A 461,373-nucleotide genomic window follows, 5' to 3' on the forward strand; every position below is an offset into this window, starting at 1 on the left:
ACAAAGCTATAATGATTTTTTACGCAAAACAGTAATCAAACTAAAGGCTTTAGGCTATATTGTTACTACAGCTTTAGCCCCTAAGCCAAATGGTGATATAAAAGGATTACTTTATGAAGCGCATGATTACCCATTTCACGGTGCCATAGCTTCCCATGTTATACTGATGACTTATGAGTGGGGTTATACTGCAGGTCCACCAATGGCGGTGGCTCCAATTAATGAAGTAAAAAAAATTCTTGATTATGCTGTAACCGTAATTCCAAGTAAAAACATCTTTATGGGCATACCTAATTATGGGTACGTTTGGACTTTACCTTATGTAAAAGGAACTAAAGCAACTGTACTCGGTAATGTAGAAGCAGTTGATCTTGCGAGAAAAGTATTTGCATCTATTCAATATGACTATACCGCTCAAGCACCGTTTTTTAACTATTACGATTCTAATGGCAAAAGACATGTAGTTTGGTTTGAAGATGCTAGGAGTATGAACGTCAAACTTAGGACTGCTAATGCATATAATTTAGGCGGGGTTAGTTATTGGACTATTGGGAAATACTTCCCTCAAGCCTTTCTAGTTCAAAATTCATTATTCGATGTAAAAAAGGTAATTTAGTTAAGCGATTGTTATTTCAAATAAGAATTAAGAGTTTTTCTTTGATTATGCTATAACCAAAAGGATATGTTGCTAAGATGCTTTCTGCGCAACATATCCTTTTTGTTTACTTAAGAGTGCATTTTTTGTATTTTATTGTATTATAGTAAATATTGAATTAAAATTATTAAAGGTATATATTATAACTATACCATATATTTACATCATTTTTATGTAATTGGTATTTTCACAACAGATTTATCACCTCCCTATTTTATGGGATACCTAAGGAATAAAAATTAAGGGAGGTGAGAATTAAATGTCGGAGATTACCCAAATGTTCAAGCTGTTTTGTATTACCTCAATAGCTGTTCTTGGTATAACTTCCGCAGTAGTATTTTTTTCAAAAGATAGAATAAGTTTTAATATAAAAGCGCGTACCAAACTACCTGATCAGTCCGAAACAGAATTTGGTATCGAAGTTCATAAGGATGATAAAAAAACAAAATAGATAGTTATGCGTACTATCTATTTTTTACTACTAATTCTTAATCTGTTGTGTCCTCTGGTATCCCTATTTTATTAAATAAACTAATTGTATTATATGCAATTTATCCATAAAGTGTGCATGTTTTTAAGAATTCAGTAATATATTTATTCGCCTAGCGATTTTGCTTATATTATCACCATTTTAACTTAAAAGTTCTTGGCGCTACTCTATATGTTAAAATCAACGCAACTACCATATATACAATAGTTGTTATAATAATCCCTGCTGTGAAATAATATGAAGTCGTCTTAATTTGAAGACACGTATAGCTACCGATATACATAACCATGTTTACGAATTTAAATAAGGGACTTTTCACTGTTAACCCTGCTGTATAAGGCTGCAATACATAGTACATGAACAAATGATGTATTGAGAAGAAACAAGCTAAACAAATAATACACAAAAATAGTGGTATCATTCCAATAAGCTGGGAGCTATAACCACTAGCTAATATAATACAAATTATAGCAGAACATAAAGTTAAAGCCGGTATCAGGTTAAGAATAACTACCCTCTTAAGTCTTGAAGTGAAGTTGGATAAAATCACACTTGCCTCTCGGTAATAGCCTTGTCTTAATAGGCTTGCATCACAATTAAAAAACATAGCCTTGCAAATTCTTTCTCCCGTTGACATGCTGTACATTATAAATACCAATGGGGGAATGCTTTTTTTAATTATGTTCACTATATCCACCCTTTTACTCGGCATAAAAATCACAAAGTACATGGTAATTAAAAATATAAAACCTATAAAGACGACTCTTCCCTTTACAGGTTTTACCATTATTCTTCTAAAACGAAGAAAAAATAATGAGTTTAAATATTCATAGCCCTTCTTTTGGTCATATTTTTTTGTATTTAATTCTTCCTTACTCATTCTCTTTTCATCCAATTTCACAGTTGAAAAAGTCGCTTGATTTCTAATAGCCTCTACATCAAATAAACTATCCTTATTTAATAAATCTTTTGCTATTAAAGTATATTTCTTAAATTTCCATAAGTATATAAAAGCTGCCACGCCTAGAATTAATACAATAATCGCCACTAAAGCATTGAATAATATTAAATTAAAATCAATAGTAACTCTTAATAAAGGTAGTGCATAGGCAAGGACAAGTCCTCCTATGATTACTAGTGACATAAATAAATCTTTATGTTTTTGTATTATTTCTGTCTTATCATATATAAAAAGCTGTAGCCCTTCTTCTATCAATCTAAATGCTATTATTTCCGCTACAAGCACCATAGCTTTTAATGGTGAAAACCCTATTATTAAACCTATAATTATTACTGGAAGAACAAAGTATATAAAGTCTGTTATATTTTTATATACTATTTCTCCAAGATAGTATTCTCTTGCGTCAGCTCTCATTAGTGTTATCATATTAAAGGCCGCTTTGTTGGTTTTATCAAAAATTACATTTTTCATAACTGGTCCCAAAATAAAGCTTAAAAAGAAAAAAATATGTAAAAAATAAGGTTGTAACTTTGCTATATCCTTAGTCATTAAATAGGATGGCAAAATAATCATTACACCTAAATATATAGTTTTTCCTATAAATCCACCTAGCACTCCTAAAATTTCACGTATAACCCCTATAACCAGTTTAGCATGGGTTCTTTTATACAAATTTTCAGGAATTTTTTTACCCAAAATTGGTATCCTTTTAAGAAAATATATAAAAGTATTAGCCTGCTCTGCAAAAGATACCTTAAAACTATTTATATATGTACTAATCATTTCCTCCCTCCTTTAAAATCTCCATGATTTTCTCTTCAAATTCAGGACTCTTTAGAACCTCACTATCCACTTCTTCTAAAATACAATTATTTAAAACCAATATTTCATCACATAAATCTGTAGCCAGCTGAAGAATATGAGTAGAAAAAATAATAATGTGCTCACTTTTCATTTTCTTTAACAAATTTTTAATTTCTAGAGCCACCACTACATCAAAAGAGGTTAAGGGCTCATCTAGCAAAATTACAGCAGGTCTAGTTATTAAAAGACAAACCATTTGCATTTTGTTTTTCATTCCATGGGAATATCCCTTCATCAACCTATATCTGTCTTCATCCTTAATTTTTATAATATCAAAATACTCATCTATTGTAAGCAAATTTTCAATTTTCTCCTTATTAATATCAATATAAAATTTTAAGAACTCATATCCAGTTAAAAACTCTGGTATCACTGGATCTGAAAAAACATATCCTACCTTACTATAATCTATTTCCACTGATGCTTGTCCATCTTCTACTATACTCACGCTACCATCCTCATATTTAGTTTCCCCACTTATGCAATTAAAAAGGGTTGTTTTACCTGCTCCATTTCTTCCTAAAAGTCCATATATTCTTCCTTTTTCAAATGTAAATGATGCTTTTTTTAACACCTGTTTTTCTCCATAACTCTTTTCTATATCTTTAAGTACTAATTTCATTTTATTCTACCACCCTCATTTTTCTCTATTACCAAATTAACAATGCTCAGCCCTAGGCCAACACCAGTACTTGCCTTTTTACTTCTAGAGTCATCACACTGATAAAATGGTAAAAACACTTTATCTTTATCTCTTATGTTACACCAGTTATGCCAATAAATATAGTAATAATTGTCTTATTAACCATAATAATTCTCCCTTTCTCTAATTCCCTAATTTAAAATAAAAAAAGGTTCAGCCTAAGCCAAACCACTTTATATGCTAATTACTAATTACTAATTATAGGATAATTATTCTTTGTATTTCTCAATATATTCTAGAAGTGCCATGCTAACTAAATCCATACTTTTATACTCTTTATATGTCTCTGCAAAATCTTTAAACTCCCCCCAAACTTCTGAATATAATCTAATAGTAGTCGTCATCTTAAATTCTCCATTAAGTATATCTTCATCAATTTTTAATTCTTGTGGTTGCGGTATATCAATTATAGTTTTATGATCCTTTGTTTGCTTTGATGTTTGTGTTTGTGTTTCTGTTTCGATTTCAGTTTTATCTGCCCCTGTTTTCAGCTCTTTTACAAAGTAATAAGCTGAATCAATAGCTTCCTCTACATTATCCGCATTAAAACTCACACAAGGGATTGTATCCTGCAAAATCAAACAAAACTTAGCATTTGATTGAATTTCTATTTTATATCCTGCATCTATTAATGTTTCTAATTTATTCGTTTTTTTCACACCCTTTTCTTATCTATTTACTTTTCGAATAATTTCTTATTAACTCATTTTGGTGATATATTACATTTTGCTATTGCTCTCTAATATTTATAAAATTATTATGCCACAATTTAATATATATTATGTTTTATAATTACCTTACTATATATCAATTAAATCATTTCCTACGGAGCTACAATATTTTTCTTGTTTTAAACTTATATCCCATACTTCAAAAACATAAAAAAAGGTGTTTATGAAATACTAATTTAATAGTATGTTTCATAAACACCTTTTGTTAACTTATTTCATTAATATATATAGGTATAACAACGTTCATACCTATTCCCACTCAATAGTTGAAGGTGGCTTAGAAGTTACATCATAAACAATTCTGTTTACTCCTTTAACTTCATTAACAATTCTTCTAGAAACTATATCTAACACTTCATATGGTATTCTAGCCCAATCTGAAGTCATTCCATCTGAACTAGTTACAGCTCTTAGGGCAACCGTATGGCAGTATGTTCGTTCGTCTCCCATAACTCCAACAGATTGGATGTTTGGTAGACATGCAAAGTATTGCCATATTTCACTTTCAAGTCCAGCTTTAGCCACTTCATCTCTGAATATTGCGTCTGCTTCGCTAGTTATAAATAATTTTTCAGGTGTTATTTCTCCAAGTACTCTTATAGCGAGACCTGGTCCTGGGAATGGTTGTCTCCACACTAAGTAATGAGGAATTCCAATCTCTTCTCCCACTGCTCTAACTTCATCTTTAAATAATTCTCTTAAAGGCTCTATTAGTTTAAAGTGCATATCTTCTGGAAGTCCGCCAACATTATGATGACTTTTTATAGTAGCTGAAGTAGCAGTACCACTTTCAACTACATCTGGATATATTGTTCCTTGAACAAGGAAATCTAATTGTCCGAGTTTATTAGACTCCTCTTCAAAAACTCTTATAAATTCTTCTCCAATTATCTTTCTCTTTTTCTCTGGATCACTTACACCTTTAAGCTTACCTAAGAATCTCTCTTGAGCATTAACCCTTATTATGTTCATTTTAAATTCGCCTTTGAATATTGTTTCAACTTGATCGCCTTCATCTTTTCTTAAAAGGCCGTGATCTACAAATACACAAGTTAACTGATCTCCTATTGCTTTATGTACAAGCACTGCTGCAACTGAAGAATCTACGCCTCCTGAAAGAGCACAAAGTACTTTTTTATCTCCAACTAGTTCTTTTATAGCCTTGATTTTTTCCTGCGCAAAAGATGACATTGACCAATCGCCTTTAACCTCGCAAACATCATATAGGAACTTTCTAATCATTTCTTCACCAAAAAGAGTATGTTTTACTTCTGGGTGAAATTGAACTCCATAGAGTTTTTTAGAAACACTCGCCATAGCAGCTACTGGACAATCTTTAGTAGTTGCAATTATATCAAATCCTTCTGGTACTTTAGAAATATGGTCTGTATGACTCATCCAGCATTGATTCTTTTCTATTCCTGCAAAAATAGTAGCATCTTTGCATAGGTCAACTTCTACTTTTCCGTATTCTCGAACATCAGGTGTTATAACTTCTCCACCAAATACTCGAGCCATTAGTTGAGCACCATAACATATTCCCAAAATAGGAATACCTAGTTCGAATATTTCTTTTTCAACCTTTGGAGCACCTTTTGCATATACACTATTGGGTCCGCCGGTGAATATTATTCCTTTTGGATTCATGTTTTTTATTTTTTCGGCAGAAGATGTATATGGTATTATTTCGCAATAAACATTATTCTCTCTAACTCTTCTTGCAATAAGTTGATTATATTGACCACCAAAGTCAACAACTAAAATTAATTCTCTATTAATCAATGTTTTTCCTCCTGTACACTTAAGCTTTATACTTAGCTATTTATATATATTTTATCTATTCTCATCTATACTAGTTGTTCACGCTATAATTTGGCGCTTCTTTTGTAATTGACACATCATGTGGATGACTTTCTCTTAGCCCTGCTGATGTTTGGACAACAAAGGTTGAAGTCTCAAATAATTGCTCTAGCGTTTCAGAACCTAAATATCCCATTCCTGAACGTATACCGCCTATCATCTGATATATAGTTTCTATAACACTTCCTTTGAAAGGTATTCTTCCTTCTACCCCTTCTGGAACTAACTTTTTATTTCCTTCTTGGAAATACCTATCCTTACTTCCGCAAGCCATAGCACTTAGAGAACCCATGCCTCTATATACCTTATAGCTTCTTCCCTGATAGATTTCCATTTCACCTGGAGCTTCCTCACAGCCTGCAAACATAGAACCCATCATTACCACTTTAGCACCTGCTGCTAATGCCTTAACTATATCTCCTGAGTATTTTATGCCGCCGTCTGCAATAACAGGAACTCCATATTTATTCCCCTCTTCAACGCAATCCATAACTGCTGTAAGTTGTGGAACTCCTACTCCTGCTACAATCCTTGTAGTACAAATTGATCCAGGACCTATCCCTACTTTTACACAATCCGCTCCTGCCTCAATTAAATCTCTGGTTGCCTCACTCGTAGCAACGTTCCCTGCTATTATTTGAAGTTCTGGGTATACAGCTTTTATTTTTCGTACTGCATCCATTACTCCAAAAGAATGTCCATGAGCTGTATCTATAGTTATTACATCTACTCCAGCTTTCACTAAGGCTGCTACTCGCTCCGCTATGTCTACAGTTACACCAACAGCTGCACCACATAATAATCTTCCTCTAGAATCCTTTGCAGCATTCGGAAATTTTATGGTTTTCTCTATATCTTTTATAGTAATAAGTCCTCTTAAATAATTTTCGCTATCTACTAAAGGTAACTTTTCTATTTTATGTTTTTTAAGAAGTTCTTTAGCTTCCTGCATACTTGTTCCTTCTGATGCAGTAATTAGATTTTCACTTGTCATTATATCTTTAATTTTCTTACTATAATCAGTTTCGAAAACAATATCCCTATTAGTGATTATTCCAACTAATTTACCATTTGTTGTAATTGGAACTCCTGATATTCTATATTTACTCATTAGTGCTAATGCATCTTCTAAAATATTATCTGGAGATAAGAAGAATGGATCTGTAATTACACCATTTTCTTGTCTTTTAACTCTATCCACTTCAATAGCTTGGTTTTCAATACTCATGTTCTTATGTATAGTTCCTATTCCACCCTCTCTAGCCATAGCAATAGCCATTCTAGACTCAGTAACAGTGTCCATACCAGCACTCATTAAAGGTATGTTAAGTTTTATTTTTTTCGTAAGGTAAGTAACTAAACTAACATCCTTAGGTAATACTTTAGACTTATTGGGAACTAGCAATACATCGTCGAAAGTATATGCTTGTTTTAATATTTTTGCCATTTAATTAACACCCTTTCACAATTTTATTTTACATTCGTCTTTATAATTAGCATAAGAATATTTATATATACGATATTTTAAAATAAGGTATAAAGTATAAAAAGGCATACTAATCCTACCTTAACTAAAGTAAAATTAGCATGCCAAAAATAAGCTCATACTAAGATTACTCATAGTCGGAAATTTACGGCTTCCGGTAGATACTCCTTGCCATATTCAAGGTATATATGAGTAGCGTAATTGTTCTTTGAATTTGTTATTACAATAATGATAGTTAATGTTTAAGCATTTGTCAATGAATATTTCTAGTATGTTCATGAACTGTAGATTGCAATATAAAATGTCCGAAATTTTCAAGAAAAATATAATGTTAAGTTGTAATGGTTTTCTGTTCCATCATATTGGCAGATAAACCGTTGAAAATCCTTCTTGGATAATTGTTGATCCAGTGCTGTATTTGCATAATTTGTTTTTTAGAGAATGCTGAAATATCCACACCTTTTGGGATAAATCGTCGTATCATTTTATTGATATTTTCGTTTGTGCCTCGCTCCCATGAACTATATGGGTGAGCATAATATACTTTAGTTCTCTTTCGTTTATTTCTTACTGAGTTCTCAATACCCTCGAAATCAAGGTTCTCACAGCCGTTATCACAGGTGATTGTTTTAAATGTTTTCGAGAATAACATTCCCATTTTACGCTCCAATTTGTCCAATTCTTTCACGACAGCCGCCTGTGATTTAGATGGTATTTTAAAGACTAACTCCTTACGAGTTACTCTTTCACTTAACACCATCAAGACAGTTTTTGTACCCTGTTTGCCAACTACAGTGTCCATTTCCCAGTGGCCTATCTCATCACGTGCAGCTACCGCTGCAGGTCTCTCCGATATGCTAGTTCCTTTGGTATTGTTATACGCTGATCTTATTTTTTTATAGTTTCTCTTTTTAGCATTCTTTTTAACAGGCAGATCTTTGTTACTTATATTTAAAAACAAATTATTATCCAAATAGTTATACACAGTTTTGAAGCAAATAGTTGTTTCAAATTGTAGATCTTTATTTGTGATATTTTGAATAGCTGCATACGGAGATTCGCCATCTATACCAATAGCTTTTTCTAAGTACTTCACCAATTTATGATCTTTTCCTATTTTTAATGCAGGACCTTTAGCGGTACCTTGTTTGTCATGCTCTGACTGCCCAATTTCTGCGCTATATTCCATTCGAGTGGTTAAGTCACTATTCAATAGTTCTACAATTCCTTTAGCAATTTCACGCCTTATTGTACGTTCTGAGCGCCCACCTATTTGCTCCGCAATACGAGTTGAATTAAGTCCCATTTTGTGTAAAGCTTCTAACTTTATGCGTTCCTCGTATGTTATGTGTTTACCTTTTCTGCTCTGTGTGATAAAATCTAATTGACTCATTTGAAATCCTCCCGTATATGTTGGTTTAGTCACTTAACATTATACAAGAGTATTTCTCTTGAGTCTTTATTTTTTGTTACTCTTCGGTCATTTCATTATACAACTTACCAGTATGTTCATGAACTAGTTCGCGAACATACTAGAAACATAATTATAAGGCTTAACAAAATAAAAAAAATTAACTAAGGCAAAACCCTAGTTAATTTTTTATTTGAATATACTTTATTTATAATAATTATTGTTCAAATTATTTTTAGTACATTCCATCCATTCCCATTCCTGGTGCGCCACCCATTGGTGCTGAATTCTTTTCTGGAATATCTGCAACTGCAACTTCAGTTGTTAAGAATGTTGCTGCAACAGATGCTGCGTTTTGAAGTGCTGATCTTACAACTTTTGTTGGATCAACAATCCCAGCTTTTATCATGTTTACCATTTCTCCACGTAAAGCATCATATCCATTTTCTCCAGCGCTTTCTCTTACTTTTTCTATTATAACTGAAGCTTCAGCGCCAGCATTTGTAGCTATTTGTCTTAATGGTTCTTCTAATGCTCTTTTAATTATGTTAATACCCACTTGAACATCTGGTGTATCTGATGATAATTTTGCAATCTCAGAAATAGCATTAATATAAACTGTTCCACCACCAGGAACTATTCCCTCTTCAACTGCTGCTTTTGTAGCTGCAAGAGCATCTTCTATTCGGAGTTTCTTTTCTTTTAATTCAGTTTCAGTAGCAGCTCCAACTTTTATTACAGCTACTCCGCCTGCAAGTTTAGCAAGTCTTTCTTGTAATTTTTCTCTATCAAAATCTGATGTAGTTTCTTCAATTTGTTTTTTAATTTGGGAAACTCTATCATGTATTGTATCTTTTTCACCCTTGCCATTTACTATAGTAGTGTTTTCTTTAGATATTTTAACACTTTCTGCTTTTCCAAGCATGTCAACAGTAACATCTTTTAGTTCTCTTCCTAATTCTTCGCATATAACTTCTCCTCCAGTTAGGATTGCTATATCTTGAAGCATTTCTTTTCTTCTGTCACCAAAACCCGGTGCTTTAACAGCTACACAAGTAAAAGTTCCTCTTAATTTATTAACAACTAATGTGCTTAAAGCTTCACCCTCAATATCTTCAGCAATTATTAATAACTTTTTGCCTTGTTGAACGATTTGCTCAAGTATTGGAAGTATGTCTTGTATATTAGTAATTTTCTTATCAGTTATTAAAATATATGGCTCATCAAGATTCGCTTCCATTTTTTCTGCATCTGTAACCATATATGCACTTAAATATCCTCTATCAAATTGCATTCCTTCAACAACATCAAGTTCTGTTCCCATAGATTTTGATTCTTCTACAGTTATAACACCTTCGTTGCCTACTCTTTCCATAGCATCAGCAATTAGAGCTCCTGTTACTTCATCACTAGCTGATATAGCAGCAACTCTCGATATATCTTCCTTACCATTAACTGGTTTAGAAGATTTTTTAATTTCTTCAACAGCTTTATCTACAGCCATTTTTATACCAGTTCTTATTAACATTGGATTGGCACCAGCTGTAACATTTTTTAAACCTTCTCTTATTATAGCTTGGGCAAGCAATGTAGCTGTAGTTGTTCCATCTCCTGCTACATCATTTGTCTTTGTAGCAACTTCTTTAACAAGTTGTGCTCCCATATTTTCAAATGCATCTTCTAGCTCTATTTCCCTAGCTATAGTAACACCATCATTTGTTATTAATGGTGATCCAAACTTTTTATCTAAAATAACATTTCTTCCTTTGGGTCCGAGTGTTATTTTAACAGTGTTTGCAAGTTTATCTACACCTCTTTGCATAGCTCTTCTCGCTTCTTCTCCAAACAATATATCTTTAGCCATTTTAAACCCTCCTATACGACGCTAATGATTAAATAATCATTTACTATCAATTATTATTTAATTATTATTACGTTAATGTTATTTTTCAATTACAGCTAATAGTTCATCTTGCTTTAATATGATATACTCAATACCATCATATTTTATTTCACTTCCTGAATATTTAGAGAATAATATTATATCCCCTGCCTTAACTTCCATTTTAATTACTTTCCCATCTTCAACTTTTCCTGGTCCTACTGAAACTACTTCAGCCTCTTGTGGTTTTTCCTTTGAAGCTCCTGCAAGAAGTATTCCACTTTTTGTAGTTTCTTCCGCCTCTAATCTTTTAATTAACACTCTATCACTAAGTGGTCTAATATTCATTTTAAACCCCTCCTTATATATTTTTGTTGTTTTTGTTAGCACTCATCACATCTGAGTGCTAATGAGTTCTATACCTAATATTTTAATTAATAATCATTATAATATCAACTTCACCTATTCCATATATTATACCATTTATACGCAACTAAACTATATTATGTTTAGTTATCACTGCATTATATAGTTTTTCTCTTGTTTACTTACTTTTTAATGAAATTATAATTTTAGCACATTTTTATTATCATTGAATATATTTTGATTTATTGTTAAAATCACTAATAGAGGTGATTTTATGAATAGTCTATATAAATGGTTTAATAACTATTTTTTTAGAGACTCCATTTTCAGAAATGTAAAAACGCTTATTAAATTTTCATTCAAAACGTTTTTTATCTTAAGTTTTACTTTTTCTTTTATAATTTTAAGCATAAATCTTACTTTGCTTTTTAAACCATTATACTATATGGATATTGATGTTTTAAAAATTGAAGAATCTTCTAATTTAAATAAAAAGGAACTAAAGACTAATTATGACTATGTAATCACATATTTAACTCAAAATAAAATTGAAGAATTCACTCTTCCAACGCTACCTTCATCCAATAATGGTAAAATTCATTTTAAGGAAGTTAAAATAATATTTGATAATCTTAAGGTAATGCTATTTTTATCCATATTAATAAGTATTATAGGTATAATTATAAATAAGAGACACAAAACAATAAGATACTTGTTAACTAGTTCCATTTTTCTTATTATCGTACCTATAATATTACTTATACCCTTTTTAATTAATTTCGATAAAAGCTTCACTGCTTTTCATCATATTTTCTTTAAAAATGATTACTGGTTATTTGATATTGAATACGATCCAATAATAACGATCCTTCCACAGGATTTTTTCTTCCATTGTGCAATATTAATAATTATTTTGATTACTATAAGTAGCATAATATTAAGGTGTATATATAAATCACAATATAAAAAGCTACGCTCTTTATAATATTTATAAAAAGCTACACTCTTTATAATATTTATAAAAAGCTATACTCTTTATAATATTTATAAAAAGCTATACTCTTTATAATATTTATAAAAAGCTATACTCTTTATAATATTTTATAAAACATGTGTTATCGTAACTTTTTAATAAGATTTTTTCTTTTTAATTACATTTTTTATTATAGTATTTCCTTTAAAAATCCCTACTATTGATATAATACTCATTGTTATGCCTATAGTTATTAAACTTGTAACATCCCATGCATCTATTTTTTGACCAAAATAAGAAGAAATAAAAATCCCTGGAATTCTACCGAGTGTTGAATATATAAAGAAATCTTTAAAAGAAACATCAGATACTCCACATATGTATATTAGAGCATCTTTAGGTATTCCTGGGATTAAAAAAAATATGAATATAACATTTTTTTTGCTTCCTATTTTTAATATTTTTCTAAAAAATTTCACTTTCTTTTTTAATAACAACTTCTCCACAAAAGGCCTACCATAACTATTAGCAATAAGATATACTATTATACCTCCTAAAGTAATACCCATTAAAGATATTATACCGCCTAAAAATGCACCGAAAATATATCCTCCAGCAATTTGTATAAATTCTCCTGGAATAAAAAAAACTACTACTTGTAAAACCTGCATAAGAATGAAAATTAAAACACTGAAATTTCCATAAGAAAGAATAACTTCTTTTAATATATTCGGATTTCTCAATATATATGAATACTTGAAATAATATTCATATCCTATGTATGCGAAAGCTAGCAAAACTGCTGATAGTAATATATATTGTTTATATCCTGATACCTTCATTCTAATACTATTCCACATTCTTTTCATTGTTTTTCATCCTCTTCACTCTTGTATTTATTTCAATAGTAACTCATAGTTTTATATAGTATTACTTGCTTTGCTTAATTTATTCTATTTTAATATTATTTTCTCTTGCATAATAAAACAAATACTGTTGTGCAAAACCTGCTAAGTTTTCAAATTTGTCTCTAGCGAAGGTCCTTATTTTAGGTAGAGAGACATCTGGTGCTAAATAAAAAAATTGCATCGCCCTCTTAACCCACACATCCACTGGGAAAGCAGAATATTTTTGCATAGAAAATAACATAATACAATCCGCCACTTTTGGGCCTATTCCACTAAGTTTTTTTAGTTCTTCATGGCAAATATCATCTTCCGCGGCTTTAATAAGCTCCAAATTCACTTCACCAGTATATACCTGATGTACTGTGTTTTTTACATATTTAGATCTAAACCCCAGACTACAACTCTGAATTTCTTCTATAGTAGCTTCTTCTAAATCTGCAGGCGTTGGAAATGTGTAGTACGTTTTCCCCTTATATTCTATTGGTTTTCCCCATTTTTTGCTCAAATTGTTTATAGCTCTTTTTATCATTGGGATTCTATTATTTGAAGAAATTATAAATGATATGGTAAGTTCAAAAGGCTCCTGCTGCAATAATCTAATGCCATACCCGAAATCAACAGATCTTTTAAGAAGAGGATCCATCTTAAATTTCTCTTTGATAACTGTGTAATTTCTTTTAAGGTCAAAATAATCACACCAAATCTCATTAAATTCTTCCTCATTTATATTATATATCTTTACTTGCGTCCCCTTTTTTTCTACTTCTATTACCTTCCCATATGCTACCCCTATGTAATTGCCATTAGGCTCCTTGTCCCATCTAAAGCATTGCCCACATTCGAATATATGGTCTAGTTCAAAGTTCTCTACATCTTTTATTATAATGCCTTCATTAAATGATTCAATATTTTTGTAATCCATAATTTTTCCTTTCATTGAGTTAAATTATTAACTTTTAATTCGCGTATCACAATTTCATCTAATATTTCAGTAGCAGTTTCAATCATTACCTTGCAACTACCATCCTCTTTTTTATATTTTGCTTTAAGAGCCGCGCAATTATTCGTGCTTAACTTTGATTCAAATTTTTGGAAGAATTCCTGACATAGTCTTTTAACTCTATCACCTTCATGCGCTTTTTCTTTAGTAAATAATATACCTATAACTGCCAAAGAACCTGTTATTGCTCCGCATACGCTCTCAATACCCATTCCTCCACCAAAGGATGACATAGTTTTAAACGTTTCGCTTTTTAATTTCATATTATATTCATCACTAGCAGCGTAAATCATCACCTCAGCACAACTTAAATCATATTCCTTAGTGTAATATTTATTTATTTTATCTATTAACATAATATACCTCCTCCTATGCAATATTATTATACCAAATAGTTGTTACCTGTCCTCACTTTTTTAAAACAAACTCCATAAACCTTTGTTTATGGAGTTTGTAATTTAAAAATTATTATTTTGTTAACATTCCATCTATAGCTTTAGCAGCTTTTTTACCTGCTTCCATAGCTAATATAACTGTAGCAGCTCCTGAAACAGCATCTCCACCAGCATATACATTCTTTTTAGATGTTAATCCTGTTTCATCTTCTGCAACTATGCACTTCCATTTATTGATTTCTAACCCTTCTGTTGTTAAAGGAATTAATGGATTTGGTGATGTACCTAGAGACATTATAACCGTATTTACATCCATTATGAATTCCGACCCTTCAATCGCTATAGGTCTTCTTCTTCCTGATGCATCGGGTTCTCCTAGCTCCATTCTTATACACTTCATGCCTATAACATTCCCTTTTTCATCTCCTAGGATTTCAATTGGATTCACAAGTAAATCCATTATAACTCCCTCTTCTTTTGCGTGATGCACTTCTTCGGCTCTTGCAGGAAGTTCTGATTCTGATCTCCTGTACACTATGTGCCCTTCTGCTCCAAGTCTCACTGCTGTACGCACAGAGTCCATAGCAACATTTCCTCCACCTACAACAGCAACCTTTTCACCTGTTCTTATAGGAGTCTGATACCCCTCTTTAAATGCTTTCATCAAATTGCTTCTAGTTAAATATTCATTAGCAGAAAATACTCCATTTAAATTTTCTCCTGGTATTCCCATGAACATTGGAAGTCCAGCACCTGAACCGATAAATACAGCTTTAAAATCTTCTTCTTCCATCAGCTGATTTATTGTTACAGTTCGTCCTACTATCACATTCGTTTCTAATTTAACTCCTAATTTCTTAACATTTTCAACTTCATGTTTAACAACTGTATCTTTTGGCAACCTAAACTCTGGAATTCCATATACCAAAACTCCACCAGCTTCATGAAGTGCTTCAAAAATAGTTACATCGTACCCAGCTTTAGCTAAATCTCCTGCGCAGGTAAGTCCTGAAGGACCACTTCCGATTACCGCAACCTTAATGCCATTTTTAGGTTTTGTTTCTGAAAGGTCAACATTATGCTCTCTTGAATAGTCACCTACAAATCTTTCAAGTTTACCAATAGCTATGGCATCTCCCTTTATTCCTAATATACATTTGCTTTCGCATTGAGTTTCTTGTGGACAAACTCTTCCACAGACTGCTGGTAACGCACTATATTTTGCAATTACCTTAACTGCCTCTGTAAATTCTCTATTTTTTATGTGAGCTATGAACCCAGGAATATCTATTGCTACTGGACATTTTCCAACACACATTGGCTTTTTACAATTTAAACACCTTGTAGCTTCCTCAACTGCTTCGTCCTCTGTATATCCTAAACATACCTCTTCAAAATTAGTTGCTCTTACTTTTGGATCTTGTTCCCCTATTGCAACTCTGTTCATTTTACCCATTATTTAGCACCTCCTAAACCGCAGCCTGCTTTAATGCCTTCACCTTTAGAACTCTCTTGAGTTTTGTACATTGTTTGTCTTCTCATTGCCTCATCAAAATTAACTTTATGACCATCAAATTCTGGACCATCAACGCAAGCAAATTTAGTCTCACCATCTACAGTAAGTCTGCAAGCTCCACACATTCCTGTTCCATCAACCATAATAGGATTCATGCTTACAATAGTTGATATTCCAAGTTCTTCAGTCAATTTGCAAACAAATTTCATCATTATCATTGGTCCAATTGCAACAACTAAATCGTATTTTATGCCATCATTTTGAACTAATTCTTTTAATTTATTTGTGACAAGTCCCTTATATCCATATGAACCATCATCAGTACATGGATATACATTCCCTGCTACTTTCTTCATTTCTTCTTCCATAATTACATAATCTTTAGCCTTTGCGCCTATTATTACGTCTGCCTTAATACCTTGATCTCTGAGCCATTTAACTTGAGGGTAAACTGGTGCAGTTCCTAGCCCGCCAGCTACAAACACAATTTTCTTTTTCTTTAAATCTTCAATGCTCTCACTCATTAATTCAGATGCTTGTCCAAGTGGTCCTACAAAATCTGAAAATGAGTCACCAATTTCATACTTTTCCATTTCTTTTGTTGAACAACCTATTGTTTGAACTACTATAGTTACTGTACCTCTTAACGCATCATAATCACTAATTGTTAAAGGTATTCTTTCGCCTTTTTCATCCATCTTTATAATTATAAATTGACCTGGTTTTGCTGATTTAGCTACTCTCGGAGCCTCAATATCCATTAAGAATATCTGAGGTGCTAATGCTCTCTTTTCGACTATTTTATACATTTTTAATCCTCCATATTCATCTATGATTTTGGTCTGCCTATGTTCCTACACTAAAACCTTCGTTATTATATATTCATTTTACCACAAAAATCTAAATTATATATTTGTTAAAATACATTTTACATTATCTCTATTTTGTCAAAATAAATTTCACTTGAAATTTTTATTAGAGTGAAAATACTAAGTCAAAATAGACAGGTAGTAAAGAGTATTAAATACTAATGCTCTTTACTACCTGTCCTCTTATTAATCATTTAATTATTGTCTATTGGTACAATTTCATAATGTGCCTAATATTAAATCATCTCCTGCGGAGCTGCATATTAACGACTTCAGAAGGAGATTTATACTCCTACTTAAAGTAGGTACTCCCACTTATAGAATTGGGAGACTTTCCTTCTGAAATGTCGTTAAAATTTAACTTTTTCTCCTGTAAAGGTACAAGTTAATATCTTTTTCATTTCGCAAGTATTTATTGGTCTTGGGTTAGATCCTGTGCATGCATCTTTTATAGCATTTTCAGATATAAAATCTACATTTGCATCAAACTCTTCTTTTGTCATTCCGTTTTCCTTTAAAGAAGTTGGTATATTCATAGCTTTATTTAAATCTCTTATCATATCAGTTAATGAATCAATTAATTCATCTTCTGTATTTCCAGCTAAATTAAGACTTCTAGCAATTGTTGCATATCTATCTCCACAAGATTTTTTGTTAAAATCTATAACATATGGAAGTAATATTGCATTAGCTAAGCCATGTGCAACATGAAATACGCCACCTATTTTGTGTGCCATACTATGAGATATTCCTAGTAGTGCGTTGGAAAATGCCATTCCCGCAAGACATTGTGCAATGTGCATTTCATTTCTCGCTTCCACATCACCTTCAAATGATTTTAATATATTTTCTCTAATCATAGTTATAGCTTGTATTGCAAGAGGATCTGAAAAGCTTGACCTAAGTCCTGCTACATAAGCCTCAAATGCATGTGTTAATGCATCCATACCTGTATGTGCTACTAATTTAGGTGGCATTGTTTGAGCTAGTGCTGGGTCTACTATTGCTATATCTGGTGTTAAGTTGAAATCCGCTAAAGGATATTTTATTTTTGCTTTATAGTCAGTAATTACTGAAAATGCTGTAACTTCGGTTGCTGTTCCACTAGTTGATGGTATAGCTATAAATTTAGCTTTTTGTCTTAAGTCAGGAATACCAAATGGTATAACCGCTTGTTCAAAAGTAAATTCTGGATACTCATAAAAAATCCACATAGCTTTTGCTGCGTCAATTGGTGAACCACCCCCGATTGATACTATTAAGTCCGGCTGGAATTCTCTCATTACTGCTGCACCGTTCATAACTGTTTCTACCGATGGATCTGGTTCTACTCCAGTAATATGCTTAACTTCAATTCCAGCTTCTTTTAAATAAGCTTCAACCGTATCTAAGAATCCGAATCTTTTCATAGAGCTTCCGCCAGTAACTATTACTGCTTTTCTGCCTTTTAAGGTTTTTAACACCTCTAATGAATTTTCTCCAAAATAAATATCTCTTGGTAACGTAAATCTATTCATTATATTTCCCCCCATTTTTAAAAAATATTATATTCTTTTATACGTTTATGTTAGTTGTTTATACCAACTTTTGTCATTTCTTTGTTATATTGTTAATGATATATCATTAACAATGCAAAGTCAACATTAAAACAAGAGCATTACAACCCTCTACAAGTTGTAATGCTCTCTAAATTCATTGTTCATATTAAAATAATATCTTATTTCGAATAATCAAATATTCCCTTTTTAGTTTTTCTTCCTAGCAATCCGCCTCTAACATATTTTCTTAAAAGACTATGAGCTCTGTACTTATTGTCTCCTGTTTCAGTATATAAAACATCCATGATAGCAAGACATACATCAAGACCTATAAGGTCTCCTAGTGCTAGAGGTCCCATTGGATGATTAGCGCCAAGTTTCATTGCTTTATCGATATCTTCTGCAGATGCAACACCTTCTGCAAGTATTCCTACAGCTTCGTTAATCATTGGTATTAATATTCTGTTTACAACAAATCCAGGAGCTTCAGCAACTTCTACTGGATCCTTACCGATTGCAATTGCAATTTCTTTAACTGCATCGAAAGTTTCAGTGGACGTACCCATTCCTTTAATTATTTCTACAAGCTTCATCATTGGAGCTGGATTAAAGAAATGCATTCCTATAACTTTGTCAGGTCTATTTGTAGCAGCTCCTACTTCAGTTATAGACAGTGATGATGTATTTGATGATAATATAGTTTCCGGCTTACATATTCTGTCAAGCTCTGCAAAAATTTCTTTCTTTATTTTCATAATTTCTACAGCTGCTTCAACTACTAAATCACAGTCTGCTGCTAATTCCATATCAGTAGTTCCTGTAATTCTTGAAAGTATTTCTTCCATTTGTGCTTCAGTAATTTTTTCTTTTTTAACTAATCTTTCTAAATTCTTTTTAATTGTAACAAGTCCTCTATCAACAAATTCATCTTTAATATCTCTCATTATTACTTCGCAACCACTTACTGCGAATGTTTGAACAATACCCGCTCCCATAGTTCCAGCTCCAAGTACAAAAATCTTTTTCATAATAACACACTCCTTTTATTTTTTTAAAAACTAAAAGTAATAAATATTTTTAAAACTTACTCTAATGCTAAATTTCAGCATTAGAGCAAGTTCATTTAAATACTACTTTAAAATCTAATTATTTGTTTCTTAATGTATTAATCTGAGCTATCATTTCTGGAATAACTTTTATGAAATCTCCAGCGATTGCTACATCAGCAGCTTTCATGATTGGCGCTGTTGCATCTTTGTTTATAGCTATTATGAAATCAGAATCTTGCATACCAGCTAAATGCTGAATTGCTCCTGAAATACCGCAAGCTATGTATACAGTTGGTCTTACAGTTTTTCCTGTTTGACCTACTTGAACTGCTTTATCTATCCAACCATTCTCAACTGCAGCTCTTGATGCTCCAACAACTCCACCTATGGTAACTGCAAGTTTTTCAAGTAACGCGAAGTTTTCTTTACTTCCAACTCCACGACCACCAGATACTATAATGTTAGCTTCTCCGATATCCGCTAAAACTGAAGCAACTTTTACAACGTCTACTGTTTTAGTTCTGATATCTGATTCTTCTAAGTTTACAGTTATTTTTTCAACTGGGCAGCTTCTTTTTTCATCTCTAGCTAATTTTTCAAAAACTCCTGGTCTAATAGTAGCCATTTGTGGTCTATGTTCTCCACAAACTATTGTAGCCATTAAGTTTCCTCCAAATGCTGGTCTTGTCATCATTAGATTGTTGTTTTCTGTATCTATATCTAATGAAGTGCAATCAGCAGTAAGTCCTGTTGAAAGTCTTGCGGATACTCTTGGTCCTAAATCTCTTCCTAAATAACTTGCTCCTACAAATATAATTTCTGGTTTTCTTTCATTTGCAAGATCACATATTACTTTTGTATATGCATCAGTTGTAAAGTGGCCCAATAATGGATGACTAGCAACTATTACTTTGTCAGCGCCATATGCTACTAATTCTTTAACCATATCATCCGTTTTATCTCCAAGTAATACAGCTGTTAATTCTTCTCCTAATTTATCTGCTATTTCACGTCCCTTACCTAAAAGTTCAAATGAAATCTTTTGAAGTTCTCCGTCTCTTTGCTCAGCAAAGACCCATACGCCCTTGTACTCTTCTATATTCATAACTTAATCCTCCCTGCTTCTTAGATAAAGTGATTTTCTTTTAATTTTGAAACTACATATAAAGCAGCTTCATTAGCTGGTAATTGTATTAATTCGCCTTTTCCCTTAGCTTCTTTGGTCATAGACTTTTTAACCTTTGTTGGTGAACCTTTAAGACCGAGAACAGCTATGTCTGCTCCGATATCTGCTGCATTCCAAACTTTTACTTCTTTATTTTGGAACATTTCAAAAATGCTTTTTATGTTCATATATCTTGGCTCATTCAACTCTTTTATTGCTGTTAAAAGAACAGGAGTCTTAACTTCTATATCTTCATATCCGTCTTCCCAAGCTCTTCTAACTTTTAATCCACCCTTAATTACATCAACTTTTTCAACATATGTTATTTGAGCAAGATTTAAATGTTCTGCTATTTCAGGTCCAACTTGCGCTGTATCTCCGTCTATAGCTTGTCTGCCTGCAAACACTACGTCATAATCTAATTTCTTTAAAGTCGCTGCAAGTGCATGAGATGTAGCTAATGTATCTGCTCCTGCGAATGCTCTGTCAGATACTAATATTGCTTCATCAGCTCCCATAGCTAAAGCTTCTCTCAAAGCTTTTTCTGCTTGTGGGGGTCCCATGCTTATTACTGTTACATGTGCACCATGTTCATCTTTTAATCTTAAAGATTCTTCCAGTGCATTTTTATCATCTGGATTTATTATTGATGGAACGCCTTCTCTTATAAGTGTTCCTGTTTTAGGATCTATTTTAACTTCGTTTGTATCTGGAACTTGTTTTAAACATACAACTATATTCATTCCTTAATCTCCTCCTACTTTAATAAATTTCCAGCTATAACCATTCTTTGAACTTCTGAAGTTCCTTCATATATCTCAGTTATCTTAGCATCTCTCATCATTCTTTCTAATGGATATTCTTTAGTATATCCATATCCTCCGAAGATTTGAACGGCTTTAGTTGTAACTTCCATAGCTGTTTCTGACGCAAATAATTTTGCTCTAGCAGCTTCTACTGTATATGGTAAACCATTATCTTTATTCCATGCTGCTTTATATATTAAAAGTTTAGAAGCCTCAATTTTAACATCAAGTTCTGCAACCATCCATTGTAAACCTTGGAATGCTGAAAGTGGTTTTCCAAATTGTTTTCTTTCTTTCATGTATTTAGTAGCTTCATTGAGTGCGCCTTCTGCAATTCCTAGGGCTTGAGCCGCTACTCCGATTCTTCCTCCATCAAGGGTTTTCATTGCGATACCGAACCCTCTTCCTTCTTTTCCAAGCATGTTTTCTTTAGGAACTATGCAGTTTTCAAATACAAGTTCTGTAGTTGATGATGCTCTTATTCCTAATTTATCTTCGTGTTTACCAATTGAGAATCCTGGAAACTCTTTTTCAACTATGAAAGCAGTGATTCCTTTTGTTCCCTTAGTTTTATCAGTCATTGCAAAAACTACAAATGTATCTGCTACTCCACCGTTTGTGATAAATATTTTTGAACCATTTAATATATAGTTATCACCATCTAAAGTTGCTGTAGTTTGTTGACCTGACGCATCTGTTCCTGCATTAGGTTCTGTTAGTCCAAAAGCTCCTAGTTTTTCACCTTTTGCAAGTGGAACTAAATATTTCATTTTTTGTTCTTCTGTACCGAAAGCATCTATTGGGCCAGCACATAATGAAGTATGAGCTGATAGTATAACTCCTGTAGTTGCACATGCTTTTGATAGTTCTTCAACAGCCATAATGTATGATACATTATTTCCGCCTGCTCCACCGTATTTAGTAGCAATTGGGATACCCATCATATGGTATCTAGCCATTTTCTCTACAGTTTCGCTAGGAAATCTTTCTGTCACGTCTATTTCCGAAGCTAAAGGTTTAACTTCGTTTAATGCGAACTCACTTACCATCTGTTTTACAAATTCTTGTTCTTTTGTCAATGCAAAATTCATGAACTTTCCTCCTCACTATTCTCTGAGACAAATAATAATCTTTAATTGTTATCTGCCTATTCTTTTTACAGAATACTTTTTATTACTTATTTTTAAAGCATTTTTCTGTTTTTTCAATAAATGCTGTCATTCCATTTTTTTGATCTTCAGTCGCATAACATTCTCCGAATATCTCTGACTCGTATGAAAGCGCTGAATCTATATCTATTTGTATTCCCTTATTGATTGCTGCCTTACAAAAACTTACAGCAATAGGTGCTTGTCCTGCAATTGTATTTGCTAGTGCTTTAGCTTCTGATAATAAATTTTCTGGATCAACTACTTTATTTACAAGTCCAATTCTTAATGCCTCTTCCGCATTAATAATCTTTGCTGTATAAATTAGTTCTTTAGCCATTCCAAGTCCTACAAGTCTAGGAAGTCTTTGCGTACCTCCAAAGCCAGGAGTTATTCCAAGACCTACCTCAGGTTGTCCAAATTTTGCTTTTGAAGAAGCGATTCTAATATCACAAGCCATAGAAAGTTCACATCCTCCACCTAGCGCAAAACCGTTTACTGCAGCTATTATAGGTTTTTCTAAAGTTTCTAGTTTTCTGAAAACTTTATTCCCTAGATTTCCAAATTTCCTTCCACCCATAACATTAAGATCTTTCATTTCGGTGATGTCAGCCCCTGCTACGAAAGCTTTTCCTTCTCCTGTTAAGATCACTGCGTAGATTTTATCATCTTCAGCAATTTCATCTATTGCTAAATCTAGCTCTTTTAATGTTTCTGTATTTAATGCATTTAGAGCCTTTGGTCTACTAATTGTAAGTATTGCGACTTTGTCTTCTTTTTGAAGAACAATATTCTTGTATTCCATAACAATCAACTCCTTACGAATTAATCCATTCATTAAATATTTGTTAATAATATAACAAATAAACCTAAATGTAATTGAAGCCCTTCGCCTCAATTACATTATATCTCTTTATAGTAATTATTTCAACAAGAAATATTCATAATCTTTTAAATTAATCTTGTTGATTTCATAAACTTTATAAACTTTGTAAATTTTATGAATATGATTTGTCATTCATTAAACAACTAAGTGTTAGCAAGCTCTCACTTAAATGGACATTCTCCACAATGGTTTCTACAGGCACCTCTAAATCCACAGGTGCAAAATTCCATATACCTTTAACCCCATTTGCTACCATTATGTCACTAACTTTTTGAGCACTAATATGTGGAACACATATTACGCCAATATCTATTGGTGTCGCTTTAAGGAAACGCGCTAATTCATCTAAGTCTATTACTTCAACATCTCTAATTTTTAATCCTATAAGCTTTGGGTTAACATCAAAAATACCCGCCAAGTTAAATGATAGCTTTTCAAAATTAGTATAATTGGCAATAGCTTGCCCGATATTCCCCGCGCCTACTATTACCATCTTATATTCTTTTGAGAGTCCTAGTATTCCACTAATTTCATTCAACAATTCTTTAACATTATATCCGTATCCCTGTTGTCCAAAATCTCCAAAACAATTTAAGTCTTGTCTAATTTGAGATGCTGTAAACCCAATCTTTTCGCCCAATTCTTTCGAGGATATCCTATCTACATCATTTCTTAAAAGTTCTTTTAAATATCTATGGTATTTAGGCAATCTTTTAATAACTGCCATTGATATATTCTTTTTTCTTTCCACAATATACACTCCTCTACGAATATCATAAATTACATACTATCTATACTAACACACTATTATAAATTAAAACTACTTTTGCTATAAATTTAGTAGTTATTGTGAAATTATTACCATTATATATATATATATACTATTATTAAAAATTAATCTATATATATTTCTTTTTTACTACAAAAAATTAAATATAAATAGTACAATAATATATGAAGCAACTTTAATTAATATTTATAACTAATTAAGTTGAATTTTTTTAATACTACATAACAGGGAAGGTGAAAACAATGATAGTTTTAAGTTGCAAGGATATTCACAAAAGTTACGGCATAGATGTTATTTTAGACAAAATAACTTTAAGTATAAATGAAGGTGAAAAGATTGGATTTATTGGTGCTAATGGGGCAGGTAAATCTACGCTTTTTAAAATACTCACATCACAATTGGATTATGATAATGGTGAGCTATTTATAGATAAAAATAAAAAAGTTGGTTATCTATCTCAAAATCTTGAATTAACTTTAAGTAATACTATATATGAAGAAACTCTTTTAGTATTCCACGATCTATTAGGCCTCGAAAAAAGACTTAACAATTTAGAATCAAAAATGAATGAACCTTATGATACTTCCAAAGAAGAATATAATAATAGAATAATAAAAGAATATACATTAATCTGTGAACTTTACAATAACAGGGGCGGCTACACATATAAAGCTGAAATTAATAAGGTTCTCAAAGGTCTTGGCTTTATGGAAGAAGATTATAATAAGCCAATAAACATACTAAGTGGAGGTCAAAAGACTAGAGTTGCACTATGCAAATTATTACTTAAAAATCCCGATATTCTTTTATTAGATGAACCTACTAACCACCTAGACTTAGATGCTATAGAATGGTTAGAAGATTATTTGAAATCTTATAAAGGAACTATTTTTATAATATCCCACGATAGATTCTTTTTAGATGCTATTACCAATAAAACTTTTGAACTTACTAACGGTCATGTAGATTCTTATAATGGAAATTATACAAATTTTATTGATTTAAAGAAAAAAAATTATGAAGTTCAATTAAAAGCATACAATTTGCAACGCTCAGAAATAAAAAGGCAAGAAGACATCATAACTAGATATAGATCCTTTAATAGAGAAAAAAGTGTAAGAGCTGCAGAGAGCAGACAAAAATCCTTAGATAAACTCGACCGGGTTGATTCCCCCGACACAGCTCCTAGGGAAACTAAAATCAAATTTGAAACAGAAATTAAAAGCGGAAATGACGTTCTCCATGCAGAAAATTTATCAAAACGATTTGGAGACAATCTTTTGTTTGAGAATTTAAATCTAGATATAAAAAGATCCGAAAAGTTCGCTCTTATTGGTGAAAATGGTCGTGGCAAAACCACTCTTTTAAATATTATAATGGATAAAATTTCAAGTGATACAGGTATAAAAATATTGGGCAAAAATATTTTTGTAGGATATTATGACCAAGAACAATCAAATTTGAATCCAGAAAAAACTATAATAGATGAGGTTTGGGATGAATTTCCTAAACTTACTACCACAGAAGTACGTACTGCATTAGCTGCATTTTTATTCATAGGAGAAGATGTATTTAAAAGTATATCCACATTGAGTGGTGGTGAAAGATGTAGAATTAATCTTCTAAAAATAATGCTATCAAAATCCAACTTTTTACTATTAGATGAGCCAACAAATCACTTAGATATTATGTCTCGTGAAGCTTTAGAAGATTCGATACTTGGATATGACGGTACTGTTCTTGTAATATCTCATGATAGGTATTTCTTAAACAAGGTAATTACTAAAATACTTGAATTAAAACAAGATGGTCTTAAAGAGTATTTAGGTAATTATACTTATTATATAGAAAAAAAGAAAAACCCTCTAAGGTTCCAAGTAGAAGAAGCCTACGACGGCATGTCAAAAACTCAAATTAATCTTGATAAAAGAAAGAAGAGAGATGAACAAAAACTAGAAAAACAAAAGAAAATCGATTTAAAAGACCTAGAAGATAAAATTACCTCATCGGAACAGCGATTAGAAAAATTAAATAGTGATCTTTGCCTTGAAGAGATTTATTCAAGTCCTAGTCGGAGTGTTGAGACAAACAATCAAATTTCTAGTATTAAAACCGAACTTGAAACTCTTTATGCAAACTGGGAAGACTTTATATCGGAAGTGGACTAAAAATTAAGGCTCTTAGCACACAATCAAACATTTGTGGTCTAAGAGCTTTTTCTTTTAGATACCTAAATTAATGCCCCTTCTAATAAAACTTTAATATTGTCCTTATAAATTTTATTAAACTGACTTATTGGCAGAGGATTTTTTCCAATTCCGACCTCAATGGTATAACCCGGCCTTCTATATTTTTCTATAAACCAATCCTTATATCCTGCATAGCTTGTGATTCCATAGGTTTCTGCTAATTCATAACCACTTAAAGAGGAAAATATCTCTCCTATTTTTCTAGCCTCAGCACTTGCCAAATTTTGAAAATCCCAGTATATTACTTCCCCTTGGGTGTGATACGCTATTACTAATCTAAACCCATGTTTTCTTGTAAAATCTGCTACCGCTTTAGACTCTGATTCTGATTCTGGCGCAGTACCTGAATATCTTGTAGGGCCCGGTCCATATACGCCATAACTTTTTTCCGCGTCCTTTGATTTTTGCCACATAGCATCATAGTTATGATTAAGGTCTACACCGCGAATATTAGCACTCCATGTTTTAGAAAAATCAGAACTCCCATTATTCCACTTAATTAAATCATTGTAGTATGGGTTACTCCTCTCTAGGCCATTAAGCACTAAGTCAATCCCATCTGGATTTACCATAGGCATAATGTATATAGTACTTTTATTCCAGATATCTAAGGCACTATACCCTTCTATATTTTCACCTGTTGCATAGGCTTTAGAAAAGTTTTCAATAAACTTCATCAAAAGCACAGTAGTTATCCATTCAATAGCATGATGAGATCCATTATAAAAAACTTTATTGGGTCCATTACCGAGTTTCACATAATAAAGTTCTTTTCCAAGCTCACTCTTGCCGCCACTAGCCACTTCAATAAATGGGTATCTAGCCTTTAGCCCTTCTAAATCTTTTTTCATAATATCATAAGTGTAATCAATATTTGTAAAAACTACATCTAATGAATATGGAACTATGATCACCTCTCCAACCTGCAAGTTGTTAGGATTTATTTGAGGATTTGCAGTAATTATACTTTCTACGGTCACAAAGTACTTACTTGCTATAAGGTATATTGTATCACCCGGTCTAATTCTATAAGTATCATAACCCATTAAAAATCTATTCATAAGTTTATAAGTATCATCATTTACTGTGCCTGTAGGTGATAAGCCAAAATATCTTTGAAACATCAATACTGCCTGTGCCGTTTTAGTTCCGTAAATTCCGTCTATTCCTCCTACATCATAGCCTAATTTATTAAGTAGTGCTTGTATTTCCATTACCGATGTTCCTCTTGAGCCTATTTTTAGGGTTTGCAACTTTTACCCTCCTAAATTTTTCTATAATACTATTATATGAATTTTAATAAAAATGTTGCAGGTTTTAACGAATAAAATACCACACCTATTTTTTTGCCTCCTCCTTTGTATATAAATTTTCACTCATAAAAATATATTTCTCCTTTTTTGACTTATTATATGATGTCATGTATAATTTTGTCATACATATTAATATTTTTTCACAAAAAATCATAAATATGTTTTCTTGTATAGATTAATTTCACATAATAAAATAGGAGGAATAATAATGTTTAAAAAATTTACAAATGGTTGTGTTAATCTTGTCCAAAAGTATTTACCAGACCCATTCATATTTGCTGTAATCCTTACCTTTCTAGTATTAATTTTAGGGATGGTGCTTACTGGTCAAGGACCATTAGCTATGACTATTCACTGGAGTAAGGGTTTGTGGACGCTCCTCGCTTTTTCAATGCAAATGGCGCTAGTATTAGTTACAGGTCATGCGCTTGCCAATGCACCATCTTTTAAAAAGGGTCTTAAAATTCTTGCAAAAATCCCTAAATCACCAAGTCAAGCAATTATTCTTGTTACAATTATTTCTACTATAGCTTGCTGGATTAACTGGGGCTTTGGTCTAGTTATCGGAGCTATTTTTGCTAAGGAATTAGCTAAAGAAGTTAAAGGCGTAGATTATAGACTTTTAATAGCTTCTGCTTATTCAGGCTTTTTAGTATGGCATGCCGGTCTTTCTGGTTCTATACCACTAGTAGTTGCTACAGGTGGTCCTGAGGTAGTAAAAGCTACTGCAGGTGTTGTTACTTCACCTATACCAACCAGCGCTACATTGTTTTCAGGTTATAATCTAATTATATTAGCTATACTTTTAGTAACCTTGCCTCTTATAAACAAAGCTATGCATCCTGACACTGAACATACTATTACTATAGATCCAAAGCTTTTGGTGGAGGAACCAATGATTATAATAGCTAAAGAAAAAATGACTCCCGCTGATAAACTTGAGAATAGCTCTATTATCTCAATGTTATTAGTAATTATGGGCTTTAGTTATATTATTTATTATTTTGTTAAAGGTGGTAGTCTTGATTTAAATATTGTTAATGCTATCTTCTTGTTCCTAGGAATTGCTCTTCATGGAACTCCTATAAGGTTTGTTAACGCAATTACATCCGCTGCTAAAGGAACTGCTGGAATTATACTTCAATTCCCATTCTACGCGGGTATTATGGGTATGATGGTTGGTACAAGTGCTAGTGGAATTTCTCTCGCAGGAGTTATGTCTACTTCTTTTGTTAGTATATCTAATCAACATACCTTCCCTCTATTCACTTTCCTAAGCGCAGGACTTGTTAACTTCTTTGTACCATCTGGTGGTGGACAATGGGCTGTTCAAGCTCCCATTATGATGCCCGCTGGTGCAGCTTTAGGTGTGCCTGCTTCAAAAACTGCTATGGCTATTTCATGGGGAGATGCATGGACTAACATGATTCAACCTTTCTGGGCATTACCCGCTCTTGGAATTGCCGGTCTCGGTGCTAAGGACGTAATGGGCTTTTGTATAATCGACTTATTATACTCAGGTGTTATTATTGGACTAGGGCTAATGTTTATATCATAATAGCTAAGGGACTGTCTCAAACTGATTAAAAGTTATTTTAAGTTTATATCGATACCTGTAGATCGGACACTTTGGTAAAAGTGTCCGATCTACAGGTACTTTTTTTGCATAATATAGAATATTATTACATAGGAGCATTTTAAATTTATATAGCTAATAAGGGGGAATCAAAATGTTCAAAAAATTTACAAATGGTTGTGTTAATCTTGTCCAAAAATATTTACCAGACCCATTCATATTTGCTGTACTTTTAACATTCTTTGTATTAATTTTAGGCATAGTTCTTACTGGACAAAGTCCTTTGGCTATGACTATTCACTGGAGCAAAGGTTTGTGGACATTACTTGCTTTTTCAATGCAAATGGCATTGGTATTAGTTACAGGCCATGCTCTCGCCAATGCACCATCTTTTAAAAAAGGTCTTAAGACCCTTGCAAAAATACCTAAATCACCGAGTCAAGCAATTATTTTGGTTACACTTATTTCTACTATAGCTTGTTGGATCAACTGGGGCTTTGGTTTAGTTATTGGGGCTATTTTCGCTAAGGAATTAGCTAAAGAAGTTAAAGGAGTAGATTATAGGCTTTTAATAGCTTCTGCTTATTCAGGCTTTTTAGTATGGCACGCTGGTCTTTCTGGTTCTATCCCACTAGTAGTTGCTTCTGGTGGTCCTGAAGTTGTAAAAGCTACTGCAGGCGTTGTTACTTCTCCTATACCAACTAGTGCAACATTGTTTTCAGGTTACAATTTAATTATATTAGCTGTACTATTAATTACATTGCCTCTTATAAACAAAGCTATGCATCCTGACATTGATCATACTGTCACTATAGATACAAAACTTTTGGTTGAGAACCCAGTAGTTATAATAGCTAAAGAAGCAATGACTCCTGCTGATAAACTTGAAAACAGCACCCTTATCTCAATGTTATTAGCAATTATGGGCTTTAGTTATATTGTTTACTATTTTGTTAAAGGTGGTAGCCTCGATCTAAACATTGTTAATGCTATTTTCTTGTTCCTGGGAGTTGCTCTTCATGGAACTCCTAGAAGATTTGTTAATGCAATTACAGACGCCGCCAAAGGCGCTGCTGGAATTATACTTCAATTCCCATTCTACGCAGGTATTATGGGAATGATGGTAGGTACAAGCGCTGCTGGAATTTCTCTTGCAGGTGTTATGTCTACTTCTTTCGTTAGTATATCTAATCAACATACCTTTCCACTATTCACTTTTCTAAGTGCAGGACTTGTTAACTTCTTTATACCATCTGGCGGTGGTCAATGGGCTGTTCAAGCTCCTATTATGATGCCTGCCGGTGCAGCTTTAGGCGTACCTGCTGCGAAAACTGCTATGGCTATTGCTTGGGGAGATGCATGGACTAATATGATTCAACCCTTTTGGGCATTACCCGCTCTTGGAATTGCTGGACTCAGTGCTAAGGACGTAATGGGTTTTTGTGTAATTGACTTATTATACTCAGGTATTATTATTGGGTTAGGATTATTCCTTTTCTAGGAAGTTTTTATTATAACAACAAAAGGGGTACATCTTTAAATGATTAAATAAATCAATTAAAGATGTACCCCCTATTTTTTTATTATAAATTTATTAAATTAAACCTCTCTCAACTATCTCCGTAACAGCAAAACTTGCTACATCATCAGCAAATTTTCCTGGTCCGAAACCTGCATCATATCCAAGCTCTTTAGCAAGTTCATGAGTTATTCTTGGACCTCCACAAATTAAGACAACTTTATCTCTGATTCCTTCTGCTTCTAATAATTCTACTAGATTAGTAAGGTTTTGGATGTGTACATCCTTTTGAGTTACTGTTTGAGAAACTAAAAGAACATCTGCTTTAAGCTCTATAGCTTTTTTGATAAATTCTTCATTCTCAACTTGGCTTCCCAAGTTCAAAGCTTCTATCATAGGGTATCTCTCAAGACCATAGTGTCCTGCAAATCCCTTCATGTTCATTACAGCGTCTATCCCAACTGTATGAGCATCTGTTCCTGTACTAGCTCCAATTATTACAACGTCACGTTTAATGTTTTCTTTTATATATTCTCCAATTTGTTTCATATCCATTGTTTCTACTTCTACAGTTTGAACATGAATTTCTTCATAGTTTACAGAATGCGATAATGAACCATAAATAACATAAAAAGAAAATTCTTTATCTAAAGATGCATGATGAGCACAGTTTGGATTTTTAAGTCCCATAGATTTAGCAAGTTGAAGTGCTGCTTCTACTCCTCTTTCATTATCTTCTACTGGAAGTGTAAAGCTCACTTGTACCTTACCATCATTCATAGTATCTCCATAGGGTTTAATCTTTGTTAAATCCAAATTTTGATCATACTCTTTAACTTCTAATGAATATTGTCCTTCGCTCATTATTTATTTCCCCCTAACATTAAATCTATAAATGGGTTAAAGTAAGCTTTTTCTTTTTCTACAACTCCTGCAAGTCCTTTTCCACCAGTATAAGGTCTCTTAATTCCTGCAAATTTCCCTTGCTGTATCGTACTGAATAAGCCTTCTTTTTCAATTTCTCCAATTAAATCTGCTGCTTTATTTAATACTTCATCAACCCTTGTTTCCATCATGCCACCTTTTTTGAAGGTGATTTCTGATCCTAAATCCTTCATAGTTCTAAATATATATTGAGCATTGTCTATTGATAACGCTCTATCTGACATAAATGGAGTGTGTATTGCTTCTGTAAGCATTCCAAGAAGATGTAACTTTTGTCCTGTCATAATAGTAACCATATTGAATAATGTATCTTGTACTTGTCCTTTAAATATATCTCCAGTCTTAAACTTAGTTGGAGGCATATATTTTAGTGGTGCTCTCGGAAAGATTTCTCTTGCCATTTGCGCTTGTGCTAATTCATATATAAATCCATTTTCAACATCTGGACTTATTTCAAACGCATGCCCAAGTCCCATTTGTTCTTCTGGAATTCCAGCAACTAATGCAAATTGTTCATTTATAAATTGTGAAGCAAGCACTGTATGAGCTTCTTCTACTGCATCTGCAGTAGTTAAATAATTATCTTCTCCAGTGTTTATAATAACTCCCGCAAATCCATTTATTACTCTTGAGAAATATTGGTCAACTATAGTTCTTTGCATGTTGATATCGCGGAAAAGAATTCCGTATAAAGCATCATTGAGCATTACATCTAATCTTTCTATAGCTCCCATAGCAGCTATTTCAGGCATACATAATCCAGAACAATAATTACAAAGTCTTATATATTTCCCCAATTCTTCTCCAACCTCATCAAGGGCCGCTCTCATAAGTCTGAAGTTTTCTTGTGTTGCAAGTGTTCCTCCAGTACCTTCCGTTGTAGCTCCGTATGGAACGAAGTCAAGTAAGCTTTGTCCTGTACTTCTTATTACGGCTATTACATCTGCGCCTTGCTTAGCAGCTGCTCTTGCTTGGGTTATATCTTCATAAATGTTACCTGTAGCAACTATTACATAAAGATATGGGCTACTCTTATCGCCAAATTTTTCAAGGTATGATTCTCTTTTGCCTCTATTTTCTTTAATTTTAGCAACCATTTCTTTAGCTACTTTATCTACAGCCATTTTTATTTCGAATTCTTCATGCATAGGAGTTTTAGTTAAATCCATTTCACCTTTTGCTACTTTCTCAGCAATTTCTTGTGGTGAAAGACCAGTTTCAACCATAGCATTTCCTATAAACATTGACGCACCAAGTGCTAATCCATTACCATTTTTAATGTTATCCACTACTACATTTGGAATTGGTACTCCAACTTCATCTACCCCATCAATACCTAAAAGTCTACACACCGTTCTTTCTACTGTTACTGTAGTATGTATGTCAATAAATTCTTGAGTATCTTTTGCTATGTTTTTAGCTGATTGTCTAGCTTTACTCACAACATCCCAATTCATATTTAATTTGCTTTCCATTTTATTCCTCCTAATTGTAGAAACTTTTTGCTATATCCACTATTTCCTTTTCAAGTCCTAGTAATAATGCTATATTAAGTGCATCTTTTGGCACTTCATTTTCTTTTGAAACCTTCTCTAGCTTGTAATTCATATGTTGTTGTATTATTTCAACAGAATGAGTTTTATTTAAATCTATCTTGTACTTTAGCGCATTAAAATCTACATTTTTAAGTCCCATTACTTGATAATGTTCCATATTCTCCTCAACTACTCCATCGTAATGAGTTGAAATTAAGCTTATTGATTGAAATTTAGTCAAGTATTTAGAAAGAGATTTCATAAGATAGTACCCTTCTTTTGGATTAGTACCTCTTGCAAACTCATCTAGAGCTATAAATCCATTTCCTATTTTTGCAGACTCTACCACTTCTTTTAACTTTATTATTTCTGCACCAAATGTACTTAAGCCTTTGGATATGGACTGCATATCATCTGAAACAAAATGAATAAAATTAAGGATTGGAAATTGTGCTTTTTTTGCAAATACAAAAAAGCCCATTTGCCCAAGCAGTAAATTCAGAACAATAGTCTTAAGGGTAACGCTTTTCCCACCCATATTAGCACCAGTTATAATAGTTGTACCACCAAATAGCTCTATACTAACTGGGGTAAATACCTTTTTTCCTTTTTCTAATATTTCTTTAATTTCAGGATTAAAGGCTTCATCAAGATTAATCTTCATTTCTTCACAAATTTTCGGACGGGAACCATTATAATCTATGGATAAATTCGCTTTGGCAATCAAAAAGTCTAATCTACCTATCGCTTTTATATTTTGGTTTATGATCTCAGTTTCCTTAGAAATCTGGAGTGTTAACTCTTTTCTAATCCTTAGTTCTTCCTCTTCTTCTTCTATAACTAAATCTAACCTTTGCTTCTTTAGTTCATTTACTTCTTCCTCGGTTTTCACAGTAAAAATTTCTTTTTCCTTTTGTTTTTTCTTTTCACGAATGCTTTTCAAAGTTTTAGAATACTCATCATAAACATAAAAAGTAGACATTCCCTTCTTCTGTGGGTCTAGGAGGGAGATAATCTCATCTAAAGAGTTTAGATGAACCTCCTCTATATCAAGCTGTAATTTATCCAAAATATTTTTTAAATCTGTTACTAATATTGAAAAATATTTAATTTCATATAATTCAACTTCATCTAATGTTTCTGATTCATTACATCTTTTAATAGAATTTCTAATATCTTTTAGTTTACAAAATATTCGTCCTATTCCATTATACTCTTGACTATGAGCTCTCATTGATTTAATCATATTTTCTAGACTATTTAATTCATGAGTTAATTCATTTATTTCTGAATCTTTAAATGGTCTAATATTTTTTTTCTCCTCAAGCCCATAAGAAGTAGTTATCCCCAATTTATCCATAACAAAAGAAAAACCAATTTGATCCCTCTGCTGCTTATCTAAAAATTTCATTTTACTCCCCTCCAATAACATCAAATACAGGTATATTTAATTTATCCCTAAGCCCATCTAAAAACTTCTGCTTATCAAATTCATACCCATAAGGTGATTTTGGATTGGATGTAACACATACTATATTAATGGGATTTATTGTTTTTATAATTCCACCTTGCTTTTTAAATTTATAAAGGGTTTCCCTAGTTAAAAAGAGCTTTGTTCCATCTTCAACTAGGAAAATTACACCTTTATACTTATTTGTAGATGTCATAATATCTTCTAGTAGGTTATCTGAAACTACACCTTTAATAACTACATAGGAGGCATTTTCATCTAAAGACCCAACAATTTCCTTAGAAGATCCCAATGCTGTAATTGCATCTAGCATTTTTATAGTATTATCTTTGCAAATAATACCTATTCTGCCGATGCGTAAAACTTCATTAGCGAGATTTAATACTTCATTATTCTTTTCATTTTCCAATGAAAGTAATTTAACAGTATGACTAGTTTCTTCTATAACCTTATCCATACTTTTTGACAGCGCCGCTCCAGTTGATAAAATTGTAGCATTTGTAATTGATGGAGAGGCGAAGGTTTTTCTATTAAGGGCACCATCCACAATTACAAGCTCACTTCCAAACCTTTTAAGATCATCACATATTAAAGTCATATAGGAATTTACAGATGGACCGCCTAAATCTACATATCCGTCACTTAATGCTCTGCATATAATTATTTCACCCATAGGAGTGTTGAAACCAGTAGTTTTTAAAATCTCCCTGGTAATATCACTATTCAATAAGCATTGTTTTGCAGTAGCAATTATAGTTCCTTCTTCAATGTAAATTTTAGGTTTTTCAGTAGCAGTTACTTGGTCCAACTCTTCTCCGTCTCTTCCTATAGAGGTAAGCCCAAGGGATATTTCCCCTCTGGCTTCCCTCAATATATGATTTAAGGTGGTTGTTTTTCCTACATTTTTATTCATTCCTATGATAGAAATACTGTCATATTTTTGAATCATATTGAAAATGCTTGGGTTGTTTATGCTGTCCTTAATTTTACTCGTGATGTCCTCTTAGATTTCTCTCAAGTCCAGCTGGTTCCATAGACATTTGCTGACCGTTTAATAGCCCTGCCACTCCTACTTTATGAACCTTTTTCTTTCCTTCGCAAACTTCACAGCGACAACCTGAAGTATAACTAGTTGGTTGTTCATAAGTAGTTATAACGCCTTCAAAGTTTCTAAGTACCACTTTTTCAGGACTTTGAGAAATAATATAAGTTGGCATTACTGGTATTTTACCACCGCCACCTGGAGCGTCAACAACAAATGTTGGAACACAGAATCCTGAAGTATGGCCTCTTAAAGCTTCAATAATTTCTATCCCTTTAGATACTGGTGTTCTAAAGTGCTCAAGTCCCATTGAAAGATCACATTGATAGATGTAGTATGGTCTTACTCTAATTTTAACAAGCTCATGTACAAGGTCCATCATTATATGTGCACAGTCATTAACCCCTCTTAAAAGAACTGATTGATTTCCTAGAGGTACTCCTGCATTTGAAAGCCGCGCGCATGCAAGTTTTGCTTCTTCTGTAATTTCATTTGGATGATTAAAGTGAGTGTTTAGCCAAATTGGATGATATTTCTTTAGCATATCAACTAATTCTTTTGTAATTCTTTGTGGAAGAACCACTGGTACTCTCGAACCCATTCTTATTATTTCAACGTGTGGAATTGCTCTTAATTTTTTAATTATATATTCTAATTTATCATCTGAAACAAGTAGAGCATCTCCGCCTGATAATAATACATCTCTAATTTGTGGAGTATTTTTAATGTACTCGATTGCTTTATCTATTCTTTCCATTGGCATAGCACTATCGCTTTGACCTGCGAATCTTCTTCTTGTACAGTGTCTGCAGTACATTGAGCATTGATCAGTTATTAATAGTAATACTCTATCTGGGTATCTATGAGTTAACCCTGGTACTGGAGAATCTGAATCTTCATGTAATGGGTCCAATAAATCAGCATGTGCCTGATGTAATTCAAGCCCTGTTGGTATAGCTTGTTTTCTTATTGGATCGTTTGGATCATTAGGGTCTATTAATGCTAAGTAATAAGGAGTTATAGCCATTCTTAATGTTTGAACGCATTTCCTAGCTCCTTCTTCTTCCTCCTGCGTTAATGGTATATATTTTTTTAGTTGATCCACATTTTCAATTCTATTTTTAACCTGCCATTTCCAATCATTCCATTGCTCATCAGTTACATCTTTAAATAATTCAAATCTTCTATTAACTTTCATATTAGTACCTCCATCGTATAATAATTTTTAATTTTATAATATGTAGTTGATATATCAATATGGTTTAGAGAGAATACAATATAACTTTATATTGTATTCTCTAAATCACAATTAAATCATCTTCTTCGAAGCTGAAATGTCATTAAACGTATAATTCTTCAAATACTTTTCTTAATGTTTCATTTTCTCTTAACTCTTCAAGGGTTATTTCAGCATGTCCTTTAGTGTATCCGTTTCCTACGATCATAGTAACGTCTTTACCTACACCTTCAGCTCCAAGAGCTGCTTTTGTAAAGCTTGTAGCCATTGAGAAGAAGTATACTATTCCGTCATCTTTTACTGGTAAAATTGATGACATTTCAGTATTTGGAACATTAACCATATTTATTGCTACATCTACTTCACATCCATTGTTGTGCTCTAGAGTAGTGTTCATTACATCAATAGCGTTTCTAGCATCTCCAATAACTATTTGCATTTTTAGACCTAATCTTTTTAATCTCGCTTTCTCTTCTTCATTTCTTACAATGCCTATAACGTTTCCTGTTGGTCCTACTCTTTTAACTGCTTCATAAGAGCAAATCATTCCTGATTTTCCTGCTGCGCCTAGTAAAAGAACTGATTGACCTGGTTTAACAAGTTTAGCAACTTGAGCTGGCGCTCCTGCAACGTCTAATGCTGCTAATGCTAGATTTTCATTCATGTCTTTTGGAAGTTTTGCATATAATCCACTTTCAAATAAAATAGCTTTTCCTTTTATTTCAACTCTATCGATATCTGGTTTGATATCAACAATTTTTTCTATTTTTAAAGGAGTTAATGATAGTGAAACTAATGTAGAGATTTTGTCTCCCACTTTAAGATCTGTTGTTCCTTTTAAAGCTTCGCCTATTTTTTCAACTGTTCCAATAAGCATTCCACCTGAACCTGTTACAGGATTTTGCATTTTTCCTTTTTCAGCTACAATTTCCATGATTTTAGATTTTATTTTTTCAATGTCATGTCCTGCTTCTTCCTCTATTTGAGTAAAGCTAGCTGAGTCTATGTTTAAAGCCTGAACATCAATTAAAATTTCATTATCAAATATATTCATATCATTTGATATTTTAGTTGCTGGTTGTGGCAATGCACCTTTTGGTTCAAGTGACCTGTGAGTTCCGTATTTACATCCTTTGTTCATAATAACTTCCTCCTATACATCCATTATTTTTAGATTTTCTGATATTATTAATTCAGCTTCAGTAAGTGATTTAACTTCTTCAACTGTTGTATCTTTATGAATTTCAGTAAGTACAAGTCCCTTTTCAGTAAATTCCATTACTCCAAGTTCTGTAACTATAAGGTTAACTTGTGCCTTTGCTGTTAATGGCAGCGTACATTTTTTTAATATTTTAGGAGTCCCTTTAGCTGTATGTTGCATTGCAATAATAACCTTTTTGGCTCCTACTACTAAATCCATTGCTCCACCCATACCAGGAACCATTTTGCCTGGCACAATCCAATTAGCTAAGTTTCCTTCCTGATCTACTTCCAATGCTCCAAGAACAGTCATATCAACGTGTCCTCCTCTTATTAAAGTGAAAGACATTGCGGTATCAAAGTATGCTCCGCCAGGAAGTATTGTAGTAAATTGACCACCTGCATTAGTTACATCCTTGTTTTCTTCTCCTTTTGCTGGAGAAGCTCCCATTCCAACCATTCCATTTTCTGATTGGAGAGTAACATGGACGCCTTCTGGAATATAATTCGTAACTAATGTTGGAAGCCCTATGCCCAAATTAACAAGTTGTCCATCTTTTAATTCTTTACCAATTCTTTTTGCAATAATTTGTTTTGCAATCTTGCTATCTGTAATCATATTAGTTAGCCTCCCCTATAATATAATCAACCAATACACATGGAGTCACAATATTATTTGGATCTAAATCTCCAATTTTAACAATTTTTTCAGCTTCTACTATTACAGTTTCTGCAGCAGTAGCTATAATTGGATTAAAGTTTTTTGTTGTTCCATAATAAACTGCATTTCCAATTTCATCTACGACGCTTGCATAAACAAGTGCTAAATCTGCTTTAATTGGAAGCTCTAATAGATATTCTTTTCCTTCTATTGTAAGTTTTTGTTTTCCTTCTTCTATCATAGTACCAACTCCTGTAGGGGTAAGCACTCCACCAAGCCCAGCTCCCGCTGCTCTTATTCTTTCAATTAGTGTTCCTTGTGGCACAAGTTCTACTTCCATTTTTCCTTCTGTCATAAGTCTTCCCGTTTCAGCATTTGTTCCTATATGAGAAGCCACAACTTTTTTAACTTGACCGTTTACTACAAGTCTTCCTATGCCCCTATCTACATAGCTTGTATCATTTGCTATTATAGTTAAGTTTTTTACATTTGTTTCTATTAATAGATCTATCATCTTTTCAGGTGTTCCACAGGCTAAAAATCCACCTATCATTATTGACATTCCATCTTTGAGTAATGGCCTAACTTGTTCTAAAGATACAACCTTATTCATTTATTTTACCTCCTCTTATTTATCTTGAAGATATAACAATTATCAGTTTTATATTTTGTTTAAACCCAATATCTCTCTTGCTTCTTGTGGAGTGGCAATTTCTCTGTTAAGTTCTTTCGCAAGTCTAACTACTTTTTCTACTAATTCTGCATTTGATTTAGCTGGTATACCTTTTTCAATATACACATTATCTTCAAATCCAACTCTTACATGACCACCCATTACAATAGTCACAGCTGCCATTTGAAATTCAAATCTACCAATACCTGATACAGTGTAAGTACTTCCCTCTGGCACGCTTCCTGCCATAAATACTAAATCTCTTGGCGAAGCAGTTATCCCACCATTTACACCCATAACAAAGTTAAAATGCATTGGTGTTTTTATAAAACCTTTCTTTTGAAGTCTTATTGCCATGTCTACCATGCCCTTATCAAAAACTTCAATTTCTGGTTTTACACCCATTTCAATCATCTTTTTACCAAATTCTTTAATAGTGTTTTCAGTATTTACGAATACATCATCTCCACCAAAATTACAAGTACCTGCATCTAAGGTTGCCATTTCTGGTCCTAAATCAACTGGTTGTAATCTTTCTGCATTACTCATTCCGACAGCTCCGCCTGTTGATGGTTGAACAATTGCATCCGGACATCTTTCTTTAATAGCTTCAATACAAGCTCTAAATCTTTCCCTGTCTTGAGTAGGTGTTCCATCATCTTTCCTTACGTGTAAATGAATGATGCTAGCTCCTGCTTTATAAGCTTTTTCCGCTTCTATTGCCACTTCCTCAACAGTATAGGGTACATTTGGATTATGTTCTTTTGTAACTTCCGCTCCAGATATAGCTGCAGTAATTATTAATTTTTCCATGTGCTACCTCCTTATAGTGCTTCGTGGTGCAAAAATAATTACTATCTACCATAATATTTATGATAAGTTATGTATATTATGATAATTTTGCACAAACTTATTTAGCAACTAAAATATTAACCACTAGGTGAAAAAGTTTACATTAATTCTCTTGCATATTATTTTCTTTGGTTTTCTTTTAGAACTACGCAAGTTCCGCTTGCCTTACAAACTATTATTGGTTCTTCTAATACATCACAAGCTGAATCATTTATATCTGGTCTTGGTACTATAACTTTTCTTGCTTCGAAAATCATTTTTCTTGATGAATTCCCTACCTTCACTATTTCTCCAACAGCTTCTATATAGTCACCTGCATAAACTGGTGCTAAAAATTCTACAGCATCGTATGCTTTGAATAATCCTTCATCACCATCGTTCATAATTAAAAGTTCTGTAGCTACATCCCCAAATAATTGAAGCATTCTTGCTCCATCTACTAAATTTCCACCGTAATGTGCATCATGTGCACTCATTCTTAACCTTATTAAAGACTTCATTTTATTTTCCTCCTCGTTTATTGTAGTTATTCATTTTGTAATTTTTAGGAATTTTGTAAAAAACAACAAATCTGTGTTGTGTATCTTTTAGAAAATGCCTTATGTTAATTTATTTTGAAATAAAAAAAGGCACTGATTTTTCAGCGCCTTAATTAACCAAAGTACTAGGTCTATTAATGCAATGAAAAAACATCTTTTCATTACATAAATAGCTCTCCATAAGAACTCTTATGGCAGTGATAGAAATACTACTTTCTATCCCCAAGAATAAATTGAAGAACCAAAATATTCTTTCGGCAAACAAATACTTCATTTTTGACATTGGATGTTCATATCCTTATCATTCAAAAATTACCTCTTTATCTGCACCTCTATTTATGTGAAACTATTAAATTTTATTTTTAACTCTTACTTAATTATAATACGTAAACGTTTCAAATGCAATGTTTTTTTAAAATTATACTTTTTTAGTAAAAAATACTTTTTCTTAGTTATTATTTCTTTTTGCTTTGTTTACTTCCACTATCTTGCTTACTATATACTCATATCCATTTTCAGAATGTGGAATCATGCAAATTGAGCAATCTTTAACACCACTTACGAATTTCCCATTTCCACCACACTCCTCTAGAAAATATAGTGGACAATAGCAAAATAGACAATTAAATTTTTCATCATTTTTAACTTGATGGCATGGGAAATATTCGCAATCTTTATTTTTAAAAAATTTATAGTTATTATTCATTTTTAACCCTCCTTTAATTTCTAGGTTAGTTCCGAATTCTAAAAAGTTACCACATTATATATATCTATATCTTCTAATATTGTTTGCTCTAAAATAGATTCTTCGGGGAATTGCTTGTTCAAAATTTGTTTAAATTTTTTAAGTTGCGCAGCAGAAAGTTCTGCTTGCTTTGGCAAATTATTTTTTTCCTTAATAATATTGCCTGCTTCTAATTTATATATAAATTTGTCCCCTATAATATTTATATTATTTTTATCATCAAATTTTAAATCTCCAGTTATGTCACTATTTATGCTTGTCTTCTTTAAATCACTTATTGATTTTCCATCATTATTAATTTTAGCTACATTAATATAAGCACTTACTTCACCATTCGAATTCTTTGAATCTGTTAGCCAACTTCTAAAGGCAAGCATTTTACCATCTTTAGATATCACTCCATCATATATTTCTTCTTTATCCTCTATACTTTCAAAAATTTTATTACCATTAATATATAAATTGGCCCTAGGTTTTGGAAATATATGAGGTGTAACGCTATAAAGGATGCTTTTTTTATTTATAATAATATCTCTTATGGTACCAACGCATGATATTAACTCCAATTTGTTTTTTATGTTATATATTGCATAACCTGAAGCTGACGGATTAATATGACCCGTAATCAAAATGTTTTCATTATCTATCCACTTGAGTTCAATAATTTGTTGAACGTCTTTATTATTTATATCAATCTCTGTTGATTTTTCAGTTTTAATATCATAAACAATTATATGTGGGGGATTTATTTCTTTTTCTTCATTAAAAGATCTAAATACTATTTTTGTTTTATCTGGAGAAAGTTGTAATAGATCTTTTGAATTTGAATTATCCCCTAAAGATTTAATCTGTTCATTTATCTCATCATAAAGATAAACATTATTATTCTTCTCGAATGCTATCTTTGTTAGCTTTGCATTTTGATCCTTACTTTTAATTTCAGCATCTTTACTAGATATAGTCTCTATATTTTTACTCGAATTTCTATTGATTTTATTTAAATAAGCCCTCAGTGTCAATATGCTTAGCGATAAACACATCGCTACAATGAGTAACTTTAATTTTTTTTTCGTTATTTTTTTATGGCCAGTCATAATTTTGCTCCTCATTTAAATTCATAATAATTATTATTTTAAATCATTGAAACTTAGATTATTATACTCCACTTATATTAGTGTATCAACTGGATTCTTTTGTGTTTTACACTGTTATTTATATGTTTACAATTTAAAAATATACAATGTTTATTTTATCTTTTAATTATGAATTTTTTGTAAATATTAACATTGGTTTATCCGTTCAAAAGTAATAAAGGGCATTAGTTTAAATTTAAACTAACGCCCTTTATTACTTTTGAAATTATTTTCGCATTTGTTATAGATACTTTCCATAAATTCTACATTCCGATTTAAATCGGTATCTACCTTCATTTTTAGATTTATTATTTTTTCATTTGATCATTACTGCTAAATATGTTCTTTACCCATGTTAAAAAGCCCTTCTTTTCTTCTTTTATCTCTACAACTTTTTTATCTTCTTTAGTTGCCACAGTCTTTACTTTTATCCCATCAGTTTTCATAACAAATTTAACTTTACCATCCATCTTATCACCTACACCTGAAAATGTACCATAATTATTAGATATTTTTACAAGTTCATCTTTCACATCAATAATATCTCGCACATCTCCCATTTTGCTGTCAATTTCGCCACTTATCTTTTGAATACCCTCTTTATCAAATTTTTTCATATTTTTATCTAATTCTTTATTTCCATTTGCTAATTTATTGGCACCTTCTTTTAATTTTCCTGACCCTACAGAAAGTTCACCCACCGCTGAATTTAGTTTACTTGATCCTTGTGTTAATGGTTTTATCCCATCATTATTTAATTTTGTTAAACCATCTGCCACGCTTTGAGATCCTACCACTAATTTATTAGTGTTTTCTCCCATAACTTTTGTTCCTGCGCTTAAGTCTTCAGCTGCATTATTTAACTTATTTGCTCCACCTATGAGTCCCCGACTACCAGTTTTAAGCTTTCCTGCAGCTGTTCCTAATTGTTCTGTGCCTTGCGCAAGTCCTCCTGCTCCATTAGCTAATTCACCAGTTTTATCTGATATTTGTTTTGTGGCCTTAGCTAATTCTTTTGACCCTGACACTGCATTTTTTTGTCCTTCTTGAAGCTGGCCCATACCTGTATCTACCTGCTGTGAACCAGTTTTGATTTTTTCTATGCCTTCTTCAAGTTCATTTAATCCTTGTAACAATTCATTGCCGCCATCCTTTAAAGCTACAAGGCCCCCTTTTTCATTTTCTAATCCACCATTTAAATTTCCTGCTATTTCACCTGTACCAGGAATTTCCCCAAGGAACCCAATAAGTCCCTGTAATTTTTCAATTCCTGATATTAAAGAATCAGTAGCTTTTATCTCTGACTCTTTACCTTTTTTTAGTTTATCTATACCTTCTAAGCTTTGCTCTGCACCATCTGTTACTTTTTTTTGACCTTGCTGTAGATCCCCTGTAGAATTCACCATTGTATCTAGTCCCTCACTTAGTGATTCCATTTTAGCCGACACTGTATTAGTCCCTTCAGCTAACTTATTAGCTCCATCTGATAGCCCTTTAGAACCTGCAACTAATTTATCTGTTCCATATGCTACCTTACCTGCTCCATCTGCAAATGCTTTTGAATTTGCAGCAAATTCTACTGTACCTGATCCAAACTGCTGTGCTCCACTACCGAGTTTTCTAGTTCCTGCCTCAAATGCTTTTAATCCACCTGCCACCTTCTGAGCACCACTTTGTGCTGCACTTGTACCGTCGCCAATCTTTATCATACCAGTATTAAATCCTGAAACCCCAACGCCTAGCTTAGTTACTCCACCATTAAATAATGTCATATTATCAGCTAAAGCCTTTTGACCAAGGTCTAATTTGCCTGTTCCCTCAGCTAGCTTGGTACTAGCATCTTGTATGTTATTAATGCCTTTAGTTAAATCCCCTAAAGATGAGGCACTTTTAAACTCTTCCATATCAGGAAGTTCTGGCGTCCCTGTTATCATTATAGGACCCATTTCAAAGTTTTCTACCTGTGCAGTAATTTCTAAATTCTCTTTTAAGTCTAAAGTAGTCTTTTCTAAATCCAAGCTTTCCTTCATACCTGGAAGAGAAATGAAAGTGACTATTTGATTATTCCCATCATTAATCATTTTCCCACCGCTAATCTTAACATTTCTAAAATTATCTATTGGCAAATCTAGTACAGTTACAGTGCTAAATGGAGTATATATTTTTCTGTTTTTCCCTTTAATATTAACCATACGGCTTTCATTATTCTTATAATCAATTTTTATTTTCACTTCTCCACTTTTACCTGCCAAATCCTCTGGTTTAATTTCTTTTCCATCAAGCAAGTATTTAACATTTACATCAATAGGAAGTTTTTTATCAGTAGTACCTCTATAATAGACATCATTACCACTTATCTTCCAATTTAAACTCTCACCAATACCATTTGGTTTTTCTTCACCCTTTACATTTTTTATATCCTTTAATATAGATTTATCATGAATTTCAATATTTTTCTCGTTAGAGTGAAGCCAATCACTTACTATTTTTTCTTTAACCTCCCCTTGCTGATTTAACGTAACATAAACAGTCTCATCCTTTTGAATTAACTCAGTAGCATAAGTCATATTTGGAATAACTAATGCACCTATTAACACGATACTTAATAATCTTTTTGACATACATTTATTTTTCACGTTAATACATCTCCCCTATAGTTTTGCTTTCAAAAGTTCTTCTTAATTTTCTGATTGTGATTCTGATTTTAGTTCACTACTTGCTTGTGTTTTAGATTTAAAATTTCTACTCGTAATTATTATTAATTTTTCACTTACTAATAGTATAGATGGAAGAACAAAAAGGATAATTCCCATACTTATTACTGCTCCCCTTGCCATCATTGTGCATAGTGAACTTATCATTCCCATGTCAGAAATGATCGCTACCCCTGCAGTAGCTGCGAAAAAGGTTAATGCACTGGTTACAATAGATTTAGCAGAGCCCTTAACTGCGATTTCCATAGCCTTGTTTTTCTCGTATCCATTTCTCATTTCTTCTCTAAATCTTGTTGTCAGTAATATTGCATAGTCAACTGTAGCCCCCAACTGTATAGTTCCAATAACTATAGATGCTACAAATGGAATCACATTTCCCATATAACATGAAATTGCCATATTTATGAATATTGCGAGCTGTATAGCTAAGACCAGAATTACTGGCAAAGATACAGATGCAAACACTATAAGTATTATAGCGAATATTGCGCCAATAGATGCTATGCTAACATGTTTAAAGTCAACATCCGCTATTTCTGTCAAATCTTTAGTAAGAGGTCCTTCTCCTGAAACCATTGATTTCGGGTCATATTGTTTTGTAACTTTAATTACTTCATCTATCTGATCATTTTCTTCTTTTGTAGCTGCCTTATATTTAGAATTTGCCATTATTAGTTTATATCCGCCCTTTTGAACAATGGCTTTAATATCTTCTGGGATAAAGCTTTCTGGAATAAGTGGTCCTAAGTACTTATCTGAAGCAAGTACCTTGTCAATTCCATCTACCTTTTCTATTTTCTTTACCATTTCCTTAACTTTATCAGTTTCAAGCTTATCATTTATTACAATAAAGTGTGTCGAAGTCATATTGTAATCTTTCTTTAGTTTATTTGTTGCCACAATAGAATCCAAATTCTTTGGTAGCGATTCATCTAAGTTATAATAAACCTTAGTGTGGTTATTTCCGTAAATAGCTGGTATAAATGCAAGTAAAAATACTATAGTTATTACTTTATAGTGTTTGGTAGCCAGTTTTGATGTTTTATCAAATTCAGGTAATATGGTTTTGTGACTAAATCTATGAATAGGTTTATCAAACACTAAAATTAATGCAGGCAATACTGTTACCGTAGTTATAACCCCAAGCAAAACGCCCTTTGCCATTACTAGCCCGATATCCTTACCTAATGCAAGTTGCATGGTACATAATGCTAAGAAACCTGCTATAGTTGTGAGTGAGCTTCCGGATATAGCGACCATGGTATTTGCTATAGCATCACCCATTGCCCCTATACGATCATTTGGCATAAGTTCTCTTTCCTCATCGTATCTATGAAGTAAAAATATTGAATAATCCATAGTTACACCAAGTTGAAGTACTGCTGCTAATGCCTTTGTTACATAAGAAATTTGCCCTAAGAATATATTTGTTCCCATATTATATAATATGGCATACCCTATCCCTAACAAGAAAATAAATGGAATTATAACTGATTGCATTGTTAAAGATAAAACTACGACTGATAGTATTACTGCAATCATTACATAAAATGGTGTTTCTTTATCCGATAAATCTTTAGTATCCTTTACAATTGCCGATATACCACTTAAATAACATTGTTTATTTGTTACCTTCCTTATATTGGTTATACCATTTTGTGTGGCTTCTGAAGATGCTGATTCTTTAAATTTAATTATTAACATAGTAGAATTGCCACTATAAAAAGAGCTTTTAATTTCATCTGGCAAAATCTCCTTAGGTATAGTAGTATCTAAAATATCATCTACCCAAATAATTTTTTCTACACCTTTAACCTTTGAAACCTTTTCTTTTATTTTTAAAACATCCTTGCCTTCCATATTATCAACAATAAGCATTGAAGTGGCTGCGTTTGAGAATGTTTTGTCTAAAATATTTTGTCCCTTCATGGAATCAAGTTCTTGTGGTAGATAGGTAAGAAGATCATAATTTATTTTTGTATTTACCATTCCAATTACGGATGGAACCAGTAGCAATGTAGAAATAATTAAAATTATTATCCTATTTTTAGCTATAAAATGTCCGAACTTTTTCAATTAGGTCATCCCTCCCTTAGAAAATTAATTTTGCAATATTTTCTTAATAGTTTTAAATAACACAGGTTTCATATTATCTATAGTATCTGGTTCCTCTAAAATAATTGAGCTATAGCAAACCGAACCTGTTAGTTCAATAATCATAAATAATATCTTTTCAGCTTCCGATATACACATCGTTTCGCTCACTATATTATCCATAAATACTTTTGCGATTTCCTTCATTTCGTTGTACTCCAAAGGTTCTGCTATCACCTTTCTATAAATACCCCAAGAAAGATTTTTATATATAAGCCTTAGAAGCTTTTTATCTTCCCTTAAATATTCAATTATATAATCTACAAAGAATATTACTTTATCATTAAATTCTTCAAACTCCTTATTCATAGATACCTCAATAGCTTCTTTTAAAACTTTTGAACTCTTTCTTAAGACTATCAAATCAATAATGTGATATTTGTCTTTAAAATAAAGGTAAAAAGTTCCTTTGGCAACTCCTGCTCCTTTTACAATATCGTTTATAGCAGTATCATTAATCCCTTTAGTTGTAAAAAGTTCATAAGCTGAGTCGTATAAGCTCTTTTTCTTCTTTAATTTGTTCATTTCCGATTTACTTTGTTTTTCTTTAATAATTTCAACTTTTTTCATAATGCATTTACCACCTAGGTTTTAATTTTAATTTATGACCATCGGTCATTTGTTCACCATACTTATTTATTATATACTTTTATTACCATTAGTCAATAATATTACTGTAAAAATATTGTAAATATCCATAATATTGTTATTTATTAATTGATAACTTAAATACTTACTAACCGTCCCGCAAAAAACAAAAATATTCACTATAAACCTTATAGTGACCTGAAATATGTTATAAATATTCTTTAATTTTTATATTTATGATATACTTACATCATCGTATTATTTTTAAAATAATTATTAATTAAGGAAGTGAATTGAGCTTGTTCAAAGATAAAAAAATCCCTTATTTAAATTTAATCCCTATAATCTTATTATCGCTTATTTTATTTCGAATAGTATACCACATAGAATTAGTTACCAATGCCCTTAGTATTTTTATATCATACATAAGTTCATTTATATGGGCATTCGGTATAGCCTACTTATTAAACCCCGTAATGGTCAATATTGAAAAAAAGTTCCATACAAAGCGTAATCTAACTCTACTTATTATGTATATATGTGTTTTAGGCATAATAGTTTTTAGTATCACTATACTAACGCCTAGTATAGGTGAAAGTATTCGCGAACTAACAGTTTCAACTCCCGAATATATATCTAAAACTCGAATTTGGTTTTATGAAAATATGGATAAGGTTCAATTGCTTGATAAATATGGTGTAACTAAATATTTAGACGAAACTACCTTAACACTTATGTCTAACTTAAGTAAATATCTAAATACCGGTATCAGTGTTGCCTTGCTAACAGCCGTAGGTTTTACCTCTTCTTTTATGAAATTTCTGCTTGGATTTGTTGTATCTTTGTATCTTTTAAAGGATAAAGAATCCTTAATATTAAATATAAAGAGACTGATTTATGCTATCTTAAAAAAAGAAAATGCAGATGGTTTTATAAAATTTAGCAAAGAAGCCAATTATATCTTTTCAGGTTTTGTTATCGGAAAATTTATTGACTCTGTTATCATTGGTATTATATGCTTTGTAGGACTTAGTATTTTTAGAATACCTAATACTATACTTATAAGCTTAATAGTTGGAATTACAAATATGATTCCTTATTTCGGACCATTAATTGGAATGGTTCCTGCTTTTTTCATTACCCTATTCTTTAGCCCTATAAAGGCTTTTTGGGTGCTTATATTCATTATTATTCTTCAGCAATTTGATGGATTATATTTAGGGCCAAAGATCCTTGGGAAATCTGTTGGTTTAAGCCCTTTACTTATTATCCTTGCAATACTCATAGGTGGCGGAACCTTTGGGGTTCTTGGAATGTTCCTTGCAGTACCCACAATGGCGATTATTTTACTGATAGTTGAAAGATTCATTAACAGGAAGCTTGCGGAAAAGGATATTGAATTATAAGAATATTTTCAAAAAGGAATGCAGATATATTGTAATATATCCGCATTCCTTTTTTATATAAAATTCACTATGTTTGTTCTTTAGTAACTCTATATTTATATTATCCTATCTTTCTCCAAGTTTTAAGTTCGGTATCGCATTTAGCGTTAGCGGTGAAATTCTTCCTTTAATTAATTCAAAGTAAGCTGCACTTCCAATCATAGCTGCGTTATCAGTGCAAAGTATCATTTCTGGAAACAAAACTTTTATGTTCTTCTTTTGCCCTTCTTTTATCATTGTCTCTCTAAGGCAAGAATTTGATGCCACACCACCCGCTATTGTTATTTTATCTACGCCTTTAATTTCACATGCCTCTAGAGCATTATGAACCAAAACATCAACCACTGCCTTTTGAAAAGATGCGGCCACATCTGGTACATTAATTGTTTCATTTTTCATATTCATTTTATTCAGATAATTTAGCACCGAAGATTTAACCCCACTAAAAGAAAAGTCTAAAGTATCTTCATGAAATTTAGCTTTTGGAAATTTTATAGCACCTGCATTGCCTTCTTTTGCTATTTTATCTATTTTAGGACCACCAGGGTATCCTAGCCCAATTGCCCGAGCCACCTTATCAAAGGCTTCTCCTGCTGCATCATCTCTAGTTTGAGCCATAACCTCAAATTCACCGTGGTCCTTCATATATACAATAAATGTATGTCCACCCGAAACTACCAAACACATAAATGGTGGTTCAAGTTCTTTATATTGAATAAAATTGGCACTTATATGACCTTCTATATGATTAACTCCAATTAAAGGTTTATTCGTTGCATATGCGAGCCCCTTAGCATATTGAACTCCTACCAGTAGTGCCCCTACTAGCCCTGGGCCATAAGTTACTCCTATTGCATCTATATCGTCTAATGTAACTTTAGCCTCGTCCAACGCCTCTTGAACTACAGCACTTATTGCTTCTATATGCTTTCTAGATGCCACCTCAGGAACAACACCCCCAAACTTTTCATGTATATCAATTTGTGATGCAATTATATTTGATAGAATCTCACGACCATTCACGACTACTGCCGCCGCTGTCTCATCACAACTCGATTCAATTGCAAGTATTTTAATATCCTTTTCCATTGTTTTTACCACCTTTAATATAGTTTATATAATTTTTTCTCTATATTCATAAAAACATCCTAAGAACTTTATGTTCAATGAATGTTTACATCTGTTAATAACATAAATTAATTATACTTTATTAACTTTAGCATATCAAATTTTTATATGCATTTCCAAGTGAGTACACTTACTTACTTAAGTGTACTCACTTACTTACTTAAGTGTACTCACTTACTTACTTAAGTGTACATAAATAGATTTAAACTAAGTATCTACCTTTCTATGATATAATTGCATATATGATTATATTATAGAAAGTTCAATTAAGTCATCAAAAAATAACAAATCAAATATTCAAACTTTTTTGAATATGGCTATTAGTTATTATCTATTTAAGATAGATCCTAGGAGGGACATATGAGTAACACCTACGCAAAGGTCATAATAAAAGGCTCACCTATTTCAAAATCTAATTTTAAACTTTTCAACATGAATGGCAGAGCTATTTTACCTTATAATTCCGGGAAGTACCATGATAGATACGCTCTGTATGAGGAAGAGATTGCTTATCAATGCAGAATCCAAAACTGTAATATTTTTTTAACAGAATCCCTTATTGCTGTTCTAAAAGTATATTATAAAAGTATAAAAAGGCATCCCGATACAAACAACATAACTAAAAGCATTTTCGATGGTATAGAGAAAAGTGGTCTTATAGTAAATGATGCCCAAGTTACAAGACTTATTATTGAGGAGTTTTATGATAAAGAAAATCCTAGATTTGAATTAGAACTTTTTGCTGAAAGTACATATGCTATGAATTACGCAATAGTTGAAAAAAAAGAAAAACAGCAACCTATAAATTACGATCCACCCTCAAATAAAAAAAACACCATAGGTGCTAAAGTAAATAAGCCAAAATCTGTGGCTCTTAACAGCTCTACGTCAAAACTAATATGTGAAATATGTAGAAAGCCGGTGTCAAAGGATGAATGCATTTCAGCCAATAAGGGTAAAACTACTATATGCAAAAACTGCTTCAAAAAATTATTTTAGTAAAAGCTCAAACCATTCTAACTTGTAAAATGGTTTGAGCTTTTACTATTTACACATACATATTACAAAAAAATCTGGCTATGCTATTAATATACCTACTACAAAAATATGAAGGGAGATATAACTCATGAACAGAAATAAAAAGACTAAAAACAAAAAAGTTAATGACGCAATAGCTAATATGGAAAACAGCACAAGTTTTCAATCTATAAATGATATTAATAGCAGTAAGAGTAAAGATAAAAATAATATTCCCGAAGTGTCAAATTAATAACTTAATCATCTCAAAATAAACATTTAAAGAATAAATAAAAAGTTGCATTAATGCAACTTTTTATTCATTCTTTAAATGTTTTAAATTTAGCTTATTAAAATACTGAAAATACTGAAAAAGCTATAGCCGTACATATTTTATGTTACAATAATACTCATATTCTATCTTATACGAATTTTTACAACATTTAGAATTTAATATTATATTTATACTGTTGTATAAACCATCGTTTAAATAAAAACCAATTACAAAATAGGGGGATTAATATGACCGCAAATGTTAACATCGATTGGAATAAATTAGGTTTTACTTATAGCAAGACAGACTTACGTTATATTTCAATATGGAATAATGGCAAATGGGATGACGGAAAACTAGTTGAAGATAACAAACTTTGTATAAGTGAAGCTTCAACCGCTCTTCATTATGGCCAACAATGTTTTGAAGGATTAAAAGCTTATCGTACAAAAAAAGGCAATATCCAATTGTTTAGACCTTACGAAAACGCCAAGCGTTTGATGAACAGTTGTTCACGCGTTCTCATGCCCGAGATCCCCGTTGAAAAATTTGTTGATGCATGTATCCAAGTTGTTAAAGCAAACGAAAAATTTGTTCCACCATATGGAACCGGAGCAACACTTTATCTTAGACCTTATATGATAGGTATTGGGGATAACCTTGGCGTAAGTACAGCTCCTGAATTTTTATTTGGAATATTCTGTTGCCCTGTAGGCGCTTACTTCAAAGGAGGACTAGCCCCAGTAAACTTTATGACATCTGATGACTATGATAGAGCCGCCCCTTATGGAACAGGCAATGTAAAAGTTGGAGGAAACTATGCTGCAAGCCTTCTTGCCTATGAAAAAGCTAAAGAAAAAGGATTTGCTGACTGTGTCTACCTTGATCCAGCAACTCATACCACCATCGAAGAAGTTGGTTCTGCAAACTTCTTTGGAATTACAAATGATAATATATTTGTAACCCCAAAATCACCATCAATACTTCCTAGCATAACTAAGCGCTCATTACTTTATCTTGCAAAAGAATATTTAAAAATGGAAGTACAAGAAAGAGATGTCGCAATAAGTACTCTTAGTGAATTTAAAGAAGCAGGTGCTTGTGGAACTGCTGCTGTAATAACGCCTATTGGTGGTATAGAATATAACGGTAAACTTCATGTTTTCCACAGCGAGACAGAAGTGGGCCCAGTTACTACAAAGCTTTATGATACTCTTTACGGAATCCAATTTGGAGAAATAAAATCTCCTGAAGGCTGGATTGTGGAAGTAAAATAATCATTTTATAACAAAAAACAACTTCAAAAGGGCCTGTAAGTAATTTTGTGTAAACAGAATAAAAAGTGCTCTTTCTTGCCAATAATTGAGATAAGCTAATTATCAAAAATTGCAAGGAGGAGTATTTTTATGTCAAATATTTCGAAAGATATTTTAAAGAGGTCATATTTATTCATAATCCTATAGATACGTTTTAAACTATATAAAATGTTATTACAAACCCTTTTGTATCTTATTATTTATTATTATTGTTTAACAAATACCTACCGAGATATACTGCGCTTGCAGCCGCCTGTGATAAAGAATAGGTTGTTCCTGAACAATCTCCTAAAACATAAAGTCCCTCTTGTTTGGTCTCAAAATATTCATTAGTACTAATTTCAGGTTCATAAAATTTTGCATCAATTCCATATAATAAAGTGTCTTCAGAAATCTCTTTTCCTATTATATCTTCTATTGATTTAATAATTTTTAATAGTGCATCTATATAAATCTTCGGAATTTCATTATATAGATTTCCACCCTCACCTTCAATCGACGGCTGAATACTATTTTTAGTAAGTTGTTCTTTTGTAGTTGCCCTATTATTTATTAAATCCTCAAATCTTTGAAGTACTATTCTTTCTCTATCTTTATTTATAGATTTTATTATACTTGTGGCATATTCGTTCGCCTCAATAAAACAAGAAAAATATTTTGGTACAAGAATAGAAAAATTTAAGTTACAACTCGGACTGTCTGTTTCAAGATAATTTTGACCATCAGCCATTACGATGCCTTTTTGAAACTTTTTGATTACTTTTCCTTTAGGATTCATACAATAAGTTGTAGCTTCAAATCCATCACCTTTGTAATTAATCTTAATTTCAAAAGAATCTTTAAGAATAGAGTCTAACTGATCACCCTTCATTTCAACCCTTACCCCTAAATCCAGCCTTTTTCTATAGGGCTCAATATTAAAAGCTTGACAATATTTCAGAAATTCCGCTCCTCCACTTATACCTGTAGCTAATATAACTATCTTAGACTGGAAAACATTTTCTTTACTATTCAAGTTAAATACATTATTCATTTTATCTATAGCAGTTATATCTAACTCAAACTTAATATCTACCTTATCCTTAAGATGTGAATACATTTTATTTAAAATTCCATAAGACAATGCTGTTCCTAAATGTCTTACTTTTGTAGTTAGTATATTATAATTTTTCTCTTTTACTCTTCTACTAAGTTCTTCATTCTCTGTACTATATAATTTAACTGTGTCTGCACCAAATAGACATAAGATATTATCGATACATTCCATTAATTCTAGTGCAGTTCTGTTTCCTATTTTTTCACCTAAATAACCACCAAAATCATTAGTGTAATTAAATTTTCCCTCAGACCTACCCATACCACCAAAACCTTGAAATTTATTACATGGTTTACAATGGATACATCTTTTGCTTAATCCGTTTTCCATTGGACATACCCTGTCTATAAATTTTCTTCCCTTTTCTATCATCAGTATTTTTAATTTTGATTTTGTCTGTACCAGAGTATATGCGAGGAACATCCCACTAACTCCTGACCCTACTATAGTAATATCATACATATATTTATTCCTTTCATATCTCTTAAAAATATTTTAATATTAGGGGGCTGTACCCGATATTGTCAATTAGGCACCAATTATGCAGTTAAATTTTGGTTTCACGGCATCTAACTTTTCTTTGTTTTTTAGATATATGAGTGTAAACTAAGTAGACTGAGACTATACATATATAGTATGTATCGTTTCATAGAGGCCCCCCAATGCAAATTAAAAATCATGTTAATTTATAAATCCCTTATTTATATTAACATGATTTGATTTATAAAGTAATATTTTCAAAGGATTATAGAAATGAAGCTGATGCAAAGAACTGTTTTATCGAAGGAGATGGTAGTTGTAATAAATATAGGCTAATATGGTAATTCTATTGCCGTTTTGGTTCCAGTAGAATTTGGAAAAGTTTAAAAAATAAAGTTTCATGGAAAACGAGAGAACAAAAAAAGAGTGTACCTCATGAAAGTAATTAATTTCAATGGATACACTCTTTTTCGTTTTAACTATTCCCTAAATTGTAAAATAAGAGGGGTTTTAGGACATATACCAATATTTTCTACAATGCTAATGAACTTACAGTCTTAGTTTCTTAGTTTCTTAGTATAATATTGTTTAACTCTATGAGCTAAATAATAGAACGCAAATCCGATACCACATCCAACTGTATTTAAAATAAGATCATCAATATCAGATACCCTACTAATAAATGGAAGTTGCATTATTTCAATGATTAAGGAAGTAATAAAGCCTATTGTAATCACTTTTGAAAAACTATCTAATTTTGAAAATGTAAGAGGTATTATGATACCGATAGGGATAAACATAGCAGTATTTCCAATTACATTAATCAGTGTATCTCGGATAGAGCCTTCATAATCAAAAAGATTAACTAATGGAATAAAATTTATTCTGAATGGATAAATTTTATTCATTTCCAAAGTAAGTGGCTGTATATGACCATTGACTAAATCAAAAGGAAAGAAAGTAAATCTTAGTATTACAGCTACACAAAAGAATATAAACGCTCTTTTAAGTTCATATTTCCAATTAATTTGCTTATTTTTAGAATTAATTATAATTCTACTTATTATCCAGGTTGCTATAACAATCATAACAATCGTATAGTAATATATTTCTATCATAGTTACTCCTATCTATTATCTAAACAATTCTTGTTATATTTATATATCCTTAAATTAGGAATAACAAAAATTTTATTTATTATTTAAACGCTATTATTTTTCTGATAGTGTATATATTACAACAGAGAAATGCATTTTGCAATAGTTGAAGGATATATTACGGTAGTAATGATTTTTATATACTATAAAAAATCATTAAAAATGAATTAAAATAGAATTATATAGTAATATTCTTAAGTTTCTCTCTATCCAAAGTTGCTCCAGATATTTTTTCTTGATAAATAATATCTACTCCAATTTCATTTAATTGTTTAATTTGTCTTTCTTCATTTTGGTCCTGTGAGCTTACACGAACATATCCTATTTTTCTCAAATGTCCGCCTCCATTCTGATACAAGTCTTATGGGACAGTCCAAATACTTATTTTACCATTACTAATCAATTATACCAATAGGGCGTACCTAATGACACTATTAAAATATGTTTCACTGGGGTTATAAAAAGGACATATGAAATGTTTCAAATAGAAATAGGCTTGTTGCAACACTTATAAAACAATATATAGCCACATGTTGGATATTACTTCCATCATGTGGCCTATTTTTACCCGTATGTTGGCTGTACCCGCCCCCCCGAAAAGGTATATTAGCCTGTTAATATGAGGCAGTACGGCATCCCTGTGTACTTAAAAGTAATATATTACATAATAATATCAAATATTATTAAGTAACATTCAAACTGAAAGTAACACAATACTAATTGTGTTACTTTCACATTGAGTCTATTTCCCATTCCTTAAAAATTTCATTTTGAAGAGACTGTAAATAGTTTTAAAGTTGTTTTTATATTTTATTTTATATACATCTTGTTATAGTATTCGTCTAACATTCTCTCTACTGAAAATTCATAGCTTGTAGTTTTAATACTTTCTTTCATCATCTCTATCCACTTTTCTCTATTTTCATAATAGGTAGTCATAACCCTATTTATTAAAGTATCATAAAGAGCTTCTGTATCATGTTTATCTAATTCTACTTCTGATAAATCATCAAGACCCACTGCATCTCCAAACTGCCATCCATTTACACCGTCCTTGCAAGCTTCCGGCCACCACCCATCTAGAATAGAGCAGTTAAGTACACCATTCATCGCAGCCTTCATTCCCGAAGTGCCACTAGCTTCTAAAGGTCTCCTTGGATTATTCAACCAAACATCCGAGCCCCTAGTTAGCATCCTTCCTATATTCATGTCATAATTTTCTAAAAACACTACGCTATTTGGATACTTCTTCATCATCCTTACAAGCTTTGCTACTATTTCTTTTCCTGTATCATCAAGTGGATGAGCTTTTCCTGAGAATACGATTTGAACTTTTCCACTTTGGAGTAATGGAGAAATAATTTCTTCATCAGTAAATATCAAATCGCTTCTCTTATACGGTGCAGCTCTTCTTGCAAATCCGATAAGTAACTTATCCGGATCAAGCGTTATGGCCGTTCTTTCTTTAATAAATGCTATTAATTCCTTTTTAACAGTTATATGGGTACCCCATAGGTCTCCATTATTTTCATATGCCTTAGTGATTCGATTATCTACCCAAGTAGGTTTATGAATTCCATTAGTTATCCCAATAATAGATGGCCTTCCAGCAACTGTTTTCCACATTTTATTTGCAGTTTCCATGTGGAGTTGAGCTACGGCATTAGCCTTTCTTGAAAGCCTAAGTCCTGCTATTGTCATATTAAATGGTTCTCCACCAAATCTAATCATTTGCTGCCTAGTTAATCCATTAAATGCTCCCATGTACTCTAATTTGGAAACATCATGAGATTCATTACCTTCAACTATTGGAGTGTGAGTTGTAAATACTACTTCCTCACGTGTTTTACTCCAAGACTCCTCAAAACTATATCCTGATTGCATTTTTTCTTTAATAAGCTCTGTAGCCGCGAGTGCCGCATGCCCTTCATTGAAATGGTATACATTTATAGGAATTTCCAATGCCCTCAAAGCTTTTACTCCACCAATACCTAGCACCATTTCTTGAGCAATTCTTTCTTCTCCAAACCATCCATACAACTGTCCAGTTATCCAATTGTCACCATTTTCCGGTATATCAGTATCTAAAAGGTATATTGGGTTATTCCCAAATTCCTCTAATTTCCAAACCTTACACACTACATCCAAATTTCTGATTTTAACAGTTACTTTTACCCCTGTATCCTTTAAAAAATCATAATTATAATTATGATATGTATCGTATACTTTTCCATTTTCATCTACAAGTTGCTCAGTATACCCTTGTTTCCACTTGAGACCTATTCCCACTAGTGGTAGATTTAAATCTTTAGCTCCTTTTAAATGGTCACCTGCAAGTATTCCTAGTCCGCCTGCATAAGTTTTAAAGTCTGATTGTAGTCCATACTCCATACAAAAATAAGCAACTCTTGGAAGATTGTTAATATCCATTAATTTTCCCTCCTATACTTTTTTAGCACTAACCAATTAAAAATTAAATTTAATTTTTAATTGGTTGTTTTCTTTTGTATTTGTTGTAATTGTATCTTTTATAATCATTATACATAATTTTTTAGTTTAATGCACGCGTTTGCACAAAAAACATATTTTCCTAAAAATACTTTATTAAGGTTCCTCAGTTTTTTTTGAATTTCTAGTTTTAAAACTATGCTTTAGTACCATATAATACAATAACTGTACTTATTATTTAATTCTAAGATTCCCTTTAATCGTTATCACCACATATTATAAGGAGTTGTGTTAGTATGAATTTAAAATCCGCCTTTAACCCCCTAAATCGTAAAAATAAATTTATTTTTTTAATATTAATAATCGGGGTAATAATGATTAATTCGATTATAATCAAATTTAATAATGATAAATCTATAACTTCTACCCTTATATCGGAAAGATTATCTAAAATTTCAGAACTTTCTACATTAAGGTATAATTATTCAAACATAATATCTCTAAGAGATAATAAAAAATTAAAAGATTACTCTATTCCATTTACTGAAAAATCATTTTTAATAAAATACAATGGCTATATTAAAGCTGGAGTAGATTTAAAAGATTTAGATGTTCTTGTCACTAATGATAGCGTTACTATAACTTTAAAAAAAGCTAAAATCTTAGATCATGTAATAAATAGTAAAGACTTATTCATTTATGATGAAAAATCCTCAATGTTTAACAAGCTTAGTATGCAAGATATGATAAACGAAATCAGTAATGAAAAAGTTAAGGTTGAAGCTGATTTAATAAAAACAGGATTTTTAGATAGCGCTAATGCTAATACTAAATTACTTTTACAAGGCATGCTATCAAATATGGGTTTTAAAAATGTAACAATAATTTTCAAATGAAAAATAAAAAGGATACATCCATATGAGGCGCATATGAGACTCCTAAAATTTAATAGTAATTATTTCTAATTATAAAAAAGCAGAAAACACATTGTTTTTCTGCTTTTTAATGTTTAATTTTACAAAATCATTATATTACCATCCTCCAGAAGATCCTCCCCCACTAGATGAACCGCCTCCAAAGCCTCCGGAGTCATCTCCAGAACCTCCGAAGTCTCCAAAAGATCCTCCATCACTTGATGAACCTCCTCCGAAGCCATCACCGTTCCCTATATTACGAACAAATTGAAAAAGCCATAATGCAAAAAATCCTATTACCAGGCTTTTCTTACCCCTTTCAACAAGATCTGAGCTTTCAAGTACATTTGAGTCTCCAACATATTGTGGAACATTAACGTCCTTATCTAGTTTTACATTGTATTCTTTAGCTATATTATCTGCTAGAGCTGAATATGCTGCACGAAGACCTTCTCCATATTGATTTTCCTTGAATTTGGGAACTGCAAAATCATTCATAACACTTGAGGAATATATATCCGTAACCGCCCCTTCTAGACCTGTGCCTACCTCCACTCTCCACTTTTTTTCTTCCATTGATAATAGAATTAATAATCCATTATTTTTATATTTTTGTCCAATACCAAAGCTTCTAAAAATGCCAGTAGCATAAGATTCTATAGTTTCTCCCTGCAGTGAATCTATAACTACAACAGTAGCCTGCGCACCTGTTTTAGCTTCTAATTCTTTACCTATGGACAAAATATATTCTGCTGATTTACTATCTATCACTTTACCGTAATCATTAACATATTTCAATTCTGTAGCTTTAGGATATTCGGTCTCTGCATTCACTAGCTTCATCGCTGTTATTTGACTCAGTAAAAATATACTTATCATACCTACAAAGATAATTCTCATCTTAATCTTTTCTTTGTTAAGTATTCTCCATGGAATATCATAAATCTTCCTAATTAATTTCATTAAATAATTCTTCATATTGTAACTCCTATTTATTAAAATCAACTTTTGGTAATTCTTTAGCTGATTCACTAGCCTTATAATATGTCTTTTCATCAAATCTAAAAACCCCTGCAATAATGGAGTTAGGAAACAACTTCTTAGTTTGTAATTTCTATTTATAAGTTTTGAACTTGTGTTGGATTAATCCAATGTTCTCTTAAAATTGCATAATGAACAACGTCATAAAAAGTACCTTTAACCTTTACTTCCTGTAGACCTGTTCCTTCATATTTCATTCCACATTTCTGCATAACACGACCCGAACCTTCATTTCCTACATAATGTGTAGCTTCAATGCGATTCAATTCCAATTTTGAAAATGAAAGGTCTAATATTAAACTTAACACCTCTGACATGTAATTATTGTTCCAATATTTCCTATTCAATACATACCCAAAACTTGCTTTATTATGTTGAATACATAGTCTTAAATCAATGCATCCAATACATTTATGCTCTGATTTTAATTCAATTGCAAAAACTCCAATTTTACCTATATAAATTTTTTTTACTACGTCCTCAGTTTGTGATATATCCTTATACGACGGCCATGTTAAATATTTTGTTACAATATCATCACTGGTATATAAGAATACATCATCTACATCCTCTATAGAAAATGGTCTCAGAATTAATCTGTTTGATTCTAAGATAGAGTTCTCTTTTATAATTTCACTATAATCAATCATGTTCTGCACCTCATTATATACAATTTGTGTTTTTCTACCATTATGTAATAATACAATACCAATCAGACATAGCTTCTAAGAATATTATACCATTATATACTGTTTTTACAAACCTATAAATGTCACAAAAGTAAACCTTTTTTGTTGGCATTATTTGATGTCACAAAACTATGAATTTTATATTTTGCGACAGTATTTAAAGATAATTATCAAATTTTTACATGTGCGATGTTTGAGTATAGTATGATATACTTTTATTGGGTTTCCTTTTGGTATAACATGTGAGCAGGCTTTTGAAAATGGGTTAGTTGAAAATAATGAAATAAGTGATGAGGAGCTTCCATTTTAATAAGAAAGAACACGAACCAGGTGGGTGGAAGATTAGAGGAGGAGAGCTTTGCAGTATAAAGTGATTCATAAATTGAAAGAGCGTAGGTTTATTAATAAAATTTCTAAAAGTGAAGAGGCAGTATTTGACTATTTAGAAAAGCATTTTAATTCTATCCCTCGGTTGTCAGTTATAGAACTAAGTGAGAAAAGTTTTACATCGCAAGCAACCATTAATCGTGCATGCAAAACTTTAGGGTTTAATGGTTATAGTGAACTGAAGTATGCAATTAAAGAAGATCTATCATTTATCGAAACTCACAGTCAAGAGCGTATTAATAAAACAGAATTTTTTCTAGAAAAAATAAATTTCGAAAGTGCAAAAGATATTATTAAATATTTCAAAGGGAGTTATGTGAAATTATTGATTTATGGTCTTGGAGGATCAGAAATTTCAGCTAAATATTTTCAAAGACAGCTATTATACCTCGGAATTCCTACAGTATTTGTTAGCGAAATAAAAATGCTTGATCAATTTAAGGATTATGTAATTGTTATTTTTTCAAGCTCTGGGGAAACTCTTAGGATAAATCAAATAGCAAGGAAAGCTAAGAGTTACAATATGCAGCTGGTATCAATTACTAAAAAAGATAGTAGCCTTGCTCAAATTAGTGATGGTGTTTTTTACCATGAAGTTAATATGGATAAACTAGATGGTATTTCTAGGGAACAACAAATTCATATGATTATTATGGTAAATGAGCTTATTGATCAAATAGCCAAGGTATTATAAAAAAATGAATTGTATTCTTTTCACATAGTAGAACCACTACTATGTTTTTTTTTGCACAAATTTTATGTATAATTATCCGTAAACTTGGAGATAACAAGGTAATAAAACGTCGTATAATGAAAATGTAAAGAATTACATCGCAGTAGGGAGGGTCACAATGAAAAGAGATATAAAGATACTTATGCATACGCATTGGGATCGTGAATGGTATTTTACAAAAGATGAAACACAGGTGCTACTCAGAAACCATTTCCAGGAAGTAATTCAGTTTTTAGAGGAACATGAAGATATTATATATATATTAGACGGTCAAAGTGTCATGATAGATGATTTTTTGGAGGTGGCACCAGAATGGGAAGATCGGTTAAGGGCAGTAGTACAGTCAAATCAGCTTCGCACTGGACCATGGTACACCCAAACAGACTTACTGATTGTCCATGGAGAATCAATAATTCGTAATTTATATTATGGGATTAAAACCGCACTTAAATATGGAGACGTGATGAAAGTTGGGTATGCGCCAGACACTTTTGGGCATTCCAGTCAGATGCCACAAATTTACAAACAGTTTGGTATTGAAAGTACAGTCTTTTGGCGAGGGTTCAGTGAATTAATGGCCCCAAAATCAGACTTTATTTGGGAAGGAATTGATGGAAGTAGAATTTATGGAATTAATCTTGCCACTGGTTATCAAGGAGCCAAATATTTAGAGTCTGATTATGATGCTTTGAAGCAGCGTACGGGGAAAATTCTAGAGGTACTAGATAACTACAGTGCAGGTAATGCCAGGCTTGTTATGAACGGTCACGATCAGATGCCTATCCAAAAAGATATACATCTTATTATAAAACACTTAAAAAAAATATATCCCGACGATAATATAAGCGTTAGTGATTTTGAGAGTTACGTAGATTCTTTAAGGGATTGTAAGCTTGAAGTTGTAGAAGGAGAGCTTATCCACAGCAAGCATGCACGAATTCATCGAACCATCAATTCTACAAGAATGGATATTAAGCTACTTAATACTGAAATTGAATATAAAATGTACAATATTTTAGAACCTTTAGCAGTTTTAGCATCGCATTTAAAATTAGACTACCCTCATGCACTATTCGCTAAATGTTATAAACAGATGTTTGGGGCTCATGCTCATGATAGTATAGGCGGTTGTAATTCAGATTATGTAAATCAAGATATTAAGAAAAGATTACTAAATGTGAAAGAGGCTGTGGATACACAAACTGAGTTGTATATGAGGTTAATCTCTTTAGGAAATAAGAATCAAGATGAAAAAACCATTACAATTTACAACTTTTTACCGCATTTAAGAAAAGATCAATTTGTAGAAATTGAATTGATTACGCGTTCAAGTAATTTCGAGATCCTAGATGAAGAAAGTAATCATATTGAATATGTGTTATTAGAACAAGAATTGGTTGATGCGGGACTTATTGATCGTCAAGTGGCTGCTCGCTTATTGGATATAAAAGTCTATAAAAGTAAAGTAAAAGCAAAAATAAATGAAATAGATGGGCTTAGTATTCGCTATTTAAGTTATAAAGACCTTGAGGGGAATAAGCAGGTAAATATAAACAATGATGAGTCCATTGAAAATGAATTTTATGAACTGCTAGTTCAGGAAAATACAATATCATTGAAAAATAAATCTACCGGTGAAGTTGTACAAAATGTAATTTCCATTGAGAATAGTGGTGATGCAGGTGATAGTTATGATTATTCACCGCCACACAAAGATATACTTATAAATCATCAAAATGTTAACATTACAAATATTACCACCATCAAAGGTAGTAATTTAGAAGTACTAAAATGTATTCTTAATTATATTGTACCAAATGACCTTAATGAAAGAGCAGAAGGCAAGCTTAGCACAGAGGTATGTTTTGAAGTTAACATAACCTTATATAAGGGAGATGCAAAAGGTTATGTGCAAATAAGGCATACCAATATGGCCATGGATGCCAGATATCGATTGGTATTTAATACAGAGATTGTTTCCGATACAGTCGAGGTAGATTCTCATTTATCTGTTGTTAAAAAGCCTGTGTATAACCATAAAGAACTTTCAGTTTGGAAAGAAGAAAAATGGGTGGAAAAACCTGTCTCTATTGAAACTTTTCAATCCTATATTTCTTTAGAAAATGAAGATAAGCAAGGAACTATTTTTGCTTATGGATTAAAAGAATATGAGGTTTACGATAAAAACATTTATATTACACTCTTTAGATGCTTTTCCCACCTTGGAAAACGTGAACTTATAAATCGGCCAGGAAGACCTTCAGGCATTGAAATTGAAACACCTGATAATCAACTCCAAAATCAGAAATTTACATTTAACTTAGCATTTACTTTCCATAAGCCAAAGGTTAATAAAGCCTTTGAAGGAAAAGAATTTTTAACTCCTATTATGGGGTATCAATTAAAGGAATTTAATCGTTTTAATGTTAATATACCTAGGTTTACAACCAATATTAATACAAGTTTAAATTTGGATTTAAATGGATGCGTTGTATCTGCATTAAAACTTACAGAACAAACAAATGATCTTTTTATACGGATGTTTAACCCTAAGGATGAGAATGTTTCACTTGTTTTCACAGAAGAAACTTACTTAGCAACTCCAACCGAAAACAAATTAGAGAAAATAACAGCCTACACTATTAAACCACAAGAAATTTTAAACATTATAATTAAAAAATAGAATTCTTTTAGTTATAACTAATTAATAACATAAATTTAAAATTAACCTAAATATTAGGGGGCTATTAAATGTCAAATTTTAAGAAGAATTTTCAAAGCTTTGGGAAGTCATTATTATTTCCAATTTCTTTATTGTCCTTTATGGCAATATTTTTGGGGCTGGCTGCAGCGCTTCAGAATCCAAACATTATTAAAGCGATACCTTTTTTAGGAAATGAGCCATTACAAATCTTTTTAGGACTTATCCGTAAAGTATCCGGACTGCCATTTGCACAACTTCCTTTATTGTTTGCTATGGCAATCCCACTTGGAATGGTAAAACGTGATAAAGAAGTTGCAGTGTTTTCTGCAGTTGTTGGCTATATTGCAATGCTTGTTGGTATAAGTTATATTTTAAGCGTGCAAGGACTTACACCATTAACAACAACTGTTGAATATTTAACGGCAAATAAATCAATGAGTCAAGTGGATGCAATCTTGAAGAATTCATTATTTACAAATATGCTTGGAATATTTGTCTATAACATGAATGTGATTGGCGGTATTATAGCAGGTCTTATGGGAGTTCTAATCCATAATAAATTCAGAAAAACGGAATTACATCCAGCCTTATCATTTTATAGTGGTAAGCGATTTGTTCCAATTATCTCAGCACTTATCATGGTAATTGTGGGTATGATACTAGCATTTGTTTGGCCAGCGATTAATGCAGCAATTATTTCCACAGGAAAACTTATCAGTGAAGCAGGACTATTTGGAGTTTTCCTTTATGGGTTTACAGAAAAGATCATCAATCCTACAGGATTACATCATATTTTAAACCAAACATTCCGTTTTACGGCATTAGGTGGGATAGAGACTATCGATGGGAATAATTTAGTTGGTGCAATGCAGATTTATCTTTATCAACTAGATAACAATTTACAGTTTTCAACAAATGCAACACAGTATTTAGCACAAGGTAAAATCTTACACATGGCATTTGGAATGCCAGCTGTAGTATATGCTATTTACCGTAAAGCTCTTCCAGAGAAGCGAGACAAAGTGATTAAATTCTTTTTAGCTGGTTTAACTGCGGCTATTCTAACAGGAATTACAGAACCGATTGAATTTACATTTATATTTATTTCTCCTCTCTTATGGATTGTGAATTCTGTTTTTGCAGGTCTTTCATTTTTAGTACCTGCTATGTTTCATGCTGCTATTGGAAATATTCAAGGTGGAATTATTGACTGGTTTGTTTTCGGAGTATTACAAGGTGCACAAACGAAATGGGTTATTTACTTGTTTTTAGGCCCGATTTTCTTTGCAATGTATTATTTCTCATTTAGCTTTATTATTTCTAAATTCAACGTAATGACAATTGGAAGAAGTAAATCTGACTTTGAAGATTCTGAAGAAGAAACGGGAACTGGAGAAGCTTTAACTGGTGATGATAAAATTTCAGCACGTAATATCGTTGAAGGCCTAGGCGGTCTTGACAATATTGTGGATGTAGATAACTGCATTTCACGTTTGCGTGTTGAGTTAAAAGATGGTTCAAAAATAAATAAGGATTTAATAAAAAAGACAAAACCAAATGGTATAATTATTCCTGATCCAAATACAATTCATATTGTTTATGGGGGAAGAGTTACAAAAATACGAAACATGGTAGATGATTATATTTACAATTTAAAATCAGTAAAATAATATAAATAGGAGTGATTCAATTGAAAAAGTTTAACGTAACGCTAGTTGGGGGAGGAAGTACATGGACTCCAGGACTATTACAAAGCCTATGTAAAATGAAAGAAACATTCCCAATGAATAGGTTAGTCCTGTTTGACATTGATGCGCAAAGACAATCAATTATTGGTGAATTTGCAAAGGTGTTATTTTCAGAAAACTATCCAGAATTAGAATTTTATTATACAACAGATGTAGAAGAGGCTTATAAAGACGTGGATTTTGTGTTTATGCAGATGAGAACTGGCGGATTTAAAATGCGTGAAAAAGATGAAAAAATACCATTAAGTATGGGGCTTGTAGGACAAGAAACTTGTGGTGCAGGTGGATTTGCTTATGGATTACGTTCTATAGGTGATATGATAAACACTATTAATGATATCCGTAAATACTCAAAAGATGCATGGATTTTAAACTATACAAATCCAGCAGCTATAGTGGCAGAGGCAGTTAGAAGAGTATTTCCGGATGATAAAAAAATATTGAACATGTGTGATCAACCTGTAAATTTATTAAGATCTTACGGTAAAATTTTAGGAATGGATTCTAGTGAGTTTGAACCAGTTTACTTTGGATTAAATCATTTTGGTTGGTTTACACATTTATTTGATAAAGATGGAACAGACTTAGCTCCAAAGTTAAGAGAATTAATATGTGAAAATGGGTTTAAGCCTGTTGATGCAGAGCAACGCGACAAATCTTGGCTTGCAACTTATGAGAATGTTTCAAAGATGCTTAAAGACTTCCCAGAGTATCTTCCAAATACCTACTTACAATATTATTTATATCCAAGCGAAAAAGTAGCACACTCAGATCCAAATTATACTCGTGCTAATGAAGTAATGGATGGTAGAGAAAGAAAAGTGTTTGAAGAATGCATACGAGTTACACAAGTGGGTACTTCAAGAGGTTCGGTACTTGTACACAATGATGCACATAGTGAATTCATGATAGAAGTTGCCCAGTCTATTGCTTATAATAAACAACGTATATATATAGTAATAACTGAAAATAATGGTGTGATTTCAAATATTCAAGATGATGCAATGGTAGAAGTAGCAGCTGTAATGACATCTAATGGACCAAGACCCCTCGCTGTAGGAAATATATCTACTTTCTATAAAGGATTAATGGAGGGTCAATTAGCTTATGAAAAGCTAACTGTCGATGCATATATGGAAGGTTCATACCAAAAAGCTTTGCAAGCTCTAACTTTAAATAGAACAGTAGTATCTGCTGAAAAAGCACGTAAAGTACTTGATGCGTTAATTTTAGCAAATAAAGGATATTGGCCAGAACTTAAATAAACTTTGCAATTGATTTATAAGCGATTTATAAAGAGGGGATATAATGAAAAAACTTAAATTTGTGATTGCACCTGATTCTTTTAAGGAAAGTGTAAGTGGATTTGAAGCATCCCATGCTATGAAAAGTGGCATAAAGAGTATCTTTAAAGATGCAGAATTTGATATTATTCCTATGGCGGATGGTGGGGAAGGGACCTCTGAGGTTATAGTAAATGCTCAAAAAGGAGAATTTAGAAACGTAATAGTTACAGGTCCTTTAGGTGAAAAGACAGAGGCTAGATATGGATGGTTAGTAGAAGAAAAAAAGGCAGTAATTGAAGTGGCAGAAGCTTGTGGGCTGTATTTAGTGGAACACTCTAAACGAAATCCAATGTTTACAACAACTTTTGGAGTTGGAGAAATGATTCTTGATGCTTTGAATAAAGGAGCAGATCACTTAATAATTGGACTTGGAGGATCTTCTACAAACGATGGAGGTCTAGGGATGTTACAAGCATTAGGAGTGATAGCTCTAGATACGGAGGGTAATGAATTAGGACTTGGTGGAAAAGAGTTAATTAAAATTCATAAATTAGATATTTCTAAGATGGATACTAGACTAAAAAAAATAAGTATAGAAGTAGCCTGTGATGTCCAAAATCCTTTTGTTGGGGAAAATGGGGCAACTAAAGTTTTTGGACCTCAAAAGGGTGCCAAAGGCGAAATTGCAGATGAACTCGAACTTGGAATGATTAATTTTGCCAAGGCATTAGTAGAAACCTTTGACTTTGATATTTCTAATATACCAAAGACCGGTGCTGCAGGCGGATTAGGTGGGGCTTTCCTTTTATTAAATGGTAGTTTATTAAGGGGTGTAGATTTAGTTATAAAGCACACTAAATTTGAGGAGAGAATTAAAGATGCAGATTTTATTATAACTGGTGAAGGAAGTATAGATGGCCAAACAAAGTATGGAAAAACCATAGCTGGAGTTGCACACATTGCTAAAAAGTATAATATACCAACCATTGTGCTCGCTGGCAAAGTTGGAGATGATATAGACGAATTATACTCAATGGGAGTAACTTCAGTTTTTGGTATAGTAGATAAGCCTAAAAACTTAGAGGAAGCGCTGAAAGATGGATATAATAGCATTAAAAAAGCATCTGAAAATATTGCTAGATTGATAAAAGTATTGTATTTTAACGTAAAAGAGTAAATTATAGCAGAACCAACAGTTGTTGTGGGGAAAATTTCGAGTGTAATAGAATGGGGAAGTCTTGATGAGGAAATAATTGAACCGGTAATTTGATGGAAAACTTTTACATTAAATTACCGGTTTTACGCGTATCTCGGTTCCCCTTATTAATATTTCGACAATAAAAGTATGTAGGAAGTGCACCTTCTAATAAAGAATTATCTTAGTTACTTAAGATAATTCTTTATATTCTATTTAAGTAAAAATTAAATTAACGTATTAGCACTCGTCTGCCACCGCTGTTAGCGGTTTAGTTCAATTTTTATTTCACGTCATTTGTCTCTTTTCATGGTTATTTATTAATTTTGTTTTTTATATACTCTTTCATAGATGCGATGGCTTTTGTTATTCTACTGAATTCTAAAAGCCATCGTTATAAATGTTACTATTTTGTAAACTTTTATATTTTCATCCTATATTATACCACAAAATAAGGAAAATTTCAAGTCTTGTACTGTTGATAATGAAATGGTATTAATTATTAGAGGTGATAATTTTATGGATCAAAAAAGCATGACCGCATTGATAAGCGCATTTTCAAGGGCATATCATTCAGTACAAAATACAGAAAAAGTATTTGATGATTACTTGGCAAAAGACATTTTAACTGAGAATGAATACGAACAAATTTCAAGTAACATGTCAAAAGGAATCAATTTTTTCAATCCATTATTTGACGGTACACAGAAAGAAGCATTACATTGGATTGTAGATAATCAATTATCTCCAACTCCACTTGGTAGATCAGCATTTGCGGAGAAAGCACTTGAAAATGCTGTGAGAGTTGGCGCAAAACAATATGTAATTTTCGCTGCCGGTTATGATACATTTGCATATCGTCAGCCTGATTGGGCATCAAACATTCAAATTTTTGAACTTGACCATCCGGCCACTGGTTCTGACAAACAAAATCGTATTCAATCAGTATTATCAGAAAAACCTACCAATCTGCACAGTACATGAATACTTGATACACCTTTAGTAATTACAGGAGTAACAAACTGGACTACACTATAAATAATATGCTCATTAACTTCTAATCTTATATAGCAGATAAGGTAAAATTAAAGCATAGGAATTCGTTTGCTTATTCTCCTTTATGGATGCAGAGGTTGCGAATAGCACTTTAGAACCTGATAATTACCCCTTCGATACCAATACCACTCATAAGCTTTCATAGTGATTATTTGTAAATATTAAAAAGCAGAAAACACATTGTTTTCTGCTTTTTAATATTTAATTCCACCAAATTATTTTATTACCAACCTCCAGAAGATCCTCCGCCACTTGATGATCCTCCTCCAAAGCCTCCAGAGCCACCTCCGGAACCTCCGAAGCCACCACCATTTCCGCCACCACGTCTACCGATTGAACTCCAAAATAGCAATGTAATAATAAATCTGGTTATTCTTCCTCTATTAAGAACAAAGTCAAGAAAAACTAATACGATAAATCCTATTCCTAGAATTCCACTTCCCTTTTTAGAGACGTTTGAACTTTCAACATATTGTGGAACATTAACGTTCTTATCTAGTTTTACATTATATTCTTTAGCTATATTATCTGCTAAAGCTGAATATGCTGCCCTAAGACCCTCTCCATATTGATTTTGCTTAAATCTTGGCACTGCAAAATCATTCATAACCCTTGAGGAGTATATATCCGTAACAGCCCCTTCTAGACCTGTACCTACCTCAACTCTCCACTTTTTTTCTTTCATTGATAATAAAATTAATAGCCCATTATTTTTACCCTTTTGTCCAATACCAAAACTTCTAAAAATCCCAGTAGTATACGCTTCTATAGGCTCTCCTTGCAGCGAATCTATAACCACAACAGTAGCCTGTGCACCTGTTTTGGCTTCTAATTCCTTACCTACTGACAAAATATATTCTGTAGATTTACTATTTATCACTCCAGCGTAATCATTAACATATTTTAATTCTGTAGCTTTAGGATATTTGGTCTCTGCATTCACTATATTTATAACTGTTACTTGACTCAGTAAAAATACGCTTATCATAACTGCAAAAATAACTTTTGTGCTGATTTTTGCTTTCGTAATCATGCTTGATGAAAAATTATGAATGTTCCTAATTAATTTCATTAAATAAGTCTTCATATTCTATCTCCTACTTAGTAAAGTCAACTTTTGGTACTACTTTAGCTGATTCACTAGCCTTATAATATGCCTTTTCATCAAATCTAAAAATCCCTGCAATAATGTTCGTCGGGAATTTTTTAATTGTGCTGTTGTAACTTGAAACATTTGTGTTATAATCCTGCCTCGCTGTTCCTATTCTATTTTCTGTACCTTCAAGAGCTACCGTTAAGTCCCTAAAATTCTGACTAGATTTTAAATCCGGATAATTCTCTACAACTACTAATAGCCTTGAAACCGCACTTCCAAGTTCGCTATCCGCTTGCGCTTTATCTGGCACCGTTTTTGCTCCTGCAAGTTTAGCCCTGGCATCTGCTATTTTTATAAATATATCTTTTTCCTGAGATGCATAGCCTTTCACCGTTTCTACCAAATTAGGAATTAAATCAGACCTTCTTTGCAATTGTGTATCTATGTTTCCTTCTGTAACTTTTACCTTTTGTTCTAAACTTACAATCTTATTGTAACCTCCAATAATAGGCATTGTTATTACTAGAAATATTGCTGCAACAATTGCAATCGTTCTTAATGTTTTATTCATTTCTATACCACCTTTTTGTTTTATAGAATATATAATAGTTATTAACTATTTCATGTATCTAATTATAATAGATATAATTATTAAAGCAAATTTATCCTTATATAATAATTTATGAATTCATTAAGCGTACTATACTAATTTGCTATTTATTCTTTAAAATTATGTATTATTTCAAAAATATATTATTTAAATTTATCCTTTGGTTAACAACCTTTTATTAAATTTTAAATAATTGTAAAATCTGATTGGAATATAAAATAAAGGAACCCATTATGATATGCTCCCCTTATGGTAGACAGTTAAAATAATAAAACTGTTTACTATAAGGAGGGCTATTTTTTTATGGGAAGAAAATCAACTATATCAGACCAACAAAAAATTAAGGCTGTAACATCATATTTAAATGGAAAAGCTAGTATGTTAAGTTTATGCAACAAACTTCAAGTACATAAGAGTTCTTTTCAAAAATGGGTAATACGATATAAATCAGAAGGTGAAGCTGGGTTAAAACATTCTAGCAAAAATACTTCTTATACTGCCAAAATCAAGATTAACATTGTAAAAGAATATCTTGATGGGCATGGCTCACTGAATGATTTATGCATTAAGTATCATATTTCGTCAAATACAGTTTTATGCAATTGGATAAAGAAGTATAATGGTCATGAAAACATAAAATCTTCTGGAACAGGAGGAAAAATAATCATGACCAAAGGACGCAAAACTTCTTATATTGAACGCATTGAAATCATAAAGTACTGTATTGAAAACAATAACAGTTATAATAAAACTGTTGAAAAATATAAGGTATCTTATCCTCAGATTTATACCTGGATGAAGAAGTATAATCAGTTTGGTATTGAAGGGCTTTTGGACCGACGTGGAAAGCCAAAGGCTGAAGAGTTAATGACAGAAGATGAAAAGCTAAAAGCTCAATACAAGCTTTTAGAAGCACAAAATAGAAGATTACGGATGGAGAATGCTCTTCTAAAAAAAATCCAAGAGATAGAAAGAAGGCGATATTAAGCGAAGCTAGATACGAAGATACTTATCTTGCAATCCAAGAATTATCTAACAAAGATAAATTTCCTATAACTGAGTTGTGCATTATAGGCGGCGTTAGCCATTCTGCATATTATAAATGGCTACACAGAGAAAAAAGTAACCGAGTATTGAAAAACGAAGAATTATTAAAGCTTATTTGTGAGTTATATGAGGAAAAAGACGGTATCTTAGGCTATCGCCAGATGACGATTAAAATCCGTAGAGAATATAATAAAAAAGTTAATTATAAACGAATTTATCGTCTGATGCAGATATTAGGATTAAAATCCGTATGCAGAAAAAAAAGATATAATTATATTAAGTCAACTCCTGAAGTTACTGCAGAAAATATTTTGGATAGAAATTTTAAAGCAGAACAAGTCAATAAAAAATGGCTTACAGATGTAACCGAGTTTAAATATGGGAGAAGTGGACAAAAGGCTTATCTAAGTGCAATATTTGATTTAGGTGATAGAAGTATTGTTTCATATGTCATTGGTCATTCTAATAATAACCAATTGGTTTATCAAACCTTTAATCTTGCTGTTAAAGTATACCCTGATGCTAAACCAATATTTCATAGTGACCGAGGTTTCCAGTATACTTCAAAAATATTTAAAGAAAAACTAAAAAAAGCTGGAATGATACAGAGCATGTCGAGGGTTGGGCATTGTATTGATAATGGTCCAATGGAAGGATTTTGGGGAATCTTAAAAACAGAAATGTATTATCTTCATAAATTTGAAGACTATGAAAGCTTAAAGAAATCGATTGAAGACTATATAGAATATTATAATAATAGACGTTATCAAAAACGTTTAAAGTGCATGACACCAATGGAATATCAGCGATATCTATTAGGTAATGCAGCATAAATAAAGCGCCTACCAAATGATAGACGCCTTACATAAAATCTTTAATTATTTCCACTGTCTACTTGACAGGGGGCAGTTCATTATGGCTTCCTTTATTTTACTAAATTATCTAGCATTCTTAAACAGACCCTAAATTTTCACTCTCCCAATGCACTGCTTTCAATAAACGCGAAGGTTTTTTTTATGTATTCTTCTGTTTTGTAATTTCCTAATCTAACATTCATTCTCACTAAAAGAGAATTTAACTTTAAAATTTCCTGCGAACTAATCTCTTTCAATTCTTCAAAGATTAGTAAAGTTTTTTGATTCTTGTTATAATCTTCTATTATTAACACTTCACCTTGCTGAGATATATCTAAGTAATAGGCATTTTTTATTAGAGCTTTTTCTTTATGAATAAAATGCTTACTATTTAAATTCTTTACTATTACATGAACTGTAGAAGGTGACCAAAAGCTAATTTCACTTAATTCACTTGATGTAATACCTGGGAATGCAGCAATTATCCACAATGCCCTAAGCTGAGCATAAGTTACATTAAATTCCTTAAGTGGTTCACTATGATTGCTTTTAATAGTTAATATGAATGTTCTTAAAAGATTATATACACTAATAGTCTTTTTTATAATACTAACTTCATTTGTATCAAAATCTGTTAAATCAATCTTTAAATTCATTTCATTAAGCTTCTCAATATAATCAAAAATAAACTCTTTGTCTTCTTTTATTATAATTCCAGTAAAAATTTCTATAATAAAATCTAATTCCTTATGTGAAAATAATCCTATTAAGTCAAAAAGATAGATCTTTTTTTTCTTATCCTGTTTATTTATATAAATAAACCAATTACCCTTTTCTGTTAATTGAAATTTATATGCCTTTTTATTATTAGCTTCTTCTTTAAATATCAAATTTTTGCTCATCAAAATTTTAATCATATTACTAACAGTAGGCGAAGTCCAGCATCCAATCCTTGCGACGCTACTAAGTGAAATTCCTGGAAACACTTTGATAATCCAAAGAATTCTAAGTTGTGGCAAAGTTATACCTGAAGTTTCTACCATCCTTGCGTAATTAGATTCAATTTTTAAAAAAGCATATCTCGCTAGATTATATAACGAATGTATATTAAACAAATGCTCATTTTGTTCCATAATATGTCCCCTTATATGTTAGTTTAGCATTAATAGGATTTATTATTTCACACGCCTATCTAACATTCAATATTGTATCAAAAATGTTATACCAAATCAATAAAAGGATTTTCTCTTATAACAAAATATATTTTTTTTGTGTAAAATATGATATAATAAATATGTTATACAGTATTTAATATCACGTATACCTAAATACAGTTTTGTTGTTTATAGAATTTTAATATCAAAAACTAATATATTTGGAGTAAAGTAATATTCAAGTATAATAATATTAAAAATAATTATATTTGGAGTAAAGTAGTACTCATATGTATCTATTTTTAATATTCGAATGCTAATTAAAATAATACTCTTTTATAGTTATTTTTAATATTCGAATGCTAATTAAAATAGAGGAGTGAAAATTATGTTCGTCCCAAAACTATTTACCTGTTTAAAAAATTATTCTAAAGAGCAGTTCATCAAAGATTTTGTTGCTGGAATTATTGTTGCTATTATTGCTCTCCCCTTATCTATCGCTCTTGCCATAGCTTCTGGTGCCTCTCCCGAAAAAGGGATTTATACAGCAATCGTCGGCGGATTTGTAATCTCTTTGCTTGGAGGAAGCAGGGTTCAAATTGGTGGTCCTACTGGTGCTTTTGTAGTTATTGTATTTGGTATTGTTGAAAAATATGGCATCGATGGCCTAATTGTATCGACAATACTCGCAGGCATCTTTCTTATAATAATGGGACTTCTTAAATTTGGTGGTATGTTAAAATTTATTCCCTACCCTATTACCACCGGATTTACAAGCGGTATCGCTATTATTATTTTCTCCACTCAGATTAAAGACTTCTTTGGGCTAACCATGCAAACCGTGCCTTCAGACTTTGTTCCTAAATGGATTGCTTACTTTAATAATTTAAACACTTTAAACATGCATAGTATGATTATTGGTATTCTTTCACTTTTAATAATTATATTTTGGCCTAAAGTAAATAAAAAAATTCCAGGGACGCTTGTCTCGATAGTGATAGCCACTATATTAACCCTTTTATTTAATTTAAATATAGAAACTATCGGAAGCCGGTTTGGTGAGATTTCAAGTTCATTGCCCAGTATTTCTCTTCCTCATACTTCTTTTAGTATGATAAAAGAACTCATGCTTCCAGCTCTAACAATTGCAATTTTAGGTGGTATAGAGTCCTTACTATCTGCAGTAGTCGCTGATGGTATGATTGGTGGTTCACACCGATCTAATATGGAACTTGTAGCTCAAGGGTTTGCTAATATTTGTTCTGGTCTTGTGGGAGGCATTCCTGTAACTGGTGCAATAGCACGAACTGCCGCTAATGTAAAAAACGGTGGCAGAACTCCTGTTGCGGGTATTGTTCATGCTTTAGCACTGCTCGTAATACTTTTATTATTTATGCCATATGTAAAACTTGTACCTATGTCGTCTTTGGCAGCAATATTAATTATAGTGTCGTACAATATGGGAGAATGGGAATCCTTTAAGCAAATATTTAAAGCTCCTAAAAGTGATGCTTTAGTGCTCTTAGTTACCTTTTTTTTGACACTCTTCCTCGATCTAGTAATCGCTATAGGAGTAGGCTTACTTCTTGCATCATTGCTATTTATGAGAAGAATGGCAGATGTTACAGACGTACGATTTGTTCTAGATGAACATAAAGACGAAGACCAAGTAGAGCTTATAGATAGCATAAAGACTCCAGAAAATGTATCTCTATATGAAATTAATGGACCTTTCTTTTTCGGTGCAGCAGATAAATTTGTACATGCTATTAGAGAAATAGGTATTCCTACTAAAATTTTAATTGTAAAAATGCCCAATGTACCTGCTATAGATGCTACGGGATACCACGCTTTAAAAATGCTTCACTCCCTTTGCACAAAACATCACACTCAGTTAATAATATTAAATCTTCAAGAACAGCCTACTAATGTTCTTGAAAAATATGGGTTTATAGATATTCTAGGAAAAGAAAATTTCTGCAGTAATGTTGAAGAAGCTATTGCTAGGGCTAATTTACTACTGAAAACTCCTAAAGTCTCATTAAAACATCAAATTTTATAAAATAGTAAGAGATATCTTACCTATACTAAAAAGTACATTGGCATAAGTCAGTGTACTTTTTATTGTTTAAGCCCTACCTGTTTCAAATACAAGTACTCTCCAAAATCATATTTTTGTAATTAACCTATATTTAAAATAAAAAATATTTTGCTTTAATATTACAATAATCTATATAAATGTATTATACTATTAACTGTAGCCTTTATATTAAATGGGCTACCCCAATAGAATTATTTCCATTATAAAGGAGAGTCAAAAATGATATTTTCTAGTGAGACACCAATTGATGCTATAGAGGAAGATTTGAGATATGTTAAGTTGTTGGCTAGCAAGTATCCCACAATTCCAGATGCTTGTACCGAAATAATAAATCTACAAGCTATCTTAAACCTACCTAAAGGAACTGAGCATTTTCTTACAGATATTCATGGCGAATATGAATCCTTCAACCATGTTCTTAGGAATGCCTCTGGCGTAATCAAAAGAAAGATTAATGATATTTTTGGTAATTCACTGAGAGATAGTGAAAAAAAAGAACTAGCAACCCTTATATATTACCCTGAACAAAAGTTAGACCTAGCGCTTAAAGAAGAGGATGATATAGACGATTGGTACAAAATCACTCTTCATAAACTTATTAAAATTTGTAGAACCATCTCCTCAAAATATACTAGATCTAAAGTCAGGAAAGCACTGCCTGTAGATTTTTCGTACATTATTGAAGAATTACTTCACGAACAACAAAGCACTTTTAATAAACAGGAGTATTACAATGGAATTATTCAAACCATAATTAAAATTGGGAGAGCTAAAGAATTTATAATTGCTATTTCAAACCTAATTCAAAGGCTTACTGTAGATAGGCTTCATATTTTAGGCGATATTTATGATAGAGGACCTGGAGCTCATATAATCTTAGATACCCTTATGCGTTACCACTCTATTGATATACAATGGGGTAACCACGATATACTTTGGATGGGAGCAGCCTCCGGCTCTGAAAGTTGTATTGCTACTGTTCTTCGTATTTCAACGAGGTATGCAAATTTAGATACTATAGAAGAAGGTTATGGCATTAACTTATTGCCCCTGGCAACCTTCGCTCTACATTTTTATAAGGATGACCCATGTAAATCCTTTAAGCCTAAAGTTCTTTCTGAAGATAATTATGGAGAAAAAGACCTTAACCTAATGTCTCAAATGCATAAAGCCATTTCTATAATTCAATTTAAGCTTGAAGGTGCGATAATAAAAAGGCGTCCTAATTATGAAATGCAGGACAGGCTACTTCTTGATGAGATAGACTATGAAAAGGGTATCATTAAAATTGAGGGAAAAGAATATACGCTAAACGATACTAATTTCCCAACTATAGATCCAAGTAACCCTTATAAATTATCTGAAGAGGAAAGGGAACTTATTGACAAACTTAAATCCTCTTTCTCAAATAGTGAAAAGCTCCAAAAGCATATACGTTTCTTATATTCTAAAGGTAGTATGTACTTAAGATATAACTCCAATTTGCTTTATCATGGATGCGTTGCACTGACTGATGATGGTAGTTTTAAGAAAATGAAAATAGATAACATCACTTATAGTGGAAAATCCTATATAGATAGAACTGAACGTGTCGCAAGAGAAGCCTATTTTGGGAAAGCAAATTCAGAATCTAAGCTTTATGCTTTGGACACCATATGGTATTTGTGGTGTGGTTGTAATTCGCCTTTATTTGGAAAGGATAGAATGACTACCTTTGAGCGATATTTTATAAATGACAAAAGCGCTCATACAGAAGTTAAAAATCCATACTATAAATATAGGGATGATGAAACAATATGCAATAATATATTGGCTGAATTTGAGTTAAACCCCCATGATTCACATATTATAAATGGTCATGTTCCTGTAAGAACTATACAAGGAGAGAGTCCTATAAAAGCTAATGGTAAACTTTTAGTTATTGATGGTGGTTTTTCTAAGGCTTACCAACCAGAAACAGGCATCGCAGGCTATACACTTATTTATAATTCCTATGGATTGCTTTTAGCATCCCATGCACCTTTTGAATCTACGCAAAAGGCTATCGATGAAGGTAAGGATATTCTTTCTTCTACTATAGTTCTAGAAAAATCTACGTATCGTATACGTGTAATAGATACGGATGTAGGTCTCGACATTCAGGATCAAATTAAAGATTTAGAGTCGCTTCTTACAGCATACAGAAAAGGACTTATTAAAGAACAACGAGTAAACTTATAAAAAGAGTTTTATAAAACTTAGAATTTAAAGCCACCTGATGCTCAATGAGCCAAGTGGCTTTACCCTTGTTAATTATCACTTTTAGGGCTGCAATATAATATGAGTTATAAGTAACTTAATTTAAATAGCTAATATTTCTACTTTCCGTCATGCACATTTAATAATTCTTGCAATTTTTGAGCTTGCATTGCAGATTGTTCTGCAAATTCCCTAAATGTATTACTTACTGTTTCTTCCGATACTTCTCTTGCAAATGATTGATAATCTCTAGTATTTTCTTGTGCATCTAATAATTTTTTCATAATAGTGTCTCTGGTGTTCATTTCCATTTTCATCACTCCTTCACTGCTATTTTCCCACAAAAGATATTTTTTATGTGTTTTAAATTTAAAAATTTGTTAATAAATAAAAGAAGCAGAGAATCGTATGATTCCCTGCTTCTTTTATTTATCCTATACATTAAATCATCTCCTGTGGAGCCGCGAATTGATGTCGTTAAATTTACTCAGAAAGTGTTAAATTTACTTTTATCGTCTTTCCTTCTCTAACCAATTCTATTTTAATTATGTCACCTGCTTTATGTGTACCTTTAATCTTATTTATTTCTTCCACAGTTTTAATCTTTTTACCATCAAATTTAATAATTGTGTCCTCTACTCGCATTCCAGATTTCTCTGCGGCACTAAACTCTTTAATTTGTGCAATGTATACTCCCACTGGAATATTGTATTCCTTTGAAATATCTTCAGTGATGTCTCTGCAAGAAATTCCTATGTTAAGAACCGGTTTAAGCAAACTCTCAATTTTAGGATTTATTGTATTAATCGGTATTGAAAACCCCAATCCTTCTACTCCTTCTTGACCTATTTTAGCAGTATTTATCCCTATAACTTGTCCCTTAGAATTCACAAGCGGGCCACCACTATTACCTGGATTAATTGCTGCATCCGTTTGAATGAACTTTAAATCTTTATTTTCAATACTTATTTGCCTATTAACTGCACTAACAACTCCTTTAGTAACAGACCCCAGTAATTCTTTCCCTAAAGGGTTACCTATTGCTACCACAGATTCCCCTACCTGAAGCGTATCTGAATCTCCAAATTCAGCCACACCTGGAACATTAGTATTATCAGCTAATTTAATTACAGCTACATCAGCTGTAGCATCATAGTTGATTATTTTTGCAGAAACTTCCTTTCCATCACTAAGCATAACTTTAATATTCTGAGCCCCGCTTACGACATGATAGTTAGTTAAAATATATCCGTCTTTACTAAATATTATTCCAGTTCCAACACCTTCTTGCTGTTGATCTTGCCTCCTAACATCCTTACTTACACTAGATGTATTTGTAGAAATTGCAACTACAGCGGGCCCTACCTTTTTTACAATTTCAGGTGTAGTTAACTCCTCTGTACTATTAGCAGTAGTAAGCTTTACATTTGAATTACTAGACGCCGGTGTATTAGTTGCAGGTGTACCAGTCGTTCTTGTGTCCTTAATCATATTCATTGTTACAACAGCAGAACCTACACCTCCAAGCGCAGAACATACTATACCTACTATTATGTAAGATAATATTCTCTTACCCATCCCACATTTATTTTTTTTCACCTTTTTATTGTTTACTTCCGTATAATTAATATTTTCTAGCTTAAGATTAGTGTTTTCACTTTCTTTTTCGTTATACCCATCATTATCTGCATTTACCGTAAGTTTTTCGTTAACCCCTTCACTATGGATTATGTTTTCGTTCGTTTCATTGTTATTTGTATCGTCGCTCATATTATTTTCCTCCTCATTTACCCCGGTGTATAGATATTAGTCATTAACTATTATTCCCTCAAACATTATAATAAAATTTGATTTATATATACTTTTTTTTATTTTATCTTTAATTACATTCTAAGACCTTTATGTTACAATTTAGTGACAAACTTGTTAACAAACTTTTAATTAATATTATTTGTTTAACGACATTTCATCATCGCTTGAGATGATGAAATAATAAAGAAAACCATTATATAAAAATATAATGGTTTTCTTTATTGTAAAGATTCACCGTATTATTTACCAGCATATAACTCAACTATTTTAAGTATCACTTCAACAGCTTTTTCCATAGCAAATGTTGGAATGAATTCATATTTACCATGGAAATTATGTCCACCTGCGAATATATTGGGCGTTGGAAGTCCCATAAAGGAAAGCCTTGCACCATCCGTACCGCCTCTAATAGGTTGCGTTATAGGATTTATCCCTACTTCTTTCATAGCCAAGAATGCTGTATCTACAATATGTTTAACCGGCTCTATCTTTTCTTTCATATTAAAATATTGGTCCTTAACATCTATTTCAACTGTACCATTACCATATTTTTTATTTAGTTTATATGCTACATCCTTGATAAATACCTTCCTATTTTCAAATCTTTCACTATTAAAATCCCTTATAATATATTGAAGTTTTGATTCCTCAACTTCACCATTAAGACTAATCAAATGATAGAATCCTTCATAACCTTCTGTATTTGAGGGTGTCTCATTTTGTGGCATTGAATTTACAAATTCGTTTGCTATAAGTGTAGAGTGAATCATCTTTCCTTTCGCAGAACCCGGGTGAACATTTCTTCCATGAATACAAATTTTTGCTCCTGCGGCGTTGAAATTTTCATATTCTAGTTCTCCGATAGTTCCTCCATCCATAGTGTATGCAAAATCTGCATCAAATTTTTTCACGTCAAAAATATCTGCACCACGGCCTATTTCTTCGTCTGGTGTAAATCCAATACGAATAGTACCATGTGGGATATGGGGGTTTTCTATTAAATATTCTACAGCAGACATTATTTCTGAAATTCCTGCTTTATCATCAGCCCCCAGTAACGTAGTTCCATCGGTGGTTATAAGGGTTTTCCCTACGTAATTCTTTAGTTCCGGAAAATCTTTTGGAGACAGTACTATATTATTTTCTTTATTTAATATTATGTCTTCGCCATCATAGTTGTACACAAATTTAGGGTTAACATTTTTTCCTGATATATCTGGAGCGGTATCCATATGTGCTATAAATCCTATAGTTGGTATGTTTTTTTGTACATTTGCGGGGACAGTCGCCATTATATATCCATTATCATCTACACTTGCCTGTTTTAGCCCCATTGCCTTTAATTCCTTAACTAATTCTGTCGCAAGTCTCATTTGGCCAGTTGTGCTTGGAACCGTAGTTGATTCCTCATCAGATTTAGTATCGTAACTAACATACTTTAAAAATTTTTCTACAACTTTTGACATATGCTCATCTCCTTATCATTCATAAACTAATTCACTAGATATATACCATTATATTACAATTAGCTCGAATTTTAAACACTTTTTATAAGCATATTTAAATAAAATAACTGTTAATAGTTTATTTTTCATTACTAAGTTTTATATCAGAACTCCATAAATGAAATATGTACAAAATTTATTATTTTTTTTTCAAAAAGTTATCAATTAATTTTTCCGCCATTCTCTTTTGCATATTAGCTTTATTAATAAGTAGTAATATCATTAATATTAATTCTATTAACTCCCCATCTTTTTTTCCCATTTCTTTAATTCTCTCTTTTATAAATTCGGTATCTTTATCTATATCTTCTGCAAACTCTTGATTTTGAACTTCTTTAATTGCTAAAAAATTATTATATAAATCTTTTAATGGAATACTCATACTTTGAGGAGCTTTTATATCAATAATAGGATCAAATATTGTATTAATATCATTAATTGATATAGTCTGCTTCAAATTATAGATAAGTGTCAGCAGAATCATATGTTCATTAGTATATTTTTTATTTTTTGCTGGCATCAAAACCTTACCTTTAGTATAATTATTAATCATAGTTTTTGTAAGAATTTTATCTTCTTCATTTCTTCTAAGACTTCCAAGCTTTTCATTAAAAAAAGTTGTAACCTGATCCATATATAAATCTACGCACGGTATTTCCATTAAATTGATATCTTTTGTTCCTATAATCTCTTCAACTAATTCATTTAGACTTTCCTTGTTATAATCCATTTATTCCACCTCGCCTTCATTATATAGCATAGATTACTCATAATCCACAATTATGAATAATCTACAATTATAAGCACTCTAACTTATGACTTTTGTTTGATGGTGTTTGTAATAATTAAATCATCATCTTAGATGTTACAATATTAACTATAAATTTAATATTATTACTATTGATTTTTATCACTTTATAATGTAGTATTAATACATAGCTAATATAGTTTCAAAAACTATATATCGACTTACTATAACTGAAACCTATATTTAACTAGTAAATGTTACAAAAAGTTTATCCTTATTTTTTAAAATCATTAGATTTAAATAATAAATTTTAATTTTAAAGGAGTGAGTGATTTGTTATCAAAATTTAGAGAACCTGTAAGCAGCCTTACACACTTAGCTGGCGCTTTTTTATCCCTAATAGGTTTAATTCTTCTAATTAAATATTCCTTAATCATTTCAAATATGTATAACACTATTATACTTGCAGTATTTGGGGTAAGTTCAATACTCCTTTATTGTGCGAGTTCAACATATCACCAGTCCTTATCTTCACAAAAGGTTATAAAAATACTTAGAAGAGTAGATCATTCTATGATATATGTTCTAATAGCAGGGACATATACTCCTATATGCTTAATCGCTTTAAAAGGCACCATTGGAACCCTCCTTTTTTTTGGTATTTGGATTTTAGCTCTTATAGGAATTATTTTGAAGATAGTTTGGTTTGATGCCCCTAGATCGCTATACACTGGATTCTATATTTTAATGGGTTGGATTTCTGTCATTGCTATTGTCCCTATTATAAAGGCTATATCCTTAGGTGGATTTATCTGGCTACTAGCCGGTGGGCTCTTTTATACTGTAGGAGCTGTTATATACGCTACTAAACGTCCCAAAATAAACCTAAAGCTTTTTGGATTTCACGAGATATTTCATATTTTTATTATGCTTGGAAGCCTTTGTCATTTTATACTTATGTTTAAGTACATAATGTACATTAACTAAATTTAATATAGTAAAAATTTTAAAAATATAATTCCATTAGTATATTCAAAAAATAAAAGCTCTTTAATATTTTCAAAATATAAAGGGCTTTTATTTTTCGATTTTCAGCTAGCTAAAGTTTGCTACCTATTTTCCTTTTCCATTTAGAAATTCACAATAAGGAGCTATTGGACACACCTCGCAATTAGGTTTCCTAGCTTTACATATTTTTCTGCCATGCCATATAATGTAATGATGAGCATCACTCCACATTTTTTTAGGAATATTTTTCATAAGCTTCTGCTCTACCTCGTAAACGTTCTTTCCTGGGGCAAGCCCTATTCTGTTTGATACTCTAAAAACGTGAGTATCTACAGCAATTGCCGGAATACCAAATGCATTAGATAAAACCACATTAGCAGTTTTTCTCCCAACTCCTGGAAGATCTATTAATTCTTCCATCGTGCTTGGCACTTCTCCATTATATTTTTCTAATATTAATTTTGTAGCTCCCAAAATATTTTTACTCTTATTATTATAAAATCCACAGCTTTTAATTTTTTCACCTAGTTCTAAGTCTGATAAAGCGATCATGGATTCTGGTGTATTATATTTCTTATACAACTTCTTTGTAACAATATTTACTCGATCATCTGTGCACTGTGCTGATAGTATGGTTGATACTAAAAGTTCATAATGCGTTGTAAAATCCAAGCCACACTTTGTCCCCGCATACGTTTCGTTAAGAATTTCAAGCACTGCTTTTATTGTTTTTTTATTCATATAAGTCACCTACTTTTCATTACTCAGCGCCAATTCCTTTAGCTCTTAATTTTTCGAGCATATCAATAGTCATTTTAGGCAAATTATATTCAGCAGTAAATCCCCATTCATTTTTAGCGCAGGTTGAATCCATTGAATTTGGCCATGAATTAGCTATTCCTTGTCTTACTGGATCTACATTATAATCCATTTTAAATCCTGGAATATGTTTTTTAATTTCATTAGCTATTTCTTCTGGTTCAAAACTCATAGCCGCAATATTAAATGCATTTCTGTGTATTAATTTTGATGCATCAGCTTCCATTAACTTAATTATTGCATTTATTGCATCTGGCATATACATCATGTCCATTTTTGTCCCGCTGCCAATGAATGAAGTGTATTTACCTGACCTTAATGCTTCATAATATATATCAACAGCATAATCTGTTGTCCCTCCACCTGGAAGAACTTCATAAGAAATTAAACCTGGGAAGCGTACTCCTCTTGTATCAACCCCAAATTTCTTATAGTAATAATCACATAATAATTCTCCTGAAACTTTATTTACACCATACATAGTTGTTGGTCTTTGGATTGTATCCTGAGGAGTATTATCTTTAGGTGTAGATGGTCCAAACGCCCCTATAGAGCTAGGTGTAAAGAACTTGCATTTAAGTTCTCTAGCAACCTCTAAAGCATTTACAAGTCCACCCATATTTATATTCCAAGCGAGTAGTGGTTTCGCTTCAGCTGTTGCTGATAATAAGGCTGCTAAATGAATTAATGAATCTATTTCATATTTTTTGCAAAGCTCAAGCATAGCTTTATGGTCAGTTACATCCAGTATTTCAAAAGGTCCTGAAGTAACTACTTGACTATCCTCAGATTTCCTTAAATCTGTAGCTATTACATTATTACTGCCATAAATTTCTCTCATTTTCATTACGAGTTCAGAACCTATTTGTCCTAATGCCCCTGTTACTAATATTTTTTTCATTTTACACCCTTCCTCTCTACATTAAATAAATATTCCTAATATTTAATATTAATTTAGGTATAACACCTAGTAATTATGTGTTATACCTAAATTAAATCAGCTCCTGCGGAGCTGCATATTCCTTATTTTATTATGTTCATTTCTCTGCCAACTTTTGCATAAGTAGCTAAAGCTTCATCTAACATTTCTTTTGTATGAGCTGCCGTGGGCATATTTCTTACTCTCCCAGTTCCCTTTCTAACAGTTGGAAATACTATCGATTTTGCGTAAACGCCTTCTTCAAAAAGTTTCTTACTAAATTCTTGAGTTTTAACTTCGTCTCCTATTATACATGGAGTAATAGGAGTTTCACTATTTCCAATATTAAAGCCAAGTTCTTTTAAACCATTCTTTAAATAATTTGCATTTTCCCAAAGCCTATCATGTAACTCAGTGCTTTCTGTAAGAATATTAATAGCTTCAATAGCCGCACCTGCAGCTCCTGGAGTTAGTGATGTTGAGAATAGGAATGGTCTAGCACGAACCATGAGCCAATCAATTAGATTCTGCGATCCAGCTACATATCCACCTACAACTCCAATAGCCTTTGATAAAGTCCCAATTTGGAAATCTATTTTATCTGACAATCCAAAGTGATGTACGGTGCCTGTCCCTTTTCCAAGGACTCCTGAACCGTGAGCATCATCAACATATGTTATTAAGTCAAACTCTTCTGCTATCTTGACAATTTCCGGAAGTTTCGCAATGTCCCCATCCATAGAGAATACGCCATCGGTAATAACCATTATTTTTTCATATAAACCCGATTCTACTGCCTCTTTTGCCTTATTTCTTAAATCTACCATATCAGAGTGTTCTACTCTTATGATTTTCGCACCAGATAATCTACATCCATCTATTATTGATGCATGATTCAATGAATCTGAAAGAATTGCATCTTTTTTATTCATTACTGCTGAAATTGCGCCCATATTACAATTAAACCCTGACTGAAAAGCAATAGCTGCTTCTGTATGTTTAAATTTAGCAAGTTTTTGCTCTAATTCGATATGAATTTCTAAAGTACCATTTATTGTTCTAACAGCACCTGCTCCTGCACCATATTTTTTAGTTGCTTCAATAGTAGCCTCAATCATTCTAGGATTAGTAGCAAGACCTAAATAATTATTTGAAGATAAGTTAATTAATTTTTTATCTCCAATTGTAATAACAGGCCCATTTGAACTCTTTAGGGTATTTATCACATTATATAAACCTTTACTTTTCAAATCTTCTAAATTTTCTTTTAAAAATTTCCCAAGTACTTTACTTCCCATGTAACATACCTCCAACTTTTTATTTTTGAAATTCTCATTATAATCCATGAGAATTTCATATTTAATCATAACTCTATTATATATCATTTAATAGTAAAATGCCTTTAATTTATAAAATTTATTCCAATTTAATGTAAAAAATGTTTTTTATATACTTTTCGATCAAATAAAATCCATCATAAAGTTTTTTTCTTCATTTTTTTATACTAATGAAACTTTTCTTTCATTTACAATCGGAATATACTCCCCTATACTGCTCTGGTAGCATCACAGCTATACTTGACATTATTTCATGCATAACCCTATCATAATACTCGTTTTTATCCTCATCTTGGTTTTTACTTGGGAGTAAAACAGGCCCACCAATATTAATGTTTACATCTGCATAATTAAATCTTTCTGACGCCATGTCATTGTCATTAATTGATAGTAACTTTTCCGTTCCCCAAATACCTATTGGAACAATTGTTGCCTTTGATAATTTAGCCATTAATATAAGACCCTTCTTACCCTCTATCATTTTTCCATTTCTACTTCTAGTACCCTCTGGAAAAATCATAATGTTATTGCCTTGTTTTAGCGTACTAACAATTTTAGATATAGCTTCCTTATCTGCTGAATTAGGTTTTAACTTTATTGTCTTAGCAACGTGAAAACCTAATTTTGTAAGCTTATTATCTGTTAGCTTTACGCCGGCAACAAAAGTTACATTGTGGTCCTTTAATAACTTATTCATAACTATACCATCTGCATTGCTTAAATGATTGCATATGAAAATTATAGGAGATTTTATATCATTAATTTTCTCTATTCCGTGAGTTTTAATGTTTGCGTATTTATTAATATATGAATCAATTAGTTTATTTGCTATAAAGGATACAACTTTATCTGGCAAAATGTCTATTATTCTTAACACCGCTTTAGAAACCATCACAATTCCACCTTTCATAATAAATAATTATAACATTATTATAATTTTAAAAGCTTTAAAAGTCTATAATAATAATCTCTTATATAAGGCGATGTATCCTTCTCTATAGTTATAATTTTACATTTTTCTGTAATAACCTCATTAATCATTGCATTCCTCTTAAGTATATTTTTACCTCTCCATCCACAAGAAGTTATCTTGTACTTATCTTTAAATAACCGATTATCAATATTCATTAATGCTTGCACGTCGATTCTCTTCATATGTTCATAAGGTTTAAATTCTTCAATAGAGCTAAATTCAATTTCTTTATTAAAGTGACATACTCTCTGACAGGTATCACAGCCAAATAGTCTGCCATTTAATTTTTCGAACCAAGAATCCTCTATATCTTTTTTCTGTGTTATGTAGGATAGACATATATTTGAATCATTATTTATTCCTACTCTCCCTTTGACTATAGAATTTGTAGGACAGGCTGCTAAACACATCTCACAATCACCACATTTTTGCTTAAGTGGCTTGTCTGGCTCTATTACTAGATCTGTTATTATTTCTCCTAAAAAAACATATGAGCCGTACTTTTCAGTTATCAAAGTATTGTTTTTTCCTATGAATCCCACTCCACTACTGCACGCAATGTATCTTTCCGGAAGCGCATTGCTATCCACAAAGCACATAGCTTTTGCACCCATGCCTTCAATGAATTTGCAAATTTTTTCCATATACTCAGTTGTAACAACATGATAATCTCTACCCATGGTATATTTTGAAAAATGCGTTCTCTGATTAAAATCTAAATCATATAGATATGGAAACGCAATAGAAATTATAGTTTTCCCACTGGGCATATATATAAATGGATTTATTCTATTATCTACAATTTGCTCCTCAAACTCATTTTCTAGCCCTAGTTCTTTTCTTTTCTCAAAATAAGGACTTAGCTCATAGAAAATTCTACATTTGCTAAATCCTATTACATCTAAGCCATTTTTTTTACAAAACTTTATTATTTCTTCTTTAATATCCATATTGTCTTTCCCTTTTATATTACCATATCGTTGTACATTCTTTTAGTTTCACCTGCATAATCCTTAATTTCTATTATAGTTGAATTCTTTACAAAAATTATTCTAGCAGGAATACCTACAGCAGTGGCCTTAGCTAATACATCTTTTAAAACTACAGCATTGGCACCAATCTTACTACCAGTTCCTATTTTAATTGGTCCCAAAATCTTTGCACCAGCACCCACCACCACATCACTGCCTAAAGTAGGATGCCTTTTTCCTGTATCCTTACCTGTTCCACCTAGTGTAACTCCTTGATACAAGGTCACATTGTCCCCAATTTCTGTAGTTTCTCCAATTACTACTCCCGTCCCATGATCTATAAATAATCCTTTTCCTATTTTAGCCCCTGGATGAATTTCTATTCCAGTAAAAAACCTAGCTAATTGAGATATAGATCTAGATATAAAATAGATTTTATGATTATATAATAAATGAGCTATTCTATATATTATTATAGCATGGATAGACGGATATAATAATATTACTTCTACCCAATTCTTAGCTGCTGGATCCTTTTCTAATACATTATTAATTTCGTATCCTAGCAATTTAAACATTTTAAACATATGATAATTCCCTCCTATAGAATTATATTTTGTGAATATCGAAATTCATATTCTTAGATATAAATTTCCATATATGTTAACCCACAGACTACTTATCTATAGAGTAGAAATAAATATTTTCACCTTGTTAAATCATCTCCTGCGGAGCTGCACCATCTTAGTAGAAGATAAATTAACGACTTCAAAAGGAGATTTATGCCCCCACTGAAGTTTTCTATTTGTTAGGGTAGTAACTCCCACTTATAGAAGTGGGAGACTTTCCTTTTGAAATGTCGTTAAAAATTTAATCATAGATTCCCATTGAAATATATTTTTCTCCTCCGTCAGGTGCAACAGTTACAATCTTTCTACCCTTGCCTACTTTACTCGCAATTTTCATAGCTGCTGCGATATTAGCCCCTGCTGAAATCCCTACTAATATGCCTTCTTCTTTAGCTATTCTTTTTGCTATTTCAAAAGCCTCTTCATCAGAAATTTTTATTATTTCATCAACTACACTACTATCATAGATATCTGGCACAAAACCTGCTCCTATTCCTTGTATTTTATGAGGTCCAGGTTCCCCTCCTGATAATACGGGAGAGTTTTCTGGTTCAACCGCAACTACTTTAATTCCAAGTTTAGCTTCTTTTAATCTTCTTCCTATCCCAGCAATTGTTCCTCCAGTTCCTACTCCAGCTACAAAAATATCTACGTCCTCTACATCTCTAATAATTTCTTCTGCAGTAGTATCATAATGTTTTTCTGGATTTGCTAAATTAATAAATTGTTGTGGCATAAAAAAGCTAGAATTTCCCTCCGCTATTTCTTTTGCCTTATTTATAGCACCCTTCATCCCTTTTATCCCATCTGTAAGTACAAGTTGTGCTCCATAAGACTTAATCAAATTGCGTCTTTCAACACTCATGCTATCTGGCATAACAATAATTACTTCATACCCTTTAATTCTTCCAATCATAGCCAAAGCTATTCCCATATTTCCACTGGTTGGTTCAACTATAGTAAATCCTTCTTTTAATATTCCTAGTTTTTCAGCTTTCTCTATCATTCCAAGGGCAGCTCTATCTTTAATACTTCCAGCTGGATTGTATTTTTCTAATTTCACAAAAATATCAGCCATATCACCCTCAACTAATTTATTTAATTTTAGAACCGGTGTTGCTCCTATCATATCTAAAACATTGTTATACATCATAATAATATCCCTCCAATTTTAAAATAAGTAATCTACCTTCAAAAGCTATCTATATTCCTGCATCCTTAGTATTTTAAATAAAAATCATCACGTATATAATTATATTTTTAATATTTCAAAAGTTTTTGGGTACAAAAAAAACTCCCTCTAATTTAGAGACGAAGTTTTACTTCGTGGTCCACTCTAAGTTATAACCACTAAATTGATTATAAAGCCACTTTTTCAAGCACAGCGCTATGCTCTATCACTATAACGGGTGAATCCCGATGCAGCCTACCAAAGACACATTCATGTGACTTTTTCGGTGCATAACTCCAAAGGGCACTTCATATAAGTCGACCATAAGAATCCTCTCAGCTTTAGACTCTCTCTCTGTAAATTCTTCTTATATTACTTTCCTTCTTCTAAGTATTTCCTAGTATTTCAGTATGAATTACTTTTCTTTATTATATTCTTAACATCAAAATATGTCAATACTATTTTTTTGTTTTTATGTCATTATTTTTCACGTTTATATTTACACAAATAAAAAAAACCATTAAAATAAGCTAACAGTTTTAAATTCACTTATATTGGTAAACCATAAAAGTTTACGTACTAGATGTTAGAATTCTTTATGTATTGCGAAGTGCTAATACCTATGTTATAACTTTGCTTTACCACATTTTCAGAAGAATCATAACCAATAGCTACGCTTCCGCAGGCAAAGACGCCGGCTATATTAGTTTGTGAACTTTCATTTAATTCAATTTTCCCTGTTGATTCATTAATTAGTATTTCTACTTGTTTTGCTAATTCATTGTCCGGATATAAGTTTACAGATAATAGTAACGCATCACAAGAAATATATTCCTCACTATCTTTAATAACTTCATTATTTTTATTAATTTTTACTAAAGTTATCCCCTCAAGCCTTGTTTTGCCTTTGATATCCGCCACCTTCTGTTTTATTTTTAAAGGTATATTAAAATCATTCAGGGAATCAATGAGTTTTTTGTCAGTTGCCTCAATAAAATCTTTACTTTCAACTACAGCTTTAACATTAGCTCCTTCAATTGCTAGCCTACTTGCTACTGTTAATGCAATATCTCCTGTACCCAATATAACTATTTCTTTTCCTGGCATATATCCTTCTATATTTATAAATTTCTGTGCACACCCCACCGTGTATATACCTGCACATCTACTACCTGGCAGATTCAAAAATCCTCTTGGCCTTTCTCTACACCCGGTCGCAATTATTATAGCTTTCGCTCCAATTTTAAAAATCCCATCACACGCATTCACTGCATTAATTTCTTTAGTATTACTTAAATCTAAAACAGTAGTATTTAATTTATATGAAATACCCAATTTATTAACTTTATCTATAAATTTCTGCACAAACTCCGGTCCTGTCAATTCTTCACTAAAAATATTCTTGCCAAATCCATTATGAATACACTGATTTATTGTTCCGCCTAATTGATTTTCTCTTTCTAAAATCAAAATTCTACATTTATAGTGCTCTTTAGCTGAAATAGCTGCTGCAAGGCCTGCTGTACCTCCCCCAATTACTACTATGTCATATAGTTGCATTACATACCCTCCAGTTTTTTTCAGATGCCTAACATTAAAATTTAATGATTCATTATAATGCATATTTAAATAAGTAACGTAAAAACCCGTGAAAATAATTTCACAGGTTTTATTTGGCAGGGGTAGTAGGACTCGAACCTACAACCAATGGTTTTGGAGACCACTACTCTACCAATTGAGCCATACCCCTTTATTAACTTTTAAAATGCAAAAATGTAAAAATGTAAAAATGGCAGGGGTAGTAGGACTCGAACCTACAACCAATGGTTTTGGAGACCACTACTCTACCAATTGAGCCATACCCCTAAAATACATCTGAATTATATCACGTGTTATAAATAAATGCAAGATTTTTTTATATTTTAATCTCTTAGGAAACACTGAGGCCTTTTCTTTTTCTATGTTTTAGGATAAAATATTTAGTGAGGTGAAACTTATGGAATACATAGTAACTACAGTAGACGAAACTTATAAAATAGGCGAATTAATAGGTTCACATGTAAATTCAGGGGACATAGTTTGCTTAATTGGTGACTTAGGCACTGGCAAAACTCATTTAACAAAAGGAATTGCAAAAGGCTTAGATATAAAAGATCATATCACAAGCCCTACATTTACAATTGTAAATGAATATACAGGTCGCTTGAAATTATATCATTTTGATGTCTACAGGGTAAATGACCCTGACGAAATAGCAGCTATAGGCTTTGATGAATATATATTTAGTGATGGCGTTAGTATTATTGAGTGGGCTAATTATATTGAAGAACTGATTCCACCCAATAATTTATCCATTACCATAGAAAAACTTCCTAGATTGGGAGATGATTTCAGAAAGATCAACATCCGATATTCTGATAAAAGATATGATTATATAAAGGAGATAAAACTATGAAGATTTTAAGTCTGGATTCTGCTACACAATCAGCAACTTGTGCTATCCTTGACGATAACAAAGTTCTTGGTGAAATAACTTTTAATTATAAAAAACAACATTCTCAAATACTTATGCATATAATTGATCAATTATTAAAAAATACAGGAATAACCATAAGTGATATTGATGCCTTTGTAGCATCAAAGGGGCCCGGTTCCTTTACAGGCCTTAGAATAGGGATGGCTACCATTAAGGGGTTAAGCCAAGGCTCAAAAAAGCCTTTTGTAACTGTATCTACCTTAGATTCTTTAGCATATAACTTAGCATATACAGATGGAATTATTTGTCCTTTGCTAGATGCTTTAAGAGATAATGTTTATACTGCCTTATATACTTTTAATAATTACGAGCTCACCCGCATCAGTGACTATATTAATATTTCCTTAGATGAATTAATAAATATGCTTAAAGAGAAAAATTGCAATATTTCCTTTGTAGGAGATGGAACTTTCAAATTCAAAGAAAAACTTATAGCAAATTTACCTAAAGCCAATTTTGCTCCAGCGCATTTAAACTTAGCTAAGGCTTCATCCCTAGGCGAATTAGGGCTCAACCTTTTATCTAATGGAACATCCGATGATATATACTCGTCAGTGCCTATTTACCTTAGGCAGCCGCAAGCTGAGAGGGAGTACGAAGAAAAGATGAGGCAAATAAAAAATGAATAGCGATTTTAAAATTTGCCCAATGGACGCATCATCTATTAAATCCATACTCAATATTAGCGAGTTAAGCTTTCCTATTTCATGGAGCTACGAATCACTCCAAAGTGAACTAGATAATAAATTTGCTAAATATGTTGTATTAAAAAAGGGCAATTCTATAGTAGGTTATGGAGGAATGTGGCTAATTATAGATGAAGCCCATGTTACTAATGTTGCAATTCACCCTGATGCTCGTGGTCATGGCGGCGGCGACCTCATCGTGGAAGCCTTATTTAAAATTTGCAGGAAACTAAAAGTTACAGCAATAACCTTAGAGGTTAGAAGTTCAAATTTCGCTGCTATAAACTTATATCAAAAGTATGGCTTTGAAAATGAAGGCATTAGACGTCATTATTATGAAGATAACGGCGAAGATGCAGTAATTATGTGGAATCGACACCTATAGCAGATAGCGTAAAAAGACTAGCTCTTGCCAGTCTTTTTTTTATTCTCTACTAAAAATTTAGCAAGCATGAGAATAAAATGGTATAATGTGGGTGAACTGTTTAAAATATATTAGAGTAAGGGGTAATATTTATGACCAAAAAAATTATATTAGCACTATTTTTTGCATTACTATTGGTTGGATGCAATTCCTTAGCTAGTCCAACTTCCAGTAAAAGCACAATAGTTTCAGATGATTCTCAGAGTAAATCACCAAAACCAGTAGATAATTCATCTAACATCCCACGCTTATCAACAACGCTTAAAGATCCGATTGTTAGAACATTTGATCAGACTGAAGGTGTGTCAAAAAAAATACCAATATTGATGTATCATCATCTACTAAAGAAAAAAGAAAACACATTTACAAATAATGGTGTAGTATTAAATCTTGAAAATTTTCAGCAACAAATGGACTACTTATACACTAATAAATACACTACAATAAATCTAGCTGAATTAGAACAGTGGCTTTTAGGGAATTTGGAACTACCTAAAAAATCAGTATGTATAACATTTGATGATGGATATTTAAGTAGCTACATTTATGCCTATCCTATTTTGAAGAAATATAATTTTAAAGCTGCACAATTTTTAATTACATCTTATGTCAAGGATAATAGTGTTGAATTTAATCCTAAAACACAACAATTCTTAAGTTGGAAAAATATTTCTGAAACTACTGATGTATTTGAATATTCAAACCATACCCATAATTTACATAAAACAGAGAATGACAAGGGTTATTTAATTACAAAACCTTTAGATTATGTAAAAAAAGATTTAATAAAAAATACGGAACTAACCGGCAGCCATTATCTTTCTTATCCTTATGGACACCATAACGATGATGTATTAACCCTTCTGCCTAAAATAGGAATACGAATGGCTGTTACTGTTAATAATGGAAGCGTAAAGAGAGGAGATTCTTTACTAGAGCTAAATAGATATGGAATATATCCTAAAACATCCATATCTACATTTAAAAGCATGGTTAATTGTGAATGGTGAACAATAAAACTAAAGGATGGCTTCTGCATTGTGCAGAAGTCATCCTTTAGTTTGTTAATACCCTTTTTTTAAAATCTTTGAAATAAGTCCATATTTATATACCAGTGTTTTTTATATTTTTTGTTCTCTACTTTTGTATTCTCTCTCCATATTCTCTTTATGAAGTATAGGCGAAACACTCTTATATAAAGCTAAAGTCATTGCTGATAATACCATTCCTTTAAGTAAATTAAAAGGAATAATTGACCAAATAATGAAAGAATTCAAATCGACAATGTTATGATTTATTTTTGATCCCATTTCTATAACGCTAGCTACTGGGAATCCTAATACTTTTTCATATAAAGGTAAAACAACAAAATAGTTTAATATCCCTGCAAAAAACGACATACAAATTACTCCTATTAATAATCCAGCAATAGCTCCACCTTTGCTTTTGCGGGCCTTGTAAATATATCCCGATACTAATACTAAACATGAACCCACTAGAAAATTTGCTACTTCTCCAACGAAGGCTGTTTTAGTAGCTAGCATTCCATGTAATATATTTTTAAAGAGTTCAATAACTACTCCCGCTATTGGTCCTAATGCAAAGGCCCCTAAAAGTGCTGGCAGGTCGCTGATGTCAATTTTTAAGAAATCAGGGAAAATCGGTATTGGTAACTCAATGTACATCAAAAGAAAAGCCATAACAGATAAAAGTGATATTTTGATTAGTTTAACAAGTTTTTCGTCTCTCATTTTTAGTGCCCCCTAATTAACTATATCTCCTAGGGATGGATATAATACAAGCCCTGACATAGTACTATGCCAGGGCAAATTTATATATATATCACATCTTCTTTTATCCAGACTATACTGTCGGCTTCGGAATCAAATCATCACCCAAGGGTGCTGTCTTAACGACTTCGGAAGGAAAACTCTCTTCCAAAATGTCGTTAAACCGAATCAGCCTTACGGCTCGCGGGCTTTACCGCCGGTGGGGAAATTAGCCCCGCCCTGAAGATTATTAAATTTTATTTTATAATTTAATTATATATAAATACAGTAAAATAAGCAACATATTAATTAATTATTTTTCATTGATAATGATATTCTTTTTCTTTTCTCATCAACTTCTATCACACTAACTTCTACTATATCGCCAACCTTAACCACATCCAATGGATGCTTTACAAATTTATCTGATAACTGGCTTATATGCACTAACCCATCCTGATGAACTCCAATATCAACAAAAGCTCCAAAGTCAGACACATTTCTAACAGTACCCATAAGTTTCATTCCCGGTTTAAGATGGGACATTTGAACTACACCCGTTTTTAATATCGGCTTCGGTAGTTCTTCTCTTGGATCTCTACCAGGCTTTTTAATTTCTTTAATAATGTCTCTAAGAGTTGGAACACCTATCTCCAATATTTGTGCAAGCTCATCCATATTAATATTAATATCTTTTAGTCTATCATCCAAATCTTTAAAGTTTAAAGATTTAAGATCTTCTTTTGTGTACCTTAAAAAATCCAATAATTTTTTAGTAGCATTATACGTTTCTGGATGAATTGAGGTGTTATCTAAAAATTCATTACTCTCCATAACCCTTAAAAATCCTGCACATTGCTCATATGCTTTTGCTCCTAATCTTTTCACTTTTAATAATTCTTTTCTAGTTTTGAACTTACCATTTTCTTCTCTATACGCTACAATATTTTGAGCTATAGCAGCATTTATCCCTGATATATAAGCTAATAAAGAGGGTGTTGCAATGTTAAGATCTACGCCAACAGCATTAACACAATCTTCAACTACTCCTTTTAAGGATTCATCGAGTTTTTTAGCTGCTACATCATGTTGGTATTGTCCAACTCCAATAGCTTTCGGGTCAATTTTCACAAGCTCCACTAATGGATCTTGAAGTCTTCGCCCTATAGAAATAGCTCCTCTAATAGATACATCTATATCTGGATATTCTTTAGATGCAAGCTCTGACGCTGAATATACTGAGGCTCCCGCTTCCGAGACTATAACATAGTACAAATCTTTTGAGCATTCATCCTTAAGTTCTTTAATTATCTGCGCTAAAATTTCTTCAGATTCACGACTAGCAGTCCCATTACCGAGTGACACTACTTCTACATTATGCTTAATTACCAATTTTTTAATAATATCTATAGATTTTTGAATACCGTCCTTACTGCCCGCAGTAGCGTATACTGTAGCTATATCTAAAAGCTTACCAGTATCATCAAGCACCGCTATTTTGCACCCTGTTCTAAACCCAGGATCAAATCCAAGCACTACCTTTCCTTTTATAGGTGACTGCATTAAGAGTGCCTTTAAATTAGCTTTAAATATTTCAATAGCGCTAGTTTCACCCTTTTCTGTGAGTCCGGACCTTATTTCTCTCTCAATTGATGGGAATATAAGTCTTTTTACGGAATCACCTATACTTAACTCTATATACTTATCAGTTTCATTATTCCCTTTTAAACATTTAGCTCTTAAGTACTGAGTAATCTTATCATTATCGGCTTTGATTTTCACAGAAAGTATCTTACTATTTTCGCCTCTATTTATAGCAAGAATTCTATGCGGTGGAATAGATTTAACCCCTTCTTTATACTCATAATACATTTCAAATGGAGTAGTATCATCAGAACCGCCTTTAGTTTCAACATTTCCTTGATTATGCACTAATGCTCTAATCCACTTTCTGTAATCAGCTTCATCTGAAATCATTTCACTAATAATATCCCCAGCACCTTGAAGTGCGTCCGAAGTACTATTTACTGCATTTTCTTCACTTAAGAATTTCTCTGCATACTCATTTATATCACCCTTAAACTCGCCGCATACAATAATTTCAGCTAAAGGTTTAAGCCCTTTTTCTATCGCAATGATAGCTCTAGTTCTTTTCTTAGGCTTAAAGGGTCTATATATATCCTCTATTTCTGTCAATGTCTCGCTTTTTCTTATTGACTCCTCAATTTCCGCTGTTAGTTTTTCTTGATCACCGATAAGACGTACTACATCTGTTTTTCGTTCTTCTAAGTTCCTAAGATATATAAGCCTCTCTGTAAAGTTTCTAAGGATTATATCATCAAGTCCCCCAGTTCTCTCTTTTCTATATCTAGCTATAAAAGGAACTGTATTCCCTTCATCTAATAATTCAATTACACTTTCCGCCTGTTCTTTAGTTATTGAAAATTCTTTAATTAATCTGTTAGTTATATTCCCCATGTTTTTTAGCTATTTTTGCAAGTCACATTTAAATAAATAACAAGTACTATGATACTTTATTTTCATGTACCTAAATAGCTATTCCTCCTCACATAATTTATATTTTAAATTTAATGGACTAAAATCAACATATTTAATCATACCACGAATTCTATCCTCATATCTATACACTATATAGAAATTTTTAGGAGAAATATTCGAAAGGTTAATATGGTCTTGTCTTTTAACCCTTTGTCTTATATTGCTTTTTTATAGTTAACACATATATTATACCCTATATAGATTCAAAAAAATGCTTTGTTAACTTTACAAGCGGTATTAATAATCCTTACGAATTGTTTTCTTGACATATTATTATTTTTATTCTATGATTGATTTTATAGTGCCCTTTTACGGGTTTTTTTGTATTTATTTTAAAATATTTTATTGAATCGGAGGAAAATAATTATGGCAAAAGGAAAAAAATTTGTAGAATCTATTACCTCTATGGAAGAAGATTTTGCAAAATGGTATACCGATATTGTAAAAAAAGCGGAACTTGCTGATTATGCGAGCGTTAGAGGTTGCATGGTAATAAGACCTTATGGCTATGCAATTTGGGAAAATATTCAAAAAACTTTAGATCAAATGTTTAAAGATACAGGTCATGAAAATGTATATATGCCAATGTTCATTCCTGAGAGCTTACTTCAAAAGGAAGCAGATCATGTTAAAGGCTTTGCACCAGAGGTTGCTTGGGTAACACACGGAGGCAACGAGCTACTAGCAGAGAGGCTTTGCGTTAGGCCAACTTCTGAAACATTATTTTGTGACCACTATTCAAAAATAATTCAATCTTACAATGATCTCCCTAAATTATATAATCAATGGTGTTCCGTTGTTCGTTGGGAAAAAACCACAAGACCTTTTCTTAGAAGTTCAGAATTTTTATGGCAAGAAGGCCATACTGCTCATGCAACGGCGGAAGAAGCAAAAGAGGAAACTCTTAGAATGCTTAATATATATTCAACCTTTTGTGAAGAAACCCTTGCTATTCCAGTTATAAAAGGTAAGAAAACAGAAAAAGAAAAGTTTGCAGGAGCAAATGAAACTTACACAATTGAAAGTTTAATGCATGATGGAAAAGCACTTCAATGTGGTACTTCTCATAATTTTGGAGATGGTTTTGCAAGAGCATTTAACATACAGTATTCAGATAAAACAGGTAAACTTGCTTATGTTCACCAAACTTCTTGGGGAATGTCTACAAGACTTATCGGCGCTTTAATTATGGTTCACGGTGATGATAATGGTCTAATACTGCCACCAGCAGTAGCTCCAATTCAACTTATCATAGTTCCAATTGCACCTCATAAAGAAGGCGTAATTGAAAAAGCTACAGAACTTAAAAATATATTATCAAAGCTTTCACGTGTAAAAATGGATATTAGCGATAAAATGGCTGGATGGAAATTTAGCGAATACGAAATGAAAGGTGTTCCGCTACGTTTAGAAGTTGGTCCAAAAGATATAGAAAACAACCAAGTAGTACTTGTGAGACGGGATAGCCGCGAAAAAATAATTGTTCCAATGTCAGAACTAGAAGCATTAGTACCCGAGATTTTAAAAGATATTCAAAAATCTTTATTTGAAAAAGCTAAAAATGCACAAGATACCCGAACCTTTAACGCGAGCACCGTAGAAGAATTAAAAGAACTTCTTGATAAAACTTTAGGATTTGTTAGCGCTCCATGGTGTGGAGAACTCGCTTGCGAAGAAAAAGTAAAAGAAGTAGCCGGTGCGTCTTCTAGATGCATGCCATTTAATATGCCAGAAGAAAAAGGCGTTTGCTTATGTTGTGGAAAACCATCTAAAGCTACAGTTATTTGGGGAAGAGCTTATTAAATTTAAATATAAAAGCGATTGGTTTATGCCAATCGCTTTTAATTTTTTAAATTTATACCTTAATAAATCGCGTTATACCTCTATGGCTTTTTTATTGATCATAATAAATAAATATCAATCATTAAATCATCCTATTGCGGTATAATTTTTTTACGTGTTATTATGAAGTAATTGAATAGTTCTACGTAATTCTACTACAGCAATCTGACCTGGTGCAGAAGCCTTCTTGACTGCGCCAAATGTTAATGCGGAGCCAAATAATTCACCTGATAGTCTACTGATAATCCCTTTTTCCGCCATAGAAATTGTAATAATAGGACCATCCGCATATCTTTCATTCATAATACGCGTTGCATCTAACAGTATAATCACATCCTCTGCACAAGTAGGCATTACTGCGATTTTAGGAATATCTGCACCTAATCCTTGAGCCTTACGTAATCGAGATATAATTTCTTCTTTCTCTGGTGTATTATGAAAATCATGATTAGATATAATAACCGCTACGCCATTTGCATGTGCTGCTTCAACTAATTCTTTTACATCTTTTTCATCGTTAAATAATTCAATATCTATAACTTCAACAAGCTTTGTTTCAGAAATTAATCTATTTAATTCAAAATAAAATGCAGTACTAATCTCCTTTTGTCCACCCTCTTTAGCACTACGGAATGTAAAGATAATGGGCTTGTCAACTAGCACTTTCCTAATTGCTTGTAATGCTTTCTTAACTCTCTCTATATTTGTAGCATCCTCGAAGAAATCTACACGCCATTCTACAACATCTAAATCAATCCTTTTTAAAATTTCAGCTTCTTCTATAAGCTGTAGAATAGTTTCTCCAACCATTGGAACGCAGATTTTAGGTAGGCCTTCACCAATCGTAACAGCTTTAATAGTAACTACTTTTTTCATTAACACCCACCCCTTCAAAGTAACTTGCGACACTAATTCTTTTCTAGATATAATACCAGTCATTACCAATATAGTAAAGTTTCCTTATCTTTTCTTCCCCCTATAAACTATGAATAAATCACTCAAAAATCAAAGGGAGGTAAATCCCCCCCCTTAAATCGACTTATTTATAATATTAGATACGCAATAGGTATAGTTATTATTAATGTAAATACTGTTCTTTCAAACCATATGATAAGTATTTCACGTATACTTATTGGTATATCGGTTGACAATATGCATGGTATTGATGCAGAGAAAAACAATATGGATGAAATTGATACTACAGCAACTACAAATCTTGTTACGATCGGGGCCCCAACAACTAACAATGCAGGCAAAAACATTTCAGCTATCCCCACTGCACATGCTTTTGATGCAAGTAATGCTTCAGGTAGTTTAAACAGTGAAACTATTGGGTAAAAAACATACCCTATTATATTGAACACAGGTGTATATTTTGCAAGAATTAATCCTATTAATCCTACAGACATTATTGATGGTAATATTCCCATGGCCATAATAAATCCATCTTTTAAATTTTCAACAATGTTTCTTCCTATTGGCACTGAATTTTGGGCAGCTTTAAGACCTGCTTCCCATGCGTTTTTAAATTTATTCCCCTCTTTAGATATTTCCGGATAACCATTTTGATTATTATAGTATTCATCAGATTTCTTACTTAAAGGTCTTATTCTTGCAGTTATGGCTGTAACGATAAATGTAACTACTAATGTTACCCAAAAATATTCAGACCATAAATTCATTATTCCTAATGTTTTGGCAACTATAATCATAAAAGTAGCAGATACGGTGGAAAATCCTGTAGCAATTATTGCGGCTTCTTTTGTTGTATATTTCCCCTCTTTATAAACCCTATTCGTAATTAACAATGCAATAGAATAACTTCCCACAAAAGAAGCAACTGCATCAACAGCAGAACGTCCTGGTGTTTTCCATATAGGTCTCATAACTGGTTTCATTAAAACACCTATAAATTCCATAAGTCCATAACCAACTAAAAATGCTAAAAATACCGAACCTACAGGAACAATTATCCCTACTGAAATAACTAATGAATCAAATAAAAATGGAATCATATCTTCTTCGAATAGCCAACTTGGTCCAATCTTAAAAAATGCCATAAATCCTATTATGATACCTAATAATTTAAGTAAAGAAAATACTGTTTTAACCTTATCTTTATTCCATGTTTTTTTATAGAAAGGATATACCCCCCCTAAAACAATAACTACTAATCCATAAATTCCAGCACCTTTCGTGGATAACCCTTTTAGTCCTGTAACTATGTGGTCTATGGGGATAGTTGTTTTCCCGTTTATAGTTAGTGTTATAAAAAACATGAATATCCCAATTATACTATAACCTAAAAATTTAAATACATTGGCCGTATTGTTTACTTTTATCTTTTCTGAATTATTCATCATTTACCTCCCATGTTTATTTAATTTTTTTAGCATTTTCAAGTAGAAAATGCATTTATAATTATTTATAATTCTTATGTAAGGAAGTAAAAAAGAAGGATGGAAAGCTGCATCTTTTTCAAAGTTCTTTCATGAATAATGTATGTATAAACTCAATAACTAATGCTAACATACTAAATTTACGAAACCAATTCATTATATGCGAATAAATAATTCACAATAAATAAGGAAATTCACGCTACACTCCCTCCGCTCCAATTTAATTAATTGTTATTTAATACAATAATCCCCTTATAGATGCCTTTTGGGGATTTAATTATTTTTTTTCTGTCTCACATCATCACCTTTTATATATCGATATTATGAACATTTTGTTAATAAATAATATTGTTAACGGTTTTAGTGCGATATTATGATGAAAAATAAGTTTATATGCATAATTATTAACGTTATAATTAATAATATATAGGCTATGTAGCTTTTATCTAGATATTACTATACATTTATAGGTATAAATAACCAGAAAAAAGTTTTATGAATGTTTATACCTTATTTCTAGTATTATGCATAGTAAACTAAAGCATTGTGAATATATATACATAGAATCTAATATTCTAAATTTTCAAGCGGAAACATCCATAGTATTACTGAGCAAAATAAAGCTTAGCATAAATATGCAGTGTTAAATCAATAACAAAGCTTACATGTACGTTATATATGGAATTACAGTAGAATCCTGGGTTTTCCTTATATAATTGTACACTTTATAATAATGGCATAAACAAAAACGAATAGGGGGCTAAATTAAATGGAGTCATTTATAAATGTAACTTCTGAAATAGGAAAACTTAATAAAGTAATGCTACATAGACCCGGTAGAGAAATAGAAAATTTAGTACCAAATCTTCTTGAAAGATTACTTTTCGATGATATTCCTTATTTAGAAGTAGCGCGAAAAGAACATGATATATTTGCAAAAATATTAAAAGAAAACGATGTGGAAGTTCTTTATTTAGAAGAACTTGTTACAGAGGCTTTAATCGAGGATCAAACCAAAAAAATATTTTTACAACAGTTTTTACTTGAAAGTCACATTAGTAATAAAGAAATATATAAATCTCTTTATGATTATTTAATGTCAAAGCCTACAAGAGAAATGATTGATATACTTATGGCTGGAGTTAGAAAAAACGAAATAGCTGTTAAGGAGATTCATTCTCTAAGAGGATTAATAGGAACCCAGTATCCATTCTACTTAGATCCTATGCCTAATCTTTACTTTACTCGCGATCCAGGTGCTTCAATTGGAAATGGTATTACTATAAATACTATGCAAACTGAAGCTAGAAGACGTGAGACTTTGTTCCTAGAATTTATTCATGAATATCATAGTTCCTTCAAACAAAATGAAGTGCCACTTTGGTATGATAGAAGCCTTCCAAGTAATATCGAAGGTGGAGACGAACTTATATTATCTGCCACAACCCTTGCAATAGGGTGTAGTCAAAGAACTTCACCTGAAGCTATAGAAGTTGTAGCAAGAAATTTGTTTGAAAAACATACTACTTTTGAAAAAGTATTAGTATTAGAAATTCCATCTAGTAGAGCATTTATGCATCTTGATACTGTATTTACTATGGTTGATTATGATAAATTTACAATACACCCAGAGATAGAAGGACCACTTAATGTTTTCGAAATTACAAAAGGTGTCAATGGACAATTAAATATTAAGCAAGAAAAAGATATATTACAAAATGTATTAAAATCTGCATTAAAAGTGCCTTCAGTTGATTTAATAAGATGCGGCGGTGGTGACGCTATTGTAGCAGCAAGAGAACAATGGAACGACGGATCAAACACTCTAGCTATTGCACCAGGAAAAGTTATAACTTATGAACGAAATTATGTTACTAATGAAATTTTATCAAAACATGGTGTAACAGTACTCACAATGCCAAGTGCCGAACTTTCAAGAGGAAGAGGCGGCCCAAGATGTATGAGTATGCCACTAAATAGAGATAACTTATAAAAACAACAATATTAGGAGGAATTTATTATGTTTAACTTAAGAAACAGAAACTTTTTAACTTTGATGGACTTTACTCCAAATGAAATAAACTACTTTTTAGATTTAGCTAGAGATTTAAAAAGAGCTAAGTATGCAGGTACAGAACAACAGAAATTAAAAGGTAAAAATATTGCGCTAATATTTGAAAAGAGTTCTACAAGAACAAGATGTGCTTTTGAAGTAGGAGCACTAGACCAAGGAGCTCATGTAACTTACCTTGGACCTACAGGAACTCAAATTGGCAAAAAGGAATCTGTAGCAGATACAGCTAGAGTTCTTGGCAGAATGTATGATGGAATAGAATATAGAGGATATGGCCAAGAAATAGTTGAAGAACTAGCAAAATATGCAGGAGTTCCAGTATGGAACGGATTAACAACTGAAGACCACCCAACACAAATTCTTGCAGATTTTTTAACTATAAAAGAACACTTTGACAAGCCATTAAGCGACATTGTGTTTGTATATGCTGGAGATGGAAGAAACAACATGGCAAATGCATTGATGATTGGTGCTGCTAAAATGGGTATGGACTTTAGAATAGTATCACCAAAGAGCTTATTCCCTGAAACAGCATTAGTTTCAAAATGCAATGAAATTGCTAAAGAAACAGGAGCAAAAATTACTATTACAGATAGCGTGGATGCAGGAGTTAAAAATGCAGATGTAATCTACACAGACGTATGGGTTTCTATGGGCGAAGCAGACGAAGTATGGGCATCAAGAATAGAATTATTAAGGCCATACCAAGTTAATATGAAAATGCTTAATAAGACAGGTAACAAAAACGTTAAATTCATGCACTGCCTACCAGCTTTTCATGATTTAAAGACACTTGTAGGTAAAGATATATTTGAAAAATATGGTCTTGAAGGTTTAGAAGTTACAGATGAAGTATTTGAAAGTACACATTCTATAGTATTTGATGAAGCAGAAAACAGAATGCATACAATCAAAGCAATTATGGTTGCTACACTTGGAAACTAGCCTAAAATAATTATAAAATTAATTGGTGAGGGCAATATTATTGCTCTCACCAATTTAAAATATGGCTAATACATTAATCAAAAGGAGATTATAAAATGGAAAAGGATAAAGATAAGAAGCTAGGCTTGTCTCTATTAATTGCTCTTGGAGTTGGTTCCATGATTGGTGGTGGCATCTTTAATAGCCCAACTGATCTTATCGGTAAAGCAAACCCTCAAGCAGTAATTATTGCATGGGTAATTGGTGGACTTGGCGTGGCATTTTTAGCACTAGTATTTCAATTACTTGCAAACAAAAGACCAGCGCTTACAGGGGGCATATTCACTTATGCAAAAGAAGGCTTTGGAGAATTTGTTGGATTCAATTCAGCCTGGGGATATTGGTTAAGCGCTTGGCTTGGAAACGTTGCATTTTTTATTCTTATATTTAAAACTTTTAATAGTTTAGTAGGTGACGTAAAACCTATAGTAACATTTTTATTAGCATCTGCACTATTATGGATAATTCATTATATACAAATGCGTGGAGTTAAGAGCGCCGGAATAATAAATGCCGTTGCCACAGTTGCAAAAATCATACCCTTATTAATGGTAATTGTATTTGGTCTTGCAATATTTAAAACTAGAACTTTTAATGTTGATAATTGGAAAACAATATTAGCTTCTACGGGGGGTTCTACCACCGTGTTCTTGCAAATTAAAGGAGCAATGGGTACAATTTTGTGGTGCTTTATTGGTATCGAAGCTGCAACAGTGCTTTCTGAGAGAGCGAAATCTCAAAAGACTGTCGGAACTGCTACAATAATAAGTTTAATTATAACTTTAGTGCTTTATATACTGGTTTCAACAACCGCTATGGGAGTAATTTCAGCTAATACTCTTGCTAGTTCACAAACCCCTCTAGCAGATATGTTATCAATTACTGTACTTGGCAGTATTGGAGCTGTAATCGTTAAAGTTGGTTTAATTATTTCACTTGTAGGCTGCCTAATTAGTTGGGTTATGCTTGCAGCAGAAATTCCTTATGTTGCGGCAAAGGGTGGCACAATGCCAAAATGGTTTATTAAACAAAATGACAATGGTGCTGCAGTAAATTCATTATTACTAACTGATGGATTAACTCAAATATTTTTACTTTCACTACTTTTACCAGCACTTCAGTCTGCATATGGTAGTGTGTTTTTAATTTCAACAACATGTATTTTAATTCCATATTTGCTTTCATCACTATATGCAGTTAAAGTTGCATTTACAGATGTCCTAGGAGCTAAAGATAAGATAGTTTCTATATTAGCCTGTACCTATTCACTATATGTAATTTACGCAGTAGGAATAAATTATCTAGGAGCAGCAGTAATACTATATGCAGTGGGTATATTTGTATATCTAAAGGCTAGGAAAGAAAAGAATGAACCTATTAAAATAAACGAGAAAATAGGAATGGTAGCCATTATGGTAGTTGCAATCTTAATGATTATACTGCTTTCAATTGGCAAAATTCAACTTTAAACATTATTTCAATGAAATTTTATAAAATATTTTTAAGTTATTAAATAAATTATATTTTATATATAATATAAAAGGAGAAATATATATGTCAAGAATAGTAATAGCACTTGGTGGAAATGCCCTTCAAGCAAATCCAAAGGATACTACATCAGAAGCACAATTAGTAACAGCAAGACAGACGTCAGAAGCCATTGTAGATTTAATTGAAGAGGGTCACGAGGTTATTGTTGCTCATGGTAATGGACCTCAAGTAGGTCAACTCGTAGCTACTTATGAAGCAGCCGCTTCTATAAATGAAAATAGCCCAATAATGCCTTTTCCTGAATGTGGTGCTATGAGCCAAGGTTATATAGGCTATCATCTGCAACAAAGCATTAGATCAGAGATGAGAAAACGAGGAATAAATAAGGACGTTGCAACAGTAGTTACTCAGGTAATTGTTGATCAGAATGATCCAGGATTTAAGGATCCAACTAAGCCAGTAGGTTCTTTCTTTACAGAGGAACAGGCTAAGAAATTAATGATTGAAAAAGGATATATAATGAAAGAGGATTCAAATAGAGGATGGAGACGCGTAGTGGCTTCACCACTTCCAATGGCTATAGTTGAAGAACCTATTATCAAAACATTAGTTGAAGCTGGACATATTGTTATAACTGTTGGCGGTGGCGGTATACCTGTAATTGATAATGGAAATGGAAACCTTGAGGGCGTTCCAGCAGTAATAGATAAAGATTTTGCTTCTTCTAAAATAGCTGAATTACTAAATGCTGATGCATTAGTTGTACTTACAGCCGTTGAACAGGTTGCTATTAACTTTGGTACTCCAAATCAAAAGAATCTTTCAATAATAACTGTTGAAGAAGCTAAAACTTATATTAAAGAAGGACATTTTGCTCCTGGTTCTATGCTTCCAAAAATAAAAGCGGCTCTTGCTTTCGTTGAAGCACAAGAAGGCAGAAAAGCAATTATAACATCACTCGAAAAAGCTAGAGAAGCAATAAGCGGAACAGCAGGAACAGTGATAACAAAATAATAAACTTTAAATGTAAGTCATAAGATGAAAATGCTTATGACCTATACATAACAAAAATAAAAGATCCAGCAGAATATACAATATATTCTGCTGGATCTTTTAGGTTCAAATAGAAATGTGTCTACATTTCTATAATGGTACCACCCTTCTTTATTGTAGCTATACCTGATGTTATTTATTGTTCTGCCTTAAGTACGCCTCGATAAAAATATCAATATCCCCATCCATAACTGCATCTACATTACCCATTTCTGTATTAGTCCTATGATCCTTTACCAAATTATATGGATGAAATACATAAGATCTAATTTGACTTCCCCAACCATTTTCTTTCAAATCCCCGGTTAAGTCTTCTATTCTATCTTTTTTAGCTCTTTCCTTTAAATCCAATAATTTTGCCATAAGCATCTTCATCGCAGTTTGTTTATTACTATGCTGACTTCTTTCATTTTGACACTGTACTACTATACCCGTAGGTATATGGGTAATCCTTATGGCTGAGTCAGTTTTATTTACATGTTGACCTCCTGCCCCTCCAGATCTATAAGTATCTATTCTCAGGTCATCAGGCTTTATTTCAACATCTTGATTATCGGTAAGCTCTGGAAGTACTTCACAAGATGCAAACGAGGTTTGCCTCTTACCATTTGCATTAAAAGGTGAAATTCTCACTAACCTATGCACTCCCTTTTCTGCCATTAAATATCCATAGGCATATTCGCCAGTTATTTTTAATGTCACTGCTTTAATACCCGCTTCATCAGATGGCTGATAATCTAAAACTTCGATCTTATATCCCTTCTTTTCACACCACCTTGAGTACATTCTATAAAGCATTTCTGTCCAATCTTGAGCGTCACTTCCACCTGCACCGGTATGAAGCGTTAAAATCGCATTATTTATATCATATTTCCCAGCTAATAAAATTTCTATCCTGAACCTATCTGTATCCAGCGTTAGGTCTTTTAATTCACTTTTCATTTCTGCTATAGAGGAATCATCTTCTTCCTCCTCACTTAGTTCAATTAGCACTTCCAAATCTTCTATCTTACTAATTATTAAATTGAATCTATCAATTCTATCTTTAATACCCTTAGCTTTTTGAGTAACTTGTTGTGCCGCTTTTATATCCTGCCAAAAGCTCGTCTCCTGCATTGTAAACTCAAGTTCTTTTAATTGTTTTTCCATAGACGCTACGTCAAAGAGACACCCTAATCTCTTCTACATTACTTTTTAATACGTTTAATTCACTTATTGTTTCTTCGATTAGTATTATCAATTATAGCACCTCTTTCATTATATTTGAAAAGGGATAAGCAAGAATCAATTGCTCATCCCTTTTCAGTTGGAAATTGACGGTTTTATATTTCCAACTATTATTATCCCTTATGCGGTTGTTTGAAGTTATTAATAATTATTAACCTCTGCCACAGCAATTTTTGTATTTTTTCCCTGAACCACAAGAACATTCATCATTTCTTCCTTGTTTAGTAACTTTTTTAATTGGCTCATTTTTAATGGAATTATCATGATTTGTTGATGTAATCTTAGAAACCATTTCTCTCTCAGGTGCTTTTTCTATTTGCACATGAAATAAGTATTTAACAGTTTCCGTCTTTATATTTTCAATCATTTCAGCAAACATATCGCTACCTTCCATTTGGTAGGCTTGTGATGGGTCCTGTTGCTTATAAGCTCTAAGTCCAATGCCCTGCTTTAAATGTTCCATCTCATCGATATGATCCATCCATTTACTATCTACTACCCTTAGAAGAATAACCCTTTCGACTTCTCTTATTTGTTCGTCACCAAAATTTTCTTCTTTTTGTTCATAGATTTTTTTAGCTATTTCTAAAAGAGTATTTTTAATTTCCTCATTAGATGTTTTAGAAAGTTCTTCTATTGAAACCATACCCTTTGGAAGATATATTTCTTCAAGATAGTTAATAAGTTTTACTAATTCCTCATCAAAACTTTCCTCAACTCCACTAATATGTGAATCAACTGCAGAGAAAACAACATCTTGTATCATTTCTTCAATTTGATCTTTTATATTTTCGCCTTGAAGAACCTCTGTTCTTTGTCTATAAATTATTTCTCTCTGTTGGTTCATTACATCATCATATTGAACAACATTTTTTCTTATATCAAAGTTATTTCCTTCAACTTTCTTTTGAGCACTTTCTATAGCACCACTTACCATCTTGCTTTCAATAGCGTCCTCATCAGTTAATCCTAATTTTCCTACAACCCCTTGAAGTCTTTCAGACCCAAATATTCTCATTAAATCATCTTCGAGTGATATGTAAAATCTTGAGCTTCCAGTATCTCCCTGACGACCAGCACGACCCCTAAGCTGATTATCAATACGCCTAGATTCATGTCTTTCAGTTCCAATTATCTTGAGTCCACCAACTTCAACAACGCCTTCTTCAAGCTTAATATCTGTACCACGGCCCGCCATATTAGTTGCTATGGTAACCATGCCACGTGCTCCTGCATGAGAGACTATATCCGCTTCTCTTTCATGATATTTAGCATTAAGTACTTGATGAGGAATTCCTCTTTTTTTAAGCATATCAGATAATAATTCTGATTTTTCTATACTAACAGTTCCTACGAGAACGGGCTGCTTGTTCTTATAAGTTTCAACTATTTCATCTACTATAGCTTTATATTTCCCATTAACAGTTTTAAACACTAAATCTGCGTTATCAATTCTTGTTAATGGCATATTTGTAGGTATTACTATTACATCCAATCCGTATATTTCTCTAAATTCATTTTCTTCTGTAAGCGCAGTTCCAGTCATGCCCGATAACTTATTATACATTCTAAAATAGTTCTGGAAGGTAATAGTTGCAAGAGTTTTTGACTCTTTTTCAATTTTGACGCTCTCTTTTGCTTCAATAGCTTGGTGAAGCCCATCGCTATATCTTCTGCCTTCCATGAGTCTTCCAGTAAACTCATCCACTATGATAACTTGACCATCCTTTGCCATATAATCTTTATCTTTTCTCATGATGAAGTTTGCTTTTAAAGCTTGAACTGTATGGTGCTGTATACCCATATTTTCTGCATCAGCATAATTCTCTAAATGAAAATATTTTTCCGCTTTATCTATACCAGCATCAGATAATATAACAGCACTAGCTTTTTCATCTATAGTATAATCTTCTTCCTTCACTAGACCCTTAACAAAATAATCTGCTACTTTATAAAAATCCGTAGATTTTTCTCCTTCTCCAGATATTATAAGCGGTGTTCTAGCTTCATCTATTAATATAGAATCAACCTCATCCACGATTACAAAGTTTAATTTTCTTTGAACTCTTTCTTCTTTATAAACAACCATATTATCTCTTAAATAGTCAAACCCAAATTCGTTATTTGTCCCATATGTTATATCTGAATTATAGGCCGCTTGCCTTTGTGTTTGATCTAAATCATGAATAATTACGCCTACAGAAATACCTAAGAATTCGTGTATTCGTCCCATGTCATCGCTATCTCTTTTGGCAAGGTAGTCATTAACTGTAATTATGTGAACACCATTTCCTGTTAACGCATTCAAATATGAGGGAAGTGTAGCCACTAAGGTCTTTCCTTCACCCGTTTTCATTTCTGTTATTCTTCCTTGGTGCAGTACTATTCCACCAATTAGTTGTACTCTAAAATGCTTCATGTTAAGAACTCTCCATGAAGCTTCTCTAACCACCGCAAAGGCTTCAGGTAATATATCCTCTAAAGTCTCTCCTTTATTTAATCTAGTTTTAAATTCTTCTGTTTTTGATTTAAGTTCTTCATCGCTTAAACTAGTCATCAACGGATCTAATTCTTCTATTTTATCTACTGTTGAAATTATTCTTTTTATCTCTCTATCACTATAACTACCAAATAACTTTTCAAAAAATTTCATACTTTTCATCCTCACTATTCATTTTAATAGTCCCTAAATATATACTTAAAATTATACCACTTAATTTGTTACTGTTCAACTTATACGAATTTATAAATTTTGTAAATTATCATTAATAATTTTTCACTATACTTTTTTTAAGTTAAAAAAAGATTAAAGTAAGTAAATTTACTTTAATCCTTTAAATTTAATATATTTTAAAATTCTGGTTCTATCAAACCATAATTTCCATCTTTTCTTTTATATACTACATTTACCTCTGAACTACCATCACTCATATATACGAAGAAACTATGACCAACGAGTTCCATTTGAAGTACTGCTTCCTCTGCTGACATAGGTTTAAATGCAAATTTCTTCATCTTTACTATCTTAGGATCTATACCATCATCTTCGTTCTTATCATATTTTGGTATGCCTTGAAATTTAAGAGATGTTCCTCTATTCCTTTTTTCTAATTTTGTTTTATTTTTTCTAATTTGTCTTTCTAATTTATCAACTACAATATCTAATGATGTATACATATCTTCATTTTGCTCTTCTGATCTTAAAATAACTCCATTAAAAGGGATTGTAACTTCTATTGTATGTCTATTCTTACAAACGCCTAATGTTGTCTGTGCTTCCACATCTGGACTAAAATACTTATCCAATCTTGCTATTTTCTTGTCTATAATATTTTTCAAGGCTTCTGTTATCTCTATATTTCTTCCTATTACTTTGACTTTCATACTTACAGCCCCTCTCTAATATCTACATACTGCTTAATTACTAAGCATGATATATGTTTTATATTTCAATTCTATTACTTTTAATGCTAAATAGCAACCATTAAAATCAGAATTCACATAATATTAATACAATTTAAATTATATTCGATATTTTTAGGTACCAATAAAATAAAAACCCCTAATATAATATTAGGAGTTTTTATATATTAAGTTAGTTGACCTGGTCTTTGACCCCACACTCGCCTGCTGGAGCTTTTGCTACCCAGAATTACCCTCTCACTACTAACACTCTCGTCTACTAAACGGCAGGACTAACCTCTAAGCCGCACCATGCTCGCTAAACTTTGTTTAACTTACGTGGATCGTTTCGCCTGCGACTGGCATCGACTTTCAACCACAAACCTAACTTACTACAATACGTATTATACATTACTTTTGGCTATTGTCAATATATAAATATTATTTATTCCACTTTCTTTCAGTTTGTGAGCACAATGAAACGCTGTAGCCCCAGTGGTTATAACATCATCAATGAGCAAAATATTTTTATTTTTTATAACTTCATTTTTTTGGATCTCAAAACATCTCTCCATATTGTTCCATCTTTCTTCGCCATTGAGACCTATTTGATCTTTAGTATCCTCAGTTTTAATCAAGTTGCAAATCACTGGAATATTTAAAAATCGCGATAAATAGCTTGCCAAAAACTCGCTTTGGTTATACCCCCTATTTTTTAAAGCTTTTTTAGTCATAGGTACATAAGATATTAAGTCAAACTGTAATTCATTGCTTTTTACAAGTTGTAACATGTATTCCGCTAAGATTTCACCGCATATAAAATCGCTTTTATATTTAAGCCTAATAATTAATTCTTTTACTATATTAGAATAATAAAACACTGACCAAACAAGATATTTTTCTTCATTGCGACCTATATAAAAGCTTTGCGCACAGCGCTTCAATTTTTCTCTGCATTTAGTACACAAAGCTTCACTTTCCTCACTATATCCACTACAAATCACGCACTGCTCATCGCCTGAATATATGAGCTGAACTAAACAATAAAGTATTTTTCTTATATATTTAATAATCCTCGCTCCCACGCTTTCTCATTAAATTTTCTAGCTATATTTTTAGCTTTATCCATTTGCACAGTTTCAACATTAGCTAAAAATATAGCCTCTCCCCTTTGTATACTTTCATATCTCCCAACCTTACTTGATAAATATAATAGTTGCTTATGATTATATTTATCATTATCAGCAAAATAAACTATAACATCAATTGAATGAAATTCTAAATAACTTTCTTCAAAGTCATTAGTGACTATTATCCCCTCATCTTCATTCATGAACTTTACTTTAATATTAGCATCGCTTTTTTTACTAATAAACAAAAATATATTTTCACTTAGCTTTTCTTTGAAATTACATAGATACTCAAAGACCGCTATAGTTTTTTCCTCATCTGGTGTAAATATTATTACCTTTCTATTAGATATAATTGACCAATTCAAATATTGATAAACAACCAAAGGTATATCCGTACTAAGATTTATCCTCGTAGTTATGATTCTAGGCTCTATAATCGGAATATTATTGTTTTTTAACGGAAACATTATTGGCGTGCCCTCGCTTAAAACATTCTCTACAGAATAGGCTATAGCTACACTATTTGCTTTACACATTCTTAATAACACTTTTTTTATTTGTTGCTTAGTGTATTTAGGAAAACTTCTAATATCATTATAAATAATCAAATCAAATTTTTCTTGGAGTTTTAACGCATTTTCATGATTGCATATATGTAAATACTCATTCACACTGCCATAATTCGTTTCAGGTGAATATACATATTGACCTAAATTACTAAATTTATTTATGAAGTAAATAATATCAATACTCCTCTGGTTTTCATTAGTTATATACAATATATTTTTCTTTTCATTAACATATTCAATTATAGTTTCTAACAATATATCAGAGGAATTGTAAAACATAGATACAACATCAATTCTTTTTTTGCTGTTTAAAGAACATCTTAAAATTTCTTTGCTAATCTCATCTTTTTCTTTACTAAGGTTTAATTTTGCGTAGAAAAGCATGTAAAATCTCCTTTGCAATTTAATATTTCTTCCAAACAAATCAATCTAATTTTCATCATGGCCCACATTTGCATCTACTATTTGCCTTATTCTCCAGCCCAAAGCGGAGTACCGCTCGAAACTTCTGTTGTTATCTTTCATGAAATTAACAGCTTTTATTGCTCCCACTAAAACAACCATATTCTTTGCTCTAGTTATCCCTGTATAAAGTAAATTTCTGTTCATTAAAAGTGGGGGCCCCATAAACATAGGCATAATTACAACTTCAAACTCACTACCTTGACTTTTATGTATTGTAATAGCATACGCTAAAGCTAGTTCATCTAAATATACACCTTCATATTCTACCCGTTTGTCATCATCAAAAATCACAATAACATTTTCATTATCTTCATCAATATCTTCAACATACCCTACATCACCATTAAAAATGCCCACTCCATCTTCAGCTTTTGCATTAATTTTTTTCCATTTTATAGAGTAATTATTTTTAATTTGCATAACCTTGTCGCCTACCCTAAATATAGTATTCCTATATTCCTTTTCCTTTTTATACTTAGATTTAGGGTTCAATATTTGCTGAAGCTTTCCATTTAGATTTTCTATACCCAATATCCCTTTTCTCATAGGAGAGAGTATTTGAATGTTCTTCATCTTATCCCACTCTTTGTTAAATTTTGGCAATCTGGTATTAATTAAAGCAATTATACTGTCCAAGATTTTCTCCGGCTCATTATTCTCAATAAAATAAAAATCTTTATCCTTTTTATTCAAAATAGGCATCTCGCCATTGTTAATTTTATGAGCATTCACAATAATCATACTTTCTTGTGCTTGCCTAAAAATCTCCTTAAGCTTAACTACTTTAACACATTTACTGTCAATAATATCTCTTAGTACATTACCCGGTCCGACAGATGGCAATTGGTCAACATCACCAACAATTATAAGTCGAGTTCCTACGCTGATAGCTTTTAATAAACTATTCATAAGCATTATGTCTATCATAGATGCTTCATCAATAATTAGCACATCACAATCTAAAGGCGATTCCTCACTTCTAGAGAACTGCGACCCATCATCTCTGCCTACTCCAAGTTCTAATAACCTATGTATGGTTTTGGCTTCGCGACCAGTAGCCTCTGTCATTCTTTTGGCAGCCCTTCCGGTGGGCGCAGCCATATAAACTTTCATTCCTGCTTCTTCAAATACCTCTATAATGCAATTAATTATAGTAGTTTTTCCAGTACCTGGACCTCCCGTTATTATTTCAATACTATTTTCTGCAGCACCACAAATAGCAGTCTTTTGAGACGTTGCAAATTTTATGTTTTTTTCTTCTTCGAAGTCATTAATCTTTTCTTCTATGTCTATTTCTAATTCGTCATACTTTTCTATAGATAAGGTTATAATTTTTTTAGTAATAGCTAATTCACAGTAATAGAACGGCATAGTGAAAACACAGTCTTCTTCATCAATATTTTCGACTTTCAATTTTCCCTGCAATACATTATCATAAACATTTTTTTCAATTTCTTCAGCCGTAACCCCAAGAATATTTTTAGATTCTTGGTATAATTTGTTTAAGGGCATATAAGTATTTCCCATAGCGCAAAATTCATTTACCACATAATTAATTCCACTTTGTATTCTGAAAGGCGACTCTTTGTCAATGCCTAAACTTTGTGCTATCTTATCTGCAATTTTAAATCCTACTCCAGAAATGGTTTCAGTTAACACATAAGGATTATCCTGTACTACCTTTATAGAGTCTCCTCCATATTTTTTATAAATTTTCACACATTGGTTAGGTGTTACTCCATATGTTTGAAGAAATATCATTATATTTTTAACTTCTCGTTGCTTAGAATATGATTCAAAAATTAATTGAATCTTTTTTTGTCCTACACCATCAATCTCTTTTAATCTTTCAATTTCATTATCTAATATATTCATGGTGTTTTCACCAAAGTGCTGTACAATTTTTTTAGCAGTTATTGGTCCAATTCCTTGAATAACTCCTGAAGCTAAATATTTTTCTATACCTTCAAGTGAACTAGGTATTATTTCCTCACATTGTATTATTCTAAATTGCTTGCCAAATTGAGGATGAGTAACCCACTCCCCCGTTAATTTCAGGTTCTGCCCTTCACTTATATATGGCACAATGCCTACCACAGTTATCTGCTTTTTATTATCATTCAAATGAGCAATTATATATCCATTTTCTTCATTATGAAATACTACATCTTCGATTATCCCTTGTATTTCCGGCATAAAATCTCTCCTATTTATAAATTCATATAATAACATTAATAATAATATTATTAGCAATAATATTATTATTAATGTTATTATATCATATGTATTTTACATCTCTTATGTTCAGTATACCCCTATCTTAGGTTTTATCAAAATACTACTTAATAATCACATGCACTAAAAAGGGATAACAATTAATAATTGTTATCCCTTTTTTTATATTATACGTACTTTTTTATTTCATCAACCTTGTTTAGTTTTTCCCATGAAAGATCTAAATCAATTCTTCCAAAATGTCCATAGGCAGCTACTTGTTTATAAACAGGTCTTCTTAGTTCTAATTCTCTTATAATTACAGCTGGCCTTAAATCAAATACTTTTTCAACTATTTGAACTATTTTATCATCGTCAATTTTTCCTGTTCCGAAAGTTTCGACCTCTATAGATACCGGTTTAGCTACACCTATAGCATAAGCTAACTGAATTTCCAATTTATCTGAAACTCCTGCAGCAACTAAATTTTTAGCAACCCATCTTGCAGCATATGCAGCGGATCTATCAACTTTTGTTGCATCCTTTCCTGAGAATGCTCCACCTCCATGTCTTCCATATCCACCATAAGTATCTACTATTATTTTTCTTCCTGTTAAACCAGAGTCTCCTTGCGGTCCTCCAATTACAAATCTTCCTGTAGGATTTATATAATATTTAGTATTTTCATCTAATAATCCACTTGGAACTACAGGTTTTATTACATGCTCTTTTAAATCATTTTCAATTTGATCATGAGTTGCTTCTTCTGCATGTTGAGTTGAAATAACAATAGTATCTATTCTTACTGGCTTATTATCTTCATACTCTACAGTAACTTGAGTCTTTCCGTCCGGTCTTAAGTAATCTAATGTGCCATTTTTTCTTACTTCGCTTAACTTTCTTGCTAATCTGTGAGCCATAGCAATTGGTAGTGGCATGTATTCTGGTGTCTCATTAGTTGCAAATCCAAACATCATGCCTTGATCACCAGCACCTATTGCGTCAACCTTATCAATCTCGCCTGCTTTAGATTCTAATGCCTCATCTACTCCCATAGCTATATCTGTTGATTGTTCATTAATAGACGTAAGTACAGCGCATGTGCTAGCATCAAACCCGTATTTTGCTCTAGTATATCCTATGCCTTCAATGGTATTCCTAACAACCTTAGGAACATCTACATAACAACTAGTTGTTATCTCTCCCATTACTAAAACCATTCCTGTAGTAACCGCTGTTTCACAAGCAACCCTAGCATAAGGATCTTGCTCTAAAATAGCATCAAGTACAGCATCTGAAATTTGGTCACAAATTTTGTCTGGATGTCCTTCTGTAACGGATTCTGATGTAAATAATCTTTTCATTATAATTCTCCCTTCTATTCTCTAAAATTTCCCTATAAAAAAATAAAACCTCTTCCAAATATAAGAAGAGGTGATTTAATCATCTCCCTTATCTTGCAGATTATAACTGCAGGAATTGGCACCATGGTGCATTGCACCGGTTGCCGGGTTTCATAGGGCCTTTTTCCCTCCACCTCTCTTGATAAGAGTTATCAATTATTAAGTTTTAATTATAATACCATATGCATTCTATGGTGTCAACAGAATCTAAACCCTGTAAAAAATAAAAAAAGACATCTATAGATGTCTTTTGGTGGAGGAGGACGGATTCGAACCATCGAAACATTACGTAACAGATTTACAGTCTGCCCCCTTTGGCCACTCGGGAACTCCTCCATATGTGGAGCTGGCAATAGGAATTGAACCTACAACCTGCTGATTACAAGTCAGCTGCTCTACCGTTGAGCCATGCCAGCATGCATTTTATTCTATTTTAAAAAGATTATTATGGTGGGAACAACAGGGTTCGAACCTGTGACCCTCTGCTTGTAAGGCAGATGCTCTCCCAGCTGAGCTATGCTCCCATAATTTATTGTAAACCATAATTTATTGTAAACCATTATAAATGGTGGAGGAGGACGGATTCGAACCATCGAAACATTACGTAACAGATTTACAGTCTGCCCCCTTTGGCCACTCGGGAACTCCTCCACTTATGGAGCTGGCAATAGGAATTGAACCTACAACCTGCTGATTACAAGTCAGCTGCTCTACCGTTGAGCCATGCCAGCATATTATGTTTTATCATTTTGCCGTTTTACCGTTTTACCGTGTCGACAAGAATTATTATACAACTTTAATTAATTAATTTCAAGTCTATTATCCTTTAATAAACGACTTCTTCTCTCCATAACTATACTATTCGCATATTTGCTTAATATTAAGCATTGATACAACTTACTATTTGCACAAATAATTTATTATATTTTTTATTTGGTTTTCCTTCATATAGTTAATATACTTATATATCATTTTTTAATTAATCATTTTTTTATTCTTTATTATAATAATACACGGGATTTATTCATATAAATTATTCATAGGAAACTAATAATTTTTCCCCAGCGCAATACAAGGAGGTATATTTCTTGAGTAAAGCTAAAACCCATTATAAAGATCCTTTAGCATACTATACACTTTCTAATTTTCTAAAAGATTATATTGACAAAAATACTTTAGTTGTTTGCATAGGTACCGATAGATGTATAGGCGATTGTCTAGGTCCTTTAGTTGGTACACTTTTAAAAAATAGTTCCTTTCCATTACCTGTATATGGCACTATAGATAATCCAATTCATGCCTTAAACATAGATAGTAAATTATCTAAAATAAATGCATTGCACCCAAATTGTACTATAATAGGTGTAGATGCTTGTTTAGGAGACATTTCAAATATTGGAGAACTCCAAGCTAGAAATTATCCAATTCATCCTGGCAAAGGTGTAGGGAAAACCCTTCCTAAGGTAGGCACTCTTTCATTAATAGGTATAGTAGATTCAAGTGATGATAGTGAATTATTTACAAATAGAAACATAAGATTGAGCTTGGTAATGGATATTGCTAATGTTTTAAGCAGATCCCTCTTGCATTCATACTATTTGCACTCCCTTACCAATGAAGAAAATAATTTGAGCCCTGTTTAACATGCTTTAATTAGTTTTAAATAATTATCCACAATTTAAACTTACAAATCTTATATAATATAAAAATAAGCAATACAATTAAACTAATAATTGTATTGCTTATTTTTATAGCTTGCTTATACTTTTTATTCTGTTAAGCATAATTCTCTTCCATTGAATGAATTATCTAACTTATCCATATAATCCAATACTTTACCTGTTCCGAGTGCTACGCATGAAATCGGATCCTCCGCTAGATATACCGGAACTTTAGTAACCTCTTGTATGAGCTTACCTAAGCCTTTTAACAATGCACCTCCACCAGTCATAACTATACCTTTATCAGCTATATCTGCTGAAAGCTCAGGTGGTGTTTTTTCTAATACGGAATGTGCACATCCTGCTATTAAATATACCGCCTCTTTTAAAGCTTCTCTCATTTCTTCTGATGATACTTCTAAATTCTTAGGAAGACCTGTAATTAAATCTCTCCCTCTTATCTCCATGCTTGTCTTTTCTTCTTGTTTATAAGCACAACCTATGTTGATTTTTAAATCCTCTGCAGTCCTCTCACCAATCATTAATTTATGTTTTTTTCTGATATATTTTATAATCTCTTCATCAAACTTATCACCAGCTACTTTAACTGATTCACGTACAACCATGCCTCCTAAAGAAATAACTGCAATATCAGTCGTGCCTCCACCAATGTCAATAACCATATTACCACTTGCTCTAGTAATATCGAGTCCCGCTCCGATTGCCGCTGCTAGTGGTTCTTCTATAAGTTGAACTTTCTTAGCTCCGGCATTTCTACCTGCATCTTCTACCGCTCTTCTTTCTACTTCCGTTGCTTCGCAAGGTACACATATTACAACTTTTGGAGAAGATAGCCTTCTTTTCCCACAAGCCTTCTTGATAAAATGATTTAACATTTTTTCAGTTATGTCATAATCCGAAATAACACCGTCCCTCATAGGGCGTATTGCCACAATATTGCCTGGTGTCCTTCCTATCATTTGCCTAGCTTCTTCTCCTACTGCCAATACCTTATTATTATTTCTATCTATGGCAACAACAGAAGGTTCTTTTAATATAACACCTTTTCCTTTAATATATACAAGCACTGTAGATGTACCCAAATCTATTCCCATATCTGTACCCATTCTAAAAAAAAACATTTCAAAACCACTCCTGCTCTTTAGTATATTCAATATTTAAATTACACTAAACTCTATTCTATAAAGCTATAAGAAAACCCTCTTTTAATTTTAAAATTTTTTTATAGTTTTTAGCTTCGAATGTTTTTATCCTTGTGCTTCTTTATATTTCAATTTAGTTGCTCTTCCGCCTCTTATATGCCGCTCAGCTTTATTTATATCCAAAATTGTTTTTGCATCGCTGGCAATTTGAGGATTTATTGTGGGTAATCTTTCCGTCATATCCTTGTGTATAGTACTCTTGCTAACGCCAAACACTTTGGCAGTTCTTCTTATTGTAGATTTTGACTCGATAATGTACTTAGCAACTTCTAGTACTCGATCTTCAATATAGTCTTTCAAGTGTTGCCTCCTTAACCCTTATATATTTATAAATATGCATTATCTTGCTTTTAAATTCCATTCCAATTAGTCATCTTCTAATATATTTTTAAAAAATGGCTAATTGAGATGGTTATTGGTTATTTCTTAGTTTCTGCAGGTTGATATTTCTCATATTTTACATATTTAGCAGGATCAACATTCTTATTACTCTGCAGAACTTCAAAGTGTAAGTGAGATCCATATTCTTCCTTAAATGAATTTAAACTAGTGTTTCCCACTGTACCAATTTGCTGTTTTTTAGTTACTTTATCGCCTTTTTTTACTAATATTTTTTCATCTAGATTAGTACTGTTAGTAATAAATCCATTTTGATGATCTATCTTAACCATCTTACCTTTTTGGCCATTAACGTCAGTACCAACTTCTTTAACTATTCCATCCATAACCGCTACAACTGGCTCCCCTATTTTTGCTTGAATGTCAATACCTAAATTTGTCCTATAGCTTCCATCAGTCTTCCACACTACTGAATCAATATCTTTTGAATATGCCCTTGCGAGTAATCCATTTGCTACGGGATTTTCAAATTTAGCATTAACTGATTTAGATACTGCTGATGCCGCTTTTCCTGTTGTAACCTTTTTGATATCTGGTACCGCTTTAAGCGCTTCAGCCTTAGCTTTCTTTTCTTCTTTTACTTGAAGAGCACCCTCATATTCTTTTTGTTGCGCTTTTATAACATCTCCTGCATTTGCTTGTTGTTTTTGTAATGCTTCTTGCTTGCTTGAAAGCTTCTTATTATTATTTGCTGTTATAGACGCCACTGAAGCTACTATACATAAACAAACAAATAAAATTACATAGAATCCTTCCTTCTTAAAAAAATTTAATGTCTTATTGTTTTCATTCTTATTCATACAAACACCTCCATTTGTATTTTTGTCCATATTTTATTAAAACATACATATTTCCTAAAATTTATTTAAGTTAGTCTACATTTTAATAATATTTATATTTTATAGTTTAAAACATATTTTAAATTTTAAATTATTCACCCTTAGTTTTACTTAAATCATCTTCAAGTTTATTTTTATAAAAAGCAAAGCTGATTATCCATTTTTTATATAGGATAACCAGCTTATGTGTATTTTTTTTCATTTGGATATAACAGTCCCTTGATAATAATGAGTTAATATTTCAATATAGGTTTTCCCATCTTTCGCCATCGCATCCGCACCCCATTGACTCATCCCTACACCATGACCATATCCGCTGCAATCTATTTCTATATTGCTTAAATTAAACTTCATTTCAAAATTCGATGATTTTAAACCGAGCATTGTTCTAAACTTACTGCCTGTCATGGTTATATTCCCTACCTTAATACTCTTAACACTCCCTGCCTCAGTCCTATCAATTACTGTTATTTGTTTCTTAACATTAGTTGATGTTACCTTAGCATTATTATAGTTTTTATTTATAATTCGACTTAGATCTTTATACTTTAAAATTTTACTACTCTTAAAGCTTCCTGCTCTTTCTTCGCCTGGACTTTCTACACTCCTTAAATAAGGTATGCTATCGCTAAATACCTCTTCGGAATTTTCCGTTTTCCCACTGCTAGTTGCAAAATAATAAGGTTCCATTACTAAGTTGTTGTTATATGTTAAAACTTGTCCTAATGTTCCTTTAACCGCCATTTTAATCTTATTCCAATTTTTTTCACCAGAAGTTCCCCATTCTTTTATACGCTCTTCTTTAGTCCTATAAACTTGACAGTGGACTGTATCGCATAAATCAGCTCCATTACCATTTTTACATGGGGTTCCACCCATTTCTGTGACATGAGCTAAAGCATAAGTCCTAGCCGCCACTGCTTGAGATTTTAAAGCTTCTATTCCAAAATCAGCTGGCATTTCCGCTGCAACAACTCCCGTAACATATTCTTCTAAACTAAGTTCTTTTATATTATTTTCTTTTGACATAAAAACTTTAACTTTAGTGATTTTGGCTAGTGAACCATATTTTATAATATTTTCATTGTCTTCTACCTTAATTGCAGAGTTTTTACCCTTATTTATACTTTTATTATTTCCTACCCCCACTATTAAAACAGAAGTAATAACTATAAATGCAATAAATGCAGTTATTAATAGAAGGATATTTTTTAAATGTACTGTAATAAAAACTCTTCTCATTTTTTTCTCCTCTCGTTATAAAACAACCTTTACCTTATACATATTAAATAACTATAAAAAATATTACTTTTTCCCATTGACTAAATCCCTGTAAAATAATAGTGCATACTATTATGCATTTATTAAAAGAGATAACGGATAAAAAGATTTAGACCAGTTGTAACCAAAAGGCACCCAAAAATAATATACTAGTCATTGTGCTAGTTTATTATTTTTAGGTGCTTATTATAAAATAATTGGAATATAACACTTATATATTCCAACTATCCAAGTTTAAATTATAAGTGAACCGCCATATATTTTTATCGCTTATTGAATTTCCCTGTTATTTATGAGAACTCACTCTTTCTATGTCTGCTCCTAGTCCCTTTAATTTCTCCTCAATAGAAACATAGCCTCTATCAATATGATATATATCATTTATTGTAGTTGTGCCCTCTGCTGTAAGTCCTGCAAGTATTAATGCCGCTCCCGCTCTCAAATCTGTAGCTGTAACTTCTGAACCTGTAAACCTATCTATACCTTCTATTACGGCACTTCTACCATCTATTTTTATATTTGCTCCCATTCTCTTTAATTCTGTGGCATGCATAAATCTATTCTCAAAAATAGTTTCTGTAATTATACTCGTTCCTTTTACTGTACACAGTAAACTCATCATCTGAGCTTGCATATCTGTAGGGAACCCAGGGTATGGCATAGTTTTTATATCTATTGGGCTTAACTTTTTCCTACCATCAACTATTATGCTATTTTTATTAATTTCTATTCCTACTCCCATCTCTGTAAGTTTTGCTATTATTGGTTTTGAATGAATTTCATCAATACCATTAATTTTAAACAAGCTTTTCGTTATTGCAGCAGTTATCATAAATGTACCCGCCTCTATCCTGTCATATATCGGCTTATAAACAACTTCTTTAAAATCTTTAACGCCTAAAATTCTTATAGTGTCTGTTCCTTCTCCATATATTTTTGCTCCCATAGCCCTTAAGAACTTTGCTAGGTCTACAATTTCTGGTTCTTCTGCTGCATTTCCTATTATTGTTTCTCCCTCGGCTAGCGTTGCTGCCATCATTATATTTTCCGTTGCCCCAACTGACGGATAATCTAAATATATATTGCTGCCTATTAGTTTTTTTGCTTTTGCTTCCACATACCCGTGACCTACTGATACTTCTGCACCTAAAGCTGCTAATCCTTTTAAATGAAGATCGATAGGCCTAGTTCCAATATTGCATCCACCCGGCAGAGAAATTTTGAAGTTTCCAAATCTTCCAAGCATAGGACCCATTATTAAAAAAGATGCTCTCATTTTTCTAACTAATTCATCATTAGCTCCATTATTAAATAAATTAGTAGTATTAATTTTCACCATTTTAGTAATTTTATCTATATTAATATCTGCTTTAAGAGATTTTAATACATCACAAATTACAAATACATCTTCAAGCATAGGAGCATTTTCAATGGTACAACTATTACCGTTTAATATTGTTGCTGCAAGTATAGGAAGAACCGAATTTTTAGATGCACTTATATCCACTTCACCTTCTAATTTTTTCCCACCTTTTATAACTAATTTATTCATTTACTTCCTCCATTATATTGTTATTTTTAATAAGTTGTAATTATTTCAGGTGTACCAATGATAATGTATCTTCCAGATGAATAATTACATACAGCATAATTAAAATCGATTGACTTTTTATTGATTACCAGCTCATCGTATTTTTTAGTATATGCTATAGTACTTAGTCCATTATTTATACTCACAGTCTCAATATTGTAAGTCCCATGGGATTTCAAAACTTTTATTATCCTATTATTAACACCATAAATGTCTTCATTTTTAACACTTGAACTACTCTCTCCCATTTTCGCCTTTAGGTATTGAAAGTATTTGATGTTTTTGCCTCTATAGCCAATACTAGTGCTAACTTTATTTTTAAGAGATACTAGTCCATTTTCGTTACCTATCTTACTTATGTTTATCGTTATATCATTCTCATTTTTGTATTTTAATGCTTCTATATATCCTTCAACATTTTCACCAGAAAACTCTATACAATAAGAATTCTCATTTTCGGAAATGTTTAATTTTATTTTTCTGTTATTAAGTTCTAAAGACTTAACTAAATAGTCACAAAATTGTTTTGGTTCTTCTCCAGTTTTAAAGCATGTTTTCAATCCATACTCCACAGTTTTGCTTTTAGTTTGGAGTAATATTTCATCGAATAAATTAACTACCTCCTGTGCATTTGAGATTTTAACATTAATTTGTAAAATAATTAGACTTAATACTATACACAAAAGTGCGATACTTTTTCTTTTCATTTTAATCCCCCTACCCTTCAATTAAATTCTTGACCATAATTTATTTTTTTATTCTATAAATAATGGTTTTTTAATATTCATGTTATTAATAAAATCATCCCCCAGCACAAGTGTGAAGAGGGCTATTTGATTCATTATATAGGTAGGGTTATTTTAAAAATTGATATTTAGTATATATCCATTCTTTATATTATTAATATATAAAATTTTAGTGGAAATGTGCTAAAAAAAATCAAATGCCATTTTTTAGCAAAAAAAAATGAAGATATATTAATATCCTCATTTTATAATCTCTATCCTTTTGTCTTGATTCTTTCAAGCGCTCTTAAAATAGCATTCTCTGTTCTTATAAAACCAATTCCATGCTTATGTCTCAATCTTTCTTCTGCTCTTTCTTTAGCCTGCCTTGCTCTTTCAACATCTATATTCTCTGGCCATTCACAGGCACTACATAACATTTCTACCTCACCTTGAATCACTCTTAAAACTCCCGTTGATGTAAAAGCTTTTAACTTTTTACCACTTACATCTGTAAATGTTGTCACCGTAGGTTTTAATGGAGATATCATAGGAACATGATTGGCAAAAATACCAAATCTGCCATCATCACTCTCCGTGTTCAAACTCAGTATTTCACCACTATAAAACTCCTTTTCCGGAGTAAGTATAGTAAGCTTTATATGATTTTCCATATAAATACACTTCCATTTCTATGCACATATTCTTAAAATACTTTATTAACCAGCCATAGTTTTCGCTTTTTCTACTGCCTCTTCTATAGATCCAACAAACATAAATGCCGCTTCAGGTAAGTCATCATGCTTTCCTTCAATGATTTCTTTAAATCCTCTTACCGTTTCTTTTACTGGTACAAATTTACCTTTCATTCCTGTAAATTGCTCCGCTACAGTAAATGGTTGAGATAAAAACCTTTGAACCTTTCGCGCTCTTAATACTACCATCTTATCCTCTTCAGATAATTCATCTATCCCTAATATTGCAATAATATCTTGAAGTTCTTTATATCTTTCAAGGATACGTCTAACTTTTATTGTAACATCATAGTGTTCCCTACCAACTATTCTAGGATCAAGCATTGTTGAAGTAGATTCTAGTGGGTCTACCGCTGGATAAATGCCCAATTCAACTATCCCTCTAGAAAGCACTGTAGTAGCATCAAGATGACTGAATGTAGTAGCTGGTGCAGGATCAGTTAAATCGTCTGCCGGTACATATACAGCCTGAACAGATGTAATAGATCCTTGTTTTGTAGATGTAATTCTCTCTTGTAATTGTCCCATTTCCGTAGCAAGTGTTGGTTGGTACCCGACCGCACTTGGTATTCTGCCAAGTAGCGCAGACACCTCTGAACCTGCTTGTGTAAATCTAAATATATTATCTATGAATAAAAGTACATCTTGACCATGATCTCTAAAATATTCTGACATGGTAAGCCCTGTTAACGCAACTCTCATTCTAGCTCCAGGTGGTTCATTCATCTGTCCAAAAACTAAAGCCGTTTTAGATATAACTCCTGACTCTTTCATTTCATTATAAAGATCATTACCTTCCCTAGTCCTCTCACCAACTCCGGTAAATACTGAAAGTCCATTATGTTCTTTTGCAATATTATTCATAAGTTCTTGAATAAGAACCGTTTTACCAACTCCTGCCCCACCAAAAAGACCAATTTTACCACCTTTTTGATATGGCGCTATTAAGTCTATTACCTTAATACCTGTTTCAAACATTTCTGGCTCAACAGACTGTTCTGCAAATGTTGGGGCTAACCTGTGAATAGGCATATATTTATCTACTTTAACTTCTCCCATTTCATCCATAGGCTTTCCAAGAACATTAAACAGCCTTCCTAGTACTACATTCCCAACTGGAACTGATATTGGACTACCTGTATCAACTGCCTCAAGACCGCGGCTTAATCCCTCTGTGCCTTCCATAGCTATTGCTCTTATAATATCATCACCAATATGCTGTTCAACCTCGGCTACAACCACTCTATCATTCATCTGAATTTCAATACTGTTGTAAATATTGGGAAGACTATCTGAGTCAAACTTTATATCTATAACAGGCCCTATTATTTGAACTACTTTTCCTATATGTCCTGGCATTGTTTTCACTCCCTTTTACCTTTGAGCTTCCGCTCCTCCAACTATTTCTGAAATCTCTTGTGTAATTGCACTTTGTCTAATCCTATTATAACTTAAATTAAGTTTATCAAGTATATCATTGGCGTTGTTAGTAGCCGATCCCATAGACTCCATTCTAGCTCTGTGCTCACTTGCTTTTGAATGCAGCATAGAATTCAGCATTTTACCACTTAAAAATAATGAGGTAATCTCATATATTGCGTTTTCATCTATTGCCTCAATATCTACATACTCTTTACTGCCATTCTCTTCATTATCAGAACCTAGAGGAAGTAACTTTTCAATTATAACTTCATTTTTCAATGCCGAAATTAGCTTTTTATAAACAATGTAAACTTCACCAACATCTCCGCTACTATACATACCAAGTGCACGATTACTAATAGTAGAAGCTTCCTTTTGAGTAGGCACATCTAAAATTTCAACGTATTCAGCCACAGTTTCAATATTAATTTTTTTAAGTAAAGCTCTACCTTTTTGACCTACAATTATTACATTGTAATCTTCTTTATTGCTTTTTATGCTATTAGTTAGTCCATTAACTACTGACCAATTAAATCCACCACAAAGACCTGTATCTGATGTCAATACAACATACAATTTTTTGCTGTTATTGTTTCCTCGTGTATAGATACTATCATCTTCATAATTATCTTTAACCTGTTTAACAATTTCCTCAAGCCTATATAGATAATTATTGTTAACATCCACCTTATTTCTTATTTTTTTATATTTAGATGTGGCAACTAATCCCATGGCTCTGGTAATTTTTGTAGTATTTGTTATGGATTTTATTCTTCGCTTAATTGCAATAAGCCCCATACCTGCCATGTTTCACCTCTCTTTAGTCTTGATAATATATTATCAAGACAAATTAATTATCACCTAAAGGCGCTATTAATATCATCACCTTTAGGTGCTACACTAACGACTCGCCTCTAAAATGTCGTTAATATTTTTCAACTAAGAACATTTTTTTAAATTCATCTATAGCTTCAATAAGTTGTTGTTTTATTTTATCATCTAGTACCTTATTATCCATTATTGCTTTACCTACTTCTCTATGATGTGTGTCCATATACTCCAAAAACTCACTCTCGAATCTCGTTACTTGATGTACCGGAATATCCATAAGATGGTTATTTGTCCCAGCAAAGAAGATCATAACTTGTTTCTCTACTGACACTGGCATATATTGATCTTGCTTTAATATTTCAATTAATCTTTTCCCTTTTTCTAGTCTCATTTTTGCATCTTTATCAAGATCCGTACCAAATTGAGCAAAAGCTGCAAGCTCCCTATACTGAGCAAGTTCTAACCTTAAAGTTCCAGTAACTTGCTTCATGGCTTTTATTTGAGCATTTCCACCAACTCTTGATACAGATATTCCAGCATTAACTGCCGGTCTTTGCCCTGAATGAAACAATTCAGCTTCAAGAAATATTTGCCCATCCGTTATGGAAATAACGTTAGTTGGTATATATGACGTAACATCGCCTGCAAGAGTCTCTATTATAGGAAGGGCAGTTAATGAACCCCCACCTAATTTTTCTGAAAGCTTTGCTGCTCTTTCGAGTAGTCTTGAATGAATATAAAATATATCTCCTGGATAAGCTTCCCTACCTGGCGGTCTACGAAGTAATAGAGACATAGCTCTATATGCCACCGCATGTTTAGATAAATCATCATATACTATTAACACATTCTTACCATTATGCATAAAGTATTCTCCCATACTACATCCAGCATAGGGTGCCAAATACTGCAATGGTGCCGAATGAGAAGCTGTAGCCGCTACAACTATTGTATAATCTAGTGCTCCCATTTCAGATAGGGTATTAACAATATGTGCAACAGTAGATTGCTTTTGACCAATAGCTACATATATACATATAACATCTTTGCCCTTTTGATTTAAAATAGTATCTATAGTTAAAGCTGTTTTACCTGTTTGCCTATCTCCAATTATAAGTTCTCTTTGACCTCTTCCAATTGGTACCATAGAGTCTATTGCTTTTATTCCAGTTTGAAGTGGTTCTTTAACTGATTGTCTTTCAATAACTTCAGGCGCTTCGACTTCTACTGCTCTTGTCTCCGTAGTCTTAACTGGGCCTTTACCGTCTATTGGTACACCTAGAGCATCTACAACTCTTCCTATTAAAGCCTCACCTACAGGAACTTCTACTACTCTACCAGTTCTTTTTACTATGTCCCCTTCTTTGATGCCCTCTTCTGGTCCTAAAAGTACACATCCTACATTATCCTGTTCTAAATTTAGTGCCATACCAAATATTCCATTAGGAAACTCTAAAAGTTCATTTTCCATGCATTCATCTAACCCATATACTCTGGCAATTCCATCACCTATTTGAATTATTGTTCCTGAGTCAACAGTGTCAATCGTCTTTTCATATCTTTCAATTTCTTTCTTTATTATGGATGTTATTTCTTCTGGTTTTATATTCATAAACTCACCTCCATTCCTATTTAAACATTAATTTTTTCATTTCCTCTAATTTACTTTTTATCGTGCCATCAATAACGTCATCGCCAACCCTTATATACACTCCGCCTATAACGCTTTTATCTAATCTTTCATCAAATATGATTTTTTTATCATACATTTTGTATAATTTCATGCGCAAGTTTTCTCTTTCGGTTTCCTTGAGAGGTATTACTGTTTTAACCACCACCATTAAAGTGTTATTACGCTCTAAGTGGATTTTTTCCATCTGCTTAAGTTTTTCTGCTGTAAACAATATTCTGTCTTTTTCTATAAGAATAAGTAAAAAAGATAAAAGATCTTCATCAATTTTGCCCTTAAAAATCCTAATAAACATCTTCTTTTTTGCAGAAGTACTTATTTGTGGGTATTTAATAACTTTTAGGAACTCAGAGTCATTCTTCATAAGTGAAACTATTTCTCGCAAGTCATTTAAGTATTCTTCAACTTTCCCTTTTTCCTCGGCAACTGTATATAGTGCAAGTGCATATCTTTTATCTAAGTATTCATACATTTTAGCTACCTACCTTAAAAATAAAATCCTCAATCAGTCTTCTGTGCTCTTCTTCACCTATATGCTGTCCAAGAGCTTTTTCAGATAATACTAAAGATAAATCTATGACTTGCTTTTTAATTTCACTTTGCGCCTTTTCTCGCTCTCTATCTATTTCGACTCTTGATCTTTCAATAATAAGCAAAGCTTCTTTTTTTGCATCTTTAATTAATTCTCCAGATATCTTTTCTGCTTTTTGTTTGTATTTTTCAACTATTTCCTTACCCTCTTTTTTTGCTAAGTTTAATTTTTCACCATTTTCTATTTTCAATCTCTTAGCTTCTTCTTTATCATTCCTCGCTTGTTCAAAAGAAGAGTTTAATTCTTGTTTTCTTGTGTCTAAAATCCTATTTACTGGTGTAAATAAATAACGTTTAGCAATAAAAAGTAGTATAAGGAAATTTATCATTGCAGCTATAATATTACCTAAGTCCATCCCTATCTCCATATATATAAAATCTCGGTTTATAAATTTCTTTTACCATTACGAAACCGAAACTTTCACCTACCTTCCCTTTACCTATTTCTTTTTAACCTTTTACACCGAATAAAATTAATAATAACGCTATTAAGAAACCATAGATAGCTGTTGCCTCCGATAGTGCACCACCTATAACTAACACTCTTGTTATTTTATCACTAGCTTCTGGTTGTTTTGCAATACCCTCCACAGCCTTCGCTGTAGCATTTCCTGTTCCTATACCACCACCTATAACCCCAAGTGCTGCTATTCCAGCTCCTATTGCTGACATTCCTGCGACAAATCCTGTTGAAACCATAAAATATTCCTCCTATTCATTTTTATTTTACTCTTCTGAAGTTATTACAATATTAATCATTGTTAACATTACAAAAATAATCATTTGGATAGTACCATCAAATAAATCAAAATACATGTGTAACGGTATCGGTATTCCGAGTTGCGCCACCCAAGTAACGCTATTCAATGCACTATAAACTAATTCCATAATTATAGTTGCCGCAAACATATTTCCAAATAATCTTAGACTTAAAGATACCGGCAACATAATTCTCTCCATTATATTTACTGGAAGTAATAAAGGTAATGGTTTTGCATAGCCAGTAAAATACTGTATAACACCGGATTTCTTAATTGTATAACCCTGTATCACTATAAATGTAATTAAACTCATTCCCAAAGTTACACTATAGTCTGTAGTAGGTGGTTTTATTCCAAGTATACCTACTAAATTCATTGATAAAAGATAAATTCCTAATGTACCAATAAATGGAACAAAAGCCTTAAAATTTTTACCCATGGTCTCTTCTATTGTTTTTTGAACAAATTCTACAAAAATTTCAACTACACTCTGTTTTTTGTCTGGTATTTTTTTTAGATTTCTATTAATAAATGCTATTAGTAATATCAATACCAAAACTATTACCCACTGTGTTATTAAACTAGCTGTAATTTGAAAATTATATCCAAACAAATTCACACTAGGTAGTTGTGCGATCGTTGCCACTTACTCACTTCCCTTCACACTCTTTAATATTAATTCCGTAAAGTACTAGAGAAATCAATTGTGAACTATACCCCAATATAAACGCAATTATAGCAAAATTAGAATAATTAAAAACCATCAAGCCTGTTACGCATACTATAATCACCCTAAATACAAAGCCAAATAAAGTAACAACTCCATATTTGTTTTTTACTTTGCATAATATAAAATTAACAGATATTAAATTAAATAACAAATTAATACTTGCCAATATTAAACCTAATAAAAAAAACACTGCGTATTCCTTATTAATAAAATAAATTACTACAGTCCCAATAAGTGCTATAAAAAAGTTAAAAAAATTAATTTTTTTATACATCTGTGCTGATTTAACATTCACTTTTTTCTTCCTCTCATCATTCGCTAATATTTTTATATTATAGTCTACTAATTTTCATAAACAAAGCCTAGTATTTCTTAATTTTCAAAGCTATATAGCGCTATAAGTCGATTTTATATTAATAATCTTATGTTTCTTCTGTATATCTCTGTTTTAAGATATTTTAAGGCTTAAAGAATAATACATACTTGTTTTATTCAATTAATCTATTTCTTTCAATGTGCTCAATGTACTAAATGTTCGTAATATTCTCACTATTCTTCTCAATATTAGTGGCTTTATTAACTTTTAATAACTTTAAAATATAGATTCTGTTTAGTTAAACATTTACAAAAAATCTATTAATAGATATATCTTCTATTAATTTTTTTTAGTTTTTAAAACAATTGCAATATATATATTCTTTTAATTCAAAAATTTTATGCTATTTTACGTATTTCACCTTATAATTATCATCTAACGGTAAAAATATACATTGTATTTAGATATTTTAGTAGGTATAAGCTTTTAAATACCGTATATTATAATAAACGATATATTTAAGTCTACTTCGTTGTTATACATGCATTTGATTTTTTTCACTTCGTAAACTGTTATTTTAAACTTATTCACTTGTAAAAACCGCAAAAAAATAAGTCTAAGAATTTAATTTCTGCCTCCTTAGACTTAGTTTAAAAATTATTTATTAGTACCTTAATTGCATTTCCCATATACCTTTATGTTTTATCTTTATCAAAGTAATTCACTAGTTCATCTACTATTTTAGCAGAAGCATTTCCATCTCCATAAGGATTAATTGAATTACTCATGTGATTATACTCATCTGCATTTCTAAGAAGATTATTAGCATGCAATACAATTTTATCTATATCTGTCCCAACTAGCCTTACAGTGCCAGCATGCTGCGCTTCTACTCTCTCCGTAACTTGCCTAAGAACTAAAACTGGTTTACCTAAATGAGGAGCTTCTTCCTGAATTCCTCCTGAATCGGTCATTACTAGATAACATTTTTTTATTAAATTATGAATTTCTTTTGTATCTATAGGCTGAAGTAAATGTATCCTACTTACGCCTTTTAAAATGCTGTAAACCGTATCTTTCACTACTGGATTAGGATGAACTAGATATAATACTTCGACATTTCGATTTTCTTCAACAACAATTCTCAAAGCATTACATATATTTTCAATTCCAATTCCCCAATTTTCTCTTCTGTGAGCCGTAACCATTATGACTTTTCTGTTTTCATAATCAATTTCATTTAGCTCACAATTTTCAAAAATATACTTCTCTTTAATTGTAAACTTCATAGCATCAATAACTGTATTTCCCGTAACAAAAATAGTACTTCCCTCTATTCCCTCTCTTAATAGGTTTTCTTTAGAGGTCGTTGTAGGTGCAAAATGCAAATCTGCTAAAGCGCCAGTTAACTTCCTATTAATTTCTTCTGGGTAAGGAAAAAATTTATTATGACTTCTTAGCCCTGCTTCTACATGACCAACAGGTATTTTTCTATAAAAAGCTGCCAGAGACGCTGCAAATGTTGTTGTTGTATCTCCATGTACAAGTACTATATCCGGTTGTTCTTTTTCAAAAATCTCCTCTAAACCTTGAAGAACAGAACATGTTATCCCCGTTAAGCTTTGTTTCGCTTTCATTATGTTTAAATCATACTGAGGTACAATATCAAAAATTTCCAAGACTTGATCTAATATTTCTCTGTGCTGCGCTGTGACACATACCGTGCATTGTATTTGAGAATTTTTTTCTAATTCCTTAATAAGAGGTGCCATTTTTATAGCCTCAGGTCTTGTACCAAATATTACTATAACCTTAATATTTTCCACCAGATACCTCCTAATTTTAATTTATAACCACATGTTAACTAAATTACTCTTTTTGCTGAAAAATTCCATATTTCCATGCCACTAAAACTATTATAACCATTACTGATGCTAACAAAAAATATGCCCTTTGATTACTAATTTGCATAGCTATAATGGCAATCCCACCTAAAACAGCGCTTATAAAATACATGATAATAACTGCTTGTTTTTGGCTGAGTCCCATATCCAAAAGCCTATGGTGCAAATGGCCTTTATCTGCTTGCATCATAGATTTCCCATTAACTTTCCTTCTAATCATAGCGAAAAGAGTATCATAAATAGGTAATCCAAAAGCTAAAATTGGTACTGCAATAACAAAAGATGTTGCAGATTTAATAGCCCCTTCAATTGAAATAGCCGCCAGAAGAAACCCTAGTAATTGAGATCCCGTATCCCCCATAAATATAGAAGCTGGATTGAAATTGTATGGTATAAATCCTAAAACAGCACCACTTAAGACAGCAGTCAAAAATGCTGCTTCGAGTCTTCCATTAAGCAAAGAAACTATCATTAAGGTAACAGAAGATATAAATGCTATACCTGCTGCTAAACCGTCTAATCCATCTATTAGATTAAAAGCATTAGTCACACCTACAATCCATATTATTGTTACCGGGATGTAAACCCATCCTATACTTAGATAAGGGTAAAATTCTCTAAAAGGGTTAGTTACAGTTGATATCCTTATACCTGATACTAAAAGGCATATGGCCGCTATAACCTGTATTAAAACCTTATATTTAGGACTTAAATCTTTAATATCATCTATAATGCCCCCAATAACAATAATAGTTGCTCCAATAATTATACCTATTTGGGAAGTTGTTAGGATGCCATTATATAAAATTATTCCTATAACAAAGGCTATGTATATAGCGAGCCCTCCCATAACTGGAATAGGCTTATTATGAACTCGCCTTTCATCTTTAGGAATATCTATGGCATTCACCTTTATTGCTAATTTCTTAACTAAAGGGGTAATTATAAAAGAAATTAAAGCTGTAATTATTGCTAAAATATACCTATTACTCATAAAAAACCTTTCTTTCACAAAAATATTGTTTCTATTTGATAAATATAGATTAAATCATCTCCTGCGGAGCTGAAATGTCGTTAAAGTTTATGAAACCAATTTACAGAATTTCATAATTAATATCCACCATCACCTTGAATTGAATCATCATTTTCTATCCATTCCTCTACATATACAATTTTATATTGCGTTTTGTTATCTCTAATTATTACCTTCTCTATACCCGAATTAATTATAAACCTCTTGCACAAAGAACATGGAGACGCATTTATAACTAATTCACCACTATTAACCTCTTTCCCAACTAAATACAAAGTCGACCCTAACATATCATTTCTCCGGGCTGATATAATTGCATTTTGCTCAGCATGTACTGATCTACAAAGTTCATACCTTGTCCCTCTTGGGACTTTTAATTCTTCTCTTCTACAGACCCCTAAATCACAACAATTCGCTCTTCCTCTAGGCGCTCCTGAATATCCAGTAGACATAATTTCATCATTTTTCACTATTATAGCTGCAAAATTTCTACGTAAACAAGTACCTCGTTCAGATATTGTTTCGCATATATCCAAATAATAATTATGCTTATCAATTCTTTCCATAATTATACCTCATATAAACATATTTTAATTATGTAGATTAAAAATTAAAAACTAAATTTATAATCTAATAATCAATCACTGTTATTTTACACTAAAACAACGATGATTTAAAGTGTTTAATGAACTATATATGCTAACTTACTATAAAGCACGTCAAGAGAAACATATATTATATGCCTCCTTGACGTGCTCAAGTATAGAAAGGGGGTGGGTTCGCAGCCCTCTATATCAATACTAAATTATTACTCCGTTTATACCAATAGTTACCTCTTTGTATGGAACTATTATTCCAGCTCGAAGCATAGCTTCCTTTACAGAATTAACAATACCCGCGCAACAAGGTACCTCCATTCTAACTACCGTAATGCTTTTAATATTATTATTTTCTAATATCTCTGAAATTTTTTGTCTGTAATAATCATTATCATCGAGCTTTGGGCATCCTATTAACGTTACTCTTTCTTTAATAAATTCCTTATGAAAACCCCCATAAGCATACGCCGTGCAATCTGCAGCAATTAATATATCTGCACCCTTTAAAAATCCTGCCTTTGAATTAACTAGCTTTAACTGTACTGGCCATTGGTTTAATTCTGACTCTAGTGGCGAAGCATCGTAACTGCTTATTTTAGTTGCAGCTAGTTTAATATTCAAATTCACATTTCTTTTTATGGATTTTTCCATTGTACCAGGACATCCACAGGGTAAATTTGGTTTAGCATCATTTTGTTTCTTTTTTATTTCAACGGCCTGTACGTCATACTCTACAGCATCTCTTTGTATTATTTTAATAGCATCTGTTGGGCACCCTGGCAGACAATCTCCCAGACCATCACAATATTCATCGCTTATTAATTTAGCCTTACCGCTAACGAGCTCTATGGCTCCTTCATGACAAGCATTTATGCATAATCCGCAACCATTACATTTATTTTCATCTATACTAATAATATTCCTTTTCATATTTTAACTCCTCCATTTTTTATATATTCACATTGATGCCCATTCAAATAAATAACAATTCGTATACTATTTTATTTATCTTCATGTACCTAATTAATTTTTTAATTGACTGTATATGCTAATTATATTAAAATTACTTATACTAATATGTAACTTACGTTACCAAAATAAAAATTTGAGGGTGATTTGATGGATAAACTGGTAAATCATTTAAAACAGTGTATTTTATTTAAAGGTTTAACTTGTGACGAATTGCAAAATTTAATTACAAGTATAAATTATTCAATTTCCAATAACTGCAAAAATTGTACTGAATGCCAAACCTGCATTGTTGCTCTTGAGGGTGAAATCTGTGAATCTCTAGGCATTGTAATTGAAGGTAAACTAGAAGTACAAAAACATTATGCTAGTGGAAAAGTTGTTACCCTTGCAAAATTAGATAAAGGAAAAATTTTTGGAGAAGCAATCGCTTTTTCAGAGACAAATATATACCCAGCTACTATAGTATCTTATAAAGGTTCAATTATACTTTATATTTCAAAAAAAGATATTATAGCTATGTGTAGCTCCTACCCTAAAGTACTAAACAACTTCATGCAATTATTATCAAGTAAAATTCTTTTATTAAATAAAAAGATTAAAGAACTCTCTTTTGAAACCCTAAGGCAAAAAATATCTAATTACTTACTTTCTCAATATGAAATTCAACAAAACTTAGCACTCCTACTTCCTATTTCTAGAAAAAGCCTTGCTGATCATCTAGGTGTACAGAGACCATCTCTTTCAAGAGAGCTCGTGAATATGAGAGCTGATGGCTTAATAGATTTCAACAAGAATTTAATTCAAATAAAAGATTTAGCTGGCATAGAAAATATATTAAATTAGCAACTTGTCGAATATGCTCGAACTTTTTCCACTAAAAGATATTAAATTTTACTTGATAATTATTATCCGTTAGTGTATAGTAGTAATTGTAGCAAAGATAAACACATATTTTTTATTTATTTAGTAAATTATATAACTAATATACGAGGGGATACAATTTATAATTGTTATCTTACTCAAAAGAATACGAGGGGGAAATTAATATGAAGAAATTTGTTTGTACAGTATGTGGATATATTCACGAGGGAGACTCCGCACCTAGCGTTTGTCCAGTTTGTGGTGCAAAAAGCGATAAATTTATAGAGAAAACTGAAAATGATATGTCATGGGCAGATGAACATGTCATTGGAGTTGCTAAAGGCGTAGATGCAGAAATTATAGAAGGATTAAGAGCTAACTTTGTTGGAGAATGTACTGAAGTTGGTATGTATTTAGCAATGAGCCGTCAAGCTGATAGAGAAGGCTTCCCAGAAGTCGCAGAAGCTTATAAGAGAATAGCTTTTGAAGAGGCTGAACATGCTTCAAAATTCGCTGAAATGCTTGGAGAAGTTGTAACCGCAGACACTAAGAAAAACCTTGAAATGAGAGTTGATGCTGAACACGGAGCTTGTCAAGGTAAAAAAGATTTAGCTACTTTAGCTAAAAAACTTAACTATGATGCAATTCATGATACAGTACATGAAATGTGCAAAGATGAAGCACGTCACGGCTGCGCATTTAAGGGATTACTTAATAGATATTTTCAATAAAATTCAATTAAGTAAAAAAAAGCAACTTACAGATAATTTTCTGTAAGTTGCTTTTTAAGTTTTCATATATAAATTGTAATATTTAACTATTTAGTTCCGAATAATCTATCTCCAGCATCACCAAGACCCGGTACAATATATCCTTTTTCATTTAATTTTTCATCAATTGAGGCTACATATATATCTACATCTGGGTGTGCCTCCGTAATAGCCTTAATTCCCTCAGGTGAAGCTATAAGACACATAATTCTTATATTTTTTGCTCCTCTTTTCTTAAGAGCTGAAATTGCATCTATCGCAGAACCTCCTGTAGCAATCATAGGATCCGTAACAATTACATCTCTTTCACTAATGTCCTGAGGCAATTTACAGAAGTACTCAACTGGTTGCAACGTTTCCTCATTCCTATACATTCCTATATGTCCAACCTTAGCTGCCGGTATAAGATTTAGCATACCATCAACCATTCCTAAACCTGCTCTTAATATAGGTACTATAGCCATTTTCTTTCCAGCCAAAACTTTGCATTTAGTAATACAAATAGGAGTTTCAATTTCTACTTCTTCTAATTGTATATCACGTGTAACTTCATAAGCCATAAGCATTGCGACCTCTGAAACTAACTCTCTAAAATACTTTGAACCTGTGTTTTTGTCTCTTATGTATGCCAATTTGTGTTGTATAAGTGGATGTGTGATTTGCGTTACTTTACTCATATGTAATTCCTCCTGCTTTTTTAATGTTTATTTAGAGTATTTTTCCTCAATTTTATTTATTTTATCAATTCTTTTTTGATGTCTGTCCCCTTGAAATTTTGCAGCGATAAAAGTATCTACAATATCTAGGGCTAACCCGGTGCCAATAACTCGCTCGCCAAGCGCTAGTATGTTAGCATTATTATGCTCGCGCGTTGCATGGGCGCTAAAAGTGTCGCTGCATAGTGCAGCTCTTATCCCAGGTACTTTATTGGCAGCAATACTTATTCCAATCCCTGTACCGCATATTAGTATACCAAGTTCAAAATTTTTAACTGCTATTTCCTGTGCAACTTTTAGAGCATAATCTGGATAATCACAAGACTCCTCAGTATAAGTACCAAAGTCCGCTATCTGGATGTTTTTACTCTCCAGATGTTTAATAATCTCTTTTTTCAAACTTAAACCACCATGGTCACTACCTAATGCTATTTTCATTATGAAACACCTCCAAGAAATATTTTATTATCTAAAGATATTATGTTACAAAAAAAGAAGATATCGGTATTTAAATAAACTATTTAAATACTATTATCTTCTTTATCTTATCCAATAATAAGAATACATTATTCTTTAATCCACTAAATTCTTTCGAATATACTAAGACATCTTTAACATATGGGTCTATAATATTTATAGTATATATTTTACTATAAATAGCTTCTAGCATATAGTTTCTTCGCATTTTTTCATTACAAATATACGATATACCCATAGTTATCCTCCTCATATTCATCTGGAATAGATATCAACTATAAATTGTTATCTACTATACTTCAATCATATCAAAGCCTGCAGATTTCTTAAGCCTATTCATTATAGCAACACCTATACCCTTTTCCTCAAACGCTTCTGATAATATTAAATCTACATCGGTATCATCAAAACTTCTTAAAACTTCAAAAAGATTTTTGCCCACGCTATCTAAGTGCTTTCTGCTACCTAAGGAAATAACAGTGCCGCAACAATATTTAGCTTTAGTTTCATCTGTCGCTATAATCCCTATTTTTTTATTGCCCATATTATTCTGCACTATTTCATTGATTTTTGCAACAGTTTTTTCTAAATCTCCACATATAATTTTAACTGGAGATTTTGGTGCATAATGCCTATACTTCATACCAGGTGCTTTAGGTTTAAAATCGTCCTTTGGTTTAGACATTATATTTTTATCAATATATATTTTCTCATCTATCTCTCTTAACATCTCAATGGTTATAGCCCCCGGCCTTAGTATACATATAGGGGTACAAGTACAATCAACTATTGTTGACTCAAGGCCTACTTTACTTTTATCTCCCCCTAGAATATACTCTATCTTTCCATTTAAATCTTCAATACAACTTTCTACATCAGTTGGACTGGGTCTACCAGATATATTAGCTGATGGGGCTGCAATAGGTGTTCCAGCTGCCTCAATAAGTTTTCTTGCAATGAGGTTCGCTGGCATACGTATACCTACAGTATTGAGTCCCGCACTTGTAGTTATAGGTATCAAATCAGACTTATTAAAAATAAGCGTTATTGGTCCAGGCCAGTATCTATTCATAATTTCTTTGGCTATATAGGGTATTTCTTTAACTAAATACTCTATATTAAAATCTGCCACATGCACAATAAGGGGGTTATCCTGTGGTCTTCCCTTAGCCTTAAAAATTTTTTCTACAGCAATCTTATCTAAGGCATTCGCACCAAGACCATAAACTGTTTCCGTAGGAAAAACAACTAATCCGCCTTCAGCTATAACGAGCCCAGCCTCATTAATTATATTTTGTTCAATATTATTTTCATCTATTATTGTTATCTTCGTTTTCATCCTTACACCTCTTAATTAAATCATCATCTGCGGTGCTGCACATCTTCGAAGAAGATGCATTGACGACTTGAGAAGGAGATTTATACCCTCACTTATAGAAGTGGGAAGCTTTCCTTCTGAAATGTCGTTAAAGCACATTAGTCACTATTAACCCAACTATTATCCCCAAAAGTATTCCCAATGTGTTTGTGATTCCTGACCAAAGCTTTTTAGACTGTGGAATCATCTCTCCGTAAATCACATATAACATAACACCTGACGCAAATGCTAGAGCACCACCTAATATATTTACAGATATGCTGCCAATATAAATTCCTATCCAAGCGCCAATTGCAGTAGGCAAGGCTGTTAAAAATGCGTAAAATAATATTTTTCTGCTTTTTGTCCCCGAAAGCATTAGAGGTGCTGCCACAGCCAAGCCTTCCGGCACATCATGTATTGCAATTATAACGCTCATTTTAAGTCCTAAGTTCTCTCCGTTAACAAACCCAAATCCCATTATTAGACCTTCTGGAAAATTATGAATCATTATTCCAATGGCAACCATAAAAGCCACCTTTGTATATTGAGAATTTGCATTGCCACTTAAATTGCTGATTTTGTCTATTGTTACAACAACAATAATTCCTAGGATTAAAAATAATAAGGTTCCTAGCAATCCTGTTTTTTCTGTAGCTTCTGGAATAAGTTCAAAAACTACAATAGAAAGCATAAGTCCTGATGAAAATCCTATAATATTTCCTAAGAACTTTTGTGAAGGTTTGTTTATAATAACACCTAAAAACGCCCCTGTCATAGTACCAATCAAAGCTATTACTCCTGAAAATATGATTATCAAAACAATACTACTATTCAAATTTATACCCCCACTTTTATAGAATTATAATCATATATGCTACAATTCCATATGAGAATAAAGTATAGAAGCGTTTAGCTTTATGCTTATTTCCCTATACACTAATTTTATTTGTGTCAGTGGGGGTTTATGCCGCAATCTTTAATTTTTTCTATATCATCATCAGAAAAGACTGCTTGAACACAAGGTCTATATAAGTTATCTAGTAAAATATATTTCTTAAATCCACCTTTATTAATTATAAAATAGAAATAAGTTTCCTCTAAATTTTGAATTTTAATTTGTTATGAAGTACTACAAACGTAATCATCAGCTCGATGCAAACTAAATATATTATAAAAAAATATATTTATAATCTTTGATCTATTAATATATTTGGCGATAAAACAAAAATAAAGCACATTGATAGCATAAACATTTGTAAGTCCTCTTTTGCTTTCTAATGGCTTTATTTATATTCATAATTTCACCTTTCACTTATAATAATTAGAGTCCTTATAAAACACAAATCAATATGCTAGTCTATTTTCATGTGCCTACACTAAATTCTAATCATTATTACCCATGGATTTCATCTTTTCTGCTTGATCAGCAGTTATCAAGGTATTTAGCATTTCATCTATATCTCCATCAAGAAAAGATTCTAATCTATACAATGTTAACCCTATTCTATGATCTGTTACCCTTCCTTGAGGATAGTTGTAAGTTCTTATTCTCTCACTTCTATCTCCCGTACCTACTTGACTCCTTCTATCTTCAGCTATTCCTGCCGATCTTTCAGCCTCAGCTTTATCAAACAATCTAGATTTTAATATTTTTAGTGCTTTTTCTTTATTCTTTAACTGAGACTTCTCATCCTGACAAGAAACTACAAGTCCTGTAGGGATATGTGTCATTCTTACTGCTGAATCTGTTGTATTAACACACTGTCCGCCATTACCAGATGCTCTAAACACATCTATCCTTAAATCGTTAGCACTAACTTCAATGTCTACATCTTCAACCTCTGGCAGCACTGCTACAGTAGCCGTAGACGTATGAATTCTTCCGCTCGACTCTGTATCTGGAACCCTTTGAACCCTGTGTACTCCACTTTCGTATTTAAATTTACTATATGTAGATTCACCTTTTATCATAAATACCACTTCTTTGAATCCGCCAATATCAGTTTCATTAGCACTCATTACTTCAACTTTCCATCTATTACGCTCTGCATATCTTGTATACATTCTGAATAGATTTGCTGCAAACAATGCTGCTTCATCTCCACCTGCTCCTGCCCTAATTTCAACAAATACATTTTTATCATCATTTGGATCCTTAGGCAAAAGTAAAATTCTTAATTCTTCCTGCATAGTTTCTTTAGTTTGAGTTAAGTCCTTCATCTCTTCTTGAATCATATCTTTCATTTCTTTATCTGATTCTTCTCTAAGCATTTCTTTGTTTGATTCTAAATCCTGCTTAGCTTTTTTATATATTCTATATTTTGTAACGAGTATTTCCAATTCTGCATGTTCTTTGCATAACTTTTGCCATTCCTTTTGATTAGCTATAACCAACGGGTCGCAAATTTTAATTGAAATCTCATCGTATTTATTTTCTGTAAAATCAAGCCTACCCAACATATTTATCACTCCGTATATATATTTTCACATCATATTATTTTATCACAATTAGATTCAAAATACAAATTGCATCTAGCTAATACACCTTCGTCGAAGCTGTGTATCTCCGCAGGAGATGATTTAACATTTATTACACTAAAATGGCTTTAATGACCCTATCATTCCCAGCCAAATCTTTAATACATTCTATTTTCTTAAATCCTGATTTTAAAAGAATATTGCTAACTTCTTCTCTTTGATCATATCCTATTTCAAAAGCTAAGAGCCCTCCCTTTTTCAAAACCTGTAAACTCTCTTCTGTAATCCTCCTGTAAAAATCTAAACCATCTCTTCCACCACTAAGGGCTATATACGGTTCATATTCCTTTACATCATCCATTAAAGTTGGTATAACATCTTCTCTTATATAAGGTGGATTGGAAACTACCACTTCAAATTTCTTGTTTTGTTCAATAGGAGCTTTCAATAAGTCACTATTCTCCACGTTAACTCTAATAGCCAAGTCAAATCTTTCTATATTCAATTTTGCCACAGTTAAAGCGTCATCAGCTATATCATACAGCGTTACCTTCGTACTTTTAATGAATTCAGCTATGGCTATGCCAATAGCTCCACTTCCACTACAAACATCACACACTTCAGTATAAGCTTTTTCATTTATATGCCTAATTACTTCTTCAACTAAAATTTCAGTGTCAGGCCTCGGTATCAAAACTCCTGGCCTTACTATAAAATCCATTCCCATAAATTCGCATTCACCAAGAATGTATTTTATAGGCATTTTACTTTTTCTAATCTGAATTAACCGCGAAAATTCATTTTCCTGCTTTTGATTAAGATTAAAATCTCTATTAAGCATTATGAACAATTTATCCTTATTTAAAACCTTAGCAAGTAAGAGTTGTGAATCCAACAAATAACTTTCAATCTGAACTTTTTTTAAAATTTCATACGATTCTAGAAGTATTTCTCCTATATTCATTTCCTACCACCTTCATTTATGATTACCACGGGATGAATATATTTGTTTTTTATATTAGACACATTCAATACCCTCAGCTACTTTAAGCGCCTTTATTGCCACTTCTATCTGAGACAAATCCGGTTCCCTCGTAGTTAGGTTCTGCAATTTCAGTCCTGGATAAGAAAGGATTTTAGCTAGGGTGCCTGTGCTTTTTCCCATCCATTTAATAATTTCATAGCTTCCACCCGAAATCAAAGGAAGAAGTACTATTCTATACATTATTCTTTCCCAGATTGAATTCCAACCAGTTAAAGAAAACATTATTATACTAACTATCATAACTAAAAACAAAAAATTCGTACCACATCTTGGATGCAGTCTTCCAAACTTAGCTGCATTCTCTGGAGTTAATTCAACATTGTTTTCATAACAAAATATAGTTTTATGTTCTGCGCCATGGTATTGATATACCCTCTTGATATCTTCCATTTTTCCTATTAAATATACGTATATTAAAAATATTAAAACTCTAATAATTCCTTCTACAATATTCATACCCATTGTGCTTGCGCCCACCTTACTAAAAAGACTAGCTACAAGAGTTGGTAAAATAAAAAATAACCCTATAGATATAATCAATGAAATGACGAGAGATATCCCCACAATTACATCATTGCTTTTTTCCTTGAATACTTTTTTTATCCATTTATCTAATTTTGAAGGTTCTTCCTCTTCTTCAAAAAAAGAAGCTGAATAATTTAAAGTTTTTACACCTATAACTAAAGACTCAATTAAAGAAACAAACCCTCTTATTATTGGAAGCCCCAAAATTTTATTTTTTTTAGTGTAAGCTGTGTATCCTTTTTTCTCCACTACAATTTCCCCTTGCTCAGTTCTCACCGCGGTGGCAATTCCCGCGCTTCCTCTCATCATAACCCCTTCAATTACTGCCTGACCTCCGACATTTATGTTTTTAGCCATAGTTACACCCCTTCTTTTGGGACAATGTGACACTTTCTACATCGCGCTTCATAGGATTCCGTAGCTCCAATTAAGACAATGGGATCTTCATATTTAGCCGGTTTCCCATTAATTAAACGTTGAGTTCTAGTAGCCGGATTGCCACACACTACACAAATCGCCTGAATTTTGTCAACAAATTCCGCCACAGCCAGAAGTGTAGGTATCGGTCCGAAAGGTATCCCTCTAAAATCCATATCTAAACCCGCGCATATAACCCTTTTATTGCTATCAGCTAAGGTAGTGATTACATCAATTATACCTTTATCAAAAAACTGTACCTCATCTATAGCAATAACTTGTGTATCCGCATCTAAGAGCTGCAACATCTGTGCGCTATCCTTAACCGGAACTGCATCTACCTTAGTTCCGGAGTGAGACACCACGTCTCCCCTGCTGTATCTATTGTCAATTTCAGGTTTAAAAACCTGCACTTTCTGTCTTGCAATTTTAATTCTTCTTATCCTACGTATAAGCTCCTCAGACTTCCCGCTGTACATAGGCCCTATAATAACTTCCACCCAGCCATGATTTTTTGGTCCGTACATATTTTTCCCTCCAATTTGTTAATCCATGTTTTAAAAGCATAGCTTTAAGTATGCCTTATAATTTTATGGCAAATCTTACACATGTTTTTTTACTTTAATATATTTTTATTCTTATTGACTTAATTATTAATTATATGATAAAATTAAAGAGTTGACAATACGGGTATATATTTTTTTTTGAAAGAGGTGAAAAATATGCAAGAAGCAATACATCCAGAATACCATCACGACACAGTTGTTAAATGCGCATGTGGAAACACTTTTACTACAGGATCTACTAAACAAGAACTTAAAGTAGACGTATGTTCTAATTGCCATCCATTCTACACTGGTAAGCAAAAGAATATTGATGCCGGTGGAAGAGTTGATAGATTCATGAAGAAATTTAACATAAAAAACGAAGATGCAGAATAATATATTAATGGAAAAGATTTAATTATCTTTTCCATTTTTTTAATTATACTAATTTAAAAATTATGTTATCTAGCTAATAATTCAAAATTCTTATTTATCATCTCAAAAAATTCATTATTACTCTTTGTTGTAGCTAATAAATTTAGGAGTTTTTCTGTTACACCTAATGCATTACCTTCTCTATACATTATCTTCCTTAAATTATATATAGTCTCCATTTCAATCTTAGTAAGCAATAAATCTTCTCTTCTTGTCCCTGATTTATAAATATCTATCGCTGGGAATATTCTTCTTTCTTGAAGTTTTCTATCTAAGTGAACTTCCATATTTCCTGTACCCTTGAATTCCTCAAAAATCATATCATCCATTCTACTTCCTGTTTCTACCAAAGCAGTAGCAAGAATTGTCAAACTTCCACCCTCTTCTATATTTCTAGCCGCTCCAAAAAATTTCTTTGGCATCAAAAGTGCACTAGGATCGAGTCCTCCGGATAGAGTTCTTCCTGAAGGGGTCACAGTTAAATTGTAAGCTCTAGAAAGCCTAGTTAAACTATCTAATAGAATAACTACATCTTGGCCTTGTTCTACCATTCTTTTAGCTCTCTCAAGAACCATAGAAGCTACTTTTGTATGATGATCTGGTTCTTCATCAAAAGTTGAATAAATAACTTCACCATTAATAGATCTCTGCATATCAGTAACTTCCTCAGGCCTTTCATCTATTAAAACAACAATTAGTTTTACTTCTGGGTGATTTATAGAGATACTGTTAGCGATTTTTTTAAGAAGTGTTGTTTTTCCCGCCTTTGGCTGTGCTACAATTATGCCTCTCTGCCCTTTTCCTATAGGAGAAATAATATCCATCATTCTCGAAGACAAATCAGTTGCACATGTTTCTAGTGTCAATCTTTGAGTTGGATAAATCGGAGTTAACTTTTCAAAAGGTCTTCTACCTACAGCTCTGTCAGGATTTTCTCCATTTACTTGTTGTACATACAACAGAGCTTTAAATTTTTCACCCTCTTTAGGCGTTCTAACCTTACCTTCTACTTCATCACCTGTTTTTAAGTTAAATCTTCTAATTTGAGATGGCGAAACATATATATCGTCAGGGCCTGATAAGTAATTATTCCCTCTTAGAAACCCATAACTATTGTTTTCGATTATTTCCAGAACTCCTCTTGCCGATCCCGATTCATTTATCATTTCTTGTAATTTTTCTTTTTTATTTTCATTTTGATTTTTAAAACCTGTATCATGTTCTGAATTATTGGTAGCTTGAGTAGTTTGAATTGGGTTAATTTCGATTTGCTTCTCTGAATTTCCTATAATATTGTCTCCAGCTGTAGAAGTGTTTTTGGGACTTATTTTTTCTCTTAAAATAACTCCATCCTTTTGCATAGAAACTGGCGTTATCTTCTTTATTTCCTCAATTAATTCACTTTTTTTAAGTTTAGAAATATTTTTAATGCCGAGTTCTTTGCAATGTTCCCGCAGCTCGACTACTGTCCTATTATCAAAATCTTTATTTATCAAAAATCTGCACCTCCGAAGGGTATTTCATATATAATATCTATTTAATAAATATCATGGGAATTTTAAAACGAGTCTACTATCCAATGAATTTTCTTGAAATGATATATTCTTTAAATTATATCCTATTTCACAATTTTAATCCACTATATTTAAATTCCCCAGCAACCTATATAGTTCCATGTCCCGCCTAATTACTTGTTTTTTCTTTTATATCATAGCGTAAATCTTCTCTATAGTCTGTCTATATTCATTTACTTTTTCAATAACTTTTTGATTCTTGCCAATTAAAAATATAGGTAAGGCTAATTGTTCACATCCTCCTATAACCATATTTATTTTAAAAAACTCCTTAATATTATAATGATAAAAATGAAACTCCTCACATAGCGAACACTTAACCTTAATTAATATTTCAGTACCTTTATGTAATTCAACTTTTAAAGAGGGAAATACAGTTTCCATGTTCTCTATTTCAAATATTGTCAGTTCGCAAATTTTGTACTCACCATTAGGATTTTTCAAAGCCATAGCAATATTAGTATCAAATACCAATTACTTCACCTCCATATTTTATACTTCTTATGTGAATTTTTTTACATAAGGATTACTAATCATCACCTGCAGTGCTGAAATGCCGTTAAAACAAATCCATTTTTCTTGGCTATAGTGTTTAATACTAAATTCTATAAATTTAATTAAATTCCTGCTAAATTTAAATTGAAACTATTAGTAAGTTTTATATAAAAATCATTATAATTTAAAATTGTTTAATAATTTGTTATGGAGTAAAAAAATAAAGGGCTGCTTATGTTACTTACAGCCCTTTAACTATATCATTTATTAAGCGAGGCCTTAATAAATGCACTAAATAATACATGTGGTTTATTAGGTCTAGATTTAAGTTCTGGATGAAACTGAACTCCAACAAACCAAGGATGATCTTTAATTTCAACTATTTCTACTAATTTTTCATCAGGACTTGTTCCTGTAAGCAAAAGTCCTGCGTCAATCATTTCTTTTCTATACTCATTATTAAATTCATATCTATGCCTATGTCTTTCATATATTACTTCATCTTTGTACGCTTCATAAGCATTAGAATCTTTTGCTAATTTACATGCATATAGCCCTAGTCTCATTGTACCTCCTTTTTCATCTAAATCTTTTTGGTCTGGCATTAAATCTATTACTGGATACTTCGTCTGCGCATCGATTTCTGAACTATTAGCGGTTTTGAGTCCCGACGCATTTCTTGCATATTCTATAACAGCGCATTGCATACCAAGGCATATCCCAAAGAACGGCACTTTATTTTCTCTAGCATATCGAGTCGCCTGTATTTTGCCTTCAATTCCTCTATCACCAAATCCTCCAGGCACCAATATTCCGTCAACATCTTCCAATATTTCACTTGCATTCTCTGAAGTTATATCGCAGGCATTTACCCATTTAATTTCTACATTGCAATCGTTAAAAAGACCTCCATGACTCAATGCCTCAACAACAGAAATATATGCATCATGAAGTTCTACATATTTTCCTACTAAAGCTATTTTTACATTTCCAGATAAACTCTTTAATTTATCTACCATATTAATCCACGCACTATTATCTATTTCAAGACAAGTAAATTTTAATTTTTTACACACTAGGGTATCTAATCCTTCTTTGTGAAGCATAAGTGGCACTTCATATAAATTCTCAGCATCCAAGTTTTGAATTACGCAGTTCGCCTCCAAATTACAGAACAGACCTATTTTGGACTTCAAATCATCAGATATCTCCTTCTCAGAACGACATACTATGATGTCTGGCTGAATGCCTATACTTCTCAATTCTTTTACAGAATGTTGGGTTGGCTTGGTTTTAAGTTCTCCAGCCTTCCTTAAATATGGCACTAATGTAACATGGATAAAGCAAACATTCTCTATTCCTACTTCATATTTCACCTGCCTTATAGCCTCTAAAAAAGGTAAAGACTCAATATCCCCAACAGTTCCACCGATTTCAGTTATAACAACATCTACGTCTTTTTCTTTAGCTACTCGATAGACCCTTTCTTTTATCTCATTAGTTATATGTGGGATTACTTGCACTGTACCACCTAAATAGTCCCCTCGCCTCTCTTTTGATATGACTGACCAATATACTTTCCCTGTGGTTACATTACTACTCTTGCTTAAGTTCTCATCAATAAATCTCTCATAATGCCCTAAATCTAAATCTGTTTCCGCACCATCATCCGTAACAAAAACTTCACCATGCTGATATGGACTCATGGTGCCCGGGTCCACATTTAAATATGGGTCAAATTTTTGAATAGAAACCTTTAACCCTCTATTTTTTAAAAGCCTTCCTAACGAAGCTGCTGTTATTCCTTTCCCTAAAGATGACACTACTCCCCCTGTAACAAATATGTACTTAGCACTCATAATTACTCCCCCTATGTTTTATCGCTCATCATAAGTTATTTAACTATTATAAAAAACAACTTGACAAATGTTCTTTATAATTCTATAATAGGAATTACCCTATAAATTGAATAGTATGGTATCATGGCGTATTTATTATTAAAATAATAATATTATTTTAGCATATTTTTTTGTCATTCACCAGTGTTTTTTTGTTTTTCTTTTTTTTTGAGTTTTGTTATGTAAAATCTCAAATATTTACATTTCTAGTTGTCTCTATCTAATATGTTTTCTATTTCGAAATACCTCTCTCTAAATTCTTTATTAATGAAAAATCGTTCCTCTGCTTTTTTTAACCCATAATTAGCAGCTCTTTTGTTTGAAATCAGAAAATTCTTATAAGCGCTTTCTTCATCTCCACATTTATACTTTTTTAATAATAAGAATAAAATATACTTACACTCTCTGTCTTTTAATATTTTTAATGATTCATGACTTTTTATGCCTTTAACGTAACAAATAGCTTCTATTATCTTCTCATAATTAATATTTTTTAACATTAAATCACTCCTAGATTTTCTATATATTATGTTGTCACTTAAATTATTGACACTTATACACAAAAACTATACACATAACTTTAACTTGTTGTTAAAAAAAAAGTGTATCATGTTAATAAAGGCTATGTTCTAAAATTAGAACATAGCCTTTATTTTTATTGTGCTTTAATGTTAATTTGCAAAGTCGTACTTAAAACTTGTTGATTCCCTATTATCATATCATAATCTATAAATACATCTCCGCCGTTATCGTCCACATTCATCTTTAACTCCTTAGTATCCACAGTAAGATCTAATGCTCCATGGGGCGTATTGTATAAAGTTAAGTCCCTTACATACTTCTTAAATTTCATTTCAGTATTAGTAGTTCCTGTTCTTATAAGTGTAAACTTTTCTTCATCAATTTTTAAAGTAGTAGTAGTTCCCTTCATTCCTGAAATCTCGGTCTCTTCATATACTGCATAATAGCAATCATCTTCTTTATAAAATTTACCCGGTGTCACCACCTCAATTGCTTCACCATCATCTTCATTGTCAGCTTGTTTGCTAACAACTGAAATTATTGCGTTTTTCTTCATACCCTTACCCCTCGCTATTTTAAAATGTAGTTGTTTATTTCTTCATCAGTTGCAGGCGTTATATCTATAAATTTATTTAAAGGCTGATCATAACTGCCATAACTAATAGATATATTTTTTTCATCCTTACCCTTACAATATCTCCCCGCAATTTTAGCTGCAAATTCAATATCTTCATTTGTCTCTTTGCCAATTATAGCAACAGTAGACCCATTATAATCCGCAGATAAGAATACTAAATCTTCCTGCGTTAAAAGTTGTTTTAATAATTCCCCCTCTTCCTGAGTTCTTGTAGATATAATCCTAGCATCCTTAGATACCTTAAAATGTCTTCCTATTTTTAATAATTCTAGATCTTTTTTTGATATATCTTCTTTATACTCGAAGAGGTCCTTAAGTCTTATAGAATAGTTAGGCTCCGTAAGTTTACATCCACCAGCAGGTGATGGATACTCTAGAATACCCCACATTTGTGCTAGTTCCATTTGAGTCTTTCTGCTTCTCCCTTTTATATCCAAAAGAGCATTTCTATCTATTAACCCTTCAATCTCCATTTGAGTTGGATTAAGATTCTTAGCGCATAATGGTCTTAAGATTTTATCTCCTATACCCGATTCATTTTTCACTATATCTAAAGCTGATCTATTTTGCGACATAGGTCTTTGATTTAACACTTCTCCTGTTATAATAAAATCCGCATGAAATCTCTCTAATAGCTCTCCACTATATCTCATCATCATAGCATGGCAATCGATACAAGGATTCACATTCTTCCCATATCCATGTTTTGGATTTCTTACCATTTCAAAATGTTCATTTGAAAAGTCTATAACTTCTAATGGTATATCTATTTGTTTAACGATTTTCAATGCATTTTCCTCATTGAAAAAGTGTGATTTAAAGCATATCCCAATGACTTCTATTCCCTGATCTTTTACAAGTTTTGCTGCTAATATACTATCAAGGCCTCCAGAAATCATAGCCAAAGCTGTTGTCATAAGCAATACCTCTCTTTACTGTATTTTAATAATTCCTATTAAACCATCTCCTGCGGAGCTGAAATGTCGTTAAAACTACTATTTATTGTTCCTATTGATAGCCAATTCAATAAGTTCATCAATAAGCTTCACATAAGTTTTCCCTGTAGCTTGCCACATTTTAGGGTACATACTTATTTGAGTAAAACCCGGTATAGTATTAACTTCATTTAAATAAACATCTTCTGTTTCTTTATCCACTAGGAAATCCACTCTTGCCATTCCAGCACAATCTAGTATTTTATAAATTTTTATAGCTTCATCTTTAATGGTCTGTAGCTTAGCTTCACAGAGCGCTGCAGGTATTAAAAGTTTAGATTCCTCGTTTTTATATTTAGCTTCATAATCATAAAATTCTTTTGCGGGGATTACTTCTCCCGGAATAGCCGCCTCAGGATAATCATTCCCTATTACAGCAACCTCAATTTCCCTTGCATTAATGGCCTGTTCAACTAAAATTTTTCTATCATATTTTAGAGCTTCTTCTACTCCAAGCATTAATTCATATTTGTTGTGTGCTTTTGTTATACCTACAGAGGACCCTCCATTAGACGGTTTAATAAATACTGGATAGCCCAATTTTTTTTCTATCTTTTCTATTAATATTTCTTTGTCTTTTGCATGTTCGCTCGAATTTATTACCACATAATCAGCTTGCTTTACATTGAATTTTTCTAATAAGTATTTTGTATATACTTTATCCATGCAAATAGCAGAGGACATTACTCCGGGACCCACGCAAGGAATATTGGATAATTTGCACATACCTTGAATAGTTCCATCTTCTCCAAATGAACCATGCAATACTGGGAATACTACATCCACTTCTTTATTAAATATAATTTTTTGTCCCTCTGGCCTCTTATAATATTCGTCCTTTTCCCATTCACCATTCTCTATGTTATCTAATTTACCAGTATATTCAAACCATAGCCCATCCTTAGTTATTCCTATAGGGTATATATCATATTTTGTTTGATCAATATTTTTCAATACTGATGTTGCTGACATTCTCGAAACCTCATGTTCTGTGGACTGACCACCAAATAACACTGCTATCTTCTTTTTCATTAACGCTCACTCCTTATAACCATAGTAACCATTTTCCAAATAAATTTAGTATTACATACTAGTTTTTTAGTATATAATACTAAATTTTTTTAGTATTGTATCATATTATATCATTTTTATCTATTCCTTTGTATTTTAATTTTCAAAACTCACTTTCTCTAATAACACCACTCGAAATTATAATGGCAAATTAAATCATCTCCTGGGTCGCTGCATAGCTTCGAAGAAGATGAATTGACGACTTCAGAAGGAGATTTATACTCCACTTATAGAAGTGGGATACTTCCCGTCTGAAACGTCGTTAAAACAACTCAATTAAAGAGAGGATATACGTGCATAAATCGCACATATATCCTCTCTTTAATTGACTACTACATGTAATATTTTCGTCCTCTTAACCTTTTATTATACTAAATAGTTAACTTGCCATTAGGCGTGTCTATTATTTCCATTATTCTTTCTTCATAACCAGTATCAGCATTAATGTACACTATAAAATTTTTCTCCTTATATAACCCTAAAAACTCATAGCACAATACTTCTTTATTAGTCTCGGTTGGTATGACAGCCAAACTAATTTTATTTATTTTCAGCCTTTTACCAACCTTTTCTTGCGCTTTTGCTGCTGTTACTTTTGGTTTAACGTTCTTCCTTTTTTCAACATGAGAAATTAGAAATTTTTCAGATTCAATTCCTATAATACTACCATCGTCTAGCGCAATCTTAAGCTTTACTTGATCTGGATAAATCGCCACTTCTCCTTGTTTATACACATAACTTACCACTACTGTATTATCATAATTCAGCACGTATGTAGACTCCATATTTTTATATCCTATTTTACTAATAAACTTACTTCCACTTTGTATTGCCTTATCAGCATTCAAAGTTGGTTTTCCTATAGCCCTATTATCTAATAAATATACTATTCTACCTCCATTTTTACTTACTTCTATTACTGCTTTACCATCACCTTTACCTCTACCTTTAAATGCTACATGAAAGTTGTAAGCAGGTATTTTAGTCTTCCCTTCTTGTGGGTTACTTTCAATGCTTTCAATTTTATCTTCTCCAAATATATTTTTTATTATCTTGATTGCTTCTTTTTCGCTTACTTCCTTTTGGGACATTATTTTAGGCTTTATTTCTAATACATTATCTGAGAAAGGCCCATCATAAATTAATGCTGGATACTGAACTATTTGTTTTTGTATACCCGTGAATTTTTCAGTCACAAGGCTCTTACCCTCTTTTGCAAATACTCCACTACTTTTTTTCCTAATCTCTCCCCATTTGACTTTACCTTCATTTATTTCAGAAAGCACTCCATTTAATTGTTCCTGGAGCGTATACGATTGCATCTCTAATTTGTCAATTAATTCATATTCCTTATCATTAAGTTCCTTTCCTTCTGATGATGCTTTGCCTAAAGTGTAGCAGAAATCTCCTACTTGAGTTAAAAATTCACTAGTATCCGAAATAACTGATTGTTCGAGTGGCAACGAATGTAATTTATCATTTGCGGTGGCTGAATGTCTAAATATTTCTTCAAAGACTACTATGCTCTGTTCTCTAGACCCCACAATAGCAGATTTACCTAGGTTTACCCTTATATTTTGTACAGAACTAACAAGTTCATACATATTTTTACTATATTGACCTTGAAGATAATTTCTATAATCTAATCTTTCCAAAAACATTAGTATAGCAAAAGTAGTTGAAAATACAACAATTATAGTTACAACACTTGTATACAAAATTCTTTTCTTTAGCATTTTCATATGTTTCCCTCCCGGTATTCTTCATAAGGGGATAATAATTATTATCCTCCTAGTAGTCTTCTAGATATTTTTTCAACTAAATAATTTGTTAAAAATCTCGCCAATTTTAAATTTAACAACTATTTTTTTATTATTTACAGTATTATCTACCAAATTATACTCATCATCCGACAATACTGTTTTCATTTCTTTTTCCGTTTTTTCATATGATACATTTCCTTTAGTAATATCTACAAAACATAATGGTGGAAACATAACACACCACCAGTTTTGGCCTGTGCCAGTTCCAATAATAATTCTGTAAGCCTCATATTTACCTTGAGGCAAAGTTATATTTCCGTAGGTTTTAACTGGAAAGTTTTCCTCTGAAAGTGTCGATGCTACGGAATATTTAAACCCATTTTTCTTTATAACCGTTTCCGCAATTTTTTTAATGTTTTTATTTTCATTCTTTATAATCTTTCTTGATTCTTCTATGCTCTTGCAATCCTTAAGTTTTGGTGATATATATTTTAAAACAGAATCTCTTACTTTTAATTTTAACTTTTGATCTGTTTTGTCATCACTATTAGCTATTACATGAAACCTTATAAGTTTACCAGCAACATCACTTTGGTTTACTTTTCCACTCATATTATTTGTATTTAAAGCTATGGAAATTAAAATAATTATGGTAATGCTTGTTAATATAAATTTTTTCATGTTTATCCCCCCCGGATATAATGATTCACATTAAAAGTATTAACATATTATGCAATTTTATTCATTGAACTGCTCCGATTCTTCGAATTTTAGTATTAACAGTCACATTTACTGTTGCATTTTTATATTTCCCATCCCAATCCTTTTCTATTTTGTTCCATAACGAAGGGTTAAATTTTTCAATGTTTTCACGGGTTCCAAATGGATCTATCTCAAATTTTTTTATAGCAATTCCCATGTTTTTTTCACATTCTTCACTAATTGACTTATTAAAAGTATTTTGCAGTCTTTGCAACTCACCTTTTTCAAGTATTCTTTTACCTACATAATAGCCACCCAGCTGACCCTCAAGGCTTATATCTATATCAATAGCTAACTTACCTCCTTCCTGCGTAACTTTCATTTTCCTTTCATATCCGTCTATTATATAATCAACAGGGTGTCCTTCCATGTATATAACTTTTTTACCAGCTTTAAACTTCCCACTTAACAATTGGATATCCATCAGCTCGATTGGCGTAAAATATCCTTTTAATTCATAATCTTTAATTATAGCAGCACCAGTTAAAATCAATTCTTTTTTCCCCTTATCTAAAGTTATTCTAGGTAGTAACGCACTTCCATTTTCGCTTAAAAGAATAAGAAATTCATTTAAATTTATGCTCATAATTCTAGAATTTCTCTTGCTGTTATCCATAAGTCCAGAAATATAATATTGGGTGCTATTTTCTGTCATAGGTTTAAATTTTATATAGTCTTCAGCTATGCCTTCCGAAACAACTACCTGAAGCATTCTATTTATGCTAGGATTTCGTTGCATATAATCCACAATCTCTTTGACAGTATCTTTATATTTTAATACATCATCGCTTAATATAAGTAACTTAGCATGCCCCATATATATCTCTCTACTACTTTTAGCTATGGCTTCTGACGCAGCATCCTCCATAGAGGATGCCTGCGTATTAATGTATTTTTCCTGTGGACTCCCACCTTTATCCCCCCCTATCACACTCATGTCTGGAAATCCATAAGTTACATCAATTTTTTTAATCTTCGCCTCAGCAAATGGTTCTTCCGGATTAATACTTTTTAATTCCTTTTCTTTATCAATATCTTCCCCTGCGTCAACAGCTATAGTAGATATGAAATTAAGCCTATCTATTTCTACTTTATCCCAGCATCCGCTAAGCAACATACAGCTTAAGATAACCGGTAAAACCTTCTTAAATTTCATCCGCACTTTTCCGCCCCCCTTTACCCTTACTTTTACATTTACCTACCAATAAGATGAGTATCGGCAAGAGTAGAAAAAGAAATATCGCCGTTAATATAACTGGTGTCGTTTTAAATTGCAAAGCATAAAGTTCTGCTATATTTTGTGGATATAGTGCTACGACATAAATAATAGGCATAATTAAAAGTGAAGATAGTTTAATATCTTTCAATTTAAATACATTTTTTACAATCTCCCCCGAAAAGAAATAAGCATTAACAAAGGTGGCGAAATAAAAAAATATCCAGAACGCCATTACTATTCCTTCCCACCGTTCTATAAATGAACCTGGTATATATAATGATCTTATCATGGAAATAGTTGGCCATAATAAAATTCTACTCTGCGATTTAGAGAACACCGCTAAAACAAGTATCATTACAATTAGATAAAAGATTGTTACAAACATAATACTCTTTTTTAACACACGGGGTGAATTGCTCTTATTCTTAACATAAGGGAGAATAAGGTAGGCTATTTCAATCCCACCAAAACAGAATAAAATATACCTAGAAGCCCTAAAGTAATCGGACGGCTTATTATTAAGTACTGGTAATAAATTTGTAAAATCTGCATTTATTGCGATAAGTATGAAAACTGTAAAAGCGGGAATAAACATAATCCAAAATACAATTTCATTAAACTTAACTAAATCACATATTTCACCTCTAACTAAGTAAGTTCCTGTTAAAATAGTAATCATCAAAATAAATTCTGTAGGAGTTCGCCTTAATAAATGCAATTTAATTACTTCAGCAAACTCCCTCATTCCAAGAGAAGCAATAAATATACTATAAATTGCAAATGTAATCCCAAATATGCCTCCAAGAAGCTTTCCAAAATTATTCTGCAATATATTTGTAAGTTCTTCAAAATCGTTTTTATCCATAACCATGTACATAAGATACAGTAATAAAAAAACAACTATTCCGCCGGCTAAAGTAACTATCCACGCGTCACTACCTACTTTATCTATGACTTCTCTTGGGCTGGAAAATATCCCTACGCCTACTATAGCTACCACTACAGTAGTAAACAACCCAAAGTCTCCAATTATCTTTTTATCTCTCATAATATCCCTTTAGCCTCCACATAAAAGATGTACAAATTATTTTTGTCTTATCTTATCTCCCGTTTTCATATATTTAGGCCTCTCTTTTAGAGAAGATATTGGCGCTCTAATATACATGTCTTTTAAATCCTTAATGTTAATATCCACCGCTGGCGCTAAATAAGGTATTCCAAAACTTTTCATCCTAACTAGGTGAATTAGAAGTATAATGAGCCCAATCATTATTCCATAAAATCCTACAATTGCCGCCGCAATAATAAGCAGAAACCTGACAAGTCTAAAAGCTGTAGTAACTTCATAATTAGGAGTTACAAATGTAGTAATAGCTGTAATTGCCACAATAATTGTCATAATTGGACTAACTATTCCCGCACTCACTGCAGATTGACCTATAACAAGTCCTCCTACTATTCCAATAGTAGCTCCAATGGGCCTCGGTAATCTAACCACAGCTTCCATAAGAAGCGCTAAGAATAATTCCATAATTATAGCCTCTACAAATGCAGGAAATGGCACTCCTTCCCTAGAAGCTGCTATAGCATAAGCTAATTTAGTAGGTATTATAGCTGTATGAAAAGAGGTAATTGCTACATAAAGTGCTGGTGCAGTAAGAGAAATAAATATAGAAAGCATTCTAATAACTCTAACCATAGAACTATGCATCCACCTTTGATAATAATCATCTGGGGATTGAAATAAATTAGGTAATGTAGCTGGAACAACAATTGCAAAAGGAGAATTATCTACAACCAATGCTACTCTACCTTCATATAAAGCTGCTGCTACTACGTCTGGTCTCTCTGTACTTTGTATTTGAGGAAATGGAGAATATTTATTATCCTCTATTAGCTGCTCGATGTAAGCACTATCAAAAACTGCATCGATGTTTATTCTTTCTATTCTATCCTCAAGTTCTTGAAGTACTTCTTTATTTACTATATCGTCAATATACATAATAGCCACATCGGTTTTCGATCTAGTTCCTATAGCTTTAGGTTTAATTCTTAGCTTTGTATCTCTAATTCGCCTTCTAATTAATGCCGTATTGAATCTTATAGTTTCTGTAAATCCTTCTCTCGCTCCTCTAATTACCGTTTCACCAGATGGATCACCTACCCCTCTAGCAGGCCAATCTCGGGTAGCAATAACATATGCGCAATTTAGTTCATCTATAAACATTAATGTGTCCCCAGAAAGGGCAGCATTAACTCCTTCACTTAATTTTTTCACTTCCCGCATATCAGTCACTGCAAGTACAGTGTCTTTTATTTCCTCTACATTCTCTATCCCCTTTGACCATAACATTAATGGCTCTAATACATAATGATTGAGTAGCTGGTTATTTGCCATCCCATCAATGTAAACTAATGCGGCTTTCCACTCTCCCACATTAAAAATTCTAAAAATAACATCTGAATTATCTTGTAAAAGTTCTTTTAAGTACTCTATATTTTTTCCTGCATCAAGTTCAATTTTATCATTAATGCTCTCTTTCATATCCTTCACTTCCTTATATGTATTGATCGACTATAGCCTTAACTCATCTCCTGGGTCGCTGCAACATATTCGTAGAAAATGCATTAACGACTTCAGCAGGAGATTTATACCTCTACTGAAGTTTTCTATTTACTAGGACATATAACTCCCATTTATAGAAGCGGGAAACTTTCCTTCTGAAATGTCGTTAAAATATCCACCTCAGTGTAAATAGAACGATAGCTGTAATAATTGCAAGCCATCCTAAGACACGCGCTTTTTTACTAATAATTCCCATTCCAGATTTCTTAAAGTTTCTCACATCCACAGCAAGTACAACGGCGCCTTGAACTACCATCATTGTAAGAAAATAGATATCAAACAACTCTAAAACTCTCATACCTTTACTCCCTATTTTAGTATAATTATCAAAACAATATAAACTTTATGATTAAGCAACTTAACCCTACTTTGTTTTAACTAGCTTTTACGACACTGGTATAAAATATTCACTTATATAAATATAAAAACGCGCAAAAACCACAAAGGGTTTTTACACGTTCTTATATTTCACTATAAAATTATATTTATATCGTTCTTGTTATATATACTTCTTTATATTGAATTTTAAATTTATCATAGCATCTCTGGGCTTTTAACATGTCATCAAAAAAAGCAAATATCGTCGGTCCGCTTCCGCTCATCATTGAACCCATTGCACCCATTTTAACCATATCTTCTTTTATTCTTTTGAGAACTGGATATTTTCTTAGTGTAACATTTTCAAGTAAATTTTTCATACTACTGCATACATCTGCTAATTTTTCTTGTTCCATAGCTTTTATTAATGCATTTGTATCTGGATGCTTAAAAATTTTACTAATATCTAAGTTTTTAAAAACCTCCCTAGTAGATACTCCAAAATTTGGCTTAACCAATACTAAAATATAATTTTTAAAAGGCGCGAGCGGGGTAATAATTTCTCCTATACCTTCACACAAGGCAGTCCCCCCTGTTATACAATAAGGGACATCTGCACCTATTTGGACACCTAACTTCATAAGTTCATTGTCATCTACATCTATTTTGAATACTTGATTCAATGTTTTAAAAACAGCTGCTGCATCCGCACTCCCACCTGCCATACCTGCTGCTACAGGAATATTTTTCTTAAGATATATATTTATACCTTCGCTAATATCATAGGTGTCCATAAAAAGTTTTGCAGCCTTATATACTAAATTCTTATCATCTGTAGGTATGTACGGCTTATTGCAGCTTATATTAATACCTTTGTTACATTTTTGAAAGGACATAGAATCATATAGATCTACATTTTGCATAACCATTTTCAGTAAATGATATCCATCTTCTCTTTTACCTACTATATCTAAAGATATGTTTATTTTTCCATAAGCTTTTACTAACATGATTTTCCTCCAACTCTTTATTGATAATTCACAAAAGCAATTCAATTAATAATTGTTCAGCCCCCCCTTAAGGGATTCCAAGGTTTATATAAGATGAATCATTTCTTGTGAAACATTGTTAATAAAATCAGTATATTACAACAAATTTAATATTGCTACCTATAATTTAAAAAATGCTATGCCAAACATAATAAAACCCCTATGTGTTATTTATACCACATAGGGGTTAGGGCTACTTGAAAACTAATTTATACAATCAATTTTCAGTCAGCCATATTATTTTTTATATGATTATTCTACCTGGTATTATAAGTTTTTGTGAAACTTTTATAATATTAGGGTCTTCTATTTGATTCACTCTTGCAATTTCTTGCATTGTTGTATTATATTTTTTAGCTATTTTCCACAAGGTGTCTGATGATTGAACTACATAAATAGTAACACTAGCTTTTTTCTTAGGCGCCTCCCCTTCTATTGGATAAACATCAACTAAAAATTTTTTCTGTACCATATAATTTACTCTTACATATACTTTAACCACAGCTCTAACAGCCATATTCGCTGCCTCAATATCTACATTTATATTTTCGAGTGAAACTTTACACATGCTGCTCATATTTATCTTAGCACCTAATATATCCGCCCCACAGCTGAAAGGGATCTCATCAGTCACAGCGGAAAGATATTTTTCTTCATCATCACTTCTATATAATATAGTTACATTCATTATGCCATCAATTATAACCTTATCCTCAATCACCTTTTTATCTGTTACACAAACGGTGGCATTACACATAATGACCTTGCTAGGCTTACCCTTGCTGCTATCTAGTTCTATATCTCCTTTAACTAAGGTCTCCGTTAATAATTGTCCTTGCATTACATTAAGTCCATAATCCTTTTTATCCATCTCAAGCTTTGTAGTCGGTGAATATACATCCTCAATCATATCCACTTCCTCTTTGTGCATGCCTCTCGTATTAGTTTTTATCAAAAACTCTACATCAATAATTCTTTTTTCTCCCAAATCATCTTCCTTAATATCATATTCCATAGCATCTACCTTAAAGTCTGTATACTGATCCATGTAAGGATTCACATCTTGAAAATCTAACTCTTTATTTAGCATAACCTCATGCCCAATATAAATTAATTCCCTGCTATCTTTGCCCTTATATATCATATTAATAACTGCATAAGCATTTATTTGAATTTTTCCTTCGTACAATTTCACTTCTTTCTTATGAATATTAACATCACATTTTATAACTTTAGCAATTTCTGGATTTTCCATTGGAACTTTTATATTAGCCTTTCCAATAAGCTCACCATTAAAATTCCTTATGACTTTATCTATACTCGTAGGATTTTTTAAATATTGAATATCCTTAACTGCTTCAATATCCTTAACTATTTGGAAATTGAAATTTTTATATACCTCAGATTTTGATTTTAAAATACCCTCTAGACATATTTTCCTCTCATTAACTATTCTACACTCCATATGTTCTACAAAACATTCAGCATCACAAAGCATTTCAGGCATCGCGCCCATTATATCTATTGTATTTGAGAACTTTGAACTATATACAACGTTCTCCACATCAGTACGTTCTTGACCTTTTGTAATATAAAGTACATTATATTGAATTTCGCCTTCTAAATATACCTTATCTTGAATTATTTCTTTAGAATTTATTAAGGCTTTAACATCTAACATAAGAATTTCCTTAACATCAGGATGAGTATCCGGTATTACATATTCTTCTTTCACTACTGTATCAACAGTATTTTCTCCTAACAATTGTTCATACTCTATGTTTTCTCTTTTCAAATTTATTTCCACATTATGCCTCCTCGTATTTCTATTGGGGTACCACTTATAGGTTGTTACCCTCCTAAAATACCTACTATTAATATATATAGAAATAGACACTTAAATATGATATTTAATACTTTTATTCGTATTGCAAAATTCAACATAATTCTCTAATAAAAAAGAAAAAAGTATATATTACTATTAATGCTCAAAATCGGTAATACATTTTAAACATAATAAAAAACCATATAATAAAGGGAATACACAGTTATTAATAACCCAATGCATTCCCTTTAATATATGCTCTGTTAATCTTATATCAGTCACATGAAAACAAATAACAAGCTAGTATATTTTACTTGTTATTTGTTTTCATATGCCTATTCTCTATTTATAAATATAAAAAACGATACTATGATACAGTATCGTTTTATCCTGCAAAAACTATTTGAACTGTTTTTGTCAAAACATCTGAATAACTATACGTCACTGTCCTGTGGGTGTCTTTTTCTAATCTAATAACAAAAATATTTGGATAAGTCTTTTCAATAACTCCATTATCCACAAGAATCTTTCTTCTTCCACCATTAGCTTTTAATGTTACTCTTTCGCCAACATGACTTTCAATTTCATCTTTTATTGAAGTCAGTACATTTATTTTTTCCAAAGCAAACACCCTCTTTCCACACTTTACATTATATATCATATATTCCTCTTTGTCAAGTAAGCTTTATATTTTATCACTACTTTAACAATTTTGTCAATGTTGATTTTATGTTAACAAAATTCATTTTCATCGATTATTCGTCGCATAATTAATTATTATCTATTTTATGAGCATTTACCTTATAAATCACTAATGTAGTATACTTACATACCATTTTTAATACAATCTATGATAGTTTGTTTAACTACTCAAAATAAAATAACCAGCATTCTAGTAAATTTTTTAAAGATAACCTACGCACCTATATATACTTAGACTTAGGAAACCCCTCTCTATACTTTCCTCTAGTTTGTAATCCACCTATTCCATCTAATCCTGTTATAGTGTTCTGTATAACATCTTCTATAGCTACAACATTTTCTATATTTGTATAAGCAATCTTCTCAGAAACTAACACGGGGTCTAAACAATGGATTAAGACGCGATTTGGAGAGCTAGCAAAATTAGCACCAGCATCTAAAATTGCCTCATAACAGGATTGACATGCCCCTGCAAATATTACTAAATCATCATAATTGCTATTATAAGATCTAAGAGCCATAACCGCCTCTACAAAGTACTTTGAATTTCTGTAGTTATTTAAATTCATATAATCATTTATTCCTTTTACCATACCATCATGTCCTGTTATTACTACTATATCCGGCTTAACTTCTTTTACTAAATTCACTATTTCATTTGGTTGATTTTTTTCTGATATTATCATCCCTACAGCATTTAATGATAACTGCTTATAAGTTTTTAAGCACACTTCTAAATATTCTGCATCACCATCAACGTGCAGTATTTTTCCGGGTCTTCCAAAAACCATATCTTTATTTTTGTACTCTTTGTATTTTTCTTGTTTTAACTGCAAATCTTTAATTTTCCCTTTGAAATCTATAGCCGATCCTCTGTCTCCCCTGCTCCCTTTAATTCTATTCATTAATACTCTTTTAATAGATGCATTTACCTTTTTATTAAAAACCTTATCAATTTCATAAATGGCATCTTCTTCTACTAATTCTAAATCCTCACTTAAAGAGTCAGCTTCTATTCTTAAATTTATTCCCTTAAGTAAATACACCTCATCATTATCTCCTGGCACAATATCTATTATTTTAAATGTAATGTCTCCGCCATAAGATTTTCTTACTACGATGTCGCCTATTTTCACAATACCACCTCCATATTTAAACCCATAATATATATTATGAAAATATAGTGAATAGGTGAAATCAAAAAAAGTTATGTAAACATTATATTTACATAACTTTAATAAATACCATGGTTTATTCTACCTCTGATTGAAGACTTTTTTATATTCTTCAATAAATGCCATATACTTTTCTTTTTCAGAAATTAACTCCTCCATCTTCTTGTTAAAAGTATTTTGAATCCAGGTAACTTCATTATAATAGTACCTATTACAAAGCCTCCAATATCGTTGTGGAAATACTAAAAATGCATATATGAGTCTGTACTCTTCTTCTAACAGAGGATTTACACTGCTATACGCCTCTAATACTATTTCAGCATATTTTATGTCCCAATCCTGCTTTTTAAGCATCTTGATCAAAAAATTAGATAAATCGTATGCTTTTACTTCTCTTTTGCAGTAATCAAAATCAATTATATTAACATCATTATTTTTATCAATAATAATATTATGATAAGTATAATCATGGTGGCAAAATCCTTTTTCTTCTTCTGTTTGCCTACATATGTCGAAGTACCTAGAGTCATCGAGTATTGCCATAGCTCTTTTGGCTAATTCTTTTTGATCATCAACACTCCTGATATAATTCATATCAAAATCTGTTTTAAAATTCTTCTTTTTTCTAATCATACCTTGCATTTTATCAAAGGACTTTATTCGTTTTTCCATCAGATGTGGCCATCTTCCAAGATCCGTTTTTAACTTACTATTTTCTGGTGGATCATATCCTTTGGATGCAATATGCATATAAGCTAATTCTTTTGCGGCCTCAACTAAATCCTCCTCATTGTGAAAATCACATTCGCGACCATCTATCCAGGTTGATAGTGTATAAATATCTTCATTAACTAATGCATAAGGATTTCCTTCAGTATTTAAAAAATATCTATCAACCTTGTCAAATCCATTTTTTGCAAGATGCTCTTTGGCTCCATATACAAACAAAAGTTTTTGTGTCCCGTAACTGATTTTCTTTAGACACTTAGCTCCGTCATCCGTCTTTAAAAAATACACTCCCTTATTGGGACGTATACTTTCTATCTTAATACCATATTGTCTTTCAATTTCAAATTCCCTCATCATGTTACTCACCCCCCCTATAATTTATATTACTAATATTTCATTTTAGAATAAATTATTGTATGTTTTAACAACATTTATGCTTTCGCATAATATAATAAAATATATCCATCTATTAAATCAGTATTTAAGGAGTCTTAAAATGAAAATTGGAATTGATGCTAGAGCTGCAAAATGGTATAGAGGAACTGGTATAGGAACTTATTCTTACCAGCTAATTAATTCTTTAAATAAAATAGACAATTTTAATGATTATTCGCTTTTTGTGCCAGACGACTGTAAGCTTGCCATACCCTTTAAAGAAAATTTTCATATAGAAAGCATTAAGCAAGATAGTCAAAATAACTTTTGGAACGAGGTGAATATTCCTAACAAATTAATAGATAAATCTTTGGACATATATCACGTTCCCCAAAACGGCATTGGGCTGCCGTCAAAGAAAACCTGTCCCTTCGTTATTACGCTACATGATGTTATTCCGTATAAAATGCCAGATACAGTTGGTGAGCAATATTTAAAAATTTTCAATGAAAAATTGCCCAATATCATTCCCTTATGTGATGGCATAATTACTGTGTCTGAATATTCAAAGGAAGATATTATTAAAGCTTTTAACTACCCAAGAGAAAAAATATATGTCACTTATTTAGCTAGTGAAGATATTTATAAACCTTATGACAAAGCTCTTAGTAAATCTATAATCGAAAAAAATTACTCTATTACAGGAGACTATATTCTTTATATTGGAGGATTTAGTCCCAGAAAAAATATTCTCGGATTACTAAATTCATTTAGTCTGCTTTTACCAAAATTAAAAAAAGATATTAAATTAGTCATTGCAGGTAGCAAAGGTAAATCATATGATATATATAAAAAAAGAGCACAAGATTTACACATTGATGATAAAGTAATTTTCCCAGGTTTTATATCCATGACCTATATTCCCTTCATGTATAACGCTTGTGAGCTGTTTGTATACCCTTCATTTTATGAAGGTTTTGGATTACCTCCAATTGAAGCAATGGCTTGTGGCGTTCCTGTAATCGCCTCTAACGCCACCTCTATCCCCGAAATAGTTAAGGACTCAACTTTACTTGTAAATCCATATGATATTAATTCCTTAAGTGAAAAAATGTATAATGTGCTCCTTGATAATGACCTAAGACAATCCCTAATAACTAGAGGATTAAAAAGAGCCTCCACCCTAACTTGGGAACATACAGCTGCAACTACTCTAAGTGCTTATCAAAATATATTAGGTACACCTAAATAAATGTCCTTATTATCAAATTATCAAAACAAAAGCCCCACATAGTGTAATTACAACTATGTAGGGCTTTTAAACTAACAATTATAATGATTCTTAAAGGCCTCTAAAAACCCTTCTCTGTCTTCTCTGCCTTCCACTTTCTTCTTTAATCTGCTTAAAAACACCTCTTCACTCCACTGTTTTTTCCTTGTATAATAATCTCTAGCTATACTGTAAAAATCCTCTGGAAAGCTAAGCATGCCATACAATACCTTTAATTCCCGATTATCTAATGGTAATACTTTAATATATTCGCTTAAAATACCATTGGCCTTTTCTATATCATAAGCAGAATTTTTGATGGCTTTATTTGTAAAGTTACAAATATCATGCACCTTTAAGTCTATAACTGCATAATCAAAATCTAAGAAATATACATCTTCCCTATTAATCAATATATTATGGTGAGCTAAATCATGATGGCAAAATACAATTTTCTCTTTTTCCTTGCATAAATTGTAATAATCTGATTCGCTTAGAATATCTATGCTTTGCATTATATTTTTCTCATAATATTCCTCATGTTCTAGAAATATATAATCAAATTCATTTTTATTTTCATTTCGAGTTGCTATGCTTTTAAAGAACATAAGATCATTTAATTTTTTTTTAAAATTTTGTATTATTCTACCACATAAGTACCGTTGCTCATTTTTTGCGAGTAACCTTTCAAATGGACCTTCATATACAAGCCCTTCCGATGCCTTATGAAGCTCAGCTATTGCCCTAGACGCGAGCATTACATCCACTGGGTTACTATACTCGCACTCTCTCCCTTCTACTAAATTCATAATACAATATATATCATTTTTCCAAGGGACATATATGAGTTTGGATTTTGTCTTTTCGAATTCAATGATCCTATTAAAATTATTATTTCTAATATACTCAATCGCATAATTAATGAATTCAAGTTGGGAAATGCTATAGTTTACTTTTTTTAAAACCTTATCACCTTTATCCGTATTAAGTATGAATACTTTTCTTACCGGAATAACATCATCAACTACTAGATCGAACTCGCTAAATAAATCTACATCTAAATCATATTTACTTAAATAAGCCTTATCTTTAAATCTAACATCTAACATGTTCTCACCTCTTTTATCATTGCATTAATAACTTAAATTAATGAATCCCCATCTTGAATCAAAGCTTTTATAAGTTTCTCAGAAAACCTTTCTTCATTCCAATTCTTTTTACCTGCCCGATGCTTATTACAACATCTCATGAATTCATGAGGGTAAGAAATTAAAGCTATTAAAAATTTTGAACTTCTTGTGTCTAGCCCTTCAATGTAGCAGAACTCTTGAGTAAGATTATGAAAATCAAGTTTCACTCCTTTTCTTTTTAACTTACTAAGCAAAAGGAAACAATCCATTTCCACCATATTGTAACTACAGTCTTTAAAACTAACCACTTCAATAAAATTATTTTTTCTAATATTTTTAAAATCTGTATTTCCTAAGCATATTTCGCAACGCCTCATGCTTCTTGTTATAATCCCTAAATAATCTGATTGGTATACTTCTCTTATACACCGCTGCCCTCTATCTATAACTTCCTTTCCATATTTAACAATTAATTGTTCAAATGAATTTTTCGGTTCATATTTTATAATATTATTTATGTCTCCGGCCAACTTTTTAATAGAAATTTTATAATCCTCTATGATTTTCCCTGTATTGTTATTTAACTTATTCCTTAGGTACCCATTAAATCCAAGAGATTTTTCATGCAAAGCATAAATAGCACGAAATTGTTCTATTATTGCTTCTTCAGTTACGTCTATGTTCTTAGATTCAATTTCACCTACATTTTTAATACCTTTAAACATCATATAATCTGAAAATTCATTATAGATGCTTATCGCCACTCGCACCACCTCAATTTAAATCTATTAGTCAATTGATATATAATAGCCAAGTACTATCTGGTCTTTTTATAATTTTTGTCCATTTTCTTTAATATCTCTCTTTGCTGCAATTCAAGCTCACTAATTTTCTTTTTCCTTTTTCTTATTTTTTTCAGTTTTTTAACTTCCTCTTCCATATTCTCGAGCCTTATGTCATATTCCTCTACAGTGGATTCCTGCGGATCAATTACGTCAATTTCAAGCTCATCAATGCACCCATCCTTTTTATTTTTCCCCACAATACTACCTCCCATATTTTATTTTTATGAATTTCTCAATAAAAATTTGCTTATCCACTCTATCCTCACGCATTTTTTCAAGTTTCCTTAAGAAAAACTCCTCTCCCCAATCCTTTTTTTCCCAATAATATTGAATTCCTATTTGCCAATATTCCTGAGGAAATTCCATAAATGCTGCCATTACTTCTATATCACTTTTATATATCGAAAATGCATCATCATACGCTTCCATTATAAAAAGCGCATTTTCAGGACTCCATTTGCCATTCTTCATTCTTCGTATTAGAAGGCTACTTAAATCATGTAAATGAGTGTCTAGAATACAATAATCAAAATCAATAACATTCACGCCACCACTTTTATCTAATAATACATTATGATGAGCATAATCGTGATGGCAGAATCCCCTATGTTTAATTTCTCCTTTCATCTTACTTACATATTCACTTTTGCATAAATTTTCTATTGATCTATTACTCCGTGCGAGCTCTTCCCCCATTATTCTTAAATAATCGCTATCGAATTCCGTAATGCATTCTTTTTCACCTATTCTTCTTTTAAAATCCAATATTTCTCTTTCTCTAGTTTTAAAAGTTTCTATCCATTTAAGCCATCCTATTCTGGGCGACATGTCCGGCGTAACTTTAAAATTCAAACTTTTTTTATGGAGCTCTGCAAGCTTTGAAGTACATAATTTTATTTCCACTGGATTATCATAATTACATTCCCTTGCTTTTAGCCAAGGTGTTAAATAAGCGTATTTATTCTCAATTGCTATATACTCCTTGTTATCGATAGTCTCAATAATTTCCGGTATATTTTCAAAACCATTGCCCTGCAGATGTTTTATTGCACCAATAATAAATAAAAAATGCTTAAAGTCATAATTAATGATTTTCAAACAATACATGTCATTCTCAGTTTCTATCCTGTAAACATTTTTTATTTTCACTATATCATTAATACAAAGAGAATAATTATCTTGTACCGTCTCCTTTACTTCCTGGATTTCCAAATGCATGCCTCCGCAATATTGTTCTATTGCAGTATATGAGCTTTCTCAATAATTTGTGCTTAATTATATTTTTATAATTAGCACACTTTTTAAGTAAAAACAATATATTAATATATATTGTCTTTCAAATGAAATTTATAATTATAAATATAGGGTTTTTATAATAATTTTAAGGAGTGAAACCTATGAAGATTGCAATTGATGCTAGAGGCATCAATTTCTATAGTGGAACAGGTATAGGAACTTATACCGAAAATGTGTTTAAAAATTTAATTAACATAGATAATATAAATAATTACCATGTTTTTTGGTCAGGCAACAATTATGAAATTATAAAAAAAGAAAACTGCAAAATAGTAATGACCTCTAAAAAGCATCAAAGATTTTTTGAAGATTACTATTTTCCAGAAAACATTTCAAAAGAAAACATAGACATATATCATATGCCCCAAAATGGTATAGGTTTTTCTCAGGAAATAACTTGCAAGAAAGTAGTCACGATACATGATTTAATTCCATATGTTATGCCCGAAACAGTAGGCCGAGGCTATTTGCTGAAATTTTTAAAAGAGATGCCAATGATTATAGGAGGCTCTGATGGGATAATAACTGTATCCGAATTCTCTAAACGCGATATTTTAAAATTTTTCCCAGTAGACGAAAGTAAGATTTTTGTAACTCCTTTAGCTGCAGATAAAAAATATGTTCCTTTAGATAAGGTCCACTGTAGGAATTTCCTAAAAGCTGTATATAATTTAACAGATCCCTTTATACTCTACCTAGGAGGATTTAGTGAAAGAAAGAATGTGGCTTCTGTCATAATTGCTTTTTCTAAAATATATAAAGATTTAAATAAAAAGTATAATTTAGTTATTGTAGGTGGCTATAAAGATTCCGGTCAAAAACTCATAAAACTTGCGAATGAATTGAAAATAGGCTCGCATGTTATTTTTATCGGTTTTGTACCTGAAGATCATTTACCACTTTTCTATAATTGCTGTGATACTTTCATATATCCATCTTTTTATGAGGGCTTTGGACTCCCCCCTTTAGAGGCAATGAATTGCGGCACTCCTGTAATAGCATCTAACCTTACTTCTATTCCCGAGGTAGTGGGTGACGGTGGGATTTTAATAAATCCATATGATATCTCAGAGATGTCTCTCGCCATAGGTAACTTATTAAGTAATGAAGCTCTAAGATCAGAATTAAGTTCTAAAGCATTAATAAGATCTAAAAAATTTTCATGGCAGAACACTGCACAATGCACTCTCAAAGTCTATGCAGATATATACAATCGCGAATCCCCTGCTCAATAAGAAAAGTATATATTACTGCAACTATATTTTATTTAATATACACTTTTCAAACACACCATAATTAAGGCTTGCATAATGAGTATGCAAGCCTCCTTTTTAAAAATTAATTTATAGTTTATTGATAATACTTGCTAAATATCCTGCGCCAAAGCCATTGTCAATATTAACAACACTAACTCCACTAGAACAGCTGTTTAACATTGATAGCAATGCCGAAAGTCCTTTAAAATTAGCTCCGTATCCTATACTAGTTGGAACAGCTATAACTGGTTTATCCACCAAGCCTCCAACTACACTAGTTAAAGCGCCTTCCATTCCCGCCACAGTAATAACTACCTTCGCGCGCCTTATAACATCTAGATTTTCAAACAACCTATGAATACCCGCTACTCCTACATCATAAATTCTTTCAACTTTATTCCCAAAGATTTCTGCTGTAATAGCTGCCTCTTCCGCTACTGATATATCAGAAGTTCCTCCTGTTACTAATGCAATATATGTACTTGGAATCTCTACGTCCTTTTTTTTAATTACAATTGTTCTTGCAAGTTCATTGTACTCGGCATCATCACATACCTCTTTTACCCCTTCATACATGATCCTAGAGGCCCTTGTACCAAGAATATTTATATCCTTAGTAATCATTAAACTAACTATACCCTTTATTTGATCCACAGTTTTCCCTTCACAATATATAACCTCCGGGTAACCAACTCTAAGTTCTCTATGATTATCGATTTTTGCAAATCCTAAATCTGAATAAGACAAATCTTTTAACTTATCTACACCATCATCAATGGATATATTACCATTTTTAACGGACTTAAGGAATTTCTTCATTTCTTCTGTATTCATATATTCTCCACCTTTTTTAATTTAAGCTTACAGTTTTATGTTTTTATATCTATAATGTTATATTTCATTCCTTAATGTCTCATATACTTTGCTTATAGGGAGTCCCACACTTCGGGCTATTTTCTTACACTCCTCATATTCTAACTTATTCTTTATTTTTTCACCTTTGTAGTAAGCTTCTTTCACAGTAACTTCACCATAGCTAGTGTTCATTTTAGTAAATCCTCTTTGGAGCATTGTTTTATGTACTTTAAAACTTCTTACTCCAAATGTAGTAGTTTCTCTAAATAATACTTCTTTCATCTTTTCAATTTTATCTTCTTTACATAAAACACTTATTTTTACGCCTGGTCTGCCTTTTTTCATTATAATTGGAGTTAAGTATGCATCCAAAGCACCCTTTGTAAAAAGCTTATCAAGAATATACTCATATATCTCTGGATTCATATCATCTATATTACATTCCACAATTTCTTGAAATACTTCCCCTTCATTTTCTTTCTTTTCAGTATCAGACAAATTATTTACCTCTTCTACTAACATGACCCTCAGTACATTAGGAATTTCAGTATCTCTGTTACCAATGCCATAGCCGATCTTCTTAATAATAAAATCGTTATCATCTTTGAATTCAGAGACGTTAGCTGCAAGAATTGCAGCACCTGTAGGTGTTGTAGTTTCAAAAGGTACAGCTCCCATTTTTACCGGTATCCCCTTCAAAATTTCCACAGTAGCAGGTGCTGGTACTGGTATAAGTCCATGAGCACATTTAACAAACCCACCACCAAGTTCTATAGATGAGCTCATTATTTTATCAACATTTAAATGACTTATGCAAATAGCAGCTCCTACTATATCCACAATAGAATCTATTGCACCTACCTCATGGAAGTGAACTTCATACAATGTTTTTCCATGAACCTTTGCCTCAGCTCTCGCAACCCTCATAAACATTTTTTTGCTTAATTCTTTCACTTTAGAACTTAACTCACTACACTCTATAATTTTCTCAATATCATTAAGGTTTCTATGTTCCTCATGGCTATGATTATTGCTCACATGCCCATGAGAGTGTTCTCCTTCACTTCCATCCTGAGTATGTACATGATGATGCTCCTCTAAATCTACATCCACCTTAGTGCCCTCTATACCTTTTCTACTATCTCTCGATACTTTTATTTCATACCCATTTATATTTAGCTTTTTTAATTCCTCGATTAAATATTTCTCGTCTATACCTAAGTCTAGCAACGCTCCTAAATTCATATCACCACTAATACCTGAAAAACAATCATAATAAAGCATTTTCATTCTCAACCACTCCATTTCTTTTGTATTTATCTCATTGTACCAAATAAATAAATATTATAGGTTATATATATATAAATTATAAAAAAATATGCACTTATTATTATGCGATATATTTATTACTATGTCTGACTTTTTTATTTAAATTCTAAAACAAAAGCCTTAATATTTGAAAAGAAATAGGTATATCTGCTTTGATATACCTATTTCTTTTCAATTATTATAAAATCAAACTGATTCAATTTCAGCCCATTTTCTATACTATTGCTACAATATAAAACTTGACCAATGCTATTTTCTATATATACCTTAATACCAAAGTTAATTACAATTCTAATTACTTCATTATGAAGTTCTCTTTCTAAAATAAGTATATTTTTCTTAAAGAAAATAGTTTTATATGTTCCATATAATAAACATGGATTATTATACCTTATTTTAATAAGGTCTTTATACAAGTATAATAAACTTTTTTTATTTTTTTTACAAACTTCTACTGATATGTCATCTACCTTATCTTCTATGTTTATCCAAGATTTACTCTTGCTAAATCCATAAAACTCCGAATTTTCCCATTGCATTGGACTTCTTGATTTATCTCTAGAACTCTTATTTGCACTAGCTAATGCTTCTTCTCTACTTTTCCCTTTTGAAATTTCTATATTATATTTTGTAATCCCTTGAACATCATTCATTTTGTTTATATCGAGGCAAACCAAATCCTTAATCCCAATTTCCTCTCCAAAATACATAAATGGAACACCATAAGTTGTTAATAATAAAGCTGCCATCGCTCTTTCAATTCCATTTTTCTCTCCATTTGGACTAAATCTTGAAACACTTCTTCCCATATCATGGCTATTAAAAAATATTGTTGGTATTTGCTCTGAATTGTATTCCTCATTCATAGCTTTAATTTCTTTATATATTTTCTCCGCTGAAAATTCCTTCATACTACCTAAGTTAAAATTGAACACTACGTCTAATAAATTCTTACCGGAGTAATTTTTCAGTTCAATTAACTCATCTGATCCAATTTCTCCTACGAGGAAAATATCTTCTTTTATTTCTCTTATATCTTTTACTAAAGTTTTTATAACGTCTATAATTCCATCTTGATCTTTATCATTTCTATGTATTTGTTCACCTTTTTCATCATATGGATTATCTTTATTAAAGTCATTTTTTATTGTTAAAAAGTTAATTACATCAAATCTAAATCCATCTACTTCCAGGTCAATCCAATATTTAAGTACATCTTTCATTGCATCATAAACCTTAGGTTCTGCCCAATTCAAATCTACTTGCTCTTTTGCAAATGCATGATAGTAATATTCCTTTGTTTTCTTATCAAATTCCCAAGCATCTCCACCAAAAAATGACTCCCAGTTGTTAGGTTTGTCTTTTTTCCATATATAAAAATCTCTTTTTTCATTATCTTTAGAGCTTCTTGATTCTTTAAACCATGAATGTTCACTTGATGTATGATTTAAAACTATATCAACTATTACTTTTATTCCTAAATCATGTGCCTTATTTATGAATCCTTTAAATTCTTCTAAAGTACCATAACATTTATCAATATTATAATAATCTGATATATCATAACCATTATCAACTTTAGGAGATGGATAAAATGGTGTAAGCCAAATCCCCTTAATACCTAATTCACTTAAATAATCTAATTTAGATGTTATTCCTTTAAAATCCCCAATTCCATCGTTATTTCCATCCATAAAACTTGACATATATATTTCGTAGAACACACATTCTTTCCACCACTTTTTATCCATGTTTTTTACTTCTCCCTATTTGAACAGATTATAAATTAATCTATACTTTACTCTTTTACACCTACTGAATCTCTTTCAATTACACTTACACTCATAATTATATTTTCATTTAGTTCGTTTTTATGATCTAACCTCCATAATAATTTATTTAAAGCTTTACGTCCCATTAATTCCTTTTCTACTCTCACTGTTGTAATATTAGGCACAACAAATGAGCTTAACACTATATCATCAAAGCCTACAACTGCTATATCTTGTGGAATTGAATATCCCATTTCCTTAAGTGATGAAATTAGAATAATAGCAGCATTATCATTTGAGCATACAAATGCTTCTGGCATATCCTTTAAGCACTTTATTTTTTCTTTTACCCATTCTAAATCTTGTCTTATTACATACTCTTCTAAATTATCTAAAACTGAATATCTATTTATAAAATCAATCATTTTATTTTCTTCCTTGAAATTTATAAATTTTTTCATAGCTTCTTGATATCCAAAAAATCTTTCCTTTACACTTAGAGAATATTCTAGCTCTCCAAAAAAACCTATTTTTTTATATCCACGATCTAAAAGTAATTTCGTAATCTTAAAGCTTCCAAGCTTGTTATCTGTCAAAATACTATCTGTACTTTCTAATAACGATGTATGATCTACTAAAACTACTGGCGCCTTATAACCTTTTAGCTTTATCAAATAATCATCATCTATTGCACCTATTACAACTACTCCACATACCTTCTTATGTTCAATGCAACTTGGAATATTTTCCTCATTTTCATCAATCATACACGTAATTATGTCGTATCCATTTTTTCTCGCTTCCTCAACTATCCCCATCATTATCTTAGAATAAAAATAATTATCTTCAAAATATAATTTTCTTATTAAAACACATATATTTTTACTTGCATATGACAGAATGAATTTAGTTGATTTTTCCAAATAACCAATCTGCTCTGCCACATCAAGAACTGTCTTTCTTGTTTCTTCACTAACTCCTGCCTTTCTATTTAATGCTAATGATACTGCATTAATAGATATATTTAATTTATCTGCTATATCTTTCATTATTACTTTTCTCATCTAATATCTCCTACCATAAATATACTATAAGGCTATCAGTTAATTTTATCAAATTATCTCCTGCGGAGCTACAATATTAAGGATTTATGTGTTATTTATCCATTAAAGTGAATATATCTTCTATTTTTATATCTGCTCTACAAACTTTATCATCTGCTGCGCCATAATATATTTTAACAATACCATCTTCAAATAAACATCCACATGTAAATACTACATTACCAAAAAAACCTTCTTTTTCATAGGTAGCTTTTGGTTCTAATATAGCTCTACTTGTTTTGGCTAATATTTTGCTAGGATCATTTTTATCAAGTAAGAATGCTCCTAAGCAATATCTATCATTTTTATCTGCTGCATGATAAATTTTTATCCAACCTTTTTCTGTTAAGAATGGTACTGCACCTCCTCCAACCCTTCCATTTTCCCATGCTCCTTCATTTGAACCACCATAAAAATGTTTTTGTTTTCCCCAATGTACTAAATCAGGTGATTCTGCTATCCACATATCTGCTCCGCCGATTGCACATGGAACGGGTCTATTAAATGTTATATATTTCCCGTTTATTTTTTCTGGGAATATAGTTACATCTTTATTTTCTGGGGCAAATATAATTCCATGTCTTTCATAAGTTTTAAAATCCTTTGTAGAAACTAACGAAGTGGCTGCACCATTTCTAGTCACAGATGTATAATTAACATAATATGTATCCTCTATTTTAGTTATTCTTGGGTCCTCCATTCCCCATTCTTCTTCTGAAGCTGTAAGTTTAATAAAAGCTTCATCTTCTATGATGAAATTTTCTCCATCCTTTGATCTTGCTATCCTTATATGTGATAATGAAGTTAAATAAGCAATTTTTCTTACTCCTCCAATATGCGTAATCCATAAAGAACGTGCATCTGAATAATCATATTGCGTATCTATTTCTTTATTAAATGAAACTATGTCTATTACATCTTTTCCATCTATGTTTACTACTACAGGTATCTTTACTTCATCTTCCTTATCAACTTTAACAGATTCTGCAACTCTACATAATAATAGATATTCATCATCATATTTACAAACACCACAGTTAAATACGCCATCAACTTTAAAATCTTCTCTACTTGGTTTCACGTCACTTGGTTTTATAAGGGGATTCATATTACTTCTTTTAGCAAAACTCATTATTAACACACCCTTTTGTTTTTCTTATTCCTGCTACCTCTAATGCTGTTATTGCAAATACATTCCAAGAAAAAACCCTTATAGATTTCCATAAACACCCTTCCTTAGATAAATCCGTTGGTAAAAATTCATGACTTACCGGATCATCTTTAATTAGGTTTATCTCTCTATCCATTCTATTTAAAATCCTGTTCTTATAGTCATCTAATCCATATCTCACTCCAACTGCATATGCCATTATCTCTTCTCTAAGCCAGCTACCGCCATTATAATATACTCCATCACTCCAGCTAAACTTTTCATCAAAAGGACTATCAACCCCACTAAAATACTTGTTATTAACATGTCCTATAAAAGTTGCGCAATCATTAATAACTGGTATTTTTTCAAGTGTATTTTTTACAATTCCCTCATTAAGTAACCCTTCATTAAAGAACCATAATGAAACAAATTCAGGCATCAAATCACCTACTGATATAGCATCTTTATAGTCTAAAGTATTTAATAAGTATCCTTTTTCATTGCTATAAAAGCTTTTATACCCAATATTAGCTTTCTCTATATAATCATCTGGCACATCTATGCCTAAGGCCTTAGCAACTTTTAATGTCACTGCAAATACACCCTGATTAACTGATACACTTGATGTTTTTCCACCTTCAAAATATGTTTGAACATCATTTTGACCTAATACAAAATGTGATTTTGCTATACCATCACCATCTTCATCAAACTCATTAATACAATAGTTATAAGCTTTTTTAACTTTGCTCATATTAGGTTCTATTCCATACTTGATTTTATTTATATATGCCCACCATATCCATTCACAAGTAGCTTCGTTACCTTTTACTTCTAAGCTTCCCATATATGGGGTTATTATGGTTCCTATTGTTCCATTTTCATTTTGAGTTGAACCCCACTTTTCCCAAAGTTTTTTGCTCAATTCCTTATCATTTACCCCCGCTACACTCCAAAAAGAATCTCTATTATACATATCTGGGGCATAATTTAAGCTAGGTACATTTAATGGCAAAAAGTCATATGCACTAGTTATCCATGTTAACATCTGCATATCTGCAAAAAGAATTTTTTCAACATCACTTCCATTAAACCCTAACCCATCTGCTAATAACACTTGGCTGTAGTAACGTATATCTCGAAGACCATCCATTTGCTTAATAAGTATGAATAACTTCTTCTCACAACTTTTACCTTGTTCCAACCTATGAAATGGTTTTTCTATACCATTTACCTTAGTTACCTTTAAGTTTTTTATATCAATAGATTCATTATCATTACTCTTTATCACTAAGAGGCTCTTTTTATTTTCCGTATTTGATAGTATTAATCCATCTTGGAAGCTAGTCCATGTTTCCTTATAAGATGGTATATTATTCTGATAATCAAAACCATGTACTTCGTAATTATCTTTTGTTAATTCTTTCAAAACAACTACACTTAATTCTCCATTTATCCTATGATCAAAACTTATATCATAATACCCATCTTCAAGATCTAGTGTTATGATTAAACTTCCTTCATCATCTTTATTTATAAAATCATTATCTACTTCAACAACTTCTTTTTTCCCGTTATTAAAATCTATTAATTCTCCTAAAGTTATCTTCACATAATGATCACCTTTTTCTCTATCAGATAAAGTTGAAACTCTATAAAGATTAATATCACAAGCCTCTTTTATTGCTGTAAATCCTAGTTTGTTATAATGTGGCCTTCTTCTAATATTTCTTGTCCAATAATTTCTGTGTCCAGCATCTGTCAGCAATCCAACATATGCTTTTCCCACTACATATCCCGCTGCTGGAAATACTTCTCTCACCACACCACCATTGTTATTATCATTATCAAAACTCCAATAACATTTTGGCTCCTCACTTGGAATTATAGAGTTCTCTATACTATAAAACAGCATAGGTATATTTGTTTGCTTAAGTATTATTCTTTTCTCCACTAAGGCCTCATTAACTACTTTATAAACAACTTGAATATCTATATACGTTTCTAGCATCTTGCAGTAATATCTACAATTACAGATAATTTCATTTTCATAATAACCAACAGTATCAATATCTATATTACTTATAACCTCTCTATATGATCTATCTTCATTTTCTATAGTAATCTTTATATTTTTAATATCATCCTTTGCTACAACTTTGTTACTATTCAACAAACTTACTGTGTATTTCTTGTTTTCATCTTTACTAATGTCTATAGAAATTCGCTCCACCGTAATAACACACTCCTATTTGCTATATTAAATCATCCCCTGATGAGCTGAAATGTCGTTAAATAGTTTCTGCATGGTGACATGCAACAAATCCATCCCCAAGTTTTCTTAGTTTTGGTTCTTCTTTTTCACATAATTCATTTGAATAAATACATCTTGGATTGAACTTGCATCCACTTGGTAAATCTTTAAGACTTGGAATATCCATTGTCTTTAACGGTAAGTTTGAAATCATATTTTTATTTCTTGGATTTGCAACTGGAACCGCTTTTAATAAAGCTTTAAAATATGGATGTTTAGGATTTGTTATTGCATCATTTATATTATTTAATTCCACAATTGATCCTAAATACATAACCAGAACTCTCCCCTCATTAGCTATATATCTTGCTGTAGCTAAATCGTGTGTTATGTAAACAAAAGAAATTCCATGTTTTTTGTTCATCCTTGCCATTAAATCTAATAACGAAATTCTTAATGATACATCTACCATCGATACTGGCTCATCTGCTACTATAAGCTTAGGTTTCACTAATAAAGCTCTTGCTAATAATATTCTTTGTCTTTGTCCTCCACTTAATTGATGCGGATATTTATGTAAAAACTGATCAACTGGAGTTAATTCTACTTCCTCTAGATATTCTGTACATAGATCTAAAGCTTCTCCATTTGTTTTAACAATTTTATGTTTTAGTATAGGGGCGCTTAATGATTGGAAGATAGTTTTATTTGGATTTAATGCTGCAAATGAATCCTGATGCACCATTTGCACCCCCATTCTAAAGTCCTTATAATCCCCCCTTTTTAGAACATTTATATCTGTTCCTTTATAAAGTATTTTCCCCTCTGTCGGTTTATGAACATCTGCGATAATCTTTCCTAAAGTAGTTTTACCACAACCACTTTCCCCTACTACAGCTAATATTTCACCGTCTCCAATTTCTAGATTAATATCCTTTAATACTCTAACCTGTTCCTTTCCTTCTCCAAAACTTTTACTTACACCCTCTATTTTTATTAAATTACTCACTTTAAATTCCCTCCCAGTACTTACATCTACTATAATGATTATCCTTTACCTTGATAAGCTCTTTACTATTTTCATCCGAACCATCACAGCCAACCTTTCCCTTATAAATACACCTATTTTTAAATCTACATTCACCTTTTAAATCTAACATATTAATAGGTGCCCCTTTTATAGATCTTCTTGTGGTTACATCATCATATAATGAAGGTATTGCAGCTAATAATGCTTTTGAATATGGATGCTTCGGCGTTTCGTATACATCTAAAACATCACCAACTTCTACTAATTCTCCTGCGTACATTACAGCTATTCTATCAACCATAGAGCCTATTATTGATATATCATGAGTTAAAAACACTATAGAAACTCCATTTTCTTTATTTATTTTTCTTAATATCTCCAATATATACCACTGGGTTATTACATCTAAAGCAGTAGTAGGTTCATCCAATATTATTAACTTTGGTTCAAGTAATAAACTTAATGCTATTAATACACGTTGCTTCATTCCACCACTTAGCTCAAACGGATAAGAATCTAGAACTTTTTCATCTAACCTAACAAAGTTCAATAACTCTTTTATACGGTTCATCATTACTTCATTAGATACTTTATCTAAATGTGTAGTATAAGTTTCAACAAAATGATCTTTTATCGTTGCTATTGGATTAAGTGAATTTTGTGCAGCTTGAAATACTGTTGATATATCTTTCCATCTATATTTGTTATATTCCTTTTCCGAAAGGGCTAATAAATTTACACCATTAAAATAAACAACTTCTCCGCTTGATATTCTACCTGGCTCTCTTACTAAATTTAACATGGCTGAAGCTAAAGTTGATTTACCGCTTCCACTTTCTCCTATTATCCCTAACATTTCACCTTTATAAATATCTAAAGTAATATTATCTGCGGCCTTTAAAACTTTATCTTCATTAAAATATTTTACGTCAAATTCTACAGTTATATTTTTACATTCTAATAATTTTTCCATACTCTCACCCCTAAACTCCCATTACTTTTGTTTTTCTTTTTATAGCTATAGTAGTTTTTATTCTTGGGTTAAATGCGTCCTCTAACCCTTTACTAAACATAAAGCATCCTAATTGGAATAAAACAATCCCTACAATTGGTGTTAATAGATATATTATCGCTTTTGAACCAAATAATGCTCCCGTTTTGTTTAATGCCATATCCAGCATTATTCCCCAATGATCTCCTTTAAACGGAGCTAATCCTAATACCATTAATCCAACACTTGCTAGTATTGATGATTTCATTATCATAATAAAGTTAACTGCTATGTATGATATAATATTTGGTAAAATGTCATTTATAATAATATAAATCTTACTCATACCTAAAATTCTACTTGCCTCAATAAAATCTCTATTTTTCAAAGATAATGTTTGTGACCTTACTGCCCTTGCAAGTCCCGCCCACGACCATATACTTAATATAAGCCCAAACTTTAATGAACTATCAATATTTACTATTAATGACATAACCATTAATACAGGAAAGTTAGGTATTGTCTGAACTACATTAGTTATCATCATTAAAATATCATCAACTATTCCACCAAGTAATCCTGATGTAATCCCTACTGTAACCCCAATACTCAATGTGAAAACACCTGCATAAAGAGCTATTGTTAAAACCTCTCTTGAACCTAATATGAATTGTTTCAATGTATCTTTTCCTGCAAAATCGGTACCTAATAAATGTTGAAATGATGATCCTTGTAATCTATTTACATAGTTAGCCTTATCAGGAGTTAACATAATTGGTCCTAATATTGCCATCAATGTAAATATGATTAATATAAAAGCTCCAAAAGTTGCTTGTTTATTTGTAACTATTACTCTCGAGAAATTAACTATCCCTTCCCATAATGAACTTAGCTTGTTTTTCATTTATGCTCTCCCCTTCCTTCTTAAACGAGGGTCTACAAACCCATATAATAATTCTACTAAGAAGTTACATAAAATAACTGTTATTATTATTACAAAGAACATCCCTTGCATTAAAGTAACATCTCTATTTGCTGTTGCATTATTTAAATAATAACCAACCCCTGGATATGAAAATAAATTTTCTATAAGTGGTGAACCACCTACTAATAATCCAAAAGTAGTTGCTAATGATGTAACCATTGGCAACATTGCATTTCTACCTACATATTTAAAAATTATCTTTTTATTAGTTATTCCTCTTGCCCTTGCATATTGAATATAATCTTCATTTAATATTCCAACTGCTATTGATCTCATATTTACTATCCAGTTCACTACGTTAACAATGAAGAATGCCAGTATTGGTAAAATAGCATGTTTTGCAACATCTGCTATAAAAGCCATGTTAAATCCGACATCAACCATTGTTGAATAGGCCCCTTTAGATGGTAGCATCCTTAAATTCACTGCAAATATTAATATTAAGAAAAACCCTATAATATACTCTGGTATAGCTCCTAAAACCGATGCCGAGGTATCTAATAAAAGATTTAGCTTTTTACTTCTTTTCCACGCAGCAACCATCCCAATGCTTATACCTACTGTAAATGCTAGTATTGTTGAAACACCGGTTATAAGCAATGTCCATGGCAATGCTGACATTACTATATCTTTAACATCTGTTTTAAACTTTAATGACTGTCCTAAATCTCCATTTAATATTCCTTCACCAAAATCTAAAACCCTTTCAGCCAGTGGAACATTTGGATCATAATTCAACTGCATAACAGCTCTTTTATATGCTTCCTCATAAGGCACTCCTTGTGTACTAACCATTTCTCTAGCTAATACATCTACAGGATCTCCGGGCATAAGTTCTATTATTAAAAATGTTACTATAACTGCAAATATAACAGTTAAACATAACATTAAAATTTTCTTTATCATAATGATCCTCCCTTGAAAAAAGGTGTCCTATAATATGTATAAGACACCTTTAATATTATTTTCCCAAAGTTATAGTCTTTTCTTTTATTAAAGTTGCAAGTAGATTTTCTCCTACACCGGAGTATCTAACATCTTTTATTGTTTCATCATTTCCAAACCCTAAAGTAACATTATCTTTTAGAGTTCTTATCGGGAATCCTTTTTCTAAATAAGGAATAAAATATGCTTGCTCATTAGTTATTTTCATTAATTTCTTAGTTATTTCTTGTACTTCATCACCTTTGGCTGTAAATAGTTTCTTAACTAAATCAGTTACATTTACTTCTTCACCTTCTGACTCAATAATTATATTTCCTTCTTCGTTTGTCTCTAATCCCATTAAGAATGGTCTCGATCTATAAATTGCTTCGTAACTTCCATATGGATGTGCATATAGTACATTTCCAGTTGGGGCAAATTCAATAATTACAGTGTGCTCTTTCTTAGTAAAGTAATCATTAAACGCTGAACCTTCCATTGGCCTAAATTGAACATCTAATCCAAACTCTTTAAGTTTTGTTGCAATTGCTTCACCTGGCAACATAGCTGAACCCCACCCATTGTTACAAGCTAATTCAAATGTTACAACTTCGCCTTTTTCATTTGTCCAAGTACCAGCAGCATTTCTATTCCAACCAATCGATGTTAGTAATTTTTCTGCCTTTTCAGGGTCAAATGAATAATCTGTTAATTCATTTTTCGCAAAATCTTTTACTCCCCAGCTTTCTTGTAATGTAGCTGGAAGACCTGTTAATGTAGTCTCACTTTTTAAACTACCTGGTTCTGTTAATGGCATTATTTCTTCTCTATTAATTAAATAAGCCATAGCTTGTCTAAATTCTTTTTTATTTGCAGGATATTTTTGTGTGTTAAATACAACTGACATTTGACTAAATTCTGAAACATACTGCGCTTTATATGTGTCTAAACCCTTTTTAATTTGTTCTTCTACATCTCTAACAATACCACCACTGTGCATATCTAGCGTTCCATCCACCATAGCTGTTGCCGCTGTTTCCGGTGTAACTACTCTCATAACCCTTAATTGTTTAATATCTAATTCTTCACGGTAATTTTGATTTTGAACTAATAACGCTTCTGAAGTTGTAATATTTTTTGCAGTAAATGGGCCTGATCCAATAGTTTCCTCTACTTTTGGCTTAAATCCTTCTAATTGAATATTTAAGTCTTGTAACTTCTTATTAGACTCTTCTAAATACCAGAAAGTTAGTGTTTCTGGATGATACTTTCTTCCTGTCATTGCTATTTCTTTATATTTTTCTGCCCACTTACCATATACTGATGTAGGTGCATTAATTTTAATATCAAAGGCCATATTTATTATTAATGGACTTTCTGTTTTAAAGTTAAACTTCATAGTTGTATCATCTACAATTTGTATATTTTCTAAAAATTCCCAAACCTGTCTTCTTCCAATATTCATATAGAAAGTAGTCTCAACATCTCTAGTAGTTAATGGTGACCCATCACTCCACTTTAGTCCATCTTTTAATTTAACTGTTAAAACTTTATTTTCAAATGTATAACTTTCCCCTAAATGAGATTTAAATTTTGCTGACGGAAATGGTGCATATACAAATAGGTTATCTTGCATATACGGTTCGATACCGTTTACAAATCCGCCTATAAATGGATTGCCATGTGCAGCTGGAGGCACTATGTAATCACCATTAATAACTAGTGTTCCATCCGGATTATTACTTGAGTTCGCTTTATTGCTTCCACCACACCCTACTAATAATGACGTTCCTAATAAACAACTCATTAAAACTGCAACTACTTTATTTTTTCTCATTTTAAATTTCTCCCTTACTATTTTCTCATTAAATCATCTCCTGGGCAGCTGCAATAGCTTCGCATAAGATGCATTGACTACTTCAGAATGAGACTTATACCCCCACTGAAGTTTTCTATTTGTTAGGGCAAGTATCTCCTACTTATAGTAGATACTCCCACTTATAGAAGTGGGAGACTTGCCTTCTGAAATGCAGTTAAAATTTAAAAGGATCTCTAATTAATATTTTGTGAGCTTCTGCATCACTTACTCCACAGTAAAGTTCCGCTTGTCCGTTTTCTTTTCTTATTAATCCACCACTAAATATTACATCTATTAAATCAGGTCTCTTTGCTGCCCCTTCTTCAAAATTATCTCTTATTGCAATTAACTTCATTTTGCTATATTCTGAAGTTTCATGATTAAATGTAAATACTGATGAATAGTAATGTCTATTTCCCTCATTATCAAACTTAGCTATATGAGATAAAACTCCTATAGTACCATCTTCAAGTAAATGAAGCTCATTTGCTCCACCCCATTCTTCTTCATAAAACATATTATCTAAAAGTTTCGCACTTTCTATGTTTTCTATAGTAAGCTCTTCTAAACTCCTCATAATAAAGTAACCTATAGTACCTCTATTCCCAATTTCACCTTGCGGTCTTGTAAATACTAATATTTTATTATTTGATAACTCGAGTAGTCTTATATCCTTCATTCTGTCTGGTCCAACAGCAAATCTTTCTAATTTTTTTAATGAATTTCCTTTTAAAAATACAGTTCTATAGCATATAGGCATGTCTTCATTTCCTGTTTCGTAAATCTCTACTCCACCTAAAACTAATTCTCCATTTATTTTAGTTACAAATGGATCTTGCAAATCAAAAATCGGGGTTCCCTCAATTACTCTCCACTCATTTTCAATCTCTTTAAAGAACATTATTTTCGAATGTTCGGAATCCCTTGCTTCAACTCTTCCTGCTATAACTACTTCATTATCAATTTCAAATGGTGCTGTTATGTTATATATATCTTTATTGTCATTTAAAACAAATTTTAATTTATTAGCTTTAAATTCAACTTTTTGAAGTTTGAATTCATTTAATAATTCATCACATTTTTTTCTTTTCATATTAGTCTCCCTCCTTTTGTAAACCTTTCAATTGTTATTTTATCAACATTTTACTTTAATTTCAATATACTTTTACTTTAATTTCGGTTTTTTTCAATTTATTCTTACAATTATAATTACTTGAAATAAATTAGAATACAGGCAGTTTATACCAAATGATGTAAAGCGCTACTACCCAAATACTTAGACCTTAACTTGTGTGACAGCATTTTATTATGGGTAAGAAGATATATTCATTGGTATAACTACGAAAATTTTCAGCTGACATTAAAAAGCCACATTCCTATAGAATATAGGAATGTGGCTTAGAATTAATTCTCTTTTGTTAAATTCATTATGTTACTTTTTGATTTTGTAGCATACAATTTTGTTTTTCAACTTCCATATAAACTTTCTCAACGTTTTCTCCAAAGCACTTAGACGATAATGGTTCCATTCTATCATAAGCATTTTTCACCATTAATGCAGATTCCTCTTTGTCCATTAATATTTGGAATAATATTTCAGCTAAATTTTCGTCTTTATAAAAGAATCTTCCATTAATTTTATCGCGAATTATACCATCTAAATTTTTATCGTATTTAGCTACCACAGGAATTTGTGCCGCCATAGCTTCCTCAAATGTTAAGCCTTGCGTTTCAGTTAGTGAGGCACCTACAAACACATCTCCCATCTGATAATACCTGCCAATTTCTTCCCAAGGTTTTTCTCCTGCGAATACTACAGATTTTTCAATGCCCAATGCCTTAGCTAAATCTTCTAGATTTTCACGTTCTGGTCCATCACCTACAATGAGCAATTTACAATTCGGTATTCTCTTAGTTAGTTCTTTCATACTATTTATAATTATATCTATACTTTTTTCTTTTGCTATTCTCCCAATAAATAGTACAACTGGTTGGGTTTCATTTATTCCAAAAGATCTCTTTTCATCTTTGATAGTCTCTTTATTGTAATTACTTCTTTTGAATGGTTCAATGTTAACTCCAGTTGGTATTACATCTATATGCCTTGTTAATCCATAATTTTCCAATGCATCCTTCACCTTTATTGTAGGAACTATTATAGCACTACAATCTCTACAATATAGCTCACTTACCTTCTTAGCTAATTGCGAAGCAGGCTTAAGCATTATGCCATGAGATATATAATGGATATAATCCTCATACATAGTATGATAGGTGTGAACTACAGGAATATCTAATCTTTTAGCAACTATTCTTCCAAATATTCCTATGCTAAATTCCGTTTGTGTATGTATTATATCTAGGTCTATTTTTTTTATCTTATTCATAATTTTACGTGAATATATCATCCCAACTCTTTGTGAAGGTAAAAGAAAAAATGGTATGCTAGGCAATCTAATGATACCCTCCTGCTCCTCTACATCTGGGTGTGCAACAGTAATAATGGTTACATTATGTCCAAGTCTAATTAATTCATTTTTCAATATAATAGTAGAAGTAACTACCCCACTTACTTGTGGATAATAAGCATCAGTAAAAATTCCAATATTCATAATCAATCCCCTTTAAACACTATAATTTCCTTATAAAATTTTCTTGCTTAATATGCATTAAATCATCTCCTGCGGAGCTGCAACAGCTTCACAGAAGCTGCATTATCGACTTCAGAAGGATATTTATACTCCCAATGAAGCTAATTTTTTACAGTAGCATAAAACCCAAAAATTATACAGGAATAAAATGTAATTATCCTCCATAATAATATAGCAGCCATTATATTATTAGATACGAAAAACAAACTAAAAAACATATAGAAAGCACCCTCTGCTCCACCAATAGCTCCAGGCAATGGTATAAACGCTGTGAGCATAATTACAAACGCGGTTGCAGCTATCATACTGCCTATGCTAGCACCCTTCATTCCAAAACTAAGATAAATAAAATAAGGGATGCTAAAATATATTGTCAGTTGAAATACTGTATAAACAACAGCTTTAAGCATCAATCCCTTGCTATGCTTTACTATCTCCATATTATCATGAAATTGATCTAAATTCTCATTAATACGTATTTCTAGCTTTGATATATTCTTTACCACTCTAAATTTTCCTAATACTTTAGAAAAAGCTATTATTAATTTTCGTGTTAATTTCCGATACTTAGAAAATATAATTAAGCATATAATCACGCTAGCATTAACTGTAAATCCAAACCCTATTAAATAAAATAAATTGCTCATTTTACTTTTGAAAAAAGCTGCTTTCCAAAATATAAGAATTAAAGAATATATAGTCAATATCGTCTGATAGATAATAAATTTAATCATCAGCGCTGAACCAGATTTGCCAGCTCCCAATTTTTGTTTTGTAAGTGAATATAGTTGCATTGGCTGACCCCCAGATGCAAATGGAGTAATTGAATTAAAATATTGCCCTACCATAGTAACTTTAAATGCTTGTTTGAATTTATAGTCTTTTTTCATTAAAAGTATAATACTTTGCAAAGTTTTAGCTTCAAAAATCCAATATAGCATCATGGAAATAACTGCTACGAATATCCATTGGATTTGCAAATTTTTCATTTGATGAATTAAATCCATCCAACCGTTTGTGAAAATGATCAACAAAACAAATATAACCCCAGAAGCTATCCCCAAAATAATATTAAATTTATATTTTTTCATTAGATTACCTACCCTTTATTCTATATACCTTTTCGTAAAATTTTTTCCACATAGCAAGTACATTCTCTCTAGAATAAAAACTGTGCCCTCTTATAGCTTTTTCTTTAGCCTGTTTATAATAAGTTGCATCATTTTTTAATTTTTCTATAGCCTTAATGAACCCTTCATTATCATGTTCTTTTAAGTAATAATCAAATAATATGTCCTCATATAGTTCCAAGTCTCTTAGCAGTACTGGAGTGTGAGTATTCATTGCCTCAAGTATTGACATAGGAAAAAGCTCGTTATAAGATGGCATAAAAAGAACATCTGATACATTATATATATCATTCATCAAATCTCTTTCAACTATCCCTGTAAATAAGATATTTTCAGGTGCATTTTCTATTTCATTTTTTAGTTCTTTATATCCGTCCGTAATATTTCCAAAAGAAAACCCACCAGCCCAAATAAATTGTACTTCTGGAAGTTTTTTTGCGATATCAATAAAATCAATAACACCTTTCCTTGTTTGTATTTGGCCTACTCCAAGCACAACAAAGGCATCCTTTGCAATTTTCATTTTTTCCTTTGCTATGTATTTATCCTCAATTGAAAGATTATAAAATTTTTCAGTAGAAACAAAATTAGGAATGTAAGTAATTTTCTTTCTATCAATATTATAGGATTCAAGTTTAGTTATAAAATTAGGATTTACTGTAACTAAATAGTCCATACTATTATAAAAACTTATTATATACTTATAAAAAATCTTTTCAACTAACTTGGGTAATTTAATACTTCCTTCAATAGTCTCAGGCAAAAAATGCACATATCCCACTGTTACCCCTTTTCTTTTAGCAAAAGGTATACTCAAATAATGCTTAAAATCAATACTATGATAATGCATTATTTCGGTTCTTGCTATTTTATTTATTACAACTTTATATTCTTTATCTAATCCGTTTTGGACTAAATTTACTTGTTCTAAATAAGCTGAGCCTACTCCTTGACCTTTGACTTTATCAGCTGTTGACAGCATATTTATAGTAGGCATAATAGTCACTCCCGTCTAATCTAACTTTCTTATTATATATATATTGTACTCCATTATTATTAAATATTGATTAATGTTACCTTAAAATTTTCTTAATTTTTATTAATTTTCAATAAAAATCTATTTATAATAAATTTTTATTTAAACATTTTTGTTATAAATTACCTTTATTCGATAAGTTAATTCTACATTAATATTACATTAATTTACCAGTTATATTTTAATACAAAAAGCAGATAATACTCTTGTTCCGATTTAAATAAAAGACTGGAGGTAATAAATATGATGAATGCTGAAAATAAACAAATTGAAAGCAACAACCTAAAAGTTATTAAAGACCAATTAGGATATGAATCATTACTTAATAAAAAATTTAATGAATATGGTTCACAATGTACAGATCAAAATTTAAAAAATCTTTGCACTGAAGCTAGCCAAACACATAAACAAAACTTTAATACATTAAAAACTTACCTTGATTCTCATCAATAATATATAAATGGAGGGATATTATATGAATACAAGTATGTGCGAAAAAGATTTGATGCATGATTTACTTGCTACAGAAAAACAGGTTATTTCTGCTTATAGTACAGGAATAACTGAATCTTCTTGTACAAATTTGAGGAGTACCCTAATTGACAATTTTAAAAACGATCAAAACATTCAATATATGATATTTGACGCTATGAAACAAAAAGGATGGTATCCTACAAAAGATGCTGCAGATAATGAAGTTCAACAATTAAAAGATGAAGCTAACCAAATGATGAATGAATTAAAATAATTAATTATAATATAATAATTTTTCATTAACTATAAGAAGCCTCTAACAGATTAAGTTGTTAGAGGCTTCTTTATGTATATATATAATTTTCATTTCACCTATTTTTCTTTTTAACAAAAAACAATATCTATATTTCTATAACTTGCTTATATATGCCTGGTTTGTTTTTAATTTTATTATGATTATGTCCACTACAAGCTATAACTAAAAGTATGACCCCTACAGTCAAAAACATCCCATGAATTTCCACAGCATATTTCCCTCCTATTAATGAAAACAGCGGAGAAACCAAAATAGCCAGAATATTATTTACTAAATGCGCAAATATGCTTAAATAAATTGAGCCCGTTCTTAAATATATAACTCCGACAACTAGTCCTAGTAAAAATGCATTTATACCTTTAGGAATGTTCATATGAACTAGAGCAAACAATAATGCAGATGCTACAAGCGCTATAGTTGGATTTATTTTTTTAGTCATTCCTTTCAATAATATTCCTCTAAAAACAATTTCCTCATATATAGGCGCTACGACAATATCACTAAATATTGATATAATTGGCGAACTAGGTAGTTCTTCGAATGATTGTTTTATAAAATTTGGCATCGATATCTTGCTAACCCACAAAGTTACACTGTTATCAAATAGCAGACGGAAGGCTATAATCATGAGGGCTGCATAAGCAAAATCCATCCAATTCAATTGTTGTTTAGGTTTTTGATCATTTGCTTTATTACTAAGCCACTTGAATAAAATGATAATAACATACAATTTAACCAATACCCCAAAAACAAAAATTATATAAGGCACTACTTTTTCAAATCTCCCAGAGAATAAATTTAAAACTTCTACAGGTAATTGCCCTAATCCCTCCAACAAAATTGATAGAAACATGACAAGAAGAGCTTTAATGATTCCCATTTTTTTAATATTTATAGCTCCATTTTCTATGTTTCTTAAAAAATTCATTCGATCACTCTCTCTATTTAAATTAATGTAGTTTTTTTCCTTTATTCTATTTATATATAATCGTCCCTCTTCGGGCTATATTCCCTTATAAACTCCATTAGATGCTTATTGTTTTCATCATATATTCACTATCCTTTCTCATATTATATTTTTAAGTGTAACATAATTTTATAAGATGATATATGAACATAATGGCAACTTTGGTTATGTATAATCAATATTATTATCTAGCTAGAATATTTCATTTAACAAAAAAAATCTGAGTTTCTAAATATTGTTAAAACTCAATATTTAAAAACACAGATCATATTAAATCATCTCCTGCGGAGCTGTAATATTAATGACTTCAGAAGGAAATTTATACTCCCACTGAAGTTTTATTTTTGCTATGGTAGTTAACCCCCACTTATAGAGGTGGGAAACTTTCCTTCTGAAATGTAATTAAATTATTTATTTTCCTATAAATTGTTGAGTCCAATAAATAGTTCCATTTTTATCTCTTGCCGTCCCAACTCCTATTTCAGTAAAATTCTTACTTAAAATATTAGCTTTATGTCCTGGAGAATTCATCCAAGAGCTCATTACTGAAGCCGCTGTTTGCTGACCCATTGCAATGTTTTCACCACCAGATTTATATGTTATGCCGAAGTTTTTCATCATATCAAAAGGTGATCCATAAGTTGGTGATGTATGAGAAAAATAGTTTTTATCTGCCATATCTTGTGACTTATATCTAGCCACTCTGGAAAGTTCCCAATTATCTTTTAATGGAGCTAGTCCTTGTTTTGCTCTTTCTTGATTAACTAGTATTACTACATCTTTCTCCAATTTTTTATCCCCAACTAAGTTTGGTATTTTTATTATTTGGTTAACGTTTATCTGATCAGGCTTAGTTATCTGAGGGTTGACAGCTAAAACCTCTGAAACTCCAACCTCATAATTAACACAAATCTTCCACAAATAATCTCCTGACTTAACTGTGTAATTTATGGTATCCCCTGCTGCGTACGCTACTGAACTTATTCCTGTTGTTACTAAAATCCCTAAAGTTAATATACATAATCTTAATGTTTTTTTCATCTTTCTTACCTCACCTTTCTAATTATAATATACAAAGCGTGATTTTTACTTTGTATACACATTCTATCATCTAAATGAGGTTTATAGTTTTTTTATTGATGGAATTTATGTTGTATTATGTCATATATTCATGTAATTACACTTATTGTGTTAGTTTAACTGTTTTGAATTAAGCTATAAACGGAAAATATAATTAATATTTTGAATAATCCAATTTATTGTTATAGAGTGCTTTTTTAATGCAATACAATTAAAGTTTTCATCTCCTTAGTATTTTCTAAGGTCTCTAATTCATACGTTTTAATTTTATGTCATACGTATTCTTATACTTTGCCATCCGAGGATCATTTTTAAAATAACTCTCGTACATACCTCTAGCGACATTTGCAGCGTCACTACCATAACCACCGTCAAATATAACTACAGATATTGCAATTTCAGGATTTTCAGCCGGTGCATAACCTACATACCAAGCATAATCTCCTCTACCGACTTTATTTTGTATTTCAGGTTTATTAAACTGCGCTGTACCCGTTTTACCACCTGTAGGTATAGGAAATCCAGCAAGTGCTTTAGACGCAGTACCGTCGGTATTACCGCCTGGCCCTGTAACGTTGTTCATGCCCTGCATAACTAGATTTCTTGTTTCTGCACTCATATTGGTTTTATTTAACACCTCAGGTTTTGATTGAGATACTAACTTTCCATTAAAATCTTTTATGTTATCAATCAAGTTAAGTTTATATCTTGTTCCACCATTTGCAAGGGTTGCTATATAATTTACCATCTGAAGCGGCGTGAAATTATCCATACCTTGACCAATAGATGCAATATACATATTGTATGGTAAGCTTAAAGAACCATGCCCTGTCTGTACAGCTTGGTAATATACATCATCTACAATTGCTTGTATATCAGCATCAGTAAACTTCTTATCTTTATTCTTAGGATCGGCAGCAATTAATTGCTTAAATAAAACCTCGTAGTTACTCTTTGAAAAAGTTCCATTCTTTACAGAGTCTTTTATTTTATTTTTAATTTCAGTTTTTATTTCTGAAAGTTTTTTCCCCTTATAAACAATAAGAACATCCCCCTCTCTATCGTACAAATCTAATGGGGAGAATTTTGTTCCTATACCAGAAACTCCATTAGTTAAATCATCCTCAATAGTCAAAAGATATTGCGATGCTGATAGATTTTTCTGGGATACTGTATTATATACTTGCCCAAAATTTTCGTTTATTTCTATCCCAGTACTAGGTTTCACTACTTTAGGGTCAGCTCCTAGTCCAAACATCCATGCATATTTAGCTAAAATGTCATCTCCAGATTTTGACCTTAATAAATCACCTACATTCATAAAAAATGGGTTACTTGATTTTTCTAATGCACGTACTACGTTTACAATACCAAGTGCTCCATCTGTTGCGAAAGGATTCCAATTTACACCCCCAACTTTATTATCACCACCCATATCATACCCACCTTTATCATCATATGTGGAATTAGCATCTATAACTCCTTCTTCAAGACCTGCAATTGCAGTCATTGGCTTAAAAATAGAACCAGAAGGAATTAACGACATAGTTGCATAATTATACAAATACTTTGGATAGTAATCAAATTTGTCCTTTCTAATTGTGGTATTTCCCTTTATACTTTTGTCTATTGGGAACATATAATCAATTAAACTTTGTGGTTTTCCCTGAGCTTTTGCCATGGCTTCATAATCCTGATTAAAATATTTTTTTGATTGAGCTTCAGTTAATCCTTGCGCCGTAGAGAAATCATTTGGATTAAAACCCGGTAAGCTAACAAGTGCTAATATGTCACCAGTGTGAATATCTTCTACAACAGCTCCGCCTCTTGTAGCGTTTGATACATTTAAGCCATTTACCATTCCTAGTCCTCTTAATCTCTTCATTTCACTATTTAAAGCGCTTTCTGTGGCATATTGCAGATTTGCATCTATTGTAAGCTGAACATTGTTTCCAGGAGTTGCCTTCTTACTAGTGATTTCACTTTTTACCTTACCCTGATTCGCATCTGGTATCTTTTCTCCTCCGTTAACTCCTTTGAGACTGCTCTCCATTACAGCTTCAATTCCAGAGTATCCCACATAATCTGTGCTTGTATCATAACCCTTTGCTGAATATTTTTCCTTATCAGCAGGGCTTATTTTGCTTATATATCCTAAAACCGATGAAGCGAGCTGTCCATAGGGATATTGTCTCATAGGCATATTTTCTACTTTAATTCCAGGTAAATCTGAGAGACTTTGCTCGAATATAAATGACGTATCCTTCTTTATATTAGTTGCTATGTTAATTGATTTGTATGAAGAAAAAAAGTTCATTTTTATATCATCTTTTACAATTAAATATTTTCTTATTAAATCTGGAGTTTCCTGTATATGTAAACTTGAAACTCCTTTTATTACACCGTATTCCTTTAGCAGTTCATTATATACTTCCTCTGGGGTTAATTTCAAAAGTTCATTATTAAGTTTTGTAGTTTCAGAAGAATTTAAATCTTCCTCTTTTTTATTTTCAAATTTTGATTTCAATATATTACCTTGAATCCCTCTATCTTTTAAAAATCTTAACTGTAAGGTATGTATTGCCTTAGGATCACTTGAACTAAATTCAAATCTGTATGGTTCAATTTTCAAAGGAAAACTATCTGTCTGAACTTCTTCATTTTCGTCCAAAATTGCAAATATTTTTTGTAAAGTTGTAAATATCTGAGTACTAGCATTAGCTGTGTCTGTATATGTAAGGTTATATCCTAGCGTTTCATTTGCAAGGCTTATCCCATTTTTATCTGTTATGAGTCCTCTTGGGGCCTCTACAGTTATGACCTTTTGAGCACTGGCATTTGCTGTATCCTTGTAATATTGTCCATTTAATACTTGTAAATAATATAACTTTGCAATTATTATTGAAAATATAGCTAACATAATTACAAATAGGACATTATGTCTATTAATTTTTTTTCTTTTTTTCATTTCATCACCATTTTAAACTTTCATTTTATTTTTATAAATATAATATAATATATAATTCAATATATTTTCACTATAGTTAAATCTATAAATATAGTTTAAAGGAATGTAGCCTTATTAGTGCTTTGCTGTGTTTTTTTCATGATTAACAAACTCTTTTACTATAGCTCATTACCCTACTCAAAGTAAAATAAATCTTCAAATTTTTTATCTAATGCAATACAAAATATCAACGCTAACTTTGCAGTTGGATTAAATTGACCTGTTTCTATTGAGCTAATTGTTTGTCTGGAAACGCCAACCATTTCCGCTAAATCTCCTTGAGACAGATTGTTTTCTGCTCTAGCTAATTTAAGTTTATTTTTTAATATTAATTCTTCTTTCATAAAGTCACATCCTTAAATTGTTATCAAAATATAGTATACTACCATTTAGTTTTTGGGACAAGTTATATTGTCATTTATATAATATAACTTGTCACTAATATAGCAATACTTGCCCTATTAACTATGTTTATTTCAGAAAAAGATAAAAAAAATTACTGAGGTACCCTCCATAGTTTTTTGGAGGGTATATTATATACTTTGTCTCATAAAAAAATAACAACATTTTTAAAAAAATGTTGTTATTTTATTTAATTAAGTAAATATAACTGTTCAATTGGCCCACCTAATAAAGAGAAAATAGTTATTGTATTGTGTTAATTACAAACATAAATTATTTTTTGGTATTATTTCTATAAACTCCTCGCAGATTCCAATTTTCTATGTAGTGGAATAAAATATACAATTATAATTCCTATACAAAGAACTATGGTTGCTGCCATACCGGCTTCAGGACCAAATACTCCACCAGTGAACAATTCTGCACCAGTTAACTTTAAATTCATCAAGCTACCTGTTGCTACTTTTAGTCCACTTACCTCAAACCCAAAAATATTTCCCTGAGTCCAGTTCCACGCAGCATGAAGTCCACAAGCCCCCCACAGATCATTAGTTTTTATAACATATACGCCAAAAAACAAACCTACTAAAACAATATTTATTATAGCTAAAACACTTACATTTGGATTTCCAAGGTGCATAAATCCGAAAAACGTAGAGGAAACAATCAAACCTACAGCTACATTATATCTTGCACCTAAAACATTCATAAACCATCCTCTTGAAAGAATCTCCTCTGCAGCACTTTGTATCATCCACCCTGGTATAACAATTAGCACACCACTTAAAGCTGCTACACCTGAAAGACCTACTGGATTACTATTTACTACAGTATGCCCGCTAACACTAAGCAATAAAACTACTATTGAAAACATTAAAATTCCTATGCCAAAACCTATTAAATACTTTCTTATAAATCCTTCTTTTTTTAATCCCATGCTTGAAATACTTCTTTTTTCTCTAAACTTTACTCTAGCAAATACTAATAATGTTATAAATATAAAACCACAAATAAGTTGATTTAGTAATAAAACGGAAGGATCATTGCCAATAATTTTCTTTGTAAAATGAGCCAATATTTCACCTATTCCTTGCCCTCCAATTAGAAAAAGCAATACCCAAAATAAACATAAAATAATATTAGGAAGTACCTTCGCTTGTTTTGCTTCTCTAAATAAACCAGTTTTATTCGAAAACATATTATCACTCCTACTCTATTTGCTTAAACTGCATATTGTAAAGATAAGAATATAATCCTTCTTGCTTTATAAGCTCGTCATGCGTTCCTCTTTGGTTTACTCCTTCATCAGTAAGTACAATTATTTCATCCGCATTTTTTATTGTACTTAATCTATGAGCAATAACGAGCGTCGTCCTGTTTTTTGTAAGGTCTTCCAATGATTTTTGAATATATTGTTCATTTTCATTATCAAGAGCTGATGTAGCTTCATCAAGTATTAAAATTGCTGGATTCTTTAAAAATACTCTTGCTATAGATATCCTTTGCTTTTGACCACCAGAAAGTCTTACTCCTCTTTCTCCAGTATAAGTATCATACCCATGTTCAAGGCTCATAATGAACTCATGAATATTTGCCTTTTGAGCCGCCTCAATTATTTCCTTTTCCGATGCTCCCGGTCTGCCATATGATATATTTTCTTTAATGCTTCCCGAAAACAAATAAACATCCTGCTGGACTATCCCAATAGATTTTCTAAGTGATTTAAGTTTTATATCTTTTATATTGATGCCATCTATTGTTATTGAACCATGGTTTACCTCATAAAATCTTGGTATAAGACTGCAAAAGGTTGTTTTACCACCACCCGATGGACCAACAAGTGCAATATTCTTACCTGATTGTATTTTTATATTTATATTACTTAATACTTTATGCATATTATTATAACTAAATGATACATTATTAAAAGATATCTCTCCTTTTGGATTAACCAATTCAACTGCATCTTCTTTATCGATTATGTCTGGCTTTGTATTTATGACTTCAACAAATCTTTCAAATCCCGAAAGCCCTCTTTGAAACTGCTCCGTGAAATTTACAAGCTTATCAATAGGATTTAAAAATGTATTTATATAAAGTATGTAAATTACAAGATCAGATACTTTTAATGAGCCATCACTTATAAATATACCCCCTACAAGTATAGCGCTAAGATAAAGTAATCCTTGAAAAAAGCTGTTACCACTATGGAATTTGCCCATTATAAAATAACTTTCCTCTTTTGTCTTTAAAAATTCGTTATTACCTTTAGCAAATTTAGTATTTTCTATATTCTCATTAGCAAATGATTTCACCACGCGAATACCTGCTAAACTGTCTTGAATTTGGGCATTTACGCTTGCTATCTTTTCCCTGTTTTCCGAAAAAACATTTCGCATTTTCTGATTATAGAAATATGAAAAATATAACATTACCAGTGTAAATAAAAGAAGTATAAGTGTTATTCTTGAATTTATATTTGCGAGTATAACAAAAGACCCAACTATTTTTAGTATGGATATGAATACATCCTCAGGCCCATGATGTGCAAGTTCTGATATATCAAAAAGGTCTGTAACTATTCTCGACATGAGCTTTCCGGTATTCGCTTCATCGTAATAAGAAAAAGATTGTTTTTGAAGATTGTTAAAAATGTCTTTTCTCATATCCGCTTCCATTTTTGCTCCCATTATATGTCCCCATGAGGTTATGAAATACTGACAAAAATACCTTGCAATATACATAAGTAATAGTGCTATCCCCACATATAAAACATATTTAAATATCTTATTTCCATCATTTAATACATAAACATCATTTAGCAAATATCTAACTATTAAGGGAAACACCAAATCAATTACAGATAAAATCAATGCACAAAACATATCTGCAAAGAACAGCCCCTTGTATGGTCTATAGTAACTTTTAAATTTTTTAAAAATATTCATTATTATTGTAACTCCTTTTCCTTAAAGTTTGTTTATTATTATATCACTAAACTCATTGAGAATGATTATTTATTTCATTCTCAATGACCCTTCTTAAAATGATTCTTTATATTACTATATTATTTAGTGTAAAATATATTTTATAATATTATTTCCTACGCTAACGAAGGTTGATTCTAAATTATTAAATGAACCTTTTATATTTTCACGCGAACTTTCTATAGGAACCTCTCCTTTTATTATTTCACTAAAAAAAATGGATAAAGAAATGCTAATTTTAATTAACACATTCTTTTATCCATTTTTATTTTAAGAAGTCAATATCCCCATAGTAATATTCTTATATTTCCATACTATTCAAAATATCTTTAAGTTTCTTTAAATCTTCTACAGATAAAGTAATCCCCTTACCCATCTTCTTATGCTCGCAATCCCAATCTCTAATATCATATTTAGGATCTTTATCATTCCAAGAGACGAGGTTTAGTTCCTTTGTCCATCCCTTTGCTGACTCGGAAATCACCCCTGATTTTTCTTTTATTTCAAATTTAATTTCTGCCATTTAAAATCCCTCCAATAATAGTTTCAAAGTCTTCATAGATAAGCTCTTCTGATACATGAGATTTTATCTTCACGATTAACCTCTCAGCTTCCAAAAACAATTCGCTTATATTATAATTCATTCCATATATTTGGGCAAATATTAGATTATGAAATTATAGAAATTTTTATTCCCTTAGTCGTAACAATTGAATACTGGTTTAGAAAATAAAAAAACACAACGCATAAAAATCTTATACATTGTGTTCTTCTTTACTATTTTAAATTAAACTTAGCAAAAGCCTCGGCCATTGCAGAATTACCAGTTCCTTCATCTTCCTTATTCTGTTGATTCAAAAATCTACTGACATCTTTTTTGTTTAAAGCACTTTTTTCTGAGTCGCGACGTTTGTTAAAGGCTGAAAGTTTTTCTCTGTATCCACAACCACAAACAAAAATCTTATTGTCTCCATCCCCTCTAATCTCCATTTTCTTGTGACAAGTAGGGCAACGTGCATTAGAAACTTGTGAAACTCCTTTACGATATCCACATTCCCTATCTGGGCATACGAGCATCTTTCCCCTTTTGCCTTTAACTTCAAGAAGATACTTACTACACTCAGGACATTTCATTCTTGTGGCGTTGTCATGTTTATATATTTCGCCAGAAGCTGCAACATTCTTCACAAGCTTCACTGCATATTCCCTCATATCTTTTACGAAATTCATGGAATTAGCTTTTCCTTTACTTATAAGTTGAAGCTGTTTTTCCCACTTAGCCGTAAGCTCTGGGGATTTTAATTCCTGCGGAACTAAACCTATTAGCTGTATTCCTTTTGAGGTTGGGAATATATCTTTGCCTCTTCTCTCCATATAAAAGATGTTAAATAATTTTTCAATAACATCTGCTCTCGTAGCTGGAGTTCCCAGACCTGATGTATTATCCAATGCTTCTCTTAGACTTTCATCCTGGATATTTTTTCCTGGATGCTCCATAGCTGTAAGCAGCGTTGCTTCATTGTATCTTGCTGGTGGCTTAGTTTTTTCATTTTCGAATTTAACTAAAGTAAGTTTAACTTCTTCACCTTTATTAATTGGTGGAAGTGACTGATCTTTGTCTTCTCCACCCTCAGAACTGCTTATTTCTTTCCAGCCCTTTGACTTAACTATTTTTCCTTTTGCAGAAAAAGTCTCACCCTTAACATTTATCTTCACAGTAGTTTGCTCATACTCAAAAGGTTGACTTAGAACCTCTAAAAATCTTTTTACAACTAAGTCATAAATGCTTCTTTCTTCTTTGTTAAGGCTTGATAAATCTACATGTTGCTCTGTTGGAATTATAGCATGATGATCTGATACCTTGCTATTATCCACAAGTCTACTTGTAGTATGTATCCTTCCTTTTATTATACTTCTAGCAGCTTTCTCATACGGTCCTATAGCAATGCTCTTTAATCTGTCGAGAAGCGTTGCTACAATATCTGTGGTAATATGTCTAGAGTCCGTTCTTGGATAAGATAATATCTTATGATTTTCATATAATCTCTGCATTATATTAAGAGTTTGCTTTGCAGAATATCCAAATTTTCTATTTGCATCCCTTTGAAGCTCCGTTAAATCATATGCAAGTGGAGGGAGCTCTTTTTTAGATGCTTTATTTAACTCGGAAACAGTTCCCATTTGATTATTTACCTTATTAGCTATATCTTCTGCCTTTTGCTTGTCAAATGTACGTGCTTCACCATTTTTACTAGACCAATGAACTGTAAAATTATTTACCTTTCCATTTACTGTCCAGTAATCCTTTGGAATGAATCTCTTAATTTCGTTTTCTCTTTCAACAATAAGTGCCAAAGTTGGTGTTTGAACTCTTCCTGCAGACAATTGAGCGTTATATTTACAAGTTAATGCTCTTGTAACATTAAGCCCTATTAGCCAATCTGCTTCTGCTCTTGATTGCGCTGCCCAAAATAGGTTTTCATAATCTTTTCCAGGTTTAAGATTCGCAAATCCATCCTTTATTGCTTTTTCAGTTTGAGAAGAAATCCACAACCTTTTAATTGGCTTTCTAAATCCTGCTTTTTGAATAATCCAACGTGCTACTAGTTCTCCTTCACGTCCCGAATCTGTAGCAATAATAAGCTCATCTACATCAGTTCTTTTTAGGAGTTCATGTACAATCTTATATTGCTTTGAAGTTTCCTTAATAACTACCAGTTTTAAGTCCTTTGGCAGCATAGGAAGATCTTCCATTTTCCAACTTTTATATTTTTGATCATAATCCTCCGGACCAGCTAGTGTAACAAGATGTCCGAGTGCCCAAGTTACAATATACTTTTGTCCCATTAAATACCCATTTCCACCTTGAGTGCAATTTAAAACTTTCGCTAGTTCACGGCCTACAGAGGGTTTCTCTGCAAGCACCAATATTTTTCCCATATATAAAACTTCCTCTCTTATATATCACGTGTAGCATACGCTGCACGGATTGATTTCACTTATTTTATTAAAATATGATATAGCAACTATACTCATTATAAACTACTTTATATACAACATTCAATTTTTTGCAGCTAAACTGTAATAGTGCAGGTGTTTTTTACTAAAGAAAATGATATACTACATGATATAGTAATATATCACTATGCACTATAATATTAAATAAGTTTAGAGGTAATTACATGAATTATATAATATTTGACTTAGAGTTTAATCAAGGCTACAATTACACAAAAGATACTACGAACATAACAAATCCTAAATGTCCTTTCGAAATAATTCAGATAGGTGCCATAAAACTAAATGATAATTTTGAAACGATTGGGACTCTAGATGTATTAATAAAACCGGAAATATATACTATCATCAATCCCTTTGTAAAAGAACTTACCGGAATAACAATGGATGAATTAGATAAAGGCAAACCTTTTAAAGAACTGTATAAAGAACTTTCAGAGTTTATAAACGCTGACTCAAGCATATTGTGTGTATGGGGAGTCGCTGATATAAAAGAATTATTTCGAAATATAGAATATCATGAATTAGATACCTTGATTGTACCCACAAAATACATAAACATTCAGTCCTACGCTTCTAAAGAGCTTAATTGTCAAAAAGGAATTAACATTGGGCTAGGTAATGCAGCAGAGCTATTAGGCATACCTATTGAAAGTAAGTTTCATAATGCTTATAATGATGCATTCTATACAGCTGAAGTTTTCAAGAAAATTTATAGCAGTGAAATTAAATCTAGGATATATAATCCTCATAAAAACACAAGGGTAACTAGACCCGCTGCTGAAAGTTACAAACTTGACACTTGTAATTTAATGAAACAATTCGAAAAAATGTTCAAAAGGGAAATGACCGAGGAAGAAAAGTCTATAATTAATTTAGCTTATATTATGGGAAAAACAAATCAATTTCAAGTTGTTTCTGACCCAATATCAAAAAATCGAGTAGGAGCTAAATAATTAATTTATTTAGCGACCTCTCACACCACCGTGCATACCGTTCGGTACACGGCTGTTCAATAGAAATTAATGTTTTAATAAATATGTCTCAGATATAGAAACTAATCCTATATTTTTAAGGTATTTATTGGTCAATGTTTTGTTTAATATAGGGCTATTGGATGTTCTCCAATAGCCTTTCCTTGTATTTGCATATTGCAAAGCTTTATTGTTTGGTATTCCTAATTTAACAAGGTTCCCATATTTTGTTTTAATCTTTTTCCATTGTTTCCAAAAACACATTCTAATTCTTCGCCTTAACCATTCATCAAGTGTTTTAAGAATACTTTTAATGTCTGCAATAGCAAAATAATTTATCCATCCAACTATCACTTGCTTAAGTTTCATAAACCTATATTTCATGCTCATCGCATTACTTCTTGAAGTTAATTCTTTTAGCTTTGCTTTGAATTTGATTATAGGTTTTTGAGGAACTCTCATTCTGTATTCACCTTTTGCTCGGTAAAATGAAAATCCTAAAAATTTAAGTTTCCAAGGTCTATCTACTGTACTCTTTTCTTTATTCACTCTAAGCTTTAACTTTTCCTCAATAAATCTCGTAATACTCTTCATTACTCTATTTGCTGATTTCTCACTTTTGACGTATATATTCGCATCATCAGCATATCTACAAAAGTTTAGTCCTCGTTTTGTTAGTTCTACATCGAGTTCATGTAACATTACGTTACTTAATAATGGGGACAAAGGCCCGCCTTGAGGTGCTCCTTCTTCTGTATTCATAAATACCCCATTTATCATCACTCCACTTTGTAGATACTTTCGTATCAGAGAAATTACTCTACTATCTTTAATATCTTCCGATAGTATCCTTATTAATTTATCATGATTTATCGTATCAAAGTATTTAGAAAGGTCTATATTCACCGTCCATGTATGTCCAGCATTAATATATCCCCTACATTTTTCAACAGCTTGTTTTCCACTTCTTAAAGGTCTAAAACCGTAACTATTATCAGAAAATTTCTTTTCATATACTGGTATTAGAGTTTGTGATATCGCTTGTTGAATAACTCTATCTAATACAGTAGGTATTCCAAGTAGCCTAATTCCACCGTCAGGTTTTGGTATTTCTACCCTTCTTACGGCTAGAGGTCTATATCTACTTTCTAATAATGATTGCCTTAATTCTTGTCCATGCTCTTTTAGATAATGTAGAAGTTCATCTACTGTCAAACCATCAATCCCATGACTTCCTTTATTGGCTTTTACTCTTTTATATGCTTTATTCATATTATCTCTCGATAATATCTGCTCGAGTAAACCATTATCATATTCATTCACATCGTTTCTTCCTTCTTCTGACATAGAGGAAATACTATGCACTTCTACATTACCTTCGAGTTCCACTCTATTCTCTCGTAGAGAGCCTTCTTTATGAAGTTGTCTGCTTTTATCATATTTTCTCGTATCCTTCAAAATTCCAAAACCTCCTATTGTTCAGTCCTTCCCACGCTAACGCGTTTTGCATGGTACTATGACGTCTGCTGACTTCTGATAGTTCAGCCATACATCACTGTATGGGTTGTTATTTCTAAATTCATATCCACAACTTACCTATCAGATCTCCCCGGGTAAGAACGCAATCTTTCACTCCATCTATCTGCTACATTTACACCACTTGTTTCGAATAGTTTTGGGCTTCGTTTTGTATTGCAAACTTACCCACAAGCATATGCCTTATATGTAGTTTCTGTTCGTCAGACCGGAGTTTGGCCGCCAACTTCCTTCAGATTCCATCTCACGATGGACACCCTTGTCTTAAGCTATGCACTTGGCACTATTAACCCGTGCTAGGGACTTTCACCCATTAGATTGCGCCCATGCCGGGCGCACAATAAAAGCAGTATAGAATTATCTTCTATACTGCTTTACAATGCTTATTAAATCATCTCCTGCGGAGCTGGATTAATGACTTTCCTTCTAAACTGTCATTAAACTTCTGTTTCTTCAGTTGGTTTATCAAATTCTAACTCAACTTTTTTGTTTTCTAAATTAGCTTTTCTATTATCTAATGTATTAAGATTTATAGGATGAGTAACCATATCTTCAGTTGTACTCATTATAAATCTATTCAAATAAATTTTTCCTTCAGGAGTGTTTGCTACAGCATAAGGTTCTGTATCTTTCTTAAAGAGAACCCATGTATAACTATTATTAACCACTCTGCTTAAATCTTCTTTATCGATTATAGTCCTAGATTTTTCTTTACCATATCTATCTCTTAATATTATAGCAACAGTTTCTTCATCTAATTCTTCATAATCGTTAATTGTATTTTGATTATATACTTCTAAGTTGCATTTTCTATTATCTAGAGTGTCTCCATTGATATGTCTTACAGGTGCTTTTGGATGAACATCTAATATGAATGACTGCAAACTCTGTTTTCTTCTATATTTCTTTTCTTCGATATAATAACTGCCTAGATTCTGCGCTAAGAAATTATTAAAATCTTTATTCCACTCTGCAAACCAACGACCTTTTTCTAATACCTTTTGTAAATCTTCAGTATCTATTTTACAATCAATAGTTGTTCCATCTTTTTTAACTATTTTTAAAAATGTAATATTTTCTAGCGTCTGATATTTGTTTGATTTAATTTCTACTTTAGTAGTTTCTTTTTTATTTTCATTTTCGTTTTTTATGATAGGACACCTCTTTCTTCTATTTAGGCATCTTCAAAAAAATAACCAGTCAGCACGCTAGTCTATTTTTTTCATATGCCTTGTAAGGGATTTAAAATTATATATAACTTTAATATTTCCCTAATTTTTTAATAACAATTCAATTTTCTCTAGAACACACATGTTTATTTTTCTACATTATTTTAATTATATCATATTTATCAGAGTAGTGGCTCTTAATTTTACGATAAACTTAAACTTTTTTTTAAAACTGCCAATATACGTGCAAAAAAATTATAATGGTATTTTTTCTAGCTACCAGTTCCAGGTATAGGAACCTCCCCTTGTAGGAACAGTATAAGATTGACTGTTGCCACCTCCCCAGGTTACGTTTCCATCACCATCTTTCATAATTGCTTTAAATTGATAGTCACGGCCTTCACCAAGATATGTGGTTCCTGTATACCTTCCATTGCTATTAGTAAGTGGCAAAGGATATACGCCTGTAGTCCAGTTAGATAATTCCCATCTACTCCCTGATAAGTATACATTTTGACCACTGCCTGGATTAACGTTGTTCACTGTAAAAGTTACAGGAACTGGCTTCATAACTAAAGTATCTGCAAAGGGAGCCATTTCAGAAGTAGCTGTTCCATTGCGGTTAACAACATTTGCAAATCTCAAAAGTGTAAATCCAGAGAAATTATAATTAAATAGCATTTCAGCAGCATTTTGATACGCTTGATTATTATTAGAAATAGCTAGTGCATTCTCTCCAAAGTGTCTTATACCTTTCGATGTAGCCAAATTGGCAACATTTATAACGAGACTTTTAGGAGCTGAATAGCTTGGACTAACATATGCGTTTGAATCATCCATCTCAAGACATGTAAATGTTAAATCTACATTTGATGTCTTAAACTGGTCGAGTAAAGTACTATACTTATAATAACCTGCACCGTACTCCGCAGCATGTGGCATAGTAGGACTATTCATTAGCCAGTGTATACCTGCTATTTTTGCTCCTATTCTAACATCAAAAACTGAATCAAAACTGTTATGCGCTATAGCCGTTATATTCGACAAGTGTTTTGCAAGTACACTTTGATACCAAGTTAAAAAGTCATTACCATAAGTTAACTTATAACCCTTTTCAAAAAAATTATCCCCATCTGTTGGAGGCATAATTTGTGTAAAGCTTGTTAGACTTGCATTCCATGCACTATTAACTGCCGAAATAGTGCCGTATTTAGTTTTCATCGTATTTTGAAAATCTGTTTTTGCTGTTGTGCTGTAGCATTGTAGAGATCCACGACCTGGATATGACCAACCTAATGATGGATTGTAAGAAGGAAATCTTAATTCACCTGATGGACCACCAGAAAGGTAAACTTTAGCTATAATATCTTTATAGCTGCTGAAGTTTTCAGCAAAAGACGCATAAAGTTCATTGTACTGTTTATCTGTACCAGACCACCATGGACTAAGAGATTCCTTATCATAATTTCCTTTTTCATCCTTAAACTGCATATTCTCAGCACTATCTTTATTCCATAACCATGTAGGTAAAGGTATATTTACTGAATTCCCCACAGAACCACCGCATTGGTGAGTGGACATAATAGGCACCCACTTTAATCCTGCAGCACGAACAGTATCTGCATAAGTCTTGTAGTAACTCCAGTCAAACTGATTGTCACCCGCACTTTCAACATCTCCCCACCACACATCTGTGGTAAGGGCATAGACTCCATTGTTCTTAATGGTTATTAATTGATTTTTGAACGCATTCCAATCTGTTACTTTTTCCAATGGAGCCATTACAAATGACTTGTAGTCAGATTGTATAGTTGATGCATACGTTTTAAATGAAAAAGATAGCATTAAATTAAGAGCTATCACTAAAGATAAAGCAAAGCTACCATATCTTTTTAATGTTTTATTAACATACCTCATAAATTCTCCCCCTTCATATTTTTTGATAATGTTAACACTATCTGTTTATTTATATAACTCCTTGCAATAGCAAGGGGTTAAGCTAACTTATACTGAAGTCAAAGGGGTCCATCAATACCTATTGCACTCGTTTTCATGATAAAATACAAGCGACAATAGATATATATTCCCTATAATTTAATAAACGATATACTTTGAATAATATGTATATCGTTACATTTTCTTACTTAATTCTAATTATATATGAAAATACAACAATATTCAATCGAAAATATGTTTTACGGCAACATTCTTATAAAAAATCTATCAAATAGAAATTTTAAACAAACCCTATATTATAAATATTTTCTTTTCCTTTTGGTTAAACTTCTTAGTAGATACACTAAGGAGGAGATATAATGTCAAAAATCAATTGTAGCGTTTCAAATTGCTCCCATAATGACAAAAACACATGTTATGCTAACATAATAAATGTTGGTGGAAAAAGTGCTAAAAAAGATTCTGATACTTGTTGTGCTACTTTTTTAGATAGTATTGTCTATAGTTCTCTTACAAATATCATTAATTCCAATAGCAATGGATGCGACGTAATTGCTTGTAATGTATGTACTTGCACCTATAACTCTAATCAGCTCTGTAATGCTAAATCTATAGACGTTAGTGGCGAAAATGTTAATCTCTATTCAGAAACAGATTGTTTGACTTTTAAAACCACCTAATTGAGTTTTTTCATAAAAAACAAAGGGTACCTTAATATTTCTACTAAGGTACCCTTTCTAACTATTCCTTAATTCTATTACCTCTTTCTCTGTTAGGTAACGCCACATGCCAATATCTGTCTCATCAATTTTTATATTAATAATTCGAACTCGTTCTAATCTTACAACTGTATATCCAAAAGTTTTGCTCATTCTGCGAATTTGCTTATTTAGTCCTTGTGTTAAAATAATACGAAAAGTATCATCGCTAACTGCGATAACTTTGCAATGTCTTGTTTTAACTCCACAAATTTGAACACCTTCAGACATTGCTTTGAGAAAAGATTCATCAAAATGCTTATTCACAGTTACTATATACTCTTTCTCATGTTCATTTTCAGATTCTAAAATATTATTTGCCAAATCACCATCATTAGTCATAAGTATTAACCCTTGAGATGCCTTATCTAATCTTCCAACTGGAAATATGTATTCTGGATAGTTCATGAAATTAATTATATTGTTTTCTACTGTTTTTTCTGCAGTACATGTAATCCCGACGGGTTTATTTAGCGCAATATAAATCTTCTCTCTCACTACAATATTCTCATTATCAAGAAGAATGTTATCCTCTTTTTCTACCCACTGCCCGGTGGTGCAAAGCTTCCCATTTACCATTATCCTTTTTTCATCTATAAGCCTATTAACATCAGTTCTTGAGCAAATACCATAATTGCTAAGCAGTTTATTTATTCTCATAATAAATCTTTATCCTTTCACTAGTCATCTAAACTACTTTAATCTCTTTGTATCATTATACCAAATATAACTCATGAGCAAGTTGCTCATGAGTTATTTGTTGTTAATTATTTTATTTCCCCATTTTTCCAATGATCGCTTCAGCGAACTCGCGAGTCCCAGTATTTCCACCTAAATCACAAGTTAAATGTTTGCCTTCTTTTAAAACATCATCCACAGCTTTCTCTATTTTATTTGCCGCTTCTACTTCTCCTATAAATCTTAGCATCATAACACCTGATAGAATACACGCAGTAGGATTTGCTAAGTTTAAGCCAGCTATATCTGGAGCAGATCCATGAGCTGGCTCAAAAACCGCACCTTCTTCTCCAATATTTGCACCTGGAACTAGTCCTAGCCCACCAATTAACCCCGCTGCCATATCTGATAATATATCTCCGTATAGGTTAGGCATTACAAGCACATCATATTTTTCTGGGTTCATTACAAGCTTCATGCTCATCGCATCTACTATAACATCTCCAAAGCCTATATCTTTGTGCATGGTCGCTATGTTTCTTGCACATCTTAAGAACAATCCATCGGAAAGTTTCATAATGTTTGCTTTATGAACAGCTATTACTTGTTTTCTATTCTGCTCTTTTGCCAATTTAAAAGCATATTCTACTATTCTATCACTAGCTTTCTTGCTTATTACCTTTATGCTCTCAGCAATATCCTCTGTAATCATATGTTCTATTCCTGCATATAAATCTTCACTGTTTTCTCTTACTATTATTAGATCTACATCTTCAAACCTTGATGGAACCCCCTCATGTGTTTTTATAGGCCTTATATTAGCATAAAGATTTAATTCCTGTCTTAATGTAACATTAACACTTTTAAACCCCTTACCAATCGGTGTAGTTACAGGCCCTTTAAGTGCAACTTTATTCTTTTTAATGCTTTCTAAAACGTAGGAAGGCATAGGAGTATTAAATTCCTCTATAACCGCGGCTCCCATACGCACCGTTTCCCAATTAATTGTGACTCCACTTTTTTCTATTACTTTAACTGCAGCAGAAGTTACTTCCGGCCCAATTCCATCACCAGGTATAAGTGTAATATTATGTTCCATACTTCTAAACCCCTCCCTTTTTCTTGTTTTTTATAAGATTTATTAATCCACCATATATAAGCATCTCTTTTTCTCTTTGAGTTACTTCAGGTAGAGTTTTATACTCAGATCCTTTTGTTATATTTTTTACAATAACTATGCCTTTTTTCATTTGATCTACGGCACCTTCTATTATTAATTCATCCATAATAGCTATATCTTCATAATCTTTAATGTCTTCAAATACCAATGGGATTATAGCATTGTTAATCAAATTAGCCTTATGAATTCTTGCAAAAGATTTCGAGATAACGGCCTTAATACCTAAGTAAAGAGGTGCCAATGCCGCATGTTCACGACTGGAGCCTTGCCCATAATTTGATCCGGCAACTATGATTCCACCACTATTCTCCTTAGCCTTAGCTGGAAATTTCTCATCACACGGAGTTAAACAAAATTCTGATAAATAAGGTATATTAGATCTAAATGGAAGTAATTTTGCATTAGATGGCATTATATCATCCGTTGTAATATTATCTTCTAATTTAGTTAAAACTTTTCCTACCACATTTCCCTTTAATTCTTCCGCTTTAGGGAATGGCTTTATATTCGGTCCTCTTTTCACTTCTATATTTTTACCATCCTCTGCTGGGTTTATTATTAAATTATCATTAATCAAGAATTTTTCTGGCATGGGCACTTTAATTGCTTCACCGAGCTCTCTTGGATCCGTTATATATCCTGTAAGTGCCGATGCAACAGCCACTTCTGGACTTACAATATAAACATTCGCAGACACCGTTCCAGATCTACCTTTAAAGTTTCTATTAAAGGTTCTAAGTGATACTGCTCCAGTTGAAGGCGCTTGTCCCATTCCTATACATGGACCACATGCACTCTCTAAAATTCTTGCACCAGCATCAATCATATCTCCGAGTCCACCATTTTTGGAAAGCATATTTAGAACCTGTTTTGAGCCTGGTGCAATAGCAAGTGACACTTCATCAGGTATGGTTTTTCCTAGAAGTATTTTCGACACCTTCATCATATCAACATAAGAAGAATTAGTGCAGCTTCCTATTAACACCTGGTCTACCTTTATGTCTTTTAAAGATGATGCAGAGACTACCCTATCCGGACTATGAGGACAAGCAACAAGAGGCTCAATTTTACTTAAATCTATTTCAACTATCTCATCATATACTGCACCATCATCTGCTTTAAGTTCCACATAATCTTTTTCTCTACCTTGTGCTTTTAAGAATTCATGTGTAATCTCATCACTCGGAAAGATTGAAGTTGTGGCTCCAAGCTCTGCGCCCATATTAGTAATTGTTGCTCTTTCTGGTACGCTTAGATTTTTCAGCCCGGAGCCAGCATATTCAAATATTCTATTAACTCCGCCCTTAACCGTTAAGAGTCTTAATAATTCTAATATAATATCTTTAGCTGAAACCCAAGGGTTAAGCTTTCCTAATAAATCCACCTTTACAATTTTAGGCATTGTTATATAATATTCTCCACCGCCCATAGCAACCGCAACATCTAATCCTCCTGCACCTATAGCAAGCATCCCTATTCCCCCACTAGTGGGAGTATGACTATCCGAGCCAAGTAAAGTTTCACCTGGAACTCCGAATCTTTCTAAATGAACTTGGTGGCAAATACCATTGCCAGGTTTAGAAAAATATATGCCATGTTTTTTAGCAACAGTTTGTATATATAAATGATCATCTGCATTTTCAGGCCCGGTTTGCAAAATATTATGGTCTATATATGCAACTGATTTTTTGGTTAATACTTTATCAATTCCCATAGCCTCAAATTGAAGATAAGCCATTGTACCTGTAGAATCTTGTGTTAACGTTTGATCTATTTCAATTGCGATTTCACGTTCGAAAATCATTTCACCCTTAACTAAATGAGCCTTAATTATTTTTTGTGCAACAGTAAATGCCATGATATCCCTCCATTTTTCATTTATAAATAGAATTTACAATGTCTAACTTATATTAACAAGCTGCAGTCTTTTGTGACTTTACACTTAGCTGTGGAATAATCTCTTTTGCAATTAATTCAAGCTCTTCACTTTTCATTACAGTATTTCTTCCAGTTTCATATTGCTTATCAACCCATTCTTTTATAACATTAATTCCCTCATCTTTTTTACTTATCTTGTCTGTTCCCCTTAATCTAAAGTAAGTATTAACCCAAGCTGCTATACCTGCGTGTCCTGAATGTTCATTAACTGCTACAACAATTGGCCTGCCTAATATTTTCTCAGTATCAAAAATATTATATATTTCTTCATCTTTTAATATTCCATCCGCATGTATGCCAGCTCTCGTAACATTGAACTCACTCCCTACAAATGGTGTTCTAGGTGGAATACTATATTTAAACTCACCTTCAAAGTATTTGCCAATTTCACTTATCAATTTAAGATTCATATCTTTTACATTTCCTCTTAGTTGACCATATTCTATAATCATAGCCTCAAGTGGACAGTTACCTGTTCTCTCACCAATACCAAAAAGCGACGTATTTATAGCTGCACATCCATGAGTCCATGCTGTAGTAGCATTGGTCACTACATTATAAAAATCATTATGTCCATGCCATTCAATACACTCAGGCGGAACTCCTGCATAAATTCTTAATCCATGTATGATGTTTTGTACACTCCTTGGTAACTCGGTTCTCGAGTAAGGTAACCCAAGGCCTAATGTATCACATGCTCTAATCTTTATCTTGATACCCGATTTCTTAGAAAGTTCCATAAGTTTTTGTGCTAGTGGCACCACAAATCCAAAGAAATCAGCTCTAGTTATATCTTCGAAATGACATCTTGGAGTTATGCCATTTTCTAATGCTTCTTCTACCAATGAGATGTACAAATCCAGGGCCTGCTGTCTTGTTTTATTCAATTTTTTGAATATATGATAATCAGAACAAGACATAAGTATTCCCGTTTCTTTGAGCCCCATGTCCTTCACTAGCTTAAGATCTTCCTTGTTGGCTCTTATCCACGAAGTTACCTCTGGAAATTTATATCCTCTTTCTAAACACTTTTCAACCGCTCTTCTGTCTTTTTCGGTATATAAAAAAAACTCCGTTTGTCTTATTATCCCTGAATTATTATCAAGTTTATGTAGGTAATCAAATATTTTAATTATTTGTTTATCAGTATAGGTATCCATTGCCTGTTGCCCATCTCTAAAAGTAGTATCCGTAATCCAAATATCTTCAGGTATAAACATTGGAATCTGTTCATTATTAAAAACCATTTTTGGAATTTCTGAGTATGGAAATATTTCTTTAAATAACCTAGGTTGTTCTTCATTACTTGCCTTAAAATTATTTATTACCCTCTTATGGGAATCATTGTAATTTGTTATCTTCATCTCTTTCATTTATTTTCCTCCTTGCTGTATACCCTATCTCTATTTATAGAATATACATATTTGAATTTTATATGCATTAAACTTTCAATTTATTTATTATTATATAGCCTAAACGCAATTTTGTAAAGATATTCTGCAATTTCTTATAATTAATCCGTCATTTTTTTTGTTCATATCAATATTTCCCTATACCCTTAAGTAATAATTGTATCTTTCTTTAAAGTAATAAAATGCACAAAATCCTCCATTATAAAGATAATTATCTTTATAATGGAGGATTTTGTTTTGTGGCCTAATATTATATTTCTATAGATTCTTTGTATATATCTAGCTTATTTCCTGGTTTATTTTGATTAAGCCATCTGTAGGCAACAATTAAAATTATGCTTCCTACAATAAAAGCTGTACCATGAATTAATGTAGCATACTTTCCGCTTATTAATTGGAAGGCTCCTGAAATTGAGATCGCCGTAGAATTATTTATAAAGTGTGCAAATATACTTAAATAAATTGAACCTGTATTCAAATATATAGATCCAATAATTAATCCTAGCAAAAATGCATTTATGCCCTGAGGAATATTCATATGCATCAACGCAAAAAATAAGGCTGATACTATAAGTGCCAATGTTGGATTTATTTTGTTAGCCATACCCCTTAGCAATATCCCTCTAAAAACAATTTCTTCATATATAGGTGCTATAACAACAGCACTAAGTATCATTATAATAGGTGACATCGCCAGCTCCTCAAATGCTTGATTTATAAAATCAGGCATAGGTATCTTATTAACCCAGTAAATTAAACTATTATCATATACTATACGAAAGCCTATAATTATTAAAGCAACATAAATAAAATTCTTTCTATTAAACCTTTTTTTATGAATTTTTTCACAGGAATTTTTACTATGCCACTTTAATAAAAGAGTAATAATGAAATATTTAACTAACACTCCTGTAACAAATTTCAAATAGGGGGCTACTTTTGTAAAACGTTTAAAAAATAAATTTAAAATTTCTATGGGTATTTGACCTAATATCTCCAATAAAATTGCTGTAAGCATTACAAGAAAAGCTTTAATTATAGTCATTTGTTTAACAGTTATCGCTTGATTTTCTATATTTTTTAAAAATTTCATATTATAACACCCTCTAACTTATTATATTTTAACATAGTTGCAGTTTATACCATCCTAAGTATACTATATATGTGTTTAACTGTCGTTAAATTACATATATTATATTACTTACCAAATTGGTTATTTTAATAAAGGTGTATATTACATTAAATATATATTATATAGATGAAAAAAGTTATCCACATTGTTTTCCGAAAGCTGTTTCCTATATAATCAAAAAATAACAAGCCAGAAGGTGGCTTGTTATTTTTTTGAAGATGACTTACTTTAAATTCGGACTATCTACTCTGTAATAGACTTTAAACATTTCCACCTTATTATTATGCTAAGATTTCCTTCTACTAGTTCCACTGAAATTTCATGCCCCATTTGTTCAACTAGTTGTTTTGTTATAGCAAGTCCAATCCCTGTACTTTTCCCTGTTCTTGCTCTATCTGCTGTAAAAAATCGTTCAAATAAACGCTTCGCATCTTCATCACTTAAATTTTGGGCAGCATTTTGAAATATTGTAACAATGTAATCATTACTGCGTTTTAAAGAGATGGCTGCATATCCTTCACCATATTTAATAATGTTTTGTATTAGATTTGAAAACACTCTCTTTACTTCAACTTCATCTCCTATAATAAAATAAGGTTTTTCTTCTATATCAATTTTAGGTTCCACTTCGCAATTTAAAAAATCATTATAAAATGAAGCCACGCATTCACACAATATATTATTTAAGTTTAATGATTTCATATCAAATTTATATTCATTACCTTCTAGTCTTGATAAATCATAAAAACTAGTTATTAAGGATTCTAAGGATTTTGTTCTGTTTTTTACTATATCTATATATTTCTTATTTTCATCTTCAGATAAACTATTATTATCAATTAATTGCATATACCCCATTATCGAAGTTAATGGAGTCCTTAAATCATGAGATATATTTGAAATAGCTTTTCTAAGCTCTAAATCCATCTTTTTATATTTAGCTTCTGACTTTTGTTTTTCTTCTAGGTTTTTGTTTATTCCCAAAGCTAACCCATGTAATTGCTTATTATCATAAGATAATAGTATTTTTGAACTAGTCTTAGTCTTATTAATTTTGTTTAATTGATTGTTTATACTTTTAATTTCACTATATAGGAAAACATAAAGGGTAACAGATATGACTACCGCAGCTAGTAATAAAATTATTATTATTCTTTGCATAAATATCACCCCTTCCTCTAATATCTAAAATATATTATCCGTATGCTACTCTAATTTATTTAACGACATTTCAGAAGGAAAGTCCCCCTCTTCTATAAGTAGGAGTTACTTGCCCTAATAAATAGAAAACTTCAGTGGGAATATAAATCTCCTTCTGAAGTCGATAATACAGCTTCTGTGAAGCTGTTGCAGCTCCGCAGGAGATCATTTAACTTCCTTTTTTTCAAAATACACTATAGTTATAATTGTAAATACTAATGTATAAATAACTCCCATTAAAACCGAGGATATTATAGTTTCGCTTGTTAATGATGATGTTGAAATTTCATTTATTTTTTTTGTAATAAGAATATTTTCCAGGTATTTAAACTTATCAGAAACAAAGAATGAAAGCACTCCAATAATCTTGTCTGTAAATATAAATATTCCAGAATAGACAAATGCAAAAATAGTATTATTTTTAATAATAACAGCTAAGAAAGTACATATTGCTATAGCTGCTATCCATAGAGGCGTGGCTACTAATGATTTTTGACAAAACCTTATTATAGTTATAATTAGTTCATTATTTACTCCAAATACTACAAATGCGCTCGCAAAATACAAAACTAATATAATAATTTCTGCTATAAATGCAAGGATAACGGTAGTTATAAGCTTTGATAAAATTATTTTACTTCTTGTAACTCCAAAAACCACAACATTTCTAAGCGTTTCATTTTTGTTTTCCTCCGATGTAATCATATCCACAAATCCAACTACTAGAAATATTGGCATAATAAGGGTTGACATAATGAACTTATCAAACATACTATTAATACTATCAGTGGGAATATGACAATGTACATTTAAAATCATAACATTAGCTAATATAGATAAAATACCTATAGAAGCTGTATAAGCCCAAAAATATACTCTATTAAAACTTCTATAAAGTTCAGCTTTTATATAATTAATCATGTTTATTACCCCCAATTAAATCCACAAAATACTCTTCTAAATTCACGCCACTGTTATTAATTGAAAATAGCTTAATTCCATTATTAATAAGCGCCTCTGACACAATCTCTGGGGTATCTATGTGCTGATATAATCTAATTTCATTTCTATTTAACACTTCATATTCCATAGATTCTAGCTTATTTTCTATTATAACGGTGGCTTTTGAGGTATCATCTACTTTAATTAATAAGTGCCTTCTACATTTTTCTTCTAGATTCTTTGCAGATATTTGCTCTACAAACTCGCCCTTATTAATAAAGCCATAGGTATTTGCAAGTTGAGACAGCTCACTTAATATATGGCTAGATATAATTATTGTTGTATTTCTTTCTCTATTAAATCTTAATAAGAGTTCTCTTAATTCTATTATTCCAGTAGGGTCAAGACCGTTGGTAGGTTCATCTAAGATTAGTAAGTCAGGACTTGTCATTATAGCTAGCGCGAGCCCTAATCGTTGTTTCATGCCAAGTGAAAAATTTTTGAATTTTTTCTTGCCCGCATCCTCAAGACCTACCATTTTAATTGCCTTATCCACACATTCTTTTTCTACAACGCCCCTTTGCAATCTATAGTATTCCAAATTTTTCTTTGCTGATAAATACTTGAAAAAACTTGGTGTTTCAACCATGCATCCAAGCTTTGTCCTTGAATTATTTAAACCGGCTTTTGATGTTTCATTAAAAAGTTCTATTTCTCCGCTTGTTGGTATAGATAATCCAGATATCATCCTAAGAATTGTTGTTTTTCCTGCACCGTTCTTACCTACAAGTCCGTAAATATCCCCTTGTTTTAATTCTAAATCGACATTATTTACGGCAAAGTCCTTACCATACTTTTTAGTTAATTTTTTTGTTTTTAAAATTATATCCCCCATTAAATTCCCTCCCCTTATCTTATATATTTATAATAGTACTTAAAGTATAAGAAACCTTAAGGAAATCCTTAAGAAAGTATTAAGATTTCTAGCTCATCTTATAACCAATTCCCCATACTGTATGAATATACTCACTATCTGGATCAATCTTTGCTATTTTTGAGCGAAGATTGCTTACATGAACATTTACAGTGTTATCATCACCAAAAAACTCATCATTCCATACAGTTTCAAATATATTTGCTTTAGTGAACACCTTATTGGGGTAAGACATTAACATCTCTAATATATGAAACTCTCTTGGTGTAATGTTAATATTTTCGCCTTTAACTAGTGCCTCTACTGCTTCACTATTTAAAATTAAATCTTTATACTTTAAAATATTTTCACTTTGACTTTTATTAGAAAATATCATATATCTTCTGAGTTGTGATTCAACCCTTGCTAGAATTTCATTTACATCAAAAGGCTTGGACACAAAATCATCTGCACCAAGTTTTAGTACTTCTATTTTTGTATCCTGTGCTGTCTTTGCAGATAAAACTATTATTGGCATAGTTTTAACTTTTCTTATTATTGGTATAAGTTCCTCTCCAGATATACCCGGTATCATTAAATCTAATAAGATAATGTGAAAATCACACTGCTTTATACACATTTTTGCTTCTGAACCTGAATATGCAGTTTTCACATAGTATCCATGTTTACTCAATATTCCACATAACAAATTATTTATATCTATATCATCTTCTACCACCAATACACTTATATTATCATTCATCCTACTCATCCTTTATAAATTAATTTCATACATCATCTTACATATGGAATTTTATCCATATATAGTTTAGATTTATATAATTTTAGTATACTTTTGTTTTATCAATTTGTAAAATTATTAAAGTATTTCCTTTATAATACCTATTATGGGGATCTGAATCTTGATAATTAGCGAATATAAATTGTTCACTACGTTACTAATTCAAGTAATATCTATTGGACAGTCACCTGAAAAAGGTCTGTAGTGACTAATGTTTACTTCTCATATTTTTATCATAGTTATGGTATACTATCATTTTAAGGCGGTGATAATAATGGATGTAATAAAAGGTCTGATTCTTATTGTTGATGATGAAAGTAGAATTAGACGAATGCTTAAGGACTTTCTCGTTAGTCATAAATATGAGATACTTGAGGCAAGCAATGGAAAAGAAGCGATGGAAATGTTTTATTCTAATAACAGTAAGATAGATTTAATTTTATTAGATGTAATGATGCCAATGAAGAATGGATTTGATGTACTTTCTGAAATTCGTGAAGACTCGATTACTCCAATTATTATGCTTACTGCTAAGGGGGAGGAATATGATCAATTGGCTGGATTTAAATTTGGTGCAGATGATTATATATCTAAACCTTTTTCGCCGTCATTACTTCTTGCACGACTTGAAGCTGTATTAAAAAGAACTGGTAAGCGAAAGGTCGAAAATGTTGTTATAGGCAATATATCAGTTGATAAGTTAAAAAAAGAAGTAGTTTGTGCCAATGAAAAATTAGACCTTACACCCAAAGAATATGATTTACTTTTATACTTTATTGAAAATAATGAACTAGTTTTAGCCAGAGAACAAATTTTAGATGCCGTTTGGAATTATGATTATGTAGGCGATGCAAGAACAGTTGATACACACATAAAGCAATTAAGAGCAAAACTTGTATTCAATTGCCAATATATCAAAACCGTCCATGGCGTTGGTTATCGCTTTGAGGTGAAAAATGAATAAGACAATTAAAACTAAAGTTACTATATTTGTTGGGCTAATTATTTTTTCAATTGTAATATTACAAGTAATATTCAATATATTTTTAGCAAATCCATATTTTAAGGCACAAAAAAGCAATGTAATTGAGCAACTATTTAGTCAAATCAATCAAAATTACAGTGATGATGATACAAATTTATACAATATCGTTAACCACCGCGAAGAAACTGATAATTTAAAAATTACAATTTTAGATAAATTAAATAATGTTATTTATAATAGTTATGGGGGAAATAATCCATTTCCCCCAGATGCACCTCCTCGTTTTAAAAGTGAAAAGGGTAGAGTAATATTTTCTGAAAATCCACGCGCTGAGTTGCAGGTGAACTATAGAACAAATGAAGAAAGCTTAATGCTTCACGGAATAATAAATTCTAAAAATGGAAAACGATTCATTGTAATTGAAACACCCATTTCTGGAGTTGAACAGAGCGCAAAAATTCTCGCTAAATTTAGTGTGTTTATTTCTATTTTTGCATTACTATTTGGTGGATTTGCAGCATATATATTTGCTTCGAAATTCAGTAAACCTATTAAACAAATTGATGAAGTGGCACGAAATGTGGCTATTTTGAATTTTACTAAAAAAGCAGATGAAAATTTGCCTGATGATGAAATAGGAAGGTTAGCTAAGAACATTAATATCATGTCGAATACACTTTCACAAATGATTTCAAAGCTTACAAGCGCAAATCAAGTCCTGCAGAAAGGTATTGATTACCAAAAGCAAATAGAAAAAATGAGAAGAGAATTTATTGCGAATGTTTCCCATGAGTTAAAAACCCCACTTTCATTATTATTGGGATATTCCGAAATGTTAAAAAATGATGTAGAGGGTATCGATAAAACCTTTTATTATGATGTAATTATTGATGAAAGCCAAAAAATGGATCAGCTTGTTAAGAGCTTGCTTGATATTTCAAGCATTGAAAATAATTTGGTTAAATTAAAAAAAGAAAATATTAAATTGGGAGAAGTTGCATCACTTCTTACTGCAAAAAACCATGTATTGTTTGCAAAAAAAGATATTATCTATAGTCCGCATTTTGAAAATGATTGCTGCGTTAGTGGTGATAAAATACACTTAGAGCAAGTGATGAAAAATTATATGATAAACGCAATTTCACACACAAAACCAAATAATATGGTTAAGATATCTGTTAAGAAACAACAAGAAAATGTGGTGTTTTCAATATATAACGAGGGCGTAAATATTCCTATTGAGAATATCGACAAGATATGGGACAGCTTTTATAGGACGGATCAAGCAAGAACAAGAAATGACGAAAACAATGTTGGATTAGGGCTTTACATTGTTAAAACAATTATTAACGCTCATGAAGGCGATTATGGTGTTATAAATCATGACGGTGGCGTTGAATTTTGGTTTTCTTTGAAAAGCACAAATTAATAATTTAATCTGCTTAACGCTTAGGCGTTAAGCAGATTTTTTTATTTAAGCTCACAAAAACATCACAACTGTTAAATATAATTAGAATTAAAGAAGGAGATGATTAGTCACTATGTATATTTTCAAAAATGCACTTAAAAATATTTCGAGAAATCTAGGTCGAAATATTTTAATAGGAATTATTGCGCTTGTAATCGCAGTTTCTAGCTGTGTTGCTTTATCTATTAAACAAGCAGCAAAAACTGCCCAGAATGAGGGACTAAAAGACTTATCAATTACAGCCACAATTGGAGTGGACATGACAAAAATCCAAGAACAAGCTAAGAATGACAGACAGGCATTACGTCAGCTTATGCAAAACAATCCGGCTATTACCTTAGCTGAAATGCAAAAATACTCAAATTCAAGCTATGTTAAAGATTTTAATTACTCATTAGAAAGTTCTATTTCAAAAAGTGATGGCATCGAGCCATACACTGAAACTGAGACCACGACAACCGGAGATACAAATGGATTTAAAGTTGTCACTAGTGACAAAAAAGACTTTGGAGGTATGGGGCAACAGGGTGATTTCACAATTAGGGGATATAACACAGAAAATGCGATGACATCATTTGTAAATGGTACAAATAAAATTGCATCCGGTGGAATTTTTTCATTTGATAAAGCAGATAACTCCTGCCTAATAAGTGATACACTATCAACTTTTAACAATTTAAAGGTTGGTGATAAAATAAAGTTATCAAACCCTAATTTAAGTACGGAAACATATGAACTCACCATAAAGGGCATTTATAGCACAACCGCTACAAGCGATAATAAAATGATGAGATTTTCCGCATCGCAGGATCCTGCAAATTATATTTATACAAACTACAACACACTAAAAGCAATTACTAATAACTCAGAAAATAAGGCGCAAAAATCTACTGATCAGAATGAAAACGAAACTACAACAGCTTTAAGATACCAAACTAGTGGTATATATTCTTTTTCAAATATAGAACAATTTAATAACTTTAAAACTGATGTGGTATCACTTGGACTATCCAAAGACTATACGGTTACATCAGAAGATGTAACCAATTACGAGCAAAGCTTAGTTCCACTTAAAAATTTAAACAAATTCGCAGACATATTTCTTTTACTTGTTTTTATAATCGGTGGAACGATTTTAGTTGTACTTAACATTTTCAATATTCGTGAACGTAAATATGAGGTAGGAGTATTGACTGCTATTGGAATGAAGAAAATAAAAGTTGCATTTCAGTTTGTTATAGAGCTATTTTTAGTTACTTTTGTTGCAATAATTATTGGGACATCAATTGGAGCAATAGCTTCTGTACCAATTGCAAACACATTACTTGAAAGCCAAGTAACATCAGCTCAAACACAGCAATCCACCCAAAATGAAAATTTTGGAAGACCGGGAATGGGTCAAGCTGGAGGAAGTGTTCAAATTCGAAATTCTTCAAAAAATAACGATGTCAGCTATATTAAAAATATAACAGCAGCAACTGATATTAAAGTAATATTGCAGTTAATTGGAATTGGTATATTACTTACAATAATTAGTAGTTGTGGAGCAACGATATTCATCTTACGCTATGAACCGCTTAAGATATTATCAAATAGGAATTAGGGGGAGAGGTATATGAGTATATTAAAACTTGAAAGTTTGTCTTATTCTTATGATGGTAATAATCAAAAGATTTTAAATGACATTAATTTCGAATTTGAAAAGGGCAAAATCTATGCAATTATAGGCAAATCAGGTGCAGGCAAAAGTACGCTTTTATCTGTATTATCGGGGTTAACTACTCCAACTGAAGGGAAGATTTTATATGATGGTAAGGATATTAAAAAAATAGATAAATACCAATATAGGAGCCGAATGGTGGGAGTTATATTTCAAGGATACAATTTGCTGCCTCAACTGACAGCACAGGAAAATGTGGTATTATCACTTGATGTATCTGGAAAGAAACTAGAAAATAAAAATGAAATTGCTCTAAATATGTTATCAAATTTAGAACTTGATGAAACAAAATCAAAGCGTAGAGTCCTAAAACTTTCTGGTGGTGAACAGCAAAGAGTTGCAATAGCAAGAGCATTATCATATAATCCAGATATAATTTTAGCTGATGAGCCAACAGGTAACCTTGATAAAGACACAGAAGAAGGCATAATGAAGATTTTTTTAGAACTAGCAAGGCAGCAAGACAAATGTGTAATTATCGTTACTCACTCATCAAAAGTAGCTACATTCGCTGACAAAAAAATAATGATTGCTAACGGAAAATTCGATAATAACGATGATAGCAAGCTATCTTCGCTTTAAAATCCACCCCACTGATTCCGTAGATGACTTCCATTTTAAATGAAATTAAACCCTCTTATTTAATTAAGAGGGTTTAATTTCGTATTAATATTGGCTTATATAGATTAATTACATCATCAATTTTCCTTATTTATGTTATTTTTGTGTTATTAATATAATAAGCAAAAATTATGTCAATAATAACCAAAAGAGTAGAGCGTGCTGTTATATCATAACCATATAAATTGTTTTTTTCAGAATAAGCATTTATAGAAATATCTACAAGTTTAGATAAAGTAGAATCAGGAGTATTAACAATAGCAACAGTTTTAAAATTCCTATAGCTTAGTTTTTCAGCAATAGTAGTTAATGTATGAGTCTCTCCACTGTTTGATATAAAAATTATCAAATCATCATGGGTTGAACTTTTATCTAAAAGATCAATTATCTGAGATTCATATATATAGAAACTACTCTTGTTGGACTGCATTAATAGTTTTGAAAAATATTCACCCATGGGCTTTGAGAGGCCAACAGCGACTATAATGATTTTCTGAGACCCTTTTATCATTTTGACTAGTTTATTAATGTTGCCTATAGATAATTTATCAAGAGAGTGATTGATATTGTTTTTAATTACACCTATATAGTTATATATGTTAGGAGTAGATGGTATGTCAATATTTTTTAATATATATTTAAGCTCTGAAAAACCAGATAGTCCAAGTTTACTACACATTCTAACAATCGTGGTATTGCTGACATTGTTTTCTTCAGCCATCTTGGTAAGAGATTGTTCTTTTGCCTTTTCTAAGTTTGAGTCTATGTAATAGAAAATATGTTTTTCAGCATAAGTTAAGTCATTTAACTTATCAGCGAAATAGTTAACAACAACACTCAAATATAATACCTCCAATTTTTATGATGTTCTATAACGAATATTATAATTACATTATACACATCATAATGCGGAAAAGTAAAATTATACTTTCTTTGTATAACAAAACTTTATCTCTTTATGTAATAATTATCTTGTAAATGTAAAAGGTTTCACAAATCAATAAGCCCTCATATATAAAATGATAAAGGAGAATGATCATGGATTTAAAAAATATGACTAATAGTGAATTAATTATTTTAAATCAAAAATCTTTAAAAAAAGAAGAAGTTATAAAAAAACTAATAGACAAACTTTATGATCAAGGTATACTTTCATCAAAAGAAGAATTTTTTAAAACTGTAATGGAGAGGGAATCACAGTCTCCAACAGGACTAGAAAGAGGGGTTGCAATACCACATGGTAAATCAACTTCAGTAAATAAAGCAGCTTTTGCAGTGGCTAGGTTAGAAAGTCCTATAAATGATTGGGAAAGTGTAACGGAAAATAATGATGTTGAATTAGTATTTTTATTAGCTATCCCCAAAGCAGAAGAAGGCTCAACTCATTTAAAATTGTTAGGTGAACTTGCATCAGCTTTAATGTATGAAGACTTTACCACAAATTTAAAGAAGGCTAAAGATATTAAAGCGTTTATAGCGGCGCTAGATTATAAAAAGGTTAATAATGAAGTTGTAGAATATAATAAGACAGTTTTAGCTGTTACATCTTGTGCAGCAGGAATAGCTCATACATATATGTCTGCTGAAGCACTAGAAAAGGCCGGTAAGGAAATGGGAGTTAGAGTGCTTACTGAAAAGCAAGGCGCTAACGGTATAGAAGATACACATAGCCAGGACGATATAAAAAATGCAGATGGAGTAATATTTGCCTGTGATATAGCCGTTAAAAACATTGAAAGATACAATGGTAAATCATTTGTAAAGGTAAAGGTAGCAGAACCACTAAAGGATGCTAAGGGTTTAATTGTGAGAGTTTTAGAAAATCCAGATGGCAAAGTAGAGAGTGGAGCTGTATCAGAATCCTCTGTGGATAGCGGTGTTAAAAAAGGCTTCTTAGCTGGAATGATGGAAGCTATAATGACCGGTATTTCTTATATGATTCCAGTTATAGTTGCAGCTGGTCTTATGATGGGTATAGCAAAACTTTGGGCTATGGGCCTAGGTCAAATAGATAACTTGAATAAATTAGGAGAAAGCGCAAATCAATTATACGTATTCTTATATTATTTAGATAAGTTTGGTGCATTAATATTTAAGTTTATATATCCAGTATTCGCAGCATATGTAGCATATTCAATTGCAGATAGACCGGGTCTTGTACCAGGATTTATAGGTGGTGCTTTTGCCGGTGGATTGCATTATACCTTCTGGGAAATCAAAGGAGGGATACCTTCAGGATTCTTAGGTGCTTTAATTCTTGGTTTAGTCGCAGGTTACTTAACCAAGTTCTTAAATGAAAAGATCAAGTTACCAAAAGATCTTCGAGCAATGAAGCCAATGTTCTTATTACCAGGTATAGTTGTATTTGTTATTTTTGTGCTAAATTTCTATGTTATTGATCCTGTCTTTGGAGGTTTAAATGGTTGGTTATCAAATTTAATTGCTTCTTTTAATACTGGAAGTACATTAATATTAACTTCTATAATAGCAGCTTGTACAGCATTTGACCTTGGAGGGCCAGTAAACAAGGCAGCAGGTGCTATAGCTATGGGGCTTGCAGCAGATGAAATATTCCCTTTAACAGGAAGAGTATTATCTATAGTAATTCCTCCAATAGGGCTTGGACTTGCAACAGTTTTAGATAAATATATAGTTGGAAGAAGAGTATTTGATGAAAACTTAAGAGTTGTTGGTAATACATCTATTGTGTTAGGGCTCATAGCAGTTAGTGAAGGCGCAATACCATTTATGTTAAAAAATCCATTAATAACCATTCCAATCAATGTAATTGGTGCAATAATTGGTTCATGTACAGCTGTTGCGCTAGGCGCTGTTCAATGGAATCCATTACCAGCAATATGGGGATGGCCTTTAGTAGAAAATTTATGGGCTTACATAATAGGATTAATAGTAGGTGTATTATTCATAGCTTTTGCTAATATTTTTATAAGATATCATATTATTAGAAAACACGAGAAAAAGACAGCTTTATAAATAAAAGAACTAAAAGCTATATTTATAGCTTTTAGTTCTTTCACTAGTGATTATGATTTAGGAGGAGAATATGAATAAAAAGAAAAAGGTATATATAGTACCACATTCTCATTGGGATAGAGAATGGTACTTTACAATAGAGGATTCAAACGTACTGCTAAGCCAAAACATTCCATACCTTATTGAAGTGTTAGAAAAGGACTCAGAATTTAATTCTTATACATTAGATGCACAATTATCAATAGTTGAGGAATATTTAGTGCTTTATCCAGAAGATAGGGTGAAATTAGAAGAATTGATTAAGGAAAGAAGAATATTTGTAGGGCCTTGGTATACTCAAACTGATACATTGCTTGTAAATAAAGAATCAATAATAAGAAACTTATTATATGGAACAAGACTAGGAAATAAATTTGGCCACTCTATGACGGTAGGATATCTACCCGATGTATTTGGACAAAATCAATATTTACCTTCAATTTTTAGGGGTTTTGATATAGAAGACAGCATACTTCAAAGAGGAGTATACACAGAGGATTTAAAAGATAATTTAAACTTTAGATGGTCATCACCTGATGGAGAAAGAGTTAATGCTAATAATATTTTCTTGGGTTATGGCCCGGGTAAATTTCTAACTACAGATGATAAATATATAGAAGAAAAACTTATACCAATGTTAGAAAAGTTGGAATCTTTAAATGTGGGCTCAGATGATCTATTATTGCCAGCAGGAGGAGACCAAGTTCTAGTTAGAAATCATTTTCCAAAAACTATAAAAGAGCTTAATGAAAAGCAGTATAAGTATGAGTTTATATTGTCTAACTATGAAGACTTTATGAAGGATACAATGAATAAATCTTTTGAAAATGAGATAAAAGGAGAACTAATAGCTTGTCAAAAATCAAGGATACATAATACTATAAAATCTCAAAGGTATGATATTAAAAAAGCTAACTATGATGTGGAAAATAAGATACTTTATATATTAGAGCCACTTGCTGTTATAGGGAACTCCTTAGGGTTAAAATATCCAACTCCATGGGTAGATATAATGTGGAAATCATTATTTGATGTTCATGCTCATGATAGTATAGGTGGATGTAATTCTGATGCTACAAATAGAGGAATTTTAAATAGGATCGAGAAGTCTGATACGATTTGCTCAGGATTAATTAATGTAATTAAAAAGCAAATTACTACAGCTATTAGTAAAAAAGTAAGAAATGAAAATATAGTTGTATTATTTAATACTAAAGTTTATAGCTCAGTAGAAAATGTTGAAACAGTTATATTTAGTGTGAAAAAAAACTTTAACTTAAATACAATAGAAGGAAATTCGGCCGAGTTTGATATAGTTAAAAGAGATTATATAAGTGGCGGAAAGCAAGTAGTGGCAAGTACTGATGGAGATACTCAAATAGAGCTTCCTGGCTATTATAGAAGTGAAGTAATTATAAAAAATGAAGAGCTTAAAGCTTTGGGATATAAGACCCTTATCGTTAATGAAGGTGAAATAAACAGTGAAAATATACTAGAAGTTATTGAGGACCATGAAATAGATAATAACTTCTATAAAATAAGGTTAAAGGATAATGAAATTACATTAATAAACAAAAAAACAAGTGAAGAAGTTACGGACATCTTCTATTTTGAAGATAGTGAAGATTGTGGAGATTCTTACGATTATTCTCCATCTTCAAATGGAGAACGCACAGTTATAAGTAAGGCTATTCTTTTAGAAGTTAAAAAATCTAAGAACATAAACAAGATGATTATTCAGCATAGAGGAGTTAATTATAAATCTTGTGAGATAATTGTAAACACAGAAATAGAGCTTAGAAATGGTGAATCCACTATAAGAATCAAGCATCATATAGATAATACGGCAAAGGATCATAGAGTAAGAGTTGTTTTAAATACTAATGTAGTTAGTTCAACTTCACTAAGTGACCAGGGATTCTCTTTTATTGAAAGAAGTAATACTAATAAATATCTAAAAAACTGGAGAGAAAGTGGATTTGTAGAAGCACCAGTACCAATATATGCCTTAGAGAATATGGTTATGTTAAAGGATGAAAAGTATACTTATGGGGTTATTACCAAGGGCATTAAAGAATATGAAATTCTAGAGAATTCAAAGATAGCATTAACACTATTTAGAAGTGTTGGGTTACTTGGACGTGATGATTTACTCTGGAGACCAGGTAGAGCTTCTGGAATAAACAATAAGGTTGTTTACACTCCAGATGCACAAATGATCAAAAAAATGAATTTTGAATATGCCATAACTCTAAGGGATTCCTCGGAAGAATTATTTAAACAAGTTGACAAATTCATTGGAAGATATACAAGTTACCAAAAGCAGAATCTGAATTTATTTGAAGAGAGAGTAGAAAGGTTTGAGATTCCATTAAATCTTGATGTTAATGGAGATGAATATTCATTAATGAAAATAGATAACGCAAATATAATACAAAGTGTATGTAAAGAATCCTACGAGAAAGATGGGTTTATAGTAAGATTATTTAATCCAGGATATAGTGAAGAAGTGGTTAACTTATATTGTGATAAATTTAAATCCATAAAGTTAACTAATCTTTATGAAAAAGAGATTGAAGAAGTTAATGGAGAAATTAAAGTTAAGCCTAGAGGATATGTAACTATAAAGATAATAGTATAAGAAGTGGAGGTTTTTATGAATAATTTAGAATTAACTAGCGCTGTAGTTGAAAAATTAAAGTTTATTTATGGATCAGAATATAAAGATGAATTTAAAGATGAAATTGAAAAACTGATAAATAAGTGGGAAGAAATAAGACTTACAAAGGCAGATGCTATTTCAGAAAAAAATGTATATTTGATAACTTATGGAGATAGCATCTATGAGGAGGGGGTTCCAACAATAAGAACTTTAAAGAAGTTCTTAAATAAAAAGGTAGGAAACACTATAACAGACATTCACATTCTTCCAATGTTTACTTATACCTCTGATGATGGATTTTCTGTGGTTGATTATATGGAAATAAATAAAGATTTAGGTGATTGGGGATGTATAAAAAATTTATCTGAGGATTATAGATTAATGTTTGATTTTGTAGCTAATCACATTTCTAAATCAAGTAGCTGGTTTAAGGGCTACTTAAGTAATGAAAAAAAATATGAAAATTATTTTATAAAAGAAGATAATAATTTTAATACTAAAAATGTTATAAGGCCCAGAACATCACCATTATTCCATAAGTATGAAGGCGAAAGTGGAATAAAAACAGTATGGACAACGTTCAGTGAAGACCAAATCGATGTGAACTTTGGATGTTTTGCAGTTTTATTAGAAATGACAGATATATTATTAAACTATGCTAGAAATGGCGCAACATCAATAAGGTTAGATGCTATAGGTTTCTTATGGAAGCAGTCTGGCACAAACTGCATGCATCTCCCTCAAACCCATGCAGTTATTGAGGTTTGGAGACTATTGTTTGATTACTTTAAAGAAAACACTCAAATAATAACGGAGACTAATGTACCTCACAGTGAAAATATAAGTTACTTTGGAGATAAGAGTAATGAAGCAAATATGGTATATCAATTTCCGTTACCACCACTAGTACTATACACTCTTACAACCCATAATTCTAAAAAGTTAACAGAGTGGGCAAATACTATAGATAAGGTATCTGATACAGCTACATATTTTAACTTCTTATCAAGTCATGATGGAATAGGGATGAGACCAACAGAAGGAATCTTAACTGATAATGAAAGACAAGTTTTAGTAGATAAGGTTAATAAAAATGGAGGAAGAGTTTCTTATAAGAATAATGCGGATGGAAGTAGGTCGGTATATGAACTTAATATTAATTATAATGATGCTATTATAAATATAGATGAAGATATTACTTTAGAGGATGAAGTTAATAAGATAATAGCTTCAATTTCAATATTACTATCTTTTGTAGGAGTACCTGCTATATACTATCATTCATTATTAGGATCAAGAAATGATTATAAGGGCTTAGAATCGTCAGGAATAAATAGAAGAATTAATAGAGAAAAGCTTGAATTTAGCAAGCTATCTAATGAATTAGATAATGATGAAAGAAAAAAGGCTATATTTAATAGAACAAAGGAATTAGTTGAAATTAGAAAAACACATTCAGCATTTTCACCTTTTGCATCTCAAGAGGTTTTAGATTTAGGAGAAAATATATTTGTATTAGAAAGATATAATGACCATACTAAAGAAAAGATAACATTTATAGTAAATGTAGACTCAAAAACAGTAAAAATCAACCCTAATATTGTGGGGATTGACATAGTTACAGGCAGAGAAATAAAGGGTAATATTGATCTAAACCCCTATGAATTTGTATGGATAAAGTAACCAATAAGCCCCCCCTATAGGTGGGGCTTATTAAAATTAAATTATATATATTTTTCCGTTTCTTCATACTCTTTAAGTTCATTAACCAAATGCTTAATCTCCTGATCCTTATTCTTGTCCATTACGAGTATTACATCTCCTGCATCGACAATTATAAGATCCTTTACACCAAACCCAATTATAAGTCTGTCCTTACCAAATACTGAGCAATTTTCACTCTCTTCCATAAACGTGTTACCCAATACATTGTTACCTCGTAAATTACTTAGAAACCTTGAAAGTGCTGCAAAAGTTCCTATGTCATCCCATACAAAGTCACATTTTATAACAAATGCCTTTCTAGTTTTCTGCATTATGCCAAAATCTACTGATATTCCATCTATTTCATTGTACTGTTCTTTTGTTACCTCGGTTTCTTCATCAGTCTCTAAAGCTTGATATATAGTCATTAATCTTTTATACATCTTAGGTAAATACTTCTCCATCTCTCGTAAGTACACATCTGCTCTCCATACAAACATACCACTATTCCAAAGGAAGTTTCCTTTTAAGAGCAAATCCTTGGCTACTTCGGTATTAGGTTTTTCTAAAAATCGTTCTACTTTGAACGTAGGCATATCAGCGTTTACCCTATCTCCCATTTCTATATAACCATACCCAGTTTCTGGTCTTGTGGGCTGTACACCTATGGTGACTAGTCCTCTTTTTTTATTTGCAATTTCAACTCCCTGTAAAATAGTTTCTTTAAACTCCTTTTCATTTTCTATATAATGATCAGAAGGTAAAACTATCATGGTTGCTTCCTTGTCCTGCTTCACTAGCTTGGCAGCGGATAGACCTATACAAGTGGCAGTTTCTTTATTACTAGGTTCCACAAATATATTTTTTTTATTAATTTCTGGAAGTTCCTCACATATTTTATCAAAATAATCTTCATTTGTAACTACATAAATATTTTCATTTCTAACTAAACATTTTATTCTATCCACAGTGCTTCTTAAAAAGCTCTTATTATTGATAATATTCAAAAACTGCTTCGGGTTTTGTGCACGAGATAGAGGGTAAAGTCTTGTTCCTTTTCCACCTGCTAAGATTAGTACGTATAGCAAAATACCACCCCAAATTATTACTCATTTCATTTTATGATTCATAAGTCTATGTTGTGAGAACAATTTATAATATTGTTTAAGTATTTAGTTTTATAAATTTGAAAATTGCTTATACTTCTTATCATATTTTGAAAAACAAAAAATGTGTAGGCTGAAAAATATATTTTTCATCCTACACACTTTTTGTCTAGATGTTTTTATTTCTCATCCGAGATAATACCTTCTTTATCTAAAACAATACGCTCTTCATCAAAAGGCGAAACAAATTCAAATCTGTCTGTTGACATTTTGCCTCCGCTTTTTCCAAGTAATTCTAAATCATCGTATTCGTCAATATTATATTCCTTTAAAACAGAGGTCATATCCTTTTCTCCCTGGTATGGTAGTCGCGTTACAAATGAACGAAATAATTTTTCGCTGAAATACTTTGAATTTACTATAGGAAAACACGGCAATGGAGAGAATCCATATGCTTCAGCCTTTTTAACACCCTCAATATCATATTTGAAATAATATTTTTCCGGTCCTTTACTTAATTCGCCTACTTTAAATGTTTCTTCTTGTTCATTCTTCCATATCATCCATATTACGTTCTTCACTTTGCTAGTCATTCCTCTCACCCTCTTATTAAAAATCATACTATTATCATGCTCTGCCATTATACTTATTATAACTTAATTGGAATAATATGCAAACAAAAATTTCACTAAGTAGGTTTTATGTGTTTTCTAGTTATTTAATTTTTGTGATAATCTATCCATAACTACACTAGGATTTCTATAAAATTCACTGGCACGTATTTTATAAAACTCCCATCCAACCCTTTCAAGACACATTTGCATTTCATACTGCTTTTGCCAATTATAATTTTCATCTTGTGGCATTCCAATGCATTTAACTGCTATTTTTTTATAATGACCTCCAGGAATATCCAAGGATAAATCCGTTTCTACAACAAAGTCTATAGTATATTTTCCCACTTTAACCTTTGGTGTGATCTTATATCCATTTTCTTTTATGCATTTTTCTATGTGCTCCTCAAAATCGTTTAATAATAAATATTGTTGTGATTTAATTTCTTCCTTAGGTTCATTCTCCTCAAGGCAATATTTTAATAGTGAGTATCTAACACATTTATTATTGAGGTTATCTAAATCGACTGAGTGAAATAGCCACATTTGATTCCTTGCACGGCTTGCCGCTACATTAAATCTTCTTATATCTGATCCCTTAGTTAAAGCTGTAAATTTAGCATTATTTGCAATAACCATCGATAGGAACATTACATCTCTCTCATCCCCTTGGAAGGAATAAGCATCTCCACATATAAGTCTTCTTTGCAGTATTTCCTCCATGCCAAGTGTCTCTACCAACATGCCCAGTATTAATTCAGCTTGAGCGTCCCCTAGTAACGATACAACTCCCATTGTCATGCCATTATACCTCTCATCACTACAACACTCTACTATCTTATCTACAATGCTTTTTGCTTCGTTTGCGTTTATAGCCTTAGCTTCATCCCTACATCCCTGAGTAACTTTAGAGGTTACTATAAATGGGCCAACTATCTCTTTAGCGTCTATTCTTCTTAAAGGTATTATTTCGCCCGAATAGCACAATTCATTACTAAATCCTATTATCTCTGGAACACACCTAAAGTGTTCCTTTAATAATAATCTATTTGGGAATACCCTTAGGGCTGTATTGTACAAGCTAGTTTTTAGATCAAACCATTCTGCATGTGGAATGTCTTCTAAATATGTGTTTATTAAAGTTTCTACAGCAACATGGTCCTTTCCAATGGCTTCTGGGCTTATTTGCTTTTCATCTCCTACAATAATTGCCTTCTTAGCCCTCATTAAAACTGTTATAGCTGATATATCACTTTGACTGCTCTCGTCCACAATTACCACATCGAATAAATTATCCGTAAGCTTTAAATTCTCCATGACTCTATTTATTGGCATAATCCATACAGGAATTACATCCTTACAATTTTCCATTTCCTTTTGTGCAATTTTCCTATACTTCACTGCCTGAGTTCCTGTGCCCTTTCCTATTCTTTTTATAGCTTCCATCCAAGTAAATAAGCTTCTTTTTTGAGCCTCAGTAGTACGCTCTATTTGATTAAACCAACTTTTTTTAGAAACAAGTTCTCTTATAATATATTTTTCTTTAATTTTTTCCTGGGCTATATTTTTCTCTAAAGCTTCTACATCAATTTCTTCTAATTCGCACAAAAAATCATTCCATTTTTTCCACTTCCATGCCTTTTCCCAATTTAAATTTTCTAAACTCTTCATGGCCTTTTTATTATCATTTGTGATATTTTCAAGTAATATCGGACAGCATTTTTCTATCTTTTTGCTTAATTGTGTTAATTCTAACACACTACTCGCCACTTGCATTAGACTATCAATCTCCATATAAACAGAATGTAAACTATCAACGTCTCTTGTTTTTATAGCATTGTGTAACTTTTGCATGCACCCTACATTATTGAATGTTTTCTCTATCCCTTCCATTTCTAGTTTTAATTTATTATATTTATTTATAAGCCTTAAACTCTCAAATCCATTTTTTAGATAGATATATGATTCTTTTTCATACCAACGTAAACTAATCGTCAGGTTTTTATCTGGTAAAAAATTAATTATATTATTTCTAAAGTCCTTGTCCCAGTTAATAATCGTTTCAATACCCCTAATGCAACCCGCGACTTCACTTACATAGTTTAAGTTTGAATCATCTATAATCTTTGACCCATACTCTTCTATTGTATTATTCCAAATATTTTTAAGTTCTCTTTCTAATAGCTGTAGCTTTATATATAAATTAACTACCCTTATTTGTTCACTATTATTTATAAGCTCATAATCCACCTTGCAACCCGCGAATATATATTTAAACTTACCATGGATCATTTTAAATACAATTCCCAGTTTGCCTTTTTCATTTATTGTTTTTGATACAACATCAAAGTCATTTTTAAATTTGTTTATATCAACATCAGTTGGTATTTCTAACTTGTGATCATTTAATTCTTGCTTAATTTCACTTATACTTCTTATATATTCATTACACTTATTAACTAATTGTTGCCAAACACCTTGTGATTCGTTATTAGAATAATAATGTGTCATAACATTATTTAGCCAGCTATTTTCAAACCCTTCTAGTCTTTCTATTGCATCATCTACAAGTTTTAGTAATCTTCTATTTCCATAATCTATAGACTTAACATTATTCCAGTCTTTAATATTATTCTCATGAATATGTTGATACTGTTCTAATTTAAATAATTCTAATATTTTATAACATAACTCGTCTTCTTTAGGCAATATCGCTCTGTACTTATCTATGTTATTTATTTCATGTATTTGCTCTTTTGTAATTCTACTTGATAATGTAACTAACTTATTAAATTCTTCATGACCTAAGGGATTTTGTTTATTAAAATCAACCTTATCTACTAGCCAAGAATGAGCATCTTCATTATCTTTAACCCACTTAGCCATATGCATTAATGTGTATTTTTGACCTTCATACTCTACCTTGTCGTTTTCTCTATCTTCAATGCATTTTAACCCTTCATATAATTTTTTTTGAGTTTCGATGCACTTACTAAGTTTATATTTTAAGAGTTTTATGTCTTTATGTAATTCTTTAGTATCCATTGATAAATTTTCAGTTATTTTTCTAACAGACTCGTCCAATTCTTCTAGTGATTTCGTATCATTTCCCAATATACTTATACATAATGCCCTAACTTCTTCGGGGATTTTATTAGACAAAACCCTTAATGCTCTATCTGTTTGGCTTGTCACTAGTACCCTCTTGCCATGTGCCAAAAGATGGCATATTAAATTAGCTATAGAATGGCTTTTACCAGTACCTGGCGGTCCCTGTACAACAATGCCAAAGTTTTCAGCGAGTCTCTTAGTTATTTCCATTTGCTCCTGATTTGCAGGCAAAGGAAATAATACATCTTGTCCCACTTCCGTCCACTCTTTAAGTTCCTCGATATCTTGCACCATATCTTCCTCCGAAACTAAAGCTTCTATAGTTTTAGGAATAGGAAATCCCGCTCTTATTTGCGTTAATACATCATTTAGTTCCATATTCCAAAGTCTTGTGTCAACCTTACGAAGTATGATGCATGGGGCATTGTAAAATTGCATGTTACTTTGAATCTTTATATCTGATTCACCGCTTAGCTCCTCAATATAAAAACCCGACCTGTGAGCTTTTAAAAGCATAGCTATCTCTTCGAATATTTTCGAAGCCATTTCAATATTTCTTACATCCAGAGCCATATCTTTTGCTTTATTGCGAATGCTTAGTAAACTGTCTAAGTTTACTTCGAGGTATTCATTTAAAAATTCAAGCTCCACATTGGTTTGGTTATTATATGGTTTTAGGGTAAATATTTTTTTCATTGAATCAAGCTTTATTTCTATTTTAGTCGTAAAAATAGGATGGACTACTTTTTTGCCCTCTTTTTCCCAAGTTAAAAGCCCATTTGACCAAATCACCTCTAAATCTTCACTGTTTTTTTCTAGTTTTAAATATGTTTTCTGAAACTGAGCGTATAATTTTCCTGCTCTCTCATCTATAGTTAACCAATAATCCTTATTTTCATCAACATTAAAAGTGCACCCACTAATATTTTGGAGTTCCTTTTGCCAATGTACATTTTCATATTCATTAATATTTCTTATAGTTTTTTGATTCATATTTTTTATACTTAGTAAATATGAAAATATTTTTTCTACTTTATTATTAATATTCAAAACTTCGTTACCTCCAACTTGTTAATTTGACATTTATAAAATCACCTAATTGTATATTCAAGGCTCATGAAAATAATGTAAAAAGTCTTATTAAAACTTATTTTGTTTTAATAAGACTTATATTTATTTACAGGAATCTCTCTCCACTATTCTATATGGTAATACAAAATGTTTTTCCTCAACTTCTAAATTATTTATAGCTTTTATAAGCATTCTCATACTTACAGATCCCATGTCATACATTGGTTGAGCCACTGTAGTCAATTTAGGATAGAATATTGAAGCTGAATAAATATCATCAAAGCCCATAACATCTATGTCCTCCGGAACTTTAATAGATTTATCTCTTAATGCATTTATTACTCCCATAGCAATTTCATCACTAGCACAGAATACTGCGTCTATTTGGACACCTTTATCTAATATCGCATTAATCCCCTTGTACCCATCTCTAGCCTTAACTCCGCCAAGATAAATTAGCTCTTTATCAAGTGTTATTCCCATTTCCTCAAGCCCTTTTATATAGCCAGTGTGCCTTTTAGCTAGCGCATTAACTTTTTCTATATCAGTACCTACATATGCAATTTTCTTATTGCCCTTATTTATCAAATATTTTACCGCATCAGCCGCTGCCCTTACATTATCAATAGTAACACTAGGTAATATTCCTCCAGCATCTGTAGTTTCTACAAGAACCGTCGGCATTTCGAGCTCTTTTATTAAGCCTATAACATTATTCTCTATGGAATTACTCATGTATATAACCCCATCTATCATTTTCTCTTTAAGTATTCTTAAAGATTCCATTTCTTTATCTACGTCTAAATCCGCGTTGCAAAGCATAATGTTGTATTTATAAATATTAGCTACATCCTCACAGCCTCTAACAATTTCAGGATAAAATTGATTTGATATATCCGGTATAATTATCCCTATAGTACTAGATTTTTGAGTTTTTAAGCTTCTTGCAACTATATTAGGCCTATACGACAATTTTTTTATAGCATCATTTACTTTTTTCTTAGTGTCTTCATTTACCACATCTATATCATTTAAAACTCTGGATACTGTGGCAATAGAAACTCCCGCTTCTCTTGCAACATCTTTTATTGACGCAGCCATATTTCTCAACTCCTACTATTTTCTTATCTTATCATTATACTGATAAAAGCCTGTCATTTCAAGTTATATATGAACTTGCTACTATTAGTATAGTTATAGTGTTCCCATTAAATCAAGTTTACAATGATATTTATAAATATATCTCATAAAGTGTACCCGCACATTATTATTACTAAAAAAGAAAGTATGTGCTTAATATCACATACTTTCTAAATCATTAATTACAATTTTTCTAAATCTAGTTTTAAATCTTCACCATTTATCTTAACCGTCGTATATTCTCTTTCACCATTATATACAACTTCTACAGATAAAGTATCCCGTTTGATTTGTTCCTCAAATCTCGAAATTACATTTTGAAGCATTTCATTTCCAGATACGTAAATTCTAATCTTATCAGCAACTTCAAAACCACTTTCTTTTCTCATGTTTTGAATCTTGCTTAAGATCTCACGTACGTTTCCTTCTTCTTTAAGTTCTTCGGTGATGTTAGTCATTAAGACTACTCCCATTTCACCTTCCCCAGCAAATGCATAACCTTCAAGCCCTTGCATTGTAACAAGTAATTTCTCGCTATTGAGTTCTATTTCTGTTCCCGCTACATTTATAGTAACTATGCTCCCGTTATTTATAGTTTGAGCAAGCTCCATTTGGTTCATAGCTCCTATTGCTTTTTTAATTCCTGGTATTAGCTTACCATATGGCTTACCTAGCACAGGTAAATTTGGTTTAATTTCAAATTTAACATATTTAGAAATATCAGCTCCTAGCTCTACTTCTTTAATATTAAGTTCTTCTTTTACTATATCTCCATAATATTCCGGAAGAGATTTAGAACTAACTAGCATTTTAGAAAGCGGCTGTCTATTCTTTATATTAGCAGCATTTCGTGCACTTCTTCCTAATTTAACAGTCTTATAAGCCATATCCATTTCTTCTTCTAATACTTTATCCACTTGATCCTCTCTATATTCAGGCCATGCACATAAGTGAATACTTTCTGGTGCACTTTTGTCAAATGCAACTACTAAGTTTTGATATAACTCTTCTGTTATAAACGGTATAAATGGAGCAGATATTTTGGCAAAAGTTGTGATAACTCTATATAATGTCATATAAGCGCCTATCTTATCATCTGTAAGTGACTCTACCCAGTATCTTGCTCTATTGCGCCTTACATACCAATTAGAAAGCTCATCTACAAAACCTTCGAGTTCAAGAGCACCTTGAGTTATTCTATAATTTGTCAAATGGTCATCTATATTCTTAACTAATGTGTTTAATTTTGACATCATCCATTTGTCCATAATATTCTCAGATTCAAAGCTATCATATTTAGTTGGGTCAAAATTATCTATTTCAGCATATAGAATATAGAATGAATATACATTCCAAAGAGTTCCTATGAACTTCCTTTGTGCTTCAATTACCGCGCCTTCATAAAATCTTGAAGGTAACCATGGCGCACTAGCAGTATAAAAGTACCATCTTAGAGCATCTGCTCCTTGATTTTCTAGCACTGTAAATGGACTTAGCACATTCCCTTTATGCTTAGACATTTTAATTCCGTTTTTATCTAATACATGCCCTAGTACAATACAGTTTTCAAATGGGTTTGTATCAAATACAGCTGTAGATACCGCAAGTAACGTATAGAACCATCCTCTTGTTTGATCTACTGCTTCTGAAATAAATTGAGCTGGGAAATTAGCTTCAAATATTTCTTTATTTTCAAATGGATAGTGATGTTGCGCAAATGGCATTGATCCTGAGTCAAACCAACAATCTATAACTTCTTCTACTCTAGTCATAGATTTGCTACATTTTGGACATTTTAAATTTACCTTATCTATAAATGGTTTATGAAGCTCTATTCCTCCTGGCACATCTATTCCCTTTTCATTAAGTTCTGCTATACTTCCTATAAGTTCGCGATGACCGCATTCACATTCCCAAATTGGAAGTGGAGTCCCCCAATATCTAGATCTACTTATACTCCAATCTATAACGCCTTCAAGGAATTTACCCATTCTACCTGTTCGCACGTTATCTGGCATCCAATTAATTTTATTATTATTATCTATAAGTTTGTCCCTTACTGAAGACATTCTTACAAACCAACTTTCTCTTGGATAATATAAAAGTGGTGTATCACATCTCCAACAGTGTGGGTATGAGTGTTCAAATTTCTCTGCTTTATATAAAATATTGTTTTCTTTTAAGTATTCTAATATTTTAGCATCAGCCTCTTTAACAAAAATGCCCTTCCATGGAGCAACGCAATCTACAAATTTTCCTTCTACATCAACTAAATTAATAAGTGGTAAATCATATTTTTTACCAAGCAAATTATCATCTTCACCATAAGCCGGAGCAATATGGACTATCCCTGTACCATCTGAGAGTGTTACGAAATCTCCGTGTACTACATAGAAAGCTTTTTCTTTTGGAGTATAGAAATTAAACATTTGCTCATATTCAAGGCCTATTAGAGCTTCTCCTTTAAATTCACGTACTACCTCATACTCTCCCTCGAGTTTACTTAATAAATCTCTCGAAAGTATTAAAGTCTCACCTTCTTGGATTACCTCAACATAATCATATTTTTTGTTTACTGCAAGTGCTACATTACTTGGAAGTGTCCAAGGAGTTGTAGTCCAAACAAGTATAAATTTTTCTTCACCCTTCACTTTAAATTTCACATATGCTGACATTTCTTTTACATCTTTATATCCTTGAGCCACTTCATGAGATGATAAAGATGTTCCACATCTTGGACAATAAGGCATTACTTTATGACCTTTGTATAATAGATCCTTATCCCACATTTGCTTTAATGCCCACCAAACCGATTCAATATAATCATTGTGATAAGTTACATATGGCTTCTCCATATCTACCCAGTATCCTACCCTATCCGACATTTCTTCCCACATATTTACATAATTAAAAACACTGTCCTTACATTCTTTCACAAACTTTTCCACACCATAAGTTTCTATTCCAGGCTTACCATTAATTCCAAGTTTTTTTTCTATTTCAAGTTCTACCGGTAATCCGTGGGTATCCCACCCAGCTTTTCTAAGAACATTATATCCCTTCATTACCTTATATCTTGGAATTAAATCCTTCATAACTCTTGTTAAAACATGCCCGATATGTGGTTTTCCATTAGCCGTTGGTGGACCATCATAAAAAGTAAAGGACTCTCCTTCCTCATTTAAATCAAAATTCTTTTGAATAATATCTTTTTCTTTCCAAAGCTTAAGCACATCTTTTTCTATATCCATAAAACTTTTTGAAGCATCATTTTTCTTATACATAATAAAACTCCTTTCCCTATTTTATTTAAATTACTATTTGTATGTGGGGAACTTTCCTTCTGAAATATCGTTAAATCATCACCTGTGGTACTACAATATTTTTAAATATAAAAAAACCCCACCCTAAATAGGACGAAGTTAAATTCGTTATACCACCTATATAATACATATAAATTCAAGTACAATAATACCTTATTCTTTAACGCAGAAATACGGATAAGCTTACTAAACATTCAGCTCTCAGCTCCTAGGTGATTTTCTCTAAACCTTCACTATGGGTTCTCAACCTGACCCATTCTCTGTAAGTTACTTGCTTAAATACTTTTCCTAATCAAAGCTTTTTATTAGTCATAATCAATAATTACTATGAACTTCTTATCATTATATTATAATGAATTTTCATTGTCAATTTCTTTTTAAATTCTATTGTATTTACCATGAAAAAAAAGAGGTCTATATCTAAAATTTAAAATTTGTGTTATAAATCCTATATCTTGATATTTTGGAAATACTATTCTACAAACCTTCAATAACACCTTGATTATTTAAATATCACCTTTTCATAGATGTATGTGATATAATACTAGTTAAAAATAAACTTTGTTATGATTTGAATTTATAAATGATTCTTCATTTGTAATAACTTGCAAATCAGCGCCATTGATTTATAATTTATTGTGTTTTGTGATGTTTTCTTATTGACATACTTGCATTTTCATAATAAAATCATTTTATTTACAAATAAAATTTTGTTGTATTTCTAAGAAAAGCTCTCTACTTGTATATGTGGTAGCCTTGTTACAGGCAATTCAAGTATTCTGCTAAGATCATGATTCTATTTCTAAAAAGGTTAATCAAGTCACTTTAGTGGCTTTTAAGCAATTTATATACTTTAAAGGAGGAATATTATTTTGAAAAAATTAATTTATGTAATTCCTAAAGAAAAGCATTCTGAAAAAGAAATTAAAGAAACTTTACTTGCTCACCCTGAGGTGAAATTCGTCTCACTAGTTGGTATTGACTTATCAGGTAATGACACTGACGAGAGAATTCCAATGAAAATATTCTTAAATGATATTAGTGGCTTCGCGGACGGTGCTATTCAAACTGATGGTTCATCTGTAGTATTGCCAGGTATTGCAACTCTAAACAATGCTAAATTAGACATGCTAGCAGATTTTGACTGTAATTGGTACGTCGACTACAATTATGAAAACATTGACCCTGAAACAACATTACCTATAGGTACATTAAAAATTCCATGTATATTATTACATGATAATCTCCCAGTAGATTCAAGATCAATCTTAAAAAGATCCGTTGAATGCTTTAAAACAACCCTTCTTAATTTATTCAAAGAAAATCCATCATCTTTAACTTCTTTTAATTTTGAATATAAAGATATTGATGAGCTAATGCTCACTTCTGCTACTGAGTTAGAATTTTGGGTAAAAACACCTAATGATAAGGCCGATATAGAAGAACTATCTACTTCGCAAGTACTAAAAGAGCAATATTGGAGTAAAACTAAAGGAAATGTTCGAACAGCTCTCGAGCAAACACTTCTTTTAATGGAAGAGTATGGTTTCGAACCTGAAATGGGCCATAAAGAAGTTGGTGGGGTAAAAGCTCAAATAGGTGAAGCTGGTACTCTAACACATATTATGGAACAACTTGAAATAGATTGGAAGTTTTCAAATGCTCTACAATGTGCAGATAATGAGCTATTTATCAGAAATTTAGTAAAGGAAACCTTCAGACTTAACGGTCTAGATGTTAATTTTTTAGCAAAACCTGTACATGATGTGGCTGGAAGCGGTGAACATATTCATGTTGGAGTCGCTGTAAGATTAAAAAATGGAAAGAGAGTTAACTTATTCAATTCAAATAAAAAACATTTTTTAAGCACTTTAGGTTATGCTTCCGTGATGGGCGTACTTAAAAATTATGAAGTAATAAATCCATTTGTTTCTTCAACAAATGATTCTTTAAGAAGATTAAAAGTTGGTTTTGAAGCTCCTATTTGCATAGTAACTTCACTTGGTCACAGTGTAGATATTCCATCGAGAAACAGATCTATACTTTTAGCCTTAATAAGAGACCTTGATAATCCACTTGCTACAAGATTTGAGCTTAGATCTCCATGTCCACATACTAATGCCTATTTAGCTTTATCTACCCTATATATGACAATGCTCGATGGGATTGTATATGCCATCGAAAACAATAAATCTGAAGATGACCTTTTGAAAGAATTATCTAAAGCACCAGGAGACGACAGCGATTATTTAGAAAAAGATAGAGCTTACAGAAGTGAAGAAGATGTATTCGAATTCTATACAGAAGAAGAGCGCGCAAAATATTTTGGAAAAGCACCAAAAACTGTTTATGAAAATGTTCGTACATTAGAAGAATATCCTGAAAAGCTTAAGGTTCTTACGACTTCCAATGTATTTACTACTAGCATAATAAATAGCTTTAAAATGGCAATAACCAGTAGATGGGTTACTGAAATAAATAATAGGTTATTAAATAATTATGCAGAAGAGATTCGAAAATCTGAAATGATTCACACTGCTGAAAAAGCTTTAGATTTAGATTTAGCAAATTGGCAAAAAATTAATGACCTTAGACATTCTCTTATGAAGGATACTTATTCTAAGAAAAGCCTATTTACTAAAATAAAAGAAGCCTCTAAACTTGAAAACTATGAAGAACTTTCATCATTACAAATACAATTAGATGCACAAATGGAAGAGCTTAGACATTATTATTCTAACTATAAAAAGAATTTATTAGATATTTAATAAAAATCAAAATTATATATTGTGAGTCATGAAATGACCGTATAAAATGTTCTTTTACTACACAATATATTAATTTTAAAGGCATTTTAGAAGGAAAGACTCCCACTTCTATAAGTGGGAGTCACATACCATAACAAAGAGAAACCATTTAACAAAAGGAGAATTTACATGAAAATAACTTGGTTAGGTCATTCATGCTTTCTTTTGGAAGATTCAAAAGGTGTGAAGCTTTTAACAGATCCATTTGACGATACTTTAGGGTATGATATTTATAAAGGTAGTCCAGATATTGTAACTATAAGTCATCAACATTTTGATCATAATTATATCAAAGAGCTAACTGGCAATTATAAAATCATAGATAAAATTGGTATTTCCACTTTACATGATATATCTATAAAAGGTACCCCTTCTTATCACGACAAAAATAAAGGTGCAAAACGGGGCGATAACATAATATTCACCTTTAGAATGGATGGGTATTCCTTATGTCATTTAGGAGATCTAGGCCACACTCTTTCAAATGATGATATATCCTCCCTTGGAGATGTAGATATATTGTTTATCCCAGTAGGGGGTAATTATACAATTGATGGCAAGGAAGCGTCGGAAGTTACTAAAAAAATAAACCCCAAAATAGTTATACCTATGCACTATAAAACTTCACGACTATCTCTTCCATTAGAGGGAGTAGAAACATATCTTATGCATATGAAAAACGCCTCAAAGATAGATAGTAATACTTTAGTGGTTAACGATGAAATAAAAGAATCCATGTCTGTCAAAATATTAAACTATATTTAGAAGAAAAGCCTACCATTTTTAAATAAGTGGTGGGCTTTCCTTTTTTATTTCACATTGGATCAAAATATTTATATTCGCTTATTCCATTATACAATTTGATTTTCTAAAATACTTTTTTTAACATCAATGATTCTCTGATTAGATGATCCAGTATACTTACTAGCGCCTTCCTTTAATTCTTTATCAAATTTGCCATCAATAAGTACATCAATACAACTTAATAGCCCTAGTTTGTCACTATCTCCGCTATGTATTAATTCTTCGAAAGTGTATCCACTATAACACCAAATATTTAATCCCTGGCCCTTTAATTTCTCTGATAGTTTCGTTAAAGCTATCGCACTCTCAAAAGGTTCTCCTCCTGAAAAGGTAACCCCTTTTATTATAGGCATATTATTCTCTATTTTTTGTGCAATATCATCTATTGAAATAGAATCCCCATAATTAAAATCTTGCATAAATTCATTTTGGCAACTTTTACAGTTATGCATGCATCCAGACACAAAAATTACAGACCTAAGTCCATCTCCATTAACTAATGAATTATCTAGAAATCCGCCTATTTGAAGTTTCATTCAATCCACCACCTTTTATAAAATAATCACATGAAAATGATGGGCAATTGTTTAATACAATTGCCCATCATTTTCATCGTACTTAGTCGATTTTTAATATGTAGATACATGACCCGCAGTATGAGATATTCTATCTGCTCTCTCTGCTGTCTTCCCGTTACCAAATCTCTCATCCAAACTTAAGTAACCTGTTACTCTTGAAATCCCTTGTATATTACTACTTCCACATTTGCTACATTTATGTGCTCCACTTTGGAGATATGTTCCACAGTCTTTACAATATCTTATATGGAAATTTATGCCCATATAACTAATGTTCGTTTGCTTATATGCATAATCTAATATGTCCATTATAATTTCTTCTGTTGGATAATCGTCAAGTTCTATATAACTAATATGTCCACCATTACATAATTTATGATAAGGCGCCTCGATATCTATTTTTTCCTTAATTGATATTGGATACCCTACTGGAATATGATAACTATTTGTATAATATTCTTTATCAGTAACCCCTGGTATTTCACCAAATACAGCCTTGTCTTGAAGTATAAATCTACCACTTAATCCTTCAGCCGGCGTAGCATAAGCACTCCAATTAAGCTTAGTTTCATCTATCAGCTTGTCAGTATAATTCCTTATATAAGATATTATTTCAACCCCTAATTTTCTGGAGTCTGCACATTCTCCATGATGTTTTCCAGTTAGCGACGCTACCGTTTCTGCAAGCCCTATAAAACCAATACCCCATGATCCATTTTTTAAAATAGGTTCTATGGAATCCTCAGGTAATAACCCTTCACTACCTACCATAAGACCTTGCCCTGCTACAAAAGGTAGATCCTTAACTCTTAATTTTTTTAAAACATCATATCTATGCATAAGTGCTTCTCTAGAAAGTTCTAACTTACTATCAAGTAATTTGTAAAACTTATCTACCTCTCCCTTCGCTAATATACCAAGTCTAGGAAGATTTAAAGTTACTGGAGCAATATTTCCTCTCCCTTTTGTTCCTGCCTCTCCATTTGCATTAGAGCAAATATAAGTACGGCATCCCATGGTAGCCGGAGTAATCCCTTGATCATAGTAGAATTTATTAAAATCAGCATCCAAGTTCATAAAGGTAGGATTCATTCTCCTACTAGCAACGCGACAAGCAAGCTTATATAAGTAGTGATATGGGTCAGTCTTTTCTCTATTGACCCCTTTTTTAACCCTAAAAATTATGTTTGGAAATACAGGTTGTTCCCCTTTTCCAAGTCCTTTTTCGTATTCAATTAAAAATATTTCACATACGAGTGCTGCGTCTTTAGATTCCGGCACTCCAATATTCATCGAACTAAAAGGCACTTGTGATCCAGCTCTGCTATGCATTGTGTTTAGGTTATATACTATGCCCTGCATAGATTGTTCTACAGCTCTTCTTAATTTACGTTCCGCAAATTCGCAAATTTTGTGCTCATCTACACCAAGTTCTCTAATTTCTTGTCTAATTTCTTGCCTTGTATATTCTATGAATGCCGCCATGTCATTGTCAAAATCGGGATGTGATTGACCTCCAAACATATCATTCTGCGTTGATTGAAGTAAAATGCATGAAAGTTCTGCTGCAGACTCTATCCTTTTTGCTTTTCTTATATATCCGTATCCTGTATTAAACCCTCTTTCTAATACTTCTCTTGTTGGTATATGCAAACAATTTACAGTTAAATTATAGCTATCTAGATCATGGTAATATACGTCACCATTTTCATGTGCTTTTGATAAATGCTTAGGCATCATAGATAAATTATGCCATTTGTTTGATTCGCTAGCAATTCTAAGTAACTTAGAACTAAAGTTATTACCAACATTAGCATTATCTCTATCTGTCTCTACTCCTATTTTTTCTATAGCTTTCATAAGGTCTGATTTTATTTCTCTAATCTTGTTACGTTCACGTCTGTAATTAGAAAAAGCTACTCCAATAACCTTATGACCATTTTCTAAAAGCGTACCTTCAACAATATTCTGTATTTCTTCAACAGTTAGTTGCTGTTTCTGCAAATCCTCAATTTTTTCTATGACCTTTTGAGTTAGCTCTATAACTTCACTTTCTTTTAAATTAAAAGCGATTTCATCCATCGCTCCCTTTATGGCATTTGTAATTTTAATTGAATTGAATTGAACCTCTCGTCCATCTCTTTTGACAACATGTAGCATATTTTGACCCCTCCGAACACAGTATCTTTTACTTTGCTTATTATACTCTAGTAAAAAATTTATATCAATTTCTAAATTAACTTCTATCATATAATACAGCCAATTAATTTTTAGTTACCTCGATATCCTTTGATTTTTTATAGTTATCGCCTTATTAACATAATTAGTTAACCTACCCGCTCAATTTTGATAATATCATCCTGATAAAAACTTTAAAAATAAAATAGTATAAAAAACATATTAAAAGCCAAACTATATATACAATTTAGATTAAAACCTATTATAAATAATAAAGTGTTGTAGGTGAATATATTTTTATAAATAGCTATGATATTATAATATAAGTTGTGTTTAGATACATTTTAGTAAAAAAATAGTATAAATACATAGATAATATTATTATTTTCAAAAAACTATTTAAAAATTCACCAAAGTGTAGTATCATAATAGTTATGTTACAAATGTTACAAATTTTTTTATTCAGGAGGAAAGTTATATGAAAACAGGTACAGTTAAATGGTTTAATTCAGAAAAAGGGTTTGGTTTCTTATCCGTAGAAGGAGAAGAGGATGTATTCGTACATTTTTCAGCTATTCAAGGAGACGGATATAAATCTTTAGAAGAAGGACAACAAGTTCAATTCGAAATAACTACTGGCGCTAGAGGCCCTCAAGCTTCAAACGTTACTAGATTATAATTCAAAATCTAATCTATAATATAAATTAATTATAGAAAAAACACCTATCACTTTGTGATAGGTGTTTCTTAGTTTATGGATAATATAAATCATACTCTCTCGCACGCAAGTCCATTTGTTCATATTATACATAAAAACATTATCACTTTCATGAATATAATAGTGTTCTTTGCTAAAACTATAATAAATATAGTTTATATATTATGAAAGGATGGTTTTATAATGTTTGGTAAAATAATAGATATGAGCAATACTGATGCTTTTATAAATTTTTTAAATGGAACTAGTATAAACGTAAGTGTTTCCCGCTTACCTAAAAATTCAAAAATAGGAGATACTATTGATTTAAATATTGATGCTCCTACTAATATGCTTAACGATACAATGATAAATTTTCTCTAATTAAGTTTAATAATAAAAACTGCATTTATTTTTAAATACAGTTTTTTATTATTTTTTGCAATATTATTAAAATCCTTTAGGTTTTTCATCTTCAAAAATTTCAATATTCCATCCTTTATCATATTTCGCTACTACGTAATATTTCTTTTCCTTCTCATTCGCTTTATTCTTAATCGTCACAGAAGATTTGTATATAGTGGATTTGTATCCTTCCGTTTTAACACTTACTAACTCATCATATCCTGTATTTTTATCTTTTACCAATAGTGCATTAAAATCATTTAATAGCTTACTTTTAAATGATTCTAAATCAGTTGATAATATAAATTTAGCCACTTCATTATCTTCACTTATATCGACAAATATTTTTTTGCTTTTATCATCATCCTTTATATACTTATCTAATACCTTCAAAATCGAATCATAATATACAGTTTCAAAATCTATAGGCTTTCTAATATTCCAAAAGTTTTCTATGATATCATTGTCAATCCTTTTAGATACAATATAACTTTTATCTGCACTATATAAATTAGCTCCATCTTTTTTATCAAGTCCCGCTATATAACTAAATTTATGGACTTTATCGACACCTTCATACATTTCAAAAATATAATCAGCCTCTAGTGTTGATTTTTCATTAACTTCCTTAGCTGACGATAAAATTTTATGTAAATCTTTTATAGCTATTTCATCCGTAACCACAAATCTAAAGCTTTTATCTCTAGTACTTTGTATTATTATTTTTTTAATTCTCCCCTGCTCAATATAATCAAAATCAACATTTTTCACTCCAAGCTTTACTTTAATTACATCAAAGCTTTTACATCCAGTAAATATAAATGAAGTTATAATTATAAAACAAAATATAATTAGTTTGCTTTTATTTTTAATCATTTGTTATCCCCCTAGCTAATCTCTGCAGGAAATAACAATTATATATTGTTATCCTAACTCTCAAATATTATTTCCACAAAGTTTCTTTTGTTATTTTAAAATTCATCTCCTTTTTATTCCCTTTATTTAAGCTGCTTAGCACAATAAAATACTAAGAGAATCATAATTGATCCTCTTAGCTCATGACTCGTTAAATCATCACCTTCAGTGCTGCAACAGCTCCGCAGGTGATGACTTAATGACTCACAATATGGTAATGGACGGTCTTTTAGATATCATTAAATAAATTATAATACTTTAAAAAGTTTTAAGCAACTCTAATTAATTTCATACGACATTCGGAGAGATGTCTAATCCATCCTATCGAACTTTCAAAGTCTCAACTATACTTTCAAAAATAGCTCCATAAGTCTCTTTAAAATTAACATTTCTTGTAAAAAAAGAAATTCTATAAAACTCTTTTCCATCATCAATAAAATATTCATAGGCCTTGTACCAATTATTATCGCTTACATTAATTAAGTATTTCACTAAGTATGTCTTTTTCCCATTTATAATAGTGTCATCTATTTTATAATTTCTAATCGCATTTTGCTTCTGTGATATCTCCTTGCTACTATCTAAAAATGCTTTTAAGTCCTGTTTACCTTTCCAAACTTCTACAAAGCCATGAATAACTGCATCATTTGATTGAAAATCGTTATGATACATAATCTCACCACCAGAAAATTTTTTTTCTTTAGTCGTCCATCCAACCGGCAATTTGTAACTTACCTTTCCGTCTATAGCTGTATAATCATTAAGTAATTTAATATCATTCTCCACAAGAATAGTAGCTTTTAGCTTGTCATCAAATTGTTTTGATATCCCCAAAAGCGTGATCATCAGTCCGAGGATTATTACTATAATTCCAACTTTTTTTCTGTTTATAAGTATAACCTTCACTGTACCCCTCCACATATTAATGTTAATATACTATATGATATACATTAAAAGAATATTAAAAAATTAAATGTGCGACTAAATTATTTAGCCACACATTTAATTCTACATATATTATTTTTTTAAAGGTACAACAATTGTAGAATTTTTAAAATCATAAAACATCAGCCAATATCCCATTTCATCATTCTCCTTATCTGAAATCCAACTTACAAAACCAGTTTTCCCTCCATAAGGTTGATGAGTTTTAGCTCTACTTCCCGGTATTCCATAAACAATATATTTCATTTTCCCACTTGAGTCACATTTATATCCTAACATAAAAGATTTATAGTTTCTAATATACGGATAATACGAAATCATAGGATAATATGCTATTGTATATTTGTTATAGTCACTCAAATCATACATATTCTCTAAATTACTAACCGGTACTTTATACCATTTGCACCATTTAATTTCATTAGAAAAATCAGGTACTTCATCAAAATCTTGCGCTACTGCCTTGAAGAATTCTCCCATAGCGCCTTTAGGATATTCCTCTTTTGAAGACTTTTTCTCCTTATAATTACACTCATCTTTTTTATCTTCTTTATGTTGCTTTTTATCCTTATCTCTATTTACATCAAAATCATCTTCAAGTTTCTTAACTTCATTTTTCCCCTTTAGTTTGTCTGAAATCTCAACATCTTCAATATTAGTTCTTTGCGTAGTATCTACCTTGTCTACTTTATCTTGAGCTTCTAAAGGTCCACGATCTTCGGTATTACCTCTTTTCATTGTTTCTACTTTTGTATCCGCTGCTTCATCCACCTTCTCATGAGTCTCTAAATGTTCGACTACTTCATCAGCTACTTTATCTTGAGCTTCTAAAGATCCAAGATCTTCGATATTACCTCTTTTCTTTGTGTCTACTTTTGTATCCGCTGCTTCATCCACCTTCTCATGAGTCTCTAAATGTTCGACTACTTCATCAGCTACTTTATCTTGAGCGTCTAGAGGTCCAATATCTTCGGCATTGCCTCTTTTCTTTGTGTCTACTTTTGTGTCCGCTGCTCCATCTACCTTCTCCTGAGCTTCTAAATGTTCGACTACGTCAGCATTTTTCACTTTAATTAATTCAATGCTTTGTTCATATTCATCAAATTCATTACTTATATCATCTGCTCTAGTTTCCTTCTTATCCTTATTACAATCCGCTAGTTTATAGTTTTTCCACTCATTTGGTTTATCTGTTGTTGAAAATCCACTCATTATTGAAATCACATTAACATCTAAGAATTTTACAATTGCAGCTCCAATAATTTTTTCAGCAGAAATGCCGGTATCCGCTATATTGTCCATATCATATTCATGGGAAATGTCTACCCTACCGTGATCGTCTATGTTCAATTTACCAACTTTTATAATTTTGTTTACATCTTTTTTGCCGCATATTAAAATCATGTAATAAGGTTGTTTTTCCTTCCTTAGGTTTTGCACGTAGTATGAAACCTTACATTTACTGTTTTTCATCTCAAGCTTTGCATATCCAGATGGAATCTTGTCAGCTTCTAATGAATAGCCTTTTTCATCTTCTTGTAATATAATAAAGTACCTACTATAATTTTTTTTAGGTGTCACCTGCATTTACCTCCATATAAAACTTATTCATTATAATATATGAACCATATTATAAAAAATGAACACTATATAGAAATTTATTTTACAAGTCCTATTTCATCCGAAAGCGTTGCAAACTCTTGCAGTGATAAAGTCTCGCCTCTCCTCTTAGGATCAATGTTTGCTCTTTCAAAACATTTTAGTAAATCTTCTTTAGGAATTCCTATATCTTTAACAGAATTCCATAAGATTTTCCTTCTCATATTAAAAGATTTTCTGACTATAGAGAAGAATAATTCTTCATCCTTCACCTTAACTTTAGGCTCTTTTAATCTATCTAATCTTATAACCATAGATTCTACTTTAGGCTGCGGCAAAAATGCTGAAGGCGGCACGAGCCGAAGTATTTTCGTGTCACAGTAGTACTGAACTAATATTGAAAAGGCTCCGTAAGCTTTGCAATTTGGCTCTGAATCTATCCTCTGCGCAACTTCCTTTTGTATCATTATAGTTAAAGATTTAAAATTATAACCCCCAGTAAGTAAGTTAACAATTATTGGTGTTGTTAAGTAATATGGTAAATTAGCAACTAATTTTACAGATTTCTCATCCTTAATTAGTTCATTAAAATCCACTTTTAAAGCATCATTATGTATAAGCTCAAAATTATCGAACTCTTTTAATTCATCTTGCAAAATCGGTAAAAGTTTTTCGTCTAGCTCTATAGCACAAACTCTTTTAGCTCTCCTTAAAAGTGCTCTAGTTAATGTACCAAATCCTGGTCCTATTTCGATTATAAAATCTTCTTCATTAACTTCTGCCCCCTCTACAACATCGTCTAGCACAGAGTCATCTATTAAAAAGTTTTGGCCTAAACCTTTTTTGAATCTAAATTCATATTTTTTACTAACCTCACTAATCGTCAAATCTGCCATAATTCATCTCCTTGTTTATTTTTTGTACAGCATTTATAAATTCTTCTTTTATAATTCCATAATTGTTTAACCTAGTTATAAATTGCGCCGAATTACCGTATCCTATACCTAATTCGTTTCCGAGCGCATGGCGTCTTTCCTTAGCTCTAATATCTGCTGTTAACTTGAAAAATATCATATCTTGCACGTCAAACTCTTTTCTTTTCTCTTGGACTTCAAATTTTGCAGTTTCGAGAGCCCTTAATATTGTTTCAGGTGATGCATTTTCAACACCTATATCTCCGTCCTTAGTACCTTCCTTTTGAGATATGTACGCATGTTTTACATTTGCTACTCTTTTGGTAATAATCTTTCTTATTTTTTCTCCAGCAAAGTCTGGGTCTGTAAATACTATTACCCCTTTTCGCTTTTGCGCTTCCCTTATTTTACTAATTACCTTTTCGTTGATTCCAAAGCCTCCTACAGAAATTAGTTCAGCGTCTACCGCTCTTTTAACTGCTGTGATATCATCTCTTCCCTCAACTACTATCACTTCTTTAATCATATTGTCCTCCTAATTCTTCATACCGCAGGGCACCACTTATTATGTGGTTATCGACCTGCTATGATAAACTAAGGCATTTTCCTTATTATATAATCATAAAAAATAAAAACATCCCTTAGTATTTCTTTTTATTGCTGTATCTATAATACCATTTTACTTATTAATAGTGAACTATAAAACAAAAAAAGGAGCTTGCGCTCCTATTTAACAATATAAATACTTACATTTCGTGCTCCCCAACCCCACATTTCATCACTGGAGTCGTAATACAAATCTATATGATTACCCTTTATAGCTCCACCTATATCTTCTGCAATACCATATCCGTACCCTTCTACGTAAATCTTGCTTCCTAATGGAATAACGCTAGGATCAACGGCTATAGTACTATATCCCTCTGAGTTTCTTTTCGCCCTCACCCCTGTGCTAGTTATACCAAAGTCAGGGTCGCCCGCACTCTTACCAGTGCAACTATAATCAGCAGTATATGCTGTTGCCCTAACCTTCAGTTTCCTAGTATAACTAATATCGCCTCCACGGGATGGTGTATATACACTAGTAGTACCTAATGCAATTATTTCCTTAACGGGCTGTGCTTTAAATTCTTCATTAACTAATTTTCTAGATACTTCTTTGCCATTTTCATAAACAACAGCTGAAGTTATAACCTTCTGACCAGTTATGCCTTTTTGAATAACTTTCTTTACACCTTTATTTAGTTCATCGCTGCTTTTAATTTCGGTTGCAAATTTAACTGCTTTAGTTTCCTTCACATTCTCAGTGTTTACTCTTGTTACCCTTACTGCGAGACCTGATTTTAGCGAATCACTTTTTAATGGGGTAATCTTGTCTTCATCACCTAATACAATTTTTTCTGCTTTTAGCATATCTTCTACCGTTTTTTCAGCAGTTTGTATATTTAACTCTTTCCCATCAACTGTTACTTTGACATTTACAGCTTTTTTTATATATATTTTATCTCCGTCTTTTACTTTACTGTCTAAACTAACTGTTATTTGGTCTTTTGACCCTAATGCTATATTGTTACTTTTTAGTATTTGAGTAACATTACTTTTTAAAGTTATAACTTCTATAGCCTTTCCATCTACAATAACAGATATAGCTTTTTTCATGTTAAACATAGTAACTGAAATGCATGTTAATAATAGCATTACTACAAAAAATGTCTTGGGACCATTTGAAAAATAGTTCTTAAAATTATTTTTCGCGTTTTTTATCATATAAATTCCCTCCCTTAGTCAAGAATACTTGGGTATTATACCTTGAAGCATTAAATATGTCAAATTTCGACCCAATTATTCTTAGTTTCGACTTTTAATGCATCTTTTTGCATATAATTATATTCTTAAACCATCTCAACTAGCCCATTCTTGAGGGTAACCCGGCAAATTAATATTCACCATTAAAATCATATGTTGGAAATTTAATTTTAATTACCAACAATTCTGTGTAAAATTATCACACTAATTGTATTAATAACCATTCTACACTATTTGTAAATTTTTAGCAATTGTTTTATATTATATATTGTTGCATTTTCAATTTCTCCTATGGTTTTACCCTTAACTTCTGATATTTTTTCTATTATGTACTGAATATAATCCGATTGGTTTCTTTTCCCTCTATGTGGTACAGGCGCCATGTATGGACAATCCGTTTCCACTAGTATCCTGTCCATTGGTACGATCCTTGCAATCTCTGCCGTTTTCTTTGCATTTTTAAAGGTTATAACACCAGTGAAGCCTATATAATACCCTAATTTTAAACACTCCTTAGCAAATTCAACACTTCCTGAAAAACAGTGAACTACCCCTACTACTTCCGGAAATTTCTTTAATATATCTAACGTATCTTTATGGGCGTCCCTATCATGAATAACCACTGGTAATCCAAGTTCTTTTGCAAGCTCCATTTGAAGTTTAAAAGCCGCTTTTTGAATTTCTCTATCCGGGTTTTCGTCGTAATAATAATCTAATCCTATTTCTCCTATAGCTCTAACCTTTGGATAATGTGTTAAATTCCTTAATTCTTCAATAATTTCCTCATTAACAATATTTGCATATTCAGGATGTATTCCTACCGCCGAGTATATAAAATCATATTTATTCGATAACTCTACTGACATTCTTGCACCGTCAAGTGATGCACCGCAGTTTAAAACCCCTATTACTCCTTTATCGTTTAACCCCTTTATTACTTCTTCTCTATCTCCATTAAAGGCCTCATCATCATAATGTGCATGTGAATCAAATATCATAATCTATACTGTCGTTAAACCCGTTAATTTCAAAAGTTTAATTACAGTTTTCACCATCCTTTCTATGTAATAATAAATTCTTTAATATAATTCAAATGTCTGTTTGATATTATATCACTAATATTCAACTATTTGCAAAATTGTATAATCGACAATTTAGTTAAAATAAATAAAAGCCACTTTACGACGAAAGTGACTTTTACCTATTAATTAGTAATGTACTAAAGCGACCCTAATACAGGTGATAATAACCCCATAATTGCGCCTAGCAGTGCTCCGAGCCAAGTTATAGCTCTTAACTCTTTGCTAGCAATGTCTAATATAATTTTCTCTGAAAAAGCTACATCAAATTCATTGATTTTGTCTTCAACTATCTTAGCTACATTCAACACTTCAATTACGTCAGCAGACTTATTCTCTACGAATTTATTGTATAGCTCAAGAGCTACTTTGGAAACAGATTGGGGTATTTTATCCCCCTTTCCATTAAATATTGATTTAGTTCCCATATGTAAGAATCTATTAATCATTACAGATACTATTTCTGTAATTTTTATTTTTGCAGAATTGCTTTTTGCCATAGCTTCTATTCGACTTTTTATAAATTTTTCTATTTCATTTTTATAATCTATGCCTATTTTTTCGAGCAACTCCTCAATAGACATGTACTTATTAAATTTACCCTCTAACTTATCAAAAGTGTCACTAATAAATTTTTCATCTATAACCTTTGTTGTAAATAAATTAATCAAAGGCTCTATACCGTCGTCTATCCCTTCTCCTGGTAATTCAGAAAGCACAGTAGATATTGAATTTTTGAGCAACTTGTCTATTATATCATTAATAATTAAGGCAATATCATTATGATTTTTCGTATCATCTAAGAATTCGTCTATCCCAATTGCAACTTTTTCATAAACACTATCCACATTCATAAACATTGCTATCATGGGGCTTAGTTTAGTACTTATTGTTTCCCCTACAATTTTTCTTAATTTCTGACTGTTTTTTTCTTCTTTCATTGTTTTTTTTATTTCCATGGCAATATTATATCTTTTCCCATAAACATACACTTTTAAATTGCTTATCATCTTACTAGGTATAACTTCCTCAAAATTCTTGTCTAAAACCACTAACTGAGCTACCTTATCTTTTAATATTTTTTGAATTTCCTTATAAAATTCTTCCGAATTTTTATACTCAATAACCATGTTTAACGCTTTATTTTTTATTGAATTATATAATTCACTTTCACAAATGGTTTGTGGTTTAACCTTTAGTTCTAGCATTATTTGTGCATATGCATATTTAGCAATACCTTGTTTAACATCTTCTTCATTTATATACTCTATAAGTAATTTAGAAAGATTAGTGTTAGTATTCTGCAAAAAAGCACAATATTCATCGCCTAATAGGGATCTTATCTCATCTTCTACTACATTCTCGCTATTCCCCATAGCAGACACCTTACTTTTCACCCAAGAATCCAATTGCTGATTCATATCTTCACTGCATAAAGACTCCATAATTGTTTCCTTTGTCAAAAGATGTTGGCCTATAGACTCACCCACACTTTTAGCAATTCTAGATTTTTCTTTTGGTATAAGACCTGGAGTAAATGGAACTTTAAATTTAAAAAGTCTAATCTCATTGTGAGGTCTAAACAACATCTTTATAGCTAACCAATTGGTTATATACCCGATAACAGCTCCGATTAAAGAACCTATAATAAATTTCATATTATTTACCTCCTTGTAATTCTTAGTAGTATTTATAACAACTAATTATAAATCTATCCTTATTAAAGTTCAATAGGTCGATGTACCCTAAATAAGGCACATTCAAATGCAAAAGCATGAAGTCTAATTTACTAGCACTTCATGCTTTCTAAACTCAAATTACCTTACTGTACTTCCAGTAGGTAATTCACCCGGCACCGATATTGCAAATAGCTTGCTATCGTCTTCTGTAGCTGCTGAAATTATCATCCCCTGTGATAATTCTCCCCTTAAAGTAACAGGCTTTAAATTAGCTACTAATACTACGTACTTTCCAATTAGTTCTTCTGGCTTATAGTGCTGAGCTATTCCTGAAATTACTTGTCTTACTTCTCCACCTAAATCTACTTTTAGCTTAAGAAGCTTTTTAGCTTTTTTCATTGGCTCGCACTCTAATACTTTAACCACTCTCATATCTAGCTTGTCGAAATCTTCTATAGTAATTTCTTCTTTTAATTTCTCCATAGTAGGCTTTTGAGCCGCTTTTCTTTGTGCTTCTACAAGTGCATCAAGCTCCTCTATTTTAGCTTCTACATCTATTCTTGGGAACATTATATCACTTTTATTAACTTTTGTTCCTGCACTTGTTCCATCGAAGGATGCCAAGCTGTCCCATGTAGTTATTTCTGCATTTATTTGAGCATTTATTTTCTTACTTGTAGTTGGTAAAAACGCCGATATCAATACTGATGTCATTCTTAATGATTCTACTAAATTGTACAATACTGTACCCAGTCTTCCCTTTTGCGATTCATCTTTTCCAAGTATCCATGGGGTTGTTTCATCTATATATTTATTAGTCCGTCTAATAAGTGTCCAAGCATGGTCCAATGCTTCAGAAATTTTCAAATCTCCTATCGCTTTCTCTACCTTACCTGGAACTGCAAGCGCTAGTTCTATTAGTTCATTATCAACATCAGCTTTTTCTTTAGGTGCTGGAATAACGCCGTCAAAATACTTTTCTACCATTGTTACTGTTCTTGATAATAAGTTTCCTAAATCATTAGCTAAGTCTGAATTTGTTTTCCTTATGAATATTTCACTAGTAAATATTCCATCTGAACCAAATGGTATTTCATGAAGTAGATAATATCTTACTGCATCCACTCCAAAATGATTCACTAGTGTTACCGGATCCACTACATTTCCTCTGGATTTAGCCATTCTTACTCCACCGTCAACAAGAAGCCAGCCATGGCCAAATACTTGTTTTGGAAGCGGTAGGTCTAATGCCATTAGCATAATTGGCCAATAAATTGTATGGAACCTTAATATATCTTTACCTATTAAGTGTACATCCGCCGGCCAGAATTTCTCATAAAAAGATGTATCTTCGCCATTATATCCAAGGGCTGTTATATAGTTTGATAAAGCATCTACCCATACATATATAACGTGGCCTGGATCAAATTCTACCGGTATTCCCCAGTCAAAGGTTGTTCTTGAAACACATAAATCTTGAAGCCCTGGTCTTAAGAAGTTATTTAACATTTCATTTTTTCTTGATTCTGGTTGAATAAACCCTGGATGGGTCTCTATATATTCTATAAGTCTGTCAGCATATTTTGACATTTTGAAAAAATACGCTTCCTCCTTTGCTTTCTCCACAGGCCTCCCACAATCAGGGCATTTCCCATCTACTGCCTGAGTTTCTGTCCAGAAAGATTCACAGGGAGTGCAGTACCATCCTTCATATGCACTTTTATATATGTCACCTTGATCATATAGCTGCTTAAATAACTTTTGAACAGACTTCTTATGATACTCATCTGTAGTCCTTATAAACTTATCATAGCTTATGTCCATAAGCTCCCACAATTCTTGTATGCCCGCTACTACTTTATCTACATACTGTTTTGGAGTGACCCCTTTTTCCGCGGCTATTCTTTGAATCTTTTGACCATGCTCATCTGTTCCCGTTAAAAACATTACATCATAGCCTGTAAGTCTCTTAAATCTAGCAATTGCATCCGCCGCAACAGTTGTATAGGTATTACCGATGTGTAGTTTTGCTGATGGATAATAAATTGGTGTAGTAATGTAAAAAGTTTTTTTAGTCATAGTTTTATCCTACCTCTCGTATTGAAATTATTTATAGTTCTCAATCCCATGAATATAAATATATTAACTAGCTTTAATAATCCCTAAAGATTATAATTTCCCGGAAAATAAAAAAGTCTCTAAACAGAAAAAAATTCTGTTTAGAGACGTATTTAACGTTTTACCACTCTAATTTATCTTTACATCACTATAAAGACCTCAATGGGTGACCATCATCACCTGTCAATATAACGGTTGCTCCCGTATTATCCTAACAATTAAATTTAAAAGTATATTTTCACAATAAACTTTAAATTTTTCACTTAGATAATATGCTTAAAGGCCATCTTCATAAGCTACCTTGCTACTGATTTTCACCCTTCTCAGCTCTCTTTTAACAATTAGGCTTATTACTCTTCTCATCATTGCATTTGTTTAATAATAATCATATTGCAAATAAATCACTATGTCAATATTTTTATCCTAAAATCAATAAATTATACTTAGGTCAACATTATTTTATATTTTACGACTCTATTTTTCTTAATATTTCTACCCCTTTTGTACCTAACAGGTAATACAGCACTACATCTATAATCGCATATGAAGATGCTATTATAGCAAATGTAGTCCATTTAGTTAGTTCAAATTTGATAACCATAAATACTGTAAGCCCACCTAAAGCTATGCAAATAATTATACTAATCATAACATTAAGATTCCGTTTAATTGCCTCTTGCTCTGTACTCCACTGAAGTTTAGGGAAATTCAAATCAATAAATATCCCTATAAAAGATGTAAATACTATTCCAAAAAAACCAACTATAATCATTAATAAAACTAAATCTATCGGTATCTTAAGAAATATTAAACCAATTATAGTTACCATAAGCATACCAGCTATTCCTAAAACTACTGCAGATAATACCTTTGCCATAAGCTGATCTTTATATTTCATAGGTATGTATTTTAATATAAATACATTTTTACCTTCTCTTGATATCGCTGTAGTTGCAATTGCATTACTGCAAGATGCAAAAATCATAAATGCAAAGAAGCTGCCTAATGCTACGCCTGAACTTTTGTTGTTTTGTAAAAACTTAGCTAACATATTAAGTTGAGAACTAGCACCTTTTTGTGCAAAAATTGGTATAAGCAAAAATACTGGCCATAAAAAATTCATAAGTACACAATTCATAAAATAAATCGGTGTCCTAAATAAAAGCTTTAACTCTTTTATTATATATACCTTTAGTGAGGAATTTTGTGCCGTATTTTTTATAAGCTCAATGCTACTAAGAGTTTTCCTTTTTGAGGTTGTTTCAGATATCCCCATAACACCTTTAAAATACAATGCTTCACCCAACATTATAAATATCATTAATGCAGCTAATGTTATTACTATAAATAAAATCAAATTGATAAACCCCTGAACATTAGTAGTATTAATTAAACTATTTACAGCTATCTTAGTACTAGGAAATAGCTTTGTTGCCAAACCAACTAAGGAATTATTTCCCTGTGCAAACATTTTAGTAACTTCTGATTGGCTTAGATTTTGTGAAAACCTTTGGATATATATGTTTATTCCTACACCAAAACACATAGCCATAAGTCCACCCACTAATCTAAACCTATCCTTGTTTTTAGCTATATTAGTAAATCTCATTATAATCATATTAATTACAGATGCAATTACTAAAGGAACTATAGGCAAGAGTAAAAATATAATAACTCCATAGCCATAATACAACACCCCTGCATTACTCTTTATACCGTATGCAACTATTGTAGGCAAAAAAAATATTATTTCTGTGAAGTATTCATAAATTAATACTACAGCAAATTTAGCTCCCATAATGTGCCATGGCTTAAAAGGTAGTGGTAATAAATTTTCTACATCCATAGAAAAATAAAATATACTCATAGCATAAAAAATACCAAAAAAGAAAATTACAACGCTAACAATAGATAATCCAAATCCCAATATAACTGCTTCTTGACCAATTTGATGTAATCCATCATAGGCCGTAAATATAAACTCTCCAAACCCTATAGCCATAGGTGTGAATGCTAGTACTAAAAGTAATCCAAGCAATATTCCTTTTATCTTTTTTTTATCTTTCTTACTACTAGGGGATCCAGTTCCTGTTTTTAATAATACCTTAGTTAGCGCTATAAATTTATACATTTTCAGTCATCTCCAAGAAGATTTTTTCAAGTGACCCACTGGCTTTAAAATGTTCCCTTAGTTCTTCAAGGGTTCCACAGAATAATATTTTCCCCTTATTTATTACAGCAACCCTATCGCATATTTTTTCAGCTACTTCTAGAACGTGAGTTGAGAAAAATACGGTTTTTCCGTTATTTGCATGCTCTTTCATCATTTCCTTCAAAACATATGAAGATTTAGGATCAAGGCCCGTCATTGGCTCATCTAAAATCCAAACTTCTGGTTCATGAAGAAGTGCTCCCATAATAATTATCTTTTGTCTCATACCATGAGAATAACTTTGAATTTGGTCCGTTAGCGCATTGCTCATTTCAAATCTATTTGCTAAAGCTTCGACCCTATCTTTTCTAATAATACTTGGCACATCATAAATATCTGCCATAAAGTTTAAATACTCAATACCCTTAAGTCTTAAGAACATGTCCGGATTGTCTGGTACAAAGCCAAATAACTTTTTAGCCTCTAAATCATTTTTTTCAATATCAATTCCATTGATATTGATTCTTCCGCTATCAGCACTTAATATTCCAGTAATCATTTTTATGGTAGTAGTTTTACCTGCTCCATTTGGGCCTAAAAATCCAAATATCTCTCCGTCCCTTATAGTTAGACTTATGTTGTCTACAGCTTTATTCTTACCATTATAGCTCTTATTTACGCCAGTAATTTCAATCATATTATATCCCCCTTACATTCTTCTAATATAAATAACAATTATATCTGTTATCTACCTTATTTTACTCCAGTATATTTATAATATCATACTTTTTCTTTGTTTTACAATTTGTGTTATAAGTTTAATATTCTTCGAAGCTGCAACATTAATAACTTCAGAAGGAGATTTATACCCCACTGAAGTTTCTCTTTCTTATATTATGTATCTCCACTTATATAAATGGGGAACTTCCCTTTTAAAATGTCCTTAAAAGAAGAACTTAGCCAGGTTAACTGCCATTATAATTGCTGTAATATCTGCTAATATTGCTGCTACTAGTGTATGCCTTATTTTTTTTATATTTACCGCTCCAAAATATACTGTCAAGGTATAAAAAATGGTTTCTGTTGATCCCATTATTATGGATGCCACGCGTCCTATGTAACTATCTGCTCCATATTGCTTTATAATATCAGTGAATACTCCTAAAGCTCCACTTCCTGAAAGTGGTTTTATTAAAACTAAAGGAACAACTTCAGGGGGGAGTCCAATAAACACAACAACTGGTTTTACTAAATAAATAAAAAAGTCTAAAGCCCCGGAAGCCCTAAATACATTAACAGCTATAATCATAGCCAAAAGATACGGAAAAATTTTCAGGCAAATAGTTATTCCGTCCTTTGCGCCTTCAACAAAACACTCATATACCTTCACCTTCTTAATAACTCCATATATTACCACAAGCGTTATGATAATTGGAATTATTCCCTTTAAAATATACGATACTAAATTAGCTATAATCATCCTATTTCACCTACCCCATCTAAATTTAAACATTAATATTTCTATATATTTAAAAATACCTTTGTAGAATTTTACAATAAACCACGCCTAAGACTGCAGCAGTACCTGTTGCAATTATTGCAGGTATTATAATAATTGCTGGATTTTGAGAGTTATACGCAGCCCTAATAGATATCACCGTTGTAGGCAGAAGCTGAATGCATGCAGCATTTAAAACTAAAAATAAAGCCATGTCATCACTAGCTATATCTTTTTCATTATTAATTTTCTGCATCTCTTCCATAGCCTTTATGCCCAAGGGTGTGGCTGCATTAGAAAGTCCCATCATATTGGCTGTTAAATTCATGGTAATACTAGCCATCGCCTTCTGGTTTTTTGCAGCTTCTTTAAATATTATTTTTAATATTGGCCTAAGCAGCCTTGCCAATTTATCAGTTAATCCACTTTTTTCAGCAATTCTCATTATCCCACACCAAAGACACATCATTCCAACGAGTCCCATTACTAATTCCACAGCACTAGTTGTTGATGAAACAATAACTTTTGATAAAATCTCTCCTTTTCCTGTAACAATACCAATAATTGTCCCAAATGATAAAATTAAAAACCAAATAATATTTATCATGTATTTTCCTCCTAGAATTCAAATTAAATTATCATTGCTTAATTAATATATATGTAGTTATTTCTATAAAATTGCATATAATAATATTTATTCATCCCATATACTATAAAAAAAACGCTTTTTGTGTTATCATTTTCTTATTCAATGTACAATGGGCTAAAAAAAAGGGAGTTAATCTATGATTAATATGACTTTGTTAAATTCTAGCGTATTTACGCTTTTTTATTATTTTATTATCTATTCCTTTATGGGATGGTGTCTTGAAACAGTATATGCTACAGTTAAGAAAAAAGAATTCATTAACCGCGGCTTCCTCCACGGTCCCTTTTGTCCTATTTATGGTTTTGGTACTTTGGCAATAATTGTTTTGCTAAAGCATATTGAAACTAATTATATTTTCCTTTTTTTAGGTTCAGTATTTTTAACCTCTGCTCTAGAGTATATGACAGGTTATATTCTAGAAACTGCATTTAATAGTACTTGGTGGGATTACAGTGATGAGCCATACAATCTTAAGGGTAGAATTTGCTTATCCTTTTCTATAATATGGGGCTTTGTTTCCATATTTATTTTGAAGGTAATTCACCCCTATATTATTTACATAGTAAATTTAATACCACCTATCCCAGGCATAACACTTTTTTATATTCTATTCCTATATTTCTTCATTGATTTTATAATTACTGTGAATACAATATTTAAATTAAGGTCCCTATTAACCCAATTAAATACAGTATATTCAGATTTAATCGATAAACTTCCAGATTTTAAATTAAATTTAGGGAATACTAAGGATATGTCTGAATTAAAAATTAAATTGGACCAGTTAATAGAAAGTGCCGAAATTAAGATGAGTAAGAAAAAATCTGACGTTGAGACTATCATAAAAGAATTGAAAGTAAAATATGATTCTTTGGTTTTCAAAAAATCCCCCGATTATTCAAGACTTATAAAAGCCTTTCCTGACGTAAAATTCAAAGGTTTCGATTCTATTTTGAAAGATGTTAAAAATAAAATTCTTAAGAATAAGAAAAGTTAATTTTTTCGATTTTACATAAAATAAAAGTCATTCTTAACTTGAAATTAGTAATTACTAATGTTAGGGTTTAAGTATATTTAATGAAATAACATAAGTTAAAGGAGATTAAAAAATGAAAGAAGCTAATCTAAAACTAGCACAAAAGGGCATTGATGATGCACTCGACACTATAGACGTGTTAGAAAAAACTATAAAAGAAACTCCTCTTCCAAAAAATATATTAAAAGATAGTTTTTATATTCTCTCTAGAAAAGTTGATGAAATTGAAGATATATTAAAGAATGAAGGAATACTGTAGTTTGGCATATATAGCTACATAAGGTATATTCAAATAAGATGCTCAGCTATACAGGAGATGTTTTAACTAAACATAAAACTAAAAAGAGGCACATAAGTTAATACTTATGTGCCTCTTTTAAATCATCACCTTTGGTGCTGTAATATTAACCATTTTATTGGTTTTTAATAATTAACTTCTTCTAAAAATAAGCCTTTTGCTGGTGCAATATGTCCAGCATATTTTCTTTCTTTTTTATCTAAAATATCACTAATTTCATTTACAGATTTTTCACCCAGGCCCACTTCAACAAGTGTCCCAACTATTAATCTCACCATATTTTTCATGAATCCATTTCCTTGAACACTAATTTCTATATTTCCATCATCATTTACGATATTTATTGTATAAATATTTCTTATAGTAGACTTTTTCTTTGTTTTAAGTGTTGTGAAACTTTGGAAATCATGTTCTCCTATTAAAATTTCTGCTGCTCTTCTCATATTTTCAATATTTAGAGGTTGTGGCACATGATAATCATATTTTCTAGTAAAAACATTGTGTGCTTTGTTATTACAAATATTATATACATATTTTTTAACTTTAGCATTATATCTAGCATGGAAATTGAGATCCACTTCTTCGACCGTCTTCACTACAATGTCTTCTGGTAAATATTCATAGCAATAACTACGCATTTTATGATCTGGCATTGTGCATTCTGTTCTAAAATTTGCTACTTGGTTTGTTGCATGTACTCCTGCATCTGTTCTTCCAGACCCAATAATTTCAATATTTTCTTCTGCCATCTTACTTAAAACGGCTTCTACTTTGTGCTGAATCGTATTATCGCTATCTCCAAGTCTTTGCCATCCTTTATACCTAGTACCATCATATTCTATTACAATTTTTATATTTCTCATATTTATTATTTATCCTACTTTCTGTTTTAGAATTTAATCTAATATTTTAACTATATTTTTTAATACTTAACCATATTTTTAATACAATGCTTATATTATATACATATATCATAATTAATAAAACACACCATATAAAATAATTTTTAATTTTGACAATGCTGAATTTAATATTACTATAGGATACCTTATTTCTGTTTTTAAAATAACCCTTCTCCTTAACATTCTCCACTTAGATAGCTTCCAAGTTATTTTTAAATCATTTTCGTTTTTCCTTATAGCTTTTCTTTCTCTTTCACTACCATCATAAAATATTACAAAATCAAATTCTGCATTTTCACTATCAAATTCTGAATCAAATTTTTTAATAATATTATTAGGTGAAAGTAATAGCCTGCCAGCTTTTGCTTCTAAGTTAAATGTAAGCCCTTTCTTATTCCTTGAACATAAATACGATTTATAAATTAATTCACTACAAAACAAAGCATTATCTGTCATAATGTCAAAATTATAATCATATGCCTTCCCTAAAGATTCAAACGCTGTAAACAATGCTTTTAATTTATCCTCTTTAGGTAATTTAGGACGTAATGCAGAAAAATAGTCAACTTTTGCAATAGCATCTAGAGGATTTATTACCACACCAGGGGCAATAACTTCTATAATATATTCTCCATTATTTTCATTGCATAAACTATCATATACTTTAGGATAAATTACTTTTACATACTCTGAAACACACAAACAATCCCCCAGTGGGATGTCGTTAAAATACTTGTCCAATTTTTCTAAACAGCCTATATAAATCCCAGTGTGAGTCCAAAATCCTGGTAATCCCAGGTTGGTTAGTTGATAATTGTTCCTCTTTAAAAGTATATCCCCTGGTAGCAATTCTTCTTTTATAATATTAATATCTTCATTACTAACATATTTCTCTTTTCTACTAGAGTAATCAACTCCAGTAATACTTATAGCGATCCATTTTTGAAATGGGAACCAAAAATCAAAAATATTTTTTCCAAAAAAATTAATCATATTATTTTTAACAATATTTCTATGATTTTTAACAAGTTTTATAACATTTAAATAATTATAACTTGCATAATTTAATAATTCTTCTTCGTTTTCATCTCTTTCATATCCATAAACTTCATAGTGATTTACCATAAAATCAAAGTAATGCTTATTCCTAAACAAAGATATCATATAATAAATTTCTGTAATTTCTTGTGTAATATAATAATATTGTTTTTTATTAATATTATATTCGGGCCTAGCCTCATTTAACATTGACTCCAAATACTTATTTTTTTCTATAATGTTAGCTAACAATACAGCATTTTTACGTATCGCTATGGTAGAGGCATAAATTAATAATATATTTTTATATTTAGTGTGTGAATCTTCTGTATGTTTTAATATAAGTTTATTTTTATATTTTTCCCGTGTTTCATTCAATTCATTATAACATCCTACATAACTAACCCACTTTTCTAATATACTTTGTTTGTTAGTTAAAGACATATTTTGAATATTAGAACTAAATAGACTTTCGCTACTTTGAATCTCATTCATCACAAGTTCTAATTCTTTTATAAGCTCTAAGGATTTGTTTATTTCCTCATCAACTATTCTATGAACTAACCCCATATCCTTATCCCCGATTCCATTCTCATTTTTAAAGTAGCAATCTAGTATAAACCTTCATGCACAAATAAAAAAACAATACATATTATTAATATATTCATAAATTCAATTCAAAACATACTTCTTCACATAAGTTGATTTCAGCAATTTAATTTTATTATACCATAAAACTTACTATTCCTTTAATAATATAAATTATAATACTGAAATATTTCTATTTTACTCAAAAAACATTTAATAAAAAAATAGATATTCTATTTATACGTATTTTTAATGTTTTTTTATACGCTTTTATATGTATACTATCATTATAAGATAAAATGAATTTTTGGAGGCACATATGTTTACAAATGAACTATTGTTACATTTTTTAAATTTATTATTTATTATCAATATCCTCTTCGCCTTGGCAGTTGTATTTCTTGAACGCAAAAATCCTGCAAGTACTTGGACTTGGCTTATGGTATTACTATTTTTACCTACCATAGGATTTATTCTATACTTATTTCTTGGTCAAAATTTGAAAAGAAAAAAATTATTTTCTCTAAAAAAAGAAGAAAAAGAGAATCTTACCTCAATTATTGATAAACAAAAGGAGTTCTTAAATAATGAAGATTTAATTAAAACTAATCCTTTTTTAAGTAAATACTCTGACATTATGACACTTAATCTTTGCAGTGATAATTCTTTTTACACTAATAATAACAAGGTAACCATATTTACTGATGGCAAATCAAAATTTGATCAACTTAAAGAAAACCTTAAAAATGCAAAAATATATATCCATATGGAGTATTATATATTTCAAAATGATAATCTAGGAAGAACTATTCTTGAAATTTTATCCCAAAAAGCTAAAGAAGGGGTGGAGGTAGAATTACTCTATGATGGTATGGGATGCCTTAAAGTGCCTAAGCGCTTTTTCGCCCCACTAATTGAGGCTGGCGGAAAAGTTGTTTGTTTCTTCCCACCCTTTGTTCCTTATATAAATCTAAGAGTAAATTTTAGAAATCATCGTAAGATCTGTACTATCGATGGTCAATATGGCTTTATAGGTGGTTTTAATATTGGTGATGAATATTTAGGTCTTTCTAAAAAATTTGGGTTTTGGAGAGATACCCATTTATTCATACAGGGCGATGCAATAGATGCATTGGAATTGCACTTCCTAATGGATTGGAGATTTGCCGCCAATGAAAATTCAATTTTTGATAACAAGTATTTCCCTCACAGAGCTCACCTTGGGAATACAGGTCTACAAATAGTTTCAAGCGGTCCTGATTCAACTTGGAAGTCTATTAGAAATGGATATTTAAAAATGATTAGCAAAGCTGAAACCAATATTTTTATAGAAACTCCTTATTTCATTCCAGATGACAGTATATTAGAAGCTTTAAAAATAGCATCCTTATCCGGAGTCGATGTTCGCATAATGATACCTAGTAAACCAGATCATCCCTTTGTGTATTGGGCTTCTACATCTTATATGGGAGAGCTACTAGAATCAGGCGTAAAATGTTATACCTACACTAAGGGCTTTCTTCACAGTAAATTTCTTTCTATTGATAAGTCTATAAGCTCCATAGGCACCGCTAATTTAGATATTAGAAGCTTTACTTTAAACTTCGAAATTAATGCTTTTATATATGATAAAGAAATAACTTCCGACTTAGAACATTTTTTTATGGACGATTTAAAATTTTGCGATGAATTAACTCTCGAAAAATATGTTAATAGAAGTTTTATTGTTAAATTTAAGGAATCTATTTCAAGATTACTTTCGCCTATATTGTAATAAAAACTCTCACAAACTTTTTTAATGTTTGTGAGGTTTTTTATTATAATATTCCTAATTTATTTTGACCCTAAAATATATACTAAATAACAAAAGGGAAATCATTAGCCCTCTTAATTTCATTGTATGCTCCCATTTTATGATTTAGAATTATTACTAATCCATATTTCTTATCTTTATGAACTAATGGAATTATTAATAAGCTTCTCATGTGATATAATAATAATTGAAACTCAGTGCATACTTTGTATATTCTAGTTTCCTTAAATCCTGAATATAATGCTTATCAGCCTCTATAATTATAAAATCAATTTATTACATTTATCCTCCTGTAAATAGTTACTTAGGTTTATCTCCTCGCCATAACCGTGGCAGGCATAAGTTCCAATCCATTATCATTTTTAAATACACTTACAGCATATAAAAGGGGTGCCACTATGCAAAAATCCGGAAAAATAATTAACATTGAAAAAAATAAGGTCTATATCATAACTCAAAATAATGAATTTGTAACCCTTGAAAAGCATACGGCTCATCCTAAAATAGGCGAACTATATGTAGGTAAAGAATTTCGAAGCATTTCCGTTTGGAAGTACTTATTGGCTATTTCTTGCATCCTATTACTTTTATTTTCAATAAGAAAATTATATTTGGATAATAGATATAATTTTTCTGTTATAGTCGACATGAATTGTTCTCTAAAAATGGAGGTAAACGGTTCAAATAAAATTACAAAAGTAGAAGGCAGAAGTCCTGGAGGCTATAAAATAAAACAACTTGTAAATTTAGAAAATAAATCCTTGGATGAAGCACTTCATTTAATTTTAGATGAATCGCTTAAACAAAAATACCTAACTAAAGCACATGCGGACGACGGTTTAAAAATTTATATATTTGTTTCTGAAAATAAAAATAAAACTCCAATTAACTTAACTGAGTTTAATAGGTATGCTGGTACACATAATTTCAAGGTATCACTAAATAATAATGGTCAAGCTGTAATTGACTAAGGGTATCCCGCTTAAGATACCCTTACAACTATTTGTATGATTATTTAACGACATTTAATCTCCGCAGGAGATGATTTAACCATATAATATGAGTTGTATACCTTAATCTTATTTTATAATTCCAAAGGACGGTGCAAAATGAAAACCACACCTAATGAAAAAGAGAAAAACATTATTCAGCCCTATGAAAATAGTGCTTTAAAAATTAGATTAAATAAATTTATAAGTGAAACGGGTTTTTGCTCTAGGCGTGAAGCAGATAAACTGATTGACAAAGGCAATGTCACCTTAAATGGCAAAATCCCTGAAATGGGCACTCAAGTATCTGCAGCTGATCACATTGAAATAAATGGTAAACCATTAAAACATAAAGTAGAATTTGTCTACTTAGCTTTCAATAAACCCGTTGGAATAACCTGCACTACTGAGCATAAAGTTAATGGAAATATCATAGATTTTATAAATTTTAAAAAAAGAATTTTCCCCATTGGTCGCCTTGATAAACCTTCTCAAGGTCTTATATTTCTAACTAACGATGGAGACATTGTGAATAAAATTTTACGTTCAGGTAATAACCACGAAAAAGAGTATATTGTTACTGTAGATAAACCTATATCCCCTAATTTCATAAAGAGTATGGCAAATGGTATTCCTATACTAAATACTATAACTAAAAAATGTTTTGTAAAAAAAGAAGGCAAATATGTTTTTAAAATAATTTTAACAGAAGGACTTAACCGTCAAATACGAAGAATGTGTGAGCATTTAGGGTATGCTGTTGTGAAACTTGAAAGGCTTAGAATTATGAATGTTTCTATAGACAACTTACCCCTTGGGAAATGGAGATATCTAACGCCAAAAGAACTAGTCGGTATTAATAAGTTAATTTCTGATTCTATTAAAACTGAAAATGCTTAAACATCATCTTCTATGCTTAAATGTAGTTAAAAAGCACACAAATTTGTGTGCTTTTTGGCTTATATAAAGGTTATCAACATTATTCACACAGAAATTGTGGATAACTTGTTAGTCTTAGTTAATAATAACTATCTTATTTAACTTCTGCTTTTTTTTGTAAATATATCTTTAAATTTATTAGTAATTATCTCTTTATTACCCTTGAATTCAAATATTTCTTTAGTCTTTTTCTATGAGATATTATCCAATATTCTTTTACTGACTCAAAGGTAATTTCTTCTATGGGACTCCCTACAATTTGAGATCTTTTTAATTTTTTACTGTTTTATAGCTATTACATTTTAATTACATTTCTGGTGCTTAGGCACGCTACTAAACAATTTGTTATAGTTATCACTAAAAAACTTGACAACTTTTTCTCAACCTTTTAAAATTCTTTCTAAGTAATTAATATTTATTTTTCTATAAATATTACGTTATATTTCACTCTATTATTTTCATAAATTTACTAATAATTTGAAATTTTTTACTATTTTTTATTTAGACTAACAGATTGTACACATTAAGATTTACTAATCCACAAATGCACTAAAATTATGTATGTTTTTGTAAATTTATATAAAACATTTAAGGCTTATACACATTATCCACAGCTTTTGTGTGGATAATATGTGGGGTTGATGTTAATGAATACTTTATAGTATTCATTATAGACGTTTTTAGAATTTTTTATGTAAATACTTGCATTTTAAATAAAATATTTCTAAATTTTATTATTAAGTTATGCACACTATCCACAGTTTTGTGGATAACATGTTAATAACTTATTGGCTATTTTCTCATCATATTTCCTATTACTAAATCCGTGAGTGCCTCACTACATATTTTAATGTGTTGCGCGAATAAATTTTCTTGATTACCTTCTCATGAAATGCTATATTATATAAAGAAAAGTATATATTCCTACTGTTACATTTCTATATATTTAAAATATTTATAAATTAAATTGAAAAGAGGTAATTCGCTTGAGAATTGGAATGGGCTATGATGTTCATAAATTAGTTAAGGGTAGAAGTTTAATACTTGGTGGAGTAACCATACCGCACGAGGCTGGATTACTAGGGCATTCAGACGCAGACGTTCTTGTTCACGCTATCATAGATGCCCTTTTAGGTGCTGCGGCTCTTGGTGACATTGGAAATCATTTCCCCGATACTGATGCTAAATATAAAGGCATGTCTAGCATTGTCCTACTTAAATATGTAGGCAGTTTAATAAAAAATAAGAATTACATAATCGAAAATATTGATGCTACAATAATTGCACAAAACCCTAAAATGGCGCCCCATATACCCCCTATGGTAATAAATATTGCAACTGCGCTACAATTACCTATAGATAAAGTTAACATTAAAGCTACTACAGAGGAAGGCCTTGGTTTTACTGGCCGCCTAGAAGGGATCTCTTCTAATGCCATCTGTCTTTTAAAATAAAATTTTATTTTCTGTTTGTTAGGGTCTGTAACTCCCACTTATAGAAGTGGGAGACTTCCTTCTGACATGTCGTTAAAATTCTAAAATCCTTGTTTCCAAATTCCATAATCTGCATGATCAATAAGCATGGCTGAAGAAAAATACGTACCTTGTCCATATTCAACACCTAGTTCCATTAGCTTTTCCTTTTCTTCCAAGGTTCGTATTCCCTCGGCTATAATCTTCATTCCTGTTTTTATCCCCATTTTAACCATATGTTCTATCATCAATGCTTTTATTTCATCTTTATGCACATCTTTTACTATCTCCTGAGAAATTTTTATAAAATGTGGCTTCATTTTTATCAATTCTACCATATTAGAGTTACCTTCTCCAAAGTTATCCATAGCTAATTTGAATTTTAATTCATCAGCAAAATTACGCCAAAATGCACTTCTTGGTATACGTTGTGTAATTTCTAAAACTAAGTTTGTCCCTTCCAATTTCTTTATAACTTTTTTTATAGTATGCCTAGTTGTATCCGATTGAAGCTTAAAAAATAATCCTTCTTCAATAAATGGTTCAAGTTTGTTTAGATAGTTATTTAATTTGTCACAAGCTAGCATAGTAAGGTTTTCCAAATCCCCGGTAAGTCTAGCTTTTTCAAACATTTCATCCGGGAAAAATTCTAATCTTGAATCCCTAACTAGTATTTCTAATGATTTAACCCTGCCACTGTTTAAGTTTATAATAGGCTCAACTGTAAGCTCTATAGACTTATTTTTTATTATACCCGAAATGTGATATGCCTTTTCGTCAATTTTATATATTGAATCATTATCTAGATACTCACTTATTGAAGCTTCATCTAAAAACCATTGAACACTAGTGCTCGATAATAAGCTAGGATTATATAAATCTATAAGTTCATGCTTTAAAACTGCTCTTAAGTTATACATTGTATATATCATTGCTGCCATCCTTTTATTTTCATCCTTTGTTTTACGAATGAAATTCAATCCTGCAGAAACTCCAGCTAAATAAAAAGATGGCTCATATAGTTTATTTCTAGAATCCGAGAGCAAATAGTCTATACCATGTCTTAATTCTGGTATTATATCTCTCAATATACTAGCTCCTTCTCCATCTGGAATATCAACATATTTAACATTTTTTGTTAATTCGTCACATAAACTAATCCAAAATTTTCTTTGTTTATTGTTATCGAATTTTAAATAGTCCATTAAAGAATGTATTTCTAAATACCTTGTATCATAAAAAATATTACTATGAAGTTGGTAACTTCCAAAATCAATAATAGACGGTTTTTTCACCGAAACAATTATATTTCCTCCGTGCAAATCACCATGTATGCATGAATCTAAATATTTTATTTTACGACCACACCATACCTTTTCATCTGCAAAAAATTTATATGGATTCGGAAAAAATTTATCAACTCCATCAATGACTAGCCATTTTTTATCCTCATCGATCATTAATGTTTCAAAACCCTTTATAAATTTCTCATCCATAAATCTATAACCTAAGGAAGTTTTCATTATATCAATAGGAGATTTAATTTCAGAGATATGAGGCTTATTCCAATTATATAAAAATTTAGCTACTTGTTCTGAAGTTTGCTTAACTAATGCTAATTCATTTTCCATTGAATATTTCAATGTTTTAATTCCCAGTACATTATCTCCGCCTAATTCATATAAAACTCCAAATCTCTTTAAATTATTTTCACATTGTATTTCCACTTCATCAATAATTTCAGGAATATATCCTTCAATTCCATTCTCTATTGCTTGTAAGAATGCTTTATTATGTAATCCGCTTTCATTCATTTCCTGAATTTTTAGAACTCCTAATTTACGCGATTCACTAAATTCCACAGTATATACCGCCGCCTCAGATTGTCCATCATTTAATTTATTTATTATTTCTATAGGTTGATTTTCTTCTGCAAAATTTTCTAAAATCATTGTTTTCTCTTTCTGGCTTAGCATATTTTACCCCCTACACCAATTATTATTATACTATAGCTAAACATACCTTTATCCAGACTTATTGCATTTCATATGTTAATTTTATAAATTATAAACTATTTCGAGTTAAGTTAACAGTGTATAAACTATTAATTTCACTATAATATATGATTTACACTATTTATCGGTTAATTCACCCTTATATTTATAAACAGTGTTTTCTTTTTATAAGCTAAAATATACTTATCATTATTTGATTATACTACAAATATATAATATTACTATAAACGCAGAAAATCACACAAGCTTTATTAATTATAAAGCTTGTGTGATTAAATAAATGACGTTAAATCATCTCCTGCGGAGCTGCATATTAACGACTTCAGAAGGAGATTTATACTCCCACTGAAGTTTTCTATTTATTAGGGCATGTAACTCCAACTTATAGAAGTAGGAGACCTTCCTTCTGAAATGTCGTTAAAACTATGTTCAAAAATTTAGTTAGCTAAACAACTTCCTAGTGCAATAATACTTATCTTCTCTTTTCTCTAAATCAAATTCACTTATAGATGTAACTCTATCATGTTGCTCTACATGAAGCACATAACCCTCTTCATTCTGATTTTCAAAAAAAACTTTCGTGTAATTCATAACTTCTACTTTGTCCCCACACAGATCATAAATTAATGTTGGTACCTTACCAATCATATTCATCTACCCCTTTAATATTTATTAACTATAAGTTAATAAATATTATGGTGTACTACTATTTATGCTGAAAATGCTATTAATTTTGATTTATTTTTTTAAGATTTGGCATTGGATCCATTATAAATGGATCTTCATTCCTATTTCTGAATAAATATTAATTTTTATTTTCTGTTATCCCCCCGCTTAAAATAGTTAATATACACTTCTATATTTTTTAATTTTCATAATCATCTACAATTTTTCTTATTAATTTTTTTATTGCACTAGCTTGTGATACCAATGTCATTACAACTAAAAACACTGTTATTCTTTCCTCGTCACTTTCTTTTAAATCTAAAGCATTAATTATACTTTGTAATTTTGATTTATCACAAAACTGATTTTCTACGAAATGATTAAGGCTTTCCTTTTGCATATCAGAGAAAATTTTATAAGCTTTCTCCCATGAAATAATATCATCATCTCTATCATTAATTTCATTGAACGCTAGTCTAAAGACTTTTTTAATTTCCTCTGACGTAAGTATAGGTCTCATGTAGCTAAGTAAGACTAATTGGGCAAGGTGTAACTTTGTATAGCCTCTTTTTTTACTATCTTCTGGCTTAGATATAACTCCGCCTTTTATATAATTCTGTACTATATTATTAGTGTAATTATCAGCATCAAATTTATCATTTAAGTAATCAATCACTTGTGATAAAAACAAATCGTACTGAGGTAATTCTTCATACAGAATTATGCTGTTTTCGGATACCGATTTTGATAATGAAATTATATTATCTAGAGTAAATTTAGCCTTATCCACCATTTGTCACCTTCCAAAATTAATATACTAAATAAAATATATTTTATAGTCTTGATCATATAATTATATTATAGGGTATGTATATACTATTACAAGTTATTTTCTTTTTTTTATAATTTGCATTATTTCTGTAGAAATTTGAAAATAACTAACCTAAGATTCGCATATAAAAATATTACCATATTAATGTTGTTTTTTCTTCGCTCTGTATACTTTAATAATAAATAGCGGTTAATATAAATTATTAGTTTGAAAACCCACTAATTTTTAACATTATTTATAATACGCAATATACTCTACTCTTTTACAAGATTCTCGTTATGCAATTTGATTTAATTCACAGTTAATATTGCAAACATCTAAATTTTAACCATTATAATTAAGTTATCCACTGTTTTTAACATTTAATCAACAGAAGCTGTGGACAATTTAGTTTACACGGAAAGCCTTGTTTAAAAGCATTTACATATTAAAAGTAATTCTGACAAGTTTCTTATCCACATTATACATTCTCACCTGTTCATAAACTGTTAATCCTTGTGTGGAGAAAAGAGTATTAAATTATTTTTCTACTTTCAATTTTTATCTTTTTCTGCCATTTGATTTTTATCTTATTTAAATAAATTATTATAGTTTGCAAGTGATTTTAGCTATATCTGAAATCACTTGCAAACTAACCCTCCCTATACTATCTAATCTCCCCAAAAAACAGCTGACTAATCCACTCCTGCTTTAGTCAGCTATGTTTTATACACTCAAACTTATTACCCCCCCTCAGCAATACCACATATCTTTTCTATTCCCTCTTTTGCTATTAATATTGCAATTTTTCTTGAACTCGTTTATATTAGTATTCGATAATTAGCCACAGAAAATATCATCCATCTTATATTTTCTGTGGTCAATTTACGGTTTTATAAAAATCAAACTTTACAATTTTCTCGTGAATAAAAAAACAGACTATTAAAATAGCCTGTTTTTTTATTCAAAATTACTTAACTCTTCTTGCAGTAAGGTAATCTCCTCGTGTCAATTCTGATATTTTAATCACATCTCCCGTACGAGGTGCATGAATATATGAGTTATTTCCTACATACATTCCCACATGATGTGGATCTGACGCTGAACCAAAGAAAATCAAATCTCCTGGTTGCAAAGCTTCTCTAGATACATATGATCCTTCATTTATCTGTGTATATGTAGTTCGGCTTAATGAAACTCCGAAATGGTTATATATATGTTGCATAAACCCAGAACAATCAAAATATTCAGGACCAGCAGCACCCCAAACATATGGTGTTCCTAAATAATTACTTGCATAAGCAACTATCGCATTAGAGCTAAGTGACGCTGACGCTGATCCTGATCCTCTAGATGGAGTAACATTAGATTGAGCAGTCTTAGCTGCATTATCTCTTATTTGTTGTATTTGCTTCATAGTAGCATCTACGGTAGCTTGTCCATCACTAATCTTGCCAGCATATAATTGTTTTTTCTTTTCAGCTTCCTTGATTAATGCATCTTGTTCTTGCTTCTTTTCTTTAAGCTTGCCTATCTTATTTTCATTATCAGTTTTCAACACTAATAACTTAGTTTTTTCAGCTTCAAGCACAACCTTTTTATTTTCAATTTTACTCTTTTCAGCTGTTAATTGTCCAATAATTTTATTATCATATTCCACAATTTTTTTAATGTTGTCAACCCTTGAAATAAGATCTTCTACTCCCTCGGAATCCAATAAAACTTCCAAATAGCTATCCGCACCATTCATATACATACTTCGCATTCTCTTATTAAATAAGTCCTCTTCTTCTTTAATATTAGCCTCTGCAACTTGTATATCCTTTGTTGTTTTTTCTATTTGCTTCTGGGTCTCACCTATTTTATCTTTTGTTTTATCCACTTCTATGCCCATTTTTCCTATGCTCGAATCCAATTTTTCAATTGAAATTTCTATATCCGCAACATTATCTTGTATTTTCTTGTACTCGTTTTTTTGCTCCTCAAGCCGGCCCTTTTGATTACTAAGCTTATCCGATAATGGATCTGCCAATACCTGTATATTTATTGTAGCAGCCAGTCCAATTGTTACTATAAGCGATATTATTTTTTTTCGCAACTTAATCCCCCCATATCAAAAAATATATATATATATGTACTTTTATAATTTATTCACTCTTAAAACGACATTTTTATTATAACACTATTTTGCGCAAGTATTCATTGGGAACATAGGTTAAATTTCCAATGAATGCTTGTATACTTCTGATTTAGGCATATTTCTATCTTTTGCAACTTTTTTCATTGCATCTTTTTTATTTATTCCCTCATCCATATGTTTTTGTATATGTTCTTCTATAGTTAGTAAATCCCATTTAGCTCTTTCATCTTTATCTATATCTTCCTTACTCTTACCTTCAACTACTAATACATATTCTCCTCTTGGGGCGTTTTGTTTATAATATTCCACAGCTTCTTCTAAACTCAACCTAATTATCTCTTCATATAATTTTGTAAGTTCCCTGCACATTGATATTTTTCTGTTTCCAATACTTTCATATAAAAATTCTAAAGTTTTTAAGAGTCTGTGAGGAGCCTCATAGAAAATTAAAGTTTCACTCCTATTTATTAAATCATCAATAATAGGCTTTCTATCTTTATTTTCCCTAGGTAAAAATCCTCTAAATATGAATTTTGTAGTATCAAGTCCTGAATATACAAGTGCAGTAGTAATTGCAGTGGCACCAGGAAGCACTACGAATTCTATGTTCTGTTCTATACACTTTAAAACTATTACGCTTCCCGGATCTGATATTCCCGGCGATCCCGCGTCGCTAATTATAGCTATATTTTTACCTTCTTTTATCTGCTCAATTATATTTTGACTTTTTCCTTGTTCATTATGTTGATGATAGCTTATAAGTGGCTTTTTTATATTAAAATGATTTAGTAATTTTAAGCTTTGCCTCGTATCTTCTGCCGCTATTATATCTACATTTTGTAACACTTCTAATGCTCTGAGCGTTATATCCTTTAAATTGCCTATAGGGGTTGGAACTAAGTATAATTTTCCTGACATTCTTATCACCCTTTACTTTAATATTTGCATTAATTGGCTCTACCTTTAAATTATTTAATATTCTATTGTATTTGAATTATACATATCAGCAATTTCCTGAGTATACCCACCATCCTCAGTGTGAACATAAAGAGGGGGCTCCCATTTTAAAAAGGTTCCTCCATCTCTTTGTCCCTCGATGAGTACAATGTTAGGCGCCTTATTTACACTAGGATGCACCATTCTTATACGTTTAGGCTCAATTCTATGTTTTCTCATAGCGCATAAAATATCAACTAATCTATCAGGCCTATGTACCATATACATCCGTCCATTATCCTTCAACAAAGCTCTACATGCAATAATTACATCTTCTAATGTGCAACAAATCTCATGTCTTGCTATAGCATTCTTATCATCTAAACTTATTAATCCTGAATTTTGAAGTTTATAAGGTGGATTAACTGTAACAATTTCTGCCTTGGGAATGCTTTTAATGAGTTCTATATCCTTTAAGTCTCCATTTATAAATTTAATTTTATGTTCTAAATTATTATATCGTGCAGATCGATTCGCCATATCAACAAATTCCTTTTGAATTTCCACACCAATTAGATTACTTGCATATGTTTTACCTGCTAATATGAAAGGAATTATTCCTGTACCAGTACATAAATCAACAACTTTAGCATTTCTTCTTATTTTAGCAAAATTAGCAAGTAATACTGCATCCACCCCAAACCGGAAAGCATGTTTTTTTTGAATAACATGAATTCCCTTTAAATTAAGATCATCTAAAGTTTCATCATCTCCTAAAAACCCCATTATGTATCTCCTTTCTATGAAATCTATATTTACTTTATACATAACAACAACAGAAGTATACCTCAATTTTTGTTGCTAAATCAAGAGAATACAGATTATAAAATAATAAATATATTTTATTTTATTTATCACCAATCTAATTTATTATAAAACTACTATTAGTAACCATTGTTGAATATACATTAATTATATAATAATCGATTATAATGAGGTTAAAAATGCAATTAATATTATATCCTTTTAAAAATATAGTTTTCAATAAGAATTCTGTTTTATTAGATGCCTCCTTCTTGCTCAGCTTAATATATGATGATGATATTAAGCATAGTGATTGTTTATCATGCTTAAAGCAACTTTCTGAAGGAAGTTGTGAGTTTTACACTACCAGTATCATCTCTGCAGAAGTTTTAAATAAAATACTTTATAAATTGTTCATTAGTGACATCCAATGTAAAATAAGCAATAATAGACCCTATAACTCAGCCGTCAACATTAGATCTATAGCAAATAGCTTTAGCCGTCATGATACAAAAATATTAAAGGAAAAGAAAAAAGACAGACTTATTCATATTCCATATAAAAGGTATTTTGATAATATTTCTAAAAATTCTATGAAAAGAGATTTATTGAATATCTATTACAATAAGTCCGTAGAAATAATTTCAGAACTAGAAAAAATTATAAATATAAAATATCTTAACATTCCTGAAGAGTGTATATCTCTAGTTAAAAAATTCATGTGTGAAAACCTATTATCTGTAAATGATGCTTTCCACATAGCTACTGCGGAGTACAATAATATAGACTTTTTACTAACTTTGGATGGTGACTTTATTTTTGCTGAAAGTAGTAAAATGCAAATACTTAGGATTTAACAAACTAATATTTGTTTCAACTTTACCGTCGTTAATTCATTTTTTTCGAAGCTGTGTAACTCCACAGGAGATGATTTAATGCATCAATTACTTGCACTATAAATAAAGAAGTGTACTTTGAGAGACTCAAAATTACACTTCTTTTTTATAGCTATTATTTTGGAATATTAATAATTGTGCCTTCTTTTATAGCATCCTCATTTGTAATTTTATTTGTTTCTTTTAACATTTCTATCGCTTTTTTCACATTATATGAAGTCATATTATTTTTGGCGATTGAAGTTAATGTATCTTTGCTTTTAACAGTGTAGTCACCAGTTTTAGATTTTTTAACTACAGCTGTTTTAGCTGTTTTATCTGTTTTAGCTTTTTCAACTACAGCAGTTGAATCTTTAATTGCTTTTTCATAAGGAATTACTATTTTCTGACCCGCTGCAATTTTGTAAGATTCATTTATACCATTCCTACTTTTAATAAATTCAACCATTTTGCTTTTGTCCTGACTAGGTGTATACGTTTTTACTATACTAAACACTGTGTCATTTTCTTTAACAGTATACATTCCAACGTTAGTTTTGTCATTTATATAAGCAGCATCCATTTCATTAGTGCTTTCCCCTTGAGTATTTTTATTTGTTACCGTCTCATTATTATCTGTAGGTATTATTTTATTGCTTTGCACTATACTATCATCTTGTAATTTTACATTAGCAACATTTTCTCTTCCTCCAATGAACTTCATAGAAAAAAACACTCCTAACATTACTACAGCAATCGTAGATATACTAATTATTCCTTTTTTCATACTCATATTTAAAACCCCTTTCATATTTATTAGTCAATGATTTACATTTAAATTATTGACTTAATTTAAAATTCTCATACCTCCAAATTATTTTATTGTTGTTTAAAACTAATTTATATTTTTGCAAAAATTATCAGTATATTTTAAATGTATTTCAACAGAAAAATAGGCTGTTAACCTTTGAATGTAAGTTAACAGCCTCTATATCCCAATATATTACTTTTTGTTAAATACTATTTTTTTTCTATTTGCATCTTAACTTCTTCACCCGTCATTCCAGTTGCATTAATAATTGAAGTTTTTGATATAGTATTCTCTATACCCATAATATCTTGATTCTCGCCCGTGACAATAACAGCATCATATTTATTAAAAAAATTACCTGCATTTTTTTTTCTATTATCAAACTCTTTGACTGTATATCCCTCGTCACTCAAGTAATCCTTAATTGGGTTTAATCCCTTTTGCACTGCTAATTTTTTCATATTTTAAGCCTCCCTTCAAAATTATTATCTCCAATTCTAAAATGCGTATTCATATGAATCCATTTATACTTTACTTTTTAACATAGCAAAAAACAAAGAAAAGAAACCAGAGAAAGTTTCTCTGATTTCTTTATACAACTGTATACCCGACTACCTCAATTGCCTCAATTAAATTATCCAATGAAACAAAATAATCATCATATATTATTTCTATTTCTTTGCTTACACTATTTATTTGGCAAGCAACTACCCCTTGATTATTAGATATTGCTACATTAATGTTACTAATATCCTCCGAAGTATTCATATTGTATACTTTTATAACCGACTTCATCTTCCCCCCCCCTAGTTATCTTTAAATAGTTCTTTTACAACATATGAATCTTCCTCATTTCCATCTAACTCCAATTTAATATTCTCCACGATAACAGAATCTTCATATCTTCCAGAAATTAATGTTAAGTCTTCGATTTTAACCTCTACTATTTCTTCATCGCTCCCATTAAGTTTTATCTTAATTTTCACAGTTTCTTTTACAACACTATTCCCAATAACTTCTGCTCTACCATAAGGTGTGTCTACTATGGATCCTAAAGTAGGTAAAGTTTTTCTTATTCTTTCATATGTGTCCTGCTCATAGTTTAAACAGCACATAAGTCTACCACAAATACCTGAAATTTTTGTAGGATTTAATGATAAATTTTGCTCTTTAGCCATTTTTATAGACACTGGTGCAAATTCGCCCAAAAAAGTTGAACAACACATAGGTCTACCACACGGTCCAAGCCCACCTATCATTTTTGCTTCATCCCTAACTCCTATTTGTCTAAGTTCTATTCTGGTTCTAAATACCGCCGCTAAGTCCTTTACTAATTCACGAAAATCCACTCTTCCATCTGCTGTAAAGTAAAATATAACTTTATTATTATCAAAAGTATACTCTACATCTATGAGTTTCATATCTAGTTCATGTTTATGTATCTTATCTAAGCATACTTCATAGGCTTCCTTTTCTTTTCTTTTATTTTCTAAGTCTTTTTCTGCATCTCCATCTGTAGCCTTTCTGATAACGCATTTAAGGGGAGATACTATATCATCTTCTCGTATTTCCTTTATGCCAATAACACATTCTCCGAATTCTATCCCTCTTACGGTTTCAACAATAACCTTATTTTCCTTTTGAATATCTATACCATTTGGACTAAAATAATATATTTTACCAGCTTTTTTAAATCGTACTCCTATTACTGTAACCATGTTAAATCATCTCCTTCGCAGCTGCATATTAACGACTTCAGAAGGGGATTTAACTACCACTGAAGTTTTATTTTTGCTAAGGTAGGTAACTCCCACTTATATAAGTGGGAACCTTACCTTCTGAAATGTCGTTAAACCTCCTGCATTTTAAATAGCATTACTTCAAACGTCAACCCCGGGTTAACGTTCCTAACTAAATTCTCCCTAGTATCATTTATTATGCTTATAATACCATTTAATTTAATAAATGAAAATATATTAGCCAATTCTTTTATACTTAATAACTTATCTATGTTAAGAATTAAATCTTCTTCTTCAATTTCTTTATATATTATGGTATCCCTAATATACGAAAGAAATGCAGTTAATATTTCTTCAAAATTTTCTTTTTGATTAGATAATTTTTTTTCATATTTAATTAGCTCTTCAGTTCCAACTTTATTAAGATTAAGCAATATTTCCAAGGTAATATTTCTAATATCCTTGAAATTATTATCTTGAATAAACTTTTCAGCTTTTCCTGGTATTCCATCACTAAAAGCTATAACAACCCTTATCTCCTCTAAAGATAAATCATAATAATTTATTTTTAAAAACTCTTTCATCTCATCTACGTTTAAATTCTTTAGTTTATGTATTTGGCATCTTGATTTTATTGTGTCCAATATAACTTCAAGATTTTCACATAATAAAAGTATAATCACGTTTTTAGGTGGCTCTTCGATTGTTTTTAAAAAAGCATTTTGAGCTTGCACCGTCATTTTATGGGCATTGTAAATAATAATAACTTTCCTATCACCTTCATAAGGTTTTTTGTTAATTTCTTCAATTAAAGCTCTTATAGAGTTAACCCCTATGGTACTTTTGTTTTTTTCTATTCTCCATTCTACCAAATCAACATATTGTCTATCTTGATTTTTTCCTAAAACCTTTAACCCTATATTCTTAGCTACTATACTTTTGCCTATTCCCTCCTCTCCAACTAAAAGGTGAGCATGTGATAACCTATCCGATTCTATAGATTTACTTATTTGATTTTTTATACTATTATGACCTATTATGCTCTCAAAATTCATTTTGATCCTCCATACATAGAAGCAAGTATAGATTTATATATACTTGCTTCTAATTAGTTATACCTTTATGTACTTGTCTACGTCAACTACAAATACATTTGCTCCACCTACCTCCACTTCAATAGGAAATGGCATATATACTCCAGTAGAACCAGCTACAGGTGAAGGTGATGATATTATTTGCTTTCTTTCCTTACATACTTCCTCGATAATGGCTAAAACTTCATCTACCTTTTCTTTATCAACACCCATTAGTAATGTTGTATTGCCTGATTTCAAAAACCCTCCGGTTGTAGCTAATTTTGTAACCCTAAAACCCTTGTCTGTTATTTCCTTAATTAAATCATTTGCATCATCATCTTGTACTATTGCAATAACTAATTTCATTTAACCCCACCCTTTTTATAATTTTATTTTTTTTATTCTGTTTATTATATCTTTATGTATTTCATCTACATTCCTATTACCATCTATTACTTCTATTTTACCATATTTCCTACAAATTTCTAAGTAACCTTCAAAAACTTTTTTATGAAATTCATTCCCGCCATTTTCTAAACGATCTAAAGTCTTTTGCATTTTTTTTCGATTTAATCCTTCTTCATATGGGATAGTAATCATAAATATTAAATCTGCTTCTAATCCATCTAAAGCGGCTTCATTCATGCTCTTTATTCTTTCCAATCCGAGTCCGCGGCCAATGCCTTGATACACCATTGAAGAATATACAAAACGGTCGCATATAACTATCTTACCCATGTCTAAGGCTGGCTTTATAACCTCGCTAACTAGTTGAGCCCTAGACGCAGCATAGAGTAATGCCTCGCACATATAACTCATATTACAATTATCATTATCCAATATTATTTCTCTGATTTTCTCACTAATTTCTGTGCCACCCGGTTCCCTAGTTCTTACTACTTCAAATCCCAATTCTTTTAGATGCTTTTCTAGTAATTGTATTTGAGTAGTTTTCCCTGAACCATCTGGGCCTTCTAGTGCTATTAGACGCCCTCTTTCCATTCAATCCCCTCCACCAATATTAATAGTCTATTTTTCTACTGTTGCTACTTTCCCATCATTAATTCCAAGTACTGTTACATTGCATTGCAAGTAATATTCTATAACAGCTATAGTATCCTCATCTAGTCTTTCTCCAGGCATTACAATAGGTATTCCTGGTGGATATGGAACTATTGCTACTGCACTTATTTTCCCCTGTGAATTTTTTAACTCTACCATAGTTTTTTCTCTATCCATTACTTCATATGGGTACATAATTGGCATTGGCATACCATAATCTATTAATTCTACATATTTCCCCTTTAAATTGTTCATATCACAGTTTTTCAGGGCTATGTATAACACTTCAAAATCCTGCTGATTATTAAAGGGTGAAAATATTAAAACTACATTTCTACTATCACTCATTTCAGCTTGAATATTGTTTATTCTTAAATATTCTAATAACTTATGTCCACTATACCCCTTAGGTACATTTAATATATATCTAGTTAAATCCATAGTATACTTATTATCATATTTAGTGGAATTCTCTGATACAACTAATAAATCTTCCTCACCTATAATGTGAAATTTGCCTAATCTATTGATTCTCTCTCTATTAAATTTACATATTTTAATTAACTCTTCATAATCATTTTCACCACACTCTTGAAGATAAAATCTTGCATAATCCATAGAACATAAAAGCATATAAGATGGACTTGTACTTAAAAAGGCACTTGCATAGAAATCTACCTTACTGATATCCGTGCCTTTTCCTACATGTAAAAAAGCTGTTTGCGTTAGGCTAGGTAGAGTTTTATGCGCACTCATAACTACCATATTAACTCCCATTTTCAAAGGGTTTTCGGGTAATAACTTATTGGCACCAAAATGCGCACCATGAGCGGCATCTACTAATACCTTAATATTATATTTTCTAGCAATTTGAGTAATGTATGATAAATCAAAGCATATACCATAATAATTAGGGTAGGTAACAATAATCCCTTTAGCATCTTTATTTTCATTAATTAAAGTGGAAAAATGCTCCTTATCTAAAGGAAAAGGAACATCATATTTTGGATGAATTTCATTTTTAATATATACTGGCTTTAGTTTTCTCATAATAATGGCATTAAATATCGAGCGATGACAATTTCTCTCTACAATGATTTTGTCACCCTCATTGAAGGATGAAAAAATCATAGCTAAGTTCCCACTAGTACTACCATTCACTAGAAAATAAGATTTAATACTTCCATAGTATTCACTCAATAACTCTTGAGACTCTTTTATTATTCCTTCTGCATGGTGGAGATTATCTAGTCCATCGACCTCAGTAATATCTCCCTTTATAAAATTTTCGTAAAGCTCCTTGCCTCTTATCGTTTTAAAAAACCCAAGCCCTCCCTTATGCCCTGGCATACAAAAGGAAACATTTTTTTCTTTTATATATTTTAACACTCCATCTACAAGTGGTAATCTTGACAATCCTTAGTCACTCCTCTTGGTATAAACTGCACCAAAGTCTTTCTTATACAGTTCTTGTAATATTCATAAAAATCAGTATTAGCCTTTGATTCTATAATTCTTCCTTCGCAATTATTGCAAATCCCTCTTCCATTTATTATTATACCATCATTTAGAGGCTTTCTACATATAATACATTTTTCTTTTTTCATAATTTCCCCCTTAAACTTGCTAATTAAAAATTACCTACAGTATAGCCTCTTATACTATATTTTATTCAACTAAGTACGGTTTCTTATTTTGTCCACTTAATAATTTAAAATATATTTATCTACATTTTATGCCATAAATAGCTATATAAAATTATTATTTAAACTTATAAAATATTATTTATTATTATCAATATATTTATGTACCTTTGGTTATACTAAATGTGTTAATAGGTATGAACATTTTGAAAGGAGCGAAGGCTATGAAACAAGAAATTATAAGTTATATAAGCAGTATAAAAGAAGATATCCACAATTTATCTAATTATCTTTATACTAATCCAGAAACGAGTTATAAAGAGTATAAAGGTTATTCTTACATAATAAATATGTTAAAAGCTCATGGTTTTGAAATACAAGAAAATTATTGTAATATTCCTACTTCTTTTTATGCTCAATATGGAAATGGCCACCCTAAGATATGCTATATATGCAAATACACGTCTACTGAAAATGTAGGTCATATTTTTGGTAATAACGTGAATGCTAGCATTTCTATTGCGGCAGCATTAGGATTATCAAAAGTAATATCTAAAAGCGGTGGAAGTGTACTTCTATTAGGATGCCCAGGCGAGTACACAAACGGCGCAGAATTAGCTTTAGCAAAGGAAAAATGTTTTGATGATATGGATGTTATTATTGCTCCTCACTGTGATACAAGCAATGCGGAAAGCGGCACCTCCATGGCTACAATTCCACTTAAACTTAAATGTACCCAAACTATTAATAATAACAATGAAGCTCTTAGTAACCTTTCATCTTTGGATTCCTATTTATTTATACTTAATACATTAAGTCAATTATTAAAAGGATTGCACAACAGGTATTTTATTGATAGCATTTCTATAGAAAATGCCTCTTCGCGCATTAATGAATTTTCTGAATCAGAGGCCAAATTTTATTTAAAAGCTCCTAGCCTAAAAGAAGCTAAATCTCTAGAAAAAACTATTGTAACCTTTATTCAATCACTATCTCAAATAATGAATATAACCGGAGAAATAAGCATATTTGAATTGCCTTCACAAGAGCTTTTTACAAATAAATCTTTATCAAGAATATTTACACACAACTTAAAAGAATGCGGCATCATCGATATTGCTTGTTGTAAAAATACTCTATATGGTCTGGGAATAGGTTCTATAAGTCATATTACTCCATGCATATATCCATCCATATCTATTACAGAAGATTCCTCGTTGAGTTGCCCCTCACCTGCATTTGCTCTAGAAACTCAAACAGATTTTTGTAAAAATAATATGATAAAAGCTGCAGAAGCTCTTGCCTTAACAGGCCTCGATATTATTGAGAAAGAAGAGTTATTAAAAGAAATTGGACTTGAATTAAAATAATATGCAATTAAAACGTTTCTTTAAAGTATCATTTGTTAATGAGCGACTCATAATTGGGCTGTTGGAGATTCTCCAATAGCCCTTTCTCATCTTGGCAATAGATTTTGGATGTATTCTACACCCTAACTTAATCTTTGGACCTATAAAATGAAAGCTCAAGAAACTTAATTTCCATACTCGGTCTACCTTTGTTTTCTCACCCTTTACTTTAATAAATAGTTTCTTTTTCTACAAATAATACAGTATTATCCATTAAATATTCGTATTCCTTAGGTTGGAACCCTACCTAGGGCCTCCTTCAGCTAGTGATCGGCAACTACAGACCCACACAGTGGACTTTCACAACCTAGTTAATTCCCTGCCTGGCACATATAAAAAAGAAGTATAATCATAACTCAATTATACTTCTTATATATATCTATTATTTATTTTTAAAATATGCTTTTTCTTTTAGTAATTTAATTTTATTCATAAACCCATCACTAGGCTCAAAATAAAATTTTTTAAAGTTATCTCCTACTTTATATATACAACAAAACTTACTCCCAATAAACGTAGAACAAATATACTTTTTACTGCTACTAATATGAACACCTGCACTGTAGTTTTTATATTTACCAATATAATCTATATCCTTTAATTTAATATCTTCTAGTATTTTAACCTCTTCACCTTTTATCTTATGGATAATGAATTGATCTGCTACGATTGAATACTTATACTTAACCTTACATTTTGAAAACTCCATATAGCAAAGAGCAATCATTAGTGTATTAAAGAACATAGTTACAAACGTCTTAATATTTATTCTGCCTATACTTACTTTAGTGAATACGTCTGATAAGCATATAAATACAATTAATGTAATAAATAACAATACTATAGCTGGAAACTTTTTTCTTTGAACCATCTCTTTATACATAAAAGCCAGACCCCCTAAATCAATTAAAAATACTAGATATAAATAGTTTTGTGACCAACATATGTGATTATACTAGCATTTCATATATTAATCTACTTGTACTAAGCTCCCTATAGTGCGTATACCATAATATATGCCCATATATGTTATTTATACTAATCCATATGTATCAATATAGGTATTTCTAGCTTTTTCGCTATATTTCTTAATTTAAATAAAAGTTATAGATATTTTATTTATTTATATCCACTAAAAAATTAACTGAGCATATCTAAAATAAGCAAAACTTTACCATTTACTATAACAAATAATGAAGTAGGTAGACATCGTGTAATTAGGTTCAAATATTTATTGTACAACCCTCCGTTAGTTAGGTTAGATAGACCCTTCTCAGCCTATTGGCTCCACAAGCCTGCTGGGCACACCACAAAAAAAACACTTTGTAATATTTACAAAGTGTTTTGGAGGCGCCACCCGGATTTGAACCGGGGAATAAAGGTTTTGCAGACCTTGACCTTACCGCTTGGCTATAGCGCCATAACTTGGTGGCTAGACCAGGAATCGAACCAGGGACACGAGGATTTTCAGTCCTCTGCTCTACCGACTGAGCTATCCAGCCACATTACCTGGCGACAACCTACTCTTCCACAAGGTCACCCCTGCAGTACCATCGGCGCATTGAAGCTTAACCTTCGTGTTCGGTATGGGAACGGGTGTTACCTTCATGCCATAATCACCAGATTGAGAATATAAATATTCTCTGAAAATTGCACAGTGAATTAGTCTTTTCGCTCACGCTCAAAGCCTCGCTTCTTTCTTACGAAAGAAGTATTTCGCATTACTTTTAATTATATATTTAGGTCAAGCCCTCGACTTATTAGTATTAGTCAGCTGAACATGTTACCATGCTTACACCTCTAACCTATCAACCTGGTGGTCTTCCAGGAGTCTTACTAACACCGCACTTACGTGCGAGTTATGGGAAATCTCATCTCAGGGTGGGCTTCACGCTTAGATGCTTTCAGCGTTTATCCCTTCCAAACATAGCTACCCAGCGATGCCACTGGCGTGACAACTGGTGCACCAGAGGTTTGTCCATCCCGGTCCTCTCGTACTAAGGACAGCTCCCTTCAAATTTCCTACGCCCGCGACGGATAGGGACCGAACTGTCTCACGACGTTCTGAACCCAGCTCGCGTGCCGCTTTAATGGGCGAACAGCCCAACCCTTGGGACCTACTTCAGCCCCAGGATGCGACGAGCCGACATCGAGGTGCCAAACCTCCCCGTCGATGTGGACTCTTGGGGGAGATCAGCCTGTTATCCCCGAGGTAGCTTTTATCCGTTGAGCGATGGCCCTCCCACGAGGTACCACCGGATCACTAAGCCCGACTTTCGTCCCTGCTCCACTTGTAAGTGTCGCAGTCAGGCTCCCTTCTGCCTTTGCACTCTTCGCGCGATTTCCAACCGCGCTGAGGGAACCTTTGGGCGCCTCCGTTACTTTTTTGGAGGCGACCGCCCCAGTCAAACTGCCCACCTAACAATGTCCTGTGACCAGATTCATGGCCTCCAGTTAGAACCTCAGTACTGTCAGGGTGGTATCCCAAGGATGACTCCACACAGGCTGACGCCCATGTTTCTCAGTCTCCCACCTATCCTGTACAGACAATACCGAAATTCAATGCTAAGCTACAGTAAAGCTCTACGGGGTCTTTCCGTCCAATCGCGGGTAGCAAGCATCTTCACTTGCACTACAATTTCGCCGGATGTGTTGTTGAGACAGTGCCCAAATCATTACGCCATTCGTGCGGGTCGGAACTTACCCGACAAGGAATTTCGCTACCTTAGGACCGTTATAGTTACGGCCGCCGTTTACTGGGGCTTAAGTTCATAGCTTCGGCGGGAACGAATTCCCGACTAACTAATCCCCTTAACCTTCCAGCACCGGGCAGGCGTCAGCCCCTATACATCAGCTTTCGCTTTAGCAGAGACCTGTGTTTTTGCTAAACAGTTGCTTGGGCCTATTCTCTGCGACCTACTTACGTAGGCACCCCTTCTCCCGAAGTTACGGGGTCAATTTGCCGAGTTCCTTAACAACAATTCTTCCGATGGTCTTAGGATTCTCTCCTCACCTACCTGTGTCGGTTTGCGGTACGGGCACCAATATCCTCGATAGAGACTTTTCTTGGCAGCGTGGAATCAGATACTTCAGGAATAAATTCCCTTCCCCATCACATCTCAGCGTTAAGAGCAAACGGATTTGCCTGTCTGCTCCGCCTAAATGCTTAGACACACATCCAATAGTGTGCACATCTTATCCTCCTGCGTCATCCCATTTCTAATAACGTCCATTGGTGGTATCGGAATATCAACCGATTGTCCATCACCTACGCCTTTCGGCCTCGGCTTAGGTCCCGACTAACCCTGAGAGGACGAGCCTTCCTCAGGAAACCTTAGGTTTTCGACCGTTAAGATTCTCACTTAACTCTCGCTACTCATGCCAACATTCTCACTTCTGTACCGTCCACCACTCCTTACGGTATGACTTCAGCCAGTACAGAAAGCTCCTCTACCGCGTACACAATTGTGTACACCCATAGCTTCGGTGGTAAGTTTTAGCCCCGGACATCTTCGGCGCAGGATCTCTTGACTAGTGAGCTATTACGCACTCTTTAAATGAGTGGCTGCTTCTGAGCCAACATCCTAGTTGTCTTAGAAATCCCACATCCTTTTCCACTTAACTTACACTTTGGGACCTTAGCTGATGGTCTGGGCTGTTTCCCTTTTGACTACGGATCTTATCATTCGCAGTCTGACTGCCGAAATAAAAGTATATGGCATTCGGAGTTTGATAGGGTTCAGTAACTGTTGTCAGCCCCTAGCCCATTCAGTGCTCTACCTCCATTACTCAATTAATCGACGCTAGCCCTAAAGCTATTTCGAGGAGAACCAGCTATCTCCGAGTTCGATTGGAATTTCTCCGCTATCCACAGCTCATCCCATGGTTTTTCAACACCAACGTGGTTCGGACCTCCACGGAATTTTACTTCCGCTTCATCCTGGCCATGGATAGGTCACCCGGTTTCGGGTCTACGACATGCAACTATGCGCCCTATTCAGACTTGGTTTCCCTTCGGCTCCGTACCTTAAGTACTTAACCTTGCTACATATCGTAACTCGTTGGCTCGTTCTACAAAAAGCACGCCGTCACACATATAAAGTGCTTCGACCGGTTGTAGGCACACGGTTTCAGGTTCTATTTCACTCCCCTTCCGGGGTTCTTTTCACCTTTCCCTCACGGTACTTCTTCACTATCGGTCACTAGGTAGTATTTAGCCTTGGGAGGTGGTCCTCCCAGCTTCCCACAAGGTTTCACGTGTCTCGTGGTACTCTGGATTAGATCTGACTGTTTTTCCTTTTCATTTACAGGCCTATTACCTTCTGCGGAGCAGCTTTCCAGCTATCTTCAATTAAGGAATTGCAGTATTTATGATCTATCCTCAACCCCCAGATCAAAGACCTGGGTTTGGGCTCTTTCCCTTTCGCTCGCCGCTACTTAGGAAATCGATGTTTCTTTCTCTTCCTCCGGGTACTTAGATGTTTCAGTTCCCCGGGTCTACCTCTGCATACCTATTTATTCAGTATGCAGTACATAGTTGTTACTATGTGGGTTCCCCCATTCGGAAATCTTTGGATCACAGGCTATTTGCGCCTACCCAAAGCTTATCGCAGCTTAACGCGTCCTTCTTCGGCTCCTAGTGCCAAGGCATTCGCCATGCGCCCTTTGTAGCTTGACCTTGATTCTGTCTATTTACATAGACGGTTATATTAATTTTGCGAAATTGTATTAAATTAATTTATAAACTACTTGCGTAGTTTTAATTTTTTTAAAACAACTTTTTTCACTGTGCAATTTTCAAAGAACATTTTAAGAAAAACTATTCATTATCTAACTCCTAAGAGTTAGATAAAATTAGTCTCTCAAAATTAAACAGAGAACTAGGTACGATTAATTACAATAGATATTTTTGAAGAACAAATTAATATTCTTCTATTGCATCGACCGAAGTCAATACATCTACTCCCTAGAAAGGAGGTGATCCAGCCGCAGGTTCTCCTACGGCTACCTTGTTACGACTTCACCCCAATCATCAATCCCACCTTCGGCCGCTGGCTCCTTACGGTTACCTCACGGACTTCGGGTGTTACCAACTCTCATGGTGTGACGGGCGGTGTGTACAAGGCCCGGGAACGTATTCACCGCGACATGCTGATTCGCGATTACTAGCAACTCCGGCTTCATGTAGGCGAGTTGCAGCCTACAATCCGAACTGGGATGAGTTTTTGAGTTTGGCTCCACCTTGCGGTCTTGCATCTCTTTGTACTCACCATTGTAGCACGTGTGTAGCCCTAGACATAAGGGGCATGATGATTTGACGTCATCCCCACCTTCCTCCCGGTTAACCCGGGCAGTCTCACTAGAGTGCTCAACTTAATGGTAGCAACTAATGATAAGGGTTGCGCTCGTTGCGGGACTTAACCCAACATCTCACGACACGAGCTGACGACAACCATGCACCACCTGTCACCCTGTCCCGAAGGACTTCGCCCATCTCTGGGTTATGCAGGGGATGTCAAGTCTAGGTAAGGTTCTTCGCGTTGCTTCGAATTAAACCACATGCTCCGCTGCTTGTGCGGGCCCCCGTCAATTCCTTTGAGTTTTAATCTTGCGATCGTACTCCCCAGGCGGAATACTTAATGTGTTAACGGCGGCACCGAGGTTCGACCCCCGACACCTAGTATTCATCGTTTACGGCGTGGACTACCAGGGTATCTAATCCTGTTTGCTCCCCACGCTTTCATGCCTCAGCGTCAGTTACAGTCCAGTAAGTCGCCTTCGCCACTGGTGTTCTTCCTAATCTCTACGCATTTCACCGCTACACTAGGAATTCCACTTACCTCTCCTGCACTCTAGACACCCAGTTTCAAATGCAGCACCCAAGTTAAGCTCGGGTATTTCACATCTGACTTAAATGTCCGCCTACGCATCCTTTACGCCCAGTAAATCCGGACAACGCTTGCCACCTACGTATTACCGCGGCTGCTGGCACGTAGTTAGCCGTGGCTTCCTCCTCTGGTACCGTCATTATCGTCCCAGAAGACAGAACTTTACAACCCGAAGGCCTTCATCATTCACGCGGCGTTGCTGCGTCAGGGTTTCCCCCATTGCGCAATATTCCCCACTGCTGCCTCCCGTAGGAGTCTGGACCGTGTCTCAGTTCCAATGTGGCCGATCACCCTCTCAGGTCGGCTACGCATCGTCGCCTTGGTGAGCCGTTACCTCACCAACTAGCTAATGCGCCGCGGGTCCATCTCAAAGTGGAATTTTCCGAAGAAAAATCCTTTGATGTTTCGATCATGCGACCAAAACATATTATGCGGTATTAATCTCCCTTTCGGGAGGCTATTCCCCTCTTTGAGGCAGGTTACCCACGTGTTACTCACCCGTCCGCCGCTAATCCACCCCGAAAGGTTTCATCGCTCGACTTGCATGTGTTAGGCACGCCGCCAGCGTTCGTCCTGAGCCAGGATCAAACTCTCAATTTAAAAGTTTACACTTTTTTAGTTGAAATGATTAATCTGCGACAACTGTTAAGTTGTTACGCAAGCTCATTACATACTTTTAGTCTTACGACTAAATTTTACTTTATACTAAAGTAATTAACTGGTTTAACGAAATATTATTTCGCTATCTTTACCTATTTCTCTGTTTAATTTTCAAAGACCAATTTGTTATTCGTATCTACCGTCATGTGACGACTTCTACTATTTTACTGTTTAGTTTTAATTTTGTCAACACTTTTTTATATGTTAACATCCTCAAACCCGACATCATCACTTTCTTTCGACGACAAGAATTATTTTAACACAACAAAATAATCGTATATTTGAATTATGGCTCATATATTCAATTTATTCTCATTTCTCTCCACTATTCACTATTAATTCTAATAATATCACATATTGATACACTAGGATAAGTATATAGTTTTTTAACTATATTTGTAGATTTTGAAGTTCCTATTATATTTTATTTTCTTATTAACAACAACTAACTTTTTTAGACTGTTATACTATAGTTAAGGAGTTGAGCTTATGTGCTATAGATTATTAAAAACAATTATAAAAAACACTGCTAGTATAGTTTTTTTTGGAGGTGCAGGCGTATCTACAGAAAGTTGTATTCCTGATTTCCGTTCTGCAAAGGGTCTATATAATATAGAAACTGATTTGAAATTTCCTCCTGAAGTTATTTTAAGTCATTCTTTTTTTATAAATCATACCGAGGACTTTTTTAAATTTTATAAATCCAACATGATTTTTGAAGATGCAATTCCCAATGATGCGCATATTGCATTATCTACCCTAGAAGAAAAGAATAAATTAAAAGCTATAATCACTCAAAATATTGATGGTTTGCATCAAATGGCAGGATCCAAAACTGTATACGAACTTCATGGATCTATACATAAAAATTACTGTATGAAATGCAATAAATTTTTTAACTTAGATTATGTGTTAAATAGTAAAACCATAGTTCCTAACTGTAATGTCTGTGGTGGTATTATTAAACCAGATGTAGTTCTTTATGATGAAAGTTTAGATATGTCTGTCTTAAACAGCTCTATTAAATCGATAAGTATTGCTGATACACTGATTGTGGGTGGCACTTCTCTTGTGGTATATCCCGCTGCAAATCTTATAAAATATTTCAGAGGAAATAATTTAATTCTTATTAACAAGTCTTCTACCCCTTACGACAAACAAGCAAATTTAGTAATTCATGATAGCATAGGTAAAGTTTTAAGTACAGTATGTAAATTTTAATTTAGTCGAATATAAATTCAGTTTTTTAACCAAATAAAAACCACTAAGTATAACTGAGGCCACTGAAAAACTATATGAAAAATCGTCATCTAATTAAAGATGGCGATTTTTTTATATAAAAGACTAAAAAACAAAAAGGAATTTTAAAAGATATGTCGAATTAGTATAGTAGAATAAAATAAAAGGGGCTAAACTATTATGCTAAAAGGACAATTGGAAATAAAAATAAATACATACCATAGCTTATATTCGTTAATTATTCCGAAAGATAACATTTTAAAGCAAATTAATGACCTTGTTGACTTTTCATTTGTTTATGACGAATTGATGATTAACTATAGTTCATCTATGGGTAGAGGTGCTATTAACCCCATAATGCTATTTAAATATTTACTTTTGAAAGTAATATATGAATTGTCTGATGAAGATGTTGTTGAAAGAACTCTTTATGACATGTCCTTTAAATATTTTCTAAATTTAGCCCCAGAAGAAACAAATTTAATAAACTCAAGTACACTAACTAAATTTAGAAAGCTTCGCCTTAAAGACATGAATTTATTGGATTTATTAATAAACAAGACTGTAGAACTTGCTATAAAAGAGGGGGTTTTAAAAAGTAAAGCAATAATAGTTGATGCTACGCATACCAAGTCACGTTATAACCAAAAGTCAGCAAGCGAGGAATTATTGAAACGTGCAAAAAACTTAAGAAAAACATTGTACGGAGTACATCCTGGTATTAAAGAAGAGTTACCTAATAAAGTTACAACTGGAGTACTTGAAGATATTCTTGAGTACTGCAAATTATTAATTGATACCATAAACGAGAAGCCAGAAACTGCAGCAAATCCAGCTGTGAAAACTAAATTAAACTACTTAATGGAAGCTATTAATGATGACTTAGAAAATCTAAAAATATCAAAAGATGAGGATGCAAAAGTGGGGCATAAAACTGAGGATAGTTCTTTTTTTGGATATAAATCACACCTTGCTATGAGTGAAGAACGTTTAATTACAGCAGCTGTTATTACAACTGGCGAAAAAAGTGATGGAAAGGAGCTCATAACCTTAATAGAAAAAAGCCGTGAGGCTGGTATAGATGTAAATGAAGTAATTGGAGATACAGCTTATTCTGAAAAGAAAAACCTAGAATATACAAAAGAAAATAAAATTGCATTAATTTCAAGACTAAATCCTGTAATTTCACAAGGAATGCGAAAAAAAGAAGATGAATTTGAGTTTAATAAAGATGCTGGTTTATTTGTATGTCCGGCAGGTCATATGGCTATTAAAAAAGCAAAACAGGGAAAGAAGAATGTTGGTAAAAATCAAGTGCTAACCTACTATTTTAATGTAGAAAAGTGTAAAAATTGTGTTCATAAAGATGGGTGTTATAAAGAAGGCGCTAAATCTAAAACTTATTCAGTTTCAATAAAGTCAAATACTCACAAAGATCAAATAGAGTTCGAAAAAAGTGAATATTTTAAAAAACGAGCTAGGGAACGTTATATGATAGAGGCTAAAAACAGTGAACTTAAGCACCAACATAGCTATGATGTAGCAATATCGTCAGGCTTAATTAGCATGCAAATGCAAGGTGCATTATCAATCTTCACTGTGAATCTAAAGAGAATAATTAAGTTGAAAAGCATGAAATAGGGCTTTTAAAACTTAATTATAAAATAAAAAGCATGAGATATCCCAAATATGGATATCTCATGCTTTTTCTATTCAAGCTTGAAAACTCTACTAAATAAAGAGTGCTTTTTTCAGCGGCCTCGTATAACTTAGCGGTTTTTTCTTACCTGGCGACAACCTACTCTTCCACAAGGTCACCCCTGCAGTACCATCGGCGCATTGAAGCTTAACCTTCGTGTTCGGTATGGGAACGGGTGTTACCTTCATGCCATAATCACCAGATTGAGAATATAAATATTCTCTGAAAATTGCACAGTGAATTAATCTTCTTCCTTTGTCAGAAGCTTAGTTTCTTTCTTACGAAAGAAATAGTTCCTGCGAAAGAAGTATATCGCATTACTTTTAATTATATATTTAGGTCAAGCCCTCGACTTATTAGTATTAGTCAGCTGAACATGTTACCATGCTTACACCTCTAACCTATCAACCTGGTGGTCTTCCAGGAGTCTTACTAACACCGCACTTACGTGCGAGTTATGGGAAATCTCATCTCAGGGTGGGCTTCACGCTTAGATGCTTTCAGCGTTTATCCCTTCCAAACATAGCTACCCAGCGATGCCACTGGCGTGACAACTGGTGCACCAGAGGTTTGTCCATCCCGGTCCTCTCGTACTAAGGACAGCTCCCTTCAAATTTCCTACGCCCGCGACGGATAGGGACCGAACTGTCTCACGACGTTCTGAACCCAGCTCGCGTGCCGCTTTAATGGGCGAACAGCCCAACCCTTGGGACCTACTTCAGCCCCAGGATGCGACGAGCCGACATCGAGGTGCCAAACCTCCCCGTCGATGTGGACTCTTGGGGGAGATCAGCCTGTTATCCCCGAGGTAGCTTTTATCCGTTGAGCGATGGCCCTCCCACGAGGTACCACCGGATCACTAAGCCCGACTTTCGTCCCTGCTCCACTTGTAAGTGTCGCAGTCAGGCTCCCTTCTGCCTTTGCACTCTTCGCGCGATTTCCAACCGCGCTGAGGGAACCTTTGGGCGCCTCCGTTACTTTTTTGGAGGCGACCGCCCCAGTCAAACTGCCCACCTAACAATGTCCTGTGACCAGATTCATGGCCTCCAGTTAGAACCTCAGTACTGTCAGGGTGGTATCCCAAGGATGACTCCACACAGGCTGACGCCCATGTTTCTCAGTCTCCCACCTATCCTGTACAGACAATACCGAAATTCAATGCTAAGCTACAGTAAAGCTCTACGGGGTCTTTCCGTCCAATCGCGGGTAGCAAGCATCTTCACTTGCACTACAATTTCGCCGGATGTGTTGTTGAGACAGTGCCCAAATCATTACGCCATTCGTGCGGGTCGGAACTTACCCGACAAGGAATTTCGCTACCTTAGGACCGTTATAGTTACGGCCGCCGTTTACTGGGGCTTAAGTTCATACCTTCGCTTGCGCTAAGTAATCCCCTTAACCTTCCAGCACCGGGCAGGCGTCAGCCCCTATACATCAGCTTTCGCTTTAGCAGAGACCTGTGTTTTTGCTAAACAGTTGCTTGGGCCTATTCTCTGCGACCTACTTACGTAGGCACCCCTTCTCCCGAAGTTACGGGGTCAATTTGCCGAGTTCCTTAACAACAATTCTTCCGATGGTCTTAGGATTCTCTCCTCACCTACCTGTGTCGGTTTGCGGTACGGGCACCAATATCCTCGATAGAGACTTTTCTTGGCAGCGTGGAATCAGATACTTCAGGAATAAATTCCCTTCCCCATCACATCTCAGCGTTAAGAGCAAACGGATTTGCCTGTCTGCTCCGCCTAAATGCTTAGACACACATCCAATAGTGTGCACATCTTATCCTCCTGCGTCATCCCATTTCTAATAACGTCCATTGGTGGTATCGGAATATCAACCGATTGTCCATCACCTACGCCTTTCGGCCTCGGCTTAGGTCCCGACTAACCCTGAGAGGACGAGCCTTCCTCAGGAAACCTTAGGTTTTCGACCGTTAAGATTCTCACTTAACTCTCGCTACTCATGCCAACATTCTCACTTCTGTACCGTCCACCACTCCTTACGGTATGACTTCAGCCAGTACAGAAAGCTCCTCTACCGCGTACACAATTGTGTACACCCATAGCTTCGGTGGTAAGTTTTAGCCCCGGACATCTTCGGCGCAGGATCTCTTGACTAGTGAGCTATTACGCACTCTTTAAATGAGTGGCTGCTTCTGAGCCAACATCCTAGTTGTCTTAGAAATCCCACATCCTTTTCCACTTAACTTACACTTTGGGACCTTAGCTGATGGTCTGGGCTGTTTCCCTTTTGACTACGGATCTTATCATTCGCAGTCTGACTGCCGAAATAAAAGTATATGGCATTCGGAGTTTGATAGGGTTCAGTAACTGTTGTCAGCCCCTAGCCCATTCAGTGCTCTACCTCCATTACTCAATTAATCGACGCTAGCCCTAAAGCTATTTCGAGGAGAACCAGCTATCTCCGAGTTCGATTGGAATTTCTCCGCTATCCACAGCTCATCCCATGGTTTTTCAACACCAACGTGGTTCGGACCTCCACGGAATTTTACTTCCGCTTCATCCTGGCCATGGATAGGTCACCCGGTTTCGGGTCTACGACATGCAACTATGCGCCCTATTCAGACTTGGTTTCCCTTCGGCTCCGTACCTTAAGTACTTAACCTTGCTACATATCGTAACTCGTTGGCTCGTTCTACAAAAAGCACGCCGTCACACATATAAAGTGCTTCGACCGGTTGTAGGCACACGGTTTCAGGTTCTATTTCACTCCCCTTCCGGGGTTCTTTTCACCTTTCCCTCACGGTACTTCTTCACTATCGGTCACTAGGTAGTATTTAGCCTTGGGAGGTGGTCCTCCCAGCTTCCCACAAGGTTTCACGTGTCTCGTGGTACTCTGGATTAGATCTGACTGTTTTTCCTTTTCATTTACAGGCCTATTACCTTCTGCGGAGCAGCTTTCCAGCTATCTTCAATTAAGGAATTGCAGTATTTATGATCTATCCTCAACCCCCAGATCAAAGACCTGGGTTTGGGCTCTTTCCCTTTCGCTCGCCGCTACTTAGGAAATCGATGTTTCTTTCTCTTCCTCCGGGTACTTAGATGTTTCAGTTCCCCGGGTCTACCTCTGCATACCTATTTATTCAGTATGCAGTACATAGTTGTTACTATGTGGGTTCCCCCATTCGGAAATCTTTGGATCACAGGCTATTTGCGCCTACCCAAAGCTTATCGCAGCTTAACGCGTCCTTCTTCGGCTCCTAGTGCCAAGGCATTCGCCATGCGCCCTTTGTAGCTTGACCTTGATTCTGTCTATTTACATAGACGGTTATATTAATTTTGCGAAATTGTATTAAATTAATTTATAAACTACTTGCGTAGTTTTAATTTTTTTAAAACAACTTTTTTCACTGTGCAATTTTCAAAGAACATTTTAAGAAAAACTATTCATTATCTAACTCCTAAGAGTTAGATAAAATTAGTCTCTCAAAATTAAACAGAGAACTAGGTACGATTAATTACAATAGATATTTTTGAAGAACAAATTAATATTCTTCTATTGCATCGACCGAAGTCAATACATCTACTCCCTAGAAAGGAGGTGATCCAGCCGCAGGTTCTCCTACGGCTACCTTGTTACGACTTCACCCCAATCATCAATCCCACCTTCGGCCGCTGGCTCCTTACGGTTACCTCACGGACTTCGGGTGTTACCAACTCTCATGGTGTGACGGGCGGTGTGTACAAGGCCCGGGAACGTATTCACCGCGACATGCTGATTCGCGATTACTAGCAACTCCGGCTTCATGTAGGCGAGTTGCAGCCTACAATCCGAACTGGGATGAGTTTTTGAGTTTGGCTCCACCTTGCGGTCTTGCATCTCTTTGTACTCACCATTGTAGCACGTGTGTAGCCCTAGACATAAGGGGCATGATGATTTGACGTCATCCCCACCTTCCTCCCGGTTAACCCGGGCAGTCTCACTAGAGTGCTCAACTTAATGGTAGCAACTAATGATAAGGGTTGCGCTCGTTGCGGGACTTAACCCAACATCTCACGACACGAGCTGACGACAACCATGCACCACCTGTCACCCTGTCCCGAAGGACTTCGCCCATCTCTGGGTTATGCAGGGGATGTCAAGTCTAGGTAAGGTTCTTCGCGTTGCTTCGAATTAAACCACATGCTCCGCTGCTTGTGCGGGCCCCCGTCAATTCCTTTGAGTTTTAATCTTGCGATCGTACTCCCCAGGCGGAATACTTAATGTGTTAACGGCGGCACCGAGGTTCGACCCCCGACACCTAGTATTCATCGTTTACGGCGTGGACTACCAGGGTATCTAATCCTGTTTGCTCCCCACGCTTTCATGCCTCAGCGTCAGTTACAGTCCAGTAAGTCGCCTTCGCCACTGGTGTTCTTCCTAATCTCTACGCATTTCACCGCTACACTAGGAATTCCACTTACCTCTCCTGCACTCTAGACACCCAGTTTCAAATGCAGCACCCAAGTTAAGCTCGGGTATTTCACATCTGACTTAAATGTCCGCCTACGCATCCTTTACGCCCAGTAAATCCGGACAACGCTTGCCACCTACGTATTACCGCGGCTGCTGGCACGTAGTTAGCCGTGGCTTCCTCCTCTGGTACCGTCATTATCGTCCCAGAAGACAGAACTTTACAACCCGAAGGCCTTCATCATTCACGCGGCGTTGCTGCGTCAGGGTTTCCCCCATTGCGCAATATTCCCCACTGCTGCCTCCCGTAGGAGTCTGGACCGTGTCTCAGTTCCAATGTGGCCGATCACCCTCTCAGGTCGGCTACGCATCGTCGCCTTGGTGAGCCGTTACCTCACCAACTAGCTAATGCGCCGCGGGTCCATCTCAAAGTGGAATTTTCCGAAGAAAAATCCTTTGATGTTTCGATCATGCGACCAAAACATATTATGCGGTATTAATCTCCCTTTCGGGAGGCTATTCCCCTCTTTGAGGCAGGTTACCCACGTGTTACTCACCCGTCCGCCGCTAATCCACCCCGAAAGGTTTCATCGCTCGACTTGCATGTGTTAGGCACGCCGCCAGCGTTCGTCCTGAGCCAGGATCAAACTCTCAATTTAAAAGTTTACACTTTTTTAGTTGAAATGATTAATCTGCGACAACTGTTAAGTTGTTACGCAAGCTCATTACATACTTTTAGTCTTACGACTAAATTTTACTTTATACTAAAGTAATTAACTGGTTTAACGAAATATTATTTCGCTATCTTTACCTATTTCTCTGTTTAATTTTCAAAGACCAATTTGCTTTGTCATCATGTGACGACTTCTACTATATTACTAGGTATTTCTTGTTTTGTCAACAACTTTTTAAAACTTATTTTCATTTGAAAACATATTAAATAGTTATCAACACTTAGTTTATCGTGCACTCGTTTGTGACGACAAGGAGTATTCTATCATATAAATAAGAGTATAATTTCACAACATAGGTACTCTAGCTAGATTATATTCATATTTCTACATATAAGTCTAAATAATTCAATATTCCGCATCCTGATACACATGGGTAAGTATCATTTATACTAATAATCTAGATACTCTGTTTAATATTATAAGACCTTTGTACAGATTACCAAAATTCGTTGCTACTAATAGTCATGTTAATATATTTACATGATTCTTCATAATAACTATTCCACTTATAAAAGTAAATAGCTTCTCAATCAATACTCCGAGTATTCCAACTTTTCCAAAACAAGTAAGTCCATTTCGACTTCCAAAACTCTGATAGACTAAATATATGGGGTATTGAAACGATTCGTGAAAAAACAGCTACAAGATATTACTCTCCATTTTTGATGAACTATAAATCAAAAACAGACTACTATTTTATGGCTGGTATGGAATGACATAAAATAAGAAAGATACGACAGAACTGAATCTAAACTTATGTTACATTAACTCTACAAATTGGAATTTGACGTGGAGATTATACTTATATACTTTTTTCTTTATCTAATAATGGCAGCAGATAATTTTTTATTAATTTCATTCTATCTTTTGGTAGCATCATAAATTTAGAAGCAATAGCAACTACCATATTTCTTTCTGGTAAGCAACAAATCACGTTACCTCCATCCCCAATAGCACAATACGCAAATTCATCTTCTTTAAATAGCCACCAAAGATATCCATAATGATTTGAATTATCCTGTAGAGATTCCCCAATCCATTCTCTTGAAATTATCTGTTTATCATTCCAATTTCCATAATTCAAATAGAGTTGTCCAAATCGAGCCATATCAACTGCTGATAAAGTAACTCCCCAACCACCGGTACTGTTCCCCTTAGGATCAGATACCCATCCACAAACATTCTTACCCTTAATAAAATCCATATAGGTAGCAGTAGTCATTTCATAATTTGGCGGTTGTTTCATTCCAATTGGTTCAAATAAATATTCATTTGCAAATTCTCTTGCTGTCTTTCCGGTTGCTTTTGTAAGTATTACAGATAATAAATGCGCTCCGGCTGTAGAATACTTGAATGTACCGCACTCATCTTTTCCGCCTAATAAATCAAGCGCATATTTTGCCCAATCTGAACTACTACATAATTCTTTAAAAGGTTCTCGCTTATAAATATATGGTGCTGTCATTGTAATAAGATGTTTTATCGTTATTTCTTGCTTTTTACTATCTACATGTTGCTATCTTTCACAACAACAATACCTGCTATATTTTTATATTTCTTTGCTATTAATTCTTCTAGATCACCATGAAAGTATTCTTTTTTAAACACATTATTTCCTCCTCACATTAATCAAACCTTCTTCACGGGTAAATACACATCTGTGATAAAATCTTTCGGTCTCTCAGTTTCCAGAGGATTTGTTACATAAACATCAAATGGAGGTTTTGCCACACAATATCTTTCTTGTTCTACCCATTCATGTTGCTTTGCATATACTGAAGTAATTTCTGAATAGGCTCCTTTAAGTCGGGTTTTAATGCACAATCCCGGATTAAAATCTTTTGTACCGGTGACATATTCTTTAATTGGAATTGCAAATTCAATATCATACCTTTCAAATAAATATTCCTCACTATGATATATTGTCATTGGCGGACCTATCATTGTAAGACCATCTTCTGCTATTCTTTTATACAATTGATTAAAAAATACGTCATATCCTAAATTGCATTCTTCTATACTTACTAATTTACGAATTGATAAAATATACATAGCCGGTACTTCTACAAGCATAATATCTAAATCTTTTATATTGCTAAATACAGATTCACCTTTTTGAAGATTTTGTATATCGTTTCTTAGTTGTTGCAGCATTATATCATAGGCTGTTACCTTTGCTTGAATATCATATTTCTTTTTATTCAACAACACTATTAATTTTTCTTCAAACTGATCTTTTTCTAATTGTAAAAGGGTTTTTATTTCTTCTAATGAAATTTCATACGATTTTAAACGCTTAATAAGAAGCATTGTTTCTAACTGTTTTATAGAGTAATATCGATATCCATTCTCTGGATTAATTTCTTCCGGATTAATTAGACCAATCTCTGCATAATACCTAAGTGTCTTGGTGGACACTTGACATATCTTCGAAAACTCTCCAATTGAAAGCATAAATCCAACTCATCCTCCTTTCATATTCATCTATCCTCAAATACAATAATAAACCTTCCCCTAAGGTTAAAGTCAATTACACTTATAAAAAATAAATAGTTTCTGTTACTATGAATACAGCCAGATTATTAAATAATCTGCCTGCTCCTAATTACTTTACTCTAGTTCTTCAATCTCAAGTTCTATTTTATAGTTGAGAATTATATCAACTATATGAATTGCATCTCTTGAATTTGTATTTATAATACCTATTCCAAATCTTAAATACTGATCACTTACAGCTGAGTACATTGTCACACCTTTCTCTAAGTCATAATGAGGGTTATAGCATTCATTTAAAGCTTCAATTGCCGATTTAACTCTTACACCATCTGACGACGAAGTACTGCCATTTCCCCAATATTTAGCATAGGGCTGTTTATGTTGGCAGTTTATAATATCTGTCATAGCTTTTTCATAGATTGATTTATAGGAAAAACTTTTTGTTTATAGTATAACCTCTTAAATTTTTCCGGATAGATAATTTTTTACTACCTGGGTTTCTCTTTTACTTTTTATTGGATCTACAATTTTCCTTCCTTTTATCATTTTCCATTTTTATCCCCCACTTAGTTAGTATTATCAATACTATAATTGTACTTTAGCTAACTTATTTTGAGCAAAAAAATAAGAGCTTTATCATTTAGTGATTAAACCCTAGATATATCAATGCTTAACTGTAAATAATTAGCTTAACGTTGTAAATCTACACTTTGCGAGCACTGTCCCTTAGAGATATCGATATCTACTGCCCATGTATATCCAGCATTGATATATCCCCTACAATTTTCTATCCAGAGTTTTGCTGCCGACTTCCTCCAGATTCCACCTCACGGTGGACACCCTTGTCTTAATCTAACGGTTGGTACCATTCCCCCGCATCGGACTTTCACCGACAGGTAAGCGCCAATTTCAGGCGTACAATCGAGTAGGAGCTAAATAATTAATTTATTTAGCGACCTCTCACACCACCGTGCATACCGTTCGGTACACGGCGGTTCAATAGAAATTAATATTTTAATAAATATGTCTCAGATATAGAAACTAAGCCTATATTTTTAAGGTATTTATTGGTCAATGTTTTGTTTAATATAGGGCTATTGGATGTTCTCCAATAGCCTTTCCTTGTATTTGCATGTTGCAAAGCTTTATTGTTTGGTATTCCTAATTTAACAAGGTTCCCATATTTTGTTTTAATCTTTTTCCATTGTTTCCAAAAACACATTCTAATTCTTCGCCTTAACCATTCATCAAGTGTTTTAAGAATACTTTTAATGTCTGCAATAGCAAAATAATTTATCCATCCAACTATCACTTGCTTAAGTTTCATAAACCTATATTTCATGCTCATCGCATTACTTCTTGAAGTTAATTCTTTTAGCTTTGCTTTGAATTTGATTATAGGTTTTTGAGGAACTCTCATTCTGTATTCACCTTTTGCTCGGTAAAATGAAAATCCTAAAAATTTAAGTTTCCAAGGTCTATCTACTGTACTCTTTTCTTTATTCACTCTAAGCTTTAACTTTTCCTCAATAAATCTCGTAATACTCTTCATTACTCTATTTGCTGATTTCTCACTTTTGACGTATATATTCGCATCATCAGCATATCTACAAAAGTTTAGTCCTCGTTTTGTTAGTTCTACATCGAGTTCATGTAACATTACGTTACTTAATAATGGGGACAAAGGCCCGCCTTGAGGTGCTCCTTCTTCTGTATTCATAAATACCCCATTTATCATCACTCCACTTTGTAGATACTTTCGTATCAGAGAAATTACTCTACTATCTTTAATATCTTCCGATAGTATCCTTATTAATTTATCATGATTTATCGTATCAAAGTATTTAGAAAGGTCTATATTCACCGTCCATGTATGTCCAGCATTAATATATCCCCTACATTTTTCAACAGCTTGTTTTCCACTTCTTAAAGGTCTAAAACCGTAACTATTATCAGAAAATTTCTTTTCATATACTGGTATTAGAGTTTGTGATATCGCTTGTTGAATAACTCTATCTAATACAGTAGGTATTCCAAGTAGCCTAATTCCACCGTCAGGTTTTGGTATTTCTACCCTTCTTACGGCTAGAGGTCTATATCTACTTTCTAATAATGATTGCCTTAATTCTTGTCCATGCTCTTTTAGATAATGTAGAAGTTCATCTACTGTCAAACCATCAATCCCATGACTTCCTTTATTGGCTTTTACTCTTTTATATGCTTTATTCATATTATCTCTCGATAATATCTGCTCGAGTAAACCATTATCATATTCATTCACATCGTTTCTTCCTTCTTCTGACATAGAGGAAATACTATGCACTTCTACATTACCTTCGAGTTCCACTCTATTCTCTCGTAGAGAGCCTTCTTTATGAAGTTGTCTGCTTTTATCATATTTTCTCGTATCCTTCAAAATTCCAAAACCTCCTATTGTTCAGTCCTTCCCACGCTAACGCGTTTTGCATGGTACTATGACGTCTGCTGACTTCTGATAGTTCAGCCATACATCACTGTATGGGTTGTTATTTCTAAATTCATATCCACAACTTACCTATCAGATCTCCCCGGGTAAGAACGCAATCTTTCACTCCATCTATCTGCTACATTTACACCACTTGTTTCGAATAGTTTTGGGCTTCGTTTTGTATTGCAAACTTACCCACAAGCATATGCCTTATATGTAGTTTCTGTTCGTCAGACCGGAGTTTGGCCGCCAACTTCCTTCAGATTCCATCTCACGATGGACACCCTTGTCTTAAGCTATGCACTTGGCACTATTAACCCGTGCTAGGGACTTTCACCCATTAGATTGCGCCCATGCCGGGCGCACAATAAAAACCGCTAAGTATAACTGAGGCCACTGAAAAACTATATGAAAAATCGTCATCTAATTAAAGATGGCGATTTTTTTATATAAAAGACTAAAAAACAAAAAGGAATTTTAAAAGATATGTCGAATTAGTATAGTAGAATAAAATAAAAGGGGCTAAACTATTATGCTAAAAGGACAATTGGAAATAAAAATAAATACATACCATAGCTTATATTCGTTAATTATTCCGAAAGATAACATTTTAAAGCAAATTAATGACCTTGTTGACTTTTCATTTGTTTATGACGAATTGATGATTAACTATAGTTCATCTATGGGTAGAGGTGCTATTAACCCCATAATGCTATTTAAATATTTACTTTTGAAAGTAATATATGAATTGTCTGATGAAGATGTTGTTGAAAGAACTCTTTATGACATGTCCTTTAAATATTTTCTAAATTTAGCCCCAGAAGAAACAAATTTAATAAACTCAAGTACACTAACTAAATTTAGAAAGCTTCGCCTTAAAGACATGAATTTATTGGATTTATTAATAAACAAGACTGTAGAACTTGCTATAAAAGAGGGGGTTTTAAAAAGTAAAGCAATAATAGTTGATGCTACGCATACCAAGTCACGTTATAACCAAAAGTCAGCAAGCGAGGAATTATTGAAACGTGCAAAAAACTTAAGAAAAACATTGTACGGAGTACATCCTGGTATTAAAGAAGAGTTACCTAATAAAGTTACAACTGGAGTACTTGAAGATATTCTTGAGTACTGCAAATTATTAATTGATACCATAAACGAGAAGCCAGAAACTGCAGCAAATCCAGCTGTGAAAACTAAATTAAACTACTTAATGGAAGCTATTAATGATGACTTAGAAAATCTAAAAATATCAAAAGATGAGGATGCAAAAGTGGGGCATAAAACTGAGGATAGTTCTTTTTTTGGATATAAATCACACCTTGCTATGAGTGAAGAACGTTTAATTACAGCAGCTGTTATTACAACTGGCGAAAAAAGTGATGGAAAGGAGCTCATAACCTTAATAGAAAAAAGCCGTGAGGCTGGTATAGATGTAAATGAAGTAATTGGAGATACAGCTTATTCTGAAAAGAAAAACCTAGAATATACAAAAGAAAATAAAATTGCATTAATTTCAAGACTAAATCCTGTAATTTCACAAGGAATGCGAAAAAAAGAAGATGAATTTGAGTTTAATAAAGATGCTGGTTTATTTGTATGTCCGGCAGGTCATATGGCTATTAAAAAAGCAAAACAGGGAAAGAAGAATGTTGGTAAAAATCAAGTGCTAACCTACTATTTTAATGTAGAAAAGTGTAAAAATTGTGTTCATAAAGATGGGTGTTATAAAGAAGGCGCTAAATCTAAAACTTATTCAGTTTCAATAAAGTCAAATACTCACAAAGATCAAATAGAGTTCGAAAAAAGTGAATATTTTAAAAAACGAGCTAGGGAACGTTATATGATAGAGGCTAAAAACAGTGAACTTAAGCACCAACATAGCTATGATGTAGCAATATCGTCAGGCTTAATTAGCATGCAAATGCAAGGTGCATTATCAATCTTCACTGTGAATCTAAAGAGAATAATTAAGTTGAAAAGCATGAAATAGGGCTTTTAAAACTTAATTATAAAATAAAAAGCATGAGATATCCCAAATATGGATATCTCATGCTTTTTCTATTCAAGCTTGAAAACTCTACTAAATAAAGAGTGCTTTTTTCAGCGGCCTCGTATAACTTAGCGGTTTTTTCTTACCTGGCGACAACCTACTCTTCCACAAGGTCACCCCTGCAGTACCATCGGCGCATTGAAGCTTAACCTTCGTGTTCGGTATGGGAACGGGTGTTACCTTCATGCCATAATCACCAGATTGAGAATATAAATATTCTCTGAAAATTGCACAGTGAATTAGTCTTCTTCCTTACGTCCGAAGCTTCGCGTTATTTCTAATTATTTAGGTCAAGCCCTCGACTTATTAGTATTAGTCAGCTGAACATGTTACCATGCTTACACCTCTAACCTATCAACCTGGTGGTCTTCCAGGAGTCTTACTAACATCGCACTTACGTGCGAGTTATGGGAAATCTCATCTCAGGGTGGGCTTCACGCTTAGATGCTTTCAGCGTTTATCCCTTCCAAACATAGCTACCCAGCGATGCCACTGGCGTGACAACTGGTGCACCAGAGGTTTGTCCATCCCGGTCCTCTCGTACTAAGGACAGCTCCCTTCAAATTTCCTACGCCCGCGACGGATAGGGACCGAACTGTCTCACGACGTTCTGAACCCAGCTCGCGTGCCGCTTTAATGGGCGAACAGCCCAACCCTTGGGACCTACTTCAGCCCCAGGATGCGACGAGCCGACATCGAGGTGCCAAACCTCCCCGTCGATGTGGACTCTTGGGGGAGATCAGCCTGTTATCCCCGAGGTAGCTTTTATCCGTTGAGCGATGGCCCTCCCACGAGGTACCACCGGATCACTAAGCCCGACTTTCGTCCCTGCTCCACTTGTAAGTGTCGCAGTCAGGCTCCCTTCTGCCTTTGCACTCTTCGCGCGATTTCCAACCGCGCTGAGGGAACCTTTGGGCGCCTCCGTTACTTTTTTGGAGGCGACCGCCCCAGTCAAACTGCCCACCTAACAATGTCCTGTGACCAGATTCATGGCCTCCAGTTAGAACCTCAGTACTGTCAGGGTGGTATCCCAAGGATGACTCCACACAGGCTGACGCCCATGTTTCTCAGTCTCCCACCTATCCTGTACAGACAATACCGAAATTCAATGCTAAGCTACAGTAAAGCTCTACGGGGTCTTTCCGTCCAATCGCGGGTAGCAAGCATCTTCACTTGCACTACAATTTCGCCGGATGTGTTGTTGAGACAGTGCCCAAATCATTACGCCATTCGTGCGGGTCGGAACTTACCCGACAAGGAATTTCGCTACCTTAGGACCGTTATAGTTACGGCCGCCGTTTACTGGGGCTTAAGTTCATACCTTCGCTTGCGCTAAGTAATCCCCTTAACCTTCCAGCACCGGGCAGGCGTCAGCCCCTATACATCAGCTTTCGCTTTAGCAGAGACCTGTGTTTTTGCTAAACAGTTGCTTGGGCCTATTCTCTGCGACCTACTTACGTAGGCACCCCTTCTCCCGAAGTTACGGGGTCAATTTGCCGAGTTCCTTAACAACAATTCTTCCGATGGTCTTAGGATTCTCTCCTCACCTACCTGTGTCGGTTTGCGGTACGGGCACCAATATCCTCGATAGAGACTTTTCTTGGCAGCGTGGAATCAGATACTTCAGGAATAAATTCCCTTCCCCATCACATCTCAGCGTTAAGAGCAAACGGATTTGCCTGTCTGCTCCGCCTAAATGCTTAGACACACATCCAATAGTGTGCACATCTTATCCTCCTGCGTCATCCCATTTCTAATAACGTCCATTGGTGGTATCGGAATATCAACCGATTGTCCATCACCTACGCCTTTCGGCCTCGGCTTAGGTCCCGACTAACCCTGAGAGGACGAGCCTTCCTCAGGAAACCTTAGGTTTTCGACCGTTAAGATTCTCACTTAACTCTCGCTACTCATGCCAACATTCTCACTTCTGTACCGTCCACCACTCCTTACGGTATGACTTCAGCCAGTACAGAAAGCTCCTCTACCGCGTACACAATTGTGTACACCCATAGCTTCGGTGGTAAGTTTTAGCCCCGGACATCTTCGGCGCAGGATCTCTTGACTAGTGAGCTATTACGCACTCTTTAAATGAGTGGCTGCTTCTGAGCCAACATCCTAGTTGTCTTAGAAATCCCACATCCTTTTCCACTTAACTTACACTTTGGGACCTTAGCTGATGGTCTGGGCTGTTTCCCTTTTGACTACGGATCTTATCATTCGCAGTCTGACTGCCGAAATAAAAGTATATGGCATTCGGAGTTTGATAGGGTTCAGTAACTGTTGTCAGCCCCTAGCCCATTCAGTGCTCTACCTCCATTACTCAATTAATCGACGCTAGCCCTAAAGCTATTTCGAGGAGAACCAGCTATCTCCGAGTTCGATTGGAATTTCTCCGCTATCCACAGCTCATCCCATGGTTTTTCAACACCAACGTGGTTCGGACCTCCACGGAATTTTACTTCCGCTTCATCCTGGCCATGGATAGGTCACCCGGTTTCGGGTCTACGACATGCAACTATGCGCCCTATTCAGACTTGGTTTCCCTTCGGCTCCGTACCTTAAGTACTTAACCTTGCTACATATCGTAACTCGTTGGCTCGTTCTACAAAAAGCACGCCGTCACACATATAAAGTGCTTCGACCGGTTGTAGGCACACGGTTTCAGGTTCTATTTCACTCCCCTTCCGGGGTTCTTTTCACCTTTCCCTCACGGTACTTCTTCACTATCGGTCACTAGGTAGTATTTAGCCTTGGGAGGTGGTCCTCCCAGCTTCCCACAAGGTTTCACGTGTCTCGTGGTACTCTGGATTAGATCTGACTGTTTTTCCTTTTCATTTACAGGCCTATTACCTTCTGCGGAGCAGCTTTCCAGCTATCTTCAATTAAGGAATTGCAGTATTTATGATCTATCCTCAACCCCCAGATCAAAGACCTGGGTTTGGGCTCTTTCCCTTTCGCTCGCCGCTACTTAGGAAATCGATGTTTCTTTCTCTTCCTCCGGGTACTTAGATGTTTCAGTTCCCCGGGTCTACCTCTGCATACCTATTTATTCAGTATGCAGTACATAGTTGTTACTATGTGGGTTCCCCCATTCGGAAATCTTTGGATCACAGGCTATTTGCGCCTACCCAAAGCTTATCGCAGCTTAACGCGTCCTTCTTCGGCTCCTAGTGCCAAGGCATTCGCCATGCGCCCTTTGTAGCTTGACCTTGATTCTGTCTATTTACATAGACGGTTATATTAATTTTGCGAAATTGTATTAAATTAATTTATAAACTACTTGCGTAGTTTTAATTTTTTTAAAACAACTTTTTTCACTGTGCAATTTTCAAAGAACATTTTAAGAAAAACTATTCATTATCTAACTCCTAAGAGTTAGATAAAATTAGTCTCTCAAAATTAAACAGAGAACTAGGTACGATTAATTACAATAGATATTTTTGAAGAACAAATTAATATTCTTCTATTGCATCGACCGAAGTCAATACATCTACTCCCTAGAAAGGAGGTGATCCAGCCGCAGGTTCTCCTACGGCTACCTTGTTACGACTTCACCCCAATCATCAATCCCACCTTCGGCCGCTGGCTCCTTACGGTTACCTCACGGACTTCGGGTGTTACCAACTCTCATGGTGTGACGGGCGGTGTGTACAAGGCCCGGGAACGTATTCACCGCGACATGCTGATTCGCGATTACTAGCAACTCCGGCTTCATGTAGGCGAGTTGCAGCCTACAATCCGAACTGGGATGAGTTTTTGAGTTTGGCTCCACCTTGCGGTCTTGCATCTCTTTGTACTCACCATTGTAGCACGTGTGTAGCCCTAGACATAAGGGGCATGATGATTTGACGTCATCCCCACCTTCCTCCCGGTTAACCCGGGCAGTCTCACTAGAGTGCTCAACTTAATGGTAGCAACTAATGATAAGGGTTGCGCTCGTTGCGGGACTTAACCCAACATCTCACGACACGAGCTGACGACAACCATGCACCACCTGTCACCCTGTCCCGAAGGACTTCGCCCATCTCTGGGTTATGCAGGGGATGTCAAGTCTAGGTAAGGTTCTTCGCGTTGCTTCGAATTAAACCACATGCTCCGCTGCTTGTGCGGGCCCCCGTCAATTCCTTTGAGTTTTAATCTTGCGATCGTACTCCCCAGGCGGAATACTTAATGTGTTAACGGCGGCACCGAGGTTCGACCCCCGACACCTAGTATTCATCGTTTACGGCGTGGACTACCAGGGTATCTAATCCTGTTTGCTCCCCACGCTTTCATGCCTCAGCGTCAGTTACAGTCCAGTAAGTCGCCTTCGCCACTGGTGTTCTTCCTAATCTCTACGCATTTCACCGCTACACTAGGAATTCCACTTACCTCTCCTGCACTCTAGACACCCAGTTTCAAATGCAGCACCCAAGTTAAGCTCGGGTATTTCACATCTGACTTAAATGTCCGCCTACGCATCCTTTACGCCCAGTAAATCCGGACAACGCTTGCCACCTACGTATTACCGCGGCTGCTGGCACGTAGTTAGCCGTGGCTTCCTCCTCTGGTACCGTCATTATCGTCCCAGAAGACAGAACTTTACAACCCGAAGGCCTTCATCATTCACGCGGCGTTGCTGCGTCAGGGTTTCCCCCATTGCGCAATATTCCCCACTGCTGCCTCCCGTAGGAGTCTGGACCGTGTCTCAGTTCCAATGTGGCCGATCACCCTCTCAGGTCGGCTACGCATCGTCGCCTTGGTGAGCCGTTACCTCACCAACTAGCTAATGCGCCGCGGGTCCATCTCAAAGTGGAATTTTCCGAAGAAAAATCCTTTGATGTTTCGATCATGCGACCAAAACATATTATGCGGTATTAATCTCCCTTTCGGGAGGCTATTCCCCTCTTTGAGGCAGGTTACCCACGTGTTACTCACCCGTCCGCCGCTAATCCACCCCGAAAGGTTTCATCGCTCGACTTGCATGTGTTAGGCACGCCGCCAGCGTTCGTCCTGAGCCAGGATCAAACTCTCAATTTAAAAGTTTACACTTTTTTAGTTGAAATGATTAATCTGCGACAACTGTTAAGTTGTTACGCAAGCTCATTACATACTTTTAGTCTTACGACTAAATTTTACTTTATACTAAAGTAATTAACTGGTTTAGCGAAATATTATTTCGCTATCTTTACCTATTTCTCTGTTTAATTTTCAAAGACCAATTTACTTTGTCATCATGTGACGACTTCTACTATATTACTAGGTATTTCTTGTTTTGTCAACAACTTTTTAAAACTTATTTTCATTTGAAAACATATTAAATAGTTATCAACACTTAGTTTATCGTGCACTCGTTTGTGACGACAAGGAGTATTCTATCATATAAATAAGAGTATAATTTCACAACATAGGTACTCTAGCTAGATTATATTCATATTTCTACATGTAAGTCTAAATAATTCAATATTCCGCATCCTGATACACATGGGTAAGTATCATTTATACTAATGTTCTAGATACTCTGTTTAATATTATAAGACCTTTGTACAGCTTACCAAAATTCGTCGCTACTAATAGTCATGTTAATATATTTACATGATTCTTCATAATAACTATTCCACTTATAAAAGTCTCCTCAATCAATACTCCAAGTATTCCAACTTTACCAAAACAAGTAAGGCCATTTCGACTTCATTAGACTATTAAAATTTTAGTGTTAATTTTAATAGTTAATTATTTCTAACCAATCGAGAGGGATCTAAGTAATTAATTTATTTATTTAGATCCCTCTTCTGTATTCATAAAAATCCCATTTATCATTTCTCCACTTTCTAGATACTTTCGTATCAGAGACATTACTCTACTATCTTTAATATCTTTCGATAGCATCCTTATTAACTTATCATGATTTATCGTATCAAAGTGTTTAGAGATGTCGACATCTACTGCCCATGTATATCCAGCATTAATATGTCCCCTACAATTCTCTATCTAGAGTTTTGCTGCCGACTTCCTCCAGATTCCACCTCACGGTGGACACCCTTGTCTTAATCTAACGGTTGGTACCATTCCCCCGCATCGGACTTTCACCGACAAGTAAGCGCCAATTTCAGGCACACAAATAAAAACCGCTAAGTATAACTGAGGCCACTGAAAAACTATATGAAAAATCGTCATCTAATTAAAGATGGCGATTTTTTTATATAAAAGACTAAAAAACAAAAAGGAATTTTAAAAGATATGTCGAATTAGTATAGTAGAATAAAATAAAAGGGGCTAAACTATTATGCTAAAAGGACAATTGGAAATAAAAATAAATACATACCATAGCTTATATTCGTTAATTATTCCGAAAGATAACATTTTAAAGCAAATTAATGACCTTGTTGACTTTTCATTTGTTTATGACGAATTGATGATTAACTATAGTTCATCTATGGGTAGAGGTGCTATTAACCCCATAATGCTATTTAAATATTTACTTTTGAAAGTAATATATGAATTGTCTGATGAAGATGTTGTTGAAAGAACTCTTTATGACATGTCCTTTAAATATTTTCTAAATTTAGCCCCAGAAGAAACAAATTTAATAAACTCAAGTACACTAACTAAATTTAGAAAGCTTCGCCTTAAAGACATGAATTTATTGGATTTATTAATAAACAAGACTGTAGAACTTGCTATAAAAGAGGGGGTTTTAAAAAGTAAAGCAATAATAGTTGATGCTACGCATACCAAGTCACGTTATAACCAAAAGTCAGCAAGCGAGGAATTATTGAAACGTGCAAAAAACTTAAGAAAAACATTGTACGGAGTACATCCTGGTATTAAAGAAGAGTTACCTAATAAAGTTACAACTGGAGTACTTGAAGATATTCTTGAGTACTGCAAATTATTAATTGATACCATAAACGAGAAGCCAGAAACTGCAGCAAATCCAGCTGTGAAAACTAAATTAAACTACTTAATGGAAGCTATTAATGATGACTTAGAAAATCTAAAAATATCAAAAGATGAGGATGCAAAAGTGGGGCATAAAACTGAGGATAGTTCTTTTTTTGGATATAAATCACACCTTGCTATGAGTGAAGAACGTTTAATTACAGCAGCTGTTATTACAACTGGCGAAAAAAGTGATGGAAAGGAGCTCATAACCTTAATAGAAAAAAGCCGTGAGGCTGGTATAGATGTAAATGAAGTAATTGGAGATACAGCTTATTCTGAAAAGAAAAACCTAGAATATACAAAAGAAAATAAAATTGCATTAATTTCAAGACTAAATCCTGTAATTTCACAAGGAATGCGAAAAAAAGAAGATGAATTTGAGTTTAATAAAGATGCTGGTTTATTTGTATGTCCGGCAGGTCATATGGCTATTAAAAAAGCAAAACAGGGAAAGAAGAATGTTGGTAAAAATCAAGTGCTAACCTACTATTTTAATGTAGAAAAGTGTAAAAATTGTGTTCATAAAGATGGGTGTTATAAAGAAGGCGCTAAATCTAAAACTTATTCAGTTTCAATAAAGTCAAATACTCACAAAGATCAAATAGAGTTCGAAAAAAGTGAATATTTTAAAAAACGAGCTAGGGAACGTTATATGATAGAGGCTAAAAACAGTGAACTTAAGCACCAACATAGCTATGATGTAGCAATATCGTCAGGCTTAATTAGCATGCAAATGCAAGGTGCATTATCAATCTTCACTGTGAATCTAAAGAGAATAATTAAGTTGAAAAGCATGAAATAGGGCTTTTAAAACTTAATTATAAAATAAAAAGCATGAGATATCCCAAATATGGATATCTCATGCTTTTTCTATTCAAGCTTGAAAACTCTACTAAATAAAGAGTGCTTTTTTCAGCGGCCTCGTATAACTTAGCGGTTTTTTCTTACCTGGCGACAACCTACTCTTCCACAAGGTCACCCCTGCAGTACCATCGGCGCATTGAAGCTTAACCTTCGTGTTCGGTATGGGAACGGGTGTTACCTTCATGCCATAATCACCAGATTGAGAATATAAATATTCTCTGAAAATTGCACAGTGAATTAGTCTTTTCGCTCACGCTCAAAGCCTCGCTTCTTTCTTACGAAAGAAGTATATCGCATTACTTTTAATTATATATTTAGGTCAAGCCCTCGACTTATTAGTATTAGTCAGCTGAACATGTTACCATGCTTACACCTCTAACCTATCAACCTGGTGGTCTTCCAGGAGTCTTACTAACATCGCACTTACGTGCGAGTTATGGGAAATCTCATCTCAGGGTGGGCTTCACGCTTAGATGCTTTCAGCGTTTATCCCTTCCAAACATAGCTACCCAGCGATGCCACTGGCGTGACAACTGGTGCACCAGAGGTTTGTCCATCCCGGTCCTCTCGTACTAAGGACAGCTCCCTTCAAATTTCCTACGCCCGCGACGGATAGGGACCGAACTGTCTCACGACGTTCTGAACCCAGCTCGCGTGCCGCTTTAATGGGCGAACAGCCCAACCCTTGGGACCTACTTCAGCCCCAGGATGCGACGAGCCGACATCGAGGTGCCAAACCTCCCCGTCGATGTGGACTCTTGGGGGAGATCAGCCTGTTATCCCCGAGGTAGCTTTTATCCGTTGAGCGATGGCCCTCCCACGAGGTACCACCGGATCACTAAGCCCGACTTTCGTCCCTGCTCCACTTGTAAGTGTCGCAGTCAGGCTCCCTTCTGCCTTTGCACTCTTCGCGCGATTTCCAACCGCGCTGAGGGAACCTTTGGGCGCCTCCGTTACTTTTTTGGAGGCGACCGCCCCAGTCAAACTGCCCACCTAACAATGTCCTGTGACCAGATTCATGGCCTCCAGTTAGAACCTCAGTACTGTCAGGGTGGTATCCCAAGGATGACTCCACACAGGCTGACGCCCATGTTTCTCAGTCTCCCACCTATCCTGTACAGACAATACCGAAATTCAATGCTAAGCTACAGTAAAGCTCTACGGGGTCTTTCCGTCCAATCGCGGGTAGCAAGCATCTTCACTTGCACTACAATTTCGCCGGATGTGTTGTTGAGACAGTGCCCAAATCATTACGCCATTCGTGCGGGTCGGAACTTACCCGACAAGGAATTTCGCTACCTTAGGACCGTTATAGTTACGGCCGCCGTTTACTGGGGCTTAAGTTCATAGCCTCGCTTGCGCTAACTAATCCCCTTAACCTTCCAGCACCGGGCAGGCGTCAGCCCCTATACATCAGCTTTCGCTTTAGCAGAGACCTGTGTTTTTGCTAAACAGTTGCTTGGGCCTATTCTCTGCGACCTACTTACGTAGGCACCCCTTCTCCCGAAGTTACGGGGTCAATTTGCCGAGTTCCTTAACAACAATTCTTCCGATGGTCTTAGGATTCTCTCCTCACCTACCTGTGTCGGTTTGCGGTACGGGCACCAATATCCTCGATAGAGACTTTTCTTGGCAGCGTGGAATCAGATACTTCAGGAATAAATTCCCTTCCCCATCACATCTCAGCGTTAAGAGCAAACGGATTTGCCTGTCTGCTCCGCCTAAATGCTTAGACACACATCCAATAGTGTGCACATCTTATCCTCCTGCGTCATCCCATTTCTAATAACGTCCATTGGTGGTATCGGAATATCAACCGATTGTCCATCACCTACGCCTTTCGGCCTCGGCTTAGGTCCCGACTAACCCTGAGAGGACGAGCCTTCCTCAGGAAACCTTAGGTTTTCGACCGTTAAGATTCTCACTTAACTCTCGCTACTCATGCCAACATTCTCACTTCTGTACCGTCCACCACTCCTTACGGTATGACTTCAGCCAGTACAGAAAGCTCCTCTACCGCGTACACAATTGTGTACACCCATAGCTTCGGTGGTAAGTTTTAGCCCCGGACATCTTCGGCGCAGGATCTCTTGACTAGTGAGCTATTACGCACTCTTTAAATGAGTGGCTGCTTCTGAGCCAACATCCTAGTTGTCTTAGAAATCCCACATCCTTTTCCACTTAACTTACACTTTGGGACCTTAGCTGATGGTCTGGGCTGTTTCCCTTTTGACTACGGATCTTATCATTCGCAGTCTGACTGCCGAAATAAAAGTATATGGCATTCGGAGTTTGATAGGGTTCAGTAACTGTTGTCAGCCCCTAGCCCATTCAGTGCTCTACCTCCATTACTCAATTAATCGACGCTAGCCCTAAAGCTATTTCGAGGAGAACCAGCTATCTCCGAGTTCGATTGGAATTTCTCCGCTATCCACAGCTCATCCCATGGTTTTTCAACACCAACGTGGTTCGGACCTCCACGGAATTTTACTTCCGCTTCATCCTGGCCATGGATAGGTCACCCGGTTTCGGGTCTACGACATGCAACTATGCGCCCTATTCAGACTTGGTTTCCCTTCGGCTCCGTACCTTAAGTACTTAACCTTGCTACATATCGTAACTCGTTGGCTCGTTCTACAAAAAGCACGCCGTCACACATATAAAGTGCTTCGACCGGTTGTAGGCACACGGTTTCAGGTTCTATTTCACTCCCCTTCCGGGGTTCTTTTCACCTTTCCCTCACGGTACTTCTTCACTATCGGTCACTAGGTAGTATTTAGCCTTGGGAGGTGGTCCTCCCAGCTTCCCACAAGGTTTCACGTGTCTCGTGGTACTCTGGATTAGATCTGACTGTTTTTCCTTTTCATTTACAGGCCTATTACCTTCTGCGGAGCAGCTTTCCAGCTATCTTCAATTAAGGAATTGCAGTATTTATGATCTATCCTCAACCCCCAGATCAAAGACCTGGGTTTGGGCTCTTTCCCTTTCGCTCGCCGCTACTTAGGAAATCGATGTTTCTTTCTCTTCCTCCGGGTACTTAGATGTTTCAGTTCCCCGGGTCTACCTCTGCATACCTATTTATTCAGTATGCAGTACATAGTTGTTACTATGTGGGTTCCCCCATTCGGAAATCTTTGGATCACAGGCTATTTGCGCCTACCCAAAGCTTATCGCAGCTTAACGCGTCCTTCTTCGGCTCCTAGTGCCAAGGCATTCGCCATGCGCCCTTTGTAGCTTGACCTTGATTCTGTCTATTTACATAGACGGTTATATTAATTTTGCGAAATTGTATTAAATTAATTTATAAACTACTTGCGTAGTTTTAATTTTTTTAAAACAACTTTTTTCACTGTGCAATTTTCAAAGAACATTTTAAGAAAAACTATTCATTATCTAACTCCTAAGAGTTAGATAAAATTAGTCTCTCAAAATTAAACAGAGAACTAGGTACGATTAATTACAATAGATATTTTTGAAGAACAAATTAATATTCTTCTATTGCATCGACCGAAGTCAATACATCTACTCCCTAGAAAGGAGGTGATCCAGCCGCAGGTTCTCCTACGGCTACCTTGTTACGACTTCACCCCAATCATCAATCCCACCTTCGGCCGCTGGCTCCTTACGGTTACCTCACGGACTTCGGGTGTTACCAACTCTCATGGTGTGACGGGCGGTGTGTACAAGGCCCGGGAACGTATTCACCGCGACATGCTGATTCGCGATTACTAGCAACTCCGGCTTCATGTAGGCGAGTTGCAGCCTACAATCCGAACTGGGATGAGTTTTTGAGTTTGGCTCCACCTTGCGGTCTTGCATCTCTTTGTACTCACCATTGTAGCACGTGTGTAGCCCTAGACATAAGGGGCATGATGATTTGACGTCATCCCCACCTTCCTCCCGGTTAACCCGGGCAGTCTCACTAGAGTGCTCAACTTAATGGTAGCAACTAATGATAAGGGTTGCGCTCGTTGCGGGACTTAACCCAACATCTCACGACACGAGCTGACGACAACCATGCACCACCTGTCACCCTGTCCCGAAGGACTTCGCCCATCTCTGGGTTATGCAGGGGATGTCAAGTCTAGGTAAGGTTCTTCGCGTTGCTTCGAATTAAACCACATGCTCCGCTGCTTGTGCGGGCCCCCGTCAATTCCTTTGAGTTTTAATCTTGCGATCGTACTCCCCAGGCGGAATACTTAATGTGTTAACGGCGGCACCGAGGTTCGACCCCCGACACCTAGTATTCATCGTTTACGGCGTGGACTACCAGGGTATCTAATCCTGTTTGCTCCCCACGCTTTCATGCCTCAGCGTCAGTTACAGTCCAGTAAGTCGCCTTCGCCACTGGTGTTCTTCCTAATCTCTACGCATTTCACCGCTACACTAGGAATTCCACTTACCTCTCCTGCACTCTAGACACCCAGTTTCAAATGCAGCACCCAAGTTAAGCTCGGGTATTTCACATCTGACTTAAATGTCCGCCTACGCATCCTTTACGCCCAGTAAATCCGGACAACGCTTGCCACCTACGTATTACCGCGGCTGCTGGCACGTAGTTAGCCGTGGCTTCCTCCTCTGGTACCGTCATTATCGTCCCAGAAGACAGAACTTTACAACCCGAAGGCCTTCATCATTCACGCGGCGTTGCTGCGTCAGGGTTTCCCCCATTGCGCAATATTCCCCACTGCTGCCTCCCGTAGGAGTCTGGACCGTGTCTCAGTTCCAATGTGGCCGATCACCCTCTCAGGTCGGCTACGCATCGTCGCCTTGGTGAGCCGTTACCTCACCAACTAGCTAATGCGCCGCGGGTCCATCTCAAAGTGGAATTTTCCGAAGAAAAATCCTTTGATGTTTCGATCATGCGACCAAAACATATTATGCGGTATTAATCTCCCTTTCGGGAGGCTATTCCCCTCTTTGAGGCAGGTTACCCACGTGTTACTCACCCGTCCGCCGCTAATCCACCCCGAAAGGTTTCATCGCTCGACTTGCATGTGTTAGGCACGCCGCCAGCGTTCGTCCTGAGCCAGGATCAAACTCTCAATTTAAAAGTTTACACTTTTTTAGTTGAAATGATTAATCTGCGACAACTGTTAAGTTGTTACGCAAGCTCATTACATACTTTTAGTCTTACGACTAAATTTTACTTTATACTAAAGTAATTAACTGGTTTAACGAAATATTATTTCGCTATCTTTACCTATTTCTCTGTTTAATTTTCAAAGACCAATTTACTTTGTCATCAACTGACGACTTTTACTATTATACTAGGTATTGTTTGTTTTGTCAACAACTTTTTAAACATTTTTAAAATGTATTTTTAAAGTGTTAAATGTTAATTTATCAATCTTCACCTTTATCGTTACTCATTCGCGACGACAAGGAGTATTCTATCATGTACACCTATTACGCATTCACGCCAATTCGCTAAATATGGCAATTATACTCAATATCCTTCATTATACTACTAATTATCAAATCTTTTTCACACTGATACACTAGGATTAGTATACTTTGTTCTTATCTATAACGTCCTCAAATTACATTGTATTTAATCTTTTAATGCCATTAAGCCATATACAACAGCATCATTTTCATATTCAAATTAATATAGGCTAATCCCCCCTTTTCAATATCTACTCCCTGTTTTGGAATATCATTAGATCTAGATTAAATCTAGAATATAGATATAAGAATTTTATGGTTTGACTTTAGTTCAGCCGTCATTCCTCACCGGCTTATAATTTATTCTACATCTTATACCTATTATTATGTTTGTTTTAAAAATGGATTATTTAATTATACTTCATTTAAAAAAACTTCAGCCATATTTTTTTCACACTCAAAACCTAGTGCTTTTAATGAGTATTGTAATGCAAGTAAAGTATATGCTACTTTATCCTTTTTCGCATTTTCTCCCATATGTCCTATTCTTATTACTTTCCCCTGTAGATATCCGAATGAGCCAGCTATAAATACATTAAATTCGTCAACCATATGTTTTAATAGTTGTTTATCATTTATAGCCTCAGGTATTTCTATAACTGTTACCGTATTAGAATATCCCTCTTCAATATATAAATTAAGGCCTGCTTCCATTACAGCTTTTCTTGTAGCTTTACCAATAGAATTATGCCTAAAAATTATCTCTTCATCATCCAGTATATTATCGATAGCCTGTCTTAGTCCAACGATATCACTTATTGGTGGTGTATATGGAAACCATTTGTTTTCGTAGTAATCCTTCCATAGAAGTAAATTACAATAGTAAGAAGCTATTGGTTTTTTTCTCTGCTGCATTAATTTAAATGCATCTTCACTGATACTTAAAAAAGTGAGCCCTGCTGGAGCAGAAACGCATTTCTGTGAAGCACCTAATGCTATATCTATTTTCCATTCATCTACTCTTATATCTTCTCCACCCATAGCCGCTACACTATCTACCACCGTTAATATACCCTTTTTCTTTAATAAATTACATATTTTATCTATGTCATTTAAAACTCCTGAAGGCGTATCACAATGTACTACCGTAGCATATTTAAAGTCATGATCTTTTTCAAGAAATTTTTCAAGTTCTGTTATATCTATCTTACATTTCCTATTCCCTTTAAAAAAAACCGCTTCTCCACCGTACATCTTAACAAAATCAGCAAATCCTTCTCCAAATATTCCATTATCAATTACCAATACCCTATCATCATTTTCAGTAAGAGATGCACATGCAGCCTCAAGACTTAAAATCCCCTCACCACTTAATATTCTAACTTCGTTATTAGTTTTTAAGAACCGACCTATTTCCTCACAAGTTTCTTTGTAAAATTCATAAAACTGTAAATCTAAATCTGGATTAGTAGTAGCTAGAGCTCTGGCCATCCTGACGTTCTCTCTTACCTCCGTGGGTCCTGGAGTCATTATTTTACACACTTTCATAATTTTCACTCCCTTAAACTATAAATTATATTCTTATATTAAAAATCATATCACTACATAGGCTGTTTCCTTATTCATATCCTTAATTTAAATGTGAAATATCAGCCTCTAAAATAATTTCAATTTTCTTATCTTCAACTTCTAATACAGTTAAACATGTATCATACATAAATGGTTTATTCCAAAATTCCTCAAGAGAATAATTCTTGATTATTGAATAGATCGCCTTTATTACAAGTGTATGTGATATTATTAAAATGTTTTCACCAATAGTATTACTCGCAATGTCATACAATACTTTTTTTACTCTATTAATCAATTGATCAAAGCCTTCGCCCTCTACAGGTTGATACAAATAAGGCTTATTCCAGAAATTAAACTGCTGCAAGGGATATAGTTCTTTTACTTTTTCTTGATCCATGCCTTCCCATATACCAAATCCCATTTCTTTTAAAGATTCAATTTTAATTATTTCTGTATCCTTATTTCCTCTAATGTACTTCGCTGTATCAACAGCCCTTCCCAGCGGGCTACAATAAATATAATCAAAATCTATATCTTTTAAACTTACGCCGAGCTTTTTAGCATTATCAATTCCCATTTCAGTTAAATTAGAATCCTTCCATCCCTGCATTCTACCTTCTCTATTCCATTCTGTTTCCCCATGTCTTGTTATATATATTTTCATTTTAACCCACCCTCTTACTATGATAAGATAATACCAAATATCTAACAATTATTATATATTTTTTCTCTTTAAAATACCTTCCGCCTTTTTCAGAAACAATAAATCTCTTATTTGAATGAATTTACCAATGTAATTATCCGGTGTATCATTCTCAAGAATAAGTATAGCTTCATCTAATGCAACCCATTTTAATTGAAATCCATTATCTATTTCCTCATCTGTAAATGATGGTTGTTTAATACATCCTTTAACTTTAGAATAGAAGCAGTATGATATTTGCAGTAATTTTCGCATATTTTTATATTCTATTATTGTACCTACTTCACCTAAAATATCAATATTAACCCCAGCTTCTTCCTTAACCTCGCGATTTAAAGCAATATTTCGATCTTCGCCTGCTTCAATTCCTCCGCCCGGCAATTTGTGGTAGTTATTCTTTGATACATATAATAAAGCTATTTTCCGTGAATCATTTAATACTATCGATCTTGATGCTTTCCTGAGCTTATAACTAATACCTATATCCTCATAGTTGTAACCAATATCCTTTTCATATATCTCTTTTATTAATTCCATTTTATTTACCTGCCCTATTTCAATTTGGATTTATAAATGCACTATTAATATATGTTTTCTCTGTGATTTCTCATAACTATAAGATTATATTATTTACTTAGATTCATTTGTTAACTCGGTTATGCAATCAAATGGATAACTCAAAGTTTATCATCTCCCCCTATTATAACCTTATTTCATTGGTTAATTTATATTTAGTAATTATAATGGACGATAATTCTTTTACTAAACTATATTTACTATATTCCATGAAATATATATCTCCTTTTAATTTATAAATAAAGACCTTGTTACTCTCACCTTAACCTTAACCCTACCCCTTAGAAATAATTTTTGTAACACATCAATTAATGTTGGTTTGTCTGGTATTAAGTGAATATCTTAAATGTAAAAGCTCCGATAGCTAATCAAGCGGGCAGTTGATTAGCTATCGGAGCAAAATTTTATTTAAATTTAGTCAGGTCTTTTTTCGAAGAAGCTAATTTTTCTTTAAATGTGACACACATATACATCGTCAAGAATGCGGCAAGGCCTCCACAAGTATCTATTAGCACATCTCGAAAGGCAGGTCCTCTTCCCGGAACAAAAGCTTGATGAAACTCATCTGAGCATGCATATAAAAACACAATCAATATAACCTTAATAAAAACTTTAATGTCTAGATTCTTCTTTGTATTTATAGCTCTATATAACAGAAAATATAAAATAAAATATTCAGTGAAATGAGCTGCTTTTCTAACTATAAAATCACTCAAAGTCCCAAATATGCTATTTAAATCTAATCCAAGTAAGTTGAATACAGATGCAACTAATTTATTATTTCCACTTGATACTTCTCCAACTTGGCTAGAAAACAAAAATATTAATATCATCCACCCTATAACCAAAATCCAATCTATATGTTTTTTCTTCATATACACACCCCTCAATTATTTCACTAACTTCCCTTTATTAACACTTCAATTATGATTTAATTAAATATACTTGTCAATAACAATATCTTTAGAGACTTTAGTAACAGCACGTAATGGTTACAGTCCTTTAACATAGAGAAGTCCCCTGTAAAACCAAACATTTATTTTTGCAGGTTGACAAATTTCATCTTGCAAGTTAAAATGATTTAAAGTTATTTATCTAAAAACTGTGACGAGAAGAGTAAATGTAGGAAGTAGTTAAAGCGAGTGGATTATAGTGTAAGTTCCATACAAAGCCTATGTTGAATAACATCTCTGAGTTTCCAACTGAAATCCTTGTGAAATTAGGTATGGACGGAGCCTAACCGTTATTTATAGGGCAGTATCGAAGATTTGTTTCCGTACTGATTATGAGTGAGCTTTTTCAGCTAATTTAGGTGGTACCACGGAAGTCTAACCTTTCGTCCTAGAAACTAGGATGAAGGTTTTTTGTTTTTTGTTTAAATTTTGAAAATTATTTAGCACGACCATTATAATCATTACAAAAAAAATCACAACATTACTAGGAGGTTTTATTTATGATAACTTACAAAAAAGGACTTGCAATTCCCAATGGATACAATCCACTTCTCGGATTAAAGCATACGGAAATTGCTATTAAACAATTAAAAGATTATTTTGAAAACAGGCTATCAAAAGAGTTAGCTCTTACCAGGGTCTCAGCTCCTCTTTTCGTAAAGTCTAGCACCGGTTTAAATGATAACCTAAGCGGTACTGAACGTGCTGTTTCCTTTGATATGAAAGCCATGCATGATACACCTATTGAAATCGTACATTCTTTAGCTAAATGGAAACGAATGGCTTTATATAGATATAATTTTGAGTCCGGAGAAGGTCTATATACTGATATGAATGCTATAAGACGCGATGAAGATTTAGATAACCTTCACTCCATATATGTGGACCAATGGGATTGGGAAAAGGTCATTCTTAAAAAAGAAAGAACTTTAGATAAGTTAAAAGATATTGTAACTAGTATTTATGCAGTTTTTAAAGATACTGAGGATCATATCCACAAACTATATCCTGAAATAGACCAATTTTTACCTGAAAAAATATTCTTTATAACTACACAAGAACTAGAGGATATGTACCCTTCTCTTACTCCAAAAGAAAGGGAAGATGCCATATGCAAAGAAAAACTTGCAGTATTTATAATGCAAATTGGTGGCGACCTAAAATCTGGCGAAAAGCACGATGGTAGAGCTCCCGACTATGACGATTGGTCACTTAATGGAGATATCGTATTCTGGTATCCAATACTAGAAAAAGCCTTTGAACTTTCCTCTATGGGAATAAGAGTTGATGAAATAGCGCTAAAAGAGCAACTTGCATTATCAGGTTGTGAGAAACGTTGTACATTAGAATTCCATAGGATGTTACTGGAAGGTAAGCTCCCATATACTATGGGTGGTGGCATAGGCCAATCTAGAATGTGTATGTATTTCCTAAACAAGGCTCATATTGGTGAAGTTCACTCCTCAATATGGCCAGATGAAATGATAACCGATTGTATAGAAGAGAATATAGTTTTACTATAACAAAGAGAAAACTAAATATTGTTCAAAAAAGATTAACTTTAGAAAAACACTGTAACTAACTATTACAGTGTTTTTCTAAAGTTATTTTTGTAATATTTATAATTTATTACTATTTACATTTTACCGCAGTTCCATAAGCAATAACCTCTGCGCTAGTTGCATATCTTATGTTAATAACACCATCAGCACCCAAACCTTCAGTTTATTCTGCCATACGTTTTGTTGCTATAGCCTGATCTTCATTCATCATCTCTGAGTAACTTTTAATTTCCCCATCTCCAGCTATATTAACAAATTAACACATCTCTAAATTAATTTTATTTCAAATATTTTAGGCCACATCTTTCCAGTTACAAAGGTGCGATTATTTTTTTTATCATACGTTATTCCATTCAGTGTACCTGCTCTTTTACATTCTTTAGGACTTAGCAGTCCTTTAAGCTCTATCCATCCAGTTATTTTCCCGCTATGTGGACAAATTCTAGCAATTTTATCACATTTCCATACATTCGCATAAATTTCCCCTTTAATAAACTCCAATTCATTTAGTTTTTTAATAGGCTTAAATTCATCATGTACTTTAATACTATACACCTTTTTAAAATTTTGGGGATTTAAAAAATATATTTCATCTGTACCATCACTCATAATTAAATGCTCATCGTTGTGAGTGATTCCCCACCCCTCTGTATTATAGTAAAATTTATTAATTAAATTAAAAGTATCTTTATCATAAATAAATCCCACATTAGATTTCCATGTTAGCTGAAAAATTTTATCATTATAAAGTGTAATTCCTTCGCCAAAATAATTTCTATCTAATTTGTGTAACTTTAAAATCTCTCCTGTTTGCAAATATACTTTACGTAGTGTGGATTCATTAATTCTTCCGGTGCTTTCATAAAGAAGCCCATCTTCATATACTAGCCCCTCGGTAAAAGCATTAACATCATGTGGATAAGTGTTTATAATATTATAAGAATATCTTGGAACATTATTGAAATATATCATAACCCTCACTTCCTAAATAGTTTATATTTTATATTTATTATATGTATATTTCAATAGCTATATTAGTGTGCCCCAAAAATATACATTATTTGAAGCGCATTTCACATGATATGTTCCTATATATACAAATTATAAAAGTTGACCCTGGATCTTCACCCAAGGAACTCAGGTTTTTTTACATTGTCTGCTCTTATTGCCTTTTTCATTATAGTCAAATCTACAGTTTGATTGTCTTTATCAAAGCAGCAAGGATATTTGGTGCCACACTGATTACATTCTATAAATTCCTTGAAACAAGTCTGTTCTCTATTATCAAATAAAAACGGAAGATTTTCTGCTCCTTCATCATCTATATTTATATTTACTGTATCTATTTTATATGTATAGAGATAAGTTGCCTCATGTTTTATTTCGAAGTTTTTACTATTACATTTTGGGCATACTAGTGATTCATTTATTTTCAATTTATAACATCCTCTCTGTCTTAGTATGTTTATAGTATTCTTTATTTCCTTTCGTATTTCTATTATTAGCCTTAGAGTTTTATAGTGTTTTTATACATTAAATGATAAACTAGTTATAATAACTGTATATTATTTTTAATAAATAAAATCTCATTTTATTATTAAATTTCTTTATATAAATTTAATTTTATTTTCTAAATCTATATCAGTCGGTACTATAGATCTAGAAATAAGATTGGGGGTTAAACTTTGATTAATACTAGAAAACAGATAAGTACATCTATTTTAGAATCACAAAATTTATTTAAAGATATATTTGTTCCTGTAAATAAACGTCCTGGGTTTATTAGATCGAAATCACCTAATATACCTATTTATTTTTATAGATATATTGGCTCTTGTGAAAATAAAGAACTCTATTATGAGAATTTACATAAACTAAACGATGAGCTGACTTCACTTCAAAGCTCATATTTAAAATTCACCTCAGGAATACCAATGACAATTTTATCTACCTCTATATTACAAATACCCTGGGATGGACTTCTTAGTTCCAATCCACTCCAAAGAAATACTTTAATTAGTATTCTTAAAACTAAAGGACTACTGCCGAACATAAAAAACAACTTCCTCAATGATTATATTGAAAGTAGTTTTGACGAAACCTTAGATCTTTATTTAGCAAATAAACCTAATGTTACTGAAACTGTAATCAAGAATTTTGCTGTTAAATTTTTAGGATGGATTGGAGAATTTATTCCAAAATTATTCCAAAACTCTGATTATAACCCTAAAATTGAAAAAGATATTATTAATCCTAAAGTCCTTTTTTATGGTGAGATAAAAAAACATGAAATATATTTTTTAATATTCTTATCGAAGCTAGGTTGTGATGTGCTTTATGTTAATTCACTATCCGATATGGATTTCGTCAAAATTGATAAAGAAAATATGTATTCAAAACTCATAATTTTACCTAAGACTGAACCATTAATAGATCTTAATTTTAAAACAAACCTTACTAATACTAAAGCCAAAAGAGAGGGTACTATTGAATCTCAAAAAACTATTAATCAAAACAAACAACATGTTGTAGAAAACAGAAATTCATCTTTAGACATAACCTTTAAAGATTCTATTAATATTATCCTTAAATGCAGTATAAATATATTTGATGATTTAACCCTTCCTGCCAATAAAAGAATTGGATTTTTAGGTGGATCTTCTGCTTTTATCCCAGTATATTTTTATAGATATATAGGAATAAAGCAAAATGAAGATGACTATTATAATGATCTATTTAGATTAGACAAAAACTTTAGTATCTTCGATGGTTTATATTTAAAATTCACAGACTCTATACCCATACGCTCTAATCCTAAATTAATCACCAGTACTTTAAACATATGGCAATATATAGATCCTTTTGATGTATCACTCACAAGGAAGCTTGCGGCTCTATTTCTAGAACACAAGGTTTTCCCCACGAGTAATCATACTTTAAATTGCTCTATGGCAAATAGTTTTAGCTATATATTAGATTTATACTGTAAGGAAGAAAAAAATTTAAACCTGTCCAAAGTTAGAAATTTTTCTTTGAAATTACTTTCTTGGGTTTATGAATTTGTTCCAAACCTTATGAAAAATTTCGACTTTCAAAATACTTCGTCCGATGAAATTTTTAATCCTAAAGTAATATATTATGGTGATATTAAAAAACATGAGCTTTTATTCTTGATTTTTTTATCTAGATTAGGCTGTGATATTATATATATAAATTCCTTCTGTGATATGATTTTAGAGATTACAGAATATAGTGATCTATTTTCAAAAAGCTTTGAACTCCCATATAAATCACATTTAAAAGAATTTCCAAAAGAAGAATTACTCATAAGACACGAAACTATTGCTCTAAAAGCCTCAAGGGAATTAGAGGCTACACTATATACCGATGATGATGGTTTTTATAAGCCTTGGCAATTTGAAAAATATGAAACTCACCCTACTACGTTAAAAACTACCTTTTATGAGCTGAAAATTTTATGGGATGAACCTTCTAGTTTGCGCACAGGATTTAAAGTAGAGAATAGCACCGTATATATGCCAAACTTATTCGCGAAAATAAGCGGTGTACACAGCGATTTAAATTTATATTGGAATGATTTCTTCAAGTTAAAATCATCAGATAATACATTATTTATAGCTGAACTTCCTTTTACTAAGGTAACCTACTCCAAAACCGATTTATACTCCTTAGCCTTTGTACTTGATAATATCGGGTTAATTGATAAACAAAAACTACTAAATCATAGCTGTTACAAATTTTCTTATTTAAAAACTTCCCTGCAACATACTATTTTACAAAAAATAAATTATTTGATGAAAACCGATATGCTAATAAAAACTATAGATAAAGAATTCAAATTAAAGATTTTAATGACCATCTTAAATCTTGATAAAAACATACTACAGCTAATTCAGCAGTATGATTACCCTTCAAAAATACCTAAACTTGTTATTTATGATAATAATGAAAGTATTTTTAGCGATGAAGATTCCATTGTATTATGTTTTTTAAACATATTTGGATTTGACATTACTATATTAACTCCTACTGGCTATAATAACATAGAAGGAAAAATCCAGGAAAAATTTTATGATACTCATAGATTAGAAGAAGTTAATTTCAATTTATCCTTACCTGATTTTAAAAACGAAAAAAAATATACCAAAGAAAAATCAAAAAAATTCTTTTCTAACATCTTTAATTTCAAATGATTTTCTTCAAAAAACAAATAAGGGACTTATTGAGTAAAGTCCCTTATTTATTTTAAATATAAGTTATATAATGTTGATATTTAGGAATTTCAAAGCTAACAATCAATTCCTAAACCGTATCGATCCCATAATTATTACACAAAGCTTCTAACCCACCCCTAAATCCACTACCTATGCAATTAATTTTCCATTCATTTTTATATCTATATATCTCAGCTACTACGATGGCTGTTTCTACAGATAAATTTTCATTAAATTTATAGTTTAGAATTTCTTGTTTATTGTCACCCGCTATAATTCTAAAATATCCATCTGATACTTGCCCAAAGTTTTGCTTCCTTTCATTTGCTTCATATACGGTTACAGTAAAAGCTAATTTTTGAATATGAGGTGGTATTAGATTTAAATCTAGCTGTATGCACTCATTGTAAGCTTCCTTAAGAGAAGTATTATGATCCTTTTTAATTACTATTCCGCCACAAGTGCTCTTAGTGTTTTCATAAAAAATAAAATCTTTTTCAGCTGTTTTATCATTTATATCTACCATAAATACCGATACATCTAAATCAAACTCATTATAATTATTTTTTATTATATTATAATCTAATGTTACTATTAATTTCGAAAGATTTTTAGCGTTCTGATTTAAGCTTAACTTCTGCCCTTTCGCTAATTTAATGCTTTTAGTAACATCCACAAGTTTTCTTTTTTCCATATTATTTACCTTTAATGGGACATTAACTTTAGGCTCAGAAATAATTTTAGAATGTACATTGTTTGACCCTTCAGCATTATTCTTATTCGTGTTCTGATTTGGCCCCATTACTACAGTTGCCTTTTTTTCCGGAATAATTGAGGTCTCAACAATTAATTTTCCATATTGTCTCTTTTGAGATATTATTTTTTTATTACTGCTTTCAATAATTATAGCCACAAACACGTACCTCCTAATCTATTGCAACATTTAATCCTGAAGTTCTTTCACAAGGCTGGATAATTACAGTTTCGCCCTGAGAATTAAATTCTAACATATAGGATTCTCCAGAGGTTTGCCCAAGAAAAGTTTTCCAATTTACATCCGTTTTAAAATGAGGGTCAGCGCCTGTCCAGCATACTACTGCATCAGGATCTACTACGCAAGGAGACTCTAGAATAATCGGGTTTCCATTTGTAGTTATAACTACCTGCGCATTATTAGAAGTAGCTGTTAAATTTGATGTAAACATACCCTTTTGAGATATTACACCTGACCCCATAAATCTAACTCCATATTTACACTCCTGCGTAAAAGCAAGTAAATTTTCTCCTTCAACTCCTATACTCTGACCTGACTGAAGTGTAATTATACTAATATGTTGTGCTTTGTCTGCCATATAATAACTTCCCCGTCCATTTACTTTCATAATAGGAATATTCTCACCTGTCAGCTTTCTAGCAGCTAGATTCATAACAGATTTGAATATGCTTTGATTGTTATTTGTATCTACTAATACTTTTTCTTGAGTAAAATTACCCGTGTAAGCCACCATAGCACCAACTTTTGCAAAAAAATGTCCATCTCCCTCGGCGATGCAAGTAAGCTCTTGGTGATTTCTAAAATTAAACATGTATGTTGACTCCTTTCTCAATTTAAATATAGCGGAATTTCTAACTATGTACTCTATGTATTTTTGCAAACTTCCATTTTTTAAAATTCTATGTGTAAAGTATATCATAATGTTGTTAATGATTTATTAACGAATAGATCAATTATATTTATTCTATATTCAGTAATTTCTGTGTGTAATATGTAATTGTGTATAGAAATATGCTATAATTTGTATCACAATCAGTACTATTTATAATCTTTAAATTACTGATTAATTTATTATAATAAATGGAGAACAATTATGCGATATTTTAATAATATTAATAATTCACAAGATATTTTCTTTAAAGCCCCTTCAATTTACGGATTATTTTCCTCAAAGGAAGAGTTATCCTATTCATTAGGCGCATGTTTATACATGCCAGCAACGCGAGAACATTTACTTAAGGACATTCTTTTAAGTAACAAAATGGGTACTCACACCATCAGTCTTTGTCTTGAAGATTCCGTATCTTCAGACCAAGTTGTACAAGCTGAAACTAACATTATTAATCTATTTAAGAGTATCGGCCTTCTTTTAAAAGATAACTCTTCTTTTATCGATAGTCTACCCCTTATTTTTATCAGAGTCCGAAATGTTAGTCAACTTCAAAAGTTGATTAATGAATCTTCTTTAATTGGTCTTTGTGGTTTTATTTTCCCTAAATTTGATTTTACACTTGGAGAAAAATACTTTTCTATACTAAAAGAATACAATATATCTAATAAAAGAACCCTGTACGGAATGCCAATACTCGAAACCCCCTGCATAATTCATAAAGAAACTCGAATAGAAGAACTTACTCGCGTAAAACATATCTTAGATTCTTATAAAGAATATGTTTTAAACATTCGAATTGGCGGAACAGATTTTTCTGGATTATATAGTCTTCGTCGAGGTAAAGATTTCACCATATACGATTTAGCCGTAATAAAGGACTGTATTAGTGATATAATAAATGTCTTTAAACGAGATGATTATGTTATTTCCGGGGTAGTTTATGAATATTATAGCAACGTTTTAGATTTTCATAATAATGTTCTTATTAAAGAAACCCTTTTAGATAGAACCAATGGCTTAACTGGTAAAACTGTTATACATCCAACTCAAGTAAATGTAGTAAATTCTCTTATGGTAGTTTCTAAAGAAGACTATACAGATGCACTTAATATTATCAGTTCATCACTTGATGGTGTAATAAAGAGCAATTATTCCAATAAAATGAATGAGGTAAAACCCCATGAAATGTGGGCTAAAGAAACATTACTAAAAGCTAAAATAATGGGGGTATTAGAGGATGGAAAATCACACAGAGAATTATTACAATCAATCACTTCATTACAATATAGATAATAGCCTACAAATATCACTTAATATAAAAGAAAATAAATGTAACATTCCAGCTTCAAAGCTTTTTACAATGTCCGCTAGAGAAAATAAAAAGAGGGATTTTTTATTTGTAAGTAAGGTTATAGGAAAACATATGCCAATGATTCCAGATACTCTAAAAATTATTGGAGGAATTTTGGCTCGTTTATGGATTAATGAAAGAGAGGACACAGTGCTTTATCCTACTACTGAATTAGTTGATACGCTTATTTCATTAGATGTCTCTCATAACATGGATACCTCTGTTAATCTCCACAGTTTACACGATATTTTAAACACACCCATAAGGCTTGCAAACAAAACCCTTTTTATAGGTTTTGCAGAGACAGCTACAGGTCTTGCTCAATCAGTATTTCAAAACTTCTCAAATGCGGCTTATATACATACTTCGCGTGAGAAAATAACTTCTATAGAACCTGCATTGTTTTTTAATGAAGAACATTCTCATGCAGTAGAGCATTCGCTTTTCCCTTATGAAAGTGATTTTTTTAATAAATTTTCTGATATAGTTTTAATAGACGATGAACTTACTACAGGTAAATCTGCATTAAATTTAATAAAATGCCTTCCCGGGAAATATTTTGGGATAATATCCATTTTAGACTGGCGAGATGCTAATAGTTATAAACTGTTCATTGATGAAAAAAACATAGATGTCAGGGTATGTTCCTTATTAAAAGGTGATATTAAGTGCAGTAAATCAAAAGATATTATTAGCGACGACATAACCATCCCTCCAAATTCTACCAAACTAATCCCAAGTAAAGAGTGTGTTTTTCAAATAGCGCAAAGTATTGAGGGCTATAATAAATCTACTGGTAGATTTGGAATTACCTCTCGCGATAATTTGAAAATTTCTGAAGAAATCAATTCAATATCTAAATTTTTGATAAAAGAAAGAACTACTGGAAATTGTCTTTGCATAGGAACTGGGGAGTTTATATATTTACCTTGTAGTATAAGCTCGATGCTCGGAGATAATGTCTATTTTCATTCCACTACAAGAAGTCCCGTTCATGCTAGAAATATAGCTTCTTATGGAAATAAAAATAAGATTGCTTTTCAAAGCCCTGAGGATGACACTATAACTAACTACCTTTATAATATTCCTGATAATTTCTATACCCAGGTATTTTTCTTCTCTGAAAAGCCTTTAACCAAAGAAAAGAAAGATGAATTAAATAGCATTTTCTCTTATTTTCATGCTAAATCCATTATATTTGTATGCTGGAAATGCTAATGTATCCCTTTTAAATTGATTACAGCAGATAATTTTTAAGTTTCTTAAATAATATAAAAAAGAGGTGTATTTAAATGAATAAATGTATTTTTTCAGGAAGCTACTGCACGGAAGATGTTGTATTTCTTCTTAAAGACATATCACACCTTATAGTGGAGCAAGATAATGAATTTAGAGAAAATGCTATACAAAGTGGAATCCACTATTCAGAAATGTTACCAATAGAATATACTCCCTCAAAAGGATACATGGATATTTTCTATAGTACCCTTGAGCATTCAAAAAACAAACTAGCTTCTCTAGTTTCTATATTAAGCGAGAAAATTATAGCTAAAAGAGGTAAAAATATTGTTTTAGTCTCTCTTGCAAGAGCCGGTACACCTATTGGCATATTAATTAAAAGATATATACAGTTTAAGTATAATATAACCGCTCCTCATTACAGTATTTCTATAATACGTGATAAAGGCATAGATAAAAATGCACTTATGTATATATTAAAGAATCACCCCTTCTCAGAAATACAATTCATTGATGGGTGGACAGGTAAAGGGGTTATTCAACATACATTAACAAAAGCTTGCAAAGAATATTCGCAGGAGTTTAATATAACCTTGAATTCGGACCTAGCCGTACTATCGGACCCCGCTCATTGTACCCTCATTTATGGTACAAGAGAAGATTTTTTAATTCCAAGCGCTTGTCTTAATTCTACAGTTTCGGGTCTTGTAAGTAGGACTGTTCTTAATGATAAGTTTATTTGCAGTGATGATTTTCACGGCACAAAATTTTATAAAGAATTAACGCCCGCTGATGTTTCCAATTTCTATATAGATGAAATATGTAACTGTTTCGATGAACTAGATAATAATTATCTATATGAACTAATGAATGACCCAAACGTTACAGAAGTTGCCGCAGATATTGAGTTTGATGGTAATTCTTTAAACTGCAAAGGACTTCGCGACATCGAAAGCATCAGACATAAATTTGGCATCAATAATATTAATCTTATAAAGCCAGGAATTGGGGAAACCACACGAGTACTTCTAAGAAGAATTCCCTTTAAAATACTAGTTGACTCCTTTGATAATCCAAATTTAAAGCATATATTTAAGTTAGCCGCGGAAAAGGATATTCCTGTAGAAATATATACCGATATGTGCTATTCCTGCTGTGGCATTATTAAATCTAAAGAAAAAGAAGATCTATAAGGATGTGTTTTTATGATATTTGCCTCGGACCTTGATAGTACGCTTATATATTCTTCAAGACATTGTAACTTTATTAATGAAGAAAACCTTTTTCCTGTTGACTTTTATAATAACAATATGTGCAGTTTTATTACTAAATCCATGCACAATAAACTTGAACATATAAATGAAATTATGCTTTTTATACCTGTTACCACTCGTTCCCCAGAGCAATACACGCGAATGAAATATTTTTATGATATAATAAAACCTAAATATGCCGTTGTAGCCAATGGAGGTATCATTCTTAAGAATGGTATTGAACTTAAATCTTGGACAGATATAAGCTCTAATAAGCTTAAAAAAGTTGTATCTGTTAGGAATATGATAGTATTATGCAGTTTCTTTTTAGAAAGTGATTTTATAAAATCATATAAAACTTGTGAAGATTTATTCATATACTCTATTGTGGATGAGGACAAACTAGCTAATAACATAACAAATGGGAAAGTGGAATTAGATTATTTTGAAGTATTACGTTCATTTTGCAAAGGCTATAATTACAGCGTATCAAAGCAAGGTAAAAAGGTATATATAGTACCTAATTGTATAAATAAATATGATCCTATAAATTATATAATGCAACTAGAAAATACAAATATATTCCTTGCTGCTGGTGATTCTCTGCTAGACTACCCCCTAATTAAACATTCAAATTATGGAGTAGTTCCGTCTCACGGAGAATTACTAAGTAACCTTTTCGAGAAAACACTCCATAATAATGTCTATATTACAAAAAAATATGGTATATTTGCAGGTGAGGAAATTTTAAATATAGTACATCAAAAATTCCACGAAATTAACGATATTTCTCGTAATGAAGTATGTTCCTATATTGAATAATATTACGTTTACCTTATTTAGAACAAAGTAAATCCCCCATTATTGATTAAAATCAATAATAGGGGATTTATCATTTTGTCCACATGAAAATAAATAATAAGTACGTATTCCAGTCTATTTATTTTCATATTCCTACTCTTCTAAGCTACTCTCTTTTCTTCTGATTCTTCTTCTATTTGTTGTTGCCCTTTTTTTACAAAAGGCTTCACAATCAATTTCACAATTTCATTTACTACTATTATAAGTGAAGATAAAATGATTATCTTTAACCACATAGTAGCGCTTAAAGACACTGCATTAAAGAATTTCGAAAACACTTCAGTTACAAATATTTGTGTTACTGCTGTAATCATAATTATCTTTAAAAATATAGTGTTCTTTGTAAGGCTAGGAAATATGCTATCTGCCCCAAATTCTCTACAATTAAAAGCATTAAATAATGCACTGAAAGCAAATAATGCAAATAATGCTGTTTGCATTTCGTTTGGTCCTGTAATCCCATCTTTAGGGAATCCAGTTCCTAATATGTCAAACCTCATCTGAATCATGATAACACAAGTTATATATAAAGCATTGGCAATCATACTTCTTAACATTTGTTTAGTTATAATACTAGCATTTCTATTTGTAGGTTTTCTGTTTAAAACAGCATCTCTTACTGGTTCTAGTCCCAGGGATAGTGCTGGTGGGCCATCCATTATAATATTTACCCATAGAAGTTGTATTGTAGTGAATGGCATTTGAAAGTCAAACACTACAGATAAAATTGCTGTTAAGAATGCAATTATATTTACAGTTATCTGGAATTGAATAAATCTTTGGAAGTTTTCATAAATACCTCTTCCCCATTTAATTCCTTTTACTATAGTCCCAAAACTATCATCTGTTAAAATTATATCCGCTGCATTTTTACTAACTTCGGTACCAGCTATACCCATAGCTATACCCACATCTGCTCTTGTAAGGGCTGGAGCATCATTTATTCCATCTCCAGTTACTGCAACTACTTCTCCATTACTTTGAAGAGCCTCAACTATTCTCATTTTTGTATCAGGCTTTGAACGTGCTACTATTGAGATTGTTGTTATTTCATCTTTAAGTTCCTCATCAGATAATGTATCTATATAAGTAGCCTCTACTGCCCTATTTTTACCACTAAGTAATCCTAATTCTTTTCCTATAGCAATGGCGGTATTAATGTTATCCCCTGTAAGCATTTTTGTAGAAACTCCTGCTTTTTTAGCAGTTTCTACGGCTTCCTTAACGTCAAGTCTTAGAGGATCTCTTATTCCTACGAATCCTGTAAACACTAAGTCATTTTCTAAAGTGCCTTGCTCGGATGCCATAGCTACCTCTTCACTTATATTTCTATATGCAAATCCAAGTACACGCATAGATTTTCTCTGAAGTTTCTCTATTTCATCTAATATTTCTTCTCGTCTTGCTTGATCGAGCTCCACTTCCATGCAATTAATATGTTCATATTTGCATAATTCTAAAATAATTTCTGGCGCTCCCTTTGTTAATACTGTGGCACCTTTATCCTCTTCTATAACCGTACTCATTCTCTTACGCTTTGAACTAAATGGAATTTGATGAGCTATTTTTGCGCTTTGTCTTTCTTGTACATAATCACAAGCATCATTGTATAAAAGAAGAGCACATTCTGTTGCACTACCTAAATATTTTACTTCTTTATCAGCTTTCTCAATATCTGCTGTTGAATTTACGATACAGTTATCTATAAAATAGTTATTTCTATCGCTTAATTCATCTCTTGCTTTGAACTTGCCATTTAAGTAAACTTGTTCTACAGTCATTCTATTTTGAGTAAGTGTACCTGTTTTATCTGAGCATATTACACTTACAGAACCTATTGTTTCACAGGCTTCTTTTTTAGTAACAAGCGCATTTATCTTAGCCATCTTTTGCATAGTTATTGCAAGTGTCATATTTATCATTGTTGGAAGACCTTCTGGAACAGCTGCAACAATTAAAGCAACACATACAACAAAGGCAGTTTTTATTGGTCCAACAGACTCTAAAAAGGCAAATACACCGGTAGTATCTGGTGATATAGTATTCGCTAGAACCATTTTTATAATCATAATTATAAATAGTATCGCAGCTATTGCGCTTGATACTTTTGAAATCTTAGCACCCAAATCTCCAAGTTTCGCTTGAAGCGGTGTTTCTAAATCACTTTCTTCAAGATTTTTAGCTATTTCGCCCATTTGTGAGCTATCACCAGTGGAAGTAACTACAAAGCTAGCTCTACCATACGCAATAAGTGTTCCCCCGAAAACCATATTCGTTTGTTTTGCTGGAATAGGGTCTTGCACAATATTTTTATCTTTAGCTTGTATATTTTCCATTTCTATAATAACATCGAAATCCTTGCTCACGTCTTCTGATTCTCCTGTAAGCATATCCTCTCTAACCATTAAATCTATACTACTTATGAGTCTTCCGTCCGCTGGTACCATATCACCCGTCTCAATTGAAACTATATCACCAGGTACCAAATCACTTTTATTCACTTGAACAATTTTCCCATTACGCAATGCTTTTACTTCTATATTTTCTGTCATTTTTGAAAGCGCATCTGCAGCTTTTTGTGATTTTCCTTCTGTGAAAATTCCTATGCCAATTCCTATTGCTACAGCACATACTATACCAATGGCGTCACTAAACTCTCCTACTAATGCACTAATTACCGCTGCCGCTAAAAGTATTATCATCATAGGCTCAGTTATTGCCTCCTTAATACTATCCCACATCGATACCTTTTCTTGTTTAGTAAATTCGTTAGCACCATACTTTGCTAGTCTTTCTTTAATCTCAGAACCCGATAATCCCTTACTACTATCAACTTTAAGACTTTTTAAAACTTCTGAGATCTGCTTATTAAAATATTTCATGTTATCCACCCTTCTGTAATTTACATAATTTCTTTTAAATTAAAATGTAGAAAATGATAACCCTCTCATTTTCTACATCACTAGTATATCTATATATCTATATATCTATATATGCATATAAATATATCTACATTTATCTATAATCTATTTAAACCCAGTTTGTCTATTGGTATCTTTTTATCATTTCACCTAAGCCAGATGAAGCATCTGTTTCTCCTACGGCTGTAAATTTCCATTCTCCATTATTGCGATAAATTTCTGCAACGAATAACCCAGTTTTACCAGAATATTCTTCTGTTAAGTTAAAACGAAGCATCTCTTTATTGTCTGTTAGATTTACTAAACGTATAAAAGCATTTTGTATCATACCAAAATGTTGTTTACGCTGAACTGCCGCATAGATATTAACCACAAAAACTAACTTAGTTATATTTTGAGGTATGCTTGACAGATCAACCATAATTTGCTCATCATCTCCATCACCATCTCCAGTAAGATTGTCTCCCATATGCTGAATACTACCACATTTACTTTTTAAGTTCCCGAAATAAACCATATTTTCTTTTCCTCTTAGCTTATCATTTCCATCAAGCATTAGCACAGAAGCATCACAATCTATTTGTGCTTGCTTTCCACCAAATAAGCCTCCAAACAATCCCTTAGATGCTCGCTCCACTGGATCCCATCCAAGTCCGACCATTGTCTTTTTTAACCCAGGATTATCTTTTGTAAGATTTATCTTTTGACCTTTTTGTAAATTTATACCCATTTTGTCATCCCCTTTAAATATTCAATGAATATTTATCCACTGATTAATTTAAATATCATATTGCTTTCTATGCATCAAGACCATAATTTTTACAAAGGGCTGCTAGTCCACCTTGAAATCCACTTCCTGTCGCACTAAATTTCCATTCTCCATTGTTACGATATATTTCACAAAATACTAATGCAGTTTCTACTGAAAAATCTTCTGATAAGTCGTACCTTAGGATTTCTTCATTAGTTTCTTCATTTACCACTCTAACAAACGCATTAGAAATTTGGCCGAAATTTTGTGCACGAGCTATTGCATCATGTATAGTTACTGTAATTGCAATTTTATCAATGTCTGTTGGTACTTTAGAAAATTCAATGATTAATTGTTCATCGTCTCCGTCGCCTTCTCCAGTTCTATTATCACCGGTATGTATAACAGCTCCCGTTGAATGCTCTAAATTGTTATAGAATATAAAGTCTAGGTCATTATTGGTTTTTCCATTTGAACCTACTAAAAAGGCTGAAGCATCTAAATCAAAATCTCCTCCACCTGAATATTTATTTGTATCCCAGCCTAGTCCTATAACTGCTTTAGCTAAACTTGGGTTAGTTTTAGTTAAATCTATTTTTTGACCTTTACTTAAGTTAATTGTCATAATTATTCCTCCTTACTAATCATCATTTTTAATGCCATTTAATCTACACTAATTCCAAAGTTACTACAAAGCGCAGTTAATCCACCCTCAAAGCCACTTCCTATTGCACTGAACTTCCACTCCCCGTTGCTACGATATAGTTCTGCTACTACCACTGCAGTTTCAATACTATAATCTTCACTTAAATCATATCTTATTAATTCATTATCATTATTTTCATCGAGAATTCTTATAAATGCATTAGATACTTGTCCAAAATTTTGGCATCTTTGCACAGCTTCGTGAATAGTTACAGTAAAGTTAATCTTCTCAATAGAAGATGGCACTTTACTCAGTTCAATTCTAATTTGTTCATCATCACCATCACCATCACCAGTTTTGTTATCTCCTAAATGCGTTACAGACCCTGCTGAGTCCTTTGGATTATTATAAAAGATAAAATCATTATCAGATGTTACTTTCCCATTTGCTCCAACTAAGAAAGCCGCTGCATCTAGATCGAAGGAAGCTCCACCATCATACTTATTAGTATCCCATCCAAGTCCAACAATAACATTACTAAGGCCTGGATTAGCTTTCGTTAAATCTACCTTTTGACCCTTTTTTAAACTAATTGCCATAATAAATTCCTCCTCAGAAACCACTATATAATATATAGTCCTTCAATAATTAATTTTACTTATTAAAAATAAAAAGCTTATTATTAATCATTTCCAAAAATTCAGACAATAAACATCTTATCTGTTCATTTATAAAAAAAACTTTATTTTAGTCTAAATTATATAATATAATTAAACTAAAATAAAGCAACTATCATCATTACTATTATAACATTATTCCCCACTAAATACTAGATTACCAGTTAAATATCACTTACTGTTTTGTATATTTTTGGTGAACAAATAGCTATTCTGATAAAAGCAAGGTAAAAAATTCGATAATAGCTGATGGTTATGTTATAGAATGAATTGTTTAAAATAGCATTATCTGCAAAAGCTCTAGGGTAAAGTCCTAAAGTTTTTTTTCTTTATCTATACTAGGTAATTTTTCAACGTAAACGCTTGTGCTTGGGAAAGCCATTGAAATTCCCTCTTGCTGTAAAATGTCCAGTATATTAAAATTAACATTTTCTTTTATTTTAAAATATTCATCAAAATCTGGTGTATCAGTAAAGAAACATATTAAAATATCTAAACTAGTTGCATTAAATTTATCAAATGTAACAAGGATGCCTTCCTTACTAACCTGTGAATAATTCTCTAACATATTTCTAATCTTATCCACACAAATCTCTAATTTCTCCCTAGAGCTATAAGTTAATTCTAAATTCAAATTAACCCTTCGTTTACCCCTTCTACTAAAATTGGTTACAGCCTCATTAGTTAATTTTGAATTAGGCACTATTATTAATGCTTGATCAACAGTTCTTATTTTAGTAGTCCTAAACGAAATATCCTCTATGCTACCTTCTAATGTGTCACTATTAATCCAATCTCCAATAGTAAAAGGCTTATCTAATATTATAAACATACCTGCAATAACATTGGATGCCGCATCTTTAGCTGCTAATGCAAAAGCCAATCCTCCTAACCCAAGCCCAGTAACAAAACCTTGAATGTTATATCCCCACTTCTCAGCAATTATGGTAATAACTAACGCTACTAGCATCATTCTTAACGTTTTTGATATAAATGGGAATAATATTTTATCCACTTTTACATCATATGCTTTATGCATTCTCTCAAACAGCAGAGAAGATTCTCCAGTAAGATCATATAGTCCCCAACAAATTAAAATTATTACAGCAGAACTGAAAATCTTTTCTATAAATGAACTATCAATTGGAACTCCTGCGATAATTAAAATTTTAAAAGCAAAATAAAATCCTAATACCTCAAAAAAGTTAGTTACAGGTTTTTGGAAAGCAGCCACTATTTTTGTATCTGTTTCAAATTTTGTTTTATTAACAAGTTTTAATATTATTTTGAATACATATTTTGCGAATATTTTTTTTAACAATACAAATAATGCGAAAACTGCGATAGCTATTCCTACATATTTTAATTTATAGGATGTTAAATCATTAAAAACCTCTTGTATTTTGTCTTTAGCAAAAAAGTCAACTATGGATTGGAACAAAACAACACACTCCTTTTTTCTTATGTTAATATATATAATCATTTTAAGCTAATAATGTTATTTTCTCAATGGATTATATAGGAAGAAACAACTTTTATTAATATACAACCCTTTAAAATTATACTCTAGATGAGTTTAGTTAATTTTCCTGTAAGGTATTATTAATTAAACACCCTTATTCAACATCTATTTATATTTCTATAAGACATAAAAAAACTTCAGGGGATTTAAATTCTCCCTCTGAAGTGGTTAATCGATCACCTTAGATACTCCTTGAATTGTAAACACTATTTAGCACCTTGACTTTGTACCGGTCTCATTATTTTTAAAATGTCCAACACGTACCCCCTTATAACTATTAAAATATGATGTTTGATTTTCTTTCTCCATATTATCTCCGTAATCTATATTTTTTTCATTAAATATATAAAAAAATGAAGTTAATTTCTTTAAATTTCTATCTGCTGGTTTATAAGTTGGATCAAACACATATGACGCTCTATAGTATTTACACGCCATAGCTGCATCGCCTTTATATTCTGAAATAACTCCTAGTAAATTGTACACTTCTGCCGAATGATCATTTTGAATCATAGCTGCATATAGATACATATGTGCTAGATCATATTTATTTGACTTTATTTCATTAATAGCTTCTTTTATATTATTTTGAAAAGAACTTTCTTCATTACTATTTGTTAACATATAATCACCCCAGGTTATCCTTTCACTTTATATTTATAATTATATCTTATCAAAATCACCATGAACTTGATATTAAGAAAGTATAAAGATAAATCCTGATGTATAAAGATTATGTTAATATTTTAAGTTACGTCTTATTGTTTTGCAAAAAAAGATGAAGCTAAAAGCTTCATTTTTGAAACATTATTCATCTACTAAACGATAACCTACTCCAACCTCCGTTATGATATACTGCGGCCTAGCAGGATCCTTCTCTATTTTTCTTCTTATATTAGCCATAAATACCCTAAGAGACTGTGTATCATTCTCAAAATAACTTCCCCAAATCTCATCAACTATATATTTATGAGTTAACACACGTCCTGCATATCTTGACATTAGCTCAATTAGTTTGTATTCCATTGGCGTTAAATGTATCTCTTTATCTAAAATTATAACTTTACGTTTTTCAAAATCTATCTTTAAATCCTTCACCTTAAATACTGACTGCACATCGTTTTGTGACTTATTCTCTCCATTAAAATGTCTAAGTGCCACTCTAGTTCTAGCTAAAAGCTCTGCTACACTAAAAGGCTTGGTCAAATAATCATCTGCACCTTTATCTAATGCTTCAACTTTTTCCCTTTCAAGACCACGAGCTGAAACAACTATAATCCTAGCTTTTGTAGACTCCCTTACTTTCTCAATAACATTAAGTCCATCAATATCCGGTAACCCTAAGTCCAAAATTATTATATCTGGATTATGTGAAAAAATAAGTGTTATAGCCGCATTGCCAAATTCAGTTCCAATGCACTTATATCCCTGTGCTTCAAGCGAAATTTTCATAAATTTTTTAATAGGCTTATCATCTTCAACTATTAAAATCAAAGGCTTCATATCCACTGCCATCACCCCTTATTACAGGTAAACCAAATCTAAAAGTCGCCCCACCAGAAGAGTTATTTAAAGCTTCTATATATCCACCATGTGCTTCTATTATAGACTTACAAATAGCAAGTCCCAATCCTATCCCTCGCTTTTCTAGGGAATTACTCTTAGCCCTGGTATAAAACCTATCAAATATAGTTGGTATATCTTCTTCTGGTATGCCTTTTCCATTATCTGATACCTCAAAAACCACACTATCTTCCTTTTCTGTAACTTTAACTTCTATAATAGAATCACTCTGTGAATACTTGATGGCATTATCAATCAAATTAATAAACACTTGTTCTATTAATAATCCATCTACAAATAATATAACCATTTTTTCTGGTAGTTCAATCTTAATATTATGACTTCCCGAAAACCTCGTAACTCTCGATATAGATTCAGCAACAAGTTCTTCAACAATCTCTACCTCTTTCTTAATTTCAAGCTTACCTTCATCTATCCGTGTCATGCTTAATATATTTTCAACTGAATGTATAAGCCAGCTTGTATCTTCATAAATTATTTCAAGAAGTTCTTTCTTGGTATCATTATCAAGTACATCATAATTATCACTAATAGTAGAAACTGACCCTAATATTCCTGTTAGCGGAGTTCTTAAATCATGCGAAATTGACCTTAAAATATTGCCCCTAAGCCTTTCCGACTCAGTCTCTAAATTTATCTGTCTTTTCTTTTCGTATAACTCTTCTCTTTCAATAGCTAAAGCGATTTGTGTAGAAACGGACTCTAGAAGGATCTTTTCATTTTTTGATAACACATTTTCTTCTAAACATGCGATGCCAATAATTCCAAGAATCCTATTTTGTCCTTTAATGGGATGGTAATATCCAATACTATTTAAGGAAATTTCAGCTTCAATGCCAACTGATTTGCCTGTTTTAAAGCATTTTTCAATTGCTCCAACCTCTATATCTGACTTAAAAATCCCCCTACTATATTCTCCATTAAGCATATATTCACTTGGCTGTTGCAAATTATTTTTATCATCTACTATAGCTATCATAATATTTCTGTTAAACATATCAACTAAATTATCGCCACAAAACTCAACTACTTGTTTTTTATTTCTTGCCGTAAGCAATGATTTATTAATTTTATATAAAATTTGCATTCTATTTTCACGTATATAAGATATCTTAGCTTGCGACTTAACTCTTGAAGTTAAAGTGCTTGTAATAATTGCTGCTATAAGCATTATAATAAAAGTTACTGGATAATCAGCTCTATAAGCTAGAAAGGTATAATATGGCACCGTAAATAAAAAGTTAAATGATAGCACGCCAATTATCGCGGCCAGTATACCATAACCATATCCATCAGTACTTCTTGATACGAATAATACACCTAAAATAAATACTATTATTACATTTGATTCATGTAACCCAATTTTTCTAAATATCAGAGATATTACAGTGGCTAAACTCATAATTACTATAGTTTTAACCACATTGGTAATCATTATTGTTTTAGGTTTGATTTCTTCATAATCACTATATTCATATTCACTAGAAATTTTGAAAAACTTCTCATCAAATTTACCTTTCTTCAAACTCCACATCACCTTCCTAATATATCTAAATATCGTTTATTTAAACTATGACTATCCTAAATGCCTCTTAATTAGCAATGCTAATCTTGAATAATCCATTACTTAAAAAGGATATCTAGTACTATGCTTAGTATGGACAAAATAGTTTTAGTTTTAAAGTTCTAAAAAAAGCATTTCACTTTGAAGTGCTTTTAGTAAATTTTATATATGAAAAAATTAAAGCAAGTGTGATGACTGTTAATATTATTGCTATACCTTTTTTATTGTTACTTATAGGGATTGCTACTTTGTGCCCAGGCTCTATAATTTTAACCGAGCTTGCATGGATATCCATATCCCCCCCATGATCCTTACAAGCCCTATTAAAAGTTCCATTTATCTTAACTATATCTCCCCTATAACCATACTTACCAAATTTTTTTATACTTTGAACTTGTTCAGATTTAATCCATATTCCCATAGCTGTGCTTCCATCATTGATATTTACCCATGAGTATTTACCTCTATTCATACATTCACCAATAGCTTCACCCTTTAATGTAATTTTACTATTATCAATATTTTTGCTATTTTCGATTAATTCATTAAAATTACTATATTCCTTTGCCATACATGTTATTGAAAAAGAAAAAGCCAAAATACACACTACTATTATTGTTTTAAAAGTCTTAACCATAATTTCTTTATGCCTCCAAATGTGACTCCTATTAGCGCAAACACAGATATGAATTCTAATCTTCCTAAATACATTGCAATTATATAATATACCTTCATTGCAGTAGGCATTGTAGGCGCCGTAATCCCAATGGATAATCCTACATTTCCTGTAACTGAAGCTGCTTCAAAAGCTGAACTGAGCACTGGGTATCCATAATAGGTTCCCAACGCAGTACCTATAAAAAATAATATTATATATAATATTATTATTAGGTAAGCAGATTTCACCATTGCATCCTCTAAGATAATTTCCTTTATATGATGAAATTTAAACACCTTTATTTTTCTATCAGAATTTAATAATTTGTTTACCTCTGCAATTATACTTTTAAAAACCAATCCTACCCTTAATCCTTTAAACCCACCTGCCGTAGAACATGCTGATCCACCTATAAGCATGGCTATTATAAGCATAACCACAGGAAAATCGCCCCATTCAGTTGCAAACTGTCTGGCATAAAGATTACCAAACCCTGTAGTTGTATGCGCTGATAATACATTATAAATACCTTTTCTGAAAACCGATATACCATTACTATATACACCTGAATTTGTTAGTTTTAACGCTGTAAAAAAAGAAATAATTAAAGCTGTAATAAAAAAACTCTGTGTTTCAATATTCTTGAATATCTCTTTTTTGTTGCCTTGCCATACTGCATAATGTAATGCAAAATTTAAAGAACCAATGACAAAGAAAATCATTGTTAATAACTCATAGGAAAGACTATGATAATACAGAATGTTTTGAGACATTGGTGCAAATCCACCAGTACTCCACGCAGACATAAAAATAAATAATCCATGAAAGAAAGCACTTACAGGCTGCATGCCTATAAACATTCCATTAATCCAAAGCATAATAGTACCTACAATTAAATACACAATACTTATTTTCCATATAATTCTTGCTGTGTTTTTTACATTAGGTACGAGTTCAGCATCCTTACCTTCACCAACATACATTTTGTAAGCACCTAAAGTATGGTTTACCATAAAACTTAAAGCTAGTACCACCATGCCTTGGCCTCCAACAAAGGTAAGAATGTGTCTCCACATATTTAATCCTAGAGAAAGATGGTCAAGATTTTGAATAAGTAGGACTCCTGTGGTTGTAAATCCACTCATAACATCAAAACATGCATCTAAGAAAGATGTTGTATTTCCACTGAGTTCATAAGGCACCGCACATAACAAAGTTAATATAATCCATGAACTAGATGCAATAATTAACCCATGCTTCCATTGCAACCTTACTTTATCAACCTTGTCTTTACCTGTAAACATAAGAACTATACCTAAACTAATCGCTATATTTATACTAATAATAAAATCTAAAAGCGCGCTCCATTCCTTAAATATCAATGAGATCAATATGGGTATCAACATTAAACTTGCAGTTCCCATTATTACATAGCCTACATAAAAATTTATTATTTTAAAATCATCAAAGTTTTTTGTTATTTTTTTCATATAATCACCTTGCCAAAATCATATTAATGCCATATAAAATAAATAAAAATGTTAATGTATATCCTATCTCTGTAATTACTCCGCATACAATTTTTTTATTAGTCATAATATATTTACCCTCCAATTATAGATTTTTCTACATCATTTTTTTTATCTGTATTTGTGATAATAAGTACTTTATCACCTTCTTTTATATCTACGCAGCCTCTTGGAAAAATTACTTCCCCACTTCTTATTATTGATAGTATTACACATTCCTTAGGTATATTTAACTGCTCTACTGATTTATCTTTCCATGCGCTTCTTTTATCTATTTTTGCTTCTACTAATGTCATTTCTCCTTTATTAATGCTTTCTATAATTTTCAGTGGTTCGCTATTAAATTCACCCTCTATCAAATTGCAAATTACTTGTGTGCTACATACAGTCTTATCCACTCCTAACGCTTCGAAAATTGCTGTATTTTTAGGATTGTTGATTCTAGCTATTGTTTCATTAATATTAAAGTTTACTTTAGCCATCTGACATATTACCAGGTTTTCCTCATCTTTTCCCGTTACTGCAGCTACAACTTCAGCTTGCTCTATATCCGCATCTTCTAATACTTCAACATCTGAGCCATCCCCACATATTACATCTACTTCAAGTTCTTCGGCAACCTTTTCACAAATTTTTGTGTTTTTTTCTATTAACACTACCTGATGTTTTTTTTCTTTTAATGCTTTAACAAGATAGTATCCTACCTTCCCACCGCCAACTACTATTGCTCTCATCTAAGTTTCTCCTTCATTATTGCCTTTACTAACTTTTCTTTATTCTCCTTATTTATGCTACAAATTATTTTGTCACCCTTTTCCAATAGTTCATTTTCATTTGGTATAATAAGTTCCCCCTTTTTGGAAACTGCACATATCCTACAATTAAACTTATCTTCTATTTCTAAAATGTTATTAATTCTAAGTCTGTTTATTGTAATCTCCTCTATTGATATATCATTATTTAATATCAATAATGCATCTGATTTTTTATCTATTATTTTGTTTTTAATTATATTTATACTTACTTCAGTTGGACTTATAGTTTGTAGTCCTAGTTTTCTATAAATAAATTCCCTTGATGGATCAAAAATTCTAGCTATTACTTTAGGCACCTTAAATATATCCTTTGCAATTTGACTAGCCATAATATTTATATTATCTGCTGGAGTCATAGCTAAAAATATATCTGCTTTATCTATTCCCGCGTCTATTAATATATCATTATCTATCTCCACTCCTTTAATTCTAATTCCATTAAATCCACTTCTAAGTCTCTCTAGATTTTCCGCATGTTTATCCACTATTACCACATCATGACCGTCATTAGACAATTCCATAGCAAGTCCGCTACCTAATCTACCACAACCTATTATTACAATATACATAGTATGTTCTCCTTACTTAAATTTCTTTTAAAAAAACCATAGCTGAATTTAAAACTACTTTTAGTAAGTTAATATGAATTTACTATTAAATTTAAATACCATATGCATATTTTAAGCAATTATAGGAAATAATGCAACTTTGCATAACTGTCCTTAAAATCATTCTCCTACCTGTTATATGTGGTTTAAGAAATCTAGCAATTCTATTCTTTGTTTACATTCGTTTTTGTTCATTTTCCTCATAGTACTAACTCCATAATTGAGTATATAACTTACTTAAAAGAAGTAGAGTGTGTTTTTATCTATAATTTGCACATAACACATATTTTACATGTTAAAGTATTCACTTGTAGTTGATTATAATTAATAAAAGTGATATATAAACTTAAAAATACAGATGAGAATATTATCAGGATTATTATTTTATTTAAAATCCTTACTCAACTAAAATTAAGCTATAATTCTACACCATTAAGTGTTAAAATTATAGCTCTATATGTTTAACGACATTTCAGAAGGAAAGTCTCCCACTTCTATAAGTGGGAGTTACATACTCTAACAAATAGAAAACTTCAGCGGGAGTATAAATCTCCTTCTGAAGTCGTTAATGTTTCAGCTCCGCAGGAGATGATTTAATAATACAATTTTTCACTTGGGAAAGAAGGACTACTATGAAAAGAGCTTTAGTTGTAGATGATACAAAAAATATTCGTACGTTGCTAGGCATTTACCTTAAACTAAACAATTTTGAAGTTTTGATGGCTACTAATGGTCATGAAGCTTTATCATTAATTGATACTGTGCCCGTAGATTTAATATTTTTAGATATTAAAATGCCCGAAATAAGTGGCACAGAAGTTCTAAAACGAATTAGAACTAAAGGAATAACCGCTCCAGTAGTAATTATGACAGCTTTTGCCACAGTTAAAAATGCAGTGGATTGTACTAAACTTGGGGCAATTACTTATTTACAGAAGCCTTTTACTACAGATAAGATTAAAACTATTCTTGCTGAATTGACTACAAAAGATGATACCTATGATAAAAATATTGATAAAAATATTGAACACCAAATAATTACTATAAAATATTTAATAAATGAAAATAACTTAGAAAAAGCATTAGATACTTTAAAAGTGGTTTTATCCACCGATCCAAGTATTCCAGAGATTTATGAATTAATGTCTATAGTATATAGTAGACAAGGAGAATTAAAAAAATCGAAAATATTTCATAATATGTCGGAACAATGGAAATAAAAAAAAGCACTTCATAAAGAAGTGCTTTCTGGTGGCTTACCGGGGAATCGAACCCCGGACACCATGATTAAAAGTCATGTGCTCTACCAACTGAGCTAGTAAACCATGTTTACCTGGCGACAACCTACTCTTCCACAAGGTCACCCCTGCAGTACCATCGGCGCATTGAAGCTTAACCTTCGTGTTCGGTATGGGAACGGGTGTTACCTTCATGCCATAATCACCAGATTGAGAATATAAATATTCTCTGAAAATTGCACAGTGAATTAATCTTCTTCCTTTGTCAGAAGCTTAGTTTCTTTCTTACGAAAGAAATAGTTCCTGCGAAAGAAGTATATCGCATTACTTTTAATTATATATTTAGGTCAAGCCCTCGACTTATTAGTATTAGTCAGCTGAACATGTTACCATGCTTACACCTCTAACCTATCAACCTGGTGGTCTTCCAGGAGTCTTACTAACATCGCACTTACGTGCGAGTTATGGGAAATCTCATCTCAGGGTGGGCTTCACGCTTAGATGCTTTCAGCGTTTATCCCTTCCAAACATAGCTACCCAGCGATGCCACTGGCGTGACAACTGGTGCACCAGAGGTTTGTCCATCCCGGTCCTCTCGTACTAAGGACAGCTCCCTTCAAATTTCCTACGCCCGCGACGGATAGGGACCGAACTGTCTCACGACGTTCTGAACCCAGCTCGCGTGCCGCTTTAATGGGCGAACAGCCCAACCCTTGGGACCTACTTCAGCCCCAGGATGCGACGAGCCGACATCGAGGTGCCAAACCTCCCCGTCGATGTGGACTCTTGGGGGAGATCAGCCTGTTATCCCCGAGGTAGCTTTTATCCGTTGAGCGATGGCCCTCCCACGAGGTACCACCGGATCACTAAGCCCGACTTTCGTCCCTGCTCCACTTGTAAGTGTCGCAGTCAGGCTCCCTTCTGCCTTTGCACTCTTCGCGCGATTTCCAACCGCGCTGAGGGAACCTTTGGGCGCCTCCGTTACTTTTTTGGAGGCGACCGCCCCAGTCAAACTGCCCACCTAACAATGTCCTGTGACCAGATTCATGGCCTCCAGTTAGAACCTCAGTACTGTCAGGGTGGTATCCCAAGGATGACTCCACACAGGCTGACGCCCATGTTTCTCAGTCTCCCACCTATCCTGTACAGACAATACCGAAATTCAATGCTAAGCTACAGTAAAGCTCTACGGGGTCTTTCCGTCCAATCGCGGGTAGCAAGCATCTTCACTTGCACTACAATTTCGCCGGATGTGTTGTTGAGACAGTGCCCAAATCATTACGCCATTCGTGCGGGTCGGAACTTACCCGACAAGGAATTTCGCTACCTTAGGACCGTTATAGTTACGGCCGCCGTTTACTGGGGCTTAAGTTCATACCTTCGCTTGCGCTAAGTAATCCCCTTAACCTTCCAGCACCGGGCAGGCGTCAGCCCCTATACATCAGCTTTCGCTTTAGCAGAGACCTGTGTTTTTGCTAAACAGTTGCTTGGGCCTATTCTCTGCGACCTACTTACGTAGGCACCCCTTCTCCCGAAGTTACGGGGTCAATTTGCCGAGTTCCTTAACAACAATTCTTCCGATGGTCTTAGGATTCTCTCCTCACCTACCTGTGTCGGTTTGCGGTACGGGCACCAATATCCTCGATAGAGACTTTTCTTGGCAGCGTGGAATCAGATACTTCAGGAATAAATTCCCTTCCCCATCACATCTCAGCGTTAAGAGCAAACGGATTTGCCTGTCTGCTCCGCCTAAATGCTTAGACACACATCCAATAGTGTGCACATCTTATCCTCCTGCGTCATCCCATTTCTAATAACGTCCATTGGTGGTATCGGAATATCAACCGATTGTCCATCACCTACGCCTTTCGGCCTCGGCTTAGGTCCCGACTAACCCTGAGAGGACGAGCCTTCCTCAGGAAACCTTAGGTTTTCGACCGTTAAGATTCTCACTTAACTCTCGCTACTCATGCCAACATTCTCACTTCTGTACCGTCCACCACTCCTTACGGTATGACTTCAGCCAGTACAGAAAGCTCCTCTACCGCGTACACAATTGTGTACACCCATAGCTTCGGTGGTAAGTTTTAGCCCCGGACATCTTCGGCGCAGGATCTCTTGACTAGTGAGCTATTACGCACTCTTTAAATGAGTGGCTGCTTCTGAGCCAACATCCTAGTTGTCTTAGAAATCCCACATCCTTTTCCACTTAACTTACACTTTGGGACCTTAGCTGATGGTCTGGGCTGTTTCCCTTTTGACTACGGATCTTATCATTCGCAGTCTGACTGCCGAAATAAAAGTATATGGCATTCGGAGTTTGATAGGGTTCAGTAACTGTTGTCAGCCCCTAGCCCATTCAGTGCTCTACCTCCATTACTCAATTAATCGACGCTAGCCCTAAAGCTATTTCGAGGAGAACCAGCTATCTCCGAGTTCGATTGGAATTTCTCCGCTATCCACAGCTCATCCCATGGTTTTTCAACACCAACGTGGTTCGGACCTCCACGGAATTTTACTTCCGCTTCATCCTGGCCATGGATAGGTCACCCGGTTTCGGGTCTACGACATGCAACTATGCGCCCTATTCAGACTTGGTTTCCCTTCGGCTCCGTACCTTAAGTACTTAACCTTGCTACATATCGTAACTCGTTGGCTCGTTCTACAAAAAGCACGCCGTCACACATATAAAGTGCTTCGACCGGTTGTAGGCACACGGTTTCAGGTTCTATTTCACTCCCCTTCCGGGGTTCTTTTCACCTTTCCCTCACGGTACTTCTTCACTATCGGTCACTAGGTAGTATTTAGCCTTGGGAGGTGGTCCTCCCAGCTTCCCACAAGGTTTCACGTGTCTCGTGGTACTCTGGATTAGATCTGACTGTTTTTCCTTTTCATTTACAGGCCTATTACCTTCTGCGGAGCAGCTTTCCAGCTATCTTCAATTAAGGAATTGCAGTATTTATGATCTATCCTCAACCCCCAGATCAAAGACCTGGGTTTGGGCTCTTTCCCTTTCGCTCGCCGCTACTTAGGAAATCGATGTTTCTTTCTCTTCCTCCGGGTACTTAGATGTTTCAGTTCCCCGGGTCTACCTCTGCATACCTATTTATTCAGTATGCAGTACATAGTTGTTACTATGTGGGTTCCCCCATTCGGAAATCTTTGGATCACAGGCTATTTGCGCCTACCCAAAGCTTATCGCAGCTTAACGCGTCCTTCTTCGGCTCCTAGTGCCAAGGCATTCGCCATGCGCCCTTTGTAGCTTGACCTTGATTCTGTCTATTTACATAGACGGTTATATTAATTTTGCGAAATTGTATTAAATTAATTTATAAACTACTTGCGTAGTTTTAATTTTTTTAAAACAACTTTTTTCACTGTGCAATTTTCAAAGAACATTTTAAGAAAAACTATTCATTATCTAACTCCTAAGAGTTAGATAAAATTAGTCTCTCAAAATTAAACAGAGAACTAGGTACGATTAATTACAATAGATATTTTTGAAGAACAAATTAATATTCTTCTATTGCATCGACCGAAGTCAATACATCTACTCCCTAGAAAGGAGGTGATCCAGCCGCAGGTTCTCCTACGGCTACCTTGTTACGACTTCACCCCAATCATCAATCCCACCTTCGGCCGCTGGCTCCTTACGGTTACCTCACGGACTTCGGGTGTTACCAACTCTCATGGTGTGACGGGCGGTGTGTACAAGGCCCGGGAACGTATTCACCGCGACATGCTGATTCGCGATTACTAGCAACTCCGGCTTCATGTAGGCGAGTTGCAGCCTACAATCCGAACTGGGATGAGTTTTTGAGTTTGGCTCCACCTTGCGGTCTTGCATCTCTTTGTACTCACCATTGTAGCACGTGTGTAGCCCTAGACATAAGGGGCATGATGATTTGACGTCATCCCCACCTTCCTCCCGGTTAACCCGGGCAGTCTCACTAGAGTGCTCAACTTAATGGTAGCAACTAATGATAAGGGTTGCGCTCGTTGCGGGACTTAACCCAACATCTCACGACACGAGCTGACGACAACCATGCACCACCTGTCACCCTGTCCCGAAGGACTTCGCCCATCTCTGGGTTATGCAGGGGATGTCAAGTCTAGGTAAGGTTCTTCGCGTTGCTTCGAATTAAACCACATGCTCCGCTGCTTGTGCGGGCCCCCGTCAATTCCTTTGAGTTTTAATCTTGCGATCGTACTCCCCAGGCGGAATACTTAATGTGTTAACGGCGGCACCGAGGTTCGACCCCCGACACCTAGTATTCATCGTTTACGGCGTGGACTACCAGGGTATCTAATCCTGTTTGCTCCCCACGCTTTCATGCCTCAGCGTCAGTTACAGTCCAGTAAGTCGCCTTCGCCACTGGTGTTCTTCCTAATCTCTACGCATTTCACCGCTACACTAGGAATTCCACTTACCTCTCCTGCACTCTAGACACCCAGTTTCAAATGCAGCACCCAAGTTAAGCTCGGGTATTTCACATCTGACTTAAATGTCCGCCTACGCATCCTTTACGCCCAGTAAATCCGGACAACGCTTGCCACCTACGTATTACCGCGGCTGCTGGCACGTAGTTAGCCGTGGCTTCCTCCTCTGGTACCGTCATTATCGTCCCAGAAGACAGAACTTTACAACCCGAAGGCCTTCATCATTCACGCGGCGTTGCTGCGTCAGGGTTTCCCCCATTGCGCAATATTCCCCACTGCTGCCTCCCGTAGGAGTCTGGACCGTGTCTCAGTTCCAATGTGGCCGATCACCCTCTCAGGTCGGCTACGCATCGTCGCCTTGGTGAGCCGTTACCTCACCAACTAGCTAATGCGCCGCGGGTCCATCTCAAAGTGGAATTTTCCGAAGAAAAATCCTTTGATGTTTCGATCATGCGACCAAAACATATTATGCGGTATTAATCTCCCTTTCGGGAGGCTATTCCCCTCTTTGAGGCAGGTTACCCACGTGTTACTCACCCGTCCGCCGCTAATCCACCCCGAAAGGTTTCATCGCTCGACTTGCATGTGTTAGGCACGCCGCCAGCGTTCGTCCTGAGCCAGGATCAAACTCTCAATTTAAAAGTTTACACTTTTTTAGTTGAAATGATTAATCTGCGACAACTGTTAAGTTGTTACGCAAGCTCATTACATACTTTTAGTCTTACGACTAAATTTTACTTTATACTAAAGTAATTAACTGGTTTAACGAAATATTATTTCGCTATCTTTACCTATTTCTCTGTTTAATTTTCAAAGACCAATTTGCTTTGTCATCATGTGATGACTTCTACTATTATATCTGTTATATCTTAAGTTGTCAACAGTTTTTTTAATTCTTTTAACTGTTATTCTTCTTAATCTTTCTTGCTTCATCACTATTGAACCGCAGCGACAATTAATATAATATCATCTTTCAAAAACATAATATTTCATTTTTTTCTTTCATACGACAATTATATACAGTATTCTTTATAATGCTATTATATGTTAAGTTTCTTTTGTACTGACACACTAGGAATAGTATACCTTTATACACCAAATAATATACCAGCTTCATCACATTATACTTAGTTATAAATAAAGTGTAAGCCCTCTACATTAAGAAAAAACTCAATAAAGAGGACTTGCAACTATTATATTAAATAATCACCTGCGGTGCTGCAACTGCTTCGCAGAAGATGCATCGACGACTTCAGAAGAAAATTTATACTGCCACTGAAGTTTTTTCTTTATTATAGTCCGTAACCCCCTCTTATACAAGAGGGGGACGTTCCTTCTAAAATGTCATTAAAAATTCGGAAGATTATCTAAGTTGTCTTCTGTGATACTATTGGGTGATGACCTTATAACATCATTCCCATTTCTATTTTTACCAACAATCACCGATTCTACTGTTCCCCTCTTTGCTAACGCTACAACCTTACTCACATCCAATTCTTCACCTGTACTAGTTAATACATTTGTGATATCTCCGTCTGCATTTTTTCTTACCTTAACTATCTTCATAAAAATACATCTCCTCGTTAATTAATATAAGTAGAATTCAACATCTAAATTTTTTTAATACTATATTGTTTTTTATGTTAGCTTTTACATCACATATTTAGTATTTCCCTTTTTACCATTGTTTTATTACTAAACTATTACAAATCATATAAATTAATATTTACTAACTATCCTTTTAATATAATGAAAGCATGTAACTAATTACATGCTTTCATTATATTAAATCATCTCCTACGGAGCTGCAATATTAACCTATAGGGCTTTTAAATCCATTACCTTCAACCTCAGCTATATCAATTATAGAAATAAAAGCTTCTTGGTCTATAACTTTTATTACTCTCTTAATTTGTGGTAGTTGACCCAATGAAACAACACAATACACTATATTTTTTCTATGTTTAGTATATGCGCCTTCTCCATATAAAATAGTTACTCCTCTATTAAAATTACTCATTATCGCATCACTTACTTCTTTTTCTTTTTCTGATACTATTAAAAGCATTTTTCGTCGGTTTAATCCATTCATAACTTTTTCCATAACAGCCACCGTAATATACATAGAAATCAGAGTATATAATCCAACTTTAAAATTAAATAATACAGATCCAACAGCTACAATTAAGAAATTTATTGTAAAGCTCATTATACCTATTTCTATATCATATTTCTTTTTAGCATATATAGCTAAAATATCCATACCACCTGTAGATCCTTCATTAGAAAAAACAATTCCAGTCCCTATACCTGAAAGTATCCCGCCATATATACAGTAAAGAAGTCTATAAGACTCTTCAACAGGAGCAAGAACATTATTTAAAGATGAGGTAAGCATTAAACAAACCGATAGCGAAATGGTCCCCAATATCGTAAATGCAGTGAATTTCTTATTTATTTTTAATATACTTAATATAAGAAGTGGAATATTAAATATCAATAATGTAATACCCATTGGAAGATTGAAAATATACTGTAACATTAGCCCTATTCCTGAAAGCCCTCCACTAAGAAGCTTATTTGGAATTATAAATAAATTTATTGCAACCGCTAAAATAAAAGTGCCTAAAATAATAAGAACTATTTTCTTAAATAAATCTTTAAAATCAGTGCTAGATACCTTTTTCATAAACTATCTCCTTGTCTTTCTCTGAAATACAAAACAGCTATTAATTGGTTTGTACCATATATTTTTGTATCTTCTTCTATTATTATATACCATTTAACACTTAAAACAAGCAGAAGTACCATCCTATATTTTTATAATTTATACAATGAAAATAACAACTTATTTTATGAAAATAAATGCATTTATGTTACACTTAATTGAGGTGATTTTATGAATAATTTAGTAAATGATTGGAACGAGCTCTTATTAGAAGAATCTAATAAAGATTATTATTTAAAATTAAGATATTTTTTAAAAGAAGAATATGAAAAGGCGCAAATATATCCTGAAATGCAGGATATATTTAATTCACTTAAATATACGGCATATAATGATGTAAAAATTGTTATACTTGGTCAAGATCCTTACCATGGATCTAGCCAAGCTCACGGTTTAAGTTTTTCTGTAAAAACAAATGTACCCATTCCCCCTTCTTTATTAAATATATATAAGGAATTAAATAATGATGTAGGCTGTTATATTCCTAATCACGGTTATTTAAAGAAATGGGCTGATCAGGGTGTTCTGCTCTTAAATACCGTTCTTACTGTTAGATCCGGAGAGGCTAATTCACATAAAAATAAAGGTTGGGAACATTTTACGGACAAAATCATTGCTTTATTAAACGAGAAAACAGAGCCTATAGTTTTTATTTTATGGGGGAACAATGCTCAGACAAAACAATCTCTTGTAACAAATCCAATACACTACATAATAAAGTCTGTTCACCCAAGCCCATTATCCGCATATAGAGGTTTTTTTAATAGTAAACCTTTTTCTGATGCTAATAATTTTTTAACTTCGGTAGGCGAAAAAAACATCGATTGGCAAATTGAAAATTTATAAATATATCACTCCAACTAAAAAAAACGTCTTAGAATTATCTAAGACGTTTTTGGTGGCTAGACCAGGAATCGAACCAGGGACACGAGGATTTTCAGTCCTCTGCTCTACCGACTGAGCTATCCAGCCACATTACCTGGCGACAACCTACTCTTCCACAAGGTCACCCCTGCAGTACCATCGGCGCATTGAAGCTTAACCTTCGTGTTCGGTATGGGAACGGGTGTTACCTTCATGCCATAATCACCAGATTGAGAATATAAATATTCTCTGAAAATTGCACAGTGAATTAGTCTTTTCGCTCACGCTCAAAGCCTCGCTTCTTTCTTACGAAAGAAGTATTTCGCATTACTTTTAATTATATATTTAGGTCAAGCCCTCGACTTATTAGTATTAGTCAGCTGAACATGTTACCATGCTTACACCTCTAACCTATCAACCTGGTGGTCTTCCAGGAGTCTTACTAACACCGCACTTACGTGCGAGTTATGGGAAATCTCATCTCAGGGTGGGCTTCACGCTTAGATGCTTTCAGCGTTTATCCCTTCCAAACATAGCTACCCAGCGATGCCACTGGCGTGACAACTGGTGCACCAGAGGTTTGTCCATCCCGGTCCTCTCGTACTAAGGACAGCTCCCTTCAAATTTCCTACGCCCGCGACGGATAGGGACCGAACTGTCTCACGACGTTCTGAACCCAGCTCGCGTGCCGCTTTAATGGGCGAACAGCCCAACCCTTGGGACCTACTTCAGCCCCAGGATGCGACGAGCCGACATCGAGGTGCCAAACCTCCCCGTCGATGTGGACTCTTGGGGGAGATCAGCCTGTTATCCCCGAGGTAGCTTTTATCCGTTGAGCGATGGCCCTCCCACGAGGTACCACCGGATCACTAAGCCCGACTTTCGTCCCTGCTCCACTTGTAAGTGTCGCAGTCAGGCTCCCTTCTGCCTTTGCACTCTTCGCGCGATTTCCAACCGCGCTGAGGGAACCTTTGGGCGCCTCCGTTACTTTTTTGGAGGCGACCGCCCCAGTCAAACTGCCCACCTAACAATGTCCTGTGACCAGATTCATGGCCTCCAGTTAGAACCTCAGTACTGTCAGGGTGGTATCCCAAGGATGACTCCACACAGGCTGACGCCCATGTTTCTCAGTCTCCCACCTATCCTGTACAGACAATACCGAAATTCAATGCTAAGCTACAGTAAAGCTCTACGGGGTCTTTCCGTCCAATCGCGGGTAGCAAGCATCTTCACTTGCACTACAATTTCGCCGGATGTGTTGTTGAGACAGTGCCCAAATCATTACGCCATTCGTGCGGGTCGGAACTTACCCGACAAGGAATTTCGCTACCTTAGGACCGTTATAGTTACGGCCGCCGTTTACTGGGGCTTAAGTTCATACCTTCGCTTGCGCTAAGTAATCCCCTTAACCTTCCAGCACCGGGCAGGCGTCAGCCCCTATACATCAGCTTTCGCTTTAGCAGAGACCTGTGTTTTTGCTAAACAGTTGCTTGGGCCTATTCTCTGCGACCTACTTACGTAGGCACCCCTTCTCCCGAAGTTACGGGGTCAATTTGCCGAGTTCCTTAACAACAATTCTTCCGATGGTCTTAGGATTCTCTCCTCACCTACCTGTGTCGGTTTGCGGTACGGGCACCAATATCCTCGATAGAGACTTTTCTTGGCAGCGTGGAATCAGATACTTCAGGAATAAATTCCCTTCCCCATCACATCTCAGCGTTAAGAGCAAACGGATTTGCCTGTCTGCTCCGCCTAAATGCTTAGACACACATCCAATAGTGTGCACATCTTATCCTCCTGCGTCATCCCATTTCTAATAACGTCCATTGGTGGTATCGGAATATCAACCGATTGTCCATCACCTACGCCTTTCGGCCTCGGCTTAGGTCCCGACTAACCCTGAGAGGACGAGCCTTCCTCAGGAAACCTTAGGTTTTCGACCGTTAAGATTCTCACTTAACTCTCGCTACTCATGCCAACATTCTCACTTCTGTACCGTCCACCACTCCTTACGGTATGACTTCAGCCAGTACAGAAAGCTCCTCTACCGCGTACACAATTGTGTACACCCATAGCTTCGGTGGTAAGTTTTAGCCCCGGACATCTTCGGCGCAGGATCTCTTGACTAGTGAGCTATTACGCACTCTTTAAATGAGTGGCTGCTTCTGAGCCAACATCCTAGTTGTCTTAGAAATCCCACATCCTTTTCCACTTAACTTACACTTTGGGACCTTAGCTGATGGTCTGGGCTGTTTCCCTTTTGACTACGGATCTTATCATTCGCAGTCTGACTGCCGAAATAAAAGTATATGGCATTCGGAGTTTGATAGGGTTCAGTAACTGTTGTCAGCCCCTAGCCCATTCAGTGCTCTACCTCCATTACTCAATTAATCGACGCTAGCCCTAAAGCTATTTCGAGGAGAACCAGCTATCTCCGAGTTCGATTGGAATTTCTCCGCTATCCACAGCTCATCCCATGGTTTTTCAACACCAACGTGGTTCGGACCTCCACGGAATTTTACTTCCGCTTCATCCTGGCCATGGATAGGTCACCCGGTTTCGGGTCTACGACATGCAACTATGCGCCCTATTCAGACTTGGTTTCCCTTCGGCTCCGTACCTTAAGTACTTAACCTTGCTACATATCGTAACTCGTTGGCTCGTTCTACAAAAAGCACGCCGTCACACATATAAAGTGCTTCGACCGGTTGTAGGCACACGGTTTCAGGTTCTATTTCACTCCCCTTCCGGGGTTCTTTTCACCTTTCCCTCACGGTACTTCTTCACTATCGGTCACTAGGTAGTATTTAGCCTTGGGAGGTGGTCCTCCCAGCTTCCCACAAGGTTTCACGTGTCTCGTGGTACTCTGGATTAGATCTGACTGTTTTTCCTTTTCATTTACAGGCCTATTACCTTCTGCGGAGCAGCTTTCCAGCTATCTTCAATTAAGGAATTGCAGTATTTATGATCTATCCTCAACCCCCAGATCAAAGACCTGGGTTTGGGCTCTTTCCCTTTCGCTCGCCGCTACTTAGGAAATCGATGTTTCTTTCTCTTCCTCCGGGTACTTAGATGTTTCAGTTCCCCGGGTCTACCTCTGCATACCTATTTATTCAGTATGCAGTACATAGTTGTTACTATGTGGGTTCCCCCATTCGGAAATCTTTGGATCACAGGCTATTTGCGCCTACCCAAAGCTTATCGCAGCTTAACGCGTCCTTCTTCGGCTCCTAGTGCCAAGGCATTCGCCATGCGCCCTTTGTAGCTTGACCTTGATTCTGTCTATTTACATAGACGGTTATATTAATTTTGCGAAATTGTATTAAATTAATTTATAAACTACTTGCGTAGTTTTAATTTTTTTAAAACAACTTTTTTCACTGTGCAATTTTCAAAGAACATTTTAAGAAAAACTATTCATTATCTAACTCCTAAGAGTTAGATAAAATTAGTCTCTCAAAATTAAACAGAGAACTAGGTACGATTAATTACAATAGATATTTTTGAAGAACAAATTAATATTCTTCTATTGCATCGACCGAAGTCAATACATCTACTCCCTAGAAAGGAGGTGATCCAGCCGCAGGTTCTCCTACGGCTACCTTGTTACGACTTCACCCCAATCATCAATCCCACCTTCGGCCGCTGGCTCCTTACGGTTACCTCACGGACTTCGGGTGTTACCAACTCTCATGGTGTGACGGGCGGTGTGTACAAGGCCCGGGAACGTATTCACCGCGACATGCTGATTCGCGATTACTAGCAACTCCGGCTTCATGTAGGCGAGTTGCAGCCTACAATCCGAACTGGGATGAGTTTTTGAGTTTGGCTCCACCTTGCGGTCTTGCATCTCTTTGTACTCACCATTGTAGCACGTGTGTAGCCCTAGACATAAGGGGCATGATGATTTGACGTCATCCCCACCTTCCTCCCGGTTAACCCGGGCAGTCTCACTAGAGTGCTCAACTTAATGGTAGCAACTAATGATAAGGGTTGCGCTCGTTGCGGGACTTAACCCAACATCTCACGACACGAGCTGACGACAACCATGCACCACCTGTCACCCTGTCCCGAAGGACTTCGCCCATCTCTGGGTTATGCAGGGGATGTCAAGTCTAGGTAAGGTTCTTCGCGTTGCTTCGAATTAAACCACATGCTCCGCTGCTTGTGCGGGCCCCCGTCAATTCCTTTGAGTTTTAATCTTGCGATCGTACTCCCCAGGCGGAATACTTAATGTGTTAACGGCGGCACCGAGGTTCGACCCCCGACACCTAGTATTCATCGTTTACGGCGTGGACTACCAGGGTATCTAATCCTGTTTGCTCCCCACGCTTTCATGCCTCAGCGTCAGTTACAGTCCAGTAAGTCGCCTTCGCCACTGGTGTTCTTCCTAATCTCTACGCATTTCACCGCTACACTAGGAATTCCACTTACCTCTCCTGCACTCTAGACACCCAGTTTCAAATGCAGCACCCAAGTTAAGCTCGGGTATTTCACATCTGACTTAAATGTCCGCCTACGCATCCTTTACGCCCAGTAAATCCGGACAACGCTTGCCACCTACGTATTACCGCGGCTGCTGGCACGTAGTTAGCCGTGGCTTCCTCCTCTGGTACCGTCATTATCGTCCCAGAAGACAGAACTTTACAACCCGAAGGCCTTCATCATTCACGCGGCGTTGCTGCGTCAGGGTTTCCCCCATTGCGCAATATTCCCCACTGCTGCCTCCCGTAGGAGTCTGGACCGTGTCTCAGTTCCAATGTGGCCGATCACCCTCTCAGGTCGGCTACGCATCGTCGCCTTGGTGAGCCGTTACCTCACCAACTAGCTAATGCGCCGCGGGTCCATCTCAAAGTGGAATTTTCCGAAGAAAAATCCTTTGATGTTTCGATCATGCGACCAAAACATATTATGCGGTATTAATCTCCCTTTCGGGAGGCTATTCCCCTCTTTGAGGCAGGTTACCCACGTGTTACTCACCCGTCCGCCGCTAATCCACCCCGAAAGGTTTCATCGCTCGACTTGCATGTGTTAGGCACGCCGCCAGCGTTCGTCCTGAGCCAGGATCAAACTCTCAATTTAAAAGTTTACACTTTTTTAGTTGAAATGATTAATCTGCGACAACTGTTAAGTCGTTTAATCAACAATTAAGTTGATTCGCAAGCTCATTACATACTTTTAGTCTTACGACTAAATTTTACTTTATACTAAAGTAATTAACTGGTTTAACGAAATATTATTTCGCTATCTTTACCTATTTCTCTGTTTAATTTTCAAAGACCAATTTACTTTGTCATCATGTGACGACCTCTACTACTCTACCAGTTATTTAATCATCTGTCAACAGTTTTTTAATCTTTTAATTTAAATTCTCTGTTGTAATGATTACTTTCTCGCAGCTAAACTGTAGCAACATGTAATATCTTATCATAATTATTTTTATCTGTTTTATGATGTGTATTACTTATCTTAATATAAGTGCACAATAATCTTATTTTCTTACTTATTCTACGTTTTTCTCATATTGATACACTAGGATTAGTATACATATCATATACTTGTAAACTCATCCTAAACGCTTAAATTCATAAAAATATCTATTCCAATAGCCATTCTAGTTATAAATAAAATTTCAATCATATTAGATTAGTTAACTGTTTTTAACCTTATAAAAAACCATTTGATCTCTCCATTCACCATTTACGTATAAATGTTTTTCACTTATACCAAGTTCTTTAAACCCACAACTACTTAAAACTCTTTGTGACTTTTCATTATCTATTAAAGTAGTTGCTTCTATTCTATGAAGCTCTAATTCTTCAAAAGCATATTTCATTACAAGTTTAACTGATTCTTTCATATATCCCTTACTTTGTTCCTTTTCATCCATAGAATAACCTATAAACGCATTTTTAAAACTGCCCATCACTATATTCGATATCTTTATTTTGCCAATAAGTTTGTTATTCTTGTATATCCCAAAATTCACAACATTACCATTCAAAAATTGTTTATAGTTCTCTACTAAAGTACGTTTTTGGCTCTCTAAAGTATAAAACTTCTCATCTCTAGACGGTTCAAAAGGCCTTAGAAATTTTCTGTTTCTTAAATGAAACTCTAACACTTCTTCCGCATCGCTTGGAATTAATGCATGAATCTTAATATTCATTCCCTTAATTGTAAGTTCTCTTTTTATTGAATTTTTTTTAAGTCCAAACTCATTTATACCAAACATCATTTCTGATTGATATTCAGATTTATTTACTACACTATCTGTGATAATACCTTCTAACTGAAATCCTAAATCAATAAAAGCACTAATATTTATACTTTCATGAACCATAACATTTACTTTGTTTAATCCCATATTTTTAAACAAAATACCCAGCATAAGATTTAACGTATCTTTTAAATACTCATAACCCCCATTATTGTGGTTATGAAATTTCAATCTAAACTGACAAAACTTATTTTTTTTATCTAATTCAACTATAAATATTCTTCCTAGTATAATATAATTACTATCCTTTATTATATACTCTCTATCATTACCTTTTAAAGCTTCTAAATTTACGTACTTACCTTTGTTCATCTTAAGCCCCTTTATCTACACTAAAATCATTAATTAAAGTTTAATAGTTGCTTTTCTTCATACCATTTATTATAACATAACCAATTATAATATTATATTTTTCTTCAATAGCTTTTAATTTTTTGTTATACTTGTAGCATAGTTGAAAAATAATTATAGAAGAAAGGTTTGAGCACAATGAATAAGCAAAATATTAATAAATTAAAACTTTTTCTAATGGGCCTAGAAAATAGATTTTCTGAAAACTGTTCAATATTTAAACAAATTGATACTACCTATATAACAGGTCTAAAAGAGTTTAAAGGAACAGGTATTTATGATAATGGAAATATTAAATATAATTTTAATGGAAAAACAGAAACTTTGAGTATAAATCAATTATTTTCTAACATAACTAAAGAAGCCGAAAGCTATGAATGCTCATCTCTAGTTTATAGTGAAAGAGGTTCTTCAATTTTAATCTCTGCAGATAATAAAAATGTAACTATGAAGAGCTTAAATGTGGATTTCGTAGAGGATGAAGACTTAAATACTATTTCTTCTAAATTACCCTCTACTCATATTAGTAGAACTACCTCCACTCTTTTGAATAGAGATTACTATATAAAGATTGGTAGTGCAGATGCTTTGTTAAAAGAAATAGGCATAATGAGTAAAGATGGTAAAATTAAAAATGATAAAATAAGAAAATATAATCAAATTGATCACTATGTAGAACTCTTAGAAGGAATTTTAGATAAGCTCCCACAACATCAAGTTATAAATATATTAGATTGTGGTTGTGGAAAATCCTATTTATCATTTGTACTAAACTATTATTTAACTGAAGTTAAAAAGAAAAAATGCCATTTTATTGGGCTAGATTACTCTAAATCTATAATAGACTCATCTAAAAACATGGCCAAAAACTTAAATTACAGGAATATGGAGTTCCATGCTATTGATATTAAAGATTATGAACCTGATAAAACTATACATGTAGTATTATCATTACACGCTTGTGACACTGCTACAGATATGGCATTAGCTCTAGGTATCAGAGTAAACTCTAATATAATCATCGCAGTTCCATGCTGCCATCGAGAATTTTTAAAGCAATATTCTTATGAACCCTTTAAAAACATACTAAAGCAGGGTGTATTTAAATCGAGAATGGCCGATATTTTAACAGATGGAATGCGTTCATTACTGCTAGAAGCTAAAGGATATGATGTTTCTGTAGTAGAATATATATCTCCTCTTGAAACACCTAAAAATCTAATGATAAGAGCCATAAAGACAAGTGAAGAAAATGATACAGCTATGGATGAATATATATCTTTAATGAGTAATTTAAATGTTTATCCAGCGTTATATTCGTTTTTGAATTAATGGTAAATATATTTACACAAATAATTTTCAACAAAAATAAGAGTGCATTAATTTTCACTCTTATTTTTGTTCATCCCAATAACATTAAATATTAATTTTTCTTTTTAACGACATTTCAGAAGGAAAGTCTCCCACTTCTATAAGTTGGAGTATAAATCCCCTTCTGGAGTCGTTAGTTCATCTTCTTCGAAGCTGTTCAGCTCCGCAGGAGATGATTTAATTAAATCCTTAATAACTTCTCCACCAAGTATCATTCCTGCTACTGGAGGAACGAAAGATATACTACCTGGAATTTGTCTTTTTATAGCACACTTTTTTGAACCTCCTGTACATACACAACCTTCTTTGCATGTTATAACCTCCTCTAACTTCGGCCTCATAGGGGTTTCCTCTGAGTAAACAACCTTTAAGCTATCAATATTTCTCTTTCTTAGCTCCTGTCTTATAACCCTTGCAAGTGGACATACTTTTGTATCATAAATATCTGCGACTCTAAATAGCGTTGGATCTAATTTATTTCCAGTCCCTAAACAGCATATAATATTGATATTACGTTTTCTGCAGTGTTCAACTAATGATATTTTTGAAGCTACTGTATCGATAGCATCTACTACATAATCTGTGTCCTCAGTAATTATATCTCCCATATTATCTGCAGTTACGAATGTTTCATGAGTGATAACTTCACATTTAGGATTTATTTCGAGTATTCTATCCTTCATTACTAAAACCTTACTTTTACCTATAGTTTTAAATGTAGCATGTATTTGTCTATTTAAGTTTGTTAAACAAATTGTATCATCATCTATTAATACCAATTTCCCAACACCTGCTCTTACTAGTGCTTCAACTGTATAACTACCAACTCCACCTATTCCAAAAACTACTACTTTACTTTCTCGTAATTTATTTAAACTGTCCATACCTATGAGTAATTCTGTTCTTGACAATGAATGCTGTGGCATATGTTTCTCTCTCCTTTTAAATATATCTTATTTTAAGTATTATATGTTTTCATATTATAAAATTTATTAATAAAACAAATCAATTTCATAATTTAATTATACCCTATATATTTAAAAAGACCACGCATATGCGTGGTCTTTTTCCATTTCAACAGTTTTATTCTTATCATGATGTTAGATTATAGTTCGTGGACAAATATTCCACTTTGTAATTTAGGTTCAAACCAAGTTGATTTAGGAGGCATTACTTTCCCCGCATTTGCTATATCCATTAGATCATCCATAGTTGTAGGGCACATAGAAAATGCAACTTTCATTCCTTCTCTAACCCTTCTTTCTAATTCCCCAAGCCCTCTTATTCCACCTATGAAATCGATTCTTGAATTTGTTCTTGGATCATCAATATCTAAAATCGGATCTAGTAAATTCTTTTGAAGTATTGATACATCTAATCTTTCAACTGGATCACTCATATTAAAAGTCCCTTCTTTTGCTGACAGTTTGTACCATTTTCCCTCTAAGAACATTCCGTATGTTCTTTGCACTTCTGGTTTAAATTGGCCTTTACCTTCATATGGAGTTATATCAAATTTGTCAGTAACTTTATTTAAAAAATCTTCTGAAGAATTTCCATTTAAATCTGAAACAACTCTATTATAATCCATTACGTATAAATCATTATCTGGGAATATAACCGATAGGAAGAAATTAAATTCCTCATCACCAGTGTATGCTGGGTTATCTTTTCTTCTCTTTAGTCCAACTTTAACAGCTGAAGCTGATCTATGATGTCCGTCAGCTATATATAAATAATCTGTTTGCGTAAATACAGCTGATAGCTTATTTATAATTGCTTCCTCATCTATAACCCAAATAATTTGTGATACTCCATCTTCTGATTTATAATCATATACTGGTGTTTTTGTTTCTGTCCAATTTTTAACTATACTATCTATTTCATCTTTATGTCTATATGTTAAAAATATTGGTCCAGTATTACAATTTGTATAATCAACATGATTAAATCTATCAAGCTCTTTATCCGATCTTGTTAGCTCATGTTTTTTAATTGTATTATTTATATAATCATCAATTGAAGCACAAGCAACTATACCAGTTTGAGGTCTTCCATTCATTATTTGTCTATATATATACATACAAGGTTTTTCATCTTGCATATACACTTTATCGCTAATCATTTTTTGAAGATTTTCTCTGGCTTTCAAATAAACTTGCTCACTGTGCGTATCTATACCTTGTGGTAAATCTATTTCTGGTTTATCGACATGTAGAAATGAATAAGGTTTTCCTTTTACCATTTCTCTAGCCTCTTCACTATCCATAACATCATAAGGGAGAGCTGCTACTTTCTCTACTAAACCTAATTGCGGTCTGTATGCTTTAAATGACTTTACTACTGCCATGATTATCCCTCCTGTGATTAATTAATTTATTTGAAAAATTCTAAAATAATACTTATTATCTCGGTACCTATTCTTGTTTGAGCTTCCTGCGTTGCAGCTCCAATATGTGGTGTTACAGAAACCTTTGGATGGTTAACTAAAGTTTCATTTTTAGTTGGTTCTTCAACAAAAACATCTACTCCAGCTCCTGCTAATTTGCCATTATCTAAAGCTTCTACTAAAGCATCTTCATCAACTACTCCACCTCTAGCACAGTTAATTAAGAATGATCCATCCTTCATCATATCTAATTGGTCTTTTCCTATAGTAGCCCCTTGATCTTTAATGAATGGTATATGTAATGATAAATAATCTGCTCTTTTTAATACATCATTTAACTCACAGAATTCGTACTCATCACAATCCTTAGCTTTACCTATTATATCTGTATATATGACCGTCATGCCAAGTGCAAATGCTTTTTTAGCTAGTTCTCTTGATATTCTTCCAAACCCAACTAAACCTAAAGTTTTTCCCGCAATTTCTACACCTACATATTTTTTCTTATCCCATTTGCCCTGTCTCATAGATACATTAGAAATATTAACAAATCTTGATACTGCAAACATATGAGCAAGCGTAAGTTCCGCTACAGATGCACTGCTTGCATTTGGAGTATTAGACACATTTATCCCTTTTTCTCTAGCATATGCTACGTCAATATTGTCAACGCCAACCCCTCCACGTATTATAAGCTTTAGTCTTCCCGCTTCTGCCGCTTTGTCGATTATTGGTTTTCTAACCTTTGTTGCAGATCTAACTACAATTACGTCAAATGATTTTAATGCTTCGCCCAAAACTTCTGGTTCATAAAACTTCTCAACAACTTCAAACCCTTTAGCTTTCAACTCTTTAACAGCATTTTTTTCCATACTATCAGTAACTAATACCCTAATCATGATTATCCTCCTCTTTATATAAAGAAATATTATCCTTTAATTTAGATACTTTAGTGGATTCAGACACTTTAGTGGATTCTTAAACCAATTATATCATTTTCAATAATTATATAAACTCAAATTAAGAATGAAAAATCACATTACAATTTTTCATTCTTAATCTAATTGTTAATTATTTAAGTTCTAAAATTTCGGTTATTATTTTCAATAAATTTTTCACTTCTTCTGGTGTAGTTTCAGCCATATGGGCAATTCTAAATGTCTTATCTTTTAATTTTCCATAACCATTAGAAATAATAAAGCCTCTTTCACCTAATTTCTTGTTTAAGTCAGAAATACTGATTCCTCTTGTGTTTTTAACATTAGTTAATGTATTTGACAAAAAGTTTTCATTAGCGAATATTTCAAAATATTTTCTAGCCCACTCTCTAACAAGTTCAGCACCAGCGATGTGTCTAGCATATCTGCTCTGTAAGCCTTCGTCTAATATCTTATCTAACTGATAATCTAAAGCAAACATATGTGCAAGTGAAGGCGTAGACGGATATTGATAATCCTTCTTTTGAATGCAATTATATAGTCCTAATAAATCAAAATATACTCCTCTATTTGTAACTTGCTTAGCTCTTTCTACTGCTTTTTTTGAGAATGTGCAAATAGCCATTCCTGCAGGTAATCCTAAACATTTCTGAGTTGAAGTTATACAAATATCTATAGCCCATTCATCTACTTTTACTTCTGTTCCAGCAGCGTTACTTACTGTGTCAACGCATACTACAATTTCAGGGTATTTTTTGTAAACTGACGAAAGAACTTCCATGTTATTAACGAGTCCTGTTGAAGTCTCATTCATAGTAATCGTTATTAAATCATATTTACCAGTTACTAATGCTTCTTCGATCATTTCTGGAGTTGTTGGTTGTCCCCATTCAGATTCAAATTTATCTGCTGGTACTCCATTATCCGTACACATTTCAAACCATCTGTTTCCAAATGCTCCTACTGAAAATATTGCTGCTCTCTTGGCTGTACATGAACGTACAGCACCTTCCATTAGACCACTTCCTGAACTCGTTGAAAGTAGTATTTCTTCTTTAGTATTAAACACTTTTCTCATTTTGTCGCTTATGTTTCTTTGTAGCTCTGATGCTTCCTTGCCTCTATGTGATATTTGAGGCGTAGCCATTTTTTGAAGTACGTCCTCTGCTACATCTACTGGCCCCGGTATAAATAATCTTTTATGCATGATTCACCCTCCAAGTTTTACTTTTCCCATTTTTTTGTTAATCTTATGATTTGTCTTGAAGTCTAACAATTATTTTAACACTTAAATATAACTTTCTCAATATATTCAAAATAAACATTATGAATATTCTATATTTAATACACAATTCCATATTAGTATAGCATACATTTTATTATTTGTGTTTAAATTACTATTTTAACATTATTTTACACTAAAGTTTTCTCTTTGTTATGATGTGTAACTCCCACTTAGAAGTGGGAGACTTTCTTCTGGAATACCTCTAAAATATTAGTAATTTAATACTTGCATTAGCCTTGATCTAATCCTGCTAAAACCTTGTCATATAAATTAACTTCACATTTATTGTTTTTTAAATGATGGCAATTATTACAGCTTTTACTAAATAATGTCCCTATTGAAGATTGAAATCCTGTTCCTACCGAGTCATATCCCTTACAACTATTTGCTACATGTGTCATCTGTTCTATATTTGGCATAATATTGTTCCTCCTTATAATTTAAAACTTAATTAATTTCTCCTTATTATTTCCCTACTTTCATCAAATAATTCCTCTATACATTTTTATATTACAGAATTACCACAACTATTATAACTTTCAGCACCATATTTAAAAAATTATATATTACCAAAACTTCTCTAATCTAAATAATTTTAATTTTTTTATAATTTCCTGTAAATTAAATAAAGCTACCAAAACATAAACTGTTCTAGTAGCTTGTATATGCTATTTAAAATAGCATCTTTTATTATATTAATAACTATTAATAACCTATTGCTTTTATATGATCTTCAAGTTTTTACAACTTTCATCCTACTACCTTATTCAAGGTTATCCCACCAGTAATCTTTTATGTTAATTATAGATTCAGTTTCTCTACAGTATTTTGTAGTTAAACACTGCCTTAAATTTCTTGGGCATCTTTTGCATAAACAGTCCACGTCTCCGCCATTACACTGTTTTGTAGAGGCTTCAGGACATTTATCACAGTTATCTCCACCTACAGCCATTTTATCACCTACCACTTTAATTAAAATTGTTTTATCAATAGTTACTATATTTTATGCTATTTTTCTTCATTCTCTGTCTCGTAAATCGTTCTATACTTAATCATTATTTCATTTAAAATATCTGCTACTATTGGGGGGGTATATGTAATTGCATTAGCCCCTGCTTTTATAGTTTCCCTTATAGTTTCATTATTTGGACCACCTGTCGCAATTATAGGAAAATCGGGATGTTTTTCTCTTATTTTTCCAACTATATACGCTGTCTTTTTAGCACCTGAAACATTGATTATAGTTGCTCCGGCATTTATCCTAGCCTCTGTATCTTCAAATTCTGACACAACTGTAACTATTATTGGAATATCTATAGTTCTCCTTACTTGTCTTATAACATCATTTGATATAGGACTATTGACTACTACACCCATAGCACCTTTAAATTCAGCATCTAGTGCTAAATTTGTCACCCTTCTCCCTGTAGTAATCCCTCCTCCAACGCCACAAAACACTGGTACATCTGCTGCTAATACTAAGGCTTCTGTTATAATGGGCTGAGGTGTAAATGGATATACTGCAATAATTGCATCCGCATTTGTATTTCTTATAACTGCCACATCTGTAGTAAAAACAAAAGATTTCAACCTTTTCCCAAATATTACAATTCCACTAGCATCCCTAATTGCACTTGGTAGCTCTATCATATGGCTCCTCAAACTCCCTGTTATTTGAGGCACTTTTTTACTTAAATTTTTACCTTCAATGTTATTTTCCATTTTTATCCTTCTCTCTTTTTATAATTATTTAATATTAACACTAATATAATATTTAATCTAATTATTACGAAGCTACTAATATTTTATTAACATCCCCATTATAATTATACTTATAATGGGGATTTAATTCTACCCTTAATACTTATATTATTTTATTTGTACTAGTAATTCTTTTGCCTTTACTATAAAATAATTACATAGGGTTTAAGTTTATAAATTAAGGAGGTCTTTTATGCGAATAAAAATTCATTCTACCTATTATATGTTTATTTGCTTATCTTTATTTTTCATGATTTTAGCATTTGTTATGAACACCCCAACGGAAATCTTCATAGGTTTTAAAAAAATAATTTTTGAATCTAATATACTAATTACAGATTATGTAGAACTTGCGGGCATTGGCGCTACCTTTTTTAATATGTCTTTAGTAGTTTTAGCCTCTATATTCCTACTTGTACATGTAGGAATAAAACCAAATGGTTCCACTGTAGCGGCACTATTTACAATGGCAGGCTTCTCTCTTTTCGGAAAAAGCATTGTAAATATCTGGCCAATAATATTTGGGGTTTGGTTATATTCTAGATATCAAAAGGAAAAGTTTATAAATTATGTTTTAATAGCACTATTTGGAACAACTTTATCTCCTACTGTTAATCAATTAGCATTTTTAGGTCATTTACCCTTTCTAGGAAATATAATTATAGCAATATTAATAAGCACTTTTATCGGCTTTATTTTCCCTCCAATGGCAGCTTATTGTCTAAAGCTTCACCAAGGTTATAATCTTTATAATATAGGTTTCGCAGCTGGACTTCTTGCAACCTTGATCATGTCTTTACTAAGAGCTTTTGGTATAAACTTTGAAAGTCGATTACTTTGGTCTACAGGAAATAATTTATTTTTTTCTATAATATTAATTTCCTTATTCATACTAATGATAATAGTTGGATTCATACATAATGATAAAAGTTTTAAAAACTTATTTAAACTTTATAAACAACCTGGTAGACTAGTAAGTGATTATTACCTTTTATTTGGACGTGGACTTACTATGATAAACATGGGTATTCTAGGCGTATATTCAACTATTTACGTACTCATAATTGGAGGGGATTTAAATGGTCCTACTATAGGTGGAATATTAACCATTGTTGGTTTTGGATCATTTGGAAAGCACCTACGAAATGTATTTCCTGTTATGATAGGCGCAACACTTGCATCTCTATTAAATATTTGGCAATTTAGTTCACCTGGAATGCTATTAGGTATCTTATTTAGTTCAACATTAGCTCCTATTTCAGGTCAATTTGGATGGATTTATGGTGCTATTGCCGGATTTTTGCACATTTGCTTGTCCATGAATATTAGCTATCTTCATGGTGGCTTAAATCTATACAATAACGGTTTTTCAGGAGGAATAGTATGTATAATCCTTATTCCAATTATTACTGCATTTAGAAAGGAGGTTGATTAATATTGAAACATACAGATCAACGAAATATAAAAATAGTAACTGAATTAATGGGTTATTGTTATAAACATGGTTCAGATAATGTTCATATTGATATAAGTAAAGAAAATAAAAAAATAATCATATTTATAAGAGCACAACTTTCCTTTATATCCAAAGAAAATCTTGAGCTTTTAGAAGAATCACTAACCGCACCAAGATGTCATGAAATGGAAGAATACTATTGGAATCTTACAGGGGATAGTGATACATGTACAGAACTTACCCTTGTAGGTATGATGATTGATGAATCTCACATAAATTATGTAGATGGCGAGTATCTAGAGATACTTTTAACTAGGATTCCATAAAGAACTTTAAATGGCTAGGTTAAATTACTTTGCATTTAACAATTTCAGAAGATTAAACAATTATTAATTTTGAATCTTCTGAAATATCGTTAAACTTTCACAGTGGATTTTAAATTATTTTATGAAATTTACTCTTTCTATTTGATATCGCAGTAGTTAGCCTATATATCACATCTATACGCCTCTTCTCCCTTATATTCAATTTCCTTCAGCAATTTTCTTACAACCCTTTTCCCTATTTCGTCTTCACTCATTTCACATATGGCATCATCTATTTTTTCCCACTCAGCCCAATCAACTTCAGGGGACTTATTTATTTCACCTTCAACATACTTAGCCATAAAAGTTAACATTATAATTTCTTTAGAAGCTAAATAATCACTCCCCAAATATCTTATCTCTCCAACTATTATTCCAGTCTCCTCTTTAACTTCTCTATGAACAGTTTCTTCAACAGATTCTCCAGTATTTACATACCCTGATACTAATACCTTTGAATTCTTAAAAGTGTAATTTTGTTTAAGAAGTAAAATTTCTTTACCCTTGACAACTGCAACTACCACACATGGCTTTGGTGTGTCGAAATACATAATATCATCCACAGGGCAATATGGAACTGCCCCTTCATCCCAGCTATCTTTCTTTATTAATTTTTTTCCACAAATTGGGCAATATATAAATTTCAAACTTTTACCTCCTCAATTCCCATGTTCTTAACCCACATGTTATTTAACATTCTATTTCAATTATTGCTTACTTTAAAACAAATGTCATCACGTTTCTTAAATCATTATCTTCGAAGCTACATTAAATTATCGCCTGCGGTGCTGTAATATCAGCGGCTTCAGAATAAGACTTGTATTCCCACTTAAGTTTTTTCTTTGTTTAGTCCGTAACCCTCTCTTATATAAGATGGGGTCTTTCCTTCTAAAATTTCGTTAAATTTATAAAACAACTTCAACTGGATTACTTAAAGTTATAAACTTTTCACCAACTTCACATTCGTAAGCAAAAATATCAACACCATTTTTGCATGCCAATCTTAATGCTTCTCCAAACGCTACATCCATATCATCATATGGAGAGAAATTTTTTATATTGCTCATTTGAATAAGAAATAGTACTCCAGCTCCAAATCCTCTCTTTTTAGCCTCTATAAGCTCTAATAAGTGTTTTCTGCCTCTCTCTGTAGGTGCATCTGGAAACTTAGTTTTACCATCTACTTCAAATGTAACCCCTTTTACCTCGAGGTAATATTCTTCATCCATGTCATTAGATAGTTTAAAATCAAATCTACTATTTCCAAAAGTCTTTTCTCTTTGTATTATATTATATTTAACTAGATTTTGTATTTTTTTATCTTTTAATGCCTCCTCAACAACTTTATTAGGCATTTGTGAATCTATATTAATGATCTTATTATCTTTATACCCTGAAATTAGATCATATAATGTTTTTCTAGTAGGATTAAGCTCTTCTCTTAATAGAACTGTGGAGCCTGGAATTAGTATTTCCTTACATCTCCCCGTATTAGGAACATGTACTATTATTTCTTCGCCATTAAGATTTACATACGCTTGAAACCTATTTGGTCTTCTTATAAATTCGGCAACAAAAATCCTTTTATTTATAAACATAATTTCATCTCCATTTTTTAAATATACACTAATAAATAAAAATAATCAACATTATCCACAATCATAATATTATTTTATGCGAAAATATTGATTATTATATAACGCCATAAAAAAGCCCTTGCTTTTGCAAGGACTTTTTTATGGTGACTCCTAGGGGAATTGAACCCCTGTTACCACCGTGAAAGGGTGGTGTCTTAACCGCTTGACCAAGGAGCCTTATAAAATTTGGTGGCTTACCGGGGAATCGAACCCCGGACACCATGATTAAAAGTCATGTGCTCTACCAACTGAGCTAGTAAACCATATTGGCTGGGATAGCAGGATTTGAACCTACGGATGCCACAGTCAAAGTGTGGTGCCTTACCGCTTGGCGATACCCCAATATTGTATGGTGCGTCTTAAGGGATTCGAACCCCTGGCCCACGCCTTAGAAGGGCGTTGCTCTATCCAACTGAGCTAAAGACGCATATTAAATAAATAAAATGGAGCGGGTAGAGGGAATCGAACCCTCGTAATTAGCTTGGAAGGCTAACACTCTACCATTGAGTTATACCCGCTTATATAAATATGGTGCAGGTGAAGGGACTTGAACCCCCATGCCGTAAAGCGCTAGATCCTAAGTCTAGTGCGTCTGCCATTCCGCCACACCTGCATACATATGGTGACTCCTAGGGGAATTGAACCCCTGTTACCACCGTGAAAGGGTGGTGTCTTAACCGCTTGACCAAGGAGCCTTATAAAATACTTAAATATTCTTATTTTAGTATTGACCTGGCGACAACCTACTCTTCCACAAGGTCACCCCTGCAGTACCATCGGCGCATTGAAGCTTAACCTTCGTGTTCGGTATGGGAACGGGTGTTACCTTCATGCCATAATCACCAGATTTATTTTCAGAAACAATAATTGAGAATCTACCGTCGTTGACTACGGATATTAGATATAAAATATATTCTCATTATTATCTCTATATAGAGAAATTTCACTTTCTTTACAGAAAAGTATTCTCTCAAAATTGCACAGTGAATTAATCTTCTTCCTTTGTCAGAAGCTTAGTTTCTTTCTTACGAAAGAAATGGTTCCTGCAGAAGAAGTATATCGCATTACTTTTAATTATATATTTAGGTCAAGCCCTCGACTTATTAGTATTAGTCAGCTGAACATGTTACCATGCTTACACCTCTAACCTATCAACCTGGTGGTCTTCCAGGAGTCTTACTAACATCGCACTTACGTGCGAGTTATGGGAAATCTCATCTCAGGGTGGGCTTCACGCTTAGATGCTTTCAGCGTTTATCCCTTCCAAACATAGCTACCCAGCGATGCCACTGGCGTGACAACTGGTGCACCAGAGGTTTGTCCATCCCGGTCCTCTCGTACTAAGGACAGCTCCCTTCAAATTTCCTACGCCCGCGACGGATAGGGACCGAACTGTCTCACGACGTTCTGAACCCAGCTCGCGTGCCGCTTTAATGGGCGAACAGCCCAACCCTTGGGACCTACTTCAGCCCCAGGATGCGACGAGCCGACATCGAGGTGCCAAACCTCCCCGTCGATGTGGACTCTTGGGGGAGATCAGCCTGTTATCCCCGAGGTAGCTTTTATCCGTTGAGCGATGGCCCTCCCACGAGGTACCACCGGATCACTAAGCCCGACTTTCGTCCCTGCTCCACTTGTAAGTGTCGCAGTCAGGCTCCCTTCTGCCTTTGCACTCTTCGCGCGATTTCCAACCGCGCTGAGGGAACCTTTGGGCGCCTCCGTTACTTTTTTGGAGGCGACCGCCCCAGTCAAACTGCCCACCTAACAATGTCCTGTGACCAGATTCATGGCCTCCAGTTAGAACCTCAGTACTGTCAGGGTGGTATCCCAAGGATGACTCCACACAGGCTGACGCCCATGTTTCTCAGTCTCCCACCTATCCTGTACAGACAATACCGAAATTCAATGCTAAGCTACAGTAAAGCTCTACGGGGTCTTTCCGTCCAATCGCGGGTAGCAAGCATCTTCACTTGCACTACAATTTCGCCGGATGTGTTGTTGAGACAGTGCCCAAATCATTACGCCATTCGTGCGGGTCGGAACTTACCCGACAAGGAATTTCGCTACCTTAGGACCGTTATAGTTACGGCCGCCGTTTACTGGGGCTTAAGTTCATACCTTCGCTTGCGCTAAGTAATCCCCTTAACCTTCCAGCACCGGGCAGGCGTCAGCCCCTATACATCAGCTTTCGCTTTAGCAGAGACCTGTGTTTTTGCTAAACAGTTGCTTGGGCCTATTCTCTGCGACCTACTTACGTAGGCACCCCTTCTCCCGAAGTTACGGGGTCAATTTGCCGAGTTCCTTAACAACAATTCTTCCGATGGTCTTAGGATTCTCTCCTCACCTACCTGTGTCGGTTTGCGGTACGGGCACCAATATCCTCGATAGAGACTTTTCTTGGCAGCGTGGAATCAGATACTTCAGGAATAAATTCCCTTCCCCATCACATCTCAGCGTTAAGAGCAAACGGATTTGCCTGTCTGCTCCGCCTAAATGCTTAGACACACATCCAATAGTGTGCACATCTTATCCTCCTGCGTCATCCCATTTCTAATAACGTCCATTGGTGGTATCGGAATATCAACCGATTGTCCATCACCTACGCCTTTCGGCCTCGGCTTAGGTCCCGACTAACCCTGAGAGGACGAGCCTTCCTCAGGAAACCTTAGGTTTTCGACCGTTAAGATTCTCACTTAACTCTCGCTACTCATGCCAACATTCTCACTTCTGTACCGTCCACCACTCCTTACGGTATGACTTCAGCCAGTACAGAAAGCTCCTCTACCGCGTACACAATTGTGTACACCCATAGCTTCGGTGGTAAGTTTTAGCCCCGGACATCTTCGGCGCAGGATCTCTTGACTAGTGAGCTATTACGCACTCTTTAAATGAGTGGCTGCTTCTGAGCCAACATCCTAGTTGTCTTAGAAATCCCACATCCTTTTCCACTTAACTTACACTTTGGGACCTTAGCTGATGGTCTGGGCTGTTTCCCTTTTGACTACGGATCTTATCATTCGCAGTCTGACTGCCGAAATAAAAGTATATGGCATTCGGAGTTTGATAGGGTTCAGTAACTGTTGTCAGCCCCTAGCCCATTCAGTGCTCTACCTCCATTACTCAATTAATCGACGCTAGCCCTAAAGCTATTTCGAGGAGAACCAGCTATCTCCGAGTTCGATTGGAATTTCTCCGCTATCCACAGCTCATCCCATGGTTTTTCAACACCAACGTGGTTCGGACCTCCACGGAATTTTACTTCCGCTTCATCCTGGCCATGGATAGGTCACCCGGTTTCGGGTCTACGACATGCAACTATGCGCCCTATTCAGACTTGGTTTCCCTTCGGCTCCGTACCTTAAGTACTTAACCTTGCTACATATCGTAACTCGTTGGCTCGTTCTACAAAAAGCACGCCGTCACACATATAAAGTGCTTCGACCGGTTGTAGGCACACGGTTTCAGGTTCTATTTCACTCCCCTTCCGGGGTTCTTTTCACCTTTCCCTCACGGTACTTCTTCACTATCGGTCACTAGGTAGTATTTAGCCTTGGGAGGTGGTCCTCCCAGCTTCCCACAAGGTTTCACGTGTCTCGTGGTACTCTGGATTAGATCTGACTGTTTTTCCTTTTCATTTACAGGCCTATTACCTTCTGCGGAGCAGCTTTCCAGCTATCTTCAATTAAGGAATTGCAGTATTTATGATCTATCCTCAACCCCCAGATCAAAGACCTGGGTTTGGGCTCTTTCCCTTTCGCTCGCCGCTACTTAGGAAATCGATGTTTCTTTCTCTTCCTCCGGGTACTTAGATGTTTCAGTTCCCCGGGTCTACCTCTGCATACCTATTTATTCAGTATGCAGTACATAGTTGTTACTATGTGGGTTCCCCCATTCGGAAATCTTTGGATCACAGGCTATTTGCGCCTACCCAAAGCTTATCGCAGCTTAACGCGTCCTTCTTCGGCTCCTAGTGCCAAGGCATTCGCCATGCGCCCTTTGTAGCTTGACCTTGATTCTGTCTATTTACATAGACGGTTATATTAATTTTGCGAAATTGTATTAAATTAATTTATAAACTACTTGCGTAGTTTTAATTTTTTTAAAACAACTTTTTTCACTGTGCAATTTTCAAAGAACATTTTAAGAAAAACTATTCATTATCTAACTCCTAAGAGTTAGATAAAATTAGTCTCTCAAAATTAAACAGAGAACTAGGTACGATTAATTACAATAGATATTTTTGAAGAACAAATTAATATTCTTCTATTGCATCGACCGAAGTCAATACATCTACTCCCTAGAAAGGAGGTGATCCAGCCGCAGGTTCTCCTACGGCTACCTTGTTACGACTTCACCCCAATCATCAATCCCACCTTCGGCCGCTGGCTCCTTACGGTTACCTCACGGACTTCGGGTGTTACCAACTCTCATGGTGTGACGGGCGGTGTGTACAAGGCCCGGGAACGTATTCACCGCGACATGCTGATTCGCGATTACTAGCAACTCCGGCTTCATGTAGGCGAGTTGCAGCCTACAATCCGAACTGGGATGAGTTTTTGAGTTTGGCTCCACCTTGCGGTCTTGCATCTCTTTGTACTCACCATTGTAGCACGTGTGTAGCCCTAGACATAAGGGGCATGATGATTTGACGTCATCCCCACCTTCCTCCCGGTTAACCCGGGCAGTCTCACTAGAGTGCTCAACTTAATGGTAGCAACTAATGATAAGGGTTGCGCTCGTTGCGGGACTTAACCCAACATCTCACGACACGAGCTGACGACAACCATGCACCACCTGTCACCCTGTCCCGAAGGACTTCGCCCATCTCTGGGTTATGCAGGGGATGTCAAGTCTAGGTAAGGTTCTTCGCGTTGCTTCGAATTAAACCACATGCTCCGCTGCTTGTGCGGGCCCCCGTCAATTCCTTTGAGTTTTAATCTTGCGATCGTACTCCCCAGGCGGAATACTTAATGTGTTAACGGCGGCACCGAGGTTCGACCCCCGACACCTAGTATTCATCGTTTACGGCGTGGACTACCAGGGTATCTAATCCTGTTTGCTCCCCACGCTTTCATGCCTCAGCGTCAGTTACAGTCCAGTAAGTCGCCTTCGCCACTGGTGTTCTTCCTAATCTCTACGCATTTCACCGCTACACTAGGAATTCCACTTACCTCTCCTGCACTCTAGACACCCAGTTTCAAATGCAGCACCCAAGTTAAGCTCGGGTATTTCACATCTGACTTAAATGTCCGCCTACGCATCCTTTACGCCCAGTAAATCCGGACAACGCTTGCCACCTACGTATTACCGCGGCTGCTGGCACGTAGTTAGCCGTGGCTTCCTCCTCTGGTACCGTCATTATCGTCCCAGAAGACAGAACTTTACAACCCGAAGGCCTTCATCATTCACGCGGCGTTGCTGCGTCAGGGTTTCCCCCATTGCGCAATATTCCCCACTGCTGCCTCCCGTAGGAGTCTGGACCGTGTCTCAGTTCCAATGTGGCCGATCACCCTCTCAGGTCGGCTACGCATCGTCGCCTTGGTGAGCCGTTACCTCACCAACTAGCTAATGCGCCGCGGGTCCATCTCAAAGTGGAATTTTCCGAAGAAAAATCCTTTGATGTTTCGATCATGCGACCAAAACATATTATGCGGTATTAATCTCCCTTTCGGGAGGCTATTCCCCTCTTTGAGGCAGGTTACCCACGTGTTACTCACCCGTCCGCCGCTAATCCACCCCGAAAGGTTTCATCGCTCGACTTGCATGTGTTAGGCACGCCGCCAGCGTTCGTCCTGAGCCAGGATCAAACTCTCAATTTAAAAGTTTACACTTTTTTAGTTGAAATGATTAATCTGCGACAACTGTTAAGTTGATTCGCAAGCTCATTACATACTTTTAGTCTTACGACTAAATTTTACTTTATACTAAAGTAATTAACTGGTTTAACGAAATATTATTTCGCTATCTTTACCTATTTCTCTGTTTAATTTTCAAAGACCAATTTGTTTCGTCATTATGTGACGACCTCTACTATTGTACTAGGTATTTCTTGTTTTGTCAACATTTTTTTATTATTATAAAAATGTGTTTTTAAAGTAATATTCAAATGTTAACTTATCAATTTTCACCTTTATCGTTACTCACTCATAGCGACAAGGAATATCTTATCATAGAATATTCTCTATAAAATTAAATTTAAAGCAATTAAAATAAACCAAGTTTCGCATTCTTGAATTTTTAAACTTTTTCTCTATATATCTTATATTGATACACCAGGATAGTTATTTTAATAATACTTACTAGTATTTAATAATTAAATATCTCATACAATAATTTCAACAATTATCACATATATTAAATGTTCTCCTTAACGGGCTATAAATATACCATTATAAAGTCTTTTATTTATAAAAGATTAAATTATCGCCTGCGGAGCTGCACTATTATAAAATTAACCTTACCCTAATTTTATAATTTATTAACAAATAACAAATAGAGTAATACCCCTTATAAGAGATATTACTCTATTTGTTATTTCTTATTTATATAAACCACCACTACTACGGTAACATCACATTAACATTCTAAAAATTATTAAAAATATTACTCCTGGTACTCCTAAAAATCCTGCAATTAGTGCCGTTACAGCATTTATTGGAATTACTATACCTACATACTTGCCTAGAAAATTAGCAAGCAGCAATAGTAAGACACCAAAAACACAATTCAATATTAATTTAACCAGTATTTTTAGTGGCCAAGAAAAGAGCTTGACTACAATTAACATCCCCACTATACCAATTAAAAAATATAATGCTATATCCATATCTCAATCCCCCTATGTAAATCTTTAATTTCCCTTTTTTTATTATGTTTCTAACTTACTTTAAATTTTTTTTATCTCTTCATGCTAGCACCAATCTCCTCGATCATGTAGCTAGCATCAATAGTTACACCCTTTCTTCTAGCTTCCAATAAAAAATATATGTATCTAGCTTTAGATTGATCTTCTCTATAAATTGCATAGTCTACAAGTCTAGGGTCATCTGCCACTTGAAAGTATTTTTTTGCAGTTTCCCACTCAAGTTTGGCTTCTTCTAATTGGATAATAATATCCTTTTGTTCCTGTGTATATTTTAAAGTTGAAAATAATATTTCAATTATTTTTTTTCTATTCATAATAAAAACCTCCCATTTTATATCTTCTCTAAATTCTTGACATAAAACAGGAGTAATATTCTATATTTCTTTTCTTCCTTCTAAAGCTTTAGAAAGGGTTACTTCATCTATATATTCTAAATCTCCACCAACGGGGATACCATGTGCAATCCTTGTGACTTTTGCGCCTAAAGGTTTTAATATTTTAGATATATACATAGCTGTAGCTTCCCCCTCTATGTTGGGATTCGTTGCTACTATTACTTCGCTAACTTCTCCATTAATCCTTCTTATCAGTTCTCTTAATTTTATATCTTCAGGGCCCCTTCCTGACATAGGCGATATTGTCCCATGAAGAACATGATAAACCCCATTAAATTCCCTTACTTTTTCCATAGTCATAATATCTTTTGGATCTTCAACTACACATATGGTGCTCTTATCCCTATTAGGGTTAGAACAAATTGCGCAAGGGTTTGTATCTGTAAAACTTCCGCATATAGAACAGTATTTTACGGTCCCTCTAGCTTCTACCAGTGCATGAGCAAACTCTTCTACTTCTTCCTTTGGAAGATTTAGAACAAATAAAGCCAGCCTCTGAGCTGTTTTTCGCCCTATACCAGGCAATTTGGCAAATTCTTCTATAAGTTTTTCTATTGCTACTGGATATAAATCCAATCTAGTCACCTCATAACAATGTAGTTTTTAAGCTACTGTTTATTAGAACATTCCTGGCATGTTCATTCCACCTGTTAATTTACCCATTTCATTACTTGATTCATCTTCTGCTTTCTTTAGAGCTTCATTACAAGCACTCATAATTAAATCTTCTAGCATTTCAATATCATCTGGATCTACTACTTCTGGTTTTATCTTCACTTCAACAAGTTGTCTCTTTCCGTTAGCTATCGCGGTTACCGCTCCACCGCCAACAGATGATTCAAATTTCTTGTCTCCTAAGTCTTTTTGCATATCTTCCATTTGTTTTTGAAATTTTTGAGCTTGCTTCATTAAACTATTCATATTTCCACCCATACCTGGAAATCCACCTTTTGCCATAATAGTTACCTCCTATATATTAGTTATTCAAGTTAATATTATAATATTTATCTCCTCTAGATTTGCAACTACTAAAATTTAATTTAAAAGTTTATAATCTAAAAGGAAACATATTGCTAATCCATTATAACTTTCTATATTATTATATACTAATACCTATAATAATTTCCATTAAATAAATAAATATTTTTTATTAATAATATGCATTTATTCTAGGATCCTAGACTTTATTCATCTAGTACTTCCACAAGATCTTCTCCAAATGTTTCTTTTAGTATATCCTCAGGTGATCTAGCCTGTATTTCATCAGATTCTATAGTATATTTTATTTTTACTGGTTCTTTTAGTGATTCAGAAAATATTTCTTCTATTATATTCCTATTATCCTCTTTCTCTAATCTAATTTTATTAAAGGCATATTGCTTTTCGTAACCTAGTTCTATTACACCTCCATCGCATGACACAATTTCTCCTGTCATTAAAGACGCATATATAACCATATGTCTTCGTGCTTTAAACATATCTAAAATATCCTTAAAAGATTTTTTTACAATGTCGACGGTTAAATTAGAGTTAGCATTATGCTTTTGTACTGGTCTTATTTCTGTTTTTTTATTTGTTTTACCTTTTAAGGGACTACTCTTTTCGGAAACTCTAGGAGTTACACTTTCACATGCTACAGTTATCTTTCCTTGTTTAATTATTTCCTCTAATTTGTTTATTCTAGATAATAGTACTTCTTTTGATGTGTCATACTCTATTTTGCACATTTTAATAACTGCAAGCTCTAAATAAATTCTATTTTGCTTACTCCATTTAGCTTGTTCCTGCGCATCTTGAAGTATCTTTATATTTCTCATAATCTCTTCTACTCTAATTTTAGCTGCTTGCCTTTTTAAAATATATATATTTTCACTGGACATATCTAAAATATCCTCTACATTTTCACTTACTTTAGCCATCAAAAGATTTCTCATATGAGTGGTCATATCTTTTACAAATACATATATATCCTTACCACTAATAACTATTTCATTTATGACCTTTATTGCCCCTTCAATATTCCTATCTATTACACTTTCCGAAAGTTTTATAAGACTCTCAGACGTTACAAGTCCTAACATATCTATAACATTATCATATTCTACCCTGCCGTCATTCATTGATATGGCTTGGTCTAGAACGCTTAGGGCGTCTCTCATTGCTCCATCAGAAATTCTTGATATTAATTTTAAACTATTATCGTCGACAAAAATGCCTTGCTGCTCAACAATTTTTCGAAGTCTTTCAAATATATCTGCACTTTTTATTCTTTTAAAGTCAAATCTCTGGCATCTTGATAGTATTGTTATTGGTAATTTTTGAGGATCAGTTGTGGCTAATATAAATATTATGTGGCTCGGCGGTTCCTCTAGTGTTTTTAAGAATGCATTAACTGCCCCTATGGATAACATATGAACCTCATCTATAATATAAACTTTATACCTAGCTTCCTGTGGTGGATACTGAACATCCTCAATTATATCGCGAATATTATCTACTCCATTGTGTGATGCTGCGTCTAGCTCAGTAACATCTATCGCTGTTCCTGCATTTATCTTCTTACACATTTCACATTCATTGCAAGGCTCTCCATGATCCGAATTTAAGCAATTAACCGCTTTCGCTAGTATCTTAGCTGTTGAAGTTTTTCCCGTTCCTCTTGTGCCACATAAAAGATATGCGTGAGCTATCCGCTCGCTATTTATTTGATTTTTTAAAGTTATAGTCACATGCTCCTGACCTACTACATCTTGAAAAGTTTTTGGTCTCCATTCTCTATATAAAGCTTTATACGCCACAAATTTCACCTCTTTTAAGTATGGTATTTGTTTTTATCGCAATTCCTTATTGATTTGTAAACTTAACTATTAAAATCCCGTATTCTCTTATTTAAATAATTATATCATTTAAATCAAAATATTAGTTTATATTTATATAAAAAATAAAATCATATTCCACATGACTAATTTATATTTAACAATTAATTTAAATTTTATTTATAATTCTCAAACAATCGAGTAGGAGCTAAATAATTAATTTATTTAGCGACCTCTCACACCACCGTGCATACCGTTCGGTACACGGCGGTTCAATAGAAATTAATGTTTTAATAAATATGTCTCAGATATAGAAACTAATCCTATATTTTTAAGGTATTTATTGGTCAATGTTTTGTTTAATATAGGGCTATTGGATGTTCTCCAATAGCCTTTCCTTGTATTTGCATATTGCAAAGCTTTATTGTTTGGTATTCCTAATTTAACAAGGTTCCCATATTTTGTTTTAATCTTTTTCCATTGTTTCCAAAAACACATTCTAATTCTTCGCCTTAACCATTCATCAAGTGTTTTAAGAATACTTTTAATGTCTGCAATAGCAAAATAATTTATCCATCCAACTATCACTTGCTTAAGTTTCATAAACCTATATTTCATGCTCATCGCATTACTTCTTGAAGTTAATTCTTTTAGCTTTGCTTTGAATTTGATTATAGGTTTTTGAGGAACTCTCATTCTGTATTCACCTTTTGCTCGGTAAAATGAAAATCCTAAAAATTTAAGTTTCCAAGGTCTATCTACTGTACTCTTTTCTTTATTCACTCTAAGCTTTAACTTTTCCTCAATAAATCTCGTAATACTCTTCATTACTCTATTTGCTGATTTCTCACTTTTGACGTATATATTCGCATCATCAGCATATCTACAAAAGTTTAGTCCTCGTTTTGTTAGTTCTACATCGAGTTCATGTAACATTACGTTACTTAATAATGGGGACAAAGGCCCGCCTTGAGGTGCTCCTTCTTCTGTATTCATAAATACCCCATTTATCATCACTCCACTTTGTAGATACTTTCGTATCAGAGAAATTACTCTACTATCTTTAATATCTTCCGATAGTATCCTTATTAATTTATCATGATTTATCGTATCAAAGTATTTAGAAAGGTCTATATTCACCGTCCATGTATGTCCAGCATTAATATATCCCCTACATTTTTCAACAGCTTGTTTTCCACTTCTTAAAGGTCTAAAACCGTAACTATTATCAGAAAATTTCTTTTCATATACTGGTATTAGAGTTTGTGATATCGCTTGTTGAATAACTCTATCTAATACAGTAGGTATTCCAAGTAGCCTAATTCCACCGTCAGGTTTTGGTATTTCTACCCTTCTTACGGCTAGAGGTCTATATCTACTTTCTAATAATGATTGCCTTAATTCTTGTCCATGCTCTTTTAGATAATGTAGAAGTTCATCTACTGTCAAACCATCAATCCCATGACTTCCTTTATTGGCTTTTACTCTTTTATATGCTTTATTCATATTATCTCTCGATAATATCTGCTCGAGTAAACCATTATCATATTCATTCACATCGTTTCTTCCTTCTTCTGACATAGAGGAAATACTATGCACTTCTACATTACCTTCGAGTTCCACTCTATTCTCTCGTAGAGAGCCTTCTTTATGAAGTTGTCTGCTTTTATCATATTTTCTCGTATCCTTCAAAATTCCAAAACCTCCTATTGTTCAGTCCTTCCCACGCTAACGCGTTTTGCATGGTACTATGACGTCTGCTGACTTCTGATAGTTCAGCCATACATCACTGTATGGGTTGTTATTTCTAAATTCATATCCACAACTTACCTATCAGATCTCCCCGGGTAAGAACGCAATCTTTCACTCCATCTATCTGCTACATTTACACCACTTGTTTCGAATAGTTTTGGGCTTCGTTTTGTATTGCAAACTTACCCACAAGCATATGCCTTATATGTAGTTTCTGTTCGTCAGACCGGAGTTTGGCCGCCAACTTCCTTCAGATTCCATCTCACGATGGACACCCTTGTCTTAAGCTATGCACTTGGCACTATTAACCCGTGCTAGGGACTTTCACCCATTAGATTGCGCCCATGCCGGGCGCACAATAAAAAAGATGCCTTTATAGGCATCTTATATTTTTTATGTAAACCGTACACCTCGCTTCGATATATAAACTATGCGCGTTACCTATACAGTTAGCTCAAACCAGGTTGCTCCACGGCACATGGAAGGTTTCACTTACCGCTGCTTCCTTCCGGATCTCACGGGGTTCATGAATTTCCATTGCGTGGGACCAAGTTCTCAACACCACTTATATAGGGCAGACCACACATTTTATAACCTATGCGAGGAATTCACCCCTGCTGTAGCGGATTGCAGGTTACAGGGCACCGCTAACTCCCCGGCTAGTACGGAAATATAAACTGGTGGAAAAAGAGGGATTCGAACCCTCGGTAGAGTCGCCCCTACACACGCTTTCCAGGCATGCTCCTTAAGCCACTCGGACATCTCTCCATAAATTGTTTTAATCTTTGTATACACATAAGTAGTGCAACATAAATAATTATACTATTAATAAATAGTAATTTCAATAGTTAATTGCTAAAATATTTTTCGAATTTTTTTCTAATCATTAATATTGTATTATCTTATATTTCTCAATCTACTTATATATATACATATTTAAATAATTATTTGTATAATTTATAATGATTATTATAAATTAGTGGCATGAATCCCTTCTCTTACAGTTTATAGCAAGAAATATAACCCATAAAGCAATTCCTACTAAGCTTATTAGCTGTGCTACCCTTAGATCTCCAAACATTAAACTATCAGTTCTTAATCCTTCTATAAAGAATCTTCCTAAGGAATATAATCCTATATAGCTAAAAAACACCGTTCCTCTCTTAAGTGTTTTTGTTAATAAATAAATCAGCAATAACCCTACCATAACATTCCATACTGATTCATAAAGAAACGTTGGGTGATAATAAACTCCTTCTATTAACATTCCATTTTGTATAAAATCCGGGAATTTGCTTATAAAGCCTTGAGTAACCGGCCCACCATGAGCTTCACTATTAAAGAAATTCCCCCATCTGCCTATAGCCTGTGCAATAATTATAGATGGTGCTGCTACATCTACAAATTCTAAAAGATTCTCTTTTTTATATCTTGTATATATTAACGCTGCTATCATACCAAATATAATCCCGCCATGGATAGCAAGCCCACCTTGACGTGTATTGAACACTTCTATTAAATTATCTTTATATTGATTAAATTCAAAAATAACATAATAAGCTCTAGCTCCAATAATCGCTATCGGGAAAGATATTAGTACAATATTTAGAAATTCATCATAATCAACATCTTTTAACTTACAAGTGTAATTTGCCAATATAATTCCAACCATCATTCCTATCGAAATAAGAATACCGTACCATCTAATTGTGAGTCCAAATATATTAAAAGCTATTGGTTCCATAAGTAACCTCTCCTTTTATATTAATATTTCGTCATTTGTTCATAAAACCACTAATACAGATAATAAAAAATCAAGTTTTAAATTGAACTTGACTCTCTATATAAGTCTCATAACAATTGTGTATGACTATGATAAAAAAGTAAAGATAAATATTTAAAATTTAAATAAATAGAGAACTCTATATTATAGAATTCTCTATTTATTTTAAAAACATCCTAGTACATGAGAATAAATAACAACTCATTATACTAACCCATTTTTTTCATATGCCGTGTTTTACTATTTTACATTTATGCTTTTTTCTATGAATTCTTCAACTTCTTCAGCTGTTGGCAAGTTAACAACTTGCTCCGCTAAACTTCTCATTTCGCCTTGAGATATATTTCTAATAATTCCTCTTGCTCTTAAAATAGATATAGGACTCATGCTAAATTCATCTAATCCCATTCCAATTAGAATAGGTACTAATTTAGGATTCCCTGCTACTTCGCCACACATACCAACCCATTTATTTTCTTTATGAGCATTATCTATAACCATTTTTACGAGCCTTAGTAAAGCTGGATGAAATGGAGTATATAAATGTGATATTTTTTCATTCATTCTATCTACCGCAGTTGTATATTGAATAAGATCATTAGTTCCTATACTAAAAAAGTCTACCTCTTTAGCTAATAAATCAGAGATAATCGCTGCTGCAGGTATCTCTATCATAATTCCAACTTCTAAATTTTCATTAAATGCTATATTTTCCTTTTGTAGATCATTTTTTACTCCTTGTAAAATACCCTTTGCTGCTCTTAATTCTTCAATACTAGAAATCATAGGAAACATTATTTTAATATTTCCAAAGGTACTAGCTCTTAATATAGCTCTTAATTGCGTTTTAAATATATCTACCTTATCTAAGCAAACTCTTATAGCTCTATATCCTAAGAACGGATTCATTTCCTTCGGTAACTTCAAATAATCTAATTCCTTATCTCCACCAACATCTAAAGTTCTAATAACCACAGGTTTATTTTGCATTTTTTCTGCAACTTCTTTGTATACTGCATATTGTTCTTCTTCAGTAGGTGCTGAATCCCTATCCATATATAAAAACTCAGATCTAAATAAGCCTACCCCTTCACAATCATTATTGATAACACTTTCTAAATCTTTTGGAGTTCCTATATTAGCAGCCAATTCTACTCTTACTCCATCTGTAGTTATGCTTTTTTTCCCTATTAGTAGGTTTAACTCTTCTTTATTTTTATTATATTCAGCTTTTTTCTCTTTATAAATATTAACTATTTTTTCTTCTGGATTAACATATATCAATCCCTCTTCGCCATCAAAAACAATTAAATCTCCATTTTTTACTTTCTTAGTTATATCTTTTACCGCTACTATAGCTGGTATTTCTAGCTTCCTTTTCACCTAATTTTTTCAATACGTTATTAAATATATTCTGAATTTCACTCTTACTATTTTCCATAGCAGTCTTAAATCTTTTAATTTCTTCTTCATAACTCCAAATCTCTTTCTTCTCTATAATCATTTTCTTTTCTTCTTTTAATATTACTTTTCCTATTACTATTCCAGGCGAAACTCCAATGCCTTTCATTAAATAACCTCCTAATAAGTTAAATTCACTCCTTATAGCAATCTTAAATACTTTACTATCTTAGGAGTGAATTTAACTTTATATATGATTTTTTTAAAGGTTTATAATTTCTTTTTCAATTACTATTCTTAATTCCTCTACAGCCTTAACTTCATCGTCTCCATTAGCAACAATTTTGAGTTTATCGCCTTTTGTAGCTGCCATGCTTAATATATTTATTATACTTTTTGCATTATACTTTTCTTCATCCTTAATTAAAGTTATATGTGAAGTAAACTTTGATGCTTTTTTAGCAACAATGCTCGCTGGTCTAGCATGCAACCCTTGCTCGTTCATCAACACAATTTCAACTTCGTACATAAAAACATCCCCTTTTTAATTTTTATTTTACTTATTTTTATAATTTACACGCTACCCTATATCCCATATAAATACAATGATTTAATCCATTAATACTTTGAATTATTTAACAGCATCCTTCTTTAATAAAAAAATCATAAGAGCTGTTACCATTGTACCAACTACTATGGATACTATATATCCACCTAGATTAGAAACTGCATTAGGAATAAATAATACGAATATTCCACCATGAGGAACTGCTAACCCTGCTTTAAATAGCATAGATAGTAATCCAGTAGTTGCTGAACCCACCATTAATGACGGTATCATTTTAAATGGGTCTGCTGCAGCAAATGGTATCGCACCCTCTGTTATAAATGCAGCCCCTAGTGCCCAAGCAGCTTTCCCCGCTTCTCTTTCTTGTAATGTGAATTTTCTTTTTGCTATAACTGTTGCAAGAGCTATTCCTAGCGGAGGAGTCATCCCTGCCGCCATTACTGCTGCCATTACCATAGAAGTTTGGCCCGCAACTATAGTTCCTGCTCCAAAAGCATAAGCGGCCTTATTAATTGGTCCACCCATATCAATAGCCATCATTAAGCCAATAATAATTCCGAGTAAAGCTGAGTTTGCTCCACTTAAATTACTTAACCAACTAGCCATTCCGGTATTTATTATACCTACAGGTTTTCCTATAACATATATCATTACAAGTCCTACTACCAATGAAGATAAAACCGGTAATACTAAAACCGGCATTAAGCCCGCTAATGATTTTGGTAGTTTTATTGTTTTCTTTAAGAAAACAATAGTATAACCCGCTAGGAAACCTGCTATAATCCCCCCTAAAAAGCCTGCACCTGAAGATAGTGCAATCATACCGCCAACCATACCTGGTACAAGACCTGGTCTATCCGCTATTGAGAACGCTATAAACCCTGCCAATATTGGAATCATAAGTGCCATGGCTGAATCTCCACCAATTTGCATTAAAGCTGCTGCAATACTACCTTCTTCTTTAAACGCTAGTATTCCAAAAGCAAATGAAATTGCAATTAGAATTCCCCCCGCTACTACGAAAGGAATCATATAAGAAACCCCTGTCATAAGGTGCTTATAAGGACCTTTTTTCTCAGTAGTTTTTTCTTCTTTAATATCACTGACTTTTTCTGAATCTTTTTTATTTTCTACTTTTATATCTATCGCTCTTTGTATAAGCCCCTTTGGGTCTTTAATTGCATCTTTTACCCCAACTTCAATTATACTTTTCCCTGAAAAACGTTCCTTTGAAACGTTAGTATCTGCTGCAATTATTACTACTCTAGCTTCCTTTATATCTTCCTGCGTCAACTGGTCTTCTGCACCTACCGAGCCTTGAGTTTCCACCTTAATCTCTATGCCCATTTCCTCTCCTGCCATTTTTAGAGCTTCAGCCGCCATATAGGTGTGCGCTATTCCTGTTGGACACGAAGTTATAGCTACATATTTCATGAACTCTCCTCCTTTTAAATTGTTGGCTAATGTTTATTTTTCTAGTAAAGTAATTATTTCTTCAGGGCTACTAGCGTTCATCAAACTATCTCTTAATTCTTTATGCATCAATTTTCTAGAAATTTGGCTTAATATCTTTAAATGCTCATTACTTGATTCTTCTGGTACAGCTATTAAAAAGAATACATGAGCTAGCTCATCATCCATAGACTTATAGTCAATGCCGCCTGTGCTTCGTCCAAATACCAATGCCGGCTCTTTAACTCCACTACTTTTACCATGGGGAATTGCTATTCCCATACCTATACCTGTTGAAAATTCTTTTTCTCTATCTATTACAGCTTGTAGATATTTATCTTTATCTAGTAACTTACCATTTTCATCTAAAATTTTTACCATCTCATTTATTACAGCCTCTTTTGTTTTACTAGTAAGTTCAAGTTTAATTAGATTAACACTTAATAATTCAGTTATATTCATTAATAATCATCCTTTCTATAGGTAATTTATAGTTACTTGCTTTTTTAGTTTCTCTATGTCAGCAAATCTTCCTGTTTGTGTTCCCTCAGTCATTACATTAGCTGTACTTGTTGCACATGCTAGCTTTATAGTTTCTTCAAAGCTATAATTATTCTCAATTGCTACAGCCATTGCTGCGACCATAGAATCTCCAGCCCCTACTGTACTTTTAACTTCTACCTTTAAACCATTTACTTTTGCAACTTTATCACGACTTATGAATATAGATCCTTCTGAGCCTTTCGAGATCACTACATATTTTACTCCATACTCTAATATTTTTTTAGCAGTTTCAATAATTTCATCTTCGCTATTAATGCTGACACCAAAAGCTTTTTCAAGTTCATCAATATTTGGCTTTACCATATATGGACCAGCTTTAATTCCCTGCATTAACACATCGCCATCTGCGTCCAATATAACCTTGCCACCCTTGCTTTTTATATCTTTAATTATTTCACCGTATATATCACCGCGCACTCCACTTGGAACGCTACCTGAAAGAACTACTAGAAAATTTCCCTGGCAATATCCCACGATTTTCTGTTTTACATTAGTAATATCTTCTTCTACTAAACTAGGACCACTTTCGTTTATATCTGTATGTGTATTATTAATCTTATCAAAAATCTTTAAATTAGTCCTAGTTTCACCTTTAACAGATAAAAATTCATTTTTAATATTTAAATCATCTAAATAATCTTTTATTTGATTTCCACTGTTCCCACCTAAAAAACCTAAAGCTAAGCTTTTATGTTGTAATTCCTTAATAACTTTAGATACATTGATACCTTTACCTCCAGCATCAATTCTTGTAGACACAATTCTATTAACACTACCAATTTTAAATTCATCTATTTCAATAGTTTTGTCTATTGCTGGGTTTAGAGTCACTGTTATTATCATTTTTTCACCGCCATTTATTTTGCTGTCATAATTTGTACACCTTTTTCTTCAAACTTTTCTAATAATTCATTATCTAATTGATTATCCGTTATTATTATATCAACACTATCTAAATCAACGATTTTGGCAAAATAAACTGTACCAAATTTAGTATGGTCACATAATAATATAGTTTGCTTTGCAATTTTTATCATTTCTTGTTTTGTGCTCGCTTCAATAATATTGGGAGTAGTTAGCCCATTAATAATGCATACACCATTAGACCCCATAAATGCTTTATCTACTCTGAAATTTTTAAGTGTATTATCTGATACTGGTCCTACCATAGCTCTCGTTTCCCATCGCAATGTACCTCCAGTAACAATCACCTCTACATCTCGCTTTTTAGAAAGTTCATAGGCTACATCTACAGAATTTGTTAAAACCGTTATATCTTTAGCTGTTATATACTTAGCAATACTAAGAGTAGTCGTCCCTGCATCTATTGCTATTGTATCTCCATCTACTATCATTGATGCAGCAATCTTTCCAACAGATTCTTTTTCATCATAAAACTTATCTACTTTTTCTGAAAAAGTGGGTTCAAATTTAGTATTGCGGTTTAGTATAGCCCCCCCATGTACTCTTTTTATAAGTTCATCTTCTTCCAATTCTTGAAGATCACGTCTAATTGTAACTTCTGACACTTCATATAGCTGCGATAAATCGCATACTTTTACTTTTCCATACTTATTTAAACTATCTAATATTTTTGATTTTCTTTCTTCAGCAAACATAATTTCAATCTTCCTTTTATCATATTTGGGATAACAATGTACGTTTGTATTCGTATTTGTTTCATTTGCTTTCGCTTGTGTTCATTTTAATATATTATGATAACGTTGTCAAGCTATATAAACTATTTTAAATTTAAATTTTATAATTCTAGACTATGAATAAAAATATCCTTCAAAAACAAAAACGAAACCCTTTGGCTTCGCTTTCATTATATCGAGCTATATAGTTTTTCGCCTATTATGCGTTATTTTGTTCTTTCTCTAATTCTTGTTTTAGTATCTCCTCAATTTTAGGAGTACATCTATGCCCATTGCATCCGCCTGTTCCCGCCCCTGTAGCTTTTTGAACTTCCTCTACAGTTCTTGCACCATTTTGTATAGCTTTTTTTATTGTAGACCTCGGTATTGCCTTACATAAACATGTTTTTGTAATTTTATCCATTATTTCATTGTTTATATTCTGTTCCATGATGTTTTCCTCCTTTTCCACTATCTTTTATCTTTAAAAAAATCAGTCAATAAATTACCACATTCCTCGGTGTATAACCAATTTATTTCTGTCCAGTGATTTAAATCATCATTTTGAAGAACATTTATAACTGACCCACAAGCCCCTACGCTAGGATCAAAGATGCCTATATATAATTTGCTTATCCTAGACTGTAATATAGCACCTGCACACATAGGGCATGGTTCTAACGTTACATACATATCACATCCAGTTAATCTCCAACTTCCTATTACTTCACAGGCTTTTTTTATAGCTAAAACTTCTGCATGGGCCGTAGCATCTTGAAGCGTTTCTCTGAGGTTGTGCGCCCTAGCAATTATTACATTGTCTTTAACTATAACTGCACCTACAGGTACTTCCCCTAATAATAATGATCTTTTGGCTTCTTTTAATGATTCATTAATAAAATGTTTTTTCATTTAAACCCCTTTGTTATATAAATAATTATTTTTAATAATTTTTATTTCCCGGTAAATAAAAAAACTAGCAAAGTATTACTTTACTAGTTTTTGGTGCACACGAGAGGAGTCGAACCTCCGACCTTCCCCTTAGGAGGGGGACGCTCTATCCAGCTGAGCTACGGGTGCATATTTTATTTCTACCTAACCATAATATTACACTTTTATAAGTATGTCAACCTATAGATAAATTAAAACACAAATTTTATATTAATTATTAAAAATCTTATAGTGTTTATTTATTATTAGAATTTTAATACAGTTAATAGTATATACTGTATACTATATACTATTAACTGGAGGTGTTCTAATTGAATAATGATATAAAAAATTTTTTCCTCGCTGGACTAGGATCTGCAGCATATACTTATGAAAAAGCTACAAATCTAATAGATGATTTTGTACAAAAGGGTAAATTAACCTTAGAAGAGGGTAAGAATTTATCTGAAGAACTAAAAAGAACCGTAAAAGGAAAAAAAGAAGAATCTAAAGTTTTTACAGAAGAAGAAAAGCCTTTGACAAAAGAAGATATGTTATTACTCCTTTCAGAAATGAGCTTTGCAACTAAAGAAGATATTGAAACTTTGAATAAAAGATTATCAAATTTAGAAACCCTTCAGCCATAAATTCACAAATGAAAGTCAAATGAAAGTCCTGCTATTCTTTCAGGTCTTTTATTTTTAAGTGAGGTATAAAATGCGACGTAATTCTGTTAATCGATTTAGAACAATTATTAAAGTTCTTGGCTCTTATGGCTTTGGATATATTATAGACTCTAAATTTAACAAACAAAATAAACTCCCTGAAAATTTAAGGAAAGCCTTTGAAGAGCTTGGCCCTACTTTTATAAAGATTGGCCAAATATTGAGTACTAGACCAGATTTATTACCCTCAGCTTATATAGTAGAACTGTCAAAGCTCCAAGATAGCGTACTTCCAGAAAACATTGAAACCATAAAAAAAGTATTCTTTGATCAATTTGGAAAATCAACAACTGAGTGTTTTCAAAAGTTTTACGAAGAACCTTTAGCCTCTGCATCTATTTCTCAAGTGCATAAGGCTACCTTAAAGGATGGTAGGGATGTAGTAGTTAAAATACAAAGACCAGATATTGCAAAAAAGATGAAATTAGATATTTCTATACTCGTTCGTATAATAAAATTCACAAAAACAAAATTCTCTGATTCACCAATCGACCCTGAAGAAGCCTTACATGAAATACTTTTAGCAACTGAACTTGAGCTTGATTTTAACAATGAAGTTAAAAATATAAATAACTTTAAAAATCTCAACAAAGATGTTGCATTTTTATATGTACCTTACGTGGTTCAAGATTTATCTAGTACTAGGGTTTTAACTATGGAAAGAATTTATGGCTTTAAAGTAGATGATATGAAAAAGCTCCTAACTTTTCATTATGATCTTGATGATTTAGGTAAGAAATTAGCTTTATCTTACTTAAAACAAGTTCTACAAGATGGCTTTTTTCACGGAGATCCACACCCCGGAAATATATTTATATGCGAAGGTAAAATTTGTTTTATTGACTTTGGAATTATGGGGAGTCTCTCGAATTCATTGAAATCAACACTAAATGATATGATATCAGCTGTTGTTCTTAATGACATAAATAAAATGATTTCATCTCTTTTATCTATAGGAATAAAAAAGGGCTATGTAGATAGAAATAAACTATATGAAGACTTAGATTATCTAATTGTAAATTATCTTTCAGTTTCTTTAAACAACATTCAGATTTCCGTTATGCTCTCTGAAATCTTTAATATAGCTAAACAAAACAATATTCGTCTACCTCGTGATTTTACACTTCTAATAAGAGCTCTTGTAATTTTAGAAGGTGTAATAGCAAGTATCGCTCCTGATATAAAAATAATAGATATAGCTATCCCTTATGTAAAGGATAATAATAAATTTTCTTTATTAAAAAATCTAGATTCTAATACTTTACTTATTTATACATATTCATTTATAAAAGATTCATTTAAACTTCCATCAAAAATTATAGAATTATCTGAAAGTCTAATAACGGGAAGAGCTAAACTTCAATTAGAACATAAAAATTTAAACGCTCCTATAAATGAATTAAATAAAGGTATAAACCGATTAGTTTTTGGCCTTATTATTTCTTCAATGATTATAGGATCTTGTACAATTTTAAATTCTAATATAGGGCCTAAAATATATAACATATCACTTATTGGTATAACTGGTTTTTTGACTGCGGCATTTATGGGCTTTTGGTTATTAATCTCTATAATAAAATCCGGCAAATTATAACATAAACTATAAAAACGAGGTATTTTTATGATTAAGTATTACAATAGAAAACAAAATAAATATGAAATTGAAAAGGTCGCTGGTGAAAAGTATTTAAATTGGTCTTATTCCTCTCCTTCTGGAAAAGGACTAGTTGAGTTATTACTTAAGAAAAAGCTATTTTCAAAATTATATGGTTATTACTGCGACACAAAAATAAGTTCTAGAAAAATCAAAGATTTTATTAAAGATTTTGATATTGATATGTCTTTATACACTAAGACTTATAATGAGTATTCGTCTTTTAATGATTTTTTTATAAGACCTTTAAATACAAGTGCCCGAATAATTGATAAAAATAATAATGCTTTAATCTCGCCTTGTGACGGCAAAATTTTGGCTTACGATAATATTAACTTGAATGATTTAGTCCAAGTAAAAGGCTTTACTTATTCGCTTAAAGAACTACTCCAAGATAATGAAGTATACAATTTGTACGATGGAGGTACCTGCTTAATCTTTAGATTATGCCCAACTGATTATCATCGCTTTCATTTTATTGATGATGGTGTCTGTAGCGATACAACTAGAATCAAAGGTCATTATTATTCTGTAAACCCTATAGCATTAAAAAATATAAAAAAATTATTTTGTCAAAATAAAAGAGAATGGAGCATTTTTCACTCAGATAACTTTGGTGATGTTATTTGCATGGAGGTTGGTGCTACTTGCGTAGGTTCAATTCTTCAAAGTTATAGTACAGATGCCAAAATTACAAAAGGAGAGGAAAAAGGGTACTTCAAATTCGGTGGTTCCACTGTAATCCTGTTTTTTAAAAAAGATGTCGTAAAAATTCATGAGGATTTACTAAACCAAACACAATTAGGTTTTGAAACTTCTGTATTAATGGGAGAAGAAATAGGACTGAAATAACTTTTCAGTCCTATTTTTTTATGCATAATTAGTTCTTAACTTTAAATTTAGATTTTTCACATTTAGATCCTTAGTCATTGGAACTGGTGCAGTTTTTTCTTTGGTGCCATATAGCCATTAACAAATGGTGTACGGTACACCATTTGCAGCATCTCTGTTCACATATGGAATTATTCTTCATTTTTATATTTTATACAACCTTCAAAAAAAACGACAGAACCCAGTAACTATTACAGTTACTGGGTTCTTATGGTGCGTCGGACAGGAGTCGAACCTGCGACCAACTGGTTCGTAGCCAGCTACTCTATCCAACTGAGCTACCAACGCATATATATCATTACTATATTACCATATTATATGCTAAGAGTAAAGATTTATTTACAAACTTTTATTTACAAAATCTTCTCTAAGAATTCCCATAATAATTACATCCCTATAATTCCCATAGGAAAAGCAAGTCTTTCTCTTCTTTCCTTCTTCTATAAACCCACATTTTTTATAACATTGAATTGCTCTTAAATTAAAATCTAGTACTTCGAGCTCTACTCTATGCGCAGCAATATCCATGAATAAATATTTTAACAAAACCTTTACAGAATCTTGCCCATATCCTCTATTCCAAAAGTTTTGACCTACAGTTATACCTAATACATATACATTTTTACTTTCACTAATTTCTCTAAACGTTATATATCCTACAACTACGCCTTTTCCATTTATAATGCTAAGATATTTCTTATCAAGATTAATAAACTTATTAAAATTATTTAATATATCCTCTTTAGATGGAGGCAATCTAAAATTACCATCAAGTCTCCTAACCTCTTCATCAGCCCAAATATCATAAAATATATTCAAATCTCGTCTCTCTACACATCTCAATAATATTTTATTACCTTTTAACATATTTTAGCCTTCTTTATTATTTTAATACTATAATTATACCTTTTATTTACTTTTAATTCAATAATCAAATTACTTATTTTGTAATATAACGATTTTTTAGTGGGCGTATAATTCACCTTGTAGTTATTCAATAAAGTAAAAAAAGTATCTAACAATTGTTAGATACTTTTGGTGGAGAAAGAGGGATTTGAACCCTCGCACCAGTTTCCCAGTCTATACCCTTAGCAGGGGCACCTCTTTAGCCACTTGAGTATTTCTCCATGGCTTAATTTTATGTCGTTAAAAAATGGTGGAGGAAGTGGGATTCGAACCCACGGTACGCTTTCACGTACGTCGGTTTTCAAGACCGGTGCCTTAAACCAACTCGACCATCCCTCCATATCTTAACGACAAGGTTAATTATATCAGCATGTTGATATCCTGTCAATATTTTTTTGAAAACATTTACCAACATAATATATTATGTGAAAATAAAAAACATCTAACAAACGTTAGATGTTGCTGGTGGAGAAAGAGGGATTTGAACCCTCGCACCAGTTTCCCAGTCTATACCCTTAGCAGGGGCACCTCTTTAGCCACTTGAGTATTTCTCCATAGCTTAATTTTATGTCGTTAAAAAATGGTGGAGGAAGTGGGATTCGAACCCACGGTACGCTTTCACGTACGTCGGTTTTCAAGACCGGTGCCTTAAACCAACTCGACCATCCCTCCATATCTTAACGACAAGATTTATTATATCAGCATAAACATCACCTGTCAACACATTTATATTTCATGCCATAAACTTCAATTTCATATACTATAATAAATAAACAACTTAATATTAAATACTTAAGTTGCTCATTTATTATTATGATATAAATTAATAATTTAAATACTTATTTTGAAATTAATGTTTTTTGTCCCATATACTTCACTAAAACATTTGGAATAGTTACTGATCCATCTTCATTCTGGTAGTTTTCAAGTACTGCAGCTAATGCTCTTCCAATAGCTACCCCTGATCCATTTAGTGTATGAATATAATTAGCTTTATCCTTTTTATCATCTTTATACTTAATGTTGGCACGCCTTGCTTGGAAATCCTCGAAATTACTACAGCTTGATATTTCAACATACTTGTTGTAGCTTGGCATCCAAACCTCGATATCATATTTAAATGATGCTGTAAATCCTAAATCGCCTTTACATATCTTAACTATTCTATAAGGTAATTCAAGTCCTTGTAATACTGACTCTGCATCCATAAGTAACTTTTCAAGCTCTGCATATGAATCCTCAGGCTTTGTGAATTTAAGAAGTTCTACTTTATTAAATTGATGTTGCCTTATAAGTCCTCTACTATCCCTTCCTGCTGAACCTGCTTCTTGTCTAAAACAAGCACTATACGCAACATGCTTTATAGGAAGATCTTGACCACTTAATATCTCATCTCTATAAATATTTGTAACAGGTACCTCTGCTGTCGGTATTAAGAAATAGTCTGTATTAGCCACTTTAAAAGCATCTTCTTCAAACTTAGGTAATTGACCCGTACCGATCATACTTTGTCTATTAACCATATATGGAGGCAGTATTTCTGTATACCCATTGTTATCCACATGAAGATCTAAAAAATAACTTATTAGTGCTCTTTCAAGCCTTGCTCCGAGGCCTTTATATACTGTAAATCTTGAACCCGTAATCTTTGCGCCTCTTTCAAAATCTAAAATATCATTGTCTGTTCCCAAATCCCAATGCGCTTTAGCTGCATAGCTGAAATGTTTAGGCTCTCCCCATTTTTTCACTTCAACATTATCTTCCTCGGTATCCCCTTCTGGCACATTTACACTCGGTATGTTTGGGATACTTAACATAATATTTTTAATTTTTTCATTTACTTCATATAGCTCAATATCAAAATTTTTAATTTCATCTGAAAGTTTTTTCATTTGGGACATAATTTCTTCTACATTTTCTCCACTTTTCTTAAGCTTTGGTATAAGCGCAGATTGAGTGTTCCTATTATTTTTTAATTCTTCAACCTCAACTAATATATCCCTTCTTGCTTTATCAAGAGATACCACTTCATCAATTACTGATAAATCAAAATTTTCCCCTCTATTTTTCATTAATTTTTTTATTTCTTCTGGATTATTTCTTATTCTTTTCAAATCTAACATGACTATTCCTCCTTAAATATTATTAATTATTTATTCTTGTAAAATTTTAATTAAGTATTTCTTTCAATATTTTTTGTGCAAATAATATCAACTCCAGTATTAAGTACGTTTTTACATACTATATCCCCTATTTTTATAGGAGGACCTACATGTATCCTGCTTAATGCTTTTGAGCATTCGATCCATAACTTCTTACTAATAGGTTTACTACTTTTTACTGGAACTACATTTCGTAATTTAGATCCTTTTATTCTAACTAAAGTTGTTAATATTGCTTTAGTTTCATTAAATTTGCAATCAGTTTTTTCGCTCAAATAAAATCATCTCCTACATACTATCAAATTCTTTTATTCTATATAACACAATATTAGAATTTTTTGAGTCCTTAACTATCTCTGTCATTTTCTTATTGGTTTCTCTTGCTAAAATAGAAACAATCTTGTTTAAACAATGTGATCCTTGACAATTTCCAAATGCAGCACCGGTTCTTCTTTTAACTCCTTCTACCGTCCGTGCACCTAAAGGTCTCCTTATAGCATCCACTATTTCACCTTCAGTTACTTTTTCACATCCGCATATTATATTACCATATTTTTTATCTATCTTAATAATACTTTTTCTTTCCTCGTCACACAATTCTCTAAACTTATAGTACTCACGCCTTTTATCATTGAAATCTTTTTTGAGCTTGCATTCCATCTTGCTCACTACACTCTCACATACAATGCTTGCTATAGCAGGTGTCATAGTAACTTGACCGTAGTGCTTTCCTTTAATCTGAATAAGTCCATCATCTATACCGCTATCATCAATTATCATAGGCTCTTCGAAAAAGGGCCATTCTAAAAACATTTTAACATCCATATCGTCTAGACCATTTGTTATCTTGGATACCCTATTTACTATTTCATCATAACTGACATTCTTTTTTGTATCAAAAGCAGCTACAGTATCGCCCTCCATAGTTGGAATTGTATACATACTTTCCCCTTTAACATTAATCATAAATAATGCATGCGAAAATCTTGCTTTTTTATCATTGTCTAAAAGTATATACTTTGATATTCCTTCATTATTATTTACATGAAGTTTTTTTTCATTTACTATACTGTAATTTTCTGAAGGTGTTGTATTTATTACCATTTTGCAAGTGAATTTATTTTTATTAGTAACAACTCTAAATCCTTTTGATATTTCTTGAATATCTATTACTTCTTCTTCTAATTTAAATTTTACACCATTATCAAATGCCACTTCGCCATAAGATAATGCTAAATCAAATGGACAAATTACCCCCGTATTTTTAGAATATAACGCTTTTTTAACATCTATATTTAAGTTTTGTTCCATTTCATATATGTATTCTGGGTCTAAAATAAATACGTCCTTCGTGCCTCGCTCTATTGCTCTATTATATATTTTTTTGATTATTTCAACCTCTTCATCAGTTTGAGCAATTATTAAGGAACCGCACCTTTTAAAGGGAACATTAAATTTAGCACTTATAGTATCCATCATTTTATTACCCATACGTTCAAGCTTTGCAGTTAAAACATCTTCACTTTCAATACCATTATATATCATAGCAGTGTTTATTAATGCTACATCATCCGCTATATCATAGTCTTTTTCAATAACAGCTATATTAAGATTATATTTTGAGATCTCATAAGCAACTGCACATCCAATTATTCCTCCGCCCAAAATAAGTACATCATAGTCCATCGTAACCCTCCAGCATAAAACAAAACTGTTTTAATTTACATTATTATTATATCCTTTTTTAAACATGTGACTCAATATGTTAAATTTTTTCCTAATTTCACTAAAAAAGAAGAACAGTCATCCATTCTTCTTTTCGCCCGTATTTTAGACGTAATTGTCATTTGATGGATATTCAATCTCTTATACTATAACAAGAAAGCATTTTTTTTAAACTTTCTTTATTTATAGGTTTATTTAAAATGAAATCAACATTATTCATATCTTGACCTTCAAAAGATCCCACCCAACCTGTCATTAAGCAAAAATATGTCTGATTGTTTATTTTTTTAACTTTTTCAGCAACTTGAAACCCATTAATACTCGGCATGGTAAAATCACATACAATTATATCATATTTTCTCCTTTGTAACTCTGAGTCTAAATTTTCACATCCACAAGCCTTTGTTTTACATTTAACAATTGATTTTATCATACTAGCAACAACATTTCTTATTTGCTCCTGATCATCGATAACAAGAATGTTGCCTTCAAAATCAATTACATCCCTTAATCCTACGTCATCACTTTTAGTTATTTTTTCACATAGGGGTAATTTAATAATAAAAGAAGTTCCTACATTTTGTTTGCTTTCAATTTCCATGCTCCCTTTATGTGAAAGTATTATATTATAAGAGATACTTAATCCAAGCCCTGAGCCATCATTACCTTTTGTTGTAAAAAACGGTTCAAATATTCTTTTTTGAATCTCTTTTTTCATTCCCATTCCACTATCTCTTATTTCTATAATAGCCATATTAGCTTTATTTTTAGTAATGAATTCTATTTTACCACCTTTTGGCATAGCATCTATAGCATTTACTATTATATTTATAAATACCTCTCTTATTTCTGTTATATTTCCTTGCATCTCCTCATTAGATTTTAATGATTTAATTATGCTTATTTTTATTCCTTTAAAACTACTTCCTGTTAGCCATTTACTTTTAGTTAAATCTATTGCATCTGAAATTACATTATCTACACTAAAAATTTCAAAATCATTATCTTTTCCATTACATTTTTGGGTTAATTTTTTAACCTTATTAGTAATATTGATTCCATCATACGCACATATTTCTATAATGCTAATCAACTTCAAATTTTCTTTTTCCTTAGTTTTATCCTTTAAAAGTTGAACAGAGCCTACAATTGGTGTAAGTATATTATTTATATCATGAGTTATTCCCGCAGCCATTTCTCCCATAGCTCTCAGTTTTTCGTTTTGTATTAGTCTATTTCGCATATCAGAAAATCTTTTTTGATCCTGTATTAAATAAAATGCAGTTTTACATATTGATTTTAAATGTTCTATGTTATTTTTAGATAGCTCTCTATTATTTTTATATCTTCCTATACATATTACACCCTTAGAACTATCATAATATTCTACATTAATAGCCATATAGCTTACTATGCCTAATAACTTGAATTTTTCTACTAATTCTGAGTCCTCTATTTCACTTAAATTTAATAATGAATCTCCATTACTATTTAATACCATTTCATTGAAGCTATTAATATAATGGATCGTTTTTATATCCTTAATCAAATAGTATTTATGTTTTTTAGTGATCCCATAATAATTACCCAATTCTATCGCATTTTTTTGCTCTTTAACTGAACTATGTAAAATACAAAAATCTACATCACATACAGCCTTAATTTTATTCATTACGATTTCTCTGAATTTATTTTCATCTGTATTTTGGGGTATATCTGAAAAAATATCATTAAATAAAACTAAATTTTTATTCTGATATTTTAGTTGTGAATTAGACTGAAGCATCCAAATTGCTTTTTCTATTTCACCCTTATTTTTAAATTCCATTTCTTTATTTCTATCTATAATAATTAATGTTTGAAATAAATTGCTAAATCTATGCAATTCATTGAAGTTATATACATTATTGTTAATGTATATCATATTAGAAATATTATCTTTTGAACACTCTATTATTTTTTGAACACATTTAATTAAAACATCTACTTTTCCAACTCTTCTAATTACATTTTTAAAATCCCATACTATTCTCAATTTTTGTCTAACAACAAAAATAATATCTAAAAACTCTCTATAGTCATAATCAAAAGTATCAATATTATACGTTTTTATTTTAAAGATACCTTCATTTATATTATGCCTTATGAAGTCTTCATCACCATCAAAGTTTTTTTCAATATTTTTATAGAATATATCATCTGTAAAAAATATTATTTTTTCTCCGTTTATAAGAGCATCTGAAATATTTTTTATTATTACTTTAGGTAAATTATTAATATTTAAAGAATCTGTACCTATACACAATGAATTTTTACCAGCCTTATACAAATTATTATTTGTATATTTCATAACATAACCCCCATACCCCTTACACTCTTATATATATAAACTTATTCGACATTTTATTTCAAATTCCTTTGTTTTATACAATATTTATCTCACTCTATATATTTTTACATAACGCAAAACAAATTATACTATAAAAGTAAGGACATACAACAATATATGTCCTAAGATAACATTCCATGATAATACAATGTAACATAATCCTATTTAAAACTGAGGAGGTTTTAATATGATTGATTATGTTAACTATATTTAAATATATTTTACTCACTTATTTTATTTAATGTATCACCTAATTGTTTTATAAATATCCCATATTCAGCCCACTTACCATTTTTTTGAGCTTCCAACGCCTTGTTATAAATTTCTTTAGCAATTTTTATATTTTCCAATGATTTTTCATCTAAATTTGATTTTTCTTTAGTTTGGGATATATTATTTTTGTCTGTATAATCAAATATTTGTTCAAGCGCTAACTCTATATTATCAGCTAAAACTATTTTATCACCATAAGACACTATAACCTTTTTCATCTCTGGTATGCTTTTCTCGCCTTTAGCTCTCAAATACATAGGCTCTACATAAATCAAAGAATTTTTAATTGGTATAATTAATGTTTCTCCAAATTGGACTTGTGAACCTTGTGTATTCCAAAGTGATAATTCTTTTGATATTATAGTGTCCTGATTCATCTTTTGTTTAAATAGTACAGGGCTATATACTGTTTGCTTCGGTGGGAATTTATATAAAACCATTTTCCCATAATTGTCCCCATCCATCCTTGCTGCCAATAACGATACCATGTTATCTCGCCCTTTAGTGTTGAAGTATTCAAGTAAGATCATTTCTTCTGTGCTTTCATTCGGTAGTTTCATTATTACATAAGAAGCTTTGTTTTTTTCATTTTTACCCTCAACCTTCTCTTTGTTAGTTGCTATAGACCACACATCATCTCCGTTATAAAATACTCCAGGATCAGTTATGTGGTATTTACCAAGTACATTACATTGTAAATTAAATAAGACTTCTGGATATCTAAGATGTTCTTTTATACCACTAGGAACTGTCTCTGAATCCTTAAATAGTTTTGTAAATATCTTTGAATAATTATTTGCTATAGGATCCTTTTTATCAACTATATAAAATTCAGGTATTCCATCTACTGCGTCAATGACAACTTTAATTGAATTCCTCATATAATTCACACCATTTTGTGGCTGTGAAAACGGATATCTATCGGAGGTTGTATATGCATCTATAATCCAGTATAATCTTCCTTCGTTAATTACAATGTATGGATCACTATCATATGTTAAAAATGGAGCAATTTTTTTTACTCTTTGAACTATATTTCTATCAATTAATATTTTACTATTAGAAGTTATATCGTTGGATAATAAAAACTGAGTACTTTTTTTATTTATTGCAAATAAAATTCTATTTGCGACGCTCATCTTTATTCCAGCCTTTCCATCATAGTTATTAATTTGGTTTTCTCCACCCTTAGGATAATCTAACTCTCCAATTTTTGTATTGACTATACTATAATCATTGGTACTTTCACCAAAATATATTCTAGGATTATCTGTTTTTATACTTGTTTTATTTTCTAAAGGTATATTATTAATCACAAAATCCGGCTGACCTTCACTTGTTACAGCGTTTACCTTACTCATAGCCACACCGTATCCATGAGTATAAACTAGATGTCTATTTTGCCAAGTATTTGAATTGTCTTTTAATGACTCTAACTCAATTTCTCTTGGTGCAATAAATACTTGATTGTATTTCCCATTTATATTATATCTATCAATATCTAAATCATTAAATCCATAATAAAACCTCATATATTGAAATTGATTATAAAATTCTAATGCTGGTTTAAAAGAGTTTATTTTTATATTATCAATAGTATCTTTATTAAAATTAATATCCTCTTTCGTTAAATCATTTTTTATTTCAAATGGAACTTCTCCTATGGTGGCTAAATTAAAAGCTTTTCTCGTATTGTCTATATTATATTGAATATATGGTTTTTCTAAAGTTTTTTCATTCGATTGAACTTGAAACTTTTGAACTAGATTTGCTGTTATATGTTCCCCAAAAATTAATGCAACAACCACAATAACAGATATAATCACAGGCTTTGTTTTATATTTTAGTATACTTATAAATGTAATTATGGCTGCAATTAAAGATACCACCGCTATTGTTTGGTAAAACCTTAAGGTTACATGTATATCTGTATATCCTGCTCCAAATACTATTCCTCTTGGCGAGTATACTAGATTCCAAGCTTTTACTAAGTATCCAAGAGCTACCAGCATAAATATTAGTGAAGACACTATGGAAAGCTGCCTTCCTGCAAATTTAGTTATTCCACTCTTAAAGTTTTTAAGTTTAGAAAATATATTTTCTTTATTGGAATGTAATATATGATCCTTAGCAGTTAATGTAATGTATATTACTATAGTAATAATTACTAATACTACTAGCAAAGTTATGAACATTCGATATAGTGATTCAATTAATGGAAGTTTGAATATAAAAAATGAAATATCTTTTTTAAATAATGGGTCTACAGTATTAAAACTTGTAGCATTCGCGAACTGCAGTATTGTATACCAATAGTTAGAAGCAAAGGTAATCGAAACTATAAAAGAGATTATAACATTTATAAATATAATAATTTTGCGTTTTAATCTTTCTTTATTTTTATTCACTTCAACAACCTTTTTCCATCTTAAAATACTACTTTTAAATGTTTTATAATACATCCATATTGCAATATAACTCACCATAAACACTGGTATCATTAACTTTAAAATTGATGTTAATTTAGTAAAATATACTGATAAATATCCTACTTCCTTAAACCACTGTATGTTTATAGCAAAATTAATTATGTTACCTAAGAAAGCTAAAAGTATTACTATTATTGCTATAATGATAGCTACGGTCTTTTTTCTTTTCGTAAAAAATCACCTCTTATCTAATTTTAGTAATTTAGCTAACTTTGAATATTTTGTTTCAATTGCACCAACTGGGCATAATTCCTGACAACAAAAACATCTAATACATTCATGCATATTCCATTTAGGATTTAATATGTCTCCTTTTAGTACCATCTCAATCGCCGCAGGCTTCTCTGGACATACCTCAGCACACCTTCCACACCCTATGCATTTTTCTTTAATTAGGGTTGGGTTTGGTGCTATCATTTCTCTTAGAAAATTAGTTACCCCTGGGTTTATAAAATAAAAGTTACCTCCCTTCCTACATAGTTTAAAATCTTTTGCTTTCATAGATTCTAAGTCTTCACCAAGTATGTTTATATCCTTTGAAAGTACTACTCCCCATTTGCTATCATATGCTTCTTTTAAAACAGGTGTATCCAAAGGATCATCGTAACCTATAAGTCTAACGGCAGTGGAATCCACAGCTGTTAAGCTCTGTCCCATAATTAAAGTATTCATTTTATATGGCTGTCCACTTTTAGGTCCATTACCTTCCATAGCAATTATACCGTCTAAAATAGCAAAATTAGTCCCAACGGCCGTATTCAAATCCAAAAGCATCTTGCAAAAATTATTTGCATCAGGCATTCTTGTATGCCAAGTTGCTTTTTGCGTTCCTGGTATACAACCAAATTGATTTTTTACAGCTCCTGTATAATAGGCCATAGCATGTGTTTTAAGTTTTGGCAGTGATATAACAACGTCTGCCTCATAAGCAGCTTTAGAGATATTCCAAGATTTACATAAAATAGAATTATCTAATTTAATATGTACTGACTCTTTAAAATCCTCAAAAGTAACTCCGTATTTATCAGCAACCTCCATAAGACCAGATTTTTCTGCTGCTTTTCTTGAATCTCCGAAGCCAGGCGAATCACCAAAGCTAATGTAACTAGAATATTCCCTAATAACTCTAATTACTGCTTCAAAAACAGCATAATGAGTTACTACTGGCGATCCTTTACTCTCAACACTTAACATATTAGGCTTTAAAAGTACTTTACTGTTTTTTGGTATTAATTGTTTCAAAAATTGGTGTCCACCCAATAATTCAAATCCCTCTCGCAACTTTTTTTCTACTAAATCGACATCATATTCCGTACATTTTAAAAGTGCAACATTTTCCATAATACTTTCTCCTTTAATAATTAAATTACTCACAAATTAAGTAATTCTTATTTTTTAATTCTTTTATAATACACTCTATAATCTCTTCATTATCCGCTTTTATAGTATGTAAGTGTATTCCTTTAGTTAACGAGGATAATGGCTTGGCACTAAATTCTTTAAACTTTCTTGTGAATTTCTCAATATCCATAATTGTCTTTATCATGAGCATTGCTCTTATTTCACCGTATAAAGAGTGTTCTACTGTTACATCCTCTACTATACCCCCAAATTTTACAATGCATTCAAGCTCATTATATATATCGTCTCTTGTGTGTGAAACTGCAATTACCCGCCTTACATAATTACTTTCTTCTTTAGGTATTAAATAACCTTCTGAAGTCGCAATTATATTTACACCTTCTGCCCTTATAATTGCAATATCTTTTACTATAACTTGTCTTGTAACCCCTAGTTTCTCTGCTAAAAAGTTACCTTTACATGTAATATTGTCTTTAAATAATTTGTTTTTAATATATCCTCTTCTTTCCTTTGAATCCATTCTTTCCTCCCAATATTTGTATTTAATTATATTCTATCACTCTTTATGTATTATTAGAAATACTTTATAACATATAAATGATTTTAAATTAAAAGCATCCTTTTTTATAAGTATATTTATCTAATATATACTTTTACTGTGATAAATCAAAAAAAGAAACTATATATTAGTTTCTTAATTTCTATCATCACATTCTTTTAATAAATCTAATTCTATATCACCTGTTATATTATTATTATTATGATGATTTTTCACTAAAAATAAAATTCTATCGTTGTAACCATACTTCCTTAATAAACTATATCCTATATCTCCATGATTATAATAAATATTAACATTTTTATTTTTCTTATATGTTCTAATTTTTCCATTTGTCACCTTGTGAATTATAACCATTATAGCTTTATCTATTGGATTCATACTATTATATATTTTACCTATATCATGAAGCAATGCAACCTTTATCAAATCATTTGATTCTAACTTTCTTTGATTACAAGTTAATTTTACATCCCTAGCTACATTTATACAGTGTTTTTGCTCATAAGTAGGTAATTGGTTTAATAATTGTAATTCATAAGTTTCTAAATGCATTTTAAGAAACTCTAAATCTTCATCATTAATCTTCGAAACCATTGACCTGTAAAACTGCTTTACTCTATATAGTGACATCATAAAGTTCCTTTCATATTTCATATTATTGCTTTTATATTGTAATACATCTTACCTAATAAATCTATAATTAAATCATTTCCTTTTGAAATGTCGTTAAGGACTAATTTTTAACGAAATAAAAAACAGCCCATATTTGGACTGTTTTTTGGTGGAGATAAAGGGAATCGAACCCTTGACCCCCTGCGTGCAAGGCAGGTGCTCTCCCAGCTGAGCTATATCCCCACATATGGTGGACCTTCAGGGACTCGAACCCCGGACCGACCGGTTATGAGCCGGTAGCTCTAACCAGCTGAGCTAAAGATCCATGTATTGACCTGGCGACAACCTACTCTTCCACAAGGTCACCCCTGCAGTACCATCGGCGCATTGAAGCTTAACCTTCGTGTTCGGTATGGGAACGGGTGTTACCTTCATGCCATAATCACCAGATTTATAAGGCATTAACCTTACAATTAAAGTATACCAAGCTATTGTTAACTTGTCAATATACTTTATGAGATATTCTCTCAAAATTGCACAGTGAATTAATCTTCTTCCTTTGTCAGAAGCTTAGTTTCTTTCTTACGAAAGAAATAATTTCTGCGAAAGAAGTATATCGCATTACTTTTAATTATATATTTAGGTCAAGCCCTCGACTTATTAGTATTAGTCAGCTGAACATGTTACCATGCTTACACCTCTAACCTATCAACCTGGTGGTCTTCCAGGAGTCTTACTAACACCGCACTTACGTGCGAGTTATGGGAAATCTCATCTCAGGGTGGGCTTCACGCTTAGATGCTTTCAGCGTTTATCCCTTCCAAACATAGCTACCCAGCGATGCCACTGGCGTGACAACTGGTGCACCAGAGGTTTGTCCATCCCGGTCCTCTCGTACTAAGGACAGCTCCCTTCAAATTTCCTACGCCCGCGACGGATAGGGACCGAACTGTCTCACGACGTTCTGAACCCAGCTCGCGTGCCGCTTTAATGGGCGAACAGCCCAACCCTTGGGACCTACTTCAGCCCCAGGATGCGACGAGCCGACATCGAGGTGCCAAACCTCCCCGTCGATGTGGACTCTTGGGGGAGATCAGCCTGTTATCCCCGAGGTAGCTTTTATCCGTTGAGCGATGGCCCTCCCACGAGGTACCACCGGATCACTAAGCCCGACTTTCGTCCCTGCTCCACTTGTAAGTGTCGCAGTCAGGCTCCCTTCTGCCTTTGCACTCTTCGCGCGATTTCCAACCGCGCTGAGGGAACCTTTGGGCGCCTCCGTTACTTTTTTGGAGGCGACCGCCCCAGTCAAACTGCCCACCTAACAATGTCCTGTGACCAGATTCATGGCCTCCAGTTAGAACCTCAGTACTGTCAGGGTGGTATCCCAAGGATGACTCCACACAGGCTGACGCCCATGTTTCTCAGTCTCCCACCTATCCTGTACAGACAATACCGAAATTCAATGCTAAGCTACAGTAAAGCTCTACGGGGTCTTTCCGTCCAATCGCGGGTAGCAAGCATCTTCACTTGCACTACAATTTCGCCGGATGTGTTGTTGAGACAGTGCCCAAATCATTACGCCATTCGTGCGGGTCGGAACTTACCCGACAAGGAATTTCGCTACCTTAGGACCGTTATAGTTACGGCCGCCGTTTACTGGGGCTTAAGTTCATACCTTCGCTTGCGCTAAGTAATCCCCTTAACCTTCCAGCACCGGGCAGGCGTCAGCCCCTATACATCAGCTTTCGCTTTAGCAGAGACCTGTGTTTTTGCTAAACAGTTGCTTGGGCCTATTCTCTGCGACCTACTTACGTAGGCACCCCTTCTCCCGAAGTTACGGGGTCAATTTGCCGAGTTCCTTAACAACAATTCTTCCGATGGTCTTAGGATTCTCTCCTCACCTACCTGTGTCGGTTTGCGGTACGGGCACCAATATCCTCGATAGAGACTTTTCTTGGCAGCGTGGAATCAGATACTTCAGGAATAAATTCCCTTCCCCATCACATCTCAGCGTTAAGAGCAAACGGATTTGCCTGTCTGCTCCGCCTAAATGCTTAGACACACATCCAATAGTGTGCACATCTTATCCTCCTGCGTCATCCCATTTCTAATAACGTCCATTGGTGGTATCGGAATATCAACCGATTGTCCATCACCTACGCCTTTCGGCCTCGGCTTAGGTCCCGACTAACCCTGAGAGGACGAGCCTTCCTCAGGAAACCTTAGGTTTTCGACCGTTAAGATTCTCACTTAACTCTCGCTACTCATGCCAACATTCTCACTTCTGTACCGTCCACCACTCCTTACGGTATGACTTCAGCCAGTACAGAAAGCTCCTCTACCGCGTACACAATTGTGTACACCCATAGCTTCGGTGGTAAGTTTTAGCCCCGGACATCTTCGGCGCAGGATCTCTTGACTAGTGAGCTATTACGCACTCTTTAAATGAGTGGCTGCTTCTGAGCCAACATCCTAGTTGTCTTAGAAATCCCACATCCTTTTCCACTTAACTTACACTTTGGGACCTTAGCTGATGGTCTGGGCTGTTTCCCTTTTGACTACGGATCTTATCATTCGCAGTCTGACTGCCGAAATAAAAGTATATGGCATTCGGAGTTTGATAGGGTTCAGTAACTGTTGTCAGCCCCTAGCCCATTCAGTGCTCTACCTCCATTACTCAATTAATCGACGCTAGCCCTAAAGCTATTTCGAGGAGAACCAGCTATCTCCGAGTTCGATTGGAATTTCTCCGCTATCCACAGCTCATCCCATGGTTTTTCAACACCAACGTGGTTCGGACCTCCACGGAATTTTACTTCCGCTTCATCCTGGCCATGGATAGGTCACCCGGTTTCGGGTCTACGACATGCAACTATGCGCCCTATTCAGACTTGGTTTCCCTTCGGCTCCGTACCTTAAGTACTTAACCTTGCTACATATCGTAACTCGTTGGCTCGTTCTACAAAAAGCACGCCGTCACACATATAAAGTGCTTCGACCGGTTGTAGGCACACGGTTTCAGGTTCTATTTCACTCCCCTTCCGGGGTTCTTTTCACCTTTCCCTCACGGTACTTCTTCACTATCGGTCACTAGGTAGTATTTAGCCTTGGGAGGTGGTCCTCCCAGCTTCCCACAAGGTTTCACGTGTCTCGTGGTACTCTGGATTAGATCTGACTGTTTTTCCTTTTCATTTACAGGCCTATTACCTTCTGCGGAGCAGCTTTCCAGCTATCTTCAATTAAGGAATTGCAGTATTTATGATCTATCCTCAACCCCCAGATCAAAGACCTGGGTTTGGGCTCTTTCCCTTTCGCTCGCCGCTACTTAGGAAATCGATGTTTCTTTCTCTTCCTCCGGGTACTTAGATGTTTCAGTTCCCCGGGTCTACCTCTGCATACCTATTTATTCAGTATGCAGTACATAGTTGTTACTATGTGGGTTCCCCCATTCGGAAATCTTTGGATCACAGGCTATTTGCGCCTACCCAAAGCTTATCGCAGCTTAACGCGTCCTTCTTCGGCTCCTAGTGCCAAGGCATTCGCCATGCGCCCTTTGTAGCTTGACCTTGATTCTGTCTATTTACATAGACGGTTATATTAATTTTGCGAAATTGTATTAAATTAATTTATAAACTACTTGCGTAGTTTTAATTTTTTTAAAACAACTTTTTTCACTGTGCAATTTTCAAAGAACATTTTAAGAAAAACTATTCATTATCTAACTCCTAAGAGTTAGATAAAATTAGTCTCTCAAAATTAAACAGAGAACTAGGTACGATTAATTACAATAGATATTTTTGAAGAACAAATTAATATTCTTCTATTGCATCGACCGAAGTCAATACATCTACTCCCTAGAAAGGAGGTGATCCAGCCGCAGGTTCTCCTACGGCTACCTTGTTACGACTTCACCCCAATCATCAATCCCACCTTCGGCCGCTGGCTCCTTACGGTTACCTCACGGACTTCGGGTGTTACCAACTCTCATGGTGTGACGGGCGGTGTGTACAAGGCCCGGGAACGTATTCACCGCGACATGCTGATTCGCGATTACTAGCAACTCCGGCTTCATGTAGGCGAGTTGCAGCCTACAATCCGAACTGGGATGAGTTTTTGAGTTTGGCTCCACCTTGCGGTCTTGCATCTCTTTGTACTCACCATTGTAGCACGTGTGTAGCCCTAGACATAAGGGGCATGATGATTTGACGTCATCCCCACCTTCCTCCCGGTTAACCCGGGCAGTCTCACTAGAGTGCTCAACTTAATGGTAGCAACTAATGATAAGGGTTGCGCTCGTTGCGGGACTTAACCCAACATCTCACGACACGAGCTGACGACAACCATGCACCACCTGTCACCCTGTCCCGAAGGACTTCGCCCATCTCTGGGTTATGCAGGGGATGTCAAGTCTAGGTAAGGTTCTTCGCGTTGCTTCGAATTAAACCACATGCTCCGCTGCTTGTGCGGGCCCCCGTCAATTCCTTTGAGTTTTAATCTTGCGATCGTACTCCCCAGGCGGAATACTTAATGTGTTAACGGCGGCACCGAGGTTCGACCCCCGACACCTAGTATTCATCGTTTACGGCGTGGACTACCAGGGTATCTAATCCTGTTTGCTCCCCACGCTTTCATGCCTCAGCGTCAGTTACAGTCCAGTAAGTCGCCTTCGCCACTGGTGTTCTTCCTAATCTCTACGCATTTCACCGCTACACTAGGAATTCCACTTACCTCTCCTGCACTCTAGACACCCAGTTTCAAATGCAGCACCCAAGTTAAGCTCGGGTATTTCACATCTGACTTAAATGTCCGCCTACGCATCCTTTACGCCCAGTAAATCCGGACAACGCTTGCCACCTACGTATTACCGCGGCTGCTGGCACGTAGTTAGCCGTGGCTTCCTCCTCTGGTACCGTCATTATCGTCCCAGAAGACAGAACTTTACAACCCGAAGGCCTTCATCATTCACGCGGCGTTGCTGCGTCAGGGTTTCCCCCATTGCGCAATATTCCCCACTGCTGCCTCCCGTAGGAGTCTGGACCGTGTCTCAGTTCCAATGTGGCCGATCACCCTCTCAGGTCGGCTACGCATCGTCGCCTTGGTGAGCCGTTACCTCACCAACTAGCTAATGCGCCGCGGGTCCATCTCAAAGTGGAATTTTCCGAAGAAAAATCCTTTGATGTTTCGATCATGCGACCAAAACATATTATGCGGTATTAATCTCCCTTTCGGGAGGCTATTCCCCTCTTTGAGGCAGGTTACCCACGTGTTACTCACCCGTCCGCCGCTAATCCACCCCGAAAGGTTTCATCGCTCGACTTGCATGTGTTAGGCACGCCGCCAGCGTTCGTCCTGAGCCAGGATCAAACTCTCAATTTAAAAGTTTACACTTTTTTAGTTGAAATGATTAATCTGCGACAACTGTTAAGTTGTTACGCAAGCTCATTACATACTTTTAATCTTACGACTAAATTTCACTTTATACTAAAGTAATTAACTGGTTTAACGAAATATTATTTCGCTATCTTTACCTATTTCTCTGTTTAATTTTCAAAGACCAATTTATTTTGTCATCATGTGACGACTTCTACTATTTTACTATTTAATTTTAAAATTGTCAATATATTTTTCTATTTTTTCAAATATTATTTTGAGTTTAGAAAATTATTTGATCTTTAAAATTAAACTGCTATTGTTACTAATTCGTAACGACAAGGAATATTGTATCAAATCTATTTATTACTGTATTTACAATAGTTCTATTCCTACATAGATTATACTAATCCTTATATATATATCTTTGTTTTTCTCTGATTTACTGCTTGAGATACACTAGGTTAGTTATAATACATAACCACAGATTAAAAAAAGTACTTATTTGAAATAACTCCAAATAAGTACTTTAATATTTTAATATTCTATTTTATCATTTACTTCACTAGTTGTTTCTAATTCATGTTCCTCATTATCAGAAGTTTCTTTAATGTTCTCTTGAACAGAGTCAGCTTTTTCTTGTACAGAATTTGTTTCTTCTTGCAAAGAATTCTCATCTGTATTAATTTCATCACTACAATTTATTTTAGCTATAGCAACTATATTATCTCCTTCTCCATTCCTCATTAAAGTAACTCCCATGGTATTCCTACTTGTAGTTGATATTCCATCTACATTTAATCTTATAACAACACCATTACTGTTTATAAGTATCATTTCGTCTCCATCTTTTACTATTCTAGCCCCTACAAGTTTTCCTGTTTTATCTGACACCTTATAAGTTATTACGCCCTTACCACCTCTACGTTGGAGTGAGTATTCTGAAACCAAGGTTCTCTTTCCAAATCCATTTTCACTTATAACTAAAAGTTCTTCTTCAGGCTTAACTATATTCATAGACACTACAATATCGCCTTGTCTTAAAGTTAAAGACTTAACTCCAGTTGCAGTTCTTCCCATACCTCTTACATCTTTTTCACTAAATCTTATAGAATAACCATTTCTTGTAACAAACAGCATTTCGCTATCTCCAGTAGTTATTGCAGCTCCAATTAGTTCATCATCTTCTCTTAAATTTATTGCATTTAAACCATTCTTTCTTATAGCAGCATATTTATCAAGTGATGTTTTCTTAATTAAGCCATGTTTTGTTCCCATTACAAGATAATTATCCTCTAAGAATTCCTTAAGACATATAACTGCTTGAATCTTTTCATCGCTATCTAAAGGTATAATATTTATCAAGTTTGTTCCCTTAGCTGTTCTTCCACCTTCTGGAATCTCATATGCTTTTAATTTAAATGATTTTCCTTTGTTTGTGAAGAATAAAATATTATTATGAGTGGTAGTTGTAAAAATATGTTCCACAAAATCATCTTCTTTTGTAGTAACACCTTGTATCCCCCTACCCCCTCTTTTTTGAGCACTATAAGTATCAGCTGGAAGCCTCTTTATATACCCTGCATGAGTTAGCGTTATTACAATATCTTGCTCTTGAATTAAATCTTCCTCATCTATACTGTATGGGTTTTTTTCTATTGACGATCTTCTAGTATCACCATATTTATTTCTAACTTCTATAAGTTCGTCTTTAATTATGTTCAATAATACTATCTCATCTGCTAAGATTCCTTTTAAATAATTAACTGTCTTCATTATTTCGTTATACTCAGCTTCTATTTTATCTCTTTCAAGACCTGTAAGTCTCCCAAGTCTCATTTCAACAATAGCAGTTGCTTGTTTTTCTGATAAATCAAAAGCATTAATTAAACTTTCTTTAGCTTCACTAATATTTTTAGATGATCTTATTAAACGAATTACTTCATCAATATGGTCTAGCGCAATTTTCATACCTTCTAAAATATGAGCTCTAGCTAATGCTTTATCAAGATCAAATTGAGTCCTTCTTCTTATTACATCTTTTTGATGGTCTAAATAATGAACTAAAACTTGTTTTAAATTTAAAGTTTGAGGCTCACCATTTACAAGTGCTATCATTATAACCCCAAAAGTATCTTGCATCCTCGTATGTTTAAATAGCCTATTTAATACTATATTAGGGTTTGCATCTCTTTTTAGTTCTATAACAATTCTCATACCTTCTCTATCTGATTCATCTCTTAAATCTGATATTCCATCTATCTTCTTATCTTTTACTAAATCTGCAATACCTTCTATAAGTTTTGCTTTATTAACTTGATAAGGTAATTCTGTTACTATTATCGTATTTCTGCCTTTGTTCTCTTCAATATCAGTTTTAGCCCTTACGAGGATTCTTCCTCTTCCTGTTTCATAGGCACTTTTTATTCCTGCTCTTCCTAGGATAATTCCTCCCGTAGGAAAATCTGGACCTTTTATTTTTGTCATTAATTCACTTATAGCAACTTCTGGTTCATCAATAACCATAAGTACTCCGTCTATAACTTCTATTAGGTTATGTGGAGGTATATTGGTTGCCATCCCTACAGCAATTCCTGTTGATCCATTAACTAAAAGATTAGGAAATCTTGATGGTAGCACTGATGGTTCCTTTTCTTCTCCATCAAAATTAGGAATGAAATCTACTGTCTCTTTATTAATATCTCTAAGCATTTGCGTTGTAATTTTGCTCATTTTAGCTTCTGTATATCTCATTGCCGCCGCTGAATCACCGTCTACAGACCCAAAATTTCCATGCCCATCTACCAACGTACATCTTTGTGAAAAATCTTGAGCCATTCTAACTAATGCACCATACACTGCAGTATCCCCATGTGGGTGATATTTACCTAAAACATCCCCTACAATTCTGGCACATTTTCTGTATCCTTTCTCTGGTGTTAATCCTAATTCATGCATAGAGAATAATATTCTTCTATGGACAGGTTTAAGCCCATCTCGTACATCTGGAAGCGCACGGCTTACAATAACACTCATAGCGTAATCTATATAAGATTTTTTCATTTCACGTCTTATATCAATAGGTAAAATTTTTCCCTGATTATTAATCATGTTACACCTCTTTAAACAAAATATTTTAATGCCACTCTAGAAAGCAATTTCATCATACTCCATGGGTGACGGTAATTACCTTAATGGATTAACCTTCGTAGTAGTAGATTGATCTGCTTGAATGCATTATCAAGCTATATATCTAAGTTAAGCACACCTTTAGCATTTTCTTGTATAAACTCTCTACGAGGTTCTACTTTATCGCCCATAAGAATAGTGAATATTTCATCCGCTGCCATTGCATCCTCAACCTGTACCTGAAGGAGTATACGCTCTTCAGGGTTCATTGTCGTATCCCAAAGTTGGTGTGCATCCATTTCCCCAAGACCTTTGTATCTTTGTATATCGGTGTTATTATCTTTTCCGCCTATTTCTAAAAGCAAAGCTTTTAATTCCTTGTCAGTATATACATAATGCTCTTTTTTGGCTTTAGAAACTTTATATAGTGGAGGTTGAGCTACATATACGTGTCCTTGCTCTACTAATTCTTTCATGTATCTATAGAAAAATGTTAGTAATAAAGTTCTAATATGTGCTCCATCTACGTCCGCATCTGTCATAATAATAATACGATCGTACCTTATTTTTTTTACATCAAAATCCTTTCCTATACCAGCACCAAAAGCGGTTATCATAGCCCTAATCTCTAGAGATGCGAGCATTTTATCAATTCTTTGCTTTTCAACATTCATTATTTTTCCTTTAAGAGGAAGTATAGCTTGGAATCTTCTGTCTCTACCCTGTTTTGCTGAACCACCCGCTGAATCACCCTCCACCAGATATATCTCACATTCCATAGGATCTTTTGAAGCACAATCTGATAATTTACCTGGAAGTGTAGTACTTTCTAGTACAGACTTTCGTCTTGTAAATTCTCTTGCTTTTTTTGCTGCTTCGCGAGCTCTTGCTGCATTTAATGCTTTATCAATTATGTTTTTACCTAGTTGTGGATCTTCCTCTAGAACATTACTGATAGACTCACCAACTATACTATCAACTATGCCCCTTACTTCACTATTACCAAGTTTAGTTTTTGTTTGCCCTTCAAATTGAGGATCAGTAAGCTTTATAGATATTACTGCTGTAAGACCTTCCCTTACATCTTCACCTGATAGGTTTTTATCATTTTCCTTTAAAAACCCAAATTTTTTAGCATAATCATTTACTACTCTTGTTAATGCCGACTTAAAACCAACTAGGTGTGTTCCACCTTCCACAGTATCTATATTGTTAGCAAATGAAAATATATTTTCTGTATATGTATCGTTGTATTGTAATGCTATTTCAACAACATAATCATCCTTATTTCCTTCCATGTATATGGTTTCATGAATTGTTCCTTTATTTCTATTCAAATAATCTACAAAAGATTTTATTCCTCCCTCATACAAGAAATCTTGCTTTTTCTCTTCTCGTTCATCTTCAAGGGTTATTCTTAAACCTTTATTTAAAAAGGCCAACTCTCTAAGTCTTTGAGACAAAGTTTCAAAATCAAAATCAATTTCTTCAAAAATTTCTGGATCAGGGGTAAAGAACACTTTTGTTCCATGTTCCTGCGTTGTTCCTATATTTACAAGTGTACTAGTAGTTTTACCCTTTGAAAAAGTTTGTTTCCATATATCACCATCAACTTTAACCTCTACTTCACAAATCACAGACAATGCATTAACTACAGATGAACCAACACCATGAAGACCACCGGATACTTTATATGCTCCACCACCAAATTTACCACCTGCATGTAGTACAGTCATTATAACTTCTACAGTAGGTATTTTCATTTTATGATGCATTCCTACGGGCATACCACGACCGTCATCTATAACAGTTATAGAGTTGTCTTTGTGTATAATTACATTAATATTCTTACAAAAGCCTGCTAAGGCCTCGTCAATACTATTATCTACAATTTCATAAACTAAGTGATGAAGACCCCTAATGCTAGTGCTACCTATATACATACCAGGTCTTTTTCTTACTGCTTCTAATCCTTCAAGTACTTGTATTTGACTTTCGTCATAAATATTATTATTTTCCATGTATATCCTCCTAACTTACTCTAAAGCGCATAATATACAGTTTCTGTTCTTTTGCATAAAGTTGAAGATGATATTGGTGATATATATATTTTACTTTTTTTATCTACCTCTGCAATTACAAAAGATTTAGCAATATTTTTTGTTATCCGCTCTACAAAACCATCTTCTTCGGCCATTCTTAAAAATTGGATAGTGTCCGAGCTATACATAGTAGTTTCCATGTCAAATATACCTATAATGTCTTTTATAGGCACTACTACATTTTCCCCTAAATGTAAAAACATATAATATCCTCCTTGATAATACATTCTACTTTATTTGAATCTATGTCATTACTTTTACTTCGCCTGACATAACTTCAAATATCTTACTTCCTGAGTTTAAATATTTTCTTATATCATTAATCCCGTTGCATGTAATTAATGTTTGAACTTCTTTTATAGATTTTAATATATATTCTTGCCTTTTTGTATCTAATTCAGACAAAACATCATCAAGTAATAATACTGGGTATTCTCCAGTTAGTTCTTTTATTATCGCTAGAGCTCCAAACTTAATTGTTAAAACTGAAGTTCTCTGTTGACCTTGGGATCCAAATATTCTAGCATTGATACCATTAAGGTCTATGGAAAAATCATCCCTATGTGGGCCTATTGATGTAGTTTTAGTTTCTATATCTCTTTTCCTATTTTTACATAAAAGCAAGTAAAAATTTTCTCGTATATTATCTAACTCCTTAATAGGCGTTAGATATTTAATATCTATTACTTCACTTTTGGATGTTATATTGCTATGTATTGTTTTTGATATTTTGTTTAATTTCTCTATATAAGTTATTCTATCTTTTATTATAATTGCACCGAATTCACTAAGTTGCTTATCATATACATCTATAATATCACTATTTGTATTCCATTTTTTTATAGTCAAGTTTCTCTCATTCAAAACTTTTTTATATTGCGATAAACTATAGTAGTAACGACGGCTTAACTTACAAAGCTCTATATCTAAGAATTTTCTCCTGTATGATGCAGATTCTTTAACAATATTTAAATCTTCGGGTGAAAACATAATCACATTGAAACTTCCTACTAACTCGGAGAGTTTTTGAACTTTTATAGAATTTATATTAACTCCTTTTCTACCTTCTTTAAAAATCTTTATTTCTATTTTTTTATCTAATCTAGTTTTACACACATAAAGCTTTATATATGCTTCTGTGCCGTTCCAATTTATCAATTCCTTATCCCTATTGGTTCTGTGAGACTTAGCTAAACTACAATAATAAATAGCTTCCAAAATATTTGTTTTTCCTTGTGCATTATCCCCTACAAATACGTTAGTACCTTTATTTAATTCTATAAATAATTTATTATAATTCCTGAAATTTTCAAGTTGTAAATATTTTATATGCATACAATCACCTATTATGATTATAACATATATATATAAGTTTATTATTTTATATATATAAATAACTTCTTATAAATTTTATTATTATAGACATAAATTGTGCACCGGAGATTATTTTAAAATTTTCCGGTGCATTCATATAATTTAAATTATTTTATAAGTTTCGCTGTTAAACTCAATTATATCGCCTTTAGATAATTTCTTACCTCTTTGAGTTTCTATTTCTCCATTGACTTTAATATCCTCATTTTTGATATAAAATTTTGCTTCTGAACCTAAACAAGCTATCCCAGCCCATTTTAGAAAAGAATCTAATTTTATTATATCTGTTTCTATTTTTATTTCATTCATTTCAAAACCTTCTTTTCCAAATATTATTAAAAATATATTTTAAATTAATTATTAGCTCTTATTCTTACCGGCAATACCATATACGTACAATTATTTTTTTCTTTGTTTTTTACAACACAAGGATTAACTCCACTAGAAAACTCCATAATTATCTCTTCTTCTTCCATTATTTTTAGAAGTTCTATTAGGTATTTTGAGTTAAATGCAATTTGAAGAGACTCACCTTGCAAAATTATATTTATTTCTTCTCTGGCCTTTCCCAATTGAGAATTAGAAGTGATTATCATGTTATCTTCTTCTATGTTGAATTTAACTAAATTGGTATTTCCCTCTTTTGCCATAAGAGAAGCCCGTTCTATACAGCTTAATAATTCATGTCTTTTAGCTGTAATTTTTAGATTATATTCCTCAGGTATTATTGAGCTATATTTTATGAATTCACCTTCGAGTAACCTTGATATAACCTTCGTTTTTCCAATATTAAATAAAATATGATTTGGTGTGAATGTTATATTAACGTTCTCATCTGTTTCTTCTAGTATTTTTGATACTTCACTTAATGTCTTACCTGGAATTACAGCATTTATATTAAAATCGTTATCTACTGGTTCACTTCTAAATGCAACCCTATAACCATCTAAAGCTACAAGATTAAGGTTTTTATCTTTTATTTCAAATAAGACTCCTGTAAGAATTGGTCTAGTCTCATCTTGCGCAACTGCAAAAATAGTACCTTTCATCATGTTTTTTAATACTTTCTGAGAAATTGAAAAGATCATGTTCTCTATTATATTTGGTAAATTGGGATAATCATCACTATTCATATGTATTATAGTTGCATATGATTTTTGGCAAACGATTTTAATAGAGTTATTTTCATCTGTTGCTATCTCTATTGCACTATTGGGTAATTTTCTTATGATTTCACCAAAAAGCTTAGAATCTAAAACTACACTTCCATCTTCCATAACCTCTGCATTAATTTTGGCCTCAATGCTTAAATCAACATCAGATCCTATAAGAGTTACTTCTCCGTTCTTAGCAGTTATTAATATACCTTGTAATACGGGTAAAGTTGATTTTCCTGTAATAGCTTTTTGAACGTTTGAAATTGCTTCTTGTAATATACTTTTTTCACATATAAATTTCATATAATAAAGACCTCCTTATCCACATGGGAAATTTATTAAAGATAGGTAAGATAATAATAAATTATTAGTAGTAATAGTAGTAGGGGCTGTTGATATGTTAAGAACCTATCTTAGACTATAAGCTGCAACAATGCTAGGTAGAAATGATTGTGGATAAGTATGCAAAAAAAAATCACAGTTATCCACAATATCAACAGCTACGTTTTATGTATTATTTTATACACAGGATTATATATATATAGTATCAACACCTGTTAATATCGGGATTATACTATTTTTGACTTATTTTTTTAGTTAGTTCTGCTATGTTATCTTGTAAATTTTCATCTTCTTTAAGACCATTAGATATTTTCTCACATGCGTGGATTACAGTTGTATGATCCCTACCTCCAAATTCTTCACCTATTTTAGGGAGAGACATATCAGTAAGCTTTCTGCACAAATACATTGCGATTTGTCTAGGAAATGTTATGTTCCTAGTTCGCCTCGAAGATTTAAAATCCTCAATTTTTAAATTGAAATAGCTAGAAACTATATCTTGTATTAGCTCAATAGTTACTTGTTTTGAATTTCTACTAGAAATAATATCTTTAAGTGCTTCTGATGCCAAATCTATACCAATTTCTTTATTAGTTAGTGAAGAAAAAGCTACAATTCGAATAAGAGCGCCTTCTAGCTCTCTTATGTTAGATTTTATTTTAGTAGCAATATACACCAATACTTCGTTTGGAATATTTAAATTCTCTATATCTGCTTTTTTCTTCAAAATAGCTATTCTAGTTTCAAAATCCGGTGGTTGTATATCAGCTATAAGACCCCATTCAAATCTAGACCTCAATCTATCCTCTAGAGTAGGTATTTCTTTAGGTGGTCTATCACTAGATAAAATAATTTGCTTATTTGCTTCATGAAGATCATTAAATGTATGGAAGAACTCTTCTTGCGTACGTTCTTTACCTGCAATAAATTGAATATCATCAATTAGAAGTACGTCCACATTTCTGTACTTGTTTCTAAATTCTACGTTTTTGTCGTCTTTAATAGAATTGATAAGTTCGTTTGTAAACTTTTCAGAAGAAACGTAAACAACCTTAGACTTTGGGTTGTTTGCTAATATATAATGACCAATAGCATGCATTAAATGCGTTTTTCCAAGACCAACCCCTCCATAAATAAATAGTGGATTATAAGCTTTCGCAGGGGATTCAGCTACAGCAAGTGATGCAGCGTGAGCAAATCGATTACTATTGCCAATTACATAAGAATCAAAGGTATATTTTGGGTTTAGTGTTGCAGACATTTCATCATTAAATATTATATTATTCCTATTAGCTTCTCGTTTCGCTTTAGGTGTTTCAATTTCGGCTACGTCCTCAGATAATATAAAGAATTCTATTTTATATGTTTTAGAAGTAATCAATTTAACAGCATTCATTATTAAATCCTTATATCTATTTTCAAGAATGTCTTTGGTAAAATTATTAGGAACACCTAATTTAAAAGTATTATTATCTAAGGCCATAGGTTCTATACTTTTAATCCAAGTATTAAAACTCACCTCTGTAAGTTCACCTTTTATTATACTTAAAGTTTTTTCCCAGATATCTTTAATTTGGGTGCTCATTTCCTACCCTCCAGTTCAAATAAAAAAATTTTATGTAAAAACAAACAATATATAAACAACATTATAAACAAAGTTATAAGCAATAAATTAATACATTGTAGGTTGTTGATAAATAGCATTAAAAATATACACATGTTAATAACTATGCTTATATTTTTAACAGGACTTAAATTGTTAACAATACAAAAAAAAACTATTAACATATTAAATTAAGAAATAAATCTGCTTATATAGCTAAAAATAGATAAGCAAAAGAAGTTTAATACAATATTGTAGTAGTTATTAACAGTTTTGTCCACAAGTTGTGAATAACTTTATCAATAAACAGGTTATTCACAGTTCTTTCTTATATAATATCAAAAAATAACAAGGTGTTCAAGAAGTTATCCACAAAAAAACATATAAATATAAAAAATATTAACAATAGTAATAAAAATGCTTATCTTGACATTAAGATGATGTGACTATATAATCTAATAGTAAAACTGTAAAAATGCGATTGTAAGATGATTGCTATAATGTATGGTTTAAAGAAGGAGGTGTAGTAGATATGTTCATGACTTACCAACCTAAGAAAAGACAAAGAAAAAAAGAACACGGATTTAGAAAGAGAATGAAAACCGCTTCTGGCAGAAACATTCTTCAAAAAAGAAGACAAAAAGGTAGAAAAAAATTGACAGCATAAAGGCCGCTAATGTGGCCTTTTTCTGCAATTTGCGGAAAAGAGGGCGGCTAATATTAATATTAATGTTAAGAAATATAGAATTAGAAAGAATACTGAATTTAGAACAGTATATAGAAGAGGAAAATCTTTTTCTAACCAATTATTAGTATTATATATTTATAGAAATGGTAAAGATATTAATAGATGTGGAATATCCGTTAGTAAAAAGGTAGGAAACAGTGTAATTCGCGGTAGAGTTAAAAGATTAATAAGCGAAAACTATAGGCTTAATAATGTAGGATTAAAAACAGGATATGATTTAGTGTTTATTGCAAGGAACCCTTCTAACTCTAAAAATTATAAAGAAATAGAGAGTGCTTTGACTAAACTACTTAAGAAAGCTGGTTTAATTAATAATGAAAAAAATACTTATACTGGGAATTAAATGTTATAGAAAATATATATCACCGTTTAAGAGGCCTTGTTGTATATTTTACCCTACATGTTCTCAGTATACTTTAGAAGCTATTGAAAAACACGGAGCAATAAAAGGATCTATTATGGGAATAAAGAGAATACTTAGATGTCATCCTTATAATAAGGGCGGCTTTGATCCAGTTAAATAACCACTTGGGAGGTTTTGTATTTGAAATTACAGTTTTTAAGTGATCCACTTTCAAAGTTCTTTTTCTTGATACATAATGGAGTGAATACGCTTATACCAAATAATGATATATCATTTGGATTAACAATAATTATATTTACAGTTATAATAAGAGTAATATTATTGCCATTAAGTATTAAACAAACTAAATCAACTGCTAAAATGGGTGCAATTCAGCCAGAAATGAAGAAAGTTCAAGAAAAATATAAAAAAGATCCACAAAAATCTCAGCAAGAAGTAATGAAGCTATATAAAGAAAATGGAGTAAATCCAATGGGTGGATGTTTACCAATGCTTGTTCAAATGCCTATTTTATTTGCTTTGTTTTATGTGTTTAACAACTTAGATATGCAGGGTGCTGGGTTCTTATGGATGAATGATTTAACAAAACCTGACCCTCTATATATATTACCAATATTGTCTACCGTTACAACATACTTTTCATCAAAACTTATGCAACCACCAGGAGACGCTGCTAAATCTAAACAGACTTCAACAATGAATACAGCAATGGCTATTTTTATGGGATTTATGAGTCTTAAATTTAAAGGTGCATTAGTATTATATTGGGTAATAAATAACTTATTACAAGTTGTTCAAACTTTAGTTATAAATAAAATGGAACTTCCAAAAAAAGAAAGTTAACGACTTTTAAAATGATAGCCTCCCAATTTTATAGGTGGGAGTCTAAATTTCCTTCTGAAGTCGTTAATGTTACAGCATCGAAGATGATGATTTAACACAAGTGCCTAATTTTGATATTTAGAAAGGCGGGTGAAGTGTGGTATGAATAATATAGAAATTATGGGTAAAAATGTAGAAGATGCAATTAATAATGCATTGATGCAGTTAAAAGTTACAAGAGATAAAGTAAAAGTGGAAACACTTGATGAAGGTAGCAAAGGGTTTTTAAATATCATAGGGGTAAAACCTGCTAAAATAAGAGTTACAGTTAAAAGAGATAGTTTAAATGAAGCTAAAACTTTTTTAATGGAAGTATTGCAGTCTATGAGTATGAAAGCTGAAGTAAACCTTAAATATGAAAACAATGAAATAAAGATTGAATTAATCGGACCTAATATGGGACTATTAATAGGATATAGAGGCGAGACTTTAGATTCACTTCAATATCTTATAAGTTTAGTTGTAAACAAAAATCATGATGAAGAGTATAAAAGAGTAACATTAGATACTGAAAATTATAGAGCAAAAAGAGAAGAAACTTTAAAAAGACTTGCATCAAAAATTGCCTATAAGGTAAGGATTAGTGGTAGAATATTAAAACTTGAGCCTATGAATCCTTATGAGAGAAGAATAATACACTCTACACTTCAAAATGATTCATATATTTATACTTATAGTGAAGGTGAAGAGCCCTATAGAAGAGTTGTAGTTGATTTGAAGAAAGCCTAAGGGCTTTTTTTTTAAATTTATGAAACTAAGTTTAATATTAATTATAAAATTAGGAGGTCATATTTAATGAAAGAATTTGATACTATAGCTGCAATAGCAACTAGTATAGGAGAAGGTGGTATATCTATAATTAGAGTATCTGGTGATATGTCGATAGATATAGTCAATAGTATATTTATAGGCAAAAATAATAGAAAACTTCATGATTTAAAATCTTATACTATGAGATATGGACATATTATTGATAAAAATGGTAGTAGACTTGATGAAGTTATTATTTCCTATATGAAAGGCCCTAAAAGCTTTACTGCAGAAGACACTATTGAGATAAATTGTCATGGTGGAGTAGTTGGAACTAATAGAATTTTACAAGAGGTTATTCTTGCTGGAGCAAGAATGGCAGAACCTGGTGAATTTACTAAAAGAGCATTTCTGAATGGTAGAATTGACTTAAGCCAGGCAGAGGCAGTTATAGATATAATAAGAGCAAAGACAGATCTAAGTATGAAGTCAGCTCTTATGCAATCAGAAGGTTCAATTTCCAGGGAAATAAAAAATATAAGAAATAAATTACTTAGTGTAATTGCAAGTATAGAGGTTACAGTTGATTACCCTGAAGAGGATATTGAAGAAGTAACTGCAGAAAAAGTTAATGAAGATGTTATTGATATAATTAGTGAGATAGATACACTTTTAAGTACGGCTGATGAAGGGAAAATTCTAAGAGAAGGCCTAAGCACTGTTATAGTTGGGAAGCCAAATGTAGGGAAATCATCACTTCTTAATGCCCTTGTTAAAGAAAAAAGAGCTATTGTTACAGATGTACCCGGTACTACAAGGGATGCAATAGAAGAGTATATAAACATTGAAGGTATACCAGTTAAAATAGTAGATACTGCAGGAATTCGCGAAACTGAAGATATAGTTGAGAAAATTGGAGTAGAAAAATCAAAGGAAAAAATTGATGAGGCGGATTTAGTTATCTTAATATTAGATTCAAGTAAGAAATTAAGTCATGAAGATAGAGAAATTATTAAATATATTAAAAACAAAAAATACATTGTACTATTAAACAAAAGCGATTTAGGTGGTAAAATAGAGATAGAAGAATTACAAAGTCTAAAATCAAAGTACATAACTAATGTTTCAGTAAAAACAGGTGAAGGATTAAATCATGTTAAAGAATATATAAAAGATTTATTCTTTAAGGGTGAGATTAAAACTGAAGGAATATTTGTTACAAATAATAGACATAAGGAATCTTTAATAAGAGCAAAGGAAAACTTAGAATCTTCATTAAATGCACTAGAATATACATTAGCTATAGATTTAGCATCAATTGATATACGAAATGCATGGATAAGTTTAGGTGAGATTACAGGAGAGATTTTAGAAGAAGATATTATACATAAGATATTCTCAGAATTTTGTTTAGGAAAGTAGGGATAAATATGAAATATGATGCAGGAAATTATGATGTTATAGTTATTGGAGCTGGTCATGCAGGTTGCGAAGCAGCACTTGCAGCTGCAAGAATAGGGTGCAAGACTTTAATTTGTGCTATAAATTTAGATAGTGTGGCTTTGATGCCATGTAACCCCAATATCGGTGGAACGGCTAAAGGGCATTTAGTAAGGGAAATAGATGCTCTTGGTGGTGAAATGGGAATAAATATTGATAATACATATATACAATCAAGAATGCTAAACAAATCAAAAGGACCAGCTGTATTCTCGTTAAGAGCTCAAGCGGATAAAAAAGCATATGGACAAAGGATGAAACATGTAATAGAAAATCAAGAAAATTTGCAATTAAAACAATTAGAAGTAGTATCTATAGATGCACCAAAAGGGAAAATAAAGGGTGTATGCACGAAAAATGGCGCATATTTTACTACTAAGGCTGTTATTATAGCTTCTGGAACTTATTTAAAATCAAAGGTTATTATCGGAGATTGTTCTTATAATGAAGGACCTAGTGGATTACTTCCAGCTAATGAACTTTCTAAATCTTTAGATGATATGTGTATAACTTTAAGAAGATTTAAAACAGGAACTCCAGCTAGAATAAACAAACGGTCAGTAGACTTTTCTAAAATGGATGAGCAAGTTGGGGATGAAGAGGTAGTTCCATTTTCATTTATTAGCGAAGATATTAGTAGAAATCAGCTATGTTGCTATTTAACTTATACAAATGAAAATACTCATAATGTAATTAGAAAAAACATTCATAGATCACCGCTATATAATGGATCAATTAAGAGTACTGGGCCTAGATATTGTCCGTCTATCGAAGATAAAGTAATGAGATTTACAGATAAAGAAAGGCACCAAATATTCATAGAACCTGAAGGTGAGAATACGCAGGAAATGTATGTTCAAGGTATGTCTAGCTCACTTCCTGAGGAAATTCAGGTGGAAATGCTAAAAACAGTACCTGGACTTGAAAATGTAGAAATTATGAGAACGGCTTATGCCATAGAATATGACTGTATAGATTCAACCGAGTTAAAACTTTCACTAGAATTTAAAAATATTCAAGGTTTATTCTCAGCGGGTCAAATAAATGGTAGCTCAGGATATGAAGAAGCTGCTTCGCAGGGGATTATTGCAGGGATTAATGCTGCACTTACTATTCAAAATAAGGATCCATTAATATTAAAAAGATCTGATGGATATATAGGGGTTTTAATTGACGATTTAGTTACTAAAGGCACTAATGAACCATATAGGATGATGACCTCAAGAGCAGAGTATAGATTGTTGCTAAGGCAAGACAACGCTGATTTAAGGTTAACTGAAATAGGGTATGGAGTAGGCCTTGTTAAAGAAGATAGATATGAAATATTTAAGAAAAAGAAGATGCAAATTGAAGAGGAAATTGAGAGAATAAAACATTTGCAGATCACAAATAAAAAAGAAATTGAGGAATTTTTAATTTCTTGTAATTCTACTCCACTGAAAAAGCCTATTAGTTTATACGAACTTATAAAAAGACCTGAACTTGATTACTATATAGTTGAAAGACTGGATGCAGATAGACCTAAATTAAATAAATATATACAGCAGCAAGTTAATATTGTTTCAAAATATGAAGGGTATATCCAGAAACAATTAGATCAAATTAAGCAATTTAAAAAGTTTGAAAACAAAATCATATCAAAAGATATAAATTATGACAATATAAAGGGACTAAGGATAGAAGCTATGCAAAAACTAGGTAAAATAAAACCAGAAAGTATAGGTCAAGCTTCTAGAATATCAGGTGTCTCGCCTGCGGATATGTCTGTTCTAATGATATATCTTGAGCAACAGAAAAGACTTAACATTAACCAACAATAAAAAAACATGGAGTTGAAATATGAAATACTTTGATATATTAAATAAGGCTAGCAGTAACGAAGGACTTGAATTTAGCGAAAAAAAATACGAGCAATTTATGAAATATAAAGACCTTATAAAGGAATGGAATGAAAAAGTAAATTTGACTGCTATAAAAGAAGATGAAGAAATAGTAAAGAAGCACTTTATTGATTCTATGAAGGTTTTTAAGTTTGATCAGTTAAAGAATGCAAAGAATGTTATAGATATAGGTACTGGAGGAGGGTTTCCAGGTATTCCTATGAAAATAATAAAGCCTGAAGTAAATATAGTTTTATTAGATTCACTGAATAAGAGAGTTAAATTTTTAAATGAAGTAATTAATTCTCTTCAACTAGAAAATATTAAAGCTATTCACGGTAGAGCAGAAGATTTTGCACAAGAAATACAATATAGAGAAAAGTTTGATGTTGCAGTATCAAGGGCAGTTGCTAATTTAACAGTCTTGAGTGAATATTGTATACCTTATGTAAAGGTTGGAGGATATTTTGTTGCAATGAAGGGGCCTGCAGTTGAAGAGGAAATTAAGCAATCTAAAAATGCAATTAGGATGCTGGGTGGACGAATCGAACATATAGAAAAGGTACAAATTGAAGATAGTGATTTAAATCATAACCTGGTAATAATAAGTAAAATATCGCAAACACATAGGAAATATCCTAGAAAAGCAGGGATGGTTACTAAAGAGCCTTTATTTTAACGACATTTCAGAAGGAAGGTCTCCTATTTCTATAAGTGGGAGTACCTACTATAAGTAGGAGTTACTTGCCCTAACAAATAGAAAACTTCAGTGGGAGTATAAATCTACTTCTGAAGTCGTTAATATGCAGCTCCGCAGGAGATGATTTAACGACAGCACCACAAGTGATGATTGCACCAAACAGGGGATAAGTAATGTTATAATTTGTCGTACGAAAGAATAAAAAAGAAGAAGGAAATAAGATAAAAATGGAGAATTGTTAATAAAAGGTAAAAAAAAGGAAAAATTGAGGGATGGTATATTATGAAAAATAATGTAAATCACGTATCTATAGAATTAATTTCTCCAAATGTTTATCAGCCTAGAAAGCATTTTAATGAAGAAACTATTGAAGAACTATCACAGTCAATAAAGGCTTATGGAATAATCCAACCGCTAACAGTTAGAAAAATTGGGGAAAACGGATATGAACTAGTAGCGGGAGAAAGAAGACTAAGAGCAGCAAAAAAAATAGGGCTTGAACAAGTCCCAGTAATTATTATAGATATTACAGATAAAGATTCCGCAGCAATTGCGTTATTAGAAAATTTGCAAAGAGAAGATCTAAATTTTTTAGAAGAAGCTATAGCTTATCATAATCTTATTCAAGATCATTCTTACACACAAGAACAGTTAGCACAAATGATAGGGAAAAAACAATCAACTATTGCAAACAAATTAAGATTACTAAAATTGGATAATCAAATAACAAGTATCTTAGTAGAAAATAAGCTTACTGAAAGACATGCTAGAGCTTTGTTAAGATTAACTGATATAAATATTCAAAAGAAAGTACTTAAAATAATTGTTGATAAATCGCTTAATGTTAAAAATACAGAAGAACTTATTGAAAAAGAACTATTGAAGTTATGCAGAGATGGAGTGATTGTTAGTGGTAAGAAAAGAATCAAAGGAATTTTCGCGCCTAGAGTATATATAAATACTATAAAACAAGTTTTTGATAAGTATGGAATAAATGCAGAATACAAGTCTAAAGAATTAGAAGATAGTATAGAAGTGACAATAAGAATACCTAAAAAATAGACATTAAAAACAGAATGTTTCACGTGAAACATTCTGTTTTTTTAATGTTTTTTTGGAAAATTCAAAAAAGTACTATTAAAATATTTAACATAAATATATAATGAACTATATAGAAAAATTAAAGTATAAGTTATGAATTATAAAGTATAGTTTATATTACCTGTAACCTATATAAATTGTAAGTTATTGGGGTTTATACAATTTATAAACTATAGAAACACAAATAATATTATGAAGGGTAAGTGTAGCCATGAAAACCATATGTATCTTTAATCAAAAGGGAGGAGTAGGCAAAACTACTACAAATATAAACCTATGTTCTTATTTAGCTATGCAAGGGAAAAAAATATTAACAATAGATATTGATCCTCAAGGAAACACTACAAGTGGATTAGGATTTGATAAAAAGCAAATAAATTTATCAATATATGATTTATTAACATCGGATATTTCAATTAGGGATACTATAAAAGAATGCGAGTTAGTTAATAATTTGTATTTAGTACCTTCTACAATGGAACTTGCAGGGGCAGAAGTAGAATTGATTAGTATAGATAATCGTGAAAATAAGCTAAAAGAAAAGCTTAAAGAAATTGAGGGTGAATTTGACTATGTTTTTATAGATTGTCCACCTTCTTTGGGTATTTTAACCATAAATGCGCTTACAGCCGCAAGTAGCGTGCTTACACCTATTCAATGTGAATTTTATGCTTTAGAGGGTGTGGGGCAATTAGTAAATACAATCCAATTAGTTAAAAAATCTTTAAATAAAGAATTAGAAATTGAGGGTATAATTCTTAGTATGTATGATAATAGAACAAAACTTTGTAATGAGGTTGTATCAGAAGTGAAAAAATATTTCAATGATAAAGTGTATAAAACAACAATACCTAGAAATGTCCGTCTGGCTGAATCTCCAAGTTTTGGATTACCAATTATGTTGTATGATGATAAGTGCAAGGGAGCAGAAGCGTACGAAAAATTAGCAAATGAATTTTTAAATAGACAAAGGGGATGTTAAATATTGAATAAAAAATTTGGATTAGGTAAAGGGTTAGGAGCTTTAATACCTGAAGAAGAAAGTACAGAAGATAGTTCCAATGTTTTTAAAATATCTATGAATTTGATTAAAGCTAATAAAGATCAGCCAAGGAAAAACTTTGATCCTGAAAAAATATCTGAATTAGCACAATCAATAAAAGAACATGGAGTTATTCAACCTATTATTTTGAATAAAGAAGATGATGTATATATAGTAGTAGCAGGTGAAAGAAGATTCAGAGCAGCGAAAAGTATTGGCCTCGCAGAAATACCTGCAATCATTATGAATATAAACAACAAAGAAGTACTAGAAATATCATTAATAGAAAACATTCAAAGAGAAGATTTAAACCCAATTGAGGAAGCTATAGCTTACAAAAAACTATTAACGGAGTTTAATCTTACGCAGGAAGAAATAAGTAAAAAGGTTTCGAAATCAAGAACAGCTATAACAAATTGCATGAGATTATTAAACTTAGATGAAAGAGTTCAAGATTACATAATAGATGGAGTAATTTCCGAGGGACATGGAAGGGCAATACTCGGTATAAGTGATAGACAGCTTCAGTATCAAATTGCTCAAATGGTTATAGATGATAATCTCAACGTGAGAGAAACAGAAAGATTAGTAAAAAACTTTGGAAATGAAAAGCCACAAAAAGTAGTAAAAAATGAAAATGATATATATTATAAAGATATAATGAATAGATTAGAAAATCGTTTTGGTACTAAAGTTCTTATAAATTCTAAGAATAAGAACAAGGGTAAAATAGAAATTGAGTATTATTCAGAAGAAGATTTTGAAAGAATTTTAGAGGTTTTTAATATATAATGTTTCACGTGAAACTAATAGAGAGGATGTAATTCAGAATGAAAAGTATCATTAATTTTATAAAGAATGAACAGATTTATATAATAATAGCTCTTATGATTATTGTATTTATGCTAATAGTAATAATTATAATAACCTATGCATTTTTAAATAAACTAGAGAGAAGATACAGAAAATTAATGAGAGGTGTAAATAATAAAAATTTAGAAGAAGTGGTTATATCTTATTTAGACAAAATCGACGAAGTTAAAGATGAAAATGAAGTTATAAAACAAAGGTATGAACAGATAAATGGGGAACTGAAAACTTGTGTGCAAAAAACTTCAATGATAAGATATAAAGCATTTGATGATATGGGAAGTGATTTAAGTTTCTCTATAACATTGATTGATGGGAATGGTAATGGTGCTATATTAACAAGTATCTATGGTAGAAATGAGAGTACTACTTATGCTAAACCAATAGATAAAGGAATATCTAGGTATGAGCTATCTCAGGAAGAAAGTAAAGTTTTAGAGCAAGCTATAAATTTAAAAAAATAAAAATGTATATATTGCGATTATGCATTTACTTCGTTAAGAACTACTAATTTTATTTTTCATTAATCTGGTGAAAATCATAAACTCGCTGTAGCTCAAACGTATGTTTTTCCTAACCCATCTTAATTAAAAATAACTAAGAAGTTCTAAAGCTCGCTTCAATGTATTATGCGCAATATATACTTTTTTTGCATAAAAATCAACCTTCAACGTCTTTAATGTTGAAATCATCATAAATGGAATTTAATTTTTTTTCGCCTGCGATTTTGAGTATTGAATGGTATAAACCAGTGGATATAGTATCGGCAAGCATCATTACTGTATATAATCTTGTATTTTGAAGAACCATAAATTCAAAGGCTCCAGATATATTTACAATGCCCGTTATGCTTAAATCACCCACCTTAGGTAAATCTTTATTCATAGCAGCACCAGGACTTAATGGTTTTTCCTCAATAATGATTTTTCCTACATTTTGCAAACTTCCGAGGCAAGCATCTATTGCAATAATGTAAGGATTAGTATAGGAATAGTTAATTTCATCAATTGTTTCACATAAATTTTTTGCATGGACTGGACATTCAAGACTACCGTAAACATGAAGTCTATTTCTAACTAAAAATTTAAGCTTGTTTCCAACCAGGGGTCCTAAGCTATCACCAGTAGATCTGTCGGTGCCAATACATAAAATAACAATAGGGCGTGAGCATTTTGCTATGGGAAAAATATATTGACTTATAATATCTCTTAATTTAAAAGTGCAATCTCTGGACATAGAATCTAAAATAACTTTATCTACCATAAAAAAACCTCCTATTGGGATATTAGCCATTTAGGAGGTTTTCTATTCTATAAAACTTCAACTTTTTTCAATATATTATAAAAAACTAAAAAAAACATACAGAATAGCATCCCAACAATACCATTTGCTCTTAATCCTATAAATATAGAAGCGAGAACTGCTACGGGGTGAATGCCTAGTGATGAAGACACAATCTTGGGTTCTATAATTTGTCTTACTATAGTGATAATTATATAAGATATCAAGAGGCCTAAAGCAGCTACATAATTATTAGATATAAAAAATATTATTATTACGGGAAGGTATATAGCTCCTATACCGAAAATAGGGAGTAAATCAAATAATCCACATAATACACTCAGAGTTACAGCATACTTAACTTTGAAAACTATAAAAACAATTAATGTTTCTAAAAATGTTATAGTGATTATCAGTAAGTAAGAAAGTAAATAATTCTTAAGCATCTTTTTTGATTCATCAAATATGGAATGTAATCTATCTTCATTTTTGCGGGGAATTAAATCAAACTTTTTTTTGCTTGAAGATGACAAATCTTTTGTGAAGAAGTAAGTAGTAAGTAAAGTAAATAATAAAACCATTAAAATATAAGGTATAGTAGATACAAAATCTAGAGTTTGAGAAAAAATTTTTGTGGATGCATTCATGCTAATATTTATAGTCTTGCTTATATAATTAGTAATATTTGACTCAATATTACTAACCACGTTTGGATCTAAAGTTTTATAATAATTTTGTAAGTTACTAAAAATATTAATTACAATGTCTTTGTTTAAAGTTATATATGATTGGATGTTTTTTCCGAGTAGTATCGATTCTGAAGTTAAAGTAGTGATGATTAAAGATAATAATACAACAATCACAGTGAAAAATATGGTGGTAGTAAATAATGAAGCTATAGTGTTTTGAAGTTTGAATTTTTTCATCAAAAATTTTGTTGGTATCTTAAGTAGTGAAGCTAAAATAAAAGCAAATACAAAGGGAAGGGTGAACCCAATAGTTCCAAAAAAGATTACAAAAACAAAGGTATACAAAACAAAAAATATAGCTAGTTTATCAATTTTTTTTAGAATATTTTCCATGTAAATAAAATCACACCTTTCTAATAATAGTATTGAGGGCGTTAAGGGTATAATCGATGTCTTTAATATCATTAAAAGGGCCAATGCCAAATCTTAAAGTACCAGATGGATATGTTCCAATGTTTTTATGAGCTAGTGGCGCACAGTGAAGTCCAGTTCTTGTTGTAATTCCATATTCACTATCTAGAATAAACCCTAACTCGGAATTGTCAATTTTTGTTGAATTAACAGAGATAGTAGCGGTTCTTTTAGAACTATCGGTGAGACCATAGACATTAACAGAGGATATATTTAGAAGCCCCTCTATAAAATTTTTGCACAAATATTCTTCGCGTTCGCGAATAGAGTCTAAACCCTGGTCATTAATAAAATTAATACCTTCTAAAAGGCCAGCTATACCTGGAGCATTTAGGGTCCCGCTTTCAAATTTATCAGGCAAAAAATCTGGTTGAACAATACTAGATGAAAGACTACCAGTCCCACCCTCTATAAATGCAGAGCATCTTTCATTTAAATTATCATCAATTAAAAATCCACCGGTACCTTGAGGTCCTAGTAAACTTTTATGACCTGTAAAAGCTAGGGCATTACAATTTAATTTATAGAAATCTATTGGTAATATTCCTGCAGTTGGCGCAGTATCTATAACAAAATAAATGCCCTTTTCTTTACATATTCTACCAATAGATTCTAAAGGCTGAATACTTCCAATAATGTTAGAAGCATGTGAGAGAACCACCAATTTTGTATTAGGTTTAAGTGTATTTACAAAATCGTCTACATTAATTAAGCCTTCTTTTGAGCAAGGGACAATGCCTAATTCTATAACGCCTTTTTCGCAAAGGGAGTTTAATGGTCTTAAAGTAGCGTTATGATCCATTGAAGAAGTTATTACATGCCAGCCTTTTTGGCATGTAGATTTTATAAGTATATTTAAAGAAGTGGTAATATTTGATGTAAAAATCACATTCTCAACTTTATCAAAGTGAAAAAAATCCATTAAAGCATACCTACAATTTAAAATAACTCTATTTCCGGCAAGTGAAGTTGTAGATACACCCCTTCCCGGGTTTGAACCTATATTCATCATATAATTCATCATTGAATTATACACTGCGGGTGGTTTAGGAAAGGTAGTGGCTGCATTATCTAAATATATTTTCATGATTTCCTCCAATATTACACAATGATTTATTAGTATATTCTATAAAAAATATAGAGGCTATTAATATTATGTATAACAAGTTAAATTTTGTTTTCATACAATTAAGACTATAAATAGTTTATAATAAAATTAGATAAATAATAAAATACACTTTTTATAAGAATATTTTAGGAATTAGAATTTTAAGTTCTCATTATGAAATAATATACAATGTTGCATTATAAATACAAAATTTTAAATTAATATATTATACAATATTATAATCTAAAGTTATGTAAATGTATATGAAGTGATTAATATTATGGCATGGAAGTAGGGTGAAAAACATTGAATAAATATTATATAGTAACATTTCAAAATACACATGAAGCCATGAAAGCGGAAAGAGAAGCACTGCGACAACAGGTTAAGGTAGTAGTTGTTCCTACGCCTACATATATAACTAAAAGTTGTGGGATTAGTTTAAAAATAGAGGATGAGAATATTCGAAGTATAATTGAGCTAATTAAGTTAGAAAAGATAAAGGTAAAAGAAATTTTTGTACGAGATAAGGAAAGTGTAAAAGTTATGACAATATAGTAAAAATAAATTAAAGGTGGGATGTTTAATGAAGGTGTTCAATTTAGGAGATATTGTTGAAATGAAAAAAACTCACCCTTGTGGCAGCAAGAATTGGGAAATCATTAGGTTAGGTGCGGATATAAAAATAAAATGTTTAGGTTGCGCTCGGATAGTAATGCTTCCAAGAATAAAATTTGATTTGGGTGTAAAGAAAATTATAAAAGAAAATGTACTAAATAAAGAAAAAGGGATTACTAAAGAAAAAGCACCTATAAAAAAATAATTACTTGATTAATGCATAATTAAATGATATAATCTATTATTGTAATCCCTGCCGTGCAATGCATGGCCGTTAGTCCGAGGGGAGGAGGTGAAATTAATGAGAAAATATGAAACTATATTCATATTACATCCTTCATTAGACGAAGAAGCTGTTAAAGCTAACGTTGAAAAATTTAAAGGTGTAATAGAAAATAATGGTGGAGAAATTGAAAATGTTGATGCGTGGGGCAAAAGAAAACTAGCTTATGAAATACAAAAAGTTGGTGAAGGTCACTATACATTAATCAATTTCAATGCAAAACCTGAATTACCGAAAGAATTAGATAGAGTATTCAGAATTACTGACAGTGTTATAAGACATATCATAATAAATCCAGAAAAATAGGTGGTGCATTTATGAATAAAGTTGTTTTAGTTGGTAGATTAACAAAAGACCCTGAGTTAAAGTTTGCTCAAGGGACAGGAACAGCTGTAGCCACTTTCACTGTAGCCGTCAATAGAAGATTTAAAAGAGAAGGTCAACCAGAAGCAGACTTTATACCAGTAGTGGTATTTGGAAAGCAAGCGGAAGCTACTGCTAATTACATGAGTAAAGGCAAGCTTTTAAGCGTATCTGGAAACATTCAAACTAGAAATTATGAGGCTAAAGATGGTACTAGGAGATATGTTACTGAAGTAATTGCTGATGAAGTTGACTTCCTTGAATGGGGAGGAAATAAAACATCAGGTACGAATACTAATCAAGGTGGAAATAATAGCGAATCAAATGCTGGATCTCATGGTTTTAGCAGTGATAGTGATATAACACCAATTGATGATGGAGATATTCCATTCTAATATTAGGTAAGGAGGAAAAACAACAATGGCTATGAACGAACATAAAAGAAGCGGCGGCGGTGCTGGCGGAAACAGAAAGAGAATGAAAAGAAAAGTTTGTGCTTTCTGTATGGATAAAGCAACTGCAATCGACTATAAAGATATAAATAAATTGAGAAAATATGTTACAGAAAGAGGAAAGATTCTTCCAAGAAGAATTTCTGGAAACTGTGCAAAACATCAAAGGATGCTTACTGTATCTATAAAAAGAGCAAGAAACATAGCATTATTACCATTTACTACTGAATAGTAAATGACTGAAAGCAGCGCCTTAAGGTAGCTGCTTTTATTTTTTTACAAATAAAAATAAATATTATACTCAATAATCAAAATATAAATATAAAAGTATATATTATGCAGTACGATTTGTAGTATACTTGTAGTTGTAACCCATAAAATGTAAACATAGAAAATATTAGATATTAAACTGCAAATTGTCTATATAGAAATAAACTTTAGTTGCATAAATTTAGAAAACTAACTAAAATGGAGTTATAAGCATAAGCCTACAAGGGGAGATGATATACTATGAAGAAACAAGATTTTAATATAATGTCTAATGTTAAGATAGTTGAAAGTTTGAAGGCTGAGCTATTATGTATAATAGGTGATTTCTTCAAGTTGCTAAGTAAAGGAAGCAATGTTGCTCAAGACGCCATACTAGATTGCATTTCGGGGGCAATAATACTTTTATATATATTAGGCGAAAGGCTCGGATATTCAAATGTAGCCGTGGATGAGAGTATGAAAAAGAAACTAAAGGTGGGAATAGTTGAAGGAGATAATATAGAAAAAGATGGAAAAGATCTAAGCAAACTATATTCGCATATAAAGGAACGATAAGTAATGGAGGAAAAAATGGAGAATAAAAAGTATAGTACAAAGGCAATTGTAGAGGCTTCACTTATAGCGGTTATAATTTCAGTAACAATGATTATAACAGGATATTTGCCGATTATGTCATTTATAGGTGCTTTAATATTGCCAATTCCGGTTGCAATACTCTATATAAGGCATAATAGAAAAATAACAATCACTGCTATATTTTTGAGTATAGTTCTAACATCCTTAGTGTATAATCCAATAATGGCGATATATTCAGCTATAACTTATAGCATTGTTGGAATTGCGCTTGGTTATTGTGTTAAGAAAAATAAAAAGTCATCTATAACGTTATTATTTTTAGGTATTAGTTCTGTAATATCTAATATACTAACCATAGCTTTTTCTATGGCATTTATAGAAAAAGTAAGTTTTATGAATTTTATTTCCAAAAACTTAGAATTTTTTAAGCAAAATATGAAGGTATCCTTGGATCAATTAAAAATGGTTTATTTACAACAAGGAATAACTCCAAAGCAGTTGAAACTTTTAAATGAAAACTTTGAAATGATAAACAAAATGGATGTTACGATAGTTTTGGTAGTAATACCTGCAATTATTTTAATAACTTCATTTATATCAGCTTATTTGAATTACATAGTGTCTAGATCCATATTAGAGAAGCTAAACTACAAAATGGATAAAGTATTACCTTTCAGCAAAGTTTACGTTACTAACATACTAGGAGCTGTATTAATAGGTATAGTATGTATAGGCATAATACTTTCATCAAAAAAAATAGCAGGTGGGGATTTTATACTAAATTCCTCCCAATTACTTGTGCAAATTGTATTTATGATAAATGGACTTGCGGCAGCTACATATTTTCTAAGAGTTAAAAAAAAATTATCTAAACCAGTAGTAGCACTAATTTTAGTGTTAACATCATTTTCGCGTCTAGGTAGTATTTACTTTTCAATAGGACTCATGGAGATGGCTTTTGATTTTAGAAAGCTCGATCCATATAGAATTAAAAGAAAATAATTGGGGGCTGATTATGGAGAATAAATACAATTATTTTAGTGTTAATAATAAAATATATATGGTGACCATGGCCCTACTCATATGTATAATATTTTATTACGGACACCTTGAAGTGGGAATTTTAACACTGGGACTATACGCGATACTAGTAGTGTATAATATCTACAACTCTAAGGTTAAAAAAAATGAGTGGAAAAAATTCATTGAAAATTTTTCATCTAAACTGGATATAGCAACCACAAGCACCTTAGTAAAACTTCCTTTTCCACTAATAATAATAGGGTATGTGGGAAATATATTATGGTATAATCAAAGTGTAACTACAATGCTTGAAGGGGAAGATCTTTTAAATAAAAATATTAGAGATATAATTAAGGAACTAAATCTAAAGCAAGTTTTAGAGGGTAAAAAGAATATATTTCCAAATATTAAAATAAAAGATAAATGGTATGAAATCTACACAAATATTGTTGATACAAACGAGAATAAAAATGTTAAAGATAAGATTATGCTTTTATATTTTTATGATATAACGGAAAAAACCAGTGTAATAAAAGGCATTAACGGTAATAGGGAAAGCGTTATGCTAGTGGAAGTTGATAACCTTGATGATGTTGTTAAAACTACAGAAGAAGATAAGGCGCCTTTACTTGTAGCAGAGATTGAGAGAACAATAAACAGCTATGGACAGAGTGTAAATGCGGTGGTAAAAAAGTATACATCGAATAAATATGTTATTATAGTCCAAGATAAGTATATTGAAAAAGAAATAGAAAAGAAATTTGATATACTAGATAGTGTTCGCGAAATAAGTAATGGTAATAAACTCGCAGTTACTTTAAGTGTGGGCGTTGGTAGGGGAGAAGATACACCACTTAAAAACTATGAATTTGCTACATCAGCTAAGGAACTTGCCTTAGGCAGGGGTGGTGATCAAGCAGTTGTGAAAAAAGGTGAAAAATTATCTTTCTTTGGGGGGAAAACAAAGGAAGTTGAGAAAAGGACTAAGGTTCGCGCAAGAGTTATAGCTCATGCATTAATGGATTTAGTAAATGAGAGTAACACAATTTTCCTTATGGGACACAAAAATGCTGATCCTGATTGTCTAGGCTCGGCTATAGGTCTATATAGTATTATTAAAAAAACAAACAAAGAATGCTATATTATTCTCGAAGGAATAAATAGCGGTATAAAAAGCATGATGGATATAATACTTGCAGATGAAGAATACAAAAATACTTTTATAACAAGTGAAAAATTTAAAAGTGTTAAAAATTCAAATAGCCTAATCATATTAGTGGATGTGCACAATGAAAGTCATGTTCAAAATTTAGAAATAGTTAAAGAGGTAGAAAAAGTAGTTATAATTGACCATCATAGAAAGTCACAAGATTTTATACAAGGGGCAGTCCTGAGTTATATGGAAACTTACGCATCATCTACTGCTGAATTAGTTACTGAGATGATTCAATATATGGTTGACAAGCCTAAACTTAAACATATAGAAGCGGTAAGTCTTTTGGCAGGAATATGTGTGGATACAAAAAATTTCTCTTTTAAAACGGGAGTTAGGACATTTGAAGCAGCAGCTTTTCTAAGGCGTCATGGTGCAGATACTATGGATGTTAAAAAAATGTTTTCTGATGATTTGAGTATTTATTTGAAAAGAGCTGATATTATAAGATCAGCGAAAGTTAAAAATGAAATTGCTGTAGCCGTTTGTCCAGAACTAATAGAGGATACTGTATTAGCTGCCCAAGTTGCGGATGAACTTCTAAATATTACTGGTATCGAAGCGTCGTTTGTTATTGTAAAGACAGGAGATGAAGTATTTATTAGTGGAAGGTCTCTTGGGAAAATAAATGTACAGTTAATACTCGAGACATTAGGGGGAGGCGGACATATGACTATGGCTGGTACGAAATTTACTTCACTGAAACTTGAAGAAGTAGTGGTGAAATTAAATGAAGCTATAGATGAATATTTAAAGGAGGGCGAAAAATAATGAAGGTTATATTATTAAAGGATATTAAAGGCACAGGTAAAAAGGGCGACGTGATAAACGCTGCAGATGGATATGCGAGGAATTTTTTATTTCCTAGGCAATTAGCTAAAGAGGCTACAGACTCAAATATGCACATATTAAATAAAAAAAATGATATTGAAAGAAAAAAGAAAACATCTGAAATTGAGGATGCACAGAAATCAGCTAATGAACTTAAAGATAAAGTTATAAAAATAATTGGTAAAGCTGGAGAGAATGGAAAACTTTTTGGTGCGATTACAACTAAAGATATAGCAATAGCGTTAAATAAACAATGCAATTTAGATATTGATAAAAAGAAAATAGTAACAGATACAATAAAATTATTAGGAACTTATGAAGTAGAAATTAAAATATATCCAGAAATATCTACTAAGATAAAAGTTCTTGTTTGTGAGGAATAATTATATAAACCGAAGGGAGGAAACGCTTTAGTAAATAAATGATAATCATATTTATTAAAGCGGATTACGTTTGAAGACATTATTAGTTAATCAAATTGGAGAACAGGTTGAAAGAGATGCATTACCTCTGGACACACAAATAGACGTTTTATATGAAATAATGAGGAATGTACTAGATGAAGGCACTATAAAGTCTAAAACTATAAAATTTAAACTTCAGAAGCACATTAAAAGTGAAAGTATCTATAGAAGGTTATTCGCTTTAAATAAAATTATCAGCAATGGTAAGGGTATAGAGATAGTGCCTAATGAAAAAAATATACAAGAAGCACTAGATGATACTAATGAATGGTTGACTGATGAAATAGCTAAAAGATATGTGCAAAATAAGATTGAAGCTGAAGTAGAAAAAAATCTAATGGAAAAGCAAGATAAGTATATTGATGAAGTAAGACTTGGAATAATTAAGAAACAAAAAGGGCCTGAAAATGCTAAAACACTTAAAAAATATGCGGATTTAGAAGAACTTGATAGTAGAAAACTTACTAAAAATATACAAGCTATGTTAAGGCCAGAGAGTTTTAGTGAAATAGTTGGTCAGGAAAGAGCTATAAAATCTCTGTTATCTAAAATGGCATCGCCATATCCTCAACACATTATTCTTTATGGGCCACCAGGAGTTGGAAAGACTACTGCGGCGAGGCTTGCTCTTGAGGAAGCTAAAAAGCTAAGTTATACAATTTACCATAAAGATGCTAAATTTGTAGAAGTGGATGGTACAACACTACGGTGGGATCCAAGAGAAATAACAAATCCACTTTTAGGATCTGTACATGACCCGATATATCAGGGAAGTAAAAGAGATCTAGCTGAGGGTGGGATTCCAGAGCCAAAAACAGGTCTTGTAACAGAGGCTCATGGCGGAGTACTATTTATTGATGAAATAGGTGAACTCGATAGTATACTTCAAAATAAATTACTTAAAGTGTTAGAGGATAAAAGAGTTGAGTTTTCATCATCTTATTATGATCCTGAAGACGAAAACACACCTAAATATATAAAATATTTATTTGATAAAGGTGCTCCAGCAGATTTTGTTTTAATAGGAGCTACTACCAAGGAACCATCAGAAATAAATCCGGCATTAAGATCAAGATGTACTGAAGTTTATTTTGAACCATTAACTGCTATGGATATAGAAAATATAGTGGTAAATGCTGCGAATAAATTAGGAGTTAAAATAGGAGATGGCGTTGCGAAAACTATTGGTAGATATACTATTGAAGGAAGAAAAGCTATAAACATTTTAGCAGATGCTTATGGATTTGTACTGCATAATAGAAAATCAGTGGATGCGTCTCAAGTTGAAATTGAGGTTAAGGACTTGTTAGATATTATATCTATAAGTAGACTATCTCCCTATGAGGAATTAGATAAAGAAGTTAAATCTGAAGTTGGCCACATATATGGACTTGGGGTATCAGGATATATAGGATCAACTATAGAAATAGAAACATCAGTATTTGAAGCCAAGGAAAAAGGTAAAGGTCAAGTAAGATTTAATGATACTGCTGGAAGCATGGCTAAGGACTCAGTGTTTAATGCTGCATCCGTAATAAGAAAAACAACAAATAAAGATATTAAGGATTATGACATACATGTAAATATAGTAGGTGGAGGTAAAATTGATGGACCATCGGCTGGAGCCGCTATAACTGTATGTATAATCAGTTCTCTTTTAGACAAACCTGTAAGACAGGATGTTGCAGTAACTGGAGAGATATCCCTTCGGGGTATCATAAAACCAGTAGGTGGCATATTTGAAAAAATTTACGGGGCAAGAAGAAAGGGAATTAAGCTAGTTATAGTTCCGAGTGATAATGAAAAGGAAGTTCCTATTGACCTTAAAGATATTGAAATAAAAACATCATCAAACATTGAAGAGCTAATGAAATTAGTGTTTGAAATAAAATAAATTAACTATAATTAATGGCCCTGTTAAATCATCACCTGCGGTGATGTATTTTTAGCAGGGCATAAAACATTACTTTAGGGGAGATAAAAAAATGGATACACCTCTTAGAAGTTTACCCTATAATTTAGAAGCAGAACAATCAGTTATTGGATCAATGCTTATAGATAAAACCGCGATATCACGAGTAGTAGAAGTTTTAAAAAGTGATGATTTTTACAGAGATTCCCATAAAGGTATATTTAGCGCTATTTTTGATTTATATCAAAAAGACACGCCTATTGACATGATTACTTTACTCGAGCATTTACGTTCTTCTGAAAAGTTAGAAGCATCAGGGGGAATTACTTATATTTCAGAGATAAGTAACTCAATACCCTCCACAGCTAATTTAAGTTCGTACATAAAGATTGTAGAAGATAAATCTACTTTAAGAAAACTTATTAGAGCTTCTACTGAGATTATGGAAAATTGTTATAATAAGCAAGATGATGTAGAAGCTGTAATGGATCTTGCAGAGCAAAAAGTATTTAACATATCACAGAAAAAAAATGCGGGTGACTTTGAACCAATGAACACGGTTCTAGAGCGAGGGTTCTTAGAAATAGAAAGAATATTTAATAATAAAGGGGAAACAACAGGAATATCTAGTGGGTTCCCAGAACTTGATGATAAAACCGCTGGATTTCAAAAGGGTGATATGATTCTTATCGCTGCAAGGCCGTCTATGGGCAAAACTACCTTTGCACTAAATTTAGCAGAGTATGCAGCTCTTAGGCAAGGGAAAAGTGTAGCTGTATTCTCCCTGGAAATGTCTAAGGAACAACTTTCTTATAAACTGCTTTGTTCAGAAGCAAATGTTGACATGTCAAAGCTCAGACATGGTGATTTGGAAGATAGGGACTGGGAAAACATAGCGAAAGCATCCGGACCGCTTGCTGCTGCTAAAATATTCATTGATGATACAGCAGGAACTTCTGTTATGGATATGCGTTCAAAATGTAGAAAATTAAAAATGGAGCATGGCATAGATCTGATAGTTATAGATTATCTTCAACTTATGACTGGTAGCAATACAGAAAGCAGACAGCAAGAAGTATCAGAAATATCAAGATCTATTAAAGCTCTTGCAAAGGAGATGCAGTGCCCTGTTATAGCATTATCACAGCTATCACGTGCTCCAGAGCAAAGAACTGACCATAGGCCTATGTTATCTGATCTTAGAGAGTCAGGGTCTATTGAGCAGGATGCTGACCTTGTTATGTTCTTATACAGAGATGAGTATTATAATGAGGAAACGGAAGATAAAAATGTAGCAGAGCTTATAATAGCAAAACAAAGAAATGGTCCTATAGGCACAGTAAAACTTGCATGGATAGGCCAATTCAGTAAATTTGCAAGACTTGATGTAATTCATAGAGAGTAAGAATACACTAAAGTAGATTTATCTATTAATCTAGATAAATTATGATAGGATAACAAAATTTATAAAATTTTGTTATCCTATTTTTATTTATGTATATATAGTGTGGGAGACGTTGATATGAATAGTGAGCTATTAAGGACATTTCTTTAATGTAGATATATATATGTTTACATTTGTAGATATATAAATATATATATCTATATATTTACAAGTATGTAGATAAACATCTATAAATAGGTTAATAAATATATTTATAAATATTTCATTACAAAAGAAGGATATTAATACATAATATAGAATATATACCGATAAGGAACAATTAGAAAAATTTAGGAGGGAAAATAAATGAACTTAACAGAGATATCAAAAAAATATCCTATATTAAAGAAAGCGTTAGAATCTGTACTAACTGTTGACATAGGAAATACATTTACAAAAACAAGTACCAATGTAACTTTTGCTAGTAGGGTGTCTGCCGTAAGCAAGCATGGTTCTAGGGCTACTGGAATAAGTAACATCACTTGGAATGGAAAGTTATACACCGTAGGTAATAAAGAAGGCAAGCTTAACATGGAATCTAACAAATACATGTCCGATCATTATAAGTTAAACCTGCTTAACGCTATTGCACTAAGTTTTAAGGGGGAAACTAAAATAAAGGTAAGACTCGCTGTGGGACTTCCCGCAGAATATTATATAGACCATAGTATTCCACTTAAAAATGAAATAAAGAAGATGGAAAAACAATCTATAACAATAAATAATATAACATATGATATAGAAATAATAGATGTACAAGTATTTAAACAAGGAGGTACATTAAGTGCTGAAACCATGGAAACATTTACTTATCCAATGTTATTACTTGACTTTGGTGGTGGTACTTTAGATGTATCTCATTGGAAATATGAGAAAGATGAATTTGGTAACAAGGTGCTTGGGATGACTAAGGCTAGTAGTTTTGCACAACATGGGTTTGAGCCAACAATAGAAGCATTACTCACTAAGTTCAACTCTGCTGACGGATCTGATGGTAATTATGATATATCAGATGCTATCGAATATTTAGAAGATGACGAACTACCTTTTGGGGAAGCAAATGTATTAAAAGACATTAAAGATTTAGTATTAAAACCATATGTGGAGAAAGCAATAAGTTCAATTAATAGCTCTTTTAAACCAAATACTTGTAAAGATATAAGAATAATAGGTGGACCTGCAAAGTTACTACTAGAATATTTACAAACAGAGTTCATAAAAACTGAGCCAAAGCTCATAGATAATAAAAACCCTCAATGTGCAAATTCTATACTGTTCGCTGAAAGATATAAAGAATTGCTAGTACTTGAATACTTAGATGGAAATAAAGAAGTTGCTGCAACTACAGTAGCAGGTCAATAATTATGGGAGCACTCCGTAAAACTGTATCATCAAATCTAGGAGAGGAAACAGATAAAGACTTAATTAATTATGTGAGCAATATGGAGAAGAAAGGTATTAATAATTCTAAACTTATAAAGCAGGCTCTGAGATTTTACAGGGACTACGGCAACAAAGTTAAGAAGCTAGATACAGTAGATATTGCAAATATTTTAGATAACCCTGAAGTTAAAAATTATATAGGTAATATAGTTGGAGAGCTTTTTAAAGGTGCTATGCCAAATTCAATTCCACAAATTAACGATGAAGTTATTGTCAAAAAATCAAATGAGAGGGATATAGATTCTGTTGAAAGTGAGTATATGAAAAAACTTAATTGTGTGAAAGATATGTCGTTATAGCTTGGAGTGGCGTTTTCGTCACTCCTTTTTACTTTAAGAATCATAATTATTTTAAAAACACTTAGCCCATACATATAGTAAAATGATACCATATATGATAAAATGTAAGAAAGGCATTCAAAATAAGCTAAAAAGGGTGATCTAATGTTCTGTCCTAGTTGTGGATCTCAAAACGAAGATAGCTCTAATTTTTGTAAAATATGTGGGATTAATTTATTAATTCAACCTAATACGACTGGTGAACGGATTATTAGTGAAAAAAACTGGTTAGTTGCTTTATTGCTGTGTATTTTTGTTGGGGCATTTGGTATTCATAGATTTTATGTAGGTAAAATAGGTACGGGAATTTTAATGATTTTAACCTTTGGTGGTTTTGGAATATGGGTGTTAGTTGATATTATTTTGATTGCTACTAATTCATTTAAAGATATAAATGGGTTGCAACTAAATAAAAACATGTATAGGTATTAGTTTAAATTGTTTTGTATATGCTGAAATAGCTCAGTTGGTAGAGTAACGCACTCGTAACGCGTAGGTCGAGGGTTCGATCCCCTTTTTCAGCTCCAAGTTTGTAATATGGAAACAAATATTTTTTAGCACTGGCATAACTGCTGGTGCTTTTTTGTACGTTCAGCAGAGCAAAAGTAGACAGACGGTGAGTTATAAAGTGGCATAGTATGAATAGAAATATAGTAAAACGTAGCTTGGGGGTAGAGAAATCTATCTCCAGGCTTTTATATTTAACGGATTGATTAATATTACATATATTGGGTAATAATACTGATAGACAGAACAAATAAGAGGAAACAATCGTGTTTTATTAGCACTAGAAGTGTAATTATATATAAGGTGAGGTTGAATATAAATGAAAAAGATAAAAGTGAAAGTTGGAGTAGATAAAAGTAAATTAATAAAAGGTAACAAACGAATTGTTGCTTGTGGCAAGAACTTTTAACGATATTTCAGAAGAAAATTCTCATATTCCCATAAATGGGAGTTGATTACCATGACAAAGAGAAAACTTCAGCGGGAGTATAAATTTACTTCTGAAGTCGTTAATGCAGCTCCTTCGGAGCTGTTGAAGCACCGAGGATTATAATTTAAAAGGATAGTAAAAAAGTAGTTGAGAGTTATATCTTAACTACTTTTTTAGTGTAGCATTTATTTCAGAATACTTTCAAGGAGGAGTCTTATTCCTTCACTTTTATTTATATTACTTGCCTTGCAAAAACTTTTTAGGGCATTTGATAGTTCTTCACTTATTCTCACATGAATCAATTCACTTTTAGAATTTTCAATTTTCTTTCTTCCTCTGGGCATAATTATCACCTCGCAAGATTCGTGTTACATAAAATAAGCTCATAGATGCTAAATAGAATGTTGTAACACAATAATAATTATAATACATTTTAACAAATATTACCACGTAATTGAATTGAGAAATATAAAGATTATTTGTATAATTATATCCTCGTTTTATTTGATTTAATAAGTGGAATACAGGTAAAAGTCATGAAAATCAGTGGTTTTTTATAAATTATATGTATATAAAAAATTATTACTTTCTGTTACAATGGTATTGTACAAAAAAAAGGAAAAATTTGTGACATTGGTATTAGTCTTAAATTAAAGGGGAAGATTGATGTAAAAATATGAATAGTACTAGTTATAATAAGTAGACAAGCTAAATTCTCAAAATATTTCCTGGAAAATATTGCAGAGACTAAAAATGCAAGTAAAACTCTAGGAGAAAAAAATAAAACATTTACATTAGAAATAATTTACATATTTCGATAATTCATATTCATTTAAAATATAGGAGGTAAGCATATGAAAAAAAGAGTAGCTTTTATAG

General features: G+C 32.7%; 369 protein-coding genes, 28 tRNA genes, 24 rRNA genes, 1 other RNA gene, 5 pseudogenes, 4 riboswitches and 2 other annotated features (2 of these 433 running past the window's edge). Of the genes and pseudogenes, 107 read left to right on the plus strand and 320 right to left on the minus strand.

Going from position 1 to position 461,373, the window contains the following annotated elements; genetic code table 11:
• Nucleotides 1-616, plus strand: the 3' end of a protein-coding gene (locus tag KTC94_RS09195) for a glycoside hydrolase family 18 protein (RefSeq protein ID WP_216302289.1). The gene continues 665 nt to the left of window position 1, outside the view; the window shows 616 of its 1,281 coding nt (coding positions 666-1,281); the start codon falls outside the window, past its left edge; its stop codon occupies nucleotides 614-616.
• A gap of 298 nt (nucleotides 617-914) precedes the next feature.
• Nucleotides 915-1,106, plus strand: a complete 192-nt coding sequence (locus tag KTC94_RS09200) for a hypothetical protein (protein ID WP_165412559.1) — start codon at nucleotides 915-917, stop codon at nucleotides 1,104-1,106.
• A 172-nt stretch (nucleotides 1,107-1,278) separates the two neighbouring features.
• Here KTC94_RS09200 and KTC94_RS09205 read toward each other — a convergent pair whose 3' ends face one another.
• The 8 genes from KTC94_RS09205 to groES form a co-directional block, all read right to left on the minus strand.
• Nucleotides 1,279-2,889: a hypothetical protein gene (locus tag KTC94_RS09205; RefSeq protein ID WP_220320386.1), complete on the minus strand. Its 1,611-nt coding sequence runs from the start codon at nucleotides 2,887-2,889 to the stop codon at nucleotides 1,279-1,281.
• Nucleotides 2,882-3,592 (minus strand): ATP-binding cassette domain-containing protein, encoded by a 711-nt coding sequence (locus KTC94_RS09210; RefSeq protein WP_165412561.1) that lies wholly within the window; start codon nucleotides 3,590-3,592, stop codon nucleotides 2,882-2,884. Before KTC94_RS09210 ends, KTC94_RS09205 begins: the two co-directional genes overlap by 8 nt.
• A 290-nt stretch (nucleotides 3,593-3,882) precedes the next feature.
• On the minus strand, nucleotides 3,883-4,332 hold the full coding sequence (locus tag KTC94_RS09215; protein ID WP_216302291.1) for a hypothetical protein: 450 nt from the start codon (nucleotides 4,330-4,332) through the stop codon (nucleotides 3,883-3,885).
• 321 nt (nucleotides 4,333-4,653) lie between these two features.
• Nucleotides 4,654-6,183, minus strand: coding sequence for a glutamine-hydrolyzing GMP synthase (gene guaA / locus KTC94_RS09220; protein WP_216302343.1), 1,530 nt, complete (start codon nucleotides 6,181-6,183; stop codon nucleotides 4,654-4,656).
• A 73-nt stretch (nucleotides 6,184-6,256) separates the two neighbouring features.
• On the minus strand, nucleotides 6,257-7,711 hold the full coding sequence (guaB, locus tag KTC94_RS09225; RefSeq protein ID WP_165412563.1) for an IMP dehydrogenase: 1,455 nt from the start codon (nucleotides 7,709-7,711) through the stop codon (nucleotides 6,257-6,259).
• A gap of 153 nt (nucleotides 7,712-7,864) precedes the next feature.
• Nucleotides 7,865-7,962: riboswitch (purine riboswitch) on the minus strand.
• A gap of 119 nt (nucleotides 7,963-8,081) precedes the next feature.
• Nucleotides 8,082-9,143 (minus strand): IS30 family transposase, encoded by a 1,062-nt coding sequence (locus KTC94_RS09230; protein ID WP_220320590.1) that lies wholly within the window; start codon nucleotides 9,141-9,143, stop codon nucleotides 8,082-8,084.
• Nucleotides 9,144-9,396: 253 nt separating this feature from the next.
• A complete protein-coding gene (groL, locus tag KTC94_RS09235; RefSeq protein WP_165412564.1) occupies nucleotides 9,397-11,025 on the minus strand; it encodes a chaperonin GroEL in 1,629 nt (542 codons plus the stop codon).
• Between the two features lie 78 nt (nucleotides 11,026-11,103).
• Complete coding sequence (gene groES / locus KTC94_RS09240; protein WP_165412565.1) at nucleotides 11,104-11,391, minus strand: co-chaperone GroES; 288 nt, start codon at nucleotides 11,389-11,391, stop codon at nucleotides 11,104-11,106.
• A 292-nt stretch (nucleotides 11,392-11,683) separates the two neighbouring features.
• On the opposite strand from groES, the gene KTC94_RS09245 reads away from it, so the two are divergent.
• Complete coding sequence (locus tag KTC94_RS09245; RefSeq protein WP_220320373.1) at nucleotides 11,684-12,394, plus strand: TIGR01906 family membrane protein; 711 nt, start codon at nucleotides 11,684-11,686, stop codon at nucleotides 12,392-12,394.
• Nucleotides 12,395-12,537: 143 nt separating this feature from the next.
• Here the strand turns inward: KTC94_RS09245 and KTC94_RS09250 are convergent, their stop codons facing one another.
• From KTC94_RS09250 to KTC94_RS09305, 12 genes are all read right to left on the minus strand, one after another.
• Nucleotides 12,538-13,251: a TVP38/TMEM64 family protein gene (locus KTC94_RS09250; protein WP_216302293.1), complete on the minus strand. Its 714-nt coding sequence runs from the start codon at nucleotides 13,249-13,251 to the stop codon at nucleotides 12,538-12,540.
• Nucleotides 13,252-13,330: 79 nt separating this feature from the next.
• Nucleotides 13,331-14,212 (minus strand): DNA-3-methyladenine glycosylase, encoded by an 882-nt coding sequence (locus KTC94_RS09255; protein ID WP_216302344.1) that lies wholly within the window; start codon nucleotides 14,210-14,212, stop codon nucleotides 13,331-13,333.
• A gap of 11 nt (nucleotides 14,213-14,223) precedes the next feature.
• Entirely contained in the window at nucleotides 14,224-14,646 is a 423-nt protein-coding gene (locus KTC94_RS09260; RefSeq protein ID WP_220287509.1) for a C-GCAxxG-C-C family (seleno)protein, read from the minus strand.
• A 112-nt stretch (nucleotides 14,647-14,758) separates the two neighbouring features.
• Nucleotides 14,759-16,141, minus strand: coding sequence for an NADPH-dependent glutamate synthase (gene gltA / locus KTC94_RS09265; RefSeq protein ID WP_216302295.1), 1,383 nt, complete (start codon nucleotides 16,139-16,141; stop codon nucleotides 14,759-14,761).
• Nucleotides 16,141-17,010, minus strand: a complete 870-nt coding sequence (locus tag KTC94_RS09270) for a sulfide/dihydroorotate dehydrogenase-like FAD/NAD-binding protein (RefSeq protein WP_216302296.1) — start codon at nucleotides 17,008-17,010, stop codon at nucleotides 16,141-16,143. The genes gltA and KTC94_RS09270 overlap by 1 nt, the downstream gene beginning before the upstream one ends.
• A 410-nt stretch (nucleotides 17,011-17,420) precedes the next feature.
• Nucleotides 17,421-18,587: an iron-containing alcohol dehydrogenase gene (locus KTC94_RS09275; protein ID WP_216302297.1), complete on the minus strand. Its 1,167-nt coding sequence runs from the start codon at nucleotides 18,585-18,587 to the stop codon at nucleotides 17,421-17,423.
• Nucleotides 18,588-18,787: 200 nt separating this feature from the next.
• The gene (locus tag KTC94_RS09280; RefSeq protein ID WP_165412573.1) at nucleotides 18,788-19,636 is read right to left on the minus strand and encodes a 3-hydroxybutyryl-CoA dehydrogenase; all 849 of its coding nucleotides are present in this window, start codon (nucleotides 19,634-19,636) and stop codon (nucleotides 18,788-18,790) included.
• A gap of 118 nt (nucleotides 19,637-19,754) precedes the next feature.
• Complete coding sequence (locus KTC94_RS09285; protein ID WP_216302298.1) at nucleotides 19,755-20,762, minus strand: electron transfer flavoprotein subunit alpha/FixB family protein; 1,008 nt, start codon at nucleotides 20,760-20,762, stop codon at nucleotides 19,755-19,757.
• A gap of 20 nt (nucleotides 20,763-20,782) precedes the next feature.
• Complete coding sequence (locus tag KTC94_RS09290; RefSeq protein WP_216302299.1) at nucleotides 20,783-21,565, minus strand: electron transfer flavoprotein subunit beta/FixA family protein; 783 nt, start codon at nucleotides 21,563-21,565, stop codon at nucleotides 20,783-20,785.
• Between the two features lie 14 nt (nucleotides 21,566-21,579).
• A complete protein-coding gene (locus KTC94_RS09295) occupies nucleotides 21,580-22,719 on the minus strand; it encodes an acyl-CoA dehydrogenase (protein ID WP_216302300.1) in 1,140 nt (379 codons plus the stop codon).
• 82 nt (nucleotides 22,720-22,801) lie between these two features.
• On the minus strand, nucleotides 22,802-23,581 hold the full coding sequence (locus KTC94_RS09300) for a short-chain-enoyl-CoA hydratase (protein ID WP_165412577.1): 780 nt from the start codon (nucleotides 23,579-23,581) through the stop codon (nucleotides 22,802-22,804).
• Nucleotides 23,582-23,774: 193 nt separating this feature from the next.
• On the minus strand, nucleotides 23,775-24,413 hold the full coding sequence (locus tag KTC94_RS09305; protein WP_165412578.1) for a redox-sensing transcriptional repressor Rex: 639 nt from the start codon (nucleotides 24,411-24,413) through the stop codon (nucleotides 23,775-23,777).
• A gap of 281 nt (nucleotides 24,414-24,694) precedes the next feature.
• Here KTC94_RS09305 and abc-f point away from each other — a divergent pair, with 281 nt between their 5' ends.
• Nucleotides 24,695-26,620, plus strand: coding sequence for a ribosomal protection-like ABC-F family protein (gene abc-f / locus KTC94_RS09310; protein ID WP_216302301.1), 1,926 nt, complete (start codon nucleotides 24,695-24,697; stop codon nucleotides 26,618-26,620).
• Between the two features lie 62 nt (nucleotides 26,621-26,682).
• On the opposite strand, the gene KTC94_RS09315 is transcribed toward abc-f, so the two are convergent.
• Nucleotides 26,683-27,954, minus strand: a complete 1,272-nt coding sequence (locus tag KTC94_RS09315; protein ID WP_220320374.1) for a M14 family metallopeptidase — start codon at nucleotides 27,952-27,954, stop codon at nucleotides 26,683-26,685.
• A 268-nt stretch (nucleotides 27,955-28,222) separates the two neighbouring features.
• On the opposite strand from KTC94_RS09315, the gene KTC94_RS09320 reads away from it, so the two are divergent.
• Both KTC94_RS09320 and KTC94_RS09325 read left to right on the plus strand, forming a co-directional pair.
• A complete protein-coding gene (locus KTC94_RS09320; RefSeq protein ID WP_216302303.1) occupies nucleotides 28,223-29,572 on the plus strand; it encodes a TIGR00366 family protein in 1,350 nt (449 codons plus the stop codon).
• Nucleotides 29,573-29,744: 172 nt separating this feature from the next.
• Nucleotides 29,745-31,091, plus strand: coding sequence for a short-chain fatty acid transporter (locus KTC94_RS09325; RefSeq protein WP_220287276.1), 1,347 nt, complete (start codon nucleotides 29,745-29,747; stop codon nucleotides 31,089-31,091).
• A gap of 93 nt (nucleotides 31,092-31,184) precedes the next feature.
• Here the strand turns inward: KTC94_RS09325 and KTC94_RS09330 are convergent, their stop codons facing one another.
• From KTC94_RS09330 to KTC94_RS09400, 15 genes are all read right to left on the minus strand, one after another.
• A complete protein-coding gene (locus KTC94_RS09330) occupies nucleotides 31,185-31,973 on the minus strand; it encodes an OAM dimerization domain-containing protein (RefSeq protein WP_216302305.1) in 789 nt (262 codons plus the stop codon).
• Complete coding sequence (locus KTC94_RS09335) at nucleotides 31,973-33,529, minus strand: lysine 5,6-aminomutase subunit alpha (protein WP_216302306.1); 1,557 nt, start codon at nucleotides 33,527-33,529, stop codon at nucleotides 31,973-31,975. The genes KTC94_RS09330 and KTC94_RS09335 overlap by 1 nt, the downstream gene beginning before the upstream one ends.
• 10 nt (nucleotides 33,530-33,539) lie before the next feature.
• On the minus strand, nucleotides 33,540-35,000 hold the full coding sequence (locus KTC94_RS09340; RefSeq protein ID WP_216302307.1) for a hypothetical protein: 1,461 nt from the start codon (nucleotides 34,998-35,000) through the stop codon (nucleotides 33,540-33,542).
• A 1-nt stretch (nucleotide 35,001) separates the two neighbouring features.
• Nucleotides 35,002-36,009: a hypothetical protein gene (locus KTC94_RS09345; protein WP_216302308.1), complete on the minus strand. Its 1,008-nt coding sequence runs from the start codon at nucleotides 36,007-36,009 to the stop codon at nucleotides 35,002-35,004.
• A gap of 37 nt (nucleotides 36,010-36,046) precedes the next feature.
• Nucleotides 36,047-37,300 carry a lysine 2,3-aminomutase gene (gene ablA / locus KTC94_RS09350; protein WP_220287273.1) on the minus strand — a complete coding sequence of 418 codons (1,254 nt, stop codon included), beginning with the start codon at nucleotides 37,298-37,300 and terminating at the stop codon, nucleotides 36,047-36,049.
• A gap of 142 nt (nucleotides 37,301-37,442) precedes the next feature.
• Nucleotides 37,443-38,480, minus strand: coding sequence for an L-erythro-3,5-diaminohexanoate dehydrogenase (locus KTC94_RS09355; protein ID WP_216302310.1), 1,038 nt, complete (start codon nucleotides 38,478-38,480; stop codon nucleotides 37,443-37,445).
• Between the two features lie 12 nt (nucleotides 38,481-38,492).
• Complete coding sequence (locus KTC94_RS09360) at nucleotides 38,493-39,158, minus strand: 3-oxoacid CoA-transferase subunit B (protein WP_165412589.1); 666 nt, start codon at nucleotides 39,156-39,158, stop codon at nucleotides 38,493-38,495.
• A 1-nt stretch (nucleotide 39,159) separates the two neighbouring features.
• Nucleotides 39,160-39,813: an acetate CoA-transferase subunit alpha gene (gene atoD, locus KTC94_RS09365; RefSeq protein ID WP_220287272.1), complete on the minus strand. Its 654-nt coding sequence runs from the start codon at nucleotides 39,811-39,813 to the stop codon at nucleotides 39,160-39,162.
• A 48-nt stretch (nucleotides 39,814-39,861) separates the two neighbouring features.
• A complete protein-coding gene (locus tag KTC94_RS09370; RefSeq protein ID WP_216302312.1) occupies nucleotides 39,862-40,686 on the minus strand; it encodes a 3-keto-5-aminohexanoate cleavage protein in 825 nt (274 codons plus the stop codon).
• A gap of 158 nt (nucleotides 40,687-40,844) precedes the next feature.
• Nucleotides 40,845-41,225, minus strand: a complete 381-nt coding sequence (locus tag KTC94_RS09375; RefSeq protein WP_216302313.1) for a hotdog fold domain-containing protein — start codon at nucleotides 41,223-41,225, stop codon at nucleotides 40,845-40,847.
• 201 nt (nucleotides 41,226-41,426) lie between these two features.
• Nucleotides 41,427-41,607, minus strand: a riboswitch (Lysine riboswitch).
• Between the two features lie 105 nt (nucleotides 41,608-41,712).
• The gene (locus KTC94_RS09380; protein WP_220320375.1) at nucleotides 41,713-41,970 is read right to left on the minus strand and encodes a cysteine-rich small domain-containing protein; all 258 of its coding nucleotides are present in this window, start codon (nucleotides 41,968-41,970) and stop codon (nucleotides 41,713-41,715) included.
• Between the two features lie 38 nt (nucleotides 41,971-42,008).
• Nucleotides 42,009-43,103 (minus strand): hypothetical protein, encoded by a 1,095-nt coding sequence (locus tag KTC94_RS09385; RefSeq protein ID WP_216302315.1) that lies wholly within the window; start codon nucleotides 43,101-43,103, stop codon nucleotides 42,009-42,011.
• A 347-nt stretch (nucleotides 43,104-43,450) separates the two neighbouring features.
• Nucleotides 43,451-45,778, minus strand: coding sequence for a hypothetical protein (locus KTC94_RS09390; RefSeq protein WP_216302316.1), 2,328 nt, complete (start codon nucleotides 45,776-45,778; stop codon nucleotides 43,451-43,453).
• Between the two features lie 42 nt (nucleotides 45,779-45,820).
• Nucleotides 45,821-47,932: an RND family transporter gene (locus KTC94_RS09395; protein WP_220320376.1), complete on the minus strand. Its 2,112-nt coding sequence runs from the start codon at nucleotides 47,930-47,932 to the stop codon at nucleotides 45,821-45,823.
• Between the two features lie 24 nt (nucleotides 47,933-47,956).
• Nucleotides 47,957-48,580, minus strand: coding sequence for a TetR/AcrR family transcriptional regulator (locus tag KTC94_RS09400; RefSeq protein WP_220320377.1), 624 nt, complete (start codon nucleotides 48,578-48,580; stop codon nucleotides 47,957-47,959).
• Between the two features lie 311 nt (nucleotides 48,581-48,891).
• Between KTC94_RS09400 and KTC94_RS09405 the strand changes: the two genes are divergently transcribed.
• On the plus strand, nucleotides 48,892-50,004 hold the full coding sequence (locus KTC94_RS09405; protein ID WP_258876450.1) for an AI-2E family transporter: 1,113 nt from the start codon (nucleotides 48,892-48,894) through the stop codon (nucleotides 50,002-50,004).
• Between the two features lie 105 nt (nucleotides 50,005-50,109).
• Here KTC94_RS09405 and tsaD read toward each other — a convergent pair whose 3' ends face one another.
• Complete coding sequence (gene tsaD / locus KTC94_RS09410; protein ID WP_216302320.1) at nucleotides 50,110-51,132, minus strand: tRNA (adenosine(37)-N6)-threonylcarbamoyltransferase complex transferase subunit TsaD; 1,023 nt, start codon at nucleotides 51,130-51,132, stop codon at nucleotides 50,110-50,112.
• Between the two features lie 399 nt (nucleotides 51,133-51,531).
• Between tsaD and KTC94_RS09415 the strand changes: the two genes are divergently transcribed.
• The 3 genes from KTC94_RS09415 (at nucleotide 51,532) to KTC94_RS09425 (ending at nucleotide 53,739) form a co-directional block, all read left to right on the plus strand.
• The gene (locus KTC94_RS09415; protein ID WP_216302321.1) at nucleotides 51,532-52,170 is read left to right on the plus strand and encodes a RusA family crossover junction endodeoxyribonuclease; all 639 of its coding nucleotides are present in this window, start codon (nucleotides 51,532-51,534) and stop codon (nucleotides 52,168-52,170) included.
• Between the two features lie 127 nt (nucleotides 52,171-52,297).
• Entirely contained in the window at nucleotides 52,298-52,441 is a 144-nt protein-coding gene (locus KTC94_RS09420; RefSeq protein WP_216302322.1) for a hypothetical protein, read from the plus strand.
• Nucleotides 52,442-52,710: 269 nt separating this feature from the next.
• Nucleotides 52,711-53,739: a branched-chain amino acid aminotransferase gene (locus KTC94_RS09425; RefSeq protein WP_216302323.1), complete on the plus strand. Its 1,029-nt coding sequence runs from the start codon at nucleotides 52,711-52,713 to the stop codon at nucleotides 53,737-53,739.
• Nucleotides 53,740-53,974: 235 nt separating this feature from the next.
• Here KTC94_RS09425 and KTC94_RS09430 read toward each other — a convergent pair whose 3' ends face one another.
• From KTC94_RS09430 to glgP, 4 genes and pseudogenes are all read right to left on the minus strand, one after another.
• Nucleotides 53,975-55,336, minus strand: coding sequence for an NAD(P)/FAD-dependent oxidoreductase (locus KTC94_RS09430; RefSeq protein WP_216302324.1), 1,362 nt, complete (start codon nucleotides 55,334-55,336; stop codon nucleotides 53,975-53,977).
• Between the two features lie 575 nt (nucleotides 55,337-55,911).
• Nucleotides 55,912-56,472, minus strand: coding sequence for a VanZ family protein (locus KTC94_RS09435; protein ID WP_220320378.1), 561 nt, complete (start codon nucleotides 56,470-56,472; stop codon nucleotides 55,912-55,914).
• 226 nt (nucleotides 56,473-56,698) lie between these two features.
• Nucleotides 56,699-56,845, minus strand: a pseudogene (locus tag KTC94_RS09440) (recombinase family protein); the annotation flags it as partial.
• 476 nt (nucleotides 56,846-57,321) lie between these two features.
• Entirely contained in the window at nucleotides 57,322-58,941 is a 1,620-nt protein-coding gene (glgP, locus tag KTC94_RS09445) for an alpha-glucan family phosphorylase (protein ID WP_220287261.1), read from the minus strand.
• Between the two features lie 392 nt (nucleotides 58,942-59,333).
• Between glgP and KTC94_RS09450 the strand changes: the two genes are divergently transcribed.
• Entirely contained in the window at nucleotides 59,334-59,855 is a 522-nt protein-coding gene (locus KTC94_RS09450) for a DUF4230 domain-containing protein (RefSeq protein WP_220320380.1), read from the plus strand.
• A 135-nt stretch (nucleotides 59,856-59,990) separates the two neighbouring features.
• Here the strand turns inward: KTC94_RS09450 and KTC94_RS09455 are convergent, their stop codons facing one another.
• The 3 genes from KTC94_RS09455 to KTC94_RS09465 are packed head-to-tail and all read right to left on the minus strand — an operon-like array spanning nucleotide 59,991 to nucleotide 61,564.
• Complete coding sequence (locus KTC94_RS09455) at nucleotides 59,991-60,851, minus strand: YgcG family protein (protein WP_220320381.1); 861 nt, start codon at nucleotides 60,849-60,851, stop codon at nucleotides 59,991-59,993.
• A gap of 10 nt (nucleotides 60,852-60,861) precedes the next feature.
• Entirely contained in the window at nucleotides 60,862-60,969 is a 108-nt protein-coding gene (locus tag KTC94_RS09460) for a LemA family protein (RefSeq protein WP_216302330.1), read from the minus strand.
• Between the two features lie 22 nt (nucleotides 60,970-60,991).
• Complete coding sequence (locus tag KTC94_RS09465; protein ID WP_216302331.1) at nucleotides 60,992-61,564, minus strand: GNAT family N-acetyltransferase; 573 nt, start codon at nucleotides 61,562-61,564, stop codon at nucleotides 60,992-60,994.
• A gap of 397 nt (nucleotides 61,565-61,961) precedes the next feature.
• Here KTC94_RS09465 and KTC94_RS09470 point away from each other — a divergent pair, with 397 nt between their 5' ends.
• The 6 genes from KTC94_RS09470 to KTC94_RS09495 all read left to right on the plus strand — a co-directional run bounded on the left by KTC94_RS09470 (nucleotide 61,962) and on the right by KTC94_RS09495 (nucleotide 70,640).
• The gene (locus KTC94_RS09470; RefSeq protein ID WP_165413641.1) at nucleotides 61,962-62,684 is read left to right on the plus strand and encodes a MurR/RpiR family transcriptional regulator; all 723 of its coding nucleotides are present in this window, start codon (nucleotides 61,962-61,964) and stop codon (nucleotides 62,682-62,684) included.
• 157 nt (nucleotides 62,685-62,841) lie between these two features.
• Complete coding sequence (locus tag KTC94_RS09475; protein ID WP_220320382.1) at nucleotides 62,842-65,406, plus strand: glycoside hydrolase family 38 C-terminal domain-containing protein; 2,565 nt, start codon at nucleotides 62,842-62,844, stop codon at nucleotides 65,404-65,406.
• Between the two features lie 68 nt (nucleotides 65,407-65,474).
• Nucleotides 65,475-67,097 carry a PTS transporter subunit EIIC gene (locus KTC94_RS09480; RefSeq protein ID WP_216302333.1) on the plus strand — a complete coding sequence of 541 codons (1,623 nt, stop codon included), beginning with the start codon at nucleotides 65,475-65,477 and terminating at the stop codon, nucleotides 67,095-67,097.
• Between the two features lie 20 nt (nucleotides 67,098-67,117).
• Nucleotides 67,118-68,440, plus strand: a complete 1,323-nt coding sequence (locus tag KTC94_RS09485) for a 6-phospho-alpha-glucosidase (protein WP_220287252.1) — start codon at nucleotides 67,118-67,120, stop codon at nucleotides 68,438-68,440.
• 43 nt (nucleotides 68,441-68,483) lie between these two features.
• Nucleotides 68,484-69,638, plus strand: coding sequence for a glycerate kinase (locus tag KTC94_RS09490; RefSeq protein ID WP_220320383.1), 1,155 nt, complete (start codon nucleotides 68,484-68,486; stop codon nucleotides 69,636-69,638).
• Nucleotides 69,639-70,175: 537 nt separating this feature from the next.
• Nucleotides 70,176-70,640, plus strand: a complete 465-nt coding sequence (locus KTC94_RS09495; RefSeq protein ID WP_220320384.1) for a class I SAM-dependent methyltransferase — start codon at nucleotides 70,176-70,178, stop codon at nucleotides 70,638-70,640.
• 295 nt (nucleotides 70,641-70,935) lie between these two features.
• Here the strand turns inward: KTC94_RS09495 and KTC94_RS09500 are convergent, their stop codons facing one another.
• Both KTC94_RS09500 and KTC94_RS09505 read right to left on the minus strand, forming a co-directional pair.
• Nucleotides 70,936-71,766, minus strand: coding sequence for a YgcG family protein (locus KTC94_RS09500; protein ID WP_369811902.1), 831 nt, complete (start codon nucleotides 71,764-71,766; stop codon nucleotides 70,936-70,938).
• A gap of 43 nt (nucleotides 71,767-71,809) precedes the next feature.
• The gene (locus KTC94_RS09505; protein WP_216304635.1) at nucleotides 71,810-72,379 is read right to left on the minus strand and encodes a LemA family protein; all 570 of its coding nucleotides are present in this window, start codon (nucleotides 72,377-72,379) and stop codon (nucleotides 71,810-71,812) included.
• A 342-nt stretch (nucleotides 72,380-72,721) separates the two neighbouring features.
• Between KTC94_RS09505 and KTC94_RS09510 the strand changes: the two genes are divergently transcribed.
• Together KTC94_RS09510 and KTC94_RS09515 are read left to right on the plus strand one after the other, a co-directional pair.
• The gene (locus tag KTC94_RS09510) at nucleotides 72,722-73,405 is read left to right on the plus strand and encodes a helix-turn-helix domain-containing protein (protein ID WP_258280590.1); all 684 of its coding nucleotides are present in this window, start codon (nucleotides 72,722-72,724) and stop codon (nucleotides 73,403-73,405) included.
• Nucleotides 73,399-74,298 (plus strand): IS3 family transposase, encoded by a 900-nt coding sequence (locus KTC94_RS09515; RefSeq protein WP_258280758.1) that lies wholly within the window; start codon nucleotides 73,399-73,401, stop codon nucleotides 74,296-74,298. Before KTC94_RS09510 ends, KTC94_RS09515 begins: the two co-directional genes overlap by 7 nt.
• Nucleotides 74,299-74,435: 137 nt before the next feature.
• On the opposite strand, the gene KTC94_RS09520 is transcribed toward KTC94_RS09515, so the two are convergent.
• Nucleotides 74,436-75,452, minus strand: a complete 1,017-nt coding sequence (locus KTC94_RS09520; RefSeq protein WP_216304580.1) for a MarR family transcriptional regulator — start codon at nucleotides 75,450-75,452, stop codon at nucleotides 74,436-74,438.
• Nucleotides 75,453-75,861: 409 nt separating this feature from the next.
• On the opposite strand from KTC94_RS09520, the gene KTC94_RS09525 reads away from it, so the two are divergent.
• A complete protein-coding gene (locus KTC94_RS09525) occupies nucleotides 75,862-77,535 on the plus strand; it encodes a SulP family inorganic anion transporter (RefSeq protein ID WP_220320451.1) in 1,674 nt (557 codons plus the stop codon).
• 258 nt (nucleotides 77,536-77,793) lie between these two features.
• Nucleotides 77,794-79,794 carry a fructose-1,6-bisphosphatase gene (locus tag KTC94_RS09530; protein WP_216304582.1) on the plus strand — a complete coding sequence of 667 codons (2,001 nt, stop codon included), beginning with the start codon at nucleotides 77,794-77,796 and terminating at the stop codon, nucleotides 79,792-79,794.
• Between the two features lie 137 nt (nucleotides 79,795-79,931).
• On the opposite strand, the gene KTC94_RS09535 is transcribed toward KTC94_RS09530, so the two are convergent.
• The 4 genes from KTC94_RS09535 to KTC94_RS09550 form a co-directional block, all read right to left on the minus strand.
• Entirely contained in the window at nucleotides 79,932-80,123 is a 192-nt protein-coding gene (locus KTC94_RS09535; protein ID WP_165413630.1) for a hypothetical protein, read from the minus strand.
• A gap of 172 nt (nucleotides 80,124-80,295) precedes the next feature.
• Nucleotides 80,296-81,582: a S1C family serine protease gene (locus tag KTC94_RS09540; RefSeq protein ID WP_216304583.1), complete on the minus strand. Its 1,287-nt coding sequence runs from the start codon at nucleotides 81,580-81,582 to the stop codon at nucleotides 80,296-80,298.
• A gap of 281 nt (nucleotides 81,583-81,863) precedes the next feature.
• The gene (gene pepT / locus KTC94_RS09545) at nucleotides 81,864-83,090 is read right to left on the minus strand and encodes a peptidase T (RefSeq protein ID WP_216303948.1); all 1,227 of its coding nucleotides are present in this window, start codon (nucleotides 83,088-83,090) and stop codon (nucleotides 81,864-81,866) included.
• Between the two features lie 178 nt (nucleotides 83,091-83,268).
• A complete protein-coding gene (locus KTC94_RS09550) occupies nucleotides 83,269-83,859 on the minus strand; it encodes a DUF1836 domain-containing protein (RefSeq protein ID WP_165413627.1) in 591 nt (196 codons plus the stop codon).
• 351 nt (nucleotides 83,860-84,210) lie between these two features.
• Between KTC94_RS09550 and KTC94_RS09555 the strand changes: the two genes are divergently transcribed.
• Entirely contained in the window at nucleotides 84,211-84,864 is a 654-nt protein-coding gene (locus KTC94_RS09555) for a hemolysin III family protein (RefSeq protein WP_220320450.1), read from the plus strand.
• Nucleotides 84,865-84,990: 126 nt separating this feature from the next.
• On the opposite strand, the gene nth is transcribed toward KTC94_RS09555, so the two are convergent.
• The 10 genes from nth to KTC94_RS09605 all read right to left on the minus strand — a co-directional run bounded on the left by nth (nucleotide 84,991) and on the right by KTC94_RS09605 (nucleotide 93,570).
• On the minus strand, nucleotides 84,991-85,626 hold the full coding sequence (gene nth, locus KTC94_RS09560) for an endonuclease III (protein ID WP_216303950.1): 636 nt from the start codon (nucleotides 85,624-85,626) through the stop codon (nucleotides 84,991-84,993).
• Between the two features lie 19 nt (nucleotides 85,627-85,645).
• On the minus strand, nucleotides 85,646-86,605 hold the full coding sequence (locus KTC94_RS09565; protein WP_165413624.1) for an L-threonine 3-dehydrogenase: 960 nt from the start codon (nucleotides 86,603-86,605) through the stop codon (nucleotides 85,646-85,648).
• 122 nt (nucleotides 86,606-86,727) lie between these two features.
• Nucleotides 86,728-87,921: a glycine C-acetyltransferase gene (locus KTC94_RS09570; protein WP_216303951.1), complete on the minus strand. Its 1,194-nt coding sequence runs from the start codon at nucleotides 87,919-87,921 to the stop codon at nucleotides 86,728-86,730.
• Nucleotides 87,922-88,144: 223 nt separating this feature from the next.
• The gene (locus KTC94_RS09575; RefSeq protein WP_165413622.1) at nucleotides 88,145-88,852 is read right to left on the minus strand and encodes a 1-acyl-sn-glycerol-3-phosphate acyltransferase; all 708 of its coding nucleotides are present in this window, start codon (nucleotides 88,850-88,852) and stop codon (nucleotides 88,145-88,147) included.
• 38 nt (nucleotides 88,853-88,890) lie between these two features.
• Nucleotides 88,891-89,883, minus strand: a complete 993-nt coding sequence (queG, locus tag KTC94_RS09580; protein WP_220320449.1) for a tRNA epoxyqueuosine(34) reductase QueG — start codon at nucleotides 89,881-89,883, stop codon at nucleotides 88,891-88,893.
• A 14-nt stretch (nucleotides 89,884-89,897) separates the two neighbouring features.
• The gene (gene epsC / locus KTC94_RS09585) at nucleotides 89,898-90,491 is read right to left on the minus strand and encodes a serine O-acetyltransferase EpsC (RefSeq protein ID WP_187351438.1); all 594 of its coding nucleotides are present in this window, start codon (nucleotides 90,489-90,491) and stop codon (nucleotides 89,898-89,900) included.
• Nucleotides 90,492-90,774: 283 nt separating this feature from the next.
• Nucleotides 90,775-91,686, minus strand: coding sequence for a cysteine synthase A (gene cysK, locus KTC94_RS09590; RefSeq protein WP_216303953.1), 912 nt, complete (start codon nucleotides 91,684-91,686; stop codon nucleotides 90,775-90,777).
• 597 nt (nucleotides 91,687-92,283) lie between these two features.
• Entirely contained in the window at nucleotides 92,284-93,264 is a 981-nt protein-coding gene (locus KTC94_RS09595) for an NAD(P)/FAD-dependent oxidoreductase (protein WP_216303954.1), read from the minus strand.
• Nucleotides 93,265-93,378: 114 nt separating this feature from the next.
• Nucleotides 93,379-93,454: transfer RNA gene (locus KTC94_RS09600), tRNA-Trp, on the minus strand.
• A 40-nt stretch (nucleotides 93,455-93,494) separates the two neighbouring features.
• Nucleotides 93,495-93,570 (minus strand) — tRNA-Trp (locus tag KTC94_RS09605).
• Nucleotides 93,571-93,700: 130 nt separating this feature from the next.
• On the opposite strand from KTC94_RS09605, the gene tsaE reads away from it, so the two are divergent.
• The 4 genes from tsaE to KTC94_RS09625 all read left to right on the plus strand — a co-directional run bounded on the left by tsaE (nucleotide 93,701) and on the right by KTC94_RS09625 (nucleotide 96,360).
• Nucleotides 93,701-94,159: a tRNA (adenosine(37)-N6)-threonylcarbamoyltransferase complex ATPase subunit type 1 TsaE gene (tsaE, locus tag KTC94_RS09610; protein WP_216303955.1), complete on the plus strand. Its 459-nt coding sequence runs from the start codon at nucleotides 93,701-93,703 to the stop codon at nucleotides 94,157-94,159.
• Complete coding sequence (gene tsaB, locus KTC94_RS09615; RefSeq protein ID WP_220320448.1) at nucleotides 94,156-94,869, plus strand: tRNA (adenosine(37)-N6)-threonylcarbamoyltransferase complex dimerization subunit type 1 TsaB; 714 nt, start codon at nucleotides 94,156-94,158, stop codon at nucleotides 94,867-94,869. The genes tsaE and tsaB overlap by 4 nt, the downstream gene beginning before the upstream one ends.
• Nucleotides 94,862-95,311 carry a ribosomal protein S18-alanine N-acetyltransferase gene (rimI, locus tag KTC94_RS09620; RefSeq protein ID WP_216303957.1) on the plus strand — a complete coding sequence of 150 codons (450 nt, stop codon included), beginning with the start codon at nucleotides 94,862-94,864 and terminating at the stop codon, nucleotides 95,309-95,311. The genes tsaB and rimI overlap by 8 nt, the downstream gene beginning before the upstream one ends.
• Before the next feature lie 131 nt (nucleotides 95,312-95,442).
• Nucleotides 95,443-96,360 (plus strand): polysaccharide deacetylase family protein, encoded by a 918-nt coding sequence (locus tag KTC94_RS09625; protein ID WP_220320447.1) that lies wholly within the window; start codon nucleotides 95,443-95,445, stop codon nucleotides 96,358-96,360.
• 111 nt (nucleotides 96,361-96,471) lie between these two features.
• On the opposite strand, the gene KTC94_RS09630 is transcribed toward KTC94_RS09625, so the two are convergent.
• Both KTC94_RS09630 and KTC94_RS09635 read right to left on the minus strand, forming a co-directional pair.
• On the minus strand, nucleotides 96,472-97,101 hold the full coding sequence (locus tag KTC94_RS09630) for an ECF transporter S component (RefSeq protein WP_220320446.1): 630 nt from the start codon (nucleotides 97,099-97,101) through the stop codon (nucleotides 96,472-96,474).
• Nucleotides 97,102-97,192: 91 nt separating this feature from the next.
• A riboswitch (FMN riboswitch) is annotated at nucleotides 97,193-97,371 on the minus strand.
• Nucleotides 97,372-97,428: 57 nt separating this feature from the next.
• Entirely contained in the window at nucleotides 97,429-99,597 is a 2,169-nt protein-coding gene (locus KTC94_RS09635) for a Tex family protein (protein ID WP_220320445.1), read from the minus strand.
• A gap of 447 nt (nucleotides 99,598-100,044) precedes the next feature.
• On the opposite strand from KTC94_RS09635, the gene proS reads away from it, so the two are divergent.
• Nucleotides 100,045-101,481, plus strand: a complete 1,437-nt coding sequence (gene proS / locus KTC94_RS09640; RefSeq protein ID WP_216303961.1) for a proline--tRNA ligase — start codon at nucleotides 100,045-100,047, stop codon at nucleotides 101,479-101,481.
• A 150-nt stretch (nucleotides 101,482-101,631) separates the two neighbouring features.
• Here the strand turns inward: proS and aroD are convergent, their stop codons facing one another.
• Both aroD and KTC94_RS09650 read right to left on the minus strand, forming a co-directional pair.
• Nucleotides 101,632-102,396 carry a type I 3-dehydroquinate dehydratase gene (aroD, locus tag KTC94_RS09645; RefSeq protein ID WP_216303962.1) on the minus strand — a complete coding sequence of 255 codons (765 nt, stop codon included), beginning with the start codon at nucleotides 102,394-102,396 and terminating at the stop codon, nucleotides 101,632-101,634.
• A gap of 167 nt (nucleotides 102,397-102,563) precedes the next feature.
• Complete coding sequence (locus KTC94_RS09650) at nucleotides 102,564-103,880, minus strand: YjiH family protein (RefSeq protein WP_220320444.1); 1,317 nt, start codon at nucleotides 103,878-103,880, stop codon at nucleotides 102,564-102,566.
• 808 nt (nucleotides 103,881-104,688) lie between these two features.
• Here KTC94_RS09650 and arcA point away from each other — a divergent pair.
• From arcA to arcC, 4 genes are all read left to right on the plus strand, one after another.
• Nucleotides 104,689-105,912, plus strand: a complete 1,224-nt coding sequence (gene arcA, locus KTC94_RS09655) for an arginine deiminase (RefSeq protein WP_216303963.1) — start codon at nucleotides 104,689-104,691, stop codon at nucleotides 105,910-105,912.
• Between the two features lie 24 nt (nucleotides 105,913-105,936).
• On the plus strand, nucleotides 105,937-106,938 hold the full coding sequence (gene argF, locus KTC94_RS09660; RefSeq protein ID WP_216303970.1) for an ornithine carbamoyltransferase: 1,002 nt from the start codon (nucleotides 105,937-105,939) through the stop codon (nucleotides 106,936-106,938).
• Between the two features lie 95 nt (nucleotides 106,939-107,033).
• On the plus strand, nucleotides 107,034-108,446 hold the full coding sequence (locus KTC94_RS09665) for a basic amino acid/polyamine antiporter (RefSeq protein WP_216303964.1): 1,413 nt from the start codon (nucleotides 107,034-107,036) through the stop codon (nucleotides 108,444-108,446).
• A gap of 85 nt (nucleotides 108,447-108,531) precedes the next feature.
• Nucleotides 108,532-109,482, plus strand: coding sequence for a carbamate kinase (gene arcC, locus KTC94_RS09670; RefSeq protein ID WP_165413083.1), 951 nt, complete (start codon nucleotides 108,532-108,534; stop codon nucleotides 109,480-109,482).
• 171 nt (nucleotides 109,483-109,653) lie between these two features.
• On the opposite strand, the gene prfB is transcribed toward arcC, so the two are convergent.
• The 12 genes from prfB to KTC94_RS09730 form a co-directional block, all read right to left on the minus strand.
• A protein-coding gene (prfB, locus tag KTC94_RS09675) for a peptide chain release factor 2 (protein ID WP_216303965.1) occupies nucleotides 109,654-110,761 on the minus strand; the annotation gives its coding sequence in 2 pieces (ribosomal slippage) (nucleotides 109,654-110,682 and nucleotides 110,684-110,761; 1,107 coding nt in all).
• A gap of 138 nt (nucleotides 110,762-110,899) precedes the next feature.
• Nucleotides 110,900-113,401: a preprotein translocase subunit SecA gene (gene secA, locus KTC94_RS09680; RefSeq protein WP_220320220.1), complete on the minus strand. Its 2,502-nt coding sequence runs from the start codon at nucleotides 113,399-113,401 to the stop codon at nucleotides 110,900-110,902.
• A 197-nt stretch (nucleotides 113,402-113,598) separates the two neighbouring features.
• Entirely contained in the window at nucleotides 113,599-114,132 is a 534-nt protein-coding gene (gene hpf, locus KTC94_RS09685) for a ribosome hibernation-promoting factor, HPF/YfiA family (protein WP_165413081.1), read from the minus strand.
• Between the two features lie 422 nt (nucleotides 114,133-114,554).
• Nucleotides 114,555-115,235, minus strand: a complete 681-nt coding sequence (locus KTC94_RS09690) for a ComF family protein (RefSeq protein WP_220320219.1) — start codon at nucleotides 115,233-115,235, stop codon at nucleotides 114,555-114,557.
• Entirely contained in the window at nucleotides 115,208-116,236 is a 1,029-nt protein-coding gene (locus KTC94_RS09695) for a hypothetical protein (protein ID WP_216303968.1), read from the minus strand. The genes KTC94_RS09690 and KTC94_RS09695 overlap by 28 nt, the downstream gene beginning before the upstream one ends.
• 45 nt (nucleotides 116,237-116,281) lie before the next feature.
• Nucleotides 116,282-118,513: an ATP-dependent RecD-like DNA helicase gene (locus tag KTC94_RS09700; protein ID WP_220286872.1), complete on the minus strand. Its 2,232-nt coding sequence runs from the start codon at nucleotides 118,511-118,513 to the stop codon at nucleotides 116,282-116,284.
• Between the two features lie 206 nt (nucleotides 118,514-118,719).
• Complete coding sequence (metK, locus tag KTC94_RS09705) at nucleotides 118,720-119,895, minus strand: methionine adenosyltransferase (RefSeq protein WP_220286871.1); 1,176 nt, start codon at nucleotides 119,893-119,895, stop codon at nucleotides 118,720-118,722.
• 85 nt (nucleotides 119,896-119,980) lie between these two features.
• Nucleotides 119,981-120,083: riboswitch (SAM riboswitch) on the minus strand.
• 102 nt (nucleotides 120,084-120,185) lie between these two features.
• Nucleotides 120,186-120,270: transfer RNA gene (locus KTC94_RS09710), tRNA-Tyr, on the minus strand.
• 5 nt (nucleotides 120,271-120,275) lie between these two features.
• A tRNA-Thr gene (locus tag KTC94_RS09715) sits at nucleotides 120,276-120,350 on the minus strand.
• Nucleotides 120,351-120,382: 32 nt separating this feature from the next.
• Nucleotides 120,383-120,458 (minus strand) — tRNA-Val (locus KTC94_RS09720).
• Nucleotides 120,459-120,500: 42 nt separating this feature from the next.
• Nucleotides 120,501-120,585: transfer RNA gene (locus tag KTC94_RS09725), tRNA-Tyr, on the minus strand.
• 5 nt (nucleotides 120,586-120,590) lie between these two features.
• Nucleotides 120,591-120,665: transfer RNA gene (locus KTC94_RS09730), tRNA-Thr, on the minus strand.
• Nucleotides 120,666-121,022: 357 nt separating this feature from the next.
• On the opposite strand from KTC94_RS09730, the gene yyaC (KTC94_RS09735) reads away from it, so the two are divergent.
• Nucleotides 121,023-121,577 carry a spore protease YyaC gene (gene yyaC, locus KTC94_RS09735; RefSeq protein WP_216303344.1) on the plus strand — a complete coding sequence of 185 codons (555 nt, stop codon included), beginning with the start codon at nucleotides 121,023-121,025 and terminating at the stop codon, nucleotides 121,575-121,577.
• 125 nt (nucleotides 121,578-121,702) lie between these two features.
• Here yyaC (KTC94_RS09735) and KTC94_RS09740 read toward each other — a convergent pair whose 3' ends face one another.
• The 19 genes from KTC94_RS09740 to KTC94_RS09830 form a co-directional block, all read right to left on the minus strand.
• On the minus strand, nucleotides 121,703-122,737 hold the full coding sequence (locus KTC94_RS09740) for a rod shape-determining protein (protein ID WP_216303345.1): 1,035 nt from the start codon (nucleotides 122,735-122,737) through the stop codon (nucleotides 121,703-121,705).
• A 126-nt stretch (nucleotides 122,738-122,863) separates the two neighbouring features.
• Entirely contained in the window at nucleotides 122,864-123,118 is a 255-nt protein-coding gene (spoIIID, locus tag KTC94_RS09745; protein WP_165413074.1) for a sporulation transcriptional regulator SpoIIID, read from the minus strand.
• 119 nt (nucleotides 123,119-123,237) lie between these two features.
• The gene (locus KTC94_RS09750; RefSeq protein ID WP_216303346.1) at nucleotides 123,238-124,017 is read right to left on the minus strand and encodes a M23 family metallopeptidase; all 780 of its coding nucleotides are present in this window, start codon (nucleotides 124,015-124,017) and stop codon (nucleotides 123,238-123,240) included.
• 237 nt (nucleotides 124,018-124,254) lie between these two features.
• Nucleotides 124,255-125,298 (minus strand): stage II sporulation protein D, encoded by a 1,044-nt coding sequence (spoIID, locus tag KTC94_RS09755; protein ID WP_216303347.1) that lies wholly within the window; start codon nucleotides 125,296-125,298, stop codon nucleotides 124,255-124,257.
• Nucleotides 125,299-125,623: 325 nt separating this feature from the next.
• Nucleotides 125,624-126,889, minus strand: coding sequence for a UDP-N-acetylglucosamine 1-carboxyvinyltransferase (gene murA / locus KTC94_RS09760; protein ID WP_216303348.1), 1,266 nt, complete (start codon nucleotides 126,887-126,889; stop codon nucleotides 125,624-125,626).
• 26 nt (nucleotides 126,890-126,915) lie between these two features.
• On the minus strand, nucleotides 126,916-127,635 hold the full coding sequence (locus KTC94_RS09765; protein WP_220286869.1) for a YwmB family TATA-box binding protein: 720 nt from the start codon (nucleotides 127,633-127,635) through the stop codon (nucleotides 126,916-126,918).
• Nucleotides 127,636-127,928: 293 nt separating this feature from the next.
• A complete protein-coding gene (locus KTC94_RS09770; protein WP_216303350.1) occupies nucleotides 127,929-128,327 on the minus strand; it encodes a F0F1 ATP synthase subunit epsilon in 399 nt (132 codons plus the stop codon).
• 45 nt (nucleotides 128,328-128,372) lie between these two features.
• Nucleotides 128,373-129,767, minus strand: a complete 1,395-nt coding sequence (gene atpD, locus KTC94_RS09775) for a F0F1 ATP synthase subunit beta (protein ID WP_216303395.1) — start codon at nucleotides 129,765-129,767, stop codon at nucleotides 128,373-128,375.
• Between the two features lie 15 nt (nucleotides 129,768-129,782).
• Nucleotides 129,783-130,637, minus strand: a complete 855-nt coding sequence (atpG, locus tag KTC94_RS09780) for an ATP synthase F1 subunit gamma (protein ID WP_216303351.1) — start codon at nucleotides 130,635-130,637, stop codon at nucleotides 129,783-129,785.
• Between the two features lie 118 nt (nucleotides 130,638-130,755).
• Nucleotides 130,756-132,273, minus strand: coding sequence for a F0F1 ATP synthase subunit alpha (gene atpA / locus KTC94_RS09785; protein ID WP_165413066.1), 1,518 nt, complete (start codon nucleotides 132,271-132,273; stop codon nucleotides 130,756-130,758).
• A 16-nt stretch (nucleotides 132,274-132,289) separates the two neighbouring features.
• The gene (locus KTC94_RS09790) at nucleotides 132,290-132,823 is read right to left on the minus strand and encodes a F0F1 ATP synthase subunit delta (RefSeq protein WP_216303352.1); all 534 of its coding nucleotides are present in this window, start codon (nucleotides 132,821-132,823) and stop codon (nucleotides 132,290-132,292) included.
• Nucleotide 132,824: 1 nt separating this feature from the next.
• Nucleotides 132,825-133,298, minus strand: coding sequence for a F0F1 ATP synthase subunit B (locus tag KTC94_RS09795; RefSeq protein ID WP_187351425.1), 474 nt, complete (start codon nucleotides 133,296-133,298; stop codon nucleotides 132,825-132,827).
• A gap of 94 nt (nucleotides 133,299-133,392) precedes the next feature.
• Entirely contained in the window at nucleotides 133,393-133,641 is a 249-nt protein-coding gene (atpE, locus tag KTC94_RS09800) for an ATP synthase F0 subunit C (RefSeq protein ID WP_165413064.1), read from the minus strand.
• A 27-nt stretch (nucleotides 133,642-133,668) separates the two neighbouring features.
• Nucleotides 133,669-134,349: a F0F1 ATP synthase subunit A gene (locus KTC94_RS09805; RefSeq protein WP_165413063.1), complete on the minus strand. Its 681-nt coding sequence runs from the start codon at nucleotides 134,347-134,349 to the stop codon at nucleotides 133,669-133,671.
• Nucleotides 134,350-134,353: 4 nt separating this feature from the next.
• Entirely contained in the window at nucleotides 134,354-134,728 is a 375-nt protein-coding gene (locus tag KTC94_RS09810; RefSeq protein ID WP_220286868.1) for an ATP synthase subunit I, read from the minus strand.
• A gap of 716 nt (nucleotides 134,729-135,444) precedes the next feature.
• Complete coding sequence (gene wecB, locus KTC94_RS09815; RefSeq protein ID WP_220320218.1) at nucleotides 135,445-136,575, minus strand: non-hydrolyzing UDP-N-acetylglucosamine 2-epimerase; 1,131 nt, start codon at nucleotides 136,573-136,575, stop codon at nucleotides 135,445-135,447.
• Between the two features lie 43 nt (nucleotides 136,576-136,618).
• On the minus strand, nucleotides 136,619-137,647 hold the full coding sequence (locus KTC94_RS09820; RefSeq protein WP_216303355.1) for a glycosyltransferase family 4 protein: 1,029 nt from the start codon (nucleotides 137,645-137,647) through the stop codon (nucleotides 136,619-136,621).
• Between the two features lie 116 nt (nucleotides 137,648-137,763).
• Nucleotides 137,764-138,252 (minus strand): deaminase, encoded by a 489-nt coding sequence (locus tag KTC94_RS09825; RefSeq protein ID WP_216303356.1) that lies wholly within the window; start codon nucleotides 138,250-138,252, stop codon nucleotides 137,764-137,766.
• 234 nt (nucleotides 138,253-138,486) lie between these two features.
• Nucleotides 138,487-139,215, minus strand: coding sequence for an ATP-binding protein (locus KTC94_RS09830; RefSeq protein WP_220286866.1), 729 nt, complete (start codon nucleotides 139,213-139,215; stop codon nucleotides 138,487-138,489).
• 189 nt (nucleotides 139,216-139,404) lie between these two features.
• Here KTC94_RS09830 and KTC94_RS09835 point away from each other — a divergent pair, with 189 nt between their 5' ends.
• Nucleotides 139,405-140,100: a Crp/Fnr family transcriptional regulator gene (locus KTC94_RS09835; RefSeq protein WP_220320217.1), complete on the plus strand. Its 696-nt coding sequence runs from the start codon at nucleotides 139,405-139,407 to the stop codon at nucleotides 140,098-140,100.
• A 203-nt stretch (nucleotides 140,101-140,303) separates the two neighbouring features.
• The gene (locus tag KTC94_RS09840) at nucleotides 140,304-140,849 is read left to right on the plus strand and encodes an NADH peroxidase (protein WP_216303359.1); all 546 of its coding nucleotides are present in this window, start codon (nucleotides 140,304-140,306) and stop codon (nucleotides 140,847-140,849) included.
• 86 nt (nucleotides 140,850-140,935) lie between these two features.
• Here the strand turns inward: KTC94_RS09840 and upp are convergent, their stop codons facing one another.
• The 9 genes from upp to KTC94_RS09885 form a co-directional block, all read right to left on the minus strand.
• Nucleotides 140,936-141,565: a uracil phosphoribosyltransferase gene (upp, locus tag KTC94_RS09845; protein ID WP_165413055.1), complete on the minus strand. Its 630-nt coding sequence runs from the start codon at nucleotides 141,563-141,565 to the stop codon at nucleotides 140,936-140,938.
• A 27-nt stretch (nucleotides 141,566-141,592) separates the two neighbouring features.
• Complete coding sequence (gene rpiB, locus KTC94_RS09850; protein WP_216303360.1) at nucleotides 141,593-142,042, minus strand: ribose 5-phosphate isomerase B; 450 nt, start codon at nucleotides 142,040-142,042, stop codon at nucleotides 141,593-141,595.
• Between the two features lie 79 nt (nucleotides 142,043-142,121).
• Nucleotides 142,122-142,319, minus strand: a complete 198-nt coding sequence (locus KTC94_RS09855) for a hypothetical protein (protein ID WP_216303361.1) — start codon at nucleotides 142,317-142,319, stop codon at nucleotides 142,122-142,124.
• A 54-nt stretch (nucleotides 142,320-142,373) separates the two neighbouring features.
• Complete coding sequence (locus tag KTC94_RS09860; protein ID WP_216303362.1) at nucleotides 142,374-143,420, minus strand: L-threonylcarbamoyladenylate synthase; 1,047 nt, start codon at nucleotides 143,418-143,420, stop codon at nucleotides 142,374-142,376.
• A gap of 127 nt (nucleotides 143,421-143,547) precedes the next feature.
• Nucleotides 143,548-144,276 carry a ZIP family metal transporter gene (locus tag KTC94_RS09865; protein WP_216303363.1) on the minus strand — a complete coding sequence of 243 codons (729 nt, stop codon included), beginning with the start codon at nucleotides 144,274-144,276 and terminating at the stop codon, nucleotides 143,548-143,550.
• Between the two features lie 548 nt (nucleotides 144,277-144,824).
• Nucleotides 144,825-145,901, minus strand: a complete 1,077-nt coding sequence (gene prfA / locus KTC94_RS09870; protein ID WP_216303364.1) for a peptide chain release factor 1 — start codon at nucleotides 145,899-145,901, stop codon at nucleotides 144,825-144,827.
• A gap of 130 nt (nucleotides 145,902-146,031) precedes the next feature.
• Entirely contained in the window at nucleotides 146,032-146,883 is an 852-nt protein-coding gene (gene prmC, locus KTC94_RS09875; protein WP_216303365.1) for a peptide chain release factor N(5)-glutamine methyltransferase, read from the minus strand.
• 54 nt (nucleotides 146,884-146,937) lie between these two features.
• Nucleotides 146,938-147,846, minus strand: a complete 909-nt coding sequence (locus KTC94_RS09880) for a DUF1385 domain-containing protein (RefSeq protein ID WP_220286865.1) — start codon at nucleotides 147,844-147,846, stop codon at nucleotides 146,938-146,940.
• Nucleotides 147,847-147,848: 2 nt separating this feature from the next.
• The gene (locus KTC94_RS09885) at nucleotides 147,849-148,433 is read right to left on the minus strand and encodes a thymidine kinase (RefSeq protein WP_165413048.1); all 585 of its coding nucleotides are present in this window, start codon (nucleotides 148,431-148,433) and stop codon (nucleotides 147,849-147,851) included.
• A gap of 195 nt (nucleotides 148,434-148,628) precedes the next feature.
• On the opposite strand from KTC94_RS09885, the gene rpmE reads away from it, so the two are divergent.
• Nucleotides 148,629-148,847 carry a 50S ribosomal protein L31 gene (rpmE, locus tag KTC94_RS09890; RefSeq protein WP_165413047.1) on the plus strand — a complete coding sequence of 73 codons (219 nt, stop codon included), beginning with the start codon at nucleotides 148,629-148,631 and terminating at the stop codon, nucleotides 148,845-148,847.
• Between the two features lie 65 nt (nucleotides 148,848-148,912).
• Here rpmE and rho read toward each other — a convergent pair whose 3' ends face one another.
• From rho to KTC94_RS09980, 18 genes are all read right to left on the minus strand, one after another.
• On the minus strand, nucleotides 148,913-150,382 hold the full coding sequence (gene rho, locus KTC94_RS09895; RefSeq protein WP_216303367.1) for a transcription termination factor Rho: 1,470 nt from the start codon (nucleotides 150,380-150,382) through the stop codon (nucleotides 148,913-148,915).
• 207 nt (nucleotides 150,383-150,589) lie between these two features.
• Nucleotides 150,590-150,934 (minus strand): hypothetical protein, encoded by a 345-nt coding sequence (locus tag KTC94_RS09900; RefSeq protein ID WP_220286864.1) that lies wholly within the window; start codon nucleotides 150,932-150,934, stop codon nucleotides 150,590-150,592.
• Nucleotides 150,935-151,215: 281 nt separating this feature from the next.
• On the minus strand, nucleotides 151,216-152,814 hold the full coding sequence (locus KTC94_RS09905; RefSeq protein WP_220286863.1) for a CTP synthase: 1,599 nt from the start codon (nucleotides 152,812-152,814) through the stop codon (nucleotides 151,216-151,218).
• A gap of 245 nt (nucleotides 152,815-153,059) precedes the next feature.
• Nucleotides 153,060-153,353: a ribose-5-phosphate isomerase gene (locus KTC94_RS09910; protein WP_216303370.1), complete on the minus strand. Its 294-nt coding sequence runs from the start codon at nucleotides 153,351-153,353 to the stop codon at nucleotides 153,060-153,062.
• 155 nt (nucleotides 153,354-153,508) lie between these two features.
• Entirely contained in the window at nucleotides 153,509-153,931 is a 423-nt protein-coding gene (locus KTC94_RS09915; protein ID WP_165413042.1) for a DUF1934 domain-containing protein, read from the minus strand.
• A 14-nt stretch (nucleotides 153,932-153,945) separates the two neighbouring features.
• Nucleotides 153,946-154,929 carry a tRNA 4-thiouridine(8) synthase ThiI gene (locus KTC94_RS09920; RefSeq protein ID WP_216303371.1) on the minus strand — a complete coding sequence of 328 codons (984 nt, stop codon included), beginning with the start codon at nucleotides 154,927-154,929 and terminating at the stop codon, nucleotides 153,946-153,948.
• A 78-nt stretch (nucleotides 154,930-155,007) separates the two neighbouring features.
• Nucleotides 155,008-156,039 carry a D-alanine--D-alanine ligase family protein gene (locus KTC94_RS09925; protein ID WP_216303372.1) on the minus strand — a complete coding sequence of 344 codons (1,032 nt, stop codon included), beginning with the start codon at nucleotides 156,037-156,039 and terminating at the stop codon, nucleotides 155,008-155,010.
• Nucleotides 156,040-156,449: 410 nt separating this feature from the next.
• Nucleotides 156,450-157,820 carry a germination protein YpeB gene (gene ypeB, locus KTC94_RS09930; protein WP_216303373.1) on the minus strand — a complete coding sequence of 457 codons (1,371 nt, stop codon included), beginning with the start codon at nucleotides 157,818-157,820 and terminating at the stop codon, nucleotides 156,450-156,452.
• Between the two features lie 72 nt (nucleotides 157,821-157,892).
• Nucleotides 157,893-158,522 (minus strand): stage II sporulation protein R, encoded by a 630-nt coding sequence (gene spoIIR, locus KTC94_RS09935; RefSeq protein WP_165413245.1) that lies wholly within the window; start codon nucleotides 158,520-158,522, stop codon nucleotides 157,893-157,895.
• Nucleotides 158,523-158,583: 61 nt separating this feature from the next.
• Nucleotides 158,584-159,759, minus strand: a complete 1,176-nt coding sequence (locus KTC94_RS09940; protein WP_258876438.1) for a Ger(x)C family spore germination protein — start codon at nucleotides 159,757-159,759, stop codon at nucleotides 158,584-158,586.
• On the minus strand, nucleotides 159,749-160,870 hold the full coding sequence (locus tag KTC94_RS09945; protein WP_220286859.1) for an endospore germination permease: 1,122 nt from the start codon (nucleotides 160,868-160,870) through the stop codon (nucleotides 159,749-159,751). The genes KTC94_RS09940 and KTC94_RS09945 overlap by 11 nt, the downstream gene beginning before the upstream one ends.
• A gap of 36 nt (nucleotides 160,871-160,906) precedes the next feature.
• Complete coding sequence (locus tag KTC94_RS09950) at nucleotides 160,907-162,367, minus strand: spore germination protein (protein WP_165413248.1); 1,461 nt, start codon at nucleotides 162,365-162,367, stop codon at nucleotides 160,907-160,909.
• A 187-nt stretch (nucleotides 162,368-162,554) separates the two neighbouring features.
• Nucleotides 162,555-162,746: a CLC_0170 family protein gene (locus KTC94_RS09955; protein ID WP_216303376.1), complete on the minus strand. Its 192-nt coding sequence runs from the start codon at nucleotides 162,744-162,746 to the stop codon at nucleotides 162,555-162,557.
• A gap of 187 nt (nucleotides 162,747-162,933) precedes the next feature.
• A complete protein-coding gene (gene ispE, locus KTC94_RS09960) occupies nucleotides 162,934-163,776 on the minus strand; it encodes a 4-(cytidine 5'-diphospho)-2-C-methyl-D-erythritol kinase (protein WP_165413250.1) in 843 nt (280 codons plus the stop codon).
• Nucleotides 163,777-164,059: 283 nt separating this feature from the next.
• Complete coding sequence (locus KTC94_RS09965; RefSeq protein ID WP_216303377.1) at nucleotides 164,060-165,622, minus strand: SPOCS domain-containing protein; 1,563 nt, start codon at nucleotides 165,620-165,622, stop codon at nucleotides 164,060-164,062.
• A gap of 403 nt (nucleotides 165,623-166,025) precedes the next feature.
• The gene (locus KTC94_RS09970; RefSeq protein WP_369811873.1) at nucleotides 166,026-166,301 is read right to left on the minus strand and encodes a Veg family protein; all 276 of its coding nucleotides are present in this window, start codon (nucleotides 166,299-166,301) and stop codon (nucleotides 166,026-166,028) included.
• Between the two features lie 262 nt (nucleotides 166,302-166,563).
• Nucleotides 166,564-167,478 (minus strand): sporulation peptidase YabG, encoded by a 915-nt coding sequence (gene yabG, locus KTC94_RS09975; RefSeq protein WP_216303378.1) that lies wholly within the window; start codon nucleotides 167,476-167,478, stop codon nucleotides 166,564-166,566.
• A 120-nt stretch (nucleotides 167,479-167,598) separates the two neighbouring features.
• Entirely contained in the window at nucleotides 167,599-168,603 is a 1,005-nt protein-coding gene (locus KTC94_RS09980; protein ID WP_165413253.1) for a CotS family spore coat protein, read from the minus strand.
• A gap of 139 nt (nucleotides 168,604-168,742) precedes the next feature.
• Between KTC94_RS09980 and KTC94_RS09985 the strand changes: the two genes are divergently transcribed.
• A complete protein-coding gene (locus tag KTC94_RS09985) occupies nucleotides 168,743-169,873 on the plus strand; it encodes a glycosyltransferase family 1 protein (protein ID WP_216303379.1) in 1,131 nt (376 codons plus the stop codon).
• A gap of 71 nt (nucleotides 169,874-169,944) precedes the next feature.
• Here KTC94_RS09985 and KTC94_RS09990 read toward each other — a convergent pair whose 3' ends face one another.
• The 4 genes from KTC94_RS09990 to KTC94_RS10005 are packed head-to-tail and all read right to left on the minus strand — an operon-like array spanning nucleotide 169,945 to nucleotide 173,078.
• Nucleotides 169,945-171,000: a CotS family spore coat protein gene (locus KTC94_RS09990; RefSeq protein WP_216303380.1), complete on the minus strand. Its 1,056-nt coding sequence runs from the start codon at nucleotides 170,998-171,000 to the stop codon at nucleotides 169,945-169,947.
• A gap of 32 nt (nucleotides 171,001-171,032) precedes the next feature.
• The gene (locus KTC94_RS09995) at nucleotides 171,033-171,785 is read right to left on the minus strand and encodes a spore coat protein (RefSeq protein WP_220286858.1); all 753 of its coding nucleotides are present in this window, start codon (nucleotides 171,783-171,785) and stop codon (nucleotides 171,033-171,035) included.
• 53 nt (nucleotides 171,786-171,838) lie between these two features.
• Entirely contained in the window at nucleotides 171,839-172,063 is a 225-nt protein-coding gene (locus KTC94_RS10000) for a hypothetical protein (protein WP_216303382.1), read from the minus strand.
• A 4-nt stretch (nucleotides 172,064-172,067) separates the two neighbouring features.
• Nucleotides 172,068-173,078, minus strand: coding sequence for a CotS family spore coat protein (locus tag KTC94_RS10005; protein ID WP_216303383.1), 1,011 nt, complete (start codon nucleotides 173,076-173,078; stop codon nucleotides 172,068-172,070).
• Nucleotides 173,079-173,263: 185 nt separating this feature from the next.
• Between KTC94_RS10005 and KTC94_RS10010 the strand changes: the two genes are divergently transcribed.
• Entirely contained in the window at nucleotides 173,264-174,397 is a 1,134-nt protein-coding gene (locus tag KTC94_RS10010) for a glycosyltransferase family 1 protein (RefSeq protein ID WP_216303384.1), read from the plus strand.
• A 108-nt stretch (nucleotides 174,398-174,505) separates the two neighbouring features.
• Here KTC94_RS10010 and larB read toward each other — a convergent pair whose 3' ends face one another.
• From larB to KTC94_RS10070, 12 genes are all read right to left on the minus strand, one after another.
• On the minus strand, nucleotides 174,506-175,252 hold the full coding sequence (gene larB, locus KTC94_RS10015) for a nickel pincer cofactor biosynthesis protein LarB (RefSeq protein ID WP_216303385.1): 747 nt from the start codon (nucleotides 175,250-175,252) through the stop codon (nucleotides 174,506-174,508).
• Nucleotides 175,253-175,309: 57 nt separating this feature from the next.
• On the minus strand, nucleotides 175,310-176,563 hold the full coding sequence (gene larC / locus KTC94_RS10020; protein ID WP_220320215.1) for a nickel pincer cofactor biosynthesis protein LarC: 1,254 nt from the start codon (nucleotides 176,561-176,563) through the stop codon (nucleotides 175,310-175,312).
• Between the two features lie 200 nt (nucleotides 176,564-176,763).
• Nucleotides 176,764-178,353: an alpha-amylase family glycosyl hydrolase gene (locus KTC94_RS10025; RefSeq protein WP_220320214.1), complete on the minus strand. Its 1,590-nt coding sequence runs from the start codon at nucleotides 178,351-178,353 to the stop codon at nucleotides 176,764-176,766.
• Between the two features lie 47 nt (nucleotides 178,354-178,400).
• A complete protein-coding gene (locus KTC94_RS10030; RefSeq protein ID WP_216303388.1) occupies nucleotides 178,401-179,438 on the minus strand; it encodes a LacI family DNA-binding transcriptional regulator in 1,038 nt (345 codons plus the stop codon).
• 91 nt (nucleotides 179,439-179,529) lie between these two features.
• Nucleotides 179,530-180,609 carry a glycoside hydrolase family 130 protein gene (locus KTC94_RS10035; RefSeq protein ID WP_216303389.1) on the minus strand — a complete coding sequence of 360 codons (1,080 nt, stop codon included), beginning with the start codon at nucleotides 180,607-180,609 and terminating at the stop codon, nucleotides 179,530-179,532.
• Nucleotides 180,596-182,863, minus strand: coding sequence for a hypothetical protein (locus KTC94_RS10040; RefSeq protein WP_216303390.1), 2,268 nt, complete (start codon nucleotides 182,861-182,863; stop codon nucleotides 180,596-180,598). The genes KTC94_RS10035 and KTC94_RS10040 overlap by 14 nt, the downstream gene beginning before the upstream one ends.
• A gap of 58 nt (nucleotides 182,864-182,921) precedes the next feature.
• Nucleotides 182,922-183,893, minus strand: coding sequence for an ABC transporter ATP-binding protein (locus tag KTC94_RS10045; RefSeq protein ID WP_165413266.1), 972 nt, complete (start codon nucleotides 183,891-183,893; stop codon nucleotides 182,922-182,924).
• A 1-nt stretch (nucleotide 183,894) separates the two neighbouring features.
• Nucleotides 183,895-184,887: an ABC transporter ATP-binding protein gene (locus tag KTC94_RS10050; RefSeq protein ID WP_216303391.1), complete on the minus strand. Its 993-nt coding sequence runs from the start codon at nucleotides 184,885-184,887 to the stop codon at nucleotides 183,895-183,897.
• Between the two features lie 10 nt (nucleotides 184,888-184,897).
• Nucleotides 184,898-185,809, minus strand: coding sequence for an ABC transporter permease (locus tag KTC94_RS10055; RefSeq protein ID WP_216303392.1), 912 nt, complete (start codon nucleotides 185,807-185,809; stop codon nucleotides 184,898-184,900).
• Entirely contained in the window at nucleotides 185,810-186,796 is a 987-nt protein-coding gene (locus KTC94_RS10060; protein ID WP_253198204.1) for an ABC transporter permease, read from the minus strand.
• Nucleotides 186,797-186,851: 55 nt separating this feature from the next.
• Nucleotides 186,852-188,651, minus strand: a complete 1,800-nt coding sequence (locus KTC94_RS10065) for an ABC transporter substrate-binding protein (protein WP_216303393.1) — start codon at nucleotides 188,649-188,651, stop codon at nucleotides 186,852-186,854.
• A 196-nt stretch (nucleotides 188,652-188,847) separates the two neighbouring features.
• Entirely contained in the window at nucleotides 188,848-189,765 is a 918-nt protein-coding gene (locus KTC94_RS10070; RefSeq protein ID WP_220286851.1) for a DUF1861 family protein, read from the minus strand.
• Nucleotides 189,766-189,960: 195 nt separating this feature from the next.
• On the opposite strand from KTC94_RS10070, the gene KTC94_RS17770 reads away from it, so the two are divergent.
• Nucleotides 189,961-190,074, plus strand: coding sequence for an IS3 family transposase (locus KTC94_RS17770; RefSeq protein WP_369811874.1), 114 nt, complete (start codon nucleotides 189,961-189,963; stop codon nucleotides 190,072-190,074).
• Nucleotides 190,075-190,099: 25 nt separating this feature from the next.
• Here the strand turns inward: KTC94_RS17770 and KTC94_RS10075 are convergent, their stop codons facing one another.
• The 3 genes from KTC94_RS10075 to KTC94_RS10085 form a co-directional block, all read right to left on the minus strand.
• Nucleotides 190,100-191,284 (minus strand): glycosyltransferase family 4 protein, encoded by a 1,185-nt coding sequence (locus KTC94_RS10075; protein ID WP_216304138.1) that lies wholly within the window; start codon nucleotides 191,282-191,284, stop codon nucleotides 190,100-190,102.
• A 140-nt stretch (nucleotides 191,285-191,424) separates the two neighbouring features.
• A complete protein-coding gene (locus KTC94_RS10080; protein WP_165413272.1) occupies nucleotides 191,425-192,414 on the minus strand; it encodes a lysylphosphatidylglycerol synthase transmembrane domain-containing protein in 990 nt (329 codons plus the stop codon).
• Nucleotides 192,415-192,418: 4 nt separating this feature from the next.
• Nucleotides 192,419-193,450 (minus strand): glycosyltransferase family 4 protein, encoded by a 1,032-nt coding sequence (locus tag KTC94_RS10085; RefSeq protein WP_216304139.1) that lies wholly within the window; start codon nucleotides 193,448-193,450, stop codon nucleotides 192,419-192,421.
• Between the two features lie 282 nt (nucleotides 193,451-193,732).
• Between KTC94_RS10085 and KTC94_RS10090 the strand changes: the two genes are divergently transcribed.
• Together KTC94_RS10090 and KTC94_RS10095 are read left to right on the plus strand one after the other, a co-directional pair.
• Entirely contained in the window at nucleotides 193,733-193,942 is a 210-nt protein-coding gene (locus KTC94_RS10090; protein ID WP_165413274.1) for a hypothetical protein, read from the plus strand.
• Between the two features lie 22 nt (nucleotides 193,943-193,964).
• Complete coding sequence (locus tag KTC94_RS10095) at nucleotides 193,965-194,237, plus strand: spore coat protein (RefSeq protein WP_369811875.1); 273 nt, start codon at nucleotides 193,965-193,967, stop codon at nucleotides 194,235-194,237.
• Nucleotides 194,238-194,364: 127 nt separating this feature from the next.
• Here KTC94_RS10095 and KTC94_RS10100 read toward each other — a convergent pair whose 3' ends face one another.
• The 8 genes from KTC94_RS10100 to KTC94_RS10135 form a co-directional block, all read right to left on the minus strand.
• Nucleotides 194,365-195,207: a CPBP family intramembrane glutamic endopeptidase gene (locus KTC94_RS10100; protein WP_216304140.1), complete on the minus strand. Its 843-nt coding sequence runs from the start codon at nucleotides 195,205-195,207 to the stop codon at nucleotides 194,365-194,367.
• A 450-nt stretch (nucleotides 195,208-195,657) separates the two neighbouring features.
• Nucleotides 195,658-196,287, minus strand: coding sequence for a CAP domain-containing protein (locus tag KTC94_RS10105; protein WP_220320213.1), 630 nt, complete (start codon nucleotides 196,285-196,287; stop codon nucleotides 195,658-195,660).
• 286 nt (nucleotides 196,288-196,573) lie between these two features.
• On the minus strand, nucleotides 196,574-199,294 hold the full coding sequence (locus KTC94_RS10110) for a penicillin-binding transpeptidase domain-containing protein (protein WP_216304142.1): 2,721 nt from the start codon (nucleotides 199,292-199,294) through the stop codon (nucleotides 196,574-196,576).
• Nucleotides 199,295-199,467: 173 nt separating this feature from the next.
• Nucleotides 199,468-199,677 carry a helix-turn-helix transcriptional regulator gene (locus tag KTC94_RS10115; RefSeq protein WP_216304143.1) on the minus strand — a complete coding sequence of 70 codons (210 nt, stop codon included), beginning with the start codon at nucleotides 199,675-199,677 and terminating at the stop codon, nucleotides 199,468-199,470.
• Between the two features lie 350 nt (nucleotides 199,678-200,027).
• On the minus strand, nucleotides 200,028-200,933 hold the full coding sequence (locus KTC94_RS10120; RefSeq protein WP_216304144.1) for a CPBP family intramembrane glutamic endopeptidase: 906 nt from the start codon (nucleotides 200,931-200,933) through the stop codon (nucleotides 200,028-200,030).
• Between the two features lie 10 nt (nucleotides 200,934-200,943).
• Complete coding sequence (locus KTC94_RS10125; protein WP_220320212.1) at nucleotides 200,944-202,683, minus strand: ABC transporter ATP-binding protein; 1,740 nt, start codon at nucleotides 202,681-202,683, stop codon at nucleotides 200,944-200,946.
• A 340-nt stretch (nucleotides 202,684-203,023) separates the two neighbouring features.
• Nucleotides 203,024-203,245, minus strand: coding sequence for a YdbC family protein (locus tag KTC94_RS10130; RefSeq protein WP_216304148.1), 222 nt, complete (start codon nucleotides 203,243-203,245; stop codon nucleotides 203,024-203,026).
• 254 nt (nucleotides 203,246-203,499) lie between these two features.
• Nucleotides 203,500-205,662, minus strand: coding sequence for a DNA topoisomerase III (locus KTC94_RS10135; RefSeq protein WP_220286846.1), 2,163 nt, complete (start codon nucleotides 205,660-205,662; stop codon nucleotides 203,500-203,502).
• A gap of 242 nt (nucleotides 205,663-205,904) precedes the next feature.
• Here KTC94_RS10135 and KTC94_RS10140 point away from each other — a divergent pair, with 242 nt between their 5' ends.
• Nucleotides 205,905-206,696, plus strand: coding sequence for a 3'-5' exonuclease (locus KTC94_RS10140; protein WP_216304161.1), 792 nt, complete (start codon nucleotides 205,905-205,907; stop codon nucleotides 206,694-206,696).
• A 66-nt stretch (nucleotides 206,697-206,762) separates the two neighbouring features.
• Here KTC94_RS10140 and ltrA (KTC94_RS10145) read toward each other — a convergent pair whose 3' ends face one another.
• The 3 genes from ltrA (KTC94_RS10145) to KTC94_RS10155 form a co-directional block, all read right to left on the minus strand.
• Nucleotides 206,763-208,172, minus strand: a complete 1,410-nt coding sequence (gene ltrA, locus KTC94_RS10145; RefSeq protein ID WP_258280593.1) for a group II intron reverse transcriptase/maturase — start codon at nucleotides 208,170-208,172, stop codon at nucleotides 206,763-206,765.
• Nucleotides 208,173-208,687: 515 nt separating this feature from the next.
• Entirely contained in the window at nucleotides 208,688-209,134 is a 447-nt protein-coding gene (locus KTC94_RS10150; RefSeq protein ID WP_253198201.1) for a hypothetical protein, read from the minus strand.
• A gap of 561 nt (nucleotides 209,135-209,695) precedes the next feature.
• A complete protein-coding gene (locus KTC94_RS10155) occupies nucleotides 209,696-211,336 on the minus strand; it encodes a family 14 glycosylhydrolase (protein ID WP_220320332.1) in 1,641 nt (546 codons plus the stop codon).
• 398 nt (nucleotides 211,337-211,734) lie between these two features.
• Between KTC94_RS10155 and KTC94_RS10160 the strand changes: the two genes are divergently transcribed.
• Entirely contained in the window at nucleotides 211,735-212,055 is a 321-nt protein-coding gene (locus tag KTC94_RS10160; RefSeq protein WP_216303338.1) for a DUF1540 domain-containing protein, read from the plus strand.
• Between the two features lie 57 nt (nucleotides 212,056-212,112).
• On the opposite strand, the gene KTC94_RS10165 is transcribed toward KTC94_RS10160, so the two are convergent.
• The 9 genes from KTC94_RS10165 to KTC94_RS10205 form a co-directional block, all read right to left on the minus strand.
• Entirely contained in the window at nucleotides 212,113-212,793 is a 681-nt protein-coding gene (locus KTC94_RS10165; RefSeq protein WP_216303337.1) for a pseudouridine synthase, read from the minus strand.
• 112 nt (nucleotides 212,794-212,905) lie between these two features.
• The gene (locus tag KTC94_RS10170) at nucleotides 212,906-213,910 is read right to left on the minus strand and encodes an isocitrate/isopropylmalate dehydrogenase family protein (RefSeq protein ID WP_220320331.1); all 1,005 of its coding nucleotides are present in this window, start codon (nucleotides 213,908-213,910) and stop codon (nucleotides 212,906-212,908) included.
• Between the two features lie 4 nt (nucleotides 213,911-213,914).
• A complete protein-coding gene (locus KTC94_RS10175; RefSeq protein ID WP_220320330.1) occupies nucleotides 213,915-215,849 on the minus strand; it encodes an aconitate hydratase in 1,935 nt (644 codons plus the stop codon).
• Nucleotides 215,850-215,901: 52 nt separating this feature from the next.
• Entirely contained in the window at nucleotides 215,902-217,293 is a 1,392-nt protein-coding gene (locus tag KTC94_RS10180; protein ID WP_220286930.1) for a 2-isopropylmalate synthase, read from the minus strand.
• 298 nt (nucleotides 217,294-217,591) lie between these two features.
• Nucleotides 217,592-218,434, minus strand: coding sequence for a CPBP family intramembrane glutamic endopeptidase (locus KTC94_RS10185; RefSeq protein ID WP_216303334.1), 843 nt, complete (start codon nucleotides 218,432-218,434; stop codon nucleotides 217,592-217,594).
• 282 nt (nucleotides 218,435-218,716) lie between these two features.
• Nucleotides 218,717-219,634, minus strand: coding sequence for a HAMP domain-containing sensor histidine kinase (locus tag KTC94_RS10190; RefSeq protein ID WP_220320329.1), 918 nt, complete (start codon nucleotides 219,632-219,634; stop codon nucleotides 218,717-218,719).
• A 204-nt stretch (nucleotides 219,635-219,838) separates the two neighbouring features.
• Nucleotides 219,839-220,594 carry an ABC transporter permease gene (locus tag KTC94_RS10195; RefSeq protein WP_220320328.1) on the minus strand — a complete coding sequence of 252 codons (756 nt, stop codon included), beginning with the start codon at nucleotides 220,592-220,594 and terminating at the stop codon, nucleotides 219,839-219,841.
• Nucleotides 220,587-221,510: an ABC transporter ATP-binding protein gene (locus KTC94_RS10200; RefSeq protein ID WP_216303331.1), complete on the minus strand. Its 924-nt coding sequence runs from the start codon at nucleotides 221,508-221,510 to the stop codon at nucleotides 220,587-220,589. Before KTC94_RS10200 ends, KTC94_RS10195 begins: the two co-directional genes overlap by 8 nt.
• An 88-nt stretch (nucleotides 221,511-221,598) precedes the next feature.
• A complete protein-coding gene (locus KTC94_RS10205; protein ID WP_220320327.1) occupies nucleotides 221,599-222,291 on the minus strand; it encodes a response regulator transcription factor in 693 nt (230 codons plus the stop codon).
• A 313-nt stretch (nucleotides 222,292-222,604) separates the two neighbouring features.
• Here KTC94_RS10205 and KTC94_RS10210 point away from each other — a divergent pair, with 313 nt between their 5' ends.
• The 4 genes from KTC94_RS10210 to KTC94_RS10225 all read left to right on the plus strand — a co-directional run bounded on the left by KTC94_RS10210 (nucleotide 222,605) and on the right by KTC94_RS10225 (nucleotide 227,085).
• A complete protein-coding gene (locus KTC94_RS10210; RefSeq protein ID WP_216303329.1) occupies nucleotides 222,605-223,294 on the plus strand; it encodes a response regulator transcription factor in 690 nt (229 codons plus the stop codon).
• On the plus strand, nucleotides 223,287-224,744 hold the full coding sequence (locus KTC94_RS10215; protein WP_216303328.1) for a cell wall metabolism sensor histidine kinase WalK: 1,458 nt from the start codon (nucleotides 223,287-223,289) through the stop codon (nucleotides 224,742-224,744). The genes KTC94_RS10210 and KTC94_RS10215 overlap by 8 nt, the downstream gene beginning before the upstream one ends.
• 112 nt (nucleotides 224,745-224,856) lie before the next feature.
• Complete coding sequence (locus tag KTC94_RS10220) at nucleotides 224,857-226,386, plus strand: ABC transporter permease (RefSeq protein WP_220320326.1); 1,530 nt, start codon at nucleotides 224,857-224,859, stop codon at nucleotides 226,384-226,386.
• Between the two features lie 12 nt (nucleotides 226,387-226,398).
• On the plus strand, nucleotides 226,399-227,085 hold the full coding sequence (locus KTC94_RS10225) for an ABC transporter ATP-binding protein (protein ID WP_216303326.1): 687 nt from the start codon (nucleotides 226,399-226,401) through the stop codon (nucleotides 227,083-227,085).
• 130 nt (nucleotides 227,086-227,215) lie between these two features.
• On the opposite strand, the gene KTC94_RS10230 is transcribed toward KTC94_RS10225, so the two are convergent.
• A complete protein-coding gene (locus KTC94_RS10230) occupies nucleotides 227,216-227,965 on the minus strand; it encodes a MurR/RpiR family transcriptional regulator (RefSeq protein ID WP_220320325.1) in 750 nt (249 codons plus the stop codon).
• Between the two features lie 197 nt (nucleotides 227,966-228,162).
• Between KTC94_RS10230 and KTC94_RS10235 the strand changes: the two genes are divergently transcribed.
• The 3 genes from KTC94_RS10235 (at nucleotide 228,163) to KTC94_RS10245 (ending at nucleotide 234,502) form a co-directional block, all read left to right on the plus strand.
• Nucleotides 228,163-230,118 carry a fructose-specific PTS transporter subunit EIIC gene (locus tag KTC94_RS10235; protein WP_220320324.1) on the plus strand — a complete coding sequence of 652 codons (1,956 nt, stop codon included), beginning with the start codon at nucleotides 228,163-228,165 and terminating at the stop codon, nucleotides 230,116-230,118.
• 70 nt (nucleotides 230,119-230,188) lie between these two features.
• Nucleotides 230,189-232,798, plus strand: a complete 2,610-nt coding sequence (locus tag KTC94_RS10240; RefSeq protein ID WP_220320323.1) for a glycoside hydrolase family 38 C-terminal domain-containing protein — start codon at nucleotides 230,189-230,191, stop codon at nucleotides 232,796-232,798.
• A gap of 15 nt (nucleotides 232,799-232,813) precedes the next feature.
• The gene (locus KTC94_RS10245; RefSeq protein ID WP_216303322.1) at nucleotides 232,814-234,502 is read left to right on the plus strand and encodes a sugar phosphorylase; all 1,689 of its coding nucleotides are present in this window, start codon (nucleotides 232,814-232,816) and stop codon (nucleotides 234,500-234,502) included.
• 41 nt (nucleotides 234,503-234,543) lie between these two features.
• On the opposite strand, the gene KTC94_RS10250 is transcribed toward KTC94_RS10245, so the two are convergent.
• From KTC94_RS10250 to ileS, 5 genes are all read right to left on the minus strand, one after another.
• Nucleotides 234,544-235,611: a mannose-1-phosphate guanylyltransferase gene (locus KTC94_RS10250; protein WP_216303321.1), complete on the minus strand. Its 1,068-nt coding sequence runs from the start codon at nucleotides 235,609-235,611 to the stop codon at nucleotides 234,544-234,546.
• A gap of 197 nt (nucleotides 235,612-235,808) precedes the next feature.
• Nucleotides 235,809-236,222, minus strand: a complete 414-nt coding sequence (locus KTC94_RS10255; RefSeq protein ID WP_220320322.1) for a hypothetical protein — start codon at nucleotides 236,220-236,222, stop codon at nucleotides 235,809-235,811.
• 117 nt (nucleotides 236,223-236,339) lie between these two features.
• On the minus strand, nucleotides 236,340-240,404 hold the full coding sequence (locus tag KTC94_RS10260) for an AAA domain-containing protein (RefSeq protein ID WP_220320321.1): 4,065 nt from the start codon (nucleotides 240,402-240,404) through the stop codon (nucleotides 236,340-236,342).
• 123 nt (nucleotides 240,405-240,527) lie between these two features.
• The gene (locus KTC94_RS10265) at nucleotides 240,528-241,526 is read right to left on the minus strand and encodes a LacI family DNA-binding transcriptional regulator (protein WP_216303318.1); all 999 of its coding nucleotides are present in this window, start codon (nucleotides 241,524-241,526) and stop codon (nucleotides 240,528-240,530) included.
• Between the two features lie 221 nt (nucleotides 241,527-241,747).
• Nucleotides 241,748-244,849: an isoleucine--tRNA ligase gene (ileS, locus tag KTC94_RS10270; RefSeq protein WP_216303317.1), complete on the minus strand. Its 3,102-nt coding sequence runs from the start codon at nucleotides 244,847-244,849 to the stop codon at nucleotides 241,748-241,750.
• A gap of 125 nt (nucleotides 244,850-244,974) precedes the next feature.
• Nucleotides 244,975-245,193: a binding site (T-box leader), on the minus strand.
• Nucleotides 245,194-245,757: 564 nt separating this feature from the next.
• On the opposite strand from ileS, the gene KTC94_RS10275 reads away from it, so the two are divergent.
• The gene (locus tag KTC94_RS10275) at nucleotides 245,758-247,656 is read left to right on the plus strand and encodes a glutamine synthetase (protein WP_216303341.1); all 1,899 of its coding nucleotides are present in this window, start codon (nucleotides 245,758-245,760) and stop codon (nucleotides 247,654-247,656) included.
• Nucleotides 247,657-247,824: 168 nt separating this feature from the next.
• Nucleotides 247,825-248,460, plus strand: a complete 636-nt coding sequence (locus tag KTC94_RS10280) for an MBL fold metallo-hydrolase (protein WP_220320320.1) — start codon at nucleotides 247,825-247,827, stop codon at nucleotides 248,458-248,460.
• Between the two features lie 86 nt (nucleotides 248,461-248,546).
• Here KTC94_RS10280 and nrdG read toward each other — a convergent pair whose 3' ends face one another.
• Complete coding sequence (nrdG, locus tag KTC94_RS10285) at nucleotides 248,547-249,035, minus strand: anaerobic ribonucleoside-triphosphate reductase activating protein (protein WP_220320319.1); 489 nt, start codon at nucleotides 249,033-249,035, stop codon at nucleotides 248,547-248,549.
• 93 nt (nucleotides 249,036-249,128) lie between these two features.
• A complete protein-coding gene (nrdD, locus tag KTC94_RS10290; protein ID WP_216303340.1) occupies nucleotides 249,129-251,237 on the minus strand; it encodes an anaerobic ribonucleoside-triphosphate reductase in 2,109 nt (702 codons plus the stop codon).
• A gap of 496 nt (nucleotides 251,238-251,733) precedes the next feature.
• Here nrdD and KTC94_RS10295 point away from each other — a divergent pair, with 496 nt between their 5' ends.
• Entirely contained in the window at nucleotides 251,734-251,934 is a 201-nt protein-coding gene (locus KTC94_RS10295; RefSeq protein ID WP_071611001.1) for a cold-shock protein, read from the plus strand.
• A gap of 222 nt (nucleotides 251,935-252,156) precedes the next feature.
• A complete protein-coding gene (locus tag KTC94_RS10300; RefSeq protein WP_165412906.1) occupies nucleotides 252,157-252,336 on the plus strand; it encodes a hypothetical protein in 180 nt (59 codons plus the stop codon).
• Between the two features lie 66 nt (nucleotides 252,337-252,402).
• On the opposite strand, the gene KTC94_RS10305 is transcribed toward KTC94_RS10300, so the two are convergent.
• The 13 genes from KTC94_RS10305 to KTC94_RS10365 all read right to left on the minus strand — a co-directional run bounded on the left by KTC94_RS10305 (nucleotide 252,403) and on the right by KTC94_RS10365 (nucleotide 267,669).
• Entirely contained in the window at nucleotides 252,403-253,233 is an 831-nt protein-coding gene (locus tag KTC94_RS10305; RefSeq protein WP_216303314.1) for a hypothetical protein, read from the minus strand.
• Between the two features lie 360 nt (nucleotides 253,234-253,593).
• The gene (locus KTC94_RS10310) at nucleotides 253,594-254,178 is read right to left on the minus strand and encodes a hypothetical protein (RefSeq protein ID WP_220320318.1); all 585 of its coding nucleotides are present in this window, start codon (nucleotides 254,176-254,178) and stop codon (nucleotides 253,594-253,596) included.
• A gap of 111 nt (nucleotides 254,179-254,289) precedes the next feature.
• Nucleotides 254,290-255,798, minus strand: a complete 1,509-nt coding sequence (locus KTC94_RS10315; protein WP_304518641.1) for a hypothetical protein — start codon at nucleotides 255,796-255,798, stop codon at nucleotides 254,290-254,292.
• Nucleotides 255,799-255,875: 77 nt separating this feature from the next.
• The gene (rsmA, locus tag KTC94_RS10320; RefSeq protein WP_220286918.1) at nucleotides 255,876-256,712 is read right to left on the minus strand and encodes a 16S rRNA (adenine(1518)-N(6)/adenine(1519)-N(6))-dimethyltransferase RsmA; all 837 of its coding nucleotides are present in this window, start codon (nucleotides 256,710-256,712) and stop codon (nucleotides 255,876-255,878) included.
• Nucleotides 256,693-257,256: a ribonuclease M5 gene (rnmV, locus tag KTC94_RS10325; RefSeq protein ID WP_165412902.1), complete on the minus strand. Its 564-nt coding sequence runs from the start codon at nucleotides 257,254-257,256 to the stop codon at nucleotides 256,693-256,695. The genes rsmA and rnmV overlap by 20 nt, the downstream gene beginning before the upstream one ends.
• Before the next feature lie 200 nt (nucleotides 257,257-257,456).
• Nucleotides 257,457-258,497 carry a 3D domain-containing protein gene (locus KTC94_RS10330; protein WP_220320316.1) on the minus strand — a complete coding sequence of 347 codons (1,041 nt, stop codon included), beginning with the start codon at nucleotides 258,495-258,497 and terminating at the stop codon, nucleotides 257,457-257,459.
• 269 nt (nucleotides 258,498-258,766) lie between these two features.
• Complete coding sequence (locus tag KTC94_RS10335) at nucleotides 258,767-259,534, minus strand: TatD family hydrolase (RefSeq protein ID WP_220286919.1); 768 nt, start codon at nucleotides 259,532-259,534, stop codon at nucleotides 258,767-258,769.
• A gap of 221 nt (nucleotides 259,535-259,755) precedes the next feature.
• Nucleotides 259,756-261,273 carry a DUF445 family protein gene (locus KTC94_RS10340; RefSeq protein ID WP_220320315.1) on the minus strand — a complete coding sequence of 506 codons (1,518 nt, stop codon included), beginning with the start codon at nucleotides 261,271-261,273 and terminating at the stop codon, nucleotides 259,756-259,758.
• 159 nt (nucleotides 261,274-261,432) lie between these two features.
• A complete protein-coding gene (metG, locus tag KTC94_RS10345; RefSeq protein ID WP_220320314.1) occupies nucleotides 261,433-263,373 on the minus strand; it encodes a methionine--tRNA ligase in 1,941 nt (646 codons plus the stop codon).
• 505 nt (nucleotides 263,374-263,878) lie between these two features.
• Nucleotides 263,879-265,543, minus strand: coding sequence for a hypothetical protein (locus KTC94_RS10350; protein ID WP_220320313.1), 1,665 nt, complete (start codon nucleotides 265,541-265,543; stop codon nucleotides 263,879-263,881).
• Entirely contained in the window at nucleotides 265,536-266,261 is a 726-nt protein-coding gene (locus KTC94_RS10355; RefSeq protein ID WP_216303305.1) for an ABC transporter ATP-binding protein, read from the minus strand. The genes KTC94_RS10350 and KTC94_RS10355 overlap by 8 nt, the downstream gene beginning before the upstream one ends.
• Before the next feature lie 246 nt (nucleotides 266,262-266,507).
• Nucleotides 266,508-267,044 (minus strand): spore maturation protein, encoded by a 537-nt coding sequence (locus KTC94_RS10360; protein ID WP_165414495.1) that lies wholly within the window; start codon nucleotides 267,042-267,044, stop codon nucleotides 266,508-266,510.
• 49 nt (nucleotides 267,045-267,093) lie between these two features.
• The gene (locus KTC94_RS10365) at nucleotides 267,094-267,669 is read right to left on the minus strand and encodes a nucleoside recognition domain-containing protein (RefSeq protein WP_216303304.1); all 576 of its coding nucleotides are present in this window, start codon (nucleotides 267,667-267,669) and stop codon (nucleotides 267,094-267,096) included.
• A 187-nt stretch (nucleotides 267,670-267,856) separates the two neighbouring features.
• On the opposite strand from KTC94_RS10365, the gene KTC94_RS10370 reads away from it, so the two are divergent.
• A complete protein-coding gene (locus KTC94_RS10370) occupies nucleotides 267,857-268,708 on the plus strand; it encodes a hypothetical protein (RefSeq protein WP_258280775.1) in 852 nt (283 codons plus the stop codon).
• Nucleotides 268,709-268,820: 112 nt separating this feature from the next.
• Complete coding sequence (locus KTC94_RS10375; RefSeq protein ID WP_216303302.1) at nucleotides 268,821-269,006, plus strand: hypothetical protein; 186 nt, start codon at nucleotides 268,821-268,823, stop codon at nucleotides 269,004-269,006.
• Between the two features lie 164 nt (nucleotides 269,007-269,170).
• Here KTC94_RS10375 and truA read toward each other — a convergent pair whose 3' ends face one another.
• The gene (truA, locus tag KTC94_RS10380; RefSeq protein ID WP_216303301.1) at nucleotides 269,171-269,908 is read right to left on the minus strand and encodes a tRNA pseudouridine(38-40) synthase TruA; all 738 of its coding nucleotides are present in this window, start codon (nucleotides 269,906-269,908) and stop codon (nucleotides 269,171-269,173) included.
• Between the two features lie 114 nt (nucleotides 269,909-270,022).
• Nucleotides 270,023-271,555, minus strand: coding sequence for a YiiX/YebB-like N1pC/P60 family cysteine hydrolase (locus KTC94_RS10385; protein ID WP_216303300.1), 1,533 nt, complete (start codon nucleotides 271,553-271,555; stop codon nucleotides 270,023-270,025).
• Nucleotides 271,556-271,892: 337 nt separating this feature from the next.
• On the opposite strand from KTC94_RS10385, the gene cls reads away from it, so the two are divergent.
• The 4 genes from cls to ispF all read left to right on the plus strand — a co-directional run bounded on the left by cls (nucleotide 271,893) and on the right by ispF (nucleotide 276,768).
• Nucleotides 271,893-273,347 carry a cardiolipin synthase gene (gene cls / locus KTC94_RS10390; RefSeq protein WP_216303299.1) on the plus strand — a complete coding sequence of 485 codons (1,455 nt, stop codon included), beginning with the start codon at nucleotides 271,893-271,895 and terminating at the stop codon, nucleotides 273,345-273,347.
• 437 nt (nucleotides 273,348-273,784) lie between these two features.
• Nucleotides 273,785-274,357, plus strand: coding sequence for a hypothetical protein (locus KTC94_RS10395; protein ID WP_220286924.1), 573 nt, complete (start codon nucleotides 273,785-273,787; stop codon nucleotides 274,355-274,357).
• Between the two features lie 138 nt (nucleotides 274,358-274,495).
• On the plus strand, nucleotides 274,496-275,275 hold the full coding sequence (gene rluF, locus KTC94_RS10400) for a 23S rRNA pseudouridine(2604) synthase RluF (RefSeq protein WP_216303297.1): 780 nt from the start codon (nucleotides 274,496-274,498) through the stop codon (nucleotides 275,273-275,275).
• Between the two features lie 1,025 nt (nucleotides 275,276-276,300).
• Nucleotides 276,301-276,768 (plus strand): 2-C-methyl-D-erythritol 2,4-cyclodiphosphate synthase, encoded by a 468-nt coding sequence (ispF, locus tag KTC94_RS10405; protein WP_216303296.1) that lies wholly within the window; start codon nucleotides 276,301-276,303, stop codon nucleotides 276,766-276,768.
• Between the two features lie 80 nt (nucleotides 276,769-276,848).
• Here ispF and KTC94_RS10410 read toward each other — a convergent pair whose 3' ends face one another.
• The 6 genes from KTC94_RS10410 to KTC94_RS10435 all read right to left on the minus strand — a co-directional run bounded on the left by KTC94_RS10410 (nucleotide 276,849) and on the right by KTC94_RS10435 (nucleotide 284,140).
• Entirely contained in the window at nucleotides 276,849-278,762 is a 1,914-nt protein-coding gene (locus KTC94_RS10410) for an EAL domain-containing protein (RefSeq protein ID WP_216303295.1), read from the minus strand.
• 480 nt (nucleotides 278,763-279,242) lie between these two features.
• Nucleotides 279,243-279,449, minus strand: a complete 207-nt coding sequence (locus KTC94_RS10415) for a hypothetical protein (protein ID WP_216303294.1) — start codon at nucleotides 279,447-279,449, stop codon at nucleotides 279,243-279,245.
• 217 nt (nucleotides 279,450-279,666) lie between these two features.
• Entirely contained in the window at nucleotides 279,667-280,260 is a 594-nt protein-coding gene (locus KTC94_RS10420) for a DUF1836 domain-containing protein (protein ID WP_216303293.1), read from the minus strand.
• 988 nt (nucleotides 280,261-281,248) lie between these two features.
• Nucleotides 281,249-282,376: an NlpC/P60 family protein gene (locus KTC94_RS10425; protein WP_216304495.1), complete on the minus strand. Its 1,128-nt coding sequence runs from the start codon at nucleotides 282,374-282,376 to the stop codon at nucleotides 281,249-281,251.
• Nucleotides 282,377-282,493: 117 nt separating this feature from the next.
• Nucleotides 282,494-283,336, minus strand: a complete 843-nt coding sequence (rsmI, locus tag KTC94_RS10430) for a 16S rRNA (cytidine(1402)-2'-O)-methyltransferase (RefSeq protein WP_165414575.1) — start codon at nucleotides 283,334-283,336, stop codon at nucleotides 282,494-282,496.
• A gap of 54 nt (nucleotides 283,337-283,390) precedes the next feature.
• Complete coding sequence (locus tag KTC94_RS10435) at nucleotides 283,391-284,140, minus strand: tRNA1(Val) (adenine(37)-N6)-methyltransferase (protein WP_165414576.1); 750 nt, start codon at nucleotides 284,138-284,140, stop codon at nucleotides 283,391-283,393.
• 218 nt (nucleotides 284,141-284,358) lie between these two features.
• Between KTC94_RS10435 and KTC94_RS10440 the strand changes: the two genes are divergently transcribed.
• Nucleotides 284,359-285,015 carry a PIN domain-containing protein gene (locus KTC94_RS10440; RefSeq protein WP_216304498.1) on the plus strand — a complete coding sequence of 219 codons (657 nt, stop codon included), beginning with the start codon at nucleotides 284,359-284,361 and terminating at the stop codon, nucleotides 285,013-285,015.
• A gap of 154 nt (nucleotides 285,016-285,169) precedes the next feature.
• Here the strand turns inward: KTC94_RS10440 and KTC94_RS10445 are convergent, their stop codons facing one another.
• From KTC94_RS10445 to KTC94_RS10485, 9 genes are all read right to left on the minus strand, one after another.
• Nucleotides 285,170-285,826, minus strand: a complete 657-nt coding sequence (locus KTC94_RS10445; RefSeq protein WP_216304499.1) for a LysM peptidoglycan-binding domain-containing protein — start codon at nucleotides 285,824-285,826, stop codon at nucleotides 285,170-285,172.
• A 227-nt stretch (nucleotides 285,827-286,053) separates the two neighbouring features.
• Nucleotides 286,054-286,305 (minus strand): YkuS family protein, encoded by a 252-nt coding sequence (locus tag KTC94_RS10450; protein ID WP_165414579.1) that lies wholly within the window; start codon nucleotides 286,303-286,305, stop codon nucleotides 286,054-286,056.
• A 130-nt stretch (nucleotides 286,306-286,435) separates the two neighbouring features.
• Entirely contained in the window at nucleotides 286,436-286,639 is a 204-nt protein-coding gene (locus KTC94_RS10455) for a heavy-metal-associated domain-containing protein (RefSeq protein WP_220320312.1), read from the minus strand.
• Between the two features lie 11 nt (nucleotides 286,640-286,650).
• On the minus strand, nucleotides 286,651-287,562 hold the full coding sequence (locus KTC94_RS10460) for a stage 0 sporulation family protein (protein WP_165414581.1): 912 nt from the start codon (nucleotides 287,560-287,562) through the stop codon (nucleotides 286,651-286,653).
• A gap of 131 nt (nucleotides 287,563-287,693) precedes the next feature.
• A complete protein-coding gene (locus KTC94_RS10465; RefSeq protein ID WP_220320311.1) occupies nucleotides 287,694-288,638 on the minus strand; it encodes a DNA polymerase III subunit delta' in 945 nt (314 codons plus the stop codon).
• A 57-nt stretch (nucleotides 288,639-288,695) separates the two neighbouring features.
• Nucleotides 288,696-289,025 carry a cyclic-di-AMP receptor gene (locus KTC94_RS10470; RefSeq protein ID WP_165414583.1) on the minus strand — a complete coding sequence of 110 codons (330 nt, stop codon included), beginning with the start codon at nucleotides 289,023-289,025 and terminating at the stop codon, nucleotides 288,696-288,698.
• Nucleotides 289,026-289,040: 15 nt separating this feature from the next.
• Nucleotides 289,041-289,661, minus strand: a complete 621-nt coding sequence (gene tmk / locus KTC94_RS10475) for a dTMP kinase (protein ID WP_165414584.1) — start codon at nucleotides 289,659-289,661, stop codon at nucleotides 289,041-289,043.
• Between the two features lie 27 nt (nucleotides 289,662-289,688).
• Nucleotides 289,689-291,137, minus strand: a complete 1,449-nt coding sequence (locus KTC94_RS10480; protein WP_216304503.1) for an aminotransferase class I/II-fold pyridoxal phosphate-dependent enzyme — start codon at nucleotides 291,135-291,137, stop codon at nucleotides 289,689-289,691.
• Complete coding sequence (locus tag KTC94_RS10485; RefSeq protein ID WP_165414586.1) at nucleotides 291,116-291,328, minus strand: sigma factor G inhibitor Gin; 213 nt, start codon at nucleotides 291,326-291,328, stop codon at nucleotides 291,116-291,118. The genes KTC94_RS10480 and KTC94_RS10485 overlap by 22 nt, the downstream gene beginning before the upstream one ends.
• 260 nt (nucleotides 291,329-291,588) lie before the next feature.
• Here KTC94_RS10485 and KTC94_RS10490 point away from each other — a divergent pair, with 260 nt between their 5' ends.
• The gene (locus KTC94_RS10490) at nucleotides 291,589-292,734 is read left to right on the plus strand and encodes a M20 family peptidase (RefSeq protein WP_220320310.1); all 1,146 of its coding nucleotides are present in this window, start codon (nucleotides 291,589-291,591) and stop codon (nucleotides 292,732-292,734) included.
• Nucleotides 292,735-293,155: 421 nt separating this feature from the next.
• On the opposite strand, the gene KTC94_RS10495 is transcribed toward KTC94_RS10490, so the two are convergent.
• The 6 genes from KTC94_RS10495 to KTC94_RS10520 all read right to left on the minus strand — a co-directional run bounded on the left by KTC94_RS10495 (nucleotide 293,156) and on the right by KTC94_RS10520 (nucleotide 299,261).
• A complete protein-coding gene (locus KTC94_RS10495) occupies nucleotides 293,156-293,656 on the minus strand; it encodes a hypothetical protein (protein ID WP_165414588.1) in 501 nt (166 codons plus the stop codon).
• Between the two features lie 462 nt (nucleotides 293,657-294,118).
• Nucleotides 294,119-294,193: transfer RNA gene (locus tag KTC94_RS10500), tRNA-Cys, on the minus strand.
• Nucleotides 294,194-294,199: 6 nt separating this feature from the next.
• A tRNA-Phe gene (locus tag KTC94_RS10505) sits at nucleotides 294,200-294,275 on the minus strand.
• Between the two features lie 5 nt (nucleotides 294,276-294,280).
• Nucleotides 294,281-294,397, minus strand: a 5S ribosomal RNA gene (gene rrf / locus KTC94_RS10510).
• 116 nt (nucleotides 294,398-294,513) lie between these two features.
• Nucleotides 294,514-297,451: ribosomal RNA gene (locus KTC94_RS10515) — 23S ribosomal RNA — on the minus strand.
• A gap of 292 nt (nucleotides 297,452-297,743) precedes the next feature.
• Nucleotides 297,744-299,261, minus strand: a 16S ribosomal RNA gene (locus KTC94_RS10520).
• Together the 16S, 23S and 5S rRNA genes with 2 tRNA genes alongside form the textbook arrangement of a ribosomal RNA operon.
• Nucleotides 299,262-299,810: 549 nt before the next feature.
• Between KTC94_RS10520 and KTC94_RS10525 the strand changes: the two genes are divergently transcribed.
• Together KTC94_RS10525 and KTC94_RS10530 are read left to right on the plus strand one after the other, a co-directional pair.
• A complete protein-coding gene (locus KTC94_RS10525) occupies nucleotides 299,811-300,542 on the plus strand; it encodes an NAD-dependent protein deacylase (protein ID WP_216304651.1) in 732 nt (243 codons plus the stop codon).
• A gap of 198 nt (nucleotides 300,543-300,740) precedes the next feature.
• Entirely contained in the window at nucleotides 300,741-302,201 is a 1,461-nt protein-coding gene (locus KTC94_RS10530; protein WP_220287894.1) for an IS1182 family transposase, read from the plus strand.
• Between the two features lie 144 nt (nucleotides 302,202-302,345).
• Here KTC94_RS10530 and rrf (KTC94_RS10535) read toward each other — a convergent pair.
• The 7 genes from rrf (KTC94_RS10535) to ltrA (KTC94_RS10565) form a co-directional block, all read right to left on the minus strand.
• Nucleotides 302,346-302,462 (minus strand): 5S ribosomal RNA (rrf, locus tag KTC94_RS10535).
• Nucleotides 302,463-302,595: 133 nt separating this feature from the next.
• A 23S ribosomal RNA gene (locus KTC94_RS10540) occupies nucleotides 302,596-305,521 on the minus strand.
• Between the two features lie 292 nt (nucleotides 305,522-305,813).
• A 16S ribosomal RNA gene (locus tag KTC94_RS10545) occupies nucleotides 305,814-307,331 on the minus strand.
• 877 nt (nucleotides 307,332-308,208) lie between these two features.
• Nucleotides 308,209-308,871: a serine hydrolase gene (locus tag KTC94_RS10550; RefSeq protein WP_220320578.1), complete on the minus strand. Its 663-nt coding sequence runs from the start codon at nucleotides 308,869-308,871 to the stop codon at nucleotides 308,209-308,211.
• A 164-nt stretch (nucleotides 308,872-309,035) separates the two neighbouring features.
• A complete protein-coding gene (locus KTC94_RS10555) occupies nucleotides 309,036-309,860 on the minus strand; it encodes a MerR family transcriptional regulator (RefSeq protein ID WP_220320579.1) in 825 nt (274 codons plus the stop codon).
• Nucleotides 309,861-310,016: 156 nt separating this feature from the next.
• Complete coding sequence (locus tag KTC94_RS10560; RefSeq protein ID WP_304518723.1) at nucleotides 310,017-310,322, minus strand: Tn3 family transposase; 306 nt, start codon at nucleotides 310,320-310,322, stop codon at nucleotides 310,017-310,019.
• Nucleotides 310,323-310,908: 586 nt separating this feature from the next.
• A complete protein-coding gene (ltrA, locus tag KTC94_RS10565; protein WP_304518644.1) occupies nucleotides 310,909-312,318 on the minus strand; it encodes a group II intron reverse transcriptase/maturase in 1,410 nt (469 codons plus the stop codon).
• A 583-nt stretch (nucleotides 312,319-312,901) separates the two neighbouring features.
• On the opposite strand from ltrA (KTC94_RS10565), the gene KTC94_RS10570 reads away from it, so the two are divergent.
• Nucleotides 312,902-314,362 (plus strand): IS1182 family transposase, encoded by a 1,461-nt coding sequence (locus KTC94_RS10570; RefSeq protein WP_220287894.1) that lies wholly within the window; start codon nucleotides 312,902-312,904, stop codon nucleotides 314,360-314,362.
• Between the two features lie 144 nt (nucleotides 314,363-314,506).
• On the opposite strand, the gene rrf (KTC94_RS10575) is transcribed toward KTC94_RS10570, so the two are convergent.
• The 3 genes from rrf (KTC94_RS10575) to KTC94_RS10585 form a co-directional block, all read right to left on the minus strand.
• Nucleotides 314,507-314,623, minus strand: a 5S ribosomal RNA gene (gene rrf, locus KTC94_RS10575).
• 85 nt (nucleotides 314,624-314,708) lie between these two features.
• A 23S ribosomal RNA gene (locus KTC94_RS10580) occupies nucleotides 314,709-317,634 on the minus strand.
• Between the two features lie 292 nt (nucleotides 317,635-317,926).
• Nucleotides 317,927-319,444 (minus strand): 16S ribosomal RNA (locus KTC94_RS10585).
• A gap of 1,246 nt (nucleotides 319,445-320,690) precedes the next feature.
• Here KTC94_RS10585 and KTC94_RS10595 point away from each other — a divergent pair.
• Nucleotides 320,691-322,151 (plus strand): IS1182 family transposase, encoded by a 1,461-nt coding sequence (locus KTC94_RS10595; protein WP_220287894.1) that lies wholly within the window; start codon nucleotides 320,691-320,693, stop codon nucleotides 322,149-322,151.
• A gap of 144 nt (nucleotides 322,152-322,295) precedes the next feature.
• Here the strand turns inward: KTC94_RS10595 and rrf (KTC94_RS10600) are convergent.
• The 7 genes from rrf (KTC94_RS10600) to KTC94_RS10630 all read right to left on the minus strand — a co-directional run bounded on the left by rrf (KTC94_RS10600) (nucleotide 322,296) and on the right by KTC94_RS10630 (nucleotide 331,327).
• Nucleotides 322,296-322,412: ribosomal RNA gene (rrf, locus tag KTC94_RS10600) — 5S ribosomal RNA — on the minus strand.
• A 116-nt stretch (nucleotides 322,413-322,528) separates the two neighbouring features.
• A 23S ribosomal RNA gene (locus tag KTC94_RS10605) occupies nucleotides 322,529-325,454 on the minus strand.
• Nucleotides 325,455-325,746: 292 nt separating this feature from the next.
• Nucleotides 325,747-327,264 (minus strand): 16S ribosomal RNA (locus tag KTC94_RS10610).
• A 751-nt stretch (nucleotides 327,265-328,015) separates the two neighbouring features.
• Nucleotides 328,016-329,149, minus strand: coding sequence for an alanine--glyoxylate aminotransferase family protein (locus KTC94_RS10615; RefSeq protein WP_220320483.1), 1,134 nt, complete (start codon nucleotides 329,147-329,149; stop codon nucleotides 328,016-328,018).
• An 82-nt stretch (nucleotides 329,150-329,231) separates the two neighbouring features.
• Complete coding sequence (locus KTC94_RS10620) at nucleotides 329,232-329,837, minus strand: histidine phosphatase family protein (protein ID WP_220320484.1); 606 nt, start codon at nucleotides 329,835-329,837, stop codon at nucleotides 329,232-329,234.
• 51 nt (nucleotides 329,838-329,888) lie between these two features.
• Nucleotides 329,889-330,413, minus strand: a complete 525-nt coding sequence (locus KTC94_RS10625; RefSeq protein WP_220320485.1) for an NUDIX domain-containing protein — start codon at nucleotides 330,411-330,413, stop codon at nucleotides 329,889-329,891.
• Nucleotides 330,414-330,856: 443 nt separating this feature from the next.
• The gene (locus tag KTC94_RS10630; RefSeq protein WP_220320486.1) at nucleotides 330,857-331,327 is read right to left on the minus strand and encodes a VanZ family protein; all 471 of its coding nucleotides are present in this window, start codon (nucleotides 331,325-331,327) and stop codon (nucleotides 330,857-330,859) included.
• A gap of 220 nt (nucleotides 331,328-331,547) precedes the next feature.
• Nucleotides 331,548-331,799, plus strand: a binding site (T-box leader).
• Nucleotides 331,800-331,905: 106 nt separating this feature from the next.
• Between KTC94_RS10630 and asnA the strand changes: the two genes are divergently transcribed.
• The gene (gene asnA / locus KTC94_RS10635; protein WP_220320487.1) at nucleotides 331,906-332,928 is read left to right on the plus strand and encodes an aspartate--ammonia ligase; all 1,023 of its coding nucleotides are present in this window, start codon (nucleotides 331,906-331,908) and stop codon (nucleotides 332,926-332,928) included.
• A gap of 109 nt (nucleotides 332,929-333,037) precedes the next feature.
• Here asnA and KTC94_RS10640 read toward each other — a convergent pair.
• The 3 genes and pseudogenes from KTC94_RS10640 to KTC94_RS10650 form a co-directional block, all read right to left on the minus strand.
• Nucleotides 333,038-333,202, minus strand: a pseudogene (locus KTC94_RS10640) (heavy metal-binding domain-containing protein); the annotation flags it as partial.
• 32 nt (nucleotides 333,203-333,234) lie between these two features.
• Complete coding sequence (locus KTC94_RS10645; RefSeq protein WP_220320488.1) at nucleotides 333,235-333,939, minus strand: glutaminyl-peptide cyclotransferase; 705 nt, start codon at nucleotides 333,937-333,939, stop codon at nucleotides 333,235-333,237.
• A gap of 152 nt (nucleotides 333,940-334,091) precedes the next feature.
• Nucleotides 334,092-334,403 (minus strand): hypothetical protein, encoded by a 312-nt coding sequence (locus KTC94_RS10650; RefSeq protein WP_216304206.1) that lies wholly within the window; start codon nucleotides 334,401-334,403, stop codon nucleotides 334,092-334,094.
• Nucleotides 334,404-334,652: 249 nt separating this feature from the next.
• Here KTC94_RS10650 and KTC94_RS10655 point away from each other — a divergent pair, with 249 nt between their 5' ends.
• Complete coding sequence (locus tag KTC94_RS10655) at nucleotides 334,653-337,181, plus strand: YceG family protein (RefSeq protein WP_258876459.1); 2,529 nt, start codon at nucleotides 334,653-334,655, stop codon at nucleotides 337,179-337,181.
• A gap of 109 nt (nucleotides 337,182-337,290) precedes the next feature.
• Here KTC94_RS10655 and KTC94_RS10660 read toward each other — a convergent pair whose 3' ends face one another.
• Together KTC94_RS10660 and KTC94_RS10665 are read right to left on the minus strand one after the other, a co-directional pair.
• On the minus strand, nucleotides 337,291-338,115 hold the full coding sequence (locus KTC94_RS10660; RefSeq protein ID WP_304518646.1) for a TerD family protein: 825 nt from the start codon (nucleotides 338,113-338,115) through the stop codon (nucleotides 337,291-337,293).
• A gap of 13 nt (nucleotides 338,116-338,128) precedes the next feature.
• Nucleotides 338,129-338,788: an AIM24 family protein gene (locus KTC94_RS10665; protein ID WP_220287425.1), complete on the minus strand. Its 660-nt coding sequence runs from the start codon at nucleotides 338,786-338,788 to the stop codon at nucleotides 338,129-338,131.
• A 282-nt stretch (nucleotides 338,789-339,070) separates the two neighbouring features.
• Here KTC94_RS10665 and KTC94_RS10670 point away from each other — a divergent pair, with 282 nt between their 5' ends.
• The 4 genes from KTC94_RS10670 (at nucleotide 339,071) to KTC94_RS10685 (ending at nucleotide 343,534) form a co-directional block, all read left to right on the plus strand.
• Complete coding sequence (locus KTC94_RS10670; RefSeq protein ID WP_220287427.1) at nucleotides 339,071-340,162, plus strand: HpcH/HpaI aldolase/citrate lyase family protein; 1,092 nt, start codon at nucleotides 339,071-339,073, stop codon at nucleotides 340,160-340,162.
• Entirely contained in the window at nucleotides 340,107-341,438 is a 1,332-nt protein-coding gene (locus tag KTC94_RS10675) for a phosphoribosyltransferase domain-containing protein (RefSeq protein WP_220320489.1), read from the plus strand. Before KTC94_RS10670 ends, KTC94_RS10675 begins: the two co-directional genes overlap by 56 nt.
• 74 nt (nucleotides 341,439-341,512) lie before the next feature.
• A complete protein-coding gene (locus KTC94_RS10680) occupies nucleotides 341,513-342,652 on the plus strand; it encodes a cysteine protease StiP family protein (protein ID WP_220320490.1) in 1,140 nt (379 codons plus the stop codon).
• 12 nt (nucleotides 342,653-342,664) lie between these two features.
• Nucleotides 342,665-343,534 carry an HAD family hydrolase gene (locus KTC94_RS10685; protein ID WP_220320491.1) on the plus strand — a complete coding sequence of 290 codons (870 nt, stop codon included), beginning with the start codon at nucleotides 342,665-342,667 and terminating at the stop codon, nucleotides 343,532-343,534.
• Nucleotides 343,535-343,674: 140 nt separating this feature from the next.
• On the opposite strand, the gene KTC94_RS10690 is transcribed toward KTC94_RS10685, so the two are convergent.
• From KTC94_RS10690 to KTC94_RS10745, 12 genes are all read right to left on the minus strand, one after another.
• Nucleotides 343,675-346,455, minus strand: a complete 2,781-nt coding sequence (locus tag KTC94_RS10690) for a calcium-translocating P-type ATPase, PMCA-type (RefSeq protein ID WP_220320492.1) — start codon at nucleotides 346,453-346,455, stop codon at nucleotides 343,675-343,677.
• Nucleotides 346,456-346,618: 163 nt separating this feature from the next.
• Nucleotides 346,619-347,224: a TerD family protein gene (locus KTC94_RS10695; protein WP_220320493.1), complete on the minus strand. Its 606-nt coding sequence runs from the start codon at nucleotides 347,222-347,224 to the stop codon at nucleotides 346,619-346,621.
• Between the two features lie 67 nt (nucleotides 347,225-347,291).
• Nucleotides 347,292-347,870, minus strand: a complete 579-nt coding sequence (locus tag KTC94_RS10700) for a TerD family protein (RefSeq protein ID WP_165413753.1) — start codon at nucleotides 347,868-347,870, stop codon at nucleotides 347,292-347,294.
• A 38-nt stretch (nucleotides 347,871-347,908) separates the two neighbouring features.
• Nucleotides 347,909-348,493, minus strand: a complete 585-nt coding sequence (locus KTC94_RS10705; protein WP_369811903.1) for a TerD family protein — start codon at nucleotides 348,491-348,493, stop codon at nucleotides 347,909-347,911.
• 388 nt (nucleotides 348,494-348,881) lie between these two features.
• Entirely contained in the window at nucleotides 348,882-350,009 is a 1,128-nt protein-coding gene (locus KTC94_RS10710; protein WP_258876460.1) for a mechanosensitive ion channel family protein, read from the minus strand.
• 291 nt (nucleotides 350,010-350,300) lie between these two features.
• Nucleotides 350,301-350,714, minus strand: coding sequence for a tetratricopeptide repeat protein (locus tag KTC94_RS10715; RefSeq protein WP_220320496.1), 414 nt, complete (start codon nucleotides 350,712-350,714; stop codon nucleotides 350,301-350,303).
• A 183-nt stretch (nucleotides 350,715-350,897) separates the two neighbouring features.
• Nucleotides 350,898-351,599, minus strand: a complete 702-nt coding sequence (locus KTC94_RS10720) for a response regulator (RefSeq protein WP_220320497.1) — start codon at nucleotides 351,597-351,599, stop codon at nucleotides 350,898-350,900.
• Entirely contained in the window at nucleotides 351,568-353,199 is a 1,632-nt protein-coding gene (locus tag KTC94_RS10725) for a DUF4118 domain-containing protein (RefSeq protein ID WP_258876461.1), read from the minus strand. Before KTC94_RS10725 ends, KTC94_RS10720 begins: the two co-directional genes overlap by 32 nt.
• Before the next feature lie 175 nt (nucleotides 353,200-353,374).
• Nucleotides 353,375-353,875 carry a hypothetical protein gene (locus KTC94_RS10730; RefSeq protein WP_216304194.1) on the minus strand — a complete coding sequence of 167 codons (501 nt, stop codon included), beginning with the start codon at nucleotides 353,873-353,875 and terminating at the stop codon, nucleotides 353,375-353,377.
• Nucleotides 353,851-355,386 (minus strand): TrkH family potassium uptake protein, encoded by a 1,536-nt coding sequence (locus KTC94_RS10735; RefSeq protein ID WP_220287443.1) that lies wholly within the window; start codon nucleotides 355,384-355,386, stop codon nucleotides 353,851-353,853. The genes KTC94_RS10730 and KTC94_RS10735 overlap by 25 nt, the downstream gene beginning before the upstream one ends.
• 113 nt (nucleotides 355,387-355,499) lie before the next feature.
• Nucleotides 355,500-356,159 carry a TrkA family potassium uptake protein gene (locus tag KTC94_RS10740; RefSeq protein WP_165413760.1) on the minus strand — a complete coding sequence of 220 codons (660 nt, stop codon included), beginning with the start codon at nucleotides 356,157-356,159 and terminating at the stop codon, nucleotides 355,500-355,502.
• Nucleotides 356,156-356,809, minus strand: coding sequence for a TrkA family potassium uptake protein (locus KTC94_RS10745; RefSeq protein WP_216304192.1), 654 nt, complete (start codon nucleotides 356,807-356,809; stop codon nucleotides 356,156-356,158). Before KTC94_RS10745 ends, KTC94_RS10740 begins: the two co-directional genes overlap by 4 nt.
• A 671-nt stretch (nucleotides 356,810-357,480) precedes the next feature.
• On the opposite strand from KTC94_RS10745, the gene KTC94_RS10750 reads away from it, so the two are divergent.
• Nucleotides 357,481-358,068: a response regulator gene (locus KTC94_RS10750; protein WP_216304191.1), complete on the plus strand. Its 588-nt coding sequence runs from the start codon at nucleotides 357,481-357,483 to the stop codon at nucleotides 358,066-358,068.
• Between the two features lie 29 nt (nucleotides 358,069-358,097).
• Here the strand turns inward: KTC94_RS10750 and KTC94_RS10755 are convergent.
• From KTC94_RS10755 to KTC94_RS10785, 7 genes are all read right to left on the minus strand, one after another.
• Nucleotides 358,098-358,173: transfer RNA gene (locus KTC94_RS10755), tRNA-Lys, on the minus strand.
• A gap of 6 nt (nucleotides 358,174-358,179) precedes the next feature.
• A 5S ribosomal RNA gene (gene rrf / locus KTC94_RS10760) occupies nucleotides 358,180-358,296 on the minus strand.
• Nucleotides 358,297-358,429: 133 nt separating this feature from the next.
• Nucleotides 358,430-361,355, minus strand: a 23S ribosomal RNA gene (locus KTC94_RS10765).
• A 292-nt stretch (nucleotides 361,356-361,647) separates the two neighbouring features.
• Nucleotides 361,648-363,165, minus strand: a 16S ribosomal RNA gene (locus KTC94_RS10770).
• Between the two features lie 171 nt (nucleotides 363,166-363,336).
• Nucleotides 363,337-363,459, minus strand: a complete 123-nt coding sequence (locus tag KTC94_RS10775; RefSeq protein WP_268064038.1) for a hypothetical protein — start codon at nucleotides 363,457-363,459, stop codon at nucleotides 363,337-363,339.
• 414 nt (nucleotides 363,460-363,873) lie between these two features.
• Nucleotides 363,874-364,092, minus strand: coding sequence for a DUF3892 domain-containing protein (locus KTC94_RS10780; protein WP_165415007.1), 219 nt, complete (start codon nucleotides 364,090-364,092; stop codon nucleotides 363,874-363,876).
• 247 nt (nucleotides 364,093-364,339) lie between these two features.
• Nucleotides 364,340-365,215: a YitT family protein gene (locus KTC94_RS10785; RefSeq protein WP_165415008.1), complete on the minus strand. Its 876-nt coding sequence runs from the start codon at nucleotides 365,213-365,215 to the stop codon at nucleotides 364,340-364,342.
• A 210-nt stretch (nucleotides 365,216-365,425) separates the two neighbouring features.
• Here KTC94_RS10785 and KTC94_RS10790 point away from each other — a divergent pair, with 210 nt between their 5' ends.
• A complete protein-coding gene (locus KTC94_RS10790; RefSeq protein WP_220320583.1) occupies nucleotides 365,426-366,100 on the plus strand; it encodes a uracil-DNA glycosylase in 675 nt (224 codons plus the stop codon).
• A 50-nt stretch (nucleotides 366,101-366,150) separates the two neighbouring features.
• On the opposite strand, the gene KTC94_RS10795 is transcribed toward KTC94_RS10790, so the two are convergent.
• From KTC94_RS10795 to KTC94_RS10815, 5 genes are all read right to left on the minus strand, one after another.
• Nucleotides 366,151-366,226, minus strand: a tRNA-Phe gene (locus KTC94_RS10795).
• Nucleotides 366,227-366,231: 5 nt separating this feature from the next.
• Nucleotides 366,232-366,348 (minus strand): 5S ribosomal RNA (gene rrf, locus KTC94_RS10800).
• A 116-nt stretch (nucleotides 366,349-366,464) separates the two neighbouring features.
• Nucleotides 366,465-369,390, minus strand: a 23S ribosomal RNA gene (locus tag KTC94_RS10805).
• A 292-nt stretch (nucleotides 369,391-369,682) separates the two neighbouring features.
• Nucleotides 369,683-371,200 (minus strand): 16S ribosomal RNA (locus KTC94_RS10810).
• Nucleotides 371,201-371,768: 568 nt separating this feature from the next.
• Nucleotides 371,769-372,710, minus strand: coding sequence for a GNAT family N-acetyltransferase (locus KTC94_RS10815; RefSeq protein WP_220320540.1), 942 nt, complete (start codon nucleotides 372,708-372,710; stop codon nucleotides 371,769-371,771).
• Nucleotides 372,711-372,887: 177 nt separating this feature from the next.
• On the opposite strand from KTC94_RS10815, the gene KTC94_RS10820 reads away from it, so the two are divergent.
• Nucleotides 372,888-374,081, plus strand: a complete 1,194-nt coding sequence (locus tag KTC94_RS10820) for an SAM-dependent methyltransferase (RefSeq protein ID WP_216304492.1) — start codon at nucleotides 372,888-372,890, stop codon at nucleotides 374,079-374,081.
• A gap of 137 nt (nucleotides 374,082-374,218) precedes the next feature.
• Here KTC94_RS10820 and KTC94_RS10825 read toward each other — a convergent pair whose 3' ends face one another.
• The 7 genes from KTC94_RS10825 to KTC94_RS10855 all read right to left on the minus strand — a co-directional run bounded on the left by KTC94_RS10825 (nucleotide 374,219) and on the right by KTC94_RS10855 (nucleotide 380,454).
• A complete protein-coding gene (locus tag KTC94_RS10825; protein WP_216304491.1) occupies nucleotides 374,219-375,046 on the minus strand; it encodes a ThiF family adenylyltransferase in 828 nt (275 codons plus the stop codon).
• A gap of 179 nt (nucleotides 375,047-375,225) precedes the next feature.
• Nucleotides 375,226-376,470 (minus strand): DUF1015 domain-containing protein, encoded by a 1,245-nt coding sequence (locus KTC94_RS10830; RefSeq protein ID WP_216304489.1) that lies wholly within the window; start codon nucleotides 376,468-376,470, stop codon nucleotides 375,226-375,228.
• 26 nt (nucleotides 376,471-376,496) lie between these two features.
• Nucleotides 376,497-377,408, minus strand: a complete 912-nt coding sequence (locus KTC94_RS10835; RefSeq protein ID WP_216304487.1) for a D-2-hydroxyacid dehydrogenase — start codon at nucleotides 377,406-377,408, stop codon at nucleotides 376,497-376,499.
• A gap of 172 nt (nucleotides 377,409-377,580) precedes the next feature.
• Nucleotides 377,581-378,654, minus strand: coding sequence for an alanine--glyoxylate aminotransferase family protein (locus KTC94_RS10840; protein WP_216304486.1), 1,074 nt, complete (start codon nucleotides 378,652-378,654; stop codon nucleotides 377,581-377,583).
• Nucleotides 378,655-378,962: 308 nt separating this feature from the next.
• Nucleotides 378,963-379,151, minus strand: coding sequence for a hypothetical protein (locus KTC94_RS10845; RefSeq protein ID WP_220320539.1), 189 nt, complete (start codon nucleotides 379,149-379,151; stop codon nucleotides 378,963-378,965).
• Nucleotides 379,152-379,495: 344 nt separating this feature from the next.
• A complete protein-coding gene (locus KTC94_RS10850; protein WP_165414545.1) occupies nucleotides 379,496-379,684 on the minus strand; it encodes a hypothetical protein in 189 nt (62 codons plus the stop codon).
• Between the two features lie 56 nt (nucleotides 379,685-379,740).
• On the minus strand, nucleotides 379,741-380,454 hold the full coding sequence (locus KTC94_RS10855) for a hydrolase (RefSeq protein WP_165414546.1): 714 nt from the start codon (nucleotides 380,452-380,454) through the stop codon (nucleotides 379,741-379,743).
• A 232-nt stretch (nucleotides 380,455-380,686) separates the two neighbouring features.
• On the opposite strand from KTC94_RS10855, the gene KTC94_RS10860 reads away from it, so the two are divergent.
• Together KTC94_RS10860 and KTC94_RS10865 are read left to right on the plus strand one after the other, a co-directional pair.
• A complete protein-coding gene (locus tag KTC94_RS10860) occupies nucleotides 380,687-381,928 on the plus strand; it encodes a DUF1576 domain-containing protein (RefSeq protein ID WP_216304483.1) in 1,242 nt (413 codons plus the stop codon).
• Nucleotides 381,929-381,930: 2 nt separating this feature from the next.
• Entirely contained in the window at nucleotides 381,931-382,275 is a 345-nt protein-coding gene (locus KTC94_RS10865; RefSeq protein WP_216304482.1) for a hypothetical protein, read from the plus strand.
• A 161-nt stretch (nucleotides 382,276-382,436) separates the two neighbouring features.
• Here KTC94_RS10865 and KTC94_RS10870 read toward each other — a convergent pair whose 3' ends face one another.
• From KTC94_RS10870 to KTC94_RS11015, 31 genes and pseudogenes are all read right to left on the minus strand, one after another.
• Complete coding sequence (locus KTC94_RS10870; RefSeq protein WP_216304481.1) at nucleotides 382,437-382,961, minus strand: NAD(+) diphosphatase; 525 nt, start codon at nucleotides 382,959-382,961, stop codon at nucleotides 382,437-382,439.
• A 258-nt stretch (nucleotides 382,962-383,219) separates the two neighbouring features.
• The gene (gene sfsA, locus KTC94_RS10875) at nucleotides 383,220-383,912 is read right to left on the minus strand and encodes a DNA/RNA nuclease SfsA (RefSeq protein ID WP_216304480.1); all 693 of its coding nucleotides are present in this window, start codon (nucleotides 383,910-383,912) and stop codon (nucleotides 383,220-383,222) included.
• A gap of 141 nt (nucleotides 383,913-384,053) precedes the next feature.
• Nucleotides 384,054-384,128, minus strand: a tRNA-Glu gene (locus KTC94_RS10880).
• A 10-nt stretch (nucleotides 384,129-384,138) separates the two neighbouring features.
• Nucleotides 384,139-384,214 (minus strand) — tRNA-Lys (locus KTC94_RS10885).
• Nucleotides 384,215-384,218: 4 nt separating this feature from the next.
• Nucleotides 384,219-384,293 (minus strand) — tRNA-Gln (locus tag KTC94_RS10890).
• Between the two features lie 8 nt (nucleotides 384,294-384,301).
• Nucleotides 384,302-384,378, minus strand: a tRNA-Arg gene (locus KTC94_RS10895).
• A 17-nt stretch (nucleotides 384,379-384,395) separates the two neighbouring features.
• A tRNA-Gly gene (locus KTC94_RS10900) sits at nucleotides 384,396-384,469 on the minus strand.
• An 11-nt stretch (nucleotides 384,470-384,480) separates the two neighbouring features.
• Nucleotides 384,481-384,564 (minus strand) — tRNA-Leu (locus KTC94_RS10905).
• Between the two features lie 7 nt (nucleotides 384,565-384,571).
• A tRNA-Glu gene (locus tag KTC94_RS10910) sits at nucleotides 384,572-384,646 on the minus strand.
• Nucleotides 384,647-384,681: 35 nt separating this feature from the next.
• Nucleotides 384,682-384,798 (minus strand): 5S ribosomal RNA (rrf, locus tag KTC94_RS10915).
• A gap of 236 nt (nucleotides 384,799-385,034) precedes the next feature.
• A 23S ribosomal RNA gene (locus KTC94_RS10920) occupies nucleotides 385,035-387,960 on the minus strand.
• A gap of 292 nt (nucleotides 387,961-388,252) precedes the next feature.
• A 16S ribosomal RNA gene (locus KTC94_RS10925) occupies nucleotides 388,253-389,770 on the minus strand.
• A 752-nt stretch (nucleotides 389,771-390,522) separates the two neighbouring features.
• Nucleotides 390,523-390,777 carry a pro-sigmaK processing inhibitor BofA family protein gene (locus KTC94_RS10930; protein ID WP_216304595.1) on the minus strand — a complete coding sequence of 85 codons (255 nt, stop codon included), beginning with the start codon at nucleotides 390,775-390,777 and terminating at the stop codon, nucleotides 390,523-390,525.
• Between the two features lie 71 nt (nucleotides 390,778-390,848).
• Nucleotides 390,849-391,130, minus strand: coding sequence for a DUF2508 family protein (locus KTC94_RS10935; RefSeq protein WP_216304594.1), 282 nt, complete (start codon nucleotides 391,128-391,130; stop codon nucleotides 390,849-390,851).
• A 60-nt stretch (nucleotides 391,131-391,190) separates the two neighbouring features.
• A complete protein-coding gene (gene recR, locus KTC94_RS10940; protein WP_165414975.1) occupies nucleotides 391,191-391,787 on the minus strand; it encodes a recombination mediator RecR in 597 nt (198 codons plus the stop codon).
• Between the two features lie 42 nt (nucleotides 391,788-391,829).
• Nucleotides 391,830-392,168 (minus strand): YbaB/EbfC family nucleoid-associated protein, encoded by a 339-nt coding sequence (locus KTC94_RS10945; RefSeq protein ID WP_165414974.1) that lies wholly within the window; start codon nucleotides 392,166-392,168, stop codon nucleotides 391,830-391,832.
• Nucleotides 392,169-392,395: 227 nt separating this feature from the next.
• Nucleotides 392,396-394,009: a DNA polymerase III subunit gamma/tau gene (dnaX, locus tag KTC94_RS10950; RefSeq protein ID WP_220320577.1), complete on the minus strand. Its 1,614-nt coding sequence runs from the start codon at nucleotides 394,007-394,009 to the stop codon at nucleotides 392,396-392,398.
• 300 nt (nucleotides 394,010-394,309) lie between these two features.
• A complete protein-coding gene (gene ltrA, locus KTC94_RS10955) occupies nucleotides 394,310-395,719 on the minus strand; it encodes a group II intron reverse transcriptase/maturase (RefSeq protein WP_258280593.1) in 1,410 nt (469 codons plus the stop codon).
• Between the two features lie 462 nt (nucleotides 395,720-396,181).
• An RNA gene (gene ffs / locus KTC94_RS10960) (signal recognition particle sRNA large type) lies at nucleotides 396,182-396,447 on the minus strand.
• Nucleotides 396,448-396,457: 10 nt separating this feature from the next.
• Nucleotides 396,458-396,547 (minus strand) — tRNA-Ser (locus KTC94_RS10965).
• Nucleotides 396,548-396,755: 208 nt separating this feature from the next.
• Nucleotides 396,756-397,523 (minus strand): prolipoprotein diacylglyceryl transferase, encoded by a 768-nt coding sequence (gene lgt, locus KTC94_RS10970; protein ID WP_220287557.1) that lies wholly within the window; start codon nucleotides 397,521-397,523, stop codon nucleotides 396,756-396,758.
• A 279-nt stretch (nucleotides 397,524-397,802) separates the two neighbouring features.
• A pseudogene (gene ptsP / locus KTC94_RS10975) lies at nucleotides 397,803-398,939 on the minus strand (phosphoenolpyruvate--protein phosphotransferase); the annotation flags it as partial.
• Complete coding sequence (locus tag KTC94_RS17775) at nucleotides 398,893-399,132, minus strand: phosphoenolpyruvate-utilizing N-terminal domain-containing protein (RefSeq protein ID WP_369811876.1); 240 nt, start codon at nucleotides 399,130-399,132, stop codon at nucleotides 398,893-398,895. The gene KTC94_RS17775 and the pseudogene ptsP, both read right to left, overlap by 47 nt.
• Nucleotides 399,133-399,225: 93 nt before the next feature.
• Nucleotides 399,226-399,492, minus strand: coding sequence for an HPr family phosphocarrier protein (locus KTC94_RS10980; protein ID WP_165414899.1), 267 nt, complete (start codon nucleotides 399,490-399,492; stop codon nucleotides 399,226-399,228).
• 102 nt (nucleotides 399,493-399,594) lie between these two features.
• Nucleotides 399,595-400,965, minus strand: a complete 1,371-nt coding sequence (locus KTC94_RS10985; protein WP_258876463.1) for a PTS fructose transporter subunit IIC — start codon at nucleotides 400,963-400,965, stop codon at nucleotides 399,595-399,597.
• A 33-nt stretch (nucleotides 400,966-400,998) separates the two neighbouring features.
• Entirely contained in the window at nucleotides 400,999-401,445 is a 447-nt protein-coding gene (locus tag KTC94_RS10990; protein WP_165414897.1) for a PTS sugar transporter subunit IIA, read from the minus strand.
• Between the two features lie 15 nt (nucleotides 401,446-401,460).
• Nucleotides 401,461-402,390 (minus strand): 1-phosphofructokinase, encoded by a 930-nt coding sequence (pfkB, locus tag KTC94_RS10995; protein ID WP_216304569.1) that lies wholly within the window; start codon nucleotides 402,388-402,390, stop codon nucleotides 401,461-401,463.
• Nucleotides 402,391-402,404: 14 nt separating this feature from the next.
• Nucleotides 402,405-403,166 carry a DeoR/GlpR family DNA-binding transcription regulator gene (locus tag KTC94_RS11000; protein ID WP_216304568.1) on the minus strand — a complete coding sequence of 254 codons (762 nt, stop codon included), beginning with the start codon at nucleotides 403,164-403,166 and terminating at the stop codon, nucleotides 402,405-402,407.
• 238 nt (nucleotides 403,167-403,404) lie between these two features.
• Entirely contained in the window at nucleotides 403,405-403,635 is a 231-nt protein-coding gene (locus tag KTC94_RS11005) for a (2Fe-2S)-binding protein (protein WP_220287561.1), read from the minus strand.
• A 20-nt stretch (nucleotides 403,636-403,655) separates the two neighbouring features.
• Entirely contained in the window at nucleotides 403,656-404,096 is a 441-nt protein-coding gene (locus tag KTC94_RS11010) for a nucleoside deaminase (RefSeq protein WP_220287564.1), read from the minus strand.
• A gap of 91 nt (nucleotides 404,097-404,187) precedes the next feature.
• Nucleotides 404,188-404,264: transfer RNA gene (locus KTC94_RS11015), tRNA-Arg, on the minus strand.
• A 182-nt stretch (nucleotides 404,265-404,446) separates the two neighbouring features.
• Between KTC94_RS11015 and KTC94_RS11020 the strand changes: the two genes are divergently transcribed.
• The 3 genes from KTC94_RS11020 (at nucleotide 404,447) to KTC94_RS11030 (ending at nucleotide 407,345) form a co-directional block, all read left to right on the plus strand.
• Nucleotides 404,447-404,761: a phasin family protein gene (locus KTC94_RS11020; RefSeq protein WP_216304414.1), complete on the plus strand. Its 315-nt coding sequence runs from the start codon at nucleotides 404,447-404,449 to the stop codon at nucleotides 404,759-404,761.
• Between the two features lie 70 nt (nucleotides 404,762-404,831).
• Complete coding sequence (locus KTC94_RS11025; protein ID WP_220320513.1) at nucleotides 404,832-406,433, plus strand: AarF/ABC1/UbiB kinase family protein; 1,602 nt, start codon at nucleotides 404,832-404,834, stop codon at nucleotides 406,431-406,433.
• Between the two features lie 27 nt (nucleotides 406,434-406,460).
• Complete coding sequence (locus tag KTC94_RS11030; protein ID WP_216304413.1) at nucleotides 406,461-407,345, plus strand: phosphatidylserine decarboxylase; 885 nt, start codon at nucleotides 406,461-406,463, stop codon at nucleotides 407,343-407,345.
• 250 nt (nucleotides 407,346-407,595) lie between these two features.
• Here the strand turns inward: KTC94_RS11030 and KTC94_RS11035 are convergent.
• From KTC94_RS11035 to dnaA, 26 genes and pseudogenes are all read right to left on the minus strand, one after another.
• Nucleotides 407,596-407,672, minus strand: a tRNA-Arg gene (locus KTC94_RS11035).
• A 51-nt stretch (nucleotides 407,673-407,723) separates the two neighbouring features.
• Nucleotides 407,724-408,251 carry a GNAT family N-acetyltransferase gene (locus KTC94_RS11040; RefSeq protein WP_216304412.1) on the minus strand — a complete coding sequence of 176 codons (528 nt, stop codon included), beginning with the start codon at nucleotides 408,249-408,251 and terminating at the stop codon, nucleotides 407,724-407,726.
• Between the two features lie 169 nt (nucleotides 408,252-408,420).
• Nucleotides 408,421-408,511: transfer RNA gene (locus KTC94_RS11045), tRNA-Ser, on the minus strand.
• 27 nt (nucleotides 408,512-408,538) lie between these two features.
• Nucleotides 408,539-408,629, minus strand: a tRNA-Ser gene (locus KTC94_RS11050).
• Between the two features lie 124 nt (nucleotides 408,630-408,753).
• A tRNA-Ser gene (locus tag KTC94_RS11055) sits at nucleotides 408,754-408,844 on the minus strand.
• 27 nt (nucleotides 408,845-408,871) lie between these two features.
• Nucleotides 408,872-408,962: transfer RNA gene (locus KTC94_RS11060), tRNA-Ser, on the minus strand.
• 167 nt (nucleotides 408,963-409,129) lie between these two features.
• Nucleotides 409,130-410,413: a serine--tRNA ligase gene (serS, locus tag KTC94_RS11065; protein WP_216304411.1), complete on the minus strand. Its 1,284-nt coding sequence runs from the start codon at nucleotides 410,411-410,413 to the stop codon at nucleotides 409,130-409,132.
• Between the two features lie 50 nt (nucleotides 410,414-410,463).
• Nucleotides 410,464-410,700: pseudogene (locus tag KTC94_RS11070) on the minus strand (DUF1667 domain-containing protein); the annotation flags it as partial.
• 40 nt (nucleotides 410,701-410,740) lie between these two features.
• Complete coding sequence (locus KTC94_RS11075) at nucleotides 410,741-412,138, minus strand: NAD(P)/FAD-dependent oxidoreductase (protein WP_216304409.1); 1,398 nt, start codon at nucleotides 412,136-412,138, stop codon at nucleotides 410,741-410,743.
• 172 nt (nucleotides 412,139-412,310) lie between these two features.
• Nucleotides 412,311-414,527, minus strand: a complete 2,217-nt coding sequence (locus KTC94_RS11080; protein ID WP_220320514.1) for a hybrid sensor histidine kinase/response regulator — start codon at nucleotides 414,525-414,527, stop codon at nucleotides 412,311-412,313.
• Between the two features lie 260 nt (nucleotides 414,528-414,787).
• Nucleotides 414,788-417,496: pseudogene (locus KTC94_RS11085) on the minus strand (UPF0182 family protein); the annotation flags it as partial.
• A 9-nt stretch (nucleotides 417,497-417,505) separates the two neighbouring features.
• A complete protein-coding gene (locus KTC94_RS11090) occupies nucleotides 417,506-418,669 on the minus strand; it encodes a DUF362 domain-containing protein (protein WP_165414679.1) in 1,164 nt (387 codons plus the stop codon).
• A gap of 25 nt (nucleotides 418,670-418,694) precedes the next feature.
• Nucleotides 418,695-419,210 (minus strand): transcription repressor NadR, encoded by a 516-nt coding sequence (locus KTC94_RS11095; RefSeq protein ID WP_216304407.1) that lies wholly within the window; start codon nucleotides 419,208-419,210, stop codon nucleotides 418,695-418,697.
• A 174-nt stretch (nucleotides 419,211-419,384) separates the two neighbouring features.
• Complete coding sequence (locus KTC94_RS11100) at nucleotides 419,385-419,885, minus strand: HDIG domain-containing metalloprotein (protein WP_258876464.1); 501 nt, start codon at nucleotides 419,883-419,885, stop codon at nucleotides 419,385-419,387.
• A 146-nt stretch (nucleotides 419,886-420,031) separates the two neighbouring features.
• Nucleotides 420,032-420,107: transfer RNA gene (locus KTC94_RS11105), tRNA-Ala, on the minus strand.
• A 5-nt stretch (nucleotides 420,108-420,112) separates the two neighbouring features.
• A tRNA-Ile gene (locus KTC94_RS11110) sits at nucleotides 420,113-420,189 on the minus strand.
• An 8-nt stretch (nucleotides 420,190-420,197) separates the two neighbouring features.
• Nucleotides 420,198-420,314: ribosomal RNA gene (gene rrf, locus KTC94_RS11115) — 5S ribosomal RNA — on the minus strand.
• 190 nt (nucleotides 420,315-420,504) lie between these two features.
• Nucleotides 420,505-423,430, minus strand: a 23S ribosomal RNA gene (locus tag KTC94_RS11120).
• Nucleotides 423,431-423,722: 292 nt separating this feature from the next.
• Nucleotides 423,723-425,240, minus strand: a 16S ribosomal RNA gene (locus KTC94_RS11125).
• Between the two features lie 531 nt (nucleotides 425,241-425,771).
• Nucleotides 425,772-428,342, minus strand: a complete 2,571-nt coding sequence (gene gyrA, locus KTC94_RS11130) for a DNA gyrase subunit A (protein WP_304518724.1) — start codon at nucleotides 428,340-428,342, stop codon at nucleotides 425,772-425,774.
• 137 nt (nucleotides 428,343-428,479) lie between these two features.
• Nucleotides 428,480-430,384, minus strand: coding sequence for a DNA topoisomerase (ATP-hydrolyzing) subunit B (gene gyrB, locus KTC94_RS11135; RefSeq protein WP_216302188.1), 1,905 nt, complete (start codon nucleotides 430,382-430,384; stop codon nucleotides 428,480-428,482).
• Between the two features lie 20 nt (nucleotides 430,385-430,404).
• Nucleotides 430,405-430,668, minus strand: a complete 264-nt coding sequence (remB, locus tag KTC94_RS11140) for an extracellular matrix regulator RemB (RefSeq protein WP_165411855.1) — start codon at nucleotides 430,666-430,668, stop codon at nucleotides 430,405-430,407.
• A gap of 40 nt (nucleotides 430,669-430,708) precedes the next feature.
• Nucleotides 430,709-431,800, minus strand: coding sequence for a DNA replication/repair protein RecF (gene recF, locus KTC94_RS11145; RefSeq protein ID WP_216302186.1), 1,092 nt, complete (start codon nucleotides 431,798-431,800; stop codon nucleotides 430,709-430,711).
• 141 nt (nucleotides 431,801-431,941) lie between these two features.
• Nucleotides 431,942-432,148 (minus strand): S4 domain-containing protein YaaA, encoded by a 207-nt coding sequence (yaaA, locus tag KTC94_RS11150; RefSeq protein ID WP_165411853.1) that lies wholly within the window; start codon nucleotides 432,146-432,148, stop codon nucleotides 431,942-431,944.
• Between the two features lie 44 nt (nucleotides 432,149-432,192).
• Nucleotides 432,193-433,299 carry a DNA polymerase III subunit beta gene (dnaN, locus tag KTC94_RS11155; protein ID WP_216302185.1) on the minus strand — a complete coding sequence of 369 codons (1,107 nt, stop codon included), beginning with the start codon at nucleotides 433,297-433,299 and terminating at the stop codon, nucleotides 432,193-432,195.
• A 271-nt stretch (nucleotides 433,300-433,570) separates the two neighbouring features.
• A complete protein-coding gene (gene dnaA, locus KTC94_RS11160) occupies nucleotides 433,571-434,923 on the minus strand; it encodes a chromosomal replication initiator protein DnaA (protein ID WP_165411851.1) in 1,353 nt (450 codons plus the stop codon).
• A 550-nt stretch (nucleotides 434,924-435,473) separates the two neighbouring features.
• Here dnaA and rpmH point away from each other — a divergent pair.
• The 12 genes from rpmH to KTC94_RS11220 all read left to right on the plus strand — a co-directional run bounded on the left by rpmH (nucleotide 435,474) and on the right by KTC94_RS11220 (nucleotide 445,242).
• Entirely contained in the window at nucleotides 435,474-435,608 is a 135-nt protein-coding gene (gene rpmH, locus KTC94_RS11165; RefSeq protein WP_165411850.1) for a 50S ribosomal protein L34, read from the plus strand.
• Nucleotides 435,609-435,666: 58 nt separating this feature from the next.
• Entirely contained in the window at nucleotides 435,667-436,032 is a 366-nt protein-coding gene (rnpA, locus tag KTC94_RS11170; protein ID WP_165411863.1) for a ribonuclease P protein component, read from the plus strand.
• Nucleotides 436,004-436,213 carry a membrane protein insertion efficiency factor YidD gene (gene yidD / locus KTC94_RS11175; RefSeq protein WP_216302184.1) on the plus strand — a complete coding sequence of 70 codons (210 nt, stop codon included), beginning with the start codon at nucleotides 436,004-436,006 and terminating at the stop codon, nucleotides 436,211-436,213. The genes rnpA and yidD overlap by 29 nt, the downstream gene beginning before the upstream one ends.
• A 20-nt stretch (nucleotides 436,214-436,233) precedes the next feature.
• Nucleotides 436,234-436,896, plus strand: coding sequence for a membrane protein insertase YidC (gene yidC, locus KTC94_RS11180; RefSeq protein WP_216302183.1), 663 nt, complete (start codon nucleotides 436,234-436,236; stop codon nucleotides 436,894-436,896).
• A gap of 141 nt (nucleotides 436,897-437,037) precedes the next feature.
• A complete protein-coding gene (jag, locus tag KTC94_RS11185) occupies nucleotides 437,038-437,664 on the plus strand; it encodes an RNA-binding cell elongation regulator Jag/EloR (protein ID WP_165411847.1) in 627 nt (208 codons plus the stop codon).
• Between the two features lie 66 nt (nucleotides 437,665-437,730).
• Entirely contained in the window at nucleotides 437,731-439,107 is a 1,377-nt protein-coding gene (gene mnmE / locus KTC94_RS11190; protein ID WP_220286212.1) for a tRNA uridine-5-carboxymethylaminomethyl(34) synthesis GTPase MnmE, read from the plus strand.
• 8 nt (nucleotides 439,108-439,115) lie between these two features.
• Nucleotides 439,116-441,005, plus strand: a complete 1,890-nt coding sequence (mnmG, locus tag KTC94_RS11195) for a tRNA uridine-5-carboxymethylaminomethyl(34) synthesis enzyme MnmG (protein WP_220286213.1) — start codon at nucleotides 439,116-439,118, stop codon at nucleotides 441,003-441,005.
• Nucleotides 441,006-441,024: 19 nt separating this feature from the next.
• Entirely contained in the window at nucleotides 441,025-441,744 is a 720-nt protein-coding gene (rsmG, locus tag KTC94_RS11200; RefSeq protein ID WP_165411844.1) for a 16S rRNA (guanine(527)-N(7))-methyltransferase RsmG, read from the plus strand.
• A gap of 303 nt (nucleotides 441,745-442,047) precedes the next feature.
• Nucleotides 442,048-442,827 carry a nucleoid occlusion protein gene (noc, locus tag KTC94_RS11205; RefSeq protein WP_220286214.1) on the plus strand — a complete coding sequence of 260 codons (780 nt, stop codon included), beginning with the start codon at nucleotides 442,048-442,050 and terminating at the stop codon, nucleotides 442,825-442,827.
• Nucleotides 442,828-443,077: 250 nt separating this feature from the next.
• The gene (locus KTC94_RS11210) at nucleotides 443,078-443,848 is read left to right on the plus strand and encodes a ParA family protein (RefSeq protein WP_216302178.1); all 771 of its coding nucleotides are present in this window, start codon (nucleotides 443,078-443,080) and stop codon (nucleotides 443,846-443,848) included.
• A gap of 3 nt (nucleotides 443,849-443,851) precedes the next feature.
• Nucleotides 443,852-444,700 carry a ParB/RepB/Spo0J family partition protein gene (locus KTC94_RS11215; RefSeq protein WP_216302177.1) on the plus strand — a complete coding sequence of 283 codons (849 nt, stop codon included), beginning with the start codon at nucleotides 443,852-443,854 and terminating at the stop codon, nucleotides 444,698-444,700.
• Between the two features lie 38 nt (nucleotides 444,701-444,738).
• Nucleotides 444,739-445,242 carry a DUF4446 family protein gene (locus KTC94_RS11220; protein ID WP_216302176.1) on the plus strand — a complete coding sequence of 168 codons (504 nt, stop codon included), beginning with the start codon at nucleotides 444,739-444,741 and terminating at the stop codon, nucleotides 445,240-445,242.
• A 196-nt stretch (nucleotides 445,243-445,438) separates the two neighbouring features.
• On the opposite strand, the gene yyaC (KTC94_RS11225) is transcribed toward KTC94_RS11220, so the two are convergent.
• The 3 genes from yyaC (KTC94_RS11225) to KTC94_RS11235 are packed head-to-tail and all read right to left on the minus strand — an operon-like array spanning nucleotide 445,439 to nucleotide 448,306.
• Complete coding sequence (yyaC, locus tag KTC94_RS11225) at nucleotides 445,439-446,041, minus strand: spore protease YyaC (RefSeq protein ID WP_216302175.1); 603 nt, start codon at nucleotides 446,039-446,041, stop codon at nucleotides 445,439-445,441.
• A 47-nt stretch (nucleotides 446,042-446,088) separates the two neighbouring features.
• Entirely contained in the window at nucleotides 446,089-447,141 is a 1,053-nt protein-coding gene (ytvI, locus tag KTC94_RS11230) for a sporulation integral membrane protein YtvI (RefSeq protein ID WP_216302174.1), read from the minus strand.
• 10 nt (nucleotides 447,142-447,151) lie between these two features.
• On the minus strand, nucleotides 447,152-448,306 hold the full coding sequence (locus KTC94_RS11235) for an aminotransferase class V-fold PLP-dependent enzyme (protein WP_220286215.1): 1,155 nt from the start codon (nucleotides 448,304-448,306) through the stop codon (nucleotides 447,152-447,154).
• Nucleotides 448,307-448,633: 327 nt separating this feature from the next.
• Here KTC94_RS11235 and KTC94_RS11240 point away from each other — a divergent pair, with 327 nt between their 5' ends.
• The 15 genes from KTC94_RS11240 (at nucleotide 448,634) to KTC94_RS11310 (ending at nucleotide 460,084) form a co-directional block, all read left to right on the plus strand.
• The gene (locus KTC94_RS11240; RefSeq protein ID WP_216302172.1) at nucleotides 448,634-448,885 is read left to right on the plus strand and encodes a DUF3343 domain-containing protein; all 252 of its coding nucleotides are present in this window, start codon (nucleotides 448,634-448,636) and stop codon (nucleotides 448,883-448,885) included.
• 28 nt (nucleotides 448,886-448,913) lie between these two features.
• Nucleotides 448,914-449,150, plus strand: coding sequence for a DUF951 domain-containing protein (locus tag KTC94_RS11245; protein WP_216302171.1), 237 nt, complete (start codon nucleotides 448,914-448,916; stop codon nucleotides 449,148-449,150).
• Between the two features lie 96 nt (nucleotides 449,151-449,246).
• Entirely contained in the window at nucleotides 449,247-449,534 is a 288-nt protein-coding gene (rpsF, locus tag KTC94_RS11250; RefSeq protein WP_165411835.1) for a 30S ribosomal protein S6, read from the plus strand.
• A gap of 11 nt (nucleotides 449,535-449,545) precedes the next feature.
• Complete coding sequence (locus KTC94_RS11255; protein ID WP_165411834.1) at nucleotides 449,546-449,986, plus strand: single-stranded DNA-binding protein; 441 nt, start codon at nucleotides 449,546-449,548, stop codon at nucleotides 449,984-449,986.
• A gap of 25 nt (nucleotides 449,987-450,011) precedes the next feature.
• Nucleotides 450,012-450,275: a 30S ribosomal protein S18 gene (rpsR, locus tag KTC94_RS11260; RefSeq protein ID WP_165411833.1), complete on the plus strand. Its 264-nt coding sequence runs from the start codon at nucleotides 450,012-450,014 to the stop codon at nucleotides 450,273-450,275.
• 278 nt (nucleotides 450,276-450,553) lie between these two features.
• Nucleotides 450,554-450,868 carry a MazG-like family protein gene (locus tag KTC94_RS11265; protein WP_216302170.1) on the plus strand — a complete coding sequence of 105 codons (315 nt, stop codon included), beginning with the start codon at nucleotides 450,554-450,556 and terminating at the stop codon, nucleotides 450,866-450,868.
• 15 nt (nucleotides 450,869-450,883) lie between these two features.
• Nucleotides 450,884-451,891 (plus strand): DUF2232 domain-containing protein, encoded by a 1,008-nt coding sequence (locus tag KTC94_RS11270; protein WP_220286216.1) that lies wholly within the window; start codon nucleotides 450,884-450,886, stop codon nucleotides 451,889-451,891.
• Between the two features lie 13 nt (nucleotides 451,892-451,904).
• Entirely contained in the window at nucleotides 451,905-453,896 is a 1,992-nt protein-coding gene (locus KTC94_RS11275; protein ID WP_220286217.1) for a DHH family phosphoesterase, read from the plus strand.
• Nucleotides 453,896-454,339, plus strand: a complete 444-nt coding sequence (gene rplI, locus KTC94_RS11280; RefSeq protein ID WP_216302167.1) for a 50S ribosomal protein L9 — start codon at nucleotides 453,896-453,898, stop codon at nucleotides 454,337-454,339. Before KTC94_RS11275 ends, rplI begins: the two co-directional genes overlap by 1 nt.
• A 70-nt stretch (nucleotides 454,340-454,409) precedes the next feature.
• The gene (gene lonC / locus KTC94_RS11285) at nucleotides 454,410-456,314 is read left to right on the plus strand and encodes a Lon family ATP-dependent protease (RefSeq protein ID WP_216302166.1); all 1,905 of its coding nucleotides are present in this window, start codon (nucleotides 454,410-454,412) and stop codon (nucleotides 456,312-456,314) included.
• A 91-nt stretch (nucleotides 456,315-456,405) separates the two neighbouring features.
• Nucleotides 456,406-457,737, plus strand: a complete 1,332-nt coding sequence (locus KTC94_RS11290; RefSeq protein ID WP_216302165.1) for a replicative DNA helicase — start codon at nucleotides 456,406-456,408, stop codon at nucleotides 457,735-457,737.
• Between the two features lie 345 nt (nucleotides 457,738-458,082).
• Nucleotides 458,083-459,138, plus strand: coding sequence for a ParM/StbA family protein (locus KTC94_RS11295; protein WP_216302164.1), 1,056 nt, complete (start codon nucleotides 458,083-458,085; stop codon nucleotides 459,136-459,138).
• Between the two features lie 2 nt (nucleotides 459,139-459,140).
• Complete coding sequence (locus KTC94_RS11300) at nucleotides 459,141-459,518, plus strand: hypothetical protein (RefSeq protein WP_216302163.1); 378 nt, start codon at nucleotides 459,141-459,143, stop codon at nucleotides 459,516-459,518.
• Nucleotides 459,519-459,662: 144 nt separating this feature from the next.
• Nucleotides 459,663-459,989 carry a TM2 domain-containing protein gene (locus KTC94_RS11305; protein ID WP_216302162.1) on the plus strand — a complete coding sequence of 109 codons (327 nt, stop codon included), beginning with the start codon at nucleotides 459,663-459,665 and terminating at the stop codon, nucleotides 459,987-459,989.
• Between the two features lie 19 nt (nucleotides 459,990-460,008).
• Nucleotides 460,009-460,084 (plus strand) — tRNA-Thr (locus KTC94_RS11310).
• Nucleotides 460,085-460,679: 595 nt separating this feature from the next.
• On the opposite strand, the gene KTC94_RS11315 is transcribed toward KTC94_RS11310, so the two are convergent.
• Entirely contained in the window at nucleotides 460,680-460,838 is a 159-nt protein-coding gene (locus tag KTC94_RS11315) for a CopG family transcriptional regulator (protein WP_165411823.1), read from the minus strand.
• Between the two features lie 510 nt (nucleotides 460,839-461,348).
• Between KTC94_RS11315 and KTC94_RS11320 the strand changes: the two genes are divergently transcribed.
• Nucleotides 461,349-461,373, plus strand: the start of a protein-coding gene (locus KTC94_RS11320; RefSeq protein ID WP_216302161.1) for a C40 family peptidase. The gene runs 1,154 nt beyond the window's last position; only the first 25 of its 1,179 coding nucleotides appear in the window; its start codon is at nucleotides 461,349-461,351; its stop codon lies beyond the right edge, outside the window.

The sequence above is a fragment of the Clostridium sp. CM028 genome, from assembly GCF_030585565.1.
In the GTDB taxonomy this organism is placed as follows: domain Bacteria; phylum Bacillota; class Clostridia; order Clostridiales; family Clostridiaceae; genus Clostridium_AD; species Clostridium_AD estertheticum_B.

What these genes read in the sequence shown, in the direction of transcription:
- KTC94_RS10740 (WP_165413760.1), bottom strand. Translation starts at nt 356,159, where the DNA reads ATGAGAGCAATAGTAGTTGGCGGTGGGAAGGTAGGATACTATCTTGTT.
- KTC94_RS09905 (WP_220286863.1), bottom strand. Translation starts at nt 152,814, where the DNA reads ATGAGTGCTAAGTACATATTTGTTACAGGGGGAGTAGTGTCATCTTTA.
- KTC94_RS10670 (WP_220287427.1), top strand. Translation starts at nt 339,071, where the DNA reads ATGCGATATTTTAATAATATTAATAATTCACAAGATATTTTCTTTAAA.
- KTC94_RS10855 (WP_165414546.1), bottom strand. Translation starts at nt 380,454, where the DNA reads ATGGAAAATAACATTGAAGGTAAAAATTTAAGTAAAAAAGTGCCTCAA.
- yidD (WP_216302184.1), top strand. Translation starts at nt 436,004, where the DNA reads ATGAAAAAAATACTTATACTGGGAATTAAATGTTATAGAAAATATATA.
- KTC94_RS09430 (WP_216302324.1), bottom strand. Translation starts at nt 55,336, where the DNA reads ATGTATGATATTACTATAGTAGGGTCAGGAGTTAGTGGGATGTTCCTC.
- tsaB (WP_220320448.1), top strand. Translation starts at nt 94,156, where the DNA reads ATGAAGATTTTAAGTCTGGATTCTGCTACACAATCAGCAACTTGTGCT.
- KTC94_RS10205 (WP_220320327.1), bottom strand. Translation starts at nt 222,291, where the DNA reads ATGAATGATAATATAAGTGTATTGGTGGTAGAAGATGATATAGATATA.
- KTC94_RS09480 (WP_216302333.1), top strand. Translation starts at nt 65,475, where the DNA reads ATGTCAAATTTTAAGAAGAATTTTCAAAGCTTTGGGAAGTCATTATTA.
- ypeB (WP_216303373.1), bottom strand. Translation starts at nt 157,820, where the DNA reads ATGAAAATGCTAAAGAAAAGAATTTTGTATACAAGTGTTGTAACTATA.
- KTC94_RS10185 (WP_216303334.1), bottom strand. Translation starts at nt 218,434, where the DNA reads ATGAAATTTTTAAAAAATATAGAAAATCAAGCGATAACTGTTAAACAA.
- KTC94_RS09765 (WP_220286869.1), bottom strand. Translation starts at nt 127,635, where the DNA reads ATGAAAAGAAAAAGTATCGCACTTTTGTGTATAGTATTAAGTCTAATT.
- KTC94_RS10070 (WP_220286851.1), bottom strand. Translation starts at nt 189,765, where the DNA reads ATGAAAAGAAAAAAATGTGATGAATTATTAAATGAATTCAAACTTCAA.
- KTC94_RS09885 (WP_165413048.1), bottom strand. Translation starts at nt 148,433, where the DNA reads ATGTACGGACCAAAAAATCATGGCTGGGTGGAAGTTATTATAGGGCCT.
- KTC94_RS09650 (WP_220320444.1), bottom strand. Translation starts at nt 103,880, where the DNA reads ATGAATAATTCAGAAAAGATAAAAGTAAACAATACGGCCAATGTATTT.
- secA (WP_220320220.1), bottom strand. Translation starts at nt 113,401, where the DNA reads ATGAAATTTTTTGAAAAGTTATTTGGTAGTTATAGTGATAGAGAGATA.
- KTC94_RS09335 (WP_216302306.1), bottom strand. Translation starts at nt 33,529, where the DNA reads ATGGAAAGCAAATTAAATATGAATTGGGATGTTGTGAGTAAAGCTAGA.
- spoIID (WP_216303347.1), bottom strand. Translation starts at nt 125,298, where the DNA reads ATGAGAAGAGTTTTTATTACAGTACATTTAAAAAATATCCTTCTATTA.
- KTC94_RS10715 (WP_220320496.1), bottom strand. Translation starts at nt 350,714, where the DNA reads ATGTTAACAAATAGTAATGAAGAAAGTTCTTTTCAAAATAATATAAAA.
- KTC94_RS09210 (WP_165412561.1), bottom strand. Translation starts at nt 3,592, where the DNA reads ATGAAATTAGTACTTAAAGATATAGAAAAGAGTTATGGAGAAAAACAG.
- ablA (WP_220287273.1), bottom strand. Translation starts at nt 37,300, where the DNA reads ATGAAAGTTAATAGAAGATTTGAATTATTTAAAGATGTAACTGATGAG.
- KTC94_RS09880 (WP_220286865.1), bottom strand. Translation starts at nt 147,846, where the DNA reads ATGGCTAAAAACATAAATGTCGGAGGTCAGGCAGTAATTGAAGGGGTT.
- KTC94_RS10455 (WP_220320312.1), bottom strand. Translation starts at nt 286,639, where the DNA reads ATGAAGTCGGTTATAAAAGTATACAATATGAATACTTCGGAGGATATT.
- KTC94_RS09830 (WP_220286866.1), bottom strand. Translation starts at nt 139,215, where the DNA reads ATGAAAAGGAATATTATTAGTATAGATGAAAATAAATGTAATGGTTGC.
- KTC94_RS09340 (WP_216302307.1), bottom strand. Translation starts at nt 35,000, where the DNA reads ATGAAATTTTTAGATAAGCAGCAGAGGGATCAAATTGGTTTTTCTTTT.
- nth (WP_216303950.1), bottom strand. Translation starts at nt 85,626, where the DNA reads ATGAATAAAAAAACAATAAAAGCAGTGCTTGAAATTCTTAACGAAACG.
- KTC94_RS09455 (WP_220320381.1), bottom strand. Translation starts at nt 60,851, where the DNA reads ATGAAGAATTATTTAATGAAATTAATTAGGAAGATTTATGATATTCCA.
- KTC94_RS10930 (WP_216304595.1), bottom strand. Translation starts at nt 390,777, where the DNA reads ATGGATATAGCATTATATTTTTTAATTGGTATAGTGGGGATGTTAATT.
- KTC94_RS10620 (WP_220320484.1), bottom strand. Translation starts at nt 329,837, where the DNA reads ATGAAAATATATATAACAAGACATGGGGAAACAGAATGGAATAGAGAA.
- mnmE (WP_220286212.1), top strand. Translation starts at nt 437,731, where the DNA reads ATGAAAGAATTTGATACTATAGCTGCAATAGCAACTAGTATAGGAGAA.
- KTC94_RS10790 (WP_220320583.1), top strand. Translation starts at nt 365,426, where the DNA reads ATGAATAATTTAGTAAATGATTGGAACGAGCTCTTATTAGAAGAATCT.
- rpmE (WP_165413047.1), top strand. Translation starts at nt 148,629, where the DNA reads ATGCAAGAAGCAATACATCCAGAATACCATCACGACACAGTTGTTAAA.
- KTC94_RS10495 (WP_165414588.1), bottom strand. Translation starts at nt 293,656, where the DNA reads ATGTATAAAGAGATGGTTCAAAGAAAAAAGTTTCCAGCTATAGTATTG.
- KTC94_RS10695 (WP_220320493.1), bottom strand. Translation starts at nt 347,224, where the DNA reads ATGGGTATAAATTTACAAAAAGGTCAAAAGATAAATCTTACAAAAGAT.
- KTC94_RS10065 (WP_216303393.1), bottom strand. Translation starts at nt 188,651, where the DNA reads ATGAGAAAAAATAAAGTAGTTGCAGTTTTAATGAGTTGTTTATTAGGA.
- KTC94_RS09945 (WP_220286859.1), bottom strand. Translation starts at nt 160,870, where the DNA reads ATGAGAGATAAAAAGATAATTGGAGACTTTGGGTTGTTTACTACTGTA.
- KTC94_RS11080 (WP_220320514.1), bottom strand. Translation starts at nt 414,527, where the DNA reads ATGAAATATACAAATAATAATTTGTATAAGGCTGGTAAAAATTCATTG.
- KTC94_RS11305 (WP_216302162.1), top strand. Translation starts at nt 459,663, where the DNA reads ATGTTCTGTCCTAGTTGTGGATCTCAAAACGAAGATAGCTCTAATTTT.
- KTC94_RS10110 (WP_216304142.1), bottom strand. Translation starts at nt 199,294, where the DNA reads ATGAAAAAAAGAAAAAAAATTAATAGACATAATGTCCTATTTGTAATT.
- KTC94_RS09205 (WP_220320386.1), bottom strand. Translation starts at nt 2,889, where the DNA reads ATGATTAGTACATATATAAATAGTTTTAAGGTATCTTTTGCAGAGCAG.
- KTC94_RS10735 (WP_220287443.1), bottom strand. Translation starts at nt 355,386, where the DNA reads ATGAAAAAAATAACAAAAAACTTTGATGATTTTAAAATAATAAATTTT.
- KTC94_RS09795 (WP_187351425.1), bottom strand. Translation starts at nt 133,298, where the DNA reads ATGGACTTAGGTAATATTATAGCTGCAATGATAAATTTCCTTATACTA.
- KTC94_RS10820 (WP_216304492.1), top strand. Translation starts at nt 372,888, where the DNA reads ATGAATAAGCAAAATATTAATAAATTAAAACTTTTTCTAATGGGCCTA.
- KTC94_RS09400 (WP_220320377.1), bottom strand. Translation starts at nt 48,580, where the DNA reads ATGAAAAAAGTTGAAATTATTAAAGAAAAACAAAGTAAATCGGAAATG.
- KTC94_RS09665 (WP_216303964.1), top strand. Translation starts at nt 107,034, where the DNA reads ATGGAAAAGGATAAAGATAAGAAGCTAGGCTTGTCTCTATTAATTGCT.
- KTC94_RS09840 (WP_216303359.1), top strand. Translation starts at nt 140,304, where the DNA reads ATGAAGAAATTTGTTTGTACAGTATGTGGATATATTCACGAGGGAGAC.
- KTC94_RS10105 (WP_220320213.1), bottom strand. Translation starts at nt 196,287, where the DNA reads ATGAAAAAAACATTAAGATTATGTATATTAACTTTAGGGATTTTAGTA.
- recF (WP_216302186.1), bottom strand. Translation starts at nt 431,800, where the DNA reads ATGCATATAAAATATTTACAACTTGAAAATTTCAGGAATTATAATAAA.
- glgP (WP_220287261.1), bottom strand. Translation starts at nt 58,941, where the DNA reads ATGGATATTAACAATCTTCCAAGAGTTGCTTATTTTTGTATGGAGTAT.
- KTC94_RS09250 (WP_216302293.1), bottom strand. Translation starts at nt 13,251, where the DNA reads ATGAAAAGAATGTGGAATAGTATTAGAATGAAGGTATCAGGATATAAA.
- KTC94_RS10355 (WP_216303305.1), bottom strand. Translation starts at nt 266,261, where the DNA reads ATGATTGAAATTACTGGCGTAAATAAGAGCTATAATGGTAAGAATAAA.
- KTC94_RS09695 (WP_216303968.1), bottom strand. Translation starts at nt 116,236, where the DNA reads ATGCTTTTCTACGCAAAATTAAACCTTAGTAAAGAAAAAGATGAGATT.
- KTC94_RS10280 (WP_220320320.1), top strand. Translation starts at nt 247,825, where the DNA reads ATGAAAATAACTTGGTTAGGTCATTCATGCTTTCTTTTGGAAGATTCA.
- KTC94_RS10215 (WP_216303328.1), top strand. Translation starts at nt 223,287, where the DNA reads ATGAATAAGACAATTAAAACTAAAGTTACTATATTTGTTGGGCTAATT.
- KTC94_RS10375 (WP_216303302.1), top strand. Translation starts at nt 268,821, where the DNA reads ATGAAAGAAGCTAATCTAAAACTAGCACAAAAGGGCATTGATGATGCA.
- KTC94_RS10225 (WP_216303326.1), top strand. Translation starts at nt 226,399, where the DNA reads ATGAGTATATTAAAACTTGAAAGTTTGTCTTATTCTTATGATGGTAAT.
- KTC94_RS10350 (WP_220320313.1), bottom strand. Translation starts at nt 265,543, where the DNA reads ATGTATAAATTTATAGCGCTAACTAAGGTATTATTAAAAACAGGAACT.
- KTC94_RS10370 (WP_258280775.1), top strand. Translation starts at nt 267,857, where the DNA reads ATGACTTTGTTAAATTCTAGCGTATTTACGCTTTTTTATTATTTTATT.
- KTC94_RS09300 (WP_165412577.1), bottom strand. Translation starts at nt 23,581, where the DNA reads ATGGAATACAAGAATATTGTTCTTCAAAAAGAAGACAAAGTCGCAATA.
- KTC94_RS09825 (WP_216303356.1), bottom strand. Translation starts at nt 138,252, where the DNA reads ATGGAAAGAATTGATAAGCATAATTATTATTTGGATATATGCGAAACA.
- KTC94_RS10845 (WP_220320539.1), bottom strand. Translation starts at nt 379,151, where the DNA reads ATGCCAAATATAGAACAGATGACACATGTAGCAAATAGTTGTAAGGGA.
- tmk (WP_165414584.1), bottom strand. Translation starts at nt 289,661, where the DNA reads ATGGAAAGAGGGCGTCTAATAGCACTAGAAGGCCCAGATGGTTCAGGG.
- truA (WP_216303301.1), bottom strand. Translation starts at nt 269,908, where the DNA reads ATGAGAAATATAAAAATTGTAATAGAATATGATGGTACTAGGTATAAA.
- KTC94_RS10050 (WP_216303391.1), bottom strand. Translation starts at nt 184,887, where the DNA reads ATGGAAAAATTATTAGAATGTAAAAATATAACTGTAGAATTTGACGTA.
- KTC94_RS10190 (WP_220320329.1), bottom strand. Translation starts at nt 219,634, where the DNA reads ATGCAAAGAATAATAATAATTTTATTACTAGCTGCGGTAGTCATATCT.
- pepT (WP_216303948.1), bottom strand. Translation starts at nt 83,090, where the DNA reads ATGTCAAAAGTTGTAGAAAAATTTTTAAAGTATGTTAGTTACGATACT.
- KTC94_RS09450 (WP_220320380.1), top strand. Translation starts at nt 59,334, where the DNA reads ATGATTAATTCGATTATAATCAAATTTAATAATGATAAATCTATAACT.
- KTC94_RS10525 (WP_216304651.1), top strand. Translation starts at nt 299,811, where the DNA reads ATGTGCTATAGATTATTAAAAACAATTATAAAAAACACTGCTAGTATA.
- KTC94_RS10155 (WP_220320332.1), bottom strand. Translation starts at nt 211,336, where the DNA reads ATGAGGTATGTTAATAAAACATTAAAAAGATATGGTAGCTTTGCTTTA.
- KTC94_RS10305 (WP_216303314.1), bottom strand. Translation starts at nt 253,233, where the DNA reads ATGATTAAAAATAAAAGCAAACTAATTATATTTTGTTTTATAATTATA.
- murA (WP_216303348.1), bottom strand. Translation starts at nt 126,889, where the DNA reads ATGAATAAATTAGTTATAAAAGGTGGGAAAAAATTAGAAGGTGAAGTG.
- KTC94_RS09245 (WP_220320373.1), top strand. Translation starts at nt 11,684, where the DNA reads ATGAATAGTCTATATAAATGGTTTAATAACTATTTTTTTAGAGACTCC.
- KTC94_RS10445 (WP_216304499.1), bottom strand. Translation starts at nt 285,826, where the DNA reads ATGAGTATGAAAAAAGGAATAATTAGTATATCTACGATTGCTGTAGTA.
- KTC94_RS10570 (WP_220287894.1), top strand. Translation starts at nt 312,902, where the DNA reads ATGCTAAAAGGACAATTGGAAATAAAAATAAATACATACCATAGCTTA.
- KTC94_RS09475 (WP_220320382.1), top strand. Translation starts at nt 62,842, where the DNA reads ATGAAAAGAGATATAAAGATACTTATGCATACGCATTGGGATCGTGAA.
- KTC94_RS10080 (WP_165413272.1), bottom strand. Translation starts at nt 192,414, where the DNA reads ATGAAAAAATATAAATTTAATATTATTTTGGGGATAGCTTCTGGGGTT.
- KTC94_RS09490 (WP_220320383.1), top strand. Translation starts at nt 68,484, where the DNA reads ATGAAAAAACTTAAATTTGTGATTGCACCTGATTCTTTTAAGGAAAGT.
- prfA (WP_216303364.1), bottom strand. Translation starts at nt 145,901, where the DNA reads ATGTTGGGTAGGCTTGATTTTACAGAAAATAAATACGATGAGATTTCA.
- metK (WP_220286871.1), bottom strand. Translation starts at nt 119,895, where the DNA reads ATGAAAAGATTATTTACATCAGAATCCGTTACAGAAGGACATCCAGAC.
- KTC94_RS09970 (WP_369811873.1), bottom strand. Translation starts at nt 166,301, where the DNA reads ATGATATATAATGTAAAGTGTGGAAAGAGGGTGTTTGCTTTGGAAAAA.
- KTC94_RS09260 (WP_220287509.1), bottom strand. Translation starts at nt 14,646, where the DNA reads ATGTTAATAGATAAAATAAATAAATATTACACTAAGGAATATGATTTA.
- KTC94_RS10980 (WP_165414899.1), bottom strand. Translation starts at nt 399,492, where the DNA reads ATGTACGAAGTTGAAATTGTGTTGATGAACGAGCAAGGGTTGCATGCT.
- KTC94_RS10010 (WP_216303384.1), top strand. Translation starts at nt 173,264, where the DNA reads ATGAAGATTGCAATTGATGCTAGAGGCATCAATTTCTATAGTGGAACA.
- KTC94_RS11090 (WP_165414679.1), bottom strand. Translation starts at nt 418,669, where the DNA reads ATGGAAAATGTTGCACTTTTAAAATGTACGGAATATGATGTCGATTTA.
- guaB (WP_165412563.1), bottom strand. Translation starts at nt 7,711, where the DNA reads ATGGCAAAAATATTAAAACAAGCATATACTTTCGACGATGTATTGCTA.
- KTC94_RS10830 (WP_216304489.1), bottom strand. Translation starts at nt 376,470, where the DNA reads ATGGCAGTAGTAAAGTCATTTAAAGCATACAGACCGCAATTAGGTTTA.
- KTC94_RS09380 (WP_220320375.1), bottom strand. Translation starts at nt 41,970, where the DNA reads ATGAATAATAACTATAAATTTTTTAAAAATAAAGATTGCGAATATTTC.
- KTC94_RS10300 (WP_165412906.1), top strand. Translation starts at nt 252,157, where the DNA reads ATGTTTGGTAAAATAATAGATATGAGCAATACTGATGCTTTTATAAAT.
- KTC94_RS11235 (WP_220286215.1), bottom strand. Translation starts at nt 448,306, where the DNA reads ATGAAAATATATTTAGATAATGCAGCCACTACCTTTCCTAAACCACCC.
- KTC94_RS09985 (WP_216303379.1), top strand. Translation starts at nt 168,743, where the DNA reads ATGAAAATTGGAATTGATGCTAGAGCTGCAAAATGGTATAGAGGAACT.
- KTC94_RS10365 (WP_216303304.1), bottom strand. Translation starts at nt 267,669, where the DNA reads ATGATAAATATTATTTGGTTTTTAATTTTATCATTTGGGACAATTATT.
- KTC94_RS09535 (WP_165413630.1), bottom strand. Translation starts at nt 80,123, where the DNA reads ATGGAAATGAACACCAGAGACACTATTATGAAAAAATTATTAGATGCA.
- KTC94_RS10675 (WP_220320489.1), top strand. Translation starts at nt 340,107, where the DNA reads ATGGAAAATCACACAGAGAATTATTACAATCAATCACTTCATTACAAT.
- KTC94_RS10025 (WP_220320214.1), bottom strand. Translation starts at nt 178,353, where the DNA reads ATGGATAAAAAGTGGTGGAAAGAATGTGTGTTCTACGAAATATATATG.
- hpf (WP_165413081.1), bottom strand. Translation starts at nt 114,132, where the DNA reads ATGAAAGTCAAAGTAATAGGAAGAAATATAGAGATAACAGAAGCCTTG.
- remB (WP_165411855.1), bottom strand. Translation starts at nt 430,668, where the DNA reads ATGTTTTTACATTTAGGGGAAAATGTAGTAGTGCCTATAAAAGACATT.
- KTC94_RS10485 (WP_165414586.1), bottom strand. Translation starts at nt 291,328, where the DNA reads ATGAAAAAAGAAAAATGTATTATATGTAGAAAGCCTCTAAATGATGGT.
- spoIIR (WP_165413245.1), bottom strand. Translation starts at nt 158,522, where the DNA reads ATGAAAAAATTTATATTAACAAGCATTACCATAATTATTTTAATTTCC.
- prmC (WP_216303365.1), bottom strand. Translation starts at nt 146,883, where the DNA reads ATGAATATAGGAGAAATACTTCTAGAATCGTATGAAATTTTAAAAAAA.
- KTC94_RS09375 (WP_216302313.1), bottom strand. Translation starts at nt 41,225, where the DNA reads ATGAAGTCTTTAATAAGGTTAAGAATGAGTGCACATGATGCACATTAC.
- pfkB (WP_216304569.1), bottom strand. Translation starts at nt 402,390, where the DNA reads ATGATAATAACAGTGACTCTAAACCCAGCAATAGACAAAACTATTGAA.
- KTC94_RS09230 (WP_220320590.1), bottom strand. Translation starts at nt 9,143, where the DNA reads ATGAGTCAATTAGATTTTATCACACAGAGCAGAAAAGGTAAACACATA.
- atpG (WP_216303351.1), bottom strand. Translation starts at nt 130,637, where the DNA reads ATGGCAGGTATGGGGCTTATTGCAATTAAGCGAAGAATAAAATCCATA.
- KTC94_RS09275 (WP_216302297.1), bottom strand. Translation starts at nt 18,587, where the DNA reads ATGAATAGATTTACGTTACCAAGAGATATTTATTTTGGAGAAAATTCA.
- KTC94_RS10990 (WP_165414897.1), bottom strand. Translation starts at nt 401,445, where the DNA reads ATGAATATAACTGAATTATTAAGTGTTAATCTAATTAAACTTGAACTT.
- KTC94_RS10165 (WP_216303337.1), bottom strand. Translation starts at nt 212,793, where the DNA reads ATGAGAATAAATAAACTGCTTAGCAATTATGGTATTTGCTCAAGAACT.
- KTC94_RS10815 (WP_220320540.1), bottom strand. Translation starts at nt 372,710, where the DNA reads ATGAACAAAGGTAAGTACGTAAATTTAGAAGCTTTAAAAGGTAATGAT.
- KTC94_RS10170 (WP_220320331.1), bottom strand. Translation starts at nt 213,910, where the DNA reads ATGGAACATAATATTACACTTATACCTGGTGATGGAATTGGGCCGGAA.
- KTC94_RS10440 (WP_216304498.1), top strand. Translation starts at nt 284,359, where the DNA reads ATGCAATTAATATTATATCCTTTTAAAAATATAGTTTTCAATAAGAAT.
- serS (WP_216304411.1), bottom strand. Translation starts at nt 410,413, where the DNA reads ATGTTAGATTTGAAAAGAATAAGAAATAATCCAGAAGAAATAAAAAAA.
- KTC94_RS09325 (WP_220287276.1), top strand. Translation starts at nt 29,745, where the DNA reads ATGTTCAAAAAATTTACAAATGGTTGTGTTAATCTTGTCCAAAAATAT.
- KTC94_RS09415 (WP_216302321.1), top strand. Translation starts at nt 51,532, where the DNA reads ATGAGTAACACCTACGCAAAGGTCATAATAAAAGGCTCACCTATTTCA.
- gyrB (WP_216302188.1), bottom strand. Translation starts at nt 430,384, where the DNA reads ATGGAAAATAATAATATTTATGACGAAAGTCAAATACAAGTACTTGAA.
- ileS (WP_216303317.1), bottom strand. Translation starts at nt 244,849, where the DNA reads ATGTATAAGAAAAATGATGCTTCAAAAAGTTTTATGGATATAGAAAAA.
- KTC94_RS10095 (WP_369811875.1), top strand. Translation starts at nt 193,965, where the DNA reads ATGAATACAAGTATGTGCGAAAAAGATTTGATGCATGATTTACTTGCT.
- KTC94_RS10255 (WP_220320322.1), bottom strand. Translation starts at nt 236,222, where the DNA reads ATGACTAGCAAAGTGAAGAACGTAATATGGATGATATGGAAGAATGAA.
- KTC94_RS10630 (WP_220320486.1), bottom strand. Translation starts at nt 331,327, where the DNA reads ATGAAGAAAAAACATATAGATTGGATTTTGGTTATAGGGTGGATGATA.
- KTC94_RS10625 (WP_220320485.1), bottom strand. Translation starts at nt 330,413, where the DNA reads ATGGAATTAATAAAAGAGATATATGAAAAGGATATTGGTTACAACTAT.
- KTC94_RS10115 (WP_216304143.1), bottom strand. Translation starts at nt 199,677, where the DNA reads ATGAAAGAAGAATTAATATTAAAAAATAAACTTAAATTAGCTAGAGCA.
- groL (WP_165412564.1), bottom strand. Translation starts at nt 11,025, where the DNA reads ATGGCTAAAGATATATTGTTTGGAGAAGAAGCGAGAAGAGCTATGCAA.
- KTC94_RS10745 (WP_216304192.1), bottom strand. Translation starts at nt 356,809, where the DNA reads ATGTATATTGTAATAATAGGTTGTGGTAGATTAGGTAGCGGACTTGCT.
- KTC94_RS10685 (WP_220320491.1), top strand. Translation starts at nt 342,665, where the DNA reads ATGATATTTGCCTCGGACCTTGATAGTACGCTTATATATTCTTCAAGA.
- KTC94_RS09425 (WP_216302323.1), top strand. Translation starts at nt 52,711, where the DNA reads ATGACCGCAAATGTTAACATCGATTGGAATAAATTAGGTTTTACTTAT.
- KTC94_RS11030 (WP_216304413.1), top strand. Translation starts at nt 406,461, where the DNA reads ATGATTAAGTATTACAATAGAAAACAAAATAAATATGAAATTGAAAAG.
- KTC94_RS10295 (WP_071611001.1), top strand. Translation starts at nt 251,734, where the DNA reads ATGAAAACAGGTACAGTTAAATGGTTTAATTCAGAAAAAGGGTTTGGT.
- KTC94_RS09290 (WP_216302299.1), bottom strand. Translation starts at nt 21,565, where the DNA reads ATGAATATAGTTGTATGTTTAAAACAAGTTCCAGATACAAACGAAGTT.
- KTC94_RS11265 (WP_216302170.1), top strand. Translation starts at nt 450,554, where the DNA reads ATGAAGAAACAAGATTTTAATATAATGTCTAATGTTAAGATAGTTGAA.
- atpE (WP_165413064.1), bottom strand. Translation starts at nt 133,641, where the DNA reads ATGGTTTCAACAGGATTTGTCGCAGGAATGTCAGCAATAGGAGCTGGA.
- KTC94_RS09750 (WP_216303346.1), bottom strand. Translation starts at nt 124,017, where the DNA reads ATGAATAAGAATGAAAACAATAAGACATTAAATTTTTTTAAGAAGGAA.
- gltA (WP_216302295.1), bottom strand. Translation starts at nt 16,141, where the DNA reads ATGGGTAAAATGAACAGAGTTGCAATAGGGGAACAAGATCCAAAAGTA.
- KTC94_RS10085 (WP_216304139.1), bottom strand. Translation starts at nt 193,450, where the DNA reads ATGCCTACTATAAATATGCTGTCAACAGCTGATAAAGTCAAAGGTCAA.
- rluF (WP_216303297.1), top strand. Translation starts at nt 274,496, where the DNA reads ATGAAAACCACACCTAATGAAAAAGAGAAAAACATTATTCAGCCCTAT.
- KTC94_RS10840 (WP_216304486.1), bottom strand. Translation starts at nt 378,654, where the DNA reads ATGCATAAAAGATTATTTATACCGGGGCCAGTAGATGTAGCAGAGGAC.
- KTC94_RS09525 (WP_220320451.1), top strand. Translation starts at nt 75,862, where the DNA reads ATGTTCGTCCCAAAACTATTTACCTGTTTAAAAAATTATTCTAAAGAG.
- KTC94_RS10210 (WP_216303329.1), top strand. Translation starts at nt 222,605, where the DNA reads ATGGATGTAATAAAAGGTCTGATTCTTATTGTTGATGATGAAAGTAGA.
- KTC94_RS09920 (WP_216303371.1), bottom strand. Translation starts at nt 154,929, where the DNA reads ATGACAACAGCTTTGGCTATGATTTCTGGAGGCCTTGATAGTATATTA.
- KTC94_RS11040 (WP_216304412.1), bottom strand. Translation starts at nt 408,251, where the DNA reads ATGTTAAAAGGTAATAAAATATTATTGAGATGTGTAGAGAGACGAGAT.
- KTC94_RS10750 (WP_216304191.1), top strand. Translation starts at nt 357,481, where the DNA reads ATGAAAAGAGCTTTAGTTGTAGATGATACAAAAAATATTCGTACGTTG.
- upp (WP_165413055.1), bottom strand. Translation starts at nt 141,565, where the DNA reads ATGAGTAAAGTAACGCAAATCACACATCCACTTATACAACACAAATTG.
- KTC94_RS09940 (WP_258876438.1), bottom strand. Translation starts at nt 159,759, where the DNA reads ATGAAATTTAAGAAGGTTTTACCGGTTATCTTAAGCTGTATGTTGCTT.
- jag (WP_165411847.1), top strand. Translation starts at nt 437,038, where the DNA reads ATGAATAATATAGAAATTATGGGTAAAAATGTAGAAGATGCAATTAAT.
- KTC94_RS17775 (WP_369811876.1), bottom strand. Translation starts at nt 399,132, where the DNA reads ATGAAAGGCATTGGAGTTTCGCCTGGAATAGTAATAGGAAAAGTAATA.
- KTC94_RS09910 (WP_216303370.1), bottom strand. Translation starts at nt 153,353, where the DNA reads ATGTTAAAAAATATTAATTATGAGAAGATAATAGAAGCTATTTGTTAC.
- KTC94_RS10395 (WP_220286924.1), top strand. Translation starts at nt 273,785, where the DNA reads ATGCAAAAATCCGGAAAAATAATTAACATTGAAAAAAATAAGGTCTAT.
- arcC (WP_165413083.1), top strand. Translation starts at nt 108,532, where the DNA reads ATGTCAAGAATAGTAATAGCACTTGGTGGAAATGCCCTTCAAGCAAAT.
- KTC94_RS11010 (WP_220287564.1), bottom strand. Translation starts at nt 404,096, where the DNA reads ATGAAAAAACATTTTATTAATGAATCATTAAAAGAAGCCAAAAGATCA.
- KTC94_RS10235 (WP_220320324.1), top strand. Translation starts at nt 228,163, where the DNA reads ATGGATTTAAAAAATATGACTAATAGTGAATTAATTATTTTAAATCAA.
- cysK (WP_216303953.1), bottom strand. Translation starts at nt 91,686, where the DNA reads ATGATGTATAACAATGTTTTAGATATGATAGGAGCAACACCGGTTCTA.
- KTC94_RS09530 (WP_216304582.1), top strand. Translation starts at nt 77,794, where the DNA reads ATGATATTTTCTAGTGAGACACCAATTGATGCTATAGAGGAAGATTTG.
- KTC94_RS09595 (WP_216303954.1), bottom strand. Translation starts at nt 93,264, where the DNA reads ATGCAACTATATGACATAGTAGTAATTGGGGGAGGTACAGCAGGCCTT.
- rsmI (WP_165414575.1), bottom strand. Translation starts at nt 283,336, where the DNA reads ATGTCAGGAAAATTATACTTAGTTCCAACCCCTATAGGCAATTTAAAG.
- KTC94_RS09370 (WP_216302312.1), bottom strand. Translation starts at nt 40,686, where the DNA reads ATGGAAAAATTAATAATTACTGCAGCTATATCTGGAGCGGAAGTTACA.
- mnmG (WP_220286213.1), top strand. Translation starts at nt 439,116, where the DNA reads ATGAAATATGATGCAGGAAATTATGATGTTATAGTTATTGGAGCTGGT.
- KTC94_RS10860 (WP_216304483.1), top strand. Translation starts at nt 380,687, where the DNA reads ATGCGAATAAAAATTCATTCTACCTATTATATGTTTATTTGCTTATCT.
- KTC94_RS10665 (WP_220287425.1), bottom strand. Translation starts at nt 338,788, where the DNA reads ATGTTTAATTTTAGAAATCACCAAGAGCTTACTTGCATCGCCGAGGGA.
- KTC94_RS10450 (WP_165414579.1), bottom strand. Translation starts at nt 286,305, where the DNA reads ATGAAAAAATTAGCAGTGCAAAAGGGATTAAACCCAATTAAGGATTAC.
- KTC94_RS10700 (WP_165413753.1), bottom strand. Translation starts at nt 347,870, where the DNA reads ATGACAATTAACTTAAGTAAAGGTCAAAAAATAGATTTAACTAAAACT.
- lgt (WP_220287557.1), bottom strand. Translation starts at nt 397,523, where the DNA reads ATGGAACCAATAGCTTTTAATATATTTGGACTCACAATTAGATGGTAC.
- KTC94_RS10075 (WP_216304138.1), bottom strand. Translation starts at nt 191,284, where the DNA reads ATGAATATTGGAATTTTTACTGATGCTTATTATCCACAAGTAAGTGGG.
- KTC94_RS09540 (WP_216304583.1), bottom strand. Translation starts at nt 81,582, where the DNA reads ATGAGCGACGATACAAATAACAATGAAACGAACGAAAACATAATCCAT.
- KTC94_RS10465 (WP_220320311.1), bottom strand. Translation starts at nt 288,638, where the DNA reads ATGAATTTTGAGAGCATAATAGGTCATAATAGTATAAAAAATCAAATA.
- KTC94_RS09320 (WP_216302303.1), top strand. Translation starts at nt 28,223, where the DNA reads ATGTTTAAAAAATTTACAAATGGTTGTGTTAATCTTGTCCAAAAGTAT.
- noc (WP_220286214.1), top strand. Translation starts at nt 442,048, where the DNA reads ATGAAAAATAATGTAAATCACGTATCTATAGAATTAATTTCTCCAAAT.
- KTC94_RS10175 (WP_220320330.1), bottom strand. Translation starts at nt 215,849, where the DNA reads ATGGCATTTACTGTTGCACAAAAAATAATTAAGGCTCATTTAGTTAAG.
- dnaN (WP_216302185.1), bottom strand. Translation starts at nt 433,299, where the DNA reads ATGAAATTTATATGTGAAAAAAGTATATTACAAGAAGCAATTTCAAAC.
- KTC94_RS11255 (WP_165411834.1), top strand. Translation starts at nt 449,546, where the DNA reads ATGAATAAAGTTGTTTTAGTTGGTAGATTAACAAAAGACCCTGAGTTA.
- KTC94_RS10825 (WP_216304491.1), bottom strand. Translation starts at nt 375,046, where the DNA reads ATGCCACAGCATTCATTGTCAAGAACAGAATTACTCATAGGTATGGAC.
- KTC94_RS10030 (WP_216303388.1), bottom strand. Translation starts at nt 179,438, where the DNA reads ATGAGAAAAGTAATAATGAAAGATATAGCAGATAAATTAAATATATCT.
- KTC94_RS10265 (WP_216303318.1), bottom strand. Translation starts at nt 241,526, where the DNA reads ATGGCTGCGTCAATAAAAGATGTTGCAAGAGAAGCGGGAGTTTCTATT.
- KTC94_RS09925 (WP_216303372.1), bottom strand. Translation starts at nt 156,039, where the DNA reads ATGAAAAAGAAGATAGCAGTGTTATTTGGTGGTCAGTCCACAGAACAT.
- KTC94_RS09255 (WP_216302344.1), bottom strand. Translation starts at nt 14,212, where the DNA reads ATGGATTACAAAAATATTGAATCATTTAATGAAGGCATTATAATAAAA.
- KTC94_RS09955 (WP_216303376.1), bottom strand. Translation starts at nt 162,746, where the DNA reads ATGAGAGTTTTAGAGTTGTTTGATATCTATTTTCTTACAATGATGGTA.
- KTC94_RS10785 (WP_165415008.1), bottom strand. Translation starts at nt 365,215, where the DNA reads ATGAAAAAGGTATCTAGCACTGATTTTAAAGATTTATTTAAGAAAATA.
- KTC94_RS09860 (WP_216303362.1), bottom strand. Translation starts at nt 143,420, where the DNA reads ATGAAAACGAAGATAACAATAATAGATGAAAATAATATTGAACAAAAT.
- rsmG (WP_165411844.1), top strand. Translation starts at nt 441,025, where the DNA reads ATGAAATACTTTGATATATTAAATAAGGCTAGCAGTAACGAAGGACTT.
- rnmV (WP_165412902.1), bottom strand. Translation starts at nt 257,256, where the DNA reads ATGATTAAAGAAGTGATAGTAGTTGAGGGAAGAGATGATATCACAGCA.
- KTC94_RS10060 (WP_253198204.1), bottom strand. Translation starts at nt 186,796, where the DNA reads ATGATAAAGAAAATTTTAATGTTATGTTTAACTGTTATATTTGCAGTT.
- nrdG (WP_220320319.1), bottom strand. Translation starts at nt 249,035, where the DNA reads ATGAAACTTCAAATAGGCGGATTTCTAGATAATTCATTAGTTAATGGA.
- KTC94_RS09980 (WP_165413253.1), bottom strand. Translation starts at nt 168,603, where the DNA reads ATGATGAGGGAATTTGAAATTGAAAGACAATATGGTATTAAGATAGAA.
- rpsF (WP_165411835.1), top strand. Translation starts at nt 449,247, where the DNA reads ATGAGAAAATATGAAACTATATTCATATTACATCCTTCATTAGACGAA.
- KTC94_RS10730 (WP_216304194.1), bottom strand. Translation starts at nt 353,875, where the DNA reads ATGGTTAAGACTTTTAAAACAATAATAGTAGTGTGTATTTTGGCTTTT.
- KTC94_RS09270 (WP_216302296.1), bottom strand. Translation starts at nt 17,010, where the DNA reads ATGTATAAAATAGTCGAAAAGAGAGCATTAGCACCTCAGATATTCTTA.
- tsaE (WP_216303955.1), top strand. Translation starts at nt 93,701, where the DNA reads ATGGAATACATAGTAACTACAGTAGACGAAACTTATAAAATAGGCGAA.
- cls (WP_216303299.1), top strand. Translation starts at nt 271,893, where the DNA reads ATGTTTACAAATGAACTATTGTTACATTTTTTAAATTTATTATTTATT.
- arcA (WP_216303963.1), top strand. Translation starts at nt 104,689, where the DNA reads ATGGAGTCATTTATAAATGTAACTTCTGAAATAGGAAAACTTAATAAA.
- aroD (WP_216303962.1), bottom strand. Translation starts at nt 102,396, where the DNA reads ATGAAAAAAGTAGTTACTATTAAAGCTGTTACGATTGGTGAAGGCCTA.
- KTC94_RS09360 (WP_165412589.1), bottom strand. Translation starts at nt 39,158, where the DNA reads ATGATTACAGATAGCAAGATTGCAAAACAAATTATTGCAAAAAGAATT.
- KTC94_RS09635 (WP_220320445.1), bottom strand. Translation starts at nt 99,597, where the DNA reads ATGGGGAATATAACTAACAGATTAATTAAAGAATTTTCAATAACTAAA.
- rpmH (WP_165411850.1), top strand. Translation starts at nt 435,474, where the DNA reads ATGTTCATGACTTACCAACCTAAGAAAAGACAAAGAAAAAAAGAACAC.
- KTC94_RS10555 (WP_220320579.1), bottom strand. Translation starts at nt 309,860, where the DNA reads ATGCTTTCAATTGGAGAGTTTTCGAAGATATGTCAAGTGTCCACCAAG.
- KTC94_RS11220 (WP_216302176.1), top strand. Translation starts at nt 444,739, where the DNA reads ATGAAAAGTATCATTAATTTTATAAAGAATGAACAGATTTATATAATA.
- yyaC (WP_216302175.1), bottom strand. Translation starts at nt 446,041, where the DNA reads ATGGTAGATAAAGTTATTTTAGATTCTATGTCCAGAGATTGCACTTTT.
- epsC (WP_187351438.1), bottom strand. Translation starts at nt 90,491, where the DNA reads ATGTTTAAAATGTTTAAATTGCTAGGATACGAAATTAATAATGTATTA.
- KTC94_RS10415 (WP_216303294.1), bottom strand. Translation starts at nt 279,449, where the DNA reads ATGATTGGTAAGGTACCAACATTAATTTATGATCTGTGTGGGGACAAA.
- metG (WP_220320314.1), bottom strand. Translation starts at nt 263,373, where the DNA reads ATGACTAAAAAAACTTTTTACATTACTACACCAATTTATTATCCATCA.
- KTC94_RS10385 (WP_216303300.1), bottom strand. Translation starts at nt 271,555, where the DNA reads ATGGGGTTAGTTCATAGAATAGTTGATGAGGAAATAAACAAATCCTTA.
- KTC94_RS10360 (WP_165414495.1), bottom strand. Translation starts at nt 267,044, where the DNA reads ATGATTATAGCTAATTTAGTATCGTATATTTTAAAGGGAATAATTCCA.
- KTC94_RS11075 (WP_216304409.1), bottom strand. Translation starts at nt 412,138, where the DNA reads ATGGACTATGATGTACTTATTTTGGGCGGAGGAATAATTGGATGTGCA.
- KTC94_RS10120 (WP_216304144.1), bottom strand. Translation starts at nt 200,933, where the DNA reads ATGTTTTCGAATAAAACTGGTTTATTTAGAGAAGCAAAACAAGCGAAG.
- sfsA (WP_216304480.1), bottom strand. Translation starts at nt 383,912, where the DNA reads ATGTTTATAAATAAAAGGATTTTTGTTGCCGAATTTATAAGAAGACCA.
- atpA (WP_165413066.1), bottom strand. Translation starts at nt 132,273, where the DNA reads ATGAATATAAAACCAGAAGAAATAACATCCATAATAAAGAAAGAAATT.
- KTC94_RS09950 (WP_165413248.1), bottom strand. Translation starts at nt 162,367, where the DNA reads ATGAAAGAGAGCATTAATGATAAAATTGAACTTGATGCAGGAAAAAAT.
- KTC94_RS09570 (WP_216303951.1), bottom strand. Translation starts at nt 87,921, where the DNA reads ATGGGAAGTAAAGTACTTGGGAAATTTTTAAAAGAAAATTTAGAAGAT.
- yaaA (WP_165411853.1), bottom strand. Translation starts at nt 432,148, where the DNA reads ATGAATGAAATAAAAATAGAAACAGATATAATAAAATTAGATTCTTTT.
- KTC94_RS10200 (WP_216303331.1), bottom strand. Translation starts at nt 221,510, where the DNA reads ATGGGGGATATAATTTTAAAAACAAAAAAATTAACTAAAAAGTATGGT.
- KTC94_RS10645 (WP_220320488.1), bottom strand. Translation starts at nt 333,939, where the DNA reads ATGATATATTTCAATAATGTTCCAAGATATTCTTATAATATTATAAAC.
- rpsR (WP_165411833.1), top strand. Translation starts at nt 450,012, where the DNA reads ATGGCTATGAACGAACATAAAAGAAGCGGCGGCGGTGCTGGCGGAAAC.
- KTC94_RS10335 (WP_220286919.1), bottom strand. Translation starts at nt 259,534, where the DNA reads ATGATATTTGATTCACATGCACATTATGATGATGAGGCCTTTAATGGA.
- KTC94_RS09355 (WP_216302310.1), bottom strand. Translation starts at nt 38,480, where the DNA reads ATGAACAAAGGATGTAAATACGGAACTCACAGGTCACTTGAACCAAAA.
- KTC94_RS09280 (WP_165412573.1), bottom strand. Translation starts at nt 19,636, where the DNA reads ATGAAAAAGATTTTTGTACTTGGAGCTGGAACTATGGGAGCGGGTATT.
- KTC94_RS09330 (WP_216302305.1), bottom strand. Translation starts at nt 31,973, where the DNA reads ATGAGCGAAGGACAATATTCATTAGAAGTTAAAGAGTATGATCAAAAT.
- KTC94_RS10195 (WP_220320328.1), bottom strand. Translation starts at nt 220,594, where the DNA reads ATGATTAATTATATAAAAGCTGAACTTTATAGAAGTTTTAATAGAGTA.
- KTC94_RS10470 (WP_165414583.1), bottom strand. Translation starts at nt 289,025, where the DNA reads ATGAAATTAGTTATTGCAATAGTACAAGATGATGATGCAAATGATTTA.
- KTC94_RS09345 (WP_216302308.1), bottom strand. Translation starts at nt 36,009, where the DNA reads ATGATTCAAAAATATGACAGTATTTCTATCATAGGAATGAATAAAAAT.
- KTC94_RS09495 (WP_220320384.1), top strand. Translation starts at nt 70,176, where the DNA reads ATGGATCAAAAAAGCATGACCGCATTGATAAGCGCATTTTCAAGGGCA.
- KTC94_RS09505 (WP_216304635.1), bottom strand. Translation starts at nt 72,379, where the DNA reads ATGAATAAAACATTAAGAACGATTGCAATTGTTGCAGCAATATTTCTA.
- ispE (WP_165413250.1), bottom strand. Translation starts at nt 163,776, where the DNA reads ATGTTAGTAAAAGCTTATGGAAAAATAAACATATCTTTAGATATAGTA.
- groES (WP_165412565.1), bottom strand. Translation starts at nt 11,391, where the DNA reads ATGAATATTAGACCACTTAGTGATAGAGTGTTAATTAAAAGATTAGAG.
- KTC94_RS10935 (WP_216304594.1), bottom strand. Translation starts at nt 391,130, where the DNA reads ATGAATAGAAAAAAAATAATTGAAATATTATTTTCAACTTTAAAATAT.
- KTC94_RS09575 (WP_165413622.1), bottom strand. Translation starts at nt 88,852, where the DNA reads ATGGTTTCTAAAGCGGTGTTAAGAATAATAGACATTTTGCCAGATAAA.
- KTC94_RS11270 (WP_220286216.1), top strand. Translation starts at nt 450,884, where the DNA reads ATGGAGAATAAAAAGTATAGTACAAAGGCAATTGTAGAGGCTTCACTT.
- abc-f (WP_216302301.1), top strand. Translation starts at nt 24,695, where the DNA reads ATGATAGTTTTAAGTTGCAAGGATATTCACAAAAGTTACGGCATAGAT.
- queG (WP_220320449.1), bottom strand. Translation starts at nt 89,883, where the DNA reads ATGGATATTAAAGAAGAAATAATAAAGTTTTGTAAAAAAAATGGCTTA.
- KTC94_RS09790 (WP_216303352.1), bottom strand. Translation starts at nt 132,823, where the DNA reads ATGTATGAATACTTAGATAAAAGATATGCACTTGCACTATATACAGTT.
- KTC94_RS10100 (WP_216304140.1), bottom strand. Translation starts at nt 195,207, where the DNA reads ATGAATTTTTTAAGAAACATAGAAAATGGAGCTATAAATATTAAAAAA.
- KTC94_RS10985 (WP_258876463.1), bottom strand. Translation starts at nt 400,965, where the DNA reads ATGAAATATGTAGCTATAACTTCGTGTCCAACAGGAATAGCGCACACC.
- KTC94_RS10850 (WP_165414545.1), bottom strand. Translation starts at nt 379,684, where the DNA reads ATGGCTGTAGGTGGAGATAACTGTGATAAATGTCCTGAAGCCTCTACA.
- KTC94_RS11300 (WP_216302163.1), top strand. Translation starts at nt 459,141, where the DNA reads ATGGGAGCACTCCGTAAAACTGTATCATCAAATCTAGGAGAGGAAACA.
- rsmA (WP_220286918.1), bottom strand. Translation starts at nt 256,712, where the DNA reads ATGGCAGATTTGACGATTAGTGAGGTTAGTAAAAAATATGAATTTAGA.
- KTC94_RS11290 (WP_216302165.1), top strand. Translation starts at nt 456,406, where the DNA reads ATGGATACACCTCTTAGAAGTTTACCCTATAATTTAGAAGCAGAACAA.
- KTC94_RS10435 (WP_165414576.1), bottom strand. Translation starts at nt 284,140, where the DNA reads ATGGGGTTTTTAGGAGATGATGAAACTTTAGATGATCTTAATTTAAAG.
- KTC94_RS09700 (WP_220286872.1), bottom strand. Translation starts at nt 118,513, where the DNA reads ATGCCGGAAATACAAGGGATAATCGAAGATGTAGTATTTCATAATGAA.
- KTC94_RS10680 (WP_220320490.1), top strand. Translation starts at nt 341,513, where the DNA reads ATGAATAAATGTATTTTTTCAGGAAGCTACTGCACGGAAGATGTTGTA.
- atoD (WP_220287272.1), bottom strand. Translation starts at nt 39,813, where the DNA reads ATGAATAAGGTTGTATCTTTAGAACAAGTTAGGCCATTACTCAAAGAT.
- KTC94_RS09820 (WP_216303355.1), bottom strand. Translation starts at nt 137,647, where the DNA reads ATGAGTAATAGGTATATTTTAGCAATAATTACAGCTTTAATTTCTTTT.
- tsaD (WP_216302320.1), bottom strand. Translation starts at nt 51,132, where the DNA reads ATGGAAAAGGATATTAAAATACTTGCAATTGAATCGAGTTGTGATGAG.
- KTC94_RS11025 (WP_220320513.1), top strand. Translation starts at nt 404,832, where the DNA reads ATGCGACGTAATTCTGTTAATCGATTTAGAACAATTATTAAAGTTCTT.
- KTC94_RS11275 (WP_220286217.1), top strand. Translation starts at nt 451,905, where the DNA reads ATGGAGAATAAATACAATTATTTTAGTGTTAATAATAAAATATATATG.
- KTC94_RS11100 (WP_258876464.1), bottom strand. Translation starts at nt 419,885, where the DNA reads ATGATGTCACTATATAGAGTAAAGCAGTTTTACAGGTCAATGGTTTCG.
- ytvI (WP_216302174.1), bottom strand. Translation starts at nt 447,141, where the DNA reads ATGGAAAATATTCTAAAAAAAATTGATAAACTAGCTATATTTTTTGTT.
- KTC94_RS10130 (WP_216304148.1), bottom strand. Translation starts at nt 203,245, where the DNA reads ATGGCAGAAATTAAATTTGAAATAAAAGAAAAATCAGGGGTGATTTCC.
- dnaA (WP_165411851.1), bottom strand. Translation starts at nt 434,923, where the DNA reads ATGAGCACCCAAATTAAAGATATCTGGGAAAAAACTTTAAGTATAATA.
- KTC94_RS10240 (WP_220320323.1), top strand. Translation starts at nt 230,189, where the DNA reads ATGAATAAAAAGAAAAAGGTATATATAGTACCACATTCTCATTGGGAT.
- KTC94_RS09200 (WP_165412559.1), top strand. Translation starts at nt 915, where the DNA reads ATGTCGGAGATTACCCAAATGTTCAAGCTGTTTTGTATTACCTCAATA.
- KTC94_RS10140 (WP_216304161.1), top strand. Translation starts at nt 205,905, where the DNA reads ATGAATTATATAATATTTGACTTAGAGTTTAATCAAGGCTACAATTAC.
- KTC94_RS10780 (WP_165415007.1), bottom strand. Translation starts at nt 364,092, where the DNA reads ATGAAGATAGTTAAGGTAAGAAAAAATGCAGACGGAGATATCACAAAT.
- KTC94_RS10340 (WP_220320315.1), bottom strand. Translation starts at nt 261,273, where the DNA reads ATGAAATTTATTATAGGTTCTTTAATCGGAGCTGTTATCGGGTATATA.
- KTC94_RS10245 (WP_216303322.1), top strand. Translation starts at nt 232,814, where the DNA reads ATGAATAATTTAGAATTAACTAGCGCTGTAGTTGAAAAATTAAAGTTT.
- KTC94_RS09285 (WP_216302298.1), bottom strand. Translation starts at nt 20,762, where the DNA reads ATGAATATAGAAGAGTACAAGGGCGTATGGGTCTTTGCTGAGCAAAGA.
- nrdD (WP_216303340.1), bottom strand. Translation starts at nt 251,237, where the DNA reads ATGCTACATGTTGTCAAAAGAGATGGACGAGAGGTTCAATTCAATTCA.
- atpD (WP_216303395.1), bottom strand. Translation starts at nt 129,767, where the DNA reads ATGCCAGGACATATAGGAAAAGTAGTTCAAATAATAGGGCCTGTTATA.
- KTC94_RS09835 (WP_220320217.1), top strand. Translation starts at nt 139,405, where the DNA reads ATGGATAAACTGGTAAATCATTTAAAACAGTGTATTTTATTTAAAGGT.
- KTC94_RS10035 (WP_216303389.1), bottom strand. Translation starts at nt 180,609, where the DNA reads ATGAGTTTTGCTAAAAGAAGTAATATGAATCCCCTTATAAAACCAAGT.
- KTC94_RS10835 (WP_216304487.1), bottom strand. Translation starts at nt 377,408, where the DNA reads ATGATTAGGGTATTAGTTACTGATAGTATGGAAAAAAATGCTGTTAAA.
- KTC94_RS10055 (WP_216303392.1), bottom strand. Translation starts at nt 185,809, where the DNA reads ATGAAAAACAAGCTAAGTTCATTATGGGAAGGGATAGTTAATTTCTCG.
- KTC94_RS09510 (WP_258280590.1), top strand. Translation starts at nt 72,722, where the DNA reads ATGGGAAGAAAATCAACTATATCAGACCAACAAAAAATTAAGGCTGTA.
- KTC94_RS10330 (WP_220320316.1), bottom strand. Translation starts at nt 258,497, where the DNA reads ATGATAAAAAACGCGAAAAATAATTTTAAGAACTATTTTTCAAATGGT.
- KTC94_RS10125 (WP_220320212.1), bottom strand. Translation starts at nt 202,683, where the DNA reads ATGAATATTTTTAAAAAATTTAAAAGTTACTATAGACCATACAAGGGG.
- proS (WP_216303961.1), top strand. Translation starts at nt 100,045, where the DNA reads ATGGCAAAAGGAAAAAAATTTGTAGAATCTATTACCTCTATGGAAGAA.
- KTC94_RS09520 (WP_216304580.1), bottom strand. Translation starts at nt 75,452, where the DNA reads ATGGAACAAAATGAGCATTTGTTTAATATACATTCGTTATATAATCTA.
- KTC94_RS09385 (WP_216302315.1), bottom strand. Translation starts at nt 43,103, where the DNA reads ATGACTGGCCATAAAAAAATAACGAAAAAAAAATTAAAGTTACTCATT.
- KTC94_RS11210 (WP_216302178.1), top strand. Translation starts at nt 443,078, where the DNA reads ATGAAAACCATATGTATCTTTAATCAAAAGGGAGGAGTAGGCAAAACT.
- rpiB (WP_216303360.1), bottom strand. Translation starts at nt 142,042, where the DNA reads ATGAAAATAGCATTAGGTAGTGACCATGGTGGTTTAAGTTTGAAAAAA.
- KTC94_RS10420 (WP_216303293.1), bottom strand. Translation starts at nt 280,260, where the DNA reads ATGGTGGATAAGGCTAAATTTACTCTAGATAATATAATTTCATTATCA.
- KTC94_RS10410 (WP_216303295.1), bottom strand. Translation starts at nt 278,762, where the DNA reads ATGCTAAGCCAGAAAGAGAAAACAATGATTTTAGAAAATTTTGCAGAA.
- KTC94_RS09740 (WP_216303345.1), bottom strand. Translation starts at nt 122,737, where the DNA reads ATGTTTTTTTTTAGAATGGGTACAGATATGGGAATAGATTTGGGTACA.
- rimI (WP_216303957.1), top strand. Translation starts at nt 94,862, where the DNA reads ATGAATAGCGATTTTAAAATTTGCCCAATGGACGCATCATCTATTAAA.
- KTC94_RS11315 (WP_165411823.1), bottom strand. Translation starts at nt 460,838, where the DNA reads ATGCCCAGAGGAAGAAAGAAAATTGAAAATTCTAAAAGTGAATTGATT.
- KTC94_RS09295 (WP_216302300.1), bottom strand. Translation starts at nt 22,719, where the DNA reads ATGAATTTTGCATTGACAAAAGAACAAGAATTTGTAAAACAGATGGTA.
- KTC94_RS10775 (WP_268064038.1), bottom strand. Translation starts at nt 363,459, where the DNA reads ATGAAGCAAGAAAGATTAAGAAGAATAACAGTTAAAAGAATTAAAAAA.
- KTC94_RS09550 (WP_165413627.1), bottom strand. Translation starts at nt 83,859, where the DNA reads ATGGATTATAACAAGGAAAGTCTAAATGAATTAGTTGAAGAGATTATA.
- larC (WP_220320215.1), bottom strand. Translation starts at nt 176,563, where the DNA reads ATGAAAATGCTTTATTATGATTGTTTTTCAGGTATTAGTGGTGATATG.
- KTC94_RS09625 (WP_220320447.1), top strand. Translation starts at nt 95,443, where the DNA reads ATGACCAAAAAAATTATATTAGCACTATTTTTTGCATTACTATTGGTT.
- KTC94_RS09465 (WP_216302331.1), bottom strand. Translation starts at nt 61,564, where the DNA reads ATGATTGATTATAGTGAAATTATAAAAGAGAACTCTATCTTAGAATCA.
- KTC94_RS10180 (WP_220286930.1), bottom strand. Translation starts at nt 217,293, where the DNA reads ATGAAGATAACAAATTACAATGATTCCCATAAGAGGGTAATAAATAAT.
- KTC94_RS10220 (WP_220320326.1), top strand. Translation starts at nt 224,857, where the DNA reads ATGTATATTTTCAAAAATGCACTTAAAAATATTTCGAGAAATCTAGGT.
- KTC94_RS09855 (WP_216303361.1), bottom strand. Translation starts at nt 142,319, where the DNA reads ATGGGTATATCGTATATTTGTAATGAAAAAATGCGAAGAAACTATATG.
- KTC94_RS11295 (WP_216302164.1), top strand. Translation starts at nt 458,083, where the DNA reads ATGAACTTAACAGAGATATCAAAAAAATATCCTATATTAAAGAAAGCG.
- KTC94_RS10530 (WP_220287894.1), top strand. Translation starts at nt 300,741, where the DNA reads ATGCTAAAAGGACAATTGGAAATAAAAATAAATACATACCATAGCTTA.
- KTC94_RS10615 (WP_220320483.1), bottom strand. Translation starts at nt 329,149, where the DNA reads ATGAAAGTGTGTAAAATAATGACTCCAGGACCCACGGAGGTAAGAGAG.
- KTC94_RS10135 (WP_220286846.1), bottom strand. Translation starts at nt 205,662, where the DNA reads ATGGGAAAAATATTGGTGCTTGCAGAGAAACCCTCTGTAGGCCGTGAA.
- KTC94_RS11005 (WP_220287561.1), bottom strand. Translation starts at nt 403,635, where the DNA reads ATGGAACAGAATATAAACAATGAAATAATGGATAAAATTACAAAAACA.
- KTC94_RS11245 (WP_216302171.1), top strand. Translation starts at nt 448,914, where the DNA reads ATGAAGGTGTTCAATTTAGGAGATATTGTTGAAATGAAAAAAACTCAC.
- KTC94_RS11000 (WP_216304568.1), bottom strand. Translation starts at nt 403,166, where the DNA reads ATGTTTGCTGAAGAAAGAAAATCAAAAATATTAGATAGTTTAAATAAG.
- KTC94_RS09915 (WP_165413042.1), bottom strand. Translation starts at nt 153,931, where the DNA reads ATGAAGAAAAACGCAATAATTTCAGTTGTTAGCAAACAAGCTGACAAT.
- KTC94_RS11095 (WP_216304407.1), bottom strand. Translation starts at nt 419,210, where the DNA reads ATGGATTCAAAGGAAAGAAGAGGATATATTAAAAACAAATTATTTAAA.
- KTC94_RS09630 (WP_220320446.1), bottom strand. Translation starts at nt 97,101, where the DNA reads ATGAGAGACGAAAAACTTGTTAAACTAATCAAAATATCACTTTTATCT.
- KTC94_RS09990 (WP_216303380.1), bottom strand. Translation starts at nt 171,000, where the DNA reads ATGTTAGATGTTAGATTTAAAGATAAGGCTTATTTAAGTAAATATGAT.
- asnA (WP_220320487.1), top strand. Translation starts at nt 331,906, where the DNA reads ATGATAACTTACAAAAAAGGACTTGCAATTCCCAATGGATACAATCCA.
- KTC94_RS10690 (WP_220320492.1), bottom strand. Translation starts at nt 346,455, where the DNA reads ATGAAATATTTTAATAAGCAGATCTCAGAAGTTTTAAAAAGTCTTAAA.
- larB (WP_216303385.1), bottom strand. Translation starts at nt 175,252, where the DNA reads ATGAATACAGAAGAAATGAAGAAATTCCTTAAGTCCGTTAAAAATGGT.
- KTC94_RS09420 (WP_216302322.1), top strand. Translation starts at nt 52,298, where the DNA reads ATGAACAGAAATAAAAAGACTAAAAACAAAAAAGTTAATGACGCAATA.
- KTC94_RS09435 (WP_220320378.1), bottom strand. Translation starts at nt 56,472, where the DNA reads ATGATAGAAATATATTACTATACGATTGTTATGATTGTTATAGCAACC.
- KTC94_RS10945 (WP_165414974.1), bottom strand. Translation starts at nt 392,168, where the DNA reads ATGGCAAAAGGTGGATTTCCAGGTATGGGTGGAAATATGAATAGTTTA.
- rplI (WP_216302167.1), top strand. Translation starts at nt 453,896, where the DNA reads ATGAAGGTTATATTATTAAAGGATATTAAAGGCACAGGTAAAAAGGGC.
- KTC94_RS10550 (WP_220320578.1), bottom strand. Translation starts at nt 308,871, where the DNA reads ATGACAGCACCATATATTTATAAGCGAGAACCTTTTAAAGAATTATGT.
- KTC94_RS10160 (WP_216303338.1), top strand. Translation starts at nt 211,735, where the DNA reads ATGTCAAAAATCAATTGTAGCGTTTCAAATTGCTCCCATAATGACAAA.
- KTC94_RS09565 (WP_165413624.1), bottom strand. Translation starts at nt 86,605, where the DNA reads ATGAAAAAAATATTAGTAACAGGGGCATTAGGACAAATAGGTTCTGAA.
- KTC94_RS09770 (WP_216303350.1), bottom strand. Translation starts at nt 128,327, where the DNA reads ATGGAAAATCATATAAAGCTTACTATACTTACTCCGGAAAAGGAGTTT.
- KTC94_RS10460 (WP_165414581.1), bottom strand. Translation starts at nt 287,562, where the DNA reads ATGGTTACAGTAATAGGAGTACGATTTAAAAAAGCTGGTAAAATATAT.
- KTC94_RS10490 (WP_220320310.1), top strand. Translation starts at nt 291,589, where the DNA reads ATGAAACAAGAAATTATAAGTTATATAAGCAGTATAAAAGAAGATATC.
- KTC94_RS10595 (WP_220287894.1), top strand. Translation starts at nt 320,691, where the DNA reads ATGCTAAAAGGACAATTGGAAATAAAAATAAATACATACCATAGCTTA.
- KTC94_RS10090 (WP_165413274.1), top strand. Translation starts at nt 193,733, where the DNA reads ATGATGAATGCTGAAAATAAACAAATTGAAAGCAACAACCTAAAAGTT.